The sequence below is a fragment of the Methanothermobacter crinale genome (genome assembly GCF_055397825.1).
Window position 1 is genome coordinate 55,001 of record NZ_AP042450.1, and the last position, 461,373, is coordinate 516,373.

At 40.2% G+C, this 461,373-nt stretch carries 488 protein-coding genes, 10 tRNA genes, 1 other RNA gene and 1 pseudogene (2 of these 500 only partly in view); 256 read left to right on the top strand and 244 right to left on the bottom strand.

The genetic code is table 11. The annotated features are described in order from the left end of the window. A protein-coding gene (locus ACZ5XX_RS00590; protein ID WP_464584583.1) for a MutS-related protein crosses the window boundary here: on the bottom strand, positions 1-703 show its 5' end (the start). Its footprint begins 1,223 nt before the window's first position; 703 of the gene's 1,926 nt are visible here — the first part of the coding sequence; the start codon lies at positions 701-703; its stop codon lies off the left edge, out of view. Positions 704-717: 14 nt separating this feature from the next. Next, positions 718-2,007 (bottom strand): response regulator, encoded by a 1,290-nt coding sequence (locus ACZ5XX_RS00595; protein ID WP_464584585.1) that lies wholly within the window; start codon positions 2,005-2,007, stop codon positions 718-720. A 66-nt stretch (positions 2,008-2,073) separates the two neighbouring features. Between ACZ5XX_RS00595 and tmk the strand changes: the two genes are divergently transcribed. After that, on the top strand, positions 2,074-2,649 hold the full coding sequence (gene tmk, locus ACZ5XX_RS00600; protein WP_464584587.1) for a dTMP kinase: 576 nt from the start codon (positions 2,074-2,076) through the stop codon (positions 2,647-2,649). Positions 2,650-2,652: 3 nt separating this feature from the next. Here the strand turns inward: tmk and ACZ5XX_RS00605 are convergent, their stop codons facing one another. The 5 genes from ACZ5XX_RS00605 to ACZ5XX_RS00625 are packed head-to-tail and all read right to left on the bottom strand — an operon-like array spanning position 2,653 to position 10,127. Then, positions 2,653-2,847: a hypothetical protein gene (locus ACZ5XX_RS00605; RefSeq protein ID WP_464584589.1), complete on the bottom strand. Its 195-nt coding sequence runs from the start codon at positions 2,845-2,847 to the stop codon at positions 2,653-2,655. An 8-nt stretch (positions 2,848-2,855) separates the two neighbouring features. Then, positions 2,856-3,815: a tyrosine--tRNA ligase gene (locus ACZ5XX_RS00610; RefSeq protein ID WP_464584591.1), complete on the bottom strand. Its 960-nt coding sequence runs from the start codon at positions 3,813-3,815 to the stop codon at positions 2,856-2,858. A 5-nt stretch (positions 3,816-3,820) separates the two neighbouring features. Further along, complete coding sequence (locus ACZ5XX_RS00615; protein ID WP_464584593.1) at positions 3,821-4,867, bottom strand: 60S ribosomal export protein NMD3; 1,047 nt, start codon at positions 4,865-4,867, stop codon at positions 3,821-3,823. Positions 4,868-4,881: 14 nt separating this feature from the next. Next, positions 4,882-5,289, bottom strand: coding sequence for a translation initiation factor IF-2 subunit beta (locus ACZ5XX_RS00620; RefSeq protein WP_464584595.1), 408 nt, complete (start codon positions 5,287-5,289; stop codon positions 4,882-4,884). Positions 5,290-5,312: 23 nt separating this feature from the next. Next, positions 5,313-10,127 (bottom strand): LAGLIDADG family homing endonuclease, encoded by a 4,815-nt coding sequence (locus tag ACZ5XX_RS00625; protein WP_464584597.1) that lies wholly within the window; start codon positions 10,125-10,127, stop codon positions 5,313-5,315. Between the two features lie 83 nt (positions 10,128-10,210). Here ACZ5XX_RS00625 and ACZ5XX_RS00630 point away from each other — a divergent pair, with 83 nt between their 5' ends. Next, positions 10,211-10,645, top strand: a complete 435-nt coding sequence (locus ACZ5XX_RS00630; protein WP_464584599.1) for a hypothetical protein — start codon at positions 10,211-10,213, stop codon at positions 10,643-10,645. Here ACZ5XX_RS00630 and ACZ5XX_RS00635 read toward each other — a convergent pair. From ACZ5XX_RS00635 to ACZ5XX_RS00655, 5 genes are all read right to left on the bottom strand, one after another. Then, the gene (locus tag ACZ5XX_RS00635; RefSeq protein WP_464584601.1) at positions 10,637-11,251 is read right to left on the bottom strand and encodes an RlmE family RNA methyltransferase; all 615 of its coding nucleotides are present in this window, start codon (positions 11,249-11,251) and stop codon (positions 10,637-10,639) included. The genes ACZ5XX_RS00630 and ACZ5XX_RS00635 overlap by 9 nt on opposite strands. Positions 11,252-11,257: 6 nt before the next feature. Continuing rightward, positions 11,258-11,764: a metallophosphoesterase gene (locus tag ACZ5XX_RS00640; RefSeq protein ID WP_464586085.1), complete on the bottom strand. Its 507-nt coding sequence runs from the start codon at positions 11,762-11,764 to the stop codon at positions 11,258-11,260. Between the two features lie 94 nt (positions 11,765-11,858). Continuing rightward, positions 11,859-12,194, bottom strand: coding sequence for a DUF5518 domain-containing protein (locus tag ACZ5XX_RS00645; RefSeq protein WP_464584603.1), 336 nt, complete (start codon positions 12,192-12,194; stop codon positions 11,859-11,861). A gap of 360 nt (positions 12,195-12,554) precedes the next feature. Beyond that, a complete protein-coding gene (locus ACZ5XX_RS00650; protein ID WP_464584605.1) occupies positions 12,555-13,217 on the bottom strand; it encodes a cysteine peptidase family C39 domain-containing protein in 663 nt (220 codons plus the stop codon). Further along, positions 13,205-13,534, bottom strand: a complete 330-nt coding sequence (locus ACZ5XX_RS00655) for a DUF2085 domain-containing protein (protein ID WP_464584607.1) — start codon at positions 13,532-13,534, stop codon at positions 13,205-13,207. The genes ACZ5XX_RS00650 and ACZ5XX_RS00655 overlap by 13 nt, the downstream gene beginning before the upstream one ends. 105 nt (positions 13,535-13,639) lie before the next feature. On the opposite strand from ACZ5XX_RS00655, the gene ACZ5XX_RS00660 reads away from it, so the two are divergent. Both ACZ5XX_RS00660 and ACZ5XX_RS00665 read left to right on the top strand, forming a co-directional pair. Further along, complete coding sequence (locus ACZ5XX_RS00660) at positions 13,640-14,665, top strand: hypothetical protein (RefSeq protein WP_464584609.1); 1,026 nt, start codon at positions 13,640-13,642, stop codon at positions 14,663-14,665. Between the two features lie 4 nt (positions 14,666-14,669). Next, on the top strand, positions 14,670-15,485 hold the full coding sequence (locus tag ACZ5XX_RS00665; protein ID WP_464584611.1) for a methanogenesis marker 8 protein: 816 nt from the start codon (positions 14,670-14,672) through the stop codon (positions 15,483-15,485). 11 nt (positions 15,486-15,496) lie between these two features. On the opposite strand, the gene ACZ5XX_RS00670 is transcribed toward ACZ5XX_RS00665, so the two are convergent. Continuing rightward, positions 15,497-15,889, bottom strand: a complete 393-nt coding sequence (locus tag ACZ5XX_RS00670) for a CBS domain-containing protein (RefSeq protein ID WP_464584613.1) — start codon at positions 15,887-15,889, stop codon at positions 15,497-15,499. 48 nt (positions 15,890-15,937) lie between these two features. Here ACZ5XX_RS00670 and thiC (ACZ5XX_RS00675) point away from each other — a divergent pair, with 48 nt between their 5' ends. Genes thiC (ACZ5XX_RS00675) through ACZ5XX_RS00705 form a run of 7 tightly spaced genes read left to right on the top strand, consistent with a single transcriptional unit; the run spans position 15,938 to position 22,512 of the window. Then, on the top strand, positions 15,938-17,212 hold the full coding sequence (gene thiC, locus ACZ5XX_RS00675) for a phosphomethylpyrimidine synthase (RefSeq protein ID WP_464584615.1): 1,275 nt from the start codon (positions 15,938-15,940) through the stop codon (positions 17,210-17,212). 26 nt (positions 17,213-17,238) lie between these two features. Next, complete coding sequence (locus ACZ5XX_RS00680) at positions 17,239-18,894, top strand: ATP-dependent DNA ligase (RefSeq protein WP_464586087.1); 1,656 nt, start codon at positions 17,239-17,241, stop codon at positions 18,892-18,894. A 24-nt stretch (positions 18,895-18,918) separates the two neighbouring features. Further along, positions 18,919-19,308, top strand: a complete 390-nt coding sequence (locus ACZ5XX_RS00685; protein WP_464584617.1) for an OB-fold nucleic acid binding domain-containing protein — start codon at positions 18,919-18,921, stop codon at positions 19,306-19,308. An 11-nt stretch (positions 19,309-19,319) separates the two neighbouring features. Next, complete coding sequence (locus ACZ5XX_RS00690; RefSeq protein WP_464584619.1) at positions 19,320-20,705, top strand: hypothetical protein; 1,386 nt, start codon at positions 19,320-19,322, stop codon at positions 20,703-20,705. Then, positions 20,702-22,072 carry a phosphoglucosamine mutase gene (gene glmM / locus ACZ5XX_RS00695; protein ID WP_464584621.1) on the top strand — a complete coding sequence of 457 codons (1,371 nt, stop codon included), beginning with the start codon at positions 20,702-20,704 and terminating at the stop codon, positions 22,070-22,072. The genes ACZ5XX_RS00690 and glmM (ACZ5XX_RS00695) overlap by 4 nt, the downstream gene beginning before the upstream one ends. Before the next feature lie 22 nt (positions 22,073-22,094). Beyond that, complete coding sequence (locus ACZ5XX_RS00700; RefSeq protein WP_464584623.1) at positions 22,095-22,355, top strand: hypothetical protein; 261 nt, start codon at positions 22,095-22,097, stop codon at positions 22,353-22,355. Next, on the top strand, positions 22,321-22,512 hold the full coding sequence (locus ACZ5XX_RS00705; RefSeq protein ID WP_464584625.1) for a hypothetical protein: 192 nt from the start codon (positions 22,321-22,323) through the stop codon (positions 22,510-22,512). Before ACZ5XX_RS00700 ends, ACZ5XX_RS00705 begins: the two co-directional genes overlap by 35 nt. A 28-nt stretch (positions 22,513-22,540) precedes the next feature. Here ACZ5XX_RS00705 and ACZ5XX_RS00710 read toward each other — a convergent pair whose 3' ends face one another. After that, the gene (locus ACZ5XX_RS00710) at positions 22,541-23,695 is read right to left on the bottom strand and encodes a pyridoxal-phosphate-dependent aminotransferase family protein (protein WP_464586089.1); all 1,155 of its coding nucleotides are present in this window, start codon (positions 23,693-23,695) and stop codon (positions 22,541-22,543) included. Between the two features lie 136 nt (positions 23,696-23,831). Between ACZ5XX_RS00710 and ACZ5XX_RS00715 the strand changes: the two genes are divergently transcribed. After that, the gene (locus ACZ5XX_RS00715; RefSeq protein WP_464586091.1) at positions 23,832-24,563 is read left to right on the top strand and encodes a 6-hydroxymethylpterin diphosphokinase MptE-like protein; all 732 of its coding nucleotides are present in this window, start codon (positions 23,832-23,834) and stop codon (positions 24,561-24,563) included. 27 nt (positions 24,564-24,590) lie between these two features. Beyond that, the gene (locus tag ACZ5XX_RS00720; RefSeq protein WP_464584627.1) at positions 24,591-25,697 is read left to right on the top strand and encodes an ORC1-type DNA replication protein; all 1,107 of its coding nucleotides are present in this window, start codon (positions 24,591-24,593) and stop codon (positions 25,695-25,697) included. 3 nt (positions 25,698-25,700) lie between these two features. Here ACZ5XX_RS00720 and ACZ5XX_RS00725 read toward each other — a convergent pair whose 3' ends face one another. Beyond that, positions 25,701-25,838: a hypothetical protein gene (locus tag ACZ5XX_RS00725; RefSeq protein ID WP_464584629.1), complete on the bottom strand. Its 138-nt coding sequence runs from the start codon at positions 25,836-25,838 to the stop codon at positions 25,701-25,703. Positions 25,839-25,929: 91 nt separating this feature from the next. Here ACZ5XX_RS00725 and ACZ5XX_RS00730 point away from each other — a divergent pair, with 91 nt between their 5' ends. The 14 genes from ACZ5XX_RS00730 (at position 25,930) to ACZ5XX_RS00795 (ending at position 38,495) form a co-directional block, all read left to right on the top strand. Continuing rightward, positions 25,930-26,355 carry an archease gene (locus tag ACZ5XX_RS00730; RefSeq protein ID WP_464584631.1) on the top strand — a complete coding sequence of 142 codons (426 nt, stop codon included), beginning with the start codon at positions 25,930-25,932 and terminating at the stop codon, positions 26,353-26,355. Positions 26,356-26,382: 27 nt separating this feature from the next. Further along, entirely contained in the window at positions 26,383-27,831 is a 1,449-nt protein-coding gene (locus ACZ5XX_RS00735; protein WP_464584633.1) for an RtcB family protein, read from the top strand. A gap of 5 nt (positions 27,832-27,836) precedes the next feature. Further along, complete coding sequence (mtnP, locus tag ACZ5XX_RS00740) at positions 27,837-28,622, top strand: S-methyl-5'-thioadenosine phosphorylase (RefSeq protein WP_464584635.1); 786 nt, start codon at positions 27,837-27,839, stop codon at positions 28,620-28,622. Then, positions 28,619-29,182, top strand: coding sequence for a flavodoxin family protein (locus tag ACZ5XX_RS00745; protein WP_464584637.1), 564 nt, complete (start codon positions 28,619-28,621; stop codon positions 29,180-29,182). The genes mtnP and ACZ5XX_RS00745 overlap by 4 nt, the downstream gene beginning before the upstream one ends. 45 nt (positions 29,183-29,227) lie before the next feature. Next, positions 29,228-29,551, top strand: a complete 324-nt coding sequence (locus ACZ5XX_RS00750) for a NifB/NifX family molybdenum-iron cluster-binding protein (RefSeq protein WP_464584639.1) — start codon at positions 29,228-29,230, stop codon at positions 29,549-29,551. Positions 29,552-29,673: 122 nt separating this feature from the next. Next, positions 29,674-30,261: a 30S ribosomal protein S3ae gene (locus ACZ5XX_RS00755; protein WP_464584641.1), complete on the top strand. Its 588-nt coding sequence runs from the start codon at positions 29,674-29,676 to the stop codon at positions 30,259-30,261. Between the two features lie 37 nt (positions 30,262-30,298). Continuing rightward, positions 30,299-30,991 carry a TIGR00297 family protein gene (locus tag ACZ5XX_RS00760; RefSeq protein ID WP_464584643.1) on the top strand — a complete coding sequence of 231 codons (693 nt, stop codon included), beginning with the start codon at positions 30,299-30,301 and terminating at the stop codon, positions 30,989-30,991. A gap of 19 nt (positions 30,992-31,010) precedes the next feature. After that, positions 31,011-32,240: a 2,3-bisphosphoglycerate-independent phosphoglycerate mutase gene (locus tag ACZ5XX_RS00765; protein WP_464584645.1), complete on the top strand. Its 1,230-nt coding sequence runs from the start codon at positions 31,011-31,013 to the stop codon at positions 32,238-32,240. Between the two features lie 2 nt (positions 32,241-32,242). Next, positions 32,243-33,586, top strand: a complete 1,344-nt coding sequence (glmM, locus tag ACZ5XX_RS00770) for a phosphoglucosamine mutase (RefSeq protein ID WP_464584647.1) — start codon at positions 32,243-32,245, stop codon at positions 33,584-33,586. Continuing rightward, complete coding sequence (gene glmU / locus ACZ5XX_RS00775; protein ID WP_464586093.1) at positions 33,580-34,848, top strand: bifunctional sugar-1-phosphate nucleotidylyltransferase/acetyltransferase; 1,269 nt, start codon at positions 33,580-33,582, stop codon at positions 34,846-34,848. Before glmM (ACZ5XX_RS00770) ends, glmU begins: the two co-directional genes overlap by 7 nt. A 187-nt stretch (positions 34,849-35,035) precedes the next feature. Next, on the top strand, positions 35,036-35,512 hold the full coding sequence (locus tag ACZ5XX_RS00780; RefSeq protein ID WP_464584649.1) for a gamma carbonic anhydrase family protein: 477 nt from the start codon (positions 35,036-35,038) through the stop codon (positions 35,510-35,512). A gap of 2 nt (positions 35,513-35,514) precedes the next feature. Next, entirely contained in the window at positions 35,515-36,612 is a 1,098-nt protein-coding gene (hisC, locus tag ACZ5XX_RS00785; protein ID WP_464586096.1) for a histidinol-phosphate transaminase, read from the top strand. 4 nt (positions 36,613-36,616) lie between these two features. Then, positions 36,617-37,309, top strand: a complete 693-nt coding sequence (locus ACZ5XX_RS00790) for an anaerobic ribonucleoside-triphosphate reductase activating protein (protein WP_464584651.1) — start codon at positions 36,617-36,619, stop codon at positions 37,307-37,309. Positions 37,310-37,364: 55 nt separating this feature from the next. After that, a complete protein-coding gene (locus tag ACZ5XX_RS00795; RefSeq protein WP_464584653.1) occupies positions 37,365-38,495 on the top strand; it encodes a tetratricopeptide repeat protein in 1,131 nt (376 codons plus the stop codon). 81 nt (positions 38,496-38,576) lie between these two features. On the opposite strand, the gene ACZ5XX_RS00800 is transcribed toward ACZ5XX_RS00795, so the two are convergent. Next, positions 38,577-40,184: a thiamine pyrophosphate-binding protein gene (locus tag ACZ5XX_RS00800; protein WP_464584655.1), complete on the bottom strand. Its 1,608-nt coding sequence runs from the start codon at positions 40,182-40,184 to the stop codon at positions 38,577-38,579. 69 nt (positions 40,185-40,253) lie between these two features. On the opposite strand from ACZ5XX_RS00800, the gene acs reads away from it, so the two are divergent. Further along, entirely contained in the window at positions 40,254-42,206 is a 1,953-nt protein-coding gene (acs, locus tag ACZ5XX_RS00805) for an acetate--CoA ligase (RefSeq protein WP_464584657.1), read from the top strand. On the opposite strand, the gene ACZ5XX_RS00810 is transcribed toward acs, so the two are convergent. From ACZ5XX_RS00810 to rnz, 5 genes are read right to left on the bottom strand one after another with little or no spacing between them, the layout of a single operon-like run. Then, positions 42,201-42,656 (bottom strand): dCTP deaminase, encoded by a 456-nt coding sequence (locus tag ACZ5XX_RS00810; RefSeq protein ID WP_464584659.1) that lies wholly within the window; start codon positions 42,654-42,656, stop codon positions 42,201-42,203. The genes acs and ACZ5XX_RS00810 overlap by 6 nt on opposite strands. A 55-nt stretch (positions 42,657-42,711) precedes the next feature. Continuing rightward, positions 42,712-43,647: a roadblock/LC7 domain-containing protein gene (locus ACZ5XX_RS00815; RefSeq protein WP_464584661.1), complete on the bottom strand. Its 936-nt coding sequence runs from the start codon at positions 43,645-43,647 to the stop codon at positions 42,712-42,714. 12 nt (positions 43,648-43,659) lie between these two features. Next, positions 43,660-44,199: a class E sortase gene (locus ACZ5XX_RS00820; RefSeq protein WP_464584663.1), complete on the bottom strand. Its 540-nt coding sequence runs from the start codon at positions 44,197-44,199 to the stop codon at positions 43,660-43,662. Between the two features lie 51 nt (positions 44,200-44,250). Further along, on the bottom strand, positions 44,251-44,982 hold the full coding sequence (locus ACZ5XX_RS00825) for a mechanosensitive ion channel family protein (protein WP_464584665.1): 732 nt from the start codon (positions 44,980-44,982) through the stop codon (positions 44,251-44,253). After that, positions 44,960-45,880, bottom strand: coding sequence for a ribonuclease Z (gene rnz / locus ACZ5XX_RS00830; RefSeq protein ID WP_464586098.1), 921 nt, complete (start codon positions 45,878-45,880; stop codon positions 44,960-44,962). The genes ACZ5XX_RS00825 and rnz overlap by 23 nt, the downstream gene beginning before the upstream one ends. Positions 45,881-45,964: 84 nt before the next feature. Here rnz and nadC point away from each other — a divergent pair, with 84 nt between their 5' ends. Both nadC and ACZ5XX_RS00840 read left to right on the top strand, forming a co-directional pair. Continuing rightward, positions 45,965-46,792: a carboxylating nicotinate-nucleotide diphosphorylase gene (gene nadC / locus ACZ5XX_RS00835; protein ID WP_464586100.1), complete on the top strand. Its 828-nt coding sequence runs from the start codon at positions 45,965-45,967 to the stop codon at positions 46,790-46,792. 144 nt (positions 46,793-46,936) lie between these two features. Further along, on the top strand, positions 46,937-47,281 hold the full coding sequence (locus ACZ5XX_RS00840; RefSeq protein ID WP_464584667.1) for a hypothetical protein: 345 nt from the start codon (positions 46,937-46,939) through the stop codon (positions 47,279-47,281). 5 nt (positions 47,282-47,286) lie between these two features. On the opposite strand, the gene ACZ5XX_RS00845 is transcribed toward ACZ5XX_RS00840, so the two are convergent. The 3 genes from ACZ5XX_RS00845 to ACZ5XX_RS00855 all read right to left on the bottom strand — a co-directional run bounded on the left by ACZ5XX_RS00845 (position 47,287) and on the right by ACZ5XX_RS00855 (position 49,221). Further along, complete coding sequence (locus ACZ5XX_RS00845) at positions 47,287-47,841, bottom strand: ZPR1 zinc finger domain-containing protein (RefSeq protein WP_464584669.1); 555 nt, start codon at positions 47,839-47,841, stop codon at positions 47,287-47,289. Continuing rightward, a complete protein-coding gene (locus ACZ5XX_RS00850) occupies positions 47,838-48,800 on the bottom strand; it encodes a 3H domain-containing protein (RefSeq protein WP_464584671.1) in 963 nt (320 codons plus the stop codon). The genes ACZ5XX_RS00845 and ACZ5XX_RS00850 overlap by 4 nt, the downstream gene beginning before the upstream one ends. 73 nt (positions 48,801-48,873) lie before the next feature. After that, a complete protein-coding gene (locus tag ACZ5XX_RS00855) occupies positions 48,874-49,221 on the bottom strand; it encodes a roadblock/LC7 domain-containing protein (RefSeq protein ID WP_248565308.1) in 348 nt (115 codons plus the stop codon). Positions 49,222-49,341: 120 nt separating this feature from the next. On the opposite strand from ACZ5XX_RS00855, the gene ACZ5XX_RS00860 reads away from it, so the two are divergent. The 5 genes from ACZ5XX_RS00860 to ACZ5XX_RS00880 are packed head-to-tail and all read left to right on the top strand — an operon-like array spanning position 49,342 to position 53,643. Beyond that, complete coding sequence (locus ACZ5XX_RS00860; RefSeq protein ID WP_464584673.1) at positions 49,342-50,403, top strand: DUF1611 domain-containing protein; 1,062 nt, start codon at positions 49,342-49,344, stop codon at positions 50,401-50,403. Between the two features lies 1 nt (position 50,404). Then, positions 50,405-50,761, top strand: a complete 357-nt coding sequence (gene sepF, locus ACZ5XX_RS00865; RefSeq protein WP_464584675.1) for a cell division protein SepF — start codon at positions 50,405-50,407, stop codon at positions 50,759-50,761. Positions 50,762-50,782: 21 nt separating this feature from the next. Continuing rightward, positions 50,783-51,976: a DUF2226 domain-containing protein gene (locus ACZ5XX_RS00870; protein WP_464584677.1), complete on the top strand. Its 1,194-nt coding sequence runs from the start codon at positions 50,783-50,785 to the stop codon at positions 51,974-51,976. A 22-nt stretch (positions 51,977-51,998) separates the two neighbouring features. Continuing rightward, the gene (gene minD / locus ACZ5XX_RS00875; protein WP_464584679.1) at positions 51,999-52,778 is read left to right on the top strand and encodes a cell division ATPase MinD; all 780 of its coding nucleotides are present in this window, start codon (positions 51,999-52,001) and stop codon (positions 52,776-52,778) included. Between the two features lie 25 nt (positions 52,779-52,803). Next, the gene (locus ACZ5XX_RS00880; RefSeq protein ID WP_464584681.1) at positions 52,804-53,643 is read left to right on the top strand and encodes a carbohydrate kinase family protein; all 840 of its coding nucleotides are present in this window, start codon (positions 52,804-52,806) and stop codon (positions 53,641-53,643) included. A 36-nt stretch (positions 53,644-53,679) separates the two neighbouring features. Here ACZ5XX_RS00880 and ACZ5XX_RS00885 read toward each other — a convergent pair whose 3' ends face one another. The 6 genes from ACZ5XX_RS00885 to tfrB all read right to left on the bottom strand — a co-directional run bounded on the left by ACZ5XX_RS00885 (position 53,680) and on the right by tfrB (position 60,136). Then, a complete protein-coding gene (locus ACZ5XX_RS00885; protein ID WP_464584683.1) occupies positions 53,680-54,435 on the bottom strand; it encodes a TatD family hydrolase in 756 nt (251 codons plus the stop codon). 14 nt (positions 54,436-54,449) lie between these two features. Then, complete coding sequence (gene glyS, locus ACZ5XX_RS00890; protein WP_464584685.1) at positions 54,450-56,192, bottom strand: glycine--tRNA ligase; 1,743 nt, start codon at positions 56,190-56,192, stop codon at positions 54,450-54,452. Between the two features lie 11 nt (positions 56,193-56,203). Further along, positions 56,204-56,809, bottom strand: a complete 606-nt coding sequence (gene dcd, locus ACZ5XX_RS00895; RefSeq protein ID WP_464586103.1) for a dCTP deaminase — start codon at positions 56,807-56,809, stop codon at positions 56,204-56,206. 1 nt (position 56,810) lies between these two features. Beyond that, positions 56,811-57,851 (bottom strand): DUF1512 family protein, encoded by a 1,041-nt coding sequence (locus tag ACZ5XX_RS00900; RefSeq protein ID WP_464584687.1) that lies wholly within the window; start codon positions 57,849-57,851, stop codon positions 56,811-56,813. A gap of 92 nt (positions 57,852-57,943) precedes the next feature. Further along, positions 57,944-58,666 carry a TrmJ/YjtD family RNA methyltransferase gene (locus tag ACZ5XX_RS00905; protein WP_464584689.1) on the bottom strand — a complete coding sequence of 241 codons (723 nt, stop codon included), beginning with the start codon at positions 58,664-58,666 and terminating at the stop codon, positions 57,944-57,946. A gap of 3 nt (positions 58,667-58,669) precedes the next feature. Further along, complete coding sequence (tfrB, locus tag ACZ5XX_RS00910) at positions 58,670-60,136, bottom strand: fumarate reductase (CoM/CoB) subunit TfrB (RefSeq protein WP_464584691.1); 1,467 nt, start codon at positions 60,134-60,136, stop codon at positions 58,670-58,672. A gap of 163 nt (positions 60,137-60,299) precedes the next feature. Between tfrB and iorA the strand changes: the two genes are divergently transcribed. Continuing rightward, positions 60,300-62,132: an indolepyruvate ferredoxin oxidoreductase subunit alpha gene (gene iorA, locus ACZ5XX_RS00915; RefSeq protein WP_464584693.1), complete on the top strand. Its 1,833-nt coding sequence runs from the start codon at positions 60,300-60,302 to the stop codon at positions 62,130-62,132. Continuing rightward, on the top strand, positions 62,129-62,716 hold the full coding sequence (locus tag ACZ5XX_RS00920; protein ID WP_464584695.1) for an indolepyruvate oxidoreductase subunit beta: 588 nt from the start codon (positions 62,129-62,131) through the stop codon (positions 62,714-62,716). The genes iorA and ACZ5XX_RS00920 overlap by 4 nt, the downstream gene beginning before the upstream one ends. On the opposite strand, the gene ACZ5XX_RS00925 is transcribed toward ACZ5XX_RS00920, so the two are convergent. Together ACZ5XX_RS00925 and ACZ5XX_RS00930 are read right to left on the bottom strand one after the other, a co-directional pair. Next, on the bottom strand, positions 62,705-63,136 hold the full coding sequence (locus ACZ5XX_RS00925) for an ACT domain-containing protein (protein ID WP_464584697.1): 432 nt from the start codon (positions 63,134-63,136) through the stop codon (positions 62,705-62,707). The genes ACZ5XX_RS00920 and ACZ5XX_RS00925 overlap by 12 nt on opposite strands. A 20-nt stretch (positions 63,137-63,156) precedes the next feature. After that, positions 63,157-64,455: a phenylacetate--CoA ligase family protein gene (locus ACZ5XX_RS00930; RefSeq protein ID WP_464584699.1), complete on the bottom strand. Its 1,299-nt coding sequence runs from the start codon at positions 64,453-64,455 to the stop codon at positions 63,157-63,159. A gap of 95 nt (positions 64,456-64,550) precedes the next feature. On the opposite strand from ACZ5XX_RS00930, the gene ACZ5XX_RS00935 reads away from it, so the two are divergent. From ACZ5XX_RS00935 to ACZ5XX_RS00970, 8 genes are all read left to right on the top strand, one after another. Beyond that, complete coding sequence (locus ACZ5XX_RS00935) at positions 64,551-66,134, top strand: sodium:solute symporter family protein (RefSeq protein ID WP_464584701.1); 1,584 nt, start codon at positions 64,551-64,553, stop codon at positions 66,132-66,134. Beyond that, positions 66,131-66,247: a symporter small accessory protein gene (locus ACZ5XX_RS00940; protein WP_464584703.1), complete on the top strand. Its 117-nt coding sequence runs from the start codon at positions 66,131-66,133 to the stop codon at positions 66,245-66,247. Before ACZ5XX_RS00935 ends, ACZ5XX_RS00940 begins: the two co-directional genes overlap by 4 nt. A gap of 59 nt (positions 66,248-66,306) precedes the next feature. Next, positions 66,307-66,540 carry a PRC-barrel domain-containing protein gene (locus ACZ5XX_RS00945; RefSeq protein WP_464584705.1) on the top strand — a complete coding sequence of 78 codons (234 nt, stop codon included), beginning with the start codon at positions 66,307-66,309 and terminating at the stop codon, positions 66,538-66,540. A 26-nt stretch (positions 66,541-66,566) separates the two neighbouring features. Then, positions 66,567-66,743, top strand: a complete 177-nt coding sequence (locus tag ACZ5XX_RS00950) for an orotate phosphoribosyltransferase (protein WP_464584707.1) — start codon at positions 66,567-66,569, stop codon at positions 66,741-66,743. Then, a complete protein-coding gene (gene pyrE / locus ACZ5XX_RS00955) occupies positions 66,698-67,243 on the top strand; it encodes an orotate phosphoribosyltransferase (protein ID WP_464584709.1) in 546 nt (181 codons plus the stop codon). Before ACZ5XX_RS00950 ends, pyrE begins: the two co-directional genes overlap by 46 nt. Positions 67,244-67,339: 96 nt before the next feature. Further along, a complete protein-coding gene (locus ACZ5XX_RS00960; protein WP_464584711.1) occupies positions 67,340-67,921 on the top strand; it encodes a TetR/AcrR family transcriptional regulator in 582 nt (193 codons plus the stop codon). 15 nt (positions 67,922-67,936) lie between these two features. After that, complete coding sequence (locus ACZ5XX_RS00965; RefSeq protein WP_464584713.1) at positions 67,937-69,406, top strand: radical SAM protein; 1,470 nt, start codon at positions 67,937-67,939, stop codon at positions 69,404-69,406. Positions 69,407-69,425: 19 nt separating this feature from the next. Then, on the top strand, positions 69,426-70,835 hold the full coding sequence (locus ACZ5XX_RS00970) for a B12-binding domain-containing radical SAM protein (RefSeq protein ID WP_464584715.1): 1,410 nt from the start codon (positions 69,426-69,428) through the stop codon (positions 70,833-70,835). Here the strand turns inward: ACZ5XX_RS00970 and ACZ5XX_RS00975 are convergent. Both ACZ5XX_RS00975 and ACZ5XX_RS00980 read right to left on the bottom strand, forming a co-directional pair. Next, positions 70,827-71,609: a slipin family protein gene (locus ACZ5XX_RS00975; RefSeq protein ID WP_464584717.1), complete on the bottom strand. Its 783-nt coding sequence runs from the start codon at positions 71,607-71,609 to the stop codon at positions 70,827-70,829. The genes ACZ5XX_RS00970 and ACZ5XX_RS00975 overlap by 9 nt on opposite strands. Before the next feature lie 86 nt (positions 71,610-71,695). Beyond that, on the bottom strand, positions 71,696-72,607 hold the full coding sequence (locus ACZ5XX_RS00980) for a M28 family metallopeptidase (protein WP_464584719.1): 912 nt from the start codon (positions 72,605-72,607) through the stop codon (positions 71,696-71,698). 250 nt (positions 72,608-72,857) lie between these two features. Here ACZ5XX_RS00980 and ACZ5XX_RS00985 point away from each other — a divergent pair, with 250 nt between their 5' ends. The 5 genes from ACZ5XX_RS00985 (at position 72,858) to ACZ5XX_RS01005 (ending at position 76,297) form a co-directional block, all read left to right on the top strand. Next, a complete protein-coding gene (locus tag ACZ5XX_RS00985) occupies positions 72,858-73,634 on the top strand; it encodes a hypothetical protein (protein ID WP_464584721.1) in 777 nt (258 codons plus the stop codon). Between the two features lie 161 nt (positions 73,635-73,795). After that, the gene (locus ACZ5XX_RS00990; protein ID WP_464584723.1) at positions 73,796-73,951 is read left to right on the top strand and encodes a hypothetical protein; all 156 of its coding nucleotides are present in this window, start codon (positions 73,796-73,798) and stop codon (positions 73,949-73,951) included. Positions 73,952-73,991: 40 nt separating this feature from the next. Then, complete coding sequence (locus ACZ5XX_RS00995) at positions 73,992-74,981, top strand: hypothetical protein (RefSeq protein WP_464584725.1); 990 nt, start codon at positions 73,992-73,994, stop codon at positions 74,979-74,981. Between the two features lie 83 nt (positions 74,982-75,064). Beyond that, positions 75,065-75,478 carry a pyridoxamine 5'-phosphate oxidase family protein gene (locus ACZ5XX_RS01000; protein ID WP_464586105.1) on the top strand — a complete coding sequence of 138 codons (414 nt, stop codon included), beginning with the start codon at positions 75,065-75,067 and terminating at the stop codon, positions 75,476-75,478. A gap of 564 nt (positions 75,479-76,042) precedes the next feature. Continuing rightward, positions 76,043-76,297 carry a hypothetical protein gene (locus ACZ5XX_RS01005; RefSeq protein WP_464584727.1) on the top strand — a complete coding sequence of 85 codons (255 nt, stop codon included), beginning with the start codon at positions 76,043-76,045 and terminating at the stop codon, positions 76,295-76,297. An 83-nt stretch (positions 76,298-76,380) separates the two neighbouring features. On the opposite strand, the gene ACZ5XX_RS01010 is transcribed toward ACZ5XX_RS01005, so the two are convergent. The 3 genes from ACZ5XX_RS01010 to ACZ5XX_RS01020 all read right to left on the bottom strand — a co-directional run bounded on the left by ACZ5XX_RS01010 (position 76,381) and on the right by ACZ5XX_RS01020 (position 79,347). After that, positions 76,381-76,542 (bottom strand): hypothetical protein, encoded by a 162-nt coding sequence (locus ACZ5XX_RS01010; RefSeq protein ID WP_464584729.1) that lies wholly within the window; start codon positions 76,540-76,542, stop codon positions 76,381-76,383. 61 nt (positions 76,543-76,603) lie between these two features. Beyond that, positions 76,604-76,762: a hypothetical protein gene (locus tag ACZ5XX_RS01015; RefSeq protein ID WP_464584731.1), complete on the bottom strand. Its 159-nt coding sequence runs from the start codon at positions 76,760-76,762 to the stop codon at positions 76,604-76,606. 2,378 nt (positions 76,763-79,140) lie between these two features. Beyond that, positions 79,141-79,347: a hypothetical protein gene (locus tag ACZ5XX_RS01020; protein WP_464584733.1), complete on the bottom strand. Its 207-nt coding sequence runs from the start codon at positions 79,345-79,347 to the stop codon at positions 79,141-79,143. 1,205 nt (positions 79,348-80,552) lie between these two features. On the opposite strand from ACZ5XX_RS01020, the gene ACZ5XX_RS01025 reads away from it, so the two are divergent. The 3 genes from ACZ5XX_RS01025 to ACZ5XX_RS01035 all read left to right on the top strand — a co-directional run bounded on the left by ACZ5XX_RS01025 (position 80,553) and on the right by ACZ5XX_RS01035 (position 84,769). Continuing rightward, positions 80,553-80,708 carry a hypothetical protein gene (locus ACZ5XX_RS01025; RefSeq protein WP_464584734.1) on the top strand — a complete coding sequence of 52 codons (156 nt, stop codon included), beginning with the start codon at positions 80,553-80,555 and terminating at the stop codon, positions 80,706-80,708. A gap of 550 nt (positions 80,709-81,258) precedes the next feature. After that, a complete protein-coding gene (locus ACZ5XX_RS01030) occupies positions 81,259-82,635 on the top strand; it encodes an MFS transporter (protein WP_464584736.1) in 1,377 nt (458 codons plus the stop codon). Between the two features lie 649 nt (positions 82,636-83,284). After that, positions 83,285-84,769: a pseudomurein-binding repeat-containing protein gene (locus ACZ5XX_RS01035; protein ID WP_464584738.1), complete on the top strand. Its 1,485-nt coding sequence runs from the start codon at positions 83,285-83,287 to the stop codon at positions 84,767-84,769. A 234-nt stretch (positions 84,770-85,003) separates the two neighbouring features. Here ACZ5XX_RS01035 and ACZ5XX_RS01040 read toward each other — a convergent pair whose 3' ends face one another. The 3 genes from ACZ5XX_RS01040 to ACZ5XX_RS01050 all read right to left on the bottom strand — a co-directional run bounded on the left by ACZ5XX_RS01040 (position 85,004) and on the right by ACZ5XX_RS01050 (position 87,266). After that, on the bottom strand, positions 85,004-85,678 hold the full coding sequence (locus tag ACZ5XX_RS01040; RefSeq protein WP_464584740.1) for a M28 family metallopeptidase: 675 nt from the start codon (positions 85,676-85,678) through the stop codon (positions 85,004-85,006). Between the two features lie 91 nt (positions 85,679-85,769). Next, on the bottom strand, positions 85,770-86,324 hold the full coding sequence (locus ACZ5XX_RS01045) for a PsbP-related protein (RefSeq protein WP_464584741.1): 555 nt from the start codon (positions 86,322-86,324) through the stop codon (positions 85,770-85,772). Positions 86,325-86,840: 516 nt separating this feature from the next. Beyond that, a complete protein-coding gene (locus ACZ5XX_RS01050) occupies positions 86,841-87,266 on the bottom strand; it encodes a hypothetical protein (protein ID WP_464584743.1) in 426 nt (141 codons plus the stop codon). A 297-nt stretch (positions 87,267-87,563) separates the two neighbouring features. On the opposite strand from ACZ5XX_RS01050, the gene ACZ5XX_RS01055 reads away from it, so the two are divergent. The 4 genes from ACZ5XX_RS01055 (at position 87,564) to ACZ5XX_RS01070 (ending at position 90,873) form a co-directional block, all read left to right on the top strand. Then, positions 87,564-88,055 carry a CapA family protein gene (locus ACZ5XX_RS01055; RefSeq protein WP_464584744.1) on the top strand — a complete coding sequence of 164 codons (492 nt, stop codon included), beginning with the start codon at positions 87,564-87,566 and terminating at the stop codon, positions 88,053-88,055. A gap of 38 nt (positions 88,056-88,093) precedes the next feature. Beyond that, positions 88,094-88,591, top strand: coding sequence for a CapA family protein (locus tag ACZ5XX_RS01060; RefSeq protein ID WP_464584746.1), 498 nt, complete (start codon positions 88,094-88,096; stop codon positions 88,589-88,591). Between the two features lie 722 nt (positions 88,592-89,313). After that, complete coding sequence (locus ACZ5XX_RS01065) at positions 89,314-90,000, top strand: hypothetical protein (protein WP_464584748.1); 687 nt, start codon at positions 89,314-89,316, stop codon at positions 89,998-90,000. A gap of 390 nt (positions 90,001-90,390) precedes the next feature. Further along, positions 90,391-90,873, top strand: a complete 483-nt coding sequence (locus ACZ5XX_RS01070) for a hypothetical protein (RefSeq protein WP_464584751.1) — start codon at positions 90,391-90,393, stop codon at positions 90,871-90,873. On the opposite strand, the gene ACZ5XX_RS01075 is transcribed toward ACZ5XX_RS01070, so the two are convergent. The 15 genes from ACZ5XX_RS01075 to ACZ5XX_RS01145 form a co-directional block, all read right to left on the bottom strand. Further along, positions 90,868-91,542, bottom strand: a complete 675-nt coding sequence (locus tag ACZ5XX_RS01075) for a phosphoribosyltransferase (protein WP_464584752.1) — start codon at positions 91,540-91,542, stop codon at positions 90,868-90,870. The genes ACZ5XX_RS01070 and ACZ5XX_RS01075 overlap by 6 nt on opposite strands. A 21-nt stretch (positions 91,543-91,563) precedes the next feature. Then, entirely contained in the window at positions 91,564-92,589 is a 1,026-nt protein-coding gene (gene ftsY, locus ACZ5XX_RS01080; protein WP_464584754.1) for a signal recognition particle-docking protein FtsY, read from the bottom strand. Then, the gene (pfdA, locus tag ACZ5XX_RS01085; RefSeq protein WP_464584756.1) at positions 92,590-93,042 is read right to left on the bottom strand and encodes a prefoldin subunit alpha; all 453 of its coding nucleotides are present in this window, start codon (positions 93,040-93,042) and stop codon (positions 92,590-92,592) included. Next, positions 93,039-93,269, bottom strand: coding sequence for a 50S ribosomal protein L18Ae (rpl18a, locus tag ACZ5XX_RS01090; RefSeq protein WP_464584758.1), 231 nt, complete (start codon positions 93,267-93,269; stop codon positions 93,039-93,041). The genes pfdA and rpl18a overlap by 4 nt, the downstream gene beginning before the upstream one ends. A gap of 11 nt (positions 93,270-93,280) precedes the next feature. Further along, the gene (locus ACZ5XX_RS01095) at positions 93,281-93,943 is read right to left on the bottom strand and encodes a translation initiation factor IF-6 (protein ID WP_464584759.1); all 663 of its coding nucleotides are present in this window, start codon (positions 93,941-93,943) and stop codon (positions 93,281-93,283) included. A gap of 12 nt (positions 93,944-93,955) precedes the next feature. Next, complete coding sequence (locus ACZ5XX_RS01100) at positions 93,956-94,201, bottom strand: 50S ribosomal protein L31e (protein WP_464584760.1); 246 nt, start codon at positions 94,199-94,201, stop codon at positions 93,956-93,958. A 13-nt stretch (positions 94,202-94,214) separates the two neighbouring features. Beyond that, positions 94,215-94,370 carry a 50S ribosomal protein L39e gene (locus ACZ5XX_RS01105; protein ID WP_464584762.1) on the bottom strand — a complete coding sequence of 52 codons (156 nt, stop codon included), beginning with the start codon at positions 94,368-94,370 and terminating at the stop codon, positions 94,215-94,217. Between the two features lie 14 nt (positions 94,371-94,384). Continuing rightward, the gene (locus ACZ5XX_RS01110) at positions 94,385-94,972 is read right to left on the bottom strand and encodes a DUF7411 family protein (RefSeq protein WP_464584764.1); all 588 of its coding nucleotides are present in this window, start codon (positions 94,970-94,972) and stop codon (positions 94,385-94,387) included. A 16-nt stretch (positions 94,973-94,988) separates the two neighbouring features. Further along, positions 94,989-95,324 carry a DNA-binding protein gene (locus tag ACZ5XX_RS01115; protein ID WP_464584766.1) on the bottom strand — a complete coding sequence of 112 codons (336 nt, stop codon included), beginning with the start codon at positions 95,322-95,324 and terminating at the stop codon, positions 94,989-94,991. Between the two features lie 14 nt (positions 95,325-95,338). Continuing rightward, a complete protein-coding gene (locus ACZ5XX_RS01120; protein ID WP_464584768.1) occupies positions 95,339-95,776 on the bottom strand; it encodes a 30S ribosomal protein S19e in 438 nt (145 codons plus the stop codon). A 14-nt stretch (positions 95,777-95,790) separates the two neighbouring features. Further along, positions 95,791-96,048, bottom strand: coding sequence for a YhbY family RNA-binding protein (locus ACZ5XX_RS01125; RefSeq protein WP_464586107.1), 258 nt, complete (start codon positions 96,046-96,048; stop codon positions 95,791-95,793). Next, positions 95,969-96,400, bottom strand: a complete 432-nt coding sequence (locus tag ACZ5XX_RS01130; RefSeq protein WP_464584769.1) for a ribonuclease P protein component 4 — start codon at positions 96,398-96,400, stop codon at positions 95,969-95,971. Before ACZ5XX_RS01130 ends, ACZ5XX_RS01125 begins: the two co-directional genes overlap by 80 nt. Positions 96,401-96,488: 88 nt before the next feature. Next, positions 96,489-97,049, bottom strand: coding sequence for an adenylate kinase family protein (locus ACZ5XX_RS01135; RefSeq protein WP_464584772.1), 561 nt, complete (start codon positions 97,047-97,049; stop codon positions 96,489-96,491). Positions 97,050-97,057: 8 nt separating this feature from the next. Further along, positions 97,058-97,837, bottom strand: coding sequence for a sulfide-dependent adenosine diphosphate thiazole synthase (locus tag ACZ5XX_RS01140; RefSeq protein ID WP_464584774.1), 780 nt, complete (start codon positions 97,835-97,837; stop codon positions 97,058-97,060). A 13-nt stretch (positions 97,838-97,850) separates the two neighbouring features. Next, a complete protein-coding gene (locus ACZ5XX_RS01145; RefSeq protein WP_464586110.1) occupies positions 97,851-98,939 on the bottom strand; it encodes an OBG GTPase family GTP-binding protein in 1,089 nt (362 codons plus the stop codon). Between the two features lie 69 nt (positions 98,940-99,008). Here ACZ5XX_RS01145 and ACZ5XX_RS01150 point away from each other — a divergent pair, with 69 nt between their 5' ends. Beyond that, positions 99,009-99,386, top strand: a complete 378-nt coding sequence (locus ACZ5XX_RS01150) for a CBS domain-containing protein (RefSeq protein ID WP_464584776.1) — start codon at positions 99,009-99,011, stop codon at positions 99,384-99,386. Here ACZ5XX_RS01150 and ACZ5XX_RS01155 read toward each other — a convergent pair. From ACZ5XX_RS01155 to ACZ5XX_RS01175, 5 genes are read right to left on the bottom strand one after another with little or no spacing between them, the layout of a single operon-like run. Further along, on the bottom strand, positions 99,383-101,887 hold the full coding sequence (locus tag ACZ5XX_RS01155; RefSeq protein WP_464584778.1) for an STT3 domain-containing protein: 2,505 nt from the start codon (positions 101,885-101,887) through the stop codon (positions 99,383-99,385). The two genes, ACZ5XX_RS01150 and ACZ5XX_RS01155, sit on opposite strands and share 4 nt — an antisense overlap. A 58-nt stretch (positions 101,888-101,945) precedes the next feature. Next, positions 101,946-104,084, bottom strand: coding sequence for a DNA topoisomerase I (gene topA / locus ACZ5XX_RS01160; protein WP_464586112.1), 2,139 nt, complete (start codon positions 104,082-104,084; stop codon positions 101,946-101,948). Positions 104,085-104,096: 12 nt separating this feature from the next. Further along, a complete protein-coding gene (locus tag ACZ5XX_RS01165; protein ID WP_464584780.1) occupies positions 104,097-104,246 on the bottom strand; it encodes a hypothetical protein in 150 nt (49 codons plus the stop codon). Between the two features lie 4 nt (positions 104,247-104,250). Beyond that, positions 104,251-105,714 carry a phosphoserine phosphatase SerB gene (serB, locus tag ACZ5XX_RS01170; protein WP_464584782.1) on the bottom strand — a complete coding sequence of 488 codons (1,464 nt, stop codon included), beginning with the start codon at positions 105,712-105,714 and terminating at the stop codon, positions 104,251-104,253. Between the two features lie 11 nt (positions 105,715-105,725). Then, complete coding sequence (locus ACZ5XX_RS01175; protein WP_464584784.1) at positions 105,726-106,271, bottom strand: TATA-box-binding protein; 546 nt, start codon at positions 106,269-106,271, stop codon at positions 105,726-105,728. 232 nt (positions 106,272-106,503) lie between these two features. Here ACZ5XX_RS01175 and cyaB point away from each other — a divergent pair, with 232 nt between their 5' ends. Genes cyaB through fen form a run of 5 tightly spaced genes read left to right on the top strand, consistent with a single transcriptional unit; the run spans position 106,504 to position 111,064 of the window. Further along, positions 106,504-107,046, top strand: coding sequence for a class IV adenylate cyclase (gene cyaB / locus ACZ5XX_RS01180; protein ID WP_464584788.1), 543 nt, complete (start codon positions 106,504-106,506; stop codon positions 107,044-107,046). A gap of 11 nt (positions 107,047-107,057) precedes the next feature. After that, on the top strand, positions 107,058-108,233 hold the full coding sequence (locus tag ACZ5XX_RS01185; protein ID WP_464584790.1) for a homocitrate synthase family protein: 1,176 nt from the start codon (positions 107,058-107,060) through the stop codon (positions 108,231-108,233). Between the two features lie 9 nt (positions 108,234-108,242). Beyond that, complete coding sequence (gene hacA, locus ACZ5XX_RS01190; RefSeq protein WP_464584792.1) at positions 108,243-109,502, top strand: homoaconitase large subunit; 1,260 nt, start codon at positions 108,243-108,245, stop codon at positions 109,500-109,502. A 14-nt stretch (positions 109,503-109,516) separates the two neighbouring features. Next, complete coding sequence (locus tag ACZ5XX_RS01195) at positions 109,517-110,050, top strand: chorismate lyase (RefSeq protein ID WP_464584794.1); 534 nt, start codon at positions 109,517-109,519, stop codon at positions 110,048-110,050. Between the two features lie 27 nt (positions 110,051-110,077). Continuing rightward, complete coding sequence (gene fen / locus ACZ5XX_RS01200) at positions 110,078-111,064, top strand: flap endonuclease-1 (RefSeq protein WP_464584796.1); 987 nt, start codon at positions 110,078-110,080, stop codon at positions 111,062-111,064. Here the strand turns inward: fen and ACZ5XX_RS01205 are convergent. The 6 genes from ACZ5XX_RS01205 to ACZ5XX_RS01230 all read right to left on the bottom strand — a co-directional run bounded on the left by ACZ5XX_RS01205 (position 111,033) and on the right by ACZ5XX_RS01230 (position 118,972). Continuing rightward, positions 111,033-113,006 (bottom strand): IGHMBP2 family helicase, encoded by a 1,974-nt coding sequence (locus ACZ5XX_RS01205; RefSeq protein ID WP_464584798.1) that lies wholly within the window; start codon positions 113,004-113,006, stop codon positions 111,033-111,035. The two genes, fen and ACZ5XX_RS01205, sit on opposite strands and share 32 nt — an antisense overlap. A 38-nt stretch (positions 113,007-113,044) precedes the next feature. Next, the gene (locus ACZ5XX_RS01210; protein ID WP_464584800.1) at positions 113,045-113,653 is read right to left on the bottom strand and encodes a DUF2119 family protein; all 609 of its coding nucleotides are present in this window, start codon (positions 113,651-113,653) and stop codon (positions 113,045-113,047) included. Continuing rightward, positions 113,650-114,903, bottom strand: coding sequence for an adenosylhomocysteinase (ahcY, locus tag ACZ5XX_RS01215; RefSeq protein WP_464584802.1), 1,254 nt, complete (start codon positions 114,901-114,903; stop codon positions 113,650-113,652). Before ahcY ends, ACZ5XX_RS01210 begins: the two co-directional genes overlap by 4 nt. 51 nt (positions 114,904-114,954) lie before the next feature. Then, complete coding sequence (locus ACZ5XX_RS01220; protein WP_464584804.1) at positions 114,955-117,147, bottom strand: CDC48 family AAA ATPase; 2,193 nt, start codon at positions 117,145-117,147, stop codon at positions 114,955-114,957. 147 nt (positions 117,148-117,294) lie between these two features. After that, on the bottom strand, positions 117,295-118,599 hold the full coding sequence (locus tag ACZ5XX_RS01225) for a prephenate dehydrogenase (protein ID WP_464586114.1): 1,305 nt from the start codon (positions 118,597-118,599) through the stop codon (positions 117,295-117,297). A gap of 1 nt (position 118,600) precedes the next feature. Continuing rightward, positions 118,601-118,972, bottom strand: a complete 372-nt coding sequence (locus ACZ5XX_RS01230) for a hypothetical protein (RefSeq protein WP_464584807.1) — start codon at positions 118,970-118,972, stop codon at positions 118,601-118,603. A gap of 97 nt (positions 118,973-119,069) precedes the next feature. Here ACZ5XX_RS01230 and ACZ5XX_RS01235 point away from each other — a divergent pair, with 97 nt between their 5' ends. The 4 genes from ACZ5XX_RS01235 (at position 119,070) to ACZ5XX_RS01250 (ending at position 123,645) form a co-directional block, all read left to right on the top strand. After that, a complete protein-coding gene (locus tag ACZ5XX_RS01235) occupies positions 119,070-120,125 on the top strand; it encodes an mRNA surveillance protein pelota (protein ID WP_464584809.1) in 1,056 nt (351 codons plus the stop codon). Between the two features lie 24 nt (positions 120,126-120,149). Then, positions 120,150-121,334, top strand: a complete 1,185-nt coding sequence (locus ACZ5XX_RS01240) for a radical SAM protein (protein WP_464584811.1) — start codon at positions 120,150-120,152, stop codon at positions 121,332-121,334. Between the two features lie 17 nt (positions 121,335-121,351). After that, positions 121,352-122,209 carry a cell wall biosynthesis protein gene (locus ACZ5XX_RS01245; RefSeq protein ID WP_464584813.1) on the top strand — a complete coding sequence of 286 codons (858 nt, stop codon included), beginning with the start codon at positions 121,352-121,354 and terminating at the stop codon, positions 122,207-122,209. 386 nt (positions 122,210-122,595) lie between these two features. Beyond that, positions 122,596-123,645 (top strand): glycosyltransferase, encoded by a 1,050-nt coding sequence (locus ACZ5XX_RS01250; protein ID WP_464584815.1) that lies wholly within the window; start codon positions 122,596-122,598, stop codon positions 123,643-123,645. Here ACZ5XX_RS01250 and ACZ5XX_RS01255 read toward each other — a convergent pair. Beyond that, the gene (locus ACZ5XX_RS01255) at positions 123,642-124,934 is read right to left on the bottom strand and encodes an FAD-dependent oxidoreductase (RefSeq protein WP_464584818.1); all 1,293 of its coding nucleotides are present in this window, start codon (positions 124,932-124,934) and stop codon (positions 123,642-123,644) included. The two genes, ACZ5XX_RS01250 and ACZ5XX_RS01255, sit on opposite strands and share 4 nt — an antisense overlap. Before the next feature lie 99 nt (positions 124,935-125,033). Between ACZ5XX_RS01255 and ACZ5XX_RS01260 the strand changes: the two genes are divergently transcribed. Continuing rightward, positions 125,034-125,276 carry a HypC/HybG/HupF family hydrogenase formation chaperone gene (locus tag ACZ5XX_RS01260; protein ID WP_464584821.1) on the top strand — a complete coding sequence of 81 codons (243 nt, stop codon included), beginning with the start codon at positions 125,034-125,036 and terminating at the stop codon, positions 125,274-125,276. Here the strand turns inward: ACZ5XX_RS01260 and ACZ5XX_RS01265 are convergent. Further along, positions 125,273-125,776, bottom strand: a complete 504-nt coding sequence (locus ACZ5XX_RS01265) for an amino acid-binding protein (protein ID WP_464584823.1) — start codon at positions 125,774-125,776, stop codon at positions 125,273-125,275. The genes ACZ5XX_RS01260 and ACZ5XX_RS01265 overlap by 4 nt on opposite strands. Positions 125,777-125,879: 103 nt before the next feature. Here ACZ5XX_RS01265 and trpE point away from each other — a divergent pair, with 103 nt between their 5' ends. The 7 genes from trpE to trpD are packed head-to-tail and all read left to right on the top strand — an operon-like array spanning position 125,880 to position 132,338. Continuing rightward, complete coding sequence (trpE, locus tag ACZ5XX_RS01270; protein WP_464584825.1) at positions 125,880-127,235, top strand: anthranilate synthase component I; 1,356 nt, start codon at positions 125,880-125,882, stop codon at positions 127,233-127,235. After that, positions 127,232-127,819, top strand: coding sequence for an anthranilate synthase component II (locus ACZ5XX_RS01275; RefSeq protein ID WP_464584827.1), 588 nt, complete (start codon positions 127,232-127,234; stop codon positions 127,817-127,819). The genes trpE and ACZ5XX_RS01275 overlap by 4 nt, the downstream gene beginning before the upstream one ends. Before the next feature lie 5 nt (positions 127,820-127,824). Continuing rightward, entirely contained in the window at positions 127,825-128,619 is a 795-nt protein-coding gene (trpC, locus tag ACZ5XX_RS01280) for an indole-3-glycerol phosphate synthase TrpC (protein WP_464584829.1), read from the top strand. Next, the gene (locus ACZ5XX_RS01285; protein WP_464584831.1) at positions 128,612-129,274 is read left to right on the top strand and encodes a phosphoribosylanthranilate isomerase; all 663 of its coding nucleotides are present in this window, start codon (positions 128,612-128,614) and stop codon (positions 129,272-129,274) included. The genes trpC and ACZ5XX_RS01285 overlap by 8 nt, the downstream gene beginning before the upstream one ends. Further along, on the top strand, positions 129,271-130,449 hold the full coding sequence (trpB, locus tag ACZ5XX_RS01290; protein WP_464584833.1) for a tryptophan synthase subunit beta: 1,179 nt from the start codon (positions 129,271-129,273) through the stop codon (positions 130,447-130,449). Before ACZ5XX_RS01285 ends, trpB begins: the two co-directional genes overlap by 4 nt. Next, positions 130,446-131,252, top strand: coding sequence for a tryptophan synthase subunit alpha (trpA, locus tag ACZ5XX_RS01295; RefSeq protein WP_464584835.1), 807 nt, complete (start codon positions 130,446-130,448; stop codon positions 131,250-131,252). Before trpB ends, trpA begins: the two co-directional genes overlap by 4 nt. Further along, positions 131,253-132,338: an anthranilate phosphoribosyltransferase gene (trpD, locus tag ACZ5XX_RS01300; RefSeq protein WP_464584837.1), complete on the top strand. Its 1,086-nt coding sequence runs from the start codon at positions 131,253-131,255 to the stop codon at positions 132,336-132,338. On the opposite strand, the gene ACZ5XX_RS01305 is transcribed toward trpD, so the two are convergent. The 12 genes from ACZ5XX_RS01305 to comA form a co-directional block, all read right to left on the bottom strand. Beyond that, positions 132,320-132,394: transfer RNA gene (locus tag ACZ5XX_RS01305), tRNA-Ile, on the bottom strand. The genes trpD and ACZ5XX_RS01305 overlap by 19 nt on opposite strands. A 134-nt stretch (positions 132,395-132,528) precedes the next feature. Continuing rightward, positions 132,529-133,110, bottom strand: a complete 582-nt coding sequence (locus ACZ5XX_RS01310) for an AAA family ATPase (RefSeq protein WP_464584839.1) — start codon at positions 133,108-133,110, stop codon at positions 132,529-132,531. Then, positions 133,111-133,407: a metal-sulfur cluster assembly factor gene (locus tag ACZ5XX_RS01315; RefSeq protein ID WP_464584841.1), complete on the bottom strand. Its 297-nt coding sequence runs from the start codon at positions 133,405-133,407 to the stop codon at positions 133,111-133,113. An 81-nt stretch (positions 133,408-133,488) separates the two neighbouring features. Continuing rightward, the gene (locus ACZ5XX_RS01320) at positions 133,489-134,400 is read right to left on the bottom strand and encodes a DUF5591 domain-containing protein (RefSeq protein WP_464584843.1); all 912 of its coding nucleotides are present in this window, start codon (positions 134,398-134,400) and stop codon (positions 133,489-133,491) included. After that, positions 134,378-135,856, bottom strand: coding sequence for a glutamate synthase-related protein (locus ACZ5XX_RS01325; RefSeq protein ID WP_464586116.1), 1,479 nt, complete (start codon positions 135,854-135,856; stop codon positions 134,378-134,380). The genes ACZ5XX_RS01320 and ACZ5XX_RS01325 overlap by 23 nt, the downstream gene beginning before the upstream one ends. Positions 135,857-135,881: 25 nt before the next feature. Next, positions 135,882-136,358: a TIGR00295 family protein gene (locus tag ACZ5XX_RS01330; protein ID WP_464584845.1), complete on the bottom strand. Its 477-nt coding sequence runs from the start codon at positions 136,356-136,358 to the stop codon at positions 135,882-135,884. A gap of 20 nt (positions 136,359-136,378) precedes the next feature. Beyond that, complete coding sequence (gene tfe, locus ACZ5XX_RS01335; protein ID WP_464584847.1) at positions 136,379-136,906, bottom strand: transcription factor E; 528 nt, start codon at positions 136,904-136,906, stop codon at positions 136,379-136,381. Positions 136,907-137,197: 291 nt separating this feature from the next. Continuing rightward, positions 137,198-138,031 carry a coenzyme F420-0:L-glutamate ligase gene (locus tag ACZ5XX_RS01340; protein WP_464584849.1) on the bottom strand — a complete coding sequence of 278 codons (834 nt, stop codon included), beginning with the start codon at positions 138,029-138,031 and terminating at the stop codon, positions 137,198-137,200. Positions 138,032-138,037: 6 nt separating this feature from the next. Beyond that, complete coding sequence (locus ACZ5XX_RS01345; RefSeq protein ID WP_464584853.1) at positions 138,038-138,715, bottom strand: (Fe-S)-binding protein; 678 nt, start codon at positions 138,713-138,715, stop codon at positions 138,038-138,040. Between the two features lie 57 nt (positions 138,716-138,772). Then, positions 138,773-139,474, bottom strand: a complete 702-nt coding sequence (locus ACZ5XX_RS01350; RefSeq protein WP_464584855.1) for a GTP-binding protein — start codon at positions 139,472-139,474, stop codon at positions 138,773-138,775. 17 nt (positions 139,475-139,491) lie between these two features. Further along, positions 139,492-140,268 carry an ATP-binding cassette domain-containing protein gene (locus ACZ5XX_RS01355; protein WP_464584859.1) on the bottom strand — a complete coding sequence of 259 codons (777 nt, stop codon included), beginning with the start codon at positions 140,266-140,268 and terminating at the stop codon, positions 139,492-139,494. Then, complete coding sequence (comA, locus tag ACZ5XX_RS01360; RefSeq protein ID WP_464584861.1) at positions 140,268-141,044, bottom strand: phosphosulfolactate synthase; 777 nt, start codon at positions 141,042-141,044, stop codon at positions 140,268-140,270. Before comA ends, ACZ5XX_RS01355 begins: the two co-directional genes overlap by 1 nt. Before the next feature lie 95 nt (positions 141,045-141,139). Here comA and ACZ5XX_RS01365 point away from each other — a divergent pair, with 95 nt between their 5' ends. The 12 genes from ACZ5XX_RS01365 to fbp all read left to right on the top strand — a co-directional run bounded on the left by ACZ5XX_RS01365 (position 141,140) and on the right by fbp (position 152,863). Continuing rightward, positions 141,140-141,703: a pyruvate kinase alpha/beta domain-containing protein gene (locus ACZ5XX_RS01365; protein WP_464584863.1), complete on the top strand. Its 564-nt coding sequence runs from the start codon at positions 141,140-141,142 to the stop codon at positions 141,701-141,703. Positions 141,704-142,026: 323 nt separating this feature from the next. Next, positions 142,027-143,154 (top strand): cell division protein FtsZ, encoded by a 1,128-nt coding sequence (gene ftsZ / locus ACZ5XX_RS01370; RefSeq protein WP_464584865.1) that lies wholly within the window; start codon positions 142,027-142,029, stop codon positions 143,152-143,154. Between the two features lie 109 nt (positions 143,155-143,263). Next, positions 143,264-143,443: a protein translocase SEC61 complex subunit gamma gene (locus tag ACZ5XX_RS01375; RefSeq protein WP_464584867.1), complete on the top strand. Its 180-nt coding sequence runs from the start codon at positions 143,264-143,266 to the stop codon at positions 143,441-143,443. A gap of 23 nt (positions 143,444-143,466) precedes the next feature. Beyond that, positions 143,467-143,931: a transcription elongation factor Spt5 gene (locus ACZ5XX_RS01380; RefSeq protein ID WP_464584869.1), complete on the top strand. Its 465-nt coding sequence runs from the start codon at positions 143,467-143,469 to the stop codon at positions 143,929-143,931. Then, positions 143,932-144,423: a 50S ribosomal protein L11 gene (locus ACZ5XX_RS01385; RefSeq protein ID WP_464584871.1), complete on the top strand. Its 492-nt coding sequence runs from the start codon at positions 143,932-143,934 to the stop codon at positions 144,421-144,423. It begins immediately after the preceding gene. A gap of 72 nt (positions 144,424-144,495) precedes the next feature. Next, complete coding sequence (locus ACZ5XX_RS01390; protein ID WP_464584873.1) at positions 144,496-145,134, top strand: 50S ribosomal protein L1; 639 nt, start codon at positions 144,496-144,498, stop codon at positions 145,132-145,134. A 1-nt stretch (position 145,135) separates the two neighbouring features. Next, positions 145,136-146,152, top strand: coding sequence for a 50S ribosomal protein L10 (locus ACZ5XX_RS01395; RefSeq protein ID WP_464584876.1), 1,017 nt, complete (start codon positions 145,136-145,138; stop codon positions 146,150-146,152). A gap of 39 nt (positions 146,153-146,191) precedes the next feature. Then, complete coding sequence (rpl12p, locus tag ACZ5XX_RS01400) at positions 146,192-146,515, top strand: 50S ribosomal protein P1 (protein ID WP_464584878.1); 324 nt, start codon at positions 146,192-146,194, stop codon at positions 146,513-146,515. A gap of 70 nt (positions 146,516-146,585) precedes the next feature. Further along, positions 146,586-149,285: an alanine--tRNA ligase gene (gene alaS, locus ACZ5XX_RS01405; RefSeq protein WP_464584880.1), complete on the top strand. Its 2,700-nt coding sequence runs from the start codon at positions 146,586-146,588 to the stop codon at positions 149,283-149,285. Between the two features lie 2 nt (positions 149,286-149,287). Beyond that, entirely contained in the window at positions 149,288-150,526 is a 1,239-nt protein-coding gene (locus ACZ5XX_RS01410; protein ID WP_464584882.1) for a methanogenesis marker 16 metalloprotein, read from the top strand. 17 nt (positions 150,527-150,543) lie between these two features. After that, the gene (gene thiI, locus ACZ5XX_RS01415) at positions 150,544-151,692 is read left to right on the top strand and encodes a tRNA uracil 4-sulfurtransferase ThiI (RefSeq protein WP_464584884.1); all 1,149 of its coding nucleotides are present in this window, start codon (positions 150,544-150,546) and stop codon (positions 151,690-151,692) included. Positions 151,693-151,765: 73 nt separating this feature from the next. Beyond that, entirely contained in the window at positions 151,766-152,863 is a 1,098-nt protein-coding gene (fbp, locus tag ACZ5XX_RS01420) for a fructose-1,6-bisphosphate aldolase/phosphatase (protein WP_464584887.1), read from the top strand. Positions 152,864-152,872: 9 nt separating this feature from the next. Here fbp and ACZ5XX_RS01425 read toward each other — a convergent pair whose 3' ends face one another. Genes ACZ5XX_RS01425 through pgsA form a run of 4 tightly spaced genes read right to left on the bottom strand, consistent with a single transcriptional unit; the run spans position 152,873 to position 154,997 of the window. Further along, positions 152,873-153,526, bottom strand: a complete 654-nt coding sequence (locus ACZ5XX_RS01425; protein WP_464584889.1) for a DUF434 domain-containing protein — start codon at positions 153,524-153,526, stop codon at positions 152,873-152,875. Further along, entirely contained in the window at positions 153,526-154,182 is a 657-nt protein-coding gene (locus ACZ5XX_RS01430) for a TIGR00153 family protein (protein WP_464584891.1), read from the bottom strand. The genes ACZ5XX_RS01425 and ACZ5XX_RS01430 overlap by 1 nt, the downstream gene beginning before the upstream one ends. Continuing rightward, positions 154,182-154,418, bottom strand: a complete 237-nt coding sequence (locus ACZ5XX_RS01435; protein ID WP_464584893.1) for a DUF357 domain-containing protein — start codon at positions 154,416-154,418, stop codon at positions 154,182-154,184. Before ACZ5XX_RS01435 ends, ACZ5XX_RS01430 begins: the two co-directional genes overlap by 1 nt. A 6-nt stretch (positions 154,419-154,424) precedes the next feature. Next, entirely contained in the window at positions 154,425-154,997 is a 573-nt protein-coding gene (gene pgsA / locus ACZ5XX_RS01440) for an archaetidylinositol phosphate synthase (RefSeq protein WP_464584895.1), read from the bottom strand. Positions 154,998-155,069: 72 nt separating this feature from the next. Between pgsA and ACZ5XX_RS01445 the strand changes: the two genes are divergently transcribed. From ACZ5XX_RS01445 to ACZ5XX_RS01455, 3 genes are all read left to right on the top strand, one after another. Next, positions 155,070-155,687 carry an L-threonylcarbamoyladenylate synthase gene (locus ACZ5XX_RS01445; protein ID WP_464584897.1) on the top strand — a complete coding sequence of 206 codons (618 nt, stop codon included), beginning with the start codon at positions 155,070-155,072 and terminating at the stop codon, positions 155,685-155,687. After that, positions 155,684-156,391 (top strand): DNA repair and recombination protein RadB, encoded by a 708-nt coding sequence (radB, locus tag ACZ5XX_RS01450; protein ID WP_464584900.1) that lies wholly within the window; start codon positions 155,684-155,686, stop codon positions 156,389-156,391. The genes ACZ5XX_RS01445 and radB overlap by 4 nt, the downstream gene beginning before the upstream one ends. Before the next feature lie 121 nt (positions 156,392-156,512). Then, positions 156,513-157,667, top strand: coding sequence for a pyridoxal phosphate-dependent aminotransferase (locus ACZ5XX_RS01455; RefSeq protein WP_464586118.1), 1,155 nt, complete (start codon positions 156,513-156,515; stop codon positions 157,665-157,667). Between the two features lie 230 nt (positions 157,668-157,897). Here the strand turns inward: ACZ5XX_RS01455 and ACZ5XX_RS01460 are convergent, their stop codons facing one another. Both ACZ5XX_RS01460 and ACZ5XX_RS01465 read right to left on the bottom strand, forming a co-directional pair. Then, the gene (locus tag ACZ5XX_RS01460) at positions 157,898-159,676 is read right to left on the bottom strand and encodes a ribosome biogenesis/translation initiation ATPase RLI (RefSeq protein WP_464584902.1); all 1,779 of its coding nucleotides are present in this window, start codon (positions 159,674-159,676) and stop codon (positions 157,898-157,900) included. Positions 159,677-159,792: 116 nt separating this feature from the next. After that, on the bottom strand, positions 159,793-160,002 hold the full coding sequence (locus tag ACZ5XX_RS01465; protein ID WP_464584905.1) for a histone family protein: 210 nt from the start codon (positions 160,000-160,002) through the stop codon (positions 159,793-159,795). Positions 160,003-160,235: 233 nt separating this feature from the next. On the opposite strand from ACZ5XX_RS01465, the gene pth2 reads away from it, so the two are divergent. From pth2 to ACZ5XX_RS01490, 5 genes are all read left to right on the top strand, one after another. Further along, positions 160,236-160,574, top strand: coding sequence for an aminoacyl-tRNA hydrolase (gene pth2, locus ACZ5XX_RS01470; protein ID WP_464584908.1), 339 nt, complete (start codon positions 160,236-160,238; stop codon positions 160,572-160,574). Between the two features lie 74 nt (positions 160,575-160,648). Next, positions 160,649-161,293, top strand: a complete 645-nt coding sequence (locus ACZ5XX_RS01475; protein WP_464584910.1) for an amino acid kinase family protein — start codon at positions 160,649-160,651, stop codon at positions 161,291-161,293. A 2-nt stretch (positions 161,294-161,295) separates the two neighbouring features. Further along, positions 161,296-161,457 (top strand): zinc finger domain-containing protein, encoded by a 162-nt coding sequence (locus ACZ5XX_RS01480; RefSeq protein ID WP_464584912.1) that lies wholly within the window; start codon positions 161,296-161,298, stop codon positions 161,455-161,457. Between the two features lie 218 nt (positions 161,458-161,675). Further along, positions 161,676-161,945: an elongation factor 1-beta gene (locus tag ACZ5XX_RS01485; RefSeq protein WP_464584914.1), complete on the top strand. Its 270-nt coding sequence runs from the start codon at positions 161,676-161,678 to the stop codon at positions 161,943-161,945. A 16-nt stretch (positions 161,946-161,961) separates the two neighbouring features. Further along, complete coding sequence (locus ACZ5XX_RS01490; protein ID WP_464586120.1) at positions 161,962-163,194, top strand: tripartite tricarboxylate transporter permease; 1,233 nt, start codon at positions 161,962-161,964, stop codon at positions 163,192-163,194. Here ACZ5XX_RS01490 and ACZ5XX_RS01495 read toward each other — a convergent pair. After that, positions 163,191-164,039: a class I SAM-dependent methyltransferase gene (locus tag ACZ5XX_RS01495; protein WP_464584916.1), complete on the bottom strand. Its 849-nt coding sequence runs from the start codon at positions 164,037-164,039 to the stop codon at positions 163,191-163,193. The genes ACZ5XX_RS01490 and ACZ5XX_RS01495 overlap by 4 nt on opposite strands. 152 nt (positions 164,040-164,191) lie before the next feature. On the opposite strand from ACZ5XX_RS01495, the gene ACZ5XX_RS01500 reads away from it, so the two are divergent. From ACZ5XX_RS01500 to ACZ5XX_RS01520, 5 genes are all read left to right on the top strand, one after another. Then, on the top strand, positions 164,192-165,754 hold the full coding sequence (locus ACZ5XX_RS01500) for a CpaF family protein (protein ID WP_464584918.1): 1,563 nt from the start codon (positions 164,192-164,194) through the stop codon (positions 165,752-165,754). A gap of 25 nt (positions 165,755-165,779) precedes the next feature. Continuing rightward, complete coding sequence (locus ACZ5XX_RS01505) at positions 165,780-166,814, top strand: type II secretion system F family protein (protein WP_464584920.1); 1,035 nt, start codon at positions 165,780-165,782, stop codon at positions 166,812-166,814. 366 nt (positions 166,815-167,180) lie between these two features. Next, a complete protein-coding gene (gene mer, locus ACZ5XX_RS01510) occupies positions 167,181-168,143 on the top strand; it encodes a 5,10-methylenetetrahydromethanopterin reductase (RefSeq protein WP_464584922.1) in 963 nt (320 codons plus the stop codon). Between the two features lie 91 nt (positions 168,144-168,234). Next, positions 168,235-169,305: an archaeosine biosynthesis radical SAM protein RaSEA gene (locus ACZ5XX_RS01515; RefSeq protein ID WP_464584924.1), complete on the top strand. Its 1,071-nt coding sequence runs from the start codon at positions 168,235-168,237 to the stop codon at positions 169,303-169,305. A gap of 248 nt (positions 169,306-169,553) precedes the next feature. Continuing rightward, positions 169,554-170,840 (top strand): adenylyltransferase/cytidyltransferase family protein, encoded by a 1,287-nt coding sequence (locus ACZ5XX_RS01520; protein ID WP_464584926.1) that lies wholly within the window; start codon positions 169,554-169,556, stop codon positions 170,838-170,840. A gap of 1 nt (position 170,841) precedes the next feature. On the opposite strand, the gene ACZ5XX_RS01525 is transcribed toward ACZ5XX_RS01520, so the two are convergent. From ACZ5XX_RS01525 to ACZ5XX_RS01550, 6 genes are read right to left on the bottom strand one after another with little or no spacing between them, the layout of a single operon-like run. Then, entirely contained in the window at positions 170,842-171,036 is a 195-nt protein-coding gene (locus ACZ5XX_RS01525) for a hypothetical protein (protein ID WP_464584928.1), read from the bottom strand. A gap of 38 nt (positions 171,037-171,074) precedes the next feature. Continuing rightward, positions 171,075-171,932, bottom strand: coding sequence for an NAD(P)-dependent oxidoreductase (locus ACZ5XX_RS01530; protein ID WP_464584930.1), 858 nt, complete (start codon positions 171,930-171,932; stop codon positions 171,075-171,077). A gap of 14 nt (positions 171,933-171,946) precedes the next feature. Then, positions 171,947-172,810, bottom strand: a complete 864-nt coding sequence (locus ACZ5XX_RS01535; RefSeq protein WP_464584932.1) for a damage-control phosphatase ARMT1 family protein — start codon at positions 172,808-172,810, stop codon at positions 171,947-171,949. A gap of 3 nt (positions 172,811-172,813) precedes the next feature. Further along, a complete protein-coding gene (locus ACZ5XX_RS01540; protein ID WP_464584934.1) occupies positions 172,814-173,014 on the bottom strand; it encodes a MoaD/ThiS family protein in 201 nt (66 codons plus the stop codon). Continuing rightward, positions 172,989-173,930, bottom strand: coding sequence for a TIGR00269 family protein (locus ACZ5XX_RS01545; protein ID WP_464584936.1), 942 nt, complete (start codon positions 173,928-173,930; stop codon positions 172,989-172,991). The genes ACZ5XX_RS01540 and ACZ5XX_RS01545 overlap by 26 nt, the downstream gene beginning before the upstream one ends. 16 nt (positions 173,931-173,946) lie before the next feature. Beyond that, complete coding sequence (locus ACZ5XX_RS01550; protein WP_464584938.1) at positions 173,947-175,518, bottom strand: dihydropteroate synthase-like protein; 1,572 nt, start codon at positions 175,516-175,518, stop codon at positions 173,947-173,949. A gap of 87 nt (positions 175,519-175,605) precedes the next feature. Here ACZ5XX_RS01550 and porC point away from each other — a divergent pair, with 87 nt between their 5' ends. Genes porC through ACZ5XX_RS01585 form a run of 7 tightly spaced genes read left to right on the top strand, consistent with a single transcriptional unit; the run spans position 175,606 to position 180,216 of the window. Then, a complete protein-coding gene (gene porC / locus ACZ5XX_RS01555; RefSeq protein ID WP_464584940.1) occupies positions 175,606-176,136 on the top strand; it encodes a pyruvate synthase subunit PorC in 531 nt (176 codons plus the stop codon). Between the two features lie 6 nt (positions 176,137-176,142). After that, positions 176,143-176,385: a pyruvate synthase subunit PorD gene (porD, locus tag ACZ5XX_RS01560; protein WP_464584942.1), complete on the top strand. Its 243-nt coding sequence runs from the start codon at positions 176,143-176,145 to the stop codon at positions 176,383-176,385. A gap of 16 nt (positions 176,386-176,401) precedes the next feature. Continuing rightward, on the top strand, positions 176,402-177,553 hold the full coding sequence (gene porA / locus ACZ5XX_RS01565; RefSeq protein WP_464584944.1) for a pyruvate synthase subunit PorA: 1,152 nt from the start codon (positions 176,402-176,404) through the stop codon (positions 177,551-177,553). Then, complete coding sequence (porB, locus tag ACZ5XX_RS01570; RefSeq protein ID WP_464584946.1) at positions 177,554-178,420, top strand: pyruvate synthase subunit PorB; 867 nt, start codon at positions 177,554-177,556, stop codon at positions 178,418-178,420. Positions 178,421-178,436: 16 nt separating this feature from the next. Continuing rightward, positions 178,437-178,919, top strand: coding sequence for a 4Fe-4S dicluster domain-containing protein (locus ACZ5XX_RS01575; RefSeq protein WP_464584948.1), 483 nt, complete (start codon positions 178,437-178,439; stop codon positions 178,917-178,919). A 14-nt stretch (positions 178,920-178,933) separates the two neighbouring features. Then, complete coding sequence (locus ACZ5XX_RS01580; protein ID WP_464584950.1) at positions 178,934-179,365, top strand: 4Fe-4S dicluster domain-containing protein; 432 nt, start codon at positions 178,934-178,936, stop codon at positions 179,363-179,365. A gap of 14 nt (positions 179,366-179,379) precedes the next feature. After that, entirely contained in the window at positions 179,380-180,216 is an 837-nt protein-coding gene (locus tag ACZ5XX_RS01585; protein WP_464584952.1) for a fumarate hydratase, read from the top strand. A gap of 61 nt (positions 180,217-180,277) precedes the next feature. On the opposite strand, the gene phoU is transcribed toward ACZ5XX_RS01585, so the two are convergent. The 6 genes from phoU to ACZ5XX_RS01615 form a co-directional block, all read right to left on the bottom strand. Continuing rightward, positions 180,278-180,937, bottom strand: coding sequence for a phosphate signaling complex protein PhoU (gene phoU / locus ACZ5XX_RS01590; RefSeq protein WP_464584954.1), 660 nt, complete (start codon positions 180,935-180,937; stop codon positions 180,278-180,280). Positions 180,938-180,963: 26 nt separating this feature from the next. Next, positions 180,964-181,716 carry a phosphate ABC transporter ATP-binding protein PstB gene (pstB, locus tag ACZ5XX_RS01595; RefSeq protein WP_464584956.1) on the bottom strand — a complete coding sequence of 251 codons (753 nt, stop codon included), beginning with the start codon at positions 181,714-181,716 and terminating at the stop codon, positions 180,964-180,966. A 2-nt stretch (positions 181,717-181,718) separates the two neighbouring features. Next, positions 181,719-182,570, bottom strand: a complete 852-nt coding sequence (gene pstA / locus ACZ5XX_RS01600) for a phosphate ABC transporter permease PstA (protein WP_464584958.1) — start codon at positions 182,568-182,570, stop codon at positions 181,719-181,721. A gap of 9 nt (positions 182,571-182,579) precedes the next feature. Further along, positions 182,580-183,455: a phosphate ABC transporter permease subunit PstC gene (gene pstC / locus ACZ5XX_RS01605; protein ID WP_464584960.1), complete on the bottom strand. Its 876-nt coding sequence runs from the start codon at positions 183,453-183,455 to the stop codon at positions 182,580-182,582. A 20-nt stretch (positions 183,456-183,475) separates the two neighbouring features. Next, positions 183,476-184,294, bottom strand: coding sequence for a phosphate ABC transporter substrate-binding protein (locus tag ACZ5XX_RS01610; RefSeq protein ID WP_464584962.1), 819 nt, complete (start codon positions 184,292-184,294; stop codon positions 183,476-183,478). A 102-nt stretch (positions 184,295-184,396) separates the two neighbouring features. Then, positions 184,397-185,212: a phosphate ABC transporter substrate-binding protein gene (locus ACZ5XX_RS01615; protein ID WP_464584965.1), complete on the bottom strand. Its 816-nt coding sequence runs from the start codon at positions 185,210-185,212 to the stop codon at positions 184,397-184,399. Positions 185,213-185,397: 185 nt separating this feature from the next. Here ACZ5XX_RS01615 and ACZ5XX_RS01620 point away from each other — a divergent pair, with 185 nt between their 5' ends. Then, positions 185,398-186,282, top strand: coding sequence for a citryl-CoA lyase (locus tag ACZ5XX_RS01620; protein ID WP_464584967.1), 885 nt, complete (start codon positions 185,398-185,400; stop codon positions 186,280-186,282). A 142-nt stretch (positions 186,283-186,424) separates the two neighbouring features. Here the strand turns inward: ACZ5XX_RS01620 and ACZ5XX_RS01625 are convergent, their stop codons facing one another. The 4 genes from ACZ5XX_RS01625 to ACZ5XX_RS01640 all read right to left on the bottom strand — a co-directional run bounded on the left by ACZ5XX_RS01625 (position 186,425) and on the right by ACZ5XX_RS01640 (position 188,144). Next, on the bottom strand, positions 186,425-187,315 hold the full coding sequence (locus ACZ5XX_RS01625) for a PhoU domain-containing protein (protein WP_464586122.1): 891 nt from the start codon (positions 187,313-187,315) through the stop codon (positions 186,425-186,427). 9 nt (positions 187,316-187,324) lie between these two features. Next, on the bottom strand, positions 187,325-187,918 hold the full coding sequence (locus ACZ5XX_RS01630; protein ID WP_464586124.1) for a hypothetical protein: 594 nt from the start codon (positions 187,916-187,918) through the stop codon (positions 187,325-187,327). Positions 187,919-187,976: 58 nt separating this feature from the next. Next, positions 187,977-188,048: transfer RNA gene (locus ACZ5XX_RS01635), tRNA-Thr, on the bottom strand. Positions 188,049-188,061: 13 nt separating this feature from the next. After that, positions 188,062-188,144, bottom strand: a tRNA-Leu gene (locus tag ACZ5XX_RS01640). A gap of 172 nt (positions 188,145-188,316) precedes the next feature. Here ACZ5XX_RS01640 and ACZ5XX_RS01645 point away from each other — a divergent pair. The 27 genes from ACZ5XX_RS01645 to glnA all read left to right on the top strand — a co-directional run bounded on the left by ACZ5XX_RS01645 (position 188,317) and on the right by glnA (position 207,929). Then, positions 188,317-188,484, top strand: a complete 168-nt coding sequence (locus ACZ5XX_RS01645; RefSeq protein ID WP_464584969.1) for a 4Fe-4S binding protein — start codon at positions 188,317-188,319, stop codon at positions 188,482-188,484. A 21-nt stretch (positions 188,485-188,505) separates the two neighbouring features. After that, positions 188,506-189,642, top strand: coding sequence for an NAD(P)/FAD-dependent oxidoreductase (locus ACZ5XX_RS01650; protein WP_464586126.1), 1,137 nt, complete (start codon positions 188,506-188,508; stop codon positions 189,640-189,642). Positions 189,643-189,772: 130 nt separating this feature from the next. Next, positions 189,773-192,139, top strand: coding sequence for an STT3 domain-containing protein (locus ACZ5XX_RS01655; RefSeq protein ID WP_464584971.1), 2,367 nt, complete (start codon positions 189,773-189,775; stop codon positions 192,137-192,139). A 398-nt stretch (positions 192,140-192,537) separates the two neighbouring features. Next, a complete protein-coding gene (locus ACZ5XX_RS01660; RefSeq protein ID WP_464584973.1) occupies positions 192,538-193,038 on the top strand; it encodes a hypothetical protein in 501 nt (166 codons plus the stop codon). After that, positions 193,038-193,295, top strand: coding sequence for an EhaC family protein (locus ACZ5XX_RS01665; protein WP_464584975.1), 258 nt, complete (start codon positions 193,038-193,040; stop codon positions 193,293-193,295). Before ACZ5XX_RS01660 ends, ACZ5XX_RS01665 begins: the two co-directional genes overlap by 1 nt. After that, on the top strand, positions 193,285-193,542 hold the full coding sequence (locus ACZ5XX_RS01670; RefSeq protein ID WP_464584977.1) for an EhaD family protein: 258 nt from the start codon (positions 193,285-193,287) through the stop codon (positions 193,540-193,542). The genes ACZ5XX_RS01665 and ACZ5XX_RS01670 overlap by 11 nt, the downstream gene beginning before the upstream one ends. Further along, complete coding sequence (locus tag ACZ5XX_RS01675; protein ID WP_464584979.1) at positions 193,539-193,820, top strand: EhaE family protein; 282 nt, start codon at positions 193,539-193,541, stop codon at positions 193,818-193,820. Before ACZ5XX_RS01670 ends, ACZ5XX_RS01675 begins: the two co-directional genes overlap by 4 nt. Next, the gene (locus tag ACZ5XX_RS01680) at positions 193,817-194,314 is read left to right on the top strand and encodes an EhaF family protein (RefSeq protein ID WP_464584981.1); all 498 of its coding nucleotides are present in this window, start codon (positions 193,817-193,819) and stop codon (positions 194,312-194,314) included. The genes ACZ5XX_RS01675 and ACZ5XX_RS01680 overlap by 4 nt, the downstream gene beginning before the upstream one ends. 4 nt (positions 194,315-194,318) lie before the next feature. Continuing rightward, positions 194,319-194,996, top strand: a complete 678-nt coding sequence (locus tag ACZ5XX_RS01685; RefSeq protein ID WP_464584983.1) for an EhaG family protein — start codon at positions 194,319-194,321, stop codon at positions 194,994-194,996. Positions 194,997-195,008: 12 nt separating this feature from the next. Further along, positions 195,009-195,680, top strand: a complete 672-nt coding sequence (locus ACZ5XX_RS01690) for a proton-conducting transporter transmembrane domain-containing protein (RefSeq protein ID WP_464584985.1) — start codon at positions 195,009-195,011, stop codon at positions 195,678-195,680. A gap of 6 nt (positions 195,681-195,686) precedes the next feature. Then, complete coding sequence (locus ACZ5XX_RS01695; RefSeq protein WP_464584987.1) at positions 195,687-195,902, top strand: hypothetical protein; 216 nt, start codon at positions 195,687-195,689, stop codon at positions 195,900-195,902. 9 nt (positions 195,903-195,911) lie between these two features. Next, positions 195,912-196,790, top strand: coding sequence for a respiratory chain complex I subunit 1 family protein (locus ACZ5XX_RS01700; protein ID WP_464584989.1), 879 nt, complete (start codon positions 195,912-195,914; stop codon positions 196,788-196,790). Between the two features lie 9 nt (positions 196,791-196,799). Next, positions 196,800-197,039: a hypothetical protein gene (locus tag ACZ5XX_RS01705; RefSeq protein WP_464584991.1), complete on the top strand. Its 240-nt coding sequence runs from the start codon at positions 196,800-196,802 to the stop codon at positions 197,037-197,039. Between the two features lies 1 nt (position 197,040). Continuing rightward, the gene (locus tag ACZ5XX_RS01710) at positions 197,041-197,319 is read left to right on the top strand and encodes an energy-converting hydrogenase subunit EhaL family protein (protein WP_464584993.1); all 279 of its coding nucleotides are present in this window, start codon (positions 197,041-197,043) and stop codon (positions 197,317-197,319) included. Continuing rightward, on the top strand, positions 197,316-197,717 hold the full coding sequence (locus ACZ5XX_RS01715) for an EhaM family protein (protein WP_464584995.1): 402 nt from the start codon (positions 197,316-197,318) through the stop codon (positions 197,715-197,717). The genes ACZ5XX_RS01710 and ACZ5XX_RS01715 overlap by 4 nt, the downstream gene beginning before the upstream one ends. Further along, a complete protein-coding gene (locus ACZ5XX_RS01720) occupies positions 197,714-198,145 on the top strand; it encodes an NADH-quinone oxidoreductase subunit B family protein (RefSeq protein ID WP_464584997.1) in 432 nt (143 codons plus the stop codon). The genes ACZ5XX_RS01715 and ACZ5XX_RS01720 overlap by 4 nt, the downstream gene beginning before the upstream one ends. Before the next feature lie 4 nt (positions 198,146-198,149). After that, complete coding sequence (locus ACZ5XX_RS01725; RefSeq protein ID WP_464584999.1) at positions 198,150-199,319, top strand: hydrogenase large subunit; 1,170 nt, start codon at positions 198,150-198,152, stop codon at positions 199,317-199,319. A 6-nt stretch (positions 199,320-199,325) separates the two neighbouring features. Next, complete coding sequence (locus ACZ5XX_RS01730) at positions 199,326-200,333, top strand: 4Fe-4S binding protein (RefSeq protein WP_464585002.1); 1,008 nt, start codon at positions 199,326-199,328, stop codon at positions 200,331-200,333. A gap of 64 nt (positions 200,334-200,397) precedes the next feature. Further along, positions 200,398-201,690 (top strand): 4Fe-4S binding protein, encoded by a 1,293-nt coding sequence (locus tag ACZ5XX_RS01735; RefSeq protein WP_464586128.1) that lies wholly within the window; start codon positions 200,398-200,400, stop codon positions 201,688-201,690. A gap of 2 nt (positions 201,691-201,692) precedes the next feature. Then, positions 201,693-202,451, top strand: coding sequence for a 4Fe-4S binding protein (locus ACZ5XX_RS01740; protein WP_464585004.1), 759 nt, complete (start codon positions 201,693-201,695; stop codon positions 202,449-202,451). Beyond that, positions 202,441-203,076, top strand: coding sequence for a CBS domain-containing protein (locus ACZ5XX_RS01745; RefSeq protein ID WP_464585007.1), 636 nt, complete (start codon positions 202,441-202,443; stop codon positions 203,074-203,076). Before ACZ5XX_RS01740 ends, ACZ5XX_RS01745 begins: the two co-directional genes overlap by 11 nt. 203 nt (positions 203,077-203,279) lie before the next feature. Next, positions 203,280-203,933, top strand: a complete 654-nt coding sequence (gene cbiM, locus ACZ5XX_RS01750) for a cobalt transporter CbiM (protein ID WP_464585009.1) — start codon at positions 203,280-203,282, stop codon at positions 203,931-203,933. Continuing rightward, positions 203,930-204,214: a PDGLE domain-containing protein gene (locus ACZ5XX_RS01755; protein ID WP_464585011.1), complete on the top strand. Its 285-nt coding sequence runs from the start codon at positions 203,930-203,932 to the stop codon at positions 204,212-204,214. The genes cbiM and ACZ5XX_RS01755 overlap by 4 nt, the downstream gene beginning before the upstream one ends. 35 nt (positions 204,215-204,249) lie before the next feature. Continuing rightward, entirely contained in the window at positions 204,250-205,038 is a 789-nt protein-coding gene (gene cbiQ, locus ACZ5XX_RS01760) for a cobalt ECF transporter T component CbiQ (RefSeq protein WP_464585013.1), read from the top strand. A gap of 502 nt (positions 205,039-205,540) precedes the next feature. After that, positions 205,541-205,648 (top strand) — tRNA-Met (locus tag ACZ5XX_RS01765). A gap of 145 nt (positions 205,649-205,793) precedes the next feature. Further along, positions 205,794-206,546, top strand: coding sequence for a HesA/MoeB/ThiF family protein (locus ACZ5XX_RS01770; RefSeq protein ID WP_464585016.1), 753 nt, complete (start codon positions 205,794-205,796; stop codon positions 206,544-206,546). Between the two features lie 54 nt (positions 206,547-206,600). Continuing rightward, the gene (gene glnA, locus ACZ5XX_RS01775) at positions 206,601-207,929 is read left to right on the top strand and encodes a type I glutamate--ammonia ligase (protein ID WP_464585019.1); all 1,329 of its coding nucleotides are present in this window, start codon (positions 206,601-206,603) and stop codon (positions 207,927-207,929) included. 19 nt (positions 207,930-207,948) lie between these two features. Here glnA and ACZ5XX_RS01780 read toward each other — a convergent pair whose 3' ends face one another. From ACZ5XX_RS01780 to ACZ5XX_RS01790, 3 genes are read right to left on the bottom strand one after another with little or no spacing between them, the layout of a single operon-like run. Further along, on the bottom strand, positions 207,949-209,073 hold the full coding sequence (locus ACZ5XX_RS01780) for an ABC transporter permease (RefSeq protein ID WP_464585022.1): 1,125 nt from the start codon (positions 209,071-209,073) through the stop codon (positions 207,949-207,951). Further along, the gene (locus ACZ5XX_RS01785) at positions 209,070-210,170 is read right to left on the bottom strand and encodes an ABC transporter permease (protein ID WP_464585024.1); all 1,101 of its coding nucleotides are present in this window, start codon (positions 210,168-210,170) and stop codon (positions 209,070-209,072) included. Before ACZ5XX_RS01785 ends, ACZ5XX_RS01780 begins: the two co-directional genes overlap by 4 nt. A 1-nt stretch (position 210,171) precedes the next feature. Beyond that, the gene (locus tag ACZ5XX_RS01790; RefSeq protein WP_464585026.1) at positions 210,172-211,074 is read right to left on the bottom strand and encodes an ABC transporter ATP-binding protein; all 903 of its coding nucleotides are present in this window, start codon (positions 211,072-211,074) and stop codon (positions 210,172-210,174) included. A gap of 80 nt (positions 211,075-211,154) precedes the next feature. On the opposite strand from ACZ5XX_RS01790, the gene ACZ5XX_RS01795 reads away from it, so the two are divergent. After that, positions 211,155-212,369 (top strand): molybdopterin molybdotransferase MoeA, encoded by a 1,215-nt coding sequence (locus ACZ5XX_RS01795; protein ID WP_464585028.1) that lies wholly within the window; start codon positions 211,155-211,157, stop codon positions 212,367-212,369. 15 nt (positions 212,370-212,384) lie between these two features. Continuing rightward, positions 212,385-213,542: a site-2 protease family protein gene (locus ACZ5XX_RS01800; protein ID WP_464585030.1), complete on the top strand. Its 1,158-nt coding sequence runs from the start codon at positions 212,385-212,387 to the stop codon at positions 213,540-213,542. A 29-nt stretch (positions 213,543-213,571) separates the two neighbouring features. Here ACZ5XX_RS01800 and ACZ5XX_RS01805 read toward each other — a convergent pair whose 3' ends face one another. The 5 genes from ACZ5XX_RS01805 to ACZ5XX_RS01825 form a co-directional block, all read right to left on the bottom strand. Further along, a complete protein-coding gene (locus ACZ5XX_RS01805; RefSeq protein ID WP_464586130.1) occupies positions 213,572-213,658 on the bottom strand; it encodes a hypothetical protein in 87 nt (28 codons plus the stop codon). Between the two features lie 16 nt (positions 213,659-213,674). Next, positions 213,675-213,833, bottom strand: a complete 159-nt coding sequence (locus ACZ5XX_RS01810) for a hypothetical protein (RefSeq protein WP_464585032.1) — start codon at positions 213,831-213,833, stop codon at positions 213,675-213,677. Between the two features lie 11 nt (positions 213,834-213,844). Next, positions 213,845-214,156 (bottom strand): 4Fe-4S dicluster domain-containing protein, encoded by a 312-nt coding sequence (locus ACZ5XX_RS01815; protein ID WP_464585034.1) that lies wholly within the window; start codon positions 214,154-214,156, stop codon positions 213,845-213,847. Beyond that, the gene (locus ACZ5XX_RS01820) at positions 214,120-214,875 is read right to left on the bottom strand and encodes a DUF169 domain-containing protein (RefSeq protein WP_464585036.1); all 756 of its coding nucleotides are present in this window, start codon (positions 214,873-214,875) and stop codon (positions 214,120-214,122) included. Before ACZ5XX_RS01820 ends, ACZ5XX_RS01815 begins: the two co-directional genes overlap by 37 nt. A 292-nt stretch (positions 214,876-215,167) precedes the next feature. Next, positions 215,168-215,833, bottom strand: a complete 666-nt coding sequence (locus ACZ5XX_RS01825) for a cobalt-precorrin-7 (C(5))-methyltransferase (protein WP_464585039.1) — start codon at positions 215,831-215,833, stop codon at positions 215,168-215,170. Between the two features lie 71 nt (positions 215,834-215,904). Between ACZ5XX_RS01825 and ACZ5XX_RS01830 the strand changes: the two genes are divergently transcribed. Continuing rightward, positions 215,905-217,086, top strand: coding sequence for a redox-regulated ATPase YchF (locus tag ACZ5XX_RS01830; RefSeq protein ID WP_464585041.1), 1,182 nt, complete (start codon positions 215,905-215,907; stop codon positions 217,084-217,086). Between the two features lie 29 nt (positions 217,087-217,115). Further along, positions 217,116-219,842: a cation-translocating P-type ATPase gene (locus ACZ5XX_RS01835; protein ID WP_464585043.1), complete on the top strand. Its 2,727-nt coding sequence runs from the start codon at positions 217,116-217,118 to the stop codon at positions 219,840-219,842. Positions 219,843-220,478: 636 nt separating this feature from the next. Here ACZ5XX_RS01835 and ACZ5XX_RS01840 read toward each other — a convergent pair. The 3 genes from ACZ5XX_RS01840 to ACZ5XX_RS01850 are packed head-to-tail and all read right to left on the bottom strand — an operon-like array spanning position 220,479 to position 221,600. Beyond that, a complete protein-coding gene (locus ACZ5XX_RS01840) occupies positions 220,479-220,766 on the bottom strand; it encodes a hypothetical protein (RefSeq protein WP_464585045.1) in 288 nt (95 codons plus the stop codon). After that, entirely contained in the window at positions 220,763-221,242 is a 480-nt protein-coding gene (locus ACZ5XX_RS01845; protein WP_464585047.1) for a pseudomurein-binding repeat-containing protein, read from the bottom strand. The genes ACZ5XX_RS01840 and ACZ5XX_RS01845 overlap by 4 nt, the downstream gene beginning before the upstream one ends. Next, on the bottom strand, positions 221,229-221,600 hold the full coding sequence (locus ACZ5XX_RS01850; RefSeq protein ID WP_464585049.1) for a hypothetical protein: 372 nt from the start codon (positions 221,598-221,600) through the stop codon (positions 221,229-221,231). The genes ACZ5XX_RS01845 and ACZ5XX_RS01850 overlap by 14 nt, the downstream gene beginning before the upstream one ends. Before the next feature lie 562 nt (positions 221,601-222,162). Between ACZ5XX_RS01850 and ACZ5XX_RS01855 the strand changes: the two genes are divergently transcribed. Further along, positions 222,163-223,806: a pseudomurein-binding repeat-containing protein gene (locus tag ACZ5XX_RS01855; RefSeq protein WP_464585051.1), complete on the top strand. Its 1,644-nt coding sequence runs from the start codon at positions 222,163-222,165 to the stop codon at positions 223,804-223,806. 89 nt (positions 223,807-223,895) lie between these two features. On the opposite strand, the gene sfsA is transcribed toward ACZ5XX_RS01855, so the two are convergent. Next, positions 223,896-224,594, bottom strand: coding sequence for a DNA/RNA nuclease SfsA (gene sfsA, locus ACZ5XX_RS01860; protein ID WP_464585053.1), 699 nt, complete (start codon positions 224,592-224,594; stop codon positions 223,896-223,898). 97 nt (positions 224,595-224,691) lie between these two features. On the opposite strand from sfsA, the gene cfbD reads away from it, so the two are divergent. From cfbD to ACZ5XX_RS01885, 5 genes are read left to right on the top strand one after another with little or no spacing between them, the layout of a single operon-like run. After that, positions 224,692-225,756 carry a Ni-sirohydrochlorin a,c-diamide reductive cyclase catalytic subunit gene (gene cfbD / locus ACZ5XX_RS01865; RefSeq protein ID WP_464585055.1) on the top strand — a complete coding sequence of 355 codons (1,065 nt, stop codon included), beginning with the start codon at positions 224,692-224,694 and terminating at the stop codon, positions 225,754-225,756. A 1-nt stretch (position 225,757) separates the two neighbouring features. After that, positions 225,758-226,765 (top strand): sugar phosphate nucleotidyltransferase, encoded by a 1,008-nt coding sequence (locus ACZ5XX_RS01870; RefSeq protein ID WP_464585057.1) that lies wholly within the window; start codon positions 225,758-225,760, stop codon positions 226,763-226,765. Beyond that, entirely contained in the window at positions 226,765-227,361 is a 597-nt protein-coding gene (gene hisH / locus ACZ5XX_RS01875) for an imidazole glycerol phosphate synthase subunit HisH (protein WP_464585059.1), read from the top strand. Before ACZ5XX_RS01870 ends, hisH begins: the two co-directional genes overlap by 1 nt. 10 nt (positions 227,362-227,371) lie before the next feature. Then, entirely contained in the window at positions 227,372-228,727 is a 1,356-nt protein-coding gene (locus ACZ5XX_RS01880) for an AIR synthase-related protein (protein WP_464585061.1), read from the top strand. After that, a complete protein-coding gene (locus ACZ5XX_RS01885; protein WP_464585063.1) occupies positions 228,717-229,151 on the top strand; it encodes a hypothetical protein in 435 nt (144 codons plus the stop codon). The genes ACZ5XX_RS01880 and ACZ5XX_RS01885 overlap by 11 nt, the downstream gene beginning before the upstream one ends. Before the next feature lie 455 nt (positions 229,152-229,606). Here the strand turns inward: ACZ5XX_RS01885 and polC are convergent, their stop codons facing one another. Continuing rightward, positions 229,607-232,897 (bottom strand): DNA polymerase II large subunit, encoded by a 3,291-nt coding sequence (polC, locus tag ACZ5XX_RS01890; protein WP_464586132.1) that lies wholly within the window; start codon positions 232,895-232,897, stop codon positions 229,607-229,609. A 105-nt stretch (positions 232,898-233,002) separates the two neighbouring features. Between polC and ACZ5XX_RS01895 the strand changes: the two genes are divergently transcribed. After that, positions 233,003-233,161: a preprotein translocase subunit Sec61beta gene (locus ACZ5XX_RS01895; protein ID WP_112094508.1), complete on the top strand. Its 159-nt coding sequence runs from the start codon at positions 233,003-233,005 to the stop codon at positions 233,159-233,161. A 16-nt stretch (positions 233,162-233,177) separates the two neighbouring features. Beyond that, entirely contained in the window at positions 233,178-234,527 is a 1,350-nt protein-coding gene (gene purB / locus ACZ5XX_RS01900) for an adenylosuccinate lyase (protein WP_464585067.1), read from the top strand. Positions 234,528-234,560: 33 nt separating this feature from the next. Here purB and ACZ5XX_RS01905 read toward each other — a convergent pair whose 3' ends face one another. From ACZ5XX_RS01905 to ACZ5XX_RS01935, 7 genes are all read right to left on the bottom strand, one after another. After that, complete coding sequence (locus ACZ5XX_RS01905) at positions 234,561-236,936, bottom strand: heavy metal translocating P-type ATPase (RefSeq protein WP_464585069.1); 2,376 nt, start codon at positions 236,934-236,936, stop codon at positions 234,561-234,563. After that, on the bottom strand, positions 236,933-238,153 hold the full coding sequence (locus tag ACZ5XX_RS01910; RefSeq protein WP_464585072.1) for a metal-dependent hydrolase family protein: 1,221 nt from the start codon (positions 238,151-238,153) through the stop codon (positions 236,933-236,935). Before ACZ5XX_RS01910 ends, ACZ5XX_RS01905 begins: the two co-directional genes overlap by 4 nt. Positions 238,154-238,229: 76 nt before the next feature. After that, positions 238,230-238,631 (bottom strand): DUF126 domain-containing protein, encoded by a 402-nt coding sequence (locus ACZ5XX_RS01915; protein WP_464586135.1) that lies wholly within the window; start codon positions 238,629-238,631, stop codon positions 238,230-238,232. Between the two features lie 10 nt (positions 238,632-238,641). Beyond that, positions 238,642-239,886 carry a tRNA pseudouridine(13) synthase TruD gene (truD, locus tag ACZ5XX_RS01920; RefSeq protein ID WP_464585074.1) on the bottom strand — a complete coding sequence of 415 codons (1,245 nt, stop codon included), beginning with the start codon at positions 239,884-239,886 and terminating at the stop codon, positions 238,642-238,644. A gap of 245 nt (positions 239,887-240,131) precedes the next feature. After that, the gene (gene ftsA / locus ACZ5XX_RS01925) at positions 240,132-241,526 is read right to left on the bottom strand and encodes a coenzyme F390 synthetase (protein ID WP_464585076.1); all 1,395 of its coding nucleotides are present in this window, start codon (positions 241,524-241,526) and stop codon (positions 240,132-240,134) included. A 176-nt stretch (positions 241,527-241,702) separates the two neighbouring features. Beyond that, positions 241,703-242,053 carry a hypothetical protein gene (locus ACZ5XX_RS01930; RefSeq protein ID WP_464585078.1) on the bottom strand — a complete coding sequence of 117 codons (351 nt, stop codon included), beginning with the start codon at positions 242,051-242,053 and terminating at the stop codon, positions 241,703-241,705. A gap of 498 nt (positions 242,054-242,551) precedes the next feature. Continuing rightward, positions 242,552-242,623: transfer RNA gene (locus tag ACZ5XX_RS01935), tRNA-Arg, on the bottom strand. A gap of 341 nt (positions 242,624-242,964) precedes the next feature. On the opposite strand from ACZ5XX_RS01935, the gene ACZ5XX_RS01940 reads away from it, so the two are divergent. Beyond that, positions 242,965-244,737: a pseudomurein-binding repeat-containing protein gene (locus tag ACZ5XX_RS01940; protein ID WP_464585080.1), complete on the top strand. Its 1,773-nt coding sequence runs from the start codon at positions 242,965-242,967 to the stop codon at positions 244,735-244,737. 8 nt (positions 244,738-244,745) lie between these two features. Here the strand turns inward: ACZ5XX_RS01940 and moaA are convergent, their stop codons facing one another. Together moaA and mobB are read right to left on the bottom strand one after the other, a co-directional pair. Further along, positions 244,746-245,669 (bottom strand): GTP 3',8-cyclase MoaA, encoded by a 924-nt coding sequence (moaA, locus tag ACZ5XX_RS01945; protein ID WP_464586138.1) that lies wholly within the window; start codon positions 245,667-245,669, stop codon positions 244,746-244,748. A 5-nt stretch (positions 245,670-245,674) separates the two neighbouring features. Further along, positions 245,675-246,355, bottom strand: coding sequence for a molybdopterin-guanine dinucleotide biosynthesis protein B (gene mobB, locus ACZ5XX_RS01950; protein ID WP_464585084.1), 681 nt, complete (start codon positions 246,353-246,355; stop codon positions 245,675-245,677). A gap of 88 nt (positions 246,356-246,443) precedes the next feature. Here mobB and fdhF point away from each other — a divergent pair, with 88 nt between their 5' ends. From fdhF to ACZ5XX_RS01990, 8 genes are all read left to right on the top strand, one after another. Next, positions 246,444-249,086 carry a formate dehydrogenase subunit alpha gene (gene fdhF / locus ACZ5XX_RS01955; RefSeq protein WP_464585086.1) on the top strand — a complete coding sequence of 881 codons (2,643 nt, stop codon included), beginning with the start codon at positions 246,444-246,446 and terminating at the stop codon, positions 249,084-249,086. Positions 249,087-249,193: 107 nt separating this feature from the next. Next, complete coding sequence (locus ACZ5XX_RS01960) at positions 249,194-249,649, top strand: indolepyruvate ferredoxin oxidoreductase subunit alpha (protein WP_464585089.1); 456 nt, start codon at positions 249,194-249,196, stop codon at positions 249,647-249,649. After that, a complete protein-coding gene (gene fwdF, locus ACZ5XX_RS01965; protein ID WP_464586141.1) occupies positions 249,649-250,704 on the top strand; it encodes a tungsten-dependent formylmethanofuran dehydrogenase subunit FwdF in 1,056 nt (351 codons plus the stop codon). Before ACZ5XX_RS01960 ends, fwdF begins: the two co-directional genes overlap by 1 nt. Positions 250,705-250,720: 16 nt before the next feature. Beyond that, positions 250,721-250,969, top strand: coding sequence for a 4Fe-4S binding protein (locus ACZ5XX_RS01970; protein ID WP_112094493.1), 249 nt, complete (start codon positions 250,721-250,723; stop codon positions 250,967-250,969). After that, positions 250,966-251,361: a tungsten-dependent formylmethanofuran dehydrogenase subunit FwdD gene (gene fwdD, locus ACZ5XX_RS01975; RefSeq protein WP_464585092.1), complete on the top strand. Its 396-nt coding sequence runs from the start codon at positions 250,966-250,968 to the stop codon at positions 251,359-251,361. The genes ACZ5XX_RS01970 and fwdD overlap by 4 nt, the downstream gene beginning before the upstream one ends. Before the next feature lie 12 nt (positions 251,362-251,373). Beyond that, complete coding sequence (gene fwdA / locus ACZ5XX_RS01980) at positions 251,374-253,086, top strand: tungsten-dependent formylmethanofuran dehydrogenase subunit FwdA (RefSeq protein ID WP_464585094.1); 1,713 nt, start codon at positions 251,374-251,376, stop codon at positions 253,084-253,086. Beyond that, on the top strand, positions 253,083-253,895 hold the full coding sequence (fwdC, locus tag ACZ5XX_RS01985) for a tungsten-dependent formylmethanofuran dehydrogenase subunit FwdC (protein WP_464585096.1): 813 nt from the start codon (positions 253,083-253,085) through the stop codon (positions 253,893-253,895). Before fwdA ends, fwdC begins: the two co-directional genes overlap by 4 nt. A gap of 23 nt (positions 253,896-253,918) precedes the next feature. Further along, entirely contained in the window at positions 253,919-255,217 is a 1,299-nt protein-coding gene (locus ACZ5XX_RS01990; RefSeq protein WP_464585098.1) for a formylmethanofuran dehydrogenase subunit B, read from the top strand. A 117-nt stretch (positions 255,218-255,334) separates the two neighbouring features. Here the strand turns inward: ACZ5XX_RS01990 and ACZ5XX_RS01995 are convergent, their stop codons facing one another. The 6 genes from ACZ5XX_RS01995 to ACZ5XX_RS02020 form a co-directional block, all read right to left on the bottom strand. Next, positions 255,335-255,628 (bottom strand): DUF2097 domain-containing protein, encoded by a 294-nt coding sequence (locus tag ACZ5XX_RS01995; protein ID WP_464585100.1) that lies wholly within the window; start codon positions 255,626-255,628, stop codon positions 255,335-255,337. Positions 255,629-255,645: 17 nt separating this feature from the next. After that, a complete protein-coding gene (locus ACZ5XX_RS02000; RefSeq protein WP_464586144.1) occupies positions 255,646-257,343 on the bottom strand; it encodes a DUF128 domain-containing protein in 1,698 nt (565 codons plus the stop codon). An 81-nt stretch (positions 257,344-257,424) separates the two neighbouring features. Continuing rightward, complete coding sequence (locus ACZ5XX_RS02005; protein WP_464585103.1) at positions 257,425-257,985, bottom strand: diacylglycerol/polyprenol kinase family protein; 561 nt, start codon at positions 257,983-257,985, stop codon at positions 257,425-257,427. Between the two features lie 27 nt (positions 257,986-258,012). Further along, positions 258,013-260,154, bottom strand: a complete 2,142-nt coding sequence (purL, locus tag ACZ5XX_RS02010) for a phosphoribosylformylglycinamidine synthase subunit PurL (RefSeq protein WP_464585105.1) — start codon at positions 260,152-260,154, stop codon at positions 258,013-258,015. Between the two features lie 12 nt (positions 260,155-260,166). Continuing rightward, a complete protein-coding gene (gene ileS / locus ACZ5XX_RS02015; RefSeq protein ID WP_464585107.1) occupies positions 260,167-263,289 on the bottom strand; it encodes an isoleucine--tRNA ligase in 3,123 nt (1,040 codons plus the stop codon). Positions 263,290-263,318: 29 nt separating this feature from the next. After that, positions 263,319-264,524 carry a methionine adenosyltransferase gene (locus ACZ5XX_RS02020; protein WP_464585109.1) on the bottom strand — a complete coding sequence of 402 codons (1,206 nt, stop codon included), beginning with the start codon at positions 264,522-264,524 and terminating at the stop codon, positions 263,319-263,321. A 98-nt stretch (positions 264,525-264,622) separates the two neighbouring features. Between ACZ5XX_RS02020 and ACZ5XX_RS02025 the strand changes: the two genes are divergently transcribed. Beyond that, complete coding sequence (locus tag ACZ5XX_RS02025; protein ID WP_464585112.1) at positions 264,623-264,985, top strand: DUF192 domain-containing protein; 363 nt, start codon at positions 264,623-264,625, stop codon at positions 264,983-264,985. Here ACZ5XX_RS02025 and ACZ5XX_RS02030 read toward each other — a convergent pair. From ACZ5XX_RS02030 to nuoE, 9 genes are all read right to left on the bottom strand, one after another. Continuing rightward, entirely contained in the window at positions 264,976-265,668 is a 693-nt protein-coding gene (locus ACZ5XX_RS02030) for a dihydromethanopterin reductase (acceptor) (RefSeq protein WP_464585113.1), read from the bottom strand. The genes ACZ5XX_RS02025 and ACZ5XX_RS02030 overlap by 10 nt on opposite strands. A 16-nt stretch (positions 265,669-265,684) precedes the next feature. Beyond that, on the bottom strand, positions 265,685-266,956 hold the full coding sequence (gene glyA, locus ACZ5XX_RS02035) for a serine hydroxymethyltransferase (RefSeq protein ID WP_464585115.1): 1,272 nt from the start codon (positions 266,954-266,956) through the stop codon (positions 265,685-265,687). Between the two features lie 232 nt (positions 266,957-267,188). After that, on the bottom strand, positions 267,189-267,857 hold the full coding sequence (locus ACZ5XX_RS02040) for a DUF169 domain-containing protein (protein WP_464585117.1): 669 nt from the start codon (positions 267,855-267,857) through the stop codon (positions 267,189-267,191). Positions 267,858-267,901: 44 nt separating this feature from the next. Then, positions 267,902-269,878, bottom strand: a complete 1,977-nt coding sequence (locus ACZ5XX_RS02045) for a 4Fe-4S binding protein (protein WP_464585119.1) — start codon at positions 269,876-269,878, stop codon at positions 267,902-267,904. 211 nt (positions 269,879-270,089) lie between these two features. Beyond that, positions 270,090-270,992: an AEC family transporter gene (locus ACZ5XX_RS02050; protein WP_464585121.1), complete on the bottom strand. Its 903-nt coding sequence runs from the start codon at positions 270,990-270,992 to the stop codon at positions 270,090-270,092. Positions 270,993-271,060: 68 nt separating this feature from the next. Continuing rightward, positions 271,061-271,996 (bottom strand): DNA repair and recombination protein RadA, encoded by a 936-nt coding sequence (gene radA / locus ACZ5XX_RS02055; protein WP_464585123.1) that lies wholly within the window; start codon positions 271,994-271,996, stop codon positions 271,061-271,063. Between the two features lie 21 nt (positions 271,997-272,017). Then, the gene (locus ACZ5XX_RS02060; protein WP_464585125.1) at positions 272,018-274,378 is read right to left on the bottom strand and encodes an OB-fold nucleic acid binding domain-containing protein; all 2,361 of its coding nucleotides are present in this window, start codon (positions 274,376-274,378) and stop codon (positions 272,018-272,020) included. A gap of 106 nt (positions 274,379-274,484) precedes the next feature. Then, positions 274,485-276,320, bottom strand: coding sequence for an NADH-ubiquinone oxidoreductase-F iron-sulfur binding region domain-containing protein (locus ACZ5XX_RS02065; protein ID WP_464585129.1), 1,836 nt, complete (start codon positions 276,318-276,320; stop codon positions 274,485-274,487). Positions 276,321-276,329: 9 nt separating this feature from the next. Then, the gene (gene nuoE / locus ACZ5XX_RS02070; protein WP_464585131.1) at positions 276,330-276,776 is read right to left on the bottom strand and encodes an NADH-quinone oxidoreductase subunit NuoE; all 447 of its coding nucleotides are present in this window, start codon (positions 276,774-276,776) and stop codon (positions 276,330-276,332) included. Between the two features lie 90 nt (positions 276,777-276,866). Here nuoE and fdhD point away from each other — a divergent pair, with 90 nt between their 5' ends. Then, the gene (gene fdhD, locus ACZ5XX_RS02075) at positions 276,867-277,616 is read left to right on the top strand and encodes a formate dehydrogenase accessory sulfurtransferase FdhD (protein WP_464585133.1); all 750 of its coding nucleotides are present in this window, start codon (positions 276,867-276,869) and stop codon (positions 277,614-277,616) included. A gap of 244 nt (positions 277,617-277,860) precedes the next feature. On the opposite strand, the gene hxlB is transcribed toward fdhD, so the two are convergent. Then, a complete protein-coding gene (gene hxlB, locus ACZ5XX_RS02080) occupies positions 277,861-278,445 on the bottom strand; it encodes a 6-phospho-3-hexuloisomerase (RefSeq protein WP_464586146.1) in 585 nt (194 codons plus the stop codon). 99 nt (positions 278,446-278,544) lie between these two features. On the opposite strand from hxlB, the gene ACZ5XX_RS02085 reads away from it, so the two are divergent. From ACZ5XX_RS02085 to ACZ5XX_RS02115, 7 genes are all read left to right on the top strand, one after another. Next, positions 278,545-279,396, top strand: a complete 852-nt coding sequence (locus tag ACZ5XX_RS02085) for a helix-turn-helix domain-containing protein (protein ID WP_464585135.1) — start codon at positions 278,545-278,547, stop codon at positions 279,394-279,396. A 98-nt stretch (positions 279,397-279,494) separates the two neighbouring features. Then, positions 279,495-280,427: a carbohydrate kinase family protein gene (locus ACZ5XX_RS02090; protein WP_464585137.1), complete on the top strand. Its 933-nt coding sequence runs from the start codon at positions 279,495-279,497 to the stop codon at positions 280,425-280,427. Positions 280,428-280,434: 7 nt separating this feature from the next. Continuing rightward, positions 280,435-281,736, top strand: coding sequence for a phosphomethylpyrimidine synthase (gene thiC, locus ACZ5XX_RS02095; protein ID WP_464585139.1), 1,302 nt, complete (start codon positions 280,435-280,437; stop codon positions 281,734-281,736). A gap of 29 nt (positions 281,737-281,765) precedes the next feature. Further along, a complete protein-coding gene (lysS, locus tag ACZ5XX_RS02100) occupies positions 281,766-283,343 on the top strand; it encodes a lysine--tRNA ligase (RefSeq protein WP_464586148.1) in 1,578 nt (525 codons plus the stop codon). Further along, complete coding sequence (locus ACZ5XX_RS02105) at positions 283,340-283,828, top strand: UGSC family (seleno)protein (protein WP_464585141.1); 489 nt, start codon at positions 283,340-283,342, stop codon at positions 283,826-283,828. The genes lysS and ACZ5XX_RS02105 overlap by 4 nt, the downstream gene beginning before the upstream one ends. Before the next feature lie 6 nt (positions 283,829-283,834). Then, positions 283,835-284,905 carry a hypothetical protein gene (locus ACZ5XX_RS02110; RefSeq protein ID WP_464585143.1) on the top strand — a complete coding sequence of 357 codons (1,071 nt, stop codon included), beginning with the start codon at positions 283,835-283,837 and terminating at the stop codon, positions 284,903-284,905. 798 nt (positions 284,906-285,703) lie between these two features. After that, positions 285,704-287,800, top strand: a complete 2,097-nt coding sequence (locus ACZ5XX_RS02115) for a PAS domain S-box protein (RefSeq protein ID WP_464585144.1) — start codon at positions 285,704-285,706, stop codon at positions 287,798-287,800. Positions 287,801-288,012: 212 nt separating this feature from the next. On the opposite strand, the gene ACZ5XX_RS02120 is transcribed toward ACZ5XX_RS02115, so the two are convergent. Beyond that, positions 288,013-288,564: an archaemetzincin family Zn-dependent metalloprotease gene (locus ACZ5XX_RS02120; RefSeq protein WP_464585146.1), complete on the bottom strand. Its 552-nt coding sequence runs from the start codon at positions 288,562-288,564 to the stop codon at positions 288,013-288,015. Positions 288,565-288,577: 13 nt separating this feature from the next. Beyond that, positions 288,578-290,893: an anaerobic ribonucleoside-triphosphate reductase gene (nrdD, locus tag ACZ5XX_RS02125; RefSeq protein ID WP_464585148.1), complete on the bottom strand. Its 2,316-nt coding sequence runs from the start codon at positions 290,891-290,893 to the stop codon at positions 288,578-288,580. A 329-nt stretch (positions 290,894-291,222) separates the two neighbouring features. Here nrdD and hacA (ACZ5XX_RS02130) point away from each other — a divergent pair, with 329 nt between their 5' ends. The 6 genes from hacA (ACZ5XX_RS02130) to mmp11 all read left to right on the top strand — a co-directional run bounded on the left by hacA (ACZ5XX_RS02130) (position 291,223) and on the right by mmp11 (position 296,670). Then, complete coding sequence (hacA, locus tag ACZ5XX_RS02130) at positions 291,223-292,479, top strand: homoaconitase large subunit (RefSeq protein ID WP_464585150.1); 1,257 nt, start codon at positions 291,223-291,225, stop codon at positions 292,477-292,479. A gap of 14 nt (positions 292,480-292,493) precedes the next feature. Further along, on the top strand, positions 292,494-292,973 hold the full coding sequence (locus ACZ5XX_RS02135; RefSeq protein ID WP_464585152.1) for a 3-isopropylmalate dehydratase small subunit: 480 nt from the start codon (positions 292,494-292,496) through the stop codon (positions 292,971-292,973). Between the two features lie 6 nt (positions 292,974-292,979). Continuing rightward, positions 292,980-293,972 carry an isocitrate/isopropylmalate family dehydrogenase gene (locus ACZ5XX_RS02140; protein ID WP_464585154.1) on the top strand — a complete coding sequence of 331 codons (993 nt, stop codon included), beginning with the start codon at positions 292,980-292,982 and terminating at the stop codon, positions 293,970-293,972. Between the two features lie 26 nt (positions 293,973-293,998). Next, on the top strand, positions 293,999-295,186 hold the full coding sequence (locus tag ACZ5XX_RS02145; protein ID WP_464585156.1) for a cysteine desulfurase: 1,188 nt from the start codon (positions 293,999-294,001) through the stop codon (positions 295,184-295,186). A 117-nt stretch (positions 295,187-295,303) separates the two neighbouring features. Continuing rightward, positions 295,304-295,720: a 6,7-dimethyl-8-ribityllumazine synthase gene (gene ribH / locus ACZ5XX_RS02150; RefSeq protein ID WP_464585158.1), complete on the top strand. Its 417-nt coding sequence runs from the start codon at positions 295,304-295,306 to the stop codon at positions 295,718-295,720. Between the two features lie 14 nt (positions 295,721-295,734). Then, on the top strand, positions 295,735-296,670 hold the full coding sequence (mmp11, locus tag ACZ5XX_RS02155) for a methanogenesis marker protein 11 (RefSeq protein ID WP_464585160.1): 936 nt from the start codon (positions 295,735-295,737) through the stop codon (positions 296,668-296,670). Here mmp11 and ACZ5XX_RS02160 read toward each other — a convergent pair. Beyond that, on the bottom strand, positions 296,651-298,342 hold the full coding sequence (locus tag ACZ5XX_RS02160) for a glycosyltransferase (RefSeq protein WP_464585162.1): 1,692 nt from the start codon (positions 298,340-298,342) through the stop codon (positions 296,651-296,653). The genes mmp11 and ACZ5XX_RS02160 overlap by 20 nt on opposite strands. A gap of 427 nt (positions 298,343-298,769) precedes the next feature. On the opposite strand from ACZ5XX_RS02160, the gene purE reads away from it, so the two are divergent. Further along, positions 298,770-299,771 (top strand): 5-(carboxyamino)imidazole ribonucleotide mutase, encoded by a 1,002-nt coding sequence (gene purE / locus ACZ5XX_RS02165; protein ID WP_464585164.1) that lies wholly within the window; start codon positions 298,770-298,772, stop codon positions 299,769-299,771. Positions 299,772-299,794: 23 nt separating this feature from the next. After that, entirely contained in the window at positions 299,795-301,060 is a 1,266-nt protein-coding gene (locus tag ACZ5XX_RS02170; protein WP_464585166.1) for a UbiD family decarboxylase, read from the top strand. On the opposite strand, the gene amrS is transcribed toward ACZ5XX_RS02170, so the two are convergent. From amrS to ACZ5XX_RS02190, 4 genes are read right to left on the bottom strand one after another with little or no spacing between them, the layout of a single operon-like run. Further along, complete coding sequence (gene amrS / locus ACZ5XX_RS02175; protein WP_464585168.1) at positions 301,057-302,067, bottom strand: AmmeMemoRadiSam system radical SAM enzyme; 1,011 nt, start codon at positions 302,065-302,067, stop codon at positions 301,057-301,059. The two genes, ACZ5XX_RS02170 and amrS, sit on opposite strands and share 4 nt — an antisense overlap. Beyond that, positions 302,064-303,065, bottom strand: coding sequence for a thiamine-phosphate kinase (gene thiL, locus ACZ5XX_RS02180; protein ID WP_464585170.1), 1,002 nt, complete (start codon positions 303,063-303,065; stop codon positions 302,064-302,066). The genes amrS and thiL overlap by 4 nt, the downstream gene beginning before the upstream one ends. Then, positions 303,062-303,493, bottom strand: coding sequence for a sirohydrochlorin nickelochelatase (cfbA, locus tag ACZ5XX_RS02185; RefSeq protein ID WP_464585172.1), 432 nt, complete (start codon positions 303,491-303,493; stop codon positions 303,062-303,064). Before cfbA ends, thiL begins: the two co-directional genes overlap by 4 nt. Continuing rightward, positions 303,465-303,863, bottom strand: a complete 399-nt coding sequence (locus ACZ5XX_RS02190) for a Zn-ribbon domain-containing OB-fold protein (RefSeq protein ID WP_464585174.1) — start codon at positions 303,861-303,863, stop codon at positions 303,465-303,467. The genes cfbA and ACZ5XX_RS02190 overlap by 29 nt, the downstream gene beginning before the upstream one ends. A gap of 179 nt (positions 303,864-304,042) precedes the next feature. Here ACZ5XX_RS02190 and ACZ5XX_RS02195 point away from each other — a divergent pair, with 179 nt between their 5' ends. Both ACZ5XX_RS02195 and ACZ5XX_RS02200 read left to right on the top strand, forming a co-directional pair. Next, a complete protein-coding gene (locus tag ACZ5XX_RS02195; RefSeq protein ID WP_464585176.1) occupies positions 304,043-304,945 on the top strand; it encodes a hypothetical protein in 903 nt (300 codons plus the stop codon). After that, a complete protein-coding gene (locus tag ACZ5XX_RS02200) occupies positions 304,942-305,778 on the top strand; it encodes a hypothetical protein (RefSeq protein ID WP_464585178.1) in 837 nt (278 codons plus the stop codon). The genes ACZ5XX_RS02195 and ACZ5XX_RS02200 overlap by 4 nt, the downstream gene beginning before the upstream one ends. Here ACZ5XX_RS02200 and ACZ5XX_RS02205 read toward each other — a convergent pair. Genes ACZ5XX_RS02205 through ACZ5XX_RS02220 form a run of 4 tightly spaced genes read right to left on the bottom strand, consistent with a single transcriptional unit; the run spans position 305,775 to position 309,280 of the window. After that, positions 305,775-307,097, bottom strand: coding sequence for a magnesium transporter (locus tag ACZ5XX_RS02205; RefSeq protein WP_464585180.1), 1,323 nt, complete (start codon positions 307,095-307,097; stop codon positions 305,775-305,777). The genes ACZ5XX_RS02200 and ACZ5XX_RS02205 overlap by 4 nt on opposite strands. Positions 307,098-307,123: 26 nt before the next feature. Further along, a complete protein-coding gene (locus ACZ5XX_RS02210) occupies positions 307,124-307,672 on the bottom strand; it encodes a potassium channel family protein (protein ID WP_464586150.1) in 549 nt (182 codons plus the stop codon). Between the two features lie 49 nt (positions 307,673-307,721). Next, positions 307,722-308,777: a precorrin-3B C(17)-methyltransferase gene (gene cobJ, locus ACZ5XX_RS02215; RefSeq protein ID WP_464585182.1), complete on the bottom strand. Its 1,056-nt coding sequence runs from the start codon at positions 308,775-308,777 to the stop codon at positions 307,722-307,724. Positions 308,778-308,788: 11 nt separating this feature from the next. Then, positions 308,789-309,280 (bottom strand): hypothetical protein, encoded by a 492-nt coding sequence (locus ACZ5XX_RS02220; RefSeq protein ID WP_464585184.1) that lies wholly within the window; start codon positions 309,278-309,280, stop codon positions 308,789-308,791. Positions 309,281-309,504: 224 nt separating this feature from the next. On the opposite strand from ACZ5XX_RS02220, the gene ACZ5XX_RS02225 reads away from it, so the two are divergent. Both ACZ5XX_RS02225 and ACZ5XX_RS02230 read left to right on the top strand, forming a co-directional pair. Then, positions 309,505-310,917: a DNA-directed DNA polymerase II small subunit gene (locus ACZ5XX_RS02225; RefSeq protein ID WP_464585186.1), complete on the top strand. Its 1,413-nt coding sequence runs from the start codon at positions 309,505-309,507 to the stop codon at positions 310,915-310,917. Positions 310,918-310,930: 13 nt separating this feature from the next. Next, positions 310,931-311,488, top strand: a complete 558-nt coding sequence (locus ACZ5XX_RS02230; RefSeq protein ID WP_464585188.1) for a class II aldolase/adducin family protein — start codon at positions 310,931-310,933, stop codon at positions 311,486-311,488. Between the two features lie 18 nt (positions 311,489-311,506). On the opposite strand, the gene ACZ5XX_RS02235 is transcribed toward ACZ5XX_RS02230, so the two are convergent. From ACZ5XX_RS02235 to ACZ5XX_RS02245, 3 genes are all read right to left on the bottom strand, one after another. After that, positions 311,507-311,755, bottom strand: coding sequence for a UPF0147 family protein (locus tag ACZ5XX_RS02235; RefSeq protein ID WP_464585190.1), 249 nt, complete (start codon positions 311,753-311,755; stop codon positions 311,507-311,509). Positions 311,756-311,832: 77 nt separating this feature from the next. Further along, the gene (locus ACZ5XX_RS02240; RefSeq protein WP_464585191.1) at positions 311,833-312,768 is read right to left on the bottom strand and encodes a cobalt-precorrin 5A hydrolase; all 936 of its coding nucleotides are present in this window, start codon (positions 312,766-312,768) and stop codon (positions 311,833-311,835) included. Positions 312,769-312,824: 56 nt separating this feature from the next. Beyond that, complete coding sequence (locus ACZ5XX_RS02245) at positions 312,825-313,706, bottom strand: cobalamin biosynthesis protein (RefSeq protein ID WP_464585193.1); 882 nt, start codon at positions 313,704-313,706, stop codon at positions 312,825-312,827. 85 nt (positions 313,707-313,791) lie between these two features. Here ACZ5XX_RS02245 and ACZ5XX_RS02250 point away from each other — a divergent pair, with 85 nt between their 5' ends. Next, positions 313,792-314,271 carry a DUF2299 domain-containing protein gene (locus ACZ5XX_RS02250; protein ID WP_464585195.1) on the top strand — a complete coding sequence of 160 codons (480 nt, stop codon included), beginning with the start codon at positions 313,792-313,794 and terminating at the stop codon, positions 314,269-314,271. 809 nt (positions 314,272-315,080) lie between these two features. Here ACZ5XX_RS02250 and ACZ5XX_RS02255 read toward each other — a convergent pair. Continuing rightward, positions 315,081-315,215, bottom strand: a complete 135-nt coding sequence (locus ACZ5XX_RS02255) for a hypothetical protein (protein ID WP_464585197.1) — start codon at positions 315,213-315,215, stop codon at positions 315,081-315,083. Positions 315,216-316,377: 1,162 nt separating this feature from the next. Here ACZ5XX_RS02255 and ACZ5XX_RS02260 point away from each other — a divergent pair. Then, complete coding sequence (locus tag ACZ5XX_RS02260; RefSeq protein WP_464585198.1) at positions 316,378-317,523, top strand: orc1/cdc6 family replication initiation protein; 1,146 nt, start codon at positions 316,378-316,380, stop codon at positions 317,521-317,523. Position 317,524: 1 nt separating this feature from the next. On the opposite strand, the gene pyrB is transcribed toward ACZ5XX_RS02260, so the two are convergent. Genes pyrB through ACZ5XX_RS02300 form a run of 8 tightly spaced genes read right to left on the bottom strand, consistent with a single transcriptional unit; the run spans position 317,525 to position 326,550 of the window. Further along, the gene (gene pyrB, locus ACZ5XX_RS02265) at positions 317,525-318,439 is read right to left on the bottom strand and encodes an aspartate carbamoyltransferase (RefSeq protein ID WP_464585200.1); all 915 of its coding nucleotides are present in this window, start codon (positions 318,437-318,439) and stop codon (positions 317,525-317,527) included. Between the two features lie 9 nt (positions 318,440-318,448). Further along, positions 318,449-319,180: a tRNA (adenine-N1)-methyltransferase gene (locus ACZ5XX_RS02270; protein WP_464585202.1), complete on the bottom strand. Its 732-nt coding sequence runs from the start codon at positions 319,178-319,180 to the stop codon at positions 318,449-318,451. 4 nt (positions 319,181-319,184) lie between these two features. Then, positions 319,185-321,389 carry a DEAD/DEAH box helicase gene (locus tag ACZ5XX_RS02275; protein ID WP_464585204.1) on the bottom strand — a complete coding sequence of 735 codons (2,205 nt, stop codon included), beginning with the start codon at positions 321,387-321,389 and terminating at the stop codon, positions 319,185-319,187. Between the two features lie 59 nt (positions 321,390-321,448). Beyond that, entirely contained in the window at positions 321,449-322,630 is a 1,182-nt protein-coding gene (locus tag ACZ5XX_RS02280; RefSeq protein ID WP_464585207.1) for an aconitase X, read from the bottom strand. Position 322,631: 1 nt separating this feature from the next. After that, on the bottom strand, positions 322,632-323,963 hold the full coding sequence (locus ACZ5XX_RS02285) for a DHHA1 domain-containing protein (RefSeq protein WP_464585210.1): 1,332 nt from the start codon (positions 323,961-323,963) through the stop codon (positions 322,632-322,634). Next, positions 323,953-324,354 (bottom strand): 30S ribosomal protein S15, encoded by a 402-nt coding sequence (locus ACZ5XX_RS02290; protein WP_464585212.1) that lies wholly within the window; start codon positions 324,352-324,354, stop codon positions 323,953-323,955. Before ACZ5XX_RS02290 ends, ACZ5XX_RS02285 begins: the two co-directional genes overlap by 11 nt. Further along, a complete protein-coding gene (locus ACZ5XX_RS02295; protein WP_464585214.1) occupies positions 324,351-324,911 on the bottom strand; it encodes an XTP/dITP diphosphatase in 561 nt (186 codons plus the stop codon). Before ACZ5XX_RS02295 ends, ACZ5XX_RS02290 begins: the two co-directional genes overlap by 4 nt. Before the next feature lie 19 nt (positions 324,912-324,930). Continuing rightward, positions 324,931-326,550 carry a bifunctional N(6)-L-threonylcarbamoyladenine synthase/serine/threonine protein kinase gene (locus tag ACZ5XX_RS02300; protein ID WP_464585216.1) on the bottom strand — a complete coding sequence of 540 codons (1,620 nt, stop codon included), beginning with the start codon at positions 326,548-326,550 and terminating at the stop codon, positions 324,931-324,933. Positions 326,551-326,627: 77 nt separating this feature from the next. Here ACZ5XX_RS02300 and cobT point away from each other — a divergent pair, with 77 nt between their 5' ends. Both cobT and ACZ5XX_RS02310 read left to right on the top strand, forming a co-directional pair. Then, positions 326,628-327,698 (top strand): nicotinate mononucleotide-dependent phosphoribosyltransferase CobT, encoded by a 1,071-nt coding sequence (cobT, locus tag ACZ5XX_RS02305; RefSeq protein ID WP_464586153.1) that lies wholly within the window; start codon positions 326,628-326,630, stop codon positions 327,696-327,698. Positions 327,699-327,877: 179 nt separating this feature from the next. After that, positions 327,878-328,357 carry a hypothetical protein gene (locus ACZ5XX_RS02310; RefSeq protein ID WP_464585218.1) on the top strand — a complete coding sequence of 160 codons (480 nt, stop codon included), beginning with the start codon at positions 327,878-327,880 and terminating at the stop codon, positions 328,355-328,357. On the opposite strand, the gene ACZ5XX_RS02315 is transcribed toward ACZ5XX_RS02310, so the two are convergent. Both ACZ5XX_RS02315 and ilvE read right to left on the bottom strand, forming a co-directional pair. After that, positions 328,341-329,174, bottom strand: a complete 834-nt coding sequence (locus tag ACZ5XX_RS02315) for an undecaprenyl-diphosphate phosphatase (protein ID WP_464585220.1) — start codon at positions 329,172-329,174, stop codon at positions 328,341-328,343. The two genes, ACZ5XX_RS02310 and ACZ5XX_RS02315, sit on opposite strands and share 17 nt — an antisense overlap. Positions 329,175-329,222: 48 nt before the next feature. Then, positions 329,223-330,143, bottom strand: coding sequence for a branched-chain-amino-acid transaminase (ilvE, locus tag ACZ5XX_RS02320; protein WP_464585222.1), 921 nt, complete (start codon positions 330,141-330,143; stop codon positions 329,223-329,225). A 102-nt stretch (positions 330,144-330,245) separates the two neighbouring features. On the opposite strand from ilvE, the gene ACZ5XX_RS02325 reads away from it, so the two are divergent. Further along, positions 330,246-330,318, top strand: a tRNA-Val gene (locus tag ACZ5XX_RS02325). 217 nt (positions 330,319-330,535) lie between these two features. Next, positions 330,536-331,054 (top strand): DUF11 domain-containing protein, encoded by a 519-nt coding sequence (locus ACZ5XX_RS02330; protein WP_464585224.1) that lies wholly within the window; start codon positions 330,536-330,538, stop codon positions 331,052-331,054. A 17-nt stretch (positions 331,055-331,071) separates the two neighbouring features. Here the strand turns inward: ACZ5XX_RS02330 and ACZ5XX_RS02335 are convergent, their stop codons facing one another. Next, entirely contained in the window at positions 331,072-331,767 is a 696-nt protein-coding gene (locus ACZ5XX_RS02335; protein ID WP_464586155.1) for a restriction endonuclease, read from the bottom strand. Between the two features lie 123 nt (positions 331,768-331,890). On the opposite strand from ACZ5XX_RS02335, the gene surE reads away from it, so the two are divergent. Next, on the top strand, positions 331,891-332,661 hold the full coding sequence (gene surE / locus ACZ5XX_RS02340; protein WP_464585226.1) for a 5'/3'-nucleotidase SurE: 771 nt from the start codon (positions 331,891-331,893) through the stop codon (positions 332,659-332,661). Positions 332,662-332,695: 34 nt separating this feature from the next. Then, positions 332,696-332,887 carry an LSM domain-containing protein gene (locus ACZ5XX_RS02345; RefSeq protein ID WP_464585229.1) on the top strand — a complete coding sequence of 64 codons (192 nt, stop codon included), beginning with the start codon at positions 332,696-332,698 and terminating at the stop codon, positions 332,885-332,887. On the opposite strand, the gene ACZ5XX_RS02350 is transcribed toward ACZ5XX_RS02345, so the two are convergent. The 4 genes from ACZ5XX_RS02350 to ACZ5XX_RS02365 are packed head-to-tail and all read right to left on the bottom strand — an operon-like array spanning position 332,879 to position 337,120. Further along, positions 332,879-333,877: a methanogenesis marker 12 protein gene (locus tag ACZ5XX_RS02350; RefSeq protein ID WP_464585231.1), complete on the bottom strand. Its 999-nt coding sequence runs from the start codon at positions 333,875-333,877 to the stop codon at positions 332,879-332,881. The genes ACZ5XX_RS02345 and ACZ5XX_RS02350 overlap by 9 nt on opposite strands. A gap of 13 nt (positions 333,878-333,890) precedes the next feature. After that, complete coding sequence (gene ilvC / locus ACZ5XX_RS02355) at positions 333,891-334,877, bottom strand: ketol-acid reductoisomerase (protein WP_464585233.1); 987 nt, start codon at positions 334,875-334,877, stop codon at positions 333,891-333,893. A gap of 23 nt (positions 334,878-334,900) precedes the next feature. Continuing rightward, positions 334,901-335,398, bottom strand: a complete 498-nt coding sequence (gene ilvN / locus ACZ5XX_RS02360; protein WP_464585235.1) for an acetolactate synthase small subunit — start codon at positions 335,396-335,398, stop codon at positions 334,901-334,903. 3 nt (positions 335,399-335,401) lie between these two features. Beyond that, positions 335,402-337,120, bottom strand: coding sequence for an acetolactate synthase large subunit (locus tag ACZ5XX_RS02365; RefSeq protein WP_464586157.1), 1,719 nt, complete (start codon positions 337,118-337,120; stop codon positions 335,402-335,404). 126 nt (positions 337,121-337,246) lie between these two features. Between ACZ5XX_RS02365 and purD the strand changes: the two genes are divergently transcribed. Beyond that, complete coding sequence (gene purD / locus ACZ5XX_RS02370) at positions 337,247-338,557, top strand: phosphoribosylamine--glycine ligase (protein ID WP_464585237.1); 1,311 nt, start codon at positions 337,247-337,249, stop codon at positions 338,555-338,557. A 19-nt stretch (positions 338,558-338,576) separates the two neighbouring features. After that, positions 338,577-339,476, top strand: coding sequence for an ornithine carbamoyltransferase (gene argF, locus ACZ5XX_RS02375; protein WP_464585240.1), 900 nt, complete (start codon positions 338,577-338,579; stop codon positions 339,474-339,476). A gap of 8 nt (positions 339,477-339,484) precedes the next feature. On the opposite strand, the gene argS is transcribed toward argF, so the two are convergent. From argS to ilvD, 3 genes are read right to left on the bottom strand one after another with little or no spacing between them, the layout of a single operon-like run. Then, positions 339,485-341,167 carry an arginine--tRNA ligase gene (gene argS, locus ACZ5XX_RS02380; protein ID WP_464585242.1) on the bottom strand — a complete coding sequence of 561 codons (1,683 nt, stop codon included), beginning with the start codon at positions 341,165-341,167 and terminating at the stop codon, positions 339,485-339,487. A 16-nt stretch (positions 341,168-341,183) separates the two neighbouring features. Continuing rightward, on the bottom strand, positions 341,184-341,606 hold the full coding sequence (locus tag ACZ5XX_RS02385; RefSeq protein ID WP_464585244.1) for a signal peptidase I: 423 nt from the start codon (positions 341,604-341,606) through the stop codon (positions 341,184-341,186). A 14-nt stretch (positions 341,607-341,620) separates the two neighbouring features. After that, complete coding sequence (gene ilvD, locus ACZ5XX_RS02390) at positions 341,621-343,273, bottom strand: dihydroxy-acid dehydratase (RefSeq protein WP_464585246.1); 1,653 nt, start codon at positions 343,271-343,273, stop codon at positions 341,621-341,623. 72 nt (positions 343,274-343,345) lie between these two features. Between ilvD and ACZ5XX_RS02395 the strand changes: the two genes are divergently transcribed. Then, positions 343,346-344,602, top strand: coding sequence for an MgtC/SapB family protein (locus ACZ5XX_RS02395; protein WP_464585248.1), 1,257 nt, complete (start codon positions 343,346-343,348; stop codon positions 344,600-344,602). Here the strand turns inward: ACZ5XX_RS02395 and ACZ5XX_RS02400 are convergent. Together ACZ5XX_RS02400 and hcp are read right to left on the bottom strand one after the other, a co-directional pair. Continuing rightward, complete coding sequence (locus ACZ5XX_RS02400; RefSeq protein ID WP_464585250.1) at positions 344,571-344,903, bottom strand: cupin domain-containing protein; 333 nt, start codon at positions 344,901-344,903, stop codon at positions 344,571-344,573. The two genes, ACZ5XX_RS02395 and ACZ5XX_RS02400, sit on opposite strands and share 32 nt — an antisense overlap. Before the next feature lie 14 nt (positions 344,904-344,917). After that, entirely contained in the window at positions 344,918-346,399 is a 1,482-nt protein-coding gene (hcp, locus tag ACZ5XX_RS02405) for a hydroxylamine reductase (RefSeq protein ID WP_464585252.1), read from the bottom strand. Positions 346,400-346,485: 86 nt separating this feature from the next. On the opposite strand from hcp, the gene ACZ5XX_RS02410 reads away from it, so the two are divergent. Continuing rightward, entirely contained in the window at positions 346,486-346,746 is a 261-nt protein-coding gene (locus ACZ5XX_RS02410) for a hypothetical protein (protein ID WP_464585254.1), read from the top strand. A 305-nt stretch (positions 346,747-347,051) separates the two neighbouring features. Here the strand turns inward: ACZ5XX_RS02410 and ACZ5XX_RS02415 are convergent, their stop codons facing one another. The 10 genes from ACZ5XX_RS02415 to ACZ5XX_RS02460 form a co-directional block, all read right to left on the bottom strand. Then, positions 347,052-347,300, bottom strand: coding sequence for a hypothetical protein (locus tag ACZ5XX_RS02415; RefSeq protein ID WP_464585256.1), 249 nt, complete (start codon positions 347,298-347,300; stop codon positions 347,052-347,054). A 441-nt stretch (positions 347,301-347,741) separates the two neighbouring features. Beyond that, on the bottom strand, positions 347,742-348,185 hold the full coding sequence (locus ACZ5XX_RS02420) for a hypothetical protein (RefSeq protein WP_464585259.1): 444 nt from the start codon (positions 348,183-348,185) through the stop codon (positions 347,742-347,744). A gap of 54 nt (positions 348,186-348,239) precedes the next feature. Then, positions 348,240-348,758, bottom strand: coding sequence for a hypothetical protein (locus ACZ5XX_RS02425; protein WP_464585261.1), 519 nt, complete (start codon positions 348,756-348,758; stop codon positions 348,240-348,242). A 67-nt stretch (positions 348,759-348,825) separates the two neighbouring features. Beyond that, positions 348,826-349,197, bottom strand: a complete 372-nt coding sequence (locus ACZ5XX_RS02430) for a hypothetical protein (RefSeq protein WP_464585263.1) — start codon at positions 349,195-349,197, stop codon at positions 348,826-348,828. 203 nt (positions 349,198-349,400) lie between these two features. After that, a complete protein-coding gene (locus tag ACZ5XX_RS02435; protein WP_464585265.1) occupies positions 349,401-349,925 on the bottom strand; it encodes a hypothetical protein in 525 nt (174 codons plus the stop codon). Positions 349,926-350,003: 78 nt separating this feature from the next. Further along, positions 350,004-350,510 (bottom strand): hypothetical protein, encoded by a 507-nt coding sequence (locus ACZ5XX_RS02440; RefSeq protein WP_464585267.1) that lies wholly within the window; start codon positions 350,508-350,510, stop codon positions 350,004-350,006. 52 nt (positions 350,511-350,562) lie between these two features. Then, positions 350,563-351,096, bottom strand: a complete 534-nt coding sequence (locus ACZ5XX_RS02445) for a hypothetical protein (RefSeq protein ID WP_464585269.1) — start codon at positions 351,094-351,096, stop codon at positions 350,563-350,565. Next, entirely contained in the window at positions 351,074-351,505 is a 432-nt protein-coding gene (locus tag ACZ5XX_RS02450; RefSeq protein WP_464585271.1) for a hypothetical protein, read from the bottom strand. Before ACZ5XX_RS02450 ends, ACZ5XX_RS02445 begins: the two co-directional genes overlap by 23 nt. Positions 351,506-351,708: 203 nt before the next feature. Next, entirely contained in the window at positions 351,709-352,164 is a 456-nt protein-coding gene (locus ACZ5XX_RS02455; protein ID WP_464585274.1) for a hypothetical protein, read from the bottom strand. Positions 352,165-352,179: 15 nt separating this feature from the next. Then, positions 352,180-352,350 (bottom strand): hypothetical protein, encoded by a 171-nt coding sequence (locus ACZ5XX_RS02460; protein ID WP_464585276.1) that lies wholly within the window; start codon positions 352,348-352,350, stop codon positions 352,180-352,182. Positions 352,351-352,415: 65 nt separating this feature from the next. Between ACZ5XX_RS02460 and ACZ5XX_RS02465 the strand changes: the two genes are divergently transcribed. Both ACZ5XX_RS02465 and ACZ5XX_RS02470 read left to right on the top strand, forming a co-directional pair. Beyond that, positions 352,416-352,577 carry a hypothetical protein gene (locus ACZ5XX_RS02465; protein ID WP_464585278.1) on the top strand — a complete coding sequence of 54 codons (162 nt, stop codon included), beginning with the start codon at positions 352,416-352,418 and terminating at the stop codon, positions 352,575-352,577. Between the two features lie 244 nt (positions 352,578-352,821). Then, complete coding sequence (locus ACZ5XX_RS02470) at positions 352,822-353,103, top strand: hypothetical protein (protein ID WP_464585280.1); 282 nt, start codon at positions 352,822-352,824, stop codon at positions 353,101-353,103. Positions 353,104-353,729: 626 nt separating this feature from the next. Here ACZ5XX_RS02470 and ACZ5XX_RS02475 read toward each other — a convergent pair. From ACZ5XX_RS02475 to ACZ5XX_RS02490, 4 genes are all read right to left on the bottom strand, one after another. After that, on the bottom strand, positions 353,730-353,987 hold the full coding sequence (locus tag ACZ5XX_RS02475) for a hypothetical protein (protein WP_464585282.1): 258 nt from the start codon (positions 353,985-353,987) through the stop codon (positions 353,730-353,732). After that, positions 353,929-354,234 carry a nuclease-related domain-containing protein gene (locus ACZ5XX_RS02480; RefSeq protein WP_464585284.1) on the bottom strand — a complete coding sequence of 102 codons (306 nt, stop codon included), beginning with the start codon at positions 354,232-354,234 and terminating at the stop codon, positions 353,929-353,931. Before ACZ5XX_RS02480 ends, ACZ5XX_RS02475 begins: the two co-directional genes overlap by 59 nt. A 163-nt stretch (positions 354,235-354,397) precedes the next feature. After that, entirely contained in the window at positions 354,398-354,595 is a 198-nt protein-coding gene (locus tag ACZ5XX_RS02485; RefSeq protein WP_464585285.1) for a hypothetical protein, read from the bottom strand. Positions 354,596-354,740: 145 nt separating this feature from the next. Further along, on the bottom strand, positions 354,741-355,541 hold the full coding sequence (locus ACZ5XX_RS02490; RefSeq protein ID WP_464585287.1) for a DUF3800 domain-containing protein: 801 nt from the start codon (positions 355,539-355,541) through the stop codon (positions 354,741-354,743). 722 nt (positions 355,542-356,263) lie between these two features. Here ACZ5XX_RS02490 and ACZ5XX_RS02495 point away from each other — a divergent pair. From ACZ5XX_RS02495 to ACZ5XX_RS02505, 3 genes are all read left to right on the top strand, one after another. After that, on the top strand, positions 356,264-356,470 hold the full coding sequence (locus tag ACZ5XX_RS02495; RefSeq protein WP_464585289.1) for a hypothetical protein: 207 nt from the start codon (positions 356,264-356,266) through the stop codon (positions 356,468-356,470). Positions 356,471-356,757: 287 nt separating this feature from the next. Next, the gene (locus tag ACZ5XX_RS02500) at positions 356,758-357,942 is read left to right on the top strand and encodes a hypothetical protein (protein ID WP_464585291.1); all 1,185 of its coding nucleotides are present in this window, start codon (positions 356,758-356,760) and stop codon (positions 357,940-357,942) included. Between the two features lie 96 nt (positions 357,943-358,038). Continuing rightward, positions 358,039-358,437, top strand: coding sequence for a hypothetical protein (locus ACZ5XX_RS02505; protein ID WP_464585294.1), 399 nt, complete (start codon positions 358,039-358,041; stop codon positions 358,435-358,437). 173 nt (positions 358,438-358,610) lie between these two features. On the opposite strand, the gene ACZ5XX_RS02510 is transcribed toward ACZ5XX_RS02505, so the two are convergent. Continuing rightward, entirely contained in the window at positions 358,611-358,958 is a 348-nt protein-coding gene (locus ACZ5XX_RS02510; RefSeq protein ID WP_464586160.1) for a nuclease-related domain-containing protein, read from the bottom strand. A gap of 5 nt (positions 358,959-358,963) precedes the next feature. Here ACZ5XX_RS02510 and ACZ5XX_RS02515 point away from each other — a divergent pair, with 5 nt between their 5' ends. After that, positions 358,964-359,371: a hypothetical protein gene (locus ACZ5XX_RS02515; RefSeq protein WP_464585296.1), complete on the top strand. Its 408-nt coding sequence runs from the start codon at positions 358,964-358,966 to the stop codon at positions 359,369-359,371. Position 359,372: 1 nt separating this feature from the next. Here ACZ5XX_RS02515 and ACZ5XX_RS02520 read toward each other — a convergent pair whose 3' ends face one another. Next, the gene (locus tag ACZ5XX_RS02520) at positions 359,373-360,443 is read right to left on the bottom strand and encodes a hypothetical protein (protein WP_464585298.1); all 1,071 of its coding nucleotides are present in this window, start codon (positions 360,441-360,443) and stop codon (positions 359,373-359,375) included. A 62-nt stretch (positions 360,444-360,505) separates the two neighbouring features. On the opposite strand from ACZ5XX_RS02520, the gene ACZ5XX_RS02525 reads away from it, so the two are divergent. The 4 genes from ACZ5XX_RS02525 to ACZ5XX_RS02540 all read left to right on the top strand — a co-directional run bounded on the left by ACZ5XX_RS02525 (position 360,506) and on the right by ACZ5XX_RS02540 (position 365,445). Next, on the top strand, positions 360,506-362,005 hold the full coding sequence (locus ACZ5XX_RS02525) for an MBL fold metallo-hydrolase (RefSeq protein ID WP_464585300.1): 1,500 nt from the start codon (positions 360,506-360,508) through the stop codon (positions 362,003-362,005). A gap of 405 nt (positions 362,006-362,410) precedes the next feature. Beyond that, positions 362,411-364,234 carry a threonine--tRNA ligase gene (locus tag ACZ5XX_RS02530; RefSeq protein WP_464585302.1) on the top strand — a complete coding sequence of 608 codons (1,824 nt, stop codon included), beginning with the start codon at positions 362,411-362,413 and terminating at the stop codon, positions 364,232-364,234. Between the two features lie 120 nt (positions 364,235-364,354). Then, positions 364,355-365,131, top strand: a complete 777-nt coding sequence (locus ACZ5XX_RS02535; RefSeq protein ID WP_464585304.1) for a ParA family protein — start codon at positions 364,355-364,357, stop codon at positions 365,129-365,131. Then, positions 365,128-365,445 (top strand): hypothetical protein, encoded by a 318-nt coding sequence (locus ACZ5XX_RS02540; protein WP_464585305.1) that lies wholly within the window; start codon positions 365,128-365,130, stop codon positions 365,443-365,445. Before ACZ5XX_RS02535 ends, ACZ5XX_RS02540 begins: the two co-directional genes overlap by 4 nt. Here the strand turns inward: ACZ5XX_RS02540 and ACZ5XX_RS02545 are convergent. After that, entirely contained in the window at positions 365,439-366,551 is a 1,113-nt protein-coding gene (locus ACZ5XX_RS02545) for a radical SAM protein (RefSeq protein WP_464585307.1), read from the bottom strand. The two genes, ACZ5XX_RS02540 and ACZ5XX_RS02545, sit on opposite strands and share 7 nt — an antisense overlap. Before the next feature lie 425 nt (positions 366,552-366,976). Between ACZ5XX_RS02545 and cfbB the strand changes: the two genes are divergently transcribed. The 5 genes from cfbB to ACZ5XX_RS02570 all read left to right on the top strand — a co-directional run bounded on the left by cfbB (position 366,977) and on the right by ACZ5XX_RS02570 (position 372,920). Then, positions 366,977-368,320 carry a Ni-sirohydrochlorin a,c-diamide synthase gene (gene cfbB / locus ACZ5XX_RS02550; protein WP_464585310.1) on the top strand — a complete coding sequence of 448 codons (1,344 nt, stop codon included), beginning with the start codon at positions 366,977-366,979 and terminating at the stop codon, positions 368,318-368,320. Positions 368,321-368,330: 10 nt separating this feature from the next. Continuing rightward, entirely contained in the window at positions 368,331-369,422 is a 1,092-nt protein-coding gene (locus tag ACZ5XX_RS02555) for an oligosaccharide repeat unit polymerase family protein (RefSeq protein WP_464585312.1), read from the top strand. Continuing rightward, complete coding sequence (locus tag ACZ5XX_RS02560; RefSeq protein WP_464585315.1) at positions 369,400-370,458, top strand: glycosyltransferase family protein; 1,059 nt, start codon at positions 369,400-369,402, stop codon at positions 370,456-370,458. Before ACZ5XX_RS02555 ends, ACZ5XX_RS02560 begins: the two co-directional genes overlap by 23 nt. Positions 370,459-370,667: 209 nt before the next feature. Beyond that, positions 370,668-371,498 carry a F420-dependent methylenetetrahydromethanopterin dehydrogenase gene (locus ACZ5XX_RS02565; RefSeq protein ID WP_464585318.1) on the top strand — a complete coding sequence of 277 codons (831 nt, stop codon included), beginning with the start codon at positions 370,668-370,670 and terminating at the stop codon, positions 371,496-371,498. A 39-nt stretch (positions 371,499-371,537) separates the two neighbouring features. Beyond that, positions 371,538-372,920: an NAD(P)/FAD-dependent oxidoreductase gene (locus ACZ5XX_RS02570; RefSeq protein ID WP_464585320.1), complete on the top strand. Its 1,383-nt coding sequence runs from the start codon at positions 371,538-371,540 to the stop codon at positions 372,918-372,920. A 412-nt stretch (positions 372,921-373,332) separates the two neighbouring features. Here ACZ5XX_RS02570 and hisB read toward each other — a convergent pair whose 3' ends face one another. From hisB to ACZ5XX_RS02605, 7 genes are all read right to left on the bottom strand, one after another. Continuing rightward, the gene (gene hisB, locus ACZ5XX_RS02575; protein ID WP_464586162.1) at positions 373,333-373,911 is read right to left on the bottom strand and encodes an imidazoleglycerol-phosphate dehydratase HisB; all 579 of its coding nucleotides are present in this window, start codon (positions 373,909-373,911) and stop codon (positions 373,333-373,335) included. Then, a complete protein-coding gene (locus ACZ5XX_RS02580) occupies positions 373,874-374,107 on the bottom strand; it encodes a 4Fe-4S dicluster domain-containing protein (RefSeq protein WP_464585323.1) in 234 nt (77 codons plus the stop codon). The genes hisB and ACZ5XX_RS02580 overlap by 38 nt, the downstream gene beginning before the upstream one ends. Beyond that, the gene (locus tag ACZ5XX_RS02585) at positions 374,108-374,791 is read right to left on the bottom strand and encodes a TOBE domain-containing protein (RefSeq protein ID WP_464585324.1); all 684 of its coding nucleotides are present in this window, start codon (positions 374,789-374,791) and stop codon (positions 374,108-374,110) included. A gap of 15 nt (positions 374,792-374,806) precedes the next feature. Then, entirely contained in the window at positions 374,807-376,369 is a 1,563-nt protein-coding gene (locus tag ACZ5XX_RS02590; RefSeq protein WP_464585326.1) for an oligosaccharide flippase family protein, read from the bottom strand. Positions 376,370-376,410: 41 nt separating this feature from the next. Beyond that, positions 376,411-376,992, bottom strand: a complete 582-nt coding sequence (locus ACZ5XX_RS02595) for a flavodoxin family protein (protein ID WP_464585328.1) — start codon at positions 376,990-376,992, stop codon at positions 376,411-376,413. 119 nt (positions 376,993-377,111) lie between these two features. Next, complete coding sequence (locus ACZ5XX_RS02600) at positions 377,112-378,305, bottom strand: bifunctional 5,6,7,8-tetrahydromethanopterin hydro-lyase/3-hexulose-6-phosphate synthase (RefSeq protein ID WP_464585330.1); 1,194 nt, start codon at positions 378,303-378,305, stop codon at positions 377,112-377,114. A 185-nt stretch (positions 378,306-378,490) separates the two neighbouring features. Next, positions 378,491-379,792: a TrpB-like pyridoxal phosphate-dependent enzyme gene (locus tag ACZ5XX_RS02605; protein WP_464585333.1), complete on the bottom strand. Its 1,302-nt coding sequence runs from the start codon at positions 379,790-379,792 to the stop codon at positions 378,491-378,493. 130 nt (positions 379,793-379,922) lie between these two features. On the opposite strand from ACZ5XX_RS02605, the gene ACZ5XX_RS02610 reads away from it, so the two are divergent. From ACZ5XX_RS02610 to albA, 6 genes are all read left to right on the top strand, one after another. Continuing rightward, complete coding sequence (locus tag ACZ5XX_RS02610) at positions 379,923-380,951, top strand: DUF1786 domain-containing protein (RefSeq protein ID WP_464585335.1); 1,029 nt, start codon at positions 379,923-379,925, stop codon at positions 380,949-380,951. Beyond that, entirely contained in the window at positions 380,948-381,595 is a 648-nt protein-coding gene (locus ACZ5XX_RS02615) for a CehA/McbA family metallohydrolase (RefSeq protein ID WP_464585337.1), read from the top strand. Before ACZ5XX_RS02610 ends, ACZ5XX_RS02615 begins: the two co-directional genes overlap by 4 nt. A gap of 1 nt (position 381,596) precedes the next feature. Continuing rightward, on the top strand, positions 381,597-382,403 hold the full coding sequence (locus ACZ5XX_RS02620) for a DUF63 family protein (RefSeq protein ID WP_464585339.1): 807 nt from the start codon (positions 381,597-381,599) through the stop codon (positions 382,401-382,403). Positions 382,404-382,505: 102 nt separating this feature from the next. After that, on the top strand, positions 382,506-384,023 hold the full coding sequence (locus tag ACZ5XX_RS02625) for a 2-isopropylmalate synthase (protein WP_464585341.1): 1,518 nt from the start codon (positions 382,506-382,508) through the stop codon (positions 384,021-384,023). Between the two features lie 14 nt (positions 384,024-384,037). Beyond that, a complete protein-coding gene (locus ACZ5XX_RS02630) occupies positions 384,038-385,237 on the top strand; it encodes a nitrogenase component 1 (protein WP_464585345.1) in 1,200 nt (399 codons plus the stop codon). A gap of 399 nt (positions 385,238-385,636) precedes the next feature. Continuing rightward, on the top strand, positions 385,637-385,909 hold the full coding sequence (albA, locus tag ACZ5XX_RS02635; protein WP_248564555.1) for a DNA-binding protein Alba: 273 nt from the start codon (positions 385,637-385,639) through the stop codon (positions 385,907-385,909). Between the two features lie 92 nt (positions 385,910-386,001). Here the strand turns inward: albA and ACZ5XX_RS02640 are convergent, their stop codons facing one another. The 4 genes from ACZ5XX_RS02640 to ACZ5XX_RS02655 are packed head-to-tail and all read right to left on the bottom strand — an operon-like array spanning position 386,002 to position 389,792. Next, positions 386,002-387,210, bottom strand: a complete 1,209-nt coding sequence (locus ACZ5XX_RS02640; RefSeq protein ID WP_464585347.1) for a beta-alanine-activating enzyme beta-propeller domain-containing protein — start codon at positions 387,208-387,210, stop codon at positions 386,002-386,004. Positions 387,211-387,221: 11 nt separating this feature from the next. Beyond that, positions 387,222-388,382: an ABC transporter permease gene (locus ACZ5XX_RS02645; protein ID WP_464585349.1), complete on the bottom strand. Its 1,161-nt coding sequence runs from the start codon at positions 388,380-388,382 to the stop codon at positions 387,222-387,224. 1 nt (position 388,383) lies between these two features. Continuing rightward, positions 388,384-389,403: an ATP-binding cassette domain-containing protein gene (locus ACZ5XX_RS02650; protein WP_464585351.1), complete on the bottom strand. Its 1,020-nt coding sequence runs from the start codon at positions 389,401-389,403 to the stop codon at positions 388,384-388,386. Next, positions 389,400-389,792: a PadR family transcriptional regulator gene (locus ACZ5XX_RS02655; protein WP_464585353.1), complete on the bottom strand. Its 393-nt coding sequence runs from the start codon at positions 389,790-389,792 to the stop codon at positions 389,400-389,402. Before ACZ5XX_RS02655 ends, ACZ5XX_RS02650 begins: the two co-directional genes overlap by 4 nt. Positions 389,793-389,891: 99 nt before the next feature. Here ACZ5XX_RS02655 and ACZ5XX_RS02660 point away from each other — a divergent pair, with 99 nt between their 5' ends. Continuing rightward, entirely contained in the window at positions 389,892-390,647 is a 756-nt protein-coding gene (locus ACZ5XX_RS02660) for a sugar phosphate isomerase/epimerase family protein (protein WP_464585355.1), read from the top strand. Between the two features lie 3 nt (positions 390,648-390,650). Here the strand turns inward: ACZ5XX_RS02660 and ACZ5XX_RS02665 are convergent, their stop codons facing one another. From ACZ5XX_RS02665 to ala, 4 genes are all read right to left on the bottom strand, one after another. Continuing rightward, positions 390,651-391,445, bottom strand: coding sequence for an HAD-IC family P-type ATPase (locus ACZ5XX_RS02665; RefSeq protein WP_464585358.1), 795 nt, complete (start codon positions 391,443-391,445; stop codon positions 390,651-390,653). 34 nt (positions 391,446-391,479) lie between these two features. Then, positions 391,480-392,109 (bottom strand): LysE family transporter, encoded by a 630-nt coding sequence (locus tag ACZ5XX_RS02670; protein WP_464585360.1) that lies wholly within the window; start codon positions 392,107-392,109, stop codon positions 391,480-391,482. A gap of 9 nt (positions 392,110-392,118) precedes the next feature. Continuing rightward, entirely contained in the window at positions 392,119-392,241 is a 123-nt protein-coding gene (locus ACZ5XX_RS02675) for a hypothetical protein (protein ID WP_464585362.1), read from the bottom strand. Between the two features lie 273 nt (positions 392,242-392,514). Continuing rightward, entirely contained in the window at positions 392,515-393,501 is a 987-nt protein-coding gene (gene ala, locus ACZ5XX_RS02680; protein ID WP_464585364.1) for an alanine dehydrogenase, read from the bottom strand. 78 nt (positions 393,502-393,579) lie between these two features. Between ala and gatA the strand changes: the two genes are divergently transcribed. Together gatA and ACZ5XX_RS02690 are read left to right on the top strand one after the other, a co-directional pair. After that, positions 393,580-394,959, top strand: a complete 1,380-nt coding sequence (gatA, locus tag ACZ5XX_RS02685; RefSeq protein ID WP_464585366.1) for an Asp-tRNA(Asn)/Glu-tRNA(Gln) amidotransferase subunit GatA — start codon at positions 393,580-393,582, stop codon at positions 394,957-394,959. Then, positions 394,956-396,452 carry an AAA family ATPase gene (locus ACZ5XX_RS02690; RefSeq protein ID WP_464585368.1) on the top strand — a complete coding sequence of 499 codons (1,497 nt, stop codon included), beginning with the start codon at positions 394,956-394,958 and terminating at the stop codon, positions 396,450-396,452. Before gatA ends, ACZ5XX_RS02690 begins: the two co-directional genes overlap by 4 nt. Here the strand turns inward: ACZ5XX_RS02690 and ribB are convergent. From ribB to sepS, 4 genes are read right to left on the bottom strand one after another with little or no spacing between them, the layout of a single operon-like run. Then, positions 396,436-397,137, bottom strand: coding sequence for a 3,4-dihydroxy-2-butanone-4-phosphate synthase (gene ribB / locus ACZ5XX_RS02695; protein ID WP_464585370.1), 702 nt, complete (start codon positions 397,135-397,137; stop codon positions 396,436-396,438). The two genes, ACZ5XX_RS02690 and ribB, sit on opposite strands and share 17 nt — an antisense overlap. Before the next feature lie 5 nt (positions 397,138-397,142). Next, positions 397,143-397,538 carry a DUF120 domain-containing protein gene (locus ACZ5XX_RS02700; RefSeq protein WP_464585372.1) on the bottom strand — a complete coding sequence of 132 codons (396 nt, stop codon included), beginning with the start codon at positions 397,536-397,538 and terminating at the stop codon, positions 397,143-397,145. Next, the gene (locus ACZ5XX_RS02705) at positions 397,535-398,149 is read right to left on the bottom strand and encodes an endonuclease V (RefSeq protein ID WP_464585374.1); all 615 of its coding nucleotides are present in this window, start codon (positions 398,147-398,149) and stop codon (positions 397,535-397,537) included. Before ACZ5XX_RS02705 ends, ACZ5XX_RS02700 begins: the two co-directional genes overlap by 4 nt. Continuing rightward, on the bottom strand, positions 398,149-399,744 hold the full coding sequence (gene sepS / locus ACZ5XX_RS02710; protein WP_464585376.1) for an O-phosphoserine--tRNA ligase: 1,596 nt from the start codon (positions 399,742-399,744) through the stop codon (positions 398,149-398,151). The genes ACZ5XX_RS02705 and sepS overlap by 1 nt, the downstream gene beginning before the upstream one ends. Positions 399,745-399,825: 81 nt before the next feature. On the opposite strand from sepS, the gene tfrA reads away from it, so the two are divergent. Beyond that, complete coding sequence (tfrA, locus tag ACZ5XX_RS02715; protein WP_464585378.1) at positions 399,826-401,475, top strand: fumarate reductase (CoM/CoB) subunit TfrA; 1,650 nt, start codon at positions 399,826-399,828, stop codon at positions 401,473-401,475. 2 nt (positions 401,476-401,477) lie between these two features. Here the strand turns inward: tfrA and ACZ5XX_RS02720 are convergent, their stop codons facing one another. Further along, entirely contained in the window at positions 401,478-402,773 is a 1,296-nt protein-coding gene (locus ACZ5XX_RS02720) for an amidohydrolase family protein (RefSeq protein WP_464585380.1), read from the bottom strand. Positions 402,774-402,855: 82 nt separating this feature from the next. Between ACZ5XX_RS02720 and hisG the strand changes: the two genes are divergently transcribed. Further along, positions 402,856-403,719: an ATP phosphoribosyltransferase gene (gene hisG, locus ACZ5XX_RS02725; protein ID WP_464585382.1), complete on the top strand. Its 864-nt coding sequence runs from the start codon at positions 402,856-402,858 to the stop codon at positions 403,717-403,719. A gap of 18 nt (positions 403,720-403,737) precedes the next feature. Next, on the top strand, positions 403,738-404,499 hold the full coding sequence (locus tag ACZ5XX_RS02730; RefSeq protein ID WP_464585384.1) for a fumarylacetoacetate hydrolase family protein: 762 nt from the start codon (positions 403,738-403,740) through the stop codon (positions 404,497-404,499). Here ACZ5XX_RS02730 and leuS read toward each other — a convergent pair. The 3 genes from leuS to ACZ5XX_RS02745 are packed head-to-tail and all read right to left on the bottom strand — an operon-like array spanning position 404,487 to position 408,435. Continuing rightward, the gene (gene leuS / locus ACZ5XX_RS02735) at positions 404,487-407,318 is read right to left on the bottom strand and encodes a leucine--tRNA ligase (protein WP_464585386.1); all 2,832 of its coding nucleotides are present in this window, start codon (positions 407,316-407,318) and stop codon (positions 404,487-404,489) included. The two genes, ACZ5XX_RS02730 and leuS, sit on opposite strands and share 13 nt — an antisense overlap. 4 nt (positions 407,319-407,322) lie before the next feature. Continuing rightward, positions 407,323-407,649 (bottom strand): divalent-cation tolerance protein CutA, encoded by a 327-nt coding sequence (gene cutA, locus ACZ5XX_RS02740; protein WP_464585388.1) that lies wholly within the window; start codon positions 407,647-407,649, stop codon positions 407,323-407,325. A 3-nt stretch (positions 407,650-407,652) separates the two neighbouring features. Continuing rightward, on the bottom strand, positions 407,653-408,435 hold the full coding sequence (locus tag ACZ5XX_RS02745; protein WP_464585390.1) for an NAD+ synthase: 783 nt from the start codon (positions 408,433-408,435) through the stop codon (positions 407,653-407,655). Positions 408,436-408,606: 171 nt separating this feature from the next. Here ACZ5XX_RS02745 and ACZ5XX_RS02750 point away from each other — a divergent pair, with 171 nt between their 5' ends. The 4 genes from ACZ5XX_RS02750 to ACZ5XX_RS02765 all read left to right on the top strand — a co-directional run bounded on the left by ACZ5XX_RS02750 (position 408,607) and on the right by ACZ5XX_RS02765 (position 412,223). Beyond that, a complete protein-coding gene (locus ACZ5XX_RS02750) occupies positions 408,607-409,605 on the top strand; it encodes a TRC40/GET3/ArsA family transport-energizing ATPase (RefSeq protein WP_464585392.1) in 999 nt (332 codons plus the stop codon). Between the two features lie 210 nt (positions 409,606-409,815). After that, a complete protein-coding gene (locus tag ACZ5XX_RS02755) occupies positions 409,816-410,841 on the top strand; it encodes a H(2)-dependent methylenetetrahydromethanopterin dehydrogenase-related protein (RefSeq protein WP_464585393.1) in 1,026 nt (341 codons plus the stop codon). A gap of 343 nt (positions 410,842-411,184) precedes the next feature. After that, positions 411,185-411,391: a hypothetical protein gene (locus ACZ5XX_RS02760; protein WP_464585395.1), complete on the top strand. Its 207-nt coding sequence runs from the start codon at positions 411,185-411,187 to the stop codon at positions 411,389-411,391. A gap of 7 nt (positions 411,392-411,398) precedes the next feature. Continuing rightward, complete coding sequence (locus ACZ5XX_RS02765) at positions 411,399-412,223, top strand: radical SAM protein (RefSeq protein WP_464585397.1); 825 nt, start codon at positions 411,399-411,401, stop codon at positions 412,221-412,223. Positions 412,224-412,325: 102 nt separating this feature from the next. Here the strand turns inward: ACZ5XX_RS02765 and ACZ5XX_RS02770 are convergent, their stop codons facing one another. Together ACZ5XX_RS02770 and ACZ5XX_RS02775 are read right to left on the bottom strand one after the other, a co-directional pair. Continuing rightward, positions 412,326-413,045, bottom strand: a complete 720-nt coding sequence (locus ACZ5XX_RS02770) for a DUF4013 domain-containing protein (protein WP_464585399.1) — start codon at positions 413,043-413,045, stop codon at positions 412,326-412,328. Positions 413,046-413,247: 202 nt separating this feature from the next. Beyond that, the gene (locus tag ACZ5XX_RS02775; protein WP_464585401.1) at positions 413,248-413,760 is read right to left on the bottom strand and encodes an FmdE family protein; all 513 of its coding nucleotides are present in this window, start codon (positions 413,758-413,760) and stop codon (positions 413,248-413,250) included. A gap of 193 nt (positions 413,761-413,953) precedes the next feature. Here ACZ5XX_RS02775 and ACZ5XX_RS02780 point away from each other — a divergent pair, with 193 nt between their 5' ends. Continuing rightward, positions 413,954-416,680, top strand: coding sequence for an FmdE family protein (locus tag ACZ5XX_RS02780; RefSeq protein WP_464585403.1), 2,727 nt, complete (start codon positions 413,954-413,956; stop codon positions 416,678-416,680). A 69-nt stretch (positions 416,681-416,749) separates the two neighbouring features. On the opposite strand, the gene ACZ5XX_RS02785 is transcribed toward ACZ5XX_RS02780, so the two are convergent. Beyond that, positions 416,750-418,480 (bottom strand): helicase C-terminal domain-containing protein, encoded by a 1,731-nt coding sequence (locus tag ACZ5XX_RS02785; protein ID WP_464585406.1) that lies wholly within the window; start codon positions 418,478-418,480, stop codon positions 416,750-416,752. Between the two features lie 64 nt (positions 418,481-418,544). Here ACZ5XX_RS02785 and cobI point away from each other — a divergent pair, with 64 nt between their 5' ends. Further along, positions 418,545-419,237, top strand: a complete 693-nt coding sequence (gene cobI / locus ACZ5XX_RS02790) for a precorrin-2 C(20)-methyltransferase (protein WP_464586164.1) — start codon at positions 418,545-418,547, stop codon at positions 419,235-419,237. A 177-nt stretch (positions 419,238-419,414) separates the two neighbouring features. Further along, positions 419,415-420,446, top strand: a complete 1,032-nt coding sequence (gene arsB / locus ACZ5XX_RS02795; protein ID WP_464585408.1) for an ACR3 family arsenite efflux transporter — start codon at positions 419,415-419,417, stop codon at positions 420,444-420,446. Between the two features lie 20 nt (positions 420,447-420,466). Here arsB and ACZ5XX_RS02800 read toward each other — a convergent pair. After that, a tRNA-Arg gene (locus ACZ5XX_RS02800) sits at positions 420,467-420,542 on the bottom strand. A 273-nt stretch (positions 420,543-420,815) separates the two neighbouring features. Between ACZ5XX_RS02800 and hisF the strand changes: the two genes are divergently transcribed. Genes hisF through ACZ5XX_RS02820 form a run of 4 tightly spaced genes read left to right on the top strand, consistent with a single transcriptional unit; the run spans position 420,816 to position 424,260 of the window. After that, complete coding sequence (gene hisF / locus ACZ5XX_RS02805) at positions 420,816-421,640, top strand: imidazole glycerol phosphate synthase subunit HisF (protein WP_464585410.1); 825 nt, start codon at positions 420,816-420,818, stop codon at positions 421,638-421,640. A gap of 15 nt (positions 421,641-421,655) precedes the next feature. Next, positions 421,656-422,522, top strand: a complete 867-nt coding sequence (locus ACZ5XX_RS02810; RefSeq protein WP_464585414.1) for a DNA glycosylase — start codon at positions 421,656-421,658, stop codon at positions 422,520-422,522. Further along, positions 422,522-423,031, top strand: coding sequence for a hypothetical protein (locus ACZ5XX_RS02815; RefSeq protein ID WP_464585416.1), 510 nt, complete (start codon positions 422,522-422,524; stop codon positions 423,029-423,031). Before ACZ5XX_RS02810 ends, ACZ5XX_RS02815 begins: the two co-directional genes overlap by 1 nt. A gap of 44 nt (positions 423,032-423,075) precedes the next feature. Then, on the top strand, positions 423,076-424,260 hold the full coding sequence (locus tag ACZ5XX_RS02820; RefSeq protein WP_464585419.1) for an acetylornithine transaminase: 1,185 nt from the start codon (positions 423,076-423,078) through the stop codon (positions 424,258-424,260). On the opposite strand, the gene ACZ5XX_RS02825 is transcribed toward ACZ5XX_RS02820, so the two are convergent. After that, positions 424,235-424,624: an NUDIX domain-containing protein gene (locus ACZ5XX_RS02825; protein WP_464585422.1), complete on the bottom strand. Its 390-nt coding sequence runs from the start codon at positions 424,622-424,624 to the stop codon at positions 424,235-424,237. The two genes, ACZ5XX_RS02820 and ACZ5XX_RS02825, sit on opposite strands and share 26 nt — an antisense overlap. Before the next feature lie 36 nt (positions 424,625-424,660). Here ACZ5XX_RS02825 and lysA point away from each other — a divergent pair, with 36 nt between their 5' ends. Together lysA and dapF are read left to right on the top strand one after the other, a co-directional pair. Next, complete coding sequence (gene lysA, locus ACZ5XX_RS02830) at positions 424,661-425,947, top strand: diaminopimelate decarboxylase (protein ID WP_464586167.1); 1,287 nt, start codon at positions 424,661-424,663, stop codon at positions 425,945-425,947. 17 nt (positions 425,948-425,964) lie between these two features. After that, the gene (gene dapF, locus ACZ5XX_RS02835; RefSeq protein ID WP_464585425.1) at positions 425,965-426,828 is read left to right on the top strand and encodes a diaminopimelate epimerase; all 864 of its coding nucleotides are present in this window, start codon (positions 425,965-425,967) and stop codon (positions 426,826-426,828) included. Here the strand turns inward: dapF and ACZ5XX_RS02840 are convergent. The 5 genes from ACZ5XX_RS02840 to ACZ5XX_RS02860 form a co-directional block, all read right to left on the bottom strand. Beyond that, positions 426,820-427,407, bottom strand: coding sequence for a HemK2/MTQ2 family protein methyltransferase (locus ACZ5XX_RS02840; RefSeq protein WP_464585428.1), 588 nt, complete (start codon positions 427,405-427,407; stop codon positions 426,820-426,822). The two genes, dapF and ACZ5XX_RS02840, sit on opposite strands and share 9 nt — an antisense overlap. A gap of 196 nt (positions 427,408-427,603) precedes the next feature. Then, a complete protein-coding gene (rsmA, locus tag ACZ5XX_RS02845) occupies positions 427,604-428,419 on the bottom strand; it encodes a 16S rRNA (adenine(1518)-N(6)/adenine(1519)-N(6))-dimethyltransferase RsmA (protein WP_464585430.1) in 816 nt (271 codons plus the stop codon). Then, positions 428,419-429,009 carry a DUF655 domain-containing protein gene (locus ACZ5XX_RS02850; RefSeq protein ID WP_464586170.1) on the bottom strand — a complete coding sequence of 197 codons (591 nt, stop codon included), beginning with the start codon at positions 429,007-429,009 and terminating at the stop codon, positions 428,419-428,421. The genes rsmA and ACZ5XX_RS02850 overlap by 1 nt, the downstream gene beginning before the upstream one ends. A gap of 20 nt (positions 429,010-429,029) precedes the next feature. Next, on the bottom strand, positions 429,030-429,365 hold the full coding sequence (locus ACZ5XX_RS02855) for an RNA polymerase Rpb4 family protein (protein ID WP_464585432.1): 336 nt from the start codon (positions 429,363-429,365) through the stop codon (positions 429,030-429,032). Between the two features lie 6 nt (positions 429,366-429,371). Beyond that, the gene (locus ACZ5XX_RS02860; RefSeq protein WP_464585434.1) at positions 429,372-429,659 is read right to left on the bottom strand and encodes a 50S ribosomal protein L21e; all 288 of its coding nucleotides are present in this window, start codon (positions 429,657-429,659) and stop codon (positions 429,372-429,374) included. Positions 429,660-429,977: 318 nt separating this feature from the next. On the opposite strand from ACZ5XX_RS02860, the gene ACZ5XX_RS02865 reads away from it, so the two are divergent. Further along, positions 429,978-430,106, top strand: a complete 129-nt coding sequence (locus tag ACZ5XX_RS02865; protein WP_464585436.1) for a hypothetical protein — start codon at positions 429,978-429,980, stop codon at positions 430,104-430,106. Positions 430,107-430,452: 346 nt separating this feature from the next. Here the strand turns inward: ACZ5XX_RS02865 and ACZ5XX_RS02870 are convergent, their stop codons facing one another. Next, the gene (locus tag ACZ5XX_RS02870) at positions 430,453-431,655 is read right to left on the bottom strand and encodes a tRNA pseudouridine(54/55) synthase Pus10 (RefSeq protein WP_464585439.1); all 1,203 of its coding nucleotides are present in this window, start codon (positions 431,653-431,655) and stop codon (positions 430,453-430,455) included. Positions 431,656-431,663: 8 nt separating this feature from the next. Then, positions 431,664-432,995 carry a signal recognition particle protein Srp54 gene (locus ACZ5XX_RS02875; RefSeq protein ID WP_464585442.1) on the bottom strand — a complete coding sequence of 444 codons (1,332 nt, stop codon included), beginning with the start codon at positions 432,993-432,995 and terminating at the stop codon, positions 431,664-431,666. Positions 432,996-433,088: 93 nt separating this feature from the next. Here ACZ5XX_RS02875 and hpt point away from each other — a divergent pair, with 93 nt between their 5' ends. From hpt to ACZ5XX_RS02955, 16 genes are all read left to right on the top strand, one after another. Then, entirely contained in the window at positions 433,089-433,658 is a 570-nt protein-coding gene (gene hpt, locus ACZ5XX_RS02880; RefSeq protein ID WP_464586172.1) for a hypoxanthine/guanine phosphoribosyltransferase, read from the top strand. Between the two features lies 1 nt (position 433,659). Further along, a complete protein-coding gene (gene dph2 / locus ACZ5XX_RS02885) occupies positions 433,660-434,649 on the top strand; it encodes a diphthamide biosynthesis enzyme Dph2 (RefSeq protein WP_464585444.1) in 990 nt (329 codons plus the stop codon). A gap of 91 nt (positions 434,650-434,740) precedes the next feature. Next, entirely contained in the window at positions 434,741-435,313 is a 573-nt protein-coding gene (locus tag ACZ5XX_RS02890; RefSeq protein WP_464585448.1) for an exosome complex RNA-binding protein Csl4, read from the top strand. Positions 435,314-435,330: 17 nt separating this feature from the next. Then, entirely contained in the window at positions 435,331-435,588 is a 258-nt protein-coding gene (locus ACZ5XX_RS02895; RefSeq protein ID WP_464585450.1) for a DNA-directed RNA polymerase subunit L, read from the top strand. A 3-nt stretch (positions 435,589-435,591) separates the two neighbouring features. Beyond that, positions 435,592-436,191 carry an endonuclease dU gene (locus tag ACZ5XX_RS02900; RefSeq protein WP_464585452.1) on the top strand — a complete coding sequence of 200 codons (600 nt, stop codon included), beginning with the start codon at positions 435,592-435,594 and terminating at the stop codon, positions 436,189-436,191. An 8-nt stretch (positions 436,192-436,199) separates the two neighbouring features. Next, positions 436,200-436,643 (top strand): NUDIX domain-containing protein, encoded by a 444-nt coding sequence (locus ACZ5XX_RS02905; protein WP_464585454.1) that lies wholly within the window; start codon positions 436,200-436,202, stop codon positions 436,641-436,643. Positions 436,644-436,698: 55 nt separating this feature from the next. Then, complete coding sequence (locus ACZ5XX_RS02910; RefSeq protein ID WP_464585457.1) at positions 436,699-437,013, top strand: transcription factor S; 315 nt, start codon at positions 436,699-436,701, stop codon at positions 437,011-437,013. 28 nt (positions 437,014-437,041) lie between these two features. Then, a complete protein-coding gene (locus ACZ5XX_RS02915) occupies positions 437,042-437,380 on the top strand; it encodes a hypothetical protein (RefSeq protein WP_464585459.1) in 339 nt (112 codons plus the stop codon). A 62-nt stretch (positions 437,381-437,442) separates the two neighbouring features. After that, positions 437,443-438,177: a proliferating cell nuclear antigen (pcna) gene (gene pcn, locus ACZ5XX_RS02920; protein WP_464585461.1), complete on the top strand. Its 735-nt coding sequence runs from the start codon at positions 437,443-437,445 to the stop codon at positions 438,175-438,177. A 15-nt stretch (positions 438,178-438,192) separates the two neighbouring features. Next, on the top strand, positions 438,193-438,816 hold the full coding sequence (locus ACZ5XX_RS02925) for a DNA replication complex subunit Gins51 (protein WP_464585463.1): 624 nt from the start codon (positions 438,193-438,195) through the stop codon (positions 438,814-438,816). Positions 438,817-438,913: 97 nt separating this feature from the next. Further along, positions 438,914-439,192: a 50S ribosomal protein L44e gene (locus ACZ5XX_RS02930; RefSeq protein WP_464585465.1), complete on the top strand. Its 279-nt coding sequence runs from the start codon at positions 438,914-438,916 to the stop codon at positions 439,190-439,192. A 15-nt stretch (positions 439,193-439,207) separates the two neighbouring features. After that, positions 439,208-439,387, top strand: coding sequence for a 30S ribosomal protein S27e (locus ACZ5XX_RS02935; protein WP_464585468.1), 180 nt, complete (start codon positions 439,208-439,210; stop codon positions 439,385-439,387). 9 nt (positions 439,388-439,396) lie between these two features. Continuing rightward, positions 439,397-440,176 carry a translation initiation factor IF-2 subunit alpha gene (locus tag ACZ5XX_RS02940; RefSeq protein WP_464585470.1) on the top strand — a complete coding sequence of 260 codons (780 nt, stop codon included), beginning with the start codon at positions 439,397-439,399 and terminating at the stop codon, positions 440,174-440,176. Beyond that, the gene (locus ACZ5XX_RS02945) at positions 440,167-440,343 is read left to right on the top strand and encodes an RNA-protein complex protein Nop10 (RefSeq protein ID WP_464586174.1); all 177 of its coding nucleotides are present in this window, start codon (positions 440,167-440,169) and stop codon (positions 440,341-440,343) included. Before ACZ5XX_RS02940 ends, ACZ5XX_RS02945 begins: the two co-directional genes overlap by 10 nt. A 2-nt stretch (positions 440,344-440,345) precedes the next feature. Beyond that, positions 440,346-441,119, top strand: a complete 774-nt coding sequence (locus ACZ5XX_RS02950; RefSeq protein ID WP_464585472.1) for a proteasome assembly chaperone family protein — start codon at positions 440,346-440,348, stop codon at positions 441,117-441,119. 6 nt (positions 441,120-441,125) lie between these two features. Then, entirely contained in the window at positions 441,126-442,289 is a 1,164-nt protein-coding gene (locus ACZ5XX_RS02955) for a TIGR00375 family protein (RefSeq protein ID WP_464585474.1), read from the top strand. 128 nt (positions 442,290-442,417) lie between these two features. On the opposite strand, the gene ACZ5XX_RS02960 is transcribed toward ACZ5XX_RS02955, so the two are convergent. From ACZ5XX_RS02960 to ACZ5XX_RS02975, 4 genes are all read right to left on the bottom strand, one after another. After that, a tRNA-Arg gene (locus ACZ5XX_RS02960) sits at positions 442,418-442,492 on the bottom strand. Positions 442,493-442,524: 32 nt separating this feature from the next. Continuing rightward, positions 442,525-442,599 (bottom strand) — tRNA-Arg (locus ACZ5XX_RS02965). Between the two features lie 90 nt (positions 442,600-442,689). Then, the gene (locus ACZ5XX_RS02970) at positions 442,690-443,421 is read right to left on the bottom strand and encodes a proteasome assembly chaperone family protein (RefSeq protein ID WP_464585476.1); all 732 of its coding nucleotides are present in this window, start codon (positions 443,419-443,421) and stop codon (positions 442,690-442,692) included. Next, entirely contained in the window at positions 443,418-443,870 is a 453-nt protein-coding gene (locus ACZ5XX_RS02975; RefSeq protein ID WP_464585478.1) for a PepSY domain-containing protein, read from the bottom strand. Before ACZ5XX_RS02975 ends, ACZ5XX_RS02970 begins: the two co-directional genes overlap by 4 nt. A 437-nt stretch (positions 443,871-444,307) precedes the next feature. On the opposite strand from ACZ5XX_RS02975, the gene frhA reads away from it, so the two are divergent. The 4 genes from frhA to frhB are packed head-to-tail and all read left to right on the top strand — an operon-like array spanning position 444,308 to position 447,678. Further along, complete coding sequence (gene frhA, locus ACZ5XX_RS02980) at positions 444,308-445,525, top strand: coenzyme F420 hydrogenase subunit alpha (RefSeq protein ID WP_464585480.1); 1,218 nt, start codon at positions 444,308-444,310, stop codon at positions 445,523-445,525. Between the two features lie 5 nt (positions 445,526-445,530). After that, positions 445,531-446,007 (top strand): coenzyme F420-reducing hydrogenase, FrhD protein, encoded by a 477-nt coding sequence (gene frhD / locus ACZ5XX_RS02985; protein WP_464585482.1) that lies wholly within the window; start codon positions 445,531-445,533, stop codon positions 446,005-446,007. Continuing rightward, complete coding sequence (gene frhG, locus ACZ5XX_RS02990; RefSeq protein WP_464585486.1) at positions 446,004-446,819, top strand: coenzyme F420 hydrogenase subunit gamma; 816 nt, start codon at positions 446,004-446,006, stop codon at positions 446,817-446,819. Before frhD ends, frhG begins: the two co-directional genes overlap by 4 nt. A gap of 13 nt (positions 446,820-446,832) precedes the next feature. Continuing rightward, positions 446,833-447,678, top strand: a complete 846-nt coding sequence (frhB, locus tag ACZ5XX_RS02995; RefSeq protein ID WP_464586176.1) for a coenzyme F420 hydrogenase subunit beta — start codon at positions 446,833-446,835, stop codon at positions 447,676-447,678. Positions 447,679-447,711: 33 nt separating this feature from the next. Here the strand turns inward: frhB and ACZ5XX_RS03000 are convergent, their stop codons facing one another. The 4 genes from ACZ5XX_RS03000 to map form a co-directional block, all read right to left on the bottom strand. Continuing rightward, complete coding sequence (locus ACZ5XX_RS03000) at positions 447,712-447,960, bottom strand: DUF4190 domain-containing protein (protein ID WP_464585488.1); 249 nt, start codon at positions 447,958-447,960, stop codon at positions 447,712-447,714. 15 nt (positions 447,961-447,975) lie between these two features. Further along, complete coding sequence (locus tag ACZ5XX_RS03005) at positions 447,976-448,482, bottom strand: macro domain-containing protein (RefSeq protein ID WP_464585490.1); 507 nt, start codon at positions 448,480-448,482, stop codon at positions 447,976-447,978. Positions 448,483-448,499: 17 nt separating this feature from the next. Next, positions 448,500-449,243 carry a class I SAM-dependent methyltransferase gene (locus ACZ5XX_RS03010; protein ID WP_464585493.1) on the bottom strand — a complete coding sequence of 248 codons (744 nt, stop codon included), beginning with the start codon at positions 449,241-449,243 and terminating at the stop codon, positions 448,500-448,502. A gap of 131 nt (positions 449,244-449,374) precedes the next feature. Continuing rightward, positions 449,375-450,277, bottom strand: a complete 903-nt coding sequence (map, locus tag ACZ5XX_RS03015) for a type II methionyl aminopeptidase (protein WP_464586179.1) — start codon at positions 450,275-450,277, stop codon at positions 449,375-449,377. 79 nt (positions 450,278-450,356) lie between these two features. On the opposite strand from map, the gene ACZ5XX_RS03020 reads away from it, so the two are divergent. From ACZ5XX_RS03020 to rnpB, 4 genes are all read left to right on the top strand, one after another. After that, complete coding sequence (locus ACZ5XX_RS03020; protein ID WP_464585495.1) at positions 450,357-450,782, top strand: hypothetical protein; 426 nt, start codon at positions 450,357-450,359, stop codon at positions 450,780-450,782. Position 450,783: 1 nt separating this feature from the next. Next, on the top strand, positions 450,784-451,248 hold the full coding sequence (locus ACZ5XX_RS03025; RefSeq protein WP_464585498.1) for a hypothetical protein: 465 nt from the start codon (positions 450,784-450,786) through the stop codon (positions 451,246-451,248). A 308-nt stretch (positions 451,249-451,556) separates the two neighbouring features. Continuing rightward, positions 451,557-451,631: transfer RNA gene (locus tag ACZ5XX_RS03030), tRNA-Met, on the top strand. A 23-nt stretch (positions 451,632-451,654) separates the two neighbouring features. Beyond that, positions 451,655-451,976, top strand: an RNA gene (gene rnpB, locus ACZ5XX_RS03035) — RNase P RNA component. 4 nt (positions 451,977-451,980) lie between these two features. Here the strand turns inward: rnpB and dnaJ are convergent. The 3 genes and pseudogenes from dnaJ to ACZ5XX_RS03050 form a co-directional block, all read right to left on the bottom strand. After that, positions 451,981-453,107, bottom strand: a pseudogene (gene dnaJ / locus ACZ5XX_RS03040) (molecular chaperone DnaJ). Positions 453,108-453,135: 28 nt separating this feature from the next. Beyond that, the gene (gene dnaK, locus ACZ5XX_RS03045; RefSeq protein WP_464585501.1) at positions 453,136-454,950 is read right to left on the bottom strand and encodes a molecular chaperone DnaK; all 1,815 of its coding nucleotides are present in this window, start codon (positions 454,948-454,950) and stop codon (positions 453,136-453,138) included. 12 nt (positions 454,951-454,962) lie between these two features. Next, on the bottom strand, positions 454,963-455,478 hold the full coding sequence (locus ACZ5XX_RS03050) for a nucleotide exchange factor GrpE (protein ID WP_464585503.1): 516 nt from the start codon (positions 455,476-455,478) through the stop codon (positions 454,963-454,965). A gap of 97 nt (positions 455,479-455,575) precedes the next feature. Between ACZ5XX_RS03050 and ACZ5XX_RS03055 the strand changes: the two genes are divergently transcribed. Beyond that, positions 455,576-456,046: an ArsR/SmtB family transcription factor gene (locus tag ACZ5XX_RS03055; protein ID WP_464585505.1), complete on the top strand. Its 471-nt coding sequence runs from the start codon at positions 455,576-455,578 to the stop codon at positions 456,044-456,046. Here the strand turns inward: ACZ5XX_RS03055 and hypF are convergent. Beyond that, positions 456,041-458,338 carry a carbamoyltransferase HypF gene (gene hypF / locus ACZ5XX_RS03060; RefSeq protein ID WP_464585508.1) on the bottom strand — a complete coding sequence of 766 codons (2,298 nt, stop codon included), beginning with the start codon at positions 458,336-458,338 and terminating at the stop codon, positions 456,041-456,043. The two genes, ACZ5XX_RS03055 and hypF, sit on opposite strands and share 6 nt — an antisense overlap. 78 nt (positions 458,339-458,416) lie before the next feature. On the opposite strand from hypF, the gene larB reads away from it, so the two are divergent. Continuing rightward, on the top strand, positions 458,417-459,175 hold the full coding sequence (larB, locus tag ACZ5XX_RS03065; protein ID WP_464585510.1) for a nickel pincer cofactor biosynthesis protein LarB: 759 nt from the start codon (positions 458,417-458,419) through the stop codon (positions 459,173-459,175). Here larB and hisE read toward each other — a convergent pair whose 3' ends face one another. The 4 genes in view from hisE to gatB are tightly spaced (at most 14 nt apart) and all read right to left on the bottom strand, a layout consistent with a single transcriptional unit that may run on beyond the window. Next, positions 459,176-459,469 (bottom strand): phosphoribosyl-ATP diphosphatase, encoded by a 294-nt coding sequence (hisE, locus tag ACZ5XX_RS03070; RefSeq protein WP_464585512.1) that lies wholly within the window; start codon positions 459,467-459,469, stop codon positions 459,176-459,178. Continuing rightward, entirely contained in the window at positions 459,459-460,268 is an 810-nt protein-coding gene (locus ACZ5XX_RS03075; RefSeq protein WP_464585514.1) for a CBS domain-containing ParB/RepB/Spo0J family partition protein, read from the bottom strand. The genes hisE and ACZ5XX_RS03075 overlap by 11 nt, the downstream gene beginning before the upstream one ends. 1 nt (position 460,269) lies before the next feature. Continuing rightward, the gene (locus tag ACZ5XX_RS03080; protein ID WP_464585516.1) at positions 460,270-460,509 is read right to left on the bottom strand and encodes a DUF504 domain-containing protein; all 240 of its coding nucleotides are present in this window, start codon (positions 460,507-460,509) and stop codon (positions 460,270-460,272) included. Between the two features lie 14 nt (positions 460,510-460,523). Further along, positions 460,524-461,373, bottom strand: the 3' portion of a protein-coding gene (gene gatB, locus ACZ5XX_RS03085) for an Asp-tRNA(Asn)/Glu-tRNA(Gln) amidotransferase subunit GatB (protein WP_464585518.1). The gene runs 500 nt beyond the window's last position; the window shows 850 of its 1,350 coding nt (coding positions 501-1,350); the start codon falls outside the window, past its right edge — the gene reads right to left on this strand; the stop codon is at positions 460,524-460,526.

Genomic DNA, 461,373 nt, shown 5'->3' on the forward strand with positions numbered 1-461,373 from the left:
AATAATCTAGGACCGTCTCAGGTGCTATTTGGTGTTTTTCGGCGCCGGCGGGGACCATGATTATGTTGTGTGCTCCTTCAATTTCGAACAGTCCTTCTGAATAGACATAGACTATAAGCTCATATTCTTTTAATTCTATTGGGTTGGGGTTTATGAGTATTGGATGGTGCTTGTTAAGGCCCATTTTTATGAGTCTTTCATATTCTGCTTCGTCTTCTGTTAGAATGGCCCTTGTTGGGTTGAATTTTGGTTTCGGCTCTTCTGGGGCTTTCATATTCTTGAGTAGTTTCCTGATTTTCTTCATTGGGAGTCTCTTAATCATCTTTTTGGAATCCATCACCATCTGTACATGTTTTTTTATCCATTTAGGATCTTTTCTAGGGTATAGAAGGAGTATCCTGTTACGTGAGTATTGGGTGTTGGCATATGAGAGTATTTTGTCGATTATGTCCTCGTATGATCTTCGGGCCCACTCCCCTTTTAGAAAATGGGGTAATGGGTTTCCTAAGAGGTTGCTTATGATCTCGATGGCTTTTCTTTGGCTTATACCATCTATTCTTGTTAGACGATCCACTTCTCTGTTCTCAACTAGCCTTGTAAGTTCTTCTTCTCCTCCAAGTTCTTTTAGGATTTTGTCGGCTAGTTTATCCCCTATACCTTTTATTTTTTTGAGGTCTTCCCGTCCAAAAATAGTGCTTGACATTGCCATTGGATCGTTTATTTAAGTTCTTCAAGAACCTCTGATACTATCTTCAAGAATTTTTGGATGATGATACTATTCTTTTCCTCGTCTTGTTTCCTTTTTATGGCGATTGAATATAAGTCTGCTAATCTTTCCACTATTTCAATGTCCTTTTTGTCATAGTTACCATCCTTGTTTGCAAGGACTATTATACCCACAAATTCTTCTTGTAATAGTGCCGGGACTATGAGAAGGTTTTTGATTTCCACATGACCCTCTGGCAGGCTAATATGCTCTTGGGGATTGTTGGATAGTATCGGTTTTCTGTTTTCCATGATCCAATCATATAAGCCGTCCATCTTGGGTTCTTCTTCTAGTTGGCATTTTTTTAATGTCTCCTGTGGTATGATACACTCCTTTAGTTCTCCGCTGTCAACGGCTCCTATGATACAAAATTGACTGTCTGTAAGTTTCCTCGCATATTCTATAACATTATCCGATATTTTTTCGAGTGATATGGGTTCTAGAAGTTTCTTGGCAAGATTTGCTAATGCCTTGTCTATCTTGTTCTCCTTTTCAAGGGCCAGCTCATACTTTTTAAGTGCTGTGATGTCCTTGAGTATTCCAGTTATCCCGATAATTTCACCCCTAGAATCTCTCAAGGGTGAAAGTGACACCATAAAGTATGATCTTTTACCATCTTTTTCCCATTCCCAATGGTATGTCCTTGATTCCCCCTTTAATACTTTCTGGTTTTGTTCGTGGTGTATTTCACCAGCAGATCCGAAGACTTCCCTGGGGGTTTTCCCTATCATCTCTTCCTCGGCCAAGCCATAATCTTGTATTTGACCAGATACCATGGTGTATTTTTCATCAGCATCTAGGGTGAATAGGACATCATTTAATGATTTTATAATGGCACGATAACGTTCCTCGCTCTCCCTCAATTTCTTCTCTATTTTATCCTTGTAGAGTGTTATTTCAATTACACTGTGGAGTTCTTTATCCTCGAAGGGTTTTATAATGTAACCGAATGGTTCTGTCACCTTCGCCCTCTCAAGGGTCTTCTTATCAGAGTAAGCCGTTATATAAATGATTGGGATTTTGAACCGTCTTCTGATCTCCTCAGCCGCTTCTATCCCATCAACTTCGCCCTTGAGGACGATATCCATGAGTATAACATCTGGTCTCGTTTTCTCGGCTAATTCAATAGCCTCCTCACCTGTGGCTACAGTAGCGGTAACCTTATATCCTAACATTTCCAACCTTTGCTTGATATCCATAGCAACTATGTTCTCATCTTCCACTATCATTACACTTGCCATGATCCAAACCCCAAGCTTGAATTAACCCATTATATTATTATACTCTATTTATATAAATTGGATTCAATGTATATTTGTATCGAAGGAATAGATGGAGCCGGTAAAACAACACAATGTAAACTCTTGAAGGACTGGCTCGAGGAAAATGGGTGCAGGACAGAGCTTATCGGAGAACCTACCCAGTCACCTATCGGGAGGCTTATAAGGAGGATATTAAATGAACCAAGCTTACCAGACGATGACCAGCAAAAGATACTCGGCCTATTATTTGCAGCTGACAGGCTCCTCCTAAAGGACAAAATCGAAAAGGCAAAGGATGAAGGAACCATCATAGTAAGTGACCGATGCTTTTACTCTAGCATGGCATACCAAGAACCTGAAGATTGGATCATTGAAATAAACAAATTCGCCATAAAACCAGATATCGTCATAGTATTGGACATAAACCCTGAAAATGCCCAAAGGAGATTTGAGGGCCTTGAAAGGTTCGAGGATAGATCATTCCTTGAGAGGGTGAGGAAGAAATACCTTAGAATAGCGGAAGAAAACGGGTTCTTCATAGTGGATGCTAACAGGGGTGTTAACATCATACAAGATGATATAAGGAGGATAATAGCACCATACCTTGGCATTTGCCGATAATGATTATCTACCCTCTAGTTCTTTTATGCGCTCATTAAGATACTTTATGATCTCATCTTTAACCTTTTCAAGCTCTTCCAGTTCCCCTTGTAGGACCGGTCCCTCATCTGTCTGGACCAACTCTACATTATATTTCTCCATGATCTTCATAACCATACTACCTGTTATCCCATGTGGCAATCTCATCTCATATAACATATGACCACCTACTCAGGGCATGCCCTGGCGGGTTCAAAAATCTCTATCAAATATTCGCTAACAGCATTTTTAAGGTCAAGGGGGTGTAATTTACCGGTAGAATATGCTCTTATGAGTTCTTCACGGTTAACTTCGAGGTCGCCTCCGAATTTCCTAGGCCTTTTTATCAGCATATTACCATATCTTGGTAATATAAGATATTCGGCCATTTCTATTATGGGATTGCCTTTTATCTCCCTCATTGGACAATAGCTTTTCTTTATCTTTTCCCTGATAACCTCTGGGGGGTCGTCAACTGCTATGAAATTCCCTTTACTAGATGACATTTTCTCCCCACCATCTGTTCCATGGAGTAGGGGTGTGTGCATACATACTGGTGCATTGTAGCCAATCCTTGGGAGGTTCTCCCTTGCGAGCATATGTATTTTTCTCTGCTCCATACCACCCAATGCAAGGTCCACTCCTAGGAATATCATGTCAATGACTTGCATCAGGGGGTATATGACCTCCGCGACCTTGGGGTTTTCAGCTTCTCTTGTTATCTGCGCCATACTCCTCTTAGCCCTTGCCAGTGTTGTTATAAGTGACAATTCATAGAGTTTATGGGTGTACTCTTCCTTGGTCTGGAAACTTGAACCTAATATGAACTCTGTATCATCTGATAGGCCGAGGGCCTTGAAACATCTCTTGTTGTATTCTGCCATTTCTTCTATTTTTTCCATGGAGCCTTTACCATTAAGGTGGGCATGATAATCTGCCAGGAGCACCTTTACCTTGAATCCTATCCTTTGAAGGTCTAGGAGTTTCATTACCGTGATTGCATGACCTACATGTATTTTCCCTGATGGTTCATAGCCTATATACGCGACTGGCTCCTTCTTTTTTTGGAGTGTTTCCTTGAGTTCTTCTTCGGTGATCACTTCTATGGTGCCCTTCTTCGCGATTTTTATCTTTTCTTCGATATCCACTCTTATCACCCTAGGATGTAGGTTTTGTTGTTTATTTGGATTACTGATACTTGGTCACCGATTTTTAAATTTTCCATGCCAGGTTTGAGTTTGAGGTCTATGGGCTCATAGCTTATAGGGTCTAGTATTTGTATTCTGCTAGGGGATATTGCTGTGACTGTTGTCTTCTTTATATCCGCTGGGGTTGCGATCCTTTCTATTCTCTGGTATTCACGCCAGAGCACGGTTGACATCTCCTGCCTGTCGAGGTCGTAGAAGAGTATACCATGGGAGTCCATGGCCTTTATAAGCCCGGTTCGGCCTTTGTAGGATATGAAGTCCCCTTCTTTGAATTTGGGTAGTTTGAATGAGATCCATATCCTGTAGATGTTTTTGCCGGTGGATTTGTCTCTTCCCATGAGCTTGGGGGACTCCCCCACAATTCCCCCGAACTCTTCTCTGAGAGCTGTTATAACCCGCTTCGCCGCCTTGTATGATCCTATATAGTAATCCGCACCCTCTTTTTGCCGGGTTTTCTTGGCAAGGTATGCTAGTTTGTCTTTCCCCCAAGATTTCTGGAGGGTTTTGTTTATCAACTGTTCCGCCTTTTTTATCTCCTCTAATTCTAGGCTTCTTTCATCTGCTCTTAATTGTATGACCGCCTCATAGTATCCTGATTTGTATCTACTGCAATATGGGCATGCCCTCTTTTTTAATCTTACCTCTGTGTAGAAGTCTTGTGTTATCTTCTCTCCTAGGATCTTTGCTTCTGCCCTTACTAGGCAGGAACTTATAGTCCCTCTTTTCTGGAGTATTTCAAGGTCTATTATAATATCCTCTACTTTCTTGATGATATTGTTTTCGAGGGCGCGATAGATTATCTCATCCTCTGGGATGCCCCTCCCAGTCCATTTACCATTAATTAATTGTGCGTTGCAGTGTGGGCACACTTCAACTTCTATCCTTTCAGGAACTTCTAAAGGCTTGTACTCCTTGAGGAAACATTCTCTGCATAACCCTTTGAAAAGTTGGGTGTTGGAGCGCCCGCATTTTATGCAAAAATTTCCACCCATATAAAACTCCTGATCTAGACTGGCTTTAAGGGGGCTTTAGCGCCGCAAGCCTCACATTTTAGGAGGGATATGCGGCCTTCTTTTATTATACGAGTGTCTGGACGGTTGCATTCTGGGCATAATACAAACTTTTTCACATAATCTTCTATCCTATCATTTATAACGAAGTGGGTGAATTTTCCTTGAAGGATGGCCCTTTTACCCTCAACGTTTCCTGCTGTTCCAAGTTCCCTTAGAAGATATCTTAGAAGATGTTGAGGGTCCCTGTTTAGTTTAGCTGCTATCTCCTTGAAATTTTGGATGAGCGTCCTATTACCTTGGATGACGGAATAGGCCTTGGGAGTGGTGAAACGTTTAGTTTCTAGGACCTCTGGTGGTAATTGTTCTATGGCCCTATCTAGTAATTTTTTATAATCTTGCAAGGTTTATCATGCCTCCTCTTTTTTTAGACTATTTTTACGTAGCCTCTTTGGGGTTCAAATATTACTCCTTTTTCTTGTAAAAATCTTAGGAGTTCTTCCACTTTTTCTTCACTTATATTGTATCTGTCTAGCATTTCTGATTTAAGGATGTTGGTGGGTGCTTTTCCCCCGTATTCTTCTTCAAGTTCCTTTATTAACTCTATTAGTATGTTGAATTTGTCTCTTTCTGATTTTGGTGTTCGGCCTTCTACTTTGTCAATGTCGATTTTGCCTGTTTCTGGGTCGTAGCCTACTTGTTTGAGGCAGGATTTCGCCAGTCTTATGGCCCTTTTAGCATCTTCTGCTTCGACTTTATTTTTGAGTCTTACTCTGGCGCTCGCCTCTGCTAATCTTATTATGGCCTCTAGTTGGCGTGCTGTTATTGGTACTGGTGAGTCTTCGTCTGTTGCGCTGCTTCGCATTGAAACATAGAATTCCTCGAGTACTTTCATTGCTTGGTCTGTTAATGTGGGGTGAATATTCTTTCTCGCATATGCTATATATTTTCTCAGCAATTTTGGTTCGATTTCTATATGTAGTGTATCTTCTTTGTGGGTTTTGAGGATGTGCTTTGCAAGTTCCCTGTCTCTTTCTTCGTGTGGTTTGTCTTCTATGACGAATATTAAATCGAACCTTGAGAGTATGGTTGATGGCAAGTCTATCTGCTCTGCTATGGACTTGTAAGTATCGAATCGGCCGAATTTTGGGTTTGCGGCTGCTAGTACTGCGCAACGCGAATTTAAAGTTGCCATGATACCTGCCTTGGCTATGCTTATTGTGTTGTGCAATACCAGACCATGGGAGACAAATAGATGATATGGTTCAACAGTTATATCATAAACCCATTCTGAGTCAGTGTTTTCAATCATTTCAACACTTTTAACCTTAATAAGGCGTATATTGGACTCTAACCCCCCCATCAAACATTTCGGTAGTTTTTTACCCTTTATTTGATGGTGCCATGTGGATTGTGGGGTGTTCTCTTCTTCAACTGTGATTTCTCGGGTCGATATTATTCCTTTTAATGGGTCCTGGATTTTTTCATTGGATGGTATCATGTTCTTGGTTGTCACCCTTTCATTGGGATCTGCTAATCTTGGATCGTCAATTATCTGGGCAAATCTTTGCATATTGTCTTCGCTGATTATAACCTTATAGTTCCGCCCGTGTTTGAGAATGTAAGAGTAAATCCCAGATATTAAAAGCAGATCCTGTATGTCCTCAGCCATTTTAAACGAAACTGTACAATAGCCTGTTTGATGATCATCTACAAAACCATCAACTTTGAAATAAGCATTTAAAAATGCTCTTTGGGCATCAGCAGAACCCATGAAAATCCTATCTGGGATCCTTCTCATATTAGATGGTAATGAAACCTCTTGAAATTTATCAAAATTGTCAATCTTAACAGTATATAGGGTTTCCCCACCTTCTTCTTTCATGGAAACTTCATACCCTATCTTCTGTTCTTCTAATACTCTCTTAAATTCTTCAATTAATTTTTCATCACTACTTGTAAATTCAACCCCATTATAGTATTTTGAGAGTGCGAATCCTAAAAATTTAGCATCGACAGTATCAACATCCCCTTTTGCAGATATCTTGTAATTATTCACTCCCAAGACTAATGTATCTTTTTTGATTTCATCTGCACGCACTGTCTTGACATCACCATCCCAGGTCACAATTGGATGCTCAGGTGTTACAGTAATGCTCCTACCATTTTCAAATTCTATTCTTATAAAATTATCAGGGGCTTTATGCCGGCTTATCCTATCAGCGGTGACTGGAATTACCCTCAAATTTTTCAGGTCATAGGCCATTACCTTAAGGTTGTCTGTCATCAAGATCTCAGTGTCCCTTCCATGGATGATTTCATTCTTTCTTTTTTTCATGAGTTCATCTACGAGGTCGCCTATCTTCACTTTCTTCCCATCTGCGAGAAGAATCTCGAAATCCTTGTGATAGCTTTGCTGCTCAAGTGCCTCGTGTATGGCGGAACGATCCTCCTCACGCATCTTATCTAGTTCGTCAACACAGACAATTCCACGATCTCCTAGGACTAGTGCACCGGCTTCAAGTGACCATCCGCCGAGTTCGTCTCGAACTGCTGCAGCTGTGTTATGAACCACTATCCCATTTGCTATGAAGCTATGAGATTTTTTGACTGTTAGATCATAAACATGATCATATGGTGAAGTGAAGATCTCAACCTTCTTTATTTTTTCAAATAGGATGTCTGAATAAGCCAAATTTTCTAGGTATCGGAGCTTTTCTCGAATTTTCAACTCACTTAAAGATGTGCACACTTTTTTATCTGTAAGAAAAGGTGCTTTTTTATTCGATTCTTTCCCCAGCATTGAATTTACAATCGAAGCTTTTGATTTTAGGTTTCTGATAACTCTTTGAAGCGTTTTTCTTGAAATGCCGTCCTTTTTTTCAACCAGATTTCCAAGGTTTGGGTTATAGGCCTCTTTAACGTTTATTCCATAGAAACTTGTTATTTCTTTTATAATTTCTCTAATTCCGGGGATTATATCTATGGTTGTACTACTTCTTTTTTTTAGTAATTTTTGGAGTCTATTTTTCTTCTTAGGATGTTCAGATCCGATTAACTTTGCGAATTTTTTAATGTCATCTCCAGAAATTCGAATGACACAATCTCTTAAATGTGCTATTATTCCAAATCTTAGAAGTGCAAGTTGGAGTTTCTTAGCTAATTCACGTGTAGAGTGAAATTCGATGGAAGATGAACCATTATCTTTTATGATCCCGCTGGAATCGAATAATCCTCTGATAAATGCTGCAAGTTCTTTATTTGGAAGAGAAAGTAGGATTTCACTAATATTTGATTTGTTAGATTTGGAGGTTTTTAAAATGCCGAGTCTGGTTAAAATGTGTGCGATGATCTTCGAATTGAAGCTGAGACTTGGCACGCTTTCTTTTGGCTCGATCCCAAAAAGTTCGTTGACAAGAGATTTGAATTTTTCTCTAAGTTCTTTATTGCTATTTGAGAACCTTATAGAATAAACCCTATCGGTTGTAACTCCGATATTCCCATCCCCAGCCATCAAGCCTGCGAAGTACAAGAATTTCTCATCTAAGTATTTAGGGAGCTTTATTGGACGTTCATGATATTGTGAAAATCCTTGGACTTTATCATATAACTTTTCCAGACTGTAATTGGCCTTTTTAGCAAGTTTTAAGATCATCCTCAAGTTAGTTGGGGGTTCATCAAATCCAAGCTCTTGGACGATTTTTTTCGTGCCTTTCTCTTTTTTAAGTCTCTTGATAAGTTTTTTTACTAGGGATTCTGCTCCATGGACCACAACATCATCCATGTCCTTGATAAGTTCAAATGTTAAAAGATTTTGTCCCTTGTATTCTAATCTTCTTGTCGTTGCCACATGGTCGTCTTCTTCAAGCCTTTTAGCTTCCCTCCACTTTAATTTCCCATCTTCTAAGCTTAAAACTTTCGTTTCGGGGGTTAGAATCAGTTCTTTACCAGTTTGTGTTGTTATTTTAACCAGTTTTTCCGGGGCTTTAAGCTTCCAAACTTTATCAGAAACCTTTGAAGATATTTTCGTGGGATTAATAGTCTGAATTCTGATTGGTTTTTTAAGCTTGGATACATAAACCCCTCTTTTATATTCTATGGGTTTGCCAAGATTTTTTTCAACGAAATCACCGATCTTAAATGCTCTTTCTTCTGTAAAAATTAAGCTTTCAGGAGCTACGCACAAACCAACACCAGTGGTGCCTTTACCACTTGTATATATCCCCCTTGGGGCCAGTTTTGAAACGTATTTTAGCATTTGGGATTTTCCGATACCAGGATCTCCGACGATGAGGATGTGTATGTCACCGCGTAGTCTTGTTTTATCATCTAATTCCTTCCCGGTTCCCCCGAATAGTTGGAGTGCGATGGCTTCTTTGATTTCACGGTATCCGTAGATTGATGGGACTGTGGATTTCACTATCCTATCATAGATGTTATGGTCTGCTGCAAGTTTTTTTATTTTTTTCTCGTCTTCGGCTGTTATCTGTAATTCTTCGAATTCTTGTTCGAGGAATTCTGCGTAATTTCCATATATGAAGTTTTTGAAGCGTTTTGTCCTATCGTCTCTTATTGTTCTGAGGATGCCCGTGACCCTCACCACATCCCCTGGTGTTAGGGTGTCCACGAGATCGTCCTCTAAGACTATGGTTATCTGTCGAGGTTGCTCGCCACCTGAGAGGTTTTCAAGGGGCTCCTGTAATTTTAAAGTTTGGGTGTCGAGGAATTGGGAATCCTCTTGTAATAATCTGAATGATCGACCCCTACACTCTGTGCAAAATGAAGGTTCGACTAAACTGCTACTGGATTGGGGCACCTCTTGTTGGTGTCCGCAGCTTCTACATTCAAATACGGCCTTTAATATCCTTGGACGTATTTCATCAACCTTTCTCACGATACCGTCAACTGCAACTAGTTTACCTATGAATTTACTCCTCAGATCCCTTAATGGGATAATATTAGTGATATTTTTGAATCTTATGTTGAGATCTGCGTCCACTCCTACGGGGTTTATGTTTTGGATGGCTTTCTGGGCCGTTCTTATTATAGTGTCAGGTTTTTCTATTAGGAGATCTGCAAGGTCTGGGTCGAACATTTCAAGGTCTCTATAATCTATTTCAATAGATCTTACATGGGGGTATTTCTCCAGGACCTCGAATATCCTATCTTTATATTCTTTTGTGGAAAAGAATTCTTCAAATTTAACAGTGGGTGTTTTTGTTTTCTCTACTACCTTCATCATAAAAAATATATTATTATTGTTTTATAAAAATCTTTACAAAGAATGCAAAATAGAGTACAAAGGCATGCGCTGGAGGTGATCCAATGAGGAGATCAAGGCTAAGATTGTTCAAGTTCACTTCCATGACCATTTCAGTTCTTGGAGTGTTAATGATCATCGCAACAGTCATAGTCCTAGCATATATTGGAGTTGAGAGGATATCTTCAACAATATCCATGAACGTTGATAAAGGATCATTATATGATGAGTTCGCACAATTACAAAGAGAATATCAGGATCTGAAAATCGATTATGAATCAACAAGGAAGGTGATCTATGAGGGAGGGGACAAGGACCTTATGGAAAAATACATTAACACAGAGATCAAACTCGTGGAGGCTAAATCAGCCCTCGATGATGTTGAAAGCGCCCTTTCCACCGACAAACCAATACCAGAAGTTAAAAATAGACTGCAAACCGCGAAGTTAAAATTAGAGGAGGCTAAAAATGGCCTAGCCAGTCTAAAAAGCCTAATTTAATCCCTTGAATCCTCTGCAGACAATATACATCTCGGGGCTGCCTTTCCTAGAAGAGGCCGGTTTCGTGCTTTTAACCCTCCTAAATGATCTCTTTAATTTTTTTAATAATTCACTGAAACCGGGCCCTTGGAAGACCTTAACAAGGAGGTTACCATCCTTTTTAAGGAATCTGCCAGCAACTTTTACAACACTTTCAACAAGTTCTAATGACCTTAACTGGTCAATATCTTTTATACCTGAAAGTGAAGGAGAGACGTCGGATATTATAACATCGGCTTTCCCGCCTAGAAGTTCACCTATTTTCCCCTGCACTTTCTCATCTGTAAAATCTCCTTTTATAGTATGGAAATTATCCACTTGGAAAGGCTTAATAGGCTTAATATCCACTGCAATGACAAGACCGCTATCACCCACCTTCTCAAGGGCTACCTGTGACCAGCCACCAGGAGCAGCCCCAAGATCAACAACCTTATCACCCTCCCCAATAATATGGAATCTATTATCAAGTTGCAAAAGCTTATAGGACGCTCGAGACCTATACTTATGCTTCTTAGCACTCCTATAATAATAGTCTTTCCTCCTTTCAAGATACCATCTTCTACCCAAAGCTAATCACCTTATTTTACAGATTGGTGAACCCACCCTCACAATCTCTGCTTCAACCTTATTATCATAAACTTCAACCAACATGACACTAGGATAAGCTAATCGCGGCACAGTAGGACTCCCAGGATTCAAAAGTAATATACCATCAACCTCCTTGATAAATGGTTGATGGGTATGTCCTGAAATAAGAACATCAACACCCATCTCCAAAGCAATATACTTAAGCTGCTGAGTATCGCCACGAGGATAAACCTCACCATGATTCAAACCTATAACTAGACCATTTATCTTTAAAATCTCATCCCTTGGAAGTTCAAGACCATAATAACGGTCCATGTTACCCTGAACACACTTCACAGGGGCTAAATTATTAAACTTTTCCATAACATCCGATGATGTTAAATCCCCGGCATGAAGTATCATATCCACGCCACTGAAAACCTCAAAAACCTTATCTGGGATGACAGGCACCCTATCAGGTACATGAGTATCAGATACAACACCAACAAGCATGCTGATCACATTCATCTTTACCCAAACCCGCCATGGCTGGGGGTCCTCAAATATTTCATCTTAAAATAATCGTCTGTGTGGGGATGAAAAATCCCTAGTCTCCTGCTAAGAAACCGCCTATAGCCCCTCCAATCCCCATGAATATCATCGAGACTAAAAGTAAGACTATCACTACCATAATGCCACTGAAGAGGCCTATGAAAAAACCGAATATTCCACCGATGAGAGCGCCGAAAATGCTTAAAAGTATGGTTAATATTATACCACCAAACGCACCAGCCACCGTAGCATTCCAGAAACCTTCAAGAGCGCCCCCTTTCACCATTAAACCCACTACAAAGCCTGCTAGGAACAATCCCAGGACTGATGCGCCCTGTGGCACGAAGGACTTTAGTATGATTGGAAAGACAATAGATAGTATGAAACCCACAAATACAGGACCCCACTTCACCATATTAGTATGATAGGAGTAAAATAGTATTTAATTATATCGGCAACATGGTGAAAATCAAAACATGGATGGGAGATTTCAAAGCGTGCCCCCATTCCCTGCCATTTCATATCATTCGGACGAATCAGCTGTTCATGGTCCCTATAGGGAAGATTAGATACTTGTATCCTTGTCACGAACTCTAAAAGGGGGCAACTAGAATACACCTTCATGATTCTTCTCTATAAAGCACAGCCCCCCTAATTGGCTGGTCACAATCTGGGGCTTGCTGTTAACATCCTCGTCAGTGGAGGGGCTTCCTCGCCCCACCCGGGGATGGGAAGGCTTGTATCATCCGCTCTATTGAATGTGGATTCTTATATTCTGATAGATTTCATTGAATGTTTCGGGGCTGATATATTCTATTCCATTTGATGGATCTAGGAATATTATGAAACCATCTGGGGTCATCCCAGCATATACTGTGAAATGTCCATTAGACCCTGGTATCACACTATATGTTTTGGTATGGTTTTCATCATAGCATGGATATCCCATGTCAAGGATGCCATCGTCTATTATTATGATATCGTATTTTTTTGGTGGGCCTTCTTGTATACTGGCGTTGTATCCGAGATCTTCAGCGACTTTGACGATTTGGCGGGCGTTGTAACCTTTAGGGTTGTTGCCAAGATAATCCACTATCATCTTCTCGGTTAAATTGGCATGTTTTTTGTTTATAAGGGCTGTTGCAAGGGATGCCGGTCCGCAAGTGTAATCCGTTGTCTGATATACTATAGTATAACCGTTTATGGTCTCTCTCTTATCGTATGGTTCCTGGGTGAATTCGGGGCTTATCATAGCCCCTATCATGACTAGGAATATTATACCGAGGCAACAACTCCCTAAAACAGCTAATATAGCATGTGCAGATCTTCTGTGGAGTTTTTTACCGCAATTTCTGCAGAAATTGGCTTCTCTCCGATTGTATGCTCCGCATCTTGGACATTTCAATATAACCACGTTAATATGTAGAATTTTAGAGCTTTTGTCAAGATTCCGAGACCGAAACCTGCGGGGAATCCTGTTAAGAGTCTTAGTAGGTTATTGCTCTCCCTTAAACCTAAGAGTTGTGTGAAACCGTCAAGTATCATTGGGATTGTTATTAAGGTCGCTATCATAACTAGGATTGGAGTGTATCTTATGGGTGTGAGGTATGCTATTAGGAAATAGGAGAACGCTCCAATGTATATACCAGTGCATCTTGAACAAACTGGGAAACGGCGATCTCCTATGGAGAACGTCCTATCAGGTCTCCTATGACAAATCCAAAATCTCATGATATCACACATATTAGGACGGTTATTGAGAAATACTTCGTAATTTTATTTGGGGACTAATATAATAATATAGCAGGAGGGCTAAAATGTCTTGTGGGGGATAATATGGGAGATACTTTGAGGGTTTCTTCCTCTATACTGGATTTGGCAGAGGGTGCATGTGGTATATGTCATAGGGTCCTCGAGGAACTTTCAAATCATGGCATAAACGCGGAGTCAAGTGAATTTTTCGAAGGTGTGAATGCCAGACTAGTTAATACTCTAGGGGAGGCCATAGGAAAGGGTAGAGACATAACATGGGCCCCAGCCATACTCAAGGCGCAGATAGACGCTGATATCATCCCAGAGGATATAGCAACAGACCTAGAGGGTGTCCTGACAAAGAGAGCCGATCTTAGGAGGGTGGCTGGGATGTCAGGTTATGGGAGGGTCGTGACATCCGCAGGTTTGATAATATCCCATATTTGGGAAAATGGCGGGTATGTGGAGGTTAAAAGGGATGGTATAGGCGTTAGAGCAATATTTTATGACAAAGATGGTGATGAGATCTCAAATTCTGTCACAGGATTCTGCCCAGTCTGTGCAATAAACATATCAGCTGGAAGAGTTCCCAGTATAAGACGTAAAATAGCAGAAAAGTTGAAAGGATCTAAGAACACCGGCAAAATAAAATATGAAAGGGGCATTCTAAATAGGATCAAGTGGAAAAACAGGAGAATATACACCGACCTAATCGAAGATGATAAGATTATAGGCAGGAACTGGGGATGTTGCATAGCATATTCCACCGTAAGAGCTGAGATAGCAGCAGGATTAGGGAGCAAAAAATGGAATAGGATATTTAAACATTATTGCGATCAATGCCCCCTTAAACATTGTTGGATAGGGAAAGCTATGGGAGCTCTTGGGAACAAGGTACTCCATAGGATGAAAAATGTTAACGTAAAAGAGATTGTGAGAATGGAAGATTATATAACAGTAGATATCATGGACAATAACAAGAGAGTGGGTTATGGTATAGGGACCCTTTGTTCATTGAGCGCCTCTGTGAACGCTCTTATGAGATCCGACGCCATCAAAATCCTGAAACCAACACCCGCTGAGGGTTTCCCATACAAAGAAAGAGGGTAATAGAATGGATGAACATGTCATAGAAGCCCTAGGGAAGGCTAAAATCATAATAAGGGATGGTAAGATAGTCTCACTTGGAGAGCCCATGATAAAATACTGTCCATTATTCCATAAATACAGGGGCATCAAAGAACTAAACAAGAAAACTATACGTGAAAATATAGAATTCAGGATAAGAGATTTTGGGATGTGCACACCGGAAAGAGAACTTAGAATGAGAGATTTTCTCTCATTCGGAGTTTCAGAGATAATCTCAACCCTACTAGAAGAGGATTTGATAGACTGTGCAGTAATGGTATGTGAAGGGGCCGGGACAGTTCTAATCACTGAACCAGAATTCGCACAGGGAGTGGGTGGGAGAATCTCAGGAGTAATTAAAACAAGCCCTATAAAAAGGATCATAAAAGAACTTGGAGAAGAAAATGTATTAGAACCAAAAACTGGGAGGATAGACCAATCAATGGGGGTTAAAAAAGCTTTGAACCAAGGATATAATTCCATAGCCGTTACGGTAGCTGACGCAGAAGATGCAGTTAAGATAAGGGAGCTGGGTGGGAGAGTTTATATCTTTGCTGTTCACCTTACTGGTATAACAAGAAAAGAAGCTGAAACATTCTTCCAAAATGCTGATATCATAACATCCTGCGCTTCAAAGCACATCCGCCACATTGGCGATGAAAAAGCATTATTCAAGGCAGGATACTCAATACCAATATACGCAGCCACAAAAGCCGGTGAAAAATTCATAAAAAAGAGGATAGAGAAGATAGGCGGTCTCAAAGAAAAGAAAAACCCCCCACTACCATATCCGCTCATCTAACACTATTCTATTTAGAAGCAATCATCTTCTATGTGATCAGCTATGGCCTTTATCACACAACTCTGGGTTATAAGACCCAATAATCTCCCATCCTCCACCACAGGGATCCTCTGATAACCAGTCTCCACCATTATCTTACTTATCTTACCAATAGGGGCGTTCTTGTCAACCACAACAAGATCCCGGCTCATAATATCCTTCACTTTAAGTTTAAGAGCTTCGCTACCAGCCAATAATATATCCCTATGTGTTATGAATCCAACAAGCTTATCCCCCTCCACCACAGGCACTCCACCAATATTAGCCCGGACCATCTTCAACTTCGCAGCTGCTACAGACTCCCCTGGTTCCACCACAATAACATCCCTTATCATAATATCCTTTGCACAAAGTTTCCGTATCATAAACTTATTTGTGTTCCAAGTCATATATTAAAGATGAGGGGATCCAAAGTGACACAAATGGAAGAAGCAAGAAAAGGCAACACAACACCACAAATGGAGGAAGTGGCCAGATCAGAAAATTATAATATCCAAAAGATCATGAAAAGAGTAGCAGAGGGTAGAATTGTCATACCATCAAACCCAATCCATAACCCAATCCCATGCGGGATCGGTGAAGGCCTATCCACGAAAATAAACGCTAACATCGGCTCCTCACCCAAGTTGGAGGATCCTGACTTGGAAATTAAAAAATCGCTTGTTGCAGTCCAACACGGAGCCGACACCATAATGGATCTGAGCACAGGACCAAAACTAGCCAAGATAAGAAAAACCATCCTAGAAAAAGTGGACGTACCAGTCGGCACAGTACCCATCTATGAGGCTGGTGTAAAAGCCGCGCAAAAAAATAATGGTTCAATAGTCGACATGGACGAAGACGACATCTTCAATACAATAGAAAAACAGGCAAAGGATGGAGTCGATTTCATGACAGTCCACTCCGGCATAACACTCAACACAGTAGAAAAATTAGAAAGATCAGAGAGAATTATGGGGATGGTGAGCAGAGGAGGGGTGTTCCTCGCCACATGGATAAAACATAACAAGAGAGAGAATCCCCTCTATTCAGATTATGATTACCTCCTCGAGATAGCCCATGAATATGATGTTACACTCAGCCTCGGTGATGGACTAAGACCAGGCTGCTTAGCAGATGCATCAGACACCCCACAACTACAAGAACTAATCATACTAGGAGAATTGGTTGAAAAAGCAAGGAAATCTAAAGTACAATGCATGGTAGAAGGGCCGGGACATGTCCCAATAGACCAAATCCCCGCGAATATGAAAATTCAAAAAACCATCTGTAAAGGAGCACCGTTCTATGTCCTAGGTCCTATAGTAACTGACATGGCCCCAGGTTATGATCATATAAGCGCGGCCATAGGAGGGGCTATAGCAGCCTATCATGGAGCAGATTTCATCTGTTATGTCACACCAGCAGAACACCTAACCATACCCGGCGTGAAAGAAGTTAAAGAGGGTGTTATAGCATCCAAGATAGCTGCACAAGCCGCTGACTCCGCTAAAAGGATGTCGAAGGCGTGGAACATGGAATTGAAGATGGCAAGGGCAAGGAGAGACTTCGACTGGGAGAAACAATTTGAACTAGCATTTGACCATGAAAGACCCAGAGAATATAGGATGCGATGTCCAGTTGAAGAAGAAGACATGTGCTCAATGTGTGGCGAATACTGCGCCTTAAGACTCTTCAAAAAGCAATAAAACCCCTAATGCCAAGGGGGATGATGATGGAATACAAAAACCTAGCCAAACTTTATAACAGACTAGAATCAACAACCAAAAGATTAGAAAAGACCAATATAATAGCCGATTTCCTCAAGAAGACAGACCCCGAACTTTTACCACCAGTAACCCTACTCCTTCTAGGTCGTGTTTTCCCAACCTGGAGCGAGGAAGAACTCGGAATCGGGCCGAAACTTCTAATGAAGGCGATATCGATCGTCACTGGTGTGAGTGTTGATGAAATAGAAGAACAAGTCCGTGAACAAGGCGACATTGGCAAAGCAAGCGAAGCACTGTTCAAAAGGAAAGCCCAGGTAACATTCACACCACATCCCCTCACAGTCGAAAAAGTCTATGAAGATCTTAGAAAACTAGCATCTATAACAGGCCAGGGAGCCCAATCAAAAAAGATAGACATACTCCTCGGTATTTTATCATTAGCCTCACCAATCGAGGCCAAATATATAACAAGAACAATACTCGAAGAATTAAGGGTGGGGGCTGGTGAGGGTATTATAAGTGACGCCATCTCACTAGCATTCAACATTAATAAGGAAGTTGTTGAAAGAGCCTATATGCTCACCAATGATCTTGGAATGGTGGCCAAGGTCGCCAAGAGTGAAGGAGAAGCCGGACTCCGCAGACTTTCACTAGAACCTGGAAGGCCTGTGAAGCCAATGTTAGCCCAACTGGCAGAGAGCATAGAATCTGCCATAGAAGAACTGGGGGAGGCGCTCTGCGAAACCAAATATGATGGTGTGAGAGTCCAAATACACAGAAAGGGTGATGAAATCCTCGTATTCACCCGTAGACTAGAAAATATAAGCAATGCCGTGCCCGAGATCATCAAACGCGTGGAAAAAGCCTTACCCCCAGAGGACTTTATAGTGGAAGGAGAAATCATCGTAAACATTGAAGGAAAGCCAGGTTCATTCCAATACATCCTCCAGAGGGTGAAGAGAAAATACGACATCGAAGAGATGATAACTAGGATACCACTAACACTTTACCTCTTCGACATATTATATTATAGGGGGCCACTCATAGACGAACCCTTCAAAGAGCGGCGCAAGATCTTAGAATCCATAATCAAGCCAATAGAAGGTAAGATAGAATTAAGTAGGCAGGTGAAAGTCAACACCAAGAATATCAATGATGGTATAATGCTCTTCAATGAATCTATAAAAGAGGGACATGAGGGTATAATGATAAAGGATCCGAATGCACCATACATACCAGGGATACGGGGTAAAAAGATGCTCAAGTATAAGGCAGAACCTGAAACCTTGGATTTGGTGGTTATCGGTGGAACATACGGTAAGGGAAAACGCGCACACCTTATAGGATCATATCTGCTAGCAGCAAGGGATGATGAAACCGGTGAACTGAAGACCGTTGCGCATGCTGCAACTGGCCTAGATGATAAAACACTTAAAGAACTCACAGAAAGACTGAAAAAGATAACAATAGAGGAAAAAGGGAGGAAAATCAAGGTGAAACCTGAGATAATCCTAGAAGTGGCATATAGTGAAATAGTTAAAAGCCCCGAATATGAAAGCGGCTACTCCCTCAGGTTTCCAGTGGTGAAAAGGATAAGAGATGATCTCAGCCTAGAAGACGTCGACACCATAAAACGTATAGAATCACTCTTCAAAGCATAAATAACTTTTTTTATGGTGTTTATCGTGGAGGATGAGAAGATATTTAAAATTGCCATTTTCATGGCACTGGTGGGTCTTATAGGGATGATAATCTCCGCAGGTAGTATCACGCCACGAGAGGTTAAAATAAAAGAGATAAACAAGGGCATGATCGATGAAAAAATCACAGTAACCGGTTTTGTGGAGGATATAAAAAAGTCAAAGACTGGCAGAGCATCATTCATCACATTAAATGATGGTACTGGAAGAATAACAATTGTAATATTCGAATCGGTGAAAAATGAGATTGAAAGATCCAACTTGAACATGGAAATGCTCAAATATAAAAAAATAAAAATCACAGGGAAAGTATCAGAATACAAGGGTTCAACAGAGATCATACTTGAAGAACCCCAAAACCTGAAAATATTATGAAGGGTCAAATCTTGGAAGAATCAAGTTTTAAAAAGTTCATAGTATTCCTGCCTGCTGTCTTGGCATTCGCACTAGCTTTAATACCTACAATAAAATATGATTGGCCATTAAGCTGGGACATTTACTATCATATACATAATATGAAACTTTACAGTGAGGGTATATTTCTCTGGGATAATCTAACTGCAGCTCCTTATGGAAGGCCAATATTTTATCCCCCACTTTTCCATCTGCTCCTTTTATCTATTGTGAAAATTTTGAATATCAGCCCTTTTTTGGCGGCGAGGTTAGTGCAACCATTTTTAGCATTATTTGGGGTTTTTTCGTTTTCTTATGTTTCAAAGAAATTTTATGGGAATATTATAGGATTTTTAACAGGCTTGTTTATCATTATGAGCCCATTATTCCATAGGATGATGGTCCCAATCCCAGAATCCATGGCGGTGATATTCTTACCCATTCTTGTCTATTTTTATTATCTTGCAATTGAAAAAGCCGAGGATAAATATGCCATAGTGGCTGGTTTCCTATGGGGACTGGTTCTCCTCACCCATCTGTTATCGGCCCTCATAATATTATCAGTGATAACAGTTGCAACTATAGTCTTGAAAATCAAGGACGAAATAAACCTCGAAGGATACTGGATCATTATAATAATAGGTTTAATCACAAGTAGTCTTTGGTTAATCCCCCTCCTCATAAAATATGGTTTTGTATTCAGATCACCACCAACCCAAACATTACCATTTAAAAGCTACATACAACTTATAGGTCCCATCCCATTCTCCCTAGCATTAATAGGTTTCATCAACATCTTATGGGATCGTGAAAAAAAGGACATCATAATACTCTCCTGGTTTATCAGCGTGACATTCATAAGCGTAATCTATATATTCGGCATTAATGTGATCACAGAGAGAATAATCTACTTCAACTTGTTCGCGGTAGCAGTACTTGCAAGTTTATCCATAAAAGCCTTAAATTTTGAGAAAAAGAAGTATACCCTCCTCCTATTGATAATAATGGTCTTATCATTGTATAATGGGTATTCAACCGCCAATTCTATGAAACCCTCCATCTCCACCCCCGAGGTCGAAGTTGCGAGATGGTTCAAATATCATGGCGATCATGAAAGCGTTGTTGTAACTGCAGACTATCATCTGGATCCCATAATAGTATCTATTTCAGACCAACCAGTAGCCGGTGGAGGTTATGCACCAGGTACTGTTAAATCCATCAACAGAGATAAATACATAAGCGGGAACTTCAAAAAGGAAGAAATGATACGGGAAAAAATAGGATATATAGTCCTTAAAACTAATATGAGTCCACCCCCATACTCAAGATTAGTATACATGAATAACGATTTCAAAATCTACGAAAGGTTGATAGAATGAAGAGACTGTTCGGCACATTTGGTGTTAGGAGGATTGCGAATAAAAAATTAACACCAGAATTCGCTTCAAGGCTTTCAGCAGCCTTCGGCTCTCTCATAGATGGAAAGGTTGCCGTGGGTGGTGATACAAGAACCTCAACCCCAATGATAAAACATGCTGTTATAGCAGGCCTTTTATCCAGTGGATGTGACGTTGTGGATCTTGGGATTCTCCCAACCCCTACTGTACAGTATGCTGTTAGAAAGTACTATGATGCAGGGGTTATCATCACAGCATCCCATAACCCCCCAGAATACAATGGGATAAAATTCGTCGATGAACATGGTATAGGAATCAAAGAAGAACTAGAAGAAAAGATAGAGAGAATCTTCTTCGAGGAAAAAGTTGAAAGAGTTCCATGGGAGAAAATAGGCTCCACAACCAAAAATAGGAGGATTATCAGAGAATACATAGACGAGGTTATAAGGAGGGTTGATGCCGATCTCATAAGGGAGGCCAATTTTACCGTTGTAGTTGACTGCGGATCAGGAGCAGCCTCATATACAACACCATACCTTCTAAGAGAACTTGGATGCGAAGTCTTATCATTGAATTGTCAACCAGACGGTTTCTTCCCAGGCCGGGACCCCGAACCAACCCCAGAAAACCTGAAAGACTTGATGGATGTTGTTAAAGTCAGTGGGGCGGATCTTGGGATAGCCCATGATGGCGACGCTGACAGGACAATTTGTATAGATGAAAAGGGAGATTTCATCTTCGGCGATAAAACCTTCGCATTAGTAGAGAAGAAAATGCTAAAGGAAAACAAGGGAGGCTTAATCGTAACCACGGTAGCAACCACCTCAGCCATTTATGATATCGCAAAAGAAAACAATGGAAAAGTCATAACAACACCTGTGGGTGATCTAATCGTGGCAAGAACCCTCAAAGAGAAAAAAGGACTCTTCGGCGGCGAAGAAAATGGCGGATTAATATTCCCAGATTTTGTATATGGTAGAGACGGGGCCCTCTCAGCCGCCAAGATACTCGAGATAATGGCCGAGGAAAGCAAACCCATCTCCAGGCTCGTGGCCGAACTCCCAAGATACTATTCCGAAAAGATGAAAATAGAATGTCCAGACAAACTTAAACCTAGAGTAATGGCCGCTGTCCAAGAAAAAGTTGAAAAAGATCCTAGAGTAGATAGAATAGACACCACAGATGGTGTTAAAGTATTCAAGGAAGATGGTTGGGTGATAATAAGACCATCAGGCACAGAATCCATATTCAGATGCTTCGCAGAAGCCAAAAGCCAAGAAAAGGCCACTCAAATGGCAAAATGGGGTATTAACATCGTTAAAAGTTCACTCGATGAAATAAAAGGTTAGAATCCTGAAAAGGAACCCTTTTATGATAGGACTAATATATTTTATAAAAATTTCATGGCTTGTAAGAAAAATGGAATCCAAATATATTCTCCTGGTCTTAGCAATAACTGCAGGTATGGTTTATTATCTTAGAGAACAGCCCCCAAGAAAACGTCACAGAAAACATCAGCACCCCCCAAAAAAGATCCAATATAATCAAACAACTACCACCCCTCCCCTGGAGATAATATCTGCAGAAGAGGCTCGACATGGCAGAGAATCCCGCAGAATTTGGGAATACTAGAAGTGGAACGCCCTCACTAAAAAATGGAATATATTATGTTCCAGTAGTTGTAACTACAAGTGAAGGACAACATCCACCAGGAACCATTGTAGCCTACATCCGAGTAGATGCAAAAACAGGTAAAGTATTAGGCGCAGAATCCATGAAAATGTACTAACTAGGCCAAAAAAAGGAATGTGAAGTTTTCAGAGGTTTTGGGGTAGGTAAGTGTCTGCTATTGCAGCCACTCCTTCACCCATCTCCACATCGAAACCGAGCTCTCTCAAGGTCATCTCCAGTGCTGAGAACGTTGTTATAAGTTCCCTATGTGTTATGTTACCCATATGTCCTATCCTGAATATTTTGCCTTTCAGGTGATCTTGTCCACCTGCAAGTTCCACATGATACTTGTTCCTCATGGTACCTCGTAGTTCAGCATCTGTCACACCCTCTGGGAGTTTAACCGCTGTAACAGTTGTGGATGAAACCCTCTCATCAGGGAACAATTCAAGGCCCAGGGCTTTTATAGCATTCCTAGTGGCCTCCGCAGCCAACTCATGCCTCCTGATCCTGTTTTTAAGACCTTCCTCCTCCACGACCTTTAATGCTTCGTGTAAGGCGTATACTAACGAGACTGCTGGGGTGTAGGGCGTCTCTGGGGGTTCTAGGCTGCTGGTCTTCCTATACTTTTTGAGGTCTAGATAGTAGCATCTTGAATCTGTATTGTCAATAACATTCCATGCGTCGTCACTTAATGTTATAGCAGCTAAGCCTGGGGGTGCTGCCAGGCATTTCTGTGAACCAGTAACACAAATATCTATATTGTATCCATCAACATCTACTTCAGCCCCTCCTAGTGATGAAACAGTATCAACAATATAAAGTGTATCATAATCATATAGGATCTTACCTATCTCTTTTATGGGATTGGCAACCCCAGTGGAAGTTTCATTGTGCACTACAGTAACTGCTTTTATACTCTCATCTTCCTCAAGAGCTTCTTTAATATCATCAGGGTTCACCGCTTTCCCCCATTCAACCTCAATCCTCTTTGATTCGCCCCCAAATGCCTCGACAATATTACTGAATCTTTCCCCGAATTTTCCACCGACCACGTTAAGTATCTTATCGCCAGGCTCTAGTATATTAACTATGGCCGCTTCCATGGCCGCGGTACCTGAACCTGTAAGTATATAAGACTTATTATTGGTCTGGAATATGTTGGAGATCATCTCACTTGTCTCTGTTAAGAATTTGCCGAATATGGCGCTTCTATGGTTCACTATATTCTCTGACATGGCCTTTAATACCCGAGGAGCGACCCTGGTTGGACCCGGGATCATCAATAATGTTTCATCCATGTTAAAAACCCTCCCGATCATCATTATTTTCATATTATTAAAGAGGATGTTAAAAAGATTTATACTTATCCAATGACTATGACTTAGTAAAAAGGTTCCGCACTTATAAAGTATGGTTTTTTTGAACGTGATTATAATGGATCTCAAAACATGGATTGGATGGTATGAGAAAATCTTGGAAGATTTCAAATTCGATCCCATAGCTGATATGGAAGCTGCTGAATATCTTAACGATTTTCTCAAGAAGCATGAAAATATAAAAGTTGATGTGGATGATCTGCCACATAATGACAAATTCATAATTTTTGGGGCTGGGCCATCAATTAAGGAACATTTGAAGCTTTTGAAGGAGGATTTTGACCTTGGGGTTTTCATTTTGGTGGCTGCTGACGGGGCTACAAGCGCCTTACTAGAAGAGTCCATACTACCAGATATTATTGTAACAGACCTTGACGGTGCCATGGATGATATAATCAGGGCGAACAAGGCCGGTTCCTTCATAGTGGTGCATGCACATGGTAATAACCTGGAAAGGTTAAAAGTTTATCTTCCAAAGCTTAGGAACATCCTCGGAACAACCCAGACACCCCCTATAGGAGATTTACACAATTTTGGGGGTTTCACTGATGGTGATAGAGCCGTTTTTCTCGCGGTTGAATTAGGCGCTAAACTCATAATCTTGGCTGGTATGGATTTTGGTGATATCATTACAAGATATTCAAGGCCCCAGATCAGTGAAATGACAAGGAAAGCGGATGAAATTAAAAGGTTGAAACTGGAATATGCCAAGAAGCTTATAGAGTGGATAATAGAAAATGAGGATGTTAAAATTTATAATCTCGTGGAATCTAAATCATTGAAAGGTTAATATACTTTGAGGGATAACTATCATATTATGGGAATAGATGATATCCTATTACATGACGAGACAATATTCCGGAACTTGCACGCTTTTGACCCTGATTATATTCCTGAAAATTTTAGGTACAGGGATTCGCAGATGGAAGCCCTTGCAGTTTGTATAAGACCTGCCCTGATGGGTGGGAGGCCCATTAACGCTGTTGTCCTAGGGGCTTGTGCAACCGGTAAAACCACAGCTATAAAGAAACTCTTTGAAATGGTTGAGGCTAGCTCAGAGAAGATTGTATGCTCTTATATTAACTGTCAGTTGCACACAACACGTTTCGGCATATTTTCACAGATATACCATAAGATCTTTGGCTATTATCCCCCAGAGACTGGGGTCCCATTTTCTAGGATATACCATGACATAATGCATAAGCTCTCAACAGAGGACAAGGCTCTTATGGTCGCATTGGATGATGTTAACCACCTATTCCATAACAGGAACGCTAATAGGATATTCTATGATATTCTAAGGGCTTATGAGGCATTTGATAATCTTAGGACTGGTATATTCGCCATATTATCTGATATTGAGTTTAGGTATGCTCTTGACAAAAATGTTAACTCCGTATTTATCCCACAAGAGATAATATTCCCACCATATAGTCATAATGAAATATATGAAATATTAAAGGACAGGGCAAGGATAGGATTCTATGATGGTGTGATCTCCGATGAACTAATAGAGGAGATATCAGAGCTAACCTTTGAAACAGGAGACCTAAGATATGGTATAAACCTTCTAAGGGTCTGCGGGAACCTTGCAGAGGCTGAAGCATCCCCCAGGATGAAAAAGTCACACCTCGAAGAGGCTATAAAGGAAACAGCATGCACAAATTTCAAAGACACAATAAGAAATCTTTCAAAAAATGAAAGAGAACTCCTAAATATTATCACAGATGCTGGGGGTGAAAATTTAACAGCAGGCCAAGTCTATGAAGAATTTAAAAGAAGAACAGGGTTAAGTTATTCATCATTTAATAGGATAGTAGAAAAACTTGAATTTCTAAGACTTATTGACACCCCATTCACAGGTAAGGGTGAGCGTGGTAATGCACGACTTATAATCCCAAGATTCAACAAGGTAGATGAATAGGCCTCATGGATAATTTGGCGTGCTCGCGAAAAAATACACACCCCCAATTATAAATAAAAGGACAATGAATATTATGAGACAAGCTTCAATATTAAGGTCACTGGTTCCTCCTTTTTTCTTTGACCTATCCAACCTATACATTTTCCATCACCCCATAAGATAGTCACCTTATGGGAGAATATAAGAAAAGAGGTAGAGAGCATATGAAAACTAATAACAGGTTGGAGAGAACATGAAGAAAAAATTCGAATACTTCGAAGTAACGGCAGACGCAGGCTACTGGGCATACGGGTCAACAATAGAAGAAGCCTTCGAAAACGCAGCCCTGGCAATGTTCGAATTAATGACAGACACAGCCAAAGTCCAGCCAAAAAAGGAAAAAAGGATAGAATTAGAGGCTGAAGATGAAATATCACTCTTACATGACTGGCTCGACGAACTCCTATTCCTAAAGGATACAGAATTCCTATTCTTCTCAAAATTCAAAGTTAATATACAAAAGAACAGAGTATATAGACTAGAAGGAAAAGCCATAGGTGATACCATAAATCCTAGTATACATGAAATCCGCGATGAAGTAAAAGCAGTCACCTATCATCTGATGGATGTCCAAGAAGAAAAGGGCCAATATAAAGTTAGAGTGATAGTAGACTTATAAAAAGAGAACCCTCCTGGGGTGCATCAAATGAACGTGAAAGATATCGTGATAAAAGTTAGAGAATCGGTATGGGAAGTCCCCACAGACTATAAAGAGTGCATGCGCGTCCCTGGACGAATATTCCTAGATGAAGAAGCATTAAAAGACTTGGAGAAGGGAGCAATTGACCAAGTGGCGAATGTAGCATGCCTACCAGGCATACAAAAATTCTCAATCGGCCTGCCAGACATACACTTCGGCTACGGATTCAGTATAGGTGGCGTGGCAGCATTCGACGCCAGTAACGGTATCATAAGCCCCGGTGGCGTGGGATTTGACATAAACTGCGGAGTCAGACTATTAAAGACGAACCTAGACCATGAAGAAGTCAAACCAAAAATAAAAGAACTCATAGACACACTATTCAGGAACGTCCCATCAGGTGTTGGAAGCAAAGGCAAAATAAGACTAAAGGAAGGTCAAATCGATGACGTGCTAAAAAACGGTGCCGAATGGGCTGTCGAAAACGGATATGGTTGGGAAGAGGACCTAGAACACCTCGAAGAAAATGGTAAAATGGAAAACGCCAACCCAACAAAGGTAAGTGAAAAAGCAAAAAAGAGGGGTATACCACAACTAGGCTCACTAGGCTCAGGCAACCACTTCCTAGAAGTCCAAAGAATAGATAAAATCTTCGACGAGAAAGCCGCGAAAGCCTACGGCCTAGAAGCAGGGAAAGTAACAGTACTAATCCACACAGGATCCAGGGGCTGCGGCCACCAAATCTGCTCAGACTACCTAAAGATCATGGACAAAGCCTACAAAAAATACAACATCAGAATACCAGATCGCCAACTAGCCTGCGCCCCAGTAGGCTCAGAAGAGGCAATAGAATACTTCCAGGCCATGGCAGCAGCAGCAAATTATGCATGGGCCAACCGACAAATGATAGTACACTGGGTGAGAGAATCCTTCGAACAAGTGTTCAACAAACCAGCCGAAGACATGGAAATGGAAATACTATATGATGTGGCCCATAACATAGCCAAGAAAGAAACTCACCCAATAAACGGCTTGAAAAGAGAAGTCTACGTTCACAGAAAAGGGGCTACAAGAGCCTTCGGCCCGGGGAGAAAAGAAATACCCTCCAAGTACAGGAAGATAGGCCAACCAGTCATAATACCAGGTACAATGGGAACTGCATCCTATGTACTCCACGGGACAGAAACCGCTATGAAAGAAACATTCGGATCCACAGCACATGGAGCGGGGCGTAAAATGAGCAGAGCAGGTGCGAAGAGAACATACCGCGGAGAAAAAGTCCAAAGAAACTTGTTAAAGAGGGGAATATACGTAAGGGCCACTTCAATGCCAGTTATTGCAGAAGAAGCACCGGGAGCCTACAAAGACGTTGACATAGTCGTTAACACATCCCACAGGACAGGAATATCACGCCTAGTCGCTAAGATGATACCACTAGGCGTCGCCAAAGGGTGACCAACTTGATAGGGATAATAGGTGGAACAGGAATCTATAAGACACCCAAAAATGTGGAGGTGGAAAAAAAGATTATAAAAACACCCTATGGGGATTCCCCCACAATATCAATTTTCAAACTCCATGACAAAAAAATTGCATTCATACCCAGACACGCAGAAGACCACGACTACCCGCCACACAAAATAAATTATAGAGCAAACATATGGGCCCTTAAACGTTTAGGTGTTACTAGGATAATCGCAACCAACACAGCCGGATCACTCCACAAATCCATCAAACCAGGGACAATAGTCACGCCAGAAAATTTCCTAGATTTCACAAAAACGAGGATAGGAACCTTCTACGATGACAGAACAGTCCACGTGGATGTTACAAAACCATACTGTCCAAAGCTCAGAGACATATTATTATCCACCGGAGAAGTTGAGGATGGTGGAGTATATGTGTGCACAGAGGGGCCCCGTTTCGAAACAGCGGCCGAGATAAGAATGTTCAAGATCCTAGGAGGGACAATTGTTGGGATGACAGGATTGCCCGAGGCCGTGCTCGCAAGAGAACTTGAAATGTGCTATGCAAGCCTCTGTCTAGTATCAAACTATGCAGCGTCAATCTCAGAGGATAAACTCACCATAGAAGAAGTCTTCAAAGTCCTGGAGGATAAAAGGCCTGTTATCGTGGAAATTATAAGTAGAAGTGTTGAAATGATTGACGAATCCCCATGTGAATGTCATGAGGCGCTTAAAGGCGCTTCTGTAGATGAAATACTCAGAGGTGAGATGCTAAAATGAAAGTTTTATTATTATGTGGAAGTCCAAGGAAAGAAAGCAACACTATGAAAACCTTGGAAAGATGCGCCGAAAGGATTAGAGAAGAAGGTCTTGAAACTGAGATAGTTTCTCTAAGGGGAATGGACATCAAATCATGTAGAGCATGTCTAACCTGCGCCAAGACAGGTGAATGTGCAATAGATGATGGACTCAACACCATCATCCAAAAAATAAAAGAATCAGAAGGATTTATAGTAGGATCCCCAGTATACTTTGGAACAGCACGCGGCGATGTCATGTCAGCACTACAGAGGATAGGAATGGTCTCAAGAGCATCTGACAAGTTCCTAAAATGGAAGGTCGGCGGACCCATTGCGGTGGCCCGTAGAGGCGGTCAAACAGCCACGATACAAGAGATATTAATGTTCTATCTCATAAATGATATGATAGTCCCAGGTTCAACCTATTGGAATATCCTCTTTGCCTGGGCTGCTGGCGAGGTTGAAGATGATAAAGAGGGTATCGAGACCATAGAACATTTCGGGGAAAACGTGGCTAAGTTAATCAAAAAAATATACTAGGCCCCCTCACACTCGCATACCCCCCCATTGGAGGCTTGTTCAAATTTGAAGATAGCTGTCGCATCATCTGATGGTGAAAATGTAGACTCTCATTTCGGTAAAGCATCTAAGTTTATCATCTACGAGTTCGATGGTGAAAAGGCAGAGATCCTTGACGAGAGGGAAGTCAATGTTAACCCTGCTGAAAAACATCAATGGATAAAAACATTAGAAGCTGTCAAAGACTGTGATATCGTGATAGCGGTCCAGATTGGATTAAGGGCTAAATTCGGCCTTGAAGAGGCGGGTATACGATTCGTATCCGATGAAGGACCCATAGAGGATGTTATCATGAGGTATATTAGACATTATAAGTTCATGAAAAGCTAACCTTAATATTTAAATATATTCTAGGCTAATAATCTACTTCAATAATTTTGGAAAAATTAGGACCCAAGTCTTTCTGTAATTCTAATTTTTCATAAAAATTCACAAATTTTAGGGTGATCATAATGGCTAAAGTGAGAAGAAGAAGAGTAAGAGACACATGGAAAGAAAAAAAATGGTATACTGTAACAGCCCCAAGCCTATTCGGGGAAAAAGAGGTAGGTGTTACGCCTGCACGTGACCCTAAACTATTATCCAATAGGAGAGTAGAGGCCACGATGCGGGAACTTACCGGTGATTTTTCAAGACAATATGTCAAATTAAAATTTGAGATAGAAAACGTGACAGGGGATAAAGCAACTACAAAGTTCATAGGCCATGAGGTTACAACAGACTACGTGCGGAGCATGATAAGAAGAGGTACTAGTCGTGTTGACGCTCCAAAGATAGTGAAGACAAAGGATGGCTACAAGGTAAAAGTACATACCCTTGCCATAACAACCCGCCGAGCCAAATCATCACAGCAAAGATACATGCGTAAGATCATCGAGGACAAGATGGAAGAGCTTGCAAGTGAAAAAACCTTCAACGAGCTCGTGGAAGGTATTGTAACAGGGAAGATAGCCTCAGAGATATACCATGAAGCCAAGAAGGTCTACCCCCTCAAAAGGGTGGAGATAATAAAGACCAAAGTATTAGGGGAACCAGCCTAGGGAATAAAAGCCCCTTATGATGTGGGGGGTCCCCCATATGAAAGACTTTAATTGGATTTATGTACCCATATGCATACTAATAGGATTTTTAACCTACAATCGGCGTGCTTTAGATTTATGGGGATCCCTCCTAATGGTTATAATGGGTTTCCTTATAATAGTAGCCGCTGGGTTTAATTGGCTGGTTTTAATCCTCATTTTTTTGATTCTAAGCCTTTTCGCCACAAAATATAAGAGAAACTATAAGAAGTCTATGAAACTTTATGAAGGTAGGAGGAACGCGCGAAACGTCATATCCAATGGCATAATACCATTTATAATGGCTAGCTTCAGCTACTATGACGGGTTCCTCGGGGGATTCATAGGATCCGTGGCAACAGCAACAGCAGACACCCTAGCAAGCGAAATAGGGGTATTGCAGACTCCCAGATTAATAACAGATTTAAAAAGGAAGGTTAAACCTGGAACAGACGGTGGCGTGTCACCACTAGGAACTGCCTCGGGCATCATCGGCTCAGGTATCATCGGTCTATCAGCATATTTTCTCCAAATATGCCCCAACCCCCTAATCTCTGTTAAAATAGCTGTGATAGCAGGCACCATAGGATGCTTCATGGACAGCATCTTAGGAGCATTATTTGAACGAAAAAATTACATTAACAATGAACAGGTGAATCTACTAGCAACAATTACAGGAGCAGCTGCCGGGATAATCCTCCTCCATTTCTAACATAACCAGGTGGGAAAGTATGAAAAGCCTAATAATGATAATTGATGGGATGGCAGACCGTCCAATACCAGAACTTGGAGAAAAAACACCCCTAGAAGTTGCTAAAACCCCCAACATGGACAAATTAGCGGAAAATGGGATTAACGGTATCATGGACCCGATAAAACCCGGTGTGAGGGTTGGGAGCGACACCGCACACCTTTCAATCCTAGGATACAACCCATACAAAGTCTACACTGGCAGAGGACCATTCGAAGCCGCTGGCGTTGGAGTGGAAGTGAAACCAGGAGACATAGCATTCAGATGCAACTTCGCAACCCAGGACGAAAATGGGACAATAATAGACAGACGCGCCGGCCGAATAAGAGAAAAAACCGACAAAATAGCTGAAACAATCAACTCCATGAAAATAAAAGGCTTCGAAGACGTTGAAATAATCTTCAAGGAATCCACAGGCCACAGGGCAGTCCTAGTTTTAAGAGGTGAAAACCTATCAGATAAGGTATCCGATTCAGACCCTAAAAGAGAGGGCAAACCCCCCAAGACCGTGAAACCCTTAAAAGATTCCCCAGCAGCTGAAAAAACCGCAAAACTCTTAAACAGATTAGTCAAAAAATCATACCAACTACTTAAAGACCACCCAGTCAACATAGAACGCATAAAAAGGTCTGAAAACCCTGCTAACATCATACTACCTAGGGGGGCTGGGGCAGTGCCCCATATAACGAAATTCGAGGAAAAATATGGCCTAAAAGCGGCATGTATAGCTGAAACAGGACTTATAAAGGGTATAGGCAACCTAACAGGCATGGACGTCATAGAAGTTGAAGGGACGACAGGAGGTATAGACACTAACCTCAAAAATATAAAAGATGCAATCCTTGATACAATAAACAGCCAATATGATTTCATACTCGTAAACATTGACGGCGCCGATGAAGCAGGCCACGACGGAGACCTAAAAAGCAAAATAGAATTCCTAGAAAAAGTTGATAAAATATTAGATGACTTCCCACTAGACGAGATATACTTTGTTTTCACAGCCGACCACACCACCCCAATAAGTGTAAAAGATCATACAGGAGACCCAGTACCCATTGTAATCAATGGCCCAGGTATAAGAGTGGATAACATAAAAAGGTTCAATGAAAGAGAAGCAAGCAGAGGCGGACTCTGCAGAATAAAAGGATCAGATATAATGAACATACTACTCGACTTAATGGACAAAACAGAAAAATTCGGTGCATAAAAATGAGACTCTTTGGAACATCAGGCATCCGAGGAAAATTTAAAGAAAAACTAACAGCATCACTAGCATTAAATGTCGGGAAAGCCATCGCAACTTACCTCAAAGGAGAGGGCGAAGTCATAGTAGGATACGATCCGCGCACATCAAGCCAACTCATAGAAAACGCATTATCTGCAGGGTTAATGGAAGGAGGATGTGACATCATCAAAATAGGAATGGTCCCCACACCACTTGTAGGATATGCCACTCCCAAACTCAAAGCCAAGGCAGGTGTAATGATAACAGCCTCACACAACCCACCAGAATACAATGGAATAAAAGTATGGAACCATAATGGAATGGCATACTCACCAGCACAAGAAAAGGAAATAGAAAGGATAATCCAAGAAAAAGATTACATCACAGTAGACTGGGACAACCTTGGAAGTTCAGAACACTTAAACATTACAAAAATGTACATGGAAGATGTGATAGAACATGTCAAGGTGAAAGCTGGACTTAAAGTAGTTGTTGATTGTGGCTGTGGAGCAGCATCATATATAACCCCAGCAATCCTAAGGATGGTTGGATGCGAAGTTTTATCATTGAATTGTCAACCAGACGGTTTTTTCCCGGGCCGGGACCCCGAACCAACCCCAGAAAACCTGAAAGATTTGATGGATGTTGTTAAAGTCAGTGGGGCGGATCTTGGGATAGCCCATGATGGCGACGCTGACAGGATGGTTGCAGTTGACGAGAAAGGCAGGTTCGCAGACTTTGATAAACTTTTAACACTCATCGCAAGGGAAAAGGGTGGTAAGATCATCACCACGGTTGATGCGTCCATCAGCCTCGATGAATGCCTAAAAGAAGTTGACGGAGAAGTTATAAGGACAAAAGTTGGGGATGTGCATGTCGCAGAAGCCCTAATCAGGGAAGGAGGATCATTCGGCGGAGAACCATCCGGCACATGGTTACACCCAGAATTCTCCCTATCACCCGATGGGATATTCTCCGCCCTCAAACTCATTGAAATAGTATCCGAGAAGGGTCCATTATCTAAACTACTCGATGAAATACCATCATATTACAATATAAGGGATAAGATACCCTGTCCTGACACAAAGAAGGATAATGTTATGGAGAAAGTTAAAGAACAACTACCTCAGCAATTCACAGAGAAAATCCAAATAGATAACATAGACGGTGTAAGGATATCACTAGAAGACAACAGTTGGGTGCTAATAAGACCATCAGGCACAGAATCATATATAAGAGTTAGAATAGAAGCCAAAAGGGAAGAAACAGCCCGCAAACTTCATAATATAAGCCGATCCTTCATAGAAAAAACTATAAGGGGATTATGATGCAAGCAGTCATCCTAACTGCAGGTGAAGGGACAAGGATGAGGCCCCTCACACTAACAAGGCCCAAAACGATGTTACCAATAGCAGGCAAACCCATACTACAATACAACATAGAAGCCCTGAGAGAAAACGGCATCAAAGACATCCTAATGATAACAGGATACCACGAATCGAAGGTTAAAGAATATTTCAATAACGGGGAGAAATTTAACGTAAATATAAGATACCATACACAAAAAGAACAACTAGGAACGGCAAACGCCATAAAATACGCCAGAAAACATGTGGAGGATGAATTCATAGTACTCAACGGTGACATCATCACAGAACCAGCCACCATCACAGACCTACTATCCCATCATAAAAAAGCCGACACCACCATAGTACTCAGAGAAGTCGAAGATCCAAGCCAATTTGGAGTTGTTAAATTAAAGGAAGACAATATAAAGGATATCATAGAAAAACCACCAGCCGATAAAGCCCCAAGTAACCTGATAAATACTGGAATATACCTTTTCAACCATAAAATATTCGATTACATTGAAAAGACGAAAAAATCACCCCGAGGAGAATACGAGATAACAGATTCCATCAAAATGCAAATAAAAGACAATTTAACAATAAAAGGCATAATATCCAAGAGACGCTGGATAGACGTTGGAAAACCATGGGAATTATTAGAAGCCAATGAAACACTCCTCAAAGGCGTGAAAAAAGATATAAAAGGTGAAATAGAGGACAACGTCACGATCCACGGGCCAATCATCCTAGGAGAAGAGAGCATAATAAGATCAGGAACATACATCATAGGCCCCGTCTACATAGGGAAAAACTGTGACATAGGCCCCAATTCATACATCAGAGCAAACACATCAATAGGAGATAATGTAAGTATAGGGAACGCTGTTGAAATTAAAAACTCCATAATAATGGATAAAACAAACATAAATCATTTATCCTATGTGGGAGATTCCGTCATCGGAGAAAACTGCAACCTCGGCGCCGGTACAAACATAGCAAACCTCCGATTCGACAATAACCATGTAAAGATGACCATAAAAGGGGAGAAAATGGACACAGGCCGCCGTAAAATGGGAGTGATCTTCGCAGATAATGTTAAAACTGGTGTCAATTCCTCCTTTAACCCAGGTATCAAGGTAGGTGTCGGATCCCGGATAGGACCCGGGAGCATAATATCACATGACATATCATCGAACAGACTAGTCATAGCAAATCAAGAACATATAATCAAGAAAGAGTAAAATCTCCCCCCACATTGGATTGGGGGGGTGGCCAGGATTTTAAATTTTTCTACAAAACCCTTTTACAAAGATAAAAGTTTTTTTATTTAACCATTGCATCACAGGCTTTTTTTATCATGGGAATAAATCCTCGGGAAAATACTTATTAACTCTATATACTAATTATATCATAACAGCCTCTAATCGGGTGGAGAAGATGGGAAAGAACTTTAAAGTCTTCAGCGGAGCTAAGATAATAGGTGAAGTCGAAATAGGGGATCAATCATCAATCTGGTATAATGCTGTGGTGAGGGGTGACATCGAACCCATCAAGATAGGCTCATATTCCAATATCCAGGACAATTGTGTGGTACATACAAGCAAAGGCTTCAAGACTATCATAGGAGACTACGTGTCCGTGGGACATGCAGCTGTATTACATGGTTGCAGGATAAACAACAATGTCCTTGTAGGGATGAACGCAACCATCCTCAATGGTTCCACCATCAATCAAGACTCTATTATAGGAGCAGGTACCGTTGTCACCGAAGGGAAAGAATTCCCACCAGGGAGTTTAATACTCGGCGTCCCAGGGAGGCTCATAAGGGAACTTACAAAAGAAGAGATAAAGTCTATAAAAGACAACGCGCTAAGATATTCTAAACTCGCCAAGAAGGGATTATAATGATCAGGGTAAGGGATGCGATACTAGGAATAGAACCATACGTGCCTGGGAGATCAATAAAAGAAATAGCCAAAGAATACAACCTCAAAGAAAGCGAAATAGTGAAACTCGGATCTAATGAAAACCCCCTAGGACCCTCACCAAAAGCTGTTAAAGCAGTGAAACTTGAAACCAAGAACATGCACAGATACCCTGAATCAGGATTAGATGATCTTAAAAGGGCAATTGCAGACTATTCAGGAGCCTCCCCCAATCAGATAATAGTTGGGGGTGATGGTGCTGATGAGATAATAGACCTCCTTGGCAAAACTTTCATGGATCCTGGTTCAGAATTCATCGTCCCATTACCATCCTATATGTATTATGAGTATACTCTACGCCCATATGGTGCAAGGCCAGTCTATGCAAAATGGGATATGGAAGAAAACACCGTTGATACAGATTCTGTCATAGAATCTATAAATGATAGAACAAGGCTTATCTTCCTGTGCACTCCCAACAATCCTACTGGTGGCTTGATCAGCGAGGATAATATAATCAGAATACTGGAATCGACTTCTGCATTGGTTGTGGTGGATGAAGCCTATTTCGAATTTGCAGGTATCAGTAACATAAAACTCCTCGAAGATTATGAGAATCTGCTCATCCTAAGAACATTTTCAAAAGCCATGGGCCTTGCTGGTATGCGCATAGGTTATGGTATCTCAAATACTAGGATAATAGATTACATGCATCGTGTTAAGCCTGTTTTCAGCTTAACTAGGCTTTCACATGTGGCAGCCCTCGCAACATTATCTGATAAAGATTATATAAAAAAATCTGTTAATTTTTCAATTAAAAGCAGGGAATACCTCTATTCGAAACTTTTACAAGTGGATAAGATTAGAGTCCTTAAATCCTATGCAAATTATCTACTAATGGATGTACGTGAAACTGGCATGAACGCGGGCCAATTGACTGATGAACTGCTCAAGAGGGGTGTTATAGTTAGGGATTGCACATCTTTTAAGGGCTTGGATGAATATTGGATACGTGTGAGTGTGGGGACAATGAAAGAAGATGATAGGTTCATAGACGCCCTCAAGGAGATCATAGAGTGATTTTATGAAGATCGGAGATTATAGTATTTCTACAGTGGATTTTCCTGGCATGCCATCACTTGTAATATTCCTCGCTGGCTGCCCGTTCAGATGCCCATATTGCCATAACCCAGAACTCATAGACGGAGGAAAAAATGCACCACTCAAAGACATCTACAATAAAATACTTGAATCCAAGAATTTGGTTGATGCCCTTGTAATAAGTGGTGGAGAACCACTTCTCCAAATAGATGAACTAGAAAAGGTCTTAGAATTCGCTAAATCACAAAATCTTAAAACGAAACTGGACACCAACGGCTACCAGCCAGAATACATCAATAGGATAAAGGGGCTAGTAGATTATGTTGCACTTGACGTTAAAGCCCCATTTGAAAAATATGAGAAGATGTTCGGCTTTGATGGGGCTAGAGTCCAGGAGGCCATGAATATCCTATCAAAGTCAAATGTTTTCCTTGAATGCAGAACCACCTATGTCCCCGGACTTTTAAAACCAGAGGATATTATAAACATCGCCACCCAAATCCAATGCGACCTTTATGTGATACAACAGTTCAGGAACAGGATGGTGTTCGACCCCAAACTCAAAAATGTTAATCCACCATCACCCCCCATTCTAAGGGATATCGCGAAAAAAGCTAAAGAGTATTGTGAAAATGTGAAGATCAGAACACAAGAGTTTGGGGAAGAAGAAATATAAGCGAAGTTCTGCAATCTCATCATCTGAAAAATATAAATGACAGTGGAGGGGTAAATTGCCCATCCTATCATTCAGCAGCCGCCAAATCGACCTTATAACCGGTGAAAAGAACATGACCATACGTAAATTATGGAAGAAACCCCTAAAGGTAGGTGATAGGCTCTACTGTTACTGGAATCTCATATCAAAAGAGCGTCAAAAAGTTTTCGAAGCAGAAGTTACAAGTGTAGAGATCATAAAATTTAAAGATCTTATAAAAGATGATAAACTAGCCCAAGAAGACGGTTTCAAGGATGCTGACGAGCTTAAAAGAGAATTTGAGAGGATATATGGGGAACTTGATGATGAAACCAAATTTCAGATCATAAGATTCAAGAGGCTGCCAATCAATGAATGGGAAGGCGAAAAAATAGACCAAAAAGCCATGATAATCCAAAAAGCAGACATACTATTCGACCTTGGAAAATATAAAGAATCAAAAACATGCTATAATGCAGCCCTAAAATTAGATCCGGAAAACGTCTACATATTAAATAGGCTGGCAGACAACCTCACAAGACTTGGAAAGTTTCAAAAGGCAATAGAATACTATGACAAGGCACTAAGATTAGACCCAGAAAACGAATACATATGGAACAACAGAGCCATCACATTACTTAACGCAGGTGACATAAAAGAGGCGTTAAATTCTAATAATAGAGCCCTCATGATAAACCCAGAAGATACAACCATATTATACTGGCATGGAGTGATATTAGAGGTTACGGGTGAAACAGAGGAAGCGCTCAAATACTATGATAAGGCCATTGAAGCAGATGATAGAAATGTGGAGGCATGGAATGCAAGGGGCGATCTACTATCAGAACTAGGAAAAAAAGAAGACGCCATAAAATCCTATGAAAACGCATTAAAGTTTGCATTAGAAGACGATGAAAGCGCAACACTCTGGAATAGGAAGGGGAATGCATTATTCGAACTTGGGAGTTTTCAGGATGCCTTGGAATGCTATGAGAAAGCATTAGAGTTAGAACCAGAAAATGATATATTTTGGAGCAACCGTGGCGTAACATTACTCGAATTAAACCGCTTCGAAGAAGCCCTCGAGTCATTCAACAGAGCACTCACGATAAACCCAGAAAACGAAGACGCCAAAATACTTAAAGAAGAGTGCCTTGAAAACTTATAACCCCCTCCCACAGCCAGGAATTATAAGCTTTATACCCGATTCTGCAATCACCATCCCAAGATACTGCTTTTCCCAACCCAACTACTTCTCCACCTTCAAATCAAAACCTGTTGGTAATGGGATATCTTCTTCTTCAACTCTTATTTCAACCAATACCGGCTCATCCATCCTAAGAATATCGGGAAAAATACTATTTAACTTTTCTGGTTCTTCTATCCTAACAGCTTTTATATTATATGCTCTTGCCAACTTAACAAAGTCAGGGTTTTTAAGGCGGACTTGGTAGCTTTCGCCATACTCCATCTCCTGCCATTGCCTTACTATACCCAAACTAGAATTATTCAATACACATATTATAATGGGCAGTTTCCTCTCCATTATCGTCCCAAGTTCCTGCATGGTCATCTGGAAACCGCCATCACCTGTTATCAAAATTATCTTCTTCTCAGGTCTTGCCAGGCAGACTCCAATCGATGCTGGGAGCCCATAACCCATGGGCCCGAACGCCCCGGAATATATTAATGAGCGGCTTTCCAATACCCTCCTATAAAGTGTAACCCAAGTTGTATGGCTTCCAGCATCATTCACTATTATTGCATCAGGGGCCAATTCAAATATCCTAGGTATAACTTGGCTGGGTTTAAGAGGATAATCCTCCAAGAGTGGTGGAAGATCATATGCTGGGGGATTCACCATCGAATATTCTTCCAATTCTCTGATCCAAGTGGTGGGGGGAGCTAATCTAAATTTTATCCTCCTTATGAATTCTTTAACATCCATTTGGAGGTTAACATCACCTTTCAATGTTTCCCTGTCAATATTCACATGTACTATTGGCGAATCCCCAAATCCGGCCATGGTCCTCTCTGAAATCCTGCAACCTAATGCTATGATCAGGTCACAGTTTCTCCCAGCATAATTAGCCGTGGGAGTGCCCCTTGTACCTATCATTCCAAGGCATAGTGGATGATCCTCACCTATAACACCCCTTGCAGGGTATGTTGTCGCAATTGGTATATTATGGGTTTCTATAAGTTCTCTGAGATCATCGGCAGCTCGACCCCAGAGCACGCCAGCACCGGCAACTATGAGAGGCCTCTTAGAGGACTCTAATAAATTGATAGCCTTCTCCATATTAGTGTAATTCCTTGTGGGGGAATATTCCACCCCCTGTGATAGTATATCCTCCCTTATCTCTTCTTGGAATATGTCTTTATTTATATTAATGTGGATGGGGCCCATGGGCTCTATCCTAGAATAGAGTAGGGCTTTTTTCAATACTGATATGGTTTCTTCACCATTTTTTGGTTTGAAAGTGTATCTTGTGATTGGTTTGAACACCTTCTCTAATTCAATTTCTTGGAATACGTTTAATCCTATCTGGTCCCGTGGAATATCCCCTGTGATCACTATTAATGGTATGGAATCCTTGTAGGCTGTTGCAACACCCATAACAAGGTTCAAGGCGCCCGGGCCTCCTGTGGATATGCAGACACCGATTTTCCCGGATGCGCGCGCGTAACCATCTGCTGCATGGGCAGCCCCTTGTTCATGTCTTAAAAGTACATGTTCAATGCTCGAAGTCCTAATAGAATCATAGAGGGGTAATACATGTTCACCTGGATGACCGAAAACATATTTTATACCAGCGTCTTCTAATAATTTTACGATAGCATCAGAACATTTCATAGACAAAGTCTCCATAAGTTAACTTTAAAATATTATCTCAAACCAAAGATACATATAAGGTGAGATTTTATGACTGACCATCTAGATGCGCTCCTGCATGAGAAGAGAATATTCCACCCACCAGAAGAGCTTGTTAAAGAAAGCAATATTAGGAAATGGATGGATGAAAGGAATATAAAAAGTTACTCTGAACTGATTAAAAAATGTGAAGAAGACCCAGAATGGTTCTGGGATGAGTTAGCCCAGGAATTGGATTGGTTCGAACCCTACACTAAGATATTGGAATGGAACCCCCCCTATGCCAAGTGGTTTGCAGATGGTAAATTTAACATAGTCCATAACGCCCTTGACAGACACGTTAAGGGGTGGAGAAAAAACAAGATAGCCTACATATGGGAGGGAGAAGATGGTAAGCAGAGAAAATTAACATACTTCGACCTATACAGGGAAGTTAACCGCCTAGCAAATGCTCTGAAGAGACTAGGAGTCAAAAAAGGGGATAGAGTCAGCATTTATCTTCCAATGATACCAGAACTGCCCATTGCAATGCTAGCATGTGCAAAGATTGGGGCAATACACAGCGTAGTCTTCTCGGGATTCTGGGCCAAAGCATTCAAAGAAAGGGCAATAGATGCAGGCTCGAAAATAGTGATAACAGCAGACGGATTTCACCGGCGAGGAAAGATCATAAAACTTAAAGACACACTGGACACGGTTATAGATGAGATACCAACCATAGAGAAGGTTATAGTCGTGGAACACCTGAAAACAGAAGTGGATATGAAAGAGGGAAGAGACATCTACTGGGACGACCTCTTAAAAGGACAGGAAAAAGAATGCGAAACTGAAATACTAGGAGCCGAGGACACGCTATTCATACTCTATACTTCAGGGACTACAGGCAAACCAAAGGGCGTGGTACATACACATGGAGGATACGCTGTTGGAACCTACACGACCATGAAATTTGTCTTCGATATCCGAGACGATGACATTTACTGGTGCACAGCAGACATAGGATGGATAACAGGCCACAGTTATATTGTCTATGGGCCGCTGATAGCAGGGGCCACATCAATACTATACGATGGTGCTCCAGATTATCCAGACCCTGGAAGACTTTGGAAGATGATAGAAGATTACGGGGTTACAATATTCTACACAGCACCTACCCTAGTAAGGATGTTCATGAAATATGGTGAAAAATGGCCTCAAGATCATGATCTGAGCAGTTTAAGATTGCTAGGATCCGTGGGGGAGCCTATAAACCCAGAGGCGTGGATGTGGTATTATGAAAATATTGGTGGGAGAAGATGTCCCATAATGGATACTTGGTGGCAGACCGAGACAGGAATGCACCTTATAACGCCATTGCCCATAAACCCGTTGAAACCGGGCTCAGCATATAAGCCTTTCCCAACTATACAAGCTGATGTAGTAGATGATGATGGTAACAGTCTAAGGGGTGAAGGAGGCCACCTTGTCATTAAGACTCCATGGCCTGCAATGTTCAGAACACTCTACAAGGATGATAAACGCTATATTGAAACCTATTGGAGTAAATTCCCCAATATTTACCTTACTGGGGATGTTGGGAGGATAGACGAGGATGGCTACTTCTGGATACAGGGTAGGGAAGATGATATTTTGAATGTGGCAGGTCATAGGATAAGCACAGCTGAGGTTGAATCTGCGCTTGTAAGCCACCCTGTTGTGGTGGAGGCTGCTGTTGTTGGGAAACCAGATATACTCAAGGGGGAAGAGATAGCGGCTTTTGTAATATTAAAGGAGGATGTTGAACCAACCCAGCACCTTAAAGGAATGCTTAGGGAGCATGTACGTGAAGAGATAGGTCCGATAGCAACTCCAAGTTATATAGGGTTCGTGGATGATCTTCCCAAGACAAGATCCGGTAAGATAATGCGGCGGATAATAAAAGCAAAGCTTATAGGGGAAGATGTGGGTGATACAAGCACCCTAGCAAATCCGGAAGCTGTTGATAAATTGGAGAAGGCATTATAATGGTTCCTGATAGCTTCCATTGTATTCTCCGGATCCTTTGACCTTGAATACAATGGCCTGTGCTATTCTCTCCCCCTTTTTTATCTTATAGGGGAAGTCCCCGTAGTTATATAATAGGAATCTTAGTCTGCCCTGGAATCCTGGATCTCCAAGTGCTGTGTGCACTCCTATGAATGATCTTAGTAGTGTTGAACGGGGAAGGTATATCATAGCATAACCCTTTGGGATTTTTATTTTTTTGTCCACGGTTACTAGGTAGGCCTTTTTAGGTTTTAAATTAAAAATTGGAGGTTTTAACTTTCGGAGTTCTGGTAGTTTCTTCTCGTCATCTATGAGTGAGGCGGGTCCTGCTTGTTCAAATACTTCGTCTATGCGTAGATCTATACCTGCGGGTTGTATTAGGTCCTCAAATTCTGGGAAAATCCTTATGAGTTCTTTTTCTCCTAGCATTTTGTTTTTGCTCCCATTAGCCTATCCAGTATGCGTGGGTATAACCATGGTGTGGTTATATTGGTTCTTCCCAGAGTTTTTTAAGTTCTGGGTGTATTCCATTTATTATTCCAAGTTCTTTCATTGCCATGCCATATGTTTCATAGATTGATTTAAATTCCGGTCTTATCATACCCCTGAATGCATCATATCCCATTACTCTGCCATAATTTTCCGTTATGGACCATATTATACCATTGAGATCCTTTATGATGTCATCTGGCTTGTATTGGAATCTTTCTATATTGGATTTTATGGTGTTGAATTCTATGGCTGCATTTGCTTTAACTTCAACACCTTTGAGGATCTGTGGACATTTATTGTATGGTAATGATTTTTTCAACATTCCCCTGGCTGGTGCCACTCCCATTATTTTGCTGGCTCCAATTGACATTGCAAGTAGTATATTTTCATATATTTCAAGGGCTAATTCGATTTTTTCTTTTTCATTAATGGGTATTTTAACCTCCTTTTCCATGGTGGGGAATGAAATTGGCGGTTTTATTTCAGGTAAGCCTTTAACCTCCTCTTTTTCCCCGGGTAAGCTTCTGGGTTCTTCTGGGGTGGTTTCCTTTTTTATTTTGCTTGGAACTTCACTAACCTTTTCTATCTTGTGAAGTTTTTTCCTGTTTTTTTCTGATACGAGGATTACATGGCCAAGTTTGGCGCTTTTATCTGCTATTATCAGAAGGTGTATCTCTTCAATATCTAAGAGTATCATGTTGTTTTTTTGGAATTCTAGGATTATTGTCTTGCAGCGGCCTTGCCCTGTTCTTTTAAGCAACTTCTGTGATGATTCGTTTATAACTCTCGCCATGGATTCTATTTTCGTTTTGTCGACCTTTTCTGGTGTTATCTTGTCATATAGGATGCTCTGATCATCCATTACTATTATTCCATTGAATCCATTTATTTTCTTGAAATCTTGGTAGATTTCATCGAAGATGTGCATTTCGAAAACCTCTTATTGAGTGTTTACAAGTTCGCAGTATGTTATCCATGCAGCGTCTGTTCTCCCTGGGGGGTAACATGTTATGAGCATTAGTTTTGCTTTTCCTGTTTGTGCGAATCTTATGGGATTTTCTTTGTAGTCCCACCTTATATCTTCGCCATTGGATATTACTTTGTATGTGTATTTTTTGGAGTTTATGAAGTCCTCTATTATTACTATGTCACCTGGCTTTAAGTTTCCTATTAATTGGAACGGCCCTGAATATCTTGTTCTATGTCCTAGCAGGCCGCAGTCTCCGGGTTCTCCAGGCATTACACTTTCAGGGTAATGGTAAACAGAATCATAAGCATTAACTGTGTCCTCTCTTATCCATGCTTCTAAGCCAATGCTGGGTATTATCAATTTTCCTATGATAGTATGCTCCATATTAGTGTGGATTTCGGGGTTTAGAAGCTCCCTTGGAGCTTTCTTGTATTCTTCGAGGTGGCGTTGTGAATTCTTTACTTTTTCATAATCTTGGCATCCTTTTATTATGATTAGAGATGAGATCATTATACAAATAATGATTATAATTATCGAATATATTTTATATCTTCTCATTTTTCACCTTTTAATAAATTGTTTGATATTTTCTCCTATCATAGACTTGTAATAGACGACTTTATCTGTTTTATCCGTCCAAGCTGTTACCTTAGCGATTATACCAGTATCTGCAATCTCTAATATGATGAGACTGGGTTCTGGTTCTGGTAAGATACCATCTATTTTTTTGATTGTCTCTTTTATTTTCTCTTCAAATTCTTTTATATCAACCTCCAAGGGTATGTTCACTTTAAAGTCTATCCTACGTTTATGAGATGCAGTATAATTAACATATGGGTTCTTGGAAAATGAGGAATTTGGTATTGTTATAATCTTATTGTCAGGGGTGCAGATTCTCGTTGTCCTAAAGCCCATCTTTGTAACAGTACCTTTCTGGTTGGAAACTTCGATAACGTCACCAACCTTGAAACTCTTATCCGCGAGTATGAAAAGTCCTGATATGAAATTTGCTAACGTGTCCCTAGCAGCAAAGCCCACTGCAACACCTACAATACCTATACTCAGAATTAGTCCAGTGAGATCGATCCCAAACCATTTCAAGATTATGGCTGCCGCTAATATGTATAAGGTGTATTTTATTATATCATTCAATACTTGTATTAATGTTAAATCTAACTCCCACCTTTCCGCGCTTTTATAAAGTAAACGTGAAATCCACCTTGTTATAATAAATGTAAGAGACAGTGCCGCTCCTATAACGATTAAAGCTTCAATTATCATGTTTAGTTGCATATTTTCTCACCTCTACAGACATGAGATCATGGGCTACTATACTATCTTTAAATATTTCCCTAGCCGCCATTTCAATAATATCTGAACGTTTGTAACGGGTGCTCAAGTGTGTTAAAATCAAATTCTTCACATTAGATTTTTTAGCAATCTCAGCGGCTTCAGAAGCCGTGGAATGCCCGGTTTCCATGGCCTTATCCTCTTTACCCGCCTCAAATGTGGCTTCATGGATGAGTATATGGGAGTCTCTAGCCAATTTTACAAGGTTCTGGGATGGTCTTGTGTCACCTGAATATGTTATCTTAATACCCTTGCGCGGTTTTCCAAGAACTTCTTCTGGTTTTATGATCTTGTCACCTAAACGTACCGGGATGCCCCTATGGAGTTTCCCAAAGGCTGGTCCAGGTTTTAAACCTAACTTTATAGCTTTATCCCTTAAAAATCTAGGTTTTTTCTTTTCCTCGAAACAATATGATAAATTAGGTACTGTGTGCTCTGTCTCGGCACAACTTATAATATATTCTTCTGTTTCCATGATTTTACCAGGGCCTATCTCATGCACATAAATGTCGAAATTCATTGAAAAATATCCAAGTTTCATCGCCGCCTCAAGCATCTCTTTAAGGCCCGGGGGGCCGAATAAGTGTAGAGGTTCTTCTCTTTCCCTAAATGCCATTGTCTGGATCATCCCTGGCAAGCCTAAGAGATGGTCTCCATGTAAATGAGTTATGAATATTTTTTTTATTTTCATGGGGCTTACCTTTGCCTTTGCCATCTGCCGTTGGGTTCCTTCTCCACAGTCGAATAGGAACACTTCACCGAATGCCTTTAAAGCTATTGCGCTATGGTTCCTTTTCTTGGAGGGTATTGCTGCTGATGTTCCAAGGAATATTAGTTCCATTTTTATCACGCCATCCCCCTTTTGTAAAAGGTTTATAGTTCCATTGTTAATATATCATAAAGGAGGGTGAGTAGTTTGATTGATATGATGAGGAAATTAATAAAAGAGGATGTGGGCTTTGAGGATATAACAACTAACGCACTTATAGCGGCTGGTCTGGAAGCTGAAGCAGAGATCGTCTCCAGGGATAAGGGTATAATAGCCGGTGTTGAGGTTGCTGAGATTACATGTGATGATTTTAACTTGGACTTTAAGCCATATAAACTAGACGGTGATAAGATAAGAGAGAATGAAGCCATACTATCAATAAAAGGAAGTGCAAGGCATATCCTCTTAATTGAAAGAACCCTCCTTAATCTGATGATGAGGATGAGCGGTATAGCCACTACCACATACAAGCTAGTGCAGAAAGCGCGAAGATACAATCCTAATGTTATAATTGCTGGAACTCGTAAGACAACACCTGGCTTGCAATGGTGGGAGAAACAAGCCATCCGTATTGGTGGTGGTGACACTCACCGTTTCAGACTCGACGATTGTGCCATGATAAAAGATAATCATGTTTCCCTCATCGGAGACTTGGAGGAGGCTATCAAGAAAGTTAGATCTTATATAAGTTTCACAAAGAAGATAGAAGTAGAAGTTGAGTCTGTTGAGGATGCTATCCTAGCTGCGAGGTGTGGTGCTGATATAATACTCCTTGATAATATGGGACCATCACTTATCAAGGATGTTATCAAGGCCCTTGAAAGGGAGAACCTAAGGGATAATGTTATCCTCGAGGCCTCCGGTGGCATAAAACCTGATAATATCGGTGAATATGCAGCTACCGGGGTTGATGCAATATCATTGGGTTTTATCACGCATTCAACGCCTGTAATAGATTTAAGCCTGGAAATAAGCAAAATTTAGCCTCTTTTAATCCTAGTTAAAATTGTCTTTAATATTTTTCAACATATGATTTTACTCCACCCAAAAAATTCGAGCTTTTTTCAATTATCCAAATATTTATATAGAGGGCACTCTAACTATAAAATGGAAGGGAGGTAAATTATTATGGTTCAGGAAAGTGAGAAGGAAGAACTACCATTTGCAAAGGCTGAGGTTGTAAGACTTATGAAGCAATATCTCGACAGCGACAAGATGATAAGGGAGAGGGTCAAGGTCGAGATGAACAAATTCCTAGGTGAAATACTAGCGAAGATTTGCAAGGAATTAAATAAGTATCCCTATGCGACAGTGGAATATGACATGTTCAAAGAATGCATATACCCTTATAAGAACATAGAAAGGATAAACAAGGAAAAAGAGAGGATAATAAAGCATTTAGAGGCTATAAAAGCAGACTGTGATTCTCTAGTCTTAGACGTTGAACGTACAATGAAATTAAGAGAGGAATAACAGGGTTATCTCTCGATTGTTATAAAGCCCGTTTTAAGTTTTTTGATTTCTCTACTGGTCAACTTGCGCTTTGAAGCCCTTGGATGGTCTATGAAGCTCTGCCCCATAGGATCCTCCACTATAACCTTAACCTTTTTCTCACCATTCCTAACCTTTTCAAGATCCTCTAGTAACTCGAGAGACCTTTGCTGGGCCTTTTCATCCTCAAATAGTTCTAAAGCCATTTCAATAGCTGTTTGGAATCTATCAATAACCCCTTCAATATTTGAAATATAAGCTGTTGATCTTGACCCCGGCTCAACCTTTAAGCCAAGTTCTGGTATCCTTATAGTGGCTGATTGTGATTTAACCACCCTCGCATTTAGGGTTTCAGGTTCTACCCATAAAGAGTATCTCATGGGGTCTCCATGGTCTAAACAGAGAACGTCGCTGTAGCGGTATCCGCATTCATGGCATATGAGTGTGGATTCCATGATCTCCCCAAAGTAGGGTATATTCTCTAGGTGGGTGGTGATTTCCAATGATTTCCGGGCATGACATACTGGACAATCAATTTTCATGGTTGATCATCCTCTCCTTTGTATAGTAGTCCTTTTTTGTCAAGTTCTTGGATTATCTTACTAAGACTTTCTTTGTCTGGTGCGCATATTGTATGTGAGTGTATATTATTCGATAATCTGTAGAGTCTTTCAAGATCCCTTTTTCGTTTAGGATTGCTTTGAAGCCTGTCAAGGAACCTTTGAGCCTCCCTGGGATCATATACATTCACTTCCCTTTTAAGAGGCTCTGAAAATCCTGGTATATAATAGGAGACGTCTACTATACGTCCACCACATTTTCTAATCACTATATCTATCATTTCACTTAGTTTATCTACTGGATGCTTTAATGTTATCAGTTTGCAGTGTTCTCTTATAAATGACAGCATCCTTTTTATTGTACAGTTTACACTTTCATTGTCAATCACTGGTACATTATGTTCCTTCGCTTCATTCACTAGATGATCATGTATGATCCTGTTTTCCTTGAAATATTCAAGATGTTTACCGCCTCTTTTGATTTCCATCGCCCTTTTGACGAATCTTTCTTTGTGGAGTTCTTCATCCGCTGATAATATGAAAAAGTGTATTGAAGCTTCATCTTTGAATTTGGCTATGTCTATAAGGCCTGGGATTAAATGTACTCCCTCTATGACTAGGTCATCCGCATCGTCGATGGCCCTCTTTATGACCTTTTCGATGGCGGGTATGACAAAGGAAGCGTGTTCTTCAAAGCCCGCGCTTACTAGTGCTGTATAATCCTCAAATCTTTCTTTCTCTCTCAAGGCGGTGTAAGCATCAAATGATGATCTGTGGAGTACGGGAGCATAATCCGGTCCAATGATCCCCCTCACAACTTCCCGGATAAAATCGGTTTCTATAAGATGTTTTATACCCAATTCACTGGCTATGGCTGCGGCTATTGTGGATTTACCTATGCCGGAGGCGCTTCCTATCAATATTACATATGGTTTCCTCAATACCCCTACTCTCCAAAGGCCAAGTATTTTAGATGTTCCTGCGCATCTTTCCAGCCTAAAGTGAGATCCAAATTCATGTTAGTAGATCTTTCACCCTCTCTGCGCTTCTTTTCATCTCAAGCCTTATTAATCCAAGGTTTATATCAACATCTGTTATAACTGCAAGTATGCCTTCACCAGCATCAATCATCAATGTTTTACCCCTACTACCTTCTATTGTCACCTGTTCAAGCGGTTCTTGTTGGATTTCCTCAGCTGACCTCTCAGCCGTACCGAATACTGCTGACGCCATTGCAGCTACAAGTTCAGCATCTATACCGGATGGGACTTCACTCTCTATTATGAGACCATCCTTTCCGACAACCAAAGACCCGTTAACACCATTAATCCTACCCAGATCCTTAAGCACCCTTTCAATCATTTCAACCATATTATCTATCCCCTAGATTTATATATTTATCAACTTATTATATTAGGTAAGTACACATAACTAATTAAAGTTTCTATTATCCTCAAACATAAAATGTTAAGGAGTGATTCTTTGTACATTTTATCTTCTGTAAAAGAACTTCAAAAACTCAACCCATTCATTGTAATAGGCTGCGGTGGTGGAGGAGAAAAATTCGCAAACTTCGAAGGAGTGGAAACGGTAGGATTCGTAGATGACGACCCATCAAAGCATGGAAAAAAATTCTGCGGCTCCATAGTATCATCAAACCTCCTCGAGCTCCTCAAGAAGACACCTGCAAAGAGCGTCGCCATAATGTTACCTATTGGAGCCGAAGGAACTGCACTAAAATATGCAGTCCAAGCAATAAACGAAGGCAAAAATGTTGTAACCTCATTCAGATCACTGCCACTAGCCGAAAATCAGTCACTAGTAAAATTCGCCCAGGAAAAAAACGTCTCAATCCTAGAAATAAGTCCTCGTTTGGATAACGTCCGAAAAGTCATGGGAGTGGCCCCACCACACTGTACGGAAATCCTGCCAAAAATAAATTACAAACACAAAACCCCAGTAGTGTACATAGGGGGGACTTCACAAGAATGTGGCAAGAGAACCACCACAAGGATGTTAGGCATCGAAGCCAAAAACAGAGGCTTGAAACCCGCGGTAATATCCACTGATGAGATGGGATTAGAGGCGCCAATCGATATTAACTTCAGGGCAGGCAGCTTATCTGTAATGGACGTCGCAGCAGCCCTAATGGGCACAATAAAATACATGGAAGAAAAAAAGGATCCTGATATAATATTCATCGAAAGCCAAGCTAGTTTAACAGAAAGAAAAAACCCCCATCCAAGGGGCTTATCAGCCGCAATCCTAGTAGGGTCGATGCCAGATGCATGCATAGTATGTCACAGGCCCAAACACCCCTACAGGCACCCTAGGGGCATAAAAGAGGAAATAAGGGCAATAGAGGCTATTGAACCCACGAAAGTTGTGGGTATTTCCCTAAATCTGAGAAACATAAATGATTATATAAAAGAAAAGTTAATAAGGAAATATGAAAACCAATATAACCTTCCAGTCGCTGATGTGAAAATGGGGGGCTCCTCTAAATTATTAGATGCCATCATAGATTATATAGGAGAGATATAAATTGCGAGATGTTATAAATTTCCTAAAGGAAACCATGGGCTTGGACGAGGAGGAAGAAAAAGAAGAAACCGAGACAATCATAGTACCAGAACATTCCTTCTATGAGATAATATTAATGAAAGCAAAAAACCTCGAAGACATCGATGACGTCATAGTCCAGATAACAGAAGAAAAAAACCCAGTAATACTAGATTTAAGCCGCTTAAAAACAGAATCCCTAGAAGATTTCAAAATGGCCGGGGAAAAACTAAAAAACCTTAAAGAAACAGAGAAGGCAGAAGCCATACTATTATGTAAAAACGAAAAGGAGATCATAATCATCACACCCCCAGAGATAAAACTTATCAAAAAAGAATAAACCCCAAGAGGGGAGTGATAAATGGAATTACCAATCACAAGACCATCATACGTCTCCTATGGTGACGAAGTAGATTTCGATAAATTCTTAGAAAAACTTGCCAGAAAAAGACATAACGGATTTATCAGAATCACACACGCTTCAAGCGAAGGCCACATACTGCTCAAAAACGGCACCCCAGTCGCAGCCTCATACGACAGATACATGAAATCAGAAGCCATGAAAAAAATCCTAGAAATCGTCGACAAAATAGACACACTCATAGAATTATTCGAAGTAAGAGGATCCCAAATAGACTACTTAATAGATATAAACAAGGTATACAAACTCGAGCCCACACCCCCCAAAAAACTTGAAGAAATTCCTGAAGCCGCCAAACCAACAGAAAAAACACCAACAAAACCAGAAGAAACCCCTGAAATCACCAAAGAAACAGAAAAAGAAGAACACACAAAAATAACACCAACAAAACCAGAAGAAACCCCTGAAATCACCAAAGAAACAGAAAAAGAAGAACACACAAAAATAACACCAACAAAACCAGAAGAAACCCCTGAAATCACCAAAGAAACAGAAAAAGAAGAACACACAAAAATAACACCAACAAAACCAGAAGAAACCCCTGAAATCACCAAAGAAACAGAAAAAGAAGAACACACAAAAATAACACCAACAAAACCAGAAGAAACCCCTGAAATCACCAAAGAAACAGAAAAAGAAGAACACACAAAAATAACACCAACAAAACCAGAAGAAACCCCTGAAATCACCAAAGAAACAGAAAAAGAAGAACACACAAAAAGGCCTCTGAACAGAGAAGAAGTAATGAAAAAGTATGGATTGGCAGACGTTGATGAAGAAGAGGTTGAAAGAGTCCTTGAAACCTATAAAGGCGGCGCCATGACCACAATAGATACAGAGAAAGTAGAATTGACCTTGATGAACAAAATAAAAAAATCAATAATAGGTATCCCCAATATAAAAAATGTTGAAGTCATGGTCTTCCTTGAAAACGTGCCCGAACTTGAAGGGGATATAAAAGTACTTATCGAACGCGAAAGCAAAGGATTATTATCCCGTCTAATAGGTGGAGTGATGAAAGAAGAAGAACTAAAAGAACACATTTATGATATAATTGAAATGGAGATAAAAAAGACATTCAGAGGTTATCCTGAAATCATAGAAAAGTTTAGTGTGAATATCGAAATCCATTAGGACCGAACTTTGGAGGCATAAAATGACAAGAGTCATAACAATAGCTTCTGGCAAAGGAGGGGTTGGAAAAACAATAGTATCAGCCAACCTAGGAGTTGCACTCGCAAGTTACGGCGAAAGAGTAATTGTACTAGATGCAGATATCGCAATGGCCAATTTGGAGCTCGTACTAGGAATGGAAGGCAAATCCGTCACTTTACATGATGTGCTTGCAGGTAAAGCCTCAATAGAGGAAGCTATCTATGATGGTCCAGAGGGCGTGAAGATAGTCCCTGCCGGCATATCATTAGAAGGGCTCCGAAGTGTGAAACTAGAACGTTTGGAGGAAGTATTATCCCAGCTACTTGAAGATACTGACATCCTATTAATTGATGCCCCGGCTGGCCTTGAAAAGGATGCCATAACAGCACTTGCTGCTGCTGAAGAACTTTTGCTCGTCACAACTCCAGAGATCCCGTCCATAAGTGATGTTCTCAAGACAAAAATAATTGCAGATAAGCTAGACGTTAAAATAATAGGTGTTGTGGTGAATAGGGAGCAACATGATAAAACCTTCTTAACCATTGATGAGATCGAAACCATACTAGAGGTCCCAGTAATAGCTGTTATACCCGAAGACCCCGAGGTTAGTAGGTCAGCAGCATTTGGAGAGCCCATAGTTATAAAGAATCCTAAATCGCCGGCAAGCAATGCTATCATGAAATTGGCCGCTGATCTTTTAGGTAAAGAGTTCCATCCAATTGAACCGGATAAGAGGGGGATTATTGCAAAATTAATAGCGGGTTTAACAGGGCGCAGATAAACTTCTCCCATTTGGGGGACTCCTTTTGGATATTGTAAGTGTGGGAACCGCTAATATAGATTTCATCCTAAAGGTTCCATCTTTTGTAGAACCTGATACTGAAATGAACATTGAAAAGTTACATATTTCACCTGGCGGATCTGCCCTTAATTTTGCAGTCCATGCCACCAGAAATGGCTTGAAAACTGGCATAATAGCGAAGCTTGGTTTGGACTATTTTGGGGATATAATCTATAATAGACTCAAGGATGAAGGAGTTGACATAAGGGGTGTTTCAAGGACCGATGAAGATACTGGGATGGCATTCATAAGTGTGGATAGGACTGGTAGAAGATCCATCTATTCATTTATAGGCGCGAACAAGAAGCTTAAAATCGGAAAAAAGGAGATAGATTATATCTCAGAGGTTGATCTCATCCACCTTGGGGGTACGTACCTTGAAATAGCATTTCCAACAGCTGAACATGCAAATATTCTCTCGTTTGCACCTGGAGCTCTTCTGGCAGCTTATGGCGTGTCCACATTGAGACCAATACTCCAGAATGTGGATGTTCTTTTTCTCAATGAGCATGAACTTAAACTTTTAACCGGTAAATCTCTCGAGGAGGGTGTTAATTTTCTAATAGATGAAGGAGTCCCATTGATAGTGATAACAAGGGGGAGTAAAGGTGCTGAACTTTATACAAAAAGAGGCGTGGTTAAATATAAGGTTAGGGAAGTTAAGGCTGTGGACACGACTGGTGCAGGTGACGCTTTTGCCGCAGGTTTTATAGCATCATGGGTCCAAGGTGAAAGTTTAAACTCGTGCCTTAAAAGAGCGCATGAATGTGCTTCGAAAAATCTTAAAAGATTAGGTGCGATATAACTCATCAGAAAAAAGATAATAGCATGAAATGTTAATCTATATTTTAAAGAACTTTTCAGCGTTCTTTGAGGATACTCTAAGCATTTCTAGATCACTAAATCCTTCAAGACACATTTTATGAACTGTTTTCGGCACTGATAATGGATCTGATGGTGCGGAGCTCATGTCACTGTTTAAAATGAATTTATCTACACCATATTCTCTCATGATCATAACTGCCTCAAATGGTGTCATCTTACCTGGTTGTATGGTGAGTCCGAGCATTGATTCCTGGTCGATGACTTCTTTGATTATCTCAGTATTCACGTGATCTATTAGCAGCTTTGAGGTGTCAATATTATCCTCTAGGATTTGAAGGAGAATCCTTGTTATTTTCTTTTTGTTTTTGCGGGGGGTGTGTATTATTACAGGGATTTTCAATTCATCAGCTAATTGTAATTGTTCTTTTAAAACTTTTATCTCTAATTGGGTTCCCTCTTCAATTCCGATTTCTCCTATGGCCACGACCCTTTTATCTTCTAGAATTTGTGGCAGATCCTTTATCACTTTGTTGTAGTCTCTGGGTATGCTTCTTGGGTGTATTCCCGCCGCTACATATAATTTGATTCCGTTTTCTTTCGCGCGTTGGGCGTCAACTTCTAGTAGGCGTTGTATGTGTTCAAGGGTGACTGCTGAAACCTTCATTGGTAGGGGGTCGTGGGCACATGTTATGGTTTTGTTTATCCCTGCTATCGCCATTTTCTCGAAATCTTCATATGGGCGCGTGTCTGCGTGTATGTGGGCGTCTATCATCCTATTCTCACCTGTTAATCTTGGATTTCATAAAAGCGTGAAAGGTCCTGGAATTTCATCCGCCTTTTCAGAAGGTCTTCCAGTGCTCTTGTAAGGTCTTTTATTGATATTCTGATCTGTTTTGTGTCGTTCCTATTTCTTAAGGTGACTTTATGGTCTTTGAGTGATTGGTGATCAACTGTCACCGCAAATGGCACTCCTATTTCATCTATACGAGCGTATCTTCTCCCTATTGTACCTGATGTGTCAAATTCTGCGATGAAACCATTGTTTCTAAGATCCTCTTTTATCTTTAGTGCTAATTGGACAAGTTTTTCCTTGTTTACTAAGGGTAGGACTGCAACTTCCACCGGTGCTATATCAGCTGGGAAATTAAAATAGGTTCTATCATCCTCTTTTTTATATGAGTGGAGTAAGAGTGAATATATTATCCTGTCAATGCCAAAGGATGGTTCTATCACATGTGGGAATATTTTTTCACCTTTTATGGTTTCTTCAATTTCTTCAAATTCAAGATCTTCCTCTAATAGAGTGTATGTTTTATCTAATTCAAGTTTGAATTGGCCCTTTTCTTCAAGTTCTTTTTTGACGATTTTCGGATCCAGGTCTTCTAGGGCTTTTATGATCTTTGCAGCTTCTTTTTTAAATTTTGGGCCGATTTTATCCATCTTGGCTTTAACTGTCTCTTTTTTTACTATCTTAGGTTTTTTGTATTCTATGAAGACTTTGAGGTCTTCTTTGCTGTGTTCACTGTGAGATTTGAGGTCGTAGTCTGTCCTGTCTGCTATGCCTATTATTTCGATCCATCCGTATCTGTTGGTTTTTATTTCAACGTCCCAACAATCTATGGCGTAATGGGCCATTTCTGTTGGGAGATGCTGACGGAATCTTATGACATCTTCTGGTATTCCTATATCGACTAGGAATTTTTTCGCTAACCATAAATGGTAGGTTAGGAGTTCACTTGATATTATGCCTTTTTCAGCGGCTTTTCCTGCAGTTATTGTTATGGGTTTTTTGCCTTTTTCTTGGTTTTCTGCTGGGTAGAGTTTTAGTTTTTCTGATTTTATTGTGTGGAATCTCGGGTGCGTTTTCTCTTTGGGGTTTACGAATATTTCCGCTTCTGCTTGTGTGAATTCTCTGAGTCTTATGACGCCTTGGCGGGGTGATATTTCGTTTCGGTAAGCTTTTCCGAGTTGGACGACACCGAAGGGTAATTTGTTCCTGAAGAATCTTAAAAGTCTTTTGAATGGTGTGAATATGCCCTGGGCTGTTTCGGGTCTGAGATATCCTATTTTTTTACCCTTCGCCCCGATTAGCGTCTGGAACATGAGATTGTAACTCCAAACATGTGTGAGGTGTCCGCCACAGCGTGGACATCTTATCTTCCTGTTAGAGATTATTTCTGTGAGTTTCTGGTTCTCCAAACCTTCAACGTCCATGCCAGTGGCTTCTTCAATTATGTGATCTGCTCTGTATACTTCTTTGCATTCTTTGCATTGGGTCATTGGATCATTGAAGTGATCCACGTGGCCTGAAGCCTTAAAAACTTCTTCTGGCATTACTGTGGGTGATTCCATCTCATAGAATCCTTCTTTTATGATGTAGTATTCTCGCCATTTGTTCATGATCTTGTTCTTTAATAGGGCCCCTAGTGGACCGTAATCTACGAATCCAGCCACTCCTGAGTAGATTTCAAAGGATGACCATAGGAATCCGCGTTTTCTCGCGATCTTCATCACTTCCTCGTGGCTCATTATTATCCCTCTTATTCTTTTTTTGTTCTGAGTTTTCTGAGTTCATAGTCTTCTTTTATCTTGCTTGTTTCTGGTTTGAGTTGGCCCATATATTTACTTTCTCTTTCGGGGTGTCCGTAGGGTTTTTCTGCTGGTGATGTCATTGTCTCAAATACGATCTGACATACTCTCTGTTTTGGGTAAAGTGCTACTGGCATTTTACCAATATTTGAGATTTCGAGTGTGATCCTGCCATGGAATCCGGGGTCTATGTATCCTGCTGTGACGTGCATGGTGATCCCGAGCCTTCCGATGGATGATCTTCCTTCTACTCTTGCGACGAGGTTGTCTGGTAATCCTATATATTCGTATGTTGTGGCTAGGGCAAATTCTCCTGGGTGTATTATGAAGGATTTTCCATCTTCTATGTGGTATGTTTCCATGTAGGATTCTATGTCCCCTGGTTCTTGGGGGTCTATGCACGGTTTTCTTATGATTTTGAATCCCTTGAATTCGTTTCCCATCCTAAGATCCACCGATGATGGTTGTATTTGTCTCTCAGGATCCTCTAGTGGGTCTATGACTATAAGGCCCTTTTTTAGGTACTTTTTTATGTCATGGTCGCTTAGGATTGCCATGTTATGTGTCTCCTTTTTCATCATCTTTTAATTTTATGATCGACGGGTCTTCTATGATGTTAGGTATGCCGCAGCTGTTGCCCACTCCTACAATGAGTATGTTTCCATCCTCTGTCCTTTCTATGCTGGATTTAACCCTTTCAAGGGCCGTTTCACATCCTTTGAGGATTTTTTTATTCATCTGGGTTATCGCTTCCTCTGGGCTCATTTTAATCACTATTGAATCTATTTCGATATCGGCTTTGAGTATTTTGTCCTCGATGAACCATTTTTCGACGCCGGTGCCCCCGATGACTATACCAACACCCTCTGCAACTTTACCTGTTTCTTCACCTTCCATTTTAACGGCTGCATCTATCATTATAATCTTTTGGATGTTGAATCTGTCTATTAGTGTGTTCACGGCCTTTGCAATTTTACCCAGTCTTGCTCCTGGCCCTTCTGGTCTGAGTATGATGAGTTTTCTGCTATTGCATTCTCTTTTTGCGTAGATCATCTCATCTATTGATTCTATTTTGTCATCCTTTTTGAGTAGCATGGCTGTTGTGAGCGGACCTGCTCCGTCACCCACTGGAAGGCCCTTGGAGAATGCCTTAGCGCCTTTAAATTGGGCTTTGAATATTCTCATGATGAGTGGCATGTTCATTTGTAGGGCTATGAGTATTTGGAGGTTTCCTGTTTTCTTTGCGAGTTCTAGGTTGTGTCTTATCATCTTATATACACTATTGAGTCCTATGGCAACTTTGAGGGTCATTATTATATTTGCTTTTGTTTCCCTGCTGGCCTCTGGGGCTATCGTGTTGGCCATGTTTTTGAATCTGGATTCGCTCAACTCCAGTATTTTATTGAATTTTTGGACTATACCATTAGGGTCTAGGTCTGTTGGGGGTATTACGAAGAAATCTAGGAATTCATTAACCTTTTCCCGAGTCTTTTTGTCCTTTTCTTTGGAGAATTTGATTATTATGTCTCTTGATTCTTGCACCATGTTCTCCATTTCGATTAGGGCCTTTTGTAGTGTTGAGAATATGCGGATTCTCATTACTATTGGTATGAATATGATAAGGATTATGAAGAATATTATACTGAAAATGTCCCAGTTTCCTAGTCCAGGAATCAGTGTAAAAACCTCCCTTAGATTTTATTTTTTATCCTTCTGAGCATGCCCTTTAGAGTGTGGGCTTCTCTTCCTGTGATGAAAGCTCTGCCTATGAGGTTTTTGAAGGCTCTTAGGGCTACTCTCCTTTTATGGTCTGGTAATCCAAGTGAAGATATTATATCCTCCATATCAGATACTAATAGCCTTTTTTCAAGTCCTGAAGCTTCTTCAATCCCCTTGGGGTTATAGTCCCTTTTTTTGAATATTTCGTAGAATATTATTGCAGCTGCGTGTGAAACGTTCATTATAGGATATTCTTGGCTTGTGGGTATGCTTACGATAATGTCACATTCTTCTATTTCCTCGTTTGTGAGGCCATTTCCTTCTCTGCCGAATAGTATGGCTATTTTAACCTTTGGATTTAGCGCCTTTGCAAATTGTTCTGGTCTGAGGGGTATTCTTGCTATTTTGTAGCTTCCGCCGGGTACTCCTGTTGTGCCAACGATGAAGTCTGGTGAAAGTTTCTTCAGCATCTCCTGGAGGGATTTGAATGTTATTGAATTTTCTAGGATGTCTGTTGCGTGCATTGCATGTAGGTATGCTTCATCGTCTAATTTGCATGGGTTTATGAGGACTAGTTTCTTTAATCCGAAGTTTTTCATTGCCCGGGCTATGAAGCCGATGTTTCCTGGGGTTTCGGGTTCGACAAAGACCACGTGGATGTTATCTTCAAGTTGTTTTATCTTTTCTTCTTCCATTTTTCATTTATATGCCAAGTCTAATAATTCCAGTATGTTCATGACTTTGATGTTTTCTATTCCTTCTCGTTCGAGGGAGTCTTTTATATGTAATTGGCAGAATGGGCATATTGTTATTACTGCGTCTACGCCTAGTTTTTTTATCATCTCGGCTTTCTTTTTCCCTAGACTGTATGCTAGGTCTGGTTTCCCAGATTTCACACCGCCTCCTGAGCCGCAGCACCTGTCTGGTTTCTCCATTTCAACGAATTCTAATCCTTTTATCTTTTTGAGTATTTTTCTTGGTTCTAGTCGTATTCCTTGGCCCCTTGCAAGGTGGCATGGGTCGTGGTATGTTACGCGCATGTTTACTGGTTTCATGTCCTCTGTGTTGAGGTTTTCTGCCAGTAGTTCGCTTATGTCTAGGACGTTTAATTTTAGACCGTATTTTGGGTAGTCGTTTTTGAGTGTGGAACCGCAGCCTGCGCAGACTGTTATGATAGCTTCGTATCCTTGTAGTGCCTTTTTGTTCTGGGCTACGAGTTTTTTTGCTATGTCGGTTTGTCCTGTGCGTATCATGGGGGAGCCACAGCATACTTGGTTTGGTGGTACGTCGATTTCTATTCCATGTCTTTTCAGGACTCTGAGTAGTGCTAGTCCCACTTCTGGGATCCTGTAGTCTACTAGGCATCCTGTGAAGAATCCTAATCTTGGATTTTCAGCCTCCAAATCTAGGGATTCTATGAATCCTTCCTTTATGTGTTCAACTGATCTTCCTGTCTCTTCTATGAGTTTTTTAACCTTCTTGTGGGCTTCTAATGGTCCGATATCCTGTTTACATGCCAGCGCTCTTAGTTTTTCGATGGCGTCTCCTGGTATGCTTAGTTGTTTTGGGCAGATTTCTTCGCATTTTGCACAGGTTGTGCAACAATATAATCCTTCTTTAAATCCTTCTCTGGCCCTGTCTGCCTTGTCTCGGGGGTCGAATGCGAACTTTGACAGGTAGTTCATGAAATATGGCCCTGCGAATTCTGAGCTTTCTTTGATAACTGGACAAGCAGCTATACATGAAAAGCACTCGATACAACTTCTAAGTTTCTTTGAATCCATATAATCTTCTGGTTTTATCTTTTGAAGGCCTTCACCAGTTGATTCCAAGTATAATCTCATCTGTCGTGCTTTTTCTTCTATCTCGCTCCTGTCGACTATAAGATCCTTTATTACTGGGAAGTCTAATGGTTCTATCAGTGCCCCTTCCTTTATTTCTGCTTTACATGCTAATACTACTTCGCCGTCCATTTTAACCGCGCAGGACCCGCATTGTCCGGCCCTGCACGAGCTTCTGAAGGCAATGTTAGCCCCGTATCTATCATTGATTAGGTTGAGAGCGTCGATTATTTTCATCTTCTCTTTAAATGGAATCTTATACTCTTCAATGTATGGTTTATCGTTCTTTTCCGGGTCGGACCTTAATATTTTAACTTTTATCATATTCTTTTTATCTCCAAAATTTTATGGGGGAAATTATAAAAGTCTAGGAAAATCAGATTGGAATTATAGAACTTTTAAATTTTTTTCATTATTATAATTTTCCCCCCACTATTGTGGGGGGGGTGATTCTTCTTAAATTTAAAATCTGATGGTAGGTGATCGTATGATTAAAATTCTAGATGCAAGGAAAGGTGATGAACTTTTCCTATTAGGCAATGAAGCTGCTGCGAGAGCAGCTATAGAATCAGGGGTTACTGTTGCAAGCACTTATCCTGGGACGCCATCATCAGAAATAGGGGATGTTCTATCAAGGATAGCATCCAAAGCCGGTTTATACTTCGAATTTTCAACAAATGAGAAGGTTGCGGTGGAAGTGGCCGCTGCAGCGGCGGCTTCTGGCGTGAGATCATTCACCTTCATGAAACATGTAGGACTTAACGTGGCATCAGATTCACTTGTAAGCATAGCATACACTGGAGTCGAAGCAGGCATGGTCATATTATCGGCAGATGACCCATCAATGTTCTCATCACAAAATGAACAAGACAATAGACACTATGCAAGATTTGCAAACATTCCCCTCCTCGAACCATCAAACCCCCAGGAGATCCTCGATTTTACAAAATACGCCTTCAATTTATCCGAAAAGTTTAAAATACCAGTATTAGTCAGGACAACAACAAGAGTATCACATATGAGAAGCAGAGTGAAAGTGGGTGAAATCAAAAAGATGAGAAAAAAAGGTCAATTCAAAAAAAACCCTAAAAGATTTGTTCTCGTACCATCAACCGCAAAGACCATGCACAAAGAACTCATCAAGAAAACAGAGAAAATATCCAAGATCGTGAACAAATCACCATACAACCAACACCACAAAACCCATGGTGGATATGGGATTATAACAAGTGGCGGTGCATTCAACTACACCCATGACATAATAAATGAAAAAAAACTCCCCATATCTATACTAAAATTAGGATTCACATACCCATTCCCTGATAAAGTAGTATTAAGATTCATAGAAGACCTTGAAAAGGTTTTCATAATCGAAGAAGTCGACCCCATAATAGAAAAGGATGTTCTGTCAATAATCGGCCGAGAAAACCTCGAAGTAGATGTTCATGGAAAACTAGATGGCACATTCCCAAGAATATATGAATACAACCAGGACATAATAGAAGCCTCCATTAGAAAACAAATACCCCTAAAGATTAAAAGAAAGGAGCCATTGAAAGCCCATTTACCTGAAAGACCCCCAACATTTTGTCCTGGATGCCCACACAGGGCAGTTTATTATTCCATCAACAAGGCACTTGAAGAATTAGAAATGGATGTTATTTTCTCAACAGATATCGGATGTTACACACTAGGTATAGAATCACCATATAATACTGCAGATTACCTCTTATCAATGGGTTCAAGTATAGGGGCGGCTTGCGGCTTTTCCAAGGCAACAAGGCAGAAAATAGTGTCATTCATAGGTGATTCAACATTCTTCCATGCCGGGATCCCACCACTCTTGAATGCTATTCATAACAAGCACAATTTCCTCATTGTGATCCTAGATAATAGGACAACCGCAATGACAGGAGGCCAACCACACCCTGGCCTCCCATTTGATGGTATGGGTGGTGAAGCCCCAGCCATCCCCATAGAAAACATCATTGAAGCCCTTGATGTGAAATTCAAAGTGATAAATCCCATGAATATAAAAAAAAGCATCAAAGCCTTTAAAGAAGCCTTAAAAATGGACTCACTTAACGTTGTCATTGCAAGATACCCCTGTCAACTTTCACTTAAAGCAAAGGGAAAACCTGTTAAAGTGGATAATGATCTCTGTAATGAATGTTTAGAATGTATTAACAAACTCGCATGTCCAGCCATAATATATGAGAATGGCATTAAAGTGAATCAAAAATATTGTCGAGGATGCGCTGTTTGCATCCAAATTTGCCCAGAAAAGGCCATAAGACCTAAAAGGGGGAGTTCAAGGTGAAATTATCATATGACATTTATATATGTGGTGTTGGCGGACAGGGGATTATAAAAGCTGGTGAAATCATAGGATGGGCTGCCATGAAAGAAGGGATGGACGTTGTGATGAGTGAAATACATGGAATGGCCCAAAGGGGTGGTGTAGTATCTACCGATGTCAGGATAGGCCAAGCAAAAGGCACTATAATCCCAAGTGGCCATGCAGACCTCATGATGGCATTCGAACCCCTTGAAGCCTTGAGGGCCATTGACAAGATAAGGAAGGATGCGCATTTAATAGTTAATCTAACTCCTATTCCACCATTCAATATAAACGCTGGAGAGTATCCACCAGTGGATGAGATAATAGAGAAACTTAGGAGATTTTCAGGGAACGTATACGCTTTTGACGCTGATAGGGTGGCCTTGGAAGCTGGTCATCCTCTTTCAACGAACATGGCGATCCTGGGAGCCGCCACGGCCATGCCAGACTTCCCTTTATCCCAGGATGCTATAATAGAATCTATGAAGGCGAACTTGCCCAGCAAATTGTTCAAGGTTAATTTGAAAGCGTTCAATAGGGGTTTTATGAGCTTAGAGGGTTGATATGTCCTCTGATGATAATAGTGGCACGTTAGCCTCTTTTAACACTTTTATACCCTCGTCGATGTCTTCTGTCCTTATCACTACAATCGCTTTTTCGCTCTTTTTTTCCACGAAGGCATAGATATATTCCACGTTCATATCTGCCCTTGTGAGGATACCTAGTATTTTATCGAGCCCCCCTGGCCTGTCAGGCACTTCGACGGCTATGACGTCGTTGAGTTTAACCACGAAATTGTTTTCTTCAAGGACTTTCTTCGCCAGTTCAGGGTCTGGGACCATGAGTCGTAGTATCCCAAATTCTGATGTGTCAGCTATGGATAAGGCTCTTATATTTATATTAGCTTTGGCGAGTGCATGGACTGCCTTTTTCAACCTTCCTTTCTTGTTTTCAAGGAATACGGATATTTGTTTCACTTTCATTCCGGATCTTCCCCTCTAATTTAAAATTTTCTTTTATCAATAACTCTTATGGCTTTTCCTTCGCTCCTGGGTAAACTTTCTGGTTCGACGAGTGTTACGTTAACCCTTAATCCTATCTCCCTTTGCAAGTGTTCTTCTATCATCTTCTTGACTTCTTCCACGTGTTTCACTTCATCTGAGAATAGTGCTGGCGAGGCTTCAACTTGGACTTCGAGTTCGTCCAAGTATTTTGGTCGTGTTACTACTATTTGGTAGTGTGGTTCGAGTCCATTTATTTTGAGGAGGGCCTCTTCGATCTGTGATGGGAACACTATAACTCCACGTATTTTTAGCATGTCATCGCTTCTTCCTGTTATGCGATCCATTCTTATGAGGGTTCTGCCACATGGGCATTCTCCTTTCCTTAGGGTTGTGATGTCCCTTGTCCTGAATCTTATTATGGGCATGGCCTCTCTTGTGAGGGTTGTGAGTACTAGTTCTCCTTTTTTTCCTGGGGGTAGGTTTTTTAGGGTTTCTGGGTCTATTATTTCTGGGTAGAAGTGGTCTTCAAAGATGTGGAGGCCGTTTTTTTCTTGGCATTCCATCGCGACTCCTGGGCCGATAATCTCTGTCAAACCATAAATGTTAAGGGCTGTGAGACCCAATCTTTCCTCTATAGCATCTCTCATCTCCTCAGTCCACATTTCGGCCCCGAATACTCCTGCTTTGAGTTTTAGGTTGTCCATTTTAACGTTTTCTTTTTGTAGGACTTCTGCAAGGTATAATGCATAGGATGGTGTGCATGTGAGTATTGTTGTTCCGAAATCTTGCATGATTTCGATTTGTCTTTTGGTGTTGCCCGCTGATATTGGTATCACCGTGGCCCCTATCCTCTGGGCTCCGTAGTGCACTCCTAGGCCGCCTGTGAATAATCCGTAGCCGTAGCAGTTTTGTATGCGATCTCTTCTTCCTGCACCCGCCATTGTTAGGGCTCTTGCCATGACTTCCGACCATAGGTCTATATCTTTCTGGGTGTAACCTGATACCGTTGGTTTGCCCGTGGTCCCTGAGGATGTGTGGACTTCTATTATGTCTTCATCAGGTACTGCGAACATCCCAAAGGGATAGGCTTCTCTAAGATCTTGTTTCGTGGTGAATGGCAACTTTTTAATGTCTTCTAGGCCTTCTATATCCTCTGGTTCTATTCCAAGTTCATTGAATCTTCTATGATAATATGGGACGTTTTCATAAGCCCTCTTCACAGTATCCTGGAGTCTTTTAAGTTGTATTTCCTTTCTTTTTTCTTCGTCCATGCATTCTGCCTTCTGATTCCATATCATTTTGATCTACCCTGGGGAGGTGATGATAACATTTATAAAATTCTATATCCTATTATCTTTTTATAATCATTCCGATTCTTGTGGAGGTAACTTATATGAACATGGTAATCCTTGGTGTGGTCATATTGGTCTATTTTATCATGGTTGGCTATGCAGGTTATGTTGCATGGAGGAGAACTAGCACATCAGAAGATTACATGGTGGCCGGTAGGAAAACACACCCTTATATCATGGCTCTTAGTTATGGGGCCACTTTTATTAGTACTGCTGCTATAATCGGTTTTGGTGGGATGGCTGGTGTCTATGGTATGGGTATACTCTGGCTTGTATTCCTTAACATATTCGTGGGCATATTCATAGCCTTTGTATTTTATGGTAAAAGGACTCGTAGGATTGGTGAGAACCTTTCAGCTTTCACTTTCCCAGAGTTTTTATCAAAGAGGTTTAATAGCAAGTTTATACAATATTTTGGGGGTGCTGTGATATTCTTGGGGATGCCACTCTATGCCTCTGTGGTCCTTATAGGCGCTGCAAGGTTCCTTGAAACTTCATTAAACTTGAATTTTAAAATTGCACTTATTATAATGGCATTAATAGTGGCTGTTTATGTTGTTATGGGGGGTATAAGGGGAGTTATGTATACTGACGCCCTCCAGGGCACTATAATGTTCTTTGGCATGATATTCCTTGTCCTGTCAGTCTATTATATGCTTGGTGGCGTTATAAGCGCCCATGAAGCCCTTACAAGCATGGGACATCTCATGCCAGAATCTGCGAAGAGTGTGGGTGCAACAGGCTGGACTAGCATGCCCGTATTCGGAAGCCCATACTGGTGGACCCTCCTCTCCACCATAATACTAGGGGTGGGTATAGGGGTTTTAGCCCAACCTCAACTTGCAGTAAGGTTTATGACAGTCAAATCCAACCGAGAACTTAACAGGGGAGTCCTTATAGGTGCATTATTTATATTCGTCATGACATGGGGTGCTTATGTGGTTGGTGCGTTATCAAATGTCTATTTTTTCCAAAAGAAGGGTTTGTTAGCCATCCAAGCGAGTGGGGGTAATGCTGATAAGATAATACCTGTTTTTATAAGTTCGGCGATGCCGGAATGGTTCACATATCTTTTCATGTTAACGTTACTTTCAGCGGCCATGTCCACTCTAAGCGCGCAATTCCATGTCCAAGGGACGGCCATTGGTAGGGATATTTATGAAACCTTGAAGAGAGGGAAGAGATCAGTGCTTATCACAAGGATTGGTATAATAATCGCTGTTATAATCGCGGTTATATTAGCATATATTCTCCCAAGTAGTATAATAGCACAAGGGACTGCACTATTCTTCGGTTTATGCGCGGCCACATTCCTCTCTGTTTATACTTGTGCATTATTCTGGAAGGGGACGACAAAGGCTGGTGCGATAGCAGGCATGGTCTCGGGCGCCACTATAAGTTTAATATGGCTTCTTTTTGTCTATAAGAAGACCGCCACGGCCCTTCACCTGGCAAAGTTGCTCTTCGGCGGTTTACTCATCAAAGCGATGCCTTGGCCCTTCGTTGACCCTATACTAGTAGCGGTTCCGGTTTCAATGATTATAACAGTACTTGTAAGCCTATTAACAGAAAAACTTGATGATGATCATCTCAAGGAATGTTTTAAGGGTGTTGGTGGTGTATGATCATGGAAGTTGTTGGCATACCTGATCCATGGGTTTGGAGCGCCTACATATCTTGCATACTAATAACAGTAGTATGTATAGTTTATGGTCTCATAAACTGGAACAGGGACTAAAGTATCAGTTCCAAAATTATAAATAACCAGTAATATATAAGGAATATAAGGTGGATAAAATGAGAGTGGTTGAAGATATTATAGGTAAAGAGGTTCTTGACAGTTCGGCCAGCGTAATAGGGAAGGTAAAGGATATTGAAGTAGACCTTGAAACAAGAACCATAGAAGCGCTCATACTAGGTAAAGGTGGATTGTCAGAGGGCCTTGGATTATCCAAGGGGGAGACAATAGTACCCTATGAGATGGTTAAAAAAATAGGGGATAAAATACTCCTTGAAGGGCCGGTAGAATGATCCTATAGGCCCATTATATTATTTTTATGGTGTTGAAGTTGGAAGTTAGGGGTGTGTGCAGCCTCTGTGGTAAAGTGGCGTTTTTACATACTTGTCGTCTATGCGGAGCCTTGGTGTGCTCGGATTGTTATGTTCCAGAATTGGGAGTTTGTAGGATATGCGCGGGGAAATTGAGGAGGAGAAACTTAAAAGGCGCCTTTTAGAGCTATTAGAGGAAAAAAAGGTTATAAGGACAGGTGATTTCATCCTCTCCTCCGGGAAAAAAAGTAATTATTACGTGGATATTAAAAAGGCCATAACAGACCCACAAGTCCTAGATTTGATAGCGGAATTGATAAAAATGAACATAAACACTGATAAAATTGATAAGATAGCTGGACCCGCCTTGGGTGCTGTACCTATCGCCACAGCAGTATCACTCAAGACTAAAAAGCCGCTTATCATAATAAGAAAGGAAAAAAAAGGGTATGGAACCTCAAAATTGATCGAGGGCACTATAAGAAAGGGTGATAATATAGCGATAATGGAGGATGTTACAACAACAGGAAATTCCCTCCTAAGAGCTATTAAAGTAATAGAAGATAATGGTGGCCGTGTCAAGCGGGTGTTTGTGATAGTGGATCGTGAGGAGGGGGCGAAAGAAAACCTTCAAAAAGGAGGTTTCATTTTAGAACCTTTATTCTCCGTCAGTCAAATGAAATAACTTGAATTTTTTTTTTACCTTTTGTGTTGTGGGGGGAATATTTATATGGGGGATATGAACATAATGTAAGTAAGTACCTACATTCCCTGTGGTATTATGAAAACTACACGAGAGAAAATACTCAAAGCTGCAAGGGAAACTTTCATAAAAAAGGGATATAAAGGTGCTACAACACGCAAAATCGCCCAAGAGGCGGGTGTGAGTGAAGTCACATTATTCAGGAAGTTCAAATCAAAGAGCAACCTACTCAGGGAAATACTAAATGAAAACGCCATACTATCCTCCCAAATATTCAATAAACTCACAAAATCGGAGCTCAGGGACAAACCCGAGGAATTCCTATATAGATTAGCAGAAGAATTCTTCAAATTGGTAGTTAAGAAAAAAATAGACCTAATATTCATAATACTCGTGGAAAAAGAACTAGAAGAACACGGCCTAGAAGAATGGGAACTACTAGACTCGATCAACAAGACACTCTACACCAACCTAACCAATTATTTCAAAGAACAGATCAAAAAGGGCAATATCCGAAAAATCAGCCCAGAAACAGCAGCACTAATCTTCGTAAGCTACCTTTCACATCTAAACCTATTATCACATTTCAAAGAATGCGAAATACAAGAAGAAAAATACATCAAAAACTTCATCAACATCCTCCTAAGGGGGATAAAATGAACTGGGGGCATCAAAATGCTAAATAGAGGAGATGAGGAAGAAACCAACATGGGGAACATGATCAACACATTCAAAAGAATAGCTGAAAATCCACTATCAAGATTCCTAATAAACCTCATGCTCCACAACTGCGAAAAAGATAATAAAACGCGCCTAGAAGCTGCATTAGACAATTATATAAACGATAGAGATTGTTGCATGGAATGCAGGATCCTATCATACTTCCTCTCGCATATAATAAAAAGCGGTGCAAAAGCATTCGGAGTATCAGAAGAAGAACTGAAAGAACAAATGAACGACCATTACTGGCTGCAAGGTTTGATAAACGTCCTCAAAGGTATAGGCATCTTCGGGGTTAGAAGACCATTCGTGCCAGGAGCACCATTCCAGGTCGTCTGGAATATCACACACCGCTGTAACATGAACTGCAAACATTGCTACGAAACCGCGGGCACCCCACGAAAAGACGAATTAGACGAAAACGAGGTAATAGAAGCCATAGACATCCTAGCAGATAATGGTGTCACTTCACTCGCATTTTCTGGTGGAGAGCCAAGCATCCACCCAAATATACTCGATTACGTATCACATGCAAGGAGAAGGGGCTTATATGTTGCAATGGCGACCAATGGTTACATATTAGCTGATGAAGATCGTTGCCAAAAATTCATAGACGCAGGCCTGCAATTCATCCAGGTTAGTATTGATAGTCTAAATCCAAATGTTCATGACAGTTTTCGCGGTGTTAAGGGCTCATGGGAGCGGGCTTGCAAGGCTGTTAAGAATTTTTCAGCCCATGATGTTTTTGTTGAAGTGGCTATGACGGTAACGGCCGAAAATTATCATCAAATTCATGGGATGATGGAACTAGCCCATTATCTCGGTGCTGACTGGCTCATGCTATTCAACTTCATACCCACGGGTAGGGGGATGGAGAACATAAACCTTGACATATCACCTGGTAGAAGGTATAGGATATTGCGTGATGCATATTATGGCAATTTCAACAATGATATACAAGTGCTTTCCACAGCACCACAATTTGCAATGGTAGCAGAAGAGCTTAACGCCTGTGATAATCAGATCATCCCCACACACTTCTATAATCCAGAGTATACAAACCCTGATTTGAGACAGTTAGCAGATTTTATAGGTGGCTGCGGCGCTGGAAGATTCTACTTAAGCATTGAACCCAACGGTGACATATACCCATGTGTATTCTTCCCACATGAAGATGAACTTAGGATAGGTAACATTCTAGAAGACGATTTCGAAAAACTTTGGAGAGATAATAGGATATTAGAGGCGCTCAGGGACAGGGATAAGCTCCAAGGGACTTGTCACAGTTGCAAATCAAGGAATATTTGTGGTGGGTGTAGGGCAAGAGCATACGGGTACTTCAAGGATATATGTGCCCCAGACCCTGGGTGTATAAACAATAAAAATCTATGGCATAAGATAAAGGAAAGCGCACTTGCAAAATAAATAGGGAAGAGTGTTAAAAGTGGATGTGGTCCTCCTAAACCCCCAGGATAAAACAGCAATTAAAAACAAACTAGGATTAACTTTACCCCCACTAAACTTAATGTATCTTGCAGCTTCATTAGAGAAGGCGTCATTCTCTGTTAAAATAATAGATGATGACCTTAAAAGGTGGGGCTCTGAGAGAATAGCTAGTATAATAGAAAAATTCAACCCTTTGATGGTGGGTGTCACAGCAACCACGGCAACAATCAAAAACAGCCTAAAATATATTAAAACTATTAAGAATTTACTACCAGATGTTCTCACAGTCATTGGAGGACCCCATCCAACATTCCTACCATTAGACACCCTAAAAAGTTTAAAGGAACTTGATGTAGCTGTGATAGGTGAAGGAGAGGAAACCATCGTCGATCTCGCGGAAAAGCATGAAAAAAAGGGCAAAAAAGGACTGGAAGACGTTAGAGGAATCGCATACCGTAAAGGATCTAGGTTAGAGATTAACGAGCCACGGCCACTTATAAAGGATCTTGACAAGCTCCCATTCCCCGCAAGACATCTCGTACCATTTAATGAATATGAAACATCAAACGAGGAAGCTGGGGGTATGATAACAAGCAGAGGCTGCGTATACTCTTGTGAATACTGCTCATCTTCTCTTATCATGGGGAAAAAGTTCCGTTTCAGGAGCCCGGAGAATGTCGTGGACGAGATCGAAGAACTTGTATATGATTACAGACTCCATGAGATCGCATTCCTTGATGACACGTTCATGTTACACCGTAGGAGAGCCCAGGCCATAGCCGATGAAATCAAAGCAAGGGGTATAGATGTTAGTTTCGTGACATCATCAAGGGTTGATATGGTGAAAAGGCCACTGTTAGAAAAGCTTAAATCTGCTGGTATGAGCACAATCTATTATGGTGTTGAATCAGGGTCACAGAGGATACTGGATCTTATGAAGAAGGGTATAACACTCCAACAGGCAAAGGATGCTGTGAAAACTGCTAAAAATGTTGGAGTGGATGTCATAGCCTCATTCATATTAGGTTATCCAGGTGAAACGCCAGAGGAGATGGATAAGACAATAGATTTCTCAATTAAACTGGACCCAGACTATAGCCAGTATTCTATTCTAACACCATTCCCAGGGACACCAATCTATTATAAACTGAAAAAGGAAGGTCTGCTAGAGGAGGACTGGGACAAGTATACTGTGATCCATCCCGTGATAAAATATGAAAAACTGGGCTTGAGCAAAGAAATTGTGAAAAGAAAACTTGTAAAAGCATATTTAAAATTCTACTCAAGACCATCATACCTAGTGAGACACACCTACATGATAAAAGTATTCCTTGAAACTATCTATAGGACTTATATAGAGCCGAATCTCCCATTCAAGGATGATACTTCAACGTCTGAGTCAGCGTAGCCCTTTTAGGGATTCCATCTCCTTTTCTATAAACTTTTTTATATCATTTATACTTGACATGAACTGGGCCGGGAATATTATCGTGGAGTTTTTCTCGGTGGCTATCTCACTGAGCACTTGAAGATTCCTAAGTTGTAATGCTATAGGATGTTTTGCTATAACATCAGCAGCCTCTCCAAGTTTTGCAGCTGAAAGGTATTCCCCCTCTGCTGTGATGATCTTAGCCCTCTTTTCCCTTTCCGCCTCGGCTTGTTTAGCCATGGCTCTTTGCATGCCCTCTGGTAACTTAATGTCTTTTATCTCCACTGTGGTAACATTTATACCCCATGGTTCGCTGTGGCTGTCAATGATCTCTTTGATCTTCTCGTTGATCTTGGCTGTTTCTGAGAGCACTTCATCAAGGGCAAATTGCCCTATCACATTCCTTACTGTGGTCTGGGATATTTGGTTCACTGCCCCATAGTAGTCTTCTATGGCTATAACAGCCTTCAAGGGATCCACAACCTTAAAATATGCCACTGCCGCGACATCAATTGAAACATTGTCCTGGGTTATTATTTTCTGTGATGGTATGGGCATTGTCACTATCCTCAAAGAAACTTTGACCATCCTGTCCACAATTGGGATTATAAGGCGAAGACCCGGTTCTTTGACGCCTATGACTTTTCCTAGTCTGAAGATAACTCCCCTTTCATATTGGTTCACGATTTTTATAGAAAGGGACGCTAAAATGAATATTATAACCACGAATATTAGCAATAATAATAGGTTCATTGAATTCACTTCCTAATATTTTTCTCATGGGGAGTTTGTGTCTTTCTTCAGTATTATAGTTTTTTTGTGAGCGACTTTGGAGAGGATTATCCTGCTAGTTTTAAGAGGGCTAGTGTTATTGTTTCGCCCATTTTTTTGACGTCTTCTTGGTCAAGTTTGTCTGCTGTGTTCTCTGAACTCCATGGCGCTACTTCAAATGGTTGGCTCATCACCTGGCAGACTGGCACTCTTTTGATGTTGTTGTGGTAGAATGGGTAAGTGTCACTGGGGTATGTTGTTTCTCCAATGATGACTGGATAGCCTAGTTCTTGGGCGCATTCTTTAGTTATGTTGATTACTTTAGGGTCTCCTTGGACTGGTTTTGGCTGGTAACTATATTGTGTTAGGAATATGTTTTCACCGGCGCCTACGCAGTTTAAGTCTATCATGGCGTCACAGTTTCGGATTATTTCTGGGTGTTTTTTAACGAAATCCTCAGAGCCTTTAAACCAGAGTTCTTCACCGCCGAATCCTATGATTAGGATGGTTTTTTCGGGTTTGAAGTTTTTAGATGCGAGTATTCTCGCGATTTCGACTTGTATTCCCATAGCGGCTGCATCATCTGTGGCTCCTTCACAGAATCCTGGTGAATCTATATGTGAGCCTATGATAATGTATTTGTTTGGATTGGTGCCGTTGATGACTCCAATGACGTTGTATGTGTGCTCACCCTCTCCAAGGTCCACTCTCTCTTTACGGGCTTTTATACCATTTTCTTCGAATTTTTTTTCCATGATGTCCGCAGCTTTTAATTCGGCATTGTTGCCACCGTATCTAGGTCCTAATTTGCATATTTCTCTACTAAATGTCAAGGCATTATCTGCATTAAACTCCCTGGCAGCTGCAGATATGTTAAGGATTTTTACTTCCTCTTCCTTTTCTTTGAATGGGATGTAAAATATTAGCGTCCCTGCTAGTATGGCGATTATAGCCACGGTTAAAACAATTTTATATTTCAAACCTTCAAACCTCCCAATAAAATTAACAGATATAAATATTATATTATTTTATTGTTTATGGGGGGTCTGGGAAGATAAGGTTAAGAGTTTCTCTAGTATGTTTAATTATAGTAGTTTTTTTTTGCTTTCAGGTTTATCAGTATCTTGGGGGACGCAACTTATTCAAGGAGATTGCTGTCTTGTCTTGGTTTGTCTTGGGGATAATCATGATATTATATCATATAGAAGAGATGCTGAATATCCTGCGGATATGATAATAGATAAGACGAATTTCATGGGTTATGATGCAATACATGAATATAAGGAGGATGGTGGATACTTCACACATCTTATCATAACAGAAGAAGGTTGGATAATAGGTATTGGGGGGAATGATGATCCAAGTATAAACAAAGAATTGGAGGAACTTGGAGGTGAAATAGTATCTAAAAAGAGGATAGAAGAAGAGGACATGAAAAAGGCGAACAGTATTTTAAGGGAAAATCGGTGGGGATTTTTCATCATCAAATCATCTGATGGAAAAGTGGGACTAACAGCCTATGATGGGAGAATAGAGGCAAATACAATCAGTATATTCAATATAACTGAAGGAGAGTATGTCAAAGTAGCTAATAATCCTAACTGTTGCGAACAAGGAAATTTCAAGGAATTCGATCATGATCCAATAAAAGCCGCCCTCAAAGTCGCGGCCACAGACCCATATGGGTTGCATAGAAGAGATATCATCACCTATGAATACAACCAAGGAAAAGTGAGGGTATGGGCATCATTCGACGGGGGAAGACTATTAGAAGGAGCCACGGGCTCGCCAGATAATATAAAGTTCCTGGGACATGAAATATCCGGCAAAAAATTACCAGTTGTACCTAATAAAAAATTCTTAGGAAATGAAACATTGCCCCAAGAAAAACCTGGAAAACAATCAATGACATCAACGATAATAATAATGATGGCAATCATCGCTACTTTTATTTCAATATCCACGTGCAAAGATACCCGGATTTTGGATTGGAAAAATAATATTTGAATGAAAAATTAAATACTAGTTGACACGGATAAATCCATTAAATTTTACACTGGAAGTGAATAGACTTTAAAATAGACAGTCAGTATGACCTGGGATCAAAAGGGGATGATCACATTATTGAAAGGTGAAGAAGAAACCATATAGAACTCATTAAAAATCCTGTGGATAAACCAGGATTATTCTGCATAGGAATGGAAGTTGAAAACCTAAAGGCCAAGATCGAAGAATTCAAATCTAAAGGCGCTAAAGTAACAATGGAGCCGACTCCAATAACAGTCGGACTTTTAGCATTCAATAGAAGACCCGAACAAGGCTAGGATAGCCTTAATCCAACACAATTAACCTTCGGATATTGTTATGGTATTGAGTATTTCTGAACGCGCGGCCGCGGCCGTCGAGGGCGTGGATGAAAGAATATTAACAAAAATTAAAAGTAGCTGGGAAAATGCATTAAATCAAGTGTTAAGAGACTTTAATTTTAAACGAGAAATTTACCTTGAGTATAATCCACTGATCTGGCATGTATCCAAATACCCTATAGGAATAAGAATCTATCGAAGCATAGCAGGAACTATAACGGTAATAGAATTCTCCACACCTAACAAGAAAATACCATTTGACATATTTTCTAATTCAAAATCAAAAAAGGCCGTGATTGCACATGAAATCGCCCACATGCTCGATGACAAAAAATGGCACGCCATGAATTACAAGAAAATAGCATATGAAGCCCAACATTATATTACCAGAGAACAGAGAGCAGAACTACTAGCGTTCTTCTATGAGCCACTAGGGATAATACACTCCAACAAATCACTCATCAAAGTCGCATCATATATTTCTGAGACAGAACTTGAAAATCAGCAAATTTTAGCCTATGCTATCCTAGAACTTCTTGGAAGAATAGGCATGAACAGGACAATTAACGTGCCTTTATTTTTCAAGAAGATGAGTGAAGACCAAGGAGACGACCTTTCAAGACTCTTCAGATCACATATAACCTACCCATATTCGCTGGCAGGATTATTAGCTTCACCAGAAGATGAGCCTACGGGTATCGTGAAAGCATCAGACCTAATCATTTGCCGAGAAAAACTAATAGATTATTTGAAAAACCAATTAAGCCTCCAAGAGTTAGGCAAGGAATTCAAAAAGAGGGGCTACGCCACAAAAACCGACAAGAAAAAACTCACAGAAGCAATGAAAAAAATCCTAATTCCAAGAATATTAAATGCTTCCAACACAAAGCGAATGAAAGATGCCAAAAATTACATCCAAAAACTCAGATTAATCAGATTAAAAAATGACATGATAGAAGCAATAAAATTATGCGAAAAATTCCTATAGTAAAATTTTTCCTCATGAGAGAGTATAAGTAAAAGATCATAACATAATCTTAAAAGAAGATAAAAAAGGTGGGGGTGAAGATCATGGTCAAATTGCCAGAAGAAGCCAAAGAAATGTTAAGTAATGAATTCTGCAATAAAGAAAAACCTCTAGTTTGGATTGCAACAGTTGAGGATGGGAATCCGCATCTGGCCCCAGTCTGCTTCACAAAGGTCCTTGACAACGAAAAATTACTCATCGCCGTGAACTTCGCCAGTAAAACCATGGAAAATATCCAAAAGGGTTCAAAAGTCGCCATAGGCTCAGCAATATACTACGATGGATACATGATAAAAGGAACAGGCAAAATAATAAAAGAAGGCGAACACTTCGAAGAAGTCAAAAGGATGGTCAAAGAAAGATTCGGCGAAAAAATAAAACCACAAGCAGCCATACTAGTAGAAATAGAAGAAGTATACTCACTCAAACCAAAACCAGGAAGCAAAAGAATAGCATAAAAAAATCGGAGGGCATCTAACTTAACTTTTTTCGAAAGAGGAACCCCCCCTTGGGGGGCTTGTAAGCTGAAAACCATTCGATAGAAAAGGGAATTCATTCCGTATCTTGGATGGAGAGACCGTGTATGGTCCAAAGGCTTGTGGAGAAACATTTACTCCCCAACTGATACCTTCCATGCCAGGGAGGTCAAAGAATCAAATTTTTCCCAAGGATGGGGGAAGCCCCCCCCACCAATTAGAATATGATAGTTCACAAGGAAGCCACCATATGAGATAGGCCCCCCCATATGGTCTATTTTGCGTCCTTGCACCATCAGCAACAAACAATCATGGCATTAGGTAGGGGAGAGGATACGATGTCAAAGACCCTCAACATCATATGGTCGCTCTCACAAGTGGGTCTTGAACGTGATCAGTTATAATTTGCTCTCAACAATCTATAGAGCATTACATGGGGTGGATTGTTGCGATGATCGTAACACTCATCGCAATACTTGCTCATAGTAGAGAGGTAGAAATGATCGGGTGTTACCAGGGTATTGTGAAGCCTCCAGTTACTCTCCATTGAGAATATTGCAATGTGGATGGTGGCAGGCCCGTAGGTTGTATGGGAACTTCATCAGCAAATACCGTGATGGGGGGATAAAATGCCAATACTCACTTGCAATAGACCCCCAGGGGGTGGGTGTTCAAATCTATCAAATACAAGACCCAAGGAACATTGATAAGATCCATGTGGGGATAGATGGGTGTGAATCTGCTAGTGAAGGGATAAGGATGATAAACTACCTTGTGGAGCTCTTCATAATGGCAGGATAGTTCACTGGGATTATGTGAAGCGATGGCCAACGGTTATTAATATTCAAAATTCTTTTAGTGGCGCTTAAATTCAATTGTTCATTTCAAATTTTTTTGCCCTTTTCAGATCCCCCATTACTTGTAATATCAGCATGGTCTAACAGTTCAGGTTCTGATTCCTCAACACTTGCAAATAGTTGAACATCCTTCGCTTCTTCTTTAAATGCTTTTCTATATGTGTTAGAAGATTTTTCCTCTACGCACACTTTTTTTCGTCAGAGTGGACTGTCTTTTTGCCTATATGACAAAATTTTGGATAAATTCCCTTTAGTCGGATTTGGAGGCAAGTTCTTCGAGGACTTCCTTGGGAAGTTTCTTAGCTATGCTTAATTTGGTGGGGCATCTTCCAAGTTTTATATTCCTTTCCTTCGCCGCTTTTTTAAGATCGACAAGTTTAACTTTTTTAACAAGCTCCTCTACTTTCAAACATTTCACCCCCAAGATTTTATTATAATTTATTTGATATTTAATTCTTTCATCTTCCCCCCATTTTTGATTAATAATTCAATAATTGCAAGAACCGAAATGAGAAAAAAAAGAGAATATCATCCACAAAAAAATCACAGATAAAATTCTTTAATCATTTAACAAGTATATGAAATCCAAAATTTCAAGCTCTCTTAAAAATTAATGGATGATAAAATTAAGGCAATAATAGGCTTTGTATTGATTATAAACCATAACTGGCTTCCAGTTTCTACCAAAGATTAGAAACTGTCACCACAAATGTTCTATTAATCTTCGTGGCCATGACACAGATTGGCTGGTTTATTCACATTATGGAGATATCTACCAAGAATTATTAGATTGGGATATTCTATCCATTTGAGGTTGGAACATCAAGTTATCGCAGCTGTTGGAGCAGCAAATCACCACTCAGCATCCCGATGAGGCCTCTTGCTTCAACAAGGAGGACCCTGCCACCACAACCACGGCTTGAGCCGAAACGCCAACCAGAGGCCTATACAAAAAGTTAATCTAAGGGAATGTCCCAGTCCTTGCAAGTCTTCGCATTATTGGAAATGAGAACGTAAAGCTGATTTTATAACACTGTAGGTCTGTAAAAATCATATAGGATGATCACTAATGATATTAACCAGGAAAAAGCTGAAAGGTAATCCCCGAGGATAATTTAATGGAAAAAGTTAATAAAATTTACAAGCGTCAGATTTAAAGTGGCCAAGAAAGCTTTACAAGCCTATCCAAGCATAAAATCGAATCTTAAACACATTCAGCACCAACCATGTCTTTTTCATGCCTAAAGACGCGTTTAAGACGTAAGTACCGTGAATTCACATCAGTAGTTTAACGCCTACCCAAGATGCTAAGCCTGAAGTAGCGTTGAGCACCGACACAGCAGAAGTTCTTCAAAAGCATCGGATCATAAGGTCCTGGAAAGGATACTCAACTTAACTGTGTATTTGTTCAACATAAAGGATTCTTGGATCGCTATTGACAGAACCGGCAGCAAGGGTCCTGCAAACCCATGCTTACAAGGCCAGAGCACAAAGCAAATAGGGGAAGAGTCTACGCCAAAAATAGGTTTCGGACACACAAGAACAAATTATACTCTCCCAAAAAGGTTTCCAAAGGCTCTTAAACATGACCCAGAGGGATGCAATACCCACCAATATGGAAATATAAGCCAGTAGGTCTAACATGGACAAGGCATTCGAACCAGGAAGAAATACACATAAATGAAGAACTGGAAGCAACCCAACATGACAAAAAAAGAACATGAAAGATGGTAAATACCGCCTATCGATGCCTGATATTTTCAGCAAACCATTATACAATCAGAGTGGAAACAATCATATCAGTACTAACGAATAGTGGACGATAAAAATTATTCCAGAAGTAACCGGCGAGGATACAATGGAAACACAAGCTCAAAAGCATCTACTATTCTACAGGCGCGTGAGCACATCAAAAATATAAGAAAGTACGATTTCTACAAAGCCTCCAAAAGAATGGATGGAAGAGTACCAGTCACTTGAAGGGCAAGGCTAAGCTAGAACAATATTCCACCTACTAACAATTTATGGAGGGAGTTTATAAGAAGATGACAAAAACTGAATGTGCGGATCAGGCCCTATTAAAGTGATAAAAGAAACCTGAACCCAATGAAGTTTCCGGTGTAATGCAACCTATCATAGTGCTATGGCAAGTAAATATGAAATCATGGCGAGCTAGAGGCGCTGGAAATCCACTAAAAATGGCGCGGGAATATGAGCCTCCTTTGGAGTAATGAATGGGGTTAAGCCTCTTATGAGAAGCCCCCACTCACCAAATATAGGAAGTAATTCATGCCTTAAAGAGCCTACTTCTAAATTTATAAACTACATTTATTTTTGAAATCATTTTAAATTTTCAAGATCCTTCACACGGAAAATAATGCGTATTTTAATGAGCAAATTTTAAATTTGATTTTATTTTCCCTTCATGAAAGAGAGTAGATAAGTTCTTTTTTTAGTGACTACCATCTCTCCTATTTTCTGTTGATAATAATAGGTCTTTTGGTGATTCCTCTTCAAATGTTTCTTTATCTTTTTAAAAGGGTTCTTTTGGATCGCTAAGATCCTTCATCTTACCCCCTTTATTTGGCCTATAGTCTTGTGCGTGTTTCTAATATTCCTTGGTGTGCTGAAATACTTGAGCGTGTCCATTAAGGAATGTTAGAATGCAATATTGTTTGGGACAATTGCAAGGCTTTTTTATTTGGCATGAACGAATCCATGAAGTCGGTTAATAGTGCAAATACATGTGAATTTTTCCTTTTGGTAGGTGTGGATGTGACTGAAGGTTTATCTTGCGTGTTTCATGCTCCATGGGACCCATAAAAGGACGATTATTGCTACGAAGACGACTATAGATGCGATGAAAACTCCAATATTTTGGGTTAAGTTAAAGTTCGTGGCATAGAAGAATAGCCATAATGCTAAAAACAAAAGCCATCCAAGAGTTACAAATATTGTTAGTAATACTCTCCATATTTCTGGTTTTGCTGGCAATTTTTTTCACCTTTTTTGATATGTTATGTTTTCTCTGCTTTATAATTATTATTTCGTTAAACATAACTATAACGAAGTAAGCTTTGTGTTTAAGATTTTATTTATATGAGATTATTAAACCTATAAGTCCGCTATGCGGCCGTATTTCCATTTAATTATCATGATTGACTATTATCTTTTTAAGTAGGTGGTTGTAGAATCCAAGTTGTTTGTTCAATCTCCAGTTTGAGGGGGGTGAATATGGAAATTATAGTTATTCTTCTTCCACCTTAGGATTAATTATATAGAATTGTTCCGCTTTGATGGATAGGATTTTTTTTATATCCCATTTTTCTCTAGGGGAGTTTATGGGGGCCTCTACAATCATGGCATGAGGCATGGTCTCGTACTTCTTTCTTTTGCTGCATTCTCACTTTCGAAGGGGGTATTTAGCAACAGCAAAAATTAAAAATGATAGTTTTATTATCTATTGTTAGATCTCACAATTTGGACCGAGCATATCCTCTGGTGGCGAGCATAATATAGTCATATTATAGACATTCCATTAGAATAATGTTAAAGCACCCTTGGGGGTGCGCATATTATAAGGTGTGGGGGTTGTTGTAACATGTAGTTTAACCAAAGAATGTTGAGGATGTTCATTTTTTGCCATCTAAAAACAAGTCTATGAGATATAAGGAATTGATCTTCGTTATCCTTATATTAATTGATATGGTAGCTATATTTCATTTTATCTGGTAGGTTCTAACCTTGCAGATTTTGTTAATAATTTCGATCTCATACTCCGTATACTATTGTTCACCGAGTTCTTATATAATCTCAGAAGAGAGAAAAAAATAATGAACTTTATCAGGGAAAATTGGCCGGATATAATGGGCATTTTTACCCTATAACCTCCTTCAGGGCTTTCAGGTTTGTGAGGATCTTCCGTCTTTTGAAGGTTTTTGCACTTTTTAGAATATCTTAGGAGCTTGTTCAATTTTCTCCTGAAAACCCCATGTTGACCAAGCAATAGGTATATTACTTTTTCGCGATTCTCTGCAGAACTCTATTCTTTTATATTACAGAGAATGGTGTGGACCTTCATCTTAAGAGTCTTACTGGTTCATTGTGGTCCACCCTAACAACAACCATGTCAGGGGAAGTTGTAATAAACCCTGTAACATTATATGGTAATAACATCTTAATACTTGTTGGGATAACATTTGTGGGGTTTCCTGACAGCTTCACTAGCATCATGGTTCGTTAAAAGCCCAGAAAGTGAAAAGGAATTCCATGATAAAATAAAAATTATAGAAAAAAGGTTGGATGAACTTCGAAGAGTTAGAGAACTAAAGGAGAGCATAGAAAAAAAGAAATAGTTATCATTTTATATCATCCATGGGATTAGTGGCCTCCTTGGGGTTATTGTCTTGCAACATTTACTTCTCAATGAGGCGCTTACATACCAATCCAAAATCCAGCTAAAGAGAATGGTCAGGAAAGTACAATACCATTATTTTTCCATGGGACGATCCGAGAAAGCGACATATTCACAAACTTGGCTGCAACCCCATATTATACATACCATTGGAAATACTGAAGAACCATACATTAACAATTTCTATGAGATGATACGTGCCTTAGACTTATAGAAATTCCACTAATTTCCTAAGTAATATTTATATATGCTGCTGAAAAGAATTTTTACAGTATAATTACAGGATAGATGGTAAATCATAGTGGGGTTGGGGAAGGTAAAATAGCCATTAGTAAAAAGCGCCTATAAGCCCATAAAACTTGATGTCAAGGGGTTAATATTGTAAGGTGGTAAATTCCAAGAGTGGTTTAATGGCCACAGCCCATGGGGGTTCACAACCATATTCGCCAACACAATCTTGATAACAGATAGTTTCTTTTAAGGGGATTATATTGTACAGGTCACGTTATTTGGTCCTTGCAACCATAATGATAGGAAGCATAATGGGACCCATTGATGCAAGTATAGTCAACACTATACTTCCTGTTATAGCCCGTTCATTTAATACAAGCATTTCAATGGTGCAATGGGTTCCCATGATATACCTTCTAACCATTAGCAGCTTACTCCTCTTTTATGGTCGGCTTGGGGACTTGATCAGCTACAAAAAAATCTACCTTTGGGGCCTTAGCGGTTTCACAATAGCATCCCTTTTATGTGCACTTTCACCCACTATAGACTACCTTGTCTTTTTCAGGGGTTTTCAAGGAGTTGCTGCGGGTATGATGATGGCGGTACCTTATGCCATAATCACAAGCTCATTTCCATTTACAGAACGTGGGAGGGCATTCGGCATCAATGCTATAAGTATATCAGCTGGACTAGCTATAGGGCCATCCCTTGGGGGTTTCGTAACATTTCTGTGGGGTTGGCGCTCAGCATTCCTTATAAATGTGCCTATCGGTTTAATTGGCATCATCCTCACCCAAAAATTCATCCAAGAATCCAAGGGCCAAGCGGGGAGAATAGATATTGCAGGCGCGGTAACAGCATTCATAAGCCTATTTTCATTCTTATACTTTGTTAACAGGTCACAGAGCGTTGGATTGAATCATAATACTGTTCCAGTGCTCCTAGTTGGGATTATAAGTACTATTCTTTTCATTTTCATTGAAAATCGCGTCCCGCAGCCAATGTTGAACTTAAAACTTTTTAATAACATGACCTTTAGTTTCGCGAATCTAAGCGCATTATTAAATTTCATGTCCCAATATGTTATGGTATTCCTCACACCGTTCTACTTGCAGAGACTACTCTATTACACCCCAGAAAAGATAGGTTTGATCATGACCTCATTCCCATTCGCAGTGATGATGGTGGCACCATTCAGCGGCTACTTATCCGATAAGATAGGTACAAGAATCCTATCATTTCTTGGTGCAAGTATATGCGCAGTGGCACTCTTTTTCATGGCTCAACTATCCATTCAGGCAACATCATCAGACATCATTTGGAGAATGGCTCTTTTTGGTGTAGGTACAGGCATATTCCAGTCACCTAACAATAATGCTGTGATGAGCAGCGCACCCAAACCTTACTTGGGCATAGCATCAGGGGTTCTTGCAACAATGCGAAACGTTGGAATGGTCTTGGGGATAGCTACAGGAGGTGCTGTATTATATGCAAGTGTACCAGACCAAGTCCTTCAAGTTTCCTTTTTAGAAGGAAAAAATGCTATAGTATTCCTCTCAGGTCTTAAGTATGCGTATCTTACAGGGGCCATGTTAACGGGGGTGGCTGCCATAACATCCCTTTTAACAAAAAATTAAATTCCATAGGGGGGATTTTATCAAATTTTCTGGACTTATCCATTTTTTTGATCCTTGAAAAAATCGGGTTCACAAAAAATAAGGTGGAACATCCAACATTCATGAAATGGACATGTTTACAAGCTTGGAGATGTCCTTTTTTTCACGATTGAACATTCCCGTTATCTGTTTTTTCTGAGGGGGAGAATCATCCAATTTTAAGATATTTGGGGAAAAGATATTATAGGCCAAATGTGTAATGTAAATCTTTAATTCTTTTATTACTAAGCTTTCATGTTATTAGTTGAGGATATAACTTCCTTTTGGTGCGTGATATTTGTAATGAACCTTGGGTGATATTGTTTTAATGTAGGTAAAGAATGACCAGTCTATACTAAATTATCTATGACAAGCTTTTTAGGGAAATAAAGTTCCAACTGACTTTTAAAATTATAAATAAGAATGGAGAAAGCTTATCCATTATACGTTAATTAGTGGGTCTCTCATAAGCCTTCAAATCCTAAAAAAGGCTTTCTCCTCGTTTTTTATCGGTGAAAAAACCAAAAGATTTATATACTATGCTATGTGATTCTGTAGTCATGCATAAAAAACTGTCCTAATACAATTAGGATATGGAGGCGGTAAAATTAAGCGAAAATGGATATTTCCAATGGTATTACTATTAAGTCTAGCATTGGTTTTAAACATCAGCAACGTTTCCGCTGCAAACGGTAACAATTCAACCACTTTAAATCAGCAGGTAACGTCGCAAGTAAATTCCCAGATAACCTACACGCCAAACGAAGTGAATGACGCAGCAAGTAGAGTAAAAAACTTCTATGAAACCAACAAAAGATTGCCTAATTATGTGACCATTAAGAATACTCAGGTTACTATGCCGCAATTCTTAAACCTTTTAACTACAGACTTGATCCAAACAAACCAGGGATCAAAAGCACCAATCCCGCTTAAAAACGTGGGAGAACCATTAAAACCCACAGGAGCAACAAAAGGCGGCACATTAACAAAAACAGAATACATCAACGTTGCACAAACCATTAAAAACATGATAGACGCAACAGGCAAAGCACCGGACAATGCCAACAGCCCAATCGGCCAAATAAAATACGAAACACTGATCTACACCTTCTCCAAAATCATGAACTTCCACAAAACCAAAGGAAGACTGCCAAACTACGTAACAGTACCCAGCAATGGTTACCTCGCCCAAGCACAATTACAGAGACAAAGCCAAACACAAAACCAAATACGAAACCAAACACAAAGCCAAACACAAACACAAAACCAAATACGAAACCAAACACAAATAAGTTATACGTTAGTTGAAGTGAATGACGCAGCAAGTAGAGTAAAAAACTTCTATGAAACCAACAAAAGATTGCCTAATTATGTGACCATTAAGAATACTCAGGTTACTATGCCGCAATTCTTAAACCTTTTAACTACAGACTTGATCCAAACAAACCAGGGATCAAAAGCACCAATCCCGCTTAAAAACGTGGGAGAACCATTAAAACCCACAGGAGCAACAAAAGGCGGCACATTAACAAAAACAGAATACATCAACGTTGCACAAACCATTAAAAACATGATAGACGCAACAGGCAAAGCACCGGACAATGCCAACAGCCCAATCGGCCAAATAAAATACGAAACACTGATCTACACCTTCTCCAAAATCATGAACTTCCACAAAACCAAAGGAAGACTGCCAAACTACGTAACAGTACCCAGCAATGGAGGAAACGGAGGAAGCGGAACTACCAATTTTGGAAAGGGTCAATTAAATGGATTGCAAGGGATTGAAGGTTTGCAAATTCTAGCAGCATATATTAATAAAAACTTGAACCACCAGTATGGAGCAGCTACTACCGCAGAGGGTGTTGAGAGAACCGGACTCGGGGACTGCTGGGGTCTATCCGCATGGGCAGCCAAAGTACTATACGACAACGGTTACACCGTCAGAATAGTTCAAGGAGCATCAGTAGAAGCAAGCAACCACCGATGGGTGCAGGTATTAATAAATGGAAATTGGATAAACTTTGACCCGTCCCTAGTCACCAGAAAATACGGAGGCCAACCATACTATCACACTTGTGCCAGTGTAAGCAAAATCATAGCAACATACACATAATGGGGATGGTTAAAGGGGCTTCAAATCCATTGACATTAGGGGGATTTTAACCCCCATATTTTTTCTCTTTATGATTATGGTCCTTGATTGCTTAGTTTTAGGATGGTCATGATTATTACTTGCCTTATGTTATGTATATCATCATATTCTAGTTTATCTTGGGTATTTTCTGCATTCCATGGGGCTACCTTAAAAGGTCTGCTTTCTATTAGGATGACTGGAACGTTATTTTTTTTAGAAGTGGTAGGTATCGCTGGAATATGTTTTTGTGTCGATCATTAGTGGGGTTTTTAGTTCATTGGCGCTTTCTTCTATTAATTTTAGTAATTTTGGGTCTGCTTTAACTGGCTCTGGTAAACTAGTTGATGAGATGGGAGTTACATATTCTCCTGCGCCGACACAGTTTAGATCTATCATGGCGTCACAGTTTCGGACTATTTCTGGGTGCTTTTTAACGAAATCCTCGGAACCTTTGAACCAGAGTTCTTCCACTCCAAATCCGATGATCAAGATGGTTTTGTTTGTGTTGGCTAGTATTCTTGCTATTTCGACTTGTATTCCCATGGCGGTTGCATCATCTGTGACTCCAACCACAGTGGGATGAGGGGAGTCAATGTGTGATGCGAGTGTAATATAACGATCTGGGTTAGTGGTTCCTTCAATTTTTCCAATAACATTATAGGTCTTCTCATAGATCCACTTTTTTCTTGGTACGTTTAATCCGTACTTTTCTAGTTCGGTTGCCATAAGGTATGCTGCTTTTAATTCACCGGGGTTGCCGTTACACCTAGGGCCTATGTTACAAACATCCCCGGCAAAATCAAGTGCATTTGTAGCATTAAATTGCCTGGCAGCTTCAATAGGGGTGATATCCTTTTTAACCACCCTTGGTGCCTGTGCCGTTGCCAAAATAAACCATTAAACCTAGACCGGCCCCCACTATAAAAATTATCATTATAATTACAAATTTTTTCATGCTTTTCACTTTCATTTAAATTTTTTAGCTTTTGAGCAATTTGAACGTGTTTACCACTAGTTGGAATTTTGGTAATGTTTCGTTATATCTGCTGAGTGGTGTGACACATCCTATTCTGTAATACTTGGAGCCGGGAACGGCTTCAATATGCACTGTCAAGGCTTGGTATTGTATTCCATCAGCATACCATGTTTTAATGACTTCCACGGCTCTCATCCCATTAACAGTAATGTTTCGCTCTGAGACTTCGGTCTGTCCAATATTTGCAATATCATGTCTATATCTGCTGAGCTGTTCATCTAGGGATTTAAAGTTTAACTGTTTAACGTAGAAGTAAGTGCTAATATCGGCCTCGGTGTGATTTCCGCTTAGATCGTAGAATGCTACGATGGGATCTGGGGGGTACCCCCACCTACTGGGACTATGAAGATCTCTTATAGGCTTCCAATCTGCAGGATACTTAAATGTGATACCATGATTGGCGTAGGTCTTGTAAGGGATCGTTTGGGTAGTATTATTGGAATTGTTAAAATGAATCCCAGTAGGATAAATATGGGATAAACCTGGATAAAATGTCAAAAAGGCAATTATTAAAATCGGAATAGTAACTGCGGTGATAAAAATCTTTTTAATTTTTCCAATTTTGGGTTTCTCTGGACTCATATGTAAAACTCCTTGTATATTACTTTCAATGTATGGGTCATTTCATATTTCTAAACCAAGTCCTTTTTCTGAATATTATTTTATTTTCATATAAAAAAAGTTTTATTCACGATTTTTGCAAACTAGAATTTTTCATCAGATGAAATAAATATTTCACTACTTTTAATGTTAAATTAGTGGCGTATAGTTCGCTTTTGGGTTCTTGAGATAACTTTAGCGTTTCTTCCCGTTTTCTAATTCAATATTTTGCTATTTATTCTTTTGATCGATGGTATGAGGGGTTGTTTCGCTGAGGAAGTTAAACTTCCAACCCTAAAAAGGACTCTCGGATTTGTTTTCTTTTGCACAAGCTTATATAAACCCTCTTTTTTTGTTTTTTCTATTTTAGGGATTATTTTTCAACGCTTAGGGATAAAAAATTTTTTTGGTACGTTATAATATGCCGTCAAGTATCCCCATTATTATTGCAATGGCTTTTTCTTCGTTTTTATTAACTCCCGCGGAAGAATCTGCAACTTTTACCGCCATTTTTAAAAGCATTTTCTTGAAATTTTGAGCTTCTGAATGTTTCAATCTCCCTAAAAGGTCAGCAACTATTTTCAGACCTTCAAGGGGATTCCTTTTTAATAAATTTCTAAATTCGAGGTTGTTATTCATAATGGTGGTGATATGGTCTTTAAAAACTTCATAGGTAAATCCAGTAGAATATTCTATAACATTTTTTGACTGATTCAATACCTCTTCTAACTCCTCATCATCAATTCTACCATCAGCTATAGCCACAACTTCAAAAACCCAGATTGGTGCCGCTTGTAAAATTAACCATTCTTCTTCATTAAATTGATTCCTAAATGTCAATTATTAACACCTCCACATACAATATTACAAAATACTAGTTGTATAATACTTTATATATTTTTCTCATTATCCACCAAAAAAAAGAAGTCTTTTTCTTGAAATGCCTGCAATAAAAAGAAAAGTTAAACTTTGCAATACCCATTCTCTAATTAAAGAAGCATGGAGCACAAAATCCAATAAGATCCTGGTAGAAAACCGACATGAGACGATAGAAGCTATCCGCATAAACAAAAAAAGTATTTAACTTGAATAGGTTTATATTGGAGATCATGGAAAGCATAAGATCATGAGAAAAAAATGAAAATTATCATCCTAGGAGTCGTTGTAATTCTAATATTAGGCCTCTTAGCTTTTAATTTTACAAGTCGGAAAGATAAGGTGTCCGAACCCGAAGAAACTATTAATATCACTTTTACTGGGGATGTCATGTTAGGGAGAAATGTTAACCCAGTATTATATGAGGAGCCGCAACCATTCAAAAATGTGATTAACCTCACTAATGGGACGGATCTAACTGTGATAAACTTAGAATCACCCATCACAGATTCAGCAAATCCAAGGGATAAACTGATAACGTTTAAAGCAGATCCCCAATTTACAAAATCACTCAAAGACGCTGGAGTCGATGTTGCATGTCTCGCGAACAACCATATCATGGACTACGGGGAAGAAGGCCTCAATGACACCATAAAAAACTTGGAAGCAAATGATATAATGTATGTTGGCGCCGGCCCTAATATAACAGAAGCCTATAAACCTCTCATAATAGGCATAAAAGGAAAAAAATAGCTATCATACAAGCATCAGAGTTTGCGGATGAGTACTATATGCCACCGGCAACCAAAAACAGGCCTGGTTTCGCTTCAATATCATGGGATCATATAAAATCTGCCATAGAAGATGCTAAGAATGCAGGGGCTGATTATATTATCTGTGAGTTCCATTATGGAAATGAATACCGTTACATTCCCAATGAACTACAAAGTAACATCTCACATAAATGTATTGATGAAGGCGCATTCATGGTAGTCGGACATCACCCCCATGTTCCAGGGAGCATAGAAAAATATAAAGGCCACTTAATATTTTATAGTCTCGGAAATTGCGTGTTTGACATGCGAAACCCTGAGACGAAAAAATCCATGATAATAGTTGTAACAATTAAGGGTAACAGTTCCATCGTCCATATTTATCCCATAAACCTCATAGGCTATTATCCCCACCTAATGGATGTGGGTGATGCCAATGCATTCCTAGATGAACTCGAATCATATTCAAACGTGGAAATTCAAAATCGAAATGGCGTGGGGATAATCAAAACCTAACCTGGGGGGGATCACGTATGTGGTTAGTCCTACATCCAAACACGAAAATCGAAAAACCGCCATATCATACCTGGCAAGCCTATTAGTATCCCAGACCTTATGTGTAATATCGTTCATGCATTATGTAGATAGGAAAAAGGTTTCATCAAAGAAAAATTGGACTGACTGTCATTCATACCCCTCATCCTATTACTTTAGAATTTTTCACGTTCGCAAGGCTCAGATGCCCTTGAAAGTTTTAAAATTTTCTTTAGAAGGTACCTAGAAGCTTGTTCAAGTCCCCCACATTGAAAAGCATCTGGATCAGGCGATCGGCATATTAGTCCGTGGTACAATATTATTTTATAATATGGAAGAACGTGTGAACTCCCCCCACATCTTTACTTGCCTTAAATATTTCCTTCTGGCACACCATAGCATCATGATCTGTTAAAAAAAGGATAAACAAATTTCAAAAAGATAATAGGACTCCCTGATTCACTGCCAAATGCACCATAAAGGGGAAGGTAAGGAAAACTTTAAATAGTTTACATGAAAACATCCTACTGTAAGGTTAAGGAGAGGTCCAGAAAGAGCCTATAAGATAAAATGATCAAGGGACAAGCCCCCCCATGAAACAAAGAAACCCCCACCAGTCAAATTAGGGGATTTCACCCGTTAAAATTTTATAGGTTAGGATAAGCCAAGCTTCTATAGTGAAAAATCTTTTTCCGGGATCGTAAATGACAAAAGCTACTTATATCATCATAGGATTAATAGCCATATTCGGAGTCTACCTTTACATTGGAACTATCACAGGCCCGTTCGAACCTGTTGGCCGCCTCGGGATAGTTAAACTTGCAAATCCTGACATGGCATCTGGACATCCACAATCAAAAGTCGCTGCCAACTACGCCAAAAAAAGAGGATCCAAATGCGTAGTTGTAGTACACTATGCCGGAGACGCTTCCTACTCCCATTACAAAGAAGGTGACATCACCATAATAAACTTCGCATTCATCGACCCAAAGGGTCTTAGGACGGACATAGATTGGAACGAGGTCATACAAACATTCATCTTCGGGATACCTGACGATAAATACCACTACCGGGTGGATGGGATCGAATTCGACACATTAGACGAGGCAATAGCCTATGTCCAAAATCTGGCCAAGGAAAATGGCCAAGAAGGTCCAATACCATTATACTTCCATGGTACAGTCCGCCAAGGCAACGTATTCATCAACCCTGGATGTGGCTTCCCCTTATACGTCCAACTAGTATGGAAGCAATACGGCAGATTCGGCGCATACTACTACATAGCAAGAGGCCTCATAGAACCTTACATCAACAATCCATATGCGGTCTATGAGATGATGCATGCCTCAGATCTCCAAAAACTTTACAATCAAGGCTACTTAGACTATTAAGTCCCCCACACACACGGGAGTTTATCTTTCCCCTTTTGTTTGCATAGGCCCTCCCATTTTTAGAGGTGATATTTTCATGTACTCGGTTGCAAGTTTCTCTGCTACTGGCTGTACAGAGTGGGGGGGTGTGAACCAGTAGTGAATGGATAAGGATGGCAAATTCTTCACGAAGCCTTCGTATATCCATAGATCTATTATAGAGTGTAATAGCTTCCCACATAGGATCCCATGTCTTTATAACTCAATATTTTCCAATTCATTATCTTACAGAGAATGTCAAACTCCTCAGGGTTTACTTTTTCTAAACCCTATGGCTTTGGCATCGTCGATGTAATGTTCTTTTGGACTTAATCTATATAAATAGGATGAGAATCCAAAATATATTTTGAAATGTGTATTGGCCCTGGTTCAAGGATTCGATGTAATAAGAAAGAGGCTGTGGTGGGCGCGGTTATCCCCGCGGATGAACATTTTAAGTTTATAACTGTCCAGCATCTTCTGAAAGTTGGTAGTTGTCGTCTAGGTGATCCTGTTTATATTGGGAAATTTAAAGGTATAATAACTAGGATATTATATGAGTTAGATCTTGCCATCGCAGATTTTAGATTACCTTCCTCCCTTGTTAATGTTGTGGAGATAGGTTCTCCCAAGCTTGGACCGGCCTATTCCATGAGAGAGGGGGAGAAAAATTATTGTACTATCTTATCTGTGGGGAGAACATATCATTATCTCGCATTTGCCCATAGGCGGTTGCCACTGCCTGGTGATAGTGGATCACCGATTATACAGGATGGTAAAATTGTTGGTATTTTATCTTCCGTCTTTTTTAACAGTGCAACCGCTATCGCCTCTTCACTTGAAAGGTTCTTATGAATTTTGGAGTATCCTTCTAACTTCTTTTTCTGACACGTCTGACCAGTGTTTGTAAGCGTCTGCAACCGCATAGGGATATGTTTGTCTTATGTTAGGGGAATATACTAAGTCTACTTTATCTTCTATTCTTTTGATAGCGTTTAAGTTGGCTGTGGGTACTGCAACAATTATCTTCGCGGCTCCCGCCTTTTTAAGAGCCTCCAAGGCAGTGAGCATAGTATATCCTGATGCTAGACCATCATCAACAACTATTATTGTCCTTTTTTTAAGTTTTAGGGGTGGTTTGCCCTTCCTGAAAATGTGAACCCTCTTTTTAACCTTCTTTAGGGTTTCTCTGATACCGGCTTCCACTTCTTCTCCACTTAGTCCAAGCGAATCTATCAATTCTTGGTTTAATTTTATGGTTCCGTCGAATGCCACAGCCCCATATCCTGCTTCCCTGTTCCAAGGTAATGTTATTTTACTTACAACTAGAACATCCAAGGTTAAATTGAGTTTTTTCCCTATAATAGATGCTATTGGTATGCCACCTGCTGGGATGCCAAGTACAATAGCGTCAGAATCTTTATAATCTCTCAGCATCTTGGCGAGGATTTCCCCGGCTTCTTCCCGGTCCTTGAAAACAAAAAATTTATCCCTAAGCTCTTTATTTTCTATTATTTTTGTCAACTGATGCCACCATAAAGACTATTATGTGAAGAGTTGGCGGATCATCCATTCTGGTTTGAATTCTATAAGGTCGTCATAGTCTTGACCTGTTCCAAGAAATATTATGGGCTTGTTTATAACGTAGCCTATTGATAGGGCCGCGCCACCTTTTGCATCCGCATCTGCCTTTGTCAGTATTATGGCGTCGATTCCAACACTTTCATTAAATTTTATGGCCTGCTCAACGGCGTCATTACCTGTGAGCGAGTCTCCCACGAAGATGATTAGGTCGGGCTTCACAACCCTTTTTATTTTCGCCATTTCATCCATAAGGTTGACATTTGTTTGCATCCGACCTGCAGTGTCGATTAAAACAACATCTTTTCTCTTTGCCTTGGCGTGTTCTACTGCGTCGAATGCTACTGCGGCCGGGTCAGCGCCTTTTTCATGTTTTATTATCTTCACTCCAAGTTTTTCTGCGTGGTGGTTTAATTGTTCTATGGCCCCTGCCCTGAAAGTGTCTGAGGCCGCGATCACTGGAGTCAATCCCTTATCTAGGAAGTGTTTCGCCATTTTTGCTATGGTTGTTGTTTTGCCTGTGCCGTTTATGCCAACAAACATTATTATGAGTGGTTCATCTCCTTTTTCTTGGAAGATCTTGTTAATGTCTTTACCATTGACGGTTAGTATGTTTTTTATACTATTTTTTAGGGCTTCTTGGGTGTATTCTGTGATGTCGGTGCTCCTCTTGACCTTTTTGCCTACTAGTTGATCCTTGAGTTCCTTTGTTATTTTTTCGGCTACATCTATTGCCACGTCACTTTCAAGTAGTGACATTTCAAGTTCCCAGAGCACGTCTTCGATGTCTTTTTCAGAGATTGTCTTCTCTTGTATAAAAGAGAAGATGCTGGACTTTTCATCCTTTTCTTGTACTGTTTCAGATTCTTTTATAGGTTCTTCTATGGTTTTTTCTTTGATGGTTTCTTTTTCTGTTTTTTCTTTATTTGAGATTTTTTCTGTGATCTTGGTGATTGTTTTGTTGATTTTTTTCTTCAGGGCCTCAAACAATTACCCTTCACTTCCTCTAATTTTTTGGTATAATTCTTCTGCTTGTGGGGATAATTTGAGTACTATCTCTGTTATCTTTTTAAGGTTTTCGGACAATTTGCCTATGGCATCCTCTAATTCCTTTTTTTGTTCGTCTATGGTCTCTTTAGCGTCATTTAGGGTTTTTTTCATGGCTACGCCGGCTCCTATGCTCATTATGACCTCGTCTGTGTCTTTAAGTTGGGCTTTTATGAATGAACCTGCACCTACTGGTACTAGTGTCTCAGCACCCTCCTTACCCTTCATGGCCTCTAAAGTATCTTCCAAGACCTCTAATTCTGTTAATGAATTTCTCATGGCTTCTATCTGGTTTTGGATCAACTCTGCTTGTTGTTGGTAAAAGTTTAATTGGTTTATGATCTCCTCTAGGCGTTGCTGGTCATCCGATGGTTGCTGTTCTTCCATTAAAATCATGCCTCCAATATATTCTTTAATATAGGATCCTCCACTTCATCAGGGGAGATCTCCTCTATACTCTCTATGTAGACCTTGTTACGACTTATACCATGTTTGCTGCCAAATTCAGAGTATATCTTCTCGTGAATTTCTTCTTTTTTAATCGCCTTTAATTCCTTGGTGAATGGTTGTAATTTTTCACCCATCATAAAATTTCCTTTGACTCGGAATATTTTTGTCTTCATATCATAACCCCCTAGAGAAAGCCTAGTGCCTCTTCTATCCTGGCTAGTTCAGGGCCTGTGGTGTTTTCACTTACTATAGCCCCGTTTGAGTTGGCTATGGAACATGCGCCTATCATGGTCATACCATGGTTGAGTGTTCCAACATCACCAGGCACTTTCAAGGTTTCCTCGACAAATTCTAATTCTCTCCTTGCAGTATTTGGATGTAATAGGACGCCCTTGTTTGTGGCTGTTGCAACAGATCCTACAATGTTGAAACCTGCGATGGTCCCCTGTTCGACGTTAACTTCTAATGCCTTTTCTATCAGTTTCATTGATTCATCAGAGAGGAGTGGACTTGCAATGGCACCATGATCATTTGCTAATATTAAGTTGCCTACTGCGGTGAACTTTTCAGGTAATACGAAGACTTCGAAGCCTGCTTTTTCCAAAGATTCTATCTCCCTCTTGAGGATATAGGGGGAGACTATGATACCGTTAGAGTTTCCAATGGATAGTATCCCATTTAGGCTGCTGCCTGCTATGGTGGCCCTGAAAACTTCCACTTCTAGTACTTCTTCTATTATTTTTTCTATCCTTGTGGATGTATGGAATGGTATAAGTGCTTGGGTTTCCGTGACTGAAATATAAACTCCTATATTAGGGTTTCCATCGAGGTTTGTTCTCTTTATCATATTCTGAAACCTTTATTCTACTAGTTCTGCTTTAACTGTTCCGTCTTCTTCTTTTATGGCTTTTATTTTGATCTTTGGGGGGATTTTTTGTATGCCCCTTTCCCATACTTTTTCGTTGATTGATGAGTCTAATATTATATCCTCTGATTTCATATGCCTTTTTAGGAATTCGCGGATGAATTTTATTGCCCTGGGCGCTCTTTTCGTCCTTGGAACATTTTTAACTCTTCCCAATGGTATGGTGTATGTTCTCTCCATTTTATCCACCACTTTAAACTTTTAGTTTGGTTCTTCTCCAATGCCTCATCTTAGGGTGGGTGCGTACTCTATGGTTTGTTTTTAGGAGAACCCATACTGGGACTCTCCTATTCTGCTTTTTAGCCTTTGCTAGTCTTATTTTCTTTGCGACGTGTTTGTTTCTGCTCATCTGCTTATTCCCTCCTATTTCCAGCCTATTACCCTTGTCTGGTAATGTTCTGGGAAGAATCTTAAAGATTTGCCCTTCCCTTCTATTTTATCTATAAGGTATCTCATCTCTATTTCATAATCGGAATTATTATGGATATCTGATTTTTCCCTTTTTAGTATGAATAATTGGGATGCAAGCCTATTTATTGTTTTATAACCTAAACCTGTTAGATTAATATATTCAACGGAATTTCTGTCCTCAAAGCTTCTTATCTCATCCCTTGTAAGTTTGGGGGTTCTATCATCCCTTCTTGTACCATCAGCTATTATATCATATTCATTTGCGGCAGCTTCTAATACTTGTCGGTGGACAAAATCTATACCATTGTTTGGGAAGCCATCATCTATTATCTTTTCCACAGCCTCATACAATATTTCCTGGTCTAATTTCATGACTTTGTGTGGGAATCTAAGGGCCTTTGCCGATTCTGCGGCGGGAACCCATGACTTGTAAACTCCGAAATTTGCGGTTACAAGCTCTACTTCTAGGTTTAATCTTTTTAGTATTGTGGCCATTAATGAGCTGTCCTTCCCGCCACTGTAAAGTACACAAGCCTTCATAAACACGAAAAGAGGATCATCTGCGAACGATCCTTATATCCCTCTTTTTGCTGGTAACTCTCCTTAGAAGCTCTTTTAGTTGTTTGTCCGTGATCTTTGAACGTATTTGACCTGCTTGGGTTAATTGTATTAATTGTAATTCGATTTGCTCAACAAATTCTGGTCTTGTGAGCCTGAGGTTTGCAAGTCTGCTCCTAGCCTTGGGGGTTAGTATTTTCATGAGCAACTGTCTCTTCTGTATTTCGAACTGTCGCCGTAACTGTTCTTCCTTCTCGGCTTCTGCAGCTTGCTGCTGCGCCCTCTGTTGCATTTCCAACATTTTTCTTCGACGTATTTCTTCTAGGTCTGTCACTCTAACCCTCCAGTTTAGTATTTTTCGAGTTCTTTAAGATTTTCCTTGACCTTATGGGCGATTTTGTCAAGGAATGCCCTTCCATTAGAAGTTATTATCCTCCCACCTTCAACTTTCTCTATGAAGCCTGCTTCTTCCAATTGTTGAAGAGCCCTTCTTATAATGGCGCCACTGCCCCTCTTGAATTTTTCAGGCCTTGAGCCCCGGTCTTTTTTACCACCGTATCTTGTTCTTAATCTGTTCACACCTATTGGACCATCAATGTACACTCTTCTGAGGAGTGCTGCGGCCCTCACATACCACCAGTCCGGATTGTCTGGGCGTCTTTCTTTATGGGGGCCTGTTTTGACGAATGGGGCCCATTCCGGTGGTTTAACCTTCTTTTCTTTGCGTAATTCCTTTGCAACTTGATCTATGAGCAAATCCGCTGGCACGTCATAAACTGTGGTCATATTAAGTTTCCTCCCTATCCTTTTTTCTTGAATATTATGGCAACGTTTCCTCTTAAATCTATGAGCTTGGCATTGGTTTTTCTGATGATCTCGTTAATATAACTTTCCTTCTCAGTGGATATGCTCCTTGCGAACTTTATCCTTATCAATTCCTTATCCTTTAATTGTCTTTTAATCTCTTTTATAACCCTTTCATTGACTCCGGCTTTCCCTATCTGTAATGTTGTTGTTGATAGGGACCTTCTCATCAGCTCTTTTTTTGGAGGTGTGATATTCAATTTTATTTCTCCTCTTAAGCTTTTTTTCCCGAATGTATGGGAATCTCATAATCCTCCCACATTCTAGACACTGGTAGTGTATTTTACCCCTTGACAATCTTATCCTACAATTGTAACCTGGCTTCAGGAACTTGTAACAGCTTTTACAAAACCTTCTTTTCCATTTCCGCGGGATTCTCAGATTATATTTTTTCGAGATCCTCCTTGCAAGTTCAACATACCGATGGGATCTTTCAGGATGTTTAGAAAATTCTTTATCTGCCAATTGGAAAAGGATGTCCATTCTCTCCTCTGCTATCCTTAGTATCCATCGTGGCCTTCTCCCCGGCAAACTAGATCCTCTCATAATATTAAACTAGAATAGACAATCCTCTAATTTATCTCCTTGCAAAGGAAATATTTTACAAGAAGCATTATTATATAAGATCTTATATTTAATCATTTAAAAACTTTCCCCCTCCTTCAAGGAACCATTCCATGAAATCTACACTACCAAATGTGCAAGGTTTCTCACCTTTTAGGACTGTGATAATCTCATCCAACAACTCATCATGGGATAGGCCAGTGCAATCTATTTCATGGACTCTATCATCATGTAACTGGTAGGCTTCATAGGCGCATACTCCAAGAGCCTCGGCCTCAACATTTTCTTTTATCTTCTTATGATCATATCCTCTCTCCTCTAACCTTTGCAATAAAATCCTTGGATGTAATCTTAAAACGATTACAAGGTCGCAGATCCTACAATAATGTGATAAATGACCCTCCACAATATTAAGAGAGTCTCTTTCCACGACTTTCGCGATCTCCTTGCAAAGAGAGGGTATATCCACAATCTTATAACCCCTAACCGGATCCTCTCCTATGAAAAGTTCCTTCTCCTCGGCTAACTTGTTAACTTCGACCAAATTCCCATCTAAAACTTCCCTAAGCTTGTGGGATATGCTTGTCTTACCCACCCCGGGCGTCCCTGTAATACATATAATGGGTTTCATCGTCCTTTTTATCCCAGTTTTTCCATGATGAGATCTGCCACCTTTTTTCCTGAAAGTAGCATCCCCCCAAATATTGGTCCCATTCTATGCGCGCCATGAACGGCATTACTCGCCATGCCAGCCACGTAAAGGTTGGGATAAACCTCACGGGTATTCTCGAGGAGGCTCGTCTCGCCCTTATCAGCCCACATTGGCTTCTCACCCATGATCTTGCCGGTCTCTGTCATGAGCCTTGGACCAATCTTTCTCTGCACAACCTTTACTATTTCACAATCATGGCCTGTTGCATCTATAACAGTCTTTGACTTTATAGTTAGGGGGTCAACGTGTAAACCTGCCATTTCCACTGCAGTCCAATTTAGTACTAGTCCGTTTATCTTTTCATCTCTTATCATAACATCCTCAATACTTATCAAGTTAAAGATTTTAAGACCGGCTTTACAGGCCTTTGAACATAAAGTGGAGGTGGCTTCTATGGAATCGGCGACATAGTAGCCTTTTTCATGTTCTTGGCAGTTCACGCCAAATTCTCCTTGGAGGATTTCCCTCCCAGCCTCTTGGACTACTATCTTATTGAACATCATGCCCCCACCCCACATTCCACCCCCAATTGAGAGCTTCCTTTCAAATAGACTTACTTTAAACCCGGCCTTGGATAAGTAGTAGCCGGCTGTGAGCCCTGATGGTCCTCCACCACCAATAGCCACGTCAACATCAAGATAGTCTATTAATTCATCCATGTATTCTTCTATTATCGCCTTTGAGATCTTTATGTCATCTAGTTTCAATTTTAACACCCTATCATCTTCTGATTATTATGGTTATCAGATCTCCATCCTCTAGGATATGATCCATTCCAACCTTTTGTCCTTGGAATTTCACTGATTCCCCCCATACTCTTGCATAACGGAATTTCTTTATGAAGTCTCTGTGGAGTTTTCCACATACATCTTTCACTGTTGATCTTTTCCTGATTATGAGCGGTTCTTCATAGTCTGGTTCACCATGTTGAGGTTTCAAGTAAACCCTTATAAGGTTGAGTTTTTCAAATATCTTCTCTTTAACTTCCTTGATATTAATCTTCTCCTTGGCTGATATAAACATAGATCCAGGCACTTCACCTTGGAGTTCCCTAATGTATTCCTCGTCTACAAGGTCCATTTTATTGAAGACCGTCAAGGTGGGTATGTATACCCTGTTACCCTCTATAACGTCTATGAACTGTTCCATTGTCGCATCATCCCTTAAGATCACCTCAGCATTGTGTATTCCATATTCGTTGAGTATGGATCTTATTATCTTCTCGTTAAGGTGGGTTGTCTGTATTGTAGTTGAAACTTGGATGCCACCCCTTTTTTTCCTTTTCATTTTAATTTCTGGGGGTTTTTCATCCGGTCTTATACCAACATTCCTCAACTCTTCTAGTATAATATTCCTCTGTTCGGGGTCTAGGACGTCTATTATCATTACTATGAGATCTGCATTCCTTGCAACTGATAATACTTCCCTTCCCTTCCCTCTACCCTTGGAAGCCCCTGGTATTATCCCTGGTATATCCAATACCTGGATCCTAGCACTTTTATATTCCATGATGGCTGGTATAACATCCAATGTGGTGAATTGGTATTCTCCAACCTTTGCTTGGGCGTTCGTTATAAGGTTAAGTAGAGTGGATTTACCCACTGAAGGAAAACCCACAAGGACTATGGTAGCATCGCCAGATTTTCTAACATGAAAACCCTTACCCTTCCTTGTTGTCCTTGAGATGGCCTTCTCTCTCAACTTGGACAATTTAGCCTTCAGTTTACCTATATGATGTGCCGTGGCCTTATTGTATGGTGTTCTTCTGATCTCTTCTTCAATTTCTTTTATTTTTTCTTCGATGTCCATAGTCATCACTAGAATACTACAAAATTTTTTATATAAAGTCCATCTATAATGATGATATTAGGTGTTTTTATGAAGGTGAAGGATGTTATGGTTAAAGATGTGGAAACACTTGATATTAACAGTAACCTTGAGGATGTTTTGAGGAATTTTGTTGAAAAAGGACATGGGAGCGCTGTCGTGACAAGGGATAACGTGAAGGTTGGGATAGTGACAACATGGGATGTTCTTGAGGCCATAGCCGAAGGCGATGACCTAAGTGAAGTGAAAGTATGGGAGGTTATGGAGAGGGATCTTGTCACAATATCCCCAGAGGCGAGTATCAGGGAAGCTGCGACTAAGATGGTTACTAATGTGGTGTGGAGGCTACTAGTAGAAGAGGATGATGAGATTATTGGGATGGTAAGCGCCACTGACATCCTACGGGCTAAAATGGCGAAAAGATATTAAGCTCTCGTCCACACGAGAACTCCAGGTTCCTGATGGAGTAACTTGAAGGATGTCTGGTTAAAACCGCCTAAGAGGAAAAGTTTTGTGAACATAGAATCCTCAAGTTTCTTATCCATTATAAAAGTCATATATGAACCCTCACTCCCCAGCACAAACAAACCAAAAGGACTATTCTTATCTACTATCTCGTTCTTAACTAGCTGATTGCCTTCAACTAATATTAACTTGTGGGGTTTTATCTTCTCGGAAGTGCCATTAGCCCCCATCACTACTATGGTTGCATTAGTATCATTAGCCTTCTTCTCTATTAAGACACCCACCATCCCAGAAGGATCATTCACGGTCATTATCTTCGTTACATTACCAGATACTTCAGGTTTCGAAGCCGCCAAGGAAGTATAATAAGCATAATGTTCACCTTCCTTCTTATCAAAATTCCAACTTCCAAAGTAGCTCCACCATGCAGCTTTCCCCAACATGTCAGAACTTAATATGAGGACAAAGGGCTTCTTCTTATCAGGATGCGAATACTTTAACACATTATCGGCTTGAGCTGCTGTTAACTTATACTTGTCTATCATAATCTTCTTAGCATCATCCCTGGGAAGTCCCAAGGTCTCTGTAAGTATCTTAACGGACAATGAACTGTTATGGGTGTAATTATCAAGTGTATTATATGCCATGTCTCCACTTGTTGATAACATTGTAAGTATGCCAAGTGACAATGACTCATTATCAGTTAAAAGGGCCTTACCTATCCAATATGCTCTTGGAGTATTCTGCGAACCCCCATCAAATGTCACAGGCCTGTCGGCGGCCACGGCAAAAAGGTGTCCGAAGTCCCACCAGGACATTACTACCGTATCCTTACTGGTATTATTCTTTATCCATGTTAAGGAATTCCACATTCCATCGTCTGTCCCTGGGACAACAGATGAAGTTAGCGCATGAGCCCCGCTTACAGGTGCAGAGACTATAGCCAATGTGACAAGTATCATCATGGAAGTGGCCCTGAATTTCTCATTCCTTATTGACAATATTATGACAATTGCTATTATCCCCACCAATATTTTGGTTATCACAGAAACTTGGAATGGGTAAATTAGGAGTATTCCTGCTATGAACGCTACGATGGCAATAGATGTTGTGCTTTTAAGATTATCGCGGAGGTATTCTACAAAGTATCCTGTGAATATCCCGGCTGATATACCTAGTGGCATGGCGAATAATGAAACGAACCTGAAACCCTTTGTAACCGCATAGCCGGTTAATAGGAGCCATACACATATTAGTGATAGGTAGGATAGATATTCTCCTTTCTTTTTCTCAATATTGGGGATTCGCTGATATTTGATGAATTTGCTCTTTTTACCGGCGCGTTTACCCCCATTTTTCACTTCCACTCTGGGCGCTTCTAATGATCTTATCCTCCATATAAGCACCCCAACACCGAGCAATCCGCAGAAAAATGGTAATAATCCGCCAACTCCCCCAAGTACTGATGTTTGGTTGGGTAAGAATGGATTACCCGTCATGAAAGCCGGTACTTGTAATTCAGAAACTGAAACATAAACATTAGGATAGGCCGTGCTCTGAGCGGTGGCTTGCAACTGCACAGCCGAAAACAGTCCAGAAATTGAATCTATGAGTGCTGGGAATCCTTTCAAGATCCCGAAGAGGGAAACTCCTATGATTATGAGGAGTAGGAACATTGAAAGTTCCCTTTGATTAACTAGCCATTCAAGCCTGCTCTTATAAGATTCTCTCTCCACGCCCATAAGATGTTTTAAAAGGAAATAGACTATTATGAAAACTCCTACAAGTACAACATAGAATATGTAGCCAACCCATGCCATTGAAAAGAGCAAGATCGATATGATAGCTGCTGATAGGAATGCCAATCTCCTCTTAAATGTATCAGCGCTTATACTCTCCACGAAGAACCATATAAATAATAACGGTAAGATCATGTTGAACATGTCAGTGTCAAAGAAGCCGGCATAAGTATGTGATACATATACTGGTGTAAGTCCTATTATGATCGCCGCGACTATCCCACCATAATCATTACTCATCTTCCTCGTTAAAAGATAAGCTGGTATTACACATAACGAACCTATGATTGCCCCTATCCAATAAGCGACGACAGTAAGGGGATAATCACCAAACATGTTAGCAAGATGATAGGCAAAACTTGTAACATATGCTATAAGTGGTGGATAATCTACTGACCTCCCTGGGGGATAATATGAATGGAGATCCCAGTCTTCCCCGTTAACTTTTGTATCGCCTAGGATGCCTTTATGTAGGTAGTTCATTGTCAACCTATAATTGTAGTAGGAGTCCATTTCACTGAAATAAGGAAGACCACTCTGATCTTTATAGAATTGTTTAGAATCCTTTGGGACCCCACCTATATTATAGGCCTCTGCCCTGATAGCGAATGCTAATATGAATAAAACTGCGATGATTACCAGGGGTTTGATTTTCTCTAGTTTCATGGTGGATCTTCACAATATTTTCTCGCTGGATATGATTATCTTCTCATGTATAAATATTTTATCCTTTTTCTTTAACTTCTTCTACCGAGGCTGTGAAACGACATTTCGGAAACCCTTTACAGCCTATAAATTCACCATATCTTCCTGAACGTTTCACAAGATCGTTTCCACACCTTGGACATTTCCCCACAACTTCTATCTTATCTTTTTTCTCTTTGCCGCAGTTTGGGTCTAGGCATGCTCTCTGCCTGGGCTTTCCATAGGATATTAGTGGGAGGCCACATTTTTCACACTTGCTTTTCAGTATGCGAGCACCCTTAGGTAGGGGGTATACTATTTTACATTCTGGGAACCTTGAACAGCCAACAAAACTGCTTTTGGTCTTATCTGAATACTTTAGTAGTAGGTTTCCTTTACATTCTGGACATTCTCCTATTATACGCCCCTTTTGGTAAGCCTTATAGAGGTGTTTTCCTATTTCTTCTTTATTTTTTTCTATCTCTTCTATTATTGATATGATCTCTTCTTTGGCTTTTTTGATGATTTTGTCCTTTGATGTTTTCCCTTTCATTATCTTTTTGAGTTCTTCTTCAAATTGTCTTGTGAGTTCTTCACTGGTTATCTTTTCACAGTATCTTTTGAGGGTGTTTATTATATTTTCTCCAAGTGGCGTTACTTGGATCTTTTTTCCTTCGATGTACTTACGATCATAGAGTATTGAGATTATATCTGCTCTTGTTGATTTGGTTCCAAGGCCCCTTTTCTCCATTTCTTTTATAAGGGAAGCCTCATTGTACCTTGATGGTGGTTTTGTCTCTCTTTCTTCTGCTTTCACTTCTTTGACTGGGATTTTTTCTCCTTCTTCGAATTCTGGGAATTTTTCATCTTCTATTTTCTGGTAGGGGTATTGTTCCATCCACCCCATCTTCACAACCCTTTTTCGTGAAAATTTGAAAATTTCCCCACCTATATCTAATTTTGTATTCATTGACTCTATGAGGGCTTTTTCACCGAATACGCTTATGAACCTGTATACTATTAGTTCATAGACTTTTTTTTCATATTTTCCCAATTTTTCAGGTAATAGTCCTGTTGGGTGGATTGCTGGGTGTGCTTCATCCTCTTTTTTGCCTTCATGTGGTTTTAGTGGCTTTTTCAGATTAGTTATTTTTTCTTTAAATCTTGGATCTTTTGAGAGGCCCTTGAAGATTTTCTCATAATCTATGGTTTTTGGAAGTTTTTGGGATGATGTTCTTGGATATGAAATATAACCTTCAATGTAGAGGTTCTGGGCGATGCTCTGGGTTTTCTTCGGGCTTAAACCAAATACCTTGTATGCTTCTGCTTGAAGACCCCCGAGATTGAAGGGTGCTGGGGGCATCCTAGTTATCCGGTTTATTTTAACCTCTTCTATGATGGCGTCCTTTCCTTTGCATGTTCCCAGCACGCTTTTAACTTTATTTTTCTGGAATATCTTACCCCTTTGGTTTAATGCTATTATGTCATTTTCTAGGATGGCCTTTATGATCCAATAGGGTTCTGGTTTGAATTTTCGGATGGCTTTTTCCCTATCTACTAATATTGAGAGGGCTGGGGTTTGAACTCTCCCTGCTGAAAGTTTTATGAACCTATTAGTTGATTCTTTGACCGATTTCATTAATGAACGGGAGATATTGACTCCGAAGATGAAATCTAACACGTGCCTAGCTATTCCACTGTCTACTTGTCCATAATCAAGTTCTATAGGGTTCTTGTAGGCTTTTATGATATCATCCCTCGTTAGTGTGGAGAATTTCATCCTCAAGGTCTTCTGGAGAGCTTCTTCCCCACAGATGTGTTTGAGGACGTTGTAGCCTATAAGGGTCCCCTCTATGTCATAATCACAAGCATGTAAGTATTTATCGGCATTTTTAGCCAAACCATCAATAGCATCTATATAATCTTGGATGTAACGTTTCTTTTTATCAACTTCGGGCACTGGAGCCCATTCAAGGTCGAAAAATAGTTCTTCATTGGGGTTTTTCGGTTTTAGGGTGTAAAGGTGGCCTGCTGCTGGTATGATTATGGTTTTTTTATCTTCTTCCTGATGTACCCAATAGTATATTTTTTTATATTTTTTCTTTTTTGCATTTGGGAATAATGCTCTAGCTATTTTTTCTGATGAGCGTGGTTTTTCGCATATGATGACTTCGTCCATGATGATCACATTCTATAAGTAGAATCCATAAAATTCACTGCAGTAATTGCATATTGGATATTTTCCATAATGATAGTGGCTGTTGTCATCTGCTTCTATGTTGAATTTTCTCTGACAGATGAAGCAAGTTTCTATTTTCTCTTTTTTGTTTTTGGATTTCATTTCTCTATATTATCCTGTATCTTTGTAGGAGTAATAGTTCGTCTTTTGTGAGCTTTTTACCATCTTTGAATAATTTGTATATTTCTTCTGCTCTTTTCTTTTCTACTATCCTCCTTTTACGGCTTTTAGCCGCGTTAACACTATCCATCCTCGATTTAATCCTCTTTATTTCAATGTTAGCTTGCTTTATCCTTTTTAGGATCTTTTTTGATTTTTCATGTTTTTTTGATGCTAGTTTCCTGAATTTCATGAACTCTTTGTGGGCTTCATCTGCCTTGGCTCTTATCTTGTCTGTTTTCTGGAATTGTTCTAGCATTTTTTCATGGTATTCTTGGGCTTCTTTAGAGAGTTTAACAACATTCTCATGGTATTTTTCTGACAATTTTTTAAGTTTGATGGCTTTTTTTTGTGTTTTTTCATCTTCTTGTATCTTTGCCAGCTCTCTTCTGAGATCATTTACCCTGTTAACTAGTTCGTTTTCTTTTTTCATGTCTAGGACTTGTGTCTCGATTATCTTATCGATCTCCTTGATCTTATTCTCTAACTTTAGACGTTTTCTCCCTGTGGATGACCATTTTAACTTACGGATCTTCTTGTTGGTTTCATCTCTGAGTCTTTTGTTCTCTTCAACTATTTTATTTATTTCATTTCTCTTGTCCCTGAATTCGATAGCTAACTCCAGGTTTTCTTTAACCTTCTTGTTGAGCTCGTCTCGGAGCTCTTTTTTTTCTTTAGCTTCCTTGTTGAGTTCATCCCGTTCCTTTAAGATGATTGAAAGTTTATCCTCATATTCCTTTTTTTTATCGAGGACTTCTTCAAGGTTTACCTCATCCGTTTCTTCAAGTTCTTCTATGAGGGGCAGTATTTCTTTGAGGTCCTTTTTCTCTATTATGGCATCGGCTTTTTCTTTGACTATTGGCTTGGCATTGAATGCTATGCCCAACTTGGCGGATTCTATCATGGATATGTCATTGGCACCATCACCTACGGCAACGCATTCATCAAAACTGAAACCTTCATCTTCTAATAGTCTCTGTAGGATTTCATATTTCGTTTTTTTCACAAGGGGCCCGCTAACTTCCCCAGTTAGGATACCGCGTTTGTGGTGTAGTTTGTTACAGATTATATAATCTAGGTTCAATTTTTTACCTATTATATCTGCTATAATATCAAAACTGCCTGTTATTGTGGCTATCTTGTAGCCTTTCTCCTTGAGTTGTTGGATGGTTTCCTTGGCACCTTTCATTAATGGGAGTTTGTGGGCCAATTTTTTTATATCATCAACCCTGGCTCCTTTGAGTAGTTTCACTCTTTCTTCTATTGACTCTTTGAAGTCCATTTCCCCTTCCATGGCTCTTTTTGTGAGTTCCATTATCTTTTCTTCAACTCCCATTAATTTTCCGATTTCATCTATTGCTTCCGCGTCTATTATAACGTTATCAAGGTCGAAGACTACAAGTTTGATCAATAATATCACCATTAAATAAGATCCAACTCAGCGAGACGAGCTTTTGTCCTTTCAACACCAAGTTTAGCGTCCTCTGCACTTTTAGCCCCTGTGCAGACAACTTTACCCGATCCAAAAAGTAAGAGAACAACCTTAGGATCATCTAGACGATATACGAGTCCTGGGAACTGTTCAGGTTCATATTCAGTGTTTTCAAGTCCAAGGGCCACGGCTTCTAGGTTGAGCGGTTTCCCCAGGTTGGCGGAGGCCACTATATTCTGTATTTTGATCTCGAAGTCCTCTGGAATTTCAGGGTCCATTGTCCTCATCTTATCCACTGTTATTTTTATGGCCCTTTTGGAATCTTCTATTGACTTTGCACCAGTACATACAAGCTTGCCTGAGCCGAATATTAAGGCGGCTGTCTTCGGATTCTTCAACTTATATACGAGTCCTGGGAACTGTTCTCGGTTAAAATCAACATTCTTCAATGCTTTAGACACTTTTGTAAGGTCTATGGATTTTCCAAGGGTTGCAGAGGCCACTATATTCTCTATTTTAATATCTACATCATTCAATTATTATACCTCCCAGTGAAGTTGAGACTATACATTGGACTCTTATAAACGCTAAATTATATAATATTATAAGTACTTAAAAATTGATTACTATCAAATCCAGATTTTTTATTACATATTCTTCGATTTAAAAACTTTCCAAACAAATCCATAAAATATAACAATATCTAAAGGAAATTACATGGAAAAGACAAAGATAATTCTATCCATTTAAAAGGATTGGTGAACATCCTTGATCGAAGTGGAAGTAAAAGCCAAAACAGACCATAGGATAAAAAAGAAACTTGAATCCATCGGAGCCCAGAAAATCAGAACAGAAAAACAAGAAGACATATACTTCAACGCACCCCACAAGGACTTCAAAATCACAGACGAAGCCCTAAGGATAAGAGAAACGCCAACAAGAACCCTCTTAACATACAAAGGGCCTAAAATAGATGAAAAGAGCAAAACCCGGCAAGAAATAGAAACAGAAATCCCAAACCCCCAAAAGATGACAAGAATACTAGAACATCTCGGATTCAAGAAAGCACACAAAGTAGTGAAAAAAAGAGAAATATACCAGTTAGACGACCTCACAATCACAATAGATAACATCGAGGGCTTGGGAACCTACATGGAAATAGAAAAGGATATAAAAGAAAATGAAGACTATGATGAAACACTCAACAAAATCTACAAAATCTACAAAAAACTTGGAATCCAAAAAGGATTCCAAAGAAAATCATACCTCGAATTACTACTAGATGATAATCTCCCACCAAAAAGGAATTAGGTGGTAATCATTTGAAATATTTTGTAAGCCCCTTCAACAAGAAAGTAAGATTAAAATTCCCAGAGAAAATCACAATCTATGACACCACCTTAAGAGACGGAGAACAGACACCAGGAGTTTGCCTAGGAACAAAAGAAAAACTTGCAATAGCAAGAAAACTCGACGAATTAGGAATACACCAGATAGAAGCAGGCTTCCCAGTCGTGTCGGAAGAAGAAAGAAGATCAGTTAAAAAAATCGCAAATGAGGGGCTAAACGCTGAGATACTAGCATTATCACGCACAAAAAAAGAAGATATAGAAAAAGCCCTAGACTGCGACGTAGATGGGATAATCACCTTCATAGCCACATCAGACCTACACCTCAAACACAAACTAAAACTAACAAAAGAACAAGCATTAAGCATCTGCATGAAATCAATAGAATATGCCAAAGACCATGGAGTATTCGTAGCATTCTCAGCCGAGGACGCCACAAGAACAGACCTTGAATTCCTGAAAAAAATATATAAAAAAGCCGAAGATTACGGAGCCGACCGCGTCCACATAGCAGACACGGTAGGCGCCATTACACCCCATGGAATGCAATTCCTCGTAAAAGAACTCAAAAAATTCCTCAACACAGGAATAGCACTACACTGCCACAATGACTTCGGACTCGCAGTCGCAAACTCAATCACGGGCCTGCTAGCTGGAGCGGATGCAATATCCACCACAGTCAACGGGATAGGTGAAAGAGCAGGGAACACGTCCCTAGAAGAACTAATAATGGCCCTATTAATTTTATATGAGATAGATCTAGGATTCAACATAAAAGTACTCTGTGAACTCTCAAAACTAGTGGAAAAATACACGCATATGAACGTCCCAGAAAACAAACCAATAGTAGGAAAAAACGTCTTCAGACATGAATCAGGAATACACGTAGATGCGGTCCTAGAAGAACCACTGACCTACGAGCCATTCCTACCCGAACTTATAGGACACAAAAGAAAGATAGTGTTGGGCAAACACTCAGGATGCAGAGCAGTTAAAGCAAAACTTGAAGAATATGGGATAGAGGTGACAAGAGACGAACTCTGCAAGATAGTTGAAGAAGTGAAAAAAGCCCGAGAAAAAGGAAGATTCATAAATGATAAATTATTTAAAGAAATCATAAGTTCAGTTAAAGGACCGGTAGACATGTAGTGATCCAAGATGAACATTACCGAAAAGATACTAGCCAAGGCCGCGGGAAAAAAAGAAGTACAACCAGGCGAAATCATCGAAGTCGACATCGATCTTGCAATGACACACGATGGCACAAGCCCACCCACAATCAAAACCTTCAAAAAAATAGCTGAAAAAACAGGACAAAAAAGAGTCTGGAACCCAAAAAAGATAGTAATAGTCTATGACCACAACATACCCCCAAACAGTATTGGAGCAGCCGAATTCCAAAAAGTAACACGAGAATTCGCAAAAGAACAAGGAATAACAAACATCTTCAAACACGGGGAGGGCATATGCCACCAAGTACTCCCAGAAAAAGGATTCATAAAACCAGGAAACATCATAATAGGGGCGGACTCGCACACATGCACCTACGGGGCCTTCGGAGCATTTGCCACTGGAATGGGCGCCACAGACATGGCCATGATATTCTCCACGGGCAAAACATGGCTAAGAGTCCCGGAATCAATGAAAATAGAAGTTGAAGGTGGATTCCAAGAACATGTAACAGCTAAAGACCTCATATTACACATCATAGGAGAACTCGGAGTCGAAGGGGCAACTTACAAATCCGTTGAATTCACAGGAGAAACCATTAAAAGACTTGAAGTCCCAGAGAGAATGACCATCTGCAACATGACAGTGGAAATGGGAGCCAAAAACGGGATAATAGAACCCAACAAAGCCACTATAGAATATCTTAAGGAAAGACTCCCCCAGGAGAAATTCAAAATCTATACTTCAGATCCTGATTATGATTATCATGAGGAATTCTATTTTAACATAGATGATCTTGAACCACAAATAGCATGTCCAAACTCAGTTGACAACGTAAAAGACGTCAGAAATGTCCTAGGAACACATATAGACGAAGCATTCATAGGTTCATGCACAAATGGGAGGTTTGAGGACCTTAGAATGGCGGCGGAGATCTTAAAAGATGAAAAGATACACGATGATGTGAGGATGATAATAGTCCCAGCATCCTCAGAAACCTACCTTAAAGCCCTAAAAAAAGGCCTTATAAAGGTCTTCATAGATGCCGGGGCAATAGTATGCAACCCGGGCTGCGGCCCATGCCTTGGAGCCCACATGGGCGTCTTAAGCTCTGGAGAAGTTTGCATATCCACAAGTAACCGAAACTTCCAAGGACGCATGGGAGACCCCAAATCAAAAGTCTACCTTGCGAATCCCATAATAGTGGCCCAGTCAGCCATCAAAGGCGAAATATCCATACCAGAATAAAAAGGGGATGTGGAATGGATATAGATGTTGTGGAGGAAATCAAAAGACTTGAAAGGGTAATAGGTCCGCTTTCAAACACCCAAAAGATACTATTAGCAACTGATGGTTCGGTTACAAGAATACTCGACGTCATACTCGGAAAAGTGAATATAAAAACCTTAGTACAAGAGTTTAGAGAAGCCAGCGAAGAGATCGCTGAAAAACTTGACATAGCCGCCGGGGAAAAAATAAACTACAGAATAGTATTAATTGGTAACGAAGAGCCCCTCATACATGCAATATCATACATCCCCCTTGCAAGATTAAATAACGATTTTAAAGAAGATTTGATAAGAGCAGACATACCAATCGGGAAAATACTGCGCAAACATAACATCGAATCAAGAAGAGAAGTGGAAAAAATAGACGTCGAAGAACCTACAGGAGAACTCAAAGAGATATTCCACACAGATTCATTAATGCTAACACGCACATATAACATCATACACAAGGACAAGATCCTAATAAGGATAAAAGAAACATTCCCCATCACATACTTCAAAAAATAGGGTTCAAGAACCCTTGGGGTTATAAGTATGGGTGTTAAACTCAAGGATATAATATACGCTTCTAAGATAAAAATTGGGGATTTGAAGGGGCGCATTATAGCAATCGACGCCCCGAACACCATATACCAGTTCCTCTCTAGTATAAGGCAGAAGGATGGGACACCTTTAATGGACAGAAAAGGTAGGATAACATCACATCTCAGTGGCATACTCTATAGAACCTCAGCCATCATAGAAAAGGGCATAAAGGTGGTTTATGTATTCGATGGTAAAAGCCCACATTTAAAAATGGAAACAATCACAAAAAGGAGATCTGTAAGAGTTGAAGCTGAAAAAAGATGGAAGAAAGCCCTCAGAGAAGGAAAAATCGAAGAAGCTAGGAAATATGCTGTAAGATCCGCCAGAATATCCCCTGATATAATATCCACTTCGAAAAAACTTCTAGACTTGATGGGCGTTCCATTTGTTGAGGCGCCGGCAGAAGGCGAAGCTCAGGCATCTTACATCGTCCAGAATGGTGATGCGTGGGCGGTTGCGTCACAAGATTATGACTGCTTACTATTCGGAGCTCCAAGAGTCGTTAGAAACCTTGCCATAACCGGGAGAGCACAGGAACTAGAACTTCTAGAATTAGAGAGGATCTTGAAAAGATTGGAAATTACAAGGGAACAGTTAGTCGACATGGCATTACTCATAGGCACAGACTTCAACAAGGGAATAAAAGGAATAGGACCGAAAAGCGCCCTCAAATTCATAAAAGAAAAAGGCAACATATATAATGTACTAGAAGAGCTAGGTGAAGAGTTAGATGGTGACCCTGAGATTTTAAGGGAGATTTTCCTCAATCCAGATGTTACAGATGATTACAAGCTTTCATGGAGGAGTCCGAACAGGGAAGGTATAATAGATTTCCTCTGCCATGAACATGGATTTTCAGAAGAAAGGGTGCAAAATGCCATAAAAAAGATGCAAGTTGAAAAATCTATCCAGAAAAGTTTGACAGACTGGTTCTAACAGATTCTTCCCCAAGCCTATAATAAAAGCCCCTACTAATAGAATACTTGATAAGCCTCCTATAGGATGGGTGCGCTTTGAGAGTTTCAGAATCACCTATAATCACAAGTTTTCTCCTCGCCCTTGTAAGTGAGACGTTAAGACGTCTTAAATCACTGAGAAAGCCTATTCTACCATTTTTATTGCTCCTTACCATGGATATTATTATGATCTCTTTTTCACGCCCCTGGTAACCATCAACAGTGTTAACCTCAACCTTAGCATGGGATGATATAAGATCCACTTGATCGTCATAAGGCGTTATAATACCAATATCAGAAGGTTTAACACCCCTCTTAATAAAAAAATTGGATACTATAATGGCAAGATCAGCCTCTAATTGATTCTGGAGTGAAGGCGACCCTTTAACTCTCCTCTCGAATTTGCCTTCAATACTAGCAGTGTCCATGAAGAGCAGAGGCTTAGCAGGGTTTAAAAGTTCTCTTCCAAGCCCCCACTCACAACTCGTATCATCTACAAGACTATCTATAGTGAAATTCTCCAAGCCAGGTGCTGCTTTTATTCTACCATCATAAAATTCCATGTTGGGAAATTCCATCAACTGAGGGTTCATACGATACTGAACATCCAACATGTATGCCTTATATGGATACAATCTTATCAACTCTTCAAATAACGTCTTCTCTAATTCAACAGCATCCTGGTTCAAAATAGTTGGGGGTAACTGTTTATGGTCCCCCGCCAAGATGAACCTCCCACCACGTGAAAGAGGGATTAGAATACTCGGTATCGTGGCCTGGGAAGCCTCATCCACCACTATAAGATCGAAGCTGATACCATCAAGGTATTCTAGGGCTGCTGTTGAATTAGTTGAAAGTATAACGGGAGTCTCCTCTAGGATGTCAGCCACTATACTATTTTCTATATCATCTATCATCTCGTATAATTCATCTATTTTCTTGTTGGTTTTTATCCATTTTGCCATAGATATCATGACATTTGGTGATATGCCCCTGCTACCTCTTCTTTTCATGGCATTTGCCATTATCTGACGGTCACTTAAACCTCTTCTGAGGGATGGTGTGGGCTTATGGTACTTCTCCCTTTCTCTTATCAGGTCCTGGATCTTTTTTTCCAGTTCAGATATCTTCTCATAATCCTTGTGATCCTCCACTTTATAGGCTAGGCTTTTTTCTATATTTTCTTTCGAAACTCTCTGTGGATGTCCAAGTCTTACACATTCCACTTTCCCATCCAATCCTTCTAGGATATTATCCACGGCCATATTACTCTCAGCTGTTACAAGTAACTTACCACCCTTTTTAACCTCTTGGAGTATGAGTTCAATGAGTGTTCTTGTTTTACCCGTGCCGAAGGGGCCGTGGATCAGGAAAAAATCATTAGAGGCTAATGCCCTTGATATCGCCTCCTTTTGGGAATTGTTAAGACTTTCGTCTTCCAATTCGAATTCCACTCTTCTTACTTTAGCTGTGGGTTTCCTCTTCCCCAGGAGAAACTCTAATATATTATAGGTATTTTTGTTAAGTTTTTTCAGATTATCTTCCATCCGTTGGAATGTGATGTCATTGGCATATAAGTCAATTCTAACATTTTTTAAAGCCCACTTTGGCACTTTTTCCATGGCCACGATTATAAATCTGCTGCCTTTCTGGGCCACAGTAGCTGTAAGATCGCTTCTAAGAGGGTTCCCCCTACTTATAAGTACAAGATCCCCCACACCTATTTCGGTTTCGATGGGTTTTTTCCTACCATACTTGACAAGGGTGAACCCAAGTTCCCTGCCGAGGATTTTCCCATTCAGGTTGTTAATAGCCCTACCTATCTTTTCACGCTTTGAGGCTGATAAACGCCTTATCTCCGAGATCATGGCTTCGATCTCGGCTTTCCTCTCCATTTCAACAAGTTCTAATAATCTTTTCACATATTCTTTGATTTTGATTTGCAGACCCCCCCACACGATTAGAATGGTGGATAATCGCCAAAAAACTCTATAGCATATCTCCTTGCAATTTCAACTTGTTCAGGGTACTTCCTTGCAAGCTTTTCCTCCAGTTCTGGACGATCCTTTATTGAGGCTATAATCTTTAAAATATTGGTATAGGTTTTGAGGACTTTGGTGTCTATTCTGTCTTGGATGCATGGCATTTCAAGGGTGATGCAAACATCAGTCCGTTTAAAAAAGCTAGTCCTTATATGGGGGGATACAGAGCCTATTAGGACACCATTTTCCAATTCAATGAGGGGTGGTACCCCCATTTTCTTTTTACGATCGGGGTCTGTGAGTCCTTCATAATATTTGTAACAGTGCGCTTCAACGTAAATGGATGGCCTATAATATTCTATTAATGAAATTATCTCCCTTCCCTGTTTTGTATAATATGATCTTTTCAAAGTGCTGAGGTAGGAGGTTGGATCGCAATTATATATTATAAGTTTACCATCTATCACATCCTCAAAACCCAATGACTTGAGGGCTTTTATTGTTGTAAGACCTTCCCTTCCATGCAAGCCCCCTACAAATAATCTTATTGGCCCCTCCCCCTTTTCTATCAGTCTAAAGAAACTCATGTTCCTTCCTGCCAATTACTCAAATATTCCACTTGTCGAGGCGTTAATTCATCAATTTCTATCTTCATGGATTCTAGTTTCAACCTTGCAACCTTCAAATCGATCTCATCAGGGGATTTATAAACTCCAGGTTCATAATCCACGCTTAGAAGATGTTGTGCGGAAAGTGCTTGGAGTGAAAAACTCATGTCCATTATCTCTGCGGGATGGCCTTGTCCCCTGCTAGAAGCTAAATTAACTAATCTGCCCTCGGCGAGGAGATATAATCTTCTACCATCCTCTAATACAAATTCTTCAATATCCTCTCTTATAATTCTATTTTTGACTGAGAGGCTTAAAAGATCGTCACGGTTTATCTCCACGTTGAAGTGGCCGGCATTAGCCATTATACAACCATCCTTCATCTTCTTAAAATCTTCTAGGGAGACAACATCAATATTCCCAGTGGCTGTTATAAGTATATCAGCATGTCTAACAGCCTCATTAACCTTCATAACCCTGAAACCGTCCATCCTAGCCTCAAGGGCCCTTATAGGATCCACCTCAGTTATGATAACATTAGCTCCGAGGCCATCTGCTCTCATAGCGATGCCGCGACCACACCATCCATAACCACAAATAACAACAGTCTTGCCAGCTATCAACATGTTAGTTGTGCCCATTATAGAATCAAGTGTTGACTGGCCAGTACCATACCTATTATCGAAAAGATACTTTGTATAAGCATCGTTAACAGCCATGACAGGGAATCGTAACGCACCATCTTCTGCCATGGCCCTGAGACGATGTATACCCGTGGTGGTCTCTTCACAAGCCCCCCTTATCTTATCTAATATTTCCGGTCTTTCTCTGTGGGCGAGGAATATCATGTCCGCCCCATCATCTATTAAGATGTCTGGCTCATGGTCGAGAACGCGATGAATATTCTCATAATATTCTTGGGTTGTTTCGCCACGCCATCCATAAATGTTAAGTCCGAGGGATGCACCCGCTGCTGCGGCATCATCTTGGGTGGAAAGTGGGTTGCAGCCTGTCATGGCGACTTCAGCCCCACCAGCCATTAATGTCAGTCCAAGGTTGATGGTCTTCGGCTCCAAGTGTAAACATGAAGCTATTGTAATCCCTTTGAATGGTTTTTTTTCCTCGAATTCTCTTTTTATATGTTCAAGGACTGGCATGTGCCTTTGAACCCATTCTATTTTCTCCTCCCCATTTGGGGCTAATGAAATATCCTTTACATTGTATGGCATAATGATCCCTTCTCTTACAAAAAAAATGTAAAGGGGGGTGTAAGTTTATTTTTAGAGGTATTGTACTTGCTCTTCCACCATGGTTGATTTTGGTTTTATTTTTTTCATGGCTTCTTTGAAGTTTTTCATTGGAACTTCTTTTGCGTTCATGTCTTCTCTGAGTGTTAGCATGGCTGCTTCTCTGCAGATTGCTTCGATGTCAGCGCCAACATAACCTTCTGTCATCTCAGCTAACTTCTCTAGGTCGACATCATCTGCCAGTGGCATGTCTTTTGTGTGGACTTTGAATATTGCAAGTCTGGCTTCTTTGTCCGGATCTTCAACTTTCACGTGCCTGTCAAATCTACCTGGCCTTAGCAGGGCAGGGTCTAGGATGTCTGGTCTGTTTGTTGCCGCTATTACAACCACATCTTGTAGTTCTTCTAGGCCGTCTATTTCTGTTAATAGTTGGTTGACAACTCTCTGGGTTACTCCTGAGTCGGCTTCTGATCCTGTTCTCCTGGATGCTATTGAATCTATTTCATCAAAGAATACTATTGTTGGTGCTGTCTGCCTAGCCTTCCTGAATACTTCTCTCACGCCCTTTTCTGATTCGCCAACCCATTTTGAGAGCAGCTCAGGTCCTTTGATTGCTATGAAGTTGGCTTCGCTTTCGTTCGCAACCGCCTTTGCCAGGAGTGTTTTACCTGTCCCTGGGGATCCGTAGAGTAGTATGCCTTTTGGTGGTTTTATGCCGAATTCTTTGAATTTTTCTGGGTATTTTAGGGGCCATTCTACTGCTTCTCTGAGCTCCTGTTTTGCTTTTTCAAGTCCGCCAATGTCATCGTATGTCACATTTGGTACTTGTACTAGTACTTCTCTGAGTGCTGATGGTTGTATGTCCTTTAGGGCGTTTTTGAAGTCTTCTTTGGTTACTATCATCTTTTTGAGGACTTCTTTTGGTATTTCTTCGTCGACTTTTATTTCGGGCAGCACTCTTCTGAGCACTCTCATTGCAGCTTCTTTACAGAGTGATTCTAGGTCTGCGCCCACAAAGCCGTGTGTTATCTCTGCAAGCTCATCTAGGTCGACATCGTCTGCTAGTGGCATGCCCCTTGTATGTATTTCTAGTATTTCTTTTCTTTCGTCTTTGTCTGGTACGCCTAATTCTATTTCTCTGTCGAATCTTCCAGGTCTTCTGAGGGCTGGGTCTAGCGCGTCTGGTCTGTTTGTGGCTCCTATGACCATAACTTGGCCTCTTGTTTTAAGGCCATCTAGTAGTGTTAGGAGTTGTGCGACTATTCTTCTTTCGACTTCTCCTGTTACTTCTTCCCTTTTTGGTGCTATTGCGTCTATCTCATCTATGAATATGATTGATGGGGCGTTTTCTTCTGCTTCTTCGAATATTTCTCTGAGTCTTTCTTCTGATCCTCCGACGTATTTGCTCATGATCTCGGGGCCGTTTATTGCTATGAAATGTGCGTCGCTTTCGTTCGCAACCGCCTTTGCCAGGAGTGTTTTACCTGTTCCTGGCGGTCCGTACATTAGTATGCCTTTTGGTGGTGTTATCCCCAATCTTTCGAAGAGTTCTGGTCTTTTTAGTGGGATTTCTATCATTTCCCTTACTTTTTTGACTTCTTCTTTTAGGCCTCCGATGTCTTCGTAGGTTACGTCTACGAGGTTTGTGACTCCTTCGAGTTTGCTTACGTCTACTGGTTGTGGTTGTATTTCGACGTTTGTCATTTCTGTGACTTTAACGACCCCTGAGGGTTTTGTTGATACTACTGCTAGCTTTATTTCTCCTAGTGGTGATATGTCCATGAAGTCTCGGAGTATTTCATCGAATAGGCTGCCTGTGGATATTTGTTGTCTTATCCCTGATACTATTATGTCCCCTTTTACTAGTACTCTGTTGAGGAATGCTGATCTTATATCGCCTCTTATTATGATTTGTTGTTCTACTGGTGCTAGCACGACTTTTTCGGCTTCTTTTACGTCTGCTTTTCTTATTGTTACTTCTTCTCCTATGGATGCTCGTGCGTTTTTACGTAGGTATCCGTCTATTCTTATGATTCCCAAGCCTATGTCTGATTGTGATGATGCAGCTGTGGCTGCTGTGAGCTTTTTTCCTTCTATTTCGATGATGTCACCGTCTTTGATGCCTAGTTCTTCCATTGCTTGGGGGTCGAGGCGAGCTATCCCCCTACCAACATCTGATTGTGATAATGCTTCGGCTACTTTGAGTTTTATTTCTTTTTTCTCCATTTTAGTCCACCTTATTCTATTATTTTTTTGTTATTTTATTAATGGAGGTTATCCTAATATTTTAGTAAATTTTTGTAACTATAATACAAATGTAGTTTATATTATATAAAGTTTTCGGAAATTTTAAATATAAGAATATGAAGCAGATTATCTTATAACCGCGCCAAAACCTTCAAGCAAACCTTTAACCTTATCATAAACGCCCTGATCGATAACCTCAAACCTAAAAGTTACACTCACCATGCCCGAAGGTATTTGATCCCCCTTATAAATATCAACTACACTAGCTTTCACAATGCCATCCAAACCCTCGATAACACCTTTTATAACCTTAGGATCACAACCTTCAGGAAACATAGCTGAAATATCATAACAACGCCTAGGAAGATTCTTCACCTTCCAATCCCAGAGCTCCTCCCTACTCAAAACCTGAATATTCGACACCTTCAATCTTACACGCCTTTTACCAACCCTCAAAACAACAAAATCGGGATCAACAGACTCCAAAACTCCGACATGAACATTACCAGAATAAATATGTCTAAGACCGACTTCCTTACCAATAGAATCCTTCAAAACATCCAACTCCTTATTCAAAGCAAAAATAGCCTTATCAGACCTTCCAAGGGAAGCTTCAACATCATCAAGACCCTTAGCGGCAAAACTCATCCACCTAACAAAATCATCCCTCTCCCCATGCCTCAAAAGGTCCTCCAAACGTTCCACGGCTCCAACAAATGCCTTACGGACATCCTCACCATACCTATTATAAACTTGTATAGAATAGGCCAGATAAGGATTCTGTGAAACTATCCTGGCAATAGTATCAAGCATAAGATTATAAATAGGACTCGCAAACCGCCTAGACTCCCTCACATCAACACTCAAATCCCTAATAGTCAACGCAATACTAATATAAGCAAAATGCGTAAGCACCTGCACAACACTCATCATCCTATCATGCTTCACAGGCGAAGTAACCAAAACCCTAGCACCATGCCCTTTTAAAAAACTAACAGCCCTATCAACCCACTTAGACCTCCTCAAGGGAGTTAAAACCACGACCTGACCAGCAAGTGAACGTATCCTAGGACCAAACATGGGATGGGTAGGGAGAACATCAACACCTTCAGGGGCAAGTTCTTCCATCAAACGGGCAGGCTCCTCCTTCACAGAAGTCACATCAACAAGCAAAGAACCCCTCCGCATAATAGGAGCAACCTCCCTGATAACATCAAGAGTATTCTCAATAGGCACAGATATTATAACGATATCAGAATCCCTCGCGGCTCTAACATTATCAGGACAATACTCCACACCAAGCTCCTTACTAACATTCTCCCCAGTAACCCTATCCCTGCCAGTTATAATCACCCTAAAACCTTCACCCTTAAGAAAACCGGCTATCCATTTTCCAAGGCCCCGTGTACCTCCAATAACCGCGACATTCATACTATCCTGCCTGTTCAACTTTACCCCACTGAGATGCCTTAACAGCCAAAAAACCTCCTAAACCGCCAAGACAAACTGCTAAGAAACACGCTAAGAGAAAACCGACAACAAAACTGAACATGTCCACTCCAAGCATATTACTTATCCAATATGGCATCTCGGGCCCCATTATCATATTATATATGAATAATATGATTGCAAGTATCAAAGTTGCTATTGCACCCACACTGGAACTTCTATCATCCTCCCTAGTTAAATAAGTGGCGATAAAACCTACAAAAACAAATATAAAAACTCCATCAAAGAATAGAAACATAACAACCCCAAATAGTATACCGATAAAAGTTGCTGTTCCAGATTCATAATCTCCCATTCCAACATCTCCTCCCTAATTATATATCCTCCAACTATAACCTAGTATTAGTGTAAGTCTCTTATATTATTAGATATTTCCATGGTGTGAATCAAAAATGAGGATAATCCAAGAAGACAAAAAAAAGGGAATCATAGAATTAATCCCTGAAACCCTCGACGATCTCTGGCATTTATCACATATAATAGAAAAAGGCGACCTCGTATCTTCAAAGACCACGCGCAGAATACAGGACACCAGTGGTGAGAGGATAAGAAGTGACAGGGGAGTGAAGAAAACATTCTATCTAAGAATTCGTGTAGAATCTGTGAAATTTCACAAATACACTGGCAAATTAAGGGCAACAGGAATTATAGAAAAGGGCCCAGAGGACCTAGTACCATTAGGTTCATATCATACACTAGAAATCAAATTAAACACCCCATTACGTATAAAAAAAGAAACCTGGTCCAAGTGGGCTTTGAGAAGATTAAAAGACGCCATAGAATCATCAAAAAGACTATATGCTATAATATTGGCTTTAGAGGATGACACAGCCGATATAGGGTTCATAAGGCAATATGGGATAGAATATTATGGTCCTATCATTGGGCACATCCCAGGAAAAAGAATACAACAAAAAGACCGGAGAAAAAAAATCATCCAATTCTATGAAAAAATAATAGAAGTCATAAAAAACTTGAAAGGAGTGGAACTAATCGTCATCGCAGGACCAGGATTCACAAAAACAGACTTCCATTCCTACCTAAAAGAAAAATATCCAAAATTGGCCAAGATCTCCATAATAGAAAGCACAGGAACCGGTGGCCGCGTAGGGATACAGGAAGTCCTAAAAAAAGGTACAATTGAACGAGCAGCCACAGAAAATAGAATAGCAAAAGAAATCAGAAACGTTAACGAAATACTAGAAGAAATAGCAAAATCATCAGATCTGATAGCCTATGGTGAAAAAGAAGTTAAAGAAGCAGCAAACATGGCCGCGATAAAAAAATTATTAATATTAGACAAACTTGCAAGTGAAAAAGAAACACTACTAGATTCCGTCGAAAACATGGGCGGTGAAATAATATTAATAAGTAGCGAACACGAAGGCGGAAAACAACTAGAAGCACTCGGGGGAATAGCAGCCCTCTTAAGATTCAAAATACACTAAAAAAGTCCTTAAGTGGGCAAAAGCATGGGGATAATAATCAACAACTGCAGAAGATGCAACACTTGCAACCTAGTACTATGCCCTGCAGGAAACGTTAAAAAGGCAGCTGAAAATGGTAAATGTTTCGAATGCGGAGCATGCACATTAGCCTGTCCATATAAAGCCATAAAATTGGATAAAAGTAGAAGAGAGAAGGTAAGGGTTACAGTAGATGGTAAACCAGTGAAGGTGGCAGGGCTCGTGAAAGACGCCCTCGAAGCCGCTGGAATAGACGTGGGAAAATCACCAGAAAGCACCATATTCATGCCATGTGAATGCGGAGGCTGCTGGGCTTGCGCAGTCAAAATCGATGGAAAACTGGCATTATCATGCATAACACCATTATCAGAGGGCATGGAAATAAAAACAAAGATCAAATCCCCTTTAAGGGCCATAAGCGGGTTCGGCGCCCACATGGTAGGTGGTGTTGGAACACCATACTATCTAAAAGAGAGTATAAGGCCCATAGAAGTGGTTGGATTCACACACGGTTGCAACCTGAGATGTCCACAATGCCAAAACTACCGCATCGCCTTCACAGCAAAAGCCCCATTACTAGAACCCAAAGAAACAGCTAAAATCCTACTAGGCCTTGAATCAATATACATAACAGGCACGATAACATTCTCGGGTGGGGAATGCACATTAAACAAGGAATGGCTGCTTGAAACAATGCAACGAATAAAAAGAGAAAGGAAAGTTAACATACACATTGACACGAATGGGACAATACTAAACCCAAAATACATAGACCAACTAGTAAAAAAAGGAATGACACAGATAGGCATAGACCTCAAAGCTCTCAAGACTAGGACATTTCAACGCATCACAGGCATAAGAGACGAAAAAATCGCAAAAGAATACCTAAAAAATTCGTGGAGTGCCACAGAATACATCACTAACAATTACGAGGAAGAGGTATACCTAGGAGTTGGCATTCCATACAATAAAAAATTAATAACAATAAAAGAAGTCAAAAGAATGGGAGAAAAAATCCGCAAGATCAACCCAGAAATCCAAGTTTGTGTACTGGACTATAGGCCAGAATTCAGAAGACAAATCATCAAAAGGCCATCATTCAATGAAATGATCCAAATAAAAAAACTATTAAACAATGAAGGTCTCAGAACCGTCATCGTCCAAACCACCCACGGCCACATCGGACCATAAAATGGTAGTGAGGGCTTATGTTAAATAAAATCATCATCGCAACAATCATAACACTAATCCTAACACCAACAATAAAGTATCTCATAGAAAAATATGCCAAATCCACCAACCTCTACACCAGAATCCGGGGGGGCACGCCACGTGGAGCAGGCCTAGCACCATTCATTATCCTCATACTATTTTTACCCACACCCTACAACCTCCTAATTGGGATAATGGGCATCCTAGCGTTCATCGACGACATCCTAGGGAGAAAAAGGATAAAAAACTCGATGGTGGAATGGGGACAATTAGCAAGGGGTCTTGGGATAGTAATCATTTCAGTCCTGGGATATCCCATAATGGGCCCTTCCAGCATCATCGTAGCCTTCATGATACAACCGTTGAACATTGCAGACATGCAACCAGGAGCCGCCTGCACCACCATAATAATAACCTCACTTTTAATCATCATCATCTCTTTACTCAAAAACCAGCCAATATACTTTCCCCTCTTAATATTAGTTACTTGCATCGCATATTCACCCCTAGACTACAAGGGAAAGATAATGATGGGTGAAATAGGTAACCACAGTTACGCCATAGCCCTAGGCTTAAGCTTCCACCTCCTCGGAGGATTCACAACAGTCCTAACATTCTTCTTACTTACAACATTTATAATAGCTCTAATAAGAAGAGAAAACTTGAAAAAGTATATCCAAGAAAACCTTAGAATCAAAAACCCGACCTTGGGGGACTGTTTTATGGATGTTATAAGTGGCGGGGGGCTCGGAGACTTGCTAAGACAATTAATATTAAGAGATAAAAAATTCAAAGTCAAAAATAGGATACTGAAAATCCTAGGGTTTAGAAGATTACTTCACAACCCACACTAGTTTTTACCCCCCCTAACAATATCCTAGCCGGGTGCTTAAACTAAGCTCAAGCTTTTCAAAGACCAATAGGATCCCTCTAGGTGCTTGGGCATTTCCATCCCATGATCTTCTAAAAATATAATCTAAGTGGATGGAGTAATCTCCTTTTTAAATTTGATTTTTTCATGGGGACTGGATACTTGAATCTCCCTGGATCTTTTTTTCCGGATAAAATTTCATAACCACTAACCAATAAAAATTATATTATAATGTTAAGATTTATAGTCATCCCACTAGGGGATAAATGTTAATATCAAGTATCCCCCCCCACTTTAGCTTTTACAAGCGAATTCAATTCAAATGTCCTCGGAACCTTGAAAGAATTGGAGTCCACTCTAGGTGAGAAGATGAAAGCATTGTTTATTATCACAGGCCGTGGTATTGGTGGTGACGCTGTAATGGGGCTTAACATAGCGCAGAACCTTTCTAATAGAGGTTTTGAATGTGAATTTGCATTAGATCGCACAGCCCCTGGTATACTCTTCAAAAAAAGGAGTATAAAATGGTACAAGATGCTGATACCCCAAGCCGGAGGCCATGCTGCCACAAAATCTAGCCTGTTTAAAGCTGCTTTAAAAGCCTTAAAGGGTACATGGGAAGGTTATAAGTTGATAAAAAAGGTAAAACCAGATGTAGTGGTTGGTGTTATAGGCGGCGGAGCCGTGATCGGCTGTTTATCGGCTAAATTGGCCAGAGTACCTGCTGTGGGCATATCAAACACTCCAACCGATGCTAGAATATGTAGAATTCTTAATCCAACTATAATGTTACCAGAATCTGGCCTTTTTGGGATAAAGGGCATGAAGAATGTTCACAGTTCATACTCTCCAATAGATCCAAAAATCACAATGGGAAACCCTGATAATGCGCTTAAAAGAATGCCACCATCCTTCAAGGAGGATCTTCCAACAATATTATTTTCTTCTGGTTCATCACTTTTTGAATTAATGGCAAAAGCCGCGAAAAGGATAAGTGAAACAGATATAGAAGCGAATATTGTAGTAGTAGGCCACCCCCTAAAAAAAGATTTTGAAGGATACCTTCAAAGTCCCAGGATCATAAAACTAGGATATATAGATTGGGTTCCTGACCTTTACAGTCTTGTTGACCTTGCAGTGTTATCTGATGACGGTGTCATGATACATGAAGCCATAGCATGCAAAGTTCCAATAATCGCATTAAAGGGTGTTAAGTATGGGAGATATCATAATATGGCCTCTGTGTTCCCTGGTGCTGTTGTCGAAAGCGATTTTAATAACCTCGAAAACACCTTGAAAAGGGCGCTTAAAATGAAGGATGAAATGATGGAAAAAGCATCCTATTATGGTGAAAAGGTTATAAAAGCCAGTGACAGGATCGCTGATATAATCGTGAAGGCTGCAATGAAGAAAATTTAATATTTTGCAAAAAAACGCAGTAACTTGTAAATAACATCAGATGAAGGGTGAGTTTCTATAAATCTTTCGAAATCGTAGGTTTTAGCGCCTAATTTTAAAAGGAGTGAGAGATAGGCCACCACATTACGACTTGAGGGGCCTATCGAATAAACCTTTTCGATAGTCCCTGTTTCAAGGTCTACTTGGACTTTACCAAGTCCTGTATTATCATCTAGGACTTTCCAGAATGAACCCGGACCCGCGGCCCCTGGCATTTTCCCCTCAACTGATTTTTCTCCTTTGGCTCCTTTCATTTCAATGTAACTTACATCATAGCCTAGTGATATTGCATGTGGAATGCAACTATAGTCTATCCTTTTTTCTATCCCTGCAGCATTTAATCCTGCTATTGTACCTTCCATGCGCGCGACTGGTGTGGTTCCAATTCCCCCGATAACATCACCTGCGGCATAAATGTTATTGTAGGTTGTCTGCATCCTATCATTAACTATGATATTCCCCCTCTCGCCCTTTTTGACAATATCTATTATCTCTGAATTGGGGGTCATGCCCGTTGCTAAGAATGGGATGCCCTCTATGCGCTCTTTGTCTGTTTTAACAGCTCCTCTTTTTATACTTTTTATGCTGGTGTTTGTGTGGATTTCAACATCCTTTAATAATATTCTAGTTATGTAATCTCTTATTTCCCAATCTATATCTGCTAGGAATTCCCTTCTGCATATGATATGAACCTTTGATCCTAGGATTGAGAATATGTTAGCTATTTCGGCTGCTATCATACCACTGCCGATTATAATTAAACTTTCAGGGACTTCTTCCAACTTTAGGATGTCTTGGTAGTTTATGGCGTTTTCGCTCCCTTTGATTGGGGGTGTGTATGGTCTTGCGCCCGTTGCTATTATCAGTTTATCATAGTTGAGTTTCTCACCTTCTACTTCTACGTGTTTATTGTCTGGGACCCTTGCTTCTCCATATATTACTTCTATTCCCGCGTCTTTGGTTTCCTTTTCTGTTATCTTTCTTATCTTTGCGATCGTCTTTTTGATACCCTTTGCTATCTTCTTGTATCTTATGTTGTAATTGAATTCTAGGATGTGGTGTTCATTGAGGGTTTTGGCATCATATAAAAAGTTTGTCACGTCTCTTAATCCGCATATGACCATGCAGCCTTGGTTTAGGCATGTGCCGCCTAGATGATTCCTTTCTATGATTGTAACATCCTTTTCTAATGATGCTAATTCTAGGGCGGCTGCTCTTCCAGCTGGCCCTCCGCCTATAATGATATTCATAGGTGCGCCCTCCATCACTATTGTTTAATAATCTTTATAAGTAAGCTGTTTCAAGTATCATTATAGTGTTATCTGTATATATATGGAGAGGGATTAGCAATGTGTATAGCAGCGCCTGCTCAAATAATAGAGATTGACGAGGAAGAGAATAGTGCAGTGGTTGATTTTGGTGGTGTGAGGCAGAAGGTTAAGCTCGATCTTGTGGAGGATGTTAGAGAAGGTAAATATGTCCTTGTACATTCAGGTTATGCTATTGAGGTGTTGTCTGATCGGGCTGCGAGGGAGTCTTTGGAGGCGTGGGATGAACTGTTAAAGGTTCTTGATGAGGAGAATCCAAGTTAGTATATTGAAACTCTTTTCACTCCTTCTATTTCTAGGAATTTTTTAAGAAGATTGCCTGGGATAGGCTTTTCTGTTATAATTGTCAGTTTTGGATTTTCTTCAAGTTCTGGGTCGCTTGCATGTGCTTGTCTTATACTTATACCCTTGGAGGCTATTAGGGTTGCGGCCTTTGCTAATATACCTGGGCTGTTAGCGTTTGCTTCTATTTCAACCACTCCAAATTCGAGGTTTTTTGCCGTTTCTTTGAGGAGGGCTCCTGCGGGTATTATGTTTTCGAAAATTTCCTTTAGGTTGTTGTCTTGGAGTATGACTTGTGTAGTTGCTCTTATTGTTCTTCTGTCAACGTTAGCGGCCCTTGCAAGGGCCATGTCACTTATCTCCACGTCTCCACAGTATATTTTCCCATCGGGGTTTACCCTGAATCCGAGTTCTACGATTTTTTTCGCCACGTTTATTCTTGCAGGGTATTTTTGGAATTTGTGTTTTATTTTTTCCCACATCAAAACCACCAATGTACATTATTATACAGGTAAGATTTAAATAGTACTTTAAAGTATAAGTATTTTGTGCACAAACAACAAGGAGTTATAACCATGCAAGGAAGTGAATATTTTTGGAAAAAGCCCCAAAACATTCAAACTCGATTTAGAGGATCCATTTAAATTATTCAAACAATTATACCATAGTAATGATTCTGTTTTTCTACTAGAATCAATGGAAAGCGACACAGGACTCTCAAGATATTCGTTCATAGGCTTCGACCCCATCTTAACCATCAGGGCAAAATCAAACATTCTAGAAATAGAAACAAAAGACAACAAAGAAAAAATACGCGCCAAAAATCCATTTAACATCATAAGAAATTTCTTAAAAGAAAAAAACAATTTCAAAGGCTTCGCAGGAGGACTAGTAGGATACATCTCATATGAATCCGCAAGATTCCTCGATAAAATCCCCATAAAAAAACCCGATTTTCCAGACTTCGAATTCGGCCTATTTCTTGATGGAATAAAATTCAACCACCTCACAGGCAAATGCACCTACATAACACTCTCAGAAAATCGACTAGACCACATAAAAGAAGCCTCCAAAGATAATCCTCAAGACCAGAATAAACTTTCCTTCAAAGACAAAGGAAGAATCTTCTCCAAAGACCAGTACGAAGAAATGGTCTTAAGGACAAAGGAGCGAATAAACAAAGGAGAAATATTCCAAGCAGTAATATCAAACGCCCATAATTACAAGATAAAGGGCGATAAACTCCACTTCTACGAAGCCTTGAGAAAAGTTAACCCTTCACCGTACATGTACCATCTCAAATTAGGTGAAAGGGAAATCATAGGATCCAGCCCAGAAATGCTCGTAAGAGTTGAAAACAGGGCAGTTGAAACGTTTCCAATCGCGGGGACGCGTCCAAGAGGATCCAATGAAAAAGAAGACAAAAAGATCGCAGCTGAGCTCTTATCAGACGAGAAAGAGTTAGCAGAACACCTAATGCTAGTAGATCTTGCAAGAAACGACATAGGAAAAATCAGCAAGTACGGTTCAGTCAAAGTCAAAGAATACATGAGTATAAAAAAATTCTCACACGTACAACACATCCTATCCCATGTAAAAGGAGAACTCAGAAAGGATAAAACCGCAATCGATGCATTATCATCAGTATTCCCAGCGGGGACGGTTACGGGAGCCCCTAAAATACGTGCAATGGAGGTCATAGATGAAATAGAAACCACGCCAAGAGGGGCATACGCAGGAGCCCTAGGCTATTTTTCATTAAACGGAAATGCCGATTTTGCAATAACAATAAGATCCCTCATAACCCAAGGAACCCAAGGAAAAATACAAGCCGGCGCGGGCATAGTATACGATTCAATACCGGAAAAAGAGTTCCTAGAATGTGAAAACAAGGCAAAAGCACTACTATATTCACTCAAAATGGCGGGTGAAGAAAGATGATACTCCTAATCGACAACTATGATTCATTCACATACAACCTCCACCAACTCATCGGAGAAATCATGAAAGAGAAAAACATGACTCCAAGCCTCAAAGTATTGAGAAACGACGATAAAAGACTTCTCAACCTCGATAAATCAAAAATCAAGAGCATAATAATATCACCAGGACCTGGCAATCCCCTAAACAGAAAAGATTTCGGATTCTGCCATGAAATAATCAAAAAATTCAAAAATAAACCAATACTAGGCGTCTGCCTTGGACACCAGGGAATATACACAGCATTCGGCGGCAAACTATGCTACATAAAACCCACACACGGAAAAATAACAACAATATTCCATGACGGAACTCACATCTTCAAAAATATCCCAAATCCAATCAAAGCCACCCGCTACCATTCAATCGCATGTGATACACTCCAAATACCACCAGAAATCGAAGTAATAGCATGGTCCATAGACGGGACCATCATGGCAATAAAACACAGAAAATATCCAATCTATGGTTTACAATTCCACCCGGAATCCATAGGAACAACCCATGGCAAAGCAATACTCAAAAACTTCCTTCTAAATGGGTGAACATGATGCTAGAGAAAATAATCACTGAAAAAAAGAAGGAAATTTCCAAAATCAAAACCAAAGAACCGATCAACGACTTGAAGGATAAAATAAGTACAAATGACCCCCCAAAAGATTTCAAAAAAGCACTCAATAGAGAATTTTCCATCATATGCGAATATAAGAGAGCCTCACCATCCATAGGAGACATATCATCAAAAAAACTAGAAGAAATGATAAAATCATTCGAAAATGGTGGTGCAAGTGCCATATCGATTTTAACGGAAAAAAGATTTTTCAAAGGGGACATTAAATACCTTGAAAGGGCTAAATCAGTAACAAACCTTCCACTCTTAATGAAAGACTTTATAATAGACGAATACCAGATATTCCAAGCAAGAGCCCATGGTGCAAGCTCAATACTTCTAATAGCCAGCATATGCCCCAACCTAGAAACATTTATACACCTATCCAAAAGCCTCAACATGGAACCCCTCATAGAATGTGAAAATTCCATAGAAATCTACAAAGCCCTTGAAAACGGAGCAGAAATAATAGGGATAAATAACCGAAACCTAAACGACTTCACCATCAACTTGAAGAGAACCCAAGCATTCGCACCCTTTATTCCCAACGAAAAAGTCTTAGTATCAGAAAGTGGCGTGAAAAGACCAGAGGATGTTAAAATACTCCGTGAATACGGTGCAGATGCAATTTTAATAGGAACAGAAGTCATGAAATCAAAAAACCCGGCAGATTTTATAAAAGAGCTTATAATCACAGGAACACTCGTCCACAAGGGAGGAGCCCAACTTGAATAAGATCAAGATTTGCGGTATAACAAACAGAAAAGACCTCAAAATAGCCATTGATAAGGCGGATTACATAGGATTTATAAACGTTAAAAGATCACCCCGCTACCTCCCATTAACCAAGATCATGAAACTGGCAACTGATAAGGAAAAAGCTGTGCTCGTATTAGAACCAAAAACTCCAGAAGAAGTCACAGAAAAGGTTGAAAAAACAAACATATCCAATATTCAACTTCACTCCCTCAACCCATCACAAATAAAAAAGCTAAAAATTCAGCTCCCAGAAAACGTGCTACTCATAAAAGCTGTGGGAATACCAAACAAACTATCCTCCAAGAAAAAAAAGGAGATAAAATCCTTTGCTAGAGTCTCCGATGCCATATTATTCGATTATGAATTCCAAGGGAGAACAGGAGGGACAGGAATCCAAATACCAATAGATATAGCATGCCAAGCAGCAAATATCGCAACACATACAAAAAAAAGTATAAAACTTTTTCTCGCGGGTGGAATGAACCTTCAGACTTTAAAAGAAAATTACAAGCTTATAGATTCCCATTTTGATGTTGTGGATTTTAATTCATCCCTTGAAAAATCACCCGGGATAAAAGATCCCCGTAAAATCGAAGAATTACTAAATTACGTGGACAAGGTGATCCGATGATAAAAGATGGCAAATTCGGCAAATATGGTGGAATATTCGTACCAGAACTCTTAATACCTGCATTAGAAGAGCTAGAATCAGCATTCCTCAAATACAAAGATCATAGCGGATTCAACAAAGAACTTAATTATTACTTGCAAGAATTCGCAGGAAGACCAACCCCATTATATTTCGCATCAAACCTCTCCAAAAAACTAGGATGCAAAATATACCTTAAAAGGGAGGATCTACTCCACACAGGAGCCCACAAAATAAACAATACACTGGGACAGGGACTGTTAGCCAAATACATGGGCAAAAGGAGGCTAATAGCTGAAACTGGAGCTGGACAACATGGTATAGCAACGGCAGCAGTTGGTGCAATGCTAAAAATGCCAGTGGACGTTTACATGGGGACTGAAGATATAGAACGCCAAAAACTCAACGTATTCCGAATGGAAATCTCAGGAGCCAGGGTCATACCAGTAGATACAGGATCAAAAACACTAAAAGATGCCATCAACCAGGCAATGAGAGACTGGATAAGCAACATAAAAGACACACACTACCTAATAGGCTCCACGGTAGGCCCCCACCCCTATCCCACAATGGTAAAACACTTCCAGAGCATAATAGGAGAAGAAACCAAACAACAAATATTGGAAAAGGAAGGAAAACTACCAGATGCCATCATGGCATGTGTAGGTGGAGGCAGCAATTCCATAGGGATATTCTCAGCGTTCATAGAAGACAATGTAGAACTCATAGGAGTCGAGGGAGGTGGAACCGGCTTAAGCACGGATGAACATGGAGCCACACTTTGCAGAGGGACTAATGGAATACTACACGGTTCACTATCCAGAGTACTGCAAGATAAAGATGGCCAAATAAAAGAAGCACATTCTGTATCAGCCGGATTGGATTATCCAGGAGTTGGACCAGAACACTCCCACCTCAAAGAGATTGGAAGGGCACAATACGTGGCTATAACAGATCCTGAAGCACTAAGAGGATTCCAATTACTCTCAAAATATGAAGGTATCATGCCAGCCCTTGAAAGCGCTCACGCAATAGCTTACATGGAAAAGTATGCTAAAAAACCTGAAAACAAGGGTAAAACAATCATAGTAAACCTTTCAGGTCGTGGAGACAAAGACATGTTCCTAGCAGCCAAATTACTAGGAGTGGAAACATGAAAACGTACCATGAAATGTTCACAGATCTTAAAGAGAAAAAAGAAGCTGCTCTCATGCCATTCATTGTAATAGGAGATCCTGACTTCGAAACCTCACTAGAAATAGCGAAAACCTTAATAAAGAATGGTGCAGATGCACTCGAAATAGGATTCCCCTTTTCAGATCCAATAGCAGACGGCGCAACAATACAAGAGGCAGACACAAGAGCCTTGAAAAACGGAATAACAGTAGACAAGTGCTTCAAATTTTTAATAAGGTTGAGAAAATTCACATCAGCACCCATAGGACTACTCGTTTATTATAATCTCATTTACCAACGTGGTGTGAAAAAATTCTACGAAGATGCCATGAAAGCTGGCGTCAACAGTATACTAATCGCAGATTTACCCCCAGAGGAAGCGGAAGAAGCCCTTAAAGCCTCACAAGAATATGGTATTGATCAAATATTCATCATAGCCCCCACCACTTCAAATAAAAGACTGAAAATGATCTCAAAACATGCATCAGGATTCCATTACCTTGTGTCGGTCATGGGGGTTACAGGCGCGAGAAAAGAAGTTAAAAGAAGCACCCTAACCTTCATAAAAAGGGTTAAAGAAAATGGGAAACTCCCGGTAATGGTCGGATTCGGAATCTCCAAACCATCCCACATAAAAGAAATAATCAGGGCGGGAGCTGATGGAGCCATCGTAGGAAGCGCAATAATAGATATCATAGCAAAGAACTTGGATAACCGGGAAAAGATCCTCGAAGAGATCGCAAAATTCACCAAGAGGATGAAAAAGGCCACAAGGAGGCTGTAAATGATAAAATCAAAAGAAAAAGTCGAATTTAATGATATTATCCAGAAGATAACGACAGGCACAAATCTAGGAGAAAAAGAAGCATACAATTGCATGATGGACATGATCCATGGCAGAATCAACGACATTCAAATAGCCGCAATACTAACTTCACTAGCTACAAAAGGGGAAACAGTCCCAGAGATAACCGGATTCGCAAGGGCCATGAGAGATTCTTGTAAAACCATTAAAACACCCCCAGGAGTAGATGTTGTTGACAGCTGCGGTACTGGAGGTGACAGACTTAAAACATTCAATATAAGCACTGCAGCCGCGATAATAGCAGCATCAGCTGGAGTTCCAATAGCAAAACATGGCAACAGGGCAGTTACTGGCCCCTGCGGAGGGGCTGACATCCTAGAAGCTGTTGGGGTGAAAATCGACCTCCCCCTCCAAGAGGTGGAACTTTCGCTGGAAAAAGTAGGGATCACATTCATGTTCGCCCCAAGATTTCACACAGCCACCCGTAATGTAATGCACATAAGACAAACACTTGGGATAAGAACAATATTCAACATCCTAGGCCCCCTAACATCCCCTGCAAAAGCTAGAATACAACTATTAGGCGTTTTTGATCCCTCTTATGTGAAACCATTAGCAGAGGTTCTTTATAGATTGGGTGTTAAAAGGGCCATGGTAGTGCATGGTTTCGATGAAAAAGGCGAACCTGCCATTGATGAAATATCTATAATGGGTGAAACACGTGCCGCCATATTAGATGATGGTAAAATCCAAATAAAAAGATTATACCCAGAAGATTTCGGATTAGAAAATGGAGAATCAGAATCAATAAAGGCGGCGCCCACGGTCCATGAAAACCTCGAAATATTCCTTTCAGTTTTAAAGGGCAGAGATGATTCAAAAGCAGCTAAAACACGACTTGATATCACCCTTGCGAATGCCGGTGCCCTCATTTACCTAGGGGGGAAAGCCAAGAACCTTGAAGATGCTGTGGAGATGAGCAGGGAATATGTTGAATCAGGTGCTGCCATGAAAAAACTTAAGGAATTTGTTAAATTTACGAGGGATGGGCCCGCTGGGATTTGAACCCAGGACCTCACGGTTATCAGCCGTGCGCTCTAACCAAGCTGAGCCACGGGCCCATTCATATCTGCCACAGATTGTAAACCTTCAGAAACGTTATTAGCTTCATCTCTAATAAATTCCTACTTTTAGTGTGTCGACCTCATCCCTCACGTCAACCTTATCACTTGGTCCATGATCTAATTCTTCCTTATTATAAATTTTTTTCCCTTGAATCTGAAGTGCGTTGATGAAGCATTACTAGTCTTTTCATTTCATTTAGGGTTTCGTTAAAATTTATATTTTGGATTATGGATAGTGTGCATCCTATCATGGCAGAGGATATTATCATTGACACCCTTAGCATTTCTATGTGTTCAGTTAAGGTTTTTATTGTATCTTTTATCCTTTCTTTTGGGTCAAGCTTTCTTCTGAATAGTATAAGTTCTGGGGGCGATTCTATTAATATTATAAGGGAAGGTTTTATGATTTTGAGGGGTAGTGATAATATGTAACCTATAGGTGATTGGTCGAGGCCATGTAGGTCTACTAGGGCTTTTTTCTGCTTCTTTATTTGGAGTGCTGTCTCCTTCCATATTTGGTGTTGTATTTGTATTGGGAGTGAGAATAGTTCATCTTCTGTTTCTGCGAAGTTTTTTTCCTTTGCAATCTTTAACATGAGATCTCCATAATTTATATGGGGATAATCTACCTTCTCTGATAATTTTCTACATAGGCTGGTTTTACCCACGCCTGGTACTCCAACCACGCTTATAAGATCACTTTTCCTTGGCATTTATAACTTGTTTACCATTTCTGTGATAGCATCTGCCATTAAATGTCCTGCTATGATGATTTCGGCCCTGTCGATTCCTTCAACTTGTTCTACCATGTTTTTCGCATCCATGGCCATCCTAGCTGCGCTCATACAACCTGGGTTGGTTGGTCTTATTGTTATCCTTGCTATTGTCTGGTCTCTCTGCTCTATTTCGATGTTTTCGACAAGTCCCATGTCTATTATACTTATACCCATATGCGGATCTGAGACTTTTGCCAAAGCTTCTTTTATTTTCTCTACAAGATCATCTGCCATTATATTACCTCTGATTATGATTTGATGATGGAGGTTTTAATTTTTCTAATCTTTATCATAGTTTAGCATTTAAATAGTTTATTATTTGGTTCTGTGACGTACTTTAACAGCCACTCCATATTCTGTTTTTATCATCTCTTCTCCGTTTAGGACGGCTTTACCGACTCCGACGAGTTCTTCTTTTCGTGTTATTATAACTTCATCCCCGGGGATTATATTAGGATCCGCGTCCACTACTCCTGGTGCGAATAGGGTGTTGGAGTTTAATTTGAAATCTATTTCAACCCATTTAATCTTTAGATCTGCTAGTAGGCGCCCTCCATGGAGTGTGGGGACATATAATCCTCTGTCCATCATTAAAGTGTGAAGATGATTATTATCCCTGTCTAGGATCATTTTATTGTATCTTCCCCTTATCTTAAAATCTTTAGGTATTATCTCAGCTCCCTTTTCGCCAAATTGATACTTTGCTATGGATTTTAACCCGTTTAAAAGTTTTATACGTGCAGGTACCATCCTATAATCTCTTATACTCTCTTTGAGGTTTTCCATGGATGTTTTGGATGTTGGCTTATTGTTAATGCAGGTGAATTTACATTCATCAAGATATTCCTCGCAGACCTCCCTGTAGCCACCTGTTACATGAGCTATAACATCCTTGTCCCCAACATATTCCCTTAGAACTTCCCCTGTGACTTTTTTTTCTTCCCACGACCATCTGCCTGTTGTTGAAACATCATAGGATGAAATAGGATACGTATTTTCCATCTCCCTTGGACAGATGGCAAAGGGTGACGTTAGTATCACTTCCTGGATCTTGCGAGTAACCTTCCTGAATATTTGATGAGACTTAGAAGTTGAATAAGGTTTTTTCATGCTACAAGGTAATATTACCACCGCTTCCCCAATGGGTTCGAGAAGTTTCATCCTCTCCCGCCAACGAACAGCCTCCGGACGATAGAGGGACTCTTCAATGGAACATTGCACCTTCATCACATAGGACCTCCCAGGATATTGAACCATCCAACCATTTTATACCTGCGAGCTCTGCGAGTCCTCTTTTAAAGGAGAATATATCAGAATCATCCAACAGTTTAATATCATCTTTGCCAGTTATCCGTGCGAAATCAGCAATCTCACCAGTAGCAACCATTATAAAATTTTTCAGCCTCTTAGTTGCCTTTTCAAGGTTAAATTGTTTCAGTAGATGGGGATCATGTGTTGTGATGCCAGTAGGGCACATCCCAGTATGACATAGATGGTGTTGTTCACAGTTAAGGGCTATGAGGGCTGCGGTACCTATATAGATGGCGTCAGCGCCCAGAGCTAGACATTTTGCCATATCAGCTGAAGTTCTAAGGCCGCCACCAGCTATGAGGGAAACTTCTCCCTTTTCCCCGGCCCCTTTAATTATGTGAGCCGCTCCTGGAAGCGCGCTGATGAGCGGAAGACCCACATTATCCCTTATATGTGTGAAAGCTGTGCTTGTACCCCCACCAAACCCGTCAATACTTATGAAATCAACACCGGAATCAAGAAGTAATCTGATATCCTCTTCTATGTCCCCGCATCCTATCTTAGCCCCAATCGGAGCCCCAGAGCTAATTTTGCGGAGCCATTCAATTTTCTCCTCTAGTTCCTTGACATTTTTTATATCAGGATGATGGGTTGGAAAATATGCTCCTTCATCCTTTCTTATGCCTCTTATCCGTGCCACATCCTGACTTATCTTCTCAGGAGGCAAGTAACTTCCTTTACCGGGATAAGCCCCTTGGTCAAATCTTATTTCTATGGCAGCAGCCTTCTTTATAATCTCTTTGTTTAACCCGAATCTTCCAGTTGAATATTGCAGTATAATCTGGGATGATGCAACTTCTAGTTCATATTCGAGTACTCCGCCTTCCCCTGAATTATAGGCTATTCCAAGGTTTTTAGCCGTAGTTGCAGTGGCTTTTTTGGCCTTTTCTGATATGGCCCCATAGCTCATTCCACTTATTATGATTGATGAGTTGACTTTGAGTGATCTTTTAGCCTTTGGGCCGATTGTAACCTCTGTGTTAACTTTTTCATCCTCATTTAATGGTATTCTGTGGATCTGTGCTGGTATGAAATTTATATCATCGAATGTGTATGGCGGTTTTTTTGGCGAACCCATTGAACCTATAACGTTTTTTCCCTTTGACATTATTTTTATCTGGATAATTTTCTCATAGTTTTTAGGATCTTCACACTTTTTCCTCCGACGCATGAAAATGCGCTCATCACCTATAAGATCCTTGTTACAGAAATAAAGACCTTCTAGTTTTTTTTCGTGGTATACTGGGCATGATGCGCATAGGCATCCCCTTTCATGCACCTCGAATTGGCTGTTACCCTCTAGACAATATAATGATTCTCCATGGAAAGGATAACTTGGACATTTTGGGCAAAGACAATCTTTTTTTGACAGTTACACCCCCCTGGATTGGAAAAATTTAAAGTTTGAGTTCTCTGTGTAATTTTTTAAGTCTTTCTATTGCGGGATGATCTTCTCCTAGCCTTTTTTTCCATTTTTTCAAGACGAAGGATATGTCTACTTCTTTTTCTCCGTTGATGAGGTTATCTGCATGTGCAACTATTTTCTCTTCTAGGGTGACTGGCATATAATCTTTTGGGGGTAAGCCTAGTAGGATGGCCTCTTCCCTTGGTATGCCAGCCCCTACATGCCTTTCAACTATTTTTATTATCTGCTTGGGGTATCCTTTCTCTTTGAGGATCCTGGCCCCTATTATCCCATGTTGAATGCTGTTAGTCTTGCATCTTCCTATGTCATGTAAAAGGGCGGCCTCTTTGATCAGTTCTTTATCAACTTTAAAATTCTTGGATATTTCAAGTGCTTTTTCAGCCACTTTTTTAGAATGGTTTATAACCCACTGGGGACAGCCAACTTCTTTAAGTAGGTGAATGCTCAAAAAGTCACCCAAAATCCCTTTTAAGAATAAGATTTGAAGTTTAGGGGTATTTCTGAGCCATTATTTTCGTATAAGCTCAGTTCCTTTCTGATTTGTTGTATTATCTCTGAATTATCCATATATTCAAGTTTTCCATGACATTCTGGGCATTTGAAATCGTTTTCAACAGCTTCGTCAAAAGTGTACCTGTAATGGCCGTTTTTGCATGCGAAGAACATGTTATTTTCCTCGAATGCTAGTAGTTCCCTCAAGTTCTCCATGATTTCCCGGTTTCTTTTCTTTATTATCTCCTCAACTTTCCCTGATTCGAATTTCCATGTGTAAGTGTACCATTGAGTTTCAGGGTCCTTGCTCCTTTTGTAACTTGCTATCCCAGCATCATAGAGCTTATATAATATCCTGCGGACTGTGTTCAATTTTAAGTGGGTTTTCTCGGATATCTCCTCATCAGTTATACTGCCCCTCATCAAACACTCAACTACTGGCACGCCCTCCTCCTCATTGACTATCTCATGGATCAGCTCTTGTATTAACGTATTGTTAATCAATTAAACTCCCCCTGCACTTGGAAACAACCTAGTGAAAAAATTTGCAATGCTATTTTTGTAATCTGACAGTATCACTTTTAAATCTTGTATGTAATCATATGATAGTAATATTATATAAATTTATATATAAAAGAGAAATGGAAGTTTTTAAATATTGGTATCTAATATTGTGATGATCCCACCATAAATTGGGGGGTTAGCCCAGCCCCACACTGGCTAAATAATAAACAGTTCACTTGTCTATTATGGGATGTCATTCTCACTTTTTCATCTGGGCATATTCCCTGGGGGTTAAATTTCCCTGATTATAACTGCAGGCACATGCTCAATTGATTCAAGGCTTTTAATACTTATCCTATCCTTCTCTTCCTTAAAGATTTTCTCCATATCATAAACTGTTTCAATATGTTCATCACGGTTTTTATGATAATCCTCCGCAATCTTCGCTACCTTGAATATCGTATCTATGCTTATCCTCCTTGAAGCTGCGATTGGCGTTGGTAATATTGTATCTGAAAATCTTCCAAAAAGATAACCCCAAAATCCAGTGTCAGATTTTATACCATTTATAGCACAGGGTAATGGGGTGAAATAGTATCCCATTAACTTGTAAGTGGCATCAGTATCAATTATAATAACAATAACATCCTTACCATACTTATCTTCTAAGCTCTTGGCAATATGCTCTGAAACACTCCCAGGATCCTCTGGTAAAAGAGCCACTAGAGCACCTGGAAGATTACTCAAATCGATACCGGCTTCGGAACCAGGCTTCAAAGCATGCTTAATACCATAATATCTGAGCACAACCTCTTTATGGGCTCTGGCCTCCCTTGGCAGTCTTCTCAGGTTCCTTATCGTCCTCTTTTTCACACCTAATAATGGCCCCAAGAGATAACCCCAAATATACTTGGACCATACATCCGCAAGTAAAAAAGCTAAAAAGGATGGTTTATATTGCGATTCGTCAACTATACGCCCTTGTGATATGGCGACTGGCGTTTCAGAAACTACAAGATAATCCCCATCCTCAACTATCGGACCGGCCTTATCTATAAGCTCATCCAAGCCCTCATTAGGTCTTATATATCCCGTTTTCACTGGGATGACCCTATACTTGTCCATAGGGGATCATCTTTCCAATTTTATAGGGGGAGCCCACACTTTCAAATCAATACCCTCTATAAGGGCTCTTTCACCCTCTAATTGCACTATGACCCCAGAGTGCACTTTCTGCATCATGCAATGATGGGGTATGAAACGGACGGTCTCGCCCACGGAAGGTAATCTCCCATCTATTATACCCTCAAATCCGCTGACAAGACATATTCCAATTTCCTTGAATTCAAAATCCTTATCAAGCCTGTGACATGGACCCACTATATGAACAGTGATGAGACCATGATTTTCATCTATTATCTTTGCGAAGTGGGTTATGGGACATCCAAGGGGTCTGTAACGAATCACATCCCCCACGTTAAGTTTTTCATTTGTGAAAGGATAAAGTATTTCACGGCAGGAACTTTCACCTGGGAATGGTTTCAATAGAAAGTCGGCCTCATAATCATCTAAGAGGCCGACTATCACTTTCTCTTCAGGTATTATTTTCTCCTCCTTGAGTAGTCTTTGAAGTTTTTCAAGGTTTTCTGTGAAAATTTCCTGGTATAAAAATCTGCAATCTTCGAGTTTAGCATATCCTCTTATTAGAGCGCCTGCAAATTCATCACATCTTGCATAATCGCATATACCACAATTAAAACCAGGGAGAAGTGAAATAATCTCTTCTTTAACCGATCTTTTCTCCATCATAGAAACCTCTCACAAAGGATACAAATATTTTTGAAAAGGTTTGGAATGTAAAGAGTTTTATTCACCTTGGTATGTTTGGAAACCATCTATTCTCCGGAGTATCCCCCTATGATATTTCTTGTTAACCCTTGTTTCGCCCACACACAACGTACATACTGCAAGTGGGGCGGAATGTCTAAGTTTTTCGCTTTCAAGGGAAACCTCGGGACTTTTAACTATCTCATCCGCCAATTCTAGGCAGCCTTGGCCGCTTAACCCATTAGCTTCTATTATCTTAGCATTAGGGTTCACTTCGAATATTCTTTCCCTGAATATTTCACGTTCAGCCTGTGATATCATATCCCCCTTGGTTACGACCACAATATCTGCTGTTGAAAGGAAAGGGCCAACCTTTAATGGCGTGTTAGGCCCGCTTGTGGCGTCTATGACACATACGCCTAAACAGTTTTTTGTATAGGGTGCGCATCTATGACATAATCCTGCGGTTTCTATTATAAGAAAGTCTGAATTGTTCTGCCGCGCCCAGTCTATCATATCTTCTATGTTGTATATTGCATAATGGTCTGGGCACATGTCCATTGATAATCCTATAAGGGTTGGTATGCCGATCTTTTTAAATTTTTTATCGTCGTCGGTGTATAGACAGTCAATTTTAACAACTGATGCCGTGAAATTATCCCTCATAAGACTTTTTAACACGTGAACTAGAACTGCTGTTTTCCCGGAACCAGGAGTCCCCGCCACTATAACCATTCTCATCTTATGGCAACCCCCCACTAACTGGTTAAACCCTTGAGTTGTATATCCTCTATGATCTCCCCATGTCTTACCTTGTCCCTTAAGTTGAGGAGTAGATCGTCTATCTTGCTAAGCTCCTCTGAGAGTTCCTTTTCATGGGGTGTGGTTGTAACTATTTTTTGCATGCCACCATTTTTCATAACGATTCTTTTATCTGTCATCAATGCGAGGATGGGATCATGAGTGACTACCATAACGATCTTACCATGCCCCGATAGAACCTCCAGGGCTTCATGTTTCCTTATACCAGCATTCTCTATCTCGTCAATGAGTACTATCGGGGAATCGCTTATTATAGCCACGTCAGCCACCATGAGGGCCCTTGATTGTCCTCCGCTTAATATTGTCAGGTCATGACCCTCTTTTATGGGTTCGCCTGTTAATGTGTTAGCCAATTTTATAACCTTTTCTACGCAGGATTTGTGGGCGCCTCTACATTTAGCATGGAGTGTTAAGAATTCGCCTACTGTCATGTCAGCCAAGAAGTTCATGTTCTGTGATAATTGGGCCACCATCTTCTTACGGGGGTTGGTGCGGTCCTCGTATGTTGGCTCTTTATCATTTACAAGTATTTTTCTCTTGGAGAAGGTGTCCCTTTGGGCTAATTGTTCGATATCGGCTATTAGTGAGCTTTTACCGCTGCCCGTGGGGCCTACTACGCCGAATATTTCACCCCTTTTTATATCAACTCTTCTGACGGGCTCTTTTTCACCGAATTTGTCATAACCGCCTAATATTGTCACCTTTTTTATCATTAGAGCTTCACCTTTCCTAGAGTATCCCCTCTAAGCCCTCTTCGCATACTTTCAAGGGAAATAACATCCTCTGGTGGTATGTTGCCAAGGTTAGCGTTGGGTCCTATTTTTAGGATGAAATAGACTTGTTGGTTTTTTTGTGGAGCTTCCCATATCAACTTTTTCACTGGTAAGTGCTCTATGAGATAGTCAACTTCATCTTCTTTAACATTGCCTTTTTCATCATATACTCCAATGTTCTGGCCACCTTCTCTTGCTTCTATCAGGACCTTTTCAGCACCTGCTCTAAGATCATTTTTCACAAATTCTACTCTCTCTTCAAGACTTATTAATTTATCCTTCTTGGGATCTTTTTTACCAACTTCTGAGATCACATTGAATCCATGATCTATTGTATTTTCTATTATCTTGGTTTTTTCTTCCCTTGTCAAGTCTATTGAACCATCTGATATTTCAAGGTATTTGAAGCCGAGTTTTTCCGCTTCATGAAGATATTCTTCGAACTTACCTTGGATATATGCTATTTCAGAGAGTGTGCCGCCGGGGTGTGCTTCAATCCCATGATCCCTATAAATCATGATTTTCTCTTGTATAATATCTTTATCACATAAGCTTATAATACCCCAGCCAAATTTTACAAAATCTAGATGTTCACCAGCTATCTTCAAGAAATCCTCTACCATGCGGGGGCCTAAACCTTTATCTAACATCATTGTGATACCAGTGTTGTATTGTTCCCTTATCCTAGCTGGTGTTAAAAAATTAAAAGCGTACATTATTTCACCTTACTCTCGTGATTAGGGGGGATAATACCTTGACCTATGTGGATTAAATAATATAACTTGTCTAATATAAAATTATGGTGATTTCTATGATAAAGAGTATATGCTATTTTGAGAGCCCGGGACCGGAAAATACTGATAAGTTATTAAAACTTGTTAAAGAGAGATCTGAGGAACTTGGCATCAATGATATAATTGTTGCATCCGTTTCTGGTAGAACAGCCCTTAAATTGTTGGATGTATTGGGTGATGCGGATATTGTGTGCATCACTCACCATGCAGGTTTCAGAGAAAAGGGAAAATTGGAAATGGATCCTAAAGTAAGGGATGAATTAACAAAAAAGGGTATAAAAGTGTACGCGGGATCCCATGCACTAAGTGGTGTTGGTAGGGGGATTTCTAACAGATTTGGTGGTGTCACACCAGTTGAGATAATGGCGGAAACGCTCCGCATGGTCTCTCAAGGATTTAAAGTTTGCGTTGAAATCACTATAATGGCTGCTGATGCCGGCCTCATACCCATGGATAGGGAGGTCATAGCAATTGGAGGCACTGCACAGGGAGTTGACACAGCCCTAGTCATTTCACCAGCACATATGAACAATGTTTTTGACCTTAGAATACATGAAATAATCGCAATACCCCGCCCCTAGACCATTCCTCAAACCCTAAAAGTGGATAATATAAACCTTTGCTTATGAAAATTCATAAGATAGAGTATAAGTGGGAATAATTGGATCAGATGAAAAAAATGGAATAACGTTAAAGTTATATACTACTACATTAAATAATAAACAATTATAATCGAAATCAGTGATAAAAGCCCAAGCAGCAGGTAAGGGTGAATATCCACCAAAGTTCAAAAACCTCCAAAATTGGGCTGAAGCCCTATCATTCCTCTCATCCCGTCTTGGGTGAATGAGCATCCCATAATCAAGACCGGATCTCCAAAAAAAACCTTATGTGGGGGTAGCAATTGAAATTTATTAATGAAGCCATAAAAGAAGATACTATAAATAGGAAGCCAGCTCCTACACCATTAGACGAAGACCTCAAAGAGATAATAAAAGAAAGCCGGGCGAAAATATACGTCGTAGGTACTGGCGGAGCGGGGAATAACACCATAACCCGTCTAAACGAGATAGGAATAGAGGGAGCTGAGACCATAGCCATCAACACCGATGCACAGGATCTCTATTATACTCTTTCCTCTCGTAAGCTCTTAATAGGGAGGAGTATATGTAATGGTCTCGGAGCGGGTGGCATCCCAGAAATCGGAGAAGAATGTGCAGAGGAAAGCGAAGACGAGATAAGGAGAGAACTGGAAGGGGCGGACATGGTATTTGTCACCTGCGGCCTCGGTGGAGGCACGGGCACTGGCTCGGCGCCAATAATATGTAAGTTATCAAAGAAGATAGGAGCCTTGACAATTGCCGTGGTAACATTACCATTCAGTGCAGAAGGGCTTAAAAGGAGGGAAAACGCGGAGATGGGCTTGGAAAAGCTCCAGAACGCTGCTGACACCGTTATTGTTATCCCCAATGATAAACTCCTAGAAGTTGCACCCAACCTACCTATTAACAAGGCATTTATGGTGGCTGATGAAATATTAGGCCGGGCAGTTAAAGGTATAACAGAGCTAATCACGAAACCGGCCCTTGTCAGCCTAGACCTCTCAGATGTTAAAAGTATAATGAAGGGTTCAGGGATGGCAATAATTGGAATGGGCGAATCAGAATCAGGAGACCGGGCATTAGAATCAGTCCATGAGGCTCTTAACAGTCCACTCCTCGATCTCGACATATCTAATGGTAAAGGCGCCCTTATAAACATAGCAGGAAGCTCAGACCTCACATTGCAGGAGGCTGAGAACATAGTCCAGGTAGTCGCCGAGGAATTAGACCCAGACGCAAATATAATATGGGGAGCCCAAATACAAGATGAACTCCAAAACATGATAAGAACAACCATAATAGTCGCGGGAGTAAAATCCCCTTACATTTATGGTTCCCCAACCGAAAAGGAGATTATAAGCGAAAAGAAAAAAGAAAAGAAATCTGTGGATGATTCGGCACTAGAAGAATTTATAGACGGTGTGTTCTAGGCTACTATTTCGGGCTGGTAACGAAGAATTTATAAGTCCCCAAAAATAAACTACTATATAATAGAATTTTTAATCCCCCCTTTTTTTAAATAGTGGAGAGTAGATAATCATGAGTTACAAGGAATCTATTCTAGAGTTTATAGAAAAATCGAGGAGAGTCCTAAAAGTTTCAAAGAAACCTGATAGAGAAGAATATTTTACCGTAGCCAAGGTCACAGGCATAGGCATAATCATAATCGGAGTAATAGGCCTCATAATCACGCTAATGACACAAATCCTAGGTAAATAAAACATATTAGGTTGTGCATCCCAATGGAAGATAAAAATGCCATTTATGCCCTGAAAACATCAGTGGGCCAAGAAAAAAACGTGGCAAGGATGCTAGCAAGGAAAGTTAAAGCAAGCGCGATGGAAATAAATGCTATCCTAGCACCAGAATCATTGAAAGGATACATACTAGTGGAAGTATCAGGTAAACTGGATATTAGGAACCCCGCATTAAGGGTGCCCCACCTGAGAGGTATAGTAGATGGTGAAAAACCCATAGATTTTGATGAGATAGGAAAATTCCTTAAACCAGAACCTATAATATCATCCATCAAAAAAGGTAGTATAGTTGAACTCATATCAGGGCCCTTCAAAGGAGAAAGGGCAAAGGTTATACGTATAGATGAATCAAGGGAAGAAGTAGTCCTAGAATTGATAGAAGCAGCCGTGCCAATACCTGTAACGGTTAAAGCCGACCAGATACGCATAATACAAAAGGAGGCTGATTAATTGGCTAAGGAGACAATCGAGATCCTCATAGATGGTGGTAAAGCCACCCCAGGGCCGCCATTAGGTCCGGCCCTTGGACCATACGGAGTCAACATGATGCAAATTGTCGATGAAATCAACAAAAAAACAGCAGACTTCGAGGGGATGAAAGTCCCTGTAAAAATCAACATAGACACTGAAACAAAAGAATTCGAAATCCAAGTAGGAACACCGCCCACAACAGCCCTAATAATGGCAGAACTAGGCATTGAAAAAGGATCAGAGGATCCTGGGATGGACAAAGTCGCAGACTTAACCATGGAACAGGTTCTGAAAGTGGCTAAGATGAAATTCGACTCACTACTTGCAAAAGACTACAAAGGCGCTGTTAAAGAAATATTAGGGACTTGTGTGAGCATGGGTATAACAGTAGAGGGCAAAGACCCTAGAAAAGTCCAAAAAGAAATCGACAAAGGTGTCTATGATAACATACTAGAAGAAGCCACACCATAAATATAATATACTATAAAAGCTAGAATTTTGATTTTACAATAAACTCTATTTTCTTATGTGGAGGATAATAAAATGAAACAAGAGATACTAGAAGCGGTGAAGAAGGCTAAGGAACAATCCAAGCCGCGGAACTTCACACAGTCAATCGACATAGTCATAAACATCAAAGACCTAGATGTGAACAAACCAGAGAACAGATTCGAAGAAGAAGTTTCACTACCACACGGCCGCGGCAAAGAAGTTAAAATAGCAGTCATCGCAGATGGAGAATTAGCCCTACAAGCAAAAAAAGCCGGCGCAGACCTCGTGATAACAAGGGATGATCTAGAAGAGCTTGGGAAAAATCGTAAAAAGGCTAAAAAGTTAGCCAACGAATACGAATTCTTCATAGCACAAGCAGATCTAATGCCACTTGTGGGCCGATTCCTAGGACCAGTACTAGGACCCAGGAAAAAGATGCCCAAACCAATACCAGCAACAGCAAACCCAGCCCCACTCATAAAAAAGCTCAGGGACACCGTCAGAGTCAGAGTAAAGGACCAACCATTAATACACACAACCGTGGGAACGGAGAAAATGGACGAGAAAAAAATAACAGAGAACATTGAATCCATCCTCGACGTGCTTGACCGTAACCTCGAAAAGGGCAGAAAACAAGTAAAATCCATGTACATAAAGACAACCATGGGACCGGCAGTAAAGGTGATCTAAAATGGCTCATGTAGCTGAATGGAAAAAGGAAGAAGTTAAAGACCTTGCAGAGATGATAAAAGGTCATGATGTCATAGGCATAGTTGACCTGTCAGATATCCCAGCAAAGCAGTTGCAAAAAATGAGACAGAATCTCCGTGAAAAAGCAAAACTTAGAATGTCAAGGAAAACCTTAATCTCCCTAGCACTAGACAGAGCAGCTGAGGAAAAGAAAAACATAAAAAAGTTGAAAAGTATCATGGAAGGCCAGCCGGCCCTCATAGTCAGCGACATGAACCCTTTCAAATTATTCAAAATACTTGAAAAGAGCAAAACCCCATCCCCTGCAAAACCGGGGGCAATAGCACCCCAAGACGTGATAATACCTAAAGGGGATACTGGTTTCGCCCCTGGGCCCATCCTTGGGGAATTACAGCAACTAGGCATACCTGCAAGGATAGAGAGGGGTAAAATAGTTATAACAGAAGATCACACCATATTAAAAGCCGGGGATGAAATATCCCCAAAGGTTGCTGAAATATTAAACCGCCTAGATATACAACCATTAGAGGTTGGTATAGACCTTAAAGCCGCATATGAAAACGAAACAGTTTATACATCCGATATTTTAACAATTGATGAAAACAAGACAATAGCTGATATCAAAAGGGCGGTTTCACAAGCCTTCAACTTGTCAATTAACGCATTAATCTACACCAGAGAGACAATACCCTATATCCTACAAAACGCAGCTTCAAAAGCCTTCAACTTAGCCTATAATGCTGAGATACTCACATCAGAGACAGCGGAACCACTATTATCTAAGGCCTATGCACAGATGCTTTCATTAGCAGCGAAAATCGCCCATAACAAGGATGCTCTTGATGAAGAATTACTAGAAAAGATAACAACCAAAACCAGACCAACAACCAAAAAAGAAGAGGAAGAAAAAGAAGAGGAGGAAGAAGAGGAGGAAGAAGAGGAGGAAGAAGAGGAAGAGGAGGAGGCCGCCGCTGGTCTGGGCGCCCTCTTCGGCTAAAATTTACCATAAAATAATAAATAATTTTGAGGTGATCATATGGAATATATATATGCAGCAATGCTATTACACGCTACAGGCAAAGAAATAAACGAAGAGAACGTGAAAAAAGTACTAGAGGCAGCTGGTGCAGAAGTCGATGACGCCAGGGTAAAAGCTTTGATAGCAGCACTAGAAGAAGTCGACATTGAAGAAGCAATGGAAACAGCGGCTGTAGCCCCATCAGCGGGTGCACCAACAGCTGAAGCTGCAGAAAAGGAAGAAGAGGAAGAAAAAGAAGAGGAGGAAGAAGAGGAGGAAGAAGAGGAGGAAGAAGAGGAAGAGGAGGAGGCCGCCGCTGGTCTGGGCGCCCTCTTCGGCTAAAAAGGGGATTCTTCCCCCTCAAAAACCTTTTTTATACTACACTATTTTTTAAAGAGCACTAAAGATTGCCATGTCCTACCAACTAAAAAAACTCGGATATGAGAAAAATAAATGCAAATCATGTGGAAAATACTTCTGGTCCATAGATGAGCGTGAAACATGCGGAGACGCCCCATGCGATCCCTACACTTTCATTGGAGATCCTCCGACCAAGAAAAAATACGACCTCTACAAGATCCAGAACACCTTCATCGAATTCTTCAAAAAAAGGGGACACGAACCCATCAAAAGATACCCAGTACTCGCAAAACGCTGGAGAGACGACGTATTCCTCGTAGGAGCATCCATCTACAACTTCCAACCATGGGTAACTTCAGGGATGGTTAAACCACCAGCAAACCCACTAGTAGTCGCCCAACCCTCAATAAGATTAAACGATATAGACAACGTAGGAAGAACAGGAAGACACTTAACCTGCTTCACTATGGGAGGCCATCACGCGTTCAATTCAGCAGACAACCAAGTTTACTGGGAAGATGAAACAATAAAATACTGTCACGATTTCTTAGAGCACATTGGTATAAACCCCAAAGAGGCAACGTTCATAGAATCATGGTGGGAAGGCGGTGGAAACGCAGGACCTTGCTATGAAGTCTGTGTAAGGGGTGTTGAACTTGCAACCCTAGTATTCATACAATACGAGATCCTACCAAACGGTAAAAAGGAAATCCCATTAAAGATTGTCGACACAGGCTACGGGCTTGAAAGATTCGCATGGATATCACAGGGAACCCCAACAGCATATGATGCATCATTCGGCCCGGTAATCCAGAGACTGAAAGAACTAGCATCCATCGAGGTCAACGAAGATATACTAAAAGAAAACGCCCAAGTTGCGGGTATGATGGACATACAAACATACGCGGATCTTAAAACCCTCAGAAAGAGAGTGGCGGATAAACTAGGCATCCCAGTGGATGAACTTGAGGCATCAGCAAAGCCAATGGAATCCATATATGCAATAGCGGATCATACAAGGTGTTTAGCATTCATGCTAGCAGACGGTGTGATCCCCTCAAATGTGAAGGAAGGATACCTTGCGCGTTTAATAATAAGACGGGCCATCAGATTACTAAACGAATTACATTTGAAAGAATCATTAAAAGACATAATGGAGATCCAAATAGACTTCCTAGAACCCCAATACCCTGAAATAAGAGAACACCACCAGCACATAATAAACATAATAGGATTGGAAGAGAAAAGATATAAAAAGACAATCCAAAAGGGTGAAAGGATAGTTAAAAAGACAATAGACCACTTCAAAAAAGAAGGAGAAAAAGAAATACCAGTTGAAACCCTTATAAGACTCTACGACTCCCATGGCATACCCCCAGAGTTAGTAAAAGAGATATCAAACACGCAAAGTTTCAAATTAAAAATCCCAGACAACTTCTACACGCTTGTAGCCGAAAAACATGAAAAAGAAGAAGAGACAGAAAAAACTCCCATAGATTTGAATTATCCCAAAACAAGATTATTATTCTATGAAAAACCATCCGAAACAAAATTCAAAGCCAAAATACTAGGATTACATGAAAATGGGATAATACTAGACCAGACACTATTCTATCCAGAAGGGGGCGGCCAACCATCAGACAAAGGAATGCTAAAAATAGGAAAGACCAAATTAAAGGTTGAATATGCAGAGAAAATCGGGGACATAGTACTTCACAGAACAAACATAGATAAACTTCCAAGAGAACTTATAGGCAAAACAGTGAATGGAACCATCGACTGGGAAAGAAGAATGGCACTAACCAGGAATCATACAGGAACACACCTTATAGTAGCAGCGGCACGCCAAGTCCTCGGAGACCACATCTGGCAGACAGGAGCCCAAAAGGGGATCAAACAATCAAGGATAGACTTATCACATTACAAACGGATCACCATTGATGAAATCGAAAAAATAGAAGAATTAGCCAACAAGTATGTGATGGAGAACATTCCAGTTGAAACCAAATGGATGGAAAGAAACCTAGCAGAGAAAAAATATGGTTTCATATTATACCAAGGTGGAGTAGTACCCGGAGACAAGATAAGAATAGTTAAAATAGACGAAATTGATGTGCAAGCATGCGGAGGCACACACGTACTCCATACAGGGGACATAGGATTCATAAAAATCAACCGGACAGAAAGAATACAAGACGGCGTTGAAAGGATCGAATTTTCAGTAGGAGAAGCCGCGATAAAACAAGTGCAAAACATTAACCGCCTACTAATAGAAAGCTCAAAAATATTCAAGGTACCGGTAGAACAACTCCCCAGAGTCTCTGAAAGATTCTTCAAAGAATGGAAATCATTCAAAAACGAGATAAAACGTTTAAAGGAGGAAATAGCACTCCTAAAAATAGAAAACCTCATCAACAAAACCACAAAAATCGACAATCTTCTATTCATAGGGGAAATCGTTGATGCGAAAATGGATGAAATGCAAGAAATGGCACTAAAGCTCATAGAAGACAAAAAAATAGACATAACCATATTACTAAATCCTGATGGGAAAATTGTGGGAGCATCATCCCAAAAGGCCATCAAAGAAGGCATCAAAATAAACGAAATAATAAAGAAACTTGCAGAGATCCTTGGCGGCGGAGGAGGTGGAAGACCAAACCTAGCCCAAGGAGCCGGCCCCAAAACCCACAAAATATATGAAGTCCTAAAAGAAGCCCAAAGGCTAATAAAAGCAACCCTTGAGGGTTGAACTTGGAAAAAACAATCCACAGTATAAAAGAGAAAATAGAAAAAGGAGAAGCCCAAATATTCACAGCCCAACAAATAAAGGAAATGCTCCGTAACGGGGAAAGAATATCTATCGATGACGTGGACATCATAACCACAGCCACCTGTGGGATAATGTCAGGCACCGCCGCCATCATGCACTTTAAAGTCGCAGAACCTGGAAAATTCAAAAAAGCAAAAAAAGTATACCTAAACGGGGTGCCAGCATTCCCAGGCCCATGCCCAAACGAAAATCTAGGCCTAATAGACCTCATACTCTATGGAACATCAAAAAGCATGGAAAACCCAGACTACGGAGGAGGATTCCTACTCAAAGACATCCTAAAAAGAAAAGAGATAGAAGTCATCATAAAAACAGATTCCAAAACCATAAAAACCAGCTTAACCCTAGATGAGATTAAAACCGCTAAGATAATCGGTACAAGAATGGCCTACAAAAATTATATGGCTTTCGTAAACCCTGGCGAGGAGCCGATACCATCCATATTCAATCCAATCCCAATGGAAGGATCCTTCAAAGGCCTCTCATTTTCTGGATGCGGTGAACTCAACCCCATCCAAAACGACCCCAAAATGAGGACAATAAAAGCTACCTCCCCCATACTCCTAAACGGCGCACTTGGCATAGTAATAGGAAAAGGTACAAGAAGCACGCCAGAAAAACCCAATCTCATGATGGCCGCCAACATCCATGAGATGGATCCATACTACCTGGGAGGTTTCAGGACAGCTGCAGGCCCGGAAGTATTCAATACAATCGCAATCCCAATACCCATACTAAACAAGGAAATACTTAACAGCATTCTTATAATGAACCATCAGATACCATTGCCAGTGGCAGATATAAGGGACAGAAGCATCATAGACCAGACAAATTACGAAGTCGTTTGGACGGGGGATGAAAGACCATCATATCATCCTCAAAGGTGTGCTGATTGTGAAAAATGTCTCGTGGCTGAAAGATGCCCCACTTTAGCCTTCAAAAACGGCCTAAACCTTAGAAAATGTTTCGGTTGCGGAATGTGCGCAAATTCCTGTCCAAATAATGTATTCGAAATGAAGACGGGAAAAGTCACACTCCATCTAGATGGTAAAAGTATTGAAGTGCCGGTAATATGCAGACAATCAGATATAAAACGTGCAAAGAAATTAGCAGAAGAATTAAAATATCGGATAGAATCTTGTGAATTCCCCATTAGATAAACTTTGGGTGTTGACAAATGGATTATGATCTTATACTCGGACGTTACGGGGAAATAGCCCTTAAAAGTCCACAGGTTAGGAGAAGATTTGAATCTCAGCTAATCCATAACATAAAAAGCGCATTTAAAACAGAAGTCCATGTAAAAGGGGGTAGGATATTCATTTATCCAGCAGATTTCGAAGAAGCTTTAAACAGACTAGCTAAAATCTTTGGGATAGTATCATTCTCACCAGCGATCGCAATGAAAACAGACAAAAAAGTGATTTCAACCAAACTCCAAGAATACGTGGAAAAATTAAACTTGGAAGGCTTATTTGATGATAAAAAATCCTTCGCAATAAGATGTAAAAGAACCGGAACCCATGATTTCACAAGCCAAGAACTTGCAGCATATGCAGGTTCAATAGTCACAGATAAAATAGGGGCTCCTGTAAACCTCACAAAACCTGACATAGAAATATTCTTGGATGTTCGAGGTAGGAAAACATACCTCTTCCATGAAATCTTACCAGGCCCCGGTGGCCTTCCCATAGGCATAAGTGGAAAAGTAATATCCTTACTTTCGGGTGGCATAGATTCTGCTGTTGCAACCTATCTTGTAATGAAAAGAGGGTGTAAAATAGTAGCTCTACACTTTGACACATACCCTTACACAGGCAAAAAGAACAAAATAAAAATCAAAAAGTTAGTAGATAAATTAAAAGAATACTCCCAAGGCGTGAAATTTGAACTATTGACAGTAGAGTATGGTGAATACCTCGATTATTGCATGTTAGAGGCTCCAAGAAACCTTACTTGTATATTATGCAAATTTGGAATGTACCACATCGCAGAGAAAATAGCTAAGAAAATAGGCGCCCTTGCAATTGTAGATGGTAACAGCATCGGACAAGTCGCCTCCCAAACCTTATATAATATCCTTGCAACACGCTACAATGTGAAAATCCCCATTTTAAGTCCCTTAATAGGCTTTGACAAGGTAGAAATCGAAAACCTTGCAAAAAGAATAGGGACCTATGAAATCTCCATACTCCCAAATGGGAAATGTACCGCGGCCCCAACACACCCCATGACAAAAATAGAACCAGAAAGACTATTAAAGATAAAAGAGAGCCTAGATTTAGATTTGAAATTAGAGGAAATCATGGACAAGATAAGATACTAAATTTAAATTAGATAAACCCACATATTCTACTAGTGTTTATAATGGTATATTTTAGCTTGGAGGTGTATCCATAATGAAAACAACAATAAGTGTGATTAAAGCTGATGTCGGAAGCCTGGCAGGTCACGTGCGTGCTCACGAGGCCTTAAAGGACAAATGCGATGAAATACTTTCAGAGGCTAAGGATACGGGGATCCTAGAAGACTATTATATAACCAATTGTGGTGATGACATCGACCTTATAATGACGCATCAAAGAGGCGAGGAAGACGAAGAAGTGCACGAAACAGCATGGAATGCCTTTAGAGAAGCAACAAACCTTGCAAGGGAAATGAAATTATATGGTGCAGGCCAAGACTTGCTCTCAGACACGTTTTCAGGTAACATAAAGGGACTTGGCCCAGGTTGTGCTGAGATGGAGTTCAAGGAAAGGCCAAGCGACCCAGTTATCATATTTTGTTGCGATAAGACAGAACCAGGCGCATTCAACCTTCCACTGTTCAGGGTATTTGCAGATCCTTTCAACACAGCAGGACTCGTAATAGACCCCAGCCTACATAACGGTTACAAATTCGAAATCTTCGACGTCATAGAACACAAGAAAGTGATAATGTCATGTCCAGAAGAAATGTATGACCTACTAGCACTCCTAGGTGCTATTGGCCGCTATGTGATCAAAAAAATTTATAGAAAAGATGATGATGAAATAGCAGCTTCTGTAAGCACCGAAAGACTAAATATCATGGCTGGGAAATATATTGGGAAGGACGACCCAGTGGCCATAGTAAGATCCCAATCAGGCTTCCCAGCAGCTGGAGAAGTGCTTGAACCGTTCTCAGTCCCACATCTTGTAGGTGGGTGGATGAGAGGCTCGCACAACGGTCCACTAATGCCTGTACCCCAAAAGAATGCCACGCCAGTCCGATTTGACGGTCCGCCTAGGGTTATCAGTTTAGGTTTCCAGGTTGCAAATTGCAAATTGATCGGGCCAATAGACCTCTTTGATGATCCATCATTTGATCGTTCAAGGGCACTAGCATCTGAGATAGCAGAGTACATGCGAAGGCACGGCCCATTCGAACCACACAGACTCCCAAGCGATGAAATGGAATACACAACATTACCAGAGATTCTTAAAAAATTAAAAGGAAGGTTCGAGGACATAGAATAAACTCTCCCATTATTCTTTCTTTTTCAGCCCTCTTGAGCCGTCGATTAAATATTTCCATATAAATGATGGGATGTCAAACACTCTCTTGGCTCTGTCTATAATGGCACTGTCACTTGTAGCAACCACGAAATTTTCAGCTTCCCCTTTAATACTATAATCGACGTGTGGGGATAATTCCACTTCACCGGGGATTCCATAACCTTTTAAGAGTTTTTTTACAATGGATGCTAGTTCCCCGCTGAAACTGACATTTTTATCAAAATAGAATTTCACAAAACCCACTTTTAGAATCTTTAATGTTTTAAAGACGAGTCTGAGGGCTTTGAAGGTTTTATCGTTCATTTTGTATTTTCCGAAGACTCCCCGGGAATCTCTCAGGAACCCGTCCTGGGCTATGAAAAAATCCCCTTGAAGAACGCTCTCCACGGTTATAAGGACATTATAACCATCTAAAAGTATCCTAGATCCTCTCAAGGATTCTGGACTTGCTAGTTTTTCTTTTCTATTTTTTATTGTGGACTTTGAAAAAACGTATCTTGCAAGGTAATTTCTATCTTTTCTTTTGAGTCTATAATGGTTCGCGACGAAATCAAGGGCAACCCTCTTCTTATATCCCCTATCTAGAAGGTAGCGAAGGTCCTCCTGGGCTTTTTTGAGGGTCATCACCCCCTCCTCTTAGCAGCTATAATAAGCACGCGGTCTGATGCGTCCTCAGCCCTGTCTGCTATATTCCCAAGGTGTATTGTAACCTCCTTCATTCCTAGGAGTTTAACAACGCCTATTTCCTCATGCCTATAGGAATTGTAAAGTTTAGCTAATATTCCCCTTTCAATTTCATCCGCTTTTTCTTCAAGTTTTTCGATTTCATGGGCTTTCTGGATAGCCTCTGTGAGATCTTCTTCCAAGGAGTTTATGCAATCCTTTAAAGCCTCTACAATTTGTCTTATAATATCCATGAATGCTTCAAAATCTTCTTTAAAGTTTGGTGGGAATTCAACTTTACTCAAGGATATTGTGAATGCTGTTGATTCGATTGTGTCAGCCACCTTATCAACGTTTTCAGTTAACATTATCCTATCTTCTCTGTCAAATGGTAAGAAAGCCCCTTCATAGAATCCCATTTCCATCTTCCGGCGTATTTCATCAGCTTCATGTTCTAGGGCTGATACTTTCCCTGTTAGGATATCCACCTTCTCATAATCTCCATTATAGAAGTGTGGCATCATCTTCTCGAATTCCTTGTAACACTCATAAACTTTTTTTACATGTTCTTTAGCATAAAATTCAACTTTGCTTTCTTTCAGGAAAAATTTTCTCATTATTTAACCCCTATCCCGTGTAGGATGCGTAAAGAGTCGATTAAACCATGTGCATAATTTATGCAACCGAAGGATGTTATATAATCACCCTTCTCTAGATAATATATGGAGTCTTCTTTATAATTTTCAGCCCTTTGGATAATATCTTTCTCCTCCTTACTAAAATCTAGATGTAACATTTCCTTTATATTTTTCTCTAGGAGTTTAATATCCTTTTTAATCCTCTCACTTGTCAAGGTTAATCACCCATGGGACATCATCTTCCAGGAATAATAGATCCTTTGGATCACGGTAAAGTATCCAAGGATTATAACCAAAATAATGGCGATTTCCATGACAAAATCTCCAAGAACCGAACCCAAGAACGCACCCAACATTAATATTAGTAGTCTTTCAGCCCTTTCAGCAACTCCTATACTGCAGGGTATGCCTTCACCCTCTGCACGGGCTCTAACATAACTCACACTTAAAGAAGCATGAAGTGCCAGCATCCCATTTAACCAGTTTATAAAACCGCCATAAGTTATACCTATCAGGATGAACGCGTCGGAAAACCTGTCCATGGTCGAATCTAAGAATCCTCCGAATTTTGTCGTCTTAGAATTCTCCCTTGCAACAGCCCCGTCAATAATATCCATAAAACCACTCAAAGCTATTAACAGTCCCCCGAGAAACAAGTTCTTCATTGCAAAGGCGTAACCCGCCGCCAAGGCTATGATAAAACCTGCTAAGGTAACATAATTTGGGTTTATCCGAATCCTTGAGGCGATGGGGTCTGTTATCCTCCCAAGATAGGGTCTGAGATTATTTAGCATAGAATATTCATATAAAATTCAATTTATATATATCCATTGGGGGTATAGAATCCAAAAAAAAGCAGATCTGAAATGAAGATCATAAAAGTAGATAAAAATTTAAAGGGCGATCTAAAGGCGGCGAGAACCATCCTGAAGAATGGTGGCATCGTATTATATCCTACAGACACGTTATATGGTCTTGGTGTCAACGCCTTTAATGAGGAGGCTATAAAAAGACTCTATAGATTAAAGAGAAGACCCCCTAATAAACCAATATCTATATGCTTACATGACACGAAATGGATAGGAAAAGTCGCTCACCTCAACCCTAAAGTTGAAAGAATAATCAAAAAACTTCTACCAGGACCGTTCACAATCATACTCAAAAAAAAGGACAGAGTCCCCCAGATTTTAACAGGAGGCTCTGAAAAAATTGGGATAAGAATTCCAGATAATATTATCTCTAGGGGACTTTCAAAGGAATTCCCGATAACAAGTACAAGTGCAAATATATCTGGGATGAAAACCCATAATAACATTAAGGACATAATTCAACAAATAGGTGAAGTTAACCTAGCTATTGATGCAGGCCCCCTTAAAGGGGGAGCATCCACCGTAATAGATCTTACAACAGATCCTCCCAAAATCCTAAGAAAAGGAGCGGGTATTGAAAAGATCAAAAGAATAATGGTAGGTTTAAGGGTATGAAACTTCTCTCAAATTTTAAAAAACCGGCCAAGATACCTACAGGCTGTTCTTTGGACAAAATACTTGGAGGGGGGGTGGAAAAGAGAAACCTAACACAATTCTATGGACCCCCAGGATCTGGGAAGACAAACATAGCCATCAAACTAGCCGTTGAAACAGCAAAAAACCATGGCAAAGTAATATTCATAGATACAGAAGGTGGAATGTCAATCGAAAGGATAAGGCAAGTGGCCGGTAAGGACTTCGATAAGATAGCTAAGAAAATAATAGTATTTGAACCAGGAACATTCCATGAACAAGGCGAGACCATAAGAAAAATATGGTCGTTTTTGCAAAGACACCCACAGGAATTCGATCTCATAATTTTAGATTCTGCCGTGGCATTATACAGATTGAAGGATGGGAGCTCTCCAAGGATACACAGCGAATTGGGTAACCAAATGGCTCTGCTTTTAAGGATGGCGAAAAAATATGATCTTGCTGTTGTAATCACGAACCAAATATATTCTCTATTTGATGCAGAGGGTAGAAACGCCATCGAACCCGTGGGAGGTACCATACTCAAATATTGGAGTAAAGTAATCATTGAGCTACAAAAGGGAGATGTGATCGGTGAACGTCGGGCGATTTTAAAAAGGCATAAAAACAAAGAAGAAGGACTTGAAACAACATTTAGGATAGTTGAAAACGGTCTTGAAGGATGAACTCATATTAGTAAAAACTTTTATTAACCCTTTAACTAATAATAATCTAAAAAAATCATGACAGATTTTACTTTAGTAAATATAGAATAACACCCCAATCCATAAACTTGTAGTGATGGACATGATTTCCCCTAAAAAGTATCATAAAATCGTCAAAGTACCGCCTAATGGTTTTAAAACTATTAATGAATTTTTTAATCATGTTTTTAAGGACAAAGAAATGATATGGATGGGCCAAAATACAAATCATCTTAATGATCATGACGAAATAAAGGAAGCAATGATAGAATTCATAAAGAGCAATGAATATTGTAAATATCCCCCACCTGAAGGATTCCCAGAGCTCCAAGAGTTAATACTAAAAGACTTAGGATTAAAAAATGGCTTCGAATCTCTCATAACTGCAGGGGGGACAGAATCTCTCTATCTGTGCATGCATAGTTACATAGAATTAGGCGACGGGATCATAACATCAGATCCTGGATACTTGATAATTGAAAACTTCGCCAGGAGATTCGGGGCAAAGGTAACAAGCATACACATATACAACAAAGAATGTTCATATAAACTCACTCCAAAACTCGCAAGAGATAACATAGGCGAGAAAACAAAGATAATATCACTTATAGACCCCCTAAACCCTCTGGGATCATCCTATACAAAAGATGAGATAAAAGAGTTCGCCGAAATAGCCGAGGAAAGAGACTTATATCTTCTACATGATATAACATACAGAGATTTCGCGAAAAAGCACTACTTAGCAGCCAAACACGCCCCTGAGAGGACTCTTACAATCTACAGTTTCTCGAAAATTTGTGGAATGGCCGGTCTCAGGATTGGGGCTGTTGTAACAGTACCAGAAATGATGGAACCCCTCAAAGCTGTTATCATAAACGATCTCGGGACAAATGCCCTATCACAAATCGGCGCTATAAAAGCCTTGAAAACAAAGAAGAAATGGATCAAAAGGGTGCGTGAACACACATACGAAAATCAGAAGATCATAAAAAAGGCTGTTGATGAAGTTGAAGGCTCATTCATACCAGTATACCCATCAAACGCTAACATGATGGCTATAGACATATACAATACAGGAGTATCCCCAGATGATCTGACAGAATGCCTTTTAAAAAGGAAAATCTTTGTAAGACAAGGATCATACACCAGCAGATTCTATGGCGACAGATACATCCGCCTAAGTTTCTCAATCCCCAAAGAACAAGTCGAAGTATTCGCAGAAAACTTTATAGATCTGATGGGGTCTCTAAAAAGCTAAAAGGAAAACTCATACACCCCTTTAAGATCATGCCAAAAAAAAGACAATATTGTATCATTTTCCAGCTGCAGAATCACCGGCTAGATTTGGGAGAGTTTCCACACCATTTAACTATCGGCAGTTTTTTCTATTGGGTACCCCTCTTCACAGAATAGATTATTGTATCCACTAAATTATTTGGGGTTTTTTGCTTATTATCTGTGAGAGACGGCCCCTTTTTGAGGGATGATTCACTCAGTTTTGAGATAATAGTATTCCCCAATTTCTTTCTGCTTACGGTCAAGGAAACTGTTAAGTTTGTTTACTCTGGGTCTTTTTGTTTCTTTATCTCTTCTAAATGTTATACCTACTTGGGATAGGAAACTGTTCATTGCCTTTCGAAGTTCTGTTGGACTTGTCGCATATCCCTTTATACTAGGTGTACCATGGAATACCATGGCCCTGTCTGATATATAATCGAGGAAGATTATATCATGGTCTATTATAATAGCAGAGGAATCTCTACCTTCTATTATCTTTCTCATGGCTTTAGCCGCCATTAGTCTCTGTTCAACGTCTAGGAAGGCTGTGGGTTCATCGAAGACGTAAAGATCCGCTTCCATGGATAATGTTGTGGCGATAGCTAATCTTTGGAGTTCTCCTCCACTGAGTTCTTCAACCCTTTTATCCTCTAATTCTTCAAGGGAAAACGGCCTTGCAATCTCGCTTTTAAATATTTTGGTACCGTATCCTTGCGCGTTTAAGTGTAGAAATTCCCTAACAGTGCCTTTGAAATCTGATTTTAGGTATTGTGGTTTATAGGCTACTTTGAGTTTCTTTTTAATCTTACCTTTATCTGGTTTTTCAACCCCTGCTAGTATCTTTGCAAAGGTTGTTTTACCTATGCCATTGGGTCCGAATGCTGTTACAATCTCCTTTAAATATATTTTACCCTCTTCAACCTTTAATTGGAAGGCATTATATTTTTTGGTTAAATTTGAGTATTCAGTGAGTGTTTCACCCTCCTCTTCTGGTGTGGGTGGTTTTATTTTAAATTGAATTTCACTTTTTCTGAATCTAACATTTTCTTCTCTCAGGAACCCTTTTATGTAGGCGTTTATACCAACTCTCACACCTCTCCTTTTTGATACAACACCATAGGCTCCAGGTTTCCCATAGAGTACATGAACATAATCTGAGAGAGCGTCAAGGGCTGCGAGATCGTGTTCTATCACCATAACGGCTTTGCCTTCTTCTTGGAGGGACCTTATCACCTTAACCGCGTTTAGCCTCTGTTTAACATCCAACCAGGATGTTGGCTCGTCAAAATAATAAAAATCGGCATCTCTGAGGGCTGCTGCTGCTATGGCTATGCTCTGAAGTTCTCCTCCACTCAATTTTTTTATATCCCTTTTTAGTATAGGTTCAAGTTCAAAGGTTTCAATGATAAAATCTAATTTATCACGTTCATCAGCCCTTGTTAGGAGCTCATCCACTCTACCTTTCACATATTCTGGGATAAGATCTATTAGTTGCGGTTTATGAACCGTCCTTAATTTGCCTTTTGAAAGTTTCTTAAAATATTCTTGTAATTGGGATCCCCTGAAGAATCTTATTATCTCATCCCATCCTGGGGGGTTTTCATAATCTCCAAGGTTGGGTTTTAATTCACCTGAAAGTATACGACTTATAGTGGATTTACCAATCCCATTGGGTCCTATAAGTCCAATAACATCCCCTTGCGTTATGACTGGTAATCCGAAAAGTTCGAACATATTCTCCCCATAACGGTGAACAGGATCCTCAAGGGCCTCTGGCAAGTTTATTATACTTATAGCATTAAAAGGGCACCTGTTAGTACATATACCACAGCCTGAGCATAATTTCTCTGATATAATAGGTTTTTTAGTTTTTTCATTGATTATTATTGTGTCTTCACCCATTCTAACACCGGGGCAGTATTCGATACAAAGATAATTACACTTTTTTGGCTGGCACCGGTCATGATCCAAAATGGCGATTCTAGTCACTCACATCACCCTAGAATAATAAAAACTCATATTATGTGGAGTTTTCCCCCCTTGGATTTCTTTTAAATTTCATTTTATAAAAAAAGTAATAAAATGGGGAAATAAAATTAGAAAAATTAGTACAATTTTTTAAATGCTAAATCTATGTCCTCTGCTTTAACAGTTTTTCTACCGGCGTGTTTTGCAAGTTTAACAGCTGATGCTGCTATCTCTTCACCTATTTCTTCTAGGGCCTTTGCTAGTGCCTCTCTTGCATCATCACTTATTCTTTGTGCACCGGCATTTTTTATGATTCTTCCAACTGGTGCTATTGGTAATTGACCCATAATATCACCTCAATTTTATCTTCAAATCCATAGTATTTAAATTTATCGTTTCTTCTGCCATCTTTGTGACTAATATCGCATTTGTAAATATAAGATTGACATTAAATACACTAATAGAATTTTGAAAAACTTTTTGCACTATCAAGATAATCCCATGAAGTTTTCAAACAAAAAATATCATATACCCACTATCATAAATATGATAAAAAAATAAAGGAGAGTGAAAGTTCTAGATGAAACAGGCTATTATAATCCGAGCAGACCTTAAAATGGGGAAAGGTAAACTTGCAGCTCAAGCCTGCCACGCGTCCATAGAATCATACAAGAGAACGACCCAAGACAAAGTGAAAAAATGGGAAAATGAAGGTTCAAAGAAGATAATTCTGAAAGTGAAAAACCTAGAAGAGCTCATGGAAATATACAAAACACTGAAAAAGACAAAAATCTCCCACTATCTCGTACGCGACGCTGGGCACACACAACTACCCCCAGGCACGATAACAGCCCTTGGCATAGGCCCAGACGACGATGAAAAGATAGATAAGATAACAAAACACCTAAAACTATTATAAGCACGTGAGAAAAGAAGATTAGTGATCATAGTATCCTAATTTTATCACCTCATAAATGCCAGGGAGTGTGGACAGTGGAATGGATCGTGAAAATAGGGGGCAGCTTGTTCCCCCATCATGCAAAGAAATTATTAGAAAACCTTCTAGGCGAGGACATCATGATCATAGCTGGTGGTGGGGAATTTGCAAATAAAATAAGAGAATATGATCATGAACTCGGATTTTCAGACACTGCAAGCCATGAAGCCGCCATACTATCCATGGATATAATGGGCATATTACTTGCAGACCTTGTAAAAGGAGCCGAGGCAACTCAAACCATAAAAGAAGCTAAAAAAATAATAAAAGATGGTAAAATACCAGTACTCTTACCATCAAGAATCCTACACTATCTGGATCCCCTCAAACATTCATGGCAGGTAACATCAGATTCCATCGCCTTTTATATATCAAAGCTCATGCATACAAAACTATTAATAGCAACAGATGTAGATGGTATATATACGATAGATCCCACTAATAGTGAAGCTAGACTTATAAATGAAATAAGTGCTAAAAAGTTACTAACTTTTGGCGAAACTGCAGTGGATGAAGAACTACCAAAACTTCTACTAAAATACAAATCTGATTGTTACGTAGCCAATGGGAAACATCCCCAGAGGATCCTTTCTCTCATAAAATCCACTGACACAATATATACGAGGATAAGAGGTGATTGAACTTGGCAAAGATAAGATGCACATCTTGTAGACAAGAAATACCCCTAGGTGAAGGTTATGTGAAATTTGAATGCCCATTCTGTGAAGAAACAATATACAGATGCGAAAAATGCCGAACCTTCAGCCACCCATACAAATGTAAATGTGGATTCGAAGGTCCATGAACTATCACCATGAGACTGTATTCTTTCCAGACCTTATAGGAAGTTTCAAATTTTCCAGCACACCCTATGGTGAGGATTCCCCTTGGCCCTTTACAGGGATAAATTCAACAAATTCACCCCCTCTTCCATATTCTATTGTGTGGGGGGATGCTTTTCCAACCAACAAATATAAATAATAATAGTGGATCAGATATTATTAAAATTGGAGGGAGATAACAATGGGAGAAGTTGTCGCCACTATAAAATTAATGCCAGAAAGTCCCGATGTGGACATGTCAAAATTAAAGGCTAAAATTCAATCATCAATACCAAAAGATGCTGAATTATATAAAATAGAAGAAGAACCAGTTGCCTTTGGCCTCATAGCCTTGAATGTGATGGTTGTTGTAGACGATGCGGCTGGGGGAACAGAGAACGTTGAAAAAAATTTATCAAAAATTGAAGGTGTAAGTAACATAGAAGTAACTGACCTGCGACGTTTAATTTAAACACAGGGTGGTTGAGATTTTTGATCTCATCCTCACCTGCCTTTTAGGGATTTTATGCGGCGTCATAACAGGTATCATACCAGGTGTCCATGTTAACACCATAGGCGCTTTTACTTTCGCCGCCACATCCTTAATCTTCAAGTCCTTTTCCCCGGAATCCTTAGCTGTTTTTCTACTCTCAATGTCCATCACCCATGCACTCATGGAATTCATACCATCCATGTTAGTGGGCGTCCCAGATGAAGCAACAGCATTATCCATATTACCAGGCCATAGGATGGTCCTAGAAGGGCAGGGTAAAAAGGCTATAAGATTAACAGCCGTCGGCGGACTTGGGGGTATAATATTCACAGTATTATCCATACCATTATTCTTGGTCATCCTTCCCCCAGCACATGAACTGCTAAGGCCATATATAGGACTATTACTCCTTATAATGTCAATCTATCTTATAGTAAGTTTGAATAGGAATTTAGAAGCCATTGCATGGTCCTTGATAATATTCATCCTATCTGGGATCATGGGATGGGTCATGTTAAACACTCCACTTTCACCCAACATTTCACTCTTGTGCACTTTCAGCGGCCTTTTTGGTGTGAGCACACTAATTTACAGTCTAGGTGAAAATTCAATCCTGCCCAGACAATGTCCAGTGAACGAAATCAGAATTGATACAAGGGTTCTGAGGGGAGTTCTTGGAGGTGGGATTGCCGGGGCTCTACTAGGGTTTCTCCCAGGCTTCGGACCGGCACAGGGCAGCATATTAGCCCAGGAAATCAGTGGAGGGGATGATGATCGGGTGGAGAATCTTTTAACATCCCTCAGTGCTTTGAACACCTCAGATGCCCTTTTTTCCCTTATGACCATTTATCTTATAGGAAATGCCCGTAGTGGAATAGCAGTATATATTTCGAAGATAATAGAAAATTTCAGTTTAAATCATCTCATATTCTTCAGCTTCACATCTATAATATCAGCAGCCACATCCTTTGTCCTATGTATAAAAATAGGGGATTTCCTAACCGATCACCTCCAATACATGGACTATAATAGGCTCTCAAGGCTCCTAGTATACTTTATAAGCTTCCTTGTGATAATCTTTTCTCTGATAGAAAATGCACCATTACATTTTATTTTACTTGCCTATGTAACTTCTATAGCCCTTGGCCTCATACCCCACTATGTAGGTGTTAGCAAATCCCATCTCATGGGGGTTCTCATAATACCGGCACTAGCCATCTACCTCTAACAGATAAGAAGTACCTCTTTAGCAAGCTTCTTAGAGGCTTTAACAAAAGGAGAAACATCAATCCCTGGGAAAGGATCAACAATACAAAGATCATACTTTTCATCAATGAGCGAGGGCAAATCCCTTATATCCTCATTGTATATTTCGAAATTTCCACGTTTGTCCTTTTTAAACTGGTTTACCTCAAGGTTTATGAAGGTCATTTTCAAGCCTTCGTTCCATATATCATTAAATATTACTTTACTGGCTCCTGCAAAAAGTGCGAATAATCCTAGGGTCCCGGGGCCACATGTAGCATCTATAACCTTAAATGAACCTTTAAATTTCCTCAGGATATTATGGAGGCTCATCAACTTCAAGTATGAAGAATCTGGAGATTCTATGTGCATTCTGCTCTGTCTTTTATAAATACACAAGGCTCCTATTTGAGTTTTTATAATGTCACAGCGCATATCGCATCCAGCTAATTTCTCATATACAATAGGTTCATATTTCGAATCAAGGACGCCTACTGTCATCCTAGGATCTCCTTTTATAACCCCCTTAACTTCTGGTACTTCCTCGATTATGCGTTTAGCGGTTTTTTTATCCAAATTCTTTGATAATAGGATTAAGGATTTTGGTGATAGGAATGGTGTCCTTGAAAGTGGATAACCTATGCTCATAAGTGGTGTGCCAACACTTCTTAGACTCGATTTTCTATCTAGGATCCCTTCTTCGATCATTATAATTAGTATATGCCCCATCGTAGTGTCAAGGTGCCTTTTACCACACCTACATTTACCCCAGTCCCTATCAATAACCTTTAAGTCCACTTGATCCCTGAGGGGTGCTCTCTTGTTCAAATGAGGATTATAACAATCCTTACATCCATTGTAAAAATCTTGGATCTTTTCTAATAAAGATCTCCTATTTAGTATGCAGTCCCCCCCACATTCACACTTTAATCCCATATAAAGTTTAAATATGATATTCATCATATTAAAAAGTGATTTTTATGAAGGATAAAAGGAAGGAGATCTTAAGAGAAATCTTGGGAGAATTCGCCGATGACAGCCTTGAAGCTGAAAATGGGAAAGTTAAATCAGGGAAGGAGGTCACCCTTGACATTGACGAGATAATCCAGAGAAAACCCTCAAAACATAGAAAAGCAGATGTTAAAGAAGTTGAAATCATAGAGGAGGATCTAATCCCATTATATAAGGTTTCCCTTCCAAAATTTTCCGATAAAGAAAGAGAACTTATAAATGAAATAAGGTCAAAGGTCGTGGAAGCTGCTGTAACAGCCGGTGGCGAATTCCAAATCGACAAGAAAACCCTTATGAGGGAGATTAAAAACTTCCTCAGGGTGAAGGGGATTCGAGACATTGACAGACTCGCCAATCAAATCGTGCAAGAAATGCTAGGCTATGGTGAAATAGACCCTCTCATAAGAGATGATAATCTTGAAGAGATAATGATAATCGGCGTGAAAAAACCTGTTTTTGTCTACCATAGAGACAAGGGTATGATGATAACAAACCTCATATTCGATGATGCTGATAATATTAAAGCCCTAATTGATCTGATCGCGAGACAAGTAGGTCGGCGCATAGACCAACAAACACCAATCCTAGATGCAAGATTACCCGACGGTTCAAGAGTCAATGCAACTATACCCCCAGTCTCGCCGGATGGACCCACACTAACTGTACGTAAATTCAAAAAAGACCCTTACACCATCATAGACCTTATCAATTTCAAGACAATGTCATCTTATCTGGCAGCATTCCTCTGGGTATGTACTGATGGCCTTGGAGTCAAACCATGCAATGCAATAATCGCGGGTGGCACAAGCTCGGGTAAAACAACAACCCTTAATACGATAGCAGCATTCATACCACCCCGTGAGAGAGTTATCACCATAGAGGACACCCTAGAACTCCAACTCCCACACCCCCATATCCTAAGAATGGAAACAAGACCACCAAACATAGAAGGAAAGGGTGAAATCGACATGGACACCCTCGTCAAAAACTCCCTCCGACAAAGACCAGACAGGATAATAGTAGGGGAAGTAAGGGGCCCTGAAGCCATAACATTATTCACAGCCTTGAACACTGGCCATTCAGGGTTCGGAACATTGCACTCAAACACTGCGCAAGAAACCATCACCAGACTCACGAACAGGCCCATGAACGTCCCAAGTATTATGATACCCGCATTGGACTTCATCATAATGCAGAATAGGATGTATAGTTCATCTGGTCGTTCAATAAGGCGCATAACCGAAGTGGCGGAGGTCGTGGGGATGGAAGAGGGCAGAGTCCAATTAAACAAGATATTCGAATGGGATAACGTCACCGACGAGGTCGAATATGTGGGTATAACAAGCCAAGCCTTAAGAGAAATAGCAGAACTACGAGGTATAAGTATAACTGAAATAGAAGAAGAAATCGAGAGAAGAAGATTAGTTTTAGAATTCATGGCCGATGAGAATATAAGATCCATAGATGAAGTGGCCAAATATATACATGGATATTATAAGGATCCAGAGGAGATCCTAGAGAAAATACTCTAAGCCCAAACCCTGGGGGCGTCTAAGAATGGTCTTTAAAGAAATTTTTGAAAAGCTTGGGGATATGACAATATCCGCAGGTAGAAAGGTGGAAGAGGGGGTTAAAGCCCCAGCCACGAAACTAACCAGTATCAGACCATCTTTCACTGGTAGACGTGATTTCAGGGGCACCATAAAGCGTAGAAGCACTTCAATGATAATGGAACGGATGAGGATGACCTCTAAAGAGGTAGAAATATTCAAGGATCTTATAGAAGCCGATAGGCACCGGGAAGAAGAGGAGAAAGAAAGTGGAAAAAGGTATACAGAAGCTTCACTTGAAGAATTATTAAAAGAAGAGGAAAAGAAGTTCGACCCTAGGATATTGTTATTACTTGGAAGCGTTTCTGGCCTCATATTATTATTGATAACAGTCACACTAGGCCTTGGCTTGGATATCGGCTTAATATTAATGTTTGCAGTAACTTCTTTATCGGTGATTTTGACAGTTGCTCCAAAATTGCAAAAGGGTAGGAAGTCAGGTGAAGCATCACGCCAATTACCATTCGCTTTGAGACAGATGGCAACAGAACTTAGAGCAGGATTAGGACTCCATGATACCATGCGTTCAGTGGCGCTTTCAGGGTACGGGGCGTTATCTGAAGAATTTGCAAGGACGCTTGAAGAGATAAGATATGGTGAAAGTACTGAGAATGCTCTACGGGAAATGTGTAACAGGGTAGACTCAGAGGGCTTGGATAGGGCTGTTTATCAGATTACAAGGACACTTGAAAGTGGGGGCGACCTAGCCAAGACCCTTAGTATTATAGCAGAGGATGTGGCCTATGAGATGAGGATGAAACTTAGAGATTATTCCCAGAAGCTTAACTCCTTCACCATGATATACATGTTCATCGCCATCCTCGCACCGGTAATATTCCTTGTGATGTTACTTGCAGCCGCCACGGTCATGGAAGGGTCAGTTTTACCCCCAATCGCAATATTATTATTCTACCTATTATTATTCCCGATGATAGTAGGGTTCATGGCTTTCATGATAAAAAGACTTGAACCAAAATTATAATCTATAATTTTTATAGGTTCTCCTCTCCCCATGATAAGATGGCGCCCATATAACCTAAAATTATGGGTGACAACAGCAATAATATTTAAAACTTTCGATTACCTTTAAATCATAAATTATTTCTATTTTGCAGATAAACTCATATATTAGTTGCTGCACATTCCCCCCACAGTGTGTGGGGGAAGGTGGCAGGAGAGGTGGGTGGGAAAAGGCAGAAAAAACCTAGGAGTTTAAACTCCTAAGAAAAACCTGCTAAGGGATGATTAACATCCCTACCTATCTACTATATTTGGGAAGGGAAACAAAAAACCCACCCAGAGGGGGGATGCAAAAAATCAACCCCAATAACCCCAAAAGGTGATATCTATGAAATTTGGTATCGAAATCGTCCCAAGCATGCCAATAGATGAAATAGTTGAAGTCGTTAAATTGGCAGAGGATGTTGGCTTCGAATACGCTTGGATAACGGACCACTACAACAACAGATACGTATATCAGGTCCTCGCTTTACTTGCTAAAGAAACCGAGACCATCAGAATAGGTCCAGGTATAACAAACCCCTATGTTAGGAACCCAGCAATAACAGCCTCAGCCATAGCAACCTTAGATGAGATTTCAAATGGAAGAGCAAACCTTGGTATTGGTCCTGGTGACAAGGCCACATTCGATAAATTAGGCATTGCATGGGAAAAACCAATATCAAGGATAAAAGAGGCGATATCAATAGTAAGAACCCTAACAGCTGGAGAAGCACTTGACACAGGTGCAAAATTAGATTACAAGCCCGTCCAGGAGAAAATCCCAGTATATATGGGTGCCCAGGGTCCAATGATGCTCAAAACCGCTGGTGAAGTGGCAGATGGTGTGCTAATTAATGCTTCAAACCCAAAAGATTTTGAAGCTGCCGTTCCAAACATAAAAGAGGGGGCAGAAGCTGCAGGCAGAAGCATGGATGAAATCGACGTCGCCGCATACACTTGTACATCAGTAGATGAAGACCCTGAAAAAGCAGCTAACGCTGCTAAGATAGTTGTCGCATTCATAGCCGCAGGATCACCACCATTCGTGCTTGAAAGACACGGCCTACCAGGTGAAACACAACAGAAATTCGGCGACCTCATAGCCAAAGGAGATTTTGGCGGTGCAATAGCAGCAGTAGATGACGCATTAATGGAAGCATTCGCAATCGTAGGAACACCAGACGACCTAATACCTAAAATAGAAGCTCTAGGTGAAATGGGCGTAACACAATATGTCGTTGGTTCACCAATAGGGCCAGACATGAAAAAATCCATAAAACTCGTAGGGGACGTCATAGAAAGCTTCTAAAAAATAAAAATTCACCCCCATTTTTTTATACTCTTTTTCCCTTTTCCATAGAATATTTAAATAAAAGCTAAGCTTATTTTTACAAAGGAATATGATAAGAGAGTTAGCACTGAAAACCAGACAAAGAGCTATTAAAAGGATTAGAAGAAAATCACCAGAGGAATTAGCAACTAGTTGGTGTCAAGAAGACTTACTCTATTCAGGGAAAGGTAAAGCAATTTTCATGATACTCCCGACCAGAGGATGCTCATGGGCACTATCAGAAAGTGGCGGTTGCACCATGTGCAGCTACCTTTCAGATTCTCTCCTTGAAGACATCAAAGCCGAAAAATTAAACAAGATATTCAAAGATCTAATATCCCAGTATAGGATAAAAGAAAAAACTGCAATTAAAATATTCATCTCTGGCAGCTTCTTAAACCCCGAAGAATTCCCGAGAGAGTCCAGGGAATTCATACTAGAATACCTCAATGAAATAGACAACATAGAAGAGATAATAATAGAATCTCGTCCAGAATACATAAACAAGAAGATCCTTATTGAATGTTGCAATCACATACCAAACAAAATATTAGAAGTTAGCATAGGACTTGAAACTGCAGACGATTACACCCGCAAATACAAGATAAACAAGGGCTTTACAAAAGAAGACTTCGAAAAAGCCATCAAAGCCATAAAAAGTCTGAAAAGGAATTTCGATATAAAATCAAAGGCTTATATACTTATAAAACCCATTTTAACAAGTGAAAGAGAAGCTATCCAAGATGCCATAAACTCTGCAGTCTATGCAGAGAAAATAGGCGTTGATAGAATATCATTCTGCCCATCAACCATACACAAAGGCACGGTAATGGAAGAACTCTGGAAAAGAGGCTCATACAAACCCCCATGGATATGGAGCCTCATCGAAATCATAAACAACGCACGAAAAAACCTCAAAATACCAACAATAATGGACACTTCAGGACTCGGAACACCAAGAGGCCCCTACAATTGCAAAAAATGTAACATGAAACTTAAAAAGTTAATCATAGAATCCAACCTAACCCAAAAAACCATACAACCCATAAAATGCAACTGCTACAATAGATGGGCCGCCGAAAAAGAACTTGGAGATTTCACAAGATCAACAAATAACATCAAATACCAAGTCTATGGATAATCCAACCCCGCAATAAAGAAACTTATCCTCCCGCACCCCAAAAAGCCAAGAAAGACACGAGAAACAGACTTGCCAAATAATATCCAAGGGTGGCATTCCCCCATAGAAAACCGAACCTGAAAACAAATATGATCCATAATAGAGATTATGAGGAATGAAAGCTTAAACTCCAAGGCAGATTGGAAAATTCACCTCCAAGTGCTGAGAATCCCCCATATTAGAGTGTGCCAGTTCACAAGAGGGATTCAATGATTGGTATAAGCGCAGATTTTGACCCACTACACAAAGGACATGTGAAACTCATAGAAAAAGGACGCGAAATAGCGGAAAAAACTGGAAGCAAACTCGTCATATACCTTAATAAGGATTATAGCGCCAATCACGCCCCATTCTTCGCATCATATGAAGCTCGTGAAAAAATGGCCCTCAAAGCAGGAGCTGATAAAGTCATACCAATCGAAGGCCTACACCACAGGTTAACACTAGCATACACTGTGCCTATAAGAATAGCTATGATGATAGAAGATGGTGTTACAAATTATGTGGATGCTGCTAACGTCCCCCCAAAAATCATAAAAAAAGAGGCGGAGTATTTCGCTAAAAGAGGCATATTCAGTGGAATACCAGCAAAACTTCCGAATAGGAACGTTATCAGATGGTTTGCCGTCAACGAATTCTTCCAAGAAAAATACAATCGGAAAATGAAATTTCACATCATCCCAGAACTTACAGAAAACGGTTCAAAAATTTCAGGAAGAAAAATAAGAAAAAAGATAATAGAAAATAACCTAAAAATCACTGAAGATGTGGCCAGACTTTTACCAGAAAACACTATAAAAATCCTTGAAAGAGAGCTGAAAAATAGAAAAGCCCCAGGTAAAAGGAACTTTAATTTAATAAAGGATAAAATGAACAAGCTTTCAAAGGCAGACCTCATAGAGATAGCCTATCTTAACGCCAAACTTATAAATTCCATCATCAAATGGAGACCATACAATACAGAAAACCAAATATGGGCGACCTTTAGAAGGGCTGGATACGGTCCAGTGCTCACAAGACTAGCTCTAAGCTCAATGGAGATGAACGTAACAAGGAGAGAAGTCTATAATCTCATAGGATATTATGAGGAAAAGGGATGGATACCCCCAGACCAAAAACGGGAGAGAATAATCCAAAGGGCTTGGTTCGTGTCAAAGAGCGTGGAAAAAGGTTACACTTCAAAAAAAGCCCATGAGAGGTTCATGGAACATCCCAGATCCTTGGATGGGCTTGAGAAGTCTTTCAAAGCTGGGATAAGTTTAAAAAAGTTTGAAATTGAAAGATTAAAGGAAGGAAAAGAAGCTAAAATATATGTAAAGGAGAATGATATTATTTCTTGCCAGATAAGGGATGGGATGAAAATTAAAAGTCCACTGATCCTCCCAGGTGTAATGGCAACCTATCTTCGGTTAATCATAGATTCACATTTCATACCATTTAATGGCAAGCTCATCAAAGAAAATGAGAGTTTCAGAGTCCAAATAAGTATTGGATGAGCTATTTTTTTCCTCTGTATTCTACTATAGGGCACGTCCAAGATTTACAAAATGTCATCACAAACTTACCATCCTCGGTATCCAAGTGGATCCTCCAGCACTCATCATCATAAAACTTGAATTCAACATCAAGGATCTTTTTACCAATGAGTTTTTTAAGATTCTCTTTACAATCCTCTAGGATATCTTCTCCCAACCAAATCACCTTTCAATTATATTGTATATCAACCACGATTATAAACTTCTTTTTATATGATCAAAAATCATACTATAATCTTCAAATGATCTTCCAAGATCATCTAATCTCATGATTATCTCCTTAAAGATTTTAGACGTGCACTTTGACATTATAGGGGTTATATTTTCGGATAAAAATGATTTAACATCTTTCATCTCCTCATATCTCCTCTTTGAATGGAAAGCCAAACTCATAACCCTTGAAATTGCACGTTCCCTAAAACCTTCACCCTCAGTCTCCTCAAGTATTTCTAATAAATCCTCATCAAGGCCCATATTATATGCTGCCAAAAGAGTCTCCCATAGAAGTGCTGAAACACCTTTTGTATAAGAACTTCTCAACATTTTAAGCGCAGAAGCATCACCAACCCTACCACTCCTAACTTCTATATTGAACCCATAATCACTTAACCTGGCAAATTCGTGGGCAGAATCCCCTGATGCTAAAATTTTGACCCTCAAATCCTTAGTTATACGTCCCATGATAGCGGCGTCAACCACCCTACCATTACTTATATGACTAAGGGCCTCTTTCACTGTAGAAGGTGCAACATTATTTATATCAACATAGACGCCCTTAACATGATCCCCAACTTTCTTGGCAACCTTCACAGCCACTCCAGGGGTTACAGCCGATATTACGATATCAGATTTTCTAGAAACTTCCCTGATGTCATCACATTCACTAACTCCCAGATCATGTGCCAATGTCCTTGTACGTTCACTCCGACCCTTCGTAGCGGTTAAAACTTCAATCCCCATAGCTAGGAGCTTTGATGCCATGGTAGATGCTACTTCCCCAAATCCTATAAAACCCACCTTAATAATATCAAACCTCCGGGATGAGCCCTCCACAACATGAGAATTTCTCAGTCAATTTTTATCATTACATTAGATCCTACTTCAACCCCGATATCCTTTGCTATGGCTGTGCACTTGGCATTTAATAGGCAGAATACTGGTTTTTTGTCAAGTGGGGCTTCTGTCAAGCCCTCATAATTGCCAAGGCCCTTGGCTATTATAATCTGGGAATTGTCAAATACTTCTTTGAATTCATCTGAAAATTCATGGTAGATTACACCTACTGAATCTGTTCCTGTTGTAACGATATCCGCAATTTTATTGAGTCTTGCTTCCAAAGCATCATCTATGCAAGCATCATTGAGTATGGGTTCATCTTTAACAGCAACTGTGACATTTACATCATAATCCAAGAGTTTTTCTATGAGTAATTTGTCGAATATGATTTCACCAGTATTGTCCGCGAGATAAAGCACTCTTTTGGATTTTTTCAAGTTTTCTTCGAGGATTCTGGTATGGTTCACTTGGAGGGGGGAATTGAGAGATTCCATAACCACTTTTTCATGGTCAAAGTCGAGTCCAAGGGCTCCAAAGTCTATTATGTTACCTGTTATCGCTACTTTCACGAAATCTTCAAGATTTTCATGATCCTTTAGGAACTTTCTGGCGATTGGCAGGAAATTCTGAGCGATCTTGTTACATCTTCTCTTTTCATCGGCATAAGGGTCCTTGTTTCCTGTCATTTCTTTGATGAGTCTATGTATAGCAGTGCCTATCTCGTTGGATACTGCTCCTTCCTTGAACATGGAATCGAGTAAACCTATTATCTTTTTCATTATTTTGAGTTTTAGTTTCTCGTCATCTGTTGCAAGGTCCAATGCTTCCCTTGCTTGTCTGAGAAAACATGGAGCGCATTCATAGTATACTCTCATATATTATCCACCATATATGACTTTGATAACCTCTATAATGTCGCCATCATCTACTTGTTCCTCTTCAACTACTATTTCACCATTCTTTTTAATTACAACGGCCTCTAAAGGAATGTTGAAATTTTTGAGAACATCTTTGATGGTCAATTTTTCCCTGAATTTCATTGTTTTTTTCTCATCATCTATTATTAGAGTGAATTTCATCTTCTAACCTCCCTATCTCATTGAGGAGAGTGCAAGCCCTGCATAAGTCCCGGGCAGCTGGCTGACCACACCTTATACACGCCCTTAGTATGGATTCCCCTTCAAGCTCTTTTTTCAGAGCTTTTCTGATCTTTTCATGGCCTCTTAGGGTGGAGTAGAGTATGGTGGGATGATCTTCTGATAGTTTTGTTAAAATTGTGCCTATTTTTTTCCTGAAGGAGGTTTTTCGATATGGGCATTCTTCTAGGTGGACATTCAGGCCTTTTGCCATCACATATGCTGTAACTTCTTCTTCTGGTATTTCTCTGAGTGGTTTGATTTTGGTTACAAATTTTTGTGAGTAGGTTGTGGGGCCTATCCGGATCAGGTTTTCTATGTTGCCTTCTAGGTAGTTCATTACTATTGCTTGGACTTCGTCGTCGAGGTTGTGTCCGGTTGCTATTTTATCTGCTCCGAGTTTTTCGGCTTCCTTGTTGATTATCCATCTTCTGAGCACGCCGCAGTATGTGCATGCTTTCCTTGGGGGTTTGGACGCCATTATCTCGTCTATTGTTACTTTGAAGTGTTTTTTGAATGAGAATATGTGTTGTGGTATTCCAAGTTCTTTGCAGGTTTTTGAAGCGTATTGTATTCCTTTTTTGCGGTAGTCTCCTATGCCTTCATCGATTGTTATTACTTCGAGTTCTATTATGTTTCTTTCTGCGAGAATTGATAGTATATCTATTACTGTTGTGCTGTCTTTTCCGCCTGAAAGAGCGACTAGTACTTTATCGCTTTTTTTTATTAGTTTGTATTTTTTTATGTCTTTGAGGACTTTTTTTTGGATTGCTTTAATGAAGCATTCTTTACATAGGTATTGTCCTGAATATCTTCTGTGGATGATAACATTTCTCGAGCCGCATTTTGTACATAACATTCTACTGCTCCCAGTTTTATAGTTTGAATGGTTTCCGGAAGAGTTCAAGGTCTTGTTTGTAATCTTTTCCTGTGATGAGTGCTATTTCGGCTTTTTGTAATTCGGCTCCAAGGTATGCTGCATGTTCTAGGCGCGTTACAAGGTTCTTTTTTATGATTTCTTCATAAAGTTTCTTGGCATTGTCTGATACTAGTGCAATTTGTGGTTCCATGTTTTTGTAGTGTATAACTTTTATTTTACCATCCTCTACTAGTATTTTGAAACTCCCTGCCTTGTCTTGTGTGAATTTAATCCCACCTTGTGCTTCGATGATGGGGACTTCTATTTTTTCTTTTATTTTTTCATGTTTTCTTTTGTCTTTGAAGAGTATGAGGTCTATACCCAAGTTTTTAGGGATTGATTTCCTATTTTTTGCAAGGAACATCATGCGCGATGCTACTGCGAGTTCATATGTGCTGCCTCTGTTTTTACCGCTTACTTCTGGCGTGAAGAGGATGCCGGCACCTAATTCCATGCCCATACCTGCGAGTAGAGCGTTCACTCCTGTTGAATCTACATCTATGAGTTCCGCGACATTACCAGCCCCAAAGAATATTGGTTCTGGGTTTCTCGATGTATATTCTTTGCAAGCTTTTATTGAATCCACGATACTTTTACTGTTGACGGGGTCCAGGATAGGATCAGGGATAACATCTATACCTCTACATTTTCTCTTGAGGGATTCTAAAGATTCTACTCTTTCCTTGACGGTTTCTGGTATCCAACCTTTAGTATAATCTGTGGGTAGTATAACCGCTGGTATGTTTTTTTCTTCTAATAGTGGTAATACTTCTTTGTAGTTTCCATGATCAAGGCTTAGGACTAACTCTGCGCCGGCTTTAACAGCTGCTTTTATCTCATCAGGGTTCAGAGTGTCAATACTCACTGGTAGGTTGCCAACTACCCTTTTCACTGTTTTTATAATTTCTGGTATCTGTTTTGATAAATTTTCGCCTGGTATTGTTCTGATGTCTATTATGTCAGCTCCATTCTTTACGAGATAATTAACCTGCTTTATTAATTCTTCCTTTTTTAAAAATGGCGCCTTTGCGACTTCTGACAGGACTCTCATTGGAAAATCTCTTCCAACAGGGAGTTCACCTACAAGGATGTTCTCTTCTTTTTTTAGTAATTTTTCACGTTTTTCTTCATCCTCTTCAAAATCTTTTATAAACTTAAGGGCCCTTTTTTGCTGTTCTTCTTCTATTAGCTTGTCAGCGGCTTTCTTGGGTGATAGTTTCAATTTGTCCAATAGGTCGAGTACTATTGGGAGGTCGGCGGCGTCTGTTGGCCCTTTATAGGCTGGTATCCCTGTCTCTTTTGTTATTATACTAGCATCTCTAGGTATTAAGCCTGGTATAAGTACAAGATCCAATTCTGAAGTGATGGAATCATCTATTTTCTTGATTTCGTTTATTATTCGATTGGGGGTTAGGAAGGCTGCTATGGGAATGTCTGCGATATGAACATGTACTTCATGCTTTTTAGTGGATGAAGCTTTTATTACGAGTTCTCCTGCGAGTTTTCCTGTGACTATAAGGATCTTCATTTTATTCCCCTCTGAGTTATAAATTGACCATCATGTATATATACTAAAATTTTATAATGATTAACAATGAAAAATTGGAGGTAGACCATGATCGAAATCCGATTTCATGGACGCGGCGGACAAGGTGCCGTCACAGCAGCAGAAATCCTCGCAAAAGCCGCATTCGAGGATGGAAAGTACTCACAGGCTTTTCCATTCTTTGGCGTGGAAAGGAGGGGCGCCCCCGTCATGGCCTTCACAAGACTAGATGAAAAACCCATACGAAGAAGACATCAAATTTACAACCCCGATTACGTTGTTGTACTAGATGACGGCCTCCTAGAAGTCGTTGACGTATTCGCAGGACTAAAAACCAACGGTGCAGTTATAATAAACACGAGAGAAAAACCCCAAACACCTCCAGGAGCAAAAAAGTATACCATCGACGCCACAGGCATAGCATTAGAAATACTAGGCCGACCCATTGTAAACACAACAATGTTGGGAGCATTCGCAGGCGCGACAAGAGAAGTAACAATAGACGCCATTATAAGGATAATCAAAGAAACATTCCCCGGCAAAATCGGGGAAAAGAATGCAGAGGCTGCTAAAAAAGCTTATGAAAACATGAAAGGGTGAATATAAATGGAAATTGGAGCCACTGTAAAAGAACCTGGAAGCACCCGTCGAAACAAAACAGGCAGCTGGAGAACCTTCAAACCAATCCTCGACAAGGAAAAATGTATAGAATGCGACAACTGCATATTATTCTGTCCAGATGCATGTATAAGCCCAGAATATGAGATAGATTATGATTATTGTAAAGGATGCGGAATATGTGCAGAAGAATGCCCCGTAAAGGCGATAAAAATGGAAAGAGAAAGATAACCTGGAGTGGGGAAAAATGACACTAAAGATAATATCAACAAATCGGGCGGTCGCAGAGGCCGTGAAACTCGCCAAACCACAAGTCATACCCGTTTATCCGATAACACCACAAACATCCATATCCGAGTATCTGGCACAATTCGTAGCCAACGGAGAATTAGAAGCAGAATATATACGAGTAGAATCAGAACACAGCGCCATAAGCGCATGTGTAGGAGCATCAGCAGCCGGTGCAAGAGTATTCACAGCGACATCATCCCAAGGACTAGCACTAATGCACGAAATACTCTTTGTAGCAGCAGGCCTTAGAAACCCAATAGTAATGGCCAACGCCAACAGATCACTCTCAGCTCCCCTAAGCATATGGAACGACCACCAAGACTCAATAGCCGAAAGAGACTCAGGCTGGATACAAGTATACGTCGAAAGCGCACAAGAAGCCTTTGATTCCATACTCATATCATATAAGGTGTCAGAAAACAAGAAAGTACTCTTACCCAGTATGGTCTGCCTAGACGGGTTCATATTAACACACACTGTAGAACCAGTTGAAATACTTCCAAAGGATGAAGTGAACAACTTCTTACCAGAATATAAACCAGAACATGCAATATTAGACCCAGAAAAGCCGATGTCCCTTGGAACATTCACAGACCCAAACTACTACATGGAAGCAAGATACCAAATCGAAGAAGCCACACAAAGATCCAAAAAGGTCATAGAAAGGGTCAACAAAGAGTTCAATGAAACATTCAAACGCAAATATAACTTCATTGAGGAATACAGGTGCGAAGATGCTGAGATCGTCCTCGTAGCAATGGGATCACTTTGCAGCACTTTAAAGGAATTAGTCGACGAATTCAGAAAAGAAGGTAAAAAAGTCGGTCTACTCAAAGTAAGAGTCTACAGGCCATTCCCAGAAAAAGAGATTTATAATGCAGTAAAAGACGCTGATAAAATAGCAGTCCTTGATAAAAACATCACATTTAGCATGGGGGGAGCCCTCTATACAGACATGATGGCGAAAATCCGCGACAAGGAAATCTACAATTTCATCCTAGGATTGGGAGGACGCGACATAACACCCCACAACGTTAAGGAGATTATAGAGAAAACAGAAAAACCAGAAAAGGACATTACATGGATTGGATTAAAGGAGGAATCTTAGATGGAAATCCCTAAAGAAGAACTCCTCGCCCCAGGCCACCGTGGCTGCGCAGGATGCGGCGCAAGCCTAGGCGTGAGATTAGCATTAAAAGTCCTTGGCAAAAATACAATAGCAGTTTCATCAACCGGCTGCCTCGAAGTTATCACAACACCCTACCCAGAAACAGCATGGGAAATACCATGGATACACGTAGCATTCGAAAATGCGGCTGCAGTTGCATCAGGAATCGAAAGAGCCCTAAAAGCCAAGGGCAAAACAGACACTACGGTAGTTGCATTCGCAGGTGACGGTGGAACAGCAGACATAGGCATGCAAGCCCTCTCAGGTGCAATGGAAAGAGGCCACAACATCATCTACATTTGTTACGATAACGAAGCATACATGAACACAGGAATACAACGGAGTGGAGCAACACCATACGGCGCATCAACCACAACATCACCCCCCGGTAAAAAGAGTTTCGGCGAAGACAGGCCCAAAAAGAACATGCCATTCATCATGGCGGCCCATGGAGTACCCTATGTAGCAACAGCGTCAATATCATACCCAGAAGACTTCATGAAAAAAGTTAAAAAGGCCAAGGAGACAGAGGGGCCGGCGTACATACACTTACATCAGCCTTGTACAACTGGATGGGGATTCGACCCATCCAAGACAATAGAAATTGGAAGACTCGCAGTAGAAACAGGCGCTTGGTTATTATACGAGATAGAAGAGGGAGAATTCAGGATAACCTACAGGCCAATCCAGAGAAAACCAGTCACAGAATACTTAGATGCGCAGAGAAGATTCAAACACTTAAAGGAGCAGGAGAAAGCCAAGATACAAGAGTATATTGACAATATATGTGCAGAGCTTAGAATATAGAGTGGAGGATAAAAAGTTGAAAAAAATCCTAAGCCAACCAGAATTATGCGACGGCTGCAAAGACTGTGAAGAAGCCTGCCAAAGACTCTATGAAGCTCCAAGGATAATCATACGTGAAATAAACGGGGTTTATTATCCTATTATATGCCAACAATGCGAGGATGCGCCATGCAAAGCAATCTGCCCCACAGATGCCATCAACGAAACCATAGACCTTGAAAGATGCATAGGCTGCGGACTCTGCATGGTAGTATGCCCATTCGGCGCCATCATACTATCAGACAGAAAAGCCCATAAATGCAACCAATGCCCAGACCTAGACACCCCAGCTTGTATAAAAGCATGCTCAAAAAGAGCTCTAGCACTCATAGACACCGAAAAACTAAAACTAGAAAAACAAGAACAACACATAGCAAAAATGGCGGGAATAACCAAACCAGAACCAGAAATCCTAAACTTGATCAAAACAACTAAAAAAGCCGAGGAAAAACTAAAATAGGGGGGGCTATGACAATGAGAGAATTGATCTTAAGCCCAGAATTATGCGACGAATGCCTAAAATGTGAAAGGATATGCCCAAGGAACGCCATCAAATTACTGAACGGAGTGCCAATCTTCTGCATGCACTGCGCCCCAGAAAAAGCCCCCTGCCTCAACATCTGCCCAGAAGGCGCCATAATAGAAAAAGACGGCGCCATTATAATCGACGAGAATAAATGTATAGGTTGCGGACTCTGCAGAGACGCCTGCCCAATAGGCGCCATTTACATTGACGAACATGGAACCCCACATAAATGCGACCTATGCATAGAATACGAAAAACCACTCTGTATCACAGCTTGTCCCACTGAAGCTTTAATAGAAAGTTCAGAGGATCTACTATCCACAAAAAGGGATAAACTAGCAACTGAACTTAGGAAAATCAAGGACCTAATCCAGTTATAGGCTCGGGGAAACCCATGATCGGCCAAGAAAAAGTCAAAGAAACAGTATGCCAACTTTTCAAGGAGGCTGTGACAACATTACCCGCAGATGTTGAATCAGCCCTCAAAAAAGCCCTTCGAGAAGAGGAGGATGAAATAGCATTATTAAATTTGAAGGCCATCCTAGAAAATATCAAAATCGCCAAGAAAAAAAGGGTACCAATATGTCAAGACACTGGACTTCCTATAGTATTTGTGAAAATGGGTAATGTTAAGGTTGAAAAACTCTATGAAGGGATCAGAGAAGGGGTTAAACTGGCAACCTCCCAAGTCCCGTTAAGGCCTAATGTTGTGGACCCTATTTCGAGGGAGAATACCGGGGATAACACTGGTAAAATGATCCCACAGATAGATTTGGAATTAGTAGATACTGATTTTCTTGAAATAGCGGTCATGCCAAAGGGTTTTGGCTCGGAGAATAATAACAGGTTAAGAATGGGACTCCCCAGTGAGGGCCTTGAAAGTGTTAAAGATTTCGTGATTGAAACCGTGATTAGAGCGGGTGGTAAACCATGCCCCCCCATAATCGTAGGGGTGGGTGTTGGTGGATCTTCAGATCTCGCACTAAAACTTGCCAAAAAAGCTTTACTTAAAAAAATTGGGGAACGAAACAAAAACAAGGAAATAGCAGAACTAGAAGAGAGTATACTCGAGGAAATAAATAGGACTGGTATTGGTCCAATGGGGCTTGGTGGTAAAACGACCGCATTAGACGTTAAGATAGAAACTGCACACACTCATACCGCAGGATTACCTATTGGCGTTTGCATACAATGTTGGGCTTCAAGACATGCCACTGCCGTCCTAAAATGAAAACACGAATGGAGGGGGCTAATAGTCGCCGCCCCATATTTAATTTTTTTGCTTTTTGATATTATGGTTTTTCGCAGGTTATCATGAATATTGTCCTATCAGCTATACTCACAGCCCTGTCAGCCACTCTTTCAAGGAATCTTGCTATAAATAATAGATTCACAAGGTAATTGATCGCTTCTTTATCTTTGAACATGCTAATGGTTACATGTTCTAGTGTCTGGTCAAATAAGTCATCTACTTTATCATCATCGTGTCTGAGTTCTTTTGCCATTTCTAAGTTTTGATCAAGGAATGAATATACCCCCTTGGAGAGCATCATCTGGACAAAGTCTACCATGTGCATGAGATTTTCCAGGGGTTTTTTGGGTATTTCCTCATCTTTTATGTTCTCGGAATATTTCGCTATATCAGCTGCAAGGTATCCTATCCTTTTAAGGTGGCTTCCAACTTTTATACAAGCTTCTATAAATCTCAGATCCTTTGCAACTGGCTGTTCTGCGGCTATTAAACTTATACATTTCCTTTCGAGGTTGAACACCATGTCATCTATTTCTTTGCTAGCTGATATTACTTCTTCCATTCTCTTTTTGTCGAAATCGAATAAGAGGTTTGTAGATTTTTTATGCGTTTCAAGGGTTTTCTGGGCTATTTTTTCCACATCTTTTCTCAAATCTTTTAACCTTTTTCTGAAGAGTATTCTCGGATATTTTTTTTCCATAAAATACCTCCTAGAAACCCGAAAAATTATCCAAACCTGCCGGTTATGTATTCCTCTGTCCTTTTATCTTGTGGTTCTACGAATATCTTCTCTGTCAAGCCGCTTTCAACAATTTCACCATTTAAAAAGAATGCTGTATACTTTGAGACTCTTGTGGCTTGTTGCATGTTGTGCGTCACTATTATTATGGTGAATTTGCGCTTTAATTTGTGTATCAAGTCCTCAATCTTAGTGGTTGAAATAGGATCCAATGCAGAACATGGCTCATCCATTAATATTACCTCTGGTTCTATTGCTATTGTCCTAGCAATACATAGGCGCTGTTGCTGTCCTCCTGAGAGACTAAGAGCTGTTTGATCTAGTTTATCTTTAACTTCATCCCATAAGGCAGCCGCTTTTAAACTTTCCACCACCCTATTCTCTATCACGTCCTTGTCAGTGATGCCATGAACGCGAAGACCATAAGCAACATTCTCAAATACAGACTTTGGGAAGGGATTCGGCTTTTGGAAGACCATACCAATCTTTTTCCTTAATTCAACCACGTCAACATCAGGATCATAGATATCCTTCCCATCTAAATAAACATGACCCTCATGACGGAAACCGGGTATAACATCATTCATCCTGTTAAGGGTTCTTATGAAAGTTGATTTACCACAACCAGATGGGCCTATGAGCGCCGTCACAGTATTCTTAGGTATCTTCAAGTTTATATCCTTTAAAATGTGGTCTTCACCAAAATAAACGTTTAAGTCTTCAACTTCAATCCTGTACATGGTCATCGCCCCATCATCTTCCTCCTGTACCTTTCAACAAGAGTATTGGTAGTGACAGTGATTATAAGGACCATTATCACAAGGACGGCCGCAGTCCCATAAGCATTTTTAAGGGAAAGTCCCTCTGTGGCAAGCACATATAAGTGTAATGGAAGCGGTCTTCCAGGGTCAAAAATGGAAATTGGCATTGAAAGCGCGGATCCAACAACAAACATTACCGCCGCCGCCTCTGATATGGCCCTAGCCATCCCTAATATAACCCCCGTGACTATGCCCGGCATTGCCGCGGGTATCACAACCCTATAGATTGTTTCCCAATTAGTAGCGCCTAACGCCCAGCTTGCTTCCCTGTAGGATCGTGGCACGCTCTCAATAGACACTACAGCCACTTGAAATATTGTGGGTAAAGCCATGAGCGCGAGTACAAGACCCCCTGAGAAGAGGGACCATCCAAGTCCGAGGAATATAACAAAAAATGACAATCCAAATAATCCGAAGACTATTGAGGGTATTGATGCTAATGTCTCAGCCCCAAATTTTATGAATTTAACTATCTGTGTTTCACCAGCATATTCCGCCATGTAAACTGCAGCTCCAACACCAAGGGGTGTTGCGATCAAAACAGCCAATAATGTCACGTAGATGCTTGATACTATCATTGGGGCGATACCACCAGCTCTACCAGATTCTATTGGCTCCGCTAATAGGAATTCAAGGTTAACTGCTGGCAAACCCTTGAGGAGTATATAGCCTATGATCACTATGAGTATTATTATTGTGAATATCCCGGAGGCCCATAATACTCCATTCATTATTTTCTGGACGGTTTTAGGTGAAATAAGCTTGAATGACATTCTGATCACCTATAGGTATCCTCCTCCGACTACAATCTTTTTCTTGTAGTGGAAGTAGTTGGCAATTACCAGTAATATCATGATGACTATAAATAATATTACGGCTGTCCCGAAGAGTGCGCTGTAATGCAATCCTGTTGCATATCCCATCTCAAGGGCTATGTTTGATGTTAATGCCCTTACAGGGTCTAGTATTGAACTTGGGATTTGTGGCACGTTACCAGCTACCATGATAACTGCTAATGTTTCGCCAATGGCTCTTCCCATTGCAAGTATAATGGATGTGATTATACCTGGTATTGCGGCTGGCACTATTACATGTCTTATCGTCTGCCAATGGGTTGCTCCCAGGGCGAGTGATGCTTCCTTGTATTCGATTGGAACTGATTTGATCGCATCCTCTGATACGCTTATTATGGTGGGCATTATCATGATGGCAAGTATCAATGAGGCTGTGAGTATGCCGAAGCCCGTGCCTCCTATATGTGTTCTTACGAGTGGTACTAAAACTATGAGTCCGAAGAATCCGTATACGACGGATGGTATGGCTGCTAGGGTTTCAATGACGGGTTTGAGTATCCTTCTCATGAATTGGGGTGCTAGTTCTGCCATGAAAATTGCGCATAAAAAGGAGAAGGGAACCGCAATGGCAAGTGAAAGGAAGGTGATGCACAAGGATCCTACTATCATTGTAAATACGCCATATTCTCCATCTGAGGGCGCCCATTCCCAACCGAACATGAAATTTATAAAACCATAATCTTGGAATACGGGCACGGCTTCTCTGAAGATAAAAAGCACCATTAATAATATGATTATTATTGAAAATATTGCGGTCAAGAAAAGTCCCTTTTCAATTAACATTTCTCTTGTTCTGCTTATCATGGCATATCCACCCCATGAGTTTAGTCATCGTCTGAAACATTTGCTATTGCAGGCACAACCTTTTCGCTTCTTATTATGTTTTGTCCTTCCGGTGAAAAAACCCACTTTATGAAGTCTTTCACGACACCGGTTGGTTCGCCCTTTGTAAGGAATAGGAATGGGACAACAAGCGGATATGATCCATCGGTGATTGTTCTTTCAGATGGTTCGACTCCATCAACTTTGAGGGCTTTCACATCCTCGCTCATATGAGACATTGAAACAAAGCCTATAGCATGAGGGTCTTGTTTAACTGCTTGTTTAACAGATTCTGTGGATCCTTGGACTATTGCATCAGAGCGTATTTTAACATCCCCCATTATTAGGCTCTGGAATGAACTTCTAGTTCCTGATCCTTCTTCTCGGACTATGACATGTATTTCGGCGTCGGGGCCTCCTACTTCTTTCCAGTTTCGTATTTTGCCACTGAATATGTCCCTGAGTTGTTCTTTTGTCAAGTCATCTATGGGGTTTTCTTTGTTCACCGCTATCACTATACCATCTTTTCCAATCACATATTCCATTAGACCATCCTTTTCTTCGGTTTTAAGGGCTTTTGAACTTGTACCTATATCCACAACACCCTGCTGGACTGTTCGAATGCCCATGCCAGATCCTCCGCCTTGTACGTTGATTTTAACGTTTGGGTGTTTTTTCATGTACTCGGCTGCAAGTTTTTCTGCTACTGGCTGTACAGAAGTTGAACCTGCTATCTCAATTCTTTCATAATGGACACCTGGTCTGAATAATAGATAAAATAGGATGATAAGTATGAGTATGATTCCCCCTTTCCATTTCATCTCCAAGCCCATCACCTGATGTTATTCTCTTTTTGAAAATAATTATTTTCATTAATAATTTATATTAATATGGGGTCTTAAAAAGGAAAGGAGGATAGGATTTTATTGTTTGGCCGGGACTACTTTCTCTGATTTTACTATTGTTTGTCCTTCTGGGCTTAAAACCCAATCAATGAAGTCTTTCACGACACCGGTTGGTTCGCCCTTGGTTAAGAACAAGAATGGCCTTTGGAGTTTGTATGATCCATCAGCCACCGTCTTCTCTGATGGGATTACTCCATTAATCTTAAGGGCTTTAACAGTGTTATCAAGGTGTGCCAATGATATGAAGCCTATTGCATTAGGGTCTTGTTTCACTGCTTGTTTCACTGCTTCTGTGGAACTTTCTACGATCGCGTCACTTCTTATTTTAGCATCTTTCATCACAATTTCTTCGAATGCTTTGCGAGTTCCTGAACCTTCTTCTCTTGTTATTACTGTTATCGTGGCGTCGGGGCCTCCTACTTCTTTCCAGTTTCGTATTTTGCCACTGAATATGTCCCTGAGTTGTTCTGTTGTAAGGCCTTGAATGTTATTTTGTTTGTTCACGATTACTGCGATACCGTCTTTGCCTATGAGGTATGTTTTGAGGGTTTTCTTTTCATCTTCTTTTAATTCTCTGGATGAGGTGCCTATGTCTGCTGTTCCTTGTTGTGCTGTTCTGATACCGACACTTGATCCTCCGCCTTGTACGTTGATTTTAACGTTTGGGTGTTTTTTCATGTACTCGGCTGCAAGTTTTTCTGCTACTGGCTGTACAGAAGTTGAACCGACTATGTCAATTTTCTTTTCACCTTGGCCTTGACCGCCTAGGATCATCAAAGCCCCTATTATTACAAGTATGGCTACTATTATCCCTACGATTGTTTTGGTGTCCATTTTTTATCACCAATATTGTAGGTTGTCATCAACATACTTAAATTTTACTATTAGTGAATTATATTTCACTTTATATGAACAAAAAAGCTTGGTAACAAAATTTAGTTCATATTATGTGAATAAAACTGCATTAAAAGTGTTAAATTTAAATAGGAGTAGATCCAAGGACAATACGGTGAATAGCCATGATAACAGAAAAATCCTTAAAAGAAACCTTTAAAATTGATTTTTACCGCTGGAAAACTGCCATAACCTTCATAGGAAAAAATTGCATCGCTACACGTGGTTACTTCCTGGAAGACCTTATCGAAAACGTCAACTTCGCCGATATAATATTCTTACTACTAACGGGCAACCTACCTTCCCAAAAAGAATCCAAAATGCTCAACGCCATACTAGTATCCCTCTGCGACCACAGCATCACCCCACCCAGCACACAAGTTGCCCGTCTCACCGCTTCTACCGGCTCCACCTTAAACGCATCTGTCGCAGCAAGCCTATTAGCATTCGGAGAAAAACACGCAGGCGCCATAGAAAAAGCCATGAGACTATTCCAAAATACCATAAAGCTATGTGAAACCGAAGAAGACATACCATCCCTAGCCAAAAAAACCATAAAAGAACACTTGCAAAATGCTAAGAAAATACCAGGATATGGTCATAGATATCACCATAAAGATCCCAGAGCAGCCAAAATCCTAAAAGTAGCGGGAAAGTTGGAATGCGCAGGACCACACACTCAACTAGCAAAAGAAATCGAAAAAACACTACACAAAACCAAAAAAATACACTTAAATATCGACGGAGCCAACGCAGCAATACTATCCGACCTAGGATTTCACTGGAGCGCAGGAACGGGAATATTCATGATAGGAAGGCTTCCAGGGTTAATAGCCCACATAAACGAAGAAAAAACACAAGAAAAACCATTCAGAAAAACTTTGAAACTCGAAGAAATACAATACTATGGAAAAAAACCAGGAAAACTAAGAGAATCCAAAAACTTGGACGAAACAATACAACAATATACCAAAAAATACAAAAAGTTGAAGCACCCAACGGCCTTTTAATAAAACCATTAAATATACACCCCCACAAAACTTTTCCCGACAAAACCAATCCTTTTAGCAATATCCCACAATATATAACTTGGGATGCGATGCCCTTCGATGCTTTTTATGGACAAGAAAAAAATTCTTTGGAAAGGAAAATTCAAAACTTCCTGAACCTCTCAGGTGTGGTTGTGCGTGGAATATTCTTATAAAATTCCACTGCAGTATCCATAATCTCAACACAAATATCCCCTATCCTCTCGAAGGTCTTAACAATCCTTGAAAGCGAAATATAATATGTTGAACGCTCCTTCCCATCAAAAGAGGTTTCTGCCATCTGAACCGCGATACAATTAAGCGCCTTTCTCTGTATCCTATGCATTTCCTCCTCAAGTCTCATAACATCATCTTTAAATCCCAATCTTTCGTTAAGGAAAGCGTCCATGGCCTTTTTAACCATGCTAATAGCTGTTTCATACATTCCATTGAGATACTTCATTATCTCAGGGTCAACAGGATAAGCTTCCTTAACCGTGAAATTGGCCACTATACCTGAATGATCACCTATACGTTCAAGATCATATGCAATTTCAGTGAAGACCACAGCCCTCCCAAACTCAGAATATGGATTCATAGCTATCGCAGTATCAATTGAAGACCTAATCTTCTCATGCATATGATTCGTAACATAATCCATTTTAAGGGCTTCATCTGCAAGTTCCTTATCATATGTTTCAAGGGCCTTAAATGATTTTTCAAGCTGTTTACACACATGTTTTGACATGTCCTTTAGAAGCTCCTTGATGAAAAAACTTCCCGCATATTCCTTTGAGGTCAATTCCTCGCCAAAAATATCTGAAAATTCCTCAAATTTTTGGAGATCGACCATATAAGCCCTTTTAACAACGCCTTTTCTTATAAGGGGTCTGAGCAGTTCAGTAACATAACGTCGTGTGATCCCCAACTTTTCAGCGATTTCATCTTGTGTAGACGGATTTTCGTATAATATCACGTCGATTATCGCCTTTAAAGTAGCATTTTTCCCAGGCATTCCCATCACTTATCTTTTATCCTCAGTTATTATAACTATGGATTCATTAAAAATAACAGCTATCACATAAATTAGAATCGCAATGATGATCACCGAGATCAGGGCATCAAATTGATAAAACAACAGACTATACAATCTTACAATGGACGAATTCACATCTATAAAGCCTCTTAAAAGGAGCAATAGACCAGCGAATATAAGCAAGTATCCATGAGTTCTCTTTATTTCATCTGCTCTGAAAAGGGGATATAATCCCATTATGAGAAGGCCAAGGCCCATTGACCTGAAAAGATTCCAATGGGTTACACCTTCCAGGAGATAGAGTATACTCTCTGATCTCCAATAAAAATTGGCTAGGAAGTTTATAACTTCTATTATAAGGATTATAATAAGTGGAATCGTGAAAACTATCTTATCTTCCACTACCCGCGTTTTAACATTTCCTAGCGGCTCTCTAAGGTAATGGGATAATAGTTGATAAAGCATTGAACCTAAAACCGCGCCTAATGCAGTTCCACCAACCCCAAGTTTTTGGGTGGTGAATGCTACTATCCCCGATATCAGCCCTGCCATTATTATATCAAATGCCTTGGACAATTCCACCACCAAGAAGAATATCATTTTCCCATAAACTCTTACCAAGAAAATTAATCATCATTAAAGCCTTAGGGGGGATTTGAACCCCCGACCTCTGCCTTACCAAGGCAGCGCTCTACCACTGAGCTACTAAGGCCAGAATAAGTTAATGCAGGGGAAGGGATTTGAACCCTCGAAGGCCTGCGCCAGAGGATCTTAAGTCCTCCCCCTTTGGCCGCTCGGGCACCCCTGCATGGTAATTAATAAATAGGAAAAAACTGGTATATTAAGTTAACGGTTAAATGATTAAAAACCTCACCCTTTATGGATTTCAAGAAAAGATTTCCCTATCAGTAATCAGGGGGGATAGGACTTCCCTCCATGTCTTCAGTGTGGGCACACTATAAAATATATAAGGTGATCGATTGAGGTTACTAGAGAAGTGTGGGTGTTGTGGTGCTTGTGTAAATGTATGCCCCTATGAAATTCTAGAAATGGAAAAGATTGTCATAATGAATGGGGAATGTAGAGAATGCGGTACTTGTAGTATAATATGTCCAGTGAATGCCATCCAAATAATATGGGGGGTGTAGATCATTAAATATGATTTGATAGTGGTGGGGGGTAGGGTTGCCGGGTCCATATCCTCGTTCCACGCGGCAAGGGAGGGTCTCGATGTTCTCATGGTGGAAAAAAATCCTGAGATAGGCACGCCAGTACAATGTGCTGGGGGTGTTAGTGACACTTTTTTCAAATCCATGAAAATAAAACCATTGGCACAGTTCACTTGTTCTAGGATTAGGGGGGCGTGCATCCATGCACCCTCAGGTGCAAGTTTCCTAACCGATGACCCTATAATAAAAGGTTATATTGTTGAAAGGAAAATATTTGATAAATACCTTGCCATCCGGGCGGCCGAACAAGGAACCGAAATAATGCTCAATACAATAGCAAAGGATCTTATAATCAAAGATGGGAAAGTTGGGGGTGTGATAGTTAAAAAAGATGGTCAGACATTTGATATCTGCTCAGATATTGTTATAGCTGCAGATGGGATACAATCAAAAATCGCCAGGAAAGCGGGCCTTGATACAAGGTTTAGGGTGGATGAAATCTGCTCATGCGCCCAGTCAGAGATGGTGGGCGTTAACATTAAAAAGGAGATAATGGAACTCTATTTTGGAAATAGAACAGCGCCTGGAGGTTACCTCTGGGTATTCCCAAAGGGTGAGGAAAGGGCGAACATTGGTGTTGGAATACGTAGAAGAAAATGGAACGCGAAAAGCGCCCAATATTATCTTAAAAGATTCACGTCAAAATTGGATGCAACTGAAATAGAATTCAATATAGGGGCCGTGCCCATTGGAGGGCCCGTGAAAAGAACCTATACTGATGGTCTGATGGTTGTGGGTGATGCTGCAGGGCAAGTAGACCCATTAACAGGAGGGGGTATACACATAGCCGCAGAATGTGCGAAGATAGCTGGTGAAATCGCATCAGAGGCCATAGAGATGGGTAGGGCCGATGCAGAGTTCCTGAAAAGGTATGAGAAAAGATGGTACAAGAGGGTGGGGGCCAATATTAAAAGATCCCTTAAGTATCGGAAAATACTTAATCAACTAACCGACGAAGATATTAATAAGTTGGTGGAATCATTAGAAGGAGGAGAATTAAACCTTTTTAGCACTTCACTTCTTAGATTTGTGAAAGACTACCGTAATATCCTCAGAATCCTCAAGGAAATACTATAAACGGTGATAAATTTTGCCAAAAAATAAATCCATTATATTGGTATGTATCTTAGCCTTTATCATAAGACTTATACCAAGTAGGAATTTTGCATTCCCTGGTAATGATGCATATATCCACCATGACATCGTAATGAGGCTAGCTACGGAGGGTCTAGGTATACTTTCAAGGAATCTAATTTCACTATTAGGGCTTAAACCGTATGCTTATCCACCATTCTATCATATACTAGGATTCTTATTGTATAAGATCTTTAACAGTCAACTTGTATTCTTTCTTTTACCACCATTTCTTGGAATGTTAACCGTCCTCGTATTCTATAAGATTGCATGGGAGATCTTTGAGAAGAAGAGGGAGGCAATTTTATCTGCCTTTTTGTTCTCAATGGTACCATCATTCGTGGCCAGAACATCAGTTTTCATACCAGAATCCTTAGGGATCCTATTATTCACAATAATACTCTACTTGCTTATAAAATATGCTAAGAGCATGCCAGGATATTCTGATATTGATAATTTCAGTCTAGGAGGATTCTTCAAGATATTCAAAGGTAGTTTCAAGTATCTTATAACAGCCCTTTTAGTATTATCTATATACCTCTTCACCCATCGGGGGTGGGTATTCCTCATCCTAACCATCCTATTATTCATTTTAACATTCATGATACCATCCTTTAAAAAAAGGCCGGTAGAAGTTTCCATTTTATTCCTCTTAGCAGCCGCTGGTATTCTAGAATTTGTATTATTCACTGCCCGTTTACAAACACAACCAGTTACAATACTCGGATTCCCAAAGTGGATGGGTTTAATCCAGATCATATTTGGATTATATGGTGCATTATTTTTCATAAGATCAAAGAATCCCATTTATAAGTTCATCCTTTTATGGTTCGTTGTATTTGCGATGATAGGAACATATTCCTTCAGATTCCGGGACCCTTATGCGGCGATACCACTATCTTTAATGGCTGGTTATGGGCTTGCACAGGCCATTATAAGATTGGATAGGGTGAAAATACCAGATTACAGGATACTTAAGAAAAATCTCACACCATATATAAGATTATTTATTATGTCATTCCTTTTAATCATCCCAATCATGCAAGGGGGTGTGATAGCCTATGTAAATGTTATAAATCCTACACCGGAGCAGATGGAAGCCTTTAAATGGATAGATGAAAACACCCCCGCAAATTCTGTGTTCTTGGCGACAATGGATGATGCTTACCTTCTCATAGGTAACACGCACCGAAAAGACGTCCTATTATGGAAAACAATCTACCAGGGCATGATGGGAAACCCACCCACTTTGAAAGAGAAGGAGATGACCGAAATAGAAGTGAAAACGATATTCACCACGTCACAGCCCAACGAGGCCTATTATTTCCTGGAAAAAAATAATATAACGTACATTTACATTAGAAAGGATATGCACCAACAAGGCTTGGGTCTATACCTCCCCACAGACACACACTTCAAAACCCTTATCGTAACTGGAGACGCCGCAGTATACCAGTACATTCCAAACCCACCCCTAAAAGGCGAAAAGGCCAAAATAAACTTTACAGGAAACCCAGAATATGAAAAGATAACCAGTTTCATAGAAAAATTCTGGAATGGATATTCTTATTCAGAGAGTGGTGGATACGCTCCAAAAGGAGATGATACCGCCAAGGACTTGGAATTTGGGAGCGCATTCAAAGGCTGCTACGATTCCAATGCCATGATAGCGGTACTATATGCTAAACTATCTTCAAAAACGGGTGACACAAGATTTAAAGAACGATCTGATTATCTTATTGAATGGTTAGAATATAAGCAGATGGAAAACGGGTCATTCCCAGGGGGAATGCCACCAGCAGAATACACCCTAACAACGGCCCAGGCAATCTATCCCCTTAAAGACTTGAAAACAAATGAAACTGAAAAAATAGTAAAAAAAGGGTTACAATTTATTGAAAACCAGATAAATGATGAGGATATCAAAATAGCAGCCAACAAGGAATCATCACAGTTTATGGGAACAGATTACTTGAAACTTAAAACGAAATCCCAGGTGGGTGGAATAAGCCCAGATAAAAAACTCGTATACAATGTAATTGAAAAACAAGAAGGGGACGGGTCTTGGACTTCCACAGCATATGAAAATATTGAAATACTTAAAGGGTTAGCAATATACTACCTCACCACAAATGATACAAAAGCCCTCAAAGCGATTCAAAAAGGTTCGGAATGGCTTAAAGCTAACCAAAATGACAATGGCAAATTTAAAGGTGACGGAGACTCTGAAATATACTCCATAGGACATTATGCCGATGCAATCCTAGTATATTATGTGGCTGGGGACAAAAAGGCCATGGAAAAAACCCTAAAATACACCCTAAAAAAGAATGTTGAAAATGATCCAACGCCATTAAAATCCTACTTAACATTATTCTGGAACCTCAAAATGATATACAACGAGGATATAGCCCTAGAATTATCATCCCAAGTACTATAAAACACATAATGGCAGTGGGATACACTTGTTATAATTGATATCTGCGGTTTTCACATCCCCGCATCTTTAAGTTTGGACGATAAAATGGTGTGGATAACAAAAATTTATAGGATATTCATATTCTGGGCAAAACAAAACATATTTATATGTTTTAGGAGAAGAATTAAGGTGAAGTATAAAGGTATAATACGGGTATGAGGTGCAAAGAATGTTTAATATACTCACACTCCAATATTTTTTGAAAAAACTATTAAACATTTAAACATCCTCCCAGATTTCATAACCTCACAAAGCTTTATAGGCTTATACATGGAACCTAAGGATATTAAATATAATCATATGACTTGTGACAAGTCCAATATTATTTTTAGGGGATTATCAGTTTGGAGTGGATATTTTTGAATGAAATGGTAGCGATCCCAATCGCCGCGGTCTTGGCGTGGCTGAACTTTGTTATAATAGACATATGGATGGGCCTACCCGAAGCCCCAGGTGTCAGGGGTGCCAGGGCAATTGGCAGATCCATAGAGAAAAGAGAAGGAGATCTAGGAGGGGGCTATTTTTCAGGGAACATTGTATGCTCTCCAGATGCTTCAGCCGGAACTCTACTAGCATCCTGCGGTTACTACGGATTTGGAGGGCCTGAAGGCGGTTTAATCGCGGCATTGTTTGTCTATTTTGGGAATAGAATGTGTGCGGATCCTGGATATGCTGGGACAACAGGAGCCTTAGCCATAACCTTCATAATATGGGTTGCATCACATTTTGGTATCACAGCAAATTACTTTATAGTAGGTATGGTGATCGCCATATTGACAATCCAAGGCTTGTACCATCCACTATCTTCTAAGCTTATCGGTAAAATAGCCAGGAAAATGAATAGAAAAGTCATCAAGTGATGAAAATGATAGAAGAGACAATAATTTCCTGTATAATAATATATATGGTTTTAAGACTCTTCATAACCCAGAATAGGCTAGAAAGGATGCCATACCTCAACGTTATAAATTTTGGAGTGGCGGCTGTTATAACACTCAAAAACCCGTCGCCACTAGGTGCCATAGCATCCATGGTATATTTTATACTCGCGACTGTAGGCGCAAATGCCATAGCATTCACCATAAGTAAAGTAAAGGAGATAGAACATGGCGATTGAATTCGTATATGCCGCGGCCATCCTCATGATAGTAGGAGCCTTAGGGGGTGTGCTCCAGACAAGACCCATAGACAAATTCCTGATGTTAGCAGTCCTAGGGGATGGTCTGATTAGTATCGTGGCAACCTTCGGCTATCTTGACGTGGCAATGGCATCATCATTCATGACCTTCGTGGGGATAATTATAATGATGATTGGATTAATCAGAGTACTTGAAATCAGAAAAATGCGAGGCGAACTAGGATGATATCAGCCACCGGGACTCTCCCATTAATATCATTCTACCTTGGATTAACATTATTATTAATTGGGGGTTTAGGTGTTGTGTTCGGGCCTAAAACTTCAACAGAGCCCATAGTTAGGATAATAAACCTTACAGTCCCCTCCACTGGGGTGGCTTTGATCTTTTTAAGTTATAATTATACCCTTGCAATGCTAACATTCTTAAGCGTGAATCCAATCCTCTACATTATTATGATAAGGGCTATTATAAGATTGGAAGAAATGGGAGGCTCCATAAGTTGATAGGGAGGATATTGAATTCGTTAGCCGAGCCTAGGGTGGTTCCGAAGATATTCGCATTCGCCATAGCGATAGTATTAGTTTTTAGTTTGCCTCTTCCATTCCATCTCAACCCGGAACAGGTCTATCCTAAACCCGCACCCCAACTCCAAATGGAGTTAGCCAAGAAAAATATTGATATAAGTTATAATCTCGCCCCCTATAATCGTGGCGGACTACCAGTAGACCCAGACAATAGGGGTATAGTGAAATCACAGTACAAGAGCCCATATGAAGGTTGGATAACAGCGTATCTGACACCGTTTTCCCAGTGGATGAGGGACGTCTCCTACCATCTAGGCACTACCATCGTAGCACATCCGGGAGGGATACTAGATGAAATACTATATTATACAAGGGGATTAGACACGATCCTCGAATCATCCATACTATTCACAGCATTTACAATAGCATCCTGGGTTATATTAAACAGGACGAGAAAAATGACAGGAGAATAATATAATGGATCCTAGTTCAGTAGTCCCTAACTTTGTGCCCCAGATAATCACGAACTTTTATCCATTAGCAATCATAATCGCCATCTTAACAGCTGCTATAGGACTCTCAGGTGTTATAATAGAAAGAGACGACTTTCAAAAGATTTTAATAATACAAATAGTCACTTATGCCATGCTGATAATCGTGGCAGCTGTAGGGACCGACCTAGCCGAGGCCCTTATCCTCCCAGGGTTGGTTGTATCACTAGCAGAGATACTAGCAGTAACAGAAGTACTAATATTCAGAGAATATATAAAAAGGGGGATCAGTTACCCCAGGTTGAAGGAATATAAACCCATTGACATGGAAGTTCTAAAAACAGCCATCCCCATGACGTCACTTCTATGCGTCGTCTATGGTACTATCCTAACAGGCTTTACAGGGGGGGCGGTTGCAGGAGCAGGTATACTCATATACCTTTTCATAGGAGAACCCAAGGGCTTATCACATGATTTCTGGGAGGAAATGTCAGGAGTCTCGGGACTTGCATGGTGCTTATGGCTCCTAGGATTCCTATTATATTTCTTAAACCCTAGACTATGGCTCGTGGCACTATTCATGTCAGGCGGCGGGATCATAGTCAAAGTAGCCTTGAAATTCGGACTTCTAGGAATACTAAACCGGGAGGAATTCAATAAATAAAGGCGGTTAACAATGAATGAGATAACCAACTTAAGCGGTCCAATAATAGGACATATCCCATTCATAGACATAGTATTATATATAAGCCCATTTTCACTAGCCTTAGTGGCGGTTATAGCAGCATTCACAGCATTCCTGGCGCTAAGCAAGCCAGAACTGAGATCGGTGACAAGATTTGGAGAAGACGTAGTAAGAACGACCACTGTAGAGAGGAAAGAAGCCAGGTTCAGGAGATTCATGACAATACTCTGCGGTATAGCATTAACAGGCGTGGTAACCACTGGGGACTTGTTCAATTTCGCATTATTTGTGTCATTAACTGGCATCACTAACATGGGAATATTCGCAGGAGTAAAGGACGCCCATGTCCTTGATGCAACATTCCATTATGGTCTCGTCCTCATGATCTGCAGCTTACCACTCTTTGGTGGGGTGGCCATGATACTAGCAAACACAGGCACGCTAAGTATGGGCGTCCTAGCAAACATCCACACAAACCCTATATTGAATATGAGTAGAACATTACTCCTTATAGGAGCTATAGGAGAAGGTGCCTTGGCACCATTCTTCGCAACCAAAGTAGAGATGATAAGGGCAAAGGGGGCCCCTTATATAAATATGATGCACTTAAGCTCCCTAATGGTTTTCACAAGAGTAATAGAAGTCCTATTAATCCTGGGGTGATCCAAGATGAAAAAAGGGACAAAAAATAGTATGCTCGCAATAATCACCAGCCTACCCATCATACTCGGATTTATAATATCCTTTCCATTAGCTGTTTCAATCGTGATTTTAACCGTATTCATCCCATTATCAGCATATTATATCGGCCTCGTGTTAATGGCCCGTGCAAAGACAAAAAAAGATGAGAAAGAGCGCACAAAGGTGACATTCACAGGTTATTAAACTTTGGTGATGAAGATGACTTATCTTATCAGCATCAATCTGCCCTACATGCTATTAGAGATAATCACAGCATTCATAATAGGAGGATTGTTATTAGGACTCCAAAGGAAGGTTATAGCGAGGATACAGGGCAGACCGGGACCGCCCATAATACAGCATCTGCTCCACACATTCAAATTTTATATAAAAGAGCTTTCAATCCCTAGAACTTCGAGCATGCCATTATATGTGGCGATAGTAATGGCATTAGATGGTCTATGGGTTCTTGCACTCATCATAGGCCCGATCCTACACGGCCCACTCGGCATTGTAATATTATGTTATGCCATACATAAGGTTTCAGAGCATGGGATAGGCCTAGCCTCAGGGTCCCCCTATACAAAGATGGGAAGCTGCAGGGCGGTTCTCTCTGCTACTGCTGAAATGCCCTTAATAGCAGTCATGGCACTAGTATATTTCAAAACCCACACCCTAATCATAAGCGATATAATCAATTATCAGCTTATCCACGGATCTCTCGTCCTACAATTGCCTTTATGCGCACTAGCCGTGTTCATACTATTAATCTCAAAGGCCCCCTATAGTCCATTTGGGATTGTCTGGGGTAAAGATATAGTATCAGGTTACAAAACTGAACATTTTGGGGTTATAAGGGGTGTTCTAATGATGGGTGAGATCCTAGGATACTTTGTACTCCTATGGTGCTTTTTAACCCTCTTCTTTGGGGGTGTAATAAGCACGCCACTAGATTATATCATAGGGATGACAATCATCACAATCCTGCTAGGGTTTATTTGTGCCTTGACGCCGATGGTGGCACCATATCATTCAGTGATGATACAATGGATATTCGCTGTACTGGCCCTTGCAAATGCTGTCCTTGTGTGAGGTGAAATAATGGAGAAATCGTATATAATCTTGTCACTGGCGATGATTGGCATACTTGTCATGGTAATGGTCGCGGCTAGTATCATGCAATTAAGGGTAGCGATAATAGCAGCTATAATATTCACAGTATTGGTGTCATTTTTCTTCCTAGGTGAAAGGGTGGAGAAGATTGAGACCATAGCATTCTGGTTTGTTATAATTATGTTCATAATTACTGCAGCCTTCATATTCAAGGGGGGAGGCTTCTAGGATGCCATACTTCACGTACCTTCTACATTTAGTCATGTTCGCCATTGGGATGTTGATAGGATTGGAAGTAAGTTATAAGTGGCACAGCGAACCATTCGTAAGAAAAAGGATAGAACCCATACCCCTCATAATCGCTTTAATCGGTGGAGGGCTCATAATCATCTATGCACCGCTAGGATTATTCTTCATAGGGTTCGTGATCGGGATGAGACCGGGATATGGTGTCTATGAGAGCATAATAGGGATCATATTCGCATTAATATTATGGGTGGCTCTATGACTGATGAGACAATAAAAAAGATAAAACTGTGGAAACTTGAAAGTTACGCCTACAAAGATCAGGTACTGAAAAAACTCTCGGAGACCTTGAAGATCCCAACAGAGGAAGTGGAGGAATTATTAGCCAAGAACTTAGATATGGCGAGGATAGAATCATCCCACTCATCAATGGAACAAGCAATACTTTTCAGACTTGAAAAACAAATAGAACTAGACTTAGGACTAGACTACCTATACCACCTAGAACTCCTAGACAAAGAACAAGTAGAATCCATAAAAGAAGAAGTCATAGAAAAATTGGAAATTTCTGGGAAACTGGAGATCAACCCAGAAGAGTATGAAAAACTGATAGATGAGGCCAGGAAGAAGATAATAAAAATCCTAGAGGGAAGTGGATGATAAAGGACTTCATAAGAAAAAGATCCATTCACGTTTGCCTAATCTGCACCGGAGGATGCAATGGATGCGATATAGAAGTAGCAGCCCTACTATCAAAAAGATACGACCTAGAACAATATGGCATATATTATCATAACAATCCACGTGAATGCGACGCACTCCTAGTCACAGGACATGTGGCGAAACAATGGCAAGAAAAGCTCATAGAATTATACAACAAAGTCCCAGAACCAAAGGCTGTTCTTGCAATAGGAGCATGCGCCCTAACCGGGGGCATATTCCAACAAGAAAGTGACAAGACAGGAGCCCCAGTAAAAAATTTCATCCCAGTACACGCGGAGGTTCCAGGATGCCCGCCAAGACCAGCTGAGATAGCCACAGCCATATTAAAATACGTACCAGGTGTCCTGGCCAGTTACTCAAAATAAGAGGATGATAATAATGACTTACGTACCCATCGGGCCAATTCACCCCGGGATAAAAGAACCATTAAGGATAAAACTCAAAACAGAAGGAGAACGGGTAGTGGCCGCTGAAGTCGACTTAGGCTATTTCTATCGTGGCGTGGAACAGATAGCCAAGGGCAAACCATGGCAGAAGGTGGTCTACCTTTCAGAGAGAGTCTGCGGCATATGCTCCCACTTCCACCCGGTGACATTCATCGAAGGCCTAGAGAAGATCGCTGACTGCGAACCCCCACTCAGGGCACAATACCTACGAGTAATAATAGGGGAACTCAACCGTATACAGAGTCACTTGATCGCCAATGCAATATACTTCCTGGCAATAGAACATGAAACCCTAGCAATATACTTATTAAACGTTCGAGAAAAGATAATGGATCTTACAGAGATGATAACAGGTAACAGAGTGCACTACGCTTGGAACATAGTCGGCGGGGTTAGAATGGACATAAAAGAATCCCAAAAGAAGAAAATACTAGAGAATTTGGATATCGTGGAACCAGCAGTATACAGGTATAGGAAAATGTTCAAAACAGGAGCACTCCTAGGTTTAAGATCCAAGGATATAGGGAAAATGAGCAAAGAAGACGCAATAGATGTGAGGGCAGTAGGGCCTACAGCAAGGGGCTCAGGGGTCAAATTTGATTGGAGACAAAAACATCCAACCTTCACAGACTACTTCGACTTCAAACCAGTGTGGAGAAAAGAAGGTGACAACTATGCAAGGATAATGGTAAGATTCGATGAAATACTAGAATCCATAAAAATGATAAGAAGAGCCATTGATGAACTCCCAGAGGGGCCGATAAGAAAAGAATACAAGATACCGGAGGGTTCAATTGATAACAGATACGAGGCCCCAAGGGGCGAAGTCACATACATATTTGAAACAGCAAAAAATGGTATTATAGGGGATATAACCATAAGAACCCCCACTATAATGAACCTTGAAGCTTGTGTAAAGCACATGTTCAATGATTCACCTACAATAGCAGATGCGGTTGCCATATACCAGAGTATAGACCCTTGCATCGCCTGCACCGAACGTGTAACAATAGTCGATGAAGATGGGCGCAAAAAGGACTTCAGAGGTATGAACAACCTCAGAAGAATGTTCACACAAGGGGATGAGAGGTAAACTATAATGTCCTCTGTAATATGGTACATATATGAATTCGCGAGGAAAAAATGGATTAAAAGATTCCTAGACGCTAAAACAGACCCTGAGATAGCTGAGTCGCCATCAAGGTTCAGGGATTTCCCACAAGTCCAAAAAGAATTATGCATTTCCTGTGGGGCTTGTGTAGCATCCTGCCCGTCCCCAGGAGCTATAAAGTTGGTGAGAGACGATGAAATGGAAATGGCCTACCCAGTCATAAATGAATCAGCTTGTATAAGGTGCGGCTTTTGCGTGGAAGTTTGCCCAACAGAACCAAAAACCCTCAAAACAGGTGAAAACTATCTTATAAAAGAAGAATACCGGATACTACCACAGGAAACTCTCTATGTCATCGATGATTATCTCTGCATACGCTGCGAAAAATGCATAGATGCCTGCAAAGTAGGGGCCATATCATCCAAGGACAATATAATCACCATAGACCAGTCAAAATGTGTATCATGTGGAGATTGCATCAAAACATGCCCAATAAAAGGAGCTATAAAAGAAGTTTTCATCACAAACATCGACGAACAAAAAGAGATAATCAACCTATTAGTTAAAAGCCTAGAAGAGGCCATAAACTTGGAAGTTGAAAGGGTTAGGAAATTGCCAGATTATGACCCTGAAAAGCTTATAAAATTGGAATTTCCACTATCCAAGATCATGGAAAGAGCCTTGGAAATACTCCCAGATGAGGAGAAAGTAACCAAAATAGTGGAGAATATAACAGACAGGCTTAAGATAAATGTAATAACTTGGGATGAGGAAAAATGCAAAGGTTGTAGATTATGCATTGATGAATGTCCAACAGGCGCTCTAACCTACAATGAAGAGAAAGGAGTCACTGAAAGAGACCCTGACAAGTGTCTAAGGTGCAGTATATGCTACCAAACATGCCCATTCGGAGTCCCAGGATTATACACTGCAAGATTCCTCCTAAGAGATGGCAGGATCCTCATAACATTAAAACCATCCCAGATAAGGGGCTGATAAAATCCCAGTAACCGTCGGAAAAACATACAAACCGATAAGGGAAGTAGAAGTTCAATATGAGATAGATGACAAGAAATGCAAAGAATGTAAGGATAGGCCTTGCCTTAAAGTTTGCCCAGTAAATGCTATCCATGAAGTACCACCAGACAACCACATCGAAATAGATGAAAAATGTATAGGATGCATACTATGCAGGGAAGCATGCCCATATGATGCCATAAAAATGAAAACCATCCTATCAGAGCCTATAAGGGAACCAATACCAACTATAAACCCTAAACTTTGCTTAAATTGTGGGGCGTGCGTTGCAGCCTGTAAAACCGGGGCCATAGAACTCGTAGCTTCTGGTAAAGAGGAAATACATCCAGTGATAGACGAAGAAAAGTGTGTGAGATGTGGCTACTGCGCCCGCGCATGCCCCTCAGAGGCCATAAAATATGGTGAAATCCTACCAAGGGCCGTGGCCACAGGAAAAGCCCTAGTCATAGACCACAACCAGTGCATAGGTTGCATGACATGCACAAGAGTCTGCCCATCCAAGGGGGCTATAAAAGTCGGTAAAGTAAGTAAACTACCATACATAGACCCCGCATATTGTGCAAGATGCGAAAAATGCATGGATGTATGCCCATCAACCGCCATAAAATACACCACAAGGACCGCAGCCTCCAGGAAATTTAATAGGATACATACCATGGAAATCGCATCAGAAGTTCTCGAAAAAGAAACAGAAAAAATAGCAGATGCCACAAGCAAAATAAACTCCATCCTAGAAGATATTGCCAATAATATCAGCAAAGAACATGACGAAAAAGGCTTTGAAATAGATGTGACAGACCGAATAAAGGAAGAAATCAAGGAAATCATGGACGGAAACATTGAAATAGATGAAATGTTGGGGATAATCGAAAAAACTAAACCAGGTAGGTGGATAAAAAGTTTAGAGGAGAAGTGTATTGGTTGTGGGGCTTGCGTCGATGAATGCCCAGTAAACTGCATAGAACTCGAAATGCCAGCCCCGATTAGCATAGGAGATGAATGTGTATATTGTGGAAAATGCGTACAAGTTTGCCCAGTGGAGGCAATAACACTCAGAGAGGAATTCTTCACAGTCAAGGATGATAGAATACTATTTAAAAGAAGGGAAATCAAGGAGCCTAAAAGTGGAAAAATAATACCCGATGATATGATCTGCCAGGCCTGTGGCATCTGCGTGAATAAATGCCCAGTAAACGCCCTAAGCCTCAAAGACGATAAAATAATAGTTGACCAGGAAGCGTGTATCAGCTGTGGCGAATGTGAAAACATATGCCCAGTAAACGCCATCAAACTAATCGACACGAACGGTGTATAATGATGGATATAACATTTAAAAAGAGTAAAGAGGCGTTTAAAGAAGACATGCAAAGAAGATACATGGAGTTAGAAGCCATAGAAGGCAAAGGTTTAGATATTAGAAGATGTAAAATGGAAGGTAAATTCATAACAATCTCCCCAGAATGTGTAAGATGTAACCTATGCGCCGAAGAATGTCCAGTTGACGCCATAGCCGATGCAAAATCCACAAGACCTGCTAGATTACTTGAAAATTGTGTGAAATGTGAAATATGCGCCCAGACATGTCCCATAAGATGCATAAACGTGGTTGAGAGCACTGCAACAATAAACGATGAAGTGAAGTATCATCTTAAAGACTTGAAAATACCCCACAGAATCCTAAGGATGAAAAACATAAAAGTAGACAGTGAGAGGTGCAAAGGTTGCGGTACATGTGCCAGATTTTGTCCAACCAGCGCAATAAGACTCGAAGATGGAACTGCAACCATAGACACCAGTATATGTATTGGCTGCGGGGCCTGTGCAAACGTGTGCGAAGAAGGTGCGATAAAACTCGAAAGAGAACTCGGACCCGTGATAAAAACGAAAGAACTTCTAATAGACCAGGAAGCTTGTGTAGCATGCCAAATATGTGAGGAAAGTTGTCCAACAGACGCCATAAGACTCGAAGATGAAAAACTCATATTCTCAGAGGATAAATGTATATTATGTGAAGTATGCTCCACCAAATGCCCAGTAGGGGCGCTAAAATTAAAGAGGTTATCCTATGAAAGTTAAAGAGCTTATGGATAAAAAATTTATAGTAGTAGGCCCGGATGCGGACCTGGATGAAGTATCAGAAAAAATGGAGACACATAAAAGATTCACTATACCAATAGTAGACGAGGAAAAGAAGCTTATAGGATGGATAACATCCCTTAACGTTATCAGGGGGCTTAGAGAAGGAAAAAAGAAAGTATCCGAGATCATGCACATACCAGAGGAGATCATACACGTCCATGAAAATGACCCGGCAAGACTAGCAGTCTTAAAAATCTCAAAACACAAAGTTGTTAACCTGCCAGTATTGGATGATGAAGGTGTTATTGTTGGAATCGTAAGGGCATTAGACATAGTTAAGACGCTTTCCAGCTTATATGAGATTAAGGTTTACAGGATTTTCGAGGCCATGTCCCAAGAATTGAAGGGTATAAGCTGGGATGAACTCATGGAAGCCGCTGCTATAATCACAAGGAGGAGAACAGGGGAAAGGATAACAGCAGCAGAATATGAGGAGAGGATAAAAAAGGCAACGTTTGGAGAGGCGATCTGGGCAACTGGTGGGCTTGAAAAATTCTTTGTCGGGCTTATAGCCATTGGAGAATTAGTCATAGCCAGAAAAGTTGCAAGGGCTAGGAAATAGTCTCCACACAATCCATGTCCAGCACCCCTTTCTTCTTAATTTTGAGTTTGGAGGTTTATCCTCCCAGACTTTGTTTTTTTGGAAAAACTAAAAACTATTATTACATAGTATATAAAGAACACGATCAATAGTAATACTAGGGGTTATGTTTATATTATACTATGTATTATATGACTATGTAAAATAATGAGGAGGCAGATAATTTGCATATACCAGATGGTTTCATACCAATTTCCCAGTGCATTATCTACTGGATAATAGCACTCGTGGCATTATATTTCAGTGTTCGATGGGCCAGCGCAAAACTCGAAGAAAGACAAATCCCCCTCTTCGCGGTCTTAGCAGCGGGTATATTCGCGATACAAGCAATGAATGTCCCAATCCCTTGGGGTACCAGTGGACATATGGTTGGCGCAGCACTCATCGCCATAATATTCGCAAGTCCATGGGCAGCAGTTCTATTATTATCAATTGTACTTATACTACAGGGTCTAATATTCGGTGATGGTGGAATAACAGCATTAGGGGCTAACATCCTTAACATGGGTATCATCGGAGGGTTTGTAGGATATTACTTATTCAAGGGTACAAAGAGCATAGGAGAAATACCCGCAGTTTTCATAGCAGCATGGGCTTCAATATTCCTAGCCGCGATAGCATGTGCAATAGAAATGTGGATAGCCGGGACATTCCCATTGGATAAGGGGCTTGCAATGATGGGATTATACCATGCAGTCATAGGGATCATAGAAGGAGTTTTAACCGTAGTAATAGTACTAGCAGTCCAAAGCGCCCGCCCAGACCTGTTCTCATTTAAGGATTGGGGTAAAGAAAAGGCCGAGGTGTTATCTAAATGAAGAGTCGAGACAAGAAACTACTCATTGGTGGGGTTATCATAGCCCTCATCATAGCAGTATTAGCACCATTCCTAGCATCTTCAAACCCTGATGGGTTAGAAAGTACTGCTGAGAAGGTCATGCCAAACCCCGAGACCGAACCAGCTATAGAATCACCTCTACCCGATTATACCATCCCAGGATTCGGCAAGGAAGGGGAAGTACTTGCATTAGTCGTCGGTACAATAGTTGTCCTAATCATAGCCTATGGTATAAGTGCAGCGCTTAAAGCCGGGAAATAACCACTCCCCATTTTAATTTTTTTGAGGTTCTTTTTATGGAAGATCTTCTAAGCATAGAAAGGGAAACCTTGAAGGAAAGTCCCATCCATCATCTGGATGGGCGCATAAAAATAATAATAAGTCTAATCATAATAGTCTATGCAGTGAGCACATCTAATCTTTTAATCCTTTCTATAATGGAAGCCTATCTCCTAATTTTATTATCAATTTCTAGGATACCATTCTCTTATACATTAAAAAGGCTGTTTCTGATCTTGCCATTCGGCGGTTTCATCGCCCTATTCCAATTATTTATAAGGGCTGGTGATATCATCTGGAGCGGACCCTTTGGGGTTCATGTGACAATGCAAGGACTCCTATTCGGTATCTTATTATTTGCGAAGATAACTGTGAGCATAACAGCCATAATATTACTCTCTTCAACAACGCCAATGCAAGAACTTACAAATTCAATGAGAGGAATTGGGATACCTCACACTTTTATCATGCTCTTAAACTTAACCGTAAGGTATCTGTTCTTTTTCTATGATGAACTGGAGAGGATAAAAAATGCCCAGAAAACCAGATGCTTTGACATATGGAACAAGAACACTCAATACTCATGGAGACTCAGGAAGATCGGGGAGACGATCGCAATGATATTCCTACGTGCATATGAGCAGGGCGAAAAGACCTACTTGAGCATGCTGAGTCGTGGATACTCCCAAGAAAGTCAAATGTACCATGAAAAATCTCCACTAAAAAGAGCCGATATCCTATTCATAATTTTAAACATAGCTTTCATAACATTACTTTACCACATCCAAACCCTCAGTATAGTATAGTAGTTATGAGAGGCTATGAAGACAATTCTAAAGGGGGTAAGGAGCTGCCCTCATATAGTATTTATGAGAGACTACATGTTGATGAAGTACCCCTGCACTGATGGAGGAGTTTGCCATCCTTATCCATGGCTGGTTCATACCCCCCTGCTGTCCTCGCGGACTATGGGGGCACCCTCCCCATAAAAAAATATTCCCCATAGTGGGGGGGCTATGCAAACAACTGGGAAGATAAAAATAGTCCCCCTTAATCACTTACTTTATGATATGCCGAAAAATATTTATAACATGACAGATGATAATATGAGTTGTCACCCCCTCAAATAGTCAGAAAAGCCGATAGAGAAGCTCAAAGGCACGCACAGCCTTCAAAAGGCCGCTAATGGTGAAGAAGTCACTTTCAAGGAATTTAATGGATGATACGCTGACAGATGATGGTTTGTAGGTGCTTCACTTTGAATTCTCAATGATTACTGGGGGGAGAAGAATGTTTTTCTTTGGCAAAGCCGGGGTGGCTCAGCTGGTTAGAGCGCACGGCTCATAGGGGTGATAAGAGAATATTGCTCTAACCTGGGATACCGTGAGGTCGCGGGTTCGAATCCCGCCCCCGGCATAATCTAATGACTCTCCTTTTTCTCAAATTTGTGGATCCGTGTTAAGTAAATTTTTTTATAGTAAAGTAATCTAAAAGGATAATCATTATGATTTCTAGAAAGATTTCCCCCACTTCTTGGGGGAAGGTCATTAGGGTGGCATAGATGCCGAGAAGATATGAGGGCTTAGCTTATTGGGAGACCATAACTAGACAGATGAATTTTCTGAAAAAGGATGAACAATTAAAATTAAAAAATGCCAGGGTTGCAGTAATCGGATGTGGGGGTATTGGTGGCGCCGCCATTGAAATGCTAGCTAGAATGGGTGTTGGCTCCCTATCTATTGTGGATAAAGACGCTTTCAGCATATCTAATATCAACAGGCAAGTGATGAGCGATTTCCATAGTATTGGAAAATCAAAGGTGGCTGTTACCAGGGAAAGGATCTGGAAGATAAATCCTTTCATAGAGATCGAGGCTTTTAATTGTGAAGTTGATGAAGATAATGTTGATACAATCATAGAAGGTAGTGATGTTGTGATTGATGCCATGGACAACATCATGTCCAGGGTTATAGTTAGTAGGGAGTGTAGAAGATCGAAGATACCATTTATACATGGGGCTGTGCATGCTTCAATGGGCCAGGTAACAGTATTTGGGGATGGGACACCATCTTATGAAGAAGTTTTTAAATTACCTTCAAGGGGCCTTGGATTAACAGATGAAGTTAAAGAGAAAGTTCAGCGTTTAGAAAGTGAAATTCCTCCAGTTATAGGGCCGGCGCCGAATATTGTTGGTTGTATAGAATCATTTGAAGCTTTAAAAGTTTTAACAGGTAAAGGTAGTGTTATATGGGCTCCTAAACTTTTGACCTTCGATCTTTTAAAGGATGATCCCTTTAAGATTGTGGAATTATAACAAACTATATATACCACTAGGAGGAAATATATTTCCGGTCAATGGAGGTATTCTATGGATGATAAAATCGAAAAAATCATGGAAAAAGTAAACGAATGCGACATAAAATTTGTCAGACTACAATTCGTAGACATACACGGAGCCGCAAAAAACATGGCCATACCCCTCATGAGAGCAGACCAAATAGAAGATATGATAAAAGAGGGCATATTATTCGACGGATCCTCAATCGAAGGCTTCGTGGATATAAACGAAAGCGACCTCGTGCTAAAACCCGAACCAGAAACATTCTCAACACTACCATGGAGACCAGAAGAAAAAGGCGTTTGCAGATTCATATGCGACGTATACTGGCCAGATGGAAAACCATTCGAAGGCGATCCGAGATACGTCCTAAAAAGAACCCTATCAAAATACGAGGACTCTGGATATGAATATAACGTGGGTCCAGAACCAGAATTTTTCATCCTCGATTATGATGATGAAGGAAACATAACGCCCCTTGACACAGGCACATACTTCGACGTTGAACCAATAGACCAGGGAACCGACTTCAGAAGAAAACTAGTAATGGATCTTGAAGCTTTAGGCTTTGACATTGAAGTAAGCCACCATGAGGTGGCCCCAGGACAACATGAAATCGACTTCAAATTTGATAATGCGTTAAAGACGGCAGATGCTGTTATAACATTTAAACAGGCCATAAAAGCAATAGTAGATAAGATGGGCTATCTTGTAACTTTCATGCCAAAACCATTCTTCGGAGAAAATGGAAGCGGCATGCACTGCCACCAATCACTTTTCAAAGATGGTGAAAACATATTCTACGACCCCGACACTCCCACACAGTTATCAGAGACTGCAATGTATTTTATAGGAGGGCTCCTAGAACATTCAAGGGCATTATCTGCAATATGCGCACCAACAGTCAACTCATATAAAAGATTAGTCCCAGGGTATGAAGCCCCCGTCTACATTGCCTATGGTTTCAAAAATCGGTCAACACTTATAAGAATACCCGCATCCCGTGGAAAAAGCACTAGAGTCGAATTCAGAGCACCGGACCCATCTTGCAACCCCTACCTTGCATTCGCCGCGATGTTAGAAGCAGGGATGGACGGTGTGAAGAATAAGATAGACCCTGGTGAACCCGTCGAATTCGATGTATTCAAACTAAGCATGAAAGAACTCGAAGAGATGGGTATAGAAACGTTACCATCAAGTCTATGGGAAGCATACCATGCACTTGAAGAAGATGAAGTCGTAAAATCAGCCCTTGGAGACCACATCTATGAAAAATTCATGGAAATAAAACATAAAGAATGGGACGAATACAGAATTCAAGTGTTCAAATATGAAATAGAAAAATACCTCAACATTTAATCCCCCTTAAGCATCTTTTTTATAATCTTATCATACCCTCTTTCTTGAATGAAAGAGTGGAAAAAACAAATACTAAAAGGGAAAAGATCAATGAAGGTAACATATCCCAGATAACACCTCCAGGGGATTGGCTGGTTGAAAGTTTCACCAAAATCACACTTGGTATAAAATCTATAAAGCGTCCTAGGAAGCCCACATCCATAAAAAGCGGCACAAAGAGTATAAATGTTGCGATGAAAAGTATGATGGTTATCGCTGAATTAGCCTCCTTTGTACTGTCAACAATACTTGAAATGAACACACCAACACCGGCAAAGCCAAGGGCCATGAAAAAAAGCAATAAAGCAATCAATGGCAGATTATAGAAGGGTACATGGAGCAAGTACGAGATCATGATCCAGGCCAAGCTCTGTAGAATAGAGAATAAAACTATGGGGATTATTTTACCAAATATTATCATATATGGTGATAATGGTGTCATGAGAAGCACTTCAAAAGTCTTCCTCTCCTTCTCACCAACAATACTATCAGTAACAATATTACTCGCAAGGAAAAAAGGTAAAAATAGTATAAAAGGTACCATGAAACCATACATTATCCCAACAAAATACGGACTTTCAATGGCAACCTTCACTTGCTTCTCCTTGTTCATCTCAATTATATTAAGTTTGATAGGCTCCTTAACCCTATCTATCTCCTCACCCGGAAGATCACCAAGGTTCTTTTCTATATTATAAGATTCAGAAGCCCTCCTTATCTTTTCAGATAATATAGTGTAGAATATGCTACCAGCATCTATGTTAACTTCAACATCACCATCCTCTCCAAGGTATACTGTGGCTGAAGTTTCCGAGCCAAGAGCCCTATTCGCACTTTGAAGATCGTTATAATATATAAGTTCTAAATTTTCTTCTTTCAATTTTTTTTCAAGGATTGTCCCCTTTATATCCTGGGGCACCCCAACCTTTAGGAATTGACTCCCACCCCACTTATCTATTAATCCAGGGTCTAATGCAAGTGAACTTACACTTGCAAGGGCGAAACTTCCAAGGAGTATAATAACTTGCACAATCACGAGAAGTACATACACCCTATTTGTGAGAATATCATATGCTTCTTTTCTCGATAATGCCATTAATTTCATAGAAGATCCCTTAATAACCTTAAAACCCCTGGACGGGGGCCGAATATTATATCATCCCTTTCAAAAAGCCACACTGCTAAACCATAAAAGATTAAACTACTGAAAACTAAGCCCGAAATTGTTGATACTATATCAGATATTGTTATATTTTCTGAACCGAGAAGCTTTATTATGAGGATCAACGGGCCCATACCACTCTTCTGGGAAATATATGCAAGCGCTGGGACTATAAGAAAACCTATAATTATTATATATGCCAATGTTATGCTTATACCAGCCTCCTTGTAATTTTTTGAATAAACAGCAACTAAGCTTGTAAGTCCCACAACTGGGAATGCTGTTAAGACTAGAACCAAATATACCAAATGAGCGTTATGGACTTTGAACCCACCCCATATTATTATCATCCATATAAGTAATTGGATAGCCATTATTATGATAACTGCAAAAGATTTTCCTAGGATGATGTGACTTCTTGAGAGTGGCATTGCAATAAGTGATTCCCCTGTTTTTCTTTCCTTTTCCCCAACAATACTATCAATGATAAGATTTCCGAACATGAACAATGGTAAGATAAGGAGTATCGCGACCATAACCCTGTTCACGAGCCTTAATGGTAATGATTCCCCCACGGCTTCTTCTTTAACATGGGGCTGTTCCTTCCCCATGGATGCTATGATCTGATCGGTTATTTCCCTTGAGGATCTTTCCACTGCACTTTCCACCTCCTCTTTTATAACACTCCTCATTGGAGTTGAATAATCTAAGAATAAGCTTGCATTCAATGGTAATGTATTGTATTCATCCACAAGAAGCAGAGAATTCTCCATTGGGGACTTGAGGCTTGTGGAGCGTATCATAACAGCCTTTTGGTTGATTTCATCTTTGATAACCCCAGAAGGGTCATTAACATCTAAGCATGCGAATTCATTAAGTGATGGGGTTAAAGCGATCTCTTCCCCTGTGTTCATCATCTGGAGTACGCTATTGAAAATGAATATCATCGAGAATAGGGTGACCATCTGGAACATGAAGATGAAGAGAAATTTACGACTTCTGAATGTGCTTTTGATTTCCCATTTTGTTATAGTCCACATCTTATGAGCCCTTAACCATTTCTATGAAAACATCATCTAGGCTAGTTTCCTTTGTATTCACAGAGTAAACATTTCCCCCCAAACCGCCCATAACGACTGGGATAATACTTCTATCCTCAAGTGAAATTTCTAACCTATCCCCATCCAATCTTATATTCTTCACACCTTCAATCTTTATAAGGTCTAGGTCAACTCTACTAGGATCCACAAGACTTATCTCCAATGTCAGATCACCCTTTATCTTCGATTTAAGCTCCCGGGGCGTGCCCACATCTAATATCCGGCCTTGGTTTAAAATAGCGACCCTATCACAGAGATAGTCAGCTTCTTCCATGTAATGGGTGCAGAGTATCATGGTCTTCTCACCCTTAAGTTCCCTTATAAATTCTCTTATAGAGGTCGCGGTAGCGGGGTCAAGTCCCATTGTAGGCTCATCCAATATAAGAATAGGAGGATCATGTACGAGCGCCCTCACTATCCCAATACGCTGTCTCATCCCCTTAGAGAACGTGTTTATCGGATCAGTTGCTCTGTCCCCCATCCCCACAAGTTCCAAGAGTTCATCGATCCTACTATCAAGAACATTCCTTGGAACCCCATATAATTCGCCGAAATACTTGAGAAGATCCCTTGCCGTGAAGCGTTCATAAAGGTTCGGCTCCTCTGGGAGATAACCTATCATGGATTTGACCTTAATAGGATCCCTTGTAACATCTAATCCACCCACCCTAACCTTGCCCTTATCCGGGTGCAAGATACAAGCGATTATTCTTATGGCTGTTGTTTTACCAGCCCCATTAGGGCCTATAATCCCCAGTAACTCGCCATCATCCACATGGAAACTGATATCATCCAATGCCACTATCTTCCCAAAACTTTTTCTAAGAGATTCCACTTCTATCATATCAAAGTCCAACCCTCAGATTTCACCTAAAAATTATATTCTACTAGATTAAAAAATTTAATGATAGAGGGAGGATCTTAATGTTCATAAGCGAACTTTTACCAGTGAAAGAAACCTTCAGATTATTGGATGAGAATCAAAAGATCACCAGTGAAGAGACCATCAATCTGATCAACGCCCATGGTCGTGTAAACTCTAGAAGATTAATTTCTAAGTTGGATTCACCACCCTTTGACAAGGCTGCCATGGACGGGTATGCTATAAGGGCGGAGGACACATTCCAGGCCAGGGTGGATAATCCCATCAAATTAAAGGTTATAGATGCGATCGGAGCGGGCAAGGTTTCAAATGTTAAAATTAGGAATGGTGAAGCTGTTAAGATAGCTACTGGCGCCCCCATACCAGAAGGTGCAGATGCGGTGATCATGGAAGAATACACTTACAAAAATGGGGATGAAATCGAAATTCGACAACCCACCAGTCCGGGTGAAAACATCGCACCGAAAGGAGAGGATATAAAAGCGGGTGAAATTATACTAGAACCTGGGACTGTGATGCGCCCCCAAGAGCTTGCAATCGCGGCCTCAGCAGGGTACAACACCATCAAAGTTTATAAGAAACCGAGGGTTAAGATTATTATCACAGGCGATGAACTTATAGAACCCAGGACAAAACCAGGACCGGGACAGATAATAAACTCCAACAAGTATGCTCTCAAAGCACTTGTTGAAAGTGCGAAGGCCTCACCCACAGTCGAACATTCACCAGACAACCCCAAAATATTAGAGGAGAAAATCGAAGAAACCATCCAAGAATATGATATGATAATAACAACTGGGGGAACCGCCATTAGCAAAGGCGATATCGTAGTGGATACAGTTGACAAACTTGGCAGGGTCATCTTCCATGGGGTTGCCATAAGACCTGGGAAGCCATTAGCTTTTGGTTTAGTAGAGGATAAGCCCGTGTTCATGCTCTCAGGGTATCCTGTGGCTGCCATGGTACAATTTGACATTTTTGTAAGATATTATCTGCTGAGGATGCAGAATATCAATTATGAGCATCACCTGGTCGAGAGGATATGTCAACGTAAAACCCCATCAAGGCTTGGGCGGACAGATTACATACGCGCATTTACAGATAATAGAATAGTCGAACCGATACTTATAAGTGGTTCGGGGATCATAAACTCTATGGTCAAATCAAACAGTTATATCGTGATAGAAGAAAACAGTGAAGGAATCGATAAAAACTCAAAGTGTGATGTCCTTTTATTCGATTCTTTCAAGGTCTAAAAGGGGTGTATATGGATGGATATTTTATTATTCTATGGGATTGTTTTCGTACTCATATGGACTCTAGCATTATTATTCAGAAAAAAATTAAAGATTGAAGTTTATGGACCCCTTCTCATGAGAAAAACTACGAGGATGAGAGGTTTTATTGATAGGATAGCCCAAAAGTATTCCAGGTTCTGGAAGTGGAGCGTGAACATAGGCATTCCCATAGCATTTTTTTTCATGTTTTACATGTTATATGCGATCATAGCATCCCTTAAGGACATTTTTGTGCAACCGCAAGCGTCCTTGATCGTCCCAGGGGTGGATATCCCAGGGAGTCCCCTATTCGTCCCATTATCATATGGGTTGATAGGACTCATAATTGTGATAGTGGCGCATGAATTCGCACATGGAATACTAGCAAGGATTGAAGGGGTGAAAATAAAATCGATAGGCTTGCTTCTGCTGGCAATAATACCAGGGGCCTTCGTGGAACCCGACGAAGACGATATTAAAAGGTTAAAGAGGCTACCAAGGCTGAGAATATATGCAGCAGGATCTGTCGCAAATCTTATAATAGCATTCCTATGCTTACTGGTGTTCGTGGGTATCGCATCATATGCCATACCCTCAACCTTTGAAACAGATGGCGTGCAAATAAAAAGTGTAGTACCCGGCAGCCCAGCTAGTCACGTGTTAAAAGATGGTATGGTGATAAAGAGCATTAATGGCAAACCAACCAACAATTTAACCAATTATGAGAAGGCGCTGAAGGATATAAAGATAGGGGAAATTATAACAATAAAAACGGATCAAGGTATCTTCAATTTAAAAACTTCAAAAAATCCAAATAATGCAAGCAGACCATATATTGGTATAAGAAGCACTAACAACCTAGAAGTGAAGGAGCCCATAAAATCGGTATGGGGAGATAAACTCCCCAGTTTACTCCTCTACCTCCAGGATCTGTTCTTCTGGATTTCAATCCTAAACTTTGCGGTGGGGACCGTTAATCTCCTACCCGCAAAGCCACTCGACGGGGGCCTAATGTTCGAGGAACTTTTAAAATCCAAACTACCAAATAATATGGCGGATCATATTGTAAGTTCTGTGTCAGTATTCGTAATCCTTGTATTAGCTATCAGTATAATATGGGGTACTGGCCGCGGCATTCTACTAATGTTCTAAAAAAATAAATTCTTAATCGGAACCCCCTATTACTTGATTTTGATTTTCCGACCCTTAGGCGGCTTCTTTAACACTATTTTTATAGTTAGGGGGCCGTTCTTGAATTTGGCCTCCACGTCTTTGGGGTTTACTTTATGGGCAAGCGCCCAGCAACCACTGTATCTGAAATTTGTGTCTTTTGCAATTTAAACAGTATCCCTGTTCTGTGATTTCAAAGTTTATATTCTCCTTTTTAACTCCTGGCAGCTCTATTATGGGTTGTATAAGTGCTGGGATATGGGTAAGTTTCATCTTTTGCTCCATTATTCTTGGGGTTCTAGTTTACCCTCTTTTTTGAGTTCTTTTTTGACTTTCGCCCATATACTATGTTCTTTGTAGAATTCGCGAAGTTTTTGTTTATCTGGGAAGCTTATTGCTGCTCCTTGACAAAGTGTTTCACAGGTTGTGCAACCCACAACACACTTGTAGGGTTGTGCAACTACCGGACCGTCCTTGGTCCATTTATAAACATTTTGCCCGCAGTTCATGCACATTCCACATTCCAAGCATTTTTCAGGGTCTATGGTAGGGTACCATTCTATTTCTTTTCGTGGAACACCTGCAAACCATGGCATATTATCATCTCCTTCCAAAGCGACTTAAGGGCCTTTTTTGCCCTGGCGCGTGGTATGGCTTTTTCTTTTAAATAATCTAATTTTTCAACTATACTTGGGAGTAATTTTCCCGGGAAACCGAGTATGGCTTCTTCTGCTTTGATATCTGTTGCTTCTCTGCATCCATAGCATCCATAGGTCATGTTAAGTTTCGATTCTAAGAATGGGATTATTGTTGAATCTACACAGACTGCCTGGAGGACCTCTGTGGAGCTTCTGATTCTTTCACCACCCAAGAGATTTAAGTATGCGAGGGCTATCCACATAAGTTTCTCTGGAAGATCCTCTACAATGACTACTTTAGGTTCGACATTGACCCTGTCAAGAGGGTAAAGGTATATTGCATTACAGAAGCCCCTCTTTAATTTTTTCATGCCTTGAAACATTTTAACGCCTGTTTCTGGCTTATCAACGATCCCGAAACCAACCAGTCCGCGTCCTTCTTTGAGTTTCTTTGGGAGTTCTTTGAAGCCGAGTACACTTGCTGCTGCTGGACAGGAAATTTCATCTCCTGGGAGCAATACCTCTTCCCCATTTCTTGCTTTCATGACAGCTTGACAATATCTGTGCCTTTTCAAGGCCTTGGCATTCTCTGGTATCTTATCCTTGAATCTAACACCTACTGGGGATGATTCTAGTCCAAGGATAGCACGAAGTTTACGAGCATTTTCATATACCATGAATTAACTCCTAGTTTTTATACATTTAAATATTTTGATATAATCAGGGTGAAGCATGCCTAAACGCCTTCACACAAAAACCAAAAAAAAGTAATTAGATAAAACGAAATGGGCTTTCACAAAAAACTAGGATGTTAACCTATGGTTATAAAGGGGGTGGAATCTGTCGTAGTCTGTTCTAAAAAATTTTGGAAGCTGATCACGGGGGGTATATGGTAATTGTTAGCCTAGATCTAGAAATGAAAGAGATCGGTATGAAACCCAAGTTTGTGAGGGGGCGACTCCAAATGGGTTAGTAGATCACCATGACACACATGTAATTAAATTTTGAATTTTTAACATCTTTTAGTTTCATTTTCATGACTCTTTCATCTGGGTAACTTAACCTTTCACATATCGCCACTTTCCTGTGGGGATCCACACCATTTTCTATTAGGAATGAAGCAGTTTCACTAGGATCCTTTGAAGGTAATAAAATAGTGGGTTTTCCATTGTCGATGATATTGAATATTTCAGCATCTTTCCCACCATGTAATGTTAGGATGTCTGCATGGTTCCAAGGGAGTAAAAGTCTGGCTGCACACAATTGGATTGAACTAATACCTGGTATAACATGGACATCCACATTTATATCAAGGTCTTCAATGATTTCATTCACTGGTTTCAAAACGCCTGAGAAGCCAGGATCACCTGTTGAAATTATTGAAACTGTTTCGCCCTGAGCAGCCCTTTTAATCCCCTCTTTTAATCTTTCTCTAACATTTTCGCCATTAAATATTAACTTTTCCCCTTTTTCATCAAATAATTCTAGGATTCTTTCACTCCCAATTATTAAGTCGGATTTTTTAACTGCTTTTTGTGCTGCTGGTGTGACAAAATCATGAGATCCTGGCCCGGCACCCACAAGATATAATACCACGAGAAAATCCTCCTCTAATATTTTCCATGAAATACCCAATTTTTTATATCTACACTCATATAGTTATTAGTAGGTGAAGGAATAATAGCATTTTTTTAGTGTGTGATATGATGATAGAGATTGGAATTACAGGAAAACCTAACGTGGGTAAATCATCTTTTTTTAATGCGGCCACTCTTTCAAAGGTGGAGGTTGCATCATATCCTTTTACCACAATAGATTCGAATAGAGGAGTGGCTTATGTAACCTCACAGTGTCCATGTAATGAATTTAATGTAAAATGTGATCCTAAAAATTCTTTCTGCGAGGATGGTGTCCGTTTCATACCTGTTGAACTTATAGATGTTGCTGGTCTTGTGCCAGGAGCTCATAAAGGTAGAGGACTTGGGAACAAGTTCCTTGATGATCTTAGACAGGCCCAGGCTTTTCTTCATGTGGTGGATGCTTCAGGTTCTACAGATGAAGAAGGAAAGTCAACAGAACCTGGAAGTTATGATCCCCTCAAAGATGTTGAATTTCTTGAAAAAGAGATTTTAATGTGGCTTTATGGTATAATAGATAAGAATTGGGATCGGCTCATTCGAAAAGCATCCTCTGAGAAGATAGATATGGTGAAGATTATCCACGAACAATTTTCTGGTATAGGTATAAGTGTAGAGGATGTTATCGAAGCTTCAAGAAAACTTGGAAAAGACTCATGGGATAGAGATGATATCCTTGTATTTGTAAAAGAGCTACTTAAAATTGCAAAACCGAGACTTATAGTTGCAAATAAAGCAGACCTGCCAACTTCAAAAGAAAACATAAAGAGATTAATGAAAAAATATCCTAATGTAGTCCCAGCATCCGCAGAGGCGGAACTTGCATTAAAGAGGGCGGCCCAGGCAGGTTTAATAGAGTATAAGCCAGGTGACAGTGATTTTAAGATATTAGATGAGGGTAAGCTTACAAAAAGGCAATTAAATGCGCTAGAATATATAAGAGAGAATGTTTTAAATGTTTATGGCAGTACTGGTGTGCAAGAGGCTCTTAATAGAGCGGTATTCAATCTACTTGACATGATAGTTGTCTATCCTGTAGAAGATGAGCATAAATTATCTGACAAGGATGGTAACATATTACCAGATGCATTCCTCATCCCTAGAGGTTCAAAACCGCGCGACCTTGCATATCTCATACATACTGAAATAGGAGATTCATTCATGCATGCGATAGATGCAAGGAAAAAAATGAGAATATCATCAGATTATACACTTCAGGATGGTGACATAATAACCATAATATGTAAATAGAAAGGGAAGAATCCATCTAAATCGTAAATATGATACATCAACTGCCTGAAGAAGAAGTTTTCAAGAAAATAGGAACATCAAAGGATGGGTTAAGTTCCTCAGAAGCCGAAAAACGCTTAAAAGAATATGGACCCAACAAATTAAAAGAAGTTAAAAAAAAGCCCATAATATTCAATTTCTTGGAAAACTTATACAACCTTTTAGCCTTGGTTCTATGGGCAGCTAGTTTTCTCGCCTTTATATCAGACACGCCTCAATTAGGGGTTGCTATAATCGCCGTTATTATCATCAATGCCATTTTTAGTTTCTGGCAAGAATATGAGGCTGAAAAGGCTGCTGAAGCGCTTAAAAAGATCTTGCCATTAAAGACGAAGGTTATAAGGGATGGTGTGGAAACAGAAGTTTCAGCTGAGAACGTTGTACCAGGAGATCTTTTAATCTTGGAGGAAGGGGACAACGTACCAGCAGATGCAAGACTCATAGAAGCACATGAACTAAAGGTTGACAATTCAACATTAACAGGGGAATCCAAGCCCGTGAGGAAAGTATCCCATCCAATAACAGAATATGATAACTATGTTGAAATACCTAACCTAGTATTTGCAGGTACAAGCATAACCTCTGGTTCGGGAAAGGCAATAGTATATCGTACCGGTGAAAGCACAGAATTCAGTAAAATAGCCGCATTAACACAGGAAGTGAAAGAGGAGCCAAGTCCATTACAAAAACAAATATCAAGGGTTGCAAGGATAATAGCAATTATAGCAATCCTCATGGGCACAACATTATTCTTCGTGAACCTCTATATTGTTAAATTACCTCTCAGTTTAGCATTTATCTTTGCAATAGGTTTAACAGTGGCTAACGTACCCGAAGGACTACTACCAACTGTTACATTATCCCTGGCAACTTCTGCTCGTAAAATGATAAAGGAAAATGCTCTTATAAAAAGATTATCCAGTGTCGAAACCCTTGGTTCCACCACCATCATATGCACAGATAAAACAGGCACACTAACCCGCAACCAAATGACGGTCCGCAAAGTATGGGTGCCCTATAAGATAATCGATGTAACAGGTACAGGCTATGAACCAAAGGGCGAATTCATATGGAATGGTAAATTCCTCACCCACAAGGATATCCGTGAAATAAAATTGCTCATGCGAGCCGCCTCATTCTGTAATGACGCGGAACTAATACCACCAGACGATGAAAACAGAGAATGGCGTATCATAGGAGACCCCACAGAGGCTGCTTTACTCGTAGCCGCGAAAAAGATAGGCTTTGACCGTGACAAACAAATGGAAAAAATGCCAAGGATAACCGAAATCCCATTCGATCCCAAAAGGAAAATGATGACATCAATCCACCAAAAACCCCAGAAAAAAGTTGCATATGTGAAAGGAGCCCCCAAAAAGCTGATATCGCTTTGCGATCAAATATCTGTCGATGGAAAACCAAAAATCCTAACAGAGGAAGAAAAAAAGAAAATAATAAAAGTCCATGACGAACTCGCATCTCAGGGACTTAGAATACTTGCAATGGCCTACAGGAACCTACCAGACGAACTAGAAGATTATAGACCAGAAAATATTGAAAGAAACCTAGTATTTGTAGGGATGACAGCACTTCAAGATCCGCCACGTGAGAATGTTAAAGAGGCTGTTATAGAATGTAAAAAAGCAGGCATAAGAATAATCATGATAACAGGCGACTACGGTTTAACAGCAGCAGCCATAGCAAAGGAAATAGGAATAGTCCAAGATGATAATTATAAAGTAATAAAAGGTAAAGAACTTGACGAATTATCCGATAATGAACTTAAAGAGCTCCTGAAAACGGAAAAAAGTATAATATTCGCAAGGACCATCCCCAAACATAAAATGCGCATAGCAAAAGTTTTAGAAGACGAGGAAGAGATTGTGACCATGACAGGAGATGGGGTTAACGATGCACCAGCACTCAAGAAAGCTGATATAGGTGTTGCAATGGGAAGCGGTACAGATGTGGCCAGGGAAGCGGCTGACATGGTACTAATAGATGATAATTTCGCCACAATCGTAAAAGCAGTTAAAGAAGGACGCACAATTTATGAAAATATCAGGAAGTTTATAACATATATCTTTTCCCACGAAACCGCTGAAATAGTACCATTCATTCTAATGGTCCTACTTGGGATACCACTCCCCATAACTGTAATGCAAATACTTGCAATAGACCTTGGAACAGATACTCTACCTGCTCTGGCTCTTGGTAGGGGCCCCCCTGAAGCTGATGTCATGGAGAAACCTCCAAGACCACCCCATGAGAGATTATTAAACCTCCCTGTCATATTCCGCGGATATTTATTTATTGGAGTTATAGAGGCCATCCTTGTAATGTCAGGTTACTTCTGGGTGCTCCATAACGGGGGCTGGACACTAGGAAAACCTTTAAGTTTCACAGATCTGCTCTATCTCAAAGCCACTACAATGGTATTCGCAGGTATAGTCATGGCTCAGATAGGCAACCTTTTAACATGCCAGACTATGAGATCATCAGTTTTTGAAATTGGATTATTTAAAAATCGTTGGATCATCTGGGGGATACTATTTGAGCTTATCATCCTCTCATCTATCATCTATGTTCCTCAACTCCAACCCATATTTGGAACCACACCCCTTGGATTTAAGGAGTGGGCTTACCTGATATCATTTATACCTATAGTTTTCATGGCAGATGAAATCCGGAAACTCGTTTTCAGACATTTTTCATAACTACTCCTGGAATAATGGAAACTTCATGAGAGACTAACGGAAGAAACTAAAAGCTGTCACAATTAGGAAATTTTGCGTCTTCGCATTGGAGTTTTCACTTGATGTAGCTGGGGGTCAACCCTCCATCATATTTTACTATAAGCGTTCCATTTTCATCTGTATATTGGATTTGCTCGCTTCCATGAGAAGTGGGAGATGTATTCTCTTGACTTGAATCGGTTACTTGGCTTGAACTAGCACCCTGACTGCTCTCCTGGCTTGAACTAACCCCTTGACCCCCACCTCCTTGAGTGGGTTCAGATTTATTTATGCTAGTTTTGTTAACTGTTAATGTTGTTCTGAGTGTTTGCTTGGAAAAATGCATATCCAGCAATATAGAGATTATAGTCTTTAATTCAATGTCTATGGTCACACTTTTTAGATCATTTCCAATTGACTGGCAAAAGGAACCTTGCAGCCTTCAAGAAGTTTTATTTCATCGTTGCTTGCATAGACTCCCCGCGCTTGCAAGGGGGATAAAATAAGAGTGGGAAAAGTTTAAAATTGAGTGGGGGTATGTCGTCTAAGCTATATAATATAGCCCCATGCCTTAAGAGAAATAGGATGAGGTCTTGTACACGAGGAGGATGGATCACTTCAGAATATTAAGGTATCTACTATTGAAACAATTTGTAGTGCCTGTTCCAATGTTTGGGCGTATGGTTCGAAAGCATATGTTTCATATATTATTGAGGGTATACCTGCCTTGTTTAAAGGTATGGTAACATATTCTGCGCTAGTTGATGTTGGGGGTGTGTAAATTGTTAACCAGTTTGTTTTATTCTTTATCATGTTAGCTATTAAATTAGCTTTTGTGGAATCACAGGGGACGAATAAAAATCTTTCCACAGCGTAGGTGCCCCTATTTGAATGAACGTCAATCACGAGATTTGGTGACAAGTTTTTTTTATACTGGGAACAGCATAAGTGTTAGCTAATAATTCACCATTTTGTCTCCCTTTATTGTAATCAGATGCATCCTTTGTAACGTTTATTCTGTAAATGTAATAACATTTCTTAAGAGAGTTATTCAAAGTTCTTATAGCCTCAATAATAGCATCATGTGATTGTGCCTCCAAAGGATGCACACCCACTACAAAAACCACCTTATTAGGAGATCCCGGATTTCCATAAGGACTTTCACGCACAACCATGCCATAATCAGTTCTGCCGATGATCACGCCATTATTATTTGTAAAATTATTAAAGGGTGTGACAGCAATAATTTTTATAGAATTTGGCAGTCTTTTATAAGTGTTGTAGAAGTTTATTATCTTAGCGTAAGCATAGATTATGCTCAGATAATTTATTTTCCCGATTTTAGTCGTTACATAACCTGGTGATTTTTTATTGGTTTCCATGTATTTTTTGATGTTTTGGGCTGCTTGTAGATAATATCCCACTGGAGTAGGTTTTGTAAAGTGTCCCTGTCGCTGTTATTAATGTGATGTTAGTTGGGGGCTTATAATTGCTTATTGTTACACCCACTTTCTTGTTAGTGTTAAGGTTTACCGTTGTAGTCGTTGCAGCATACAAATAATCATCCATTGAAACGCTTTTGTTATTTAGGACAATTTTATTAGGTATTTTGCCAGAAGATGATGTATAATTTTCAATCACCTTTGAAACTATAGAGATTTCATTATAGGAAAGATCAACGGCATGAACTCCATTCATGAAAATGAAGAACATTATGGCGATTAATAAAAACCTTTTCATTTTAACACTTTAAATTATTGGATCAGTAATTTTATATAAAAGTTTCCCTTGGTAATTTCAATACATGTATTCGAAGGCCATAGGTTGATTCTATGGTATGTGGCATTGATTTAACACTTTAAAAGCCCAGACTATAGAGTTTTCAAAAAGTACACGTAAAATTGGAGGAGTTTATCCTGCAGCAACAAACAGTGGTTTTTAATGGCATTTGGGTTCCAAGCATCTTACTGCATTTATCAATGTTACTATTGTTGTGATCGTAGTTGGGTTGAATGCTACAATGAATGGCGGTTTTGTTGAATGAGACGTTGACAATATCATTGGCTAGATCTTCAGTTAAGGCGATATGATAAAATTCAGTTTTTGTAACAAAACAAGATATTCTATAAGAAAACAGGGCAATGGAGATTACCCTTGGGGGAGGCTTCCAGTATAAAAACTTGGATCAAAAAGTTTTGTTAAGATTGCACGAAAAATTCATAATTTTTTTTAACTAGCTAATCCCCCAAAACAGTAACATTTATATACTTGTCTTGCTTTATAGGGGCATTATGGTGTTACCATGAAAAAAGCATTATACTTGAGTGTTTTCTTGGCATTAGCCTTGGTGTTAATCAACAGCGTTTCAGCAGCCCAGGTATCATATGATGAGGTATCTAATGCTTCAAAGGTGATAGCAGATCAGGCTTCGAAAACAGGTAAGATACCATCCCAAGTTACAGTGAATAGTAAGAACGTCACATTAGATGACTATTTGTATGCTGCAACAACCACTACAATAAACTTGAACAGTAATCAGAAAAAAAGCGTGAACACTAACAATTATAAACCAGCACCGAACCCCCCCAGCACTACAGCGACAGGAAAGCTCACAAAAACAGCATACCTACAAACAGCACAAAACATCAAAAAGTACATGGAGGCCAATGGAAGATCACCGAATTACGCCACAACAACAATCGGAAAAGTGAACTACCAAAGCCTAATATACGCCTACGCCCGAATAATAAAATTCCACAACACCTATAAAAGACTGCCGGGCTCTGTGACAATAAAGAGCGTGAAAATCAGCACTACAAGCCCAACAAGCAATACACCAACCCCAACAACACCACAGTTATCATATGATGAGGTATCTAATGCTTCAAAGGTGATAGCAGATCAGGCCTCGAAAACAGGTAAGATACCATCCCAGGTTACAGTGAATAGTAAGAACGTCACATTAGATGACTATTTGTATGCTGCAACAACCACTACAATAAACTTGAACAGTAATCAGAAAAAAAGCGTGAACACTAACAATTATAAACCAGCACCGAACCCCCCCAGCACTACAGCGACAGGAAAGCTCACAAAAACAGCATACCTACAAACAGCACAAAACATCAAAAAGTACATGGAGGCCAATGGAAGATCACCGAATTACGCCACAACAACAATCGGAAAAGTGAACTACCAAAGCCTAATATACGCCTACGCCCGAATAATAAACTTCTACAACACCTATAAAAGACTGCCAAACTATGTGACAGTCAAGAGTGTTGGTATTGCAAATGACCCTGGGGAAGTTAAAGTGTTAATTTACAGTGGCTATGACGCTTCAACAAATTGTGTGAATGGTATAAAATATTGTCTAAGTGCTGTTAAACTCAATTCAGTGAAGTTCACTTATGCTACGAGTACTGTTATAACTTCGAGTGTTCTTGCATCCTATGATGTTCTAGTAATGCCTGGTGGTACTTCTGGTTCAAGTTATCTGAGGAATCCTAATATCAGCTCTTCGGCTATCAAATCTTTCGTGAGTAATGGTGGTGGATACCTTGGAATCTGTGCAGGGGCATATGCGGCTTCGGAAGCGGTTGACGGGTACTATAATGGCTGGGGACTTGCAGATGTACGATGTAAGGCTGTAAAATATGAAGGTAATTTGACTATTTCCATTACATCTGCTGGAAAGAACATTTTAGGTCTCAGCGGAACCCAGACAATCTGTCATTGCAATGGACCTGCAATGTATAAAGTAGGTACGGTAACCATCCTCGCGACTTATGCTGATAATAACACAGGGTACAATGGATATATTGCAACAGTAGCAGATACCTATGGTTCAGGCAGGGTTATATTATGCGGGCCTCACCCAGAATTGGATCCAATGATTCCAAAAATGGTTGTTCAAATGATCGCATGGCTTGGAAAGGTAATATAATCCTATCAAACAAGCTAATAAAAAGGGGAGAAATTATTCTAAGATTGTAAAAGTGGGGGACCACGCCCCCCCCTCTATATTCAAATTTTTTATAAGATGGTTCGTATTCTCTTTTCAGGTTCTATTTTAAGTTCCTTGTTTAATTTTGTTTTTAAAGTGATTGGGATAACTATAACCCCATTTTTAACAGATTTTTTAAGAATTTCCGCAAACTTTGGGTCTGTAGTATGATTAGGAGAAAATATCCTGGCCTTTCTCCTGAATATTAGGAATAGTATCGAGCTTTTAAATCCTAATTCTGTTGCCTTTATCAGCTCTTCAAGGTGGCGTTTACCTCGAATAGTAGGAGCATCTGGAAATAACGCCATATCATCTTTTAAAAGCGTGCAACCTTTAACCTCAAGGAGCATTTTTTCACCATCACGAGCTAAGAGGAAGTCTAATCTGCTCTTGCCGAAACTATATTCTCTTTTCACGACATTATAACCTTCCAATTCTTTAATGAAATGGGATTCAATAATCTCATTGGCTAGACCATTATGTAAACCAGAATTTATAATAACCCATTCTCCATCCTTAAAAGCGGCTATAACATCAAAAAGCGTCTTACGATCCCCACTAACCGGCATATACTTTAAAAGTAACTTATTCCCTGGATTCAGAAGATCTTCCAGTCTTCCAGGGTCTCTTAAATGGGCCTTAAATTTATAACCATCCTTTTCAACCACTACCGTGAAACGGTTAGGCCTCGCAATAAAATTTGCAAGGGTAAGATTTTTTATTTTCATACTCCTATAATATTTTACAGACTCCTAAAAGGGTATAATTATCCTTTTCCATGGACGCATATAACATGAATTTAAATTGTATAAGAGGTGGAAGTGATTGCATCCCAGGCCTAGTCCAATAGCTGCATCCCTTTATACCCTCAGAGACCTTGACGTTGATGTAATAGTCATACATGGACCTACAGGATGTTGCTTCAGAACTGCTAGACTCCTTGAAAATGATGGTGTTAGGGTTTTAACCACGGCAATGTCTGAGAATGATTTCATATTCGGTGCACATGAAAAACTGGAAGAGACCCTGAAAAAAGTGGAGAAGATGTTCTCCCCAAAACTTGTGGGAGTTGTGGGGACTTGTGCGAGTATGATAATAGGTGAAGACCTTAAAGAGGCCGTTCAGAATGCTAACATATCCGCGAAGGTGCTTACAGTAGAATCTCATGGGGGTTTTGGCGAAGGAGACAACACAGAAGGGGCTATAATCGTATTAGAGGAGGCTGCTAAGTCCGACCTAATAAGTTGGAATGAAGCTAAAAGGCAGATAGGGATGCTTAAAAGGGCCACTGAGATAGAGAAAACTCGTGGAATGGCCCGTGGAGAATATATAAAACCATCCTCAGGTGATGATAAGGACAAAGTGGCCTTTGAATTCTTAAAAAGTTTAAGAGAGGGTGAAAGGGTTGCTATGGTGTTAAATGCGAAAAAGGAGACGGCCTACCTTTTCGCTGATATACTAAAATTACCCAAAATAAACCATAATCCCTTGATAATAGCCAATCTTCGAGATGACATTGGACTTCCAAGGATAAGGAAACATGCAAAGAATATAAAATCTGAACTTGAAATAAATGGAATTAAAATTGATTATCTTACAGGTGGACTAGATGAATATCCCATAACCGGGGAAAGAGTAGGGGAAATCCTCAAGGAAGAAAATGTTGAATTTGCTGTTATAAGTGGAGTGCCACATGCAGTCCCCATAGAAGAACTGGATGTTAAATCAGTGGCGGTGACCGACGGTCCAAGACTCGTTAAACCTTTAAAGGAACTGGGATATGATTATGTTGTCGCGGAACTTGACGCCCATGCTAAAACCCTTGGAGTTGATAAGATAGTCCAATCAGATTTTGGTAAAAGTATAAGAGAGAATATAAAGGTGATCTAAAATGGTTAGAACCGTGGGCATGATACTCTGCGGGGGATTTGGCAAACGCCTAAAACCCCTCACAGACAAAATACCAAAACCCCTCATAGAAATAAAAAAGGGTTACACTATACTCGACAAACAATTATTCGACTTTAAAAGTGCCGATATAAACAAGGTATACCTCTTAACGGGCTTCCTTAGCGAAAAAATCGAGGAACGCTACGGTAACGAATACAAGGGCTTGAAGATAGAATATGTGAAGGAAGAAGAACCCCTCGGGACATTAAACGCCATAAAACTTGGCATGGAAGCAATAGACGATGACAATCAATGTGTGATAAGAAATGGTGACGTAGTCGCGGACTTAAATTTGAAAAAGATGGTCCGCCTCGGCGAAAAATCCAATTATCCCCTGACAATATTCATAACAAAAATGAGATCACCCTATGGTATAGTAGAGATAAGCGGGGACAAAATAACCGACTTTAAAGAAAAACCACTACTAGACTATTATATAAACGCTGGAGTATACTTTGCCAAGGAACCAATAGACTTCGGAGACTTCGAAAAAGGGGACATAGAAAAGACGGTTTTCCCAATAATGGCCAAAGAGAACAAACTCGGTTTCTACAAAGAGGATGGACTATTCTGGATGGCCATCGACACCTCAAAGGAACTTGAGGAGATAAGAAAAGAATACAAGAACAGAGAAGACAAACCATGGGGTTATGAGAAAGTCCTCATAAACACAGACAAATACCTCACAAAAGAATTATTCATAAAAGAAGATTACAGAACATCATTCCATTATCACAAGAAAAAAGATGAAACAATGTACATAATAAAAGGCTCAGGATACATTGAATTCAAAGACAGAAAAGAATACTTCAGCAAAAACGACACCATACGCATCAAACCAAAAACCCCACATTCCATAGTAGCAATGGAAAACACCCTATTACAGGAGGTTTCAACACCCCACCTAGAAGACACCATAAGAATAAAAGACTTCTACGAACGATGGTAATGATAACAATTATAGACTATGGCAGCGGAAACCTAAGAAGCATAAAAAACGCCCTCAAAAAAGTAGGCGGCCAGGTAAAAATTACAAAAGATAAAAAGCAAATAGAAAAGGCAGAGACCATATTACTACCAGGGGTGGGGGCATTCGGCAAAGCCATGAAAAACCTCAAAAGCTACAAAAACGCCATAATAAAACATATAGAAGATGATAAGCCATTCCTGGGCATCTGTTTAGGATTACAACTCCTCCTTACAAAAAGTGAAGAAAGCCCCAACATCCAAGGGTTGAACATAATACCTGGAGAAGTTATAAGGATCCCACCCCTTGGAAAAGTCCCCCACATGGGCTGGAACCAACTAAACATAACAAATAATTGCCCAATACTAGAAGGACTAGAAGACGAATATTTCTACTTCGTACACTCATATTATGCCAAACCAATCAAAGAAAATGTTATAGTAGCCACAACAGACTATCACATAGAAATGGCCGCAGTTTTATGGAAAAACAACATATTCGCCACGCAGTTCCACCCAGAGAAAAGTGGGAAGGCCGGCTTAAAAATGCTTAAAAATTTCATCGAATTCTCAAAATAAGTGATCAAATATGGACATAGAAGGATTTGTAAGACGCAACATAGACCAAGAAGGATTAAAGTACATCCTAGCTGAGCGTATACTCGAATTCAAAGAAATTAACAAGGACACAGCCTTGAAATTGGCAGAGGCGGTTATAGAAGAAGTCAACCACACCCTAAAAATAGAAAAGGAAGAAGACGATTTCCTTAAAGAGATTATAAAGTTCCCCAGAGCAGGGATAAGCATGGGCGAAATGGGCGTAGGTTCCAGGGGGGCTGGTGACTTCTTCGTCCACCGGAAAATAGCGGATATAGTCGCGAGCACAAATACCAAAGCATATATAACACCCACAGCCCAAGATGATGGGGGTGTTGTTAAAACACCCATAAAAAGAGACACAGTCTATATTACAACTGCAGTTGATGGTATACACTCACGTCTCAGCGAATACCCCTTCCTGGGAGGATTCCATGTTACAAGAGCAGCTCTAAGAGATGTATGCGTCATGGGCTCCAGGCCACTTGCAATACTAAGCGATTTACATCTCGCAGATGACGGTGATGTGGGCAAACTATTGGATTTCACAGCGGGGGTTGCGGCCGTCTCAGAACTTGTAAATGTCCCTATCGTTGCAGGGAGCACGCTACGCGTTGGTGGAGACATGGTACTAGGTGACCGACTAGTAAGTGCAGTGGGGGCCATAGGAGTATCAGAGCACCCCCCAACCGCCAGAAAAAGAGCAGAACCAGGGGACACCATACTATTAACAGAAGGGTCTGGTGGGGGTACCATAACCACCACTGCAATCTATCATGGACTATTCGACGTAGTATGGGAAACAATGGATATAAATTTCATAAAAGCCTCAGAAGCCCTCATGGAAGCTAACATGCTAGGGGAAATCCATGCCATGACTGACGTCACCAATGGAGGGCTGCGAGGAGACGCCCATGAAATTTCATCAACTACTGGAGTGGGCCTAGAACTCCATGAAGATAAAATCATGGCCATGATAAACCCCAAAGTCCTTAAAATGCTCAGAAAACTTGACATAGACCCTCTAGGGGTTTCAATCGACTCTCTCATGATAATAGCACCCGAAGAAATCTCAGACACCATCAAAGACATAATAGAGGGTGCTGGCGTCAAAATAGATGAAATAGGCGAAGTCACAGACACTGGGGAGCCCATTCTTATCGGTGAAAACAGAGAAACCAGACTAGAACCCGCTTTTAGAGAAGCAGCATATACCAAGATAAAAAAAGTAGTGGGCGAGAACACGCCAGAAAACTTTGACAAAATGAAAAAAAGAGTAGAAGAGGCAACATCCAAGGCCATAGAAAAAAAGAGGAAAGTAGTGGAGGCTATACGAAATGGAAAATAGAGGTTTCATATACACCTTGGATGCTATATTCGCACTTACCATACTCATAATAATGACAGCCTCCTTAACACATTTTTTAACATTAAAACATTATCTCCCATCAGAATATAGAAATGAAAACTATAATGCAGAGGATATCATGGACCTCATGGCAAGCCATGACACAGGAAATGGCACAATCCTTGAAAGGATCAGCCACGAACTTAACTTTCATCAAAACCGCGAAGAAGCCATAACAGAGGCTAACAAGATAGCGAGTGGATTTTTAAATTCAAAATTCCCAAATATAAAATATAATTTGACAGTATACGATGGTATCGAATCTGTTACAATAGCATCAAATGCCGAAATGTCAAAGGCAGATAACATAAACTCCGCCACCAAAAACTATAACAATTACACATTCCAGTTATACATATGGTAAATTTCCTCAAATAGGACGAAACTATTTTTCTATCCTCACATTGCTTGCAATAGACCCCACAGCCTATGAGGGGGGGAGCATGACCATGCCAGTAAGGACAAGACCCCCCCACTAGACGGGTAAACTCATTTTCTCTGATATGTACAGGGATACCAATGTCTTTGCTGATGTGTACCATGGCAACTATTACATTCGGCTAATGAACATTATATAGAGGATAGTCCTCTCTGGTATGGGCATATTCTAGTCAAACAATAGCCAATTTATGGGGGGTAGTGTTTCCATGCCTCATTTGGACATAATTTTGGAGTTCTTGCAACAATAGGAAATGTTAGGATGTTTATTGGCATTACCACAAGAAGCGCCATGCGCTACCAGACAAAAATGGCTTCTTGATTATGTAATTTTTTCTGTACTCATATATTTGTGTGCCATTGTGCGTTTTATGGGGGGTTTTAGAGGAACAAATCCAGTGAACTTTGTCTGGATTTGTCACTTTCAAATAGGGAGTTCACGCCGAATTCGAGTATGTTGATTCTCTGCATGAGGTATGGATCGATGGGATATTTTCCGGCTAGTTCCTTTGATATTTCCAAGTATTTTATGACTGAACCCTTTGATACTGTTAGTACAAGGTTCCCGCCACATTTGCATTTTCCTGTTAGTGGTATTCGCCTGTATTTCCTGTTGCATCTTGTACATCGTACCTTCTGTTTTGTGAATGCTCGGATGTTCCCCATCATATCTGGTAGGAAATGTGAGATTAGAACGCCCTCCACCACTCTTCGCTGGTCTACGGCCCTTATTTTCTCTGCAAGTTCGATCTGTGAATTGACCTTTTCTTTCATTGTAGGTAACATTTTATATAGGCAGGTTTTAGGTCCTGAATTGATATTTGAGGTGTCATGGGAGAACATTAGTCCTTTGTATTGTCTTGGTGTGCCGAGACGTTTTTTAACATTATCAATTAGGACAGCAACCTTTGATGGTTTTGCATATTCTAATGTTTTTTCATAGAATGCTAGTGGTAATGAATCCATTGTGTCGATGTTATGTGATTCGTCATCGATTTCTTCAGGGTCTATCCTTGATGATATGACAAGTGGCGCGTCCATGCTCCCTCCCCTACTACTTGGAAGGTATGTTTTAGAGAAATTGAGCAGGGCATCTAATAGTAGTATTATGGCATCCTCATCACTGTCACAGTTCCTTCTCTTGGCTGAGTGGAAGTATGGGTGTGCATAACATGCTGATGCTTCAGTGAATCCTATTATCCTCCCTAGGACTCCTGCAGAGGTGTGGGGTGCCAATCCGATTATTAAGTGCCCGATTAGATCTTCTTGTCCTCGGATATTATAGAATCTTTCAAGGCCGTAAAAATTTTCTAGGAGGTCGTCGACGAATGATGCAACTTTCATGAGGTAATGGGCGCATTCCTTGGATATTACTACGTCTTGGACTTTCAATTCTACTATCTGGTCCTCATCTTTTAGGGGTTCGCCTTGGAAGTCTGTCTTGTATCCCAGTTCTTTTAATTTTTCTATGGTCACACCAATCTCTGAGGGTTTGAAGTGGGTGAGTGGTAAGTCTGTGGAATCGTGTCTTATTGTAGCGTCCTTGAAGGTGAAAACATCATTCTTGGCCCTTAGAACACCCTTTTCTAGTGGTTCTGGGAATTTGTCGTGGGATATCATCCCCTCGACTCCTTTTATTTCTTCGAGTTTGCGGACTCCCATGCTTTCGGTGGCGTTCTTTAAAAGTTGCACGAGGTTTATGGATCTTTTGCTTGGTTTGCCCATCTCTGTTTTTTCACCGCATTGTGGGCATTTTGATTGCATGAAGCTTATTTTGCATTTGGGACATTTTGCACGGCCTATTTCTACTCTAATGTTTCCTTTTTTAGCTGCGTCGATGATGTTTCTTCGGCTGCCGCCATGTTTGCCTATTGGGAATAGTACGTGGGGTGCTGGGCGCATTTTCCTTTCTTTGCTTTTTTCGGGTCTTCCGACGCGCGCCCCAATATAAGTGGGAGCTTTTTTCATTATCTTCACAGGGGATACTTTGTTTATTGCCTTAATCGGGTCTTCCCCATTTTCTAGGGGTTTTTTGAGGGTGTTTAGGAGTGCGTATGTGTCATCGGCTCCTATTATAACTTTGCCTTTTCTGAGTTTATGTGGGACTCCCAGTATCTCCAGTATTCTCTTTGGTGGTGCTAGTGGCAATTTTAGTCTGCCTTTTTCCTCTTTTCCATGTTGTAGCCACTCGTAGAGGTTGTTAAGATCCTCTGTGGAAACGTCATGGTAGAAGTAGGTGTAGCGGGGATGTAATGGCACATCATATTCCATAGAGATCTTGAATGCTTCCTTTGCATCTAATTTTATCTTATTCCACTGGCCCTTGAATCTTTTAAAGTTTAGGGGGTCTTCTCTGGCATCATACTTTTTTGAATTGAGGATTGATTGTATCCACCATTCTTCGCACCATGCTGCGGGCATTAGTATGTGGTTGTTCCTTAAAAATTCTCCGAAGGCCACTAACATGTCGCCTAGGAATAGTATTTCTTCCACTTCTGGTTTGACTTTCTTTGCTTTTTCGATTGTTTCGATTTTGATTACATCCCCGTTTTTGAGTTTGACTATTGGTCCTTCGATTGTGTCCACTGGCACCACGCAATTGCCTTTTCCCGGTCTTTCAATTTTCATCTGCGTCCCTACTGCTAGGAATTCTAAAAGTTCCATTGTAGCTGGGTTCACTCCCATGGCAGCTAGTCCTGTGTTCCTCGAACGACCGTATCTTAGTCTGAACGCTCCTTTTTCTGATGGGCATCCTAGGACTGGTCTTCCCCCGATTATATCTTCTATGTACTTGCTGTCGGCTTTTATAGTGATTTCATCATTTTTATCGGATTTTGGAGTTCTTGAGAATTCCTCTAGCCAATCCCATCCTTTAAGTTTCATTTGCTTGGCGTATTTAAGCACCTTGGGGGCTTTTTGGATGACTCCTTCTACCATCGCAAGTAGGGCTCCTCCACGGATGTGATTGGTTTCTACACGTTTAAGATCCCTGTGTGAAACTTCTATCTTGTCTGTTGGCTCCCCAGTGACTTCTACTGGGATATTTTCAGCGGCTAGTCTCACTTCGTCCGGGGTTGGGGAATATTGTAGGTTTGTCACTTCTGATTCGTATAATTCCACTTCTTCCACGTAACGTTCTATTTCCCTGTCAGTTGGCTTGTAACGATCCAATCCCATCTTTATCCTTATATAATCTGCTATTAGAACTGCTAATGCTGATGCAGTCCCTCCAGCACTCCTTATAGGCCCTGCGAAGTATACTGCCAGGTAATTTGATTCATCAAAATTGTTCTTGATAGTTACCTTGGCGATTCCTTCTAGGGGTGCTGCTACAACACCTTCTGTTAGTATTGCAAGGGCTGTTCTCAGGGCTTGATCAGCAAGTTCTTGCCTCCTGGACCATAATCTGTCCTCGTCTGTTTCATCTATCCGCTGGGATGCTATCTCAGCAGCAATCTTAAACGCTATCTCCTCCCTACTATACTCTTTTTCTAGGGATTTGATTCTCTGGGCAACACCCTCAGGTCCTACTAGTCCTTCAACCCTCTCTGCAAGGTCCTTTGCAAGTGGTATTTCAGGTTCTGTCGAAGCATCTAGGCCCTTAGCCCTGGCTTTATAGGCTATATCATAAAGTTTATTCGTCTCTTTCTCTAATTCATTAAAATACTCCATCATACTTATAACCCTAAAAAGATGATTTTTTTTGATCCTCCCAGATAATATTATATTATAGGGGGATATAAAATTTCTACAGAAGGTTATCGGGGTGATCAGAAAATGGCTAAAAAGGATAAAAAAACGCTTCCACCAAGTGGCGCTGGCCTTGTAAGATATTTTGAGGAAGAGACAAAGGGTCCTAAGCTCACACCGGAACAAGTAGTTGCAATGAGTATAATACTAGCTGTATTCTGTCTATTGCTCAGGTTCTCAGGTTAAACTCTTCGGTGATCTGATGGCGATCCACCCCATTGAATTCAGATACGGCACACCAGAGATGAAAAGGGTATGGGATGCTGAAAACAAACTACAAAAAATGCTAGATGTGGAAGCGGCTATAGCCGAGGCAGAAGCCAGCCTAGGAATCATACCAGAATATGCTGCGGAAGAGATAAAAAGAAAAGCCAACACAAAGTATGTGAAACTTGAAAGAGTGAACCAAATCGAGAAGGAGACAAAGCATGACATTGCAGCATTAATAAAAGCGCTGGCAGAACAATGCGAAGGCGATGCAGGAGAATACATACACTTTGGAGCCACTTCAAACGACATAATAGACACGACAAATTCCCTACTCTTTAAAGAATCCATAAAAATCCTAAAAGAAAAAATTATCAGATTAATAAAACTCTTTTTAAAATTGGCGGATGAAAACAAGAAAAGGGTTTGCATTGGCCGAACACATGGCCAACACGCACTACCCACAACCTATGGTATGAAATTTGCCCTCTGGGCTGATGAAATGCACAGAAACCTTGAAAGGTTAAAATCGGCCGAGAAAAGATTATGTTTAGGTATGGTGACTGGGGCGGTGGGCACCACAGCAGCCCTTGGCGAAGAGGGCTTGAAAGTACACTTGAAAGTTTCCAGGTTGCTTGGCCTGGAACCGGCTTTAATATCAAATCAGGTCATCCAAAGGGATAATCATGCCGAATTTATCATGGTATTGGCCAATATTGTCACGACCCTCGACAAGATAGCCTTGGAGATCCGTAACCTTCAAAGGACGGAGATCATGGAAGTGGGTGAGAAATTCGACCCTGAAAAACAAGTTGGAAGCAGCACAATGCCCCATAAAATGAACCCGATAACTGCAGAGCGTATATGTGGCCTGGCTAGGGTTATACGTTCACATGTGATAACTGCACTAGAGAATAATCTGCTCTGGCATGAAAGGGATCTCACCAACTCATCCCCAGAACGTATAATATTCCCAGAATCATGTATATTAACAGACTACCTCCTACACTTAACCACGAACTTAATAGAGAATCTTGTATTCTTTGATGAGAATATAGAAAAGAACCTTAAACTTACAAATGGTCTTATAATGGCAGAAAGATTAATGGCAGAATTAGCTAAGAGGGGTATGGGAAGGCAAACAGCATATCGTCTCGTGAGAGAATGTGCAATAAAAGCCAACCAGGAAAGAGTACCCTTTATAAAAGTTGTAGGAGAAAAAAAGGAAATAAGAGAATATCTAAGCCGCGAGGAACTTGAAAATATCATGGATCCTTACACATACATAGGTTCTGCCATCAAAATAGTTGAAAACGTGCTCAAAAAATCAAGAGAATGGTTCTAGGATCCCCCCCCCAATAATAGGGAGTGGATAATCTTATTCTCTTTTTATTGGTGGAGTATAGGATCGTAGAAGTAATGACAGTGACACAACCGTCACTGAACTTAATGCCATTGCAAGGCCTGCGAATTCGGGTCTGAATGTTAATTTGAATATTGGATAAAGTAGGCCGGCTGCTACTGGTATGAGGATCATGTTATATGCAAAAGCCCAGAATATGTTCCATTTGACGCGTGAGACAATTTTATGGGATAATTGCATGGCTGCGGGGACATCGACCGGATCATCCTTCACCAATACTATATCAGCTGCTTCTATCGCAACATCTGTACCGCTTCCAATGGCGATTCCAACATCAGCTGCTGCAAGAGCTGGAGCATCATTTATACCATCACCAACAAATGCTACACTACCATTTTCGCGCATCTTGGAGACTATATTAACTTTGTCCTCTGGTAGGACTTGTGAGAGTACCCTAGTTATTCCCAGTTTCTCTGCCACAATATTCGCTGTTATAGGATTATCCCCAGTTACCATAACTGTTTCTAGGCCCATTTTCTCCACGGCCTTTATGGCTTTTGGGGAATTTTCTTTTATTTTATCCGAGACTGCGATGATCCCTAAGGGCTCCTGGTCCCTGGCAACTAATACTATGGTTTTACCTTCTTCCTGTAATTTTGATATTATACCCTTAATATTGTCTAATGGTATTCTATTGTCCTTGAACAAACTTATATTACCTACTATGATTTTATGGGAGTTGGTGGATCCTACTAGACCTTTTCCAGGGATTGGCTTAAGTTCATGAATTTTGATATGGGGTATGTTTTTTGCTTTTGAAACTATTGCTTTGGCTATGGGGTGTCTTGAATTGGCTTCGATGCTAGCAGCTAATTGTAGGATATCTTTTTCGTCTCCTTTTAGAGGTATTATATCTGTGACGTATGGTTTGCCCTCGGTGAGCGTCCCTGTTTTGTCAAAGAGTATGGTCTTTATTTTTTCAGAAACTTCTAGTATTTCGCCTTTTTTGATGAGAATACCGAGTTCCGCGCCCCTGCCTATACCAACCGTGACTGCTGTTGGTGTTGCGAGTCCAAGGGCGCATGGACATGCCACTACTAACGTGGATATAAGGACTGTTAAAGAGAATAATAGTCCCATGCCTTTAAGGTACCAGAATAAAAAAGCTGTGAATGCTATTATTAGAAGTGTGGGTATAAAATATGACACTGCTCTATCAGCTATCTTCTGTAATGGGGGTTTAGACCCTTGAGCTTCCTCCACCAATCTTATGATCTTTGCCAGGAAAGTTTCTTCCCCTGTATGTGTTGTTCGGATTTTTATGATGCCATCAGTGTTGATGGTGCCTGCCACTACACTCTTTCCTTTATCTTTGAATACAGGGATTGGTTCTCCTGTTACCATAGACTCGTCAATGTGTGCTTGTCCTTCAATGATAATACCATCTACCGGTATCCTATCTCCAGTTTTCACGATTAATATATCACCCTCTTTTAGAGTTTCTACTGGCACTTCTATTTCCATATCGTCCTTAAGTATGGTTGCAGTGTCTGGTTGGAGTTCCATCAATTTTTTTATAGCCTCGGATGTTTTACCCTTAGCCCTTGCCTCAAGGTATCTTCCAAGTGTTAAAAAGGCTGCTAACATTAATGCGGTTTCATAGAAGATGAAATTTTGTGATAGGATATTAAATGTGCCTAGTACACTGGAAGTGAATGCGACTCCGATACCCATTGAATACATGACGTCCATGTTGAGTGTTTTAGCTCTGAGTGAACGTAGCGCGGCATTGAATATTGGATAGCTTACATATAAGAAGGGTAAAATCGACACTATGAATATTATATAGTTCATAAATGGAAATTCTATCCTGGAGTACATTATGATCATAAGGGGTATCGAAACCCCTAAACCTACTATTATCCTTCTCTTTTTAGATTTAAGATCCTCTGAAAGCTTTTCATCAATTATTTCCCCTTTAGTTCCCAGGAATTGGTATCCGAGTTCTTCTATGACTTTTTTGATATCTTCTATGGATATTAGGTCCCTGTTATATTCTATGTATGCTGCTTCAGCTCCTAGGTTCACTGTAGCATCTATTATACCCTCAAGTTGTTTTAATCCTGATTCTATTGTCTTAGCGCACATTGCACAAGTCATACCACCTACTTTAACCTGAATTTTATCATTTAAAACTTGATACCCTGTCTCTTTTATCACTTTTTCTATGTCTTTAATCCTGGTTTCTTGGGGATCGTATTCTATAGTGGCTTTCGCTGTTGCAAAGTTTACATTAGCCTCCTTGACACCCTTGATTTGTTTAAGTGCTTCTTCTATTCTTAGAGCGCACCCTGCGCAGCTCATCCCACCTATTCTAATATTAATTTTCATAATATCCTTAAAAGATCTTTGAATATTTTACCATCTTTTACTACGAGGAGTATGTTGTCAGGGTTTGCGAGGCTTTCTATGTCTTCAAGGGGGTTCTCTTTCACAACTATAATATCTGCAAGTTTGCCCTTATCAAGGCTCCCTATCTTATCATCCCATCCAATACACTCCGCCGCTTTTAAAGTGGCAGATTCTAGGACCTCCCAGGGCTCCATCCCAACCTTGGATAAGTATGAAAGTTCTTTGAGGTTCTTGCCATGTTCTATAACCCCTGAGTCGGTGCCCATGATTAATTGGACACCTTCTTCGTAGGCAACCTCTATATTTTCCCTATGAACCTTGGCGACTTCTATAGCATCATTCCTAGTGTAACTTGGAAGTTCACCTTTCTTGGCTTCCCTGGCAAGTTCCGCCGTTACAAGAAGCGTTGGCACGAGATAAACCCCTTTATCCCGCATTTCAGCCGCTGTTTTTTTGTCAATGTAGGTTCCATGTTCTATTGAATTTATACCGGCTTTTATACAATTTTTTATACCTTCAAGTCCGTGTGCATGGGCCATGGTTTTTTTACCCTTGAAACGAGCCTCATCTACCATAATCTTTAACTCTTTCTTGGTGAATTGGGTGTCATCAGGTCTATCATTGGCACTCATCACCCCACCAGTGGCCATTATCTTTATAACATCTGCTCCGGCCCTTAAAATTTCTCTAGTCTTTTTTCTCACCTCAGATGCGCCATCACATATGCTGCTAGGTAATCCAGGATATTTAAGTTCAATATTTAAACCTGATTTCATGTGAAAATCGAAATGGCCGCCTGTTGTTGAAATGGGGACCACACTTATCTGCATTCTAGGTGCCGGGACTATACCCTCTTCTGAGGCGAGTTTAACTCCAAAATCCGCCATCCCCGCGTCCCTTATTGTGGTGACTCCTGTGTTGAGGGTTGTGCGCATATTATTGATAGCATTATAAAAATAGAATGATAGGGGCGTTTCTATCCTATCCTCTAATTTAAAACCTTTTTCCATGATATGTACATGTGCATCTATAAAACCTGGGAGGATGAAATAATCATCTGCATCAATTACATGGGCTCCACTTTCGTCTTTGGTTGAAATAGATTCAATTGTATCCCCCTTTACCAATATTGAACCCTTAAAATGATTATGCGCTTTTAAATCTATTATTTCACCTTTAATTATTAGATTATTCATGAAAGAACACCCAGATGTTAATATGTTAGCATTATATGTAAGTATTTATGGGGGGTCATATCAGCAGCGAATCGATTTATGGGATGGTTTTGATAATACCAGAATAGCCGTCGACTTCAACTTCCATGGAATTCTTTATGATCTTCATAACGTCTTTTTCTGGCTGATCCACTAGGGGTATGCCTGCCATTATAGCCCCAGTGGCTATTATAGGCTCCGCATTTTTGCATATGATCGCTGCTGGCGCTTTCTCATTCTTTGCTAATTGGAATATTACATATGAGCCTACAGTAGATCCCTTGCCTCCAGAGATTATGAGGATCTTATCCTTAAGGTTTTCACCATATAAGGGGTGTCTAGGATCTATTATAGTTCCTGTTTTAGGGTCCACACCACCAAGAAAACTTAAAGGTTCACGGGATACAAGAGCCTTTCCACGGCCCACACCCTCTGATAAAACCCTACACTTTATATTCATCTTCAAAACCTTATATTTCTTTTTTCATGATTTCTCGAAGTACTGATGTCCCATAAGATCCTTTCGGAATTGAAAATTCTACAATTAAACCATCAGTGACTCTTTCAACTTTAGCATCCCATAATTTGAATCTTATGGGTCTGCGGATACCATGACTGCCCAATTGGGGCATTTTATCGCATTTAAAAAGGTCTAAGGTTATCCCTTCCTCTTTAAGAACCCTTCTCTCGATTTCACCTATTTTATCTGTTGCGAGGGGAACCTTACTACCATATAATGGTGCTGTTGGATGGGCCTCAAACTTTTTTATCATTTCATCCAATTTTATAGGTTCTTTGTCATATATGATATGTTGGTGGTTGTCAACTATAATATCCCCCGGCATATACTTGTTGATACCGAATTTTGCACGTTCACTTACAACTTTGTTAAATAGATATGATTGATATGCATGGACAAACATCCTCTTTAAAGGCTTTGGTAATGTTTGTATTGCACGAGCATAAGACTCCTCAGTAAGGCCTCCCCTTCTTTTATCTTCTTTTATAAGCTTTTTGAGCATCATGCGCTCGTATCTCATGCTCGGTGGCATCATCTCATAGGCTTTTTCCAGTTCTCCCATATCGTATGCTCTTCTCGCCTCCTTTATATTTTCTGGTTCGTCGTCATAAGGGTTGCCTATATATAAGTCCACAGCACTTTTAAGGTCTCCGAAGATTATAGCCTTGCCTACAAGGTGTGTGTTGGCCCTTGGGGTGCCGAAACGTTGCCAGCCATAATAATTGGGCACTCCAATTTTTGATAGTTCTTGGAGTGTGCTCTCTGCTTCTTCTTTAGCAGAGGGTTTCACACCTCTTATCCTTATACGGAATCTGTTACCGATTAATTGTCCCATCCTTAACTTCTTTTCGTGTCGGGTTATTTTAAGGAATTTAACATTATGCAACTTTTCATCTAATCCCTTGACATCCTCTGGGTCGATGTTACTTATGCATATCCATTGTCTTGTGACTGCCATCTTGTCCTTCATCCCTGCGAAACCCATCCTCCAACGTGGCAAACTTAACTCCCTTGCAATATCTAATAGAACATCCAGGGTTGTTCTACCCTTTTTCTCCATCCAAATCCAAGTGTTAGGCCCTTGACCACTTGGTTGGACAAGTGGGATTTCCTCCACATAAAAATCTTCATATTTTACTCTAATCTTGCCACCTGTACCAACGCCTTTGGTTACATAGGTTTCAGCGTTTAACATTTATCTCCTCCGATCATTAGAGGTTATCCCCCCTGCAGATCCCCCCTCCAAGGGGGACATTTAAATTTCCAAGTCCGCGGTGACAGCGGAAAGGGATAAGGACTCCTTCACAAAATCCCGTCACTCACATTTAATTTTGCGCATATACCCATTCTAATCTGATTCACGTGTTAGGCCTTTAGTTACACGGGTTTAATCAGGTGAAGCTCCCTTTAATTTATAATTGCCTTTATATAAGCTATTGTTTATCTTCTGTCAACTATTCTCTTTGGTCTTCCCCTTATCTTGTAAAATTCCAATTCTCCAGGATTCTTAAAGTTGAATAGTATCTCGAATGTGCCATCTAGGTAAGTGTGATAAAGTTCTTTTTTTCCTTTGAAAAATCTTCTGAGGAAGTTTTCCTTTATAAGGTCCTTATCACATTCTTCGATTTCTTTGCATTCAACTGATACTTGCATTGTAACAGGTCCTTCGTCCTCGTCACCATATAGGAACGCTTCATATTCTCCGGTGAGATATTCCATGCTTTCCCTCTGGAATACTGCTGCTTCAACATCCACTTTATTGAATGGGTGGCCAGCTACCCATATCGTTTCTGCCTCGCGTTCAGGGCTCATTATACGCATATGTGTTCTTCCACATTTGCATTTGTCCCTTGATATCACAACTGTGGTATCCTCAGTGTCATAATTTAAAAGTAGAATTCCTGTCTTCTCTCCTACTGGGAGGAGTGTTGTGAGGACTATCCTTCCACATTCACCATCCTCGACAAAATCTTGGAGGCGTGGATCATAAACATCGAGGTGGACAAGATCTTCTGGAACATGTAATCCATCCTTTTCTCTGCATTCTCCACACATTGTCCCCTCAGTACTACCATAAGTATTGAAGGTATCCACATCCCAGATCTCTTCTAGGTATTCTCTCGCCTCTGGTGCGAAGCTTTCACCACCAACAACTAGCCTTTCTATACTAGATTCTTTAGGATCAAGGCCATGATCCTCCATCCTCCTCGCAAGCCTTAGAAGTTTGAATATGCTGGCAACTATACTTGTTGGCTTATAATTTTCTATTATACGCACTGGGAATGTGCATTTACCCTCTGGGATTATTGTCATGCCGATCTTGTGCGCTGCAAGAGTCATTGTATTAGCGCCGACATTCATCCCATAAGATGCGCAGATAACAACATTATCCCCTGAATCAAAGCCTTGGGATACAAAAGCCCTCGCATATTTTTCTGCATAACGCTGCCAATCATCCCATGTTAGGAAAAAAGACTTTGGACGTCCACTTGTACCGCTCGTCTCATGTATTGTGAAGATGTTCTCCCAAGAAGTGGCCTTGAACTCGAACTTTTCAGTTTCTGGAGGTTGATTTTCCCTTACGGTTCCTCCATTTATGATTGGCAATTCCCTCAAATCTTCATGGGACCTTATATCCGAAGGTTTTATTTTATGCTCTTGGAACCATCTATTATAGAATAGGACGTTTTCATATGCATATCTGATCGTGTATTGAATGCGTTCTTCTACTATCGCATCAATATCGTCACGATCCATCGTTTCAATTTCTGGGCTAAAATAGGATACCATGAAAATCACATAAATGATTTCTTTGAGCCTTGGTAGGATCTGCAATCATGGGTGATATCCAATATCAAGGCATGCATAATATATATTTTCCTAGATCTGGTCATCTCCTGTAGATTCTAGCTGTCTTTAACACTGTTCCTTTTCGTCTGGGAAAAATTTGGCATCAAAATGATACTGTGGCATGTTAACAATTAAAGGGGGAGGTGTTTTCCTAGTGATATTTAGTCTATCACTTCTACTATAACTGGTTCTTCTATTTCGTTATCACCTGTATCGCTAGTATCTCGATTTAAATTATTTTCCATATCTGAGCTGGGCCTATGACTTGTACTGGTCCCCTGAATTGAACTGCTTCCCTCATCTAAATTACTTGCATGATCTGAACTGCTTCCCTCATCTAAATTACTTGCATGATCTGAACTATTTACTTGACTATTCTTAGTTGAATTGTTTGTATCTAACATGCTACTATTATAAAACATGGTATTTTGACTTGCCGTTTGAAAAAAGGTATACCCAACGGTCAAAACAGCCAAACCTACCAAGCCGATAATCAAATATTCGGTTTCCATCTGGAACCACCTTTTGGAATGATTTTATCACAACCAGATGAATAATCCCCCCATAATAAGTGTTTAGAGTATCCAGAATCCAGATCTTTTCTGATTAATTCGCTGTTTTTGGCTTGTCATTACGCTAACAACCATGTTTTAGGGGGGTCTCATTGATCTCCCTTGTAATTTTGAAAAGTCTATCCTTGTGCTTTATTAATAGATTGTCTTTTTTGGCTTATATAGGTTGTCGATGTACATTCCGAGATGGTGCTATAATGGCCATTTGCATAGGATTTATACCATGATGAGTTCATAGGCTGCACATTCTATCTCACCAGTGTTATCCTCCATTTGCATAGGATTTATACCATGATGAGACTTTTTCCTCTATTTCTTTCTCTATGGCTGCTTCATCCATTTGCATAGGATTTATACCATGATGAGTGGGTAAAAAAGCTATTTTTTATCAAAAGCGCAGACTATATAACCCCAGCCAAAATAAAAGGAGAGTTTGGATGCCCTGACCGGGATTTGAACCCGGGTGATAGGATCCGCAATCCTACGTGATATCCACTACACTATCAGGGCTACTACTAGATACTATTATTTTGTTATTAATAATTTTCCCCCAAAAATGTGACATAGTTTAAACAAAATAGGGATTACAGAAAGTGGTTTATTATTCAGTTCCTAAAAAAGAAAGATTCGCCCTCTTCAAGAAGTGGGTGGAGTAGTTAAGTTTAAATACCTCCAATACAAAAAAATAAATATTACTTCCAAGGAAAACACTCCCCAGAGTCTGTGGAGACATCGGGGTGTGAACTTACCGGTGAGTGGATAAGACCCTATTATATGGACAACCCTTCACGGAGCCCCGGTCTATCAGGGCGTGGGGGTGTTCACATACAACTTTCATATATGGTGTGAGTATGAAGAAAGTATTGTTAATTGGTGTTTTTTTGGCGATTCTGCTAACCTTAGCTGGCAATGCTTCAGCGGTTCAATTGTCATATGATGAGGTATCTAATGCTTCAAAGGTGATAGCAGATCAGGCTTCGAAAACAGGTAAGATACCATCCCAGGTTACAGTGAATAGTAAGAACGTCACATTAGATGACTATTTGTATGCTGCAACAACCACTACAATAAACTTGAACAGTAATCAGAAAAAAAGCGTGAACACTAACAATTATAAACCAGCACCGAACCCCCCCAGCACTACAGCGACAGGAAAGCTCACAAAAACAGCATACCTACAAACAGCACAAAACATCAAAAAGTACATGGAGGCCAATGGAAGATCACCGAATTACGCCACAACAACAATCGGAAAAGTGAACTACCAAAGCCTAATATACGCCTACGCCCGAATAATAAAATTCCACAACACCTATAAAAGACTGCCAAACTATGTGACAATAAAGAGCGTGAAAATCAGCACTACAAGCCCAACAAGCAATACACCAACCCCAACAACACCACAGTTATCATACACTGAAATATCCGCAGTGTCCAAAAAAATAACAGACTACATAACCCAAAATGGTAATTTACCACTTAAGTTCTTAGTGAATGGTAAAAATGTTACAGTAGATGACTACCTGTATGCAGCAACAACCACAATCATAAACTTGAACATCAACAAGAAAACAACAGTACCCATTAACAAGTATAGTCCACCAATAAGCATTCTAAGCACTACAGCGACAGGAAAGCTCACAAAAACAGCATACCTACAAACAGCACAAAACATCAAAAAGTACATGGAGGCCAATGGAAGATCACCGAATTACGCCACAACAACAATCGGAAAAGTGAACTACCAAAGCCTAATATACGCCTACGCCCGAATAATAAAATTCCACAACACCTATAAAAGACTGCCAAATTATGTCACAATAACAAATGTAAGCATTAATGTTACCAGGGCACATGGAGGTATATGGGTTCACACAGACGATATGGAGAACATAGATTTTACAGCGTTGAAAAATAAAGGTATAACAGATATATTCCTTGGACAACTAGCATTTAATGAAGAGTACCGGGATAAGCTTCTAAACTTTATCCAGAAGGCTTCAAATGCAAATATCAAAGTACATGCGTGGGTTATTTGCCTCCAACAGAACGGAACATGGATCGATCCTACAAATGAAACTTACATTGACAATTTAATAGGCACGATCAGAGGTTATCTAATTCCTGGTGTAAGTGGCGTGCACCTTGATTACATCCGTTATCCTGGAAATGCTTCCGAGTTCCCTAATGCAACTGATATTATAACGGAGATAGTAAAGAGAGTCTATGTAACTGTCAAGTCCATAAAGCCAAATGTCCTAGTTTCAGCGGCTCTAATGCCAGAGAAAGGTGTGAACGCATATTATTATGGACAGGATTATGCTCAACTTGCACAATACCTTGACGTGTTAATCCCAATGGCATACAAGGGCAACTACTGTAAAAACACCACATGGATAATGGAAGTTACAAGGTATATAAAGGATAGGTGTGGTGGCAAGGAAGTGTGGACAGGCTTGCAAACATACATTTCAGATTCTAATGCAACTCCGATTCCCAAGACAGAGCTCGAATCTGATATAATGGCCTCATTAAAGGGTGGGGCAACTGGTTACGTGCTTTTCAGGTATGGTCTCATTGACAGCAGCTTCTGGGATGGTGGAGTATATTGTTTACCTTTTTAGTTAATATTTTATTTTTTTGATAAATAATATGGGCATCTCCGTTTTATCGCTTCGATAAATAGTCGGCGGAGCTTTTCTAGGTTTCCCTGTTGAAGTGCTTGTTTTGCGTCAATAAGATTGTCATTTCTCAAAAGGCATGGTTTTAGTTTGCCTTCAGGTGTTATTCTCATCCTTGTGCAATTTTCACAGAATCGTGTATTATCCATAGGTTTTACTATCTCGATTTCTCCCCCATCAATATAATATTTTTTTCTGTCTTGCATGAAATTCCTGGTCTTTACTCTATCAGCTATCTTTGCAAGTTTTTTTTCAATTTTGACAAAATTGTAATGGTATTTTTCAAGGCCATTGTTGGAACATTGTTCTGTTTCTAAAAGTTCGATGAGTTGGAGGATGGCTCCTTGTTGGCGACAGAATTGGAACATTTCCCAGATTTCATGGGAGTTTATACCTTTCATTATTACCATGTTAATTTTGATGGGATATAAACCGGCCATCACAGCACTTTTTATACCCCTTTTAACCTTTTCTAGTTGGTTTTTTCCTGTTATGAACTTGTATGTAGTGGGGTTTAATGTGTCAAGGCTTACATTTATCCTGTTGAGGCCTGCTTTTTTAAGTTTGTTGCTATATTTCTCGAGTAGAATGCCGTTGGTTGTGATTGCTATATCTTTGAATCCTATGGCGTTGATTTTCTCTATTATTGTGATTATATCATCTCGGAGTAATGGTTCGCCGCCTGATAATCTTATTTTGGTTATACCTAGTTGAGATGCGACTTCACATATTTTCTCTATTTCATCTGCTGTCATTTCTCGGGAACTGGGGATTATACCATCTCTATGGCAATAGAAGCAATTTAAGTTGCATTTTGTGGTTATTGAGATTCTTAATGATGTTACCGGTCTGTTGTAGTTGTCATAGATTTTCATTTTCATCATTTTATTATTATCTCTATCTTGTTGATTTCGGTTTCTTCTCTTTGTAGGGATTCTACCATTCCCTTGATGGTTTTTGACATGATTTTTTGTACGAAGGGGTTGAGTGGTATTGGATTGCCATTTATACGTAACATTGCCTTTTTGAATTGGCTTTTACAGTTAATGTCATCTGCGTCTCCTCTAATTTTTGCCTGTGCAAATTCTTTGCAGGATTCGAATCCACATTTTCCACAATTTAGGCCTAGTAGGAGGCCGTAGGTTCTTTTTTCTATTAGCTGGAGTAGTTTGTTGAATTCTTCATCTGTGAGGGAGAATGGGTCTACTTTTTTTATGGTGAATTCATTTTCTATGGATGTGGATATGTTGGCGAATTCCATTTTTTTGAATCCTTCAATGATTAGGAAGTCGATTTCTTCTATAATTGGGATGGTTGATATTATCCATTTAATGTTCTTTTCTTTGGGGGAGAGAAAAAATGTTTCTTTTCCCGCTCCTATGACTATTTTTGCCCCTGCTTTCCTGTGTCTTCCAGTGTCTTTACTTGGAAAGTCAAATCTTCCATGTGCATGTTTTATTGTGCCAATTTTATACCCCTTATTGGTTAGTCCTTTTATTAGCTTTGTTACGAGTGTTGTTTTACCAGTGCCTTTTGTACCTATTATGCTAAGTATCTTCATAAGACCACACCAAGAAAAAGTTTATTTAGATAAAGATAAATTTTTCCTATAAATTAAAAAAATTTTAAGGATGTTTATGAAGAGGAGAATGGAGATTATCTTGGATGGTCAGAGGATTAGAGTAGATGAGGGTAAGAGTATATTGGACGCCGCCTTGGAAAACAATATATACATACCCCATCTTTGTTTCAGACCGGGATTGGATGCCTTTGGTGCTTGTAGGTTATGTTTAGTTGAGACTTTGGATGGCAGACTTGTAACTGCGTGTGAAACTCCAGTAGAAGATGGTATGCAGGTAATAAGTGATTCTGATAGGCTAAATCGGATTAGGAGGGTTATAGCCTCCTTGTTGATAAATGGACATGTTGGAGATTGCCTCAAATGTCCTAGATCTGGAGAATGTAAATTGGAGGATATCTCTTCTTATCTTGGCATTAATGACGAGGATTTGACAAAATTGAGGGAATTTAAAATTGACGATTCAATTGATGATTCCAACCCCTTCTTCCTAAAGGATAATGGTAAGTGCATACTCTGTGGTTTATGCGTCCAATCTTGTGATATTATAGGTGTCAATGCAATAGATTTCACATTTAGAGGTGCCAAAACCAAGATTGGTACATTTATGGATAAACCTTTAATAGATTCTATTTGTGTATCCTGTGGCGAATGTGTTGAAACTTGTCCAGTCGGGGCCCTTGTAAAGAAGTCAGAGAAGCCATCAAGGGAAGTTAAAACGGTATGCCCGTATTGTGGTGTGGGTTGCGGGATTTACCTTGGAATCAGGGGTGATAGGATTGTCAGCGCAAGGGGAGACCCCGAAAACCCGGTTAACAATGGTAGACTTTGTGTTAAAGGCAGATTCGCTCTAAACTTCGTGAACAGCAGTGAGAGGTTGGAAAAACCCCTTATAAAAGAAGATAACGAGTTCAAAGAGGTTGAATGGGATGAAGCCATAGCATTCATAGCAGATAAACTTTCAAAATACAATGGGGATGAGTTCGCAGCCATAGCCTCTGCAAAGTGTACTAATGAAGAAAATTATCTACTGCAAAAATTTACAAGGACTGTGATGAAATCCAATAATATAGACCATTGTGCAAGACTCTGTCATGCCCCATCCCTAGTAGCTTTAAGTGAAAGTCTCGGCAGCGGGGCCATGACCAATTCCATCAACGAACTTAAGAAGGCATCCTGCATCCTAGCAATTGGAACCAATACAACAGAAACCCATCCTGTAATCGCATATAAGGTTATAGAAGCCGTTAAGAATGGTTCAAAACTTATAGTGGTTAATCCAACAAGGATCGAACTTGTAAGACATGCTGATATTTATTTGAGGAATAAACCAGGTACTGATGTTCCTTTAATCCTGGGAATGTGCAAGGCCATAATAGAAAAGAACCTTATAGATCATGAATTCATGAAAAAGAGAACTGAAGGTTTTGAATCGTTTAAAGAATACGTTTATGATCTTGAATGGGATGAAATAGAATCTATAACTGGCATATCCCGTGATAAGATTAGGGAGGCTGCTATACTTTATGCATCTTCTCCCGCCGCTTCGATAATCTATGCTATGGGCATAACTCAACATTTTAATGGAACAGATAATGTTTTTGCACTTAGCAACCTTGCACTTTTAACTGGTAACCTTGGACGGGCCAATACAGGTATTAACCCATTAAGGGGGCAGAATAACGTCCAAGGAGCCTCTGATATGGGCGCATTACCAGATTTATACCCAGGTTATCAGTCAATTGATGATGCGAGGGAAAAATTCGAAAAAAAATGGAATTGTAAACTCCCCAAGGAAAAGGGATTGATACTGCCTAAAATTTTTGAAAGGGCATGCAAAGGTAAAATAAAAGCATTATATATTATGGGTGAAAATCCTATTTTAAGCGAAGCAGATATAAATAATGTGGAAGAAGCCCTTAAAAGCATTGAATTTTTAATTGTACAGGATATTTTCCCCAGTGAAACTTCAAAATTTGCAGATGTTATTTTACCAGCTTGTTCATTCGCAGAAAAGGATGGTACATTCACAAATACTGAAAGGAGAGTCCAATTAATAAAATCTGCTGTTAGACCACCAGGGGATGCTAAACCTGACTGGTGGATTATATGCAAGATCGCTGAAAAAATGGGAGTCCCTGGTTTTGAATTTGAAAATCCCAGGGAAATATTTGATGAAATAAGGGAACTTGTACCAGCATATGGTGGCATGTCATATAAGAGACTAGAAAATGGGGGGATCCAATGGCCCTGTAGGAGCAGGGATGATCCTGGGACTGTTTTTCTTTATAAGGATGGTTTCACGAGGGAAAATGGTAGGGCTAAGTTCATCTTACCATCATTTAGGTTATTTGAGACGCCTGATGAAGATTATCCTTTTATACTCATTACTGGTAGAAGCTTATATCAGTATCATACAAGGACCATGACAAGTAAAATTAAAGGTCTTGAAGAATTTAAGGATTGGAAGTCTCTTGAGATGAACCCTATTGATGGGGAGAAGTTAGGAGTCCGTGAGGGCGATTTTGTTTTGGTTAAATCAAGGCGAGGCTCCGTCAAAGCGAAAGTAAGATTTAATGAAGCTTTAATGGAGGGTGTTACTTTTATGAGTTTCCATTTTGCTCCTGTTAACCGTCTTACAAGTTCTGTGAGGGATCCTCTTTCTGGGATGCCTGCTTTGAAGGTTTCTTGTGTTGATTTAATCCCACAATAGTAGGTGTGCACACCACACAATAATATATATAATTTTCTATTTTTTCTTGGTAGAAATGTTTTAAATAAAATAAGCATAAAAGTGTGATTAGCACACATGGTGACCCGATGCCAAAACATATAATTTCAGGACTACGGTACCTCGCAGCAGTAAACTTGACAAAACAAGGACACACACAAAAAGAGGTAGCCAATAGATTAGGCATCAACAGATCCACCGTTTCCCACTACCTAAATGGTAGGAACCTTTCTATAAGATCGATAGAAGTCGCAAAGGTGATAACAGAGTTATGTCCAAGGGATTTCCTACTTCTAACCTACGCCCTCCTACAGGATACAAATAAGACAAGAACAATAATCAAAGCCTGCCAAAGAAGAAAGTTCAAAGCTTCAGTGAAAAGTTCGTGTATTGGATGCGGTATTTGCATAGACAGTTGCCTTATGAAAGCCATAAAACTGGATGAACTAAAGGCAGAAATAGACTCTGAATGGTGTTGTGGTTGCCTCATATGTGTTGAAATGTGTCCGACAAATTCTATAGAAATTGAGGAGGTAGAAGATTGATGGAGACTACGGAAGTAATAGAGGAAGGGGGGAACATTACGGTTGAAAGAGCCGGCGAAGAAACGCGAAAATTGTCTTTCAACAATGGACTCTGCGCAGTCTGCGGCTTATGTGAAGAAATCTGCCCGGTAGAAGCCATCGAAGTCAACCCCACGGGTGCCATGATCAGAACAGAACAAGAAACTAGCAAAATAACCATAGACGAAGGGAAATGTGTCCTATGTGGAATGTGCAGTTCAATATGCCCATTCCAGGCACTAGACCTCCAAATAGACGGCACATCTATAAAAGAAATTCCAGGATATCCACAACTACTAAAATCTGCCGAAATCGATGAAGAAGAATGCATAAACTGCAAAGCCTGTGAAACAGCATGCCCACAAGATGCAATAACCATAACAAGAGACCTCCCAGAAAGAAAAGACCTCATAACAGGAGAAATCGAAATCGACAAAGACACCTGCATATACTGTGGAATCTGTGAAGAAATGTGCCCAGCAGACGCCATCGAAATAGACTATGAAGAACCAACATCAATAAATCCAGTCATAGCAAGCGACATCAACGTAGACGAAGACAAATGCGTCCACTGTGGAATCTGCAAGAGAGTATGTCCAGTTGATGCAATAATGGAAGTATGCAGAATCTGCCCATATGGAGAATACGAAATAGAACTCAAACCTGAAATAACAGGAACATCCTACATAGACCCTGAATTATGCGTTAACTGTGGATGGTGCCAAGAAATTTGCCCAGTAGACGCCGCCAAAGTCACTAAACCATTCGAAGGCGAACTCATCCTCCATGAGGAAAAATGTCAAGGATGCGAAACATGCGTAATGGTATGTCCATGTAACGTCCTCTCATTCCCCAAACCAGAAAAACCAGGAGAAAAACCCGAAAAACTCCACAAGGATGAAAAATTCTGCATCTATTGTGGTGCATGTGAAAAATCCTGCCCCGTAGACGCTATAACAGTCAAAAGGAATAGCATAAACTATACACCAACTAGATCAAAAGCATGGCAAAATGCATTCGAATCCTTAATAAAATAATGGGGGTTTAAGCAAAATGGCGATCGAATTAAAAGCATACCCAGACCTCTGCCACGGGTGCGGAAATTGTGTCGTAGCATGTCCAGTCAATGCCCTAAGAAGTCCCGAAATTGCAGGAGGTAAAGGACCCACAGAAGACGTAGAAGTTATAATGATAGTAGAAGATGGTGTCATCAACATAAAAAATCCAGACCTCTGCGGAAAATGTGGAACATGCGTTGAAAGTTGTCCTGTAGACGCAATAAGACTGGAGGAATCTGAATGAGAGCAATACTAAATACTGGTAGAACCATATGGCAAGGACAAGCTATAGAAGCCGGGAAAGACCTTAAATTATACGTGGATGCTGCTGCAATAGTCTACATGAACCCCGAAATGATGAGAAAATTAGGAGTAAAAGAAGGGGACAACGTAAAGGTCATCTCGGAATACGGAGACGTTGTCGTTAAAGTTGTTGAAGCAAAGGAAGCCCTGCCAGAAGAGATGATATACATTCCAATGGGGCCATGGGCCAACCGCGTTGTAAGACCCAACACAGACTCGACTGCAACACCGAGCTTCAAAAACGTTCCCGTAGAAGTCATACCCACAGATGAAGAAGTACTTGACATGCCAACATTAATGAAAAAAGTTTATGGCAAACTCGGTCAAATTTAAGGGAGGATTAAAATGGAGCTTATAATAAAAAATGGATTTGTTTACTGCCCCCAAAGCGACATCGACGGGGAAAAGATGGACATATGCGTCAAAGACGGTAAAATCGTTGAAAGTGTCAGTGACGATGCAAAGGTTATCGACGCATCAGGCAAAATAGTAATGCCTGGTGGAGTAGACCCACACGCACACATAGCAGGCCCAAAAGTCAACATAGGAAGAACTTACAGACCAGAAGACAGTAAAAAAGCCGCTGCAAAATTTAAAGGCGGCAGAGCTGGCAGCGGATTTTCAGTACCCTCAACTTTCATGGCAGGATATAATTATGCTAAGATGGGCTACACCACCGCGATGGAAGCTGCGATGCCGCCCTTACTCGCAAGACACGTACACGAAGAATTCCATGACACGCCCTTAATAGACCATTCAGCTTACACATTATTTGGTAACAACTGGTTTGTAATGGAGTACCTCAAAGAAGGGGATATTGACAGATGCGCAGCATACGCATCATGGCTCCTAAAAGCCACAAAAGGCTATACGATCAAACTCGTGAACCCTGCAGGTACGGAAGCATGGGGATGGGGTGAAAATGTCCATGGTATACATGAACCTGCACCATACTTTGACATTACACCCGCAGAGATCATAAAAGGACTTGCAGAAGTTAACGAAAAACTAAGAATGCCGCATTCAATACATCTACACTGTAACGACCTCGGTCACCCTGGCAATTATGAGACAACATTAGCATCATTCGATGTTCCAAAGGGCATAAAACCCAACCCAGCAGTAGGAAGCAGAGACACGATCTTATATGCTACACACGTACAATTCCACAGTTATGCCGGGACAACATGGAGAGATTTCGAATCAGGAGCTGCAGAAATAGCAGATTATGTGAACAAACATGACCACTTAATCATCGACGTTGGACAAGTAACACTGGATGAGACAACTACTATGACAGCAGACGGTCCAATGGAATACGACCTACACTCACTAAATGGACTCAAATGGGCCAACTGTGACGTAGAACTCGAAACCGGAGCAGGAGTAGTCCCATTCTTATACATGCCAAGAGCCCCAGTCCCATCAGTCCAATGGGGAATAGGCCTAGAACTATTCCTATTAATCAAAGATGCTAATAAAGTTTGTCTTACAACAGACCATCCAAACGCTGGCCCATTCACCAGATACCCAAGGATCAAGGCTTGGTTAATGAGTAACAAATACAGGATGGAATACATAGAAGAGAAATTGCACAGTTGGGCCCAGAGGAGGAGTAGTATAGCTACCATTGACAGGGAATACACATTCTATGAGATAGCCCAAATTTCAAGATCTACACCTGCAAAGGCCCTTGGATTAAGTGACGTTAAAGGACACCTTGGAGTTGGTGCAGATGCTGACATAGCAATATATGATATCAACCCAGAGACCACAGACCCATCCAATGATTACATGGCAATTGAAAACGCATTCGAAAATGCAAGCTATGTCCTAAAAGACGGACAAATAGTAGTAAAAGATGGTAATGTTGTTAAGACAAGAGAACATGGAAGAACATACTGGGTTGACGCACAAGTAGAAGAAGACATATACAAAGAAGTCCTATCCGATGTTGAAAGAAAATTCAAACAATACTATTCTGTAAACTTCGAAAATTATCCTGTACAGGATGCATATCTGCCAAAGTCTGCTCCAGTTAAAGGGGTGGTATTATGAGCGAAATAATATTAACTCCTCTAGATCAGCCAGAGGTGCCACTAGAAGCCTCCAACATAAAACCTGACGTATTCGCTGGTAAAACTATTGAAGAGATCAAAAACATCGAGATACTCCACGGGAACACCCCTGTTAAGTTATCAGAATTCTTTGAAGTAACTGGTGAATCATCAGAGAATCCCGCAGAGCTCAAAATAATAATTGATGGTAACGTTGACAGGACTAAGAGGATAGGGGAAGGGATGAACGCTGGTGAAATCCTCATAAAAGGCGATGTCAACATGTATGTCGGCGCCGAGATGAAAGGTGGTAGAATAACAGTTGAAGGAAACGCCGGGCCATGGGCTGGGCAAACCATGATAGGCGGCGAACTAGAAATCCTAGGAGACGCTGGAGATTATGTAGGATCTGCATACCGTGGAGACTGGAGAGGTATGCAAGGCGGCACTATAATAGTCCATGGAAACGCTGGCAACGAGATCGGAGAATACATGAACGGTGGCAAAATCATCATCAAAGGCGACGTGAACATAATGACAGGAATACACATGAACAATGGACTTATCATAGTTGAAGGAGACGCTATTGCGAGGGTTGGCGCCGAAATGGCTGGAGGAACAATAGTTGTAAAAGGTATAGTGCACGAATTCCTCCCAGGATTCGAATATCTAGGTGTTGAAAAGGATATTGAAGTAGATGGACAAACAATCCCCGGAGCTTTTTACAAGTTCCGAGGAGATCATGCTATTAAAGGCGCGAAAGGGACAGTATACGTGGCTGTTAGAGGTAACGGTCATATAGTCCCATAAACTCCATAAGGGAGGTAATCATCATGGAATATGTTAAAAATGTTGTCTGCCCCTTCTGCGGAACCCTATGTGATGACATTGTATGCAAAGTAGAAAATGGCAAAATAGTAGGTACCATAAACGCTTGCAGAATCGCTCACAACAAATTCGTACATACAGAAGGTGCAACACGCTACACAAGACCACTCATAAAGAAAAATGGGGAACTCGTTGAGGTAACTTATGACGAGGCAATAGAAAAAGCTGCTGAAATCCTAGCAGAAGCCAAAAGACCCCTATTATACGGTTGGAGTTCCACTGAATGTGAAGCACACGCCGTGGGCATGGAATTAGCGGAAGAAACAGGAGCAGTCATCGACAACACAGCATCAGTATGCCATGGCCCTTCAGTATTAGCATTACAAGACGTAGGATACCCTACATGTACACTTGGGGAAGTTAAAAACAGGGCAGATGTTGTGGTCTATTGGGGATGCAACCCAATGCACGCTCACCCAAGACACATATCAAGGCACGTGTTTTCTAGAGGATTTTTCAGGGAACGTGGAAAACCCGACAGGACCGTCATCGTGGTCGATCCTAGGGAAACGGACACGGCAAAAATTGCAGACATCCACTTACAGGTAGAATTTGACAGAGACTATGAACTTATCGATGCAATGAGAGCATACCTTCTCGGACATGAAATATTATACGATGAAGTTGCGGGAATACCAAGAGAAACCATCGAAGAAGCAGTTGAAATCATGAAAAACGCCCAATTCGGGATACTATTCTGGGGTATGGGCTTAACTCATAGTAGAGGAAAACACAGGAACATTGACACAGCCATTATGCTAACTGAAGACTTGAATGACTTCGGTAAATTCAACCTAATACCGATGAGGGGCCACTATAACGTTACAGGGTTCAACCAGGTGGCTTCATGGGAGAGCGGATTCCCATACTGTGTCGATTTTTCAGCTGGCAAACCAAGATACAATCCGGGAGAGACTGGTGCGAATGACCTGCTCTTGAACAGAGAAGCAGATGCGTTGATGGTTGTAGCATCTGATCCAGGAGCTCATTTCCCACAGAAAGCTGTTGAGTACATGGCCGAGATCCCGGTGATAGCTGTTGAACCCCATAGGACGCCAACAACAGAATTAGCCGATATTATAATTCCACCTGCTATTGTTGGCCTTGAAGCAGAGGGCACAGCCTATAGGATGGAAGGCGTGCCTATAAGGATGAGAAAAGTTGTTGAAACAGACCTATTACCAGATAAGGAAATTGTGGAGAAAATCCTAGAAAAGGTGAGGGAGGTCAAAGCATCCAAATAAATCCCCCTCCCATTTTTTTATTATTTTTTTATGTGGGGTGCTTGTTGAGCATATGGCATAATATTGATACAATAACAAAACCTACTAATATTACAGAGATTATTTGGAATGTTTGACTCATTCTTGGCCCCCTTTCTCTTCATCGATTGCTTCTATTATGCAGACATTACCTTCACATTCATGTTCTAGTTCTATGAGATAATCTTTGAGTTTTTCCACGTCGATTGTTGTAAGTCCTTTTATCATTTCGCCGTCAATCTTTATTTGTATGATACCATTGTTGTTTGTTATAACTTTCCCTGGGATATATACTCTGCCGAGGGACAATCTTACAATGTCTCCTGCTTTTACTTCTTCTTTAATGTAACGGCAGAGTTCATCACATGTGGCATGTCTTTTTTCAGTTCCCATGTATATCACCTTCATTTTTATATTTTATTTATGATAAAAAATTTATTTATATCCATGAGTGATTCAACGGCTTTGACTTTAACCTCCACGCCATTTTCTTTGACTGCTGCGAGGGGGTTTAAGCCTCCTGGTGTGACGATACCCACTTTGTATCTTCCAACCTTGGCATTGTATAATATCTCGTTTGTTTTGCCAACCTTTAGGATGTTGAGGCCGGATTCTCTAAGCTTCTCCACCACCTTTAGGCTTTTTTCCCTTGCAACATATGGTATTTCTCTTAAACTTGCCAGTATCCTCCCAGATCCGCTGAGGGAATCATATACTCTTGTCATCCCCTTTGAAATGTATATTTCATGGGGTTCGACTGATGATCCATTATAGGCTGTAAGTTCAACGAACCTTCGCATGTCATCCTTTATCTCGAGTAGTCCACTATAAGTAGGTGTTGACATAATACCCTGGTTTATGAGAACTCCATCAACTGTTAAACTACATATACTGGCTATACCAACCCTGTCCCCTTCCAATTTTATGATCCTAAAATAGGGTGATGTTGAGTATTCTGGTTTTTCTTCACACACCTTTTTGATAATCTTGAGTGCCTTGTTGAGATCTTCTTTTTTTAAAATTGAAATGTTAGCTATAACTTTCCCTGTTATTGTATCAGGGTCGAAATCTACTTGCTGTATGAGATTCCATGCTTTGGTCAATAGTATTCTAACCTTTTCTTTACTGGGCGTTCCCGGTTCTTTTAACAATTTTCTGTGGCGTGTGATCAAATCTAGTTTGCTAAATTCTACTAGTGTCTCGGCCATTTTAATACTAATATCATGGCCTGCCTCTTGGGCTGCGCAGATGGGTGTTATACCCCCCATGATGGCTATTCCAACCATTCCATCATCCACTGGCATGCCTAGGAGGTTCTTCCCAGCTTCACCTACTTTAAGAACCCCTCCAATGTTCATCTTTTGGAGTTTGTCCAATAGTCTTAGGGCTTTTTCGCGGCCAGTTTCTGGGATGAGGCGGAAGTTGGCGGGTATCCTCCCCTCGCCATATTTTATCACATCAAGGACTGATGTCATCTCCCCTGCTGTGAAGGCTTCAAGGGGCATCATCGAGGTCTTTTTATATGCTATGAATTCTGTGAACCTTTTTGGTGTATAATTTTCTATTTCAACTAATCCTGCGAAGCTTGGGATTATGGGTATGCCCTCTTTGAGGAGTAGACCATCAATTGTGGTGCCGCATACTGTTACTATCTTATATTTTTCATCTATTTTCTCTAATCTTGCATGGGGACTTACACATAATCCTTCTTTGAAGGCTTTTTTGATAATGGGGAGGGCCTCAGGGGGTATTTCAGAGGTGTTTACCACAACTTTCCCTTTACCAGTGTTAGGGTTGAAGCTTGTATGGTGTATCATTTCTTCGAATTTTGAGAATATAAAATTGACTTGATCATAGACTAGGCCCTTTTCTATTTCCTTTAACCCTTTTTTTGTTATTTTTCGGCCAGAGTATCCTATACGTTTGGTGAATCCTTTCTCGTCGAGTATGCGCATGTGATATCTGACTGCTCTCTCCCCTAGATTGTAGCCTTTCTTTTTAAGTTCTTTGGCTATTGCCTTCGCTCCGAGGATTTCTTCATGTTCGGATAGTATCCTTAAAATTTCCATCATTTTCTTGTCAGTTTCATTAGCCACGCTTGACACCATCACCATAAAAAAGAATAAAAAAATTCAATTAAAGTTTATTGTACAGGCTTTTATATATTTTGTGGGGAGAGTGTGGCTTTTTCAGATGGATGAAATGTACATAGTAAATCCTACTATTAGGGGTATGGTGATATTATCTTCTACTGGAGTGTATGCTTCTACTAGTGAGCCTATGAATGCTCCTATAAATGCTATGGTGGGGTTAACTTGTGTTAGTGCTCCGATGAATCCTATGATTATGAACGCGATTGAACCTTCAAATGTTTTATCGGGTTTGTATGGTAGTGGGTGTTTGCCATAAAGTTTGCCGGCGATGGTGGATGCAGCATCGCCAATTGTTAGAATGAGTATGGCGGCGTTTGCGATTGGAACATTCGCCCCGAAAAGTGCGTAACTGAGGGCTAAACCTATAAAATAGTATATAAATCCTCTTTCATTGGTATCTCTGCGGCAGATTCTCAGCAACTGTGAAAATAATGGTATTGGATGTTTAAGGTCGTATTGGCGGATGATCTCTCCTATAAACGCTGCTAGGATGCCGAGTAAAATAAGGTTTTGCACCCCAAACCACGGCTGTATTATTACAAATATTATACCAGCAGCATGTATAGTTTGTCTTAGGATTTCTTGTTTATGCTTCAAATAAAACACCAGAGAATCGGGGGGAGTTTACATGTATTTTTCTATCACTCCATGATATGTTTCTTGTAATTTCTTTACTGGGACTTTGAGGTCATCTATTTGGAAACTGTCACCACCTACGCTGCCTATAACTGAAGATGGTACTTTTATATCCGCTATTATATTATCGGCTATTTCTTCTTTTACTGTTATAATATATCGACCATGTGATTCTGAAAATAGGAGTTGATGTTCGTTTTTGCAATTGTTTGGGATCTTCGCGGTGCTGATCTTAGCTCCTAGACCAGATTTTATGCTCATCTCTGCTAATGCCACTCCCAATCCACCCGTAGAACAGTCATGTATTGCGGTTATACCATCACCAAACTTGTCTATGATGTTATGGATGGACTTTGCAGCCTTTAATTCGTCCTTGAATCTTACCAGTGGGGGGTCTCCTGTTAAGAGCCCGTGCACCCACTTATAATATTCAGATCCTCCTAGTTCTCCTAGTGTAGAACCAACGATTATAATCTTGTCATTTTCCTCCTTGAAATCCATTGTCTTTATATTGTCAAGTTTCAATGAGCCCACAACTCCAACCACTGGTGAAGGGTTAACTGTGACTCCTTCTGTCTCATTGTAAAAACTTACATTACCACTTATAACAGGGGTCTTGAATGTTCTGGCAGCCTCTGCCATCCCTTTAACGCATTCTTTGAACTCCCAGAATACAGTGGGCTTTTCAGGGTTCCCGAAATTGAGACAGTCTACTATACAGAGTGGCCAAGCCCCCATTGAAACCACATTTCTTATAGCCTCTGCCACTGAACCTGCCCCGCCATGGTATGGATTGAGTTTTGTATGTATACTATTAGAGTCCACTGTGAGTGCTATTCCATTTTCTTCATCAATTCTTAGGACCGCTGCATCATCTCCAGGTTTTACCACGGTTCGGATTTGAACTTCATGATCGTATTGGCGGTAAACCCATTCTTTAGTTACAATGTTAGGCGAGGACAAGACCTTTAGAAGGGCCTCTTTGAGTGGTGGATGTTCCACTTTTATACTTTTTTGTGGATATGTTGGTCTCTTGGCTTCTCTTATGATAACTGGGGGGTCTGCGAGGAGTTTGGCAGGCAGATCCGCGATTACTTCGCCATTTTTTATTACTTTCATTCTTTTATCGTCTGTGACTTTACCTATTATAGCTGCTGGAAGCTCATATTTTTCGCATATCCTCATGGCTTTTTCTATGTTCTCTGGTTTTATTACGAAGAGCATTCTCTCCTGAGATTCTGATAACATTATCTCATATGGTGTCATTCCTTCTTCGCGTAAGGGTATTTTTTCTAGTTCTACTATTGCACCGTTATCGCATTTTGCAACGATCTCTGAAATGCAACAGGTCAGTCCACCTCCTCCAAGGTCTTTGGCCCCTGAAACTTCTACTTTATCCATTATTTCAAGACTAGCCTCCAATACCATTTTCTTTGTGAATGGATCCCCTATTTGGACTGCTGGCCTGTCCTCTATCTCTGATGAGCTTGTTAGTTCTTCTGATGCGAATGTAACCCCATGTATTCCATCCCGGCCTGTTCTGCCACCCATTAGCAGGAATACCTCGCCTGGGTTGGGTGCTGTGGCCCTTTTTATTTTATTTCTTTTCACGAGGCCGACACACATGACATTTACCAGGGGGTTGAATTTGAAGTTTTGATCGAATTCAACTTCACCGGCTACTGTGGGGACTCCCACCCTATTCCCATAGTCTGATATCCCTTTCACAACGTTTTCGAAGAGGTATCTTGATTTTTGGTCTTCTAAGTATCCGAAGTGTAGGGAATCTAGTAGTGCTATGGGCATGGCCCCCATTGAGAGTATATCACGTAATATCCCACCTATTCCCGTGCCTGCGCCCCCGTATGGTTCTATTGCTGATGGGTGATTATGGCTTTCTATTCCAACTGCTAGTGCTAGTTCTGGTGTGACTTCCACGACCCCTGCATCGTCTCCCGGTCCTATTATGACCTTTTCGCCTTCTGTTGGGAATAATTGGAGTATGGGTCTGCTGCTTTTATATGAGCAGTGTTCTGAGAACATGACATCGAGCATCCCATATTCAAGGGGGTTGGGTTCCCTACCAAGCTCTTTTTTTATGAATTTGACTTCCTCATCGGTTAAAACCATTTTAACACCAATCTACGATCTGGAGATGGATATAGTAAATTTTTCATCTGATATATTCCAATTTTTCGTGTATCCTATCTTTCTTCCTTTGAATGATAATGTTTTTGCTCTCACTTCATTTTTAATGAATTCTTTGTGGGGTTCTATAAGCTCTTTGAATTTGTTGGTACAGTTAACATCGACTTTAATGTGTGCTTCGACATCAAGGTCTAGGTCTTTTCGCATATCTTGTATTCGGCGGATGAGTTCCCTTGCCATGGCTTCGCTTAATATTTCATGGGTTAATTTTGTATCTACGAAAACGCTCCCACCATCAAATTTGGCTGTTACTATATCTTCTGGCAATTCTGTTTCGAATATGATATCCTCTTCATTCAATTGTACCTCTTTGCCCTTAATAGTTAATTTGTATACCCCTTCACTTTCTAGGGTGGATTTTATAATATATCCATCCTTTTCTTGGAGTTTTTTCATTGCTAGGGGCATGTCGTCTCTGAGCCGCGGTCCTAGGGTTCTTGGGTTAGGTTTGGCATGTATTTTCATCCTTTCAAACTCCACAGTCACCTCTAATCCTTTGGTGTTTGCCTGTTCGATAACAATATCTCTAAGTGATTCTACAGCCTCCAGTATTCTTTTGTCTTCGGATACTACTGCTATGTTCTTAACTGGCCATCTGAGCTTGTACTTTGCCTTGTCCCTTGCACGTGCACATGCTTCGATAACATCCCTCACAATATCCATTTTTTCTTCAAGATCTTCATCTATGAGTTTTGGATTGTATTCCCAATCTAGCATGTGTATGCTCTCAGGAACGTTTGGATCAGCACCCCTTACTAGATTCTGGTAAATGTCCTCAGTCAAATGAGGAGTTATAGGCGACATTATAATTATTAAGGTTTTAAGGACATTGTAAAGGGTATAATATGCTGCGATCTTATCTGGGTCATCCTTTTCAATCCATGTCCTGCTACGTATAAGCCTAACATACCATCTGCTAAGATCCTCCACTATAAAATCGTGCAATTCTCGTGTGGCCTTATGGAATAGGAGTCTCTCAATGGCGTTTGTCACTTTCTTGGCTGCTGAGTTTATCCTCGATAATATCCACCGATCTTCTGGCCTGAATTTAAGTTCTTCTTCATCATGTTCATAAGGGTTGAAGTCATCTAGGACCATATAAGTGGTTGCGAAAACGTACACATTCCAGAGGATGTTGAACATCTTATTAATATTTTTAAGCTCTTCCCATACAAATTTAAGATCTTCCCATGGTTTATTAGCCCATAAGAGGTAGAATCTGAGGACGTCAACACCATATTTTTCTATGACTTCCTCGGGTTCGACAACGTTCCCAAGGGATTTGCTCATCTTACGGCCTTCTTCATCAAGGGTGAACCCGTGCATGAGAACCTTCCGGTATGGTACTTGGTCGAGTGCTATGATTCCACAGCCAAGCTGTGAATAGAACCAACCCCTTGTCTGGTCATGACCTTCTGTTATGAAATCATAAGGGAACCATCTGTTGAATAATTTTTTTTCCATTGGGTAGTAGAGTGATGCCCAACCAGCAACTCCAGAGTCTATCCAGACATCTAATACGTCTGGTGTTCTTTTCATCTTTGAACCGCATTCACACTCCAAGATTATATTATCCACGTAGGGTCTGTGCATAAAGTCGCCTTTGAGTTCTCCTTGGATCATGTTTTCTTTAAGTTCCTTTACGGATCCTATAACCTTGATTTCGCCACATTTTTCACATACCCAGATGGGTAATGGTATGCCCCAGTATCTTTGCCTTGAGATCGTCCAGTCTTTCGCGTTCTCGATCCAATTGCGGAATCTGCTTTCACCAGCCCAACTTGGAATCCACTCAACTTTCTTGATCTCATCTAACATCTTATTTTTTATTTCTGTGATTTTCAGGAACCATTGTTGGGTTGCAAGGTATATTATTGGCGTCTTGCATCTCCAACAGAACCCGTAACGGTGCTTGATGGTATCTGCTCTGAATAGCAGACCCTTTGATTTAAGGTCTTGGATGATGAATGGGTCGGCATTTTTTACAAACTGGCCCTCGTATTTGCCTGCTTCTTTTTTGAATTTCCCAGCTTCGTCTACTGGACAAAATATTGGCAGATCATATTTTTTACCGATTTCAAAGTCCTCTGGCCCGTGACCCGGGGCTGTGTGCACACATCCTGTCCCCTCTGTGAGGGTTACATGTTCTCCTACTATTATATGATGTTCGATGTTCTTGTGGTATGGTACCTCTTCTTTAAGGGGGTGTTCGTATTTTAATCCTTCAAGTTCGCTCCCTTTAATCCTCTTTATTATCTTATAGTCTTCTAGTATGGTGTCTGCTAGGGATTCTGCCAGGAGATAAGTTTCTTTATCGGTTTTTGCATAAATATAATTAAAGTCAGGGTGTACGGTTACTGCCATGTTGGCTGGGAGGGTCCATGGTGTTGTTGTCCATACTAGGATGAAATGGTCCTCTTTTTCTAGTGGGAATTTCACGTATATCGAAGGGTCTTCCTTTTCATGATAGTCTATTTCAGCCAGTGCCAGGGCTGTTTCACAGCGGGGGCACCATGTTATAACTCGGAGGTCATTTATGAGCAGGTTCTTTTTATGTGCTTGTTTTAGGGTCCACCAACAGGATTCCATATAATTAGGATCGAATGTGATGTATGGTTTCTCCCAGTCCATCCAAACTCCTAGTCTTTTGAATTGTCTTGTCATTATCTCCTTGTTTTTAGTGGCGAATTCTCTACATTTTTCCACGAATTTTTCTATCCCTATTTTCTCTATCTCTTTTTTACTTTTTATGCCGAGAAGTCCCTCTACTTTATGTTCGATTGGGAGGCCATGAGCGTCCCAACCGGATTGCCTTCTAACATGGAATCCTCTCATGCTCTTGAATCTTAAGTAAGTGTCTTTTATGATTTTATTCCATGCTGTTCCAAGGTGTATCCGGCCGCTGCAATATGGTGGACCATCTAAGAATGAGTATCTTGGTTTATTTTTTCTGAGTCTTTTAATCCGCTCGTAGATGTCCCTTTCTTCCCAGAAGTCTTGGACTTTTTCTTCGATACGGTGTGGTTGGTATGTTCTTTCAGCCTCCTGGATTGGCATAGTAACTCTCCCATCTGGGGATGTGAAAATTAGAATGTTTTAAGTTTCCCTTTTATCAGCATCTCTGTTATGTCCCCTATATTGTCGAGCCATTCATCCATTATCTTTGAAATATTCTCTTTAACGTCTTCTATCTTGTAGCCTTCTTCTAGGATTATCTGGGATGTTGCAGTCTTTGGTTGGTTGATTGGTTTGCCTATTTGGCTTAGGATCATTATATGGACTTGTTTAACACCTTCTACTTCCTCTATGATATCTGATGCCATCTGGTTAGCTAGTAGGTTGTATATTTTACCTACGTGGTTTATTGGGTTTTTACCAGATGTGGCTTCCATTGACATTGGCCTGTTGGGTGTTATGAGCCCGTTAGCCCTGTTCCCTCGTCCTGCAGAGCCATCGTCTCCCATCTCAGCTGATGTTCCCGTGACTGTTATATAAACTGAGGGTTTCTCTTCATCGTATCTGTCAGCTGTGTTTATGAATATTTCAATGTTTCTGTTGGTGTATCTGCTGGCAAGATCCAGGATTTTCTCTTCAAGGATGTTTTTAACTTCTATGTATTCTTCAAGGTCTGGTATGTACTTGTCGATCATGGCAACTGCGACTGTTAGGGTTATTTTATCCTCCTCCCTTAAACCCATGACTTTCACATCTTCACCGACTGCTGGATATTTCCTCTTGAACTTTCTAGAATTTAGCAGTTTTTCAGTTTCAAGTACTATGGTTTCTGTCTCGGAGAATGGGGCGAATCCAACCCCAAATGACGTGTCATTGGATAATGGGGCGCTATCTCTCCTTGCGAAAACATCCCTTAGTTCGCCGGATCCGTGGCCTATCTTGCATTCTACTACAGTGCATGTTTCAACGTCAAGATTTCTTATATTCTCTTTCAAGTATTCTTTAGCGGCTCCTATCGCTATACGGTCGAGTCCTATTTTTTCATTGTCAACTTCTGAGATGCCCCTGCCCGTTAAGAGTATGTTTATTGGTCTTAATATTTCACCGCCACCAAATTTCGGCGCGGATTCTCCTGCCGTTATTTGAACCTCATCAGTGTTATGATGCATTATAGCCCCGAAATGTTCCAGATAAGCATTGCAAAGGGCTCTGCTAACAGATTCTGCTATACCATCACTTATACTATCAGGGTGTCCTATACCCTTCCTTTCAACTATTTCTATCTTTTGTTCTTCGATTGACGGCTGTCTAAGCGGTTCTACTATTATGTTTCTCACAATGGTAACCTCCCAGAGTCTATGAAAATAATTACTATGATAAATATGATTTTTTGAACTGATAATATAAATATTATAATCTTCCAGCAAGTAAATAGGTGACTATATTGAAAGTTTTGAACAAGACCAGAAACGAATGCCTGGGTAATGTGAAAATCGCAGATACATTCATTTCGAGATTTAAAGGCTTAATGTTCAAAAAAGATATAAAAGAGGGTTTATTATTAAAGATGCCTGAGGGCAGAGGGCGTGGTGGTTCAAGTATTCACATGTTCTTCATGAGAATATCATTAGATGTTATATTCTTGGATGCCGAGAAAAGAGTTGTGGACTTGGCCACCTTAAAACCATGGCAAGTGTACATACCCAATAAGCCTGCCAAGTATATAATAGAACTTCCACAGGGCAGTATAGCAGATTCCGGGACGAGGATAGGGGATATTATCGAATTTTACAAGTGATTCCAGAATTCCACTGGTTCTTTGATGACCTGGATGCCATCTATCCTTTTGAGGCGTCTTGTATTATCCACGTCTATGTTCCTCATATGGAGTGTTATAGTGCTCCCACCTGATATGGCCCCGTATGGGCAAGCCTTTTGACAGTTCCCACATCCTATACATTTTAAAAGTTGTATTTCTACCCCTGGTATTATTGCATCCTGTGGACAGGCTGCAGCGGCATTACATGTTTCACATCTTCTGCAAATAGTTAACTCTAACTTAGAGGGTATCACAGTCTCGACTTCGCCTTCTTCCAAGTCCACGGGCACTATTATTGTCCTGACTTTGCCTTTACCGGCTTGTGCAACCGCGTTTGTGACGAGAGTGTCTGCTATACCATGAACTATCTTAGCCACTGTATTTGCGGTTGCAGGGGATACTATGAGCAGGTCGTAACGGCCAAGGGATAATCTTCCAGTTATGGGGAAACTGAAACCCTCATCTCTCTCTAGTATTAATTCCCTATAGTATCCCCCCTCTAATTTTTTAACACGCTCGAAAAGGCCATACATTTTTAGTACTTCTTCAGCGGCCCTTGAGATCATTATCGTGACTTTATGTTCTCTTGCAAGTTTTTCAAGTTCTTCGACGCTTTCAAGGAGTAGGTGGCCGGCTCCTGTGAATGCCCAGGCTATCCTCATCCTAGATCCGTCCCCTTCAGATGATGTCTAAATACTTGTAGGCTTCTGATTCTTCAAATGCGTAATGGACTCTTGTATAATCAGACATGAACTCTGAAACTTCCTCTTTAACATCTTTTTTATCTATGAGCACTCTTTTTATATATTCTGCTATTTCATCCATCTCTGATTCTCTCATGCCACGCCTTGTAATCTCTTGAGTGCCTATGCGTATACCTGATGGGTCATTTGACCTGTTAACATCATCCCATGGGAGCAGGTTTTTGTTTAATATGATATTGTTATCTTCAAGTTTTTTAGCTATCTCCACAGCTCTCCCAATATTTGAAACATCCATTACAAGCTGATGGGATTCTGTGAATCCGAGATCCTCACATAGAACATTAAATCCTAATTCATAGAGGCTTTCGGCGAGTTTTTTAGCATTCTTTATGGTGTCCTTTGCATAAGCCTCTCCAAATTCTAACATTTCAGCTGCGGTGATCCCAAGACCTGCAACATGGTGCAAGTGATGGTTACTAACAAGGCCGGGGAACACGGCCTCGTCTATTTTTTCTGCTAGTTCCCGGCCGCATAGGATTATGCCACCCTGCGGTCCTGGGAAGGTCTTATGGGTGCTGCCTACTAGAACATCGGCCCCTTCCCCCAGGGGGTCTTGGAAACATTTACCAGCGATCAAACCTAGTACATGGGCTCCATCATACATTATACTGGCGCCTACTTCATCAGCGGCTTCTCTTGCTTCTTCTACGGGATGTGGGAAGAGGAAAAGACTTCCACCTAAGAGTATCAGTTTAGGTTTTAATTCGATTATCCTTTTTTTCATTTTTTCAGGGTCAATGTTCATCCTATCAACGTCAAAAGGGTGGGCTTGGATCTTTAATCCTCTCACACCAGCCGCGCTCACAGTTGCATGGGATAAATGACCCCCATAGGGGATTTCTAATGCCATTATAGTGTCCCCTACACTTGTAAGTGCGAAGAATGACGCGAGGTTCGCCACAACACCAGATGTGGGTTGTACATTCGCATGTTCTGCATTGAAAAGTCTTTTGCATAAATCTATTGCCAGTTCTTCGATTTTATCTATATAATAGCAGCCTTCATAGAATCGTTTACCTGGCAGCCCCTCTGCGTATCTATGGGAAAGGTCAGAGGTTAGGGCTTCTTTAACCCGCGAACTTGTAATATTTTCGCTGGCAATTAGATTGATGCTATCTTCCATCCATTTATTATGGTCTTTCATGAAATTTCGGATCTTTTCAGCATAAATTCGATTATTTGCCATGGTTTATCTCCCTCACATTTTTATTATCAGAAAATTTTATCCCTAGCCGAATGGGGAGGTTTTGGGGATTCTCATACACTATTATAGTCTAGGTTTTTATAGTATTTCCCTTGTGAATTCCCCCCCCCCCCTAAAATCATCCCTAGCAGTGAAATGTTTAGGAATCTTAAAGTACCAACTTAAAAAAAAGAGTCCCCAAAAAAAAAAAATAATCTTGTGTGGGGGGGTTCTTCTAAGCTTTTTTCATTTCTTCTAGGTTGTGGAGGATCCTCTTAACGTGCTGGTATGGTATGCTGACCATCACATCCTCGTCTTTGAGGTTTTTCATGTGCCTTCTTGAGCCAACATCTGCGAAACCATATGTTACTTGTCCTGTGAGGTATGGGCGGGCGCCCATGGTACTGCAGATGGGGCCAACATCAGCCCCGAGCGCCTCTGAGATACTATCATATGCGTTGGCGTGTAGTAGTTCCATTGCTTGTTTGCCATTACATATGATAATTATTACATCTGGTGTGAATTTTGCCTTTGATAAAGGTGAGAATAGTATGCTTGAGAATATTCCAGGTTCTATTGCCATGTTTTTTTGCCATGATCTCTGGACTGATTGTATGCTATCATGGATTCCCATGGCGACTAGGAATGCTCCTGTTCTCATGTTCTTTGGGAACCCTTTGGGGTCTTTCATGCCAGAGTATCTCGCCCCTCCAAAACATTCTTCCTCTTCAGCCGTTGAATAGAAGACTTCTCCTTCAAGCGCCTTATCTATTTTCTTGCAAAAACGAGATTTTCCTTTTTCTCTGGGCATGTCCTCTGGTTCTTTCACTGACCATGCGATTGCGACCGGTTTCTTTTCAAGGTTTAGTAATCTTGTAAGTTTTTCCGCGGTTTCTTTATTCAAAATAGGAAGCCTCCATAGAAAAAAAGATAATTAAGTGGGGGGGGTTATTTTGCTGGTTCTTTGAATGCTGCTTCGATTTGTGCCATTATCTGTTTTGTTCTGAAGTGTTGTTGGTCCATTGCTCCTGATGGGCATGCAGCTACACATGTTCCGCAGCCTTTACACAGGGCAACGTTTACGTTTGCTTGGTCGTCTTTTATTTCAATGGCTCCAAATGGGCATAGTTCTACACATACTTGGCATCCGCCGCATACATCGAGGTCTGTGACAGCGACTATGGGTTCGATTTCCACTTCTCCTTTGACCATTGGTATGGCTGCTCGGGCTGCTGCACCAGAGGATTGTGCTACTGAGTCTGGTATGTCCTTTGGACCCTGTGATACGCCTGCTAGGTATACTCCGTCTGTTAGTGTGTCAACTGGTCTGAGTTTTGGGTGTGCTTCCATTAGGAATCCGTCAGCTGACTTTGATAATCCGATGGTCTTTCTAAGGTCCTCGATTCCTTCTGGTGGTGTTAATCCAACGCCTAAAACGACCATATCATATGTGTATTCTGTTGTTTTTCCGAGTAGGGTGTCTTCCGCCCTTACCGTTAATGTGAGGTCTGGGTTTTCTATTATCTCGGCTGCTCTTCCCCTGATGAATTTTATACCATATTGTTCTTGTGATCGTTTGTAGAATTCTTCGAATCCTTTACCAAATGCTCGGATGTCCATGTAGTAACATGCTATTTCGGTTTCTGGGACTTTGTCTTTTATTAGTTGGGCGTTCTTCATGATGTACATGCAGCAGACTCTTGAACAGTAAGGTTTCCCGATTTGTTCATCCCTTGAACCGACACAGTGTAGGAAAGCGATTCTCTTTGGTTTTTTGCCATCTGATGGTTTGAGTACTTTACCTTCTGTGGGCCCGGATGCGTTGATCAGCCTTTCAAGTTCTATACCAGTTATTACATTGGTGTATTTACCGTAACCGTATTCTAGTTTCTCTGTTGGATCATATGGGTCGTAGCCTGTTGCTACTATGATCGTTCCTACTTCTAGTTCTATTTCTTCAGGTTCTTGGTCGTGGTTTACAGCACCTCTTTCACAGACTTCGTCACATAGGTTACATTCTATACAATAGTCTTTGTTTATGGTAGCGCATAGTGGAACTGCTTGTGGGAATGGTATGTAGACGGCTTTGGTCATTCCAATGCCTTCATCAAAATAGTTTGGCATTTCGATTGGGCATACTTCGACGCAGGTGCCGCAGCCTACACATTCTTCCTCATCGATGTATCTTGGTTTCTTTTCAACTTTTACTTTGAAGTTTCCAATGTAACCGTCAACTTCTTTGACTTCTGCATAGGTTATAAGTTCTATGTTTTCGTGTTTACCCACGTCCACCATCTTCGGTGAGAGGATACACATTGAACAGTCCAGGGTTGGGAATGTTTTGTCTAGTTGAGCCATCCGCCCACCGATGCTGGGTCTTCTCTCGACGAGGTATGTTTTGAATCCCATGTCGGCGAGGTCTAAAGCTGCTTGTATACCCGCTACTCCTCCTCCTATGACTAGTGCTTTGTCTTCGACGCTGACTTTTGATGCTTCTAGTGGTTCTAGTAGTCTTGATTTGGCAACTGCCATTCTTATGAGGTCTTTGGCTTTTTCTGTTGCGGCTTCTGGTTCGTGCATGTGGACCCATGAGTCTTGTTCCCTTATGTTTGCGAATTCGAATAGGAAGGGGTTGAGGCCTGCCTCTTCAACGCATCTTCTGAATGTGGGTTCGTGGAGTCTGGGTGAGCATGCGGCGACTATGACCCTGTTGAGTCCTAGTTCTTTTATGTCTTCTTGGATTTCTAGTTGTCCTGGGTCTGAACAGTAGTATTTGTAGTCTCGGGCGATGACAACATTGGGGAGTGTTGCTGCATAGTCTCTTACTTCGTCAATGTCTAGTACGCCGGCTATGTTCACTCCACAGTGGCAAACGTATACACCGATTCGTGGTTCTTCCATTTCTTCCTTTTTTTCTTCTGCCAATTAAACCACCTTTTTACTAAGATCTGGATATAACTATAAGATGATGTAAACTCTATCACACTTATAAATAAAAGTTTCTATTAGTATATTTAAGTAAAGTTTATATATGATAACCGCTGCTTGTATCTGCTCATAGCTGTAGGCTCAAAAGGAGTTCAGGCTTGTGGAGTTTGAACATTATTCTCTGAATGTCTCAATCAGAGGTGTGATTTCACGCAATAAGGCCTATTATAAGTGGCAGGCTCACTAGACTGAGTGTTGTGCTCATAAATACACAAGCAGCGGTTAAGTTAATATCAAGGTCGTTTTCAATGGATAAGACCATGCTAAGCATGGCAGATGGCATTGCAGCTTCTATAATTGCAATAGATTTCTCCAAACCTGAAAATAGGAACAATGTCACGATTAAAGTGGCTAAAAGTGGCGATACTATGAGTCTAAATGTGCTTACTATTGCAGCATCCCTTAATGAAGATTTTATGACCTTAAAATCTAATGATAAGCCCAAGGAGATCATTATAAGGGGTACTGCCGCCCTTGAAAGATAATCTATAATATGGGATATGAGCCCAAGGGGTAAGCTAAAAGCATTGAATGCCACACCCAAAAAAAGACCCCAAAGTGGGGGGAAAAAGATTGTCCTCTTCAGAATCCTCCTATAATCATTGCCAAAAATGAACGATAACAAGACACCCATGGTTAAAAAGACGAATACAGATCCCATATCATATAAGACCGCTCTTAAAAGACCAGCATTTCCAAAAATCCCTAAGACCACAGGGTAACCCATGAAACCTGAATTGACCATGGCAGTTGGTAATATTATGCTCCAAGCCCGTCTCTTATCATAATATGATAGTCTAGTCCATAAGAATATCATTATCCCAATTAAAAGGCTAATTATCACGGATACAAGAGGCATTTTTAAAAGGGCTGTGATGGTTGAGATTTCCGAATTATAAATCGAGTTGAAGATCAAAGATGGTATAGCAATATTTACAACCACTTTATTAAGAGAATAAGCATCCTTTTCACGGAGAACACCCAAAGTCTTCGCGATATAACCAAGTAAAACCATTAAGACTATAGCAAGTACTGTATCAAAGGAATTCATAAATTATCACAATAAAATATTTAAGTTGCCCCCATAGGATCCACCAAAAAAAGCATGGGGGGATGTTCTCAGTCTACTATACCATCATTGGTTATTTTAAAGACACATTCACCCTCTGGTAGGTGTGGGCTGTCAACCAGTCTCGCTATCCTCTTACCAGCTAATCCCTTCTTTAACCATATGCGGTAAGTTGCCGCGTGTCCAAGCACGTGCCCTCCTATGGCCTTTGTCGGGCTCCCAAAGAAGGCATCAGGTCTTGCCTGGACTTGGTTGGTTACGAAGATGGCTGCATTGTAAGTGTTGGCAATGTTCTGTAATGTATGCAAGTGCTGGTTTAATTTTTGTTGCCTTGTTGCAAGAGATTCTCTCCCCACATATTCTGCCCTGAAATGGGATGTGAGTGAATCTACTATGACAAGTCTTATATCCTTACCCTCTTGGATTAACTCATTCACCTTCTCAGCCATGAGTATCTGATGACTTGAATTAAAGGCCCTTGCAATGTATATTCTTTCCATAACCTCCTCAATGTTAAGTTCGAAGGCATTAGCTATCTGTTCAACCCTCTCTGGTCTGAATGTGTTCTCTGTATCTATAAATACCGCCTCACCATTTAACCCACCCTTATCCTCAGGTAGCTGAACTGTGACAACGAGTTCGTGGGCTAATTGACTCTTACCAGACCCGTATTCTCCGAACACCTCTGTTATGGCTTGTGTTTCTATCCCGCCGCCTATGAGCTCATCCAGTGCCTTGCTACCAGTGGTTATCCTTCCAACATCTTTACGCCTTTCCATCACATCAAGTGCTGTTTCAAAATCTATCCTCTCGGCTTTTCTAGCCGCCTCTATTATCTTCTCAGCCACTCCCTCACCTATATCTGCTTTAACTGATAACTCCTTGGCCGTGGCCGTTGCAAGGCGCATCATATCCCCAAATCCTGCTTCTCTAAGCTTTTGAGCTGTTTTGGACCCTACGTTTGGGAGATCTTCGAGTTCAACCATTTTTATTCTCCTTTTTTGACTTTAAAATTTGATATCGACAATCTTTTTGGGATTGAATCTTAATTCCTCATTATATTCATCGAAATTCACATTTCCTATTACAGTTACATGTACACCATTGAGATCTTCAACTTTATCATGTAGAGCTCCTTCGTCGCCTGTCTTGTTAATCACGTCCACTATTTCCTCTGTTTTCATCCCTAACAATTTTTCGGCTTCTCTTCCAAAGAATGTTACCCTTATTTCCCCAGTCTCATCAGCAACCCGGCCAGGTATCATGAGTAGGTGGCGTGGTTCATCTATTGCTTCGCCACAGAAATTGCATATGTTTTCCTCGCCGATATCAAGGCGCGTGTTACACCTTGGACAACGATATGATATTATCCTGTCACCATAGAGGTCTGTTAATTCTCCCGAGATTTTCACATTCTCTGATTCTTCATCAAGATCACTTATATTCTTATATGGGTAGACCATTTCCTCTATTTCCTCAAAACTGGGTAAATCTTTAATTTCCCCTTTTATAACTTCTATTTGGGAATTCCGACCCAAGCTAAGCTCGAGGTTCTCATTCCTATATCTTACACGTGGGTTTTTTATTTTTACAGCATCTCCTATGTTGAGGGGTGTTTCTGCTTTCTCATCCCATAGTGTGACTCTTATGACGCCTGTGTCATCTGCCAACTCCATACTCCGAACTATACCCACACTATCCTCCCTCTGGAACTCCCTGGGCTCGTAAAGGTCGATTACCCTGCCAATAATCTTTATTCTTCTGTCATCCTCTTCTATCTCATCGATTTTCTTGGTGGTGTAGATAATGTCCTCAAGTTCTTCCATGGTTGGGAGCTTCTCCATGTCCTCTGGGAGGGGTTTCATTATCCTTGAGGTTTTACCCACACTTAGTTCGATATCATATAAGCCTAGGCGGATTCTCGCATTCTCTATTTTTATAGCGTCTCCCACATTTAATGATGTAGTTGCTTTCTCATCCCATAGTGTGACTCTTATGACGCCTGTGTCATCTGCCAACTCCATACTCCGAACTATACCCACACTATCCTCCCTCTGGAACTCCCTGGGATCTCCCAAGGATAATATGCGGCCGACCACATCAACTTCTTCCCCTTCTTCCTCCATTTCTAGTATTGAGGATATCTTCACGGGTTTTAAATGTTCCCTGTACTCTTTCAGGACTTTTATGAGTCCTGTGTCCTCTTCAGGGTTTATGATTATCCTAGTGTTCCAGTTTGTGTTTATACGATGGGATGATGTGTAATTGTCAAATTCAACATTCCCACCTTCTATTTTTATTATATCACCTTTTTTTATGTCTAGGTCGGCGTCTTCATGCCATAGTGTTACCCTAGCGGCTCCTGTATCATCCATTATCTCAAGTGATCTTAGGGAGCCTGTTGTCCCGTCAGCTCTTTCGAAGTTTATTTTATCATGAATTTTTGTAACTAGGCCGATTACATTCACATCCCTCTTCTCGTGGAGGTTTCCTATCTTTAATATTTTCTCTTCCACCTCCGGAACTTTGAAGTCGCCTTTTATAATCCTTGTAAGTCCATGATGTGTCAGGTAAACTTCTCCTTCTCTTTTTCTTGTCTGGGCGCCTAGTACTTTTATAGCGTCTCCTTCTTTCAATGGAAGTTTTTTGATAAGTTCTGTGTCCCTATTCCAAAGGGTATAGGTTATTTTCCCTGTTTCGTCTTTTAGTTCCATGGATGCGACTTTGCCTTCTTTACCATTCCTTTCGAAGGTTCTTACCCTCGATATGCGTGTTATCCTCGCTATTATATTGACTTCTTTGTTCTCTTCTCTGATATCGGCTATAGGTGTTATTTCCTCCTTGTATTCTGGGATGTTTGGGTGATCTGCCGGGTCTAATACCCTTATTGTGGCGCGGGGTTGTAGGTGTATTTCTTTTCTACCTGCGAAGCCTCCTCTCACTTGGAAACCTTCTATTTGGATTATGTCTCCTTCTTTGAATTTTTTTAATAACTTTATATTTGGTGTCCAGAATACTGCTCTTATTTTCCTGGTTTCATCTGCTAATAAGACATTCGCTACTTTCCCTTCTTTCCCGGCGCGGTTAATGAAGCTTCTTATATTGGATATTCTGAAGACTCTACCTATAATTTTAAGATTCCTATCAGCTCCTTCCATTTCCGCTATCTCAGCGATTTTATACTCTCTTTCTGATAATGGTTCGTTTTCTTGGTTCAGGTATTCCCCCACTATCATATGGGCTATGTCAACGTCATCCATGAAACCTACATCGTATTCTCTCTTTCTTTCTTCCAGCTGTTTTAGGAATTCTTCCTTTGAAATTTTATCTTTTATCTTTTCATATTCGTCTAATATTTCCTTTTTCATTGCTGTCCCTCAATAATATAATAATTGTTCTCCAACTAATAAAATTGGTGAGAGAGCATGTGAAAAGTATTATAATAAAAATTAATAACAAGATAATATATAAGTCTTATCCAGGACCTGGTACCTTCAGTATTGCACCTTCCCTACAAACATCCATACAAGAACCGCATTTCAAACACTTTACTTGGTCTATAAAGTGTGGTTCATTTTCCACTCCTACAATAGCATTATTTGGGCAAGCTTTTAAACAGGCCATGCACCCTGTGCACCGTTCCTTATCGATGAAGTAATGCATCAGCTCCCTACAATATGCCGCCGGGCACCTCTTATCCATGATATGTTCAACATATTCTTCCATGAAATATTTAAGGGTGGTAAGCACGGGATTCGGCGCGGTCTGGCCTAGTCCGCAAAGTGAAGCTGCTTTAACAGTCTCTGCAACCTCGTGGAGTGTTTCAATATCCTCTGGATTCCCATTTCCTTGGACTATATCATTAAGGATTAAGAGCATTTGTTGGGTTCCCAGGCGACAAGGTACACATTTGCCACAGGATTCCCTTTGTGTAAATTCAAGAAAGTAACGTGCGATTTCAACCATGCAAGAATTATCTGATAACACTACAAGGCCGCCGGATCCCATGATGGCCCCTGCTGAAGTGAGTGAATCATAATCAATTTCGGTGTCAATCATCGAAGCTGGAAGACAACCTCCTGATGGCCCCCCTATTTGAACAGCCTTTAAATTCTCCCCATTTTTTATACCACCACCTATATCAAATATGACTTCTTTGAGGGTTGTGCCAAGGGGCACCTCTATGAGGCCAGTTCTTTTAATATCTCCAACAAGTGAAAATGTTTTGGTGCCTTTACTTGATTCTGTACCCATTGAACTGAACTGTTCGACTCCTTCTTGGAATATTAATGAGATAGCTGCGAATGTTTCCACATTATTTATTACAGTGGGTTTGCCCCACAGGCCCTTTGTTGTTGGGAATGGCGGTCTCGTCCTTGGCATGCCCCTTCGGCCCTCAATTGATGCCATGAGCGCAGTCTCCTCACCACATACAAAGGCGCCCGCACCTTTTTTTATCACGATTTCGGTGTTTAGGAGGCCTATTTTTTCCAGGTCTTTCATGGCTTTCTTTAGTTTTTTCAGTGCTGCGGGGTATTCGGCTCTGCAGTAAATGTATGCTTTTTTTGCTTTGATTGTATGGGCTCCTATTAATATTCCTTCGAGTACAGAGTGTGGGTCGCCTTCAAGTAGTGAACGATTCATGAAGGCGCCTGGGTCTCCCTCATCCGCATTACATATAATATATTTTTCTTGGGAATTTGATTGTCTGCATAAGTTCCATTTTAGCCATGTTGGGAATCCTGCCCCGCCTCTTCCTCGTAAACCTGATTTTTTAATGGTGTTTATGATTTCATCAGCTCCCATTTCAAGAGCCTTTAAAAGGCCTGTGTAGCCTCCTGTTGCAAGATAATGATTTATATCCTCAGGGTTTATGAGACCGCATCTTCTGAGTATCTGGCGGGATTGCAGCCTCATAAAATCAGATTCGAAAAAACTACCCCCTGTTCCAGCCTCGTTTACATGTATTGTACCTAGGATATTCTCTTTGACTGTTTTGTCTTCCATGATATTCTCCTTGATGATTTTCTTGGCTAAGTTTTTGTTTACTGGACCATATAATACTCCTTCTTTTTTGCCTTTGAATATTCCTATGATGGGTTCTGCATAGCATGATCCTATGCACCCAACGGGTATTATTCTCGCTTCAATATTTTCTCTGGTTATCTCATCTTCTATTACTTTTGTGATTTCGTTTGCCCCGGCTGATATGCCACATGTGGCCGAGCCTATGAGAATGGCTGGAAGTTCTCCCTGGAAAATGGAGTAGTATTCTTTTTTTGCTTCTTGGACGAGTTCTTCAAAGTTCATATTGACACTCTATGACTTTTGTGGTAGTAGTCGTTTTATTTGTCTCGGCTTTATCTTTGATATTACTTTTTCGTTTATCATGATGCATGGTGCGAGTGAACAGCAACCGATGCACCCTACAGCTTCTAGGGAGTATTCATGGTCTGGGGTGGTGTCACCTTCTTTTATTTTGAGGTGTCTTTGGATGGTGTCTATTATCTGGTCAGAGCCTTTCACATGGCATGCCGTGCCTGTGCAGACTATCACATGTTTTCCACCCTTTGGTTTGAATCTAAATTGCGCATAGAATGTTGCAATACCATAAATTTGACCTTCACTAACCCCTGTGTACTTTGAAAGCTCCTTTAAAGCATTCTCTGGTAAGTAACCATATTCTTTTTGGATATCCTGGAGCACTGGGATGATATCTTCCCTTTTACCCTGATAGGATTCTAATATCTTCCTCAATCTTTGCATTAATAACCTCCCAATAGTGGCGAAGATTAACTCTTATCAAAATTTTATTCTCTTAGCTACTATATAATATCCTAAAGGAGAGGATGTTATATGAGATTATATAAGGATGTCATCGCTTTTAAAGTTGATGGAAAACCTGCTAGGGTCAAGGAAAGGGTTATTAAAGATTCAGAGATCCACCTTATAATAAATGGGATTTTATCAAGGCGCTTCTATGTTACTCCTAGTAATTTGAGAGAGTTTACAATAGGGTATCTTCTAGGTGAAGGTTTAATCGAGAAGGTATCCGACATAAAACTTTTAGACATAGATAGGGGGACCATAAATGTGGGAATAGATTTAAAGGATGAGAGTATGGCTAGGGAGTCTGTTGTAGGATCTGATAGCCTAGGTGGGTGGAGATATAGGATAGAATCTGTAAAAGAGATTAATTCTACATTTAGCATAACAAGTGATGAACTTTTTGAAGCATTTGATAGGCTAGTGAAAGGGGCCAGGTTATGGAAGATGACCGGCGGAGCCCATGTGGCCGCCCTCGTAAGTGGAGATAAATTCATACTTGCAGAGGATGTGAGTCGTCATGTCGCAGTAGATAAGATAATAGGGGCAGGTGCCCTTGAGATGGTTGATTTCACAGAAACTTTTATAGTTTATAGTGGTCGCATGCCAGCTGATATGCTCATAAAAGTTGCAAGGGTTGGTATACCCATCATAGCTTCAAATGCCGCTCCAACATATTCTGGTTACAAGGTTGCAGTGGATGCTGGCCTTACCATGATAGGATTTGTAAGGGATGAGAGATTTAACATTTACACCCATCCTGAGAGGATAAAGACCTGATTTAGTAGCCTATCAAGGAAGTGGACGATTAAACCCCCCCAAATATGAGAGTGGAAGGGTTTATACTCCCCATTGCCTGCAATAGATTCGCCTGAAAGTGGGTATTAAAGTAAAATACAAAAAATCAGGGAATGCAATTCATCGTATAGGAAGGCGATGGTGTGAACTTGACAGTGAGGGGGATAAGACCCCTACTAGATAGGTGATCTTTCATGGAGCCCCGGTCCATCAGGGTGGTTTATTTTCATTCAAAAACGTCATGCATTTCTTTCATGTCCTCTTCTTTTTTATTTAGTTTTTCCATTAGCTCTGCTATTAGCCCATCTAGGAACACTAGAGCAGATACTTCGAATAGCGTGCCCAGAGGCGCCTTTGAGTGATGTTCACCCTTCATCTGTCTTTTTATATAATTTTGTTCGCCATCTATTTTAGTTCTCCCTTTTACGGTTACGGTAAGGTCCGCGATTGATGAAAGGGACGATTTTGGATATGATGTTATGGCAATCACCTTTGAACCCCTATTCTTGGCTATATTAGCTGCTTTTATGATGTAACTTGTCTCCCCGGATCCTGAGATCGCTATCAGACAATCATCTTCTTTTATGGCTGGTGTTATGGTTTCTCCAACTACGAATACATTCATGCCTAAGTGCATTAGTCTCATTGCAAAGGCTTTTGCCACGAGCCCTGAACGTCCCAATCCGATCACAAATATCCTCTTGGAGGATGTTAAGATTTTAATTAATCTTTCTATGGTTTTTTCATCTATGCTTTTTGAAACTTCCTGGATATTTTTGATGATTAACTTGATAGCCTCTTTTATTATCAATCTTCGCACCTTACCCCCTTTTTATATGAGAAGTTCTCTAACTACATTTATAAGATTTGTTTTAAATCCATTATAAAAAATTTTATACTCCCGGTTAGTATGAAAGAAAAACCAATTGTTGGGATTTCCATAGATGGTGTTGAATTAGACCACAGATTACTCGAAATGTTAGAATGGGTTTCAAGGACGTGCTCCCAGAGAAGAGCAGCCAAAAAGGTTGGTATAACAGTCCAGGTATTTAATAGGCGCATACTAAAGTTCGAGGATAAACTAGGATTCAAGTTAGTTAAAAGTAGTAAAAGCGGTTCTGAACTCACACCAGAAGGTGCCAGGATCCTTAAAAAGTACCAGGAATACAAAAACCTCCTAAAGGAGGGTGAAAGGATCCTGATAGCGGCAGGTTACATATCCTCACAGCTTATGGGGGCGCTGATTGAAGTTTATGGATTAGACGCGGCACTATACACTTGTACCGACGATGAAGCGTTCCATCTTTCAAAAAAATGCAGATTGGACCTAATAGCATTAGATGATCCCATCATAGCATTCAGAAACAACCTAGACTTCATACCAATCGCCTATGACCACCTAGCGCTCATACCAGGAGACGAAATCCAAAACATCAAGGAACTTAACAATGCCAGGTTCGTCGCTGTGGAAAACTCCTCACAAAGACTAGCCTGGAGAATACTAAGAGAAAATGGCATAAAATTCAAGATCACAAAAAAGGTTAAATCACCATTCCAAGCATTCCAGATAGTGCAAGATAACCCAAAACTTCACACTTTCCTAAACGCCAGCAAATTCCCAGGAAACAACATACTAAAGGATGAAACAAGACACGTGATAAGCATAATACCATTCAATGAACGCATAAACGACTTCATAGACTTCATATTCAACAAAGGACAATCCACAATCCAAAAAGAAGGATTTGAAAGTATCAAGTAAAAAAGTGAAAGATTAATATAACCAGTAACCAAATACCCCCATATCTCCCCAACACCAGATAAGGATCTGTTTTCCCAACCATTTGCAAGGTGATTTTCTTGAATGAAAGGGACCTACTAGCTATCGGACACACAGCCATCGATTATATAATCCAAATAGATGAATTCCCACCACCCAACTCATCAGTAACCATAAAAAAAATGAAAAAAATGCATGGCGGCGCCGCTGCAAACGTCGCAATAGTCGGATCCTCCCTCAACCTCAAAACCTCACTAGTATCAGCGGTAGGGGGAGACTTCATAGGATCAGGATATCACAAAAAATTGAAAGAATTCAAAATAGACACAGACTCTATGATCATCATAGAAGATGAAAGCACGCCAACAGCATTCATAATGACAAACTCCAAAAAAGACCAGATAAGCTACTTCTACTGGGGAGCGGCCAAAAATTTCAAAAACACCGAAGTACCATACCAGGCAATACAAAAAGCCCGCGCAGTCCACCTTGCCACGGGCGACCCATCATTCAACGGCAAATGCGGAGAAATCGCGCGAAAGGAAGACAAACTCATATCATTCGACCCAGGACAAGACCTCCACCTCTATACAAAAAAACAACTAGAAAAGGTAATAAGATTAACTGACATACTATTCGGCAACCACTTCGAAATAGACAGAATACAAAAAAGACTCTCAATGAACATAAAGAAACTACAAGAAATCGGCCCCCATATAATAGTGAAAACCTATGGAAAACAGGGAAGCATAATATATGCAGAAGAAAAAATAAAAATAGGCGCCGTAGTTTGCAAAGCAACCGACCCCACTGGCGCCGGGGACTCGTATCGTGCAGGTTTCTTACGAGCCTACCTTGAAGGGGCCAACCTCGAAACATGTGGAAAATTCGCATCCACGGTAGCATCCTTCATAGTAGAAGCCGAAGGCACACAAACTAACATACCAGACTACGAAATGGTAAAAAACCGGTATGAAAATTATTGGAATGAAAAATTAAAACTCAGAGGGTGAACATCCCATGACGCAAATGGACAAAGCAAAAAAAGGTATCATAACAGAAGAAATGAAAACCATCGCCAAAGAAGAAAACGTCTCAGAAGATTTTATAAGAAGGGGCGTGGCTAATGGTAGGATAATCATACCAAGCAACATTAACAGGGAAGTAAAACCCGTTGGTATCGGTGAAGGACTCAGGACGAAGGTAAACGCGACAATAGGAACCTCCACAGACATAGTAGACCTTAAAATGGAGGAGGAAAAGGCAGAAATCGCGATCAAAAACAAAGCCGACACTCTAATGGAACTATCAGTCGGAGGCGACCTCGACAAAATCAGAAAGAGAATCCTCGAAATCTCCCCGATACCCGTAGGCAGCGTACCAGTATACCAGGCAGCCATAGAAACCATAAGAAAAAAAGGCGCCGCCATATACATGGACGAAGACATACTATTCAAAACCATAGAAAAGCAAGCAAAAGATGGCATAGACTTCATGGCCATACACTGCAGCATAAACATGGAAACCCTCAAAAGATTAAAAAGGCAAGGCCGTGAAGGCGGCCTAGTGAGCAGGGGCGGAGCATTCATATCAGCATGGATAGTTGAAAACGAAACAGAAAACCCTCTCTACAAAGATTTCGATTATATCTTAGAAATAGCGAAAGAACACGACTTCGTATTATCACTCGCAAATGGCATGCGTGCAGGGGCTATTGCAGACGCAACTGACCGTGCACAAGTCCAAGAACTCATAATACTCGGAGAATTAATCGACAAGAGTAGAGAAGTTGGAGTCCAGGCCATGGTAGAAGGTCCTGGTCACATACCATTAGATGAAATAAAAGCAAATGTAATACTACAAAAAAAATTATGCAAGGGAGCCCCATTCTACATGTTAGGGCCTATTGTCACTGACATAGCAGCCGGCTATGATCATATCGTGGCTGCTATAGGAGCAGCTGCATCAGCGGCTGCGGGTGCTGATTTTATCTGTTATGTCACACCAGCAGAACACCTCGCATTACCATACCCAGAGGATGTTAAAGAAGGTGTTATAGCCACGAGAATAGGAGCATATGTAGGTGACATGTCCAAAGGGATACACAATGGTGAAAAAGATCTTTTAATGGCTAATGCACGTAAAAGACTGGACTGGGAGGCACAATTTAATGTTTCCATGTGCCCGGCAGATGCGAGGAGAATAAGGGAAGAAAGGCCCCCAGAAGACCCTGACACTTGTACAATGTGTGGAGAATACTGTGCAGTGAAGATAGTGAATGAATGGCTTGAAAACGCACAAGAAGATATATTCACAGATTAAACCTTCCATCCTTGGGGTTGGTGATGGAATTGAAGCACTGGGTTGAAAGGATAGCAGACAACCTTAAGAAAATGGACATAAAAGAGCACATAATCGCTAGTGGAACATCCATTTCAGGGGCTATACATATTGGGAATTCATGTGACGTTTTCATAGCCAATGCCATATCAAGGAGTTTAATAGAAAATGATATAAAAGCCAAAACCGTCTGGGTGGCTGATGATCATGACCCACTCCGTAAAGTACCATATCCATTACCTGAAAGTTTCAACAAGTATCTTGGTGTGCCATATTCCATGATACCATGCCCCAGGGACTGTTGTGAAGGATTTGTAGAACACTTCCAAAGACCATTCTTGGAAAGTCTCGAAAAATTCAACATAGAACTTGAAGCATATTCAGGAGCCCAAATGTACAAGGACGGTTTATACAATGAATATATCCGCCTCTCTCTGGAAAGAGCACCAGAGATAAGACAAATATTCAATAAGTATCGGGAAAATCCGCTCCCAGATGACTGGTTACCTTATAATCCCATCTGTAACGAGTGTGGAAGGATAAACACAACCTATGCCAAAGACTTCCAAGGAGATACCGTCTACTATGATTGTAAATGCGGATTTAGTGGTGAGATGGATATTAAATCTGGATTGGGTAAACTTACATGGAGAGTGGAATGGGCCGCGCGATGGAAAATTTTAAATGTTACCTGCGAACCCTTTGGCAAGGATCATGCAGCAAGCGGAGGATCCTATGATGTCAGCAGCAGAATATCCAAGGAAATATTCGATTACCCCCCACCATATCCCGTGCCATATGAGTGGATAACCCTCAAAGGAGAAGCCATGTCAAAATCCAAGGGCGTATTCTTCACACCAGGACAATGGTTGGAAATAGGACCCCCAGAGAGCCTGAACTATTTCATATTCAGGAGCAAACCAATGAAACATAAAGATTTCAACCCCGAAATGCCATTTTTAGACCTGATGGACCAGTTCGACCGCACAGAAAGAATATATTATGCCATGGAATCCGCCGCATCAGAAAAGGAAGAAGAAAAATTGAAGGGGATCTACAAGGCTTCCATGATACAAGAATTTGAAGACTTGCCATTACGTCCATCCTACAGGTTCATGACAGTAGCATGTCAAATAGCCGGCGAAGACCTTGAAAGAATCTATAAAATCCTCAAAAAGAACTCACAATTACCCCCAGGATTTGGTGACAAAAGCTTAGATGATCTGAAGGACTTTCAAAGAGAACAGCTCATTGAAAGAATAAGACATGTGCAAAATTGGCTGAGGAAATACGCTCCAGAGATGGTTAAATTCCAAGTACAAGAGAAAATACCACCAGTAGAACTCTCAAAAGAACAAAAAGCATTCCTCAACGAAGTCGCTGATACAATAAAAGAAAAAAGTTTAACCCCCAAAGAACTCCACGACGAAATATATAATATATTGAGAAAACATGGCCTAAAACCCAGAGAAGCATTCCAGGCCATCTACAAGGTACTTATAGGGAAAAAGATGGGTCCAAGGGCAGCATCATTCCTCTTATCCCTTGACAAAGAATTCATCATAAAAAGATTAAAACTGATAGAATGAAGATCTTGAATCCCCTTGCAGAAACAGAAAAACAAAAGACCAAAATAAACAAGATAGAAAAAATAGAAAGAATTTCCCTAATCAACAACACCAAACCCAATGCAGATACTATACTCGAAGAAATCGTAAAAAACCTAAATAGTATAAGAATTTTAAAATTCACTAAACCGGCGGGGGCCCCAGCACCAGACCATGAAATACAAAAAGCAAACCAAGCAAACTTGTGCATATTAGCCCTTGGAGATTGCGGTTCTTGCACAACATGGCTCATACTAGACGCCATGCGCCTCGAAAAACTTGGAACCCCGACTATCACCATCTGCTCAGACAAGTTTAGCAAATTCGCAAAGGAACTAGCCACAGCACACGGAGCGGACAACATTAGAATAGCCAAGATAAAACATCCAATAGCAGGCCTAAAAAAGGATGAGATAATCAAGAAAACAAGACAGACAATAGAAGAGGTCAAAAAGTTCATTGGGTGAACTGTGATGAAAGGATGCGAATGCTCTATCAACTACAAACCCGACTCCCTAGAAAAGATAAACCTAGAGTTTTACCAGAAAGGATTCACTGATGGCCTCCCTATTATACCACCCACGCCAGAAAGAGTGGAAAGATTTTATGAATATTCGTCAAGGGATCCGAGTGAAGTTATAGCAGTTTTACCCCCACGAAACGGTAAAGCAACCATTGAAAAGATCGCAATAAACGCGGTTATGGCGGGATGCCCACCCCAATTAATGCCATTCATCGAACAAGCCATCATAGCCATAGCAGATGAAAAATTCAATTTGGCAGCGATAAACGCAACAACGCATCCAATAGCAGCCGCAATAATAGTTAACGGTCCAATAGCAGACGAAATAGGATTTAATTGTTCAACAGGATGCCTCGGCCCCGGGAATCTCTACAATGCAACACTTGGAAGAGCCCTCAGACTCTGCTTGATTAACATAGCAGGGGCCATGCCAGGAATCGGAGACCATGCAACCATGGGATCCCCAGCAAAGTACACTTACTGTCTCGCAGAAAATGAAGATGAAAGTCCATGGGACCCATTACATGTTGAAAGAGGATTCCCAGAAAATTCAACAACAGTAACAGTAATGGGTGCAGAAGCACCTTACAACGTAAACGATCATAGAAGCACCAAGTCAGAGGACATATTGGACACCATAATAGATACGATATCAACAGCAGGTTGCAATAATAGTCACGTCCCCGGTGAAATATTGGTTATAATGGGCCCGGAACATGCAAGGGCCATTGCATTTGAAGGTTGGGAAAAAGATGATGTAAAGGATTATATACATGAGAATGCGATGGTGCCCTTGAACCTAGCTGAGAGGGGTGGTCGAGCACTCGACAAAAGGCATGTAAAGGATGGTATGGTGAAAATAACACGCTCAAAGGATGATGTGGTGATAGTGGTCGCTGGAGGGGCTGGTAGACACACACTAGTCGCCCCAGGATTCGGTGAATCATCAAAATCCATTACAAGAGCTTTAAAATTAAAAAATGGATCCTATGCAACTTCCATGAAAGATTATATGGAATAAGAAAGAGAATAACATTCACCCGCCATAAGATGCTAAAGCCTAATATCGAAAAATTGACCAGTCCCATACATTCGGAAATAGCCACTTCCCCTAGTTAAGGGAGACTTTTCAATCCTTGTTTATTTTTTGGGTCGTGAGGGGAAGAAACTGCTCATATTAGGCTTCTTCCTTTACAACACTTTACTAATATAACTTTTTTGTGTAAACATTTTTCTCTCGTATATTGTCTCTTTCAATGGCTTCTATTTACCAATATAATTTCTTCTGTGTAAACTCCCATTGGGGAGGCTTTACGGTCCAATCCTCACAGATTATACTTTAACACTCGGGTTGCTGATAGCCCCCCACTTCCATATTGTGGGATACGGTGGGATTGTTTTAAATTAAAATATAAGACCATGTCCCCTGTGTGGGGCTGTGTAAGGCCCTTGAAAATTCGTGGAAAGAAGGATCCCTTCTAAGTGAAGGAGAAAAAAAACACCTAAAAGCCAGGTTAGAGTAATTCAGATTCTGTATTGTGGAGGGTTTCCCATTTTAGATTCTTCACAAATCCACGCCTCCGATGGGAGAGCACTTCTGCCTTGAAATGAACCAAAGGAATATTTCGAATAGGATCCTATGTAACCTTGATTTGACATGAATGGATAAAAACCATGATAAAATTGATGAACTAATTGAAAATTTCCATTTTCGAAGTGGGGATAACATCTGCCTTGATCTCTAAAAACATTTAAAAAAGGTAATGAATAATAGGAAATATACACAATAATATATTTTATTATAAAGGGTGGGGGTAGATTGAAGATTCTTCTGCTTAATTGTGCTGAACTTAAGGTTTCAGATTTAGAGCAGAAGCTTGAAGCCCTTGGTTTTAGTGTTGATGTTGCTAGTAGTGTTGAAGAAGTTATGGTAATGGGGCTTAAAACTGACTTGTTTCTTGTGTATACTACCCCTACTAAGGATATAAGATGGAGTGGTAAACTTAAAGACCTTAACCTGCACCCTGTATACTTGATCGATTTAGAGGAGGTTAATATCCAGAAGGCCATTTTAGTTCCTCCTCATATTCATATAGGCAAGCCATTTGATGTTAAAGAGCTTAAAACCGCCATGGACTTAGTACTTGATATGATGAGTGAATTGAAAGAAGAAAGGGAGCGTTATAGAAACCTGTTTAAGTATACTGGCAGGTGCGTGGCGGTTTATGAGGCCATTGACAACGGTAAGGATTTTGTCTTCAAGGATTTTAATCCTGCTGCTGAACACGCTGAGCAAGTGAAAAAGGAAGATGTTCTTGGCAGAAGAGTGACTGAAGTGTTTCCAGGAGTGAAAAATTTTGGCCTATTAGACGTTTTCAGGAGAGTGTACAAAACGGGCCAGCCGGAACATTTTCCCATGGCCCATTATAAAGACGAGAGAATCAGCGGATGGCGGGATAATTTCGTATATAAGTTACCCACAGGGGAAATAGTGGCAGTATATGAAGATCTAACCGAATATAAGCAATTAAAGGAGGAAATTAAAAAGAAAGAAGAATTATATAGGAGTATATTCGAGAATACTGGTACTGCGACAGTTATCATAGATGAAGACAGTACAGTATTACTAGCCAACAAAGAATCCGAAAAACTTAGTGGATATTCTAAAAAGGAATTAGAAGGTGAAAAAACTTGGGAAGATTTTGTAGTAGAAGAAGACTTGAAAAGGATGAAGAAATATCATGATCTGCGCAGAAAAGATCCTAGCCTGGCACCTAGAAAATATACTTTCAGATTACGTGACCGCCAAGGGAATATCAAACACATACAAGTAAACGTGGGCATGATCCCAAGGACAAAGAAGAGCGTGGCCTCACTCATCGATATCACTGAACTTAAAGAGGCTAAAAGGAGAATTGAAGAGAGTGAGGAAAGGTACCGGGCTGTTGTGGAAACAGCCCCCAACGGCATAATAGTACTGGATAAAAATGGGAGGATACTTGAAGTTAATAAAAAGGCATTAAAACTTTCAGGGTTCAAAAGAGAAGACCTAATAGGTAAAAACATTATAAGAATACTCCCCAAGATCAAATTAGACCCCGAGGAGATAATATCAGGCCTTAAACTGGCTATAAAAGGGGAAAAACCCGATAAGAAGGTTAGAACCTTCACAAATTTGAAGGGTGAAAAGATTTCATTCATAGAACATCATTCAGTTCTAGAGAAAAATGGTGAAGTAGTAGGCTTATCAGTTATCATAGAAGATGTTACTGAACGTTGTAAAGCAGAAAAGAAGATCAAAGAGTCCCTCAAAGAAAAAGAGACGCTCTTAAGGGAAATACATCACCGTGTTAAAAACAACTTACAAATCATCAGCAGCCTACTAAACCTCCAATTCAACAAAATAAAAGGAGAAGAAGTCCACAGATTACTCAAAGAAAGCCAAGGAAGAATACAAGCAATGACAATGATACACGAACACCTTTACCAATCCGAGACATTAACCCATATCAATTTCAAAGAATACACAAAAAGAATAATAGATAATATATTCCTCTCCTATAAAGCCAAAATTAAAAAGAAACTAGAAATCCAGGATATAAAACTAGATATAGACACCGCGATACCACTTGGCCTAATCATCAACGAGCTTATAACCAACAGTATAAAATATGCGTTCCCAACTGGAGAAGGTACTATAACAATAAAACTCACAACCAATGATGATAACATAGAACTAATAGTGGCTGATGATGGAATAGGCTTGCCAGAAAGCATAGATTTGGAAAAAACAGAAACCTTAGGCCTAAAACTAGTGAACATCCTAACAAAACAAATCGATGGAAAAATAACCCTCAAAACAGGCCAGGGCACGCAATTCAAAATAATATTCAAAGACAAGCCCCGAAAAAGGTGAAAATATCCATTAGTTGGGGGGGAACCTGCAAAACTGATCTGTAGTGTGCACCGTCTTTTTAAAAAGTTCCACACGCTTATCCAATTTCTCAATATATGTTAATGGATTGGAATTTTATTTTCTCCAACTCCACCCTTTTTCTGCAAAATGTTGACTTAAAACATCCTATCCATGAAGTTAAGAGGTTGGGTTTCAGCCACCCCAAAAGTTATTCATGCTAATTTTAGTTTCTTTAGACACATATTACAGAACATGTAGCTTTTTTTGTCCGTGTCTGTGATGCTGTTGCTGAAATACATTACACAAAAGGGATTGCTGCAATGGGCTAATCCAAATGTGTGGCCAAGTTCATGTATAGCCTCTTTCAGCACCCTTTCTATGAATATCCTCTTATTTAAATGTCTTAATCTATAAGTTGATATTATTGCAAATTTTCCAGGGGATTCTGCCTCCCCGAATACGAAATTTAAATGAGGTGCATAAAGGTCGACATCTGTTACGCCTAGGACGCGAGTGACATCTTCTTCTTGGAAGAGCGGGCTTTCCCTGCGGCTTCTTGTAAACTCCGCTTTCATCCTATTTTTTAAAAAAAGTAATAATTTGGTGGAATGATATTGGTTTCTTAATGGGTTATATGCATTCTCTGGAACTTTTAGGTTCTGGTTAGAAACTATACATTTGGTATTGAAGATGCTGGATATGAACTTCTTTAGGAGCTCCAAGATTTTTTCCTCAACATTTCCAATGGGTTGTATGGTTATCATGGCTTGGGGGAAATTATAAATTGTAGCGTTTTCTGTCGAGTAGTTCTTGTCTTTTGCCTTTGTTCCATCCTCCGCTGGATGACTTGGCCCTTCCAACTTGTTGGACGTATCCTGTTATGCGGTCGTACCATTCTACTTCCTCTTTTTCGCCGCAGTTGGCGCAGGTTTCTTGCAATCCTCTCATGAGGGTTTTGCATTTGAGGCAGAAACTTAGAGCGCTACTATAATCCCAGAACCCTATTTTTGTATTTTGGCAAATGTTTTTTGTGAATTTTTGAAGTGCTTCTGTGTCTGGTTGGGCTTCGCCGAGCCATGCATGGAATATGTGTCCTCCAGGTGTTATTGGATGGTACTTTTCTTCTATTTTTATTTTCTTTATCATGTCTATTTCAGCATCTACTGGCACGTGACTGGAGTTAGTGTAATAGTATGAGTCTTCTTTTCCTTGTACTATGGCTTTTTCCTTGTATAATTTTTTGTCTAACATCGCAAATCTGTGGGCTGTGCTCTCAGCGGGCGTTTGTAATACGCTCCATCGCAAGCCAGTTTCTTTTTTGAGTTCCTGGGCACGATCATATAAATATTCTATTACCTCGAGTCCGAATTTGTTGGCATAAGGATCTGCGATACCGTGTCCTGTATGATATTCTAGCATTTCGTTCAGGCCAACGTATCCGAAGCTTAGGGTTGCATTTTCTATCCTATAATAGCTTTCACCTTCAATTTCTTGTGTGAGGAAAGGTAATAGATTATAGTTGTTGAGGCATTTGAGTGCTTGTTTTCTTCTTAGTTGTAGTGTGTTGAGTGCGAGGTCAAGGTATTCGTCAATATACTCAAATATTTCGTCGTCATCTTTTGCCTGGTATGCGATCCTTGGGAGGTTTAAGGTTACATATGCTAGATTCCCTGTTCTAAGGCAGTCTTGTTCCCAGTTTCCTGTCCAATTGTCTGAGAGTAGTGTTCTACATCCCATGTAATTGGACATTTCACCCCTGTAATCTGCTAACATGTTAACAAAATATACTGTCCCGTATTTAGCGGCTAATTCATGTACAAGGTGTAAGTCATCATCAAATTCGCCTTTGAGGGTTTCTTTGCGGATGACATATATCGTGTTCGGGAATAGGTGGGGTTTGCCATCAGCGTCTCCTTCAAGGAGCACTTCCGTGAACGCCCTTGTAACCTGTTTAGCCTCTTCATAAAAGTCTCCGTATACTCCCATTTGTTCACCACGGGGCCCGTAAGCCGGCACGTCTAATAGGAAATCTGGTACTGCGAATTCTAAGTTTATACTTGTGAATGGGACTTGACTCCCCCTTGCGGCATATGCCATGTTAAGGTTGAATATGAACATTTGCACGGCTTGTTTTATTTCCTCGTATGATAGGTCGGCGGCGAATGGTGCCACAAAAACATTCCAGAGGCTCATGGCCTGGCCGCCGGACATGTTTTGTTGGGCTGCTAGCAGTATTTCCCCAGCGTGGTTCATAAGGGTTTCAAGGTGTTTTGGGGGTCCTGCGACTGATGTGTGATCTCCTGTCCCGTCGACCCTAAGACCATGCTTTATAAATAATCTGAGGTCGTGTTGCAAACAGTTCAAGGGGCGGGCTGCAAAAAATTCGAGATCGTGTATGTGTATGTCTCCTGACATGTGGGCGTCTGCTAGGCGGGTGGGTAGTATGTGGAGTAGTGTGTATTGTTTGAGGGCTTCGTCGGCAACATATTTGTGGACAGTTTCGGGGTTGTGTATCATGTTTGCGTTGTCTCTTGAGCCTTCGGTTATGAGTTCTGTGATATTGTACACTGGTATTCCGAGTCTGGTGTATTTTCTTCTTAGTTTTTCTAGGCCGTGTTCGATGAGTTTGGTGTTGACCATCTCTCTTATCATTGGGGCTGTGAGGTATTCTACGTCAAGTTTTTTAAGTTCTTTCCATACTCCTGTGGCTATTTTCTCTGCTAGTTGTGGTGACGCTCCGGCTTCTTTGATTAAACTTTTTTCTATTTTCTTCTGGTTGAATGATTCTATTGTGTCACGTGATGTTCTAACTTTTAATTTTCTGGCGGCTAAGTACTTGTCCGCTGTTTCTTCGTCGATCTCTTTTAATGAGGTGTATACTAACATTTTTATTTCTCTGGTTGTGATACCATCATAGGCTGATTTAGCGACTTTTGATGCTATTTTTTCAGCGGCCCAGAGGGGTGAGCCCACCATTAGAAGTGATTTAACGAGTTTTTCGTGGCTAAATTTTTCTCTTATCCCATTATTTTTTTCAACGCTAATATCCGCCTTTGAAGGTAGTTCGGCTAAAATGTGTGAATCTTTAATCACAAAATCACCACTTTCAAATACAAACTATTTTTATCTGGTGTGGAAAAAATTATCAACAAATATTATATTAGAGCCTATATATTAATTCTACGGTTTAATAACCCATTTATAAAGAGGGTATTGGTAATTAATAAGGTATTTATAATCTTCTGCGAATAAATCGGAAGGAAATTTCCGAATCATCATTCAACACTATGAGTTCATGGAAGATTTTCACTATAATCTTTATATTAGTATAAAATAAAAAAATACAATAAGATAGAAAAGAGCGCCTTATTCTATGATCGCTCCATTAACTCTTCAAAAGATTCGATCAGGGAGGATTAAACGTGTCCATGACTATTTCTGAGAAAATACTCGCAAAAGCTGCTGGTAAAAAAGAGGTCGAAGCCGGTGAGATAATAATGGCTAATATAGATGTGGCTATGATGCATGATCTGACAGGTCCCCTCGCTGTTGAAGCATTTAAAAAAATAGGATCGGAAAAAGTATGGGACCCATCTAAGGTAGTTGTACTATTCGACCATCAAGTACCCGCAGATTCCATAGAAGCTGCTGAGAATCATATAATCATGAGAAAATTCGTGAAAGAACAAGGTATAGAAGATTTCTATGATGTTAGAGAGGGCATATGCCACCAAGTACTGCCAGAGAAAGGCCATGTTGTCCCAGGGGATGTTATAGTTGGGACAGATTCACATACTTGCACTCATGGGGCCCTCGGGGCATTCGCCACAGGTATAGGGTCAACAGACATGGCAATGGTCCTAGCCACCGGAAAATTATGGTTCAAAGTCCCGGAAACCATCCGATTCGAAATAGAAGGCCAACCAAAGAATCATGTATGTGCAAAGGATATCATATTATATATCATAGGAAAAATGGGAATAGATGGAGCCACATACAAAGCTTGTGAATTCACAGGAAGTACAGTGAAAAACATGACCATTTCAGAAAGGCTAGTGCTCTGCAACATGGCCATCGAAATGGGTGGTAAAACAGGGATAATAGAAGCAGATGAAAAAACCATAGAATATGTGAAAAGAAGATCAAAAAAACCCTATAATATCATGAAAACAGACCCTGACGCGCCTTCACTCGAAAGCATGCAAGTAAACGTCGAAAGCCTCGAACCACAGATAGCATGTCCACACAACGTAGATAACGTGAAACCGATAAGTGAAGTGGAAGGGACAGAAATAGACCAGATATTCATAGGATCGTGCACAAACGGGCGCATAGAAGATCTAAGATACGCTGCAAAAATACTAAAGGGTGGAGAAATATCAGAAAGAGTTAGAATGCTAGTAATACCTGCCTCAAGGGAAGTTTACACAAAAGCTTTAGACGAAGGTTTAATAAAAATCTTCATAGATGCGGGCGCAATAGTATGCAATCCATGTTGCGGCCCTTGCCTCGGAGGCCACATAGGACTCCTCGGACCGGGAGAAGTCAGCCTCTCAACTTCTAACCGGAACTTCAAGGGCAGGCAAGGAAGCCCAGAATCAGAAGTATACCTATCATCTGCAGCAGTAGCCGCAGCCTCCGCAATAAAAGGAAAAATAACACACCCAAATAATATCTAAGGGCGTGAAAACCCATGAAAGGAAAAGTTTGGAAATTCGAGGATGATATCGACACCGATCAGATAATACCAGGCAGATACCTTGTCATAAGAGACCCCAAGAAACTTGCAAAACATCTAATGGAAGGTATAGACCCCCAATTTCCAGATAAAGTTAAAAAGGGCGATTTCATAGTAGCGGGTAAAAATTTTGGATGCGGTTCATCAAGAGAACACGCCCCTCTAGCCCTAAAGGGCGCGGGGATATCAGCAGTAATCGCAGAATCTTTCGCAAGAATATTCTACCGCAACGCGATAAACCTTGGAATACCCTTACTAGAAGCCCCTGGAATATCAAAACACCTAAAAACAGGAGACGAAATAGAAATCGACCTAGAGAAGGGTATAATAAAAAAGGATAAAAGAGAATTCAAGTTCAAAAAATTACCAGAGTTCATGGTGGAAATACTTAAAAAAGGTGGTTTAATCCCATACCTCAAAAATAAGAATTGGTGAAGTCGCATGTATAAGATAGCGGTCATCCCAGGAGATGGAGTCGGAAAAGAGGTAATGGACGCTGCATTACACATACTCAACGGCCTCGATTTAGATTTTGAATATGAGTTTGCAGAGGCTGGAGATGAATGTGCAGAGAAAACCGGTGACTCACTCCCAGATGAAACCTTACAAATCATAAAAGATTCAGACGCGTGCCTATTTGGTGCTGCTGGAGAAACCGCGGCCGACGTCATAGTTAAGCTCAGGCGTGAGTTGGATTTGTTTGTTAATTTGAGGCCTGTTAAGTCTTTGCCTGGTGTTGGTGGTTTGTTTTCTGGTTTGGATTTTGTTATTGTTCGTGAGAATACTGAAGATTTGTATGTTGGTTTGGAGGAGTATACGAGTGAGGGTGCTGTTGCCAAGCGTGTTATTACTCGTCGGGCTTGTGAGCGTATTTGCAAGTTTGCCTTTGATTATGCTTTGAAAGAAAATCGGGGTAAAGTAACGGCTGTGCATAAAGCCAATGTCCTTAAAAAGACTGATGGGATTTTCAGGGAAGAATTTTACAAGGTTGCAGAAAACTATCCAGAAATAGAAGCCGAAGATTTTTATGTTGATGCCATGGCAATGTACCTCATCAGAAAACCAGAAGAGTTCGAAACCATTGTAACAACAAACATGTTCGGAGACATACTATCAGACGAAGCAGCAGCACTAGTAGGAGGACTGGGAGTGGCACCATCAGCCAACATCGGCCAAAAAACCGGAATATTCGAACCAGTGCACGGATCAGCACCCAGAATAGCCGGAAAAAACATAGCAAACCCCACAGCAATGATACTATCAACAACACTAATGCTAAAACACCTAAACAAAAAAAAAGAAGCCACACTAATAGAAAAAGCCCTCAAAAAAACCCTGAAAAAAGGAATAAAAACCCCAGACCTCGGAGGAAAACACACAACAACACAAGTAGCCCAAAAAATCAGAGAACAACTAAAGGAATATCTTTCATAACGAACTCATTTTTTGAGGTGAAAGGGATGAACCCCCAGGAACTTAGAAATGATATCCCCCTACTGGAAGATTATGTTTACCTTGACGCTGCGAGCACAACACCAACCCCCAGATTAGTGGTAGAGGCTATGAACAAATACTATTACAAGTATAACGCTAACACGGGAAGGGGGGCATATTCCCTTGCAGCTAAAGCAACTGAAAAATTAGAAGAGGCAAGAAAAAAGGTGGCAGATTTTGTGAACGCCCAAGCAGAGGAGATAATATTCACAAAGAATACAACAGAGGCAATAAATCTTGTCGCAACAGGTCTCAGATTTGAGAAGGGGGATTCTATTATCGTCCCAAACATAGAACATCATTCAAATTACCTACCTTGGTTAAAACTCCGAGAAAAAGGTGTGAAAATAAAAATAATCAAAGCAGATGAAAATGGTGTTATCGACCCTGGGCGCGTAGAAGAAGCCGCTGACGAGAATACCAAGCTTATAACAGTAACACATGTATCCAATGCTATAGGTTCGGTACAGGATATAAAAACGATTGGCAAGATCTCAGAAGAGAACAATATCCTCTTCATGGTGGATGCTGCACAATCATTTGGTCATATGAAAGTTGATGTTAAAAAATTTAGAGCAGACTTCGTAGCATTCCCAGGACATAAGGGGGCCTTAGGTCCTGTTGGCACAGGATTCCTCTACTGTAACCTTCAAAATGTTGATAAACTTGAACCTCCAAGTCTTGGTGGAGGTACCGTAATTGACGTCCTAGAAGATCAGTTTAAATTAGAAGAACCACCAAGGAGATTTGAGGCTGGAACATTAAATATAGCAGGTTTCATAGGCCTTGGAAGGGCCATAGACTACCTTAAGAGGATAGGTATGGACAGGATAGAAAAACATGGGGAAGATCTTACAAAAAGATTATATAAGTGCCTCACAGAAATTGACGCAGTTGAATGTTATGGGGACCCCAAAAATATTTATGGGATAGTATCCTTCAACATAGATAATATAAACCCTGATGATGTTGCGAGAATGCTGGATGAAATGGCTTGGATATGTGTTAGGAGCGGTCATCATTGCGCCATACCAGCTATGAGACATCTTGGAGTCCATGAAAGGGGTGGTACCGTGAGAGCCTCCATCCACTATTATAATATCCTAGAAGATATTGAAATACTAATAGAAACTGTAAATGAAATAGCAAAATAGGGGGGTGTCTAAGATGACAAAGGCACAAGTGATAGCCCTACTCATAATAATCATAATGATCATAAGCACAATCGCATATGCGCTAGTGTAAAAACTTTCATTGGAGGGAACATGGTAATGGAAAAGGTTAGGATAGGGGCTGTGGTAGCTGAATTTAATTATGACATAACCCAGATGATGTTAAAGTTGGCTGAAGAACATGCTAAATTTCTCGGTTCTGAAATAACTAAGGTCGTGCCTGTCCCGGGCGTTTTTGACATGCCCCTTGCGATCAAGAAACTCTTGGAGGATGACAAGATAGATGCTGTCATAACACTTGGAGCCGTTATCGAAGGCGCTACAGATCACGATCAGATAGTGGCACAGCATGCATCCCGTAAAATAGCCGACCTTGCACTAGAATATGATAAACCAGTAGCCCTAGGAATCTCAGGACCAAGCATGACCCGCTTAGAAGCCCATCAACGAGTAGATTATGCTAAAAGGGCTGTTGAAGCCGCTGTTAAAATGTATAGGAGACTGAACAAACTTTAAGTCTTGGGATTGAATTGCAGATTTTAAAACCTGAAGAATTAAGGGAGAAGTTTAAGGATCCTTGGATAGCCCCCTATAAGAAGATTATCACAATGGTGGACAAAGACCTTGTGGAGATAATAGAATATCATCCATGTATCTCAGGCTCCCATTGGATGATCTACCAATACCCGCGGACAAGCAAATTAATACTAAAAGCAAAGAGGGATGGTAACCGCCATGTTTACCTTACAAGGACGGGGAAAACCCATCTGAATCTAAGGGCAAGTTTGAATGCTGCTGGGATCGAAGAAGTCACTATAACCGGGGACGAGGTCAAGGTTGTCCACGCCGGCCTCGCAGGGGCTGGGGTTGGCGCTGCAATGTGTAGGGGGATGGCAGAAGGCGTTAAGCGGGTTGAATTATATGATATGGGTGGAGGGTCAAAGCTTGGACGTGCCGCTGTGATAACACCAAGACTTGAAAAGGTTATCATAGGCATAGATGATACAGATACTAAAGATAAGGGAGCTACATGGACCCTTGCCCATAATATTGGGGTTGAACTTTCAAATAAAGGTTTTGAGTACTTAGATCATATTATAGTGCAACTTTATCCACACAATCCATATAAGACGCAGAATTGTGTTTCCGTGGCATTAACATTCGCAGTTAAACCAGGAACTCAGGATAAGCTCGTAGAAAGGATTGTAGAGAAGCTAAAGGAGAAAACTCTTTCTGATAAGACTTCCATCGCGATATTTAATGGTATAATGATCCCAGAGGAACTTAAAGAATATTCTATAAGGGCCAAGAGAGAATTAGTTACTGTGGAGGATGCCAAACAGGTTGCAGAAAGGGTTGGGATCCGACTAGTAGAAGTCACTGGAGCCCAGGGGCAGATCGGGGCCCTTGCAGCTATAGGATTGTCTGATGATGTTGACGAGGCTGTTAAAGTTTATCAGAGATGATATTGAGGAATATACCATCTTCTGTTGTGGCGAATCGCATATTACTCTTTATTGGCTTTCCGATCTCTACTGTTATAATATGAGCACCCCAGTATATGGTATAGTTTTCCCGGGGCAAGTTTTCATTAAAGTATATTGTCCTAGCATGCAGTCCATTTATATAAATGGAGTATGAGCCATTCTCTATCACACCCGAGGTTGTGGCGATCTTTTTACCATCAAAGTAGATGTTTACTTCACGTCCACTTTTATCATTATCCTCAATCAAGATGCCATTTTCTATCGTAACATTAGATTGATTTAAAATTTTCTGGACTGCGAATATATTATCGAAAACTTTGCGAAGTGCGCTGTCTCTGATCACATCTCCCACATTCACATCTAAAACTTCCCTGGCATTTGCTGGTATCCTTATGATGTTACCATCACTAGGCCTTGATTCTTTTAATGTGTAATCTACTCCCCCAATGTAGATAATGTCACCATAGTTGAGCCCTAGGGTGTCAACAGCCTCTTTCGGCAACCTTATAGTATCATTTTCGCCTTCAAGAGCACTATCTATGGTATATGGCCCCCTCACATCGAATGTCCTATTCTCCACGTTCTTCTTCCATATTATAAGGTTTCCGGGGTTGGGTTCGATGGATATTTTACCCTCATCAATATGAACTGCCCCTAAAAGTGCTGAAATCATGGCAACAAGGATAAGGGCTGATACAAGAATGGGAAAATGCATGTAAACGAATGACCTTAAAACTTGTAAGCGCCCCTTTGAACGGGCTAAAACATAATATGATCTTTTAACCAATGCCACAAGATAATAGGCTGCTATGATCACCCCCACAATACCCATTATAATACCCACAGTTGGGGGAAGCGCCCTGATAAAAAATATGCTGAATATCCCAAGGGTGGTGAGTGAAAGTCCAAGTATACACATTCGAATTGATTCCCCCATGGAATCCATCATGGTTATCCTACCATATTCAAGGGCCCTGGCAACGATGGTCCTGACAACTTCTGTAGCTACAATGTTAAGGTCAGAAAGACTCGCCATATCATGTTCAAGTTCGCCTATATCAACCTCTTTAACATTTAATCCTTGGACGTCAGCATCAAGAATTATCCCCACGTCAACCCCATAATCATCCTCAAATTTCATCCGTTCAATAACGCTTCTTTTAGCGGCGAATTGACCGCTTAATGGTTGCTCAAATTTTATCTCCGGGAAAAAAAACCTTAGAAGGGGTTTTGCAGTTAACTCGGTAACTCTACCAGCTCTCCTTTTAAATTTAGTCTTTGTAATATCTGCTCTACCATCTATGATGGGTTTTATCATCTTATCTATCTTGGCTGTTGTGATATTTTTAAGATCAGCATCCAAGAAGACTACAATATCCCCAGTTGAATGTTTAAAGCCTGTTCTAAGGGCTGCTCCTTTGCCACGATTGCTTGCATGGCGTATTATCGTCGCACCAGCCTTTTTAGCCTCTTTGTAAGTATTGTCGGATGAACCATCATCCACCACAATAACCTCATCTACATAAGATGAACTTTGGGCCGTCTTAACAACATTCGCAACAGTCTTTTCTTCGTTATAGGCAGGTATGATCACTGAAACACTAAAATCCCTTTCACGTCCCTTAAAAACACATAAAAGTATTACAATCATGAGGATTAACCAAGACATGTCTCTAACTCCAAAGATTCTATATCTTGTGGGATTATCTCCGACAACTCTACTAATGTTATTATAAAAAACACTACAATATATACATTAAACAAATTATAAAGAAAAGCCTAAAATTGAGATTTCACCTCATTAAAAGATTAAAATTGTAGGAAAAGACATTTTCACCCCATGTCAAAAGCCATGTTCCACATTCCTAATTTGAGTGATTAAGTCAAATGCGCGCTCCCTGATGGAAATGGCTTGCGAGGGTATCCCATACGAGCAATCATCGACATCACCCGCCCCAGACTGGTTGACAACGTCCCAAGAGCCGGCCCCCCTAGAAATCCAATATGTATTTAAATTTAACGGAGGTGAGAAGCCCGCCCATACCCTTTACAGATAGTGTTTCCAAAGGGCGTTAAATATGAAGCCAAAGGTAATGATAATTCTTGGAAGCGGAACAGATTATAGGATAGCCGAAAAGGCCATGAATATCTTCGAAGAACTTAGAATCCCATATGACTTAAAGGTGGCATCAGCTCACAGAACCCATGAAAGGGTTAAGAGTATCGTTTTAGATTCTGTTAGAAATGGTGTTGAAGTTTTCATGGGCATAGCTGGATTATCCGCACATCTTCCAGGAATAATAGCCGCGAAAACTTATCGGCCAGTTGTGGGTGTTCCTGTTGATGTTAAAATAGGGGGGCTTGACGCTCTCTTCGCATGTTCTCAGATGCCCTTCCCAGTTCCTGTTGCCACTGTCGGTATTGACAGGGGAGAAAACGGCGCCCTATTCGCCGCCCAGATACTCGGAACCTATAACCAGAAGATAAGGGCCCGTATAATAAAACTCAGAGAAGAATACTATGAAAAGGTTGAAAGGGACGAATCACGCATCATCAATAACATGAGAGGAAACTACTACTCCCCAATCAAAATAATCACCCCAGAAACAATCTGGACAACCAAAGAAGAAATAACAGATAACAATCCACTTGTCTCTGTTGTCCCAGGCAGTTACTCTGATATGAAAATCACCAAGAAAGTCACCATGTTCCTCGATAGACTGGGCATATCCTATGACCTGAATGTTATATCCCCCATAAGATACCCAGAACGTTTCCAAAAATACATAGAAGGTATGGAAACTGTTAAATTATTCATAGCGATCAGTGGATTATCTGCACATGTGAGTGGTGCAATAGCAGCCCTTACAGACAAACCAGTTATAGGAGTCCCATGTGCTCTTAAAGCCTATGGTTTAGATTCTTTATTCTCCATGGTTAACATGCCCCCAGGAGCCCCTGTAGGTACTGTTGGCATAGAAAATGGTGGCAACGCAGCCATATTAGCAGCCGAAATCCTCGGGATAAAAAATGAAAAAATAGAAACAAAAGTAAAAAAACTAAAGGGATGGACCTATTAATATTCAAAAAAATTGGTGATCAAATGAGAAAATTTTTACAATCCATAAAAGACGAATTCAATATCATAAGGATCGAAAAGGAAGTTTCAACTTATATTGAAGCTGCTAGAGTCCTCAGAGAACATCCCAAGGAAATCGTGATCCTAGAAAATGTCAAAGAATCCAAAATACCCGTGATCTCAGGAATATGCAACAGTAGAAAGAAGATCTCAAGGGCGCTCAACTGCAAAAAAGAGAACATAACAAGGCGAATAATCCAAGCAATGGAGAACCCAACACCAATAGAAAGTACCGAAAAACTTGAAGGTTACCATTCCTTTAAAGCGAACCTAGAAAAGCTACCAATCCTCACATACTACAAAAAAGATGGGGGCCCTTATATTACCGCGGGTGCCATCATAGCCAGGGACCCAGAAACCAGAGTGCGGAACGCCTCCATCCACAGGATGATGTTACTCGATAAAAGACACTTAGCTGTGCGCATAGTCCCAAGACACCTCTACAGTTACTATAAAAAAGCAGAGGAAATAGGGGAAGATCTGCCCATAGCTATAGTCATTGGAATGCACCCTGCAACATTACTCGCAACAACGACATCAGTACCAATAAATGTTGATGAACTAGAAGTTGCCAACAATTTTCATGATGGAAAACTTAAACTTTTCAAATGTGAAAAAGTGGACCTAGAAGTTCCAGAGGCGGAGATAATAATAGAGGGGAAGATTCTCGCCGACGAGAGAGCTGATGAGGGCCCTTTCGTGGATTTAACCGGCACATATGATATTATAAGGGAAGAACCTGTTATAAAAGTTGAAAGGATCCACTTTAAAGACAACCCATTATATCACGCTATTCTACCCGCTGGCCTTGAACATAAATTACTCCAAGGACTCCCACAAGAGCCGAGGATATTAAAAGCTGTGGAGAATACTGTTCCAAGCGTGAAAAATGTGATTCTTACAGAAGGCGGTTGTTGCTGGTTACATGCAATTATCTCCATGGAGAAACAAGCGGAGGGCGATGGTAAAAATGTTATAATGGCGGCTTTATCAGCCCATCCCTCATTAAAACATGTTGTAGTTGTTGACGATGATATAAATCCCTTTGATTTAGAGGACGTGGAGTATGCGATAGCTACACGGGTAAAAGATGATGACATACTTATAGTCCGCGGAGCGAGGGGTTCATCCCTTGACCCTTCAGCGTCAGCTGATGGGACAACTACAAAGGTCGGTGTAGACGCCACAAAACCATTAAAAGAGTCCGAGAAATTTGAAAGGATAGCCTAGATTATTATATCGATCTTTGCATTACAGGATGGGCACCTATCCTTTTTCAAATTTAGCCGGTTAATCTGAAAACCATATCTTTGTATTAGAAGTTCGCCACAATTATAACAATAAGTGTTTTCCTCTGAAAGACCTGGAACATTCCCCACATAAACATATCTCATGCCTTCTTCAAGTGCTAAATCGCGGGCTTTGAGAAGGGTTTCTGTTGGCGTTGGGGGTAAATGTCGCATCTTATAATGTGGGTAGAAGCGCGTGAAATGTAACGGAACCTCAACCCCAACCTCCTCGACCATGAACTTGACAAGGGCCTTAAGCTCCTCCTCTGAATCATTATATCCGGGTATTATAAGGTTTGTGACTTCAATGTGTATCCCTGCATCATGCATCCATTTTATACTGTCAAGTACTGGTTGCAATTTTGCACTGCAGACAGTCTTATAGAATCTATCTGTCATCCCTTTTAGGTCTATGTTAGCAGCATCTAACAACGGTGATAAGAGTTCAAGGGTTTCCTCCGTCATATAACCATTCGTAACATAAACGGTCTTAATATCATCCTTATGTGCAAGTTCTGCACAATCAAGTGTATATTCGAGCCAGATAGTGGGTTCGTTATACGTCCATGCAATAGACTTACAATTATACCTCTTCGTGGCTTCAATAGCTTCTTTGGGTGGTATATCCTCTGTGTATGCTTCATCTATTACTGCTTGTGAAATATTCCAATTTTGGCAGTGCTTGCAACGAAAGTTACAACCAATTGTCCCCAGAGAATAGACAAAACTTCCAGGGTAGAAATGAAATAGTGGCTTCTTTTCGATGGGATCTACTGCAGAGGAAGATACAGCAGCATAGATCAAACTGTAAAGTTTACCATTTCTATTCTCTCTTGTGAGGCAAAACCCCCTTTTGCCTTCGGGAATTGAACACCTTCTATTACATACGCTACACTTCACCCTTCCGTCGACCTTTTCATAGAGAATAGCCTCTTTTATCAACTTCAACCCCTCAGATGTTCATATCCTTTCACTGGTAATGTGTATGTTCTTCCTTCTTTATCAACTATTTCAATCGTCCCTGTTGTGGTGACCTCACCTATGATATGAAAATCTAATTGAGCACGGAGGGGGGTGATATTCTCGGGTGGGAGTGTGAAAAGAAGTTCGAAGTCTTCGCCATAATAAAGTCCCAACTCTAAGGGGTCCTCCTTGATGAATTTCGCTATTTCTTCCACTTCTTGGGGGATGGGGAGCTTATCCTCGTATAATTTTATACCAATGGTTTTAGGGGAGGCTTTTATCAGTTCATTCAATTCACTTACAAGACCATCTGTTATATCAGTGGCTGCGTTTACGAGATGCGATTTTGCTATTATCAAGGACTCTTTTAATCTTGCCCTTGGTTTAAGAGCGTGATCCATGATCCTAGATGTATCTGCTATTGGCACTTCCTTTGTTCTAGAGAGGATTATTTTCATCCCGGCTGCTGCAAGGCCTAATTGTCCTGTTACCCCTATCAAGTCCCCTTCTCGTGAACCACTTTTTAAAAGCACGTTCTCTTTCAGTGTTATCCCAATGGCGGTTCCTGCTAGTATTATTTCATCTGCTTCTTTTGTATCTCCGCCGATGAGAGGTATCTTGTAATGGTCGCAAGCTTTAAGGATACCTTTAAGGAGTTCGTCGAATTCTTCAACTTTCATATGGGGTGGGAGGCCCATTGATAATAAAAATCCTAATGGCTTCGCCCCCATCGCGGCCAGGTCACTTACGTTGACTGTTACACTTTTCCAGCCCATTTGTTCATGGGTCATGGGCTCAGGGAAATGTGAGGTTTGTCTTAGCAGGTCGGCTGTTGCAACAATGTATTCTCTGCCCATGTCTATGATGGCGGCATCATCACCAAGACCTTCTATGTTAAAATCCCTCAGATGAGATTTTATATTGGCTATTATCCTTTTAATAAGCTTTTTTTCGCCTAAATCTGAGATTTTCATTTCTATCATGAAATGGCGGAATTTACCCTGTCTTTTATTATTTCAACGATTCGCGGGTCCGCGCCTATGGGTTCTGTGTAAATTATTTCACCGTCAAATTCTGCTTTTTCATCGTGTTGGTGTTCATGGGAATGTTCGTATTCCTTTCCATCATTTATTCCTAGTATGTGTGGTATGTCATGTTTTGTGTGCACACCATGGGCCAGGAATACTGGTGTGACAATTATTTTTTCAACACCTTTTTGTGAAAGTTTTTTTATGGCTTCTGGGATGGTTGGTTTTGAAATGTTCATGAAGCCTACTGCAACTGGGTATTCTACTTCCATCTTGTAGAGTCTGGCGAGTTCTTTTATAACTTTTTCTCCGTAGGGTAGTCTGCTTCCATGGCCTATGAGTAGGACTCCTATTTTAGCTTGTTGGTTTGAATTTGAAGCCATATGTTATCACCCCGTCTTTTCCTTCTTCTCTTATTTTTCTGAATACCATTTCTACTTTGTCTCCTATTTTTATGTTGTTAGGGTCGCAGTCGACAATTTGGGTGGTTATCTTAACCCCCTCTTCTAATTCGACTATGGCAACTACGTATGGTGCTATGTTTTTGAATTCGTTACTTGGAGCGTGTATCACGGAGTAACTGTGTATTTTACCCTTCCCCTTGAATTTTATATCTTCTAGTTTGCCTTTTCTCCTGCATCGGGGGCATACTATGCGTTTCGGGAAGAATACTGAGCCACAATTTAGGCATTTAGAGCCTAGTAGATTGTAACGTTGGGGTATGTGGCGCCATGTTCTCACGGTTTCTGACATTTTATAAACCTCCATTCTGCATTATTTTCTGGTTTGCATCTTTAGAATGGGTGGGGGTTATTAAAACCTTTTTTACGTTTTCATGTTATTTAAATTATTCACGGGTAATACTTTGTGTTATGGTTTCTTGAAACTATTATGATAATATTTTTATAATATTATGTATTATAATATTATTTATGGTAGGGAGTAAGGGTTATGTTTTGAATGGAACAGTGCTTTTACTTATAATCCCAATTTTCATATTATTTCTCAGCACTTTAACTATGTTAGATTATGAGAATAGGGCTAATTGCGATTCCATAAATTCAAACAATGTTATGTCAACATTTAAAGACGTGAAAGATAATATACCAATTATAACCCTGGATGTTTTGAATAATACTGCCTATGGGGTCATTGAAGAGAACATGACAATTATAAACAGCAGCGAATATGTGAAAGCGAAAGTGCAGGAAAGAATCGACAAACTCATCTATGACTGTGATGTGAATTGTACCATAAAAACCATAACCTCCTATGAAGAAGATCCATTCTATATCGAGGTGAATTCAACAATAACAGTCCAAAAAGGCAATGTTAAACATGCAGAAAACATTTCACAACTAGTATCTGTTGAAGGTCTGCCAGATCCTCTCCCGTTCACGAAATGCGATTCAATCTCCCACAATCTTACCAGTATAGAATACTATCACAGTTTAGCAGCTTATCTTGGAGGCGCAAATGGATCATTTTATGAAAACGCCACTTCACCTTTCATTATCAGAAAATGCCCCTATGAACCTTATGAAGTTCATGGATCTGCTCTTGTCATGATAGATTGCATCCAAAACGGTTATTATCATGAAAGTAATGATGGGGCTTGTTACCTCTGCCGGTTGGAGGGAAAGGCTACATGCCCCCACCGAGGTTTGGAGACCTTCATAATCCCCCATGGGTTAAACAATGGCTCCACCATAGCCTCGGTGGACCATGTCATATTCGGGGACTTATATGAAGGCTCGCCATTCATCATAAATTCAACAACAGTCTACATACTCTTCCTGGATGAAGCTCACCGAAAAAAGTATGGGATAAAATGAAGGAAGAAGGCTTGGTCTTCTCAACAGACGTACTATTATCAATGGTCATCCTAATTGTTATAATGGGCGTTTCCAGTGACTTAATGGATATGAAAAGGGAGATAGACCACGAAAACCTTCAAAGATATTACTTTGAAAGGGTAGTAAGCGAAACGACAGAAATACTAATAGATACACCCGGATCTCCAAATAATTGGGAGACTCTTCCAACAACCGATAATGTAATCCCTGGATTATCCTCTAGTGAAAGTTCCGAGATTTTATCCTACGACAAAATAAGTAAATTAAAAGCCACCCCAGAACTCCTCAACAAAATACTCCCACCACAACTACATGCAAACATAACAATATATCCCTGGAATAATATACCCCCCATTATGATTAGATGCGAAGATGGAACACCCCATGAGATATTCGTGGTGAACAGGACAGTCCAATGTGATTTCTACAAAAAATATGTTATACTAGACCTAAATTCAAAATCTAATAGCTGTTATAGACATGGAACATGGAAATGCGGCTACTTCAAAACAACATACGAAGAAATTGAAAGGAATAATTATTACCTTTTAGCAGATAATCCAGGGGTATCATGGATTATGGACACTCCTGAGAACAAGAACGATGAAGAGAATCTTTACGAGTCTCCCGTGCTTTTAAATGACAGGATAAGAAGCCTATTATCTTCGAATTCTACTGGGATAATATGGATACATGCAAGGTCTGATGGGAATGTTCTAATCATTTCCGTGCCGAAGGGATCTTCCCCACCACTTCAACCAGATTATTTCCAGGTTCAACCGTGCGATTTTGTTATGGTAGCATGGATTTAAACGTTCAAAAATAATATTATCATGAAAACAAGGCAAAGATTAGCCATAGGGTCGGTTAAACTCGTTGAAAGGGGTACGACAACATTGTCAGGGTCTAGTTCTTTTCGATATGAAAGAGAGTTCAGGTAAAAGCCTAAAGTCAAGAGGAAGGGTGTTAGGAGGTAACCTGAAAGTGCGCTTATCAGAATCATCTTATGGATAGGAATTGTTGGCAAGCCCAATGCAGCGCTTACAAGATGGGCTAAAACCCCTATCACTGGATAGATTATAATGGAAAGTATGATGATTATACCAAAATTATGAAGAGCCCCCTCCCTTGGTATCAAAGTTGGGGGTATAGTACCTGAATGTAGACCAGAGGATAATCTAGCGCCCAGTATACTTACGAGGTCTCCGCTTTCCCCTGAGAATAAAGGTACAAGTGCGAGTATACTAGGATTATCTAATATGATAGATAATCTGCTGTTTAGGATGCTACCTGCACCTGTTCCAAAGATTGAACAGAGAAGGAGCACTGGGACGCTTTGACTAACTATGCCCTTCAAATATCCATCCCCTTTTAACCCTATTAAGAGGCCTAATACTCCCATTAAAATGAAAAGAAGAAAAAATGTTGGTTCTAGGATTGTGTTTTTTATTAATTCCAGAAATAGTATGGCTAAAAAAAGGGATGGTAGTGTGAAAAGGTCTCCTGATGCTGCTATCAAGGGCGTGGTAATATTGTCGGGGTCCCACCCATTTTCATAACTTTTGAGCGCGATCAGAATCGTGGCGGGTAATAAGAAAGTTCCAGAGATTATACCACCCATAACTGATATTATGGTGAAATCAATTATCCCTATGTTTCTAAAATTTGAAATTTCGCAGAGCATCCATGCCATGAATCCAAGGAACAAGGACATTACTATGGTTAAGATGATGGTGGCTTCTATGTTCTCATTTAAAATTGCAGATTTTTTAAGTTCTGTTGAAAGAGTACCTATGTGGAGGTTTGATCCAAGGCGTGAGCCTAAAGCCCCGAAGATGTTACCTCTCATTCCTATTGCACCGGGTATAAGAACTATAAGACCGGGGTAAGCTTCGAGGAAATGCGTCATTTTACCGAGGACGATACCTGCTATAAGGTCGCCGATAGCGCATATAAAAAGTGCGAATAGGCTTTCTCCAAGGACTCGTCTTATGCTTTTAATAAAAAAATTTATTTTATTGAAAACTTCGAAGAATTTTATAAAAGCCTTTGAAGAGAGTATTGAAATGTTAACTAGGAGGGTGAGCAGGTGATCCATTATAGTTTTGATTTTCTCTGTTAATTTTTTCATCTTGGATCACCTGCAAATTCTAATATTTAAAGTTCATCAAGTGACATTTCATTCTTAGCAAGTTTTCTCAATAACTCTGCCCCGGCTTCATTGCCCTTAGCGATGAGGGTATCCCCTTCGACTAAAACAGTATTCCTGTCAGGCCCATAGATCCATGATTCACCCCTTCTTATAGCGATTATCCTCATACCAGTCCTTGTTCCTAAAAGAATTTCACCTAGTGATTTCCCAGCGAGTTCTGACCCCTCATTTATGGTTACCCTCACGATTATCTCATCAGACTCCTCCATCACCATCTTAAATACTGGGTGGGGTTTTATTCCCTTTAAAACTAGTTCTGCAATGTCCTTGGCGGCGTCTGCTATATTCTCAGTGGCTTGCCCCACTTCTAGTAAGGCTGTGAGTTCCTCCGCGTCTTCAACAGATCTTGCAGCAAGCAGAGACTCCTTCTTGATCTCATAATTAAGCCCGTTCACCCTATTCTCCAATTTTTTAACTTCCTCTGCAGCATCTCTACTATTAAATAAAAGTGCCGAGTATGCTAAATCAACCATCAACTCCGAAAGATTTTTCATTTCAATCAAGATATCTTTAACACTAGCCTTTGACAATTTTCTCCCCCTCTCACTTCGATCTAGTTTTACAGATGCAACTTCTCCTCAATTTCAAAAGCTCCTTCTTTTTCCTGTTAAGATCTTCAACCTCCTTGATAATATCATCCAAACTTTTCTTTAAACATTTAACCGTGTCTTCTTCATGGATCCATTCACATTCCTGACAACTCCACACGCCTTTATCCTTTATCCAGTAACCGCCTGTTGAACCGTCCCCACAAGGATAGAACGGACAATAACAGAATGTGCAATCTTGTCCCATGAAATGACAAGGATAGTATTCACATTCAAAATTGGGACCCTCTTGGATCTCTCCGTTAATATACCTTTGATAATATTCGCGTGCAAGTGGGTGTATAAAGTATTTGAGGGCATATCCTCGTGGTGTTATCATGTAACCTTCTTTAATGTAGGTTGTAGGGTTGCCGATTATTATAGTGGTCGACATATCCACCTTCTCAGCATCTAATCTTCGAAGGGTTGTTACCTTGACTGTTCCCCCTTTCACAATCCCCACCGGAGTGTCAGAGGTTAAATGTTCTCTAATTATCTTTAAAGCTTCCATTAACGGTTTTTTCCTCCTTTTGCTTTGTGGATTATAGAATACTATGACAAACCCTGCTGTCACGGCATTTTCAACCTTCTTTTTTATCTCAGAAAGTGGTGTTAGAATATCACTCAAACTTATAACAACAAAATCATGTAAAGGCGCTCCAAGGAGTGAGGCCGCATAATTTGCTGCTGTAACACCAGGTATCACTTCAACTTCGATATTGGAATATTTGTCGATCAGATGAAAAAATACGTTAGCCATTCCGAAGATTCCAGGATCCCCTGAACTTATCAGTGCAACATTTTTTCCTTCTCTGTGCTTTTTTATCGCGATCTCAGCCCTTCTAATCTCTTCCCGCATCCCTTTCTCGATGATTTCCTTGTCCTTTATGATATCACGAATCCTGTCAACATACTTTTTGTAGCCTATTATAACATCAGCATTTTCTATAGCTTTAAAAGCTCTGAATGTCATGTCATCTCTTGCAGGTCCAATGCCGACGATTTTGATCAATTTGTTTCACCCTAATAAATGCGGATAACAGAAAGTATTTTTATTGTCCCTACATCTACTTTGATTTTGTCATCTTCAACTGTTGCGACTGCTGTTGCTGTTATCATGAATTGTGCTGTTGGTCTTATGACTATTTGACCGGTAGATTCTGTTATGTTCTCTCTATAGGCGACTGCTGTGATGTTAACATTAACGCGCCCCTTTTCAAGGTCTTCGAAAGTTGTTGCATTGAGAGTTTCTAATTCGACACCATCTACTTGAGCTTTTTTTTGGAGTGTTTCAGCCACTTCCATCTTATTAGTAATGTTAACAGTTTCTGGTTTGGGGCCTATTATCTCTTTACCTATTTTCAGATAGGATGATAGTATCTCTAATTGGGTGTCTATTAATTTTTTCACATTAGGTGGCTGAGAAGTAACTAAGGTATATGAACTTATAACACCAGCTTCGAAGAATACCATGAATAGTATGAGGAATAAGAAGAATTTAAGTATCCTTGACATTAAAATCACCCTTTAAGTTTTTTTTACACTAAAACCGTTAAAACTGTGGGCTTCTAAGATTTTCCCTTTTTTTGATATAAAATTTATGCTTTCTAAAATCTGTGTTGTGTGTGGGGTAACTAATTTATCATAGTTTTTATCATATGTTATTGATAGTGATATAATAAGAAAGTTTCGACTACATATGATAAAATTGTCAAAGATTGGTTACTATGAGCCGAGATATGCTTTTGAGACTTGCGGAGGATGGTTTCCTTGTACAACCTGAAGCTTATGAAAGAATGAAATTATTAGAGGAGGAAACCGTCCTTAACATTATCGAAAATTTAAAGAGCCAAAGGAAAGATGGTGAACTTTTAATTATAACACCAGAAGTTCTTGACACGGATTCTAGCAGGCCAGGAGGTGATTTAAAAGCCGGAAAGTTTAATGAATTTAAGGTAATTATGGATACTAGTACGAAATCTTATACTACTGGCGAAATAAAGGATATGGGGGACTATTTTAATAGTAGATATAATAAATTAAAGGAAATATTCATGGGAAGAGGCGAATTCAGGGATCCGATGCCTATTTCAAACGTTTCACCGCATCATGATGTTATAACCATAATTGGGATGGTTCGAGAGATTAGAGACACAAAAAATAATCATAAAATAGTAGAAATAGAGGATGAAACCGGAGAAATAAGCTTCATAGTCCATAAAGAAAACCGTAGATTATTCAAGGAGGCTAACAGACTCGTTAAAGATGAGGTCATAGGGGTTAAGGGGAGTTTGAAGGGTAGGTTCGTAATACCATCAGAGATAATCCATCCCGGCTTGCCTAGGATAGAGGAAAAACCCATGGACTTCTCCACTGTTTTCATCTCAGACACCCATATAGGAAGCTCCACATTCTTGGAAGAATCATTCAAAAAGTTTATAAAATGGTTAAACTGTGAAATTGGAACCAGAGAACATGTGAAAATAGCAGAAGATGTTAAATATCTTATCATAGCCGGCGACATCGTTGATGGTATAGGAGTATACCCAAACCAGGAAAAAGAACTCATAATAAAAGATGTGAATGAACAATATGAGGAAGCCGCAAGATTAATAGGCGAGATAAGAGATGATATAAAGATAATAATAGCTCCCGGCAACCACGACGCCTCTAGGATAGCCGAACCACAACCAGCCATACCAAAAGAATACGCAAAACCATTATACCAGCTGAAAAACACAGAATTTGTAAGTAACCCATCAATCGTGAGCTTAGACGGTGTCAAAGTACTCATATATCATGGTAGAAGCTTTGATGACATGGCCATGACCGTCAACCATTTATCACATGAAAAATCACACCTTATAATGGCCGAACTTTTAGAAAAGAGGCACCTAGCCCCAATCTATGGGGAGAGAACACCACTAGCTTATGAAGTTGAAGACCATCTCGTCATAGACGAAATACCACATATTTTCCATGCAGGACACGTCCATATCAACGCTTACAAAAAATACAAGGGAATCCACCTCATAAATTCAGGGACATTCCAGTCACAGACAGAATTCCAGAAGATCTACAATATAGTTCCAACCTGCGGCCAAGTACCGGTATTACATAAAGGAGATATAAAAGTATTAGAATTCAACTAATTGGGGGTATAACTTGGGAGAAAGCATAAAAGGGCTGGTTAAAGCAGCCCATTACATGTACAGTAGCGGTCTTGTATCAGGGAGCGCGGGTAACATCAGCATGCGTTTAAGTAGAGATGAGATAGCCATAACTCCTACAGGTGTTCCCCTTTCCCTTGTGACAGAGGAAAATGTGGCTATTGTAGGGATGGATGGGAGCAGATTAATAGGGGGAAACCCCTCATCTGAAGTATACCTCCATCTTGGGATCTATAAGATAAGAAAGGATATAAAAGGTATAGTACATACGCATTCACCTTATGCAACTGCCTTTGCTTTCTCAGATAAAAAATTGAAAGGATTTGAAGGCTTCAATGGAGATTTCATTGATGAAGTGGCATATTATAAGCCTGGTAGCTTGGAATTGGCCAGAGAATGCGTCAAAAAGATAGAGAAGGGTAAGGTTTTAATCTTAAAAGATCATGGTATTGTCTGTTGCGGTTCAGATCTTCAAGAAGCAGTTCAACTTGCAGAGTTTATAGAAGAAAGTGCCAAGATACAATTCCTAGCCTATATACTTAACAAAATTTGAATTAGATGGATGTCAAGTTCATATCGATTCAAGTTCGCTTAGGATTTCCCATATTAGCGTTCTTGCATGTATAGGGATGTTAGGATCATTACTAATCTCATCGAGTATTGATATAACAGTACTCGCCCGGATGGTTACATCTTCTTCCTCATTTTGTAATATTTCATTAGATTCCTCCGCGGCCCTTCTAATATTTCTTGGGACGCTAGTATCTTCCATTATGCTTTTTAAGATCTTGGAAACCCTCTCAAAAGTCTTGTTACTCATGTTAAAATCCTCCATTTCTTTTAAAATAAAACTTTAATAATACTTTTCTTGGTTGGTTTTATTTTGTTGCACACTCTTTAAAAAACTTTTTCTCGGGATACAGCCACTGCTATTGCAATACCGTCATAAGTTGTTTTTTTTAGAATGAGCCGTGCCCCTTTCCCTGCAACATGAAGTGCAGCGGCTTCACAGACACTCCCCACGCCAAACTTACCCTCCACAAAACTAGACCTTGAAGGTGTATCCTCCAATTTCAAATCGTCCAATTTCACAAATTCTAATGGTATTTTCAAGATTCTTGAAGCATTTATTATACCCTTTTCTCCTTTTTTCATCTCTCCTGTTGCAATAACATCCAATCTTTCAAGTGGAAGATCCAAGAATGATAGGGTCCTTTTTAAACTTTCTATTATTTTTTCTTCATTTACACCTTTTTTTGTACCTATACCTGCAACGAGTCTGCAAGGTTTTATTTGGATTTCATCATTATCTAAAATTGCTTTAATGATTTTATCTTCACCTTTTATTATCATGTAACTCTTCTTGAAAATAGGATCATCGGACAGATATTCTAGGCTCTCAGAAGACTCTATCATTATCTTTTCACCGTTTAGTAACGCCCTGTTAAATTTAACTATCTTGTCTGTGTTTTCTATTTTCCAATAGTATTTTTTTGCAAGTGCATCTATACCTATATAACCATGGACATCTGTAGATGTGGTGATAACTGGCCGTGCACCTGTTAAACTTGCTATTTTTAATGTTAAATCATTCGCACCCCCTAAATGTCCGGAGATCAAACTTATAACATGCTTTCCCGCATCATCCATCACAATAATTGCAGGGTCTTGCCTTTTATCCGATAAAAACTCGCAGATACTCCTTACCATTATACCAGTGGCCATTATACCAATAATCGCATCATAATCATTAAATATCCTACTGAGAGTTTTTTTAACATTTTTATGGAAAATATCAACTTTTAATATTCTTGGATCTTGTGAAAGTTTCATTTTAAGTCGTTTTGAAATTCTTAACCCTTTTTTGGTTACGGATAACAATGCTATTTTCAGATTAACACCCCCAAGATTATGATGGGTAATATGAACAATAAAACAGTGACATATGATAACTTTAATGCATCAGCAATGGCTGATGTTTTTGGTTCATTGTTTTCATCCCCTATGATGTATACGCCTGGTTTTTCCAATCTGATCTCAAGGGCTCCAGCCGCGGCGGCCATGGGATACCCAGAATTGGGGCTGGGAGTTAATTTACTGTCGCGTAACATGGTCATCAAGCTTTTTCTCCAATCCATTCTTAGTATGAAAGCCGCGGCCACTATAAGGAGTCCTGTTATCCTCGCAGGTATATAATTTAGGAGATCATCTGCCTTCGCAGGGAACCATCCAATAGAACGATTTTGCTCGTCTTTGTAGCCCACCATCGCATCTAATGTATTAATAACCCGGTATCCCATCGCCCCAGGTAGTCCAAGTATCATGAAAAATATCATAGGAGATATTATAGAATCCGTTATGTTCTCTGTTAAGCTCTCTATTACCGCTGATGTGAGCTGGTACTTGTCAAGTTTAGATGTGTCCCTACTTACCAGGTTCGAAATATGTAAACGGGCTTTTACAATGTCACTTTCGAGTTCATTTTTTGCTTTTATTATTGATTGGAAGAGAAATTTGATGGAAAATGTAATAGAAAACAAAAAAGATGATAATAAGATTTTTAATAGCCATGGTAAAAGGTTGAGGAATAAAACCGGAATAATAAAAGCTATGATGATAATTGAAGTTAATATTACCCCTGAGATTTTCTTTTTTCCAAGTTTGTCCTTCAATTTTTCAATCATTCTACCCATCCATACCACTGGATGGAGATAAACTGGTGGTTCGCCTACTATAATATCTATCAAAATTCCGATTATGAATATGTCCAATAGTATAAGCTCCCCTCCCTTGAGAAAATTTTCCTTACCTATCTCAATTATATATATACTATGACAATATTTAGGAAAAGAGAAGGTGATAACTTTGGAGGATAAAATAAAACAATGGCTCATTGAAGAAGATCTCCTAGGGCAGATAGTAGATGATGAAAATGCCAATTTCCATTTCATTGTAAATTACCCAGAGGACCATGTAATAGATGTCATACAACCAAAAGGTAAAGAGGATTTAATATTAATTGCATGTGCAACAAGTGTAGGCCCTGAACATTTATCAAAGATCCGGGAATTGAGTGAATCTAAGAGGGAAGAGTTTCTTTGGCAGGTTAGATTTTCTCTGAACAAATTTCTCGTTGACTTCCAATTAGAACATCCAAGAAACATCCTAGAAAGTTACCTTGTAACCGATGAGATTTACAATGACGCATTAACCAAAGACAGATTAATATCAACTATCAAAAAGGTATTTAAAGCCAAATTGCATGTTTTATGGCTCATACAGAAAAGATTCGGAGAAAAAAAAGACGAAATGCATGAAGACACCATGTATGTATAAACCAGAGAGAGAGGTGCATTTCAACTGTAAAATTGGGAAGGCACCCTCCATGAAATGAGAGAGAGGTGCATTTCAACTGTAAAATTATTGAAGGTAAAGATTTACACTTGAAATGTATCTGACTGTGGTGAACTATAAGCCTCTAGCCCTCCGCTAATTTTTTGACTTCATCAGGGAGGTTTTTGGGATTTTCCATATTTCCAATAAAGTTCTCCCTATTTTGAAAGCTTGTGTCGAATCTATTCTACCCTTTACATCTGATGCTCCAGATTATTAGACATGAAAGACATCAGTATGCCAGTAAAAAATCAACTTCACCATTAAAAGGTGGTTGAATATAGTGATAATATATGATTTTTCTATGATTTCTACAAGCTAGAAAGATTTTCAATCTTGTCTATAAAATTTTGGGCTTTGTAAACGTGTTTGGTTTTTTTTCAGATAAGTGTTTTACATAATTTTTTTTATTGCTTTTCTGCTCCCGTTATAATCCTATCGTTGAATATTTCAATTGATATTATGGCTTCAGTGATGAGATTGTGTTTTGACTCGCTCAAAAAGATCCATCATTTTAAGGTCGTATTTACTTTTTTTCCGGTTTTGGTTATTACTATGTTCTCGTTGTCTATAATTCCTCGTTTATGATTTTGTGTGTTTCCATATCGTCAGATTCTTCCGATGCTAAGTAAACTAGTTTATATTTCCTAACTTGGTATAGTATCTCTCATAGTCATGCCTATGTCCGCGTGACACTTTATGGGCAAGTATAATCTGTTTTTCTTATGTTTATTGCTATCTATTTTTTGTAATTACTCCATCTTTTCTGTGTTGCTTCTGGATTCTGTATGTGTATTAGAGATTTGCATGGTTACTAGAACTTCTTTTCCCTTAACAGTCTGATCATCTAATGATCTGAAACCTTGAGGATTCCAATTTTGCGCCATAATTTGGGCAAGTCCAGTTAACCATCCCTCCCAATATTTTGATTCTTCAGTAATTACCATTCTGAGTATTCCCTAATGTGAAGTCATATATCCACAGCAGCTACCTTTCTTTGCAATTACTAGTGGAAATCCTCACTAGCCTGAAATCAGGCGCTGGTAATTTATAAATGAAAGCATGTCTAATTTTTACTTGCAGTTTACTTGTCCAGGTCACATTCTAATATTCTTGGTAGTTTCTATTTGCAGTTGCTTGCAAAACTTCTGTGTAGGTGGGTGATGGATATTAAATTTATACCTCAAAAAAATATTTCGGGAGGAACTAGCTCTATAGAGTGAGGTTTGGGGAGTAGGAATTTAGCAGTGGAGAAGGATAGATGGCACAATACAAACCCTCCCCAATTGCTTGTATAATGATTTCAGGCTTGAGTGTATGGAATTCCAGTATAGGATTTAGGAGAATTTATCTTTAAGTGGATTAGATACCCTGACTAGGATATGGATCGCCTCATTTATGTCGGATATTAGCCTATTCAATTGAAAATAATTTTTTTACTAACTTTTAATGCGTTTTAGGCTTATTCTTGCAAAAATCTGGCATTGAATCCGTGATTAGGGTATGTAGATTTATAATTTTTCTATTTTTCATTTACTTCAGTAGCAGGCTCTAAAAGTAGATTGTCATCTTTTCAAATTTTTTTCTCTGTACTACTCATTCAGTTTTGAATTTTATGTTATATTTTTTTTCCAAATGAAGCGTTGGAGTGTGTCAATTTTTTAAAAAATGGCTTTAATTATATAATTTAGATTTTTTTAGTGGGTGTTATAGCTTCTTGGGGGATTTTAGGGATTGGATTCGTTCTGACCATGTAAGACCTCTCTTTTTTCATGATTTTTTGGTAATGTTACACTTGAAATGGATCCCTCTCTCTATTGTGGGGGTGTGGTCTTGTAATGTTACACTTGAAATGGATCCCTCTCTCTATTGTAATATTTTATGGCATGTTTTTAATAAAAAGTTTTATGTAATATATTGATGAAAAGTTACACTTGCAACATAACTATAATTTCATGTGTTTTAGATGCAAGTGGGGGTGCGGTATTACATCATCTAATTTTATAAGTGGAATCTCAGGGACTTTAAAATTTTACTAGAAGTGGTATCATGAATGTGTTTGACGAATTAGATGGTAAGAAGTCAGTCTTTAGGGATAAGAGGTTTTTGGATCATAGGTTTTTACCAGATAAGTTACCTCATCGTGAAGAACAGATAAGGGCCATAGCTAAGTATTGGGTGGAGGCGCTTAAGGGTGTTACACCACCGGATATTACAATCTATGGGAAGACAGGAACTGGTAAAACTGCTGTGGCTAAATTTGCCATGAAACAGCTTAATGAGGCCTCTAAGGATTCTAATGTTAATGTAAGAACAGAATATATACGTTGTACAGATTACACTACAGAGTATCAGGTTCTGGCAAGATTGTGTCAACAGTTTGGAAAGGATGTTCCTTATCGTGGATGGACAAAGGCAGAAGTTATAAACACTTTCAGGAGCCTCTTTAAAAAGAATGTTTTTGGACAAGACCTCATACTCATTGTGGTGCTTGATGAAATAGATATTCTGCTTAAAAAGGATGGAGATGGCCTTTTATATACTTTGACACGTACGGATAATGTCTCAATACTTTCAATTAGTAATTATGTAGATTTTAAAAAATTCATAAAACCAAGAGTAAGGAGCAGTTTAAGGGATCGTGAGATCGTTTTCCCACCATATGCCGCGTCACAATTAGTTGATATACTTAATGAGCGTTCAAAATTATCATTCAATGATGGAGTGCTCGAAGACGATGTTATACCATTATGCGCTGCTTTAGCTGCTAAGGAGGAGGGTGATGCTCGTTATGCCCTTGACCTTTTAAGAACTGCAGGGGAAATAGCGGATGAGCAGGGCTCTGATGTTGTTAAAGGAGAGTTTGTGAGGGAAGCAAAGGATTATATTGAACATAACAAGGTCACTGATATTATCATGACACTTCCAAGTCAACAGCAAAGAGTATTGGAAGCCATACTTTATCTCACTAAACAGGATGAAGAGATAACATCAGGCAAGCTTTATGAAGTTTACAAGAAGATATCACAAGGGGATTCCGTCTCCTATAGGCGAATATTTGATTTCGTTAACGAATTAGAATTGCTAGGACTCATATCTACTAATACTGTCTCAAAGGGTAGGGGAAAGGGTAGAACCAATATTATAAAGTTGCAATGTGATACATCAGTCCTTGAGAACGCCCTTTGGATGTGATCTATTTTATAAGCGCTTTTAGGAGGGCCATTCTCACTGGAACGCCATAGAATGCTTGTTGGAAATATTTACACTGTGGCAGGGCATCCACATTAACTGATATTTCATCTACGCGGGGGAGTGGATGCATTACTATAACATCTCTCCCATTTAGCATTTTGGCATCTATTCGATATGCACCTTTGATCTTGGAATATTCCTCCGGATCCGGGAACCTTTCTTTCTGTATCCTTGTCACGTAGAGTACATCAATATCATCTATGACATCTGAAATCTTAGTAGTTTCATGGACAGATATTCTTTGTTCTTTGAGGTCATGGATGATGTCACGTGGCATTTTAAGTTCTTTTGGGGATACGAATACCATGTCCACGTTGAACATGGCAAGTGCATATGCAAGGGAGTGGACTGTTCTACCATATTTAAGGTCGCCTATTAAGGCTACTTTTAGGCCCTCTATATTCTCAAATATTCTTTTCATGGTGTAAAGGTCGAGGAGTGTTTGTGTTGGGTGTTGGCCTGCTCCGTCACCGGCATTTATAACCGGTATATCTATGATGTCTGAGATGTAGCGGGCTGCTCCTTCTGCATTATGTCTTATTACGATTGCATCGGCATAACATGCAACCACCCTTGCAGCGTCTGCTAGTGTTTCTCCTTTAGTGGCTGAACTTTCAGCGACTTCTGAAAAGCCTATTACGCTTCCACCTAATCTTTTCATGGATGCTTCGAATGATAGTCTTGTCCTGGTTGAGGGTTCGTAGAACATCATACCTAGTATTTTACCTGACAGTATCTTTGAGGTTTTTTGGGAGCGGGCGATGGGCTCCATTTTTTCTGCTTCTTTTAATATGAATTTGATGTCTTTTTTTGTGAAATCTTTTATTGATATGACGTTTTCCAATTGGAAGCCCAATTTGATCACCTATATTTTTCGGGTGAATGTTAGGTAACCGGTGTGTCCGATCATCCTTGTGCGGGGTCTTGTACCTTTCTTTTTTATTTCGATTTCTCTTGTAATAACTTCTATAGTTTTTATCTCTTTAAATTTGCATTCTTTGGCCTTTTTGTGGATGATTTTAACAGGTTCTATGTACGGATTGTAGAATACAAGCCATCCTCCATCCTTAAGAGCATTTTTAGCGTCTTCTATGATCTCCCAGGATCGTGGGAGGTCAAAGAATATGAGATCTAGGTTTTTTTCTTTTATGCCCTTTTTTATATCTTTATTTTTGAGGATTATGTTTTTCATCCCAAAATCTTTGATATTCTTTTTTGCTAATTTTGCGAAATCTTCTCTTATCTCATAAGTATAGACTTTGCCTGTGTCCCCCACTATGTTTGCGAGGGTTAGTGCAACACTCCCTGTACCTGTACCTGCATCTAATACCTTTTGACCGCTTCCAAGGCCAGTATATGAGATAACTATCCCGATGTCCTTGGGGAGGATAATAGATGATCTTCTTTCCATTAATTCTATGAAATCATTGACATTGGCTTCTATTACTTTGAATTTTTTTCCGAGGTGCGTTTTCAGTTCATCCCCTGGGAGACTCCTTTCTATTTTTTCTTTTTTTATTATTCCTAAGTCTGTTTGGAAGTCTCCCTTGCTTGGGGGTATGTATTTTTTACCCCTTTCATCTATTAAAATTTTCAACTCATCACCCTTCGAATTCGGAGTCTAAGACCTTGCGAATTTCCCGTGCTATCTTTTCACCTATACCCTCTACTTTTTTCAATTCTTTTTCAGAGGCGTTTACCAAGCTTTTTATTGTTTTGAAGTGTTTGAGTAGTTTCCTCGCGTTCACGGAACCTATATGTGGTAGTGATTCTACAATGAATAATTGTCTTTCTTTTAGAGTTAATGGTTTTTTCTCGGTTCTGATCTGTATCTCCGCTTTTTCTTTTGATTGTTCTCGGACTGCTATCCTTTTTATCATGGCAGCAGTATCTTCTGGCGATCTTGTTGGGATTATAGGTATCCCAAAGTCCACTGCGATGGACGCTATAGCCCCTCTTATGGCGTTTGGGTTGATGAAGGTTGTGTAAAGATCCTCCCCTTCTAGTATCATGATAGGTTTTTTAAATTCTCTTACAAGTTCTCTGGCTTGTTTGTAGAGTCTTTTGTCTATGAGTGAATTTATGAAATCGTTTGTTGTTTTTCTTTCTATGGCAACTTCTTCGCTGATTTGGTAGTCTGCAACCGCCATTGATTTTATGATTACTTTGATGTCCATTCTAGTTAATTCTCTTAAAACTCGTGAATTGACTTCTCTAGAATCGGCATAGACAATATATTTGCTCTTTGGGGTTTTTTTGTGTTCTATAGCTCTGGATTTTATCTCTATTTCCATGTTCTTCGCTTTTTGGAGGTGTTTTTTCATTTTATTTTCTTTGCGTATACTTGACCAGTAGTATGCTTCGTCTCGGGTTTTTTCTGTTATCATCACCATCATGCGGCCCATTCTTTTTCTTCCTGTGCGGCCGCGTCTTTGTATCATTCTTATCTCTGATGGTACTGGTTCGTATAAAATTACGAGGTCGACGGATGGTATGTCCATTCCTTCTTCCGCGACACTAGTTGAGACGAGGATGCTATATTTTCCTATGCGGAATGCTTTTATGATCTCTTTTTGCTCTTTTTGTGTTAGGCCTTTGGCCCCTGTTCTGGTGCCTTGGCCGTAGAATTTGGCGGCTTTCATTTTTTCTTCTTTGCATTTTTTGTATATTTGTTCTACTGTGTCTCTAAATTGTGTGAATACGATAATTCTTTTTATGTCTTCTTTTTTAAGCTCCTTTTTAAGTATTTTCATTAGTTTGTCAAGTTTTGGGTGTTCTATTCCCCTCCTGTATGCTCTTCTTGTTTCTATCATTGCACGTGAGAAATTTGGATCTGTTATGAGGCTTTTAGCTGCTCTTGTATTCCTTTTTTGTAATCTTAGGAAGTATTGGTGTAGTGTGCTTATACCTTGTGTTTCTAGGAGTTCTATGGCGTGTTCTATATTGATGGCGGCGGCTAGTAGTGATATTCCCATGTAGTATTTTTTGGGTGGGTTTGTTGTCCTTGCGATCATGTTTTGGATTTTTTTTCTGGCCTTGAGGAGGTCCTTTTTTGTTACTGTTATTGTTGGTATGATGTGGAGGTGTTTTAGCATTTTTAGTCGGTGTTTGCGGGCTTTTTCCAGGTGTTTTTTTATATTTTTCAGGTTGCTTCCCATTTCAACCTTTATCCATTCTATTTCTATGGGGTTGAAATAGGGTGATACGTCTGGGTCGTCTTCTGTTTTTATGATGATTTCTTTTATGAAAAGATTTTCGCATACTTTTTCTATTTTTTCTTTTTCAAAGCCGGGGGATGCTGTCAGTCCCATTATGAGTGGGTTTTGGGCTTCTTGTTGGTAGCGTGATGCGAGGTATACATAAGAGTAGGAGCCTATTGCATGATGGCATTCATCAAAAACTAGGAGTGAGACGTCCTTGAGGTTATATCTTCTATTTATTATGTCAGATTCGACTGTTTGCGGTGTTGCACATATTATTTGGGATTCTTTCCAGCGTTTAGCACGTTCTGTTGGGTTGATGGCGCCTGTGATGGATGTGCATGGTACTGTTAGGAATTCGTGGAAGGTGTCTTCATGTTGTATTGTGAGTGGTTTGCTTGGTGCGAGAATTAGGATTTTTGATTTTTTATATTTTCGTAGTCTTTCAGCGGCTACTAGTGCGGCTATAATAGTCTTACCCAAGGCTGTTGGGGCCACTATCATGGAATTGCCTTTTTTGAGGACGTCTGCTGCAATTTTTTGTTGGTATAATCTTGCTTCGATTTTCTCTGGTTTTATGAGGGGATGTTCGATATATTTTACCATGGATTTTTCTATGATGTATCCGTTTATATAATGGTTTCAAACCCCCCCACAGTTAAAACTTATAATTTATAAGTTATAATTAGTTTTTTCCAATCATCAAAAACAACATCCACTCCGCACATGCCAGGAATATAATTAGCTGCTTTAGCAGAATCAACACCAACCACTTCAAAACCAAGATCCTCTATAGGAGACACAACCATACAAGTATCAGATACCATAACACCACCAGACTCTACTATAAGATCACTGTACCCCATCCGATCCGCAGCAGCCTTAAGAGCATGAGAAGTACAAACCCAAAGATCACATGAGAGCTTTCGACGACGCAAATAATGAGCCAACAGCCTAATTTCACCTAATGAACAATGTGGGCAACCAACACATATCAGATCCGGTTTATCATTAGTGGTGGAAAGCTCATCCATAGAATCTTTGAGGGACCTGCTGTCAACAGATATTTTATCCTCAAATTCACACTCAGCAGCTGGGGTTAAACCCTCCACATAATATAATGCAATAGCACCCGAAGATGCGAGCGCAGCACCCAACGATTTAAATTCATCACTTGAAGGCTGGCCATGAAACTGGAAACTTGGGACACCATCCCCCACAATTTTCCCAATATGGTATCCAAGAACACCATACTCATAACCCTTTAAGGGGTCTTCAACTTTCACAAGAATATTAGCAATCCTATTTTCATCTAAGTGATAACCATAAGCAGGCGTTCTCCCACAAATGGCAGCTGCAAGGGCGCCAGGACCGCCCTCCCTATTGGTCCTCGCCCCCAGGATAGAATTTGCATATATAACGGCTGAAGACTCCGACCAAGCAATATGGGACCCCCTTGTTGGAATGTTCCCAATAAGATATGGGGTGCAAGTACAAGTGTTCATCACATCCATCCGCATATAAGCCTCTATGATCTTAGATTGCCTATCTGCAAATTCTCTCGAAAATCCTAACTCATGCCATTTATCCAAATCCATGCCTGCGGGGTTCAGGCTACTTTGAACCTTCACCCTAGCAGAGGGGTCCTTTGAAAGTTCTTCCAAATATTCTAATCCAGCATCCCCTATGGTCTTATAAGAGACACCCGATATTTGGGCTGATGATATTTCTATCATCTTTTCAGCCCCGTAAATGTCACCAAGGGCTACTAAAATTTTCATGCTTTTTTCAACAGCCTCTCCATATTCTCCATTGTACATCTTCTCTTCTTGGGCTGTGAGATACATCCTAGCTCTCCTTTTTTTGGCTCCCGATTATGTTATCTACAAGGCGCAGGAAATTTTCAAGCTCTCTATGAGGGATCATAGCCCCCGCTGCTATGTCATGACCCCCACCCACACCCCCAAAGTTCGAAGAAGCGTCCCTGAGGGCTCTTCCAAGGTCGACACCCTTTTTAATGATCTGTGGGGTGGCCCGTGCAGAGACTTTTACTTGGTTATCCATCCTTGAAAGGGCGAGTATGGGTAGGTTTGGGTCAGATAGTTCTAGTGAGAATGATATGCTGGCTATGGTTCCCATCACGCCTTTGAGTGTTTTTTCTTTAGTGTAAATGTATTGTATGTTTTCCATTTTCTTTGGCCTTTCCCTTTTGATCCATTCAAGACCCTTAATAATATCTTCACGATACTCTCTTTGAAGGTTTAAAGCTTTTTCCAGGGATTTTTCTTCTTCGCCAAGGCATATTCCTATGGCTAGCCCATATTCTTTATTTTTGCCGCAGGCGTCTAGGAGTTTCGCGAAATCTGAAAGGTACTTTATACTTGGTGGGAGCCTTTTGTCTGTGAAGACCTCTCCAAATATTTCCGGGTTTATTTTAATCAATTCTCTTTTTAGAATGTCTTTTTCTTCAGCTGCAAGTTCTTGGAATTTTATGGCATATGATAGTCCTATTTTTTCGAGGAATTCCCTGGAGCCTTCTGTGTTGGCGGTTATCCCTGGGAGCGTGGGATTGAATGTATATGCGAGGGCTTTGTATAATGGTTCGTCGTATCTTGATGCTATCCTGAGATCTTCATGTGTTTGTACTGAACCATTTTTGATCCCTTCTTCCATTATGAAACGGTTCATGCCTATAAATTCATTATAGTATTGCATGTCACCGAAGGCGCCTACTAGGGCGAATGACGCGAGTGATTTATCCATGCCTCTAATGATTAGGTAGGCGGCTCCTGAGGCGCTGAGTTCACGGCTTCCATCAAACCCGAATAGGTGTGGATTTACATGGATTATATTAGAGTTGGTTTTGGAATCTATGGGCTGGTGGTGGTCTGCTATTATAACATTTCCATGGAGATGTGATAGTGTGGGTAAGTTGGCGCTACCCATATCACAAAAAAGGAAAACTTTATATTTTTCATTTGTTAGTTTTTTCATGAAATTATCAGTTAGTCTAGAGATGATGGAAATATGGAATTGGCCATTTCTGGTGGAAATGGCTTTACCTATCATACCAGCTGCTGAGAGACCATCTGCATCATTGTGCGATATGATGCGTATGATGTCCCCATTATCTACATGTTCTTTAAGTATTCTGCAAGCTTCATCGCCTTTATTTAACAATGAGCGCTGCTTTTTCTGGGTCATATTTCCATCCTTCTGGGAGTACACCCTTTTTCACGTAGTATTTTACTAGTCGCCTGATTTTTGATTCGACAAGTTGCAGTCCTCTTCGGCTATGAAGATCCTTTGGGTGTTCTTTTAAGTGTTCTCTGATATTAACGGCTTTTTTCATGAGGTTTATTAGATCCTCTGGGTACTCTAATTTTATGTCATGCTTTTCTAGGATCTCTGTTATCTTCATTCCTGTTATTGATTTGACGTTTGGGATCCCGTGTTGGTCCCTTAGGATTATACCTATTTTACTGGGGGGGTTTCCTTCCTTGTATAATTTTATTATTAGTTCTTCTATTTCTTCATTGGAATATTCAACCCAGTCTGGCTTTATCTTCATAGGATCACCTCTTTTTTGTACCATTTTGCGAATTTTCTGAAGGATTTGCTTCTGTGGGATATTTTATTCTTCTCTTCTCTGGTTAGTTCCCCGAAGGTTTTATTTTTCCCTTCTGGGTAGAATATGGGGTCAAATGCGAAGCCTTTATCTCCTTTTTCTTTAAATCCTATTCTGCCTTTCACCACGCCTAGAAAAGTCTCGGGTTCGGTGTCGGGTGCGCAGTACCCTACAACCGACCTGAACTCGGCGTAGCGATCATTTATGTTCTCCATTAATTTGAGGATGCCCTTGTTACCGATGGTCTTTTGTACATATGCTGAGTATGGTCCTGGGAACCATTTTAGGGCTTTTATGAATAATCCTGCATCCTCTACTATGACGGGTTCTTTGAGGAGTTCTGCAGCATACTTTGCACCATATTTTGCCACTTCTTCGAGGGTGCCTTGGAGTTCTGGGTATCCGATGTCTGCTTGTTCCACTTGTATACTGAACTCCTTGAAGATCCCTTTTGCCTCCAATATTTTATGTTTGTTGCCTGTTATAAATGTTATTTTCATCTTAGTCTACCTTTATTAGTTAGGTGTATCGTCCCCTATCTTCTATCTCTTCAATCTTTGACTTTATTTCAGTGGATGATTTCTTTTCATAGCCCCTGAGAACCTTTTTAAAGCATTCTCGCCATATATTATAATGGGTGCTCTTGAGGGCCTTTTTTAAAACTAGAAGGTCAACTCCCCTATCTTCTATTTCCTGTGAGAATCTCCCAAGGCCGAAGTCGATGAAAACGAGATTTTTATCCTTCAGGATAATATTAGAGGTTGTAAGATCCCCATGGATGATCCCATGCTCATGGAGTTTGGCGATATCCTCTCCAATACTTTCACAGATTTTTCTCCTTTCATCCGGGTCTAAATCTTCTATGATATCGTTTAATGGTTCCCCTGTGATATTCTCCATTTTAATGGAGGTTTTCTCGAGGTTTATATCGAATAAAAGGGGTGTTAGAACACCACATTTTTTCGCTTCATTAAACAATTTAGCCTCATTTCTTGTTCGAAACCTTCTAAGGTCTCGGTCAATTTCTTTTATGCGATAATCCTTTTTTATCCTTTCCTTTACTATTACATTGTAATGGAGCCAAGTTCCATTGTAAATGTTTGCCTCAGCACCTTTCGCTTTAAGGGGGGTGGGCAGTTCTAATTTTTCCTTGCTTTCTTCCATCCAAGGGATGTCAACTTGGTCTGTCCTGTAACGTTGAATGATGGTTGTATCCTTTATAGGATCTGGTCCTTTATACTTGTATGTGAGTTGGCCCAGCCATGCTATCATGGCACCGTTGTCTCCACAATATTCTGGTGGTGGCATGAAAAATTTAGCATAATGTCCTTTGCACATTTTTTCTAGCATCGTCCTTAATCTCTTGTTCACAGCCACCCCACCACAAAGTAGAACTTCTCTTTTTTTTGTATGGGCAAGAGCTCTTTCTGTGACCTCCACGAGCATTGAAAATGCTGTTTCTTGGAGACTATAACAAAGATCTTCAAGTTCTGCGCCGGCTTCGTATTTTCTAAGGGCTGCTGTGAGTAAACCTGAAAATGCTAAGTCCATCCCTTTGACGGTATATGGTAATTTGATATAATTTGAGGATTTTCCAGCTAATTCTTCGACTTTGGGGCCGCCTGGATGCCCCATTCCTACTTCACGGCTGAACTGGTCTAACATGTTCCCAACAGCTATATCAAGGGTTTCTCCGAAAACCCGGTAACGGTTTTCTTCGAATGCTATAACTTGGGTGTTCCCACCACTTACATAAAGTGAAACCGGGTCTTCGGCGCCGGTGGTAAGCCTTCCAATCTCTATGTGTCCGATACAATGGTTAACCCCTACTATAGGTATTTTTAATGTTAATGCTATTGTCCTTGCTGCTGTTGCAACGGTTCTGAGGGCAGGGCCAAGTCCAGGGCCGCGTGAAAAAGCTACCAAGCCTATATCATTGGCTTCGACCCCGGCCTCTTCAAGAGCTTCCGTGAAAAGTTCTGGTAAGTATCTAGAGTGGTGTTCGGCCGCTTCCCTTGGATGTATTCCGCCAGTGCCGGGGATTAGTGATTTTCCGACTGATGATAAGATATTGCCTTTATCGTCCACTATACCGATACCTGTTTTTTCTGCTGTTCCTTCTATGCCTAGGCATAACATCTTTGACCCCATTGTCCTTTATTATAAAGTGATTATATAGTTTGTTTAAAATAAGTTTTCACAGGGGGTTGAAAGTAATGTTCAGAGAATTGAAGGTTTATGGGTCTGAAGATTTCCTCCATGAAGTAGGGGATAAAGAACCGTTATTTTTATGCGTACTTGCAACTACAGCTACTTCACATATACCAGGTATAACAGGGGCTGGTGCTAGCCCGGACCTTACAGGGTATACTCCAGCAGCTGACGTTGAGCTGATAGTCCATGAGGCCCCGTTGTGTCTTCCTGAAATACCCAAGACTGTGGTAGAGGGAGGGTCAACACCCACTCCAGCGGTGATAACAAAAGCTTGTATAGAATTGGCTGATATACCTTTCCTTGTGGCTGACGCGGGTGCCAGGATAAAACCTAATCTGCCATATATTCATATTAATGAGAAGCCAGGGGAGGATATACGCACTGGGAAGGCTGTGGATAATCCAAGGAAAATATTTGAAAACGGTAAGCTACTTGGAGAGATGTTATCCAACCTAGCGGACCATCTTATAATAGGTGAAAGCACACCTGCGGGGACCACCACGGCACTGGGGGTTTTAACAGCCCTAGGATATGATGCAAGTTTTAAGGTGAGCGCGAGTCTCCCTGAAAACCCACATAACCTTAAAAGGGATGTGGTCATGGAGGGACTAGAAAATGCAGGTATAGGATGGGGTGAAAAGGTCGAGGATCCATTTAAGGCGGTTGAGGCTGTTGGGGATCCTATGATACCTGCCATAGCAGGCATATGCATGGGAAGCGACACGCCTATTACTTTAGCTGGTGGAACTCAGATGACAGCCATATGCGCTTTTATCAAGGCCATTGATGAAAGCTTTGATTTTTCGAGGACGCCCATTGCAACAACGATTTTCGTGGCTGAGGATGAAACATCAGATATTAATCAGATAGCGGAGCAGATAGGTGATATAACCATTTATGCTGTTGATCCGGGTTTTGAAAAGGCGGCCCATAAAGGTTTGCATGGTTATCTCACGGGATCTGTTAAGGAGGGTGTTGGTGCGGGGGGCATGCTTCTTGCAGCCCTTTTGAAGGGTGTGAGCATGGACACCATAAGAGATAGAATTGATGAACTATGCCAAAGGTTATTTTAAGATTTCTCAAGAGTTTGAAACCGTCAAATCCGATTATACTAGTTGCTTTATTATTCTATATAGGTGGTTTTGTCTCCTATTTTTTTATAAAAAATTTTAATTTTGGCTTTTTAACTGGGGATTTTATTGTGTATTTCAAATCACGTCTTATAACGTGGGATTATCTTAGGATGCAATTTGTGGATTATCTCGGGACTGTGACCTTTAATATGTTTATTTCGAATATTTTGATAATATTTTTTTGTATATTCTTGGGGTTTCCCATTATTAAGGTTGTATTCGTAGATCTTATAGGATTTTCTGGTGCTTTGTTGAATGCTTTGATTTCTCGTTTTGGACTTAGGGGTTTGATAATATACCTCGGCTTATTTCATTTGCATTTTGAGATCCTGGGGGCTCTGCTTTCAATAGACGCTTTCTTAGCTTTTTATATTTCCTTGTATCATTCATTGAATGCTGGTTCAACTAAGATTTTCATTAGGGAACTTAGGAGTGGATTTTTGCCATTATTGTTGAAGATAGTTATCATATTTTTAGTCGCAGCATTTATGGAAGTGTTCTGGAGCACGTGGTGGGTTTACATTTGGACTCATAAATATATCCCATGGCAACAGTTTTATTTTGAAGTTTACAATGTGAAATTCATAAGATGCTTATAAGGAGCGTTAACCCCCCTATTATCCAACAGTAACATGAGAATAAAATTAGATTTCTCGTTCTTATAAATTTCAAAAAATATTTAATGGCTAAATAACTGGAAATCGTGGCCGCGATAAATCCTAATGTGAAACTTTCTGTTTCAAAATGGAATCCGCCCATTATATCCTTTAATTGGACTAATGAGGCCCCCAGTATCGCTGGTATGGATAATAGGAAACTGTATTTTGCCATGAATTCTCTTTCAAGTCCAAGTGATAGACCAGTTGCTATAGTCGCCCCTGAACGGGATATACCTGGCATTATAGCACATCCTTGGGCGAAACCTATCAAAAGGACATCGGCCAAGTTCATGCTCTCAAAAAGTCTTTTCCTTGGAAACTTTCTATATAATATCTCAGAAGCCCATAATATGAGACCTGTGGTAATGAGTAATGACCCAACTGCCGGCAGATTGTTGAAAAGTCCCTCGAAAAAGTCCTTGAAAAAGACACCCATTAAACCCGCTGGGATGCTACCAATTATTATAAACCAGGACAATCTCTTAATGGGATCATTTTTAATCCCTTCACTAAAAGTCCCCTGGGGGATGTCTAGTAGGCTCGAAAAAAAGCCTTTAAGAATATCCACCACTTCAATTCGGAAATATCCGATAACAGCAACGAGGGTAGCTATGTGAAGAAGAGTGTCAAATGCAAGATCTGAATAATTCATACCAATAAGATGTGGCACTATTACAAGATGGGCAGAACTACTTATGGGTAAAAATTCTGTAGCACCCTGGACTATTCCCAATATTATCGCTTGTATAACATCCAATAAAATCCACCTTTTGATAAATTGTGGAATGGGTCTGCTACCACAATTTTATTCAATGTATTTTAGCCATTCAAATCTGTCATCGGCCTCTGCTCTTAAAATTTCGAAGAAACTTTCTTGGAGTTTTTCTGTTAGGGGGCCTCTTCTCCCATTTCCAATCTTTATACCATCAACTGATCTTATAGGTGTTATTTCGGCTGCTGTTCCCGTGAAGAACAATTCATCTGCTATATATAACATTTCACGTGGTATGCGCTCTTCTTTCACATTGATATCCATTTCTTTGGCTAATTTTATAACTGAATCTCTTGTTATCCCAGGCAATATTGAGGAGGATATTGGTGGAGTGTAGAGTTCACCATCCTTTACTATGAAAATGTTTTCCCCACTACCTTCACTTACCATACCATTGTAATCGAGCATTATACCCTCGTCATAGCCGTGCTTTATAGCTTCTATCTTCACTAGTTGAGAGTTGAGGTAATTTCCACCTGCTTTAGCCATGTTTGGGAGGGTGTTTGGCGCCATCCGCCTCCAAGTTGAAACTCCGACATCAACACCTTCTTCTAATGCTTCCTGTCCAAGGTAGCTTTCCCATTCCCATGCTGCGATCACAACTTCCACTGGACAGTTAAGGGGGTTTACACCAAGCTCTTTATGGCCTCGGAAAACAACAGGCCTTATATAGCATTCCTTAAGATTGTTAATCTTAACTGTTTCGATTACAGCTTCACATATCTCCTCTTCGGTGTAGGGGATGTCAATCATATATATTTTCGCTGAATCAAACAGTCTCCTGACATGGTCTTCCAAGCGAAAAATGGCAGATCCTTCCCTGTTCTTATAGCATCTAATTCCTTCAAAGACACTGGATCCATAATGTACTACGTGTGAGAGTACATGTATTTTTGCTTTATCCCATTCTACAAATTGGCCGTTAAACCATATCTTACCTTTGTTGGATAACATAAGGATAACCTCGGCTTATTTTTTTAGAGTATTTGCTACTGTATATACAATGGTATTGGGGGGGAAACTTTATATAGATTAGATGTAGTATTTTCTAATCAAGGGCCGGTGGTCTAGGGGTTAGGATACCTCGCTTACAACGAGGTGGTCGCGAGTTCGAATCTCGCCCGGCCCACTTTTTAGGATAAAGATTTATATTATCACATAAAAATAATTGGGTATAGAAAAAAAACTTCTAGTTTTTCTATGCACTAGATTATGGGGGGTGAATGATGAAAAAGATTTGCACTGATACTTGCACTGGTAATGCTAGTTTCTATGATGGCTATTGGAACGGTTACAGCACAAGAGAATGAGAAGGAGAAGCAGATTTAGCAGTTGATGTTACCTTGATGGACTCTGAACTTAACCCTATAGAGAATGCTACTGTTGGTGATGAAGTTGTAGGTGTCGTTCAAACAGCGAAACTTGGACCAGATGATGCGACTGATGTTGAGGTTTCTTTATGGCAGCAAGGATTTGGGAACCCTGACGTGGAAAACATTGTAAACGGGTGGTCTGTTTCATGGGATAATGGTACCACGTGGAACGATAATGATCCTTCATTTGATCCTGAAGAGGCAATATGGTATATAGGTGACATGCCAGTCGAAGACGTTTACACACTTTTAGTAGGTTTCACGGCAAAGACTGCGGGAGAAGGAGTCCTTGGAGCTTACATATTTGAAGGTTCTCAATATGATCCGGATCCCACAAACAATGAAGACGAATATACCATTGATATCCCAGAATCTGTTAGTCCTGTCTCTGCCGGTGAGGTTCCTATGCAACCTACAGGCGCACCATTAGCACTTGCAGTACTCTCAGTACTCATGACACTCGGCGGTCTAATAATACCTAAAATAAGATAATTTTTATTATATTTTTTTTAGATGAGTATTATGATTATGAGTATTAGGAGGGATATGAAAAAGACTACGGTGCCCCGGAGTAATATGAACATTTTCTCCTTTTCTCCGATGGGTGTTATACCATATGACAGGATAAATGAGAAAAATATTTTCAGTATCCCGAGGATCCTATCATCTAATTTAACAAAGGTTTCTATAAGTTGTGTGAGTCCAATCGAGATTCCAACCACTAATAAGACTAGAAAGAATAGGTTTTGGAATAGTACTCTAAATTGTTCGAAGATGGGGGTTTTAGGTTCCCTCCGGGATAATGAACCTCCCTTAATATTAAAATTGGACTCTTTAGGCGTGTAGGACTCTATTTCATCATGGAATTCTTCTTCTGGTGCTTGGAGTCTTTTTGAAAATTTTTCGGCCAAGGATATTATCCCTGCCCTGTCTATAAGTTTAATATTTTTCCTGGCAGCATAATTAAGGGCTTGTTTCGTATAATCTGATGTGGTTACGATAACTATTTTAGAAGCTTTAAGATTTTTTGCAACCATCTCCATTTCTTTTAAAACATCTAACCCTACCTTCCATTTTTTATCATAATTTTTACAAGCTACAACCACGCTAAGATCACCGACAGCGGTGGGAATAACGCCGTAGATGTCCACAACATGCCTTGAGGTTCTGAAATCCTTATAAACCTTGAAACCAGATTCTTCCATGATCTTGGCTATGAAATTTACTAGCTTCTCTTTCTTCAAATCTCCCACCTGAAAATTGATTCCATTGTCATATATATACCTATAATAATTAAAAATGTTGCCAATAAGGGGGATGAAATTAAAATGATCTTGATAACCAATGATGATGGAGTGAATTCTTCGGGTATAATAGCTGCAAAGGATGCTGTGAAAGGCCTTGGAAAGTGTGTAATAGTGGCCCCTGCCACGCAGCAGAGTGGGATAGGACACGCTTTAACACTATTTGAGCCTATTAGAGTTAATGATGTTACATTAAGGGACGGTACCATGGCCTATTCTGTTTCTGGGACGCCAACTGATGCTGTTATCATTGGCATTTTTGAATTGGCAGAGGAAAAACCAGACCTTCTGATTTCTGGGATAAATATGGGTGAAAATCTTGGAAAATCGGAATTGACAACATCTGGGACTATTGGGGCTGCAATGGAAGCTGCTGTACATGGAGTGCCGGCTCTTGCAGTTTCGTTGCAAGTGAAAAGGGGTGATATTAAATTCCATGATGGACATGTTGACATTGATTTTTCCACTGCAAAAAAGATAACATATAGAATAGCTAAGAATATCCTAAAGAAAGGTCTGCCAGAAGGTGTTGACTTCTTGAACCTTAATATACCTTTGCACATGAAAAAAGAGGAAATCAAGCTCACAAGATTGGGTGACAGAATGTATAATGTGCATGTGCAAAAGAGGCTCGACCCTCGTGGCAGACCATATTATTGGATTGATGGGGAGCCTGCGGGCCACGATCTCCCCGGAACAGATGTTTATACGCTTAAGGAAGAGAATGTTGCTACGCTCACACCACTATCCCTTGACTGCACATCTGATCTTAAATCGATGGAAGGGTGGCTTTAACCCATGGCAACTTACATAATATATGGGGTATTATATGGTTGATAAGATTAACAGACAATTTTTAAAGTTTAAGGGCAAAAGGGTGCTTGTCACTCTAAAAAATGATAATGAACATGAAGGCAGACTTATATCCATTGACAATTATCTTAACGCTGTCCTTGAGACAGAGAGTGGGATTCGGTTTATAAAAGGTACTAAAATAGCCTTCATTTCACTGTTAGGGTAGGGTTTCTACTTCGATTCCGAGGATTTCTTTTTTTCCGTTGTAGATGTCCCTGGCTATCTGGGCACTTCCTAGCGATCCTGAAGTGGCTGGTAGCCTATGAACCGTCACTGGACAGTTTAATTGTCTTTTGAGGATATCATAAAAGTTTATGGGCTCTTTCATAGCCCCCATGGATCCTGTGAGTACTATGCCATCTATCTTATCAGCTATGCTTATAAGTCCCCAGATTTCCATTGTTATGGTCATTGCCATTGTATCGATGGCTAGTCTTGCTTTATGGTCGCCTTCAAGATATTTCTTTATGAGTTCATCCTTCGCCCTTGCGACCTTTGTATCTATATCTGCTATCTTCACAGCCCCTGCATGTGAGAAGCATTCGTTGGCAGTGTTATAACCGTCATCGATCGTCCTGATCATTTCAAGATCTAATGGGCCATGTATGACTCCCATTGCGCCTATACACGCGTCCATAGCCCCTCTTATAATACTGTCTTGGATTAGGATGGTTACTGTGTTGGAGCTTATATCTGAGACTATCATGTTTTCCCAGCCAGTCTCGAGATGAGCATTGTAGGATATGCTGACCTTTTCTGCACTTCCATGGTGGGAGTATGCTGCTTTGAAACGTTCATCTAGACAGGGAAGGTTCCGGTGTAGGCCAGGGATTAGGACCGTTGGTATTCCTGACTTTTCTATCTCTGAGTATACTGCTGTTCCACCCCCTGTGACTTTACCAGCACCACCAATAGAGATTATACCCCTATTTTCAACCTTTTCTAGGGGTTTGATGGTTGTTATGGCATCCCCCATCGCGTAAGTTATTGCCATGAGTTCGATTTCTGAGGGGTCTATTCTTTTTGAGAGCTCTTTTATTGCAGATACTTTACCCTTTGAGAGTTCCTCACGTCCTAGTTTGAAGTGTTCAATTTCCTTTGATAGAATAGTGAAGGATATGCCTGTGGTGCCATGGTCCATTCCAACGAATGCCAATATTTTTTCCACCTTATCTTTGTAGACCGCAAAGTTTTCGCAGTTTGGATCCTATTTTTTCAATCTTTAACCCTGCTTCAAGTTCTCGCATTCTTTTTAACATTGGCCTGCCGGCTTTGTTCTCTAGTGTCCATTCTTTTGCGAATTCACCTTTTTGGATCTCTTCTAAAATCTTTTCCATTTCTTTTTTTGTGTCTGGGGTGATTATTCTTGAGCGTCTTGTGAGGCCTCCGAACTCTGCGGTGTTGCTGACATTTTTCCACATTCCAGTGAATCCTTTTTCATATATGAGGTCTACTATTAATTTTAGTTCGTGGCATGTTTCGAAGTATGCTAGTTCTGGTTGGTAGCCTGCCTCCACCAGAGTTTCGAAGGCTGTTTTTATGAGTTCTGTGACACCACCACAGAGGACGGTTTGTTCACCGAAAAGGTCTGTTTCGGTCTCCTCCTTGAAAGTTGTTTCTAGTATCCCTGCTCTCGCGAATCCACAAGCTTTACCCATTGCGAGGGCTATTTCAAGCGCTTCTCCTGTTGCGTCAACTTCAACCGCCACTAGTCCGGGTATTCCGAAACCTTCCAAGTATGTTCTTCTGACCATGGCCCCAGGACCCTTTGGTGCTATCATTGTAACGTTAACTCCCCGTGGGGCTTTTATGTACCCGTAGTGGATGTTGTACCCGTGTGAAAATGATATGGTGTTTCCTTCTGTTAAATATGGTTCTATTGACTGTTCATAGACTGTTGCTTGTATTTCATCAGGTATGAGAATATGTACGATGTCGGCTTCCCTTGAAGCATCCTCTATTGTCATAACATTCATACCATCCTTTTTTGCCATATTCCATGAACTTCCACCGCTCCTCACACCCACTATCACGTTTAGTCCGCTATCGGCCATGTTTCTGGCTTGTGCTCTTCCTTGGCTACCATATCCTATGACTGCTATCTTTTTATCAGCTATCACATCCATTTCTATGTCATTTTCGTAATAGATTTTCATATTCAATCCTCCTCCAATTTTATTTATATTGTCTTGGAGCCTCTGGACATTGCTGTGGGGCCTGTTCTTGCCAATTCTTTTATGCCGAAGCCTGTCATGAGTTCTATGAATGCATCTATCTTGTTGGTGTCCCCTGTAATCTCCACGGTTAGGGTTTCTGTGCTCACGTCAACTATTCTTCCGCGGAAGATGTTTGCATATTGTATTATCTCTGATCTTGCTCTTTCTTCGGGGGCGTGGACTTTTATGAGGCAGAGTTCTCTTTGGACTATGTTTGTGGGTTCAAGGTCCCTTACTTTAATGACATCGATTAGTTTGTTTAATTGTTTTGTTAGTTGTTCTAGGAGCTTATCATCACCTTTTGCTATGATTGTCATGCGGGCGAGCCCTGGGGTTTCAGATTCCCCAACTGTTATGCTTTCAATGTTGAAACCTCTCCTTGTGAACAATCCTGACACCCTCTGTAATACCCCTGGTTTGTGTTCGACTATGGTGCTAATTATATGGGTTTTAACTTCCATTGTTCATTCCTCCACTTTCCCCTCTTTGATGGGTTTTGTTTCTACTTTATATTCGCCCACTATTTCCGTGAGCCCACAGCCAGGGGGCACCATTGGGAGTATCTCCATAGGATCTATAACGATATCGATAATGGTGGGGTCACCGGAATTTATAGCCCTTTTTAAGGCTTCTTTAACTTCTCCGGGTTTTTCCACTCTTTCAGCTTCTATATTGTATGCTTCTGCTAGTTTGACAAAATCTGGTACTTCTCCGAGGTGTGTGTGTGACATTCTCTCATCGTAGAACAGTCTTTGCCACTGCGCCACCATTCCAAGGTGTCGGTTGTCCATGATACAGATTGTAATGGGTATATCATATTCTCTGAGGGTTGCGAGGTCTTGTGATACCATGAGGAATCCGCCGTCGCCGCATACTGCCACCACATTTTCTTCTGGCAGGGCCATTTTCGCCCCCATAGCGGCTGGAAACCCGAAACCCATCGTCCCAAGGCCGCCTGATGATATGAATTTCCTGGGCTTCTTTGAGGTGTAGAAGTGAGCCATCCACATCTGGTTCTGGCCAACATCTGTTGTTACAATTGTGTTATCATCTATGGTTTCCATTATTTCTTTTATGACCTGTTGAGGTTTTAGTGGGGTTTCTTTTTCGAATGTTATTCTTGGCATGCATTTGTTGCGGAACTTTATGGTTTTTTCGAGCCATTCTTCCTTTTCCGAGTTTATATTCCCCTTTTTTAGTATTTTTAGGATGTCTTGGAGGACTTTTTTGGCGTCGCCGACGATTGGTATATCTACTTCTATGTTTTTACCTATTTCTGCTGGGTCTATGTCGATGTGTATTATTTTAGCGTTTGGTGCGAATTCTGCTATGTTCCCGGTTGTACGATCTGAGAATCTGCATCCTATTGCTATTAGGCAGTCGCATTCGTGTACTGTTAAGTTTGCGGCTTTTCTACCATGCATGCCTAGCATTCCAAGTGAGTATGGGTGGTCTTCTGGGAATGAGCCTTTCCCTAGGAGTGTTGTTGTTACTGGGGCTTTTATAATATTTGCTAACTCTTTAAGTTCTTTTGACGCGCCGGATATTATGACGCCCCCACCGGCTAATATAACAGGCCTTTTTGCGTTTAAGATAGCATCTGCAGCCTTTTTTATCTGTAGTGGGTGGCCTTTTAATGTGGGTTTATATCCTGGTAATTTAAACGGTTTGTCTATGTATTTATCTAATTCAGCTTCTTGTATATCCTTTGGAAGATCTATTACAACGGGTCCTGGTCTTCCTGTTTTTGCTATTTTGAAGCTTGATTTTATTATCCGTGGTATGTCGTTTGGGTTGGTTGGCCTGAAGCTGTGTTTTGTGATGGGCATTGTTATGCCGAGCATGTCCACTTCCTGGAATGCGTCGTTACCGATGAGTTGAGTTGCGACTTGTCCTGCTATCGCTATCAGGGGTGATGAATCCATGTAGGCTGTTGCGATTCCTGTTACGAGGTTTGTTGCCCCGGGACCTGATGTGGCCATGCATACGCCCACTTTACCTGAGGCTCTGGCATATCCATCTGCTGCATGTGCCGCGCATTGTTCATGTCTTACCAGGATGTGTTTGAGTTCTGAATCATATAGTACATCATATAATGGGAGCACCGCCCCTCCTGGATATCCGAATACTGTTTCTACTCCTTCATCTAGAAGTGCCTGGACTATTGCTTGTCCTCCGTTCATAGGAACACCTTTGAGTACACCATTTTTTATCATTATTATTAATGATATATGCTTATAATCTTGCAACTTTATATAAATAACTAAAAAATAAAACTAATCTTATTTGTTAGGAGGGGGGATTAACCCATGAAGATCTTGGTAGTGGGTACCGGAGCGCGAGAACATGCCATATGCAGATCACTAGAAGACGAAGCCGAAATTTATTCTTTCATGAGCAACAAAAATCCTGGGATAGCGCGTATCGTGAAAGGTTTCAAATTAGGAGATGAAACAGACACTGAAAAGGTTAAAAGTTTTGCAATCGAAAAAAATATTGATATGGCATTCATCGGGCCAGAAGCCCCACTAGAAAAGGGCATAGTAGATAAGCTACTCGCCGCTGAAATTGAAGCAGTAGGCCCCACAGCCGAAGCTGCCAAGATAGAAACTGACAAAGCATTCATGCGAATACTTTTCGAAAAATACAGGATACCAGGCTCACTCCAATACCGAGTATTTGACAATTACCAGGAGGTTAGCCAATTCTTGGACGAGTTTGAAGGCGAGGCTGTGGTAAAGCCTGTTGGGCTCACAGGGGGCAAAGGCGTTAAGATCGTAGGAGAACACTTAAAAGACAATGAAGAAGCGAAAAAGTATGCTAAACAGGTGATAGAGGAAAAAATCGGCGGCCAATCAAGGGTTGTTATCGAAGAAAAAGTCACTGGAGAAGAGTTCACCCTCCAAGCATTCTCTGATGGTGAAAAATTAGTCCCCATGCCAGCAGTCCAAGACCATCCACACGCATTCGAAGGCGATCAAGGACCAATAACAGGGGGCATGGGATCCTACTCAGATAAAAACGGACTATTACCATTCCTAGGAAAGAAAGAATATGACCAGGCAGTGAAAATAATGAGAAAAACCATAGAGGCTCTAAATAAGGAGGTGGGCCCATATAAGGGTATATTATATGGACAGTTTATGTTAACCCATGACGGACCACGCATTATAGAATACAACGCCCGCTTCGGAGACCCGGAAGCCATGAATGTCCTACCATTACTCGAAACTAACATGGTCAACATATGCGAAGGGATAATCAACACCAACCTAAAAACCGCCAAGTTCAAAAAATTAGCAACAGTCTGCAAATACATAGTGCCTAAGGGGTACCCTGAGAAGGGTGAAGCTGGAAAACCATTGGAAATAGATGAAAAAAGGATAAAAAGTGAGGGGGCTGACATCTATTATGCTTCAGTGAATGAAAAGGACGGTAGGATATACACGACATCATCACGGGCTGTGGCACTAGTTGCATTAGCAGAGGACATCTACACAGCAGAAAAAACATGTGAAAACGCCACAAAGTTCGTTAAAGGAGATGTATATCATCGAAGAGATATCGGGACAAGAGAACTCATCCAAAAAAGGATCAATCATATCAAACAGATAAAATAATGACATTTGGAGAATAAAAATGAGGCATTTAATATCAGTATGTGACATGAAAGGCAAAGTAGAATACCTTCTAGACCTTGCAGATAAATTCAAAAACGGTTTGATAAAAGGAAAACCATTAAAGGACAAATATATGGCTATGGTATTTGAGAAAGCCTCGACAAGGACAAGAGTATCATTTGAGGTGGGAATGAGCCAATTAGGGGGAACACCACTCTATTTATCAGCCCAGGACTTGCAACTAGGAAGAGGTGAACCCATAGCAGATACAGCACGAACGCTGAGCAGATACGTCGACGCCATAATGATAAGGGCATTCAGGCACCAAGATGTTATAGAGTTGGCTGAGAACGCATCAGTACCAGTAATTAACGGTTTAACAGATCTTGAACATCCATGCCAAACACTCGCAGACATGCAAACCATAAGGGAATATAAAGGAGATTTCAACCGCAAATTAGCATTTATAGGTGATGGTAACAACGTTTGCAATTCCCTAATTTTGATATCGGCAATCCTTGGAATGGACATTTATGTCGCTTCACCAAAGGGCTATGAACCAAATAAGGTGATAGTGAAGAAAGCTGAAGAGATTGCCCGTGGCCAATCCATGATAAAGGTAACCAATGACCCATACGAGGCCGTGGCCGGGGCTGATGTTGTCTATACTGATGTATGGGTTAGCATGGGACGTGAAAATGAAACAGAAGAAAGATTAAAAGCATTCAGACCATATCAGGTTAACAAGGATTTGATGGATCATGCGAAGGCTGACGCCATATTTATGCATTGTTTACCAGCGAAAAGAGGCCAGGAGACAACGTCTGATGTGATTGACGGTCCGAATTCAGTAGTATGGGACCAGGCAGAGAATAGGCTCCATGCACAGAAGGCTATCATGTATTGGCTAATAAGATGAGTCCCTCATCACATCATGGTAGGGGCTTCTATCCCAAGGAGTTTAAGCCCGTTTCTGATGGTTTTCTTGACCCTGTCAACTATGATGAGGCGTGCTCCCTCAAACTCTGAGCCGATTACTGGTGTGAACTTGTAGAATTTGTTAAATGCATTTGCAAGTTCTTGCAGGTATTGAGCTATTAAATGAACCCGTCTAGTTTTTGCAGATTCCTCAACAACCCACGGAAATTTAGCTAGTAATCTTATAACGTCCCTTTCTATTTCATTTGGTGACCATTTCTTTTCTATTTTAATATCATCATTAAATAAGGCTTTTTTGAGTAATTTGCATGCCCTTGCATGGGCATATTGAATTGATGCGCAGCCCATTTCAAAATTTAATGCCTCATCCCATTTGAAGACGAGATGTTTCTCTGGGGATAATTTTGCAATATAATATCTTATAGCCCCCACACCTATCTTATCGGCGATATCCTCAATTTCTTCTCTTTTTAAGTCTTTTCTTCTCTTTTTTATTTCTTTGACCGCCCGTGATTTGGCTTCATCTATGAGATCGTCCACTGATACGAAAACACCCCTACGGGTGGACATTGAACCTTCCGGGAGCGTTATGAATTCATAGAATATAACTTCTGGTTTTTTACCGCCGAGTAATTCCATGGCCGCCTCTATTTGTTTAACTGCTAATTTATGGTCAGATCCTAAAATGTCAATGACTATATCGCAATTATTTGATTTGTATAGGTGGTATGCGATGTCCCTCGTGGAGTAAAGTGAAGTGCCATCTGAGCGGGTTAATATGAGCTCTTTATCTATGCCAAAATCTTCTAAGTCTAGGTATAGGATATCATCTTCTTGGATGTAATTGGTCTTTTTCAGTTTTTCAAGGATATGTTGCACTGATCCGTCCCTTACAAATTTGCTTTCCCAGACAAATTTGTCATGTTTAATATGGAGTTCTCTGAGCGTATCTTTTATACCCTGCAGACACTTTTCAACAGCTTCTTGGAATATGGTCTTTAGTTTGCCATTTTCATAGGATCTTATAAGTTCATCAATCTCATCCTTTAATCTTGGATTCTTCTCAAGGCGCTGGTTGACCTCGAAGTATAATCTGCCGATTTTATGATCCCATTTATCCCCTGGATAATCCTCTAAGCTTTTTTCGAGACTTAGAAGACCCCATACTATCATAGCTATTTGTCTGCCCATATCATTCACATAATATTGGGTTTCAACACTATAACCTGCAAATTTAAGTATCTTTGCGAGCGAATCTCCTATAATGGCGTTTCTTATATGTCCAATGTGTAGTGGTCCGTTGGGGTTGGCAGAAGTGTGCTCTATGATGACTTTTTCATTTTTCTTGGGTGATCTGCCATAATCATCATCTATAGAATCTAATAGTTCCCTTGAAAAACTCTGATAATCTATAAAAAAGTTTATATAGGGGCCCTTTGCTTCTACCTTTTCAAAGAGGGGGGGTAAATCCACCACTTCTATTATGGTTTTGCTGATTTCAACAGGGTTCTTTTTTAATTTGCTTGCAAGTTCGAATGATATTGTTGTTGCAAGATCCCCTAGTTCGGGGCTGGGGGGTTCTTCAAACCTTATATCAACCAGAGGATAATCAAGGACCGAGAAGGCTTTTTTTAACGATTTTCTTGCCAATTTTTCCGCTACTTTTATCATTGATTCACCGTTGTTTCTATAATCCTTTTATCCACAAGGTTATGTATCCTATCTTAGGTATTATGAGGAGGTGATTGTCTATTTTGATTACGCGGGCTGTTACTTGTGATGGTCTTACCTTTTCAGGGTCTGGGACGGGATTGTTATCACCCTTGGTTATATAATATACTCCATTTTCATCCTCCTTGATATCTATAATCCTGTGTATAACAGGCTCGGGGAACCAATTAGCATTATATATTATGATATCCCCTTTTTTAACATCCAATGGATTGAATTCTTGGAGACCGAAGAAGTCGCTTTTCTCGACTATAACAATGTCTCCACGGTAAAATACTGGCTCCATGCTACCTGAAACAACGACATTCATGTGCTGTGAAAGTATTAAAGCCGCTAATAATATTACAATGTATGTTACTAGTTCTAGATGATCTTTCAACCTTATTCACCTACTCATCCCTTTAATATTGCGCCTTTATCAGCTGAAGTTGCAAGTTTCTGGTATCTTTTAAGCCATCCTTTAACTTTACGTGTTGGTTGTCTAGATTTGGAGATTCTATCTTTTATCTCATCAGATGAAAGTTCAACATCTAATCTTCTTCTGGGGATGTCTATTTTTACTATATCACCATCTTCTAGGGCCGCGATTGGACCGTATTCAGCAGCTTCTGGGGATACATGTCCTATACATGGTCCTCTAGTACCTCCAGAAAATCTTCCATCTGTTATAAGGGCTACTCTTTCTAATCCCATCCCTGCGATGGCAGAAGTTGGATTGAGCATTTCTCTCATACCTGGACCACCCTTAGGACCCTCATATCTTATAACTACAATATCTCCTTCTTCTATTTCCCCGCCAAAGATTGCTTTGACGCATTCTTCTTCGCTGTTAAATACTTTCACACTTCCTTTATAAATTAACATGTCTTCCGCGACTGCCGCCTGTTTAACCACCGATCCACGAGGGGCTAAATTACCCTTTAAAATAGCTATCCCACCCTCTTCGTGTATTGGATCATCTAATGACCTTATAATATTCGGATTTTTCACCTTTGCATCCTTTATATTCTCCCTTAATGTCTTACCTGTGCATGTAATCACATCTAGGTTTATTTTCTTTTCCAGAACTTTGAGCACGGCTGGTATACCACCAGCCTTTTCCAAATCTATCATATGATTTTCGCTTGCAGGAGATATTGAGGCTATATGTGGAATCTTTCTACTTAACTCATCAAACAAATCAAGTTTAACATCAACATCATCAAGTTCTGCTGCAATCGCCGGCAAATGGAGTGTGGTATTTGTTGAACCTCCCAATGCAACATCTACCGCAATTGCATTTTCAAAGGCTTTCTGGCTCATTATATCCGCTGGTCGAAGATCTTCTTTCACCATTTCAACAATCCTTTCTCCTGAAAGACGTGCAACATGTAACTTCTTAGAATCCACTGCATGGGCTGTGGCGCAACCAGGAAGACTCATACCAAGAGCTTCAGTAAGACAAGCCATACTATTGGCCGTGAAAAGACCCGCGCATGAACCAGGCCCTGGACATGCACATCTTTCTAATTCATCTAGGACTTCACGGCTTATCAAACCCTTCGAAAAAGCGCCAACACCCTCATATACGTCTATAAGATCAACATTTTTTCCCTGACATTCCCCAGGTAACATGGGCCCTCCTGTGACAACTATACTTGGGATGTTAAGTCTAGCAGCGGCCATCAGCATCCCTGGTACTATTTTGTCACAAGATGAAAGGAGTACTAGACCATCCAATTTGTGTGCTTGGATCATGCTCTCAACAGTATCAGCCACTATTTCCCTTGAGGCGAGAGAATAACGCATTCCATCATGGTTCATTGCTATACCATCACAGATAGCCATGGTATGGAATTCGAACGGGACGCCACCAGCTTGGTTCACACCAGCTTTTACGGCTTCTGCCAACTTTTTAAGGTGGAGGTGTCCTGGTACTATGTCAGTGTAGCTGTTTGCTATCCCAATGAATGGTTTTTCAAAATCTTCATTTGTCATGCCACAAGCTCTTAAGAGTGAACGGTGAGGGGCTCTTTCAAATCCCTTTTTAATCTCATCACTTCTCATAAGAAAATCCACCTAAGGTTTTAGCTGTTGTAGATTTATAAATATATAGGGTGATGGTAAATAATTAATGGTATGGAATCTTTAATTTTAAGAGTCTTAATATCCCTTGGCATCGGGGCCCTCATTGGCATTGAAAGGGAAAGGAGGAGGAAGGGTGCAGAATTTGCGGGTATAAGGACTTTTATGTTAATGGCGCTCTTAGGGACATTATCAGTTTTTGTTTCGGAAACTTTCCCATATTTTTTGCTTGTAGCATTTATAGGACTTGTCTCCCTTATATTCGCAGGTTATATTATGAGTACAAAGGATGATGGTGATATTGGGCTTACAAGTGAAGTTGCAGCTCTCCTTACGTTTGTTCTTGGCGCCATTTGCGCATCTGGTGAGGGTTACAAGTTTGCACCGATTATAGCGATCATCATAACAGCATTGCTCGCACTTAAGAAGTATTTGCACCTCTTCGCCCGCCGTATAAGCGAAAGAGAGATGATAGACACCCTAAAGTTTCTTGTGGTCGCATTTGTAATATTGCCTTTGCTCCCTAACACTTATATTGGCCCTTTCCATGTTTTTAATCCGTACCAGATATGGTTAATGGTTGTTTTTATATCGGGTATAAGCTATGCAGGATATATTGCCATGAAAATAATAGGCCCGGAGATGGGTCTTAGTGTTACAGGGATCATGGGAGGCCTTGTATCAAGTACTGCAGTTGTAACAGCCATGGCAGGGCGAGTGAAAGAATCTGAAAGCGTGCTGAAAGCTGCTGTATTCGCGTCTGTTGTTGCGAGTTCCATGATGTTTTTCAGGATATTATTCGAAGTCATGGTGATAAATCCTAGTCTGTTAACACTCCTTTCACCGCCACTTTTTACAATGGGGATTTTTGGAATATCATTAGGTTTGACTCTCCTTAGAACTTCACATGAAAATGTGAAATCAGAGGTAAAATTGAAAAACCCATTTTCCTTAAGGCCAGCTTTCATATTCGGAGCCCTCTTCATGATAATATTATTCATATCAAAGGCTGCGAACAATTATATGGGTAATATGGGAGTTTATGCGGCTGGTATAGTATCTGGTGTTGCTGATGTTGACGCAATCACCGTCAGTATGGCTCTACTTTCTAAAAATAATATGATATCATCATATACTGCTACAATCACCATAACACTTGCAAGTATTTCAAATACCTTGGTGAAACTTGGGATAGCGTTCTTATTGGGCACTAAAAACTTCGGAAAGAAAATAGGAATGGTGTTCGCTTCTATGATATTCGTGGGATTGTTAATAATTATTACTTTGCCTGTCGTGATTTTATCATGGTGAGGATCATCTTGTATGGTTCTATGGCATATAGTGCGTGTGGTTCGTTGGCTGGCATTATTATCATTTCACCAGCTTCTAGGACATGTTTTTCGCCACTTATTGTTATCTCGGCTTTACCATCAATGATTTGAACCATGGCATCGAAGGGCGCTGTATGTTCACTTAAACCTTGGCCTTTGTCGAAAGCGAATATTGTAACTGTACCTGTATCCCGTCTTATAATTTCACGGCTTACTACTGCACCTTCTTGATAATCTATAAGTTCTTGCAGCTTTAGAACTTTTCCTTTCAGTTTTTCCATTTTTCACACCGGGTTTAAATTTTTAGCATTTCTTTCATATCCTTTTCTGGGGAGCTTATAAGTTTTAGATTGTAGTTTTCAACTAGGAATTTTAAGATGTCTTCATTAGCCCAACCTGGGAGTATTGGGCCAATATATATCTCCTTCATGTTTAGTGCGAGTAGGCTCCAGAGTATGGCTGTTGCCTTTTGTTCCATCCAACTTAGAACTATGCTGAGTGGGAGCTCGTTGATCTCCATGTTGAATAATTTGCTGAGGGATTCTACGATTTCTATTGCTACTATGGCGTCATTGCATTGTCCGAGGTCTATTAGTCGTGGTATGCCTTGGATATCTCCTAGGTTCATGTCATTGAATCGATATTTTCCACAGGCTAATGTTAGTACGATGGTATCCTCTGGAAGTTTATTTACGAATTCTCTGTAATATTTTGCCTTTGGGAGTGGTGAGTCGCAGCCACCAACAAGGAAAAATCTTCTAATTTCACCATCTTCTACAAGTTCTTTTATCTTATCAGCCAATGATAGTATAGTTGAAGCTCCAAAACCAGTTGTAAATGTTATTTTTTTACTTTCTTCTTTGAGTTCGGGTAGTTCCAGGGCTTTTTCAATTAACGGTGCGAAATCATAATTTTTGATGTATTTTACTCCTGGGAGTTTTGCAACTCCGCAAGTGAACATTCTATCCTTGTATTCGTCTTTTGGGAGTAGAACACAGTTTGATGTTCCAAGTATTGCCACTTGATACCTTGAAAATGTTTCTTTTTGATCGAACCATGGACCTCCAAGTTGTCCTTTGAGGTTTTCATATTTTTTCAAGCCTGGATAACCATGAGCTGGTAGAAGCTCTGAATGGGTATAAATATTTATGTTCGTGTCCTTTGTCTGTTTTAGTAATTCTTCTAGTGCTTTTAAACTGTGTCCTGTTACTATGATTCCAGGTCCTGTTGATGCTCCGACCTTTACTTTTGTGGGTTCTGGTTCGCCATAATTGTCTATGTGCGCTCTTTTGAGGAGTTTCATTGTTTTTATGTTCATCTGTCCTGCTTCGAGTGCGAGTTTTATGAATTCTTCAGGGTCGAAGTTGACATTTGTGAGGGTGGAGTAGAATCCTTTTTCAAGGAATGCATCTATTTCTTTATCTGTATATCCTAGTTCTCGTGCATGATAAAGGTAGGCTGAGATTCCTTTTATTGCGAATAGGAGGTTGTCTTGGAGTCTTGCTACTGTGGGTTCTTTTCCACAGACACCTCTTATGGTGCAAGCTTTCCCCCTCACTGTCTGGGAACATTGGTAGCAGAACATTTGGATGTCTTCGACCCTTGTCCGGGGCTTTTCTTCCTTTAATGGTTCGAATTGCTCTTTACCCACATTACATATTGGACATTTCCAGTCTGCGGGTAATTCATCAAAACTTGTGCCCGGTTTTATACCCTGGGTAGGGTCGCCCTTTTCAGGGTCATAGATGTAATCACATACTTTGCAACGATATTTCATATTTTTCACCTAAAGAGATAATATTGGATTATAAGCGTAAGTAATTTTTGTCACTAAAGGACTGTAAAATAGGACTATGGGGACTAATGGATAAGGCAATAAAAGAAGCTTTTAAAATAATCGGATTGATAGAACATGAATCAAACGCGTATATAACCTTGAATTCGCTCATATTAGCCATTGCCACTGAAATAAGTCAAAAATCGAAAGTTCTAGGATCCGCATTTATGATATTTTCAGATCCCTTGAAAGTAAAGGGTTTATTGAAATCGAGAAAGTTAAACTTTAAAATATCATGTAATCCCTCCAAGGGAAGTGATATCAAATTCAAAGAAAAAAATAGATAAGATATTCGAAAAGGCAGAAAAAACTTATGAAAATGTATGAAGATAGAATATCAAAGGTTCCAGCACCCATCTGGCTCATCCATATTCTTCAAAACAAAAACAAAAAAAGGAGAAAAGGGGAGAATTGTACGTGTCTATTTTTTCTCTGCGGCTTTTATGAGTGCTTTGAGGACGCTGATGGGGCCAGCCTTGCTTTCTCCGATTTTTTCTTTTCTTTCTCTTTTTTCTTCCTCTTCTTGTCTTAGTTTCGCAGCTCCGTCGACTTCTGCGGTTCTGGTTTTTGGGAGACGCTCAGGTTGAGATATTTAATGAAGGTGGTCGTGGCCTCGTCTCTTCTTTCGTTCTTCTATGAGCTTTCTGCCGATCTCTTGGAGGAGTTCTGTGTCGTATTCTGCTTCTTCTTTTTCTTCTGTTCTCTCTTCGCCTATTTCGCCGATGAGGAGGAGTGCCATGTTAATTACACGTTCCAGGTCTGGGATTGACTTGATTTTGACCGCGTCTCTGGACTTACTCCGACGTTCCTCCAGCACTTCAAAAATAAGATCGTTAAGCAATTTCAGATATTGAACCTTAAGGTCAACTAATTGCTCGTTTAACCGCTCCTCGACTTTCTGATTAATCGTAGCGGCTCGGATAGATTCTCTCTCATCCCAATTAAACTTCTTTTTCCACTCCCAAATTGTGGATTCGCTCCGACCACACTCCGATGCTGCTCCTGCTACAGCCTCGCTCTTTGATTTACCCTGCTGTCGAAGCTCAAAATAGAGATTCCAGGCGTCTCGGTGGATTTGCTCCTCGTTCATGGCTATAAGGTGAAAAAGTTGATTTTCCTCATTATATTATTACAGCAAAAGCGTTACAAAAAAAGCGTGAGGCAGGCTTTTCACATTTTCTAACCTTGAAAAAAGGAGAAAGAGAAAAATTCAAGGCTTTCCTGTTATTCCCTCATTTGCCCCCCTCGGCTATTTTGTTTGGCGGGAGTCGTGGAAATTCTTCTATTTTGGTTTTATTGATTTTATGATATCCTCGGCAACATCTTTGGCATCAAGATTGCACATTACAGTGAAAACTGTCCCGTCCTTCTGGAAAACATAGTATCTTAGACCTTCCCCTTCATATATGCTGCATTCTACACCGTTAAATGTTTCCTTTTTTAACCGACCAGCATTCAAATCCTCTGCAGTAGCCTTTTCTAGTGTTTGGAGAGTCTCATTCGTACAAGCCATAATAGCTACTCTGTCTCCATATTCGTTTGCGAGAATTACATCTTCACCAGCAGCTCCATGACTTACACTTGTTTCAATGCTCCAGTCTTCTGGGTATTCAAAGGTCATATATTCGCTGTCGTAAGTCTTTTTGCCCCCGATGCATCCTGATGTTGAAATGGCGAGGAGGAATATTATGCAAATGGCAAGCCAGGCAAGTTTATTTGATGGCATGATAAAGTTCCCCTGGGGATGACTATTAGCATAATTATATTTAAGTTTCAAGGGTTACCATTTGCTTTCTATGTGCTCTTTGACATCAGGATGTCTTGACTTGATAGCTTCTATCCTAGCCTCGATTTTGTTAATTTCCGCGGTTATATCATCTGATTGATGCTTAAGATCCCATGCGCCATCATAATCGCCTTCTTTTACGCACATTGCTATACTTCTCCATAATTCTTGGTTCTTTGAGACTAGTTGGTTTCTTTCTATGAGCAGTTTTATTATTTCTTTGTATGGGCCGTCAGCATACTGATAAGCTTTTCCTTGGAGTGAAATCACTTCTTCTCCCTCTTTGATAGCCTCATCGAATTTAATAATAGCTTCGTCCATATCGCCTCTTTCATAATATAGAAGAGCTTCAGCTACGGTTCTGTTCTCTTCATCGCAAATTTTAGCTGCTTGTATCATGTATTTGTCCATCTGCGACATTCTGTAGTTCTTGTAGGTGATGTAACCCGCCACAGCCACAGCAACCACTAATACAACAACCGCTATTTTTAGGAGGGTCTTTTTTTCAATCATAGCCACACCATATAATCTTGAATATTTGCTCTGTTGTCAAGGTCTTCATTCTATGCAAGAAGATTTTTTAGTCATGGTAGCATCCTGCTTTTGGATCCCAATGCTCATATTCTGAAAAGTATTCTCCTGTATCCACGTCATAGTACCAGGCCACCCAATCATGGGTGATTTCATCATCATAGACATAGTACACAGGTCCTACTATATGATGACCTGAACCGGACCTTTCACCTAGGCTCTCTTCAGTACTTTGCTCTGGTGTATTGCTCACGCCCGTACTATTGCCAGCTATGCTTGTTTTGTTGGTTGTGTTTGTCTTATTACCTTGTATTGGGATAGGAATCTCTTTTTGGATGTTGATGAGCATTCCTGTGGTGAATGCTAAGGCCCCGACTAGGATGAAGCATGCCACAAGGAGGATTTTTGTTGTTTTATCCATTAGTGGCACCACCTTTGCCTGACTAAAGTTGTATATGACTGCTATATCTTAATAAACTTATTATCTGGGGGGGTAGCCACCCTACAGATGATGAACTTCATAACTAAATGAAGTTTAAAGTCTTTTGTTCTTGTTTCTTCCTTTGCGAGTCGCAGAATTCTTCTATTTCTTGCTCTAAGGCTCCTTCTTTTACTTTTTGACTTCTATTTTGGTTTTATTGATTTTATGATGTCTTTGGCGTGTTCTTCCGAAGCTGGATAGTACAGTATCACCGCGAAAGACTTCCCACCTTTACTAAAGATGAAGATTTCATCGTCGTTCGCAGTATGGTAACGCTTGCAACTTACCCCATCTATTACTTCTTCCCCAAGATAATCTGCATATATATCTGTGGACTCTTCGTCGAACCCAAATAAGCGTTTCATAACTTTGTAGATATCCAAAGTGTCGCTAGCAGTTACAACTTCTATGCCCGTATCTGCACCTGAAAGAAGCACGAACTCCTCCATGCCCCTATATTCAGTTAGGTGTTCACAAACAGTCAAGGTGACAGGGCACTGGAACGTCATATATTTGCCGTTGAAGTAGCCGCCTGAGGGTATCATGTAATCGTCATCGGAAGTTTCTGAAGGTTCCTCGGGAGTTTCTGAAGGAGTCAGAGCATTATATATTGCTGCCGCTCCGATAAGAAGGCAACAAATCAAGAGGAAGACTCCTGCAGCTTTCAAGAGAGACATGCCCAAAACAAACCTCCTATGTTTTTGCTATTAAGAGGTATGATATTTCCTTCTTTTATTTTTTGACTTCTATTTTGGTTTTATTGATTTTATGATGTCCTCAGCAACATCATCAACTTCGATATTGCAGCGGATCGCGAAAGTCCTCCCATCCTTCTGGAAAAAGTAGTGTTTATCTATAAATTTAGGGATAAGGCTGCTACCTTTGTACATACGTTCAGTGTATATGGTGCAATGTACTCCGTCAATTGTCTTGTACTCAGGCCCGCTTATCTCTATATCAGGTCCTTGCATCATCATCCCTGCTATCCATATTGATTCAATGTCTTCTAGGCTAGCACGTTTATAAGCGGCAACTCCTATGAACCCGTCTTCGCTTCTGATACCTACACATTCACGCTCTTCTATCTCTCCACGATCAAGAAATACAGGCTTTGTGATATTCCAGTCTTCGGGGTATTCGAATGACATGTATGTACCATTGTATGCCCTTTTGCTCCCGATGCAGCCTGATGTTGAAATGGCGAGGAGGAATATTATGCAAATGGCAAGCCAGGCAAGTTTATTTGATGGCATAATAAAGTCCCCCTGGGGATGACTATTCATAACTATATTTAAGTTTCAAGGGTTACCATTTGCTTTCTATGTGTTGTTTGACATCAGGATGTTTTGACTTGATAGCTTCTTTCCTAGCCTCGATTTTCTCTATTTCTGTAATTATGTCTTTTTCTTGGTCTTTAAGTTCCCATGCGCTAGCATAATCGCCTTCCTTTATGTATTCTAGCCTGCTTCTCCATGACTCCAAGCCTTGTAGTATCAACTGATCCCTTTCTATGAGTAGTCCTATCACTTCTTTGTATGGGCCGTCAGCATACTGATAAGCCTTTTCCGCGAGTGATATCATCTCTTTTAGTTCTTTTATCGCTTTATCCACTTTAATAATTGCCTTGTCTATATCACCTTCTTCAGCGTATGTGTTAGCTTCTTCCCGGGTTCTATTGAACTCGTCTACCAATTGATTCGCTTGTATAACGTATTTGTCCATTTGTGCCATTCTGTAGTTCTTGTAGGTGATGTAACCCGCCACAGCCACAGCAACCACTAATATAATGACCGCTATTTTTAGGAGGGTCTTTTTTTCAATAATAGACTTCACCTCCATTTGCTCTGATCTCCTCCCGCCATGATTCAAGCACGTTTTCGGGTGCCCCGGCGAGATTGGTTGTCTCTTCACCGACGTAGACTCTGTAGCCGCAATTTGGGCATGATGCGTAGCATGCTCTATGTAGTATTCCGTTTTCGTCGAGGAGATATGGTATTTTGATGGGTGCTGAACAACTAATACCACAGTACGGACAGATGGGGCGTCCATACTCATCCCGCTTGAGCGTGGAGCTTTTGCCATTGTCAGTTGCATTATCAGGGCTTGTGTGGTTAACGGTTTTGTTCAATGTGTCATATGAGGTTGGCAAATTTTCCTTCCAGATGTTGATGAGCATTCCTGTGGTGAATGCTAAGGCCCCGACTAGGATAAAGCATGCCACAATGAGGATTTTTGTTGCTTTATCCATTAGTGGCACCACCTTTGCCTGACTAAAGTTGTATATGACTGCTATATCTTAATAAACTTATTATCTGGGGGGGTAGCCACCCTACAGATGATGAACTTCATAACTAAATGAAGTTTAAAGTCTTTTGTTCTTGTTTCTTCCTTTGCGAGTCGCAGAATTCTTCTATTTCTTGCTCTAAGGCTCCTTCTTTTACTTTTTGACTTCTATTTTGGTTTTATTGATTTTATGATGTCCTCAGCGACCCCAGTATATGTGACGCTGCACACCACCAAGAAAGTTCTTCCGTTCTTCTGGAAAATGTAGGACTTTAACCTAGTGGAATCATCGTAGTATGTGATACAGTGCACATCCCCGATTGTTTCCTCTAAAGGCCCCGATCCGGTGACATTAGCCTCAATATCCTCTAGGCTGGCATTAGCGTATGCGTTAACAGCTAAGATGCGGCCGATTGGCTCCTCTTTCTCCTGGATCATCACGTGCTCATGTTCATCAATGTCGCCTGGAGGATTATGGGCACGGACTTCCCAGCTTTCAGGGTATTTGAAGGTCATGTATTGGCCGTTGAAGGTCTTTGTTGCGGTCAACGCTTGGTAGCCCATCACTGCTACTGCTGCTACTAAGATGATCGCTATGATAGCGAGCACGCTTTTCCAAGACACAACCCTACACCTCCTTTATTTTTGTTTGGCCTTTTTTATCTTTCTTATGTGGATTTGAACGATTTCCTGTTCTTTTAGGTCTAATGCGTCTCGCACTGGCTTCGGAACCGTGATTCGGTAGTTTGTTTTGACCCTGGCTACAAATGAGAGTTTTTCTTCCATTTTTGGTTCTTCTCCTTTTCTCATTTCTTTGGTATGATGTGGTGTATGTTGGTCTTTACATTTATATTTTTGGTCTGGTCTGGTGTTTTTTGTTCGTTATAGATGGATTTAACGAAGAAAAGAACATCAAAGAAGAAAGGGAAAACAAAGCCTTAGAAGCCGGTGCAGGAAACGAGAAACTTATCTCGGGGGAGAGAAAAGCCCTGATGGTCTTGGATCGCAAAGCGGGGGCCTTTAGCCTGTTGCGATAATTACCAATATCACAAGAGATATACGTGAAAAATGCCTTTGTTTTATATTATATGGTGGTGTGATGGTGGTTTTATTATGTCGTGGAAAATTTTGGTCGCCATCTTAATATGTGTTTTGGTTATTCTGGCGGCATGGTACACCTTACCAAAGACTTTTGACGGCACATACATAAGCTTCCAATATCCACATGACTGGGACATTGTAAACCATTCAAATTCAGGGCCCTTGGGGGAGAGTGAAGTGGTGGTCATCGGCAGCAATGCAATGCCCCTTGATTGTGTAATAATCGACGTCTACACGAACAGAACCCTTCAAGAAATTGAAAACATACGTTCGCTTCTCAGTGTTCAGCTGCCAAGCGAGAATATTGATGGAGTGGAATGCGACGTATACAGCGGGGGAGGTTTCAGATCGTATGTGTTCCAGAAAAACGGAATGGTTTTTATGGTAACATTCTTGGAAGGAAGACCTAACGTTAAAGATATTGCCGAAGACATCATAAGATCGTTAAAAGTGAAAAAATAGACTGAAGGATCCTCCATTTTTTAATTCTTTTTTCTCGAGCCAGTCAGTAGACTGACCGGCTACTAGCATCCATAAAACCGCAGATAGGTCTCCTTTTTTCAGAAGAAGGTCGGAGAGGCAAAAATCATGGAGTGATGATTAAGATCCACTGACTTGCTGCTGAACCGGTGCTGACTTTTCACTAACATTTCGAAAAGCACTGAGAAACCGTCTTTTGCTCAAAAGAAGACTGGAGAGGTGAGAGCGTGGAAATCATGCATCGAAGTTACTAACACGACACTCACGTCCTACTCTCATTTTTATCTTCCTGGTAGCCAGGCGCTTTCTGATAACCATGATTAACACAAAAAAGAGGATAGGCATTTGCAGGAGCCAGCAAATGTTCTCACTTTCCTGCTAAAGCATTAGAGACCGTGTTTCCTGCAAGCCTTTACAAAAAGCCGCTTCCCGCAAGGCTCGTGGTGATTCTATCCCTTGTCCAGAGATTTTTGGAAAGTCTTGCAATATTTTACAATGATACAAACATTAGGTCAATGCAGGCTTATTAGAGGGCCTTCATTTGCTGGACACAGTTTCAAAGGTAAATAAGAGGGGGAGGATTAAAGATTTGGGATTAGAGGAGGTTTTTAGGGGGCATAGAATGAGATTTGTTTGCTGTAATAGGCGACTGATTCTATGGATTCTTCCTCGAAATCCCTTGTGAGTCTTCCTTTCTTTTTTATGATAAAGTCTATCACTTCGTGGGGTTGTAGAATTGTGTAGTATTCTGTTTTCACTGTTTTTGGTTTTTGGCCTACGAGAACGACAATAGCATGGACCCATGGTTTAGAGGGTCCGTAGGTGCTTATCTCTCCTGTTAAAAAGTCTCTTAAGTTTTTTTGCATTGGATTTGGCCTGTTTGCCAGGGCTTTTGTGTATCTTTATCAGTCTTTGTGTTAGTGGGCTGCCTTTTTTCATGTACCAACTGTCTCCTTCTATGAAATATTCTCCGGTATAATTCTTAGTTTCAACTACGAAGATCCCGTTTGGTCCAATTACCACATTATCAACATTCCCTTTGCTCCCAGGTAATTTCACATCACAAAAAACAAAATAACCTTGAGATAACCTTTCTAAGAATCCATTTACCACTTTTTTTCCTTTTAATCCCCCTCCTCCAACTATACCCCTCTTTCATACCATATAAAAATATCATGATCCCTGCAAAGACGCTAAGAATGGCCAATAAAAACCCGTTTATCAGCCAAAGCCTATTATACCCATAAACGCCCCTATTATCTCTATTAACCTATAATCATAAGCTTTGTTCAGTGTAAGTCCTTTGCAACCTTATAACCTTTCTCACAAGCTCTGATCCTTCCACATCCTCGAAATATTCAAGAAGACTCCCATAGTACCTGAGATTACCATCACACCTACAAAATTCAAATACTTCCTCGTCCTCAGATATGGGATAAAGAATGTCACAACTATCACATACTTGATAGGGCATCAGAACCACACCCTTACACATGCATTTTGATAAACTCACATTTAAACCATGAGTTTGTGAGTAGGTCATATGCTTATATTTCTGAAAATTTCCTTGGAATGGCTTCTTAATAATTCCTCTCACTATAACAACAAATTATTATAAGTTACTTTGTAGGCGCCTTGTCTTCTTCAACCTGTGGCTCATAATGCCAGAAATTTAGGTTAGTATTTTTAGGATTTGGTGTCCATAGTCCTTCCCCACTTTTAAGGCTTACGCCCTTTTTCAGATCCTTGCATTTTTTGTAAAAATAATTAATGATTTCACAGCGCAATTTATACTTTTTAGAGAGGTCATTATCTTCCAAAGGGACCAGCCTTTTCTGATGGGGATCTTTATATCGGTTGAGATTCTTAAAATTCTTTTTAGAAAAAACACTCATTCCTGTAAAAAAATCTGCCACTTGAATCAAAGGATTGTCCTTAGAATTCACTTCTTTGATGGTTTTTATATTCACCCTGCTTTTACCCAAATAACGTTTTAATTCATCACAATTAATGATTTCGTTTTCATCAAGAAAGAAGTTCCATTTTCCATGTGGCCAACGAAATGCAACGTCTTTAAAAAGTTTATAGTACATCATCTGCAAATTTTTGTTATCGTCGCGCTTCTGTATGTTATGACGGCTGTTTTCAGTGTCCCACCTTAAAACATCCACGCGAATTTGTTCTGGATCTAAATCTTCCAAAAAATAATTTATAATATTTTTATATGCTTCGAATTTAAAGTTGTTGATTTTGGCCCATTTCAATTCTTCTCCATCACAGAAATTAGCAATAATTTTGTTTATATTCTCTTCAAGTTCATTTGTCATATCGTATGGATGGCTTATCATCCCAATTGCTCTAAATCTCCCCACATTATGGCTGGATTCATCTGACCAACCGCAATATTCTAGATATTCCATCTTAACACCTATAATGGGCTATCCAACCTACAATAAGATATGAACCAAACTCTAAGATAAAATTTTTCCGATTCGATGGACAATTCTGATCTATAACAAAAAATAATGGATTTGAAAATGAGCCCACTGGAGGGAGCCCATTTTTCACATGAGAATAAAAGGTAGATGGGTAAAATATGAGCTCAATATCTAAATTTGTTGCAAAGGATAACCAAAAGCTTCCTGTTTTTCACAACGAGCTCGTAACCACCCGTAAGTAAAGTAATGTTGTTCACGACCTTGGCATTTTTTCTTTCTGAAAACTGTAAAGCACCAATTCCTGCAATAAGCACAAAAGAGGCCGTGAACGACTCGGCCCCCTATTACAAGTGCAGTTTCTTGTCAAAGCAGAAATTGTGTTTTCCAGTTCAAGGAAATTTGACCATCAATGGCCAGCTCTTTTGTATCATCTACTTGTCTTATGTAACATGTATATAAGTGTAATTGTTACATAAGAAAAAATCCAGTTTTTTGAATGGCCTCGCCTATGTATGCAGGCTTTCCCTGGAACATAATATAAACAATATTCCATCCTCACTCACCCTATGAATAGTCCGCGCCCCTCCGCTTACGCTCCGTGCGCGGGATTATTTGTTTTGGTGAAGTTCTCTTCATTTTGGGCCCAAAACTATATAATACTATTTTATGATAATATATTACTATAAAATTTGGAGGTGAAGGCTTTGAGAGTAAAAAATGCGCTGGTCACATTGTTATTGTTGTGTGTACTTGGCGCGGCCATTGGTGCGGACACAGTAACGGCACAAGAAAACGACGAGGATATAGAGTTAATAGACCTTGATGAAGGTCTTGAAGACGATGCAGATAATGTAGAAGACTTCGATGAAAGTTTCGAAGATGATGGGGAAGTAGAAAAAACAAGCCTTTGATCAATCTGGTGGGGACGTGGTTGCAGAGTCTGTGCCAATGCAACCTACCGGAGTTCCAATGACGTATGCAATAATTTCTGTTTTCATGACACTCAGCGGTCTAGTACTTGCCAAGTTTGATATTTGAAACTTTTATTTTACACATTCTATTTTTTAATTTTTTATCCGAAATATGGGAAATAATTCGTTGTCTTTTTCAGAATCTGAGCCGTTTTCGGGCCCGAAATCATATAATACTATTCTTGTAAAATATATTATCGTATGAAATCTTGGGAGGTGAAAAAATTATGAGATATATGCCCATACTATTGGGTTTTGTCCTGCTATTTGTCATGGCAGGATCGGCATCAGCAGCAGATGCCTACTTCTACGAAGTAAATGCGAACCAAACGACCGCAAAAATCGGTGACCATGTCCAAATAGAAATTACAGTAAATACCACGCCAAACAACGAAAGCTACAGCGTAGACAACATGACAGTACAAACATACATCACACCACGACTCAAAAAAGAACAAGCAACAGTAGACTACGGAACATACGAAAACGGAACATGGTATCTTGGAGACGACTATTATGGCATGGCAACACTAACATTGAACTGCCTCGTAAACGGGACAGGAACACTCACAGGACATTTCTACATCCGCGCAAACAATGACGAAAACTGGACAAACAACTACGCCAGGATAGACATTGACGTACCATTCACAGACCTGAAAAGCACAGCAAGAGTACCCGGCAGCCTATCGCCCGGCCAAACCTTCAACTACACGGTTACGGTCGTGAACATGGGAGTTGAAAATGCAACCAATACACAAATGCAAATAAACCTGCCAAGCAATGTAGAATACCAATCACACACAGCCACTAAGGGAACATTCAACCCACAAACCGGGATATGGACAATAGGAACACTAACATACAACAATGATGACAACGAAAGCGATGATGCACTTGGTGAAAACGCTACACTGGTACTCACATTAAAAGTTAAACCAGACTCTGCCGCGGGCACATACAACATCACAACCAATACAACCTGTGACCTATCATTACTCTCCATATTCCAGGCCAGCCCCACAACCGCACTCAGAATAACAGACACCAACAAAATACAACTAATCATATCCAACCCAACAGGTGTAAGACAACGCCACGTAATCTACATAACCATCATAGACGGGTCAAAGACAATAAAAAGAAGCTACAACTTCTACCTTGGAGCAGGTGGAACCCGAACAATAAGCCTCGGAAACCTACACCGCAACGCCACCATCAAAATCACACAATACACATACAATGCTGAACGCACCGCCAAGACAATACAATACACACAAAAACTGAAAAGCATAGCACATGAAAACAGCAAGACCACGACAGTCCAAAAGGTGAAGGGCCGGCAAAGACAAGCCATTAAAAGAATCACCAGGGCCACGATAAACAACCAATTCCAGATAGTCTATACATAGGCATTATAATCCCGCCCAGCCCACCCCCATAATGGATTGTCCGCGCCCTCCGGGCGCGGGAATTATTTTTTTAAAGTTGGTGGAGGTTGGATGATATTGTCAGGTGTTGAAAATTTTCAGAGGGTGACAAAGATTACGGAGATTAAAAATGAACTGAAAGAGTACGATTTCGAGATGAAATTGTTGAGGGATGCTGAATCATACATTGCGATCGCAGGTGATGGTGAAGCAGTATACATATTTTTACTACTGTTACCGTATAATGACAGGTTCAAGATAAAGAAAAGGCACATATGGAAGTTTAAGACACTCGCATATAAATTTAAGGCAAAGCCTTATCTTTTAACGTATCAGGTCATGACAACGGTATACCCACTACATGCACTAGAAGATGCAGGAGAATATTTTGTTTTGGATACAGAGAAGTCAAAGTGGTTAATGTTTTCGTTTGATACGATAGTTTCTGAACAGCTGCAACAAAGACTCACAGCCTAAACTTTCCTTATTCATTTTTTCCTGGTTTTTACAAGGGAAAAGAAAATTTCTGTTAATCTTCTACTCTTACAAATGATAATTCCGTCGTGTATGGTTTAATCAGTCTAGCTATGTTTATTATCGTGCTAATGTCTCTTATTCTTCCTTTTGTCTTTGTGATATATGTGGGCAGTTTAACTGGCCCCCAAGACTGTGTAATCAGGGGGTTGTTTGTGTATTGTTGCATTGTTGTTTATCATGACTATTATGGCTTCCATCCATATTCTCTTTCTGATCCCGTTTTCTCGCAGGAATTCTTTGAGTCTTAGGATATTATATTTGACTTGTCTGCCAGGATCCTTGTAAAGCTCAATTTCTTCATCTCCTTTAACCTTGTACCAGGTGCCTCCATCTATTATGTAATGGCCGCTGTAATTTTTTGTTTCAATAACGATCTTGTCTTCGCCGATTACGATATGGCTGATGTTTCCACGACAAGTAGGGAGCTTTACATCATTGAATATAACATATCCACGTAGAATACAATATGAAGTTTATAGAGTCCATCATCAGGCGTTATGAGCGAAAATACAAACACAAAAAAAGAGAATACAAGACAATACACAATCAACCTAAAAAAGACGAAGTCGAATCAAAAGCCTTCAAATGCGAAGAAGAAGTAATAATAACACCCAAAACCGAATTCCAAAAACTCATAGAAACCCATGAAAAATACCAAAAACTACTAGAAAAAAAAAACAATGAACTGACAATAGAATTAAACCAACTAAAAAACGAATACAAACACCTGAAAGAGGTCTACAAGAAAAGGGAAAAAGAAGTCAGCCACCTACAAAACGAAGTAGAAAGACTACAAAACAGGAGTATACTCGAGATCATCCTGGAAAAATTAACTAAAAGGAAAGCAATAGAAGGATCCACCAAAGAAGAATAAGTCACTTAAACGGTTCCGGCGTCAGATTGAGACCATCAATAATCTTCATGGCAGATTCAAGATACCCCGCAACCTTTAAAACTTCTTCTACTGGCCAGAATGTGAGGTCACGTCTAAACTCTTCCGGCAACCCCTCAGACTCCTCTTTTATTTTTTCTAACTGCACTTTATCAGATATTGCAACAACCTTTTGTACTGTTGGGCTTCTCTTGGCCTTCTGTAAGTTCATGAGGAGACTGTCAATGGACCCTGATTTGTGGACTTCAAAGATATAATTTACGATTCCGAGGTTTCCGATTTTGGCGCTCCATACTACGTCGACTCTTGCACCGGGTGCAATTGTGACTTCTGTTTCGGCATCAAAACCTAACATTGAGCCTATATCCCTTACTCGATCTCTTATTTCGTCATGACTAAATTCTACTTCTGATTCTGGCTCCCTACTTTGCTGGCCTAGTTTAAGAATGAAGTAATTTGTGAATAGTAGGCCCATTTTTTCTATTTCTGGTTCTTGGACGTTCAGTTCTTTTTGGATTGCTTTTAGTATTTCGTTGAAGGTTTTATATTCTTGTGGATTTAGTGTGGTTTTCCATTTGGTAATGTCTATGTTAAAGATACTGAGGGCCTTTTTTCTGGATTTTACGTTATTCCACGTGGCGCATTCATGTGGATGGAGATATGCTAACATTTCTGTTATTATGACGGGTCCTATGCCTTTGACCTTCATTTTCCGAATTTTTCCGTACCTTTCATGTGGTGGCATAGAAGTGTCCAAGAGAATCTTAAATGCCTTTCTAATCCTTTGGATTCCATTCTCTGCTATCATTTTTTGAGCACGATATTGAGGACTTCCTGGCATGTTCATTGTGAACGTATTTGATAATACTTCCACAAGATCAATCTCTGAAAAATCATCCACTTTCTTTGGAAGTTTCTCCCTAAAATAAGATATATGCGATAAAACAGATTCATTATATTGTTTGAACTCCTCACTTTCCTTATAGGTTGGATAGAGCTTCCCAAAACAATCTTTTATTCTCCTTTTTTGTTCCGCACTCAACTCAACTTTCATAAACGTGCAGCCCCCATTTAAACTCATATAGTATTTTATTGTTTATTTATAGATGTATGTTTATGACATCCCTCAGTTTTTATGGTGGGGTGGATGAAATCGGCGGCAACAAAATACTAATCAAAGACAAAGGTAGGCTATTTTTAGATTTTGGGATGAGTTTTTCTCAAGCCAAAAGGTTTCTCTCAGAGTTCTTGCAACCCCGAAAATGTAACGGAATCTTAGATTTTGTTGAATTAGGCCTCCTACCCTGGATAAAAGGTATTTATCGAGAAGATTATCTAAGACATTGTGGCATTAAAGATGAGGGGCCAAGCATTGATGGCATATTGTTAAGTCATTCGCATATGGACCATTCAGCATACATACACCATCTAAGAGAAGACATACCAATTTACATGACCAGGGAATCATATGTGATCATGAAGGCCATCGAAGAGACGAGCAAAACATCATTCACAGACCTAACAACCCTAAAGAAAACATTCCATTTCATCCCAAAGGCACGTGACAGCGGATACAAAAGATTAGAAGGAAGAAAAGCCCGGATAGAAAGAGAAATAAGAGTAATAGGATCTTATGAGGATTTTGAGGTTGGGGAAATTAAAGTGAAATTTGCACCTGTAGATCATTCGTTACCAGGAGCAGCAAGTCACATAATAGAGACAAGTGAAGAAGCTATAGTTTATACAGGCGATTTAAGGTTTCATGGTAGAAGAGAAAAGGAAAGTAAGAGGTTTGTTAAAGAGGCTAGAAGGGCCAGTCCCACGACCATGATCACAGAAGGCACAAGAATAGACAGCAACAAAAGCATAACAGAAAGAGACATAGAAGAAAAAGCCACAAAGATCATATCAAGCTTTAAAGGTTTCGTGGCAGTGGACTATCCTTTAAGAGACCTTGATAGACTACTAACATTTTATAACGTGGCGAAAAACACTGACAGGACACTTGTTGTGAATTTAAAGCAGGCTTACATACTAGAACAGCTAATAGGAGATTATCCAGGCTTGGATGAAGTTGCCATCTATATCCCAAGAAAAAACTGGGGGCTTATAGGAGAATCATGCGCATGTTTCAATGGAGAGTGGATCCCGGCATCAGAAATAGAAAAAATGAACCCATACTATATCAGAAGAGATTATGATAAGTGGGAGCGGGAATTCTTAGACCTCGAGAACACCATAACCTATAAGGATCTTCAAGAAGAACCAGGAGAATACATTTTCAGATGCGATTTCTTCGAACTCAAAGAACTAATTGACATTAAACCTGAAGAAGGAATCTATATAAGATCCATGACAGAACCGTTCGACGAAGAAATGATAATAGATTATGTGAAAGTGAAAAATTGGCTCAAGCACTTCAACCTAACATTGATAGAAGAGGGAATGCATGCATCAGGCCACGCATCAGGTCCAGAGATACTAGAGGCGATAAGGGAAATAGAACCAGAGAAAGTTTACCCTGTACACACAGAAAACAAAGAAAAATTCAAAACATTAGAAAAAGACAAAATAAAAATCATAAGCCCCAAAAAGGAAGGTGAAATAATTACATGAAAGCCATCCTATCATAAAGGGTTCCCTGTTTTTTGATTTTAGTCCTTTAGCGGATTAAAAGAACATTCAAATGATATTTCCAGAATTATTGACCTGATTTTTATGATATTCTCATCCCTTGAAAGTAAAGGATTTATTGAAATCAAGAAGTAAAAGTTTAAAGTATCATGTATATACCACCTATCAAAAAATGATAGTCCGAGACCCTTCAGGAGATGAAGGTGGGTTTTCGTAAAATTCAGAGAAAATGGTTCACCCACTTGAAACTGCCATTGGAGTGTGGAACCAATACCAAGAAATCACCGAAAACTATTCATAGAATATTTGATAAAGTATGGAAATCCTTAAAAGAAAAGTTCCATATCCCGCTAACGGAACGTTAAATACTCTAAACAGGGTGATTAAATGAGAATACTTTTAATCCACGCAGATTATCTGAAATATAAGACACGAGAAAAAACAAGGATAGCGGAGGACATACCTGAGAAGATGAGGAAAGGATCCTTTAAGGAATCACTTGTAGTTTTCACAGCCATAGAAAAGGAAGATGAAACCAATCCAACATCTGTAGTCGAAAATGCCGTTGATGAAATAAAGAGGATCTTTACCAAAGTAAATGCCAAAGAAATTGTCATATACCCTTATGCTCATCTCAGTTCATCCTTAAGTTCACCTGAAATGGCGAAAAAAATCTTGAAAAAAATGGAAACAGCGCTAAAAAATGAAGGCTTCAAAGTTTCAAGAGCCCCATTCGGCTGGTACAAAGCATTTGAAATATCATGTAAAGGCCACCCATTATCTGAACTTTCAAGGACAATAAGAGCGGAAGCTAAACCAGAAAAGGCCGTTGAAGAACTAGAATCAAAATGGTTCATTATCGATAAAGGAAAGCTTATAAACCCTCAAGATTTTGAATTTGAAAACAGAGACTTCAAATCCCTTGTAGACTATGAACTAGGCACCTTAGAAAGTAGAGGTGGGGAACCGCCACATGTTAAACTCATGAAGGAAAAGAAACTAGCCGATTACGAACCTTCAGCAGATGTGGGGCATCTTCGCTGGTACCCAAAAGGGCGTCTTATAAGGGATCTTTTAGCAGATTATGTTTACATACTCGTAACATCTCAAGGTGCCATGCCTGTCGAAACCCCAATAATGTATGATCTAGAAGATGAAGCAATAAGGGTCCATGCTGAAAAGTTCGGAGAAAGACAATACAGAATGAAAAACAAGAAAGAGTTAATGCTCAGATATGCTTGCTGTTTCGGGGCCTTCAGGATATTATCAGATTCCTTTTTAACATGGAAAAATCTTCCAGCACGAGTGTATGAGCTTTCAACTTACAGTTTCAGATTAGAGAAAAAAGGTGAAGTGGTGGGTCTTAAGCGGCTTAGGGGCTTTACCATGCCAGACCTCCACACGGTATGTAGAGACATGGGACAAGCACTCGAAGAATTTGAAAAGCAAGTTGAAATTTGTCTTAAGACTTCCAAGGATTTCAATGTCAACTATGAGGTGATATTCAGAGCGACAGAAGATTTCTACGAAGATTACAAGGATTGGATACATTCAATTGTGAATAAAGTTAACAAGCCCACCCTCTTGGAGCTTTTACCTGAAAGAAAACATTATTGGATAGCTAAAATGGACTTTGCAGCGATAGATTATCTTGGAAGGCCAATAGAAAATCCAACTGTGCAAATAGATGTTGAAAGTGGGAAAAGATTTGATATAACATTCCTTGAAGAGGACGGAACTGATAGAAATCCTATAATACTCCATTGCAGTCCCACTGGGAGCATAGAAAGGGTAATATGTAGTTTATTGGAAAAAGCAGCTATTGAAATGGGTGAAAAGCCTCCGATGTTCCCTGTATGGCTTTCACCAACCCAGGTTAGGATAATAGCAGTTGCAGAAAGGCATGTTGATTATTCACTGAAGATTGCTGAAAAGATAAAAAGTGAAGGTATCAGGGTCGATGTGGATGATAGGGCGGAGAGTGTTGGTAAAAAAATAAGGGATGCGGCCAAGGAATGGATACCATATATTATAGTTATAGGTGACAGAGAACTTGAAGGTGCTGAGTTTACAGTGAACATTAGAAAAACTGGTGCAAAGAAGATTATGAAATTGGGAGATTTTATTTCTATGGTGAAAAATGAAGTAAATGGGATGCCTTTCAGGCCACTTACATTACCTATGAGGATTTCTGAAAGAATCAATTTCTGACAGTGGCGAAGTTTGGAAAGTTTAGAATGGGGACCCCCCACTCGTTATAAGTTATAACTTGTAAGTTAGAGGGTATACTTTATAAATGATAATTTAGAACTTATTACTTGGAGGTTTTCCATGGGTGAAATAATATCCATTATAAACCAAAAAGGAGGTTGCGGTAAAACAACCACCGCAGTAAATCTATCAACTGCACTTTCAATCTTGGGCAAAAAAGTCCTAATAGTTGATATAGACCCCCAAGCAAATGCAACAACGGGTTTTGGAGTCAACAAAGCAGAATTAAATTCGACAATATATTCCATTATAAGTGGAGAAGCAAAAATAGAAGACACAATCCAGGAGACAATGATCCCCAACCTTTATATTATACCAAGCAATCTTGCTCTCAGCGGCGCGGAAGTGGAACTTACTAGCCAAATAGGATACCACACCATACTCAAAGAAGCTATAGATCCCATAAAAAGAGATTTTGACTACATATTCATCGACGCCCCACCATCCCTTGGAATACTAACATTAAATGCCCTCGTTGCAGGCGATAGCATCATAATACCAATACAAGCAGAATACTACGCACTTGAAGGGATGGCCGATCTCCTTAAAACCATGAAATTAGTTGAAAACCGCCTAAGGAGTCCATGTCCAATAAAAGGCATACTATTAACACTCTATGACGGAAGAACCAGACTTGGAAGAGAAGTCTACCAAGAAATTAAAAGCTTCTTCTCGCCACAAGAATACATTTTCAAAACAATAATACCCAGGAACATCCGCCTAGCAGAAGCTCCAAGTCATGGGAAACCATGCATAATCTATGACAAGGACTGTAAAGGTTCTAAAGCATACCTCAAATTAGCAGAAGAACTAATTGCAATGGAGGACGAAAAATGACAAGGCAAAATAAAAGTCTCGGAAAGGGTCTTGACGCGCTAATAAAAACAAAATCGACAACCATGCCACGAAAGGAAGTCACACCCACCACCCACCCTAAAGATAAAGTCAGAGAAGTTTTGGAGGATGTTAAAAAGAACCCTAGAATAACATTATGGTCTGCAAGATCGGCTGCAGTTTTAAGATACTTAAAGAAGACAAAACCAGAATTTAGCATAAGTAGGGAGGCATCTCTCCTGATCGAGGAAGCTGTTAAAAACAAATATCCTGAGATATGGGATCTATTCTCAGAACTTGAACAAGGAGATCATTGAAACTTATCTAAACTACTTTGATAACCATCAATGTACAAGAATTTTTCAGCACGTTTAACCCACGCACCAATCCCCTTAAGTTCATCTAGACTATTTATTCTGCTTTTCCTCCTTTTTGAGATTATCCTCTTTGCTGATATGGGGCCGATACCAGGTACTCGTATAAGTTCATCATAGGTAGCGGTGTTAATATCTAATGGAAAAATGTCACTTTTGAGCGCCGCCACATACTTCGGATCCATTTCCAAATCTAAAAACCCACCATCATTGAATTCAAATTCGCCTAGTTTAAAATTATAAGATTTCAATAATGCGTCGGCTTGATATAAACGTATTGAACGTCTGGGGTCTGGTTCTGGTTTATTCTCTAATGGAGTGCCCTCTAAGGCTTGGAAGCTGCTGAAATATGTTCTTTTAATATCTAATTTATCATAAAGCCATGATATCCTCTTCAGAATTTCTTGGTCGGTTTCTTCAACTGCGCCTATAATGAATTGGGTGCTTTGACCAGAAGGAGTAATATCAGGGTTCTTGTCATGGATTTTCTTTATCCATTTCATTCTCCTTATAATATCTATTTTATAATCCTTGGTTGATGAAAGGGCTGAAAGTCCATCTGCTGTTGCTGTTTCAAGGTTGATACTCACCCTATTTGACAATTCCATAGCCCTTTTAATCAACTCCCTTGAAGCTCCTGGCAAAATTTTAAGGTGTATATAACCATCATATCCTTTTTCATGGCGCAGGATCCTCACTACTTCGATAAGTTTCTCCATTGTATTATCAACATCATCTATCGTAGCTGAACTTAAAAACAAACCATCCACGTACCTTTTTTCATAATAATCCATGAAAATCTTGGATAATTCACTTGATTCTAGTTCAATACGTGTGAATTCCCGTTTACTACAATTTATACAATATTTACAATCGTTGAAGCATTTGTTACTAAGCAAAACCTTAAATAGAGGAACTTTACAACCTTTCATGCTACTATAATATATTCCTGGAACGTTCGCATTTCTTTGCCTTTTATCTGCACTATAATCACATAGGTCAAATTGTGCAGAATCACTTAAAATTTGCACTTTCTTTTTAAGGCTCATCATATAAAATTCTGTTCAAGCACCTTAATAGATTTTGTGAATAATCAAGAAATTATATATATGACCCTAAATTTTATATATGATGTTTTTTTGAAACTTCTATAAAATACTTAAGATGCCTTTTGGATTGGAGGCTATGGGACGACCTTTATCTTTACTTGCAAGACACCTTCCAAGAGGGGGGAATACGCAAAAGTAATAGTATCCAAGTTTATAATAACTCAAAAATCAGGAAAGAGAACTCTTAGAGTCTAGGCAATGGTGTGAATTTGCCAGTTGAGGAAGAGAGTCCTAAATGGGCGATCATTCACGAAGCCCTTGTCCAACAAGTTAGGGATACTCCACTTCTACTTCTTCACAGTTTTAGATAGTATGAACTTTTTTGTAGGGTGAATTTAAATAGGAGTTTTATTGGACTTTATATTATGAGAGTTGTGCTTGCAGGTAGTGGGAGTGCTGTTGGTAAAACCACAATTTCTACTGGTATAATGAGGGCGTTGTCTAGTGAAGGTGTTCAACCATTTAAGGTTGGCCCAGATTATATAGATCCATCTTATCATAGTATGGCTACGGGTAATCCTTCACGTAATCTTGATTCATTTTTCATGTCAGAGGGGCAGATCAGAGAAGCATTTATGAGGGGCATGAGGATCTCTAATGCACGAATGGCTATTATTGAAGGTGTTAGAGGTTTGTATGAGGGTATAAGTCCCATTGATGATGTTGGGAGCACTGCATCAATAGCAAAGGCTTTAAACGCCCCTGTAGTGTTGATAATTGATTCCAGGAGCTTGGTAAAAAGTGCAGCTGCAATAGTACTTGGTTTCAAGGCATTGGACCCCGCAGTTAAAATTGAAGGTGTGATCCTAAATCAAGTGAAAAATAGAAGACATTATCTTAAAGCTAAAAGAGCTATAGAAAAGCTTTCAGACACTATAGTAGTTGGTGGCATACCTAGAAGAGAAGATTTAAAAGTTGAACAGAGACATTTAGGATTGGTGCCCACAGTTGAACGTGAAAATCTAAAATTTTCAATAGAAAAGTGGGGAAACGTAGTAGAAGAATATATTGACTTGGATGAGCTCAAAACTATAATGAAAAATGCTGAAAAAATAAAGGGCGAAAGAGAACCCCTCTGGCAGGTGAAAAACAATAAAAAGGTTAAAATAGGCATAGCCTATGACGAAGCATTCAACTTCTACTACATAGAAAACTTAGAAGCCCTAAAAGATAATAAAGCCCATTTATATTATTTCAGTCCGATACATGATGAGGAGATCCCTGACGTCGACGGAATTTACATAGGCGGAGGCTACCCCGAAATCTTTGCAAAAGAACTTGAAAAAAATGCTTCAATGAGGGAGTCCATCAAAAAGTTCCATGAAGATGGAAAACCAATATTCGGCGAATGCGGGGGTCTATTATACCTTTCAAGATCCTTGGATGGACATGAAATGTGCGACATATTCCCTTACAAGTCCTCAATGACGCGTAAAGTTCAAGGTTTAAGTTATGTAATAGCAAAATCAGAAATAGACAATATAATATCTCCAAGAGCTGAGATATTTAGAGGACATGAATTCCATTATTCAAACATACAAGTTACGGGCAATCCACAGTTTGCATTTAAAATACAAAGAGGGAAGGGTATAAAAGAGGCGATGGATGGTCTCACGTCTAAAAAGACCCTCGCAAGTTATATTCACATACATGCAGCTTCATGTCCCACATTTGCAGCAACACTAACATCCAATGCACTAGACCAATAAGATGATATCCATGTCCGGGAATAGGGATATTTTCTCACCTTATATCATACTTGTTGCAATCATAGCATATCTTTTAATGGCATATGTGGCGTTCCATTATAAAATCAGAGGCTTAAATTTCCCATCACTAGTTTCCATAATCTACATTAGTATAGGTTCGCTAGTCTACATCTTAGGAGTTTTAACATCTTCAAATTTCAAATCGCCCTTATATTCGAGGGTTAAAATGGAGTTCAGCCCCCGTCATGAAACACTATTATTAATTCTCGCAATATTATCCATAATATTGACGACGTGGAACCTGTACAATGTTGGTGGCATACCATTATTTAGCGGATACCTTAAAGCCAAGGCCTTCACCAAAATCTGGTTCATATCTTATCTTTTATTTTTGTTTTCCATAAACCTCTTATTAGCTAGATTTAAAAGGAACTCTTATTATGGTCTCTTCATCATTGGATTAACTTTGTCCGCCCTAACAGGATATAGGACAACCACAGTGGTCTTATTGCTCAGTGTACTTATAAACCTTTATTATACAAGAAACATTTCCTTGGGACGGATTACCATCATCGGAATCTTCATAATTTCCTTGACCATTATTATAGGTTATATCGCGGTTAAGTCGATAGAATGGCAACATTGGAACTTAAATCCCATAGAATTATTTTTTTATCGTGCAGGGTATACATTAACAGTTTTTGATCGTTTAATCCAATTTGAAGGCGCTACACATGGCAAATTATTATATTCCACTCTAACGGGATTTTTCACATCTACTGATCCTAGGATTATCGTGGGGACAACAGTACTAGGTTATAAGCATTCAAGCACTTCAACAATTTTTGGACCCGCAACCCTAGACTTCGGTTTTTTTGCCATGATCATACAAATGTTTATCATAGGATTAATCCTTGGTTTACTCCATACAATCCAAAAGATCAAAAAGGGTTTCTTCACGGCTTTATACGCGATAATATTAGCTCACACTCTTGTATGGATCGAGACAGGCCCAACAGATCTTGTAGTGTGGATATTCTATCTTATAGGCGTGGCCGTGATAATAAGGGAGGCATGTCATGAAAGTGGCCATCGCAGCTGAATTAGCACCAGCAAAAACATTCATACCATTAATGGAAAGACTTAGCGCTAACTTCATCGCTTTATCACATGGAAAAGGTGTTAAAGAACTCCTAAAACCATATTGTAGAAAAATATATCCCATCGGGGAAAGTAGACGGTCTAATGGCAACAAGATCCTTATCGCGGCTAGAATATTATCGGATATTAAAAAAGCTGTTAAGGTCCTGAGGGAAAACAGACCCCAAATCCTTTTAACCTGCGGTAATGCAGGTGATGTGCGAAAGAGTATTTCAGCCGCCAGACTACTTGGAATACCAATATTGCATATTGAACAAGACATTTATAATCCTATTGAGATGATAGCATTCGCAGACCTCGTAACAGCACCCTCCAAGGAATACAAAGAATATCTTGAAGCCCATTACCAGCTAAAGGATGTGAAAAGCATAGGAGGCTATCCCCATGCCCTCTATGTGAAAAATCTGAAACTTGAACATCCGAAGGTTGTTAAAAAAAGGTACAATCTCCATGACTTCATACTTGTAGTGCTTGGAGGTGATTTGAAAACTCAGGATATCCCATTCCTACTCAGAACATTGGAAGCATTACAGGAGAATATCCTACTGGCGCCCTTCAGATTTGATAGGAAATTCATAGAAAAAAATATAACCTCTAGGAAGATCCATGTTTTAGGAGGCTTTGTTGATCTTCCAAGTTTGATGAAAGCTTCGAAGGCCATGATCTATGCTGCTGGCATGGGAGTCACAATAGAGGCAGGGGTTCTTGGGGTTCCTTCAATCAAAATCGCAGGATTTCATCGTCAACATGCAAGTATCGACCTCTGTGAAAAAATAGGCATACCCATAGCTAGAATAGAGGACATCGACACCCTTATATATGATTTAAAGCCTCCAGATTCAACTTATCTCCTTTCAACTTCGGAAGAGTCTGTTGAAAAACTGATCAACATACTGGAAAACTTCCAACCAAAAGGCCCTTGTGGCGGTTTTAAGAGTTTCAAAAAAATATGGGAAGCCCGATCAAAATTTAACTGAACTTATACAATCTGGATTTTACGGGGATTTTTTTGGCAAAAACCACAGGAAGACTTTTGATAAAATAATTTTACACTATTAAAGCTTAAAAAAGCAGAAAAAATATTCACAATCACCCCTTTCATCTTACTGGTATAAAAAGTTAACTATAAATCTTAGATGAAAAAATACTTAACAAATACCGGGATAATAGAATGTGGTGATATAAAATGGTTGCAAAGATCGGTGTACTAAAATGTGGAAACCTTGGGACATCCCCAGTGATTGACCTAGTACTTGATGAAAGAGCTGACAGACCAAACGTTGAGATCCGTGTAATGGGATCAGGGACTAAAATGAATCCTGATGATATCGAATTCGTAGTCCCTAAAATGCTCGAACTAGACAGAGACTTTGTTATATTCATAAGCCCAAACCCAGGGGCGCCAGGACCTGCAAGGGCAAGAGAACTACTCTCTGAAGCCGATGTACCCGCAATGATAGTGGGAGATGCCCCAGGCCTCCGTGTGAAAGATGAAATCGAAGAACAAGGACTAGGCTACATTATAGTCAAAGCAGATTCTATGATAGGTGCAAGAAGAGAATTCCTAGACCCAACTGAAATGGCAGCATTCAATGCAGACTTAATGAAAGTACTCGCATTAACAGGCGCATACAGGGTAGTCCATAACACGATCGACGCCATGATAGCTGATGTAGAAGCTGGAAAAGAAATTGAACTACCACAACTTGTAATTACAAGAGACGTTGCAGTCGAAGCCGCCGACTTCCAAAACCCATATGCAAAGGCAAAGGCCATGGCAGCATATGAAATCGCGTCAAAGGTCGCTGATATCGACGTTGAAGGATGCTTCATGGTACAAGATCCTGAAAAATACATACCAATAGTAGCATCTGCACACGAAATGATGTCAACAGCGGCAAGACTAGCAGAAGAAGCAAGAGAAATAGAAAAATCCAACGACACCGTGAGGAGAACACCACACGGAAAAGAAGGAGAAACACTATCCAAGAGGAAGCTGCTCGAGAAACCTTCATAAAATCCAATTTTTTTATTTTCCTCTTTTTTTGGTGTTTTTGTGTTCGATGTGATAATAGTTGGAGCAGGTCCCGGGGGACTAATCGCCGCAGACAAACTAGCAGACCATTTAAGGGTTTTAGTGGTTGATAAAGGAAGAGACATAGATAAGCGATATTGTCCAGCCCTAAAGGATGGTATATGTAGAAGATGTTCTCCTTGTAACATAATGTGCGGCCTTGGAGGGGCTGGCGGATTATCAGATGGAAAACTAAACCTGAGACCCGATATCGGAGGCAACCTAGAAGAATTCGTAGACACAGAAAAAGCATGGGAACTTGTAGAAGAAGTTGACAGTTTCTTCCTCAGACATGGAGCCCCTGAAGAATTATATTCACCCGAAGAAAAAGAAATAGAAAAGATTTTGAAAAAATCAGCTGCGGCAGGTATAAATTTTATTCCTATCATTCAAAGGCATATAGGATCTGATAAAACGCCCATGGTCATAAAATCCGTAAAGGAAGACCTTGAAAAAAGGGGCGTGGAATTCCTCCTAGAAACAAGAGCATTAGATATCATCACAAAAAATGGGAAAGTAAAAGGGCTCAGAGTCAAGGATAAGAATGGAAAAAAGAACGTCATAAAATGTAAGTTCTTGATCCTCGCACCAGGAAGATCTGGTTCCATTTGGCTCGCTGAGCAAATGAGAAAACTTTCAATCCCTATAAAATATAATCCTGTGGATATTGGAGTAAGAGTTGAAATCCCAAGTATTGTAATGGAAGATATTACAAGAATAAACTGGGATCCAAAATTCCATATTATAACAAAAAGCTACGACGATTTTGTAAGAACGTTCTGTGTCTGCAACAAAGGATTCGTAGTCGAAGAAGCCTATAACGGTTTCAAAGGAGTTAATGGACATTCAATGCGCACAAAAACATCGGATAATACTAATTTCGCTTTTTTAGTCAAAATTGAGCTTACAGAGCCGGTTGAAAACACATCTGCATATGCTCTTTCAATTGCGAAAATATCTAATACACTTGGAGGGGGTAAACCAATAATACAAAGACTAGGGGACCTTAGAAAGGGAAGAAGATCCACATGGAGAAGACTGAAAAGGAGTCCGGTGAAGCCAACACTAAGAGATGTAACACCAGGAGACATTGCATTAGTCTTACCTTACAGGATAGTCCTTGATATAATAGAAGGTTTAGAAGCACTTGATAAGGTCATACCAGGAGTGGCCTCGGATTCTACACTATTATATGCTCCTGAGATAAAACTTTATGCGATGAGAATAGGAGTAGACGAGCATATGAGAACCCCAATCAGTGGATTATATGCTGTGGGGGATGGTGCGGGAGTTTCGAGGGGTATTGTGGGCGCTGCAGCCACGGCACTTATAGCTGCAGAACATATAAGATCATTAGAAATTTAATTCACAGCAGTTGCTGTTACAATAATCCCCACCCTTTAAGGGACATGCCCCAATTTCAATTATAAGACCGGCGGCTCCGATCGTTTTCGAATCCTTTAGCATTTTAAGGTCCTTTTTAAAACGTTGACAGCTCCTATACAAAATTTTGCTGATCGTCTTCTGGGATGGGGGGTGATCTTAAGGTTGAGGGCCCCCCCACTTCTAAAAGTAAAAACCCTCCCAGAATATATTGGAGAAAACTATTCTGGAAGGCGAGTAATAAGCCTCTGATGGTTGATATACCAGGATTTTTTGGGAAACCATCATTCCTTAAAAACTATTTTCCTTTTTGATATTTAAAATGGAAAGCTTAATAGTATTTGTTCAATCTGTCTGTTCCATGCTTATATAAAGTGCGTTCATTAAATAAAATCTATAAATCACCTTTTGTGCTTGGTATTTTTTGATGTTCGATTTTCACAGCATTTTTTAGTGCGATTGCAAGGGCCTTGAAAAGAGCTTCTATCTTGTGGTGATCATTTTTTCCCTTGACTTTTGCATGGATGTTGATTTTAGCATTTTTTGCGAATGAATCAATGAAATGTGGAATATTCTCTGTTGAAATCTCGCCAATTTTCTCCCTTTCAAATTCCATGTCGAGGACGGTGTATGCTCTTCCTCCCAAGTCAACTGCTACCATTGCGATGGATTCGTCCATTGGTACTATTGCGTGGGCCATTCTCTTTATACCCTTTTTATCTGACAAGGCTTTTTTGAAGGCTTTGCCAAATGTTATCCCCACATCTTCTATTGTATGGTGGTCATCGACTTCTAAATCTCCCCTTACCTTTATTTCAAGATCGAATAATCCATGTATTGTGAAAGATTCTAGCATATGGTCGAGGAATTTGAGTCCTGTGTCGATGATATAATTTCCTTCACCATCCAAATTTACATCTACTTTAACCTCAGTTTCATGGGTTTTCCTCGATTTCTGGGCTTTTCTCATAATTATCATCCCTTATTATTCTTATAGCCTCCTCGGGACATTTGCTTGCGCAGATAATGCAAAGATGGCAATATTCAAGGTTAGATGGGATTGCTATTTTTCTTTTCCGGTCTATTGTCCATATTTTACCGCCCTTGGGACATGCTTCTTTACATTTCCCGCAACCTGTACATTTTTCATACTCTATGATTATTTTCATTTAGGTTACCTTTATGACCTTTATGGCTGTTGCTTTGAATCCTGCGAAGATTTTTTTGCCAATTTCTAATTTCAGCTCCTTTAGGGCTTGTCTTGTTATATAGCTTGTTAACTCTATGTTACCTGCTTTTAACTGGACGTTCAGTATATTATCCCCGGGTTTGATGGACTTAATTTTGGTTTTTATAATGTTTCTTGCGCTTGTTTCATATTTTTTGTCCATGAGTATTATGTCTTCTGGGTGTATTAATAGGATTACCCTTTCCCCCTTTTCGAATTTTTCCCTTAACGGGACTTTTATAATATTTTCACCGGCTTTGATTTCTATAATCCTATTATCTAGTTTTATGTCTTTGATGATCCCTTCAAGTTCGTTGAATGTACTTTCTTTTCTAACCAAGGCTTGTATTTTAAGATATTCTCGTATTATATTTTCACCTATTTTGGTAAGTTGGCTGCTTCCCCCTCCACCAGCTCCGCCTCTTCTTGTTGAAACAATTTTTTCTCCGAGTGCATGTTCTATACTTTTTATATATAAGAGCGCGGTCCTGTAAGGGATTTCTGATTTTTCGGAGGCCTTTCTTATGGACTTATATTCTTTTATCGATTGGAGTAATCTGAACTTTTTATTGTCGATCCAGATGCTTTTTCCTTTTATTTTTAACTTGTAGTTTTCTTTTTGCATGTTATCTTCCCAGGCTTATGTGGGAGTGTATCTATCGATAAAGTCGATTAATCTGTTTATCGGCCCCTCTAGTGGCCCCATTCTTGAACTTAAACGCTTCATCAAACGTATATCCCTTTTTTCGAAACCTCTCACGGTTAATAGTGCCGTTACATATATTGGGGATGATATTATAAGTGCTATTATAAGTCCTGTTATTGTATTAGGTATTAAGATGAGTGGAATCCCTGTTATGATGGATGCTAGTGTTATCTTCCAAAAGGCAGTGTATGGCAATCTCACATTGGTAATTTGGAAGGTTTTCCATAATGAGAGTAACATTATAATGAATGTTGCGATGGTTGTTGCAAGAGCACCACCCTCAATACCGTAAACTGGCACCATGATAATGTTAAGTACAAGGTTTATGAGAGTGCCTATCAATAATATGTACATTGGAAGACGGGGATGGCCTATTCCTTGGGCGATGCTTGCAGATAGTGCGAAGAGTGTGTAGAATGTCATGCCAACTACGAGTATTGTAAGGGCACCGGCACCATAAATGAAAGCGCCCCCAAATAGGAGTTCAAGGATGGGCCTTGAAAATATTGCAATACCTATACATAATGGTAGAACAAATAACATGACAAGTCTGTAAGATTGTACAACATAAGTTTCAAGCAAACTATTGTCTTTGAGTGCTGAAGCTTCTGAAGTAGCTGGTAAAACAGCTGTAGCGACCGAGAGGGAGATGATAAGAGGTAATCTTGCGATTGGATCCGCGGCGGTATAATAACCAACCGCTTTAGTTGCTAGGAATATACCTATGGCAAAAACGCTTATATCATAGATGGCCATTTCAGATAATGCTGTTATAATCACTGGGATGGAAAAACCTAAAAGGACTTTCATTAATCCTAGCTCTTCCTGGAAGTTCAATTTATTCTCAGGGTCAACTGGTGGCAAGTAACCTTTAAGTAGCTTTTCATATATTACAACTGCAGAAATGGCAGATGCTATAAAACCGAAACCTGTACCTATAACAGCCCCAGCCGCATAAAATCCGATCATTACAAATAAGACTGCGAATATTATCATGAATATTTGTTCAATTGCTCGTGTCACAACAACATATTCCATCCTATAAATGCCCTGGAAGGCGCCCCTAAATGCGCCTACAATAACACTAAATGGTGTGATAAGTGAAACAGCTTGTATAGGATAAAGTGAAAGGGGTTTATGGAAGACATCATTTGCAAGCCAAGGTGCCAGGAAAAATATTATAATAGAAAAACTAAGACCAAGGATGATCATCAGCTTCAAGGAAGTGTGAAGGACTTGTGTTGCCATCTGATCTTCATTGAGTGCCTTGTGCTGTGCGACATATTTTGCGATGGCTGGTGGCAGACCACCAGCTGAAAGTATTTGGAATATCCCCTGTAGGGGGAATGTTAAGCCGAGAAGACCATAACCTTCGGGTCCGAGTAATCTGGTCATGAATACTCTGTATATGTATCCTCCAACTCTGAAAATGAGGCTGCTGACCATTATAAGGAAGCTACCCTTCACTAGCTTTGATGTGCTACTTGTCAAGCTCATTAAATCACCAAGAAACAATGGGGGGTCTCTGCTCTATAAAATCATTCCTTTTCCAGGAACCTTATGAACATTTTAAGGGTCTTCTGGAGGCTTCTGAATCCTTCCACGTCTTTTTTAACCCCTTCTAGTGTGTCTTTTGACCAGAAACATGCGCCGAGGTTTGCTCCGAAGGATCCTCCGCTTACTGGTATCACACCATTGGCTATATAGAAAGTGTGTATTTGTTGGATTGCAAGTTCTTGCCCTCCAGATCTGTCACCACCAACGGCAATTGCCATCCCAATTTTTCCACGTAGAATATCATAATCTTTCATGTTGAGTGCCCGGCATCTGTCTATTATAATTTTTGTCTGGGCGCTTAGTCCACCATTGTAGACTGGTGTGGCGACTAATATGCCTTTTGCCTTTGGAAGGAGATCATAGAGGGTGTACATATCATCCTTGTTTATGCACTCTTTTTTCTTTAAACAATAATCGCAATGTTTACATGGGCTTAGATCTTTTCCTCTGACAGTGAAAAATTCAGTTTCATATCCTTCATCTTCTAGTGTGTTAAGCGCATTTTTAAGCACATATTCTGTGGCTTGCTTGCGTGGGCTTCCACATATGCCGATTATATCCATTATTTTCACCCGACTCCCAAATCGAATTTTTGCATGTCGGTGCTTTTAACCTCTACCTGATAACTTGTAAGTTATAACTTTTAACTTATAATTTATTTTCAGGAACCCCATAGAAATGTTTAGATTGGTTCGTCTTCTTCATGTGGCAATCTCATCGTGTCAGGGTCTGGTGGTAATTGCTCTAAGAAATCCTCTGCCGCTCTTCTTGGATCCTTGGACCCAGTTATATACCTCCCAACAACTATTATGTCAGCACCACTTTCAAGAGCTTTTTTTGTCTTGGATGGTGTTATTCCACCCGCCACAGCTACCAATCCCCTTTCACCGATGATCTCCTTTATCTTGGGAATGTCACCCCATTCTGAAACTTCTGCTGCTCCAACATCAATATTCTTATGTAAAAGCACGATGTCGGGCTTGTATCTAAGTTCTTCAAGTTTTTCTGGGATATTTTCAACATTCATCATGTCAAGGACAGAATATACGCCCTGTTTTCGCGCTTCATGGACAGCCTTCTCGATTGTTGCTTTTGTTGCAAGCCCTGAGATGGCAACTGCATCCGCTGTTTCATCAGCCGCCATCTTAACTTCCATCCTACCAACATCTAAAGTTTTAAGATCTGCTATTATAAATGCATCTTTTCTCAATTTTCTTATCTTGTCCACGATCCCTACACCGAATTTCTTGACAAGTGGTGTGCCCGCTTCGAGCAGTATCCTTTCACGTGGTGGGAGGGTATCCACCACCCTCTCCATTTCTTCAATACTTTCAAGGTCCAAGGCAACTTGTAAATATGGTGGGTTCCATAATCTTATAGGCTTGAATCCCATGACTGGATGCACACCCCTATCTTTTTCGGAAAGGATCTTTTCAATTGATGGGTAGCTTTCCATGGCCCTTCTTATTGCAAGTTTTGTCGCCCCATAATTATAATGGTAGATCTTCTGGTAATCTTCTGCTTCTGGATGGATGAAAACACTCACGATTATGACTAAGTCTTCAACCTTCTCCTTTGGTATTATCCCCTCTTCGACAGCATCTGCAACAGCTCTTGCAACAGCTGTCTGAGCAGGTCCGAATACTTTATTAGCATCTTCCAAACATCCGATAGTCACCTTTGGTATCATTAATGTCGCAGGTTTTGTCATTAGATTTGGCCTTATAACAGAAAGTAGGGGCGTGTGACCGATTGAAATATTTGTAAGTCCAGTTGCAAAGGCCGAGCCTACAATACCTTCCTTATCCCCTATTATAAGATCTACATGGGCGACTTCATTGCCTTTTCCTATTAGCGCTTCACCAATTCTATACATTCGAATCCTCCAAGAATTTGTTAATTCATATATGATTTGTGATATTAATTTTTCTGCTTGGGAACTTCAGATTCAAAAGTTATATTAAACAAGGATATGCTGTCCTTGATTTTTTAATATTTTATAATTTAAAATATATAAAAAGTAATATTTGCAATTTTTATGGGGGGGAAAAATTAAAGTGGTTATTTGTTGTTTTCGGGTAGGGTGCCTGTGAGGTAGTCTTCGTATCCTTGGAGGTCTAATAGTCCGTGGCCTGAGAAGTTGATTACTATTGTTTTTTCTTTGCCGGTTTTTTTACACTCTTTGGCTTCGTCAATGGCCACTTTTATTGCATGGCATGTTTCTGGTGCTGGGATGACACCTTCCGCCTTCGCGAATTTCACGCCACTTTCAAATACTGATTTTTGGCTGACGGCTCGTGCTTTCACGATGTTTTCCTTTACTAGTAGGGCGATTTGTGGTGCCATTCCATGGTATCGTAGGCCGCCGGCGTGTACTGATGGGGGTATGAAGTCGTGTCCTAGTGTGTACATTTTGAGTAGTGGTGTCATTCCGGCTGTGTCACCGTAATCATAGCGGTACTCTCCTTGTGTGAGGGTTGGGCAGGCTACGGGTTCTGATGCTATGAATTCGCAGTCAAGCTTTCCATCTATTTTATCTTTTACGAAGGGTAGTATTGTCCCGCCGAAGTTGCTTCCCCCACCCACACATCCGATTAGGATATCTGGTGTTTCTTCTGCGATTTCAAGTTGTTTTTTTAGTTCCAAGCCTATGACGGTTTGGTGTAATAGTACATGGTTTAGCACGCTTCCAAGAGAGTAGTATGCTTTTTCATTTTGTAGTGCTTCTTCTATGGCCTCTGATATTGCTATACCAAGGGATCCTGGGTGTTCTGGGTTTTCCTTTAATATTTTGCGCCCGAATTCTGTGTCTGTGCTTGGTGATGGTACGATTTCGGCCCCGTAGATTTGCATTATGGTTTTTCTATAAGGTTTTTGGTTGTATGATACTCTTACCATGTATACTTTGCATTCTAAGCCCATTAATGAACATGCGAGGGATAATGCGCTCCCCCATTGTCCTGCTCCTGTTTCTGTTGTGAGTCTTTCTGCGCCGTCTTTTTTCGCATAATATGCTTGTGCTATTGCTGTGTTGAGTTTGTGGCTTCCTGTTGGTGAGTAGTCTTCTCTTTTGTAGTATATTCTTGCGGGTGTATCTAGCATTTCTTCAAGGCCCTTTGCCCTGAATAGTGGGGTTGGCCTCCCTATTCTCTTGTAGATTTCTCTAATTTCTTTTGGGATTTTTATCCATCTTTCCATGGACATTTCTTGTTCTAACACGCCGCTTGAGAACATTTGGGGTAGTTTACTTATGTTGTCTTTTTCTTCTGGGTTTTTTGGTTCTGGTAATGGTACTGGTAGGTCTGAATTTATGTTATACCATTTTTTTGGTAATTCTTTTTCATTTAGTATTATTTTGTTCATTTGATCACCTTTCATAAATTGGCATGATACCAAATTATCTATAAGGCACTATTTAAAGCTTCGCTGTATAAAAGTATACATTTAAGTGGTGGTACACTTTTTTAAACATAACACTCCTAATATTGTTCCCATGAAAATACTCGCAATCGATGTAGGAGTCGGAACACAAGACATAATGTTATACAATTCAAAATATAATATCGAAAACTCAACCAAAATGGTACTACCATCCCCCACAAAAATCCTCGCCAACAAAATAAGAAAAACCAAACAAAACCTATTCCTAACAGGAAACACAATGGGTGGCGGGCCAATAACATTCGCAATCAAAGAACATCTCAAAAAAGGATACAAAATAACAATGACACCAGAAGCGGCGAGAACAATAAAAGACAACCTTCAAAAAGTAAAAAAGATCGGTATAAAAATATCGGAAGAAAACCCCCACAACTGGAAGACAATCAAACTCGCGGACATCAACATAAAAGCATTGAAAACCGCCCTATCAAATCTAAACATCAAACTAGAATTCGACCATCTCGCAATCGCAGTCCAAGATCATGGATACTCACCCAAAATGGGGGACAGAGACTTCAGATTCCATAAAATAAAGGAAAAACTCAAAAAACCCACACCACCTGAAGAGTTCGCATACCAAAACAAAATCCCAGAATACTTTACAAGGATGAAATCAATCAAAAAAAGCTTGAAAAAATACAACCCATTACTCATGGACTCAAAATTCGCAGCCATAGCAGGCGCACTCCAAGACCCCAAAATCATAGAACACGACAAACTCGTGGTACTAGACGTTGGTAATGGCCACACCCTAGCCGCAACCATCAAAAAAGGTAAAATCATGGGACTCATGGAACACCACACAAAAATGTTAAACCCTGATAAAATCGAAAAACTCATCAAGAAACTAGTTAACGGGACCCTCACACACTCCCAAGTCCACGAAGACGGGGGCCATGGAGCACACATAATCGAAGCCATAAAAACATGTGAAAAAATAGTGGTAACCGGGCCACAACGCAGACTAGTTGACAAGACAAATCTACCAGCATATCATGCCGCCCCGGCAGGGGATGTGATGATGACTGGACCAGTTGGCCTCATAAACAGTGTAATATATCATCGGGGAGAACATCCATGATATTTGACCCCCATATCCATAGTATATATTCTGGTGATGCAAAAGGAACACCCCGACAGATAATTAAAAGAGCAATCTTTGTAGGTCTTGATGCGATAGCAATCGCAGACCATGATACCATCCAAGGCTCAAGGGTTGCTGAAAAAGAAGCCAAAGATTTCAAGGGCATCATAGTAGTGCCCGCCATGGAGATAAGCACATCTGAAGGGCATATTTTAGCCCTTGGCATCCAAGACGAGATAAAGAAAGGTGTCACACCCCAAGAAGCGATTGATAAAATACATGAACAAGGGGGTGTTGCCATAGTCCCCCACCCCTTTGTAAGATACAGGGAAGGCTTGTTCGTGAACGTCCAAGATTTAAAGGTTGATGGTATAGAAACTTTGAATTCTCGTTACATCTTCGGTTATTCCAATTGGAGGGCTAAGAAATTCGCTAAGGAAAGGAACCTTCCAATGATAGGTTCGAGCGACGCCCATTTTATAGCAGCCATTGGAACTTGTTTCACACAAGTAGATTCCGAACCAAATACGGATGATATACTTGCTGCTATAAAAAAGGGAAAAACAAGACCCCGTGGGGATAGAACACCTCTACACCTCATATTAAAAGAAGTAATTAACAAAAAAATTAAAAGAATCTAAAATGTTAGCCTGCAAAGACATCATAGGTCCTATTATAAGATTTTTCCAGGAAAATTTCTTCTATCTCCATCCAGGTTATACTTTATTTAACACCATAATATTTGGTCTGATTCTTGGCCTGGTGGTGTTAATTATAATAAGGATGTTCAGGTGGATTAAAAAGGATCCTAAGGATCTTTTTTTACCACTAATCCCTTTTATATTTGTAGGATCTGGTGCAAGAGCTTTAGTTGATAATGGGGTCTATCCACTCACCCTTTTTCTTGTCACGCCAGGAATTTATATTATAGTAGGTATAACAGCGATAATGACATTGTTAGCATCAGTTAAACTCGAGGAGAAATTTGGGTGGGATTATAAACGTATCATCTTCTTGACAGGACTTTTACTTTCAATCCCAAATATCATGCACTTAAAACCCTTCAACCTCACACCCTTTTTCGGGATATTAGCTATATGGATGGCTTTCACGCTCATTTTCGCAGTCTTGGGCTTGCAATGGGATCTTCTAAATGATAGGGTTAACTTGGCTGTTTTATCAGTCCATTTGTTCGATGCTTCCACAACCTTTGTTGCTGTTGATTTCTATGGTTACTGGGAACAGCATGTGCTGCCAACCTTCCTTACAAACATTACTAACACAGCATTTGTAATGTTCCCATTAAAAATATTAATAATATTAACTGTATTGTATTTTATTGAAGGTTTTGAAGATAAATACGTGAAAAACACCCTGAAAATTAGTATATTCATCTTGGGCCTCGCCCCTGGACTTAGAAATTTCCTAAGCCTTTGCATGGCAACATGATTCACCAATTATGGAAGAGGAAACTTTATAAACTTAATAGGATAATAATATAATCAATAATTCCCCCCAATATTATAATTCAGCTCCTTTTGAGGAATTGCCATGTCCATAGAGGAAGTGAAAAAGGAAATGAAACTCCCAAAAAAAGTTAGAATATTCGATACAACTTTAAGAGATGGTGAGCAAACACCTGGAGTGGCCCTTACAGTAGATGAAAAAATCAGCATAGCCCAGAAATTGGATCAACTGGGAGTGAACATAATCGAAGCCGGTTTTCCAGCCGCTTCTCCAGGTGAAAAAAATGCTGTGAAAAATATCGCATCACTTTCACTAAATGCAAACATCTGTGGCTTGGCAAGAGTATTAAAAGGGGATCTTGACGCTGCACTAGACTGTGACGTGGACTACATCCACACGTTCATTGGCACATCACCTATCCATAGAAAGTACAAGCTCAAAATGGATAAAGAGGATATAATCCAAAAAGCAATATTTGCAGTTGAATATGCAAGGGACCATGGGGTTAAAGTAGAATTTTCAGCCGAAGATGCTACAAGGACAGAATTCGATTATCTGCTCAAGATATACAAGGCTGTGGAGGATGCTGGAGCCTATATCATAAACGTCCCAGATACTGTAGGCGTTATGATACCACGCGCCATGGAACACTTCATAAGGAAACTCAATGAAAATCTCAAGATACCATTAAGTGTCCATTGCCATGATGATTTCGGACTCGCAGTCGCAAATTCACTAGCAGCAGTAGAAGCCGGTGCAGGCCAAGTACATGTCACAGTTAATGGTCTAGGAGAAAGAGCGGGCAACGCAGCCCTAGAAGAGGTTGTCATGGCGCTGATCATACACTATGGGATCCCAGTAGATATAAAGACAAAGAGGCTCGTTGACATTTCAGAATTCGTCTCAAAAATCACAGGAGTTAAAATGCCACCCAATAAGGCTATTGTAGGTGAAAACGCATTTGCCCATGAAGCAGGAATCCATGTACATGGCGTGACAGAAAAGGCCGAAACATACGAGCCTATAAAACCAGAAATGGTAGGACATAAAAGAAGAATAGTCTTAGGTAAACATACAGGGACAAAGGCCATAAAGTCAAAGCTAGAAGAACATGGCATAGAAATGAACGATGAACAGCTCCAACTACTCTACAAACAAGTGAAAGAGCTTGGAGATAAGGGTAAACGAGTGACAGATGCTGACCTCAAGGCAATGGCCATCACACTTCTAGGACGTGCACCAGAAGAAATAGTCAAGCTAGAAGGTATAGCAGTGATGACAGGAGAAAGTGTGATGCCAACAGCAACAGTAAAACTCAGAATCAAAGACAAGATCAAAACAGCGGCAAGAACGGGGGTGGGGCCAGTTGACGCTGCCATAAATGCTATTCACAGCTTAGTGAGTGAAACTGCCGACATAGAATTGGAAGAATATAATATAGAGGCCATAACAGGGGGTACAAATGCACTCGCAGAAGTTTTCGTGATAATGAGTGACAAGAAAGGCAACAAAGCAACAGGAAGGTCAACAAGAGAAGATATTGTAATGGCTAGTGTAGAAGCAGTCCTCGACGCCATAAACAAAATATTAACTTTGAAATGACGGGTGGGGCCCAGATGGAGCCAATGTCCACATGTAAACTCTTTGGGGCCATAAGGGCTCTTATAGGCATAAAGAATACAATACCGATCATCCATGGTCCAAGAGGCTGTGCATATCACATAAGATACCTTTTAAGTGTGAGAAGCGGTTCAAGGATACGAATATGTTCCACTGAACTATCACAGGAGGATGTGGTCTTTGGAGCGGAAAACAAATTGAAAGAAACAATCATAACCGTGGACAGAACATACAAACCAGATTTAATCCCCGTTTTAACATCCTGTTCAACAAGTATAATCGGAGAAGATATCCAAAAGGTTGCAAGGGAATTAAAGGATGAGATAAACGCGGATATCATAGCTATAAGCGCGGGAGGTTTCGAATCGGATCAAAGTGGGGGATACGAAGAAGTACTAGAGACACTTATAAAAAGTATCACAATCCCCAAACAAACCAGGGGAAAGACTGAGAATCCGTCAATAAACCTTATAGGCGTCTTTAGGGGTGGTCCTGACCTTCTAGAACTTAAAAAAACCCTCAAAAGGATGGGTATAGATATAAACTGCGTGCTTACAAGTGGAAGCAACCTAGAAGATATAAAAAACATCCCCCTAGCGCACTTAAATTATTCCTTCTGTGACATTTCAGGTATCATACCCTGTAAAATACTCAGAGAAGAATTTGGAATACCATTTGTTTATTATCCATTCCCAATGGGGTTCTCAAATTCATTAAATTTTTTCAAAACACTTATAGACCATTTCAACTTAGATTATCCCCTCCAAAGGGAATATGATAAATTAAAACCATCCATTGATTACTTCCGCCAGAAACTCGATGGCTACAAGGCCGCTATAATCGCAGGGCCCACAAGAGCCATAGCACTAGCTTCATTTCTCAAAGAACTTGGGATGACACCCGTACTAATATCAATAGATCTAATCGGAGAATATACACTAAAAGAACTTAAATGGGCCCTTGGAGACGCGAAACCGAGAGTGCTCATCCAACCAGAGGTCGGCGAAATTGAAAAGTTTATAAAAAAGGAGCAACCTCACATAATCCTAGGAGGTTTAGGAGAGTCATATTTATCCTATAACTTTAAGATCCCAGTTTTGGATGTAATGCACGGAAAAGAGCTAACATGGGGGTTCCAAGGCGCGCTCTCAATTTCACAAAAAATATTCAATTTAATCAGAAGCCCCAGCAGCTAACCCCCACATAGAAACTATTAGGATCAGAATACTCTCCTCAAACGTGTGAGGGTTCATTAAGGAGTTCGTAATCAACAACAAAAAAATATTGGACACATTCTGCACATATATTATTTTCAAAAAAAACTTTAACCTTCTGTTTATTGATAAGTTCCCTTGCGAAAGCGATAGGATACAGTATGGGGGAACTGATAGAAAGTTATATATATAAGAGATAACAAGAGTTATGAAATAGGATGTGGGGCTGGAGACGGTCCCGAATGCCTGTGGAGAGGAGAATCCCACCCCCCAAATGATCCCCCTATAGGAAAGTGATCGAGGGGCAGATCTTCTCAGTGAAGCAGGAAACCCCATCCATAAGGGTGGGGTAGTTCACGACATTCTATTGGAGGTTAAGTGATGTCAGAGGAAAATGTTGTATACATCGGAAACAAACCCGTCATGAACTATGTGTTGGCCGTTGTAACTCAAATGAACGGCGGAGCTGATGAGGTGATATTAAAAGCTCGGGGTAGGGCTATAAGCCGGGCTGTTGACGTCGCCGAGATCGTGAAAAACCGTTTCATACCGGACATTGACGTTGCCAACATTGATATTTCCACAGAGGAAATCATTGGTAACGAAGGAACAGCCACGAACGTTTCAGCAATTGAAATCCAGTTAAGGAAATAGGAATTTTTGCAGTTTTTTGGGGAGTGTCGGGGATTACTCATCCCATTTTTTTTAAATCCCCGACCATGCTCATCCTTAGAGGATTCTATGGACTATCTGCTCATTAGCATTCTTATACACATTATCACCCCAATTATAATTATGATTATTCCAAGAGTATAATATGCGAATATTGGGGTTGGACCTTCCTTTTTTTCACTATCAACAGAGTATAGGTAACCGTTTTCTGATGCGAAGTATATTGCCTTCCCATAGACTACTGGGGAAGATCTTATCGGTGAATTAAACAGGTAATAGCCTGGTGAATATTTCCATTCCTCTTTTCCACTATATTTATTTAGGATATATAATGTTCCATCATCCGAACCTAGGGTTACATAATCGTCGAAAAGGGCTGCTGTAGATTTTATAGGCCCTCTGGTCTGGTATGACCATTTTAATTTTCCATCCCTAGTGTCGAGGCATGTGAAGTTTCCATTATCAGTTCCGATAAATAAGCTGTTGTCATTTTCATCTATAGTGGGAGATGAACACACTTTATCGCCGAGGTTGTACTTCCATTCTATCGTCCCGTCATTAGCATTAAAAGCATAAAGGTAGCCGTCATTTGATGCGACATAAACTGTCCCATTATAGAAGGCAGGAGTTGAATATATCGCATCTCCTGTAGTGTAATTCCACACTACCATCCCATTTTCCGTCCCGATTGAATATAATCTCCCGTTTGTAGCTGCAACATATAGTGTATCATTTACAAGTAAAGGCGAGGATTTGATAGAATCGCCAAGGTAAAGGTCCCATCTTTTTGAACCGGTTCCTATGTCTATGGCATAAACACGACAATCATCCGATCCAATATAAACCGTGTCATTAGAAACTGCAGGCGACGATTCTATAGAATTGCCTGTTTTAAATTTCCATTTCAGTTCACCAGTTTCTATGTCTATGGCATAAAGATACCCATCTTTAGAACCTACAAATAAAGTATTATTTTTTATCGCAGGTGAAGACACTATACTGGCCTTGGTTTTATAATCCCAGATGATTATACCATCTTCAAGGTCTATTGCATATATTTTACCATCCAAGCACCCGATATATGCTACTTTGTTAAATATTGCTAGTGAACCATTAACTGGTCCTATCTTTGTTGTCCATGGGTGAGATGCAAAATCACTAGGTTCCTCTAGGAAACCTGTATGTTCTGGGTTGCCATGGAACATGGGCCAGTCAACAGCAGATACAGGACCGAGAATAACACATATTATTAAGAATCCCATGATTATTTTCTCGTTTTTCATGATATCACCCTTTATATGTCTCTATTGAATCTTATAACACCTAATGTAAAAAATATGAGAGTAAATGCGAGTAATATTATGAGGTCGGACCATATTTCAGTGATGCCAGTTCCTTTTAATATTACGGCTCTTAGGGCGTTATTTGCATAAGTTAATGGGAATACATATGCTAGTTTTTGGAAGAACCATGGCATGGTTTCTATTGGATAGAAGACTCCTGATACAAACATCATTGGCATTTGAAATGGCATTATCATTTGCATGTAATCTTCTTGGGTTTCTGCCCTTGCAGATATCATTATACCGAAGCCCACAAAACATAAAGCGGTTAATATGAGTAAAAGGAATGTTAGGAGCATGCTTCCTTTTATTGTTACACCAAAAAGTACTATGGCGACTATGAGTAATATCAGGGCTCTTCCCGTCTCTGTTATTAACTTGGAGATGATTTTGCCGCCGACTACTGTCGCTATACTTGTCGGTGTCATGAAAAGCCTTGCAAGTTCTCCTGTTTCCCTTTCACCGGCGATTGAACGTCCCATACCACCCATACATGCGAACATTATTGTCATTGCTAATATACCAGGGATTAGGAAATCCATATATTTCACATCCCCATATATTTTATCAACTTCAAAATTAATGGCATTCACAATACTCTGAAGTGCGTTAGAACTCTCATTTTGTGTTATGGGGCCTGTCCGGCTTTCTATTTGCATTTTCTGGACCCCGACTTCTCCGGAGATCCTCGCGAATAGTGTTTGTGTTGCTGGTACAATTGCTTGAGTTGCAAGCTGATCTGACGAATCCACATATAAAATGACTGTTGGGGCTTGTCTACTTTCTAGGTTGTCATAGTCAGGTGGTAGTATGATAGCGGCTTTAACTGCACCTGACTCCACCATCTCTTTTGCCTGGTCAGGGTCTGATGTCACTTCTTTGACATCATATAAGCTCATATTTTTTATAGCCGTGACTGTCTGATTAGTTACGGGGCCGTGGCTTTGTTCAACTATAACTATGGGGATATTTTCGAGGGATCCTCCCATCCCATAACCGAAGAAAACTATGGCGATTATTGGGAATAATAACATGGCTATTAGACGTGGTTTATGCCTCCATAATTCCAGGAGGTCCTTTTTGATCATCCACATGATCTTTTTTGTTTCCATTTTATTCCACCTTCTTTGATGTTACTTTTATGAACACATCCTCTAGGCTCGGATCTTTAGTTGAAATGGACTTTATAATCCCATTATTGTCTAGGATGGTCCTTATAACCGTGTTAACACCATTTTCTGATCCTTCATCTATTTTTATCGTTATACGATTGCTATGATGCTTCTTGATTTCCATGACCATTGGTAGTTCCGTTATTTCCTCGATGATTTTATCTGTGAGGTTGATTATGAATATGCTTATCTCTCTACCTTCTCTTTCAATAATTTCGCCCTTTTCATCTTCTTCTTTTATCTTTTTTAATATTTTGGCCACTTTTGATTCCTTTTCTTTGATTACAGCATCTTTGAGTGCTTGGGGAGTGTCAAAAGCTGCTAGCACTCCCTGGTTTATTATGCCTACATGATCGCAGAGTAGTTCTACTTCGTACATGTCGTGTGAGCAGAGTATTATGGTGTGTCCTTCGTTGTTTAATTCGCTTATGAGGTCCCATAGTACTCTCTTGGTTGTGGGGTCTAGTCCAATGGTTGGCTCATCCAAGAATAGGATTTCTGGTTGGTGTATTAAGCTGGCTACGAGGGAGACTTTTTGTTGTTGTCCGCCTGATAGGTGTCTTACGAGCTTGTTTTCTGCATATTTTATGTCCACCATTTCCATGAGTTCATTGATTCTTTCTTCTTTTAGTTCGGGGGACATCCCATAAAAGTCTGCGCATAACTCCACATTTTCTTTTACTGTAAGGTCCTTGTATAGGCTTACAAGTTGTGGTACCATTCCTATTTTTTGTCTTACATTATTCGGTTCTTTTATTATGTCGTATCCTGCGACCTTTGCTGTGCCACTTGTTGGTGGTATGAGGCATGTGAGCATTTTTATCGTGGTTGTTTTACCGGCTCCGTTGGGGCCTAGGAATCCGAATATGGTCTTGTTTTCTATTTTCATGTTTAGGCTGTCGACTGCGGTGAAGTCTCCATACTTTTTAGTTAAATTGAATGTTTCTATGGCATATTTCATCTGTTCACCCCTTTTTGCCCTTTTGGGGGTATGTCTTCCCAGAATTCTTCCCAGATCTTCGTGATGTGATCTTCCATTATATGTTTGATCTTTTTGACCGTTTCTTCACCTTGTGGTGTTATCTTGTAATATTTAACCCTCTTTCCGCCTTTTAGTTCCCATTCACCTTTTATGAGTCCTCTTTCTTCAAGATCGTGGAGTATTGGGTAGATTATACTCGGACCTGGTGGTTTTATCTTGTGGGATATGCCTTTTATTGAATAGAACCTGTGGAGTTTTTTCATTATCTCGTATCCGTGAGTTCTTTCTTTATTTATCATGAGTAAGATCATTGTCTTCCCGAATCCGCGCATGAAACTTTTTATTATGTGATTGTTGCAATTTTTCATAATAGCCCATCCTATTATATAAGTTTTTTGATATATCAGTTTTTGATATATATAAATTTTATCCACAACAAGAAAAATAAAAAGGGAAGGGGATCCATTATGAAACTTGGCTTTTCTACCTTGGCACTATTCATGAAATCATTCGAAGAAATGTTGGAAATAGCATCAAGGGACGGTTTCCAACTCATCGAAATACTCTGCGAAGGTCCGTATTGGCCCAGAAAATTACTAGAAGATGGATTATTCATAGAATCCTTGGAATCTTATGATGTCGAATTACTCCTACATGCGCCCACAATTGATCTTAACCCTGCCAGCATAAACCAGGGTATCAGAGAGGAAACCAAAAAACAGACAACGGAGACAATAGAATTAGCCCATAAAATTGGCGCAACTACCATAACAACACACCCAGGACTCGTACATAGAAAAGAAGAGAGAATAAGGAACATGGCATTAGAATTCGCGAAAGAAACACTGAAGGATTGTTCCATTTATGCAGATGATCTTGGAGTTAAACTTTCCATTGAAAACATGCCAGGCCGCTATTCTTACCTTTGCAACAATCCACGCGAACATGAAGAGTTCATCAAGGCTTGTGAATGCTCTGCTACGGTGGACATGGGGCATGCCAATACAACAGGGGAATTTGAAGACTTTTTTAAAATTGAAGATATAGCATATTATCATATAAATGATAATAATGGTAAAAAAGATGAACATTTACCAGTTGGTGAGGGCAATCTCAACTTAAAATTCCTTAAACGCGTGAAAAAAGGTATAATAGAAGTTAACGATTATAAGAATGTTCTAAAAAGCAAATCAAGGATCAAAAAATTAATGAAAAGACCATAAGAATTAAAATTTTATGTCTAAGATCTCTCTTATATTATATACGATGATATCAGCAGCTTTTAAAAGCTTCTCATGAACCTTATTACTCTGTTGTAGAGTTAGCACGCCAATATCCGCTTCTTTAAGTGCTAGGATGTCGTTGAGACCGTCTCCAACCATCATAACCTTATCATATTTTTTCTTGAGCCTTCTTATAACAAGGGCTTTTCCTTTTGTATCTACTGTGGCGAAAACATTTGAAGTCGATATATTAATCGTGATTGCAAGCTTTTCAAGGGCCCCTTTCCTGTCACCAGAGGCGACATAAATATCTATATTCTTCCTTTTAAGCTCTGAGACAACATCTAGGACTTCTGGGAATAATTTGCCACCAGCTGTTAGAGTAAATTCAACTATTCTTTTTTCTATGTTGATTATGAACCCTGAGCCACTACATATCTCGATATCATAACCCCTCTCTAAAACAGCTCTTATGGTGTCCTGTATATCCCTAACCTTACTATTGTCCTTTTTCAGTATATCTAGGATATCATCTTTGGTTATATCGATATTAGAGTAGCTTATACCTAAGTCTATATTGTTTCGTGTTATAAAATTGTATATGGTTTGGTTTGGTTTGGCATTAATTATACAAGATGCAGGGTCTGTCTGGAGGACTACAAGAGCTCTGTTCTTTTTATACTCAACCAAATCCAGTGAACTGATAAAATCGCAGATTTTACCTGTTCTAATCTTTTTGATCGCCCTATATCTCTCAGTAAGAGTCCCAGAATTATCAAATACCACAGCTTTCTTCATCAAAAAATATTTCTACTTTCCATCCAGAAAAATATTATGATATTAGTTGGGTTATTGAAGAGGTTAAGATAAAATATGATCCAACTACAATGAGGAAAATGCCACAAGCTAATATTATAAACTTATAACTATCCTTTAATATCACTTTACCCTTAGCAGAAAAGAATGATACAATACTATACCATACAAAATCCGAGGACCAATGCCCAATGAGAAAAGCTGCCAACCCCGCCAATTTCGCCAATTCCATGCCCTTAAGCATCAATGCAGCGCCTATCGTACCCCACCATATAAAAAAATATGGGTTTGAAACACTAGTTACAAGACCCTTAGGTACCAGGCCAAAATCCTTAAATTCATCAGATTCCATCATGGGGCTCGTATCCCGCATCATATTCAAGCCCATGAATATCATAACAGCCCCACCTATCAAACCTACCCAAGCAGACGCCGAAGATGAAGTTATCAACCAGCCAAACCCTTCCAGGATAAGTAGAATGAGCAGAACTTCCCCTATAACATGGCCTAATACTAACAACGGACCAGCCTTAGATCCTTTCTTGAGGGAATCAGAGATTGTGACAGTTAAAAGAGGACCGGGGGCCATGGCACCTGAAAGTCCGATCATGAAGGAGGTTGCGGTGAAAATTAGAACCTCTAGCATCTGATCACGCTAGGCGCACTCATTAAGTATCCTCATAATCTGGGTTAAATGGTAGTCTATCCTCTCCATATCCTCCTTTTTGAGCACTCTTGTCCTGCTGAGAATCTTCATCCTTTCACAAACATGATCCATTCGAATTAGAAGACTACTGATATAAGATTCCATTAAAAACATCCCCTTTCAACAATATAATCTACTATTACATATGATATACTTTATCTTTTTCGGCGAGAAAACTTTCCTCTTAAATAGATGGATAAAAGCCGGGAAAGTTTAAACATTCTTCTCGGGGCATTATCCCACATAAAGAATTCAAAACTTGAATTAAAATACAACCATGGAACCAGTAGAGGAGGTTGAAATCGTAAAGTACCAGCCGAAAACACTGGGATCCCCCCTGCTGGTTCACTCCATGAAGCTTATTTTAACCCCCCTTTTTTCCTTTGAGGCCCTCCTATATATTAGTGATGCTGTTGCCATATCCTGTATTGAAAGGCCTGTTGAATCAAATATTGTTATTTCATCGTCTTTGGTCCTTCCTGGGATTTCACCTATTAGAACCTGGCCTAGGGTACCTGTTATATCATCCTCTGATAATATGCCCTCCTTGAGCGGTACGTTTATTTCACCACTATGGGAAGCTTGTTCCCAAGAATCGACGAAAACCCTCCCCTTTATGAGGATCCTAGGATCTAGTTCTTGTTTGCCAGGGGCGTCTGCCCCGATAGCGCATATGTGCACGCCTGGAGGTATCCACTCCGATCTTATAATGGGTTTGGTTGAAGGAGTTGCCGTGACTATAATATCCTTGTCCTTAACAGCCTCTTCGGCCGTGCTTGTGGGTATAACATCTATACCATATTCTCTTGATGTTTTCTTTGCAAATTTTTCTCTAGTTGATGCCGTGCGACAGTACACACCAACTTCTTCAATATCTAATACGCTTTTAATGGCCATAAGTTGCGTGTATGCTTGTCTACCAGCCCCTATTATGCCGAGTTTTTTCGAATCGGGTCTTGCAAGATATTTTGCTGATATTCCCCCGGCGGCGCCAGTTCTCATATCCGTAACCCAAGTACCATCCATTATCGTAAGTGGAAAACCGTCTTCGGGGTCCACTAGTTCTATAATGGCCATTACCGTGGGTAGGGAATATTTCCTGGGATTGTTTGGATGGGAATTAACACATTTCACCCCGGCCACCCCCGAACCTTCTAGGTAGGATGGCATGATCCTAAGATCACCCCCTATGAAGAATAGATAACTCTTTGGGGGCATTTGAACCCTACCAAGAGCATACTCTTTGAACGCTTCTTCAACAACTCTTAGAATATCATCCATGTCCACAAGATCTTCGATGTCACCCTTCTTTAATAGTAGAGTTTTTCTCATCCGCTCACCATAACCAGCATATGTGGATAAAATCTTATATGTGTATAATTTTTATCAGTTTAATAAAGGGTGTTGCCAATGGATACCAAGAGTAAAGTTGAAGCAATCAAAGGACATGAATTAACAGCAGAAGAAAATGTTAAAAATTTCCTAGAGACCATAGAAAAAGAGAATCCCAGGATAAACGCTTTCATAGAAGTAAACAAGGAGTATGCTATTAGAAAGGCTGCTGAGATCGACTCAAGGATATCTGCGGATGAGAAGGTTGGTAGATTGGCCGGTTTAGTGATCGGTGTGAAAAGCAACATTAATGTTAAAGATTTCATGGTTTCGGCAGCTTCTAAAACCCTTGAAAATTACCGTGGAAGCTATGATGCCACCGTCATAGAAAGGATAAAAAAAGAAGATGGTATAATCATTGGCATGACTAACATGGACGAATTCGCTGCTGGCAGTTCCACCGAAACATCCTATTTTGGCGTGACAGACAATCCCTCAGCAGAAGGCAGAATACCTGGAGGCTCAAGTGGGGGTAGCGCAGCTGCAATAGCAGCTCACATGTGCGACTTAACCCTAGGATCAGACACTGGAGGATCCATAAGAAACCCCGCTTCACATTGTGGCGTTTATGGATTCAAACCAACTTATGGCCTTGTATCCCGGCAAGGCCTTCTTGACCTTGCCATGAGCTTCGACCAAATAGGGCCATTATCCAATGACTTATATGGCATAAGTCTATTACTTGATGTTATAAGCGGCTATGATCCCAAGGATCCTACAACAATAAAATCTGAAGGAACATCCTTCACTGAATTATCCAATGAAAGAGGGCCAGATTTAACATTTGGTGTTGTGAAAGAATTCCATGAGGTTACGGACGATCCAATAGTCGATATAATAGAAGATACCATCAACTTGCTTAGAGAGGAAGGTTATAAGGTAGTCGAACTCCCCTTTAAATATATTGACCTGTGCCTGCCAACCTACTATCTTATAAATTATGTGGAATTTTTTTCTGCGACGAGAAAATATGATGGTAGGAAATACGGTTATAAAATTGAGGATGTTTGTGGCGAAGAAGTTTTAAGGAGAATACAAATCGGATCATATATAAGCCAGAAAGAATTCTCCGGCAAGTATTATAGGCGAGCCCTCCAAGCACGTTCCCTTATAAGAAAGGAAATAGAAAAAGTTCTCAATGATGTGGATGTCATACTAGGACCCACCGTCCCTAAATTACCGCACAAGATTGGAACAACCCTCACACCAATGGAAATGTACTCCTATGACATTTTAACCGTCATAGCGAATTTAGCCGGCATACCCGCTGCTAGCATGAAAATAGGTAAAGTTAAAGGGATCCCTATAGGTTTACAATTACAGGCCAAACCACTGGAAGATTGGAAAATCATGAAAACCATGCTAGAGATCGGATCAATACTCGAAGGACGAGGATGATGAGGATAGGATTAGCATATTTAAAGGGTTCGGTACCAGCGTTCGAAGATTTCGGCAACCTACCAACTGACATCGTTAAAGAAAATGGCCTAGTCAAAGGCGAACCAGCCCACAAAGTAATAGATGGTCTGATAATCCCTGGAGGCAGTATAATAGAATCTGGTTCGATAAATTCTGATTTTGTCCGTGAAGTCAAAAAAATCTCAGAGGACGGTTTCATCATAGGTATATGCTCAGGATTCCAAGTACTTGGGGAAGAGACTAATATAGGTCGAAGATCTCCCCATCCTATTAAAAGGGAGGGCTTGGGCCTTTTAAATGTTAGTTTTGAGCCTATGATAAATAATGATAGGGTTGAAGCCTCAGTCGTGGGCGAATCATTCATGACAAGGGGTCTTATTGGAACCACCATCAGAGGATTTCATTGCCACACCTATGGGGCGATAAAAGGAGATGCAAAGCCCATATTCTATTCAAAGATAAAAAGGAGCGACTATAGGGATAATCCCCAAGAGATTTTATCGGGGGTTTGTAATGATGAAGGGAATATAGTGGGCACTTTAATCCATGGTTGTCTTGATCACAATCCAAGACTAGTTGAAAACATCTTACAATTTTTGGATGCTGATGAGATGGACAGGGAAATGATACTGGAACGTAATGGTCAACTTGTCAAAAAGATAAAATCTGAATTGGGCATCGATACAAATATTAAAATTCCAAAGGCTGGAGGAAGATTTAATTATCCTTTGATGATTATGATAGCAAGTACAGGATCTGGTTCTGGTAAAACATTTATAACCACGGGCCTTGCAGGGGCGCTCCGCAGGAGAGGATTCAAAGTCGGAGTCCTTAAAGTCGGACCTGATGTAAGGGATATAGTCCCTGCACTTTACCTTATAAAAGAGAAAATGGAAGAATACTCTTCTATAAGAATAGCTGACCTTGGTTGGATGTCACTTGAAGATGTTCTAAGGAGATTAAGGGATTCAGCCTATGATATTATCATAGTGGAGGGTGTTATGAGTAGTGTAACAGGTTTGTTAAATGAGAAAACCCCATACTCATCTGCTGAGATCGCATTTGCCGCTGACATACCAATCATATTAGTTTCAAATTGTAGTAAAGGTGGTATAGAATCAGCAGCACTTGATATCGTGGCGCATGGAAAATTAATGAAAAAATTAGGAATCAAGGTAGGGGGGGTTATCCTCAATAGGGTCTATGATGATAAGATATTCGTGAAAGCTGCGGATTTCATAAAACACTCTCTGGGCTGTGATTTTATTTATAAGCTCCCGAAGGCGGATATCAGTGAAAGAGGGGGAACTCCTGAGATAGAGATCAGACTCGAGGAATTTTGCCTCACAGCCTTAAAAACTATCGAAGAAAACATTAACATTTCAGAGATATGCTCAGTAGCTCGTAAACCTTCATTTAGAGGTTATATTCCAATAAAAGTTTTGGAGGGGAAATTTAAGCACGGTTTATAGTCCCCCTTTTTGGGGTTTTCATCTCATTATATGCTTTGATGATTTGTGAACCATCCAGGAAGATGAGATCATGTTCATTGGCATACAATTGGGCATCCCTGGTACTTAATGAATTACCAGTTTTGTCATCCATCATTTCGCAGCAGACAGCAACTCCTGTCAGGCCAGCCATTTCCATTAGTGCTATGCTCATCTCTGTATGGCCCTTCCTATTGAGAACATGACCTGGGGCGGCTCTTAACAATGTCACATGACCGGGGGATCTGAAAAATTCTCCAAATCTTTCATGTTGACCATTTTTACACAATAGTGCGAGTTCCTTTATTGTCAAGGCCCTGTCATTATCAGTTATCCCTGTGAATGTTTTTCTGTGGTTTATTGTAATGGAAAATGCTGATTTTTCATCATAGGGTATGTCATGTGGTGATAATCTTTTAAGCATTTTATACTTTTTGCTCGCAATCTGCATTATATCGGTCATGAATGGTATCCCAAGTTTTTCAGCGTTTTCTGCAGATACTGGAGCACATATTAGGCCTCCTGCGTCGTTTCTAAGTATTCTTATATGCTCTGGTGTTACGTGTTCTGCTGCTAATATCATGTCTGTTTCTTTTTCCCTGTTTGCAGCGTCAAAAACTAGTATTATTTCACCTTTCTTTAGTGACTTTAGTGCTTCTTCGATCATTGTAATCACGGCTTTATTTTTTTACAATCGTCTATGTATAAGGTGACGGTATCTCCATCCTTTAATTTAAGTGTTTGGCGGATATAAACTGGTGCTATGAATTCAAGTATACGTGGAGGATGATGCGTTTTAAGTGGGAATACGAGGGCTCCTTTGATTTTATCATTGAGGGTGGCCTTTATATATAGTACATCTCCAAAGTCGCCTTTTCCTTCTATTTTATTTGCGCTTATTAGACATTCTTTTATAAAGGGGACATACTCTTCCTGGATTGTTATATTGAGGGTTCCTGGGTATGGTTCAAATCCTAGTTTTTCCTTGAATTGGAGGTTGTATAATTTCTTTGACATATAGTAGGCTCCTTCACCAGATCCTGATGTTAAGGTTCCCTTGATTTTCATTTTAGTTCCTCTTTGGCTTTTTCTGTGCAGAGTATGTGGGCTTGTCTGAGGGGTTCTGGCATCTTATATATACTTGTATTTTTAACTACTTTTACGGCTGTTTTTAAAGTTATTTTATGCCCGACACTTACAACCATGCCATTGACTATTTTACCCTCAACTTTACCTTTTATCTTTAAGAGTGAATTATCTCTTTCAGCTTCTTTTATGGGCTTTTTAGTGATGCCGATGGTGGGTTTCCCAAGGAAAACTCCAACATGACTTGCCAGTCCAAAGCCTCTTGGATGTAATGTGCCATTCCCATTTACCATAAGAACATCGAAGGGATTTTCCAATCCTTTAACAACGTCTAAAATGGCATTGGCTTCTCTGAAGCCTAAAAATCCACTCAAGTATGGTATGGGCAATTCTACTTTCTTGTATTTTTCTTCAAGGATTCTTAAATTAGTGTCTGTTATCACAGCCGCTGCTATACCCTTATTACCCACTGTGAAGGAGACATCTGCACCACATATACTTTTAAAGTGTGAAATAATATCCTCCTTGACGACTTTTTTTGACCATTCATATTGTAAACGCGCCATTGTATCTATAAGACGATTCCAGTACATTATCTTATCCTAGCTTTTATTGTTGAAAATGTCGGACCCCTAAGGTCTATTACCTTCTTTTTACTTGTAATATATCTCATACCAACTTTGTCTAGTATCAGGTTAAGGTCAGAGAGTGAACGAGCAATAGCACTCCTAACTTTAACAGTCTTTGAACCTGTTACCACCATCTCTTCGATCTTATATGCGGCTTCAGCGGCAAGAGCATCCATATATGATATCCCAGTGTCTATACCCTTCTCCCTGGCCTCTTTTATAAGTTTTGTGTCGAGTTTCTCATTCTCTGGAACCCCTAGTATGTTCCCATCATAGATGAATATCTTATTATTGACCGCGGGGCCCAACAAGCGGGTATTTTCTTCCACTTCAACTGCCTCTACCTTAATATTTCTTCCTAAAAATTCACCATTATATACTGTGAAACTGCAAGGCGAAGGCTCATCCCCATGTTCTCTCCACACATCTACTATTTTATCCATGAGCTTTCGACCATCCTCTGTTACAGGATACAAGTTTATCCTGAGCATGCTTGCAATTTCCCTGTCAGAAAGCTCCCATTCCTTGTATATATGAGGATAGACCATTCCCCTTATATCATCTTCCCCTGCTAATATCATTGCAAGTCTTTCAACTCCAAGTCCGAGGTTCATCACATCCTTGTCTACACCATACTTGGAGAGGGCTATTGGGGAATATAAGCCAAAGGTTGCGATTTCAACCCATTCTTTAAGCTTTGGATGATAACCATAAACTTCTGTCTGAGTCCCGGGAACATAATACTTTGACTTTTTCTCATCAGGAAGGAACTTGAACTTAGAGAAGCCGAAATATTCTAGTAGACCCTCTGCCACGGCTTTGCCAACATCCAATGTCACTTCTTCATCGACTATTACACAGGAGGCTGAATAGTATGTCATGAGATGACTTGGATCTTCTCTCTGCTCTCTCCTAAAACACCGATCTATTGAGAACAATTTTAATGGGAGCTTGCACTTATCATGTAAATACTCTAGTGTTATAAACCAACCAGATGTCATATGTGAACGTAGTGTATTCTTTGTAGGGATAGGTTTTAGATCCCTTATCTCAGGGAAAACTCTTTCAAGAACCTTTAGGCCGATGTCATCGCTCACATCAAGAGCTGATGATACTTCCATTACTAGATCATCCCCTGCAATAGTTCCCTTCTTATATGATCTGAAAACCTCCTTTAGGTTGTCTATTTTCTTATCATCAATTTTAACATCCAATTTTTTGATCTCATCTATCTTTTCAAGGCCCAAACCTATATCTGGTCGGGGCAATCCTGCAAGATAGAAGCACCTATCAAGTATTGCTGGGGCTTCTGGTCCGAATTGTTTGTAGATATGTTCTTCATCAATGAATATGGGGTTGACAACCTCATCAAATCCTAATTTGAGATAAGCATCCCTTAATCTCCATATCGTATCATAGAGGATGTGGGACTTTCCCATTTTAAACCTTAGACGGGGATATTCCAGGTCATGGTGGGTTTTCTTAAGTAACTTGCCGGTTTCAACCCATGCCTTTTCAAAATCCTTCCTAGCTAATTTTATTATGTCCTTTCTTTTCAAATCCAACCCCCATATCCCTTTCTCCAATATTTTGAATCTGTCTATAACACTTATAATATGTAACTGGGTAAATTATAGATTATGGAAAGCGAAGTGTATCAATGTGATGTTCTCATAATAGGCTCTGGCGGTGCTGGTAGCCGAGCAGCCATAGAGGTATCAGAGCATGATCTTGAGATTCTGATGGTATCAAAGGGCTTATCATTCAAATCAGGGTGCACTGGGATGGCTGAAGGCGGTTATAACGCGGCTTTCGGTTTTGTGGATGCTGAAGACGACCCTGAGATCCACTACCAGGATACCGTGAAGGGTGGTGGATTTTTAAATGATCCTGAACTTGTAAGGATCCTAGTTAATGAGGCTCCTGACCGTCTCATAGACCTTGAAAATTATGGGGCCCTATTTGACAGGCAAGAATCAGGGATACTTGATCAGCGACCATTCGGGGGTCAGACATATCGTAGAACATGCTATCAAGGTGACAGGACAGGACACGAGATTATAACGGCATTGAAAGAGGAGATAATGAGGAGGGGTATAGAAACCTTAGATGAGGTTATGATAACTTCCCTCATAGTTGATGAGGAGGGGAAGAGCGTTCAAGGGGCTATGGGCATTTCATTGAAGGATTCAAGGCTTTTATGCTTTAACGCGAAATCCACCATAATTGCAAGTGGGGGTGCTGGACAAGTTTATCCTGTCACTTCAAACACACTACAGAAAGGGGGTGATGGTTTCAGCATAGCTTGGGAGGCGGGTGCGGAACTCATCGACATGGAACAAGTCCAATTCCACCCCACAGGGATGGTATGGCCAGAATCTCGCAGAGGCGTTCTCGTGACAGAAGCCGTGAGGGGTGAAGGCGGCATACTTCTAAACAAGGATGGTGAGCGTTTCATGGAAAAATATGATCCTAGATTAGAGCTTGCAACAAGAGATGTTGTTTCAAGGGCCATTTATAATGAAATCATGGAAGGTCGTGGGACAGAGCATGGTGGCGTCTACTTGGATGTAACCCATTTACCAGATAATGTAATAGAGGAAAAATTGGAGACGATGTTTCTTCAATTTTTGGATGTGGGTGTTGACATCCGAGAAGAGCCAATGGAGGTGGCTCCAACAGCCCACCATTTTATGGGTGGTGTTAGGATAGACCCATGGTGTCGTACAAACCTTAAAAACTTATTCGCGGCGGGGGAAGTGGCTGGTGGAGTCCACGGGGCTAACAGGCTGGGTGGGAACGCCTTAGCTGACACCCAAGTTTTTGGCAGACGTGCCGGTATTTCAGCCGCGAAGAACGCGCTTAAAAGTGATTTTAGACTCAACAGTGTCTATGTTGAAGTTGAGGAGTATAGGATAAAGAACAAGGTCAAGGAGGGTGATCTGAGACCATCAGAGATTAAAAGAAGGTTACATGAGACTATGTGGGAAAATGTCGCCATTATAAGAGATGAAAAATCCCTCAAATCAGCCCTCTCCACCATAAGATCACTCCAAGGGGAACTTGACAGATTAGATGTCCCAGAGGGTAGCAGATTCAACAAGTACCTCCAGGAGGCTTTAGAAGTCGAGAACATGCTTAAAACAGCGGCACTCGTAACAAGATCAGCCATCATCCGCAAAGAAAGTAGAGGATCCCACTTTAGAAAAGACTACCCAAAGACGAGGGTTGAATGGAAAAAGAGCATCGTCTTAAGTAAAAACAAGAAACCATACTTTATTAAAAGATGAAATCATGCTTTAGAGATTAAATCCTCAGCTGCACTCTCTGCAAGTTCAATAACATATTTTTCATCCAATGATTTTAACTTACCATTTTCCATTAAAATTTCACCATCGCAGATTACAGTTTCAATATCACAACCAGAGGCAGCATAGACAAGATGGGAGGCAGGATTCCTCCAAGGGGTGAGATGACTCCTCTTAGTGTTTATAAGGGCAAGATCCGCCTTCTTATTCGCTTCTATAGTCCCGATCTCATCGGCCATCCCCAGCGCGGCAGCCCCATTTATCGTCGCCATTTTAAAGACGGTCCCAGCATCCAGAGCTGTTGGACTCATATTCTTTATCTTTTGCGATAATGCGGCTATTTTCATTTCCTCGATCATGTCCAAATTATTATTTGAGGCGGCCCCATCAGTCCCAAGGGAAACGCACAACCCACTATTTATAAGTTCATTGACAGGTGATATTCCAGACGCCAACTTCATATTACTGGTGGGATTATGTGACAATTTAACACCCCTAGACTTTAGAAGATGGATTTCAGATGATGAAAGCCACACAGCATGTGCGGCGATCACATCCTCGCCAAGAAAACCAATCTCATCAAGATAAGTGAATGGTCTTTCACCATATTTCTCCTTCACCTGTCTGACTTCATCTTTTGTCTCGGCCACATGAATATGTATAAAGAGTCCGTGCTCATCTGCAAGACTCCTCACTTCCTCTAGAAGTTCCCTGGAACAAGTATATGGACTGTGAGGCCCTAAGGCAACCTTTACCCGTCCATCAGCCATTCCATGGCACTTCTTGATTATCCTCTTCGATTCTTTTATTTCAGCCTTCTTCTTTTCTTCATCATCAAAATCTATCATCCCATGGCTTATCACGGCACGCAGACCCGTCTCCTTCACGGCTTCAGCCACATGATCCATATAAAAATACATGTCATTGAATGTTGTTGTCCCAGACTTTATCATCTCCACACAACCAAGAAGAGCCCCAGCATAACAATATTCACCATTAAGATGCGCTTCGAGGGGCCAAATATATTCATTAAGCCAAGTTTCAAGTTTAAGATCATCGGCAACTCCCCTAAAGAGCGTCATTGAAAGGTGAGTATGCGTGTTCACAAACCCGGGGACTAAAAGTTTCCCATGAGCGTTAATCACCCTATCAACACCCCCAGGGTCGATACTGGGGGATACTTCAATTATCTTATCATCTTCTATCAGTACTGAACCCTTCCTTGGGCCGTGAGCATCTAGGATTTGAACATCCTTTATTAGAATGTCTTTTGTTTCCATTACAATCCCCCCATCCTATAATGTTAAAATTTAAGTGGAATCTATATAATTTTATCCCCTCACTATATTGAAGGTGATCATCTTGAAGATTAAAATGGCGATCCCATCAAAGGGTAGGATAAGTGAACCTACCATAAGATTATTGGAAAAAGCAGGTATTGGATTAAAGGACACTCTGAAAAGAAGATTATTCTCACAAACAGAACATCCAAACATTGAGATCATGTTCACCAGAGCCACTGATATACCAGAGTTTGTTGCTGATGGCGCGGCAGACCTTGGAATAACAGGCCTGGACCTTATAATGGAAAGAGGAAGCAAGGTTAAAATCCTAGAGGATCTCAAATTTGGAAGAGCAAAACTTGTATTAGCAGCCCCCGAAGATTCAAATATAAAAGATCCAGAGGATATCAAAGATGGATTTATAATAGCGACGGAATTTCCCAAACTAACAACCCGATATCTAGAGGAGAAAGGTATAAACGCTGAAATAGTTGAACTCAGCGGCTCAACAGAAATAGCACCGTTCATCGGAATCGCAGATCTTATAGTGGACTTGACAAGTACTGGTACAACCTTAAAAATGAACCATCTTCGTGTCGTGGACACAATCCTCGAAAGTTCGGTGAAACTCATAACAAATCATGAAAGCTACCATAAAAAGAAAAAGCTTATCGAGGAAGTTAGAACAGGCATCAGGGGTGTCATAGATGCACAGGGAAAAAAACTTGTCATGTTAAATGTCAACCAAGACCAGCTCGAAGCCGTTAAAAGGGTCATGCCAGGGATGACAGGCCCCACAGTGTCTCAAGTTCTATCAGATAATGGGATAGTGGCAGTGCATGCAGTAGTGAACGAAAAAGATGTGTTCAAGGTTGTAAACGAGCTCAAGCGCGTTGGTGCAAAGGACATCCTCGTGGTCCCCATTGAAAGAATAATACAATAGAATAGAGGTTGATAAAAATTGAAATTCATAAGATTCCAATACAACAACGAAGCAAAGTACGGTTTCATAGGGGATAACGGTATCATAGAGGTGTCAGCAGAGGATTACTTAACCAATAATCACAAAGGATTAAAAAAATACCCAGTTAATGTGAAGATTCTTCCTCCAGTGAATCCTTCAAAGATAATATGCGTAGGCCTCAATTATAGGGACCATGCAGACGAACTAGGCATGGAAATCCCTGATGAGCCCATAATATTTTTGAAGCCGCCGAGCAGCATTATAGGAGACAGGGATCCCATAATCTATCCGATGATGTCTAGTGAAGTTGACTATGAGGTAGAATTGGCAGTAGTAATATCCAAGGAGGCTAAAAACGTGGACAGAGAAAATGCCAAGGATTTCATAGCAGGTTACACTATATTAAATGATGTTACAGCCAGAGACCTTCAAAGGAAGGATGTGCAATGGACACGCTCCAAAAGCTTTGACACTTTCTGTCCAATCGGGCCATGGATAGAAACAGATATCAATCCACATGGACTCGAAATATCCCTACATTTAAACGGAGAACTTCGACAACACTCAAACACTCGGAACATGATCTTCGACGTGTACGAGCTTGTGGAATTCATATCAAATATAATGACCTTAAAAAAGGGGGATATTATCGCAACAGGAACACCCCCAGGTGTAGGTTCCATGAAACCAGGAGATGAAATCCAAGCATCCATAGAGGGTATTGGAACTCTTAAAAATAGGGTGATCTATTCCAAGTAGATCGCAGGCTTATAGGGGATGGCATTTTTAGCTTTCCCCTCTGGATCATACTCAGCATCTTCGTGGATTATTATCTCTGCGTTAACTTCTTTTTCTATGTAATCTTTAGCATCAGATAATATCCTATACTCATCAACACGTCCAGGATATTCTCCCCTCAGGGTATCCTTAAGGATCCTTTTTATAAAATCTACCAGCTCTTTCTTATCATCGTGTATTCCTTCAGAGATGGCGCGTCCCATCAAAGCCCCTATATCTGGTTTGTCCATATCATAGGCCATCTCTAGTACTCTCCATTTCCAGTCAGGGGCAACATATACGTGCACCTTCTCAGGGGCTATGTTTAGGATCTTTTTGATCTCCATTATATCTTTAATGGTATCTTGGACTATCTCCTCGGCCCTTTGAACCTCTAGGCTTATAAATTCTTCATGGAGTTTTGGCCAGGGAGCCTCTGATACGAAACCGTCACCACCATATTTTTCCCACATCTCCTCTGCAGTATGTGGAATGAATGGTGCCATTAAACGGATCCATACACTCAGAAGGTATCTGAGAACATCCTTAACTTCTTCATCCACATGATCCCCTATACGTTTCATGTAATGATCAACATCTTTCCTCAAAAGGAAAAACGCCTCTTGGACGGCTCTTCTCGTCTGAAATCCCTCAAGGGCCTTTGTAGCCTCTCTTATCCTTAGGTTTATCCTGGCCATCATCCATTTACCAATAAATGATGAGGGCTCTGGGGTCTTTGAAACTGATAATCTCTTTGATCCTATCATGTTAGAGATTTTATCCCCGAATTCTCTGAACCATTCAAGGCGCCTTTTCGTGCCTATGACCTCTTTTTCCCTCCAGTCGAAGTCTTGCCAAGGTTCTGCAGATGACATTAGAAACAGTCTTACAACATCGGCTCCATGGGCTTCTATAGCATCTGATAATAATACAACGTTCCCTTTTGATGATGACATTTTCTTTCCTTCAAGCAGGCCCATGCCAAATACTACTATGCCCTTTGGCCATTTGGATGGTGGGAATATCGCGGAATGATGGAACAAATGGAATGTGAGATGGTTGCCTATGAGGTCTTTTGCTGATAGTCGCCAATCTAATGGATACCAGTAATTGAATTCATTTGAAATTTTATTTGCCAACTTTTCATCTATCTTTAGTTTATTATCTTGGCCTAGGAAGATTTTGTCGAAGAATTTATCATTTAAGTCATTGGCTGGTAATCTTTTCAGGTGGGGTGCTATGGTATAATATGACATGTAGATTGTTGAATCGCTTAGGGGTTCTATTATCCATTTGGGATCCCATGGTAGGGGCGTTCCAAGGCCTATTCTCCTTGCACAGGCCCAATCATCTAACCATTCAATGTAATATTCGAAGTTTGCCTTCACTTCTTCTGGTATTATCTTGAGGGAGTTGAGACATTTTAGGGTTAGGTTTTTCCATTCTTTGTCTGAGTATTTTATGAACCATTGGTTTTCCATTATCTTAACGATGCAGCGGCTTCCGCATCGGCAGATCACAGGATGTTCGGCGAAATCGAAGATTTCATCAGCTTTGCCCTCTGATTTTAGGTGTTCTGCTATTTCTTCACGTGCCTCTGCCACTGGTTTGTCGCTGTATTCTGGTATGTGTTGGCTCATCTTACCTTTGGCGTGTTCGATCTTGTAGAGTTCGTTTGTGGCATCATCTAATCTGGGATCTTTTTGGTTTTTTATTTTGAATTTTTCTATGGTTTCGCAAGCGGGGCATTCTCCATAACCTTCAGTTGTTATTACATTCACGGGTTTTATTCTTTCGATGTTTTCTAGTTTGTATTTTTTCTGTAATTTTCTATCCTTTTTCAAGTCTTGGAGCGCGATATAATCTGCTGGGGCATGTGCCGGGACTGAGAATACAATACCTGTACCATATTCCGGGTCGACGAAATATGCGGGTAGTATCGGATGTTCTTCACCTGTCATGGGATTTTTGACATTTGAACCTACCAGTTCTTCTGGGTTGACCTCTTCTACGAATTTCATGTCCTTTTTTTGCTGTGATAAGTTTTTATATGATTTCTCGCTTATAATCCATTTTTCCCCGTCCACTTTCACTTCAATATATTTTTCTTTTGGGTTTAACCAGAGGTTTGTGACTCCGAAGATGGTTTCTGGGCGGAATGTTGCAGCTACAAGGTATGAGTCTCTTAGTTTGAATTTGAGTATTGTGAGTTGATTTATGGCTACTCCTTCCCCTTCTAGGAGGTCGTGGTCTCCTACTGGGTTTTCGCATTCTGGGCAATACTTTACTGGATGTTCACCTTTGCGGATTAGTCCCCTTTTTTTTAGTTTTTTTATCTGCCATGCTATGAACTTTTGATATTGTGGGTCTGTTGTCTTGAATTCTCTTCTCCAGTCGATTGAGTAGCCCATGGCTTTCATTATCCGCTTGTATTCTTTGCTGAAATATTCTACAATGTATTCTGGGTCTGTGAATTTTTCCAGTTCCTTGGGTGGGACTTTGTGAACTTTTTGGTATACTTTCAGTGTCCATGGGTCTCTTCTTTGGATTCTTCTGGCTATTCCGATAACTGGGGCGCCTGTCACGTGCCATGCCATTGGGAAGAGTACATTGTAACCTTGCATGCGTTTAAATCTTGCATATACGTCTGGTACTGTGTAGGTTCTTCCATGTCCTATGTGCATGGCTCCGCTTGGATATGGATAAGCTACTGTTAGGAATAGTTTCTTATCACCATGGGGGTTGGCTTGGAAGATCTCTGCTTTTTCCCATTTTTTCTGCCATTTTCTTTCGATATCCAATGGATCACCGCCCAGGTTCTCGTCTTATTTCCCTTAATAGCCATTTGAGGTAATCTTTTGATCCTCCTTTGATGGGAAGGTGGATGATGCATGGGTTTTCATAACTATGTAGTTCTTTAACTCTTTTTATAATTTCTTTAACATTTTCTTCAATTGTTTTAGCTATTAATATGGATTCTTCATCTTCTTCTATTTTATCGTCCCACCAATAAAATGATTTTATGGAGGGTATTATGTTCACACACCCTGCTAGTCTTTCCTTGACTAGCATTTCACCTATTTTCTCTGATTCTTCCACTCCAGATGTTGTTATATATACTATGGCAAACATATTTTATCCTCCCTTTGGAATTGGAATCTCTGGGGGGTTTATTTTATGACTGGAGTTTTTGACCATCTTCCTTATACGTTTAACCTCTCCTATTGGTACTTTTATCCTTTCACTTATACTCTGGTCATCTAGGCCATGGTCTACCATTAAGTATAATATTTTATCAAGGATAGGATATTTTATTCCAAGTTCTTCTTCGTCTGTTTGCCCATACCATAATCCTGCAGTGGGTGTTTTCTCTATTATCTCCACTGGCACCTTTAGTTTTTCTGCTAAGAGTTTTACCTGGCCTTTGTATAGGCAGCCTATGGGTAGTATGTCCACGCCACCATCACCATATTTTGTGAAGTAACCAACTAGAAGTTCAGTCCGGTTCCCAGTACCAACCACAAGCCTATTCATTGAATTGGAATGATAGTATAATATTATCATCCTCATCCGAGCTTTAAGGTTGCCCATTGCAAGTTTAGTGCCCCTATGATAACATAAAGATTTGAAAGGTTCGATCAGAGGGTCTATTCGGATTGTTTCATTTTCTATACCGAGGATTTCAGCGACCATATGTGCATGTTTAATATCAACTGGACTGGTAGTCCTTGTCGGCATTATAATCCCCAGAACTCTATCAGGGCCCAGCGCCTCTTTACAGAGATAAGCGGTGACTGTTGAATCAATCCCGCCACTTAAACCAAGAACCACACCCCTGGCCCTGGCCTCTTCAACCTTATCTTTTATAAATTTTTTAATCAGGTATATTACTTTTTCATTGACTGGAGGAAGATCCATCTACTAACACCACGGTTTCACTATAAGAACAAAATTTTATATCCTTCAAGGGGCTCTTTTTTTTGATGGAAATTTTAATATAGTATATAATTATTAGTGTTATACGATCCATTTATAAAATAATAGGGATCTTATTCTAAAAAATAAGATAATACATCTAGGAGGTATGCAATGGCGTTCAAAGATTTGTTCAAGTTTAGCAAGGGAAAAACAACATTCATATTCGTAGGGGGTAAAGGAGGGGTTGGTAAAACCACTATATCAGCTGCAACAGCCCTCTGGATGGCTAAATCCGGTAAGAAAACGCTTGTAATATCAACAGACCCTGCACATTCATTATCTGATTCATTTGAGAAAAAGATAAGTCATGTGCCAACATTCATCCAAGAAAACTTGTATGCGGTTGAAATAGACCCTGAGATTGCAATGGAAGAATACCAAGAAAAATTAAAAGAACAGTCAGAGGTAAACCCTGGCATGGAACTTTTACAAGAACAAATGGACATGGCCTCCATGTCCCCTGGAATCGACGAAGCAGCAGCCTTCGACCAATTCCTAAAGTACATGACAACAGACGAATATGATGTTGTAATATTCGACACCGCACCAACAGGACACACACTGAGACTTTTATCATTCCCGGAAATGATGGACTCATGGGTGGGGAAACTGATAAAACTTAGGAGACAGATAGGGGCACTTGCAAAGGCGTTCAAGAACATCCTACCATTCATGGGAGATGAGGAAGAAGAAGACAGGGCACTAAAAGACTTAGAAGCCACAAAAAAGAAAATCAGCGAGGCAAGGGCTGTGATGTCAGATCCTGAGAGAACATCATTTAAGATGATCGTAATCCCAGAAGAAATGTCAATCTACGAATCAGAAAGGGCTATGAAAGCGCTTGAAAAGTATGATATCCACACAGACGCTATCATAGTGAACCAGATACTGCCAGAAGAAAGTGACTGCGAATTCTGCAGGGCAAGAAGGCGATTACAACAAGAAAGACTAAAAATGATACGGGAAAAATTTAGCGACCAAATATTGGCACAAGTTCCATTACTCAAAAAGGAGGCAAAGGGCATAAAAACATTAGAAAAAATAGCTGAGATACTCTATGGCCAACCATTAACAGACAACAAAGACGCCTCCACAGTCAGTTCACCATGAAAAGTCGCTCAAAGTCCTAAAGATAAAAAATCTGCCAATCCTCAAACTTTAAAACGTACCCCATTCTGTGAGGGTTTTTTATTACACTCGTCAATGAAAGTTTCATCCTCTTTCTTATTAGGTTGAATCTAACTAGGGAAATTAAAATCCTAAAATTTATAAAACAAAGTGGATAATGTAATCACATGGATTAGTAGAGGGGTTGGTGATATGAAAGTAGCAGTTTTTGGCGCTGGTAATCAAGATCTTTATGTTAGACATTTGAATTTACCTGAAAAGTTTGGTGGAGAACCTCCTTTTGGCGGTAGTAGGATGGCGATGGAATTTGCAGAGGCGGGACATGATGTCATCCTCGCAGAACCAAACAAGAACATATTGGAAGACGAGCATTGGAAGATAGTGGAAGATACTGGGGTTAAAGTAACTGATAATGATGTTGAAGCCGCCTCTAACGCCGAGATCGCCATACTATTCACACCATTCGGTAAAAAAACCTTTGAGATTGCTAAGAACATAATATCACATCTTCCAGATGGAGGGATTATATCAAACACTTGCACAGTTTCTCCAGTAGTATTATATTATGTTCTTGAAAGGGAGCTTAGAAGAGAAAGACAAGACATTGGCATAGCATCCTTGCACCCGGCGGCCGTGCCAGGAACACCATATCACGGTCATTACGTGATTGGTGGACGTGCAACAAGCGGACTCGAACTTGCAAGCGAAGAACAAATACAAAAGTGTGTCGAGCTCGCTGAAAGCTGCGGTAAAACAGCCTATGTGGTTCCTGCTGACGTTTCAAGCACAGTGGCAGATATGGGATCCCTTGTCACAGCCATAACACTTTCAGGTGTCCTTGATTATTACTATGTTGGCACCCAGATCATCAAGGCCCCGATAGAGATGGTTGAAAAACAGATACTCATGACACTCCAGACAGTAGCATCCCTCGTAGAATCATCAGGTGTCGATGGAATGCTAAAAGCCATAAACCCAGAATTATTAGTTAAAAGCGCAACTTCAATGCACCTACTCAAAGAACAGGAAATATTAGACGCAGCTCTCAACATGCTTTCCAACTTAGATGATGATGTCATGAAATGGATCGAAAAAGGTGAAATAAAACACACAGATCTTGTAGCTGCCCAGGCACTTACAAAGGAGCTTAAAAATCTCATGGGGGGCACGGCAGCTGAAGGCACGATCAGACGTTGCATGAGAAAAATGTTCGAATAAAAAATATCCCCCCATAATGTCTCCTTTATTTAAGTTCCCAGGGGGAACATTTTTCTCTTACGAATCCTATTTTTTCCATTTTGATAATATAAGATGGGATATTTTTTCTCAAACTGCCGTTAACAGCCCCCATTGCGAAAGCGAAGAAATACAGAAAGTTATATATAGCACCAACTAATAAAAAATGGCATGTAGGACCGGGAACAACCCCCCCAAAACGCTTGTAGAGAAAAGACTCCCACCTCCTAAAAGATCACCTTCCACTAGAAAGTGAGTGGAAATGGGGGGCGAATCCTCCCACTGAAGCAGGAAGAACCCCATAAAGGGAGTTTTGGTGTAAAACATGACAATAGATGAATTAGACCTTATTGAAAAGGTCTATGAATTGAAAATAAAAAATAAAAAGGAGCTTGCAGAGGAAATCTTGAAAAAATCCAATGAAGGACATGACATCCTATTCTTGTGCACCATAGTCAATTCATGGATAGCGCAAAACTACAAACCAGGAGAAATCAAAGTCCCACTTAACATAATAAAGAATGTAAAATAGGGATACTGTGGAATATAGACAAGTACCATTTATCACATTATCAGAGATCGGATGCAGAGTATGGATAACATTATCAGGTTGCAACTTCAAGTGTAGAGGATGTTTCAGTAACGCTAGAAAACCCACAGGCAAACACCTAACTGTAGAAGAACTTGTAAAACTCATAAAAAATTCATCCCAAAGATACTACGGAAAACTCCCAGAAGAAATCATCATAACAGGAGGAGAACCAATACTAGACAAAGAATACCTCCTAAGGCTAATATCAAAATTAAACTTCGCATACATCATTTTGGAAACTAACGCATATCTACTTGACAAGGAATATATCAAAGAGCTTGTCGAGGCAGGTGTCAAGGAATTCATGGTCGACTTGAAAGCATTAAATGATAAAAAGCACGAATGGTATACTGGTTTCTCCAATAAAAAAATATTAAAGAATATAAAAACAATCCAAGAAAACGCCAAACTCGTAATAAAAACCCTATACATTCCAGGACTCGTTGAAGAAGATGAAATAGGGGATATAGCTAAATTTATAGCGGCCATCAACCCCAAAATAGAATATCGCATCAACGACTTCAAAACAAGACATGGCCTATCAAGAGATCCAACGATCAATGAAATGGAAAAGGCCTATAAACTTGCGAAAAAACACCTCAGAAATGTTGTGATAAGCAGAAGTTGCAGAAGAGAAAGCAAACCACTAAAGAAAAAAACATGGATAACAGTATTCCCAGATGGCACATTCAAAAGAAGATCAACAAAAGACTACCATCTTATTAGAAGATCAGGACAGTTATCACAGGAGACCATCCAAAAACCTCAATAAGACACTTAAAAACACATAAATGCGCGACACCACCCCAAAGTTAGGACCAAAGTTAGCACAGTATATCACTTAAAGAAAAAAAATAAAAGAAGGTGGGAAGGTTTATCTATCTGCGTATAAGCGGCCAAGTGCCCTAGCATAGAAGATCTGAAGGTAGGGGATCACAAAGAGGTAAAGGATCAACCCTAGGATGATTAAAACGATTATTAATCCCGTTGTCGCGATTTCTGTGGCTATCTGGGCTATTGCTGCTGCTCCAAATGCCAAAAAAGCTGGTATGAGTATAATGTAAAATGCAAATAGAGTCACGTTTAATGCACCTAGCTGTATTATTGCAACGCCTATGATCCAGATGATATATTTTATCCATGAAATTTCTGATATGACATTTAATATCTCCCCGACTTGGAATGCTGCCCCTAGCCTATCATTGAATGCCATATGGGCTATTGCGATTTGCTCCACCAATCCAAATATAATGGCTAGGATAATCCCTATTACTCCGACAATAATCCCAGCAGTAGGGTTGGCATTGGCTAGGAAGACCCCACCAAATATGATTATTATTGGTATGAGCATGTAGACTATGCCTACAACGAGGACTTTGAGTCCGTCGATTAGCATGTCACCCCATTCATCAAAGTCTGGAAGTTCATCGAAACCGGCTATTGTGGCCTTAAGAACTCTTAGATTGTACCCGACAACAAGGAATACTGGAATTATCAAGAAACTTATTAGGTTCAATATTCCTAATATTAAGACTTTATTCAAATCCGATCCTGGATAATCAAGGGCTTCCCCTACAATTTCACCAACTTTCATGTTTTTATACCTCCTAAATTACCATATCATTTTATTATATATGAGGTGATCCAATTAAATTGGTGTGAAATTGGAAAAATAAGCAATCAGGAACCCCCCTTATTATACGATATTTATGTATTGGTGGTCATATAGAGGTTAACGACTTACATGAAAAACCTTATAATTATATTCTGGGGAGTGAGAAAAAAGAGATGTGTTTTTATTTTTTGAAGCATGGTATACATACTATCTTTCCATTTTTTATCCTTGCGCGGTGTTCTGCTACTAGTTCTTTACATTCTGCGCATCTTAGTGAATTATAGATTGTTGCTTCTTTTGGGGGTTTTACCTTCACGTCTTTAATGGTGAAGATTTCATAGGGGTTCATTTCAAGGATTTTTTCGGGTAATTCCTCTCTCTTGGCTTTGAATTTCTCCATTAATTCTTGGACACTTTTATCTAATGATATTCTGATACTTTCTCCTGTTTTTCGATCTATGAAGGTGTAGACATGTTTTCCATAATCCTTGAAAATTAGGTTTCCTTTGCCGAACGTGCACCCAGTCATGAATTGTATCGCATCTATACTGCAACTGTTATTTTCTACTATGGCGACGATTTCCTCATCCTTGGATTTCCCGAATTTTTCAATTACGATTTCACCGATTTTGAATCCAATTGCTGTCCCCGGGCAAGAATGGCCATGAAAATCGACGATATCATCATATTTCATTTTTCCACTCCTTGGATGTTTTCAATAGACTCTATAAAAACTTTGTTATTACTTCGTATTTAAATTTTGGAGGAAAGTGTAATAATATATGTTTATATATTATTATGATATATTATTTTTTGTTGATTAAGGAGAGGGAGGTGTAATTGGATTGCAGAAGAATATTGTGATTCTGTTGTTCTTAGTGGTTTTCATGGCTTCTATGGGGGCTGTTTCGGCTGAAGAAAACAGTACATGTGAAATAGGCATAAAAGTGAACTATGAATACCAGGACCAGATAAACCCGACAATAGAACTTGCAGACCCAAACGGACCAATAAACTATCAGAAAGCATTCGACCCAGCAGCAAACATCACAAAAATAACATTCCGACACCCACAACCAGAAACAAAATTCAACATAACAATAAAAGCACCAGGATACCAAGCAAAAACCCAGGAACTCACACTAACAAAAAACCCAACTGATCCAAACGACCCAAAATACTACGCACACCTAGAAATACTAATGCAAGCCACAGAAGCCTACAAAATAGGAAGAGAAGTAACCAAGAAAGCCGACCAAATCCTAAACTTCACCAAAACCGGACAAGTACTAGTAATAACAACAGCAGGCATAGTTAAATATAAAAACAGCACTTCAGAGGATGCGATTGAAGGCATATTAAATGAAGCGAAAAACATTGTCAGTTATGGTAAAGGAAATCTCATAGTACTCAAAAAAACGGCCATTGACCCGTTAATATTTGCATTTGTTATCAGAAAAGGCAATGATCTCATACTAGCCTACTATATCAACAACACCCTTATATACCATGGTACAATTTCCCAGAACATGACACAAGGGCAATGGAACAACTTTACACAAAAAATAGGGAATGACGCATTCCCAATAGCGAGCCTAGCCAACGCTTGGGCTATAGGAGCACCCATAGACTTGTTGAAACAGGCCGCGTTCCATGGACATTTATGTAGTGGGTGTATAAGCGGATATGCGATGAGTAAAACAGTCTACATATATTATCCTCCTATAGTGGACTTTTCAACAGGATCTCCAATAGAATTGACAAGTTATATGACGATAGGCGTGCCAGGAGGATCAGATGACGACGCACTAATCCTCGCACTCGACACAACACCCGGAAAAAGATCATATATGGGTTATGGAACCAACAACGACACAAGTCTCGTGGGTTTCATAAGATGGAGCAGCCAGGCAAAAAAGGGAACGCTCATTGTCATGAAATTCGATGAAAATGCTCTTAAAGCCACATTCAAAAATGAGACAGGAATAACAGTAGTAGATGACACATTATCTGAGCTCAAATTCAATGCATGGTTAGTGAAAAAAGTTACAATGGATCCAACATCAGTGGTTACAATTGTCAAGGAACTGGAAAACCTCACAGAAGAACAATATTATTACTTGGTAGGCAAAGAAGTCAATTACGCCCAGGTAAATGAAACACACGGCCTCGACGTGGATTACATTAACAGTCTCAACCTTCCAATGGCAACAAGGGCGAACAACACACCACAAGGAACCACTTTAGGTTATGAGGATCTCAAAAAAATAGGGGAGGATGCAGCGAAACTTGCAAAGGAAATTTTCATGAACGAAAAAGGAATCAACCTACAAAGGGATGATCTGAAGATCGCGGTTTTAACATCAGCAGGCTACGTTTACCTCAACGGCCAAGCCACAGATCCATGTTACGATGGGATATTTGAAGTTCTAGGGGCGAGACTTAGCAGAAAAAACCTTTTACCCATACATCAGCCATTCTACAAGCCACTCTGGTTCACATTCACCTTGAAAGGATATGATACCCTATATTCAGTTTTCATAACCTATGATCCTACAACAGGACAACTAATAGCAAAGGGATCATCTAATGGTACGAAGGTCAATGACATCGGCCCAAAAGCTTTAAATGACCCTGTAAAAGATGGTGAAAATGCGAAAATATTCGGATCAGTCTACTTCAACATTGAAAGTATAGCCAATGCATGGAAACATGATGTACCATACGACCAGCTAATGGCATTTTTATTCCACAACCATGTATGTCCAGGGGTACAACCAGGATTCTTCATAACAGAATATGTCCTTGAAAAGTACCCACTCACAGAAGGCCAAAAATACTTATGGTTCGGTACAAGCATTTATTGCAAAGATGATGCACTCCTCTACTTAATGGGTGTAACACCGGGTACTGGCACATACTTTGCAAAGAGAGTACTCCAACAAGAAATAGTATCTCCAATGGTCCCAGGTGGAAGCGAAGAAGGCATACTAATAATCTGGGATGAAATAAACAATGTGGGGAAAGCCATTTCAATTACTTTCAAATGGCCAACATTCGATCTAAGTGACTGCAAAACAAGAAACGCAATGTTCGAAAAATGGGCGACAGCCTTCATAATGCTCTACAAAGGCGAAACACCAGTTTACATGAGCACACCAATGATATTAACAAAAGAAAGTGAAAAATGGATAACAAGTGAAGAAATGAATTACATTGTATCTGGCGCAGCTGGAAGTCCATTGTCATTTTTAAGGTCAATACCAGATCGTCAATTCTCTGACCTAGTACCCGGCACTCCAGGTATTCCAGGTGTTCCAGGTACTCCTGGCGTTCCAGGTACTCCAGGTACTCCTGGTGATTCGGGTACTTCTGGTGGTGTTTCTCCTGGTTTCATTGGTTCCTTTGTGGGTGCTGTTTCAGGCGCCGCTAGTGTTTCAGCCGCGGCTTCTCCCGGCTCTGGAAGTGGACAGGGTAAGGCTTATGAGGTTACAAGGGCTTCTACAGGTACTAAGTCAGCGGGTGCTGGATGGTACATCTATGGAATCATCGGAGGCCTTATACTAGTTGGACTGGCAGCTTTCGGATTCCTTAGAGGCGGCTTCAAAACCTAAACCCCCACAATTTTATTTTCCCCCCTATGAATGAACTTTGAAGTTTTAGAATATTCTTTTTTCAAATGTTTATTCTATTATAGCTTCTTTGAAGAACTGTGGCAGGAGAGAACGGTATAAAGGGCTTCTGAATAGCATTGTTATATTTGCGTCGAGGATATAAGTGTAACATTCATCGTCGTGGGCGCGCATACCCCGGCCGTAGGCTTGCATTAAGGTCATAACTGTCTTGTAAGCATACCATCTCTTATCTCTTTGTTGGCGCATGTTAACTTGTTTGTCGCCGAGATAAGGGAAGGGGATCTTATAGATTACCTGGAATCTGCACTTGTCATAGGGTAGGTCTACACCTTCGCTCATTGAGGGACTTACAAGCACGAGCGGCTTTTCACTTTTCTCAAAAAAGCCTAATACTTCTTCGCGGTTGTGAGTGTCATGGCCTATGAGGCGGTTATCAAGGATATTCTTTAGTATGAACTTTTGGCAACGATAATTGTGAGTGTGTATAAGTCCCTTATCATACTTGTGCCTTTCTAGTATCCTTTTTAGTGTAGGGATTGTTTTTGGTGCTGTGTCCTTTATCCTATTTTTTGACATTCTTCCGATAAGTTTTAATTCTATTGGTCGTCTAGAAGCCGGGAATGGGCTGTCAACCTTCAAGAAGAATGATTCTTTGGGGTTTATGCCGAGCCATTGGCAAAACATCCTATCTGAGAGTATTGTTGCGCTCATAAACAAGCATGTATCTGCATGGGAAAAAAGATAATTTGGAGCGTATTTATTGATTTGCAGTGGCTTGAAGGATACTTTCTCATGGTTTGTGTCGATAATCCAATTTTCAGGTTCTTTTTCCAAGCTCTTTTTAAGTTCATCTAGACGTTTTATCATCCTTTTTATCCTATTAGCTCGCCTTTGAGGCATCTGACTCTTGTCAAGATCCTTGTAATCCTGGGAGATGGCTTCGATTGGAAGTATCCATTCTCTGGGGTCATCTTCCTCGAACATCTCGGCAGGTATTTTCTTTTTTGTGTCCTTTTCCAGCCTTTTATTGGAGAGATTGACCTCGAGTCTTTGCATGAGTTTGTTTTCTATATTATGGGCCTCGTCCAATACCATTAATCTTCTTTTTCCAAAGTGGCCTACATAATTGAATTCTAGGAGGGCGTAATCGTAGTTCATTAGGGTTATGGGACTGCTTATAGCATGGGCTTTTTGTTCCCAGTACTGGCAATGTTCCTTTGACCTGAAATAGATTTTGTTTCCATGAGAGTCCTTGAAAGCTTCTTTGAAAAATAGTGTTTCACCGCGGCTGACACCGTAAGGGCACTGAAAATTCTCAGATGATGGTGTGGTCTGGCACACCCCAATGTCGCAGGTAGATTCGAAATCATCACTTTTACAATAAAAATTTGACCGGCCCTTAACAGTCGGGATCCGGAATTCCCTAGCATATTGATCTTGCAACTGTTTTGTCATTGTAAGGATATATGCTGGCTTGTATATTCTCGTGAGTGTTGTTGCTATCGCTGATTTTCCTGTTCCAGTCCCGGCTTCTAATATAATATATTTGTAGCCTTCTTCTATGGCCTCGTAGATGTCATTTATTATATCTAACTGTCCAGGTCTTGGTTTGGGGAATGGGAAATTTTCTATGATATTATCAGGGATGTGGGGATGTTCTTCTTTTTTAAGAGTTCTTCTTTGGATTTTGTCTGGGAACATTAGTCCTCCTTTATCCCTTTTACACATGCAGTTTTTCTTTAACATCCCACATTTAGGACATAGAATGGTTTTTTCCATTGTCTTTTTTATTATCGGGTAAGATATATAATAGTATAGGCTAATAGTAATTTTGGTGTTTAGATTGGGTGGAGGAAAGCTTATTGGTGTTGGTGTCGGGCCAGGTGACAGCGAACTTCTCACACTCAAAGCCGTTAGGATTATAAAGAGTGTGCCAGTAATATGCGCGCCAAGATCTTCCAAGAATAAACCAAGCAAGGCTCTTTCAATCATCAGGGACATGCTCACCAGTAGAGATGATTACAAGTTACTTGAACCGGTTTTCCCTATGACAAGGGATATTAGCGAGCTTGAACGGCACTGGGACGAGGCTGCCAGGCTCGTTGCCAGTGAACTAGAAAAGGGGTATGATGTGGCATTTGTAACACTTGGTGATCCTTCGTTGTATAGTACGTTTTCTTATCTTCAAGAGCGTATAGAGAATCTTGGTTTTGAGGTTGAGATGGTGCCTGGGGTGACATCATTTGCAAGTTGTGCTGCTAGCGCTTCCATGGCACTTGTCGAAGGTGACGAGATACTCGTAGTGGTTCCAAGAGTTGATGAAAGATTTAAAAAAATAGCACCCCATGTAGATACTTGTATTATAATGAAAAGTCCAAGGTCTGGAAGCGAAATAGAGGATATAATAGATGAGGATCCGCGGGAGAAGAAGATAGTTTCCTTTGAAAATTGTAGCATGAGAAATGAGACAATCCAAGAGGGATTCATGAAGAATGGAAATTATCTTTCAACAACAATTATAAAATTCAAAAAATAAAGGAATTTTGGTAGAGGGAACCTTATATTACAATGTCTTCAATTTGACCTTTTGAACGGGAAGATTTTCCAAAACTGCTTAACTTATTGTGGGAATCATTTTTCAATAATTTTACCTTGTGCAAGGGAGTGTATAACCATAAAATATATATATTAGTATATTTGAATACATGGAATTATGAATCAGAGGTTAGGGTTTCTCGAAAGGTATTTAACGCTTTGGATATTCATTGCAATGATATTAGGGGTATTGTTAGGCTATTTCATGCCTTGGGTATCTTCTTTTATCAATCAGTTCCAGATTGGGACTACAAACATTTTTATTGCTATTGGATTAATTTTGATGATGTATCCTCCACTTGCCAAGGTTAGATATGAAGAATTGGGGCAGGCTTTCAGGGATATTAAAATATTGGGGTTGTCTTTAGTTCAAAACTGGATAGTAGGCCCCATATTAATGTTCATTTTGGCAATTACATTTCTAGCAAACTATCCTGAATATATGGTTGGTTTAATTTTAGTTGGAATTGCAAGATGTATTGCCATGGTAATTGTCTGGAATGAGCTTGCTAGGGGAGATACTGAATACGCAGCTGGACTTGTAGCCTTCAATAGCATTTTTCAAGTTTTATTTTACAGTGTATATGCATGGATCTTTATCACACTTTTACCACCATTGTTCGGTATTCAGGGAAGTGTTGTAAAAGTCACTATACTTCAAATAGCAAAAAGTGTCTTTATTTACCTTGGAATTCCTTTTATAGCTGGGATAGTTACAAGATTCACTCTGCTGAGGTTAAAAGATAAGGAATGGTATCATACTAGGTTTATCCCTATGATCAGTCCAATTACACTTATAGCTTTATTATTTACAATTGTTGTCATGTTCAGCCTAAGGGGGGAAACAATTATCACGATCCCCTATGATGTTCTAATTATCGCCATACCTCTACTTCTCTACTTTGTTGTCATGTTCTTCGTATCATTCTATCTAGGATATAAATTGAAGGTGGATTATCCGAAGACATGTGCATTGTCCTTTACAGCAGCAAGTAACAATTTTGAATTGGCGATCGCCGTTGCTGTAGGAGTTTTTGGAATAGGATCTGGTGTTGCATTCGCAACAGTAATCGGTCCTCTCATAGAAGTTCCAGTGCTTATAAGTCTTGTGAATGTCGCACTTTTCATAAAGAGAAAATATTACATATGAGCGATAAAAAAGGAAAAAAGCGGACCCGCCGGGATTTGAACCCGGGACCTTGGGATCCGAAGTCCCACGTCCTATTCCAGACTAGACCACGGGCCCCCCTGAAAAATCAATTTTTCACGTTTTTATTTTGTTTGTTATATTTATAAATTTTTTTCGATGAATTGAAATTCAGAGTAAATGAAATGGTCAGAAAAAGAAATTCAAGCTGCCAAAATTTTTCGATCCAATTTTCAAAAAAATCTTTCCAACTTAACTTTTAAAAGGGTATCAGTTGGAGATTTAACATTCAATGCTGTTAGAAAGGCTATAATATTAGCCTATATGGGGTATATAAAATGGGAACATAAAATATGGTATAGGGTGATTAAGATGCTTACAAAAAGGATAATACCATGTCTTGACTGTGACTTACAAGTACCCCATGGAAGGGTTGTAAAAGGTGTTGAATTCAAACAGATAAAATATGCAGGAGACCCTGTTGAACTCGCAAACCGTTATTACGAGGACGGAGCCGACGAGATAGTATTCTTGGATATAACGGCTTCGCATGAGAGAAGGGAAACAATGATGCATGTGGTAGAGGCCACCACTGAGAATGTTTTCGTACCCATCTGCGTAGGAGGGGGTATAAGAAAGCCTGAAGATTTCGTTAAAATGCTTAAAGCCGGCGCAGATAAATGTTCAGTGAACACAGCCGCTATAAAGAATCCGGAATTGATTAATGAAGCTTCAGAGATCGTGGGGTCCCAAGCTTGTGTTGTTGCTATCGACGCGAAAAGAAGATACGTCGACAATCCCAGAGAATCCGATGAGCGTTTCATAGTAGAAGTGGAAGATGGTTACTGTTGGTATGAATGCAGCATTTATGGCGGCCGCGAATTCACGGGTATTGATGCGATACAATGGGCAATTGAATGCCAGGAGAGAGGAGCTGGTGAAATACTTTTAACATCCATGGATCGTGACGGTACAAAGAAAGGCTATGATATTCCATTGACAAGAGCTATAAGCGAGAATGTTGACATCCCAGTTATAGCATCAGGCGGTGTCGGCGAACCAGAACACATGTATGAGGCTTTTACAGAGGGTAAAGCTGACGCTGCATTGGCTGCGAGCATATTCCACTTTAATGAATATCCAATCCCCACAGTAAAAAGATACTTGAAGGAAAAGGGAATACCAGTTAGATTGTGAAGGGATTTGGTGGGGATGCAAGGAGCCTTCAGCATCAAGGCAAGGGAATTCGACTTGGACGCTACGATGTACAGTGGCCAGACGTCCCAACCTCCATGGCACGAAAAAGGAAAATATTACAGTGAACTTTTGATGATAGATGATAAACCTGCCCTTGTAACAATAAAACAGACACATGATAAACTCCACGTTAAAGTAGAATCCCCAGAAAAAGTACATTTATCAGAGGTTAAAGAGAGGATAAATTATATATTTGATCTTAAATTCGACATTGAGGCGTTTTATGATTTTTTATATTCTTATCCACCTCTTGATTCTATAGTGGATTATTCGAGGGGGCTTAGGCTCTTCTTGGCCAAGGACGCTTTTGAGTGTATTATATCATCTATAGCTTCGGCTAATTGTTCAATAAGGCGTTGGACCAGGGCGATAGGTAATATGAAAAGGTTGTGGGGTCAGGGATATGTCTTCCAAAGGGGTACATTTTATAGTTTCCCATCCCCTGATGTCCTAGCAGTTTTGGATGATGATAGTCTGCGGGCAGCTGGTTTAGGATACCGTGCAAAGTATATCATTGGAACATCTAAAAAGATAACTAGGATAAAGTTAGATGGTATGGACTATGATGAGGCATTCCGTTTACTTTTGGAGTTGCCAGGGGTCGGGCCGAAAGTTGCGGATTGCATCTTACTTTATGGTTTTAGGAAACTTGAAGCATTCCCTGTTGATGTGTGGATCCAAAGGATAATGGAACACCTTTTCAAGGTTGATTATAAGCATCTGAGGGATTTTGCAAGGGACGAGTTCGGTGAATACGCAGGTTATGTGCAATTATACCTTTATAATTATGCGAGAAAATCTGGAATACTTGGGGGAGTCTGATGATAAAAGAGACGATCCAAGAGTTCAAATCTAAGTGTGTTAGATCCTATCAGAAACTTCTCAAGTCTTTGGATGAGAAGTATTGTTGGAGGTGCCCCCAACGCGTCACACGTGACAGGATAGGGTGTAGAGAAGCTGATGCATGGGTTAGGATGAGAGAAGCCCTTGATGATGCCATCAAGTTTTATATAATAGAAGAAAGGGATGAGGATTTCCTCCACAGGATCCTACAGAGGATCCATGAAAAGGGCTTTGAAGCTAAAATCTTTATCATGAAGAAACCCGAACTTAATGGATTTATGGTAGTCAGAGAAAAATCTTCAGGATTTAAAAAGGGTGAAAATGTAATAATAAATGACAAGATTCTTAAAGTGGAAGATGTAGAAAAGGGTTATATTATTAAGACGTCTGAAGGATCCCATCCATCATATAAGATTCAAGGGATTCTATTAGATACTATCAACAAGGAACACCCACTCTATAAATATTTCAAGAAGATAATCTTATGATAAGCTCCCCCTCAGCTTATGGGGGATCCTATGGGGTGTATATTATGGATGCTGATGAGATAATTGAACTTGAAAAAAAGTATATCATGCAAACTTATTCTCGCCAACCCATAGTCATTTCACATGGTAAAGGAGTTCGCGTCTGGGACATAGATGGTAACGAGTACGTTGACTGTTTTGCAGGTGTTGCAGTGAACAATATAGGGCATGCACATCCAAGGGTTGCAGTTGCCATCTGTCACCAAGCACAGAAACTTATACACTGTTCCAACATATACTATAACAAAGAGCAAGTTGAATTAGCTAAGCTACTCACCTCAATTTCACCCCATGACAAGGTATTCTTTGCAAATAGTGGAGCTGAAGCCAACGAGGGCGCTATAAAACTCGCAAGGAAATATACAGGCAAAGGTGAGATAATAGCTGCTGAGAATTCATTCCATGGAAGGACACTTGCAACTGTAACAGCAACTGGACAGGACAAGTACAAGGAACCATTTAAACCATTACCCCCAGGTTTTAAGCATGTGCCCTATGGTGACATCCAAGCCATGGCGGAAGCCATAACAGATGATACAGCAGCCATAATCCTAGAAGCCATACAAGGCGAAGGAGGAGTTGTGGTCCCACCAGAAGGTTACCTAGAAGATGTTCAAGCACTTGCAAGAGAAAACGATATCCTGTTCATACTTGATGAGGTTCAAACAGGCTTTGGCAGGACAGGGGCAATGTTCGCCTCAGAACTTTTTGGCATACAACCTGATATAACAACAGTAGCCAAGGCCATGGGGGGAGGCTATCCTATAGGTGCCATATTAGCGAATGGTGAGGTGGCATCAGCATTCGAGCCAGGAGATCATGGATCAACATTTGGAGGTAATCCATTGGGCTGTGCGGCTGCCATAGCGGCCATAGAGGTTATAGTCGGTGAGAATTTACCAGAAAATGCCAGGAGATTGGGCGGATACTTTAAGGGGCGCCTAGAGGATCTAATGGATGAACATGATATCATACAGGATGTGAGAGGGTATGGTTTAATGTTAGGTGTTGAACTCACAATAAAATGCGATAAAATAGTGGATGAGGCCAGAAAGATGGGAGTGCTTATAAATTGCACGGCCGACAAGGTTATAAGACTCGTACCACCGCTCATAATAAAAAAAGATGAAATAGATAAGGTCGTCGAAGTCCTAGATAATGTTTTCACTTCAATCCATAAAACTTCTTAAACTCTGCAAGCCATGGAGAAACCTTGAGATTGTTGATTTCATCCACCCATTTATATGCCTCATGTTCATCACTTAACCTTAAAACGCCACCTCTAACTCTAACCTGGAAGATAATATTCACAGAAACCTTAAATGGGAATTCCTGTTGAAAAGCGCCAAGAACCCTTATAGGACATACTTTAAGGCCAGTTTCCTCATAAATTTCCCTCTCCAATGTCCTATCAAGTGTTTCCCCATCTAACATTTTACCCCCGGGGAGCTCCCATAATCCTGGATTCGTCCTAGAATTCGCTGATCTTTTAAGTAATAATATCCTATTATCTTCTAGTATAAGCCCCCTAACAACTACTATATATGGTTTCATCTTCCCAAAACTCCAAAAAATATCTTAGGGAGGTTCATCATGTTAAATGTTAAGGTTAATGATAAAGGTCACTTGTCAATTGGTGGAGCAGATGCGGTAGAACTTGCAAGAAACTATGACACACCACTTTATGTCATAGATGAAATGCGCATAAGAGAAAACTACCAAAGACTCCATAGGGCCTTCACACGATATTATCCCAATTTCCAGATATTATATGCGTGCAAGGCGAACACTAACCTCACAATTTTAAAAATACTTGAAGATGAGGGCAGTGGAATCGATGCCGTTTCCCCAGGTGAAATATACATGGCCCTACTCGCAGGTTTCGAACCAGAAAAGATCCTATACACTGGTAATAATCTTAGAGACGATGAAATACTCTTCGCAGTCGAATCAGAGGTTATGATAAATATTGATTCAAAATCGCAGCTTCTAAGACTCTCAAAGATAACAGATCCAGAGAATATTAGAATATCATTTAGGATAAATCCTAGGGTAGGCGCGGGACACCACGAACATTGCATAACCGGGGGAGAACTTAGTAAATTTGGGATAATGGAAGAAGAGGCTGCTGAACTTTACAGTTTGGCCCAAGAACTTGGTTTCCAACCGATAGGAATCCATGCACATATAGGCTCGGGGATACTCGACCCGGAACCCTTCATGTTGGCCGTTGAGAGACTCATGGACATAGCAGGCAAAGTATCAAAGGCCACGGGGATAGAATTCGAATTCATAGATTTTGGAGGTGGCCTTGGCATACCTTATCATCCAAATGAAGAACCATTAGATATCAAAAGATTTGCTGAGAAGATAACAGGCCTCTTCATGGAAAAATTAGAAGAACATTCCCTTGGAGAACCCGCCATGTACCTTGAACCTGGAAGATATATAGTGGGGGATGCTGCCTATCTACTAACAAGGGTTAACACCATAAAAGAAAGTTACAGAAAATTTGCTGGTGTTGATGCAGGTTTTAACACCCTGGTAAGGCCTGTGATGTATGGTTCATACCATCATATAATCGTGGCAAATAAAGCAAATGAAAAACCAGCAGAGGAGATTGATATAGCAGGCAATTTATGTGAATCAGGCGACCTTTTTGCAAGGGACAGAAAACTTCCAAAACTTGAAGAAGGGGACCTATTAGCAATATTGGATGCTGGTGCATATGCATTTTCCATGGCATCACAATATAATTCAAGGCCTAGACCAGCGGAGATTCTTGTGAAAGATGGTAAAGCTGAGATCATAAGGGAAAGAGAAGACTTTTCGGATCTTATAAACAAGCAGGTGGTGCCCCCAAGATTCCTAAAATAGAATAACAGGTGGAGAGAATGCCAAGGATGATACTATTTTCTAAAATGCATGCCCTAGGTAACGACTATATAATTGTGGATGAGAGTAGAGCAGAGTGTATAGGCGAGAATGAGAAACCAGATTTTGTATCAGAAGTTTGTCGGCGAAGATTCTCCATCGGAGCCGATGGCGTCATATTCATAGAACCCGCAACAGGAGAGGGTGATATAAGGTTCAGAGTATTCAATGCTGATGGAAGCGAGGCAGAAATGTGCGGTAATGGTATAAGATGCTTTGCCAAGTTCGTATATGATAATGCCATCATAAGAAAAAAGAAACTCAAAATAGAAACCCTAGCAGGCCTTAAAGTCGTGGATTTGAACATTGATAAGGGGGTGGTGGTCTCTGCACGTGTAGACATGGGACTCGCAACCTTTAAAACAGCTGAGATACCGATGAAATCAGTTAAGGATGAGTTTATAGAAGAGTATCTCGAGGTTGATGGCCAAGAAATAAAACTTACAGCAGTTAATGTGGGTAATCCGCATGCAATCATATTCGTGGATGATTTAGAATCTGTGGACTTGGAAGGACTCGGACCCCTCATAGAAAATCATCCCGTTTTCCCAGAGAGGATCAATGTACATTTCGTTGAAGTATTAAGCCCATCAGAGATTGATATGGTTACATGGGAGCGTGGTGTTGGACCTACATTAGCTTGTGGGACCGGGGCCACGGCGACGGTTATTGCAGGTAAAAGGATTGGAAAATTGGATGATAAGGTCCTTGTTCATCTTCCTGGTGGTGAACTTAAAATCCAAACTTATAAAATGGGCAATAAGATAGGCGCTTATATGGAGGGTGATGCCATCCTAGTATTTGATGGTATACTATCATGGTAATTCTGCGGTTATAACCACTATGTCCTCATAGAAGAATCTCTCGGAGGCTGTGATCCCTACATGGAATCCCATATCCTTTAATTTTTGCATTGTTTTTTCTATGTTTGAAAGTGATGACTGCACCAGCTGGACTTTACCACCATCTCTTAGGTGAGTTTTAACTTCCTTGATAAACCGGTCTATTATGATTCTCCCATCTTCTCCCCCGTCCCAGGCCTTGTCTATGATTGCACCTGTCAAATCTTCATCTGAACTTGGAAGATACGGTGCATTAAATAATATAACATCAAATTTTTCGCCTTTAACAGGTTCGAAAAGATCTCCCTGTAATATTCTTATTTTTGCATTGTTGATTTTGGCGTTTTTCCCTGTACATTCAATGGCATGGGGGTTTATATCGGTGGCTGTTACATTAGCCTTTTCAGCGGCGACTATGGCTACTAGGCCAGTTCCCGTCCCAATTTCGAGAACATCATCACCCTCCTTTACTTTAAGGTTATCTGCGAGTAAGAACGTGTCTTCCGCTGGAGTGTAAACATTTTCACATACTTGAATTTTAAAGTTTTTGTATGTTATCATGGCAAGGTATCCTCCTTGAAAATGGGGAAGAGCCTCTTGTTGTCTGATATATTCTACTGGTAGTTATTCTTGTGTGGCTCAAAGATTCCTAGGATACTTATATTTTCCTAGTAGGATTCTTTTTGGTATGGGGGGTTAATTTTTATTCTAAAGCCAATTCAAGTCTTGCAAAGTTTTAAAATTTATTGGGGGGCGTCTAGGCGATTATTTTCTTGAATTCATTTGAAATTTCAAGTATTTCTTCGGGGGTTAAAGTGAAAACCCTTTTTTCTAATAATTTAGGATTTATAAGATCCACTATTTCCCTCGGATCTGCATTGGAACTTATTTCATGGAATGATTCAATAAGGGCTTTCCGGGCCTTTTTCCTTTTATGTTGGAAGAGGGCTCTGCAGGTTCTTTCAAATGTTCCATTAATCTTTCCTTTAGGGGTTAATTTCACAATGGCGGAATCAACCTTTGGTGGGGGTAAAAAAGCACTCCTTGGAATATAATCTAGGATCTCGATATTGGCCATGAAATATAAGGTTACTGAAAGGCGTGAATAATCTTTGGTGCCTGGTTTGGCTATCATTCTTTCTGCAAACTCTCGCTGGTACATTAAAATGCCAAAATCAAAATCATATTCGAGTAATTTGAAGGTTATGGGCGATGATATCTTGTAGGGTAAGTTGGACACTATCTTGTTAAAGTATGGGAACTCTATCTTCAAAGCGTCTCCTATGATTAATTCAACATTCTTATAATCTTTTAACCTGTCTTTTAATATGGTGGCGATTTTTTTATCCTTTTCAATGGCTATAACTTTATTGGCTTGTGAAGCTAGTGGGATTGTAAGGGTTCCGATGCCGGGGCCGATCTCCAGGATAATATCATCATCCTTTAAATCGGCATAGGATAATATTTTTTGCCTTTTGGTGTCGCTGATAAGGTAATGTTGACCTAACCTTTTATTTAAACGGATATCATATTCTTTTAGGATCTTTTTAGTTTCAATTGCTAGCTTGTTCATTATTTCCTTGTCTCCGCCCTTTTTCTGGGCGGTCTTGTGAAAAGTACGTATTTTCTTTTACCCCTTTTCGCCTTATCAACATCTAATTCCATGAGAACCCTTTTAACTAGTAATTTAACTGGGTCTGCTAACATGGGGACCCTCTTTTTAATATCCTCAAAGCTTTCAAATGGTTTTTCTTTGCGGGCTTTGAGTATGTCCCACATGTGCTTTTTACCAATCCCTGGTAATAGTTCTAGTTGGTGGAGTCTCGTGCTTATGGGGCCGGCCTCGTTGAAGAATTTGATGAACTTTTTCTCGTTTGATCTTATGATTTCTTCGATGACATAGGGTAGTTCAACCCTTGCCGTGGCTGTTAATTCGTTGTGGCGGAGTCGCCTGTTTATCCTAGCTATCTTATCCCTTTTACCCTTCCCTATATAGACTTCTTCATGAATTTCAAGGTCCACACCGGGTTTTGGTGTTAATTCTAGTAGCGTGAACTCGTCTTTACCTATGGCCTGGGCTACTGGTTTTCTTTTAAAGCCGCCTAGGCCTTCTTCCACATACCCTAATGGGAGATAGTCTAGGATGATGGCATATTCTTCCATGAGACCCAACTCAAAAAATATTATCTGTACTTTTCTATTATTTTCAGGATATTCTCAAAATCCTCATTTTTTATAGGTATTCTTTCTTTGGCGAATATTAGACGTACATCTGCAAGATCTTCGGGCATGAGGTCTGTAAGCAGCACTGCATGTTTTTTCTTTATATTGGGCAGTTCCATGAGTTCTTCTGTTAATTTCTGCGCTTTTTCATAGTCTATCTTGGAGAATTTACTGACATGTTCAAGGGCGAGGTTCTGTTCATATGTGAGCTCATGTTTTTCTGCAAATTTTTCTAGGATCACTTTAACTTCTGCCATGGGCACTGGTTCTGTTTTAATGATTTTTTTACCTATCATCAAGGATCACTCTTGTAATTGGAGATGTTCTGGTCTTATGATGAGCTTTTTATCCTTTTTACCATCTTTTATAGTTACAACGTAGGATTTTCCCATTTTATCAATTATTCTCCCTGTTTTGCCATGGAATCGTGGATGTGGCTGTCCCCTGTGTATGCTAGGGTCTATTATTATATGTACAAGGTCATCTATTTGAAAGGTTTGTATTTTTCTTGTTATGGGATTTGTCCGGCCTCTTTTTGGCTTTTGTAGCTTGTATCTTGTTTTGCTTCTGAAACCTTTTGATCTTCTCATATTAATAAACCTCCATGATCCTGAAAAATTAGGATGATCATATAACCTGATTTTATTTATTTTCTCACCTAAATATTTTCCCCTTATCTTGTGGTGAATGTCAGGTTAAGGAACTAGGTTATCCAAGGCTCATATGATCCTCTCTCAAGGATCATATATGTGTAGTGATTTAAAATTTCCCTTTGAAAGACTAGATCTTCTCCGAATCTGCTAATAAATTTTTAACTTTATACTATAAGGTATTGGTTTTGTTTATTGTCAAATTGGGGGGCTCTCCACATCGATTATACAATTTTCGCCTTTAGAGGATATTCCAAGGTGAAAATTGTTTTCTGGGAGGTTATCAGGCTCATAAACTGCATCCTTGATAGAAAAATGGAATTTGGAAAAGTTTCAATTGTTATCACAAAATATATAAGATACGATTATTATACTATAACAAGGTGAATGGATGTGCCGATAATCATAGAACCCATGCTTACTATCAATTTGATATTTTGTATAATAATCCTAGTAATGGGCTATCGGGGGTTCAGGAAATTTAAAAATCCCTTACTGTTTTATATTGGATTGGCATTCGGATTTTTTGGAGTGTCCCATCTGGCCCAGTTGATGGGATACCCTAGCAATTTGCTGGCTCTTATAATAATCAGGACTATAGCTTACTTGCTGGTCATCTTTGCACTTTTCCAGGCCATAAAAAGTGATTGATTGACCTTATGCTGTGGCTTTACAATATATCATGATTAGACATTTTATCATCTAAGCTTTTTGTGGGGGGGTTTAATGTGGGTTATCCAACTTCTAGGACGTCAAGTTCTATACACTCTGCGGGGGTGTTGAGTATTTCACTTATACTTGGTTTTGTTCTTCCATCGTCACCTGAGATAAGCTCTTTTATATAAAGCCCCCCTTCGGTTTTTAATATAAGTTCAAGAGTTTTGGAATCGATTATATTCCATTTAATATCTATTACTTTTCTTTTCCTTATCTTGTCTGCTCTTCTGTGAGAAACCCTCTTTGGGGTTCTCTGTTTAATTAAATTTAGGGATTTCAGTTTTTCAAGGGCTGATGGTTCAATTTCATCCTTTAATTTAACCTTGGCCCTGTAGATTTTATATGGGGACGAAGTTTTGATTTCTACTTTACGATTGCGTGTGGAGAATTTCAAGTTTAGAACTTCGATTTTGCCCTTGGCAAATTTGTTGATCTCATCAGCAATTTCTTTTAGGTTTATTTTTCTTTTCTTTGGTTCTTTGATTTCGAGTACGAAGGGTCTTCCTTTTCCAAGCATCCTCACATCAATATCTTCCCTTCCTGCTCCGTGGAATTTCGACCCTGAACCTTGAGTTGCCTTGAGCACGGGTTCTGCGACCAGTTCCTCGACTGAAGTGGGGTACATTTTACCTGTGAAATTGCACCTTGGACATCCTTGGCCTTTACATTTTCTGCAGGGCCATTTAGTCTGGGGTATGCCTCTTATGAGTTTCTTGTATCGGCCTTCTATAAATAATGGGTTTATCTGTACCCATACTTGTGGTTCTAATGTTCTGAAGTCGACTTTAACGATAATATCGGGGTTTTTGAAGTCTACTTTACAATTAAATCTTTCTTTCAGGATTTTTCCGAGTTCTCTGTTAATTTCTTTTTTTATGCTTTCAACTTCAATGTTTAAATGATTGTTTATATTCTCATCAGTGCTTAAGAGCTCCTCGGGTAGTCTGCTTCCTACTAGTAGGGTTGAAAATTCAAGGTTTAATTTTTTTATTTTCTCTTCAACATAGTCTGCTGTTTTTTCAAGATCTTCTAGTATCCCTTTACAGATTTTGCACTTGTTGGACGATTTTTTTAATTTAAAGGTTTTAATTAATGTTTCAGCTCTCTTACGGTTACCTGGTCCTGGTATGATATCTGAGAATTTACGTCCAAGGCAATTTAGACATATGCTCTCCCCCGTGATATCTAATAGTTTTTCTAGTCTTTTTTCCGTTTTCATGTCTATCATTAGCGTAGGAATTGTTTCATTAATTGTCCTATTGGGCCTCCCCTGTTCCGTCTTCCAAGGCCTTTCATGGCCTTCTTTGTAACCTTGTAATATTTTAGGAGTTCTTTCACATCCTCGTTCCTTGTGCCTGAACCCCTTGCGATCCTTTTTATCCTTGAATGTTTAATCGCCTCTGGATGGTCTAGTTCATATTCTGTCATTGAATCCATTATGGTAATGTACTTCTCGATTTTTTCTTCTGTTGCATCAGGGGCGTTCTTCGGCAGTTTATCAAGGCCAGGGATCATGTTTATGACTTGTTGTAATGGGCCCATTTTCCCCATCATCTCGAATTGCGATTTCATCTCCCTCAGGGCGAATCTGCCTGTGAGGATGGCGTCTACTGTCTCCTCACTCACTTCTTGTTCTTCTGCAATTTCCTCTGCCTTTTCTAACAAGCTTCTGATGTCCCCCATTCCTAGGAGTCTGGAGATGAACCTTTCTGGGTCGAATACTTCGAAATCTTCTAGTTTTTCACCGGTGCCTATGAATTTTATTGGGGCTCCTATCTCTGCAACTGCTGAGAGTGCACCCCCACCCTTAGCTGATCCATCAAGTTTTGTCACTATTATTGATCCAACGGGGGTGCTATTGGAGAATGCTCTTGCTTGTTCTCTTGCTTGCTGTCCTATTGTACCGTCGATTACGAGTATTGTCTCATCTGGTCTGATTACAGTTGATAGTTGCTCCATTTCCTTGAGTAGGTGTTTTTCTTCTTTGTGACGTCCTGCTGTGTCAAAGATTATAACATCATAATCTTTAAATTTTTCAAGTCCATTAACCGCGATTTTTAACGGGTCTTGGTTCTCTGGTTCCCCATAGACTGGTATTTTAATTTCTTGTGTGAGTTGTTTTAACTGGTCAAATGCGGCTGGCCTCCATGTGTCTGTACATACTATGGCGGCGTTCAGTCCTTTCTTTTGGAGGTGGCGGCTTAGTTTCCCTATGGTGGTTGTTTTACCACTCCCTTGCAATCCTACAAAGAGTATCTTATAGGGTTTTTTGTCTATTTTGAGGGGTTTTGCGGTTTCCCCAACGAGTTTCACCATTTCCTCGTATACTATCCTTATAATATGTTCCTTTGGGGTTACGCCCTTTGGGGGTTCTTCATTAAGGGCTCTTTCCTCTATTGACTTGGATAATTTGAATACGAGTTTTATATTAACATCTGCTTGGATTAGTGCACGTTGTATGTCCTTTATAACCTCTTTCACCACTTCTTCATCTACTATGGTCATCCCTGCCAATTTTTTCATAGTCTTTGCGAGACTCTTACCTAGCTTGCCTAACATGATAATCACTTTGAGAAAATTAGATTAATAACTATAGAATATATTAAAGATATTTCAGATTTATATTTATCGAATGGAAATTCTGTGATGGAAATGCTAAAAAAGTTAGAGAAAACACTAAAAAGGGCGCCCATCATAAAAAAAGGAGAGTATAATTATTTTGTGCACCCGATAACCGATGGAATACCACTCACAACCCCTGATATATTGGAAGAGGTGGTTGATGAGATAACAAAACGTTATACTCTGGATGTTGATAAAATAGTGTGTATCGAGGCCATGGGCATACACCTTGCCACGGCATTGTCACTTAAAACGAGAATACCATTCGTAGTTGTGAGAAAACGCGAATACGGCCTCCCAGGTGAAGTTGCAGTCCATCAAACCACGGGATATAGTGAGGGGGAATTATACATCAATGGCATCGAAGAGGGTGACAGACTACTTGTCATAGACGACGTTGTAAGTACTGGGGGAACACTATTAGCAGTCCTAGAAGCCCTCAAAAAGATGAACGTAGAAGTAGCTAAAGTCATAGTTATAATAGAAAAAGGCGAAGGTAGAAAAGTCGTGGAAGAAAAAACAGGCTACAAAATAGACACATTAATAAGAGTGGATATCATTGATGATAAAATAATAACAAGCCCCCCAGAGGAGGCCTAAATTGGCAGATTACCAATTTGAAACCTCCAAGGTCATAGAAAAAGCTAAAAAGTATAATCCTAGGATAATAGGATTACAGTTCCCAGATGGTCTTAAGATCCACGCATTAAAATTGGCCCGGAAACTTGAAAAAGAACTAGGGGTTACCGTCCTGATATCGGCAGATCCGTGCTATGGTGCGTGTGACGTTGCAGACACCAAACTAGAGGGCATAGTTGATCTTCTAATCCATTATGGTCACAGTCCCCTACCACTGGATTATAATATTCCAGTCATTTTTATAGAAGCATATGCCAAAGTTGATATAATACCTGCTCTCAGATCATCCCTCAAACTATTATCTGGATATGATAAGGTAGGAGTGGCTACCACAACCCAACACTTACACTTACTCGATGAAGCCATAAAATTCCTAGAAGATCATGGTAAGAAGGTTTTATCAGCCAAGGGGGTGGGTACTAGGCGGGGGCAGGTTCTAGGTTGCAATTTTTCATCAGTTAAAGAATTAGACGTAGATGTTTACTTATTTATTGGTAGTGGAGATTTCCACCCCCTTGGCATAAGATTATTCACAGGGAAACCGGTTATTGCAGCGGATCCATACACTGGACAGGTCAATAATATTGAAGATTTTGCTGATAGAATTTTAAGGATAAGATTCGCAGCTATTACAAGAGCTAGAGAAGCCAAGAAATGGGGGGTTATAATGTCATCTAAAAAGGGCCAAAAGAGGTTGTCCTTGGCTTTAAACTTGAAGAAGCTCCTTGAAGATTCTGGTAGAGAAGCATTTATAATAATATTGGATGATGTTTCCCCCGAGTTACTCGTCCCGTTCAGGGATTTAAATGCCTTTGTAGTTTCTGCTTGTCCAAGAATGCCCGTAGACGATTATCACTTGTATGATAAGCCCATTTTAACCCCCATAGAATTAGAGATAGTCCTTGGTAAAAGGGGATGGGAAGATTATACCCTGGATGAGATCCTGTTCTAAGTATAAGTATATATATGAGAAGATAAAAAAGATAGATTTAAAAGGGACTTATACTATTTTTTCCGTATTAAAATCCTATTGAGGTGAATTGATGAAGGCAAAATCTGGGGATTTTGTTTTTCCTGGAGACTCATTGGCTGTCATAGAAGAATTCGTACCAGCCGAGGGAACATACGAAGAAAAGGGTAAAATAAAATCGCTCTTTGTAGGAGAAGTTGCAAGGGATGAAAAAAATAAACGCATAAAAGTCATATCAAAGACAGAAACACCCCCGATATTAAAAGAGGGTGCAATAGTCATCGGAGAAGTTATTGAAGTGAAGAGTCAAAGGGCCCTAGTGAGAATTCACCATGTTAAAGGTAGTTCAAGAGCCCCTGTAACATCGTTCATGGGTGCGGTCCACATTTCACAGGCGACAAATGGTTACCTATCAAAGTTAACAGAAGCCTTTAGGATAGGGGACATAATCGAGGCTCGTGTAAGCAGACTGGTAGGATTAACTGGTATAGACCTACAAACCGCACAGAAGAGCCTTGGAGTTATAAAAGCTATGTGCACCCGTTGCAGACACTTCATGAAAAAAGCGGGAAATAACGAGGTTATATGTCCAAATTGTGGAAACAGAGAGAAAAGGAAACTCTCCACAGATTATAGGCTCAGATAGTATTGGAGGAGAAAAAAGTGAAGATTATCCGCGACGAGAAATATGAACTAGAGATAATATTTGAAGGAGAAACTCATACACTCTGTAATGCCTTGCGCAAAATCCTCCTCGAAGACGAAACCGTGAAAGCTGTAGCATATTCCATAGACCATCCCATAATAGGGAAACCCCACATGTACATAAGAGGAGATAATCCACGAAAATCCCTTAAAAAGGCGGCAAAAACCCTTAAAGAAAAATCCAAAGAATTCAAGGACCTCCTAAAAGCGGTCTAGTCCATGAAAGAGAAAAAATTCAGGAAGATAAAATCTGAGATAAGAATCTTAGGGGTCGATGATGCCCCATTCACACCCCATAGTAAAGATGATGTGCTAGTTGTTGGCACCGTCTTTAGGGGCGGATCATGGTTGGATGGCGTCTTAACAACTCACATAAAAGTTGATGGAACTGATTCTACATCTAAAATAATTGAAATGGTTAAAAATTCAAGACACCTCGACCAATTAGGTGTTATAATGTTAGATGGGGTAACGTTAGGCGGATTCAATGTCGTTGACGTGGAAAAAGTATTCAAAGAAACGGGTTTACCAGTTATAGTTGTTATAAGGAAAATACCCGACTTTAAAAGGATAAAAAGGGCCCTCCAGGGAAAATTTGTGGATTGGGAGCGGCGATGGGATGCTATAAAAAGGGCTGGTAAAATATACTCAGTGAAGGTTAAGGACACTATCTACATACAAGTGAAGGGTATAAAATTGAAAGATGCCACAGAGATAGTTAAAATTTCAACAACAAGAAGCGCGATCCCAGAGCCTATAAGAGCAGCCCATCTTATCGCAGCAGGAGTTGAAAAGGGCGAATCAAAGGGTAACGCCTAAGCCAGAAGGTGATCAAAATATACAAGAATCCACTCCTAGCAGTTGATATCGTTATCATCTACCCCGATGATAGTGTCATACTCATCAAAAGGAAAAAGAACCCATATAAAGGGTTCTGGGCACTCCCCGGCGGCTTCGTAGAATATGGGGAAAGAGTTGAAGAGGCGGCCCTAAGAGAAGCACGGGAAGAAACAGGCTTAAAGGTGGAGTTGGATCATCTGTTAGGTGTTTATTCAGACCCAGATCGCGACCCCCGCGGACACGTTATAAGCATATGTTTCATAGCCCATAGGATCGGTGGAAAGTTAAAAGCAGATACTGATGCCAGTGAAGTTTCCAAGTTCAAATGGGAAGAACTAGAGAAGATAAAATTAGCATTTGACCATGCCACCATCCTAGAAGATGCATACAAGTTTCGGAAAAATTATAAAAAGGAAAAATGTATAGAATAGGGGTCACTGGTAAAATATCAAAGAATAGTTTCTCTAGGACTTTGGGAGGAAGAAGATGGAATTTTGTCCAAGATGTGGAGCTATAATGTTCCCAGACAAAAAAAAGTTTAAATGTAAATGTGGATATGAAAAGAAGATAACAAAGGAATTATCAGATAAGTACAGTGTGGCAGAGAAGATCAAAAGCAAGGAAAGCGTCATATTCACTGGAGAAGATGTTAAAACCCTCCCCACAACCAAGGTTGAATGTCCAAAATGTGGGAACAAAGAAGCTTTCTGGTGGATGCAACAGACGAGAAGGGCTGATGAATCCGAAACCCGCTTTTTAAGATGCACTAAATGTAAATATACATGGAGGGAATACGATTAAAGACCAATTCAATAAAATCTTCAAGGATTTGAAAAAAAACATCCCCGGGATAGAATTCAAAAAAACTAGGAGAATCCTAGATGATAAAAAAAATGACATAATGTTATATGGTGGCGTTTTCATAGGCATATTACTTCTCATATCAGGCATCTTACATTTGAACGCCCCTGTTAAAAAAGTAGCAGATAATGTCATATTCGGTGAACAAGCCATTATGGCAACTTTCCTCATGATACTAGGGATCCTAGTTATAGTAGCTGCGCTGAAAGAGAAAATCATTTCAAAAACACCACTAGCTAATATCTATACCGAAATAAAGGCTGTTGAAAATGAAAAAGATAAAAAAGATAAAAAGAATAAACATTGAATAATCCCTTTTCATGGGAAGAGCACACCCCACTCTATAAGAAAAGGTGAGGAGGACTATGAATGTTTAAGGCAGAGTTGAATGATCCTAACATCCTAAGGACAAGTTTTGATGCTATTTCATCAATTGTGGATGAAGTCCAAATACAGATAGATAGTGAAGGCATGCGCTTAGATGCCCTTGATAGGAGCCATATAACCTTCGTACACCTCGAACTTAAAAGGGAAATATTTGATGAATATGAATGTGACGAACCAGAGAAGATTAATGTAGATACAGAAGAGCTCATGAAAGTCCTCAGACGTGCCCGGGCAGGGGACCGTCTAATAATCACAAGCGATGACGCCAACCTCATATTAACATTTGAAGGGGAAGCCACACGCCAATTCAAGATAAGACTAATAGATATTGAATACGAAACTCCCCAACCCCCAGAGATACGATATGAAAATGAATTCGAGGTTCCATTTTCGCTCTTAAAAGATGCTATAGCAGATATCGACATATTCTCTGATAAGATCACATTCCAGGTCGATGAAGAGAAATTCATAATATCTTCCAAGGGAGAATTTGGCGATGCCATGATTGAATATTATCATGGCGAAAAGATAAAAGAACCTGCGAGGAGCGTATATTCACTCGACAAGATAAGGGAGATGCTAAAAGCCGATCGATTCAGCGAAACAGCTACGATAAACCTTGGGAATGACATGCCCCTAAAGTTAACATTAAAAATGCCAGAGGATGAAGGCGAATTAAGCTTCCTCTTGGCACCGCGTCTAGAAGCCGAAGAATAAAAAAGTTGGGGATGAATGGGCTTGGATGATTTCTTCAGGGAACTTAGGAGGATACAAAAAAAAGAAAGAGACGAACGCGGACTTGCAAGAGTAGGTGATGATTTCTACAAGAAAACATATGATTACATGAAAAAACTAATGGGCACCTTAAGCAAGGATCCATTAAATAGTAGAAGACACCATCTTCTAAGGGACGTTCAAAGGATAACCATGGAAATATGTGAACGTAGAGAACATAAAATAACTGACATTGCGGTCATGAATGTCCAAAGATCATATAATCTTTTTAATAAAAACCCCAAATTAGACTTGGAGGATAAAAGTCCAGTTAATCTAACCCCTGAGGAGAAGAAATTATATTCATCTATTACAAGTCTTTTAATTGAACACCGCTCCAGATTATTCCCAATCCTAGAAGACAAACCAGTAAACACAAAAGATTCCAATAAAAAAGAGGAGAGAAAAACCGCCGAAACCGAGATCAAAACAATCATAGTATATGATGAGGTGCCATCAGCAATTGTTGGAGTCGATGAAAAGGTATATGGGCCATTCAAACCCCAAGATATTGTCAGATTACCATCTATCACCGCAAGAATATTTGTAGATTCTGGCAAAGGACGGCTTATTAAACATTGAATAATCCGACCACCAAAGTTATAAATAGACAATCATTGATATAATTTACCATGAAGATTATTTTTTCATTCTAATGATATTCCGAGGTGATTGCAAAATGAAGATTCCTAAGGAAAGGAGAACTTACTGTCCACATTGCAGGAAACACACCATCCATGAGGTATTAGAGTCAAAAAGGCGTAAAGCAAGCGAATTAAAATGGGGTCAGAGGCAATTCAGGAGGGTTACCGCAGGTTACAGGGGGTATCCAAGACCATTACCTTCAGGTAATAAACCCGTGAAAAAGTTAGACTTACGCTTAAAATGTAAAGAATGTGGAAAATCTCACACTAAAAGAAGAACATTCAGAGCTGGGAGAGTCGAATTTACCACATAATCTGGGGGTGTGGCCATGTTCTATGAAAGTAGGAGCAATTTTCTACGCGTTAAATGCCTAGATTGTGGGAACCAACAAATAGTATTTGACAGGGCCGCATCCTATGTACAATGCATAATATGTGGCAAGACATTGGTTGAACCAACTGGTGGCAAGGCAAAGATCAAGGCACAGATCCTAGAGGTCCTAGACTGAGGTGTTTTCATGGTTAGAAGGAGAAAAGAGTGGCCTGAAGAAGGTGAATTAGTAGTTGCAACTGTACACAAGGTTCTAGGTTATGGGGCGTTCGCAAAACTTGAAGAATATCCTGGTAAAGAGGCTTTCATACATATTTCAGAGGTTTCATCTGGTTGGGTTAAGAATATAAGAGATTTTGTAAGGGAGAATCAGAAGATCGTGGCTAGAGTGTTACGGGTCAACCCTGAGAAGGGGCATGTTGACGCGTCCATGAAACGTATAAGGGATGATCAGAGACGGAAGAAGATACAAGCTTGGAAGATTGAGCAAAAAGCCGAAAAATTTTTAGAACTAGCAGCTAAGAGTCTAGGTAAAAACCTTGACGAGGCCTATGAGGAAATAGGTTATGATTTGATGGATATATTCGGCGATCTTTATGGTGCATTTGAAACAGCGGCAGATGAGGGTGAAAAAGCATTAATAGAGGAGGGCGTCCCAGAAGATTGGGCCAAGGCGATTACCAAAATCGCTAAAAAGAACATAACACCCCCAGAGGTTCGGGTAACAGGTTATGTTGATATTAGATCCTATGCACCCGATGGTATAGAAATAATTAAAAAGGCCCTCAAGGCCGCCCAGAAGGTAGGGGCGATAGTACAGGCTGTTGGAGCACCCCGCTACCGTTTAATAGTTAAATCAACAAATTATCCAACAGCCGAAAAGAAACTTAAAAAGGCCGCTCAAAAGTGTATAGACATCATAATGAAAGAAGGGGGGAAAGGAGAATTCCATCGTGAATTAACATGAAAATGCGAAAATGTTCTTCTTGTGGAGAATACACATTAAAAGAGAAATGCCCATATTGTGGGATGAAAACAGGAAATGTAGCCCCGCCAAGATATTCTCCAGAGGATAAATATGGGAAATATAGGCGTATTTTAAAAAAACAAATGCTCTCTAAAAATAGGGGGTAAAAATGAAAGAAACAATAATAAATGTTTTAGAAGAAGTTGAATTAGACCAGCCAATATTCATAGAAGCTCTACCAGGTATAGGACACGTGGGAAAATTAGCCGCTGATCACATCATCGACGAACTAAATGCCACAAAATTCGCAGAACTTTATTCACCGTCATTTCCTCCACAAGTTCTAGTGGATGACAACGGCATTATAGAACCTATGAAAAACGAATTTTATTATCTGAAATCAGTCGGCAAAGAAAAAAGAGATTATATAATACTAATTGGTAATACGCAAGGACTTTCACCAGAGGGACAATATGAGATCTGTGGCATGATACTAGACTTTGTGGAAAAACATGGAGCAAAGGAGATATACACCCTTGGAGGGTTAGCCACGGGCCAACCAGTTGAAGTTTCAAAGGTTTACGGCGCCGCCACTAACATCGAGCTGGCCAAGAAACTGGAAGAACATGGGGTCATTTTAAGATCAGCTGATGGTGGTATAATCGGCGCCTCAGGTCTACTACTAGGAATGGGAAGTCTTAGGGGGATGGAGGGCGTCTGTCTCATGGGCGAAACACCAGGATATTATATAGATGCCGAGGCCGCGAGAGCACTGCTCAATGTCCTCATGAAACTCCTAAAACTTGAAATAGACACGGAGAAACTCGAAGAACGGGCTAAGGAAACTCGTAAGATGATATCAAAGGCTCAGCGGATGGAACAAGAAATGATAGAAAGGATGACGCTTAAACCAGGCGAAGAAGACCTCAGATACATAGGCTGATCCCAGATGATAATAAACGCGGATCTTCACATACACAGTTGTTTTTCCCAGGCAACATCCCAAAAAATGACCATAGATAACATAGCTCCACAAGCAAAGCTTAAAGGCCTAGACCTTGTAGGTACTGGTGATGGATTCCACCCCAAATGGCTTAGAATGATCATAGAAAGCACAGAGGAAACGGAAGATGGCATTTATTCCCATGCCGATTGCGATTTTATAATAACAAGTGAAGTTGAAGACTTGAGACGAGTCCATCACCTCCTAATTTTACCCTCCATAAAAACAGCCATAGAATTAAAGGAAAACCTACCATCATCCAATATTAACAAGGAGGGCAGACCCAAGGTTAGAATGCGAGGATCAGAGATAATGGACCTTGTACATGAATACGATGGACTCATTGGCCCATCCCATGCATTCACCCCCTGGACTAGCCTATACAAATCCTATGACAGTTACAAGGACTGTTATGGTAAAGCGCCCGATTTCCTGGAATTGGGTTTATCAGCCGATACGAACATGGCTGACAGGATAAAAGAACTCCAAGACATCCCATTTTTAACGAATTCTGACGCACATTCTCCTTGGCCGCACCGTCTCGGCAGAGAATTCAACCAACTCAAGGTAGATGAAATTTCCTTTTCCGCTATTAAAAAGTCTATAAAGAGGAAGAACATACGTGCAAATTATGGTTTCGATCCAAGACTTGGTAAATATCATCTCACAGCATGCACGCGCTGTTACAAAATCTACAAACCAGAGGAGGCTATAAAAGTTGGTATGAAGTGTTCATGTGGGGGGACCATCAAGAAGGGTGTGGATTATCGAATCCATGAAATAGCCACATGGAAAAAGCCACATCATCCAAGTCATCGCCCACCTTATATTCATATCATGCCACTTGCCGAGATAATCAGCATGAAACACGGTAAGGGTGTTACAACACGTTATGTTCAGAGGATTTGGGGAAAACTTGTAGAAGAGTTCGGTAACGAAATAAAAGCGCTCCTTGACGCTCCCCTAGATAAGATAAGGGAAGTGGATGCAGAAACTGCACTTGCAATAAGGGCGTTTAGGAATGGTTCCTTGGTCATAGTGCCTGGTGGTGGGGGCAGATACGGTGAAATACGATTCCCAGAAAATACATTGGACGCCTATTTTCGATAGGATATTAATTCATCGTCCATAGATCTTAAATCATCTTTTTTTGGAAGCAAGCACCTCATAATCCAGAGAATTTAAGGTAAATAATCACCCGCTCTTTATGTTCATGGACAATTTTTCTGAATAGTGAACGGACCCGCCGGGATTTGAACCCGGGACCTTCGGATTAGGAGTCCGATGCCCTATCCAGGCTAGGCTACGGGCCCCATACACGTGCTTGGTGAGGATTTTTTTGTAGCGGACCCGCCGGGATTTGAACCCGGGACCTTCGGATTAGAAGTCCGACGCCCTATCCAAGCTAGGCTACGGGCCCTTCTACTAAATATTATATTGGATAAAAAAATTGTAAATTTTTGGTATATAAATTATTTGCCTTGGTAGCGTTCTTGTTAGATTAAAGTTTTTACATGTATATTGGGGTTTCTGTTGGGGTTGTGGGTGTTTCTGTTTTGTGTACTTTTTCTGCTAATTTTTTAAGGCGTGATTCGATTGCCTGGGCTTCTTCTAGTAATGGTTCTGTGTCCACTTCTAGGCCTAGCATTTTATTGAGGACTTCAACCACTTCTGCCGCTGCTCTTGGATCAGGGTATGGTGTTAATATCTCACCGAATAGGCAGGAAGCTGGTATGTTTTCTATGGCGCATCTTGTCAGTAATGTTCCTGAGATCCCGTTTATGTTCCCAAAGGGTAATATTGGTATGTCCAGTTTTCCAAGTCTTTTTAAGGCGTCTTTGCTGTTCGCTGCTCCTGCGACTAGGTGTGATTTTTGCCTTACGATGATGCTGTTAAATGTTATTAATTCTTTGCTGTTGTTCCTTTTCATCCATTTTACCATTGCATTGGTCATGTCATAGACTATGGATGATGGTAGGATGAAGTCTGAGAGGAAGAGTACTAGTCCTTCCCCTTCATATACTCTGAATGGGTGTATTGCAACACCCCTGTAGAGGACTGCTAAGGGTGGGAAGTATTTAGAGTCGATGTATCCTATTTCCCTCATTTTAAGCTCGTCTACTAGGAGCCATCCTACGATGTTACCTAACAGTCCCAAGCCTGGAGATCCTTCGAGGACTATGGCGTTTTCAATTTCTTCAGATACTATTGTGCATGATTCATTTTTTGTTTCGACTTTCATGGTGGGGCACCACCACCCCCGCCTATGTTTTTACCTGTGACGGGGTCTATATGGATTTCTCCGATGATTTTACCATCTTTTTCTATTGGCACTACATATACTGGTTCCCCGCCTATGCTGACGAGGCGTGGAGTTCCTGCTGTAGCGCCTTCTTCTTTTATGTATCCTTTAGCTATACTTTGCGCTTCTGATGGACTCACAGAATAACCTCCATTACCTCCAATATTATCTAAGCTACTGGATCCACCTGCACCTCCGCCTGCACCACCGGCACCACCGGCACCACCGGTACCGCTAGCACCACCACTCCCCGAAGATGATGGGGTGGTACTGTCTGGGTTCGTTACTTGCCATAGAATTTCAGGGTTGTTGCTTATCTGGTAACCTGCTGCGATTGCTCCAATGATTAAAACTATAGCCACCGAAATTATAATCTTGGAGTCTATCATCGATTCTCACCTTCTATTCATTGTTTTTTTTTAGCGTGAACCGCCCTCACACAAAGGACAGGGGCTTTTTTGAAGACTTTTTTAGCATGTGCCCTTTTATCTTCAATTGGGGGCTCACACCACCCCCCATCCTTATAGATTTAGGGGGCTGCCTTCATATACATCTACTATTATATTTTCAATAAACAAGGTATTTAAACTTAGCTACTTACTCATTCCCTTGAGTGTTCCTCCTTCTTGGAAGGTGAGTTCCGAAAGTAATAGTAATAATAATGTTGTCCATTAATATTTTTTTATGATTTTATTAATTTTTGTTAATTTTTTATTCTAGTATAAATATTTTTCACTTTTTCTTTAATTGAAAAACTTATAACTATTTAAAGATATTTATATAACTTGATGGTTTTTTTGAATTCTAAAAAGAAGAGGTGATACACTTGAGCGAAAGGATTGTTATATCGCCGACCAGCCGACAGGAAGGTCACGCAGAACTTGTCCTGGAAGTCGATGATGAAGGGATTGTGACAAAGGGCCGATACTTCAGTATTACTCCTGTGAGGGGTCTTGAAAAGATGCTACTTGGAAAGGCCCCTGAAACAGCGCCAGTATTCACGCAGAGAATCTGTGGAGTCTGCCCCATACCCCACACTTTAGCATCAACTGAAGCAGTGGAAGACTCACTTGACATCGAACCCCCAAAGGCCGCTAAACTGCTCCGAGAACTAACATTAGCCGCACACCACGTCAACAGTCACGCAATACACCAGTTCCTCATAGCACAAGACTTCGTCCCAGAAAACCTCATGAAAACAGCGATAGAATCAGTATCAGAGATAAGAAAAAACGCACAATATGTTGTGGACATGGTCGCAGGAGAAGGTATACACCCTTCCGATATCAGAATAGGGGGAATGGCTGACAACATAACAGAACTTGCAAGAAAAAGATTATACGCAAGACTAAAACAACTCAAACCCAAACTAAATGAACACGTAGAACTCATAATAAGCCTAGTCGAGGAAAAAGGACTCCCAGAAGGATTAGGAGCACACAACCAACCAACACTGGCAACACACCAATTATATGGTGACAGGACAAAATTCGACTTGGACAGATTCACGGAAGTTATGCCAGAAAGCTGGTATGACGATCCAGAGATAGGCAAAAGAGCTTGCTCAACAATACCACTATACGATGGAAGAAGCGTGGAAGTAGGGCCAAGAGCAAGACTCGTCGAATTCCAAGGCTTCAAAGAAAGAGGAGTTGTAGCACAACACGTCGCCAGAGCACTTGAAATGAAAACAGCACTCTCAAGGGCCATTGACATACTAGATGAACTCGACACTTCAGCACCCGTAATGACAGACTTCGACATAACCGGAACAGGCAAATTAGGTGTTGGTGCAATAGAAGCACCAAGAGGAATGGACGTCCACCTAGCCCAAGTAGCCGATGGTAAAATACAATTCTACAGTGCACTTGTCCCAACAACATGGAACATACCAACAATGGGACCCGCAACCGAAGGCTTCCATTACGACTATGCACCACATGTCATACGGGCATATGACCCATGTCTATCATGCGCAACCCACCTGATGGTTATCGACGACGAAGATAAAACTCCTATAAAAAGTGAAATGGTCAGGATCTAAGGATTATGCCATACGATGCTGAGATTTTAGTAGTGGGCTGTGGAAACATCCTATTCAAGGATGACGGTTTCGGCCCGGCGGTAATCAATGCACTTGAAGAACACTTCAAAGACAAGGAAAAACCAGACAATGTCATGTTCATCGACGCGGGTACTGGCGGTCCACATTATGTGTTCTCACTCCCCCAAGAATCTTGGAGGAAGATAATAGTCGTTGATGTAGTGGAATTCAACGCAGAACCAGGAACATTAAGGAAATTTAGTCTCGAAGAGATCCCAAAGGGATCCTATGAAAACATGCATTCATGGCCGGTTAACCAGCCCCTCCATGAACTCAGCGAAAAAATCGACGTGGTGGTAATAGGGTGTAAACCAAAGGAAATATCCGCCCCCTATGTGGAAATGGGCCTCACACCCCCAGTCGAGAAGGCCATTCCCAGGGCGGTTAAGATGATTTTAAACGAAATTGGGGTTTATCAATGAGCTTAATTGCCCGTATTAAAAGATTTTTAGGATTGGAGGCTAAACCTGAAAAGGAAAAAGAAAAGGTTGTTGAAGTTCCAAAAGAGGAGGTTGAAAAAGTGGCTGAAGAAGAAAAAGCAAAACCAAGAATAGGTTACATCCACCTAAGTGGGTGTACAGGAGATGCAATGTCGTTAACAGAAAATTACGACATCCTTGCAGATTTACTAACTGACATGGTGGAAATAGTCTATGGACATACACTGGTGGATGTATGGGAAATGCCTGAGATGGACCTTGCCCTAGTGGAAGGTTCTGTATGCTTGCAAGATGAACACAGCCTAAAAGAACTTAAGGAGGTAAGGGAAAAGGCCAAACTAGTATGTGCATTCGGATCATGTGCCGCGACAGGCTGTTTCACCAGATATGCCAGGGGAGGGCAGCAGGCACAACCAGCACACGAGTCTTTCGTACCCATATCGAGTGTAATAGATGTTGACTTGGCTTTACCAGGATGCCCACCATCACCTGAGATCATAGCCAAAGCAGTTGTGGCACTTCTAAACAATGACATGGATTACCTCAAACCTATGTTAGATCTTGCAGGTTATAACGAAGCTTGTGGATGCGACTTGCAAACCAAGGTAGTTAACCAGGGCCTCTGCATAGGCTGTGGTACATGTGCAATGGCCTGCCAGACCAGGGCCCTTGAAATGATAAACGGGAGACCAGAACTCAACAATGATCGTTGCATAAAATGTGGAATTTGCTATGTCCAATGCCCAAGGACCTGGTGGCCTGAAGAGCAGATAAGGAAGGAGTTAGGATTATAGGGAGGCTGTGAAGATGGTTTTAGGAAAATATAAAGAAGTATTTGCTGCCAGATCAACCGATAAAGAAATTTTGAAGATTGCACAGGACGGAGGAATCGTAACGGGATTACTATCATATGCTCTTGACGAAAAGATAATCGAAGGTGCGGTGGTGGCTGGTCCGGGAGACGAATTCTGGAAGCCAGAACCCATAGTTGCAATGACATCAGATGAGCTGAAAGCAGCTGCAGGTACCAAGTACACATTCTCACCAAACGTTTGGATGCTCAAAAAGGCTGTTAGGCAATACGGTATAGAAAAACTAGGTACAGTGGGTATACCCTGTCAGTTGATGGGTATAAGGAAGATGCAAACATATCCATTCGGTGTCAGGTTCCTCGCTGATAAGATAAAATTGCTCATCGGAATATTCTGTATGGAGAACTTCTCATATAGTTCACTGCAGACATTCATCTCAGAGAAAATGGGACTCAGCCTAGAACTAGTAGAGAAAATGGACATAGGTAAAGGAAAATTCTGGGTCTACACCCAAGATGATGTATACACCCTACCACTCAAGGAAACCCATGGATATGAACAGGCCGGTTGCAAATTATGCAATGATTATGTAGCTGAACTTGCTGATGTTTCAACAGGATCTGTAGGCACACCTGATGGATGGTCCACAGTATTCTTGAGAACAGATACGGGGGAGTCAATATTCAAGGACGCGCTTGAGGCGGGTTTATTCGAGACTAAACCTATAGAGGAAGTCAAACCCGGCCTTGGCATGCTTGAAAAATTAGCATCACAGAAAAAGGAAAAAGCAGAGAAGACAGTTGCTGAGAGAAAGGAGATGGGGTTACCAACACCCTATTAATTCCTCTCTTATTCTTTCTTTTTGGGAACACCTTTAGATACTTGATAGTCTTGGTATTATTCTCATTATATAGGGTAATATGATTATCAACAGTATTATGTAGATTATTCCTAGGATTATCCCTGCCATGGCTAGATATTTTCCTGTTAGCTCTTTTTCCTTGATTTCCTTAAGGGCTAGTATGCCGAATATTATTGCTAATATAGCTTTCTCAGCTCCCAAGAACTGTAGGAAAGCACATATTCCAATAGCTATGCTTGCAATTGCAAAACTACTCCTCATATCAGGTCACCTCCATCAATTTTTTTTGGCATCTTCAAATGCCTCAAACATTTCTTGGTTGTATGCGATAAAAATTATTTCTTTTATTGTGGATTGATCGAGGAAGTCTTTTATGGTCTCTATCATAGCTTGGGCTGCTTTGGTCTTTGGCACCCCACCGACGCCTGTGCCCATCCCAGGGAATGCTATTGATGAAATTTTAAGCTCAGACGCTTTTTTCAGGGCTGCGAGCGTCGCTTTCTTTATCGCTTTTATATTTGATGGTTGTGCAGGCTCTTCCATTGTAGGAGCGTGTATAACATACTTCGCCTTTAATTTCCCTGCAGTTGTCGCTATAGCCTCCCCTACTGGTATAGGGGCTTTTGAAATCGCTTCTTTTTCTATATCAGCGCCGCCTTTCTTTTTTATTGATAGAGCCACTCCTCCCCCCATTAAACCATGGGAATTGGCTGGATTAACTATCGCATCAACTTCGATATTGGTGATGTCACCTTTCTTTACTTGGATTTTTTTGTATTGCAAGCCCTTATCCGCTCCCTTTATTCATGTTGTGGGTTTTTTCTTGCCATCACTATTAATCCAAAACCTTTATTGCTATTGATGAATAGGTTATCGAATTTAAAAAGACGCTTTAATATGGGCGTGCTCATTTTTTTAATCCACAATGGTAAGTTATTCTTTGATTTTGGCATCTTATAATTCTTTTTTATTCCAGTTTTTATCGTTCTTTCTTTGATTTTTAAATAGGTTCCAAGAAGTAGTCTGACGAATGGAAAACCATAACATAATATTTTTGTTGGTTCTAAATTCGCACTTTTCATTTTTGCCTTGATTTCGTCCTTGGAATATCTTCTAAGATGACCGGCTAGCTCGTCTCTAATATTCCATAATTTCTCATTGTGAGGTACGCTGATCAGGAGAATCCCATCATCTTTTAGCCATGAGTTAATCAGTTTCAAAAGCTTTAAATCTTCATGTAGATGTTCCAGCACTTCAAAACAGATTATGAGATCATATTTTTTCTTAGGATCAAAATTTAATGCGTTGATATTATGTAGTTTGACCCGTGGATGATTGCCGACTTTCTCCCTGGTCATCTTGATGGAATGATCTGAGATATCAACAGCATCGACTTCATATCCCCTTTGAAGCAACTCTACTGTATAATATCCATAACCACAACCTAGATCTAATGCTTTTTTATCATTTACATTCTCAATTTCATCTAGAAGATCATCAATCAGATCTTTAAGGTAGGAGCCTAATGGTCCTTCCAATATCAATGTACCCCCCCAAAGAGAGAAAAAAGATTTCTTTATCATCCTAAATATTTAGGATGATAAAAAAACTTTCTTTTATGATATAAAAATTTTAAGTTCATTCATTGAGTGATTTTTAGGGACATGATCAAGGCTTATTCTGTTATAACCTGGCAGCTGTCTTTTTCAACGATTATTGTATGTTCTGCTTGCGATACCCATGCACCACTTTTTTCTCGGAGCACATGGTATGGGTAGATTGCTCTAGATTGTATTAGTAGTCTCATAGAAGCGTTAAGTCTCTTGGCATCGAAATGTTCTGCCAGCCACCTTTGGGCGAATGGTAAACTCTTGTATTCTTCTTTTATCTTCTTGAGGACCTTCCTTGCATGGACTAATCTGAGTGGTCTGTCCCTTAAAAATCTGAAGATATATGCTGGTGGCATGTCGGTCACATATCCAATGCCGTCGGTGGCGAAGGGTTCGATGGCGAGAACATCTCCTTCTCTGAGTTTATGCGTATTTTTCTCGTTAACATTGGGTACTGATAATCCGGAATGTAGTATCCATCTGTCCATACTATGGCCAGTAAGGTTAGTTACTGGTTTGAAACCGAAGTCGTTTATTGTATCTTGGATTATCTTACCTATCTTTCCAAGTTCTACACCAGCTTTTATAATACTTATGGCATTTTCAAGGGCGTTCTGGGATGCTTCTATCATTTTAAGGTTTTTCTCAAAAACTTCATTTTCTTGATCCCCTACGAGGATGGTTATGGCCGTGTCAGCTATATAACCATCTACATGCGCGCCCATATCTAATTTTACAAGGTCTCCATATCTTATCAGGGTTTTGTCATTGGCTGGGGAAGTGTAATGTGCTGTTATATCATTTATTGAAACATTACATGGGAATGCTGGTTTAGCCCCCTCTTTCCTAATATTATCCTCAACGAAATTTACAAGTTCTATAACCGGTAGATCTTCCCGCACGAGCTTGAAAACCTTCTTACGAATCTTTGACAGTATCTGTCCGGCTTTCTTGTACTTTTCCTCCATGATGATCACATGATTCCAATTTTAATAAACTTATATATATCATGTTCACTAAAAGAATATTAATATGTGAGGGAGTGGTATGGCTACAAGTAGTGTTATAATACCCCAGAATTTAATGATTTTAATTTTGGCTTTCATAGCATTTGCAGCTATAGTTATAATCGCCATGCAATGGAGGAAGGTCAGAGAAGTGCAGAATAATGTCCTATTGCTTGAGAAGGAGATAGAACTCAGGAAAATATCACTCGTTGAGAAAGATCTTGAATCTAAACGTTTAATGGAGACAACAATACCCCTTCCGAAGGAGCAGCAGGAGAAATTGGCGAAGATAAGAAAAGACACAAAAAACATAATGCAGAGAATAGGATACCTTCACAGTGAAATAAGTGAAAGATTGGCAAGATTGGAAGCCCAGACAGAATTCAAAAAACTCGAGGAAATGCTAAAGGACATTGAAAAAAAGGAAAAAGAGATGGATAAAATTTTAAAGAAAGCGGGTGATTAATATGAGCGCATTGGAACTGTTAGCTATACTCATACTCGCAGGGGCTATAATAGTCTTATTATATTACTATCTTATAGAATATGGGAATGTTAAAACCCGTCTAAAGTCCCGCTTTTATAATATGGGGGAGAAATTCGCAGAGGAGGAAGGTGGACGTATGAGCGTAAGCGAAAAGGTATCTGATGTGAGCGACAGGATAATCCACAAGGTAAGAGAAGTGCCCATCAGCACAGATATAATATCAAGCAAAATCGACGCTTTCCTAGAAGAGAAAAGCGACGAACTAATAAAAGACTGGGAATTAGCCACCAAAGACGATATAAAAGCCTTGCAAAGCAGACTAGACATAGTATCACGTAATATAAGTGAATTAGAACAGAGATTCAATGAATATAGGGGTTATACCAATAAAAAACTTGAGTCCATAGATAAAAGACTTAAAAGATTAGAAGATAAAATAAAGTGAACCACGCACTTATTATATTTTTTATAAGGATCACTACAAGAAATTGGAGCACACCGAGTAATCTCAAAAAAAAAAATAGATACCCTTAAATATCCCAATAAAAGTAAGTCAATTCTTGAAAATATATTTCCTAATCCCCCTGGGAAATGCTGAAATTTTCAATTTTACACCCCCCAGATCTGGGCTCCCAAGATAAACTTAATACTTTTTTCAGTGAAAAAAGTTGTTAAATGATCTACAAAAATCCGAAGAAAATATTATATGAGGGGGGAAAAATTTATATAATGTTATGACATAACCTACCATTTAGCGGGGTGGGGTAGTCTGGTGATCCCGCGGGGCTCATAACCCCGAGATCCCTAGTTCAAATCTAGGCCCCGCTATCCAACATTATTCTTCTGATGGAGTAAGCCGAAGGGCAGCTGCCGGTCCCCCACACTCATCGTGTGGTGGGGCTGAGGAAACTCCCCCCATCATACAGGAACCACGGTGCCGCAAGGCATCAGCCGAGAGGCTGGGCTCTGGAGCAGAAACGACACGTCCCCCAGATTGGATGATAATGAGGCCCCAACTCATTGAAGGGGTTGATTGACACTGGGGGGATCGGTGAAACGGCCAAACCCGTGGGATGCAAGGGCAAATGCTGCCGATGAGCACTGTACGAGGCAGAGGTAGCCCGCCTAGATGAATGCTGCCCGCGAACAGAAGGGGGGTTACTCTCGGCATGCTCCATCAATATATTATAGCATCTTTCATTCTCTGAAATAAACCCTTTTCTTTTTCGATTTCATCACCGCTAACCTTCGCAAATTCTCTTAAAAGTTCCTTTTGTCTCTTATTCAACTTTTGTGGCGTTACAACTCTCACTTTCACATATAAGTTGCCGCGGCCTTCCCAGTTGATATGTGGCATGCCATAACCTTTTATACGGAATGTGGTTCCGGTTTGGGTTCCGGCGGGTATTTTAAGTTTGACTGGTTTTTCCATGGTCGGGACTTCCACTATATCTCCTAGGGCTGCCTGGACAAAACTTATTGGCTTTTCGAGATAGAGGTTAGCCCCTTTCCTTTCAAATAATTTGTGTGGTTTTATTTTTATCGTCACGTAAAGGTCGCCTGGGGGCCCGCCCTAGGGCCCATTTCACCTTCTCCCGGGATCCTTAACCTTGAACCGTCCTCGACCCCCGGGGGTATTCTTATATGGATTGTGCTCGTCTTTTTCACCATTCCTGTGCCGTTACAGTTGTTGCATGGTTTTTCAATGATTCTACCTTCCCCATCGCAATCTGGGCATGTTGTTATATTCATTATTTGGCCAAGTAAGGTCCTTTGTACTTGTCTTACTTGTCCTGTGCCGTTACAGGTGGGGCATGTTCTTGTGTTGCTGCCGGGTTCTGCCTTCAACCCATCACAGACAGGACATTTTCTTGTATGTGGGACTTTTATATCGGTTTCCAAGCCGGTGTACGCATCCTCTAGTGTTATTTCGAGTTTGTAGTTTATGTCGGCTCCTCGTTGGGGGCCTTTTCTTCTTCTGCCAAAATTGAAGATGTCAAATATGCTGCTGAAATCAAAGTCTAGGTCTTTGAATATGTCTTCGAAGTTTATGTTCCTGAATATGTCTTCTTGTGTGAACCCTTCCATGCCAGCGTGCCCAAATTGGTCATATCTTCGCCTTTTTTCATCATCGGATAATACAGCGTAGGCTTCGCTGATCTCTTTAAACTTTTCAGCAGCATTTGGATCATCGCTAACGTCTGGATGATATTTTCTAGCCAGTCTCCTGTAGGCTCTTTTTATATCTTTTTTGCTGGCGTTCCTATCAACGCCTAGGATTTCATAATAATCCTTTTTTGGCATAAGTTCACCAAGAAAATGTGGGGGTAGGTTAATCTTTTACTTCGTAGTCTGCGTCGATTGTATCATCTGAATCTTTGCTTTCTTGTTGTACTTGTTGGTAGATTGTTGCGCCTATCTCTTGAATGGCTTTTGTGAGTTCTTCTGTCTTTGATTTTATTTTGGTTATGTCATCTCCTTTAAGCTCGTCCTTTAGTTCCTTGATTAATTTTTCGATATTTTCTTTCTTGTCGGATGGTATTTTCTCTGATAACTCATTTAGGGTTTTTTCTGCTGTGTATATCATGGAGTCTGCATTGTTTCTGATTTCAACTTCTTTTTGCCTTTTACGGTCTTCTTCGGCATACTTTTTGGCTTCTTCGATCTTCTTTTTTATTTCTTCTTCTGAGAGTTTATGTGGTGCTGTTATTTTCATGGCTTGTTCCTTTCCTGTTCCAAGATCCTTTGCTGACACGTTTAGTATGCCGTTGGCGTCAATGTCAAATGTTACTTCTATCTGTGGCACTCCCCTGGGTGCGGGTGGTATGCCTACTAGTTGGAATCTGCCCAGGCTTATATTGTCCTTTGCCATTGGCCTTTCGCCTTGTAGTACGTGTATGTCGACTGCTGTTTGGTTGTCGGCTGCAGTTGTGAATATTTGGCTCTTTCGTGTGGGTATTGTTGTGTTTCTTTCGATTAGTTTGGTGAATATACCCCCTTGTGTTTCGATGCCAAGGGATAATGGTGTCACGTCTAATAGTACAATATCTTTTATTTCCCCTGCGAGTACGCCGCCTTGTATGGCAGCTCCCATTGCCACGCATTCCATTGGGTCGATTCCACGTTCAACTGGTTTGCCCATGAAGTCTTCGACGAATTTTTGGACGATCGGCATCCTTGTGGGCCCACCTACTAATATTATCTTGTCAATGTCTTCTTTACCCATTTTAGCATCTTTTAGAGCTTGTTCCATTGGTCCTGCGCACTTTTGGACGATTGGATCTACTAGTTCTTCCAGTTTTGCCCTTGTTAGTGTGTGTATGAGGTGTTTGGGGCCGCTTGAATCTGCTGTTATATATGGTAGGTTTATTTCGGTTTGTACTGTTGATGATAGTTCTATCTTGGCTTTTTCAGCGGCTTCTCTCAGTCTTTGGACGGCGTTGTCGTCTTCCATTATGTCTATTCCTGTTTCTTTTTTGAATTCGTCTGCTAGGTAATTCATGATAGCGTTGTCCATGTCTGTTCCGCCGAGTTGTGTGTCTCCACTTGTGGATTGTACTTCGAAGACGCCTCCTCCGAATTCCATTATTGTTACGTCTAGTGTTCCTCCTCCGAAGTCGAATACCATTATGCCGAGTTCTTCATCCTCTTTGTCTAAGCCGTAGGCTAAGCTTGCGGCTGTTGGTTCATTAACTAGTCTAACAACGTCTAGTCCCGCGATTTTGCCGGCATCTTTTGTTGCGGTTCTTTGGTTGTCATTGAAGTAGGCTGGTACTGTTATAACTGCTTTTTCCACTTTTTCTCCTAGGAATGCTTCCGCGTCTTTTTTTATTTTCTGTAGTATGAATGCTGATATTTCTTGTGGTGTGAATTCTTTGTCTTGGATTTTTATTTTCCTGTTGGTGCCCATGCTTCTTTTTATGGCTGTGATGGTGTTTTCTGGGTTTGTTACTGCTTGTCTTCTGGCTGGTTCTCCTACTAGCATTTGTCCGTCTTCTGTGAATGCGACTATACTTGGGAATGTTTTACCATATAGTGATGCGCCTTCTGCACTTGGTATTATTGTGGGTTTACCTCCTATGAGTACTGCTGCGGCAGAGTTGCTTGTCCCAAGGTCTATTCCTATGATTTTTTCCTTTTTCGCCACTTAATCACCCCGTTAGTCTTTTTTACATACTTTTACTAAGGATGGTTTTATTATCTTGTCTTTTAACATGTACCCTCTTGATATTTCTTCGATTATTTCACCGTTTTTGTATTTTTCATTTTTTTCTATTTGGATGGCTTCGTGTTTGAATGGGTCGAATTTTTCTCCTGTAGTGGGTATTCTTTGTAGGCCCTCTTTTTCTAGGATATTGTTGAATTTTCTGTAGATGAGATTTAGACCATCTTCGAAGTCCTTGGGGCTGTTGCAGTTGGCTATGGCCCGTTCCATGTCCTCTAGCACGTCTACTAGTTTTAGTATGAGTTTTTCATTGGCGTATTCTATTATCTGGGTTTCTTGTTTTTCTCTTTGTTTTTTATAGTTTTCGAAGTCGGCTTGTAATCTTTGCAGGTGTGAAATGTATTCTTCTATCTCATCTTCCTTCTTTGATAACTCTTTTTGGAGTTCTTTCAATTTTCTTGTGCATTTTTCAAGTTCTTTTTTGGATTTTTCCTTTTTTGGTTTTGCCATTGGGTCACCCTATTAAAGTTACAAAAGGTTATATTAGGTTCAAGAAAGTTATAGTTACAAAACGTTATATAAATCTTTCGTCAAATAGATTATAACAATGACAAGGAATATAGATAATATGGACATGGAAGCATTATTAGATGTTATGGGATGCAGGACAAGACGTGAAATCATAAATTTGTTAAGGGAGGAGCCAAGATTCGTAAGCCAGATATCAAGGGAATTGCAAATAGGCCAGAAGGCTATAATAGAGCATTTAAGGGCTATGGAAGAAGTGGGTATACTAGATTCCTTCTTTAAGAAGATAGAACGTGGAAGGCCACGTAAATATTATAATATTTCTAATGACATCCATCTTAGCATCATAATAAACAAGAACACCTTCAAGATAGACCTTATAGAAGAAAATGAGGAATTTTTCACCAGTGAATGGTCAAGGCTCATGAAAATAGAGACAAGAATAAAGGGGGGTGATGAAAAGGCAGCGAAAGAATTAAAGAAGTTGATAAGGGTCTATGAATCCCTCAAACGGAAAGCAGAGAAGATTCTAGAAGAAAATCCGCTATAGCCTTTTTGTGGCGATCACAGCTTGTCCAAGGGATACTGAACCATCCCCTGCACACGAATTTTTATGTTGTATAAACCTATAACCTCTATCCTCAACATAGTCCTTGATCGTGAGACTTATAGCTTCATTGTAGAATACGCCCCCTGATCCTCCAATTATATCTGTGCCAACATCTTCCGCAACCCTAACAGCTATCTCAGCCAAACCCCTTGAAATGGATCTTTGAGCAGCAGCCGCTATATCTACTATTTTTTCACCCGTATTTTTAAGCTCCATCACATTTAATAGAAGATCTGTTGTGTCAAGCACATACCTACCCTTGTACCTATATATCCTATAGGGTATATCAAGGTTATTTGAGGACTTATACGCGGCTGATTCAAGTTTCATTGCACACTCACCCTCATATGTCCTCTTGGAACATATATGAAGTGCGGTTGCGATGGAATCTAGGATCCTGCCCGTGCTTGTGGTTATGCCGACATTAATATCCCTTTCTAATTGCCTTCTCACTAGTTGTATCTCTTTTTCACCATGGGGGAAATATTTCTTGTATTCCTCTTTAAAAAGTTCTTCAAGGTAATCAAGAGGATAATAATTTCCCAGAATCGAAAAGAGCATTCTGGCGGGGTATATGGCGCATAAGTCTCCGCCGGGCATCTTTTGGGGGGTTAAGCTTCCAAGTCTCTTATACTGATCATCAAAGCAATATAGTATTTCACCACCCCATGCCGTGCCATCATCCCCATATCCTACACCATCAGCAGCGATACATACAAGTTCCTCTACTCCAGAATCTGCTGCAAGGGCGGCTGCATGGGCATGATGATGTTGAACTTTGAATAATTTGGCGGAGTATTCTCTGCTTAACTCTTCTGCAAGTCTAGTTGTGAAAAATCTAGGATGCAAGTCACAGGCTACTGCATCTATCTCTTCTGTTCCTGTTATTCTCATAAGATACTTAAGGGCATCTTCAAGAAACCTTGTAGTATCATATTTTGTAGTGTTACCAATATACTGGGAAAGATAGCATTTTCCATGGTTTAAAACAGCGAATGTAACATCTATTTCAGGGCCTAGGGCTACTATGTTGGAATCTGATGATAAATTTGAAAGGTCATAAGGTTCTGGTGTGTAGCCGCGGGATCGGCGTATGAATGCCATGTCATTTCCTCTGAAGCGAACAACAGAATCGTCACATCGATTCACTATCCTCCTGTTATGGATTAGGAAATAGTCAGCTATACCTTTAAGTTTTCCAAGTATTTCCTTGTTATTGATTATCATCGGCTCTCCAGGCTTGTTAGCCGATGTCATTACATAAGCAGGCTTTTCAGCATGTTTGAAGAGTATATGGTGTATGCCTGAATAGGGGAGCATTATACCAATATTATGTAGCCTTGGTGCGACTGATGGGGCGAGATCATATTGGTCACTTTTTTTTAGCACGACAATAGGCCGTCTCCTTGACTTTAAAATCTTTTCTTCTTCTGTTGATACTATTGCGAAGGTCTTTATTGTTTCGATGTTGGGTGACATGCAAGCAAAGGGTTGATATGGTCTTCCCAGCCTTTCTCTCAACCTTTTAACTGTTTCATCGTTTGTGGCGTCACATGCAAGGTGTGTGCCACCTATACCTTTTATGGCGACTATATAACCTTCATCTAGTATTTTAGCGGTTTCCTTTAACGGATCATCAACATAGATGGGTTTATCATCGTATAGTGAAAGTTTTGGCCCGCAGAACGGGCAGCATGTTGCCTCTGCATGGTATCTTCGATCTGATGGGTTTTTGTATTCCTTTTGACATTCTTCACAGAGTGGGAAGTCTTTCATGCTTGTCCTTTCCCTGTCGTAGGGTAGTTCTTCGATTACAGTGAATCTTGGCCCGCAATCAGTACAGGCTGTGAATGGGTAAAGGTATCTACGATCCATTGGGTTGTTCATATCAGATAGGCATGCTTCACATGTTGCAACATCAGCAGGTATTACAGATGTTCCTTTAAATTTCGGGGAACTTTCCTCGATTTTGAAGTTGGTGAAACTTAAATGGTTTATTTCATTCCATTCAACCCTTATGTCTGATATTTTTGATATTGGAGGCTTTTTCGACTTCAAATCAGTTATGAATTTTTTTATGGTTTCCTTTTCCCCTTCAACGACTATTTCTACAATGTTACCAAAATTCCTAACATAGCCTTTAAGTTCGAGGTCATTCGCTAACCTGTAGACCGTTGGCCTGAAACCTACACCTTGTACTATTCCCTGGACTAAAATGTGGGCCCTGTACATTTAACACCTCACCGGTTACCTTTTAAAGTGTATATTGTAGACTTTATTATATTATCATATCGGGGGGTGGTCTCCATTGTGAGACCCGTACTTAAAGATCTTAAGGATGGTAAGATTTCAATCGAAGAGGCTGAAAAGCTTATAAAGAGCCAATTTTTGGATATTAGGGAAGTGGCTAGGTTCGATGTTGGGAGAAAGTTAAGAACGGGATTTCCAGAGGCTATCCTAGCATTGGGTAAAAGTGATGATGATATTGTGCGGATTCTCTTGTCTTCCCCAACAGATCCGATGATCGTAACACGTCTAGACACTGAAAGATTTGAAAATATCCGCAAAAAGATAAGTTCGCTTGAAAAGAGGGGATTTTCGATCAAATATTATAAGAGGGCTCATACTCTGGTTGTGAAAAGGGATGAGAAAATTTCCCTAGATTCCAAGGTGGGGATAATAACTGCTGGTACTGCTGATATAACAGTTGCAGAAGAAGCTAGGATTATCCTAGAAGAGTATGGTTGTCAGGTTATCACAGCCTATGATGTTGGCGTTGCTGGGATTCATAGGCTTGTACAACCTTTATATGATATGCTTGAAGAGGATGTTAAGATTATAATTGTGGTGGCTGGGATGGAAGGCGCCTTGCCATCGGTTGTCGCTGGTTTAGTGGATGTGCCTGTTATTGGAGTCCCAACTTCGATTGGGTATGGTGTGGGTGAAGGTGGATTTGCAGCTCTTTATTCAATGTTGCAATCTTGCTCACCTGGTATTGGGGTTGTGAATATTGATAATGGTTTTGGAGCGGCAGTTTTAGCAATTAAGATTATAAGAGCATTTGACTGACTATTGGGGTTTTCTCCTTTTTGAGAATTCATCGAGGATTTCATCGAATTTTATACCCTTATAGACCAAGAGCAAAAAAGTGTGGAATAGGAGGTCTACAGCCTCTTCTAGGATGTTTTCATCATTTTTTGATGCTATTATGAGTTCTGCTGCTTCCTCCCCAATCTTTTCAAGTATTTTATCCTCCCCAGTTTTTTCATCGTCTTTCATGAGATTGGATGTGTATGAATCTATTGGTTTGTCCCTGCGTGTTTCAAGGACTTTGTAGACTTCCTCCAGTATATCATTTTTCATCTTTTTTCCTCGATTTTGCTTTTTTCATGCTTGTTGTGATCGCTATAAGGGGGTGTTGGGCGTCATCGATTATCTCAACATCATCTAAAGTGTATATTTTGTTAATATCTGCGGTTTTTTCCATTCCAAGTTTAAGGTCTTTTTTCATGTCTATTACATAGGAGTCTATTTCTTTATAGCCTAGTTTATATGATGCTACGGCTCTGTGATGTCCATCAACTAGGATGTAACGGTCTCCGGTTTTGACAACTATTGTGGGTTCTGCAAGTCCTTTTCTGATCTCGTATATTCTCCCTTCAAGCTCATCAGCGTATATTTTACTCTGCGTGGGTCTGAGCTTTGATATTGGTATTTTCATCCGTTTAACCTCTGGTTTAACATTGTAGAGTTGCTCTAGTGTCTTTTTGAAGTAATTGACTTTCATTGGTGTTGATCTTTCAATATGTGAGCGTACTATGTCTGTGTTGGTGATGATGCCCACGAGTTTTCCGTTTTTGTCAATAACTGGAAGGCGTGATATTCCCATCCTGAACATGACTCTGGCAGCGTCATTTAATGACATGTCCTGGTCTGCCACCACCACATCTGTGGACATTATTTCCTTAACGGTTTTTACCCAAGGTTTTATTAGAAGATCGAATGCTGTTATGATGCCGATAACACTATCATTATCCCTCACTGGGAACCCGTCGTGCCCTGTTTCTTTCATTAACCTGATTATCTCAGCAGTTGAAGTGTCAGGAGTTACTGAAATAACTTCTTTTGTCATGTAATCTTTTACTAGTGCCTTCTTGGCCATGTTATCCCTTTCCACATTTTTTCCATATTAGTCTGTCCCCGCATTCTATTTTCACTATCCTATGATATGGTATGGCTGTTCCTTTTTTAAGGATCATGAATCCCTTTTCAAGTTTTTTTATGTCTGTGCCTTTTATGGTTTTCAAGTTTTTATGGGCTCCTCTGTGAAGGTAGCTTATCTTACATTTTCTTATATCACGCTTTGGGTGCCATATCATCAGATCAATGATTTTCCTAGCCATTGTGTGTGGGGCTCCTAGATCCTTTCTTTTATGAGTTTGAGGGTCTTTGTGGGGTCAGCTTTTCCCCGGGTTAATCGCATCACTTGTCCGACGAGGAAGTTGATCGCGGCTTCCTTTCCCTCATAGTAGTCTTTAACGGCTTGTGGGTTCTCTTTTATGGTCTTTTCAACGGCTTTTATAATATCTGATTCGTCTATGATCCCGATTAATCCGAGTTCTTCTGCTATTTTGCGGGGGTTTTTTCTTGTGTGTGGCATTTTTTCTATTATCCTTTGACCTGCCTTTACTGTGATTTCTTTGTTTTTTATCATTTTGAGTAGTTCTATGAGGTTCTTGGCGGTTATTTTACTTTCTTTGAAGCTCATTTTGTTATAGTAGAGTACCCTTTTTACTTCATCTCTCATCCATAGGGCTGCGAATTCTGGGTCTATTTCCTTGGCCACTTCCTCGAATGCGTCTGCTAGTTCTATTTCTGATGTGAGGACTCTGGCGTGTTCTTCTTCTAGGTTGTATTCTTTCATGAAACGTTTAACTTTTATATGTGGGGGTTCTGGGATTGTTTCTTTTATTTTTTCTACTAGTTTTTGTTGGAATTTCATGGGTGGAAGGTCTGGGTCTGGTATGTAACGGTAATCTTCAGCTTCTTCTTTAAGCCTCATTGGGACTGTGATCATCTGAGATTCTAAGAATGCCCTTGTTTCCTGTTTAACTTCCACCCCCCTCTTTAGGAGGTTCTTTTGTCTTATCATTTCGAATTTAAGGGCCTTGTACGCTCCTTTGATGGAGTTTATGTTTTTTATTTCAACTCGTTTACCCCCTTCGAGTGATATGTTAACATCGGCTCTCATAGTGCCTTCCCCCCTT

Excerpts from the sequence above, each read along its gene's own strand:
- ACZ5XX_RS02720 (WP_464585380.1), bottom strand. The coding sequence starts at position 402,773 with ATGGAAACAAAAGACATTCTAATAAAGGATGTTCAAATCCTAGATGCT.
- ACZ5XX_RS00700 (WP_464584623.1), top strand. The coding sequence starts at position 22,095 with ATGATAGGACTAATATATTTTATAAAAATTTCATGGCTTGTAAGAAAA.
- ACZ5XX_RS01540 (WP_464584934.1), bottom strand. The coding sequence starts at position 173,014 with ATGAAATTCACTCTAATAATAGATGATGAGAAAAAAACAATGAAATTC.
- ACZ5XX_RS02195 (WP_464585176.1), top strand. The coding sequence starts at position 304,043 with ATGGTAGGGAGTAAGGGTTATGTTTTGAATGGAACAGTGCTTTTACTT.
- purL (WP_464585105.1), bottom strand. The coding sequence starts at position 260,154 with ATGGTTTTAACCGATGAGGAAGTCAAATTCATAAAAAAAGAGCTTGGT.
- ACZ5XX_RS01685 (WP_464584983.1), top strand. The coding sequence starts at position 194,319 with ATGGATCCTAGTTCAGTAGTCCCTAACTTTGTGCCCCAGATAATCACG.
- ACZ5XX_RS02530 (WP_464585302.1), top strand. The coding sequence starts at position 362,411 with ATGAGAATACTTTTAATCCACGCAGATTATCTGAAATATAAGACACGA.
- albA (WP_248564555.1), top strand. The coding sequence starts at position 385,637 with ATGTCAGAGGAAAATGTTGTATACATCGGAAACAAACCCGTCATGAAC.
- ACZ5XX_RS00825 (WP_464584665.1), bottom strand. The coding sequence starts at position 44,982 with ATGCAACTAAACATGATAATTGAAGCTTTAATCGTTATAGGAGCGGCA.
- ACZ5XX_RS01810 (WP_464585032.1), bottom strand. The coding sequence starts at position 213,833 with ATGAAACTTACCCATATCCCAGCACTTATACAACCCATAATAGAGCTG.
- ACZ5XX_RS02565 (WP_464585318.1), top strand. The coding sequence starts at position 370,668 with ATGGTTGCAAAGATCGGTGTACTAAAATGTGGAAACCTTGGGACATCC.
- ACZ5XX_RS02820 (WP_464585419.1), top strand. The coding sequence starts at position 423,076 with ATGGATGCTGATGAGATAATTGAACTTGAAAAAAAGTATATCATGCAA.
- ACZ5XX_RS01105 (WP_464584762.1), bottom strand. The coding sequence starts at position 94,370 with ATGAGCAGAAACAAACACGTCGCAAAGAAAATAAGACTAGCAAAGGCT.
- ACZ5XX_RS01260 (WP_464584821.1), top strand. The coding sequence starts at position 125,034 with ATGTGTATAGCAGCGCCTGCTCAAATAATAGAGATTGACGAGGAAGAG.
- ACZ5XX_RS02560 (WP_464585315.1), top strand. The coding sequence starts at position 369,400 with ATGAAAGTGGCCATCGCAGCTGAATTAGCACCAGCAAAAACATTCATA.
- ACZ5XX_RS01870 (WP_464585057.1), top strand. The coding sequence starts at position 225,758 with ATGGTTAGAACCGTGGGCATGATACTCTGCGGGGGATTTGGCAAACGC.
- ACZ5XX_RS01995 (WP_464585100.1), bottom strand. The coding sequence starts at position 255,628 with ATGGGAACTGAAAAAAGACATGCCACATGTGATGAACTCTGCCGTTAC.
- ACZ5XX_RS03050 (WP_464585503.1), bottom strand. The coding sequence starts at position 455,478 with ATGGCAAAACCAAAAAAGGAAAAATCCAAAAAAGAACTTGAAAAATGC.
- hisH (WP_464585059.1), top strand. The coding sequence starts at position 226,765 with ATGATAACAATTATAGACTATGGCAGCGGAAACCTAAGAAGCATAAAA.
- ilvE (WP_464585222.1), bottom strand. The coding sequence starts at position 330,143 with ATGTTATCCAACAAAGGTAAGATATGGTTTAACGGCCAATTTGTAGAA.
- ACZ5XX_RS01245 (WP_464584813.1), top strand. The coding sequence starts at position 121,352 with ATGTTAAATAAAATCATCATCGCAACAATCATAACACTAATCCTAACA.
- ACZ5XX_RS02120 (WP_464585146.1), bottom strand. The coding sequence starts at position 288,564 with ATGATAACCATACAACCCATTGGAAATGTTGAGGAAAAAATCTTGGAG.
- ACZ5XX_RS02910 (WP_464585457.1), top strand. The coding sequence starts at position 436,699 with ATGGAATTTTGTCCAAGATGTGGAGCTATAATGTTCCCAGACAAAAAA.
- pstC (WP_464584960.1), bottom strand. The coding sequence starts at position 183,455 with ATGATAAGCAGAACAAGAGAAATGTTAATTGAAAAGGGACTTTTCTTG.
- ACZ5XX_RS00595 (WP_464584585.1), bottom strand. The coding sequence starts at position 2,007 with ATGGCAAGTGTAATGATAGTGGAAGATGAGAACATAGTTGCTATGGAT.
- ACZ5XX_RS02595 (WP_464585328.1), bottom strand. The coding sequence starts at position 376,992 with ATGGATATAATCGGCATATGTGGAAGCCCACGCAAGCAAGCCACAGAA.
- ACZ5XX_RS00940 (WP_464584703.1), top strand. The coding sequence starts at position 66,131 with ATGATCATGGAAGTTGTTGGCATACCTGATCCATGGGTTTGGAGCGCC.
- fwdF (WP_464586141.1), top strand. The coding sequence starts at position 249,649 with ATGGAGACTACGGAAGTAATAGAGGAAGGGGGGAACATTACGGTTGAA.
- ACZ5XX_RS03020 (WP_464585495.1), top strand. The coding sequence starts at position 450,357 with ATGGCTACAAGTAGTGTTATAATACCCCAGAATTTAATGATTTTAATT.
- ACZ5XX_RS01145 (WP_464586110.1), bottom strand. The coding sequence starts at position 98,939 with ATGGACATCGAAGAAAAAATAAAAGAAATTGAAGAAGAGATCAGAAGA.
- ACZ5XX_RS02445 (WP_464585269.1), bottom strand. The coding sequence starts at position 351,096 with ATGGAGGTGAAGTCTATTATTGAAAAAAAGACCCTCCTAAAAATAGCG.
- ACZ5XX_RS01545 (WP_464584936.1), bottom strand. The coding sequence starts at position 173,930 with ATGTTATGTACAAAATGCGGCTCGAGAAATGTTATCATCCACAGAAGA.
- ACZ5XX_RS01250 (WP_464584815.1), top strand. The coding sequence starts at position 122,596 with ATGAAAGCATTGTTTATTATCACAGGCCGTGGTATTGGTGGTGACGCT.
- ACZ5XX_RS02225 (WP_464585186.1), top strand. The coding sequence starts at position 309,505 with ATGCTTTTGAGACTTGCGGAGGATGGTTTCCTTGTACAACCTGAAGCT.
- ACZ5XX_RS01710 (WP_464584993.1), top strand. The coding sequence starts at position 197,041 with ATGCCATACTTCACGTACCTTCTACATTTAGTCATGTTCGCCATTGGG.
- hisE (WP_464585512.1), bottom strand. The coding sequence starts at position 459,469 with ATGAAAAATGATATACTGGAGGAAGTCTACAAAGTCCTTGAAACACGC.
- argS (WP_464585242.1), bottom strand. The coding sequence starts at position 341,167 with ATGATAAAAGTAGCGGAAAAATTGGCAAGAAAATCGTTAAAAAAAGCC.
- ACZ5XX_RS01225 (WP_464586114.1), bottom strand. The coding sequence starts at position 118,599 with ATGAATGTCGCGGTTATTGGAGGTACACGGGGCCTTGGAAAATGGATA.
- ribB (WP_464585370.1), bottom strand. The coding sequence starts at position 397,137 with ATGATCGAAGAAGCACTAAAGTCACTAAAGAAAGGTGAAATAATACTA.
- ACZ5XX_RS02105 (WP_464585141.1), top strand. The coding sequence starts at position 283,340 with ATGAAGATCTTGAATCCCCTTGCAGAAACAGAAAAACAAAAGACCAAA.
- hcp (WP_464585252.1), bottom strand. The coding sequence starts at position 346,399 with ATGAAATATCGTTGCAAAGTATGTGATTACATCTATGACCCTGAAAAG.
- ACZ5XX_RS01515 (WP_464584924.1), top strand. The coding sequence starts at position 168,235 with ATGATAAGAGAGTTAGCACTGAAAACCAGACAAAGAGCTATTAAAAGG.
- ACZ5XX_RS01430 (WP_464584891.1), bottom strand. The coding sequence starts at position 154,182 with ATGAGAAAATTTTTCCTGAAAGAAAGCAAAGTTGAATTTTATGCTAAA.
- ACZ5XX_RS00800 (WP_464584655.1), bottom strand. The coding sequence starts at position 40,184 with ATGAAATGTTCTGATGCTATCGTAAAATTATTAGAAGACGCTGGTATA.
- ACZ5XX_RS02925 (WP_464585463.1), top strand. The coding sequence starts at position 438,193 with ATGGGCTTGGATGATTTCTTCAGGGAACTTAGGAGGATACAAAAAAAA.
- ACZ5XX_RS02210 (WP_464586150.1), bottom strand. The coding sequence starts at position 307,672 with ATGAAAAATCTTTCGGAGTTGATGGTTGATTTAGCATACTCGGCACTT.
- ACZ5XX_RS01580 (WP_464584950.1), top strand. The coding sequence starts at position 178,934 with ATGAGAGAATTGATCTTAAGCCCAGAATTATGCGACGAATGCCTAAAA.
- ACZ5XX_RS02085 (WP_464585135.1), top strand. The coding sequence starts at position 278,545 with ATGAAAGAAAAACCAATTGTTGGGATTTCCATAGATGGTGTTGAATTA.
- ACZ5XX_RS02755 (WP_464585393.1), top strand. The coding sequence starts at position 409,816 with ATGAAAGTAGCAGTTTTTGGCGCTGGTAATCAAGATCTTTATGTTAGA.
- ACZ5XX_RS02065 (WP_464585129.1), bottom strand. The coding sequence starts at position 276,320 with ATGAACTTTGAAGAACTCGTCCAAGAAGCAAAAAAAGAATACTACTCC.
- argF (WP_464585240.1), top strand. The coding sequence starts at position 338,577 with ATGAGGCATTTAATATCAGTATGTGACATGAAAGGCAAAGTAGAATAC.
- mer (WP_464584922.1), top strand. The coding sequence starts at position 167,181 with ATGAAATTTGGTATCGAAATCGTCCCAAGCATGCCAATAGATGAAATA.
- ACZ5XX_RS01255 (WP_464584818.1), bottom strand. The coding sequence starts at position 124,934 with ATGAATATCATTATAGGCGGAGGGCCAGCTGGAAGAGCAGCCGCCCTA.
- ACZ5XX_RS03075 (WP_464585514.1), bottom strand. The coding sequence starts at position 460,268 with ATGGCCAAGAAGGCACTAGTAAAAGATTACATGACAAAAGAAGTTATT.
- ACZ5XX_RS01800 (WP_464585030.1), top strand. The coding sequence starts at position 212,385 with ATGGATATTTTATTATTCTATGGGATTGTTTTCGTACTCATATGGACT.
- ACZ5XX_RS01820 (WP_464585036.1), bottom strand. The coding sequence starts at position 214,875 with ATGGTATATGAAAATGCTCGTAAACTTCGTGCTATCCTTGGACTAGAA.
- polC (WP_464586132.1), bottom strand. The coding sequence starts at position 232,897 with ATGGAGTATTTTAATGAATTAGAGAAAGAGACGAATAAACTTTATGAT.
- ACZ5XX_RS02930 (WP_464585465.1), top strand. The coding sequence starts at position 438,914 with ATGAAGATTCCTAAGGAAAGGAGAACTTACTGTCCACATTGCAGGAAA.
- pth2 (WP_464584908.1), top strand. The coding sequence starts at position 160,236 with ATGAAACAGGCTATTATAATCCGAGCAGACCTTAAAATGGGGAAAGGT.
- ACZ5XX_RS01625 (WP_464586122.1), bottom strand. The coding sequence starts at position 187,315 with ATGCCTGGGAAAAATGCTACTTTAAAGGCGATAATCGACGTGATATTA.
- ACZ5XX_RS02140 (WP_464585154.1), top strand. The coding sequence starts at position 292,980 with ATGTATAAGATAGCGGTCATCCCAGGAGATGGAGTCGGAAAAGAGGTA.
- porC (WP_464584940.1), top strand. The coding sequence starts at position 175,606 with ATGATCGAAATCCGATTTCATGGACGCGGCGGACAAGGTGCCGTCACA.
- ACZ5XX_RS00730 (WP_464584631.1), top strand. The coding sequence starts at position 25,930 with ATGAAGAAAAAATTCGAATACTTCGAAGTAACGGCAGACGCAGGCTAC.
- ACZ5XX_RS00760 (WP_464584643.1), top strand. The coding sequence starts at position 30,299 with ATGAAAGACTTTAATTGGATTTATGTACCCATATGCATACTAATAGGA.
- ACZ5XX_RS02475 (WP_464585282.1), bottom strand. The coding sequence starts at position 353,987 with ATGCAAAAAAACTTAAGAGACTTTTTAACAGGAGAGATAAGCACCTAC.
- glyA (WP_464585115.1), bottom strand. The coding sequence starts at position 266,956 with ATGGCAAATAATCGAATTTATGCTGAAAAGATCCGAAATTTCATGAAA.
- ACZ5XX_RS00985 (WP_464584721.1), top strand. The coding sequence starts at position 72,858 with ATGATAATAGATAAGACGAATTTCATGGGTTATGATGCAATACATGAA.
- ACZ5XX_RS02600 (WP_464585330.1), bottom strand. The coding sequence starts at position 378,305 with ATGTATAGAATTGGTGAAGCGCTAATAGGAAAAGGCAATGAAGTCGCC.
- ACZ5XX_RS01485 (WP_464584914.1), top strand. The coding sequence starts at position 161,676 with ATGGGAGAAGTTGTCGCCACTATAAAATTAATGCCAGAAAGTCCCGAT.
- ACZ5XX_RS02645 (WP_464585349.1), bottom strand. The coding sequence starts at position 388,382 with ATGGAAACAAAAAAGATCATGTGGATGATCAAAAAGGACCTCCTGGAA.
- ACZ5XX_RS00680 (WP_464586087.1), top strand. The coding sequence starts at position 17,239 with ATGGAATACAAAAACCTAGCCAAACTTTATAACAGACTAGAATCAACA.
- thiI (WP_464584884.1), top strand. The coding sequence starts at position 150,544 with ATGGATTATGATCTTATACTCGGACGTTACGGGGAAATAGCCCTTAAA.
- ACZ5XX_RS01940 (WP_464585080.1), top strand. The coding sequence starts at position 242,965 with ATGAAGAAAGTATTGTTAATTGGTGTTTTTTTGGCGATTCTGCTAACC.
- ACZ5XX_RS02450 (WP_464585271.1), bottom strand. The coding sequence starts at position 351,505 with ATGGATAAAGCAACAAAAATCCTCATTGTGGCATGCTTTATCCTAGTC.
- ACZ5XX_RS02855 (WP_464585432.1), bottom strand. The coding sequence starts at position 429,365 with ATGATAGGTAAAAAAATCATTAAAACAGAACCAGTGCCCATGGCAGAA.
- ACZ5XX_RS02000 (WP_464586144.1), bottom strand. The coding sequence starts at position 257,343 with ATGGTGTCAAGCGTGGCTAATGAAACTGACAAGAAAATGATGGAAATT.
- ACZ5XX_RS00725 (WP_464584629.1), bottom strand. The coding sequence starts at position 25,838 with ATGTATAGGTTGGATAGGTCAAAGAAAAAAGGAGGAACCAGTGACCTT.
- ACZ5XX_RS02535 (WP_464585304.1), top strand. The coding sequence starts at position 364,355 with ATGGGTGAAATAATATCCATTATAAACCAAAAAGGAGGTTGCGGTAAA.
- ACZ5XX_RS02675 (WP_464585362.1), bottom strand. The coding sequence starts at position 392,241 with ATGGATCATGTTTGTGAAAGGATGAAGATTCTCAGCAGGACAAGAGTG.
- ACZ5XX_RS00840 (WP_464584667.1), top strand. The coding sequence starts at position 46,937 with ATGGTTCAGGAAAGTGAGAAGGAAGAACTACCATTTGCAAAGGCTGAG.
- rsmA (WP_464585430.1), bottom strand. The coding sequence starts at position 428,419 with ATGAACAAGCTAGCAATTGAAACTAAAAAGATCCTAAAAGAATATGAT.
- ACZ5XX_RS01520 (WP_464584926.1), top strand. The coding sequence starts at position 169,554 with ATGATTGGTATAAGCGCAGATTTTGACCCACTACACAAAGGACATGTG.
- ACZ5XX_RS01700 (WP_464584989.1), top strand. The coding sequence starts at position 195,912 with ATGAAGATGACTTATCTTATCAGCATCAATCTGCCCTACATGCTATTA.
- ACZ5XX_RS02870 (WP_464585439.1), bottom strand. The coding sequence starts at position 431,655 with ATGAAAACGGAAAAAAGACTAGAAAAACTATTAGATATCACGGGGGAG.
- iorA (WP_464584693.1), top strand. The coding sequence starts at position 60,300 with ATGATTAAAATTCTAGATGCAAGGAAAGGTGATGAACTTTTCCTATTA.
- ACZ5XX_RS01715 (WP_464584995.1), top strand. The coding sequence starts at position 197,316 with ATGACTGATGAGACAATAAAAAAGATAAAACTGTGGAAACTTGAAAGT.
- ACZ5XX_RS01065 (WP_464584748.1), top strand. The coding sequence starts at position 89,314 with ATGACAAAAGCTACTTATATCATCATAGGATTAATAGCCATATTCGGA.
- ACZ5XX_RS01500 (WP_464584918.1), top strand. The coding sequence starts at position 164,192 with ATGAAGGATAAAAGGAAGGAGATCTTAAGAGAAATCTTGGGAGAATTC.
- ACZ5XX_RS02760 (WP_464585395.1), top strand. The coding sequence starts at position 411,185 with ATGACAATAGATGAATTAGACCTTATTGAAAAGGTCTATGAATTGAAA.
- phoU (WP_464584954.1), bottom strand. The coding sequence starts at position 180,937 with ATGGAAAAAAAATATCCGAGAATACTCTTCAGAAAAAGGTTAAAAGAT.
- ACZ5XX_RS01210 (WP_464584800.1), bottom strand. The coding sequence starts at position 113,653 with ATGAGTTTCTTTAGACTGATAGAAAAGGGGGAGGGGCCAATAAGATTA.
- ACZ5XX_RS01095 (WP_464584759.1), bottom strand. The coding sequence starts at position 93,943 with ATGATAAAGAGAACAAACCTCGATGGAAACCCTAATATAGGAGTTTAT.
- ACZ5XX_RS01550 (WP_464584938.1), bottom strand. The coding sequence starts at position 175,518 with ATGAAGATCCTTATAGTCACAGGAAAACTCGCAGGAGAACTCGTAATA.
- ACZ5XX_RS02060 (WP_464585125.1), bottom strand. The coding sequence starts at position 274,378 with ATGAAAAAGGAAATATTAGACGAATATGAAAAGATAAAAGATAAAATT.
- ACZ5XX_RS02235 (WP_464585190.1), bottom strand. The coding sequence starts at position 311,755 with ATGAGTAACAAGACTTTTGAGAGGGTTTCCAAGATCTTAAAAAGCATA.
- ACZ5XX_RS00905 (WP_464584689.1), bottom strand. The coding sequence starts at position 58,666 with ATGGAAGAAGAAAAGATAAAACAACTTGAAGATAACATCCACGTGGTC.
- ACZ5XX_RS00755 (WP_464584641.1), top strand. The coding sequence starts at position 29,674 with ATGGCTAAAGTGAGAAGAAGAAGAGTAAGAGACACATGGAAAGAAAAA.
- porA (WP_464584944.1), top strand. The coding sequence starts at position 176,402 with ATGACACTAAAGATAATATCAACAAATCGGGCGGTCGCAGAGGCCGTG.
- ACZ5XX_RS02545 (WP_464585307.1), bottom strand. The coding sequence starts at position 366,551 with ATGAGCCTTAAAAAGAAAGTGCAAATTTTAAGTGATTCTGCACAATTT.
- ACZ5XX_RS01220 (WP_464584804.1), bottom strand. The coding sequence starts at position 117,147 with ATGGAGAAAAAAGAAATAAAACTCAAAGTAGCCGAAGCATTATCACAA.
- trpA (WP_464584835.1), top strand. The coding sequence starts at position 130,446 with ATGAAAACGTACCATGAAATGTTCACAGATCTTAAAGAGAAAAAAGAA.
- ACZ5XX_RS01835 (WP_464585043.1), top strand. The coding sequence starts at position 217,116 with ATGATACATCAACTGCCTGAAGAAGAAGTTTTCAAGAAAATAGGAACA.
- ACZ5XX_RS01725 (WP_464584999.1), top strand. The coding sequence starts at position 198,150 with ATGATAATAATGACTTACGTACCCATCGGGCCAATTCACCCCGGGATA.
- pfdA (WP_464584756.1), bottom strand. The coding sequence starts at position 93,042 with ATGATTTTAATGGAAGAACAGCAACCATCGGATGACCAGCAACGCCTA.
- ACZ5XX_RS01345 (WP_464584853.1), bottom strand. The coding sequence starts at position 138,715 with ATGATGGAGAAAAGATCGGTTAAAGAAGAGATTATTTCACTTCTCCCT.
- ileS (WP_464585107.1), bottom strand. The coding sequence starts at position 263,289 with ATGCCAATCCAGGAGGCTGAAAGAACATACCAACCACACCGTATCGAA.
- ACZ5XX_RS02655 (WP_464585353.1), bottom strand. The coding sequence starts at position 389,792 with ATGAAAAATTGCAACAATCACATAATAAAAAGTTTCATGCGCGGATTC.
- ACZ5XX_RS02135 (WP_464585152.1), top strand. The coding sequence starts at position 292,494 with ATGAAAGGAAAAGTTTGGAAATTCGAGGATGATATCGACACCGATCAG.
- ACZ5XX_RS00720 (WP_464584627.1), top strand. The coding sequence starts at position 24,591 with ATGGGAATAGATGATATCCTATTACATGACGAGACAATATTCCGGAAC.
- ACZ5XX_RS01275 (WP_464584827.1), top strand. The coding sequence starts at position 127,232 with ATGATACTCCTAATCGACAACTATGATTCATTCACATACAACCTCCAC.
- radA (WP_464585123.1), bottom strand. The coding sequence starts at position 271,996 with ATGGTTGAACTCGAAGATCTCCCAAACGTAGGGTCCAAAACAGCTCAA.
- rpl18a (WP_464584758.1), bottom strand. The coding sequence starts at position 93,269 with ATGAAGACAAAAATATTCCGAGTCAAAGGAAATTTTATGATGGGTGAA.
- ACZ5XX_RS01195 (WP_464584794.1), top strand. The coding sequence starts at position 109,517 with ATGGATATAGATGTTGTGGAGGAAATCAAAAGACTTGAAAGGGTAATA.
- pyrE (WP_464584709.1), top strand. The coding sequence starts at position 66,698 with ATGCGCGGGGAAATTGAGGAGGAGAAACTTAAAAGGCGCCTTTTAGAG.
- ACZ5XX_RS02630 (WP_464585345.1), top strand. The coding sequence starts at position 384,038 with ATGGAGCCAATGTCCACATGTAAACTCTTTGGGGCCATAAGGGCTCTT.
- ACZ5XX_RS01970 (WP_112094493.1), top strand. The coding sequence starts at position 250,721 with ATGGCGATCGAATTAAAAGCATACCCAGACCTCTGCCACGGGTGCGGA.
- ACZ5XX_RS01695 (WP_464584987.1), top strand. The coding sequence starts at position 195,687 with ATGAAAAAAGGGACAAAAAATAGTATGCTCGCAATAATCACCAGCCTA.
- ACZ5XX_RS02875 (WP_464585442.1), bottom strand. The coding sequence starts at position 432,995 with ATGTTAGGCAAGCTAGGTAAGAGTCTCGCAAAGACTATGAAAAAATTG.
- ACZ5XX_RS01720 (WP_464584997.1), top strand. The coding sequence starts at position 197,714 with ATGATAAAGGACTTCATAAGAAAAAGATCCATTCACGTTTGCCTAATC.
- ACZ5XX_RS01585 (WP_464584952.1), top strand. The coding sequence starts at position 179,380 with ATGATCGGCCAAGAAAAAGTCAAAGAAACAGTATGCCAACTTTTCAAG.
- ACZ5XX_RS02950 (WP_464585472.1), top strand. The coding sequence starts at position 440,346 with ATGAAAGAAACAATAATAAATGTTTTAGAAGAAGTTGAATTAGACCAG.
- ACZ5XX_RS02515 (WP_464585296.1), top strand. The coding sequence starts at position 358,964 with ATGAAGTTTATAGAGTCCATCATCAGGCGTTATGAGCGAAAATACAAA.
- pstB (WP_464584956.1), bottom strand. The coding sequence starts at position 181,716 with ATGTACAGGATTGAAGTTGAAGACTTAAACGTTTATTTTGGTGAAGAC.
- ACZ5XX_RS00715 (WP_464586091.1), top strand. The coding sequence starts at position 23,832 with ATGGATCTCAAAACATGGATTGGATGGTATGAGAAAATCTTGGAAGAT.
- fwdD (WP_464585092.1), top strand. The coding sequence starts at position 250,966 with ATGAGAGCAATACTAAATACTGGTAGAACCATATGGCAAGGACAAGCT.
- ACZ5XX_RS01615 (WP_464584965.1), bottom strand. The coding sequence starts at position 185,212 with ATGGACACCAAAACAATCGTAGGGATAATAGTAGCCATACTTGTAATA.
- ACZ5XX_RS02825 (WP_464585422.1), bottom strand. The coding sequence starts at position 424,624 with ATGAAACCATATATAGTAGTTGTTAGGGGGCTTATACTAGAAGATAAT.
- acs (WP_464584657.1), top strand. The coding sequence starts at position 40,254 with ATGACTGACCATCTAGATGCGCTCCTGCATGAGAAGAGAATATTCCAC.
- hacA (WP_464584792.1), top strand. The coding sequence starts at position 108,243 with ATGAACATTACCGAAAAGATACTAGCCAAGGCCGCGGGAAAAAAAGAA.
- ACZ5XX_RS02240 (WP_464585191.1), bottom strand. The coding sequence starts at position 312,768 with ATGAAACTTTCACAAGATCCAAGAATATTAAAAGTTGATATTTTCCAT.
- ACZ5XX_RS02590 (WP_464585326.1), bottom strand. The coding sequence starts at position 376,369 with ATGAGCTTGACAAGTAGCACATCAAAGCTAGTGAAGGGTAGCTTCCTT.
- frhB (WP_464586176.1), top strand. The coding sequence starts at position 446,833 with ATGGTTTTAGGAAAATATAAAGAAGTATTTGCTGCCAGATCAACCGAT.
- ACZ5XX_RS01855 (WP_464585051.1), top strand. The coding sequence starts at position 222,163 with ATGAAAAAAGCATTATACTTGAGTGTTTTCTTGGCATTAGCCTTGGTG.
- ilvC (WP_464585233.1), bottom strand. The coding sequence starts at position 334,877 with ATGAAAATCTATTACGAAAATGACATAGAAATGGATGTGATAGCTGAT.
- ACZ5XX_RS02395 (WP_464585248.1), top strand. The coding sequence starts at position 343,346 with ATGGAATCTTTAATTTTAAGAGTCTTAATATCCCTTGGCATCGGGGCC.
- ACZ5XX_RS00615 (WP_464584593.1), bottom strand. The coding sequence starts at position 4,867 with ATGGGTGGAAATTTTTGCATAAAATGCGGGCGCTCCAACACCCAACTT.
- ACZ5XX_RS00930 (WP_464584699.1), bottom strand. The coding sequence starts at position 64,455 with ATGATATGGAATCAGAAGGCAGAATGCATGGACGAAGAAAAAAGAAAG.
- ACZ5XX_RS01240 (WP_464584811.1), top strand. The coding sequence starts at position 120,150 with ATGGGGATAATAATCAACAACTGCAGAAGATGCAACACTTGCAACCTA.
- ACZ5XX_RS01445 (WP_464584897.1), top strand. The coding sequence starts at position 155,070 with ATGAAGATCATAAAAGTAGATAAAAATTTAAAGGGCGATCTAAAGGCG.
- ACZ5XX_RS01535 (WP_464584932.1), bottom strand. The coding sequence starts at position 172,810 with ATGAGAGTATACTATGAATGCGCTCCATGTTTTCTCAGACAAGCAAGG.
- ACZ5XX_RS01915 (WP_464586135.1), bottom strand. The coding sequence starts at position 238,631 with ATGAATATAAAGTGTAGGGTTTTATCAGAGGGTGTGGGCCGTGGAAAG.
- ACZ5XX_RS02705 (WP_464585374.1), bottom strand. The coding sequence starts at position 398,149 with ATGTACTGGAATCGTCTTATAGATACAATGGCGCGTTTACAATATGAA.
- ACZ5XX_RS01130 (WP_464584769.1), bottom strand. The coding sequence starts at position 96,400 with ATGAGAGGATCTAGTTTGCCGGGGAGAAGGCCACGATGGATACTAAGG.
- ACZ5XX_RS01395 (WP_464584876.1), top strand. The coding sequence starts at position 145,136 with ATGGCTCATGTAGCTGAATGGAAAAAGGAAGAAGTTAAAGACCTTGCA.
- purB (WP_464585067.1), top strand. The coding sequence starts at position 233,178 with ATGGCGATCCACCCCATTGAATTCAGATACGGCACACCAGAGATGAAA.
- ACZ5XX_RS02940 (WP_464585470.1), top strand. The coding sequence starts at position 439,397 with ATGGTTAGAAGGAGAAAAGAGTGGCCTGAAGAAGGTGAATTAGTAGTT.
- ACZ5XX_RS01375 (WP_464584867.1), top strand. The coding sequence starts at position 143,264 with ATGAGTTACAAGGAATCTATTCTAGAGTTTATAGAAAAATCGAGGAGA.
- ACZ5XX_RS00710 (WP_464586089.1), bottom strand. The coding sequence starts at position 23,695 with ATGGATGAAACATTATTGATGATCCCGGGTCCAACCAGGGTCGCTCCT.
- sfsA (WP_464585053.1), bottom strand. The coding sequence starts at position 224,594 with ATGAAAATAAAAAATCTTACCCTTGCAAATTTTATTGCGAGGCCTAAC.
- radB (WP_464584900.1), top strand. The coding sequence starts at position 155,684 with ATGAAACTTCTCTCAAATTTTAAAAAACCGGCCAAGATACCTACAGGC.
- ACZ5XX_RS02420 (WP_464585259.1), bottom strand. The coding sequence starts at position 348,185 with ATGCCATCAAATAAACTTGCCTGGCTTGCCATTTGCATAATATTCCTC.
- ACZ5XX_RS02460 (WP_464585276.1), bottom strand. The coding sequence starts at position 352,350 with ATGAGAAAAGGAGAAGAACCAAAAATGGAAGAAAAACTCTCATTTGTA.
- tmk (WP_464584587.1), top strand. The coding sequence starts at position 2,074 with ATGTATATTTGTATCGAAGGAATAGATGGAGCCGGTAAAACAACACAA.
- ACZ5XX_RS01845 (WP_464585047.1), bottom strand. The coding sequence starts at position 221,242 with ATGGAAACCAATAAAAAATCACCAGGTTATGTAACGACTAAAATCGGG.
- ACZ5XX_RS02275 (WP_464585204.1), bottom strand. The coding sequence starts at position 321,389 with ATGGTAAAATATATCGAACATCCCCTCATAAAACCAGAGAAAATCGAA.
- ACZ5XX_RS02660 (WP_464585355.1), top strand. The coding sequence starts at position 389,892 with ATGAAACTTGGCTTTTCTACCTTGGCACTATTCATGAAATCATTCGAA.
- ACZ5XX_RS00810 (WP_464584659.1), bottom strand. The coding sequence starts at position 42,656 with ATGCTAGGAGAAAAAGAACTCATAAGGATTTTCCCAGAATTTGAGGAC.
- hisF (WP_464585410.1), top strand. The coding sequence starts at position 420,816 with ATGCTTACAAAAAGGATAATACCATGTCTTGACTGTGACTTACAAGTA.
- tfrB (WP_464584691.1), bottom strand. The coding sequence starts at position 60,136 with ATGATAAAAGTTAAAATATTAAGGTCCGACCCGGAAAAGAACGATAAA.
- pcn (WP_464585461.1), top strand. The coding sequence starts at position 437,443 with ATGTTTAAGGCAGAGTTGAATGATCCTAACATCCTAAGGACAAGTTTT.
- ACZ5XX_RS01380 (WP_464584869.1), top strand. The coding sequence starts at position 143,467 with ATGGAAGATAAAAATGCCATTTATGCCCTGAAAACATCAGTGGGCCAA.
- ACZ5XX_RS00790 (WP_464584651.1), top strand. The coding sequence starts at position 36,617 with ATGAAGATCGGAGATTATAGTATTTCTACAGTGGATTTTCCTGGCATG.
- map (WP_464586179.1), bottom strand. The coding sequence starts at position 450,277 with ATGGAGGAAAAGTACAAGAAAGCCGGACAGATACTGTCAAAGATTCGT.
- topA (WP_464586112.1), bottom strand. The coding sequence starts at position 104,084 with ATGGACGAAGTCATCATATGCGAAAAACCACGCTCATCAGAAAAAATA.
- ACZ5XX_RS00640 (WP_464586085.1), bottom strand. The coding sequence starts at position 11,764 with ATGCTTGTTGGTGTTGTATCTGATACTCATGTACCTGATAGGGTGCCT.
- ACZ5XX_RS02750 (WP_464585392.1), top strand. The coding sequence starts at position 408,607 with ATGGCGTTCAAAGATTTGTTCAAGTTTAGCAAGGGAAAAACAACATTC.
- ACZ5XX_RS02670 (WP_464585360.1), bottom strand. The coding sequence starts at position 392,109 with ATGCTAGAGGTTCTAATTTTCACCGCAACCTCCTTCATGATCGGACTT.
- purE (WP_464585164.1), top strand. The coding sequence starts at position 298,770 with ATGAAGCCAAAGGTAATGATAATTCTTGGAAGCGGAACAGATTATAGG.
- ACZ5XX_RS02290 (WP_464585212.1), bottom strand. The coding sequence starts at position 324,354 with ATGAAGATAAAGCCAGACTGGGTTGAATATTCCAATGAAGAAATAGAA.
- ACZ5XX_RS01000 (WP_464586105.1), top strand. The coding sequence starts at position 75,065 with ATGGTCAAATTGCCAGAAGAAGCCAAAGAAATGTTAAGTAATGAATTC.
- ACZ5XX_RS02625 (WP_464585341.1), top strand. The coding sequence starts at position 382,506 with ATGTCCATAGAGGAAGTGAAAAAGGAAATGAAACTCCCAAAAAAAGTT.
- ACZ5XX_RS02650 (WP_464585351.1), bottom strand. The coding sequence starts at position 389,403 with ATGAAATATGCCATAGAAACATTCAATTTAACTAAAAAGTATGGAGAC.
- ACZ5XX_RS02365 (WP_464586157.1), bottom strand. The coding sequence starts at position 337,120 with ATGAACGGAGGACAAGCAATAGTCCAGGCACTTCTAGATGAAGGAGTA.
- ACZ5XX_RS02770 (WP_464585399.1), bottom strand. The coding sequence starts at position 413,045 with ATGAAAGTTGGTGAAATTGTAGGGGAAGCCCTTGATTATCCAGGATCG.
- ACZ5XX_RS00935 (WP_464584701.1), top strand. The coding sequence starts at position 64,551 with ATGAACATGGTAATCCTTGGTGTGGTCATATTGGTCTATTTTATCATG.
- hypF (WP_464585508.1), bottom strand. The coding sequence starts at position 458,338 with ATGTACAGGGCCCACATTTTAGTCCAGGGAATAGTACAAGGTGTAGGT.
- rnz (WP_464586098.1), bottom strand. The coding sequence starts at position 45,880 with ATGGAACTAATATTCCTTGGAACATCAGCAGCAATACCCTCCAAGAAA.
- ACZ5XX_RS02330 (WP_464585224.1), top strand. The coding sequence starts at position 330,536 with ATGGACTCTGAACTTAACCCTATAGAGAATGCTACTGTTGGTGATGAA.
- ACZ5XX_RS02935 (WP_464585468.1), top strand. The coding sequence starts at position 439,208 with ATGTTCTATGAAAGTAGGAGCAATTTTCTACGCGTTAAATGCCTAGAT.
- ACZ5XX_RS02520 (WP_464585298.1), bottom strand. The coding sequence starts at position 360,443 with ATGAAAGTTGAGTTGAGTGCGGAACAAAAAAGGAGAATAAAAGATTGT.
- porB (WP_464584946.1), top strand. The coding sequence starts at position 177,554 with ATGGAAATCCCTAAAGAAGAACTCCTCGCCCCAGGCCACCGTGGCTGC.
- dapF (WP_464585425.1), top strand. The coding sequence starts at position 425,965 with ATGCCAAGGATGATACTATTTTCTAAAATGCATGCCCTAGGTAACGAC.
- ACZ5XX_RS02665 (WP_464585358.1), bottom strand. The coding sequence starts at position 391,445 with ATGAAGAAAGCTGTGGTATTTGATAATTCTGGGACTCTTACTGAGAGA.
- ACZ5XX_RS01655 (WP_464584971.1), top strand. The coding sequence starts at position 189,773 with ATGAGGCTAGCTACGGAGGGTCTAGGTATACTTTCAAGGAATCTAATT.
- nuoE (WP_464585131.1), bottom strand. The coding sequence starts at position 276,776 with ATGCAAAGATTGAGGAAGATATTAGAATCCTATCAGGGTAAAAGGGAA.
- pgsA (WP_464584895.1), bottom strand. The coding sequence starts at position 154,997 with ATGCTAAATAATCTCAGACCCTATCTTGGGAGGATAACAGACCCCATC.
- ACZ5XX_RS03080 (WP_464585516.1), bottom strand. The coding sequence starts at position 460,509 with ATGGCTAGGAAAATCATTGATCTGATGATATGGCACCCAAAGCGTGAT.
- glnA (WP_464585019.1), top strand. The coding sequence starts at position 206,601 with ATGGATGATAAAATCGAAAAAATCATGGAAAAAGTAAACGAATGCGAC.
- ACZ5XX_RS02220 (WP_464585184.1), bottom strand. The coding sequence starts at position 309,280 with ATGTCAAGGATACTTAAATTCTTCTTATTCCTCATACTATTCATGGTA.
- ACZ5XX_RS02260 (WP_464585198.1), top strand. The coding sequence starts at position 316,378 with ATGAATGTGTTTGACGAATTAGATGGTAAGAAGTCAGTCTTTAGGGAT.
- ACZ5XX_RS01315 (WP_464584841.1), bottom strand. The coding sequence starts at position 133,407 with ATGGCAGATGATCTTGTAGAGAAAATAAAAGAAGCTTTGGCAAAAGTC.
- ACZ5XX_RS00655 (WP_464584607.1), bottom strand. The coding sequence starts at position 13,534 with ATGAGATTTTGGATTTGTCATAGGAGACCTGATAGGACGTTCTCCATA.
- ACZ5XX_RS01885 (WP_464585063.1), top strand. The coding sequence starts at position 228,717 with ATGGAAAATAGAGGTTTCATATACACCTTGGATGCTATATTCGCACTT.
- ACZ5XX_RS01895 (WP_112094508.1), top strand. The coding sequence starts at position 233,003 with ATGGCTAAAAAGGATAAAAAAACGCTTCCACCAAGTGGCGCTGGCCTT.
- ACZ5XX_RS00670 (WP_464584613.1), bottom strand. The coding sequence starts at position 15,889 with ATGATACGGAAACTTTGTGCAAAGGATATTATGATAAGGGATGTTATT.
- ACZ5XX_RS00815 (WP_464584661.1), bottom strand. The coding sequence starts at position 43,647 with ATGCACATCTTCGATGAAATCTACCAAGATTTCAAGAAAATAAATGGA.
- ACZ5XX_RS02200 (WP_464585178.1), top strand. The coding sequence starts at position 304,942 with ATGAAGGAAGAAGGCTTGGTCTTCTCAACAGACGTACTATTATCAATG.
- ACZ5XX_RS02410 (WP_464585254.1), top strand. The coding sequence starts at position 346,486 with ATGGATAAGGCAATAAAAGAAGCTTTTAAAATAATCGGATTGATAGAA.
- ahcY (WP_464584802.1), bottom strand. The coding sequence starts at position 114,903 with ATGCCATACAATGTAAAGGATATTTCATTAGCCCCAAATGGGGAGGAG.
- fwdC (WP_464585096.1), top strand. The coding sequence starts at position 253,083 with ATGAGCGAAATAATATTAACTCCTCTAGATCAGCCAGAGGTGCCACTA.
- glmM (WP_464584647.1), top strand. The coding sequence starts at position 32,243 with ATGAGACTCTTTGGAACATCAGGCATCCGAGGAAAATTTAAAGAAAAA.
- ACZ5XX_RS00745 (WP_464584637.1), top strand. The coding sequence starts at position 28,619 with ATGAAAGTTTTATTATTATGTGGAAGTCCAAGGAAAGAAAGCAACACT.
- ACZ5XX_RS02745 (WP_464585390.1), bottom strand. The coding sequence starts at position 408,435 with ATGGATCTTCCTCCAGTCAATGAAAAAGTAATATACCTGATTAAAAAA.
- ACZ5XX_RS01150 (WP_464584776.1), top strand. The coding sequence starts at position 99,009 with ATGAAGGTGAAGGATGTTATGGTTAAAGATGTGGAAACACTTGATATT.
- ACZ5XX_RS01830 (WP_464585041.1), top strand. The coding sequence starts at position 215,905 with ATGATAGAGATTGGAATTACAGGAAAACCTAACGTGGGTAAATCATCT.
- fwdA (WP_464585094.1), top strand. The coding sequence starts at position 251,374 with ATGGAGCTTATAATAAAAAATGGATTTGTTTACTGCCCCCAAAGCGAC.
- cobT (WP_464586153.1), top strand. The coding sequence starts at position 326,628 with ATGTTCAGAGAATTGAAGGTTTATGGGTCTGAAGATTTCCTCCATGAA.
- glyS (WP_464584685.1), bottom strand. The coding sequence starts at position 56,192 with ATGAGCCACGAGGAAGTGATGAAGATCGCGAGAAAACGCGGATTCCTA.
- ACZ5XX_RS00665 (WP_464584611.1), top strand. The coding sequence starts at position 14,670 with ATGGATGAACATGTCATAGAAGCCCTAGGGAAGGCTAAAATCATAATA.
- ACZ5XX_RS01165 (WP_464584780.1), bottom strand. The coding sequence starts at position 104,246 with ATGAAATCCAAAAACAAAAAAGAGAAAATAGAAACTTGCTTCATCTGT.
- moaA (WP_464586138.1), bottom strand. The coding sequence starts at position 245,669 with ATGAAAATCTATGACAACTACAACAGACCGGTAACATCATTAAGAATC.
- ACZ5XX_RS01425 (WP_464584889.1), bottom strand. The coding sequence starts at position 153,526 with ATGACCCTCAAAAAAGCCCAGGAGGACCTTCGCTACCTTCTAGATAGG.
- ACZ5XX_RS02540 (WP_464585305.1), top strand. The coding sequence starts at position 365,128 with ATGACAAGGCAAAATAAAAGTCTCGGAAAGGGTCTTGACGCGCTAATA.
- ACZ5XX_RS01755 (WP_464585011.1), top strand. The coding sequence starts at position 203,930 with ATGAAGAGTCGAGACAAGAAACTACTCATTGGTGGGGTTATCATAGCC.
- ACZ5XX_RS02775 (WP_464585401.1), bottom strand. The coding sequence starts at position 413,760 with ATGAAATATGATGATATCGTCGATTTTCATGGCCATTCTTGCCCGGGG.
- gatA (WP_464585366.1), top strand. The coding sequence starts at position 393,580 with ATGGATACCAAGAGTAAAGTTGAAGCAATCAAAGGACATGAATTAACA.
- ACZ5XX_RS02255 (WP_464585197.1), bottom strand. The coding sequence starts at position 315,215 with ATGGCGCAAAATTGGAATCCTCAAGGTTTCAGATCATTAGATGATCAG.
- ACZ5XX_RS03055 (WP_464585505.1), top strand. The coding sequence starts at position 455,576 with ATGACAAGGAATATAGATAATATGGACATGGAAGCATTATTAGATGTT.
- fdhD (WP_464585133.1), top strand. The coding sequence starts at position 276,867 with ATGAGATTATATAAGGATGTCATCGCTTTTAAAGTTGATGGAAAACCT.
- rpl12p (WP_464584878.1), top strand. The coding sequence starts at position 146,192 with ATGGAATATATATATGCAGCAATGCTATTACACGCTACAGGCAAAGAA.
- ACZ5XX_RS01135 (WP_464584772.1), bottom strand. The coding sequence starts at position 97,049 with ATGAAACCCATTATATGTATTACAGGGACGCCCGGGGTGGGTAAGACA.
- ACZ5XX_RS02295 (WP_464585214.1), bottom strand. The coding sequence starts at position 324,911 with ATGAAAATAACATTTATAACAGGCAACAAACATAAAATATTGGAGGCA.
- ACZ5XX_RS02145 (WP_464585156.1), top strand. The coding sequence starts at position 293,999 with ATGAACCCCCAGGAACTTAGAAATGATATCCCCCTACTGGAAGATTAT.
- ACZ5XX_RS02425 (WP_464585261.1), bottom strand. The coding sequence starts at position 348,758 with ATGATTGAAAAAAAGACCCTCCTAAAAATAGCGGTTGTTGTATTAGTG.
- ACZ5XX_RS01745 (WP_464585007.1), top strand. The coding sequence starts at position 202,441 with ATGAAAGTTAAAGAGCTTATGGATAAAAAATTTATAGTAGTAGGCCCG.
- mobB (WP_464585084.1), bottom strand. The coding sequence starts at position 246,355 with ATGAAGATACTTAGCATAATAGGTACAAAAGGCACTGGTAAAACAACA.
- ACZ5XX_RS02500 (WP_464585291.1), top strand. The coding sequence starts at position 356,758 with ATGAGATATATGCCCATACTATTGGGTTTTGTCCTGCTATTTGTCATG.
- ACZ5XX_RS01230 (WP_464584807.1), bottom strand. The coding sequence starts at position 118,972 with ATGGGAGATTATGAATCTGGAACAGCAACTTTTATCGGTATACTATTT.
- ACZ5XX_RS01120 (WP_464584768.1), bottom strand. The coding sequence starts at position 95,776 with ATGACCACAGTTTATGACGTGCCAGCGGATTTGCTCATAGATCAAGTT.
- ACZ5XX_RS01035 (WP_464584738.1), top strand. The coding sequence starts at position 83,285 with ATGGTATTACTATTAAGTCTAGCATTGGTTTTAAACATCAGCAACGTT.
- truD (WP_464585074.1), bottom strand. The coding sequence starts at position 239,886 with ATGTTAAACGCTGAAACCTATGTAACCAAAGGCGTTGGTACAGGTGGC.
- ACZ5XX_RS02975 (WP_464585478.1), bottom strand. The coding sequence starts at position 443,870 with ATGATAGACTCCAAGATTATAATTTCGGTGGCTATAGTTTTAATCATT.
- ACZ5XX_RS02050 (WP_464585121.1), bottom strand. The coding sequence starts at position 270,992 with ATGAATTCCTTTGATACAGTACTTGCTATAGTCTTAATGGTTTTACTT.
- ACZ5XX_RS01265 (WP_464584823.1), bottom strand. The coding sequence starts at position 125,776 with ATGTGGGAAAAAATAAAACACAAATTCCAAAAATACCCTGCAAGAATA.
- ACZ5XX_RS01620 (WP_464584967.1), top strand. The coding sequence starts at position 185,398 with ATGATAACAGAAAAATCCTTAAAAGAAACCTTTAAAATTGATTTTTAC.
- ACZ5XX_RS01690 (WP_464584985.1), top strand. The coding sequence starts at position 195,009 with ATGAATGAGATAACCAACTTAAGCGGTCCAATAATAGGACATATCCCA.
- ACZ5XX_RS01670 (WP_464584977.1), top strand. The coding sequence starts at position 193,285 with ATGGCGATTGAATTCGTATATGCCGCGGCCATCCTCATGATAGTAGGA.
- trpB (WP_464584833.1), top strand. The coding sequence starts at position 129,271 with ATGATAAAAGATGGCAAATTCGGCAAATATGGTGGAATATTCGTACCA.
- porD (WP_464584942.1), top strand. The coding sequence starts at position 176,143 with ATGGAAATTGGAGCCACTGTAAAAGAACCTGGAAGCACCCGTCGAAAC.
- cutA (WP_464585388.1), bottom strand. The coding sequence starts at position 407,649 with ATGTTTGCCATAGTATATATAACAACATCTGGAGTGGAAGAATCAGAG.
- ACZ5XX_RS01110 (WP_464584764.1), bottom strand. The coding sequence starts at position 94,972 with ATGAAGGCTTGTGTACTTTACAGTGGCGGGAAGGACAGCTCATTAATG.
- ribH (WP_464585158.1), top strand. The coding sequence starts at position 295,304 with ATGGAAAAGGTTAGGATAGGGGCTGTGGTAGCTGAATTTAATTATGAC.
- ACZ5XX_RS01930 (WP_464585078.1), bottom strand. The coding sequence starts at position 242,053 with ATGGAAACCGAATATTTGATTATCGGCTTGGTAGGTTTGGCTGTTTTG.
- glmM (WP_464584621.1), top strand. The coding sequence starts at position 20,702 with ATGAAGAGACTGTTCGGCACATTTGGTGTTAGGAGGATTGCGAATAAA.
- ilvN (WP_464585235.1), bottom strand. The coding sequence starts at position 335,398 with ATGGAAGTTAAAACCCATATAATTAGCACCATAGTCGAACACAAACCA.
- ACZ5XX_RS01320 (WP_464584843.1), bottom strand. The coding sequence starts at position 134,400 with ATGAAGGTGCAATGTTCCATTGAAGAGTCCCTCTATCGTCCGGAGGCT.
- ACZ5XX_RS01665 (WP_464584975.1), top strand. The coding sequence starts at position 193,038 with ATGAAAATGATAGAAGAGACAATAATTTCCTGTATAATAATATATATG.
- ACZ5XX_RS01350 (WP_464584855.1), bottom strand. The coding sequence starts at position 139,474 with ATGAGAATGGTTATAGTGGCGGGGACTCCTGGTTCCGGGAAAACAGCA.
- trpD (WP_464584837.1), top strand. The coding sequence starts at position 131,253 with ATGATAAAATCAAAAGAAAAAGTCGAATTTAATGATATTATCCAGAAG.
- ACZ5XX_RS02030 (WP_464585113.1), bottom strand. The coding sequence starts at position 265,668 with ATGAGGATAGCCTGGGCATTCACAGGAGCCGGCCACCTACTCCTTGAA.
- fdhF (WP_464585086.1), top strand. The coding sequence starts at position 246,444 with ATGGAGATTATCTTGGATGGTCAGAGGATTAGAGTAGATGAGGGTAAG.
- ACZ5XX_RS01740 (WP_464585004.1), top strand. The coding sequence starts at position 201,693 with ATGGATATAACATTTAAAAAGAGTAAAGAGGCGTTTAAAGAAGACATG.
- ACZ5XX_RS02190 (WP_464585174.1), bottom strand. The coding sequence starts at position 303,863 with ATGTCAGAAACCGTGAGAACATGGCGCCACATACCCCAACGTTACAAT.
- ACZ5XX_RS02785 (WP_464585406.1), bottom strand. The coding sequence starts at position 418,480 with ATGGAAAAAACCATTCTATGTCCTAAATGTGGGATGTTAAAGAAAAAC.
- ACZ5XX_RS02640 (WP_464585347.1), bottom strand. The coding sequence starts at position 387,210 with ATGAAAAACGAGAAAATAATCATGGGATTCTTAATAATATGTGTTATT.
- fen (WP_464584796.1), top strand. The coding sequence starts at position 110,078 with ATGGGTGTTAAACTCAAGGATATAATATACGCTTCTAAGATAAAAATT.
- ACZ5XX_RS02970 (WP_464585476.1), bottom strand. The coding sequence starts at position 443,421 with ATGAAAGTCGAAACAAAAAATGAATCATGCACAATAGTATCTGAAGAA.
- ACZ5XX_RS02615 (WP_464585337.1), top strand. The coding sequence starts at position 380,948 with ATGATATTTGACCCCCATATCCATAGTATATATTCTGGTGATGCAAAA.
- ACZ5XX_RS02620 (WP_464585339.1), top strand. The coding sequence starts at position 381,597 with ATGTTAGCCTGCAAAGACATCATAGGTCCTATTATAAGATTTTTCCAG.
- dcd (WP_464586103.1), bottom strand. The coding sequence starts at position 56,809 with ATGGCAATCCTAAGCGACCATGACATAAAAAAGTACCTAAAAAAGGGC.
- ACZ5XX_RS02890 (WP_464585448.1), top strand. The coding sequence starts at position 434,741 with ATGAAGGCAAAATCTGGGGATTTTGTTTTTCCTGGAGACTCATTGGCT.
- tfrA (WP_464585378.1), top strand. The coding sequence starts at position 399,826 with ATGGAAAGCGAAGTGTATCAATGTGATGTTCTCATAATAGGCTCTGGC.
- ACZ5XX_RS00900 (WP_464584687.1), bottom strand. The coding sequence starts at position 57,851 with ATGAGAATCCGCATATTCTCAACACTACAAAAGGCCCTAATCGAAATG.
- ACZ5XX_RS00845 (WP_464584669.1), bottom strand. The coding sequence starts at position 47,841 with ATGAAAATTGATTGTCCAGTATGTCATGCCCGGAAATCATTGGAAATC.
- ACZ5XX_RS00945 (WP_464584705.1), top strand. The coding sequence starts at position 66,307 with ATGAGAGTGGTTGAAGATATTATAGGTAAAGAGGTTCTTGACAGTTCG.
- ACZ5XX_RS01815 (WP_464585034.1), bottom strand. The coding sequence starts at position 214,156 with ATGCCATGGTTTGCAGGTGTTCCACGAAAAGAAATAGAATGGTACCCT.
- ACZ5XX_RS01990 (WP_464585098.1), top strand. The coding sequence starts at position 253,919 with ATGGAATATGTTAAAAATGTTGTCTGCCCCTTCTGCGGAACCCTATGT.
- ACZ5XX_RS01155 (WP_464584778.1), bottom strand. The coding sequence starts at position 101,887 with ATGAAACTAGAGAAAATCAAACCCCTGGTAATCATCGCAGTTTTATTC.
- ACZ5XX_RS01055 (WP_464584744.1), top strand. The coding sequence starts at position 87,564 with ATGAAAATTATCATCCTAGGAGTCGTTGTAATTCTAATATTAGGCCTC.
- alaS (WP_464584880.1), top strand. The coding sequence starts at position 146,586 with ATGTCCTACCAACTAAAAAAACTCGGATATGAGAAAAATAAATGCAAA.
- ACZ5XX_RS02585 (WP_464585324.1), bottom strand. The coding sequence starts at position 374,791 with ATGCAAAAAGAAAACTACAAGTTAAAAATAAAAGGAAAAAGCATCTGG.
- ACZ5XX_RS03025 (WP_464585498.1), top strand. The coding sequence starts at position 450,784 with ATGAGCGCATTGGAACTGTTAGCTATACTCATACTCGCAGGGGCTATA.
- ACZ5XX_RS01465 (WP_464584905.1), bottom strand. The coding sequence starts at position 160,002 with ATGGGTCAATTACCAATAGCACCAGTTGGAAGAATCATAAAAAATGCC.
- cbiQ (WP_464585013.1), top strand. The coding sequence starts at position 204,250 with ATGGAAGATCTTCTAAGCATAGAAAGGGAAACCTTGAAGGAAAGTCCC.
- ACZ5XX_RS00765 (WP_464584645.1), top strand. The coding sequence starts at position 31,011 with ATGAAAAGCCTAATAATGATAATTGATGGGATGGCAGACCGTCCAATA.
- ACZ5XX_RS01705 (WP_464584991.1), top strand. The coding sequence starts at position 196,800 with ATGGAGAAATCGTATATAATCTTGTCACTGGCGATGATTGGCATACTT.
- arsB (WP_464585408.1), top strand. The coding sequence starts at position 419,415 with ATGAATCAGAGGTTAGGGTTTCTCGAAAGGTATTTAACGCTTTGGATA.
- ACZ5XX_RS00925 (WP_464584697.1), bottom strand. The coding sequence starts at position 63,136 with ATGAAAGTGAAACAAATATCCGTATTCCTTGAAAACAAGAAAGGAAGG.
- ACZ5XX_RS01960 (WP_464585089.1), top strand. The coding sequence starts at position 249,194 with ATGCCAAAACATATAATTTCAGGACTACGGTACCTCGCAGCAGTAAAC.
- ACZ5XX_RS01390 (WP_464584873.1), top strand. The coding sequence starts at position 144,496 with ATGAAACAAGAGATACTAGAAGCGGTGAAGAAGGCTAAGGAACAATCC.
- ACZ5XX_RS02525 (WP_464585300.1), top strand. The coding sequence starts at position 360,506 with ATGACATCCCTCAGTTTTTATGGTGGGGTGGATGAAATCGGCGGCAAC.
- pstA (WP_464584958.1), bottom strand. The coding sequence starts at position 182,570 with ATGTCATTCAAGCTTATTTCACCTAAAACCGTCCAGAAAATAATGAAT.
- ACZ5XX_RS02780 (WP_464585403.1), top strand. The coding sequence starts at position 413,954 with ATGGCTTCTATGGGGGCTGTTTCGGCTGAAGAAAACAGTACATGTGAA.
- ACZ5XX_RS02280 (WP_464585207.1), bottom strand. The coding sequence starts at position 322,630 with ATGTATCTCACAGCCCAAGAAGAGAAGATGTACAATGGAGAATATGGA.
- ACZ5XX_RS02335 (WP_464586155.1), bottom strand. The coding sequence starts at position 331,767 with ATGGAAGAATCTGGTTTCAAGGTTTATAAGGATTTCAGAACCTCAAGG.
- ACZ5XX_RS02815 (WP_464585416.1), top strand. The coding sequence starts at position 422,522 with ATGATAAAAGAGACGATCCAAGAGTTCAAATCTAAGTGTGTTAGATCC.
- ACZ5XX_RS00630 (WP_464584599.1), top strand. The coding sequence starts at position 10,211 with ATGAGGAGATCAAGGCTAAGATTGTTCAAGTTCACTTCCATGACCATT.
- ACZ5XX_RS01675 (WP_464584979.1), top strand. The coding sequence starts at position 193,539 with ATGATATCAGCCACCGGGACTCTCCCATTAATATCATTCTACCTTGGA.
- ACZ5XX_RS02900 (WP_464585452.1), top strand. The coding sequence starts at position 435,592 with ATGAAAGAGAAAAAATTCAGGAAGATAAAATCTGAGATAAGAATCTTA.
- ACZ5XX_RS01310 (WP_464584839.1), bottom strand. The coding sequence starts at position 133,110 with ATGCCAAGGAAAAGTGATCTTATAAGCGTGGTTGGAGTACCAGGCGTG.
- ACZ5XX_RS01910 (WP_464585072.1), bottom strand. The coding sequence starts at position 238,153 with ATGAATAATCTAATAATTAAAGGTGAAATAATAGATTTAAAAGCGCAT.
- frhD (WP_464585482.1), top strand. The coding sequence starts at position 445,531 with ATGCCATACGATGCTGAGATTTTAGTAGTGGGCTGTGGAAACATCCTA.
- ACZ5XX_RS02850 (WP_464586170.1), bottom strand. The coding sequence starts at position 429,009 with ATGGAAGAATATGCCATCATCCTAGACTATCTCCCATTAGGGTATGTG.
- ACZ5XX_RS02700 (WP_464585372.1), bottom strand. The coding sequence starts at position 397,538 with ATGAAAATCAAGGGAACCTTAACATCAGGATCTGGTGAAGGAGCCTAC.
- ACZ5XX_RS02160 (WP_464585162.1), bottom strand. The coding sequence starts at position 298,342 with ATGATTGTAATACTTTTATGTGTTTTTAAGGGACGTGAAAGGGATTTT.
- surE (WP_464585226.1), top strand. The coding sequence starts at position 331,891 with ATGATCTTGATAACCAATGATGATGGAGTGAATTCTTCGGGTATAATA.
- ACZ5XX_RS01850 (WP_464585049.1), bottom strand. The coding sequence starts at position 221,600 with ATGAAAAGGTTTTTATTAATCGCCATAATGTTCTTCATTTTCATGAAT.
- ACZ5XX_RS00965 (WP_464584713.1), top strand. The coding sequence starts at position 67,937 with ATGCTAAATAGAGGAGATGAGGAAGAAACCAACATGGGGAACATGATC.
- ACZ5XX_RS03000 (WP_464585488.1), bottom strand. The coding sequence starts at position 447,960 with ATGAGGAGTAGTTTTGCAATTGCAAGCATAGCTATTGGAATATGTGCT.
- ACZ5XX_RS01355 (WP_464584859.1), bottom strand. The coding sequence starts at position 140,268 with ATGATAAAAAAGGTGACAATATTAGGCGGTTATGACAAATTCGGTGAA.
- frhG (WP_464585486.1), top strand. The coding sequence starts at position 446,004 with ATGAGCTTAATTGCCCGTATTAAAAGATTTTTAGGATTGGAGGCTAAA.
- ACZ5XX_RS01100 (WP_464584760.1), bottom strand. The coding sequence starts at position 94,201 with ATGGAGAGAACATACACCATACCATTGGGAAGAGTTAAAAATGTTCCA.
- ACZ5XX_RS02485 (WP_464585285.1), bottom strand. The coding sequence starts at position 354,595 with ATGCCCTATCAAGTATGTGATAGTTGTGACATTCTTTATCCCATATCT.
- ACZ5XX_RS02840 (WP_464585428.1), bottom strand. The coding sequence starts at position 427,407 with ATGATAACATACAAAAACTTTAAAATTCAAGTATGTGAAAATGTTTAC.
- ACZ5XX_RS01060 (WP_464584746.1), top strand. The coding sequence starts at position 88,094 with ATGCCACCGGCAACCAAAAACAGGCCTGGTTTCGCTTCAATATCATGG.
- ACZ5XX_RS02205 (WP_464585180.1), bottom strand. The coding sequence starts at position 307,097 with ATGAAAAAATTAACAGAGAAAATCAAAACTATAATGGATCACCTGCTC.
- ACZ5XX_RS01455 (WP_464586118.1), top strand. The coding sequence starts at position 156,513 with ATGATTTCCCCTAAAAAGTATCATAAAATCGTCAAAGTACCGCCTAAT.
- ACZ5XX_RS00885 (WP_464584683.1), bottom strand. The coding sequence starts at position 54,435 with ATGATAGACGCCCACATACACGCAGACACGCGCCCATATGAAGATTTC.
- ACZ5XX_RS00820 (WP_464584663.1), bottom strand. The coding sequence starts at position 44,199 with ATGATCTCATCTCTAATCATAATAAAAGGATGCCAAGATTATGAAAAA.
- thiL (WP_464585170.1), bottom strand. The coding sequence starts at position 303,065 with ATGATAGAAATGAAAATCTCAGATTTAGGCGAAAAAAAGCTTATTAAA.
- ACZ5XX_RS02345 (WP_464585229.1), top strand. The coding sequence starts at position 332,696 with ATGGTTGATAAGATTAACAGACAATTTTTAAAGTTTAAGGGCAAAAGG.
- ACZ5XX_RS00960 (WP_464584711.1), top strand. The coding sequence starts at position 67,340 with ATGAAAACTACACGAGAGAAAATACTCAAAGCTGCAAGGGAAACTTTC.
- comA (WP_464584861.1), bottom strand. The coding sequence starts at position 141,044 with ATGTACGCTTTTAATTTTTTAACACCAGCTAGGATAAGGGAACAATAC.
- ACZ5XX_RS01070 (WP_464584751.1), top strand. The coding sequence starts at position 90,391 with ATGTGTATTGGCCCTGGTTCAAGGATTCGATGTAATAAGAAAGAGGCT.
- ACZ5XX_RS02490 (WP_464585287.1), bottom strand. The coding sequence starts at position 355,541 with ATGGAATATCTAGAATATTGCGGTTGGTCAGATGAATCCAGCCATAAT.
- ACZ5XX_RS00625 (WP_464584597.1), bottom strand. The coding sequence starts at position 10,127 with ATGATGAAGGTAGTAGAGAAAACAAAAACACCCACTGTTAAATTTGAA.
- ACZ5XX_RS00705 (WP_464584625.1), top strand. The coding sequence starts at position 22,321 with ATGGCAGAGAATCCCGCAGAATTTGGGAATACTAGAAGTGGAACGCCC.
- ACZ5XX_RS01235 (WP_464584809.1), top strand. The coding sequence starts at position 119,070 with ATGAGGATAATCCAAGAAGACAAAAAAAAGGGAATCATAGAATTAATC.
- trpC (WP_464584829.1), top strand. The coding sequence starts at position 127,825 with ATGCTAGAGAAAATAATCACTGAAAAAAAGAAGGAAATTTCCAAAATC.
- ACZ5XX_RS01880 (WP_464585061.1), top strand. The coding sequence starts at position 227,372 with ATGGACATAGAAGGATTTGTAAGACGCAACATAGACCAAGAAGGATTA.
- cfbB (WP_464585310.1), top strand. The coding sequence starts at position 366,977 with ATGAGAGTTGTGCTTGCAGGTAGTGGGAGTGCTGTTGGTAAAACCACA.
- ACZ5XX_RS02955 (WP_464585474.1), top strand. The coding sequence starts at position 441,126 with ATGATAATAAACGCGGATCTTCACATACACAGTTGTTTTTCCCAGGCA.
- ACZ5XX_RS02430 (WP_464585263.1), bottom strand. The coding sequence starts at position 349,197 with ATGGATAAAACAACAAAAATCCTCCTTGTGGCATGCTTCATCCTAGTC.
- ACZ5XX_RS01365 (WP_464584863.1), top strand. The coding sequence starts at position 141,140 with ATGATAAAGAGTATATGCTATTTTGAGAGCCCGGGACCGGAAAATACT.
- ACZ5XX_RS01790 (WP_464585026.1), bottom strand. The coding sequence starts at position 211,074 with ATGATAGAAGTGGAATCTCTTAGAAAAAGTTTTGGGAAGATAGTGGCA.
- nadC (WP_464586100.1), top strand. The coding sequence starts at position 45,965 with ATGATGAGGAAATTAATAAAAGAGGATGTGGGCTTTGAGGATATAACA.
- ACZ5XX_RS02860 (WP_464585434.1), bottom strand. The coding sequence starts at position 429,659 with ATGAGAAGATCAAAAGGTTTCAGAAGCAAAACAAGATACAAGCTACAA.
- ACZ5XX_RS01905 (WP_464585069.1), bottom strand. The coding sequence starts at position 236,936 with ATGAAAATTAATATTAGAATAGGTGGGATGAGCTGCGCAGGGTGCGCT.
- ACZ5XX_RS01780 (WP_464585022.1), bottom strand. The coding sequence starts at position 209,073 with ATGAAATTAATGGCATTATCGAGAAAAGAAGCATATGATATTCTCACA.
- ACZ5XX_RS01730 (WP_464585002.1), top strand. The coding sequence starts at position 199,326 with ATGTCCTCTGTAATATGGTACATATATGAATTCGCGAGGAAAAAATGG.
- ACZ5XX_RS02170 (WP_464585166.1), top strand. The coding sequence starts at position 299,795 with ATGAGAAAATTTTTACAATCCATAAAAGACGAATTCAATATCATAAGG.
- purD (WP_464585237.1), top strand. The coding sequence starts at position 337,247 with ATGAAGATCTTGGTAGTGGGTACCGGAGCGCGAGAACATGCCATATGC.
- ACZ5XX_RS00735 (WP_464584633.1), top strand. The coding sequence starts at position 26,383 with ATGAACGTGAAAGATATCGTGATAAAAGTTAGAGAATCGGTATGGGAA.
- ACZ5XX_RS02300 (WP_464585216.1), bottom strand. The coding sequence starts at position 326,550 with ATGTTATGCCTAGGCATAGAAGGAACAGCAGAAAAAACAGGTATCGGT.
- cfbA (WP_464585172.1), bottom strand. The coding sequence starts at position 303,493 with ATGGCTTCAAATTCAAACCAACAAGCTAAAATAGGAGTCCTACTCATA.
- fbp (WP_464584887.1), top strand. The coding sequence starts at position 151,766 with ATGAAAACAACAATAAGTGTGATTAAAGCTGATGTCGGAAGCCTGGCA.
- ACZ5XX_RS00855 (WP_248565308.1), bottom strand. The coding sequence starts at position 49,221 with ATGATTGAAAGGGTGCTTAAGGATCTGGGTAGGATTAATGGTGTTAAC.
- ACZ5XX_RS01770 (WP_464585016.1), top strand. The coding sequence starts at position 205,794 with ATGCCGAGAAGATATGAGGGCTTAGCTTATTGGGAGACCATAACTAGA.
- ACZ5XX_RS00870 (WP_464584677.1), top strand. The coding sequence starts at position 50,783 with ATGGAATTACCAATCACAAGACCATCATACGTCTCCTATGGTGACGAA.
- ACZ5XX_RS02605 (WP_464585333.1), bottom strand. The coding sequence starts at position 379,792 with ATGAACAAAATAATACTAAATGAAAAAGAATTACCAAAAAAATGGTAT.
- ACZ5XX_RS02580 (WP_464585323.1), bottom strand. The coding sequence starts at position 374,107 with ATGAAAATAATCATAGAGTATGAAAAATGTACAGGTTGCGGGAAATGT.
- ACZ5XX_RS00950 (WP_464584707.1), top strand. The coding sequence starts at position 66,567 with ATGGTGTTGAAGTTGGAAGTTAGGGGTGTGTGCAGCCTCTGTGGTAAA.
- ilvD (WP_464585246.1), bottom strand. The coding sequence starts at position 343,273 with ATGAGAAGTGATGAGATTAAAAAGGGATTTGAAAGAGCCCCTCACCGT.
- ACZ5XX_RS02690 (WP_464585368.1), top strand. The coding sequence starts at position 394,956 with ATGATGAGGATAGGATTAGCATATTTAAAGGGTTCGGTACCAGCGTTC.
- ACZ5XX_RS00995 (WP_464584725.1), top strand. The coding sequence starts at position 73,992 with ATGGTATTGAGTATTTCTGAACGCGCGGCCGCGGCCGTCGAGGGCGTG.
- ACZ5XX_RS02555 (WP_464585312.1), top strand. The coding sequence starts at position 368,331 with ATGTCCGGGAATAGGGATATTTTCTCACCTTATATCATACTTGTTGCA.
- ACZ5XX_RS01785 (WP_464585024.1), bottom strand. The coding sequence starts at position 210,170 with ATGTGGACTATAACAAAATGGGAAATCAAAAGCACATTCAGAAGTCGT.
- ala (WP_464585364.1), bottom strand. The coding sequence starts at position 393,501 with ATGAGAAAAACTCTACTATTAAAGAAGGGTGACATCGAAGATCTTGTG.
- ACZ5XX_RS02610 (WP_464585335.1), top strand. The coding sequence starts at position 379,923 with ATGAAAATACTCGCAATCGATGTAGGAGTCGGAACACAAGACATAATG.
- ACZ5XX_RS01505 (WP_464584920.1), top strand. The coding sequence starts at position 165,780 with ATGGTCTTTAAAGAAATTTTTGAAAAGCTTGGGGATATGACAATATCC.
- ACZ5XX_RS02440 (WP_464585267.1), bottom strand. The coding sequence starts at position 350,510 with ATGCCATCAAATAAACTTGCCTGGCTTGCCATTTGCATAATATTCCTC.
- ACZ5XX_RS01340 (WP_464584849.1), bottom strand. The coding sequence starts at position 138,031 with ATGGACAAGTATAGGGTCATCCCAGTGAAAACGGGATATATAAGACCT.
- ACZ5XX_RS01795 (WP_464585028.1), top strand. The coding sequence starts at position 211,155 with ATGTTCATAAGCGAACTTTTACCAGTGAAAGAAACCTTCAGATTATTG.
- ACZ5XX_RS02810 (WP_464585414.1), top strand. The coding sequence starts at position 421,656 with ATGCAAGGAGCCTTCAGCATCAAGGCAAGGGAATTCGACTTGGACGCT.
- ACZ5XX_RS00605 (WP_464584589.1), bottom strand. The coding sequence starts at position 2,847 with ATGTTATATGAGATGAGATTGCCACATGGGATAACAGGTAGTATGGTT.
- ACZ5XX_RS02110 (WP_464585143.1), top strand. The coding sequence starts at position 283,835 with ATGAAAGGATGCGAATGCTCTATCAACTACAAACCCGACTCCCTAGAA.
- ACZ5XX_RS00975 (WP_464584717.1), bottom strand. The coding sequence starts at position 71,609 with ATGAACCTATTATTATTGCTAATATTCGTGGTTATAATATTCATTTTA.
- ACZ5XX_RS01610 (WP_464584962.1), bottom strand. The coding sequence starts at position 184,294 with ATGAAATGGAAAGGGGGAATCATACTCATACTTATCATCCTATTTTAT.
- hpt (WP_464586172.1), top strand. The coding sequence starts at position 433,089 with ATGCTAAAAAAGTTAGAGAAAACACTAAAAAGGGCGCCCATCATAAAA.
- ACZ5XX_RS00660 (WP_464584609.1), top strand. The coding sequence starts at position 13,640 with ATGGGAGATACTTTGAGGGTTTCTTCCTCTATACTGGATTTGGCAGAG.
- ACZ5XX_RS02400 (WP_464585250.1), bottom strand. The coding sequence starts at position 344,903 with ATGGAAAAACTGAAAGGAAAAGTTCTAAAGCTGCAAGAACTTATAGAT.
- minD (WP_464584679.1), top strand. The coding sequence starts at position 51,999 with ATGACAAGAGTCATAACAATAGCTTCTGGCAAAGGAGGGGTTGGAAAA.
- thiC (WP_464585139.1), top strand. The coding sequence starts at position 280,435 with ATGACGCAAATGGACAAAGCAAAAAAAGGTATCATAACAGAAGAAATG.